We start from the raw sequence: 329,869 nt of genomic DNA on the forward strand, positions 1-329,869 counted from the left end.
CGCGCCGAGCAGATCGGGCAGCGCGAGATCCTGCGGAAGGACGCCCAGACCGCCGCGGCGCGCGAGGGCGGCCGCCAGTCTCGTGCCCGTCACGGAATTCATGTTGGCCGACACCAGCGGGAGCGTGGCTCCGCTGCCGTCGGCGGGCGCGAGGTCCACGTCGAGGCGGCTGCGCACCTCGGAGTGACGGGGGACGAGGAACACGTCCGAGTAGGTGAGATCGACATCGGGCTGCGCACCGGAGAACTCCATGGCATCCACTCCACCACACGATCTGAAAGTAAAGGCCCCGTAAAGCCCACGGCTGCCCGCGGGAACCTCGACTAGGCTTGCGGTGCGCATGACGCCGACGTCTCTCGACGGTGGAGTCGGCGCATCCACAGGAATCTTCATCGAGGAAAGCAGGCGATCGACTGTGTCGAGCCAGGTGACGGGCGTCGGTACTTCGAGCGAGGGCGAGTTCGGCGCGAACGAGTGGCTCGTAGACGAGCTCTACGAACAGTTCACAGCCGACAAGCACTCCGTAGACAAGGCCTGGTGGCCGATCCTGGAGGCGTACCACCCGGTCGTCGACGGATCCTCCGCCGCCGCTCCCCCGCCTGCGCCACCCGCCGCGGCCACACCGCCGGCGTCCGAGCCCCACCCCGTGACCGCCCCGATCCCCGTGGTCGGACAGGCACCGGTGGCGCGCACGACGACCAAGCCCGCGGCCCCCCGCCCCATCCCCGCGCAGGCCCCCAACGCGGTGCCCTCGGTCGGTGCGGAGAGCACCGAAGAAGACCGCGTGACCGTGCTGAAGGGGATGCCGAAGGCTCTGGCATCCAACATGGACGACTCGCTCACGGTCCCCACCGCGACGAGCGTGCGGACCGTGCCGGCGAAGCTGATGATCGACAACCGCATCGTCATCAACAACCACATGTCGCGCACGCGCGGCGGCAAGGTCAGCTTCACCCACCTGATCGGCTGGGCGCTGATCCAGGCGCTCAAAGAGTTCCCGAGCCAGAACGTGTACTATGCCGAGATCGACGGCAAGCCCTCGGTCGTGGCTCCCGCGCACGTCAACCTCGGTATCGCGATCGACATGCCGAAGCCAGACGGGACCCGCGCGCTCCTCGTGCCGAGCATCAAGCGGGCCGACACCCTCACCTTCGGGGAGTTCCTCGCCTCGTACGAGGATCTCGTGCGCCGCGCGCGCGGCAACAAGCTGACACCGGCCGACTTCCAGGGCACGACGGTGTCGCTCACGAACCCCGGCGGTATCGGCACCGTGCACTCCGTGCCCCGCCTCATGCGCGGCCAGGGCGCGATCATCGGCGCGGGTGCGCTCGATTACCCTGCCGAGTTCCAGGGTGCGAGCGAGAAGACGCTGAACGAGTTCGCGATCGGCAAGACGATCACCCTCACCAGCACGTACGACCACCGTGTCATCCAGGGCGCCGGCTCGGGCGAGTTCCTGAAGAAGGTGCACGAGCTGCTCATCGGTCAGCGCGGGTTCTACGAAGACATCTTCGCGGCGCTGCGCATCCCCTACGCCCCCATCCACTGGGCCGCCGACATCAGCGTCGACATCTCGGAGCGCATCGACAAGAGCGCCCGCGTGCAGGAGCTCATCAACTCCTTCCGCGTGCGCGGTCACCTCATGGCCGACATCGACCCGCTCGAGTACGTGCAGCGCACGCACCCCGACCTCGAGATCGAGCAGCACGGCCTGACGTTCTGGGATCTCGACCGCGAATTCGTCACCGGCGGTCTCGGCGGCAAGCGCGTCGCCAAGCTCCGCGACATCCTGGGAGTGCTCCGGGACTCGTACTGCCGGACCATGGGTGTGGAGTACATGCACATCCAGGACCCGGCGCAGCGCCAGTGGTTCCAGCGCAACGTCGAGGTCAAGTACACCAAGCCCGGCCACGACGAGCAGCTGCGCATCCTGTCGAAGCTCAACCAGGCCGAGGCGTTCGAGACGTTCCTGCAGACCAAGTACGTCGGGCAGAAGCGCTTCAGCCTCGAGGGCGGAGAGTCCCTCATCCCGCTGCTGGACCAGATCCTCCAGGGCGCCGCCTCCGCGGGGCTCGACGGCGCCGCGATCGGAATGGCCCACCGCGGGCGTCTGAACGTGCTCACCAACATCGCGGGCAAGACCTACGGCCACGTGTTCCGCGAGTTCGAGGGTGCGGTCGCGGTCGGGAGCAAGCGCGGCTCGGGCGACGTGAAGTACCACTTGGGCACCGAGGGCACCTTCGTCGGCGACGCCGGCGACGAACTGCCGGTGTACCTCGCCGCCAACCCCTCGCACCTCGAGACCGTCGACGGCGTGCTCGAGGGCATCGTGCGCGCCAAGCAGGACCGCAAGCCCATCGGCACGTTCTCGTGGCTGCCCATCCTCGTGCACGGCGACGCCGCGTTCGCGGGCCAGGGCGTGGTCGTCGAGACCCTGCAGATGTCGCAGCTGCGCGGCTACCGCACGGGCGGCACGATCCACGTGGTCGTGAACAACCAGGTCGGCTTCACCACCACCCCCACCGACGCACGCACCTCGGTGTACGCCACCGACGTGGCCAAGACGATCCAGGCGCCGATCCTGCACGTCAACGGCGACGACCCCGAGGCCGTCGTCCGCGCCGCGGAGCTGGCGTTCCTGTACCGCGAGGAGTTCCATCGCGACATCGTCATCGACCTCGTCTGCTACCGCCGTCGCGGTCACAACGAGGGCGACGACCCCTCGATGACGCAGCCGCTGATGACCAACCTCATCGAGGCGAAGCGCTCCGTCCGCCGGCTGTACACCGAGTCGCTGGTCGGCCGCGGTGACATCACCGAGGACGAGTACGAGCAGGCCAAGCAGGACTTCCAGAGCCGTCTCGAGGTCGCCTTCGCCGACACGCACGAGGCGGAGACGGGCGCCAACCCCGTCGCCACGTCCGATGCCGCCGACGAGCCGGTGAGCGGTGCTCCCGAGACCACCGGTGTGTCCCGCGAGGTCGTCCAGCACATCGGTGACGCGTTCGTGAACAAGCCCGACGGCTTCACGGTGCACAACAAGCTGCAGCAGCTGCTCGACAAGCGACTCGACATGAGCCGCAACGGCAACATCGACTGGGCCTTCGGCGAGCTGCTCGCCTTCGGCTCCGTGCTGATGGAGGGCACGCCGGTGCGCCTCGCGGGTCAGGATTCGCGTCGCGGCACCTTCGTGCAGCGGCACGCGGTGCTGCACGACCGTGACAACGGCCAGGAATGGCTGCCGCTGGCGAACCTCAGCGAAAATCAGGGCCGCTTCTGGGTCTACGACTCGCTCCTCAGCGAGTACGCCGCGATGGCCTTCGAGTACGGCTACTCGGTCGAGCGTCCCGACGCGCTCGTGCTCTGGGAGGCGCAGTTCGGCGACTTCGCGAACGGCGCGCAATCGGTCATCGACGAGTTCATCTCGTCGGCCGACCAGAAGTGGGCGCAGCAGTCGAGCGTCGTGCTTCTGCTCCCCCACGGCTACGAGGGACAAGGCCCCGACCACTCGTCGGCCCGTATCGAGCGCTACCTGCAGATGTGCGCGCAAGACAACATGACGGTCGCGCGCCCCTCGACCCCCGCGTCGTACTTCCACCTGCTGCGTCGTCAGGCCTACCAGTGCCCGCGTCGCCCCCTCGTCGTGTTCACGCCGAAGGCCATGCTGCGTCTGCGCGGCGCCACGAGCCCCGTCGAGGACTTCCTCGAGGGTCGTTTCGAGCCGGTGCTCGACGACGACCGCGGCATCGACCGCGGCGCGGTGAAGCGCGTGCTTCTGCACGCCGGCAAGATCCACTGGGACCTGCGGGCCGAGCTCGACAAGAACCCGAACCCCGAGATCGCCCTCGTGCGTCTCGAGCAGTACCACCCGGCGCCGGCCGAGGAGTTGACTCGCGTTCTCGCGCAGTACCCGGATGCCGAAGTGGTGTGGGTGCAGGACGAGCCCGAGAACCAGGGAGCGTGGCCGTTCATCGCCCTCGAGCTCGCCGATCGGGTCGGCCGGCCGATCCGTCGCATCTCGCGCGCTGCCGCCGCCTCGACCGCGACCGGCTCTCCCAAGGTGCATGCGAACGAGCACAGCGCCATCATGCGGGAGGCGCTCGCGCGCTGATCCCTCGCGCCGCACGGGGCCCGGTCGACTTCGCTCGACCGGGCCCCGTCGTCTGCGCCGACCATTTGTTGCGCGGCCACGGCGGCCCCGCGGCGGCAGGCGACCGCCGGCAGGCGACCGCCGCGCGTGGGTCCACGGCCGAACCGCGGCGGCCGGCGACCGGCGCGCGTGGGTCCACGGCCGAACCGCGGCGGCCGGCGACCGGCGCGCGGGCTCACGCCGACCCCGCGGCCGGCAGGCGAACGCCGCGCGTGGGCTCACGGCCGCCCTGCCGCGGCTGGCGACCGCCGCGCGTGGGCTCACCGTCGCCGCGCAGCGGCAGGCGAACGCCGCGCGTCGGCTCACGGCGGCCCCGCACCGGCAGGGGACCGCCGCGCGTGGCGCGTGCCGTCGTCAGGAAGCCGGGGCGGCGAGCCCCAGAACGGGAGCGAGCGCGGGGATCGCGTAGGCGAGGCTTGCATCCAGCGCTTCGCCGGTGTGCCCGGCACCCTCCACGATGTGGGTCAGCACCGTGAAGCCTGCCGCCTGCGCCGCCGTGGCGTTCGCCTGCTGACCGGGGCCGTAGGTGGTGTCCTCGCTACCCCAGGTGAAGATCGCCGTGTGACCGGAGTAGGTGCCGGCGGGTGCGGCGGCCATGAGGGAGGACGGCTTGTCGGCCTGGAACGCGTTCGCGTCGCCGCCGAAGACATCGGCGACCGTCTGCGAGACGTGCTCCGAGCCGGGGAACTCGTTACCCATCACGTCGAGCATCTGCCCCCAGGTGCCGGGGTATTTGGCGCCGTAGGTGGCCGCGCACGAGCCGCCGTTCGAGAACCCTCCGATGATCCAGTACTTCGGGTCCTTGATGATGTTGAGGTTCTTCTCGGCCCACTGCGGCACGAGCTGGTTGATGTAGGTCGACACGGCACCGTACTTCGCGGAGTCAGCGCACGCGGGATCGAGATCGGGCGCGGTCAGCTGGTCGACGACCACGGCGATGGGAGCGAGCCCCTTGTTCTTCGCGGCGAACGCGTCGAGGGCCTTGGCCAGGGCCGTCGGGTCAGGTGAGCCCGGCTGCCCCATCATGAAGACGAGGAGCGGCAGAGCCGGCGGGTCGGCCACCTGTGCCGCGGGCGGCAGGTAGAGGGACGCATCGCGGGCGGCATACTGTCCGGTCGGGATCTTCGTGTTGCCGGTCAGGGCGCTCACGGATCCCTGCGCGGGCATTCCCGCGGGAGGCTCCCAGGTCTGATAGAGGGTCGAGGGGTCTCCTCCCTCCGTCTGCTGCGCCGGGAGCGAGGCCGGGTCGAGAGCCTGGACGCCGAGAATGGCCGCCAGATTGTGCGTGACGCCGTACGCCGCGTTGACTCCCAACGCCCCCGCCACGAGTGCGGCCACGACCGTGACAGCCCCGATCACCCGACGGGCCCACGGCCGTCGGCAGATGCCGACGACGCCGATCGCCGCGACGGCCACCGCCCCCGCCCCCCACCAGATCGCCAATCCGGGAAGGGGCCCCTGGAACGCGCCCCTCGCTTCGAGGATCTTGGCAGCGATCAGCATCGCCACGCCCGCCGCCAGACCGACGAGGAGCGTGCGGATGATCCGGCGGGGCGACCACACCACGACCGCGACCACTGCGATCCCGGCCACCGCCGCGCTGATGGCCAGCAGCGGACTGTCTATCAACTCGAACGAAAGGATGAATCTGTTCACCGGCGCCCCTCCCAGGCGGTCTTGGCCAGGGCGACCATCTCGCGCCGCGAGGCGTCGGGCAGGTAGGCGCGTCCGACAGCGGCCCCGATGCCCGGCAACTGCAGCGGGTCGCGGTAGGCGAGGGCGAGCGGGCGGTAGCGCGGGCGGAACTTGCCCTTGAACCGGAACAGCGACGCGAAGCCGTACGCCGGTTCCAGCACCTCCGCGAGCCAGCGCAGCAGGGCGCGCAACGGCGCGGGGTCCTCGTCCGCCGTCTCGCCGGGGTCGTCGGCCAGCGGTGCTCCCGACAGGCTCAACACCGTCGCGCCCTCCGCCTGCAGGTGCAGCGCGGCTTTCGCGATGAGGAACTCCATCATGCCGTTGGGGCCGTCGGAGCGGCGGCGCATGAAATCGAGCGTCCACCCCGTGATCTCGCCGTCGGTCCAGCTCGGCATCCAGCTCGTGACGGCTTCGATGCGGTCATCGGGTCCGACGGCCAGGAGCAGACGGACATCCCGGTCGCGCAGCTCGTCGAGCGACCCCAGGGTGAATCCCATCTCGGGGAGCGCGCGATCGGCGACCCACTCCTCGTCGATCGCCACCACCTGCGAGGCCTGCGCGACACTTAGCTCGTGCCACCGCGACCACACGGCCGTGAACCCCTCTCGCTCGGCGCGCGTGAGAGGCTGGCGCACCTTCTGCCAGGATTTGCCCGCGAAGGTCAGCCCGGGCAGGTCCATGACGGTCTCGACGCCGACCGGCACGTGCAACCAGCCCGCCTCGACGAGGTCGTCGAGGGTGTCGGCGTGCACGCTGTAGAACGCGGGGATCCAGCCGTGCTCGACGCAGAAATCGGTGTAGCCCCTCACGGCCTCGGGGCGCCGGCCCGCCGGCGCCAGGGGGTCGGCGACCGCCAGGGCGACGTCGCCGACGAGGCGGTACGCGACGGCGCACTCGCCGTCGTCGGAGTACCAGTGCCTGTTGCCCTCCCAGGTGCCGAGGAACCCGAGGGTGTCGCTCCCCCGGTGCAGCAGCTCGCGGTATCGGCCGGCATCGCCCGCATCCGGGCGCTGCACCCGGCGGTAGAGCCACAGGATCGCCGCCACCACGATCGCCCAGAACAACACCCCGACCCATTGATAGGCGAAGAGGGCCGGGCCGCTGTGCGGGAACGCGGTCGACCCGCCGGGGTGGGTGAACGACGGCGGCAGGAAGCGCCGCAGCGTCACCCCCAGCAGGTCGAGGACCGACACGTCGCGGTCGAAGGCGCGCTTGCCGATCGCCTCGACGACGAACAGCGTCGTGGCGCAGAGCAGGAACGCCGTCGTCAGCGTCACCGCGACCGCCCGTGCCGCCCGGGGTGTCGAACGGACCGAGAACCGGCGGCGGGCGATGACCAGAGCCGACGTCAGTGCGAGCGGGATGCCGACACTCGCAAGTGCCCAGAGGACGTACTCGGCACCGCTGCCGTCGACCCACGGGTCGATGCGCAGGCGACCGTTCGCCAGCGAGACCAGGGGCAGGACGGCGGATGCCACGAGCACGAACACCGCGACGATCCACGCGGCGCGGCGCCCCTGCCGCAGGCCCCACGCGGCGACCAGCAGGAGAACGAGCGGTGTCACGGCGAGGAGGGCCGGACCCGCTCCTCGCGTCATCAGCAGGGCCACCTGCTCGTCGCAGACGGATGCCGCCACCGTTCCGCAGCGAGCGAGCAGCGCATCGTCGTACTGGGTGTATGCATCGACGACGAGGGAGAGCGGACCGCGGCCGCCACCGCTGACCAGCGCGACGATCGGCCCGCTGCCGACCACGGCCACCAGCAACGCCAGAAGCGTGCGAGCCTCTCGCGTCGAACTGCGGTGCCACGACCGACGCTCCCGCCCCCGGGCGAGGAGCGCTCCCCCGACGAGCCCGATGCCCGCGGCGGTCAACCGGTACCAGGAGTCGGCGTCGCCGGCGTACAGGGCGAAAAGGGCGAGGAGGGCGAAGCCGACGAGCCGCAGGCGTCGACGCCAGAGTGTCGTCGCGAATGCCGACGCCGCCATCACCGTCCCGGCGATGGGGGTCGTGGGATCGAGGACGGGCACCTCGGCCGCGACGACGGGGCGGAGATCGGTCAGCGTCCACGCCGCGGCGTGGAGGCCGATCCCGACGAGGAGTCCCGCCACGCCCGTGACGGCGAGCAACGCAGCCGTGCGGCGCGACCCCAGCAGGCGTTCGCCGTACGCCAGAACCGTGAGCGCGAGCAGCGCCGATACCAGCGCGTCCACCGCGGAGTCCGGGACGACGAGGGCGGTGAGCACCGTCCACCAGCGTCCGCCGGCGAAGGTCGTGAGGGGACCGGCCCCCCACACGAACGCGCCGTCGCCGTTCCACAGCGATCCGGTCGCCGCGGCAGCAGCGAGCACGAGGACGGCCGTACACACCGCGACGGGATTCCGGGCCAGGTAAACGCGCAGGAACGCGCCGACGGCGCGCAGCCGCGAAGGCATCACCGCAGCCGGCGCGGGTGGAGCTGTTTCAGACATCGGCGAAAGCCTATGAGCAAAAGCCGACGCGCCGGGGTCAATACCAGATGTCGAGCAGCGGAGTCATAGCCGGCGCAAAAGATCGGTCGACGGCGGCGAGCACGGCGGGATCGCCCGAGGCGATGCCCGCGGCGGCCAGATCGGCGATGCGGGTCCCGCCCAGCAGCAGAGAACCGAGCGCGTTCACGGTCATGTCGACCTCGACGGCGTCGGTCGGCTCGGCCGCCTCGACGACGGCCTCCCCGTCGTCGCCGATGCGCACCTTCCACGCGCCGTCGGCGAATCCGAGGGGGTCGCTGACCCGCACCACGGCCCGCAGGGGCGCGCTGTAGGCCCGCGATGCGACGGCGCGGGGCACGTCGAGGATGCGCAGCCAGTGGTGGTCGGTCAACGTGGCGGTCACCGCTCGGCGGTCCGTGACCATCCACTGCAGGGGAGGCACCGGGGCCTGCAGAGCAGCCTTGACCGTGCCGACCAGATCGTGTTCGAGCAGGAACCGCCAGAGAGCGCCGTACGCCTCCGGCGTTTCGGCGAACAGAGCCCGCACCTCGAGGTCGTGCGCGGAGAAGTCATCGCGGTCGTCGATGGTGTACGCGACGATGCCCCGCTCGATCCCCTCCGGGTCGCGGTACGCGACCGCCCGGACCTTCTCGCCCGCCTTGTCGCCGGGTGCGAGGCCCGCGACGCCCCGCCAGCGTCCGTCCCATCCGGGCACCGCCCCGGGACGCTGCCGACGGACCCGCTCGTGAACGGCTGCGATCCGGGCGATCAGACCCTCGCGGGGCACGAAGTCGAGTCGACCCGGCGCGACGGGTCCGGACCAGCCGGCACGACGGGTGTCGACATGGACGTCGGAGGCCCAGGTCGCCGGAGAGAACCCCCATCGCGCATAGATCGTCGCTTCCGTCACGGTGAGGCCGGCGAGGGCGAAGCCCGCGTCAGCGGCGGTGCGCAGCTCGCCTCCCAGCATCGCACGGGCGATCCCCCTCCGCCGGTGGGTCGGCGCCACGGTGACGGCGCTGATCGCCCACAGGTCGATCTGCCGCCCGGGCGACGTGGTGAGTTCGGTTGCCCACGAGTCGACGGTGCCGACCGGAACCTCGGGCTCGGCGCCGCCCCGGTCGTACACACCGGTCAACCGGCGGGTGCGAAGGGTGAGCCGGGCGTTCTCCGCCTCCTCGTCGGTGGACTCGCCACCGAGGAAGCCTCGGGCCACCGCGCGCTGGAACGGCCGGTACCCGTCACCGTCGGGGTCGACGCGCGCGTACTCCAGACCGCGGGACGCCAGTTCCTCGGTGGAGGTGCGATCGAGGGGAAGCGTGAGGGTGTCGAGTGAGGCCATGCACCCACCCTAGGCACCCCCTCCGACACGAGCCGGCGCGGACCCCGCGTCAGTGCGTGGCTTGGATCGCCCGCAGCCGCGACAGCACCTGATCACGCAGTTCGTCGGGCGCGGTCTCCTTGCACGCCCGCGCGACCACCTCGGTCAGGGTGCGGGCCACCAGCGCCTCGTCCTGGCATCCGGGGCAGTTCTCGAGGTGCTCGCGGATGTCGCTCGCCTCGGTCTTGCAGACTTCGTTGCGGAGGTACTCCTCCAGATCGCGCCGTGCCTTGTCGCAGCCGCAGTCGCTCATTTCGTCTCTCCCGTCGCAGCCTGGATGCCGCGCTCCTTGGCGTAGTCCGACAGCAGGTCGCGCAGCAGCCGCCGGCCGCGGTGCAGACGGCTCATGACCGTGCCGATCGGGGTTTTCATGATGTCGGCGATCTCCTGGTAGGCGAAGCCCTCGACGTCGGCGAGGTACACCGCCATCCGGAAATCCTCGGGGATCGACTGCAACGCGTCCTTCACGACCGACGCGGGCATGTGATCGATGGCCTCGGCCTCGGCGGAGCGCGCGCTGCTCGCGGTGGTCGACTCGGCGCCGCCGAGCTGCCAGTCCTCGAGGTCGTCGATCGCACTCTGATACGGCTCGCGCTGCTTCTTGCGGTACGTGTTGATGTACGTGTTCGTGAGAATCCGGTACAGCCACGCCTTCAAGTTCGTGCCCTGCGTGAACGACGCCCACGACCCGAAGGCCTTGACGAAGGTCTCCTGCACGAGGTCGGCCGCATCCGCGGGATTGCGAGTCATCCGCATCGCCGCGGCATAGAGCTGGTCCATGAAGGGCAGAGCCTGCTCTTCGAACTGTGCGCGGGGCTCCGTCGCGCTCGCCGTGTCGTCCATCGCGCGCCAGTCTACGTCGGGCATGTCGATGGACACCGGGATCGCGAGAGGCGCGCTGTCGCGCTCGAGAAGTGCGGTCACGTGTCGTTCCCCTTTCAGTAGGCTAGGAACCCATGACTCCGCTCGGATATTCCCCCTCCGCCGCCAGTCCCCGCGGCGCATGGGACGCGCCCGTCGCACCCGGTCCCGTGGATGCCACGGTCACCGTGCCGGGGTCGAAATCCCTCACCAACCGCGAACTCGTGCTCGCCGCGATCGCCGATGGCCCCGGAACGCTCCACGCCCCGCTGCACTCCGACGACTCCGCGCGCATGATCGACGCCCTGCGCGCACTGGGCGTGGGGATCGAAGAGATCGACACCGACTCGCCGTTCGGCCCCGATCTGCTGGTCACTCCCCCGTCGTCGTTCGCCGGCGGCACCACCGTCGACTGCGGTCAGGCCGGCACGGTGATGCGATTCGTCGCTCCCGTGGCGGGCTTCGCCCGCGGTGACGTGCACGTCACCGCGCACGAGAGCGCGCTCCATCGCCCGATGGGCGCCATGATCCGCGCGCTCCGCGACGTCGGCGTCGACATCGACGACGGCGGTCACTGGGCGCTACCGTTCTCCGTTCGCGGCCACGGGCATGTGCGCGGCGGCGAGGTCGAGATCGACGCCAGCCAGTCGAGCCAGTTCGTCTCGGGTCTGCTGCTGGCCGCTCCGCGCTTCGACGTGGGCCTGCGGCTGCGGCACGTCGGATCGCGACTGCCGAGCGTCCCGCACATCGACATGACCGTCGAGGCCTTGGCCCACCGTGCGGTGCACGTCGAACGCCCGGCACCGGGCGAGTGGATCGTACCCGCCGGCCCGGTGCGGGCGAAAGACGTCGCGATCGAGCCCGACCTCTCCAACGCCTCCCCGTTCCTGGCTGCCGCCATGGTGACGGGCGGGTCGGTCACGGTCACCGGATGGCCGCTCCACAGCACGCAGCCGGGGGCCCTGCTCGTCGACATCCTCGCGGAGATGGGTGCGCGGGTCAGCCGCCGCGGCGGAGCGCTCACCGTCGCCGCCGGCGACGGCGGCATCCTGGGCGTGGACCTCGACCTCTCCGCGGCGGGCGAGCTCGCGCCGACCCTCTTCGGTCTGGCCGCCTTCGCCGACGGCCCGACGACGCTGCACGGGATCGGCCACATCCGCGGTCACGAGACCGACCGCATCGCGGCCCTCGTGGGCAACCTCCGCTCCCTCGGCGGCGAGGCGCACGAGATGGAGGACGGCATCCGCATCGTTCCGCGTCCTCTCACGGGCGGGGAGTGGAAGGCGCACCACGACCACCGTCTCGCCACGACCGGAGCGCTCATCGGCCTCCGCGTGCCGGGTGTGCACATCGACGACATCGGAACGACCGCCAAGACCCTCCCGCAGTTCGCCGCACTCTGGCACGCGATGCTCGGCACCGACCCGGATGCCACGGACTGACCCGTGAGCTGGCTCGACGACGCAGACGACGACGACGATCTCGCGTTCGACGAATCGTCGATCCGGGTCCGGCCGAACCCCAAGGCCAACCGCCCCCGCACGAAACGGCGTCCGGCGCACAACGACGCGCAGATCGCCCGCGTGCTCGGTGTCGATCGCGGCCGCTACACCGTGCTCGTGGACGAGGACGGTCCCGCCGAGCGCCGTGTCCTGGCCACCCGGGCGCGGGAACTGCGCAAGCAGCCCATCGTGAACGGCGACCGCGCGCGCGTGGTCGGCGATCTGTCGGGCGACGAGGGCACGCTCGGCCGCATCGTCGGCATCGAGGAGCGCACGTCGCTCCTCCGCCGCAGCGCCGACGACACCGATCAGGTGGAGCGCGTGATCGTCGCCAACGCCGACCAGATGCTGATCGTGGTCGCCGCCGCCGACCCGGAACCCCGCGAGAGACTCGTCGACCGGTACCTCGTCGCGGCGCTGGACGCCGGCATCCGCCCCCTCCTCGTGGTGACCAAGACCGATCTGGCCGACCCGACCGAGTTCCTCTCGCATTTCGCCGGGATCGACCTCCGCGTCTTCACCAGCGCGCAGGGCGCCATGCCGCTCGCGGAGATCGGGGCGGCGATCGCCGGGCACTCCACCGTTTTCGTCGGGCACTCGGGTGTGGGCAAATCCACGCTGGTCAACGCCCTCACCGGCTCCGAGCGGGCCATCGGCCACGTCAACGTCGTCACCGGGCGCGGCCGGCACACCTCGTCGTCGGCGGTCTCGCTCCGCTACCGTGGCCCCGCCGGCACGGGGTGGGTCATCGACACCCCGGGTGTGCGGTCGTTCGGTCTCGGGCACGTCGACCCCGCGCATGTGCTGGGCGCCTTCACCGACCTGGCCGAGGCCGCGGAGGACTGCCCCCGCGGCTGCACGCATCTGCCCGATGCCCCGGACTGCGCGATCGCGGAGGCCGTGGCATCCGGTCGCTTGGGGCCGGGCGCCGAAGCGCGCCTGGACTCGCTGCACCGCCTGCTCACCACGTTCCAGGCCATCGAGCGTTCTAGGCTGGAGGGGTGACGAACCTCGAACCCGGCACCGCCGCGCCCGACTTCACCCTGCTCGACCAGGACGAGCACCCCGTCTCGCTGAGCGACTTCCGCGGTCGCCGCGTGATCCTGTACTTCTACCCGGCCGCTCAGACGCCCGGGTGCACCACGCAGGCGTGCGACTTCCGCGACAGCCTCGCCTCGCTGCAGGGCGCGGGATACACCGTGCTCGGCATCTCGCGCGACACCCCCGAGAAGCTGCGCGCCTTCCGCGACAGCGACGGGCTCACCTTCCCGCTGCTGAGCGACCCCGACCACCTCGTGCACGAGGCCTACGGCGCGTGGGGCGAGAAGCAGAACTACGGCAAGACCGTCACCGGCGTGCTGCGCTCGACCTTCGTCGTCGACGAGGAGGGCGCCATCGTCGAGGCGCTCTACAACGTCAAGGCCACCGGACACGTCGCGCGGTTGCGCAAGACGCTCGGTCTCGCCGCCGCCTGACCCCACCCGTCGCCACCCCGCCCATCGCTACCCGCGGTGGGCGGGGTTCGTCGTTCGGAGGCCCCGCCCGCCGGGAGACACGACGCCGCCTATCCTCCTCCGCGTCGATCGCCTCCGACGCGCCCGGCACGCGGCCCCGAGTCCCCTGCTTGTGGTCCGCAGTCCGGCGGGTGATCGCTCAGCCGAGCCGACACCGCACGTCAGACGCATCGCAGGCGCTCAGCCCCTGGTTCGCGTGTGCGGACGACGCGACGCCGGTCGCCAGGCCGGTTCTCGTGCGTCATGCCCGGAGGGCGGGCGAGCATCGCGGACGGTCGGCGAACCGGGGGCATACCCGACCTTCCCGGGAGGGCACCCGGCGACGGCGGGGTTCCCCGCGGAACCGTCAGTCGTCGTCGCGGCGCGGCGGCGCAGCCCGACGCACGGCGAGCACCAGCAGCACGAGCCCGATCGCGGCCGGAAGGGCGATGAGCGCGGCGACGGCCGGCGCTGCCCACTCCCCCGTGATCGCACCGATCGCGACCGACAGGATGAGCAGCTGAGTGACGATGCCGCCCGAGCGGCCGGCGGAGACGTCTCGCGCCGTGGCGACGGCGAATGCGGCGACGATGGCGGCCCCGATGATCGTCAGCACGATCAGCGCGATCGAACTCACGACCGAGTCGGTGTCGCCGCCGATGAGCGCGACGACCTGCCATCCCGCCAGGGCCAGGATGCCGAGGGCCTCGAGCGCCAGGAACGCAGCGGCCGCGAGACGAACCGGCATCCGAAAGCCTCCGAAGGGCGCGAGCGGCGCCGTTACGATCTGGAAACCTGGCGGTTACCTCTTGATCAGGCGGAATCGCTATGGGAGCATGATTAAAGCCGTGTGCTCCCACAGCGAAGTGGGGCGAGCTCTTGCTCGCGTTCCCACCAGGGTACCGGACCCGATAGCCGGTGCCGAATCGACCGAAATTTCTGTAACAAGGAGCACCCCTATGGATTGGCGCGACAAAGCAGCCTGCCTGACCGTCGACCCCGAGCTGTTCTTCCCCGTCGGCAACACCGGTCCCGCGGTCGACCAGATCGAGAAGGCCAAGTCGGTCTGCGCTCGCTGCACCGTCACCGAGGTCTGCCTGCAGTACGCCCTCGAGTCCGGCCAGGACTCGGGCGTGTGGGGCGGTCTGAGCGAAGACGAGCGTCGCGCGCTCAAGCGTCGCGCCGCCCGCGCCCGCCGCGCGTCCTGACCTCGCGACAGCAGTCGATCGAAGAAGCCCACCCCCGCGGGGGTGGGCTTCTTCGCGTGCATGGGTGAGTGCGCACTCCCCCGTGCCGTCGCCTGTTCCCCGCACCCCCGGCATCCGGATCCGCGAGAACACGCGGACGCGCGAGATGCGCCGGACAGGGCCGCGTGCGGACGGGGCTCCACGTTGCGCACAGAACCGCGCAATCCTCGCACCACGGCATCCCGAACCTGCGAGATGCGCCGGGCGGAGGCGCGGGCGGGCTCCACGTTGCGCGCAGAACCGCGCGATCCTCGCACCACGGCATCCCGAACCTGCGCGGAGAACAGCCATCTGCGAGGAAGCGCTCAGCCACGTCGCGAGGACAGGCTTCATCATGCCGGCAGGACGCCACGACCTCGGACGGCGGGTCCGACATCGTGAGGACGCCGACGATCTCCGAGCGAGGGCGGCGCGCCGCGGGACGAGCTCTCACGGCGGCGAGATGAGACCCACAGTCCCGAGACGGCGCCCGGCCACGAGCGGGCCGGATGCCAGGAATCAGACCGCGGCGCCGCCGATGTACCGCAGCGGGATCTCGATCGTGACCTCGGTGCCGCTGCCCATGAGGGTGTGCCAGTCGATGGTCCCGCCGAGCTCGCCCTGGATGAGCGTGCGCACGATCTGCGTGCCGAGACCGCGCCCGACCTGCCCTTCCGGCAGCCCCACACCGGTGTCGCGGACGCTCACCTCGAGCATCTCGCCGCTGCGTTCCGCCGAGATCTCGACGTCGCCCTCCTGACCGGCGAGGCCGTGCTCGACGGCGTTGGTGACCAGCTCGGTGAGCGCGAGAGCGAGTGGTGTGGCGAACTGGCTCGGGAGTGTGCCGAACTGCCCCGTCGTGCGCGTCCGTGCGCGGGTGTTCGGGGCCGCGGCCACCTCGGCGACGAGCTTGAGGACGCGGGCGAAGACATCGTCGAAGTCGACGTTCTGGGCGAGCCCCTCCGACAGGGTGTCGTGCACCACCGCGATGGCCGACACCCGACGCATGGCCTGCGTGAGGGCGTCGCGCGCTTCGTCGGAGTGCGTACGGCGCGCCTGGATGCGCAACAGAGAAGCCACCGTCTGCAGGTTGTTCTTCACCCGGTGGTGAATCTCGCGGATCGTGGCGTCCTTGGTGATGAGTTCCTGCTCCTGATGGCGGATCTCGGTCACGTCGCGGCTGAGCACGATCGCTCCCACACGGTTGCCCCGTTCGCGCAGCGGGATGGTGCGCAGCGACACCTGCACGCCGCGCGCCTCCATGTCGGCACGCCAGGGCGCCCGTCCGCTGACGACGACGGGCAGCGACTCGTCGACGTCCTGTCGCTTGGCGGGGAGGATGCGCGCGGTGACCTCGGCGAGAGACTCGCCCTCGAGCTCGTCGTCGAAGCCCATGCGGTTGAACGCCGACAGCGCGTTGGGGCTGGCGAAGGTGGTGATGCCGTCGACGTCGAGGCGGATCAGGCCGTCGGAGGCGCGCGGGGCTCCTCGGCGCGGAGCGGTGGGAGCGGCGAGATCGGGGAATTCGGCCGAGGAGATCATGCCGAACAGCTCGTCCGCGCAGTCGTTGAACGTGATCTGCTGACGCGAGGGCGTCCGTGTCTCGCCGAGATTCGTGTGACGCGTCAGGACGCCGACGGTGGTGACCGCCTCCCCCTCGCGGGAGAGCTCCCGCACGATCGGGACCGCGCGCACACGGGTGGGAGTCTCCTCGAACCAGTCGGGGGATGCCGAGTCGACGATGCGCCCGCTCTGGAAGGCCTCGCGCACCTGCGTGCGCCACTGCGGCCGCACGCGGTCGCCCACGATGTCGCGATAGAAGAGCGTCGCTGCGCCGCCGGGGCGGGTGTGCGCCACGGCGACGAAGGAATCGTCTTGCGTCGGGACCCAGATCACAATGTCGGCGAAGGCCAGATCAGCGAGCAACTGTCCGTCGCCGGCGAGCCGGTGCAGCCACTCGACGTCGGCCTCGCTGGAGCGCCCCTGGGCGTAGACGAGTTCACTCAGTGTCGACACCCCTCCAGCCTAGGGGAGCGCTCGATCACCGCCTCCCCGGAGGTCGCCTGTCTCGCTGCAGGCGGGCCCGCGCGGGATCGGAACACCTCGAACCTCGCCACGGGTGCGAGCTGCGGGCTCGACGAACACCGTGCCCGGCCGCCCCGCCGGCGACTTCACCCGGCGGGTGAGACGGGGGCCTCCCCCGAAAGGGGGACCTCGTGAGCCGCGGCCGCTTCGATGCTGATTTTTCGCGCGGTTCTCGGCCCCGGCAGGTGCCGCGGCGTCGTCCGCCGTCGACCGTCCACACCCGAGCAGTATCTGTCTCCGTCGGCCGTGGATGCGACCGTCCCGATCGGCACGAGTGTCGCGGGGATGGCCGCGAAATCGCGGCCGATCCGCATGATCGCGCGGATGTCGCCCGTCGATGCGGCCACCTCGCCCCGCCTCACCTCAACACCGGACGCCCGCGGAAAGGGCTCCCTCCTACGCCGTCTCACCCGCCGCGACCTCTCCGGCGGGCCGCCCGCCCGCCCCCGGACCCCCGCGTGGGACTGCCCTACTGTCGGCGTCATCCCCCGCGCCTCGCCGCTTCACACCCACGGAGGGAACCATGTCATCGCACACCGCCCACTCCACCGAGAGTCCGACGAGAAGGTCGCTGGCCGCCGCCGCACGGTCGGAGGAGTTCTTCGGTCGTCAGAAGACCTCGGCCCAGCACCTGCCCTCTGCGGAGAAGTTCACGCTGAACATCGTGCGCGGAGTGCTCGAGGTGCTCGCGGGAGTCCGCGAACTCGACCAGCTGGCCCGCTGGCTGTCGGAAGACGTCTACCGCACGGTCGGGGTGCGGGCGAGCCTCGCGGCCCGCGCGCGCAGCGCCCGCGGGATGCCCACCCCGCGATCGACGCACATCATTCAGAGTGTCCACCTATCCTCCCCGGCCGACCACGTCGTCGAGGCCACCGTCACGGCGGCCACGCGTCTGCGCACGCGGGCCATCGCCCTCCGGCTCGAGGGGCTGGACGGCCGGTGGCGGGTGACCTCGCTCGGTCTCCTGTGACCAGAGCGCACGTCCGCCGAGATCGCGCGCGTCCGGGCGCGTCCTCACCGAGCGGCGGACGCACGGCGCGCTGACGGCGGGTGCGATGGGGCCTCACCCCGCCCGTCGTCAGCGCGTCTCACGACTGCCGCCCCACCCGGACTCTCGTCATGGACGAACCCGTGCACCGCCGCGCACGGCGGAGACGGAGCCCGTTCCGACAGTCTCCCGCCTGTCCACCGGGACGGGCGTCAGGGCCGCCAGGACGCGAGGAAGTTGCCGAGCCGTTCGACGGCATCCGCGATCACCCGGGCTTCGGGAAGGGTCACGATGCGCACGTGGTCGGTGGCCGGCCAGTTGAAGCCCGAACCCTGCACGAGCAGCACGTGCTCGGCGACCAGGAAGTCGCGCACGAACTTGCCGTCGTCGGGGATCTCGTACACCTCGGGGTCGAAGCGCGGGAACGCGTACAGCGCACCGCGGGGCAGCACGCACGACACGCCCGGGATGGCCTCGAGGCCGTGCCAGGCGGCATCCCTCTGCTCATGCAGGCGACCGGTCGGCGCGATGAGCGCGTCGATGGACTGCACGCCCGAGAGCGCCGCCTGCACCGCGAACTGCGCCGGGACGTTCGGGCACAGACGCGTGGATGCCAGCAGGTTGATGCCGTGGATGAACCCCTGCGCGTGGTCCTTCGGGCCCGTGATCGCGAGCCAGCCCGAGCGGTACCCCGCGACGCGGTAGGTCTTGGACAGACCGTTGAAGGTCAGGCACAGCAGGTCGGGCGCCACCGTGGCCAGGGGGATGTGGACGGCGTCATCGAACAGGATGCGGTCGTAGATCTCGTCGGCGAGAAGCAGCAGCGAGTGCTCGCGAGCGATGTCGGCGATTCCGTCGAGGACTTCGCGCGAGTAGACCGCACCGGTGGGGTTGTTGGGGTTGATGACGACGATCGCCTTGGTGCGGGGCGTGACCTTCGACCGGATGTCGTCCAGATCGGGCTGCCATTCACGCGACTCGTCGCACAGGTAGTGCACGGGAGTGCCGCCGCCCAGGCTCGTCATGGCCGTCCACAGCGGGTAATCGGGCGCGGGGATGAGGACCTCGTCGCCCTCGTCGAGCAGCGCCTGCATGGTCATCGTGATGAGCTCGGACACGCCGTTGCCCAGGAACACGTGATCGGGGTCGAGGGCGGGGAAGCCCGGCACCTGCTCGTAGCGCGACACGACCGCGCGACGGGCCGACAGGATGCCACGGCTGTCGCTGTAGCCGTGCGCGTTCGGGACCGACGCGATCATGTCGCGCACGATCTGGTGCGGCGCTTCGAAACCGAAGATCGCGGGATTGCCCGTGTTGAGCTTGAGGATCGAGTGCCCCTCGGCCTCGAGACGGTCGGCTTCGACCAGTGCCTCCCCCCGGATCTCGTAGAGGACGTCTTTCAACTTCGACGACTGATCGAGGGGGCGTAGCGGGCTCATCGGATCAGGATATCCCCGCCTCCATCGAGCCAATCGACAGCGAGTGGACCGTGCTTCGGCCGCTCGGAACGCCGGATGCCGCGCCCCCGACGGGGACGCGGCATCCGGCACGAATCACTTCTTCTTCGCGGCCCGGCGATCGGCGCGGTTGTTCGCTGCAGCCGGGTCGGCGGCGCTGTCGGTGCGCTGACCGAAAGCGCCGCGGGCACCGGTGGGCACCGGTTCGGCCGCGGGCGCGGCCTGCTGCGTCGCCTGGCGGACGCGGTTGGTCGCCGCCTGCTGCACCTGACCGCGGTCGTTGCGCACCTCGACCTCGCCCGCATCGTTGGCGGCGGAGTACTCCAGGCGCTGCGTCTCGACCGGCGTCGGCGTGAGGCCCTTGGCCTCCACCTGCGCCTCATCGCCGTCGACCTTCCGCACCTCGACCTCGAGGTTGTAGAGGAAGCCGACGGACTCCTCCTTGATCTGCCCCATCATCGACTGGAACATCTGGTAGCCCTCGCGCTGGTACTCGATGAGCGGGTCGCGCTGGGCCATCGCGCGCAGGCCGATGCCGTCTTTGAGGTAGTCCATCTCGTAGAGGTGCTCGCGCCAGCGGCGGTCGAGCACCTGCAGCACGACGCGGCGCTCGAGCTCGCGAAGCGCCTGCTCGCCGAGCTGTTCCTCGCGGTGCTGGTAGGCGATGCGGGCGTCGGAGATGATCTCGCGCTTGAGGCCCTCAGGGGTGATCCGCCCCTTGTTCCCCCCGGCTTCGGCCACGACCTCGTCGATCGTGACGCTGACCGGGTACATGGTCTTGAGCTCGGTCCACAGGGCGTCGAAGTCCCACGACTCGGTGTGACCCGAACCGGTGTGGTCGTCGATGACGGCCGTGATGGCGTCTTCGATGAAGTGCTGCACGCGGTCGGCGATGTCATCGCCCTGGAGCATGTGACGACGGTCGGCGTAGATGGCCTCGCGCTGGCGGTTGAGCACGTCGTCGTACTTCAGGACGTTCTTGCGCATCTCGGCGTTGCGTGCCTCGACCTGCGACTGCGCGCTCTTGATGGCGCGGGAAACGAGACCCGACTCGATGGCCACGTCGTCGGGGAAGTTCGTGCGGGCGAGGATGGCCTCGGCCGCGCCCGACTGGAACAGGCGCATGAGGTCGTCGGTGAGCGACAGGTAGAAGCGGCTCTCACCGGGGTCGCCCTGACGACCCGAGCGACCGCGCAACTGGTTGTCGATGCGACGTGACTCGTGGCGCTCGGTGCCGAGCACGTAGAGCCCGCCCGCCTCGGTGACCTTGGCCGCCTCTTCGGCGACGGTGTCGCGCACGGACTGGTACACCGAGTCCCACTCGGATTCGTACGCCTCGGGCGTCTCGACGGGGTCGAGGCCCTTCGCCTTCATCTCCTGCACGGCGAGGAACTCGGCGTTGCCGCCGAGCATGATGTCGGTTCCACGACCCGCCATGTTGGTGGCGACGGTGACGGCGCCGAGGCGACCCGCGCGGGCCACGATCTCAGCCTCGCGCGCGTGGTTCTTGGCGTTGAGCACCTCGTGTCGCACGCCCTTCTTGGCCAGCAGACGCGAGAGGTACTCGCTCTTCTCGACGCTGGTCGTGCCGACCAGGACGGGCTGGCCCTGGGCGTGGCGCTCGACGATGTCTTCCACGACCTGCGCGAACTTCGCCGTCTCGTTCTTGTAGACGAGGTCGGACTGGTCCTTGCGGATCATCGGCTTGTTGGTCGGGATCGGGACGACGCCGAGCTTGTAGGTCGACATGAACTCGGCCGCCTCGGTCTCGGCGGTACCGGTCATGCCCGAGAGCTTGTCGTACAGGCGGAAGTAGTTCTGCAGCGTGACCGTTGCGAGGGTCTGGTTCTCCGCCTTGACGGGGACGCCCTCCTTGGCCTCGATGGCCTGGTGGATGCCTTCGTTGTAACGGCGTCCGACCAGGATGCGGCCGGTGTGCTCGTCGACGATCATGACCTCGTCGTTCATGACGACGTAGTCGGTGTCGCGCTTGAACAGGGCGATCGCCTTGATCGAGTTGTTGAGGAACGAGATCAGCGGGGTGTTGGCCGACTCGTACAGGTTGTCGATGCCGAGGTAGTCCTCGACCTTCTCGATCCCGGGCTCGAGCACGCCGATGGTGCGCTTCTTCTCGTCGACCTCGTAGTCGACGCCCGCCTCGAGGGTGCGGGCGAGCTTGGCGAACTCGGCGAACCAGCGGTTGGCCTCACCGGATGCCGGCCCCGAGATGATCAGCGGGGTGCGGGCCTCGTCGATGAGGATCGAGTCCACCTCGTCGACGATGGCGAAGAAGTGACCGCGCTGCACGAGGTCCTCCTTGCGCCAGGCCATGTTGTCGCGGAGGTAGTCGAAGCCGAACTCGTTGTTCGTGCCGTAGCTGATGTCGGCCTCGTACTGCTCGCGGCGCACCTCGGGCGTCTGTCCGGAGACGACGGTGCCGGTGGTCATGCCGAGCGCGCGATAGACGCGGCCCATGAGCTCCGACTGGTAGCTCGCGAGGAAGTCGTTGACCGTGATGACGTGCACGCCCTTGCCGGCGATGGCGTTGAGGTAGGCCGGAAGGGCCGCGGTCAGCGTCTTTCCTTCTCCGGTCTTCATCTCGGCGATGTTGCCCAGGTGCAGGGCCGCGCCGCCCATGATCTGGACGTCGTACGGGCGTTGTCCGAGGGTGCGCTTCGCGGCCTCGCGGACGGCGGCGAAGGCCTCGGGCATCAGCTGGTCGAGCGTCTCGCCGGCCTCGTATCGGGCCCGGAGCTCCACGGTCTCGTTGCGAAGCTCGTCGTCGGTGAGCTGCTCGTAGTCCTCTTCGAGCGCCCCGGTCGCCTTCACGACTCCCTGCAGGCGACGCAGAATGCGGCCCTCGCCGGCGCGCAGCAGTCTCTCGAGCGGATTTGCCACGAAGAATCTCCATCTGTCGGGTGCAGCGTCCGCGCGGACGCCGGCCTGCGAACAGGCATACATAGCCCATGTTATCGGTGTTACCGGTTCGTGACCTGCGAAGCAGCCGCGATCCCGCGGCCGGACGCGTGCCCGCAGCGAACACACGGCGCCGCGCGCGAACCCGCCGCTTAGGATCGAGCCATGGCGGGGTTCTGGGGTAAGAGGAAGCGCGAAGAACAGGATGCGGCGGACGCCGATCTCGCGCGTCGGGCGGAGCTGGCGATCGTCGCCGCCGACGAGCGCGTGCGTCTGACCTCGGACGAGCTCGATTTCGCCCGGGCGGAACTCGGCGACAAGGCCACCGAAGACCTCGCCGCCGCTCTGGACTCGGTGCGCACACACCTGGCCGAGGCGTTCCAGCTGCACCAGCTGAACCACGATGAGATCCCCGACACGAAGGAGGAGCTGCGCACGCGGAACGCGCGCATCATCCAACTGTCGGAGTGGGCAGAAGACCTGCTCGAAGAGCGCACGCAGGTGTTGCAGCCGAAGATCGACGCCGTGCGCCGCGCGCCCGAGACACTCGCCCGCGTGCGCGCCGACCGTGATCGCCTGGCCGAGCGCATCCCGAACGCCCGGGAGGTCGTCGAGCGCCTGTCGCGTCGCTATAGTGACTCCGCGCTCGCGCAGATCGGCGGCAATCCCGAAGAGATCCAGCAGCTGCTCGACTTCGCCGTGCACACCGCGTCCGTCTCCGAGCGGCGCCGGGACGCCGGCCAGCGCGAACAGGCGTCGGTGGCGTTGGAAGCGGCCACCGAGGCGGTCCGCCGGGCCGAATCGCTCCTGGATGCCGTGGACACCTTCGAGATCGAGGCGCTGCGCGCCGAATCGACGCTCGCGGCCGTGATCGACGACTCCCGCAACGACCTGATCGAAGCGCGGAGCGGAGCGCAGACCCCCGCGGTGACCCAGGCGATGGCGGCGCTGCAGAACGCGCTCGCCGCCCTGCCGGCCGCCGGGACCCGCAGCGACCCCTTCGCCGCGCTGTCGTCACTGCGCCAGGCCAACTCCGACCTCGATATCGCGCGCGAGCGCGCGGCTCGCCCTGTCCCCTCGCAGCAACAGGTGGACCACGCCGTGGACGACGCCGACCGACAGCTCGCGGTCGCGCGCGGCCTGATCACCGGTCACCGCGGGTGGATCGGCGCCGACGCGCGCACGCGCTTCGTCGAGGCCGAGCGCCTGCGCGCGGGGCTCCCCCTCGGTCCGGTGCCCGAGGAGCAGCGCGAGACGGTGCTCGCCACGGCGCGACGCGCCGGGGCGTTGGCATCCGAGGCTCTGCAGATCGCTCAGCGCGACATCGAGCAGTCGCGCCCCGACGACTGGGGCGGCAACGGATACGGTCGCGGCGGCTACGGTCGCGGCGGCGGCATGGGCGGCGGCAACATGGTCGGCGGCATGCTGGGCGGTCTGGTCATCGGCTCGCTGCTCGGCGACATCTTCGACGGCTGAACCCACCCCGCTCCCCCGGCGCGGGGGCGCACCCCTTCGGGTGAGATGCGCTCCGGCACGCGGCGATGCCCGGTGCCGGAGGAGCTGCTCCGCCCGGGCGAGACGAGCTGCCCGCCCGGGGGACCTGGACGCGGGATGCGGTGCGCGCGCGGACGCGCCACGCGAGTCCGCTCGCCACGACCACCTCCCCCGGCACGACGACGCCCCCGGCCGGAACGGCCGGGGGCGTCGCGAACGTCTCAGATCAGGACGCGACCTGCGCGGCGGGCGCGGCCTGCGTCGCGAGGGCGATCACGCCGTAGTCCCAGCCCTTGCGGCGGTAGACGACGCTCGGGTGGTCGGTGCGCGCGTCGATGAAGAGGAAGAAGTCGTGGCCGACCAGCTCCATGCGGTCGACCGCGTCTTCGACCGTCATCCACTCGGGGCCGAACTCCTTCTGCCGGATGACGACCGGGCAGTACTCGTCTTCATCGGCGGACTCGCTCTGGACCGGAATGGAGCCCGTGGCGACGGCGCGCAGCACGTCGACGGAGGCGGGCTCGACGTCAATGCCGGCGAGCTCACCGGTGTTCTTCTCGAACTTGGCGCCGCGGGGGTGGTTTCGGGCGTCGACGCGCTTCTGCTTCGCCCGTCGCACCTGCTCGGAGATCTTGTCGACCGCGAGGTCGAGGGCAGCGAATTTGTCGGCGTCCGTGGCTTCCGCGCGGACGACCGGACCCTTGCCGTCGAGGGTGAGCTCGACCGTGTCGTCTTCCATTCGCCCGTTGCGATAAGAGCGATGGGTGACCTTGACCTCGAGGGCCTGAGCGCGCGGCGCCAGGTGCTCGATGCGGCTGACCTTCTCTTCAACGACGGAGCGGAATCGATCCGTGATTCCCACTCCCACGCCGACGATGCTGGTGTCCATCCGTGACCTCCTTGTTCCGGGTTCCGCCCGGTCAAAGGGCGGAACATCCGTCGCCTTCAGTCATCCCCACGCTAGTGCGAGGCCACCCCCGATGTCACGTGGAAATCACCTCTGCTTCTGCTTCGGATCGCCTGCGACGCGGCGTGTACGCCAGCGCCACGGCCCGGACGTCGGTGGCACCCGCCGCCCGCAGCGCCCGCGCGGCTTCGGCGAGCGTCGCGCCCGTGGTGATGACGTCGTCGACGATCACCACCGGACCGCGAAGCGGCACGCGCGCCGCGAACGCCCCACGGACGTTCTCACGACGCGCGCGGCCACCCAGCCCGCGCTGATCAGCGGGCGCCCGCCGCAACCGCAGCAGGCGTTCGGGCCGGCACCCCGCCCGCCGCGCGAGCACCTCGACCGGCCGATAGCCGCGCCGGCGGAAGGCGGCGCGGGAGGACGGCACCGTCGTGATCCGCGCGCCCGGAGGGATGGATGCCGCCAGCGCGGCGGTGAGCGCGGGGGCGAGATCCCGGGCGAGCGCGGTGCGACCCTCCTCCTTGAACGCACGGACGACCCGTGCGGCGACGCCCTCGAACCGGAGCCCGCAGACCACGCCGAGGTCGGGTGCCGCCTCCCGCCACGACGGGCGAGGCGCCAGGTCGGCACGGCATCCGTCGCACAGGTTCTCATCGGGCGCGCCGCATCCGGCACAGGCGCAGGGCAGCCAGAACGTCAGCGCGTCGCGGAAGGCGGACGTGAGCGCGGCCGGGAGGGTCATCCGCCCAGCCTGACGGCCCCATGTGGGAATGGCCCCGCCGACGAGTGATCGGTGCACTCGTCCCCGCCTCGGGAGGAGCCGTCAGGACGTGGTGCCCTGCTGCGCGGCCAGCACGCGGATGTCGGAGGCGATCAGCGTCCAGGAGCTTCCCCGACGGCTGAACAGCCGGCCCTGGTCGTCGAGCACACGAACGCTCGTGCTCCCCGCGGCCAGGGTGCGCGTGCCCTCGGGGGCCACCGCATCGGTGCCGCCGCCGCCCACGCCGAGCTGGTGCAGCGTGCTGACCCCGTCGGTGCGGGAGAGCACGCCCACCGTCGTGTCGTCGAGCCAGGCCAGGTCGAACGACCCGGGCTTCGAGAACGACAGCACATGGGGCGGACCCAGATCGATCGCACCGTTGAGGCGCTCGATCCCGGCCACCCAGACCTCGCGGTTGCCCGAGACCGTGACGACGGCGGCGATGCGCGTCCCGTCGCGCGAGATCTGCATGGCGGTGATCTCGGCGGCATCCGGCCAGGCGTTGCCGACATCGCGCGGCACGCCCTCGGGCGTGATGGCGCGCAGCTGCGTGGGCGCCGTCGCGGGCACGCTCCAGACCACGCCCTCCGCGTCGATCGAGGGGGTGATCAGCCCCGCACGCTCGTCGAGCAAGAACGTCCGGCCGTCGGCGAGGGCGCTGGCGACGGCGCCCTGCGGGGTGCGGACCGCCGCGAGGGAGCCGTCCGCCTCCAACGCGACGGCGACGGGTGCCAGCGACTCCACCGCGTCGGAGAGCGCGCCGATCGGCTCGACCGCGTCGCCGGCGAGAGAGCCGAACACCCCGGCGGTCGTCAGGACCGCCGGAGAGGGATCCACGCGGGTGACGCGCACCTGAACCTCGGTCGCGGCGATCGGTGTGCCGTCGACGGTCATCTGGACGTCGCTGATCCCCGCGGTGGCCAGACTCCTGACGAGCTGGGTCTGCATGCGGTCGAGACGCGTGCGGTCCAGGCTCAGCGCCGCCTGCGGGAGCTGCACCTGGGCCACCCCGTTCTGCGACAGGGTGACCGAACGCCCGACGAGCGAGAGCTCGTCGGGGAAGGCGGTCGCGACCGCACCCGCGAGCCAGGTGCTGGGCTGCCCTTCGACGAGCGCGGTGGCCACGCGGCTGGCGACCAGAGCGCGCGGGAACCAGCGGACGTCGGGCACGATGAAGCTGAACGTCGGATCGAAGTAAGCGATGGATGCCGTCTGGTAGACGGTCGGGAACACCTCTTCGTAGAGCACGACGCCGTCGGGCGCCGAGGTGATGCGCCACTGATCGTCGACACGGGTGAGCGCGAACGACAGCGTCTCGGCCGTTCCCGAAGCGGTGGGGGCGTACGCACCCGCGGCATCCACCTCCGCCGTCGCCGTGACCGACACCGACACCGACGAGCCGTCGGCGGCGGCCGAGGCGCGACGGTCCGCGAGCCGGTCGATCGTGACGCGGGCCCGCGGGTCCCACTGCGTACCCGGGGCGAGGAACAGCTTCGCGGTCGCCCAGTCGTCGGCGGGACCGGACCCGGCGCGGAGGAACCCCTCGACGATCTCGGTGGGGGTGGCGTCGTCCTGCGGGCCGTCGGGCACGAAGGCGAACGCCTGCGCGTCGTCGGACTGCGGGCCGCGCCCCGGGTTGACGTACCCGGTGGTGGGCAACCCGGTGCACGCGGCGAGCGCGAGCACGAGGGTGAGGCAGACGAGGGTCAGGGCGCGTCTCATGACGACCTCCGCACGCCGGGTCGGGTGGAGATGGGCTGCGTGAGGCCGAGGGCCTCGAGAGCTCCACCCTGCTCGTCGTCGGGGACGAGCGGCAGCGGCGAGCCGGTGACCGGCTTGCCGTCGCGCGGGAGGGTGAGCACGAAATTCGATCCGCGCCCGAGCTCGGACCACACCGCCAAGGTGCCCCCGTGCAGGCGCGCGTCGCCGAGCGCGATCGACAGGCCCAGTCCCGTCCCGCCGATGGTGCGCACGCGGGAAGGATCCGCGCGCCAGAAGCGGTCGAACACCCGCTCGACGTCTTCGCCGCGCATGCCGAGACCGAAGTCGCGCACGCCCAGTGCGATGGCATCCCGATCACTGTCGACAGAGACGACGATGGGACGCCCCTCTCCGTGCTCGATGGCGTTGCCGAGGAGGTTGCGGACGATTCGCCGGATGCGGCGGGCGTCCATGTCGACGGGGGTGTACCCGCCGGGGGCGACCAGACGCACGTCCGAGCCGTGCCCCTCGGCCAGTTGCTCCATCGACAGGATGACGTCCTCCGCGAGGTGGGCCAGGCTCGTCGGCTCCCGTTCGAGCTGCACCGAACCGGCGTCGTAGCGGCTGATCTCCAGCAGATCGGTCAGCAGCACCTCGAATCGCTGCACCTGCGCATGCAGCAGTTCTGCGGCGCGACCGGTCACGGGATCGAACTCCTCGCGCTGGTCGTTGATCATGTCGGCGGCGAGCTTGATGGTCGTCAACGGCGTGCGCAGTTCGTGGGAGACATCGGAGACGAAGCGCTGCTGCACGAGGGAGAGGTCGGCCAGCTCCTTGATCTGCGACTCGATGCTGTCGGCCATGGCGTTGAACGAGCGGTTCAGCGTGGCCAGCTCGTCCTCGCCGCGCACCGGCAGGCGCACGCCCAGATCGCCCGCGGCGAGCTTGGCGCTGGTCTCGGCGGCATCCGCGATCGGGGTCGTCACCGACCGCAGGACGAACCAGGCGATCGCGCCGATCAGCACGACGAGCACCAGTCCCACCACCCAGAGCAGCACCTGCACGAACGCGAGGGTCTGCGAGGCGCTCAGGAGGTCGTACCCCATGTAGAGCTCGTACGAATCGACCCCGTCCGACGCGGGGAAGCGCAGCTGGTGTCCGACCAGGATGCCGGGCACCTCCCGGCCGTCGAAGGGCAGCGCCACCGACTGCCACCACTGCAGGTCGGGACTCGACTGCACCTGCGTCCGCAGCGCCTCGGTGACTAAAGCGGAGTCGAAAGCGGGTGAAATAAACGGCTGAGGTGCGAGCGGAGAAGGCGGCCCGATGCGGTACAGCGCGATGAGATCGCTGGACGACTGCTGGGACAGACGGGTCGCGATGCCGTTCATGAGGGTCTGCGCGGCAGCCGGGTCGGTGGAGTCCACCGCGGCGTCCAGCGTCGCCTGCGCCGCGGTGGTGGCCCGCTGCGCTTCGAGCAGCACCTGGTCCTTGCGCGCGGTGAAGAGCTCGTTCTGGATGACGAGAGCCATCGCCAGGCAGGTGACGAGGATCGTCACCGCGGTCAGGGTGACGGTGATCAGGATGGTCCGGAAGCGAAGCGAGCGACGCCAGAGCGTGCGGAGGCGCTCGCGCGCTCCCCGCCAGTCCCGGAGCCCTCGCGCCCGCGGCGGGAGGGTCCGCACCGCCCCCGTCATGGGCCGCTCAGGCCACCGCGCCGGCGCGGTACCCGACACCGCGCACGGTGGTCACGATCCGCGGGTTGTCGGGGTCGGCCTCGATCTTGGCGCGCAGGCGCTGCACGTGCACGTTCACCAGACGCGTGTCGGCCTTGTAGTGGTAGCCCCACACCTGTTCGAGCAGCATCTCGCGCGAGAACACCTGCTGCGGCTTCTCGGCCAGGGCGACGAGCAGCTCGAACTCCAGCGGGGTCAGCGCGATCGGCGCGTCACCGCGACGCACCTCATGAGCGGCGACGTCGACGGTCAGATCGCCGATGCGCAGCGTCTCGTCGACGGGCGCCTGGACGGGACGCAGGCGCGTGCGGATGCGGGCGACCAGCTCCTTCGGGTTGAAGGGCTTCATGATGTAGTCGTCGGCGCCCGACTCGAGTCCCTTCACCACGTCGGCGGTGTCGGTGCGGGCGGTCAGCATGATGATCGGAACGCCCGATTCCGCGCGCACGCGGGTGCAGATCTCGATCCCGTCCACGCCCGGGAGCATCAGATCGAGCAGGATCAGGTCGGGTCGCTCCACCCGCCACGCGTCGACCGCCTGAGCGCCGTCCGCGCAGAAGACCGTGTCGAATCCCTCGGTCCGCAGCACGATACCGATCATTTCGGCCAGCGCGGTGTCGTCGTCGACAACCAGGATCCGTGAAGTCATTCGGGTGTACGTCTTCCAGCTCGGACCCGTTCGGAGACGGGCATGTCGCCCTCGTGGGGGCACCTCCCCTCGAGAGTAGTCGACCTCCCTGCACGCCAGGCGAGCGTGTCGGGGGTGTGTGACACGATGAGCGGACCGCCATGTGATGAGGAGGCGCCACCGTGACCGCGTACCCGGCCTGGACTCCGGCATCCCGCCCGGGGATCGTTCCGCTGCATCCCTACGGATTCGGCACGATCCTGGGTCGCTCCTTCGTCGCCCTGCGCCACAACCCGAAGGTGCTGCTCGGCTTCGCCCTCGTCGTGCAGGCGGTGGCCTACATCGTGCTGACCGCGGCCGTCGCCGGCGCGGGAGCCGCGAGCTTCGCTCGACTGGACACCGTGACTCCCGGCAGCGACGACGCCGAGGCGATCCTGGCGGGCTCGATCGTGCTCACCGCCGCCACCGCCCTCATCCTCGGTGTGGCCGCCGGCGCGTTGAGCGTCGTCGTGCAGGGTGTCGTCGTGGCCGAGGTGGCTCACGCCGTCGTCGCCGAGAAGCCGTCGCTGAAGACGGTGTGGACTCGCGTGAAGCCCGTCTTCTGGCGCCTGATCGGGTACAGCGCGCTGACGCTGCTCGCCGCCGTCGTCGTGCTCGGCGTGCTCGCGGGCATCGTCGCCCTGCTGGTGATGTCGGTGCTGTGGCTGGGCGTGCTCTTCGGTGTGATGGCGGTACTGGGTCTCATCGTCATGGCGCTGTGGCTCGCCGCCAAGCTCTCACCTGGTGCCATCCGTCATCATCCTCGAACGCGCCCCGGTGTTCGCCGCGATCGGTCGATCGTGGCGGCTGACCCGGGGGCGGTTCTGGTCGACCCTCGGCATCCTCGTCATCATCTCGGTGTCGTTCAGCGTCGTCTCCCAGATCATCTCGATCCCTCTGAGCCTGATCGCGGGATTCGTGCCGGCGATCATCGCCCCGACCGGCGAGACCGACAACGGGGCGTTCGTCGGGATGATCGTCGTGCAGATCGTCGGCCAGTTCGGCATCCTCCTCATCCAGTGCATCGCGCTCGTCGTGCAATCCACCTCGGCGGTGCTCGTCTATGTCGATGCGCGGATGCGGGTCGAGGCACTCGACCAGGACCTGCAGACCTACGTCGAGGCGCGCGACGCCGGGACGAGCGACCTCGACGACCCGTACCGGATCGGCGTCGGGCGGGTCGCGGTTCGACCGGCTCCCCTGCCCGTCGGTGCGCCGGGATACGACGCGCAGCCGGGCTCCGGCACGCCGGGCGCGCACACCGGGTACGGCCTTCCGCCCGCTCGCGGCGGACAGCCCGTGGACGCCGTCCCCGGCCCCCGGACGGCAGACGGCGCGCCGGCGTCCCCCGCACCGCAGGCCGGAGGAGACCGGGCCGCCGCCGAAGGCGAGGCAGCGACCGACCGGGCGACGCCTCGGCCGAGCGGCAGCCCGACGGCACCCCCTCCCGGCGCAGCGCCCGCACCGACGACATGGGCGGCGCCCGGCTCGAACGGCGACGCGTGAGCTTCCTCGCCTCCCTGACGGCGGCCTTCCCGCTGCTGCCCGACCCCGACCAGGCGCGCGAGTGGGCCGAGCGCGAACTCGCCGACCCCGCCTACGCCGCGGCGGAGCCGACTCTCATCGACCGCATCGCCCAGACGATCGGCCGGTTCCTCGGCGACCTGCTCCGGGTGCCGGACGCCCCCGGTTGGGCTCCGTCCGCACTCGTGATCCTCGCGATCGTCGTCGCCGCCCTGATCGTCGCCGGCATCCTCATCTGGGGACGGCCGCGCTCGCCCGCACGCGCCGCACCGGCCGCGCACGCCCTCTTCGATGACGACGACGTCCGGTCAGCGGACGAATTGCGATCCGACGCCGCCCGGGCCGCCGCACGCGCCGACTGGGACGAGGCCATCGTGCTGCGGTTCCGTGCCTTCGCGCGCGGGCTGACCGAACGCGGACTCGTCGACCCTCCGCCCGGCGCGACGGTCCGCGCGTTCTGCCGCGAGGCCGCGGCATCCCTCCCCTCCCTCGTCGCCCCCCTCGACGCGGCGGCGGAGACCTTCGACGACGTGCGTTACCTGCGCCGACCCGGCACTGCCGAGCGCTATCGCGCGATCGCCGATCTGGACGACGCGGCCGTGCGGACGCGTCCGGCGCCGGCGGCCACGACGTGAGCGTCGTCGACGCGCCCGCCCGGTCACGACGACGCGGTGCGCTGGGCTGGGTGGCCCTGGTCGTGGGTGTGCTGGTCGTCGCCGTCGTCGGCGGCTCCCTGGTCTATGGCGGTTACACGCAGCGCGCCGCGCTCGATCCCGAATCCGCGGGACCGGACGGCACGCGCGCCGTCGTGCGTCTCCTCGAGCAGCAGGGCGTCCGTGTGACCGTCGCCCGTGATCGCGAGGCGGCCGAGCGTGCGCTGGAGGGCGGCGCGGCGACGCTGGCCCTCCGAGACGCCCCCATGCTGTCGGACGACGCCTTGCGTGCATTGACGGACCGGGCGCGACACGTCGTGCTTCTGGAGCCCCGCACGCGCGCGCTCGACGTCCTGTTGAACGGCTCCCTGCTGGGCGGTTTCGCCGACGACCGGGCGGTCGCGGCCGACTGCGACGTGCCCGCGGCGGAGAACGCCGGTGCGGCGCGGGTCGGCGAGTCGATGATCCCGGGCGACGGTGTGCAGGGGTGCTTCCCCGTCGACGGCGGCTTCGGCCTGCTCTCATCGGAGACGGCGGGCCGCACGGTGACCGCGCTCGACGCTCTCTCCACGGTCACCAACGCGACCCTCCCGCTCGACGGCAATGCCGCACTGGCCCTCGCCGTTCTCGGGCAGTCCGACTCCCTCGTCTTCTACGTGCCCTCCCCCGGCGACGCCGATCGCGCCGAAGACGTCCCGACGCTGGCCGATCTGACCCCGCCGTGGGTGAGCCCCGTCCTGGTGCTCCTCCTCGTCGCGGCCCTCGCCGCCGCCCTCTGGCGGGGCCGTCGATTCGGCCCCCTCGTGACCGAGCGCCTTCCGGTCACGGTGCGGGCGAACGAGACGACCGAGGGCCGCGCCCGCCTTTACGCGACCGCGCGTGACGCTCCGCACGCCCTCGGCACGCTGCGGCGTGCGGCGCGGGAACGCCTGGGCCGGCTGCTCGGCCTCCCCGCGCGGAGCGCGCCCGACCAGGTCGTCGACGCGGTCGCCCAGCGCCTCGGGGCGGACCGCACCCGGGTGCGGGCGATCCTCGTCGACGACCAGCCCCGCACCGACCGCGACCTGGTCGCTGCCGCCGACCGACTCCGCGATCTCGAGGCGAGCGTGCGCGCCGCCGTCCGAACCGAAGGGACCCCACGATGACCGACAGCTCCGAGAAGCCGGCCTGGCCCGCCCCGTCCTACCCGGCCGAGGTCCCCGCGTCGACCGGCGCGGAGGGCGCTCCCGCGAACACCGCTCCCGAAGCGGGCGGCGCCACCCCCACGACGGGCCCGGACGGCGCCACCCCCACGGCCGGCTCGGGCGCCACCGCCCCCACGGCCGGCCCGGACGGCACCGCCCCCACGGCCGACTCGGGCGGCGGCACGGCGGGTGCGACCACGCGCGCCCGGGCCCGCGCCGCCGGCGACGATGCCGCCCTGCGCGAAGCGATGCACCGGGTGCGGATGGAGGTCGGCAAGGCCGTCGTCGGACAGGACGGCACCGTCACCGGACTGCTCATCGCCCTGCTCTCGCGCGGGCACGTGCTGCTGGAGGGCGTGCCGGGCGTCGCCAAGACGCTGCTCGTGCGCTCCTTCAGCCGCGCCCTCGGCCTCGACACGCGCCGCGTGCAGTTCACCCCCGATCTCATGCCGGGAGACGTCACCGGCTCACTCGTCTACGACGCACGGGCGGGCGGGTTCGACTTCCGTCCCGGCCCCGTCTTCACCCACGTGCTGCTGGCCGATGAGATCAACCGCACTCCCCCCAAGACGCAGGCGGCGCTGCTGGAGGCGATGGAGGAGCGGCAGGTGTCGTCCGACGGCGAGAGCCGCGCCCTGCCCGATCCCTTCCTCGTCGCGGCCACCCAGAACCCCATCGAGCACGAGGGCACCTACACGCTGCCCGAGGCGCAACTCGACCGCTTCCTGCTCAAGCTGGTCGTCGATCTCCCGGGTCGCGACGCCGAGGTCGACGTGCTCCGCCGCCACGCGAGAGGCTTCGACCCGCGCCGACTGGGCGACGCCGGCCTCGAGCCGGTGGTCACGGCATCCGAGATCCTCGCGGCGCAGCGCGCAGCGGCATCCGTCGCCGTCACCGACGACCTGCTCGGTTATGTGGTCGACCTCGCTCGCGCGACGCGTCAGAGCCCGTCGGTGCTGCTCGGGGTGAGCCCTCGAGCGACGACGGGTCTGCTCGCCGCGGCGAAGGCCTGGGCATGGCTCGGCGGCTACCCCGCGATCACCCCCGACCACGTGCAGACCATGCTCGTCCCGGTCTGGCGCCACCGCATCCGCCTCCGCCCCGAGGCGGAGATCGAGGGCGTCTCGGTGGATGCCATCCTCACCTCCGTCCTGCAGCAGACGCGCGTCCCCATCTGATGTTCGTCACCGGCCGCCTCGCCCTGCTCGTCGCCCTCGGCGTCGTGCCCGTCATGCTGCTCAGCAGCGCGGGCGCGTCGGCATGGGCCGTCGCGGGCGGCTGGGTCCTGCTGTGCGCTGCGCTGGCCACCGCCGACGTGGCCGCGGCGGCCGATGCGCGCCGGGTGGAGATCACGCGGACGCTGGCGGAACGGGGCCTGCGCGACGAGCCGATCGCGGGCGAGATCCGGGTACGCAACCTCGGCACCCGCCTGCTGCGCGCGCGCGTACGAGACGCGTGGCAGCCGACCGCCGGGGCTCCCGAGGAGCGTCAGAGCCTGACCGTGCCGCCGGGCGAGCGGCGGGGGGCACCGCTGCGGCTGGTCCCCCGCCGCCGGGGGGAACTGCGCAGCGCCTTCGTGGTCGTGCGTTCGGCCGGACCGCTGGGCCTTGCCGGACGGCAGGCCGTCATCGACGCGCCCGCCCGCGTGCGGGTGCTGCCCCCGTTCACGGCACGTCGGCATCTCCCCTCCCGCCTGGCCCGGCTCCGCGAACTCGACGGGAACACCACGCTGCAGGTGCGCGGCCAGGGCACCGAGTTCGACAGCCTGCGCGAATACGTCCGCGGCGACGACGTGCGCTCGATCGACTGGCGGGCCACCGCCCGCGCGGGGACGACGATGCTGCGCACGTGGCGACCCGAGCGCGACCGGCACGTCGTGATCGTCATCGACACGGGGCGCACGGCCGCCGCGCGCGTCGGCGACGGTGTGCGCCTGGATGCCGCGATGGAGGCGGCTCTGCTGCTGTCGGTGCTGGCGTCCCGCGCCGGCGATCACGTGCACCTGCTCATGTTCGACCGCGCGACCCGCGCCCGCGTCACGCGCGTCGACGGGGCGCCGCTCCTGCCCGCCCTGGTGGATGCCATGTGTCCGGTCGAGCCGCAACTCATCGACACCGATTGGGATGCCGCCTTCGCGCAGGTGCGCGGCCTGTCGGTGCGTCCGGCCCTGGTCGTGCTGCTCACCGCCGCCGACGATCCCGAGGCCGCGCGCGCCTTCCTCGCGTCGCTGCCCGCCGTGGCGGCACGATCGCGGCTGCTGGTGGCCACCGCGACCGACGGACCGGGCGGAACACCCGCACACCGGGATGCCGCCGACGTCTACGCCGCGGCCGCCGTGGAGCGCGCACGACACGACGCCGCACGCGTGCGCGACGCGGTGCTGCGTGCGGGCGGCGACGCGGTGTCCGCGTCCGCCGACGACCTGCCGCCCCTCGTCGCCGACCGCTATCTGGCGCTCAAGGCGGCGGGTCGGCTTTAGCGCACCCAGCCATCATGCAGCCCGAGACATACGTCGCGGCTTATCCTGAGGGGTACCCTTCGAGCCGTCTGCGCGTCCCCTCCGTGCCCGGCTGCGCCGTCTACGCACAGGATGCGGGAGCTCTCTTGCCAGGTAACGCCACCACGCACTTCCACGATGTGGCCCTCGTTTCGGTGGCGAGCGTCCTGCCCAGCCGCGTGACGACGTCGGACGACATCGAGGCGCGGCTGGCGCCGGCGCTGCAGCGCCTCAAGCTCAAGCCCGGACTCCTGCGTCGCGTCGCGGGAGTCAACGAACGGCGAAACTGGGCCGAGGGAGAGTCGTCCGACGAGGCGACCATCGCCGCGGGCAAGCAGGCGCTCGCCGAGGCGGGTGTCGATGCGGGTGACATCGGCCTCATCATCAACACCTCCGTCACGCGCAAGCATCTCGAGCCCTCGGTGGCCGTGCGCCTGCACCACGGGCTGGGCCTTCCGAGCTCCGCCATCAACTTCGACGTCGCCAACGCGTGCCTCGGATTCATCAACGGCATGAGCCTGGCCGCGGGCATGATCCAGTCGGGTCAGGTGAAGTACGCCCTGATCGTCAACGGCGAGGATGCCGACGAGATCCAGGTCAACACGATCAACCGTCTCGTACGCGAGGACCTCGACCGCGACGCGTTCATGCAGGAGTTCGCGTCTCTGACGCTGGGCTCGGGAGCGGCTGCGGCCGTCCTGGGCCGCGCGAGCGACCACCCGGAGGGCCACCGCATCGTGGGCGGCGTGACCCGCGCCGCGACGCAGTTCTACGACCTCTGCGTGGGAAGCGTCGACGGCATGTTCACCGATGCCAAGGCGCTGCTGAAGGGCGGGCTCGACCTCGTCGTCTCGGCGTGGAAGGAGGCGAAGGACGAGTTCTCCTGGACGGGCATGGACCGCTACGTCACCCACCAGGTCTCCTCCGTCCACACCTCCGCGATCGTGCGGGCGGCCAAGCTCGACCGCAGCAAGGTCCCCGTCACCTACCCCCGCCTGGGCAACGTCGGCCCGGCATCCATCCCCATCACCCTCGCCGAGGAGCAGAAGACGCTGCGCCGCGGCGACCGCGTCCTGCTGATGGGAGTGGGCTCCGGGCTGAACACCGGCATGCTGGAGCTGGCCTGGTGAGGATCACCACCCTCGACGCGACGCTGCCCCCCGCCGGACTGCCGGGTCTCGATCCGGCCCTGTCGCGTCTCGTCGAGGTCGCCGGAGCCGCCGCCGACACGGGACGCACGCGCACCTGGCACGTCCTCGACACCGGCGACGCGCTCGCCGCCCGCGGCATCCGTCCCGTCGGCACCATCGTCGCCGTCCACGGCAACCCCACCTGGTCGTACCTATGGCGGGCTCTCGTGAACGCCTCCCTGCAGCGGGCCACGGCCGGCGGCGCCGCGTGGCGCGTCGTCGCCGTCGACCAGCTCGAGATGGGCTTCTCGGATCGCACGAGCCTGCGGCGAACCCTGGCGCAGCGCATCGCCGATCTCGACGCGCTCGTCGGCGAACTCGGCATCCCGGGTCCGGTCGTGACGATCGGACACGACTGGGGCGGCCCGGTCTCCCTCGGCTGGGCCGTGGAGAATCGCGACCGCCTCGCCGCCGTGATCGCCCTCAACACCGCCGTCCATCACCCCGACGGCGCCCCGCTGCCCGTCGCGTTGCGCGTGGCGACGGCGCGGGGCATGCTCGCCGCCGGCACCACCGGCACGACGGCCTTCCTCGACACCACGCTGGCGCTCGCCGAGCTCGACCCGGCCGTCCGCGAGGCCTTCCGGGCACCGTACGCCACGGTGCGCCGTCGTCGCGGGATCGGCGGGTTCGTCGCCGACATCCCCGCCACCTCGGCCGACGAGAGCACCCCGGCACTGCGGCGGATGAGCGCGGGGCTCCGCGACCTCGACGTGCCGGCGCTGTTCCTGCGCGGCCCGAAAGACCCGGTCTTCGGCGAGGGTCACCTCGACGACCTCACCGAGCGCCTGCCGCACGCCGACGTGCACCGTTTCGAGGGCGCTGGCCACCTCATCGCCGAGGAGCGGCCCTACGCCGAGGTCGTGCTCGACTGGCTCGACGAGAAGGTCGTGGATGCCGCGACCCCGGGCGCGACGACCGGCCCGGCTCCGAGCCCGACACCCCCCGCGGACGGGGCCGCACCTGCCGCACGCACGACCGGCCACCTCTGGGACGCCCTCGACGCCCGCCGCGACGACGACGACATCGCCGTGATCGACATGAGCACGGCGCGCGACGGCGAGCCGCTGCGGGTGAGCTGGCGTCAGCTCGCCGCCCGCGTGGACGAGGTCGCCGCCGGCCTCGACGCGTTCGGCGTGCGCGCGGGCGACCGCGTGTCGCTGCTCGTGCAGCCCGGCCCCACCCTGACCGCCGCCTTGTACGCCTGCCTGCGCATCGGCGCCGTCGTCGTGGTGGCCGACCGGGGTCTCGGCATCCGGGGTCTCTCCCGTGCCGTGCGCGGCGCCGTGCCCGACATCGTGATCGGCGAGGTCGCGGGGCTCGTCGCGGCCCGCGCGTTGGGGTGGCCCGGACGCCGGATCTCGGCAGCAGCCCTTCCTGCGGCGACCTCGCGCGCCCTCGGCGTGGAGGCGAGTCTGTCCGACCTCGCCCGCGCGGGGCGCGGCCGCACGCTGCCCGCACCCCCGGCCCCCGAGGCCGACGCCGCCGTGCTGTTCACCTCGGGCTCCACGGGACCGGCCAAGGGCGTCGTGTACACGCATGCGCAGCTCACCGCGCTGCGCGATACCCTCGCCGCCCACTTCGGCGTGACCGCCGACACGGGCCTCGTCACCGGGTTCGCGCCGTTCGCGCTGCTCGGCCCGGCGCTCGGCACGCGCTCGGCGACACCCGACATGGACGTGTCCGCCCCGCGTACCCTCACCGCCGCGGCGGTCGCCGCGGCCGTCCGGGCGTCGGACGCGCGGATGGTCTTCCTCTCCCCCGCGGCCGTGGCCAACGTCGTCGCCACGTCGGCGGCGCTGGACGACGACGACCGCGCGGCGCTCGAACGCGTGGAGACGTTCCTCTCCACCGGGGCCCCGGTCGGTGTCGACCTGCTCCGCCGCGCGCAGGCGCTGATGCCGAACGCCGTCGCGCACACCCCGTACGGCATGACCGAGTGCCTGCTCGTCGCCGACGTGACGCTCCCCGAGATCGAGGAAGCCGCCGGCGACCGCGGCGTCTGCGTCGGCCGGCCGCTGGGGACGGGCCAGGTGCGCATCTCCGCGATCGACGCCGACGGTCGCGCGGCGGGCGAGCCGACGACGGATGCCGGCGTGACCGGTGAGATCGTGATCTCGGCTCCCCACCTCAAGCGCGGCTACTTCCGCCTCTACCTCACCGATCGTGAGGCCCGCCGGGGACTCCCCGAGCGCTGGCACCGCACCGGCGACGTCGGGCATCTCGATGCCCACGGCCGGCTCTGGGTCGAGGGGCGCCTCCCCCACGTCATCACGACCGCCGAGGGTCCGGTCACCCCCGTCGGCATCGAACAGGATGCCGAGACCGTCGACGCCGTCTCCCGCGCCGCCGCGGTCGGGGTCGGTCCCGTCGGCCGCCAGGTCGTCGTCGCGGTCGTGGAGGCGGGCACGCGGCGCCCCGGGCTGGCATCCCCCTCGCTCGCCGACGACGTGCGCGCAGCCACCCGGCAGCGCCTCGCCGCCGTGCTGACGGTGCCGGTCCTCCCCACCGACATCCGCCACAACTCCAAGATCGACCGCTCCCGCGTCGCCGCGTGGGCCGAACGCCTGCTCTCGGGCGAGAAGCCGACGGCGCCGTGAAGGTCCTCGCGACCGGTGCGTCCGGCTTCCTCGGCCGCGCGGTCGTCCGTGCCCTGCAGGACGCCGGACACGCGGTGCGCACCCTGCAGCGCCGTCCCTCAGGCGTCGACGGTGCCGAGGATCACCGGGGCTCCGTGACGGACCCGGATTCCGTGGCATCCGCCCTCGACGGGATCGACGGCGTCGTGCACCTCGCGGCCAAAGTGTCGCTCGCGGGAGACCCCGCGCAGTTCCACGCCGTCAACGTGGAGGGCACCCGTGTGCTCCTCGACGCGGCCGCCGCCGGCGGGGTCTCGCGCATCGTGCACATCTCGTCGCCGTCCGTGGCGCACGCAGGCCTCGCCCTCGCGGGTGTCGGCGCCGATCCCGCTGATCCGGATGCCGCGCGCGGCGAATACGCCCGCACGAAGGCTGCGGCCGAGCTGCTCGCGCTCTCCCGCGCGGGCGACGATCTGTCGCTCGTGGCCATCCGCCCGCACCTGGTGTGGGGTCCGGGCGACACGCAGCTCATCGCGCGCATCGTCGACCGCGCCCGTCGGGGGCGATTGCCGCTGCTGAACGGCGGTACGGCGTTGATCGACTCCACGTACGTCGACAACGCGGCATCCGGGATCGTCGCCGCCCTCGACCGTGTCGACGACGTCAGCGGACGCGCGTACGTGCTGACCAACGGCGAGCCGCGTCCGGTCGGCGACCTGCTCGCGGGCATCTGCCGCGCCTCGGGTGTCGAACCGCCGCGGTTCAGCGTGCCGGCGGGGCTGGCGCGCGCCGCCGGCGGTCTGGTCGAGCGGGTGTGGGCCGTGCGTCCGGGCGAGGACGAGCCGCCCATGACCCGGTTCCTCGCCGAACAGCTGTCGACGGCGCACTGGTTCGACCAGACCGAGATCCGCCGCGACCTGCGCTGGACCCCTGCGGTCTCGCTGGACGAAGGCCTGCGCCGCCTCTCCCGCGCCTGACCCCCGGGGTGGCGAACCCGCCTCGCTGCTCCTCGCCGTCCTCGCCGCCCCCCCGCCGTCCTCGCTATCCTCGCCGCCCTCGCCGCCCCCCGCCGTCCTCGCTATCCTCGCCGCCCTCGCCGCCCCTCGCCGCCCCCCCGCCGCCCCTCGCCGTTGGCGTGACTCGCGGGAAATGCTCGCCTCATCACCGTCGCCGCGGACACAAGGCGCCACTCATCCTCGACCCCGGTGACTTGCGCCAAATGGTCACCGCGCCGCACCCGCGGCGAACATACGGCGCAAGTCAGAGCCCGCCCGAACCCCAAATCCCACGCCCGGTCACTCCTGCCACATGGTCACCGCGCCGCACCCGCGGCGAACACGCGGCGCAAGTCATTCCCGAGCCCATCCGAACCCCACACCCCATACCCGTTGACTTGCGCCACATGTTCACCGCACCGCACCCGCGGCGAACATACGGCGCAAGTCACCGACCGGGAGCCCGCCCGAACCCCAAACCCCACGCCCGGTCACTCCTGCCACATGTTCGCCGCGCTGCACCCGCGGCGAGCACACGACGCAACTCACCGCCGAACCCACTCGAACCCGACACCCCACCCCCGCACCCGTTGTCTTGCGCCACATGCTCGCCGCACCGCACCCGCGGCGAACATACGGCGCAAGTCATCCCCGAGCCCATCCGAACCCCACACCCCACACCCGGTGACTTGGAGCCCGGGGCCACGGGTCGAGAGGGCGACGGGGCACCCACCAGACGACGAGAGGCCCGCCCCCGCGAGGGGACGGGCCTTCCGGGCACCGAGCCGCAGAGCGGCCGGCGCGGGACTCAGACCAGGTCGAACCGGTCGAGCTCGGTGACCTTGCGCCAGGCGGCGACGAAGTCGCGGACGAACTTCTCCTTCGCGTCGTCCGAGGCGTAGACCTCGGCGAGCGCGCGCAGCTCGGAGTTCGACGAGAACACCAGGTCGACGCGCGTGCCGATCCCGACCGTCTCGCCCGAGCCGTCCTTCGTGCCCTGGAACGCGTGCTTGCCGCTGTCGAGCGGCTTCCACGTGGTGCCGAGGTCGAGGAGGTTCGCGAACACGTCGTTGGTCAGCGCACCCGGGGTCTCGGTGAAGACGCCCCAGTCGCTGCCGTCCCAGTTGGCGCCGATGGCGCGGAGGCCGCCGACGAGCACCGTCATCTCGGGAGCCGTGAGCGTCAGCAGGTTGGCCTTGTCGAGCAGCAGGAACTCCGCCGGCAGGCGCGCCTCGCGCGAGGCGTAGTTGCGGAAGCCGTCGGCGATCGGCTCGAGCCAGCGGAACGACTCGATCTCGGTCTGCTCCTGCGACGCGTCGGTGCGGCCCGGGGTGAAGGGCACCTCGACCTCGACGCCACCGGCGAGCGCGGCCTGCTCGACACCGGCGTTGCCGGCGAGCACGAGCAGGTCGGCGATCGAGACCTTCTTGCCGTCCGTCGCCTGCGCGTCGAACTCGGCCTTGATCTTCTCGAGCACGTCGAGCACGGATGCCAGCTGCTCGGGGTTGTTGACCGTCCAGCTCCTCTGCGGCTCGAGGCGGATGCGCGCGCCGTTCACGCCACCGCGCTTGTCGCTTCCGCGGAACGTGGATGCCGCCGCCCAGGTCGTCGTGACCAGCTGCTGCACCGACAGACCGCTGTCGAGGATCTGCTGCTTCAGCGCCGCGGCGTCGGCGGCGTCGATCAGCGGGTGGTCGACGGCGGGCACCGGGTCCTGCCACACGAGCACCTCGGCGGGGACCTCGGAGCCGAGGTAGCGCTCGCGCGGGCCCATGTCGCGGTGGGTCAGCTTGAACCAGGCGCGGGCGAAGGCGTCCTGGAACGCCGCCGGGTCCTCGGCGAAGCGGCGCGAGATCTTCTCGTACGCCGGGTCGACGCGCAGCGCCAGGTCGCTGGTGAGCATGCGGGGCTCACGGCGGCCGTTCGAGTGCGCCTCGGGGACCATGTCGGCTCCCCCGCCGTTGACCGGACGCCACTGGTGTGCGCCCGCGGGGCTCTGGAAGAGCTCCCACTCGTAGGCGAAGAGAATGTGGAAGAACTCGTTGTCCCAGCGGGTCGGGTGATAGGTCCAGGTGACCTCGAGACCGCTGGTGATGGTGTCGTCGCCCTTACCGGTTCCGTGGCTGTTCTTCCAGCCCAGACCCTGGTCGTTGATGTCGGCGGCCTCGGGGTTGGGTCCGACGTGCGAGTCGCTCGCCGCGCCGTGCGTCTTGCCGAAGGTGTGTCCACCGGCGATGAGGGCCACGGTCTCCTCATCGTTCATGGCCATGCGGCCGAACGTCTCGCGGATGTCGTGGGCCGACAGCTGCGGGTCGGGGTTGCCGTTGGGGCCCTCGGGGTTGACGTAGATGAGACCCATCTGGACCGCTGCGAGCGGGCGCTCGAGCTCACGGTTGCCCGTGTAGCGCTCGTCCCCGAGCCACGTGGTCTCGGGGCCCCAGTACACGTCGTCATCCGGCTCCCACACGTCGGTGCGGCCGCCGGCGAAGCCGAAGGTGGGGAAGCCCATGTCTTCGAGGGCGACGTTTCCGGCGAGGATCATGAGGTCGGCCCACGAGATCGACTGACCGTACTTCTTCTTGATCGGCCAGAGCAGGCGGCGGGCCTTGTCGAGGTTGACGTTGTCGGGCCAGCTGTTCAGCGGCGCGAAACGCTGCATGCCCGCGCCCGAGCCGCCACGACCGTCGGTCACGCGGTAGGTGCCGGCGCTGTGCCAGGCCATGCGGATCATGAGGGGGCCGTAGTGACCGAAGTCGGCGGGCCACCAGTCCTGCGAGGTCGTCATGACCTGCTGGATGTCGCTCTTGACTGCGGCGAGGTCGAGCGCCTCGAACGCGGCCTTGTAGTCGAAGCCCTCGTCGAGCGGGTCGCGCTGCGCGTTGTTCTTGGCGAGGATCTTCACGTTCAGCGACTCGGGCCACCACACGCGGTTGGCGGATCCCTGGGTCGGGTGGGGCAGGGCGCCGGCGGGCTCGCTGTCGGCGGGGGCTTCGCCCACCGGCAGGCGGTCGTCGTCGGGGGCGCCACCGTCGTGGAAGACGGGGCAGCCGTTCAGCGTGTCGCTCATCGGGATCCTTTCGGTTTTTCGGCTTCGGACTCTGCTCGGCACTCGGCGCACACACCCCAGAACGTCACTTCAGCGGTTTCGATGAGGAAACCGCTGCCCTCCGGAACGTGCAGGCAGGGTGCCGCGCCGACGACGCAGTCCACGTCGTCGATGCGGCCGCATCCGGTGCACACCACGTGGTGGTGGTTGTCGCCCACGCGCAGTTCGAACGTGCCGGCGTGACCGGCGGGTTCGATGCGGCGGGCGAGTCCCGCGTCGGCGAAGTCGCCGAGCGCGTTGTACACCGACTGCTTGCTGGTGCCGGGGAGGGACCCGCGGATGCCGTCGAAGACGGCGTCCGCCGTCGCGTGCGGGTGCGCACGCAGGGCTTCGAGCACGGCCACGCGTGTCGCCGTCACCCGCAGACCCGCACCGCGGATGAGGTCATCCGCGGCGGCATCCGGTCGACTGTCGAGCATGCGTCCAGCGTACCTAGTTTTGAGTAAATCAAAAATGACACGCCGGTAACGGATCGGATCGCCGCCCCGCACCACGTCGGACACGACGCGGAAGATTCGCGGCCGGCGACCCTCAGAGGCGGTGGATGCCGCACCCGTCGGCCCGCATCTCCTGCGTCGCGTCGCCCGAGGTTCGACCACACAGGCGCCCGGCGGCGCCAGACCGGCACCGTGCGGCCGAGGGAACCGCCCGAGCGACCGACGAAACCGCTCCCGGGCGGCCGACGAAACCGCTCCCGGGCGGACGACGAAACCGCCCGCAAGCATCCGATGCGCAGGCGCCGGACGAAACACCGGACCGCCGGAGCGCCGCGAGACGGCGGATGCCGTCAGCCCGCGGTGAGGGTCGGAGTCCCCGCCTCGTATTCGGTGAGGTCGCCGGTCTCCCCCGCGCGCGCCGCGCGGCGCCCGACCCACAGCATGTAGAAGAGGAAGACGCCCAGCGCGGCGGCCCCGATGGCCACCTTCACCTGCCACGGCCACTCCCGCGGCGTCACGAAACCCTCGACGATGCCGGAGAGGGCGAGCGCGAAGACGAGACCCACCGCCACGGTCGCCAGCGATCGTCCCGCGGCGGCGAGGGCCGCCTCGCGCGTCCGGCGGCCCGGAGCGACCCACGCCCAGAAGATCTGCAGACCCGCGGCCGCCGCCACGAAGATGCACGTGAGCTCGAGGAGACCGTGCGGCAGGATGAACTGGAAGAAGGTGTCGCCGCGATCGAACGAGAACATGATCGCCGCCACGACTCCGACGCCCCGCGCGTTCTCCATGATGACCGAGATGGGCCAGAACCCCGTCACACCGAACATCACGCACTGCGCGGCGAGCCACGCGTTGTTAGTCCACACCGTCGCCGCGAAGATCTCGTTCGGATTCTCCCGGTAGTAGCCGACGAATTGTTCGTCCGCCACATTCTGGATGTCCATCTGAGCAGCCAACGTGGCGAGGACAGCCGGATCCCCCGTGATCCACAGCACCCAGAGCGTGGAGACGACGAGGAACAACACCGCCACCGCCAGCGTCATCCACCGCACCCGGTACAGAGCCGCCGGCAACTGCAGCAGGAAGAAGCGCGGCAGCTGCTTCAGGACGTTCTCGCGGACGCCCGTCAGGCGCAGGCGCGTCCGCGCCAGCAGGATCGAGACGTAGTCGCCCTGGGGCGTGCGTCCGGCCGAGGTCTTGATGTCGGCCAGATCAGCGGATGCCGCGCGGTAGCGCGTGACGAGCTCGTCCACGTCCGACCCGCTCAGGTGGCGGCGGCGCCCGAGCTCATCCAGTCGAGCCCACTCGTCTCGGCGGGCGGCCGTGAGGGCGTCGAGGTCCATGTGATCAACTGTACGCATGGCTTCGTCGACGCCCCCCGCTCCCGCGGTCGCCCTCGTCCCCATGGGCACGGAGGAGATCCTCACCGGCGAGGCCGTCGCACTCGACGTGCAGCCCGTCGGCTTCTTCCTCCGAGCCGTCGGAGCGCTCATCGACCTCCTCGTGGGCGCGGCGCTGCTGGTCGCCGGTGGCGTCCTCCTCGCGCGCATGGTCGGGACCGGGGCACTCCCCGAATCGGCGACCGGAATCGGCGTGATCTCGCTCCTCGTCTTCGTCCTGGTGGCGGTGCCCACCACGGCCGAGACGCTGTCGCGCGGGCGGAGCCTCGGCCGTTTGGCGGTGGGTGCCCGCATCGTCCGCACGGATGGCGGGGCGGCGGGCTTCCGTCAGGCGTTGATCCGCGCGCTGGCGGGCGTGCTCGAGCTGTGGTTCACCCTGGGGGCGATCGCCGCGGTCGTCGGTATGTTCACCCCACGGGCGCAGCGTCTCGGTGACCTGCTGGCCGGCACCGCGAGCGAACGGACTCGCACGCGCCCCCTCCCGTCCGCCGCCCCGGGCCTTCCGGCCGGGCTCGAGACGTGGGCGGAGGTCGCGGACGTCTCGCGCCTCCCCGACCGCCTCGCCGCCCGGGTGTCGCGGTTCGTGCGGGGTGCCGACGACCTGGAGCCCGCCGCGCGCGCTCGCGTCGCGGCATCCCTCGCCGATGCGGTCGCCCCCTTCGTCTCCCCTCACCCGGCGGGGGATGCCGAGACCTTCGTGCGAGCCGTGTCCGCCGTTCGACGCGACCGCGAGTACCGTGCCCTGATGCTCGAGAACGAGCGCGCCGCGGCACACACCGAGCACGCCTGATCCCGGCGCTCGGAACGCTGCTCCGACATGGATGACGCTCCGCGGAGCGCGATCGCGACGGTCCGCCCATCAGATCGGCGGTCGGACCCCCGCCGGCACAGCACGGCCGATGCGAGCGGTCCGGCAGACCCGATGGCAGCCTCAGGCGCGCAGCGTCTCGTGACGCACGACGACCCAGCCCTGGGGGACCGAGAGTCGGTCGGCGTGGATCGCGCACAGATCGTGGGCGTGCGGGTCGCCCGCACGACCGAGGGGCCCGAGGGCCGCCATCTGGTCGCCGTAGTCGTAGGTGAGGGTGCTCATCGCCTCGCGGGCGCATCCCACCTTCGAGCAGAGTCTGTCACGCATCGCGGGTCAGCCTAGTCAGCCCGTCCGATCTCGAGCCGACGCCGCGCCGGTGCGCCCCGACGCGGCGATCGGTCCCGCCGCATCCGCAGATCCTCGCCCGCCCCCGCTCCCGGACGCCCGGCCGCCTCCCGCGTCCCGCCCGTGCGCCCCGCGGCATCCCGCACCCCACGAGCACCCGGGTGCGGCGCGCTCCCCGCCGAGCCGCCATCGCTCGAAGAGGCCGACGACGAATACCCGACGTGGTCCGCGTGCGGGACGGACGCCGCGGCGCACCCGCAACCGTAAGATGGGCGAATGATGCGTCGGCGATCCCGCGAAGCACGCTCCGTCGCCCGCCCGTCGCGTCACGGACGCCACGGGCGTGAGAACCGCAGTCCCGTCGTCCGGCCGCCGCTCCCCCCGCTCGACACGCGCGTCGAGCGTTTCGACATCGCGGTGAGCACCGCAGCGGAGTTCCTTCGCTCGGCCTGGGCCGACCTGCGCGAGGTGTCGTTCGAGATCGGCATCATGCCACCCGCCGCGGCCACCGGCATCCCGAGATGGACGGTGCTGCGCGACGAGAAGCGCATCATCCTGTACCGCGTGCCGATCGAGCGCCTCGGGCACCCGCACCAGGACGACGACCTGCACCGTCGCATGATGATCGAGGGCGCGGTGTTCCGAGCGGCCGCGGAGTACCTCGACCGCGACCCCTGGGACCTCGGGTCGGAACGCTTCCGCTTCCTCTGAGCCGGCCTCCCGCCGCGCGAGTGCGGCATCCGGATCGGAGAGGGACTCTCAGGGCAGAACCGTCACCGCCGCCGCCGCGGCATCGGCCGGCCAGAGCGGGTACGACGCCAGGGCCGACGCGCCCGCGTAGGTGACCGCTGCGCGGACCGGCCCCGTCGTCTCGAGGCGGTAGACACCGTCGCCGACCGGCACCGAGACGCTCATGCCCGCGGCGACCGTCGCCGACACGGGGGTGCCCCCCTCGACGGGGGTCAGGGTCACGGCCGCCTCGGTCGCGCCGCCCGCGAGCACCACCGTCGCGCCCGCGCCCGGCGCCACGGCGACGAGGCTCGGTTCGACGATCTCCGGGGACGCGGCGTACCAGGCGAAGTCGGCGCCCTCGCCGAAGCCCGTCGTGGACCATGTCGCGCCGACGATCGGAGCGCCGGCCGTCGCCTCGACGGTGTAGGCGCCCGCCGCGATTCCGGAGAGGTCGAGCGAGGTGGGCAGTCCGGCCGTGAGGGCGATCTCGACCGGGGCGGGAGCGGTGCCGACGGCATCCACGGGGACGAGGGTGACGGTCGCGGTCGTGTCGGCACCCGGAGCCAACAGGCGCAGCAGGGTGCCGGCCTGGCCCGCCGCGGTCTCGATCACCTGCACGCCGGGCATCACCAGCCGCGTATCGGCCTGCGCGGTGGGCGCCACCTGCTCGACGCCGCCGGGCAGCAGCACGCGGGTGAGGCTCGCCTGGAGGGCGGCGTGCACCGGTGCACCGGACGACACGACACGGACGACCGGGCTCTCCTCGCCCAGGAGAAGGCCCGCCAGCGGAACGATACGTCGTTCACCCGCCGGGACCACGATGTTCTGCCCGCTGGGCGGTGTCGCCACCCCCTGCGCTCCGTACACCGACAGCTGCACCGTCGCCGGCACGCTGCCCGGATTGGCGAGCTCGATGAGATCGTTGGCGCCCGTGGTGCTCGCCCCGCCGACGAGCCACGACTCCGCCAGCGGCGGGCGGCACGCGGACGCCGCGAAGCCGACCAGGTCGTCGGACGCGGCAGTCGCCGAGGTCGCCGCGGCGATCGCAGTCGGCGCCCCGTCGCGCGGGGCAGCGCTCAGCACGGGCGCATCGCCGTCGGAGGAACCGGTCGCCCCGCTCAGGGATCCCGTCGAGGCGGCGGCGTCCGCGGGACCGCTGACGATGTCGGATGCCGCTGCCGCGCTCAGGCCACTCGCCGAGTCGGCGCTGCGCCCGAGCGCCAGGAGCGGGCCGTCGCACGCCAACACGGTGTCGCTGGGCGCCGGAGTGGTCTGCAGGCGCACCGGCTCGGCGGTGTACTGCGGCCACGGGGCGGCGATCGCGGCGACCGTGCCGACGACGGCCGCGGCCGCGACGGCGGCGCCGGCCACCAAGCGGGCGCTCGTGGCGGCGTAGCGGACGAGACGGCGATCGCTCATCGCGCACCTCCCGGGTTCGGCCCGACGATTCGCGGGGTGCGCCGCGCCACGCGCCGCGAGGCGGCGGTGGGGACGGCCAGCAGAAGGGCGACGAGGAGCACCCCGAGGGAGCCGAGAGCCACGAGCCGCTGCAGCCCCGCGCGGTGGTCGTCGAGCGGTGCGCGCGGGGTGATGTCGGTGTTCACGCGCCAGAGGTCGCCGCGGGAGGTCGCCCCCACCGGGTCGAGCATCTCGCGCTGGTCGAGTGACGTCGCCGCGCCGAGCCGGTCGCCGAGGATGACATCACCCTCGGCCGCCGGCGCGGATTCGAGCAGGACGAAGCCGATACCCCGCTCGGCCAGGCGCGCGACGACATCGTCGGCGGAGGGCGAGACGAGGTCGACGGCGAGCGACGCGAGTTGACGGTCCTGGTCGTCGGCGGAGGTGCGCGTGGCGTCGATCGTGCTCTGTCCCGACAGCGTGGCGCTCCCGCCCCACACGACCTGCACCCGGAGGCCGTCACTGCGCGGGTCCAGCACGAGGGTGCCGATGGCGAGGGAGCCGCGGCCCTCGGCCGCGACGAAGGCCGGGAGGGTGGAGACGGGACCGTTGGTGAGCACCGAGCGGTCACCGCCGTCCGTGATCTGCGCGGCCAGGGCCGGGGCGACGGCGACGGCCAGCGCCAGGACGGCGGCGAGACCGCCGATCGGCCGCAGGACGCGGGCGCGGTCGGGGATCCCGGCATCCAGGGCGACGACGGCCGCCCCCACCAGTCCCACCCACGCCAGACTCAGGCCGGAGCCCGGCCACAGCGACACGGCCGCGGAGTCCCGGAACGACACGGCGATGCCGACGGCGGCGAACGCGGTCGCCAGGCCCGTCACGGCGATGACGATGAGACCGGATGCCGCGACCCACCGCGGCGTCAGCACCGACAGCACCGCGAGGACGGCGAGGGGCGCCACGAGCAGGCCCACCCACCACACGGGCTGGCCGAGCAGGCTCGCCCATCCTCCCGGGTCGGAGGTCGGGAACCCCGCGGCCAGGAGTGCCCGGCCGATCGGATCGGCCGAGACCTCGGCGCCCGCGAACGGCACGCCGGGGTCGGCGACCAGGCCCCAGGCGTTGCCGGCCCGCACCTGCGACCACACCAGCGGGGCGAAGATCACCGCTGAGGGGATCATGAGCCAGACCACGCGGGCGACGCCGCGGCCGGCGACGAGGGCGACCACCACGAGAGCGGCGCACCAGAGCACGACCGCCGCCGGGGCCAGCGACGGCGCGCACGCGAGCACGGCCGCCAGGATGACGGATGCCGCGCCGGCCGGCGCCCACGAGCGGTGCGCGACGCTGGCGGCGAAGAAGAGCCACGGCAGCAGCAGGTGCGCGAGAACGGCGGCCGGCCGTCCCTCGACGAGGGCCGCGACGAAGGTCGGTGCGAGCGCCCACGCCACCGCGGCGATGATGCGCAGCGGCGAGGACTCGGTGACGCGGGTCGCGGCGAACCATCCGCCGAGCACGGCGAGCGGCAGAGCCAGGACCCACAGCGCCACGAACGCGCGCGACGGATCGCCGGGCGACAGCGTGCCCACCAGCGCGACGACCGCAGAGAACGGATCGGCGGGGCCCACGGCGTCCAGGCCGAGAGGGCGCTGCCCCCATGCGGCGTCCTGCCAGAGCTGAGCGACGTTCGCGCGCAACGGCGCGAGGGCCCCTCCCCCCAGCACCGGCCACGCCAGAAGCGGCGCGAACAGAGCAATCGAGACGGCGAGGGCGCCGAGGACCGCCCACGCGCCGCCGCCGACGAAGAAGTGCAACTCGCTGCGGACGGGCGCATCCGGATCGCCGATGTCCCCCTGCCAGCGCGTGCGCATCTCGGCGCGGGAGACGCGAAGCGGTGCGATCCGCGACCACCCGACATCACGGACGGAGCGGATGCGGCGGCGCGCGCGGGCGACGGCCGCCGGACGGGCCATCACGAGCAGCGTCGCGCCCCACTCGGGGAGCACCCGGTACGGCATCTTCGTCACGAGGTGCGCGAACGTGCGCCACAGCGCGAGGGGGAGGAACGACAGCCAGTGCAGCGGGACGGCGGGGGCGGGGGCGTAGACGAGGCGTCGGTGCAGCTGCGCGGTGCGCGTCGCGAACGCCCGCCGGCGGGCCCGCCGGCGACCACGGGCCATCGCCGCGACGCCGTCGCCCGCCACCGCCACGCGGGCGGATGGGACCACCGCGACGAGACGGCCCGCGAGGCGCGCGCGCACACCCAGGTCGAGCCCTTCGTCGGCACCGCCGAGGGCGGGATCGAGCCCGCCGAGCGCCGCCCAGGCGTCGCGGCGGACCAGGATGCCACGCACGTCGGAACCGAGGACGTCGGAGTCGCGGTCGCGCTGGCCCTGGTCGAGCTCGCCGGCGGCGAGTTCGACGGTGCCGCCGTAGCGGTTCATGCTGACGCCCAACGAGCGGATGATGTCGCGGTCGTCCCAGTCCACGAGTTTCGGCGCGGCGATCACCAGGGGAGGCGAGAGTTCGAGGGCGCCGGCGAGACGCACGAGTGCATCCGGGTCGGGGGCGGTGTCCTGCGCGAGGAGCCAGACCGCGTCGCCGGTGAGGCGGGGCGTGGCCAGAGCCGTGGCCGCGGCGAACGGCGTGCCGGCCGAGGCCGTGATGACGCCTTCCGCGCCGGATTCGGCGGCGAGCCGCGTGAGCTCCGCGTCCGGACCGCACAGCACGATGGTCAGCGCGTCGACGGGGCGCGTCTGCGCCGAGAGCGCGGCGAGGGTTCGTTCCAGATGGTTCGCCGCGGGGGTGCGTCCTTCGGGACGCACGACGAGGATGGCGTGTACACGGTCGGGCATGACGCGGATCAGCCTAAGTCTGCTCCGGGTGGATCACGGACGCCGCGCCGTCGGGCGCCGGATCGCTCCGCGGATGCCCGGTTCAGGCCCGACGCTTGAGTTTGCGACGCTCGCGTTCGCTGAGACCGCCCCAGATGCCGAACCGTTCGTCGTTCTGCAAGGCGTACTCGAGGCACTCGCTCTTGACGTCGCACGAGGTGCAGATGCGCTTGGCGTCGCGCGTGGAGCCGCCCTTCTCAGGGAAGAACGCCTCGGGGTCGGTCTGCGAGCACAGCGCGTCGGTCTGCCAGGCGAGGGTGTTCTCTTCGGCGGCGTCGATGTCGCGGCGCACACCGGGAACGCCGAGGTCGACCGGGTCTACGAACCAGTTGTCCGGAACACCGGACCGGTACTGCGACGTCGCCATATCATCCTCCCCCTCGTCTGAGCCCCTATGACGCGGCTTGCGCGTGTAGATAATTACACCCGTGTGATTCGGATTGGTCAAGTCGCGGATCGTAAACCCTCAAGGCCGAGGTGAACCTTCAGGACCCGCTTCGGCGTGTCGCGCTCGGGCATGTCGCTCGTGGTGCCGCCGGGGGACGACACGCCCGTGCCTGGCGCGGCCGGCCGGAGCCGGGAGTCGACCGCCGCCCGACCGAGCCCGGCCTCTCCGCCGGTGCGCCGCCGCGCAGCCTGCTCGCGCGCGGACCCCTCAGGCCCCCGGCATGGCGACGAAGACCTCGCCCGCACCATCGCTCGTCAGCGGCGACTCCTCCGGCGTGATGAGCGCGGCCTGCCCGGGCGCGAGCGTCACGGCCGCGCCCGAGGCGCCCGTCACGGTTGCGCTCCCGGCCACGCCGAGCGCGATCGAGATCCCGTTCAGCTCGAGGTTCGCCGCCTCCCCCGCCCCGAGGCGGCCCAGCGCGAAGTCGGCGATACCGGGGGCGAACACCTCGGCCCCCTCCCCCGCCGGGGTGGCCCGCAGGTAGGGCGGCTCGGCCGGGCGGAAGTCCACGAGCGCGAGCAGCTCGGCCACGTCGATGTGCTTGGGCGTCAGACCGCCGCGCAGCACGTTGTCGCTCGCGGCCATGATCTCGACGCCCAATCCTGCGACGTACGCGTGCAGCACGCCCGCGGGGACGAAGATCGCTTCGCCGCGGCGCAACTCCACGAGGTTCATCAGGAGGGCGACCACGATGCCGGGGTCGGACGGATACGCCGTGTGCAGGGATCGCGTCAGCTCGAGTTCGGCCGCGAACTCGGCGGAGTCGGTGGATGCCGCGGCATCCACGATCTGCGCGATCTCGGCCGCATCGGCCTCGCCGAGAAGCCACCCGATCGTCCGGCGCAGCGCGGCGGCGGCGTCGTCGGTCGCGAGGTGTGCACGCAGCGTCCGGACTGCCGGCGCGTCGCCGAGGGCGTCCACCAGCGCGCGGGTGCGCACGATGTCACGCAGCCCGGCCAGCGCGGTGAACGTCTCGCTCAGGGCGACGATGACCTCGGGCTTGTGGTTGTCGTCCTTGTAGTTGCGCGAACCCGCGTCGCGCGGGACGCCCGCGGCCTCCTCGCGCGCGAAGCCCTCGACCGCCTGCTCCTTCGACGGGTGCACCTGGATCGACAGCGGCGCGCCTGCGGCCAGGAGCTTCAGCAGGTACGGCAGCTTCGCGGGCAGCTCGTCGTGTGCGGCGGCGGCGGCCGGAAGCCACGCGTCGAGGGTCCGATCCGTGCCGTCGTGCACCGCGGAGGGCGAACCGGGGTGGTCCCCGAACCAGATCTCCGCCTCCGGGGCGCCGCTGGGCTCGCGCCCCTCGAGGTCGGCGATGAGCGTCGGGCTGCCCCAGGCGTAGTCGCGGGGGGTGTTCGAGATCGCAACAATCACGGGCGTCAGCCTACTGGGGCCCCCGGACGCCGTCCGATGCCGACCGGTAGCCTGAACCCATCATGGCGATGTACACGAAGCACCCCGTGTCGGCGCTGCCGACGCCGCCGCCGCGAGAGACGACCCGGCATCTGCTGCTGCGGGCGTGGTGCGTCTTCGTCATCCTCCTCGCCCTCGGCGGGGTGGGACTCGTCAACGCCGCCGGCCCCGTCGTCGCCGCCGTCGTGGCGGGGGCCTCGGCCGTCGTGTCCGCCGTGATCTGGATCGTGACACGGCCGCCGCTGGCGGTGCGGCGTCTGCCCTGGCTCGCCTTCGGCTATCTGGCGTGGGCGACGGCGTCACTCGCCTGGAGCGCCTGGCCGGTGGCATCCGTCCTGACATGGCTCCTGCTGGTGATCACGACGTTCCAGGGCCTGTTCGTCGGGGCGGTGCTGACCTGGCGCGACGTGGTGCGTGCGGTCGCGTCGGCGGCGAAGTGGGTGGTGGGACTGTCCCTGCTGTTCGAGGTGGCGGTCTCCCTGCTGGTGCGCGGTCCCCTCCTTCCGGGATTCGTGGTGCCCACCGGGCGCACGGACCCGATCCTTTACTGGTCGCGCGACAATCTCTTCGACGGCGGTCGCATCCAGGGCGTCCTCGGCAACGCCGACCTCCTGGCTGCGGTCTCGTTGGTGGCCGTCATCGTGTTCGGGGTGTACCTGGCCGCCGGGGCTCCGCACCGCGTGCGGTTGAGCATCTGGACCGCCGCGGCGGTCTTCCTCTTCATCCGCGCCGGGTCCACCACGGCATCCATCGCGGCGGCTTTCGTGGTGCTCGTGCTGGGCACCGTGCTGGTGATGCGCACCGCGCGGCGCCCCGGGGAACGCACCCGCTGGTACCTGCTGTACGCCGCGATCGGCCTGGGAGCCGCCGCAGCACTGTGGTTCGGGCGGGAGGTCGTGTTCGGCGTGCTCGGGCGCGGGGCCGACCTGCTCGGACGCGAGGGCGTCTGGGCGGACGTGCTCCGGCGTGCCGACCAACGCCCGCTCGTCGGCTGGGGGTTCTCGACGCCGTGGATCCCCACGGAGCCGCTCATCGACGGCTGGATCGTGGAGCGCGGTCAGACGGTGGTGCAGGCGCACAGCGTGTGGCTCGACGCCTACCTGCAGCTCGGCGCGATCGGCGTCGCACTGCTCGTGCTCGTGTACCTCGCCTACCTCTGGCGCTCGTGGTTCTTCGCCGTCGACCGTCCCCGCTGGGATCTGCGCGACGACCGTCCGCACTCAGCGCTCACGCTGCTGCCCACCCTCGTCGGAGCGCTGCTGGTGGTGCAGGGTCTCACCGAATCGGGGCCCCTGCTGCTGTGGGGCTGGATGTTCGTCGTGCTGTTCGGCGCGAAGATCAAGCAGACGCCGATCGTGGGACACGGCCCCGGCGAAGAGAGCGATCCTCCGCCGCGGGCGGCCTGACCGCGCCGTCGGCCTGACCTCCCCGCACGCGAAGGGCCCGCGCACACGCGCCGGGTAGACTTCCCGCTGGCCGTCCGCGGCCGCTGCGCCTAGACGAAAGACCTCTTCGTGACGTACACCCTGCAGAACGCCGTCCTGCCGCTCGACCGCGATCCCGACCTCCTCCCCCTGTACGTCGACCCCGAGACGTGGTCGACGATCGACGAGGAGCCGGTCCGGGTGACGAACGTCGCCCAGCTCGGCAACATCCTCGACCGCCATCGCGCGCGCATCGTCGCCGGGCGTCGCGTCTCGTTCGGCACGTACTTCAACGCCTTCCCCGCCTCGTACTGGCAGCACTGGACGCCCGTGCGCCAGGTGCGCCTGACCGTGCGCACGTCGGGGGATGCCACGATCCTCGTCTACCGCTCGAACGGCGGCGGCACGAAACAGCGTCTCGACACCCGTGAAGTGCGGGGGGATGCCACGGCCACCTCGTTCGACCTGGTCCTCGACCAGTACAGCGACGGCGGGTGGATCTGGTTCGACGTCGCCGCCGACCGCACCGACGCGACGTTCGAGGGTGCCGAATGGACCACCGAGCAGGAGCCGGTGCGCGGCGGCAAGGCGAGCATCGGCGTCACCACGTACAACAAGCCCGATTACTGCGTCGAGACCCTGCGGGCCCTCGCCGACGCACCCGACGTCCTCGACGTGGTGGATCGGGTGTTCATCATCGACCAGGGCACCGACCTCGTCGAGGCGCAGGACGCCTACCCCGCGGTGGCGGAGCGTCTGGGTGAGACGCTGCAGGTGCTCCGCCAGCCGAACCTCGGCGGCTCGGGCGGCTTCGCTCGCGCGATGGTCGAGACGCTCGCGCGGGAGGGCAGCGACTTCGTGCAGCTGCTCGACGACGACGTGCGCATCGAGCCGGAGTCGATCCGCCGCTCCGTGGTGTTCGGACGGTACGCCTCGGTGCCCACCATCGTCGGCGCGCACATGTTCGATCTGCTCGACCGCCCCAAGCTCCACGCGTGGGCCGAGGTCGTCGACGACGCGCCGTTCATGTGGCGGGCCCTCTTCCAGGAGCGCCTCCCCCACGACTTCAGCGTCGCGAACCTCCGGCAGTCGCCCCTCCTGCACATGCGCCTCGACGCCGACTACAACGGCTGGTGGATGTGCCTCATCCCCACCAGCATCCTGCGGGAGATCGGCCTGTCGTTGCCGGCCTTCATCAAGTGGGACGACGCCGAGTTCTGCGTCCGGGCTCGGGATGCCGGCTACCCGACCGTCTCCATGCCCGGGGTGGCCCTCTGGCACGTCTCGTGGATCGGCAAGGACGACTCGATCGACTGGCAGGCGTACTTCCACGCCCGCAACCGCATCGTGGCGGGTCTGCTGCACTCGCGCTCGGCACAGGGCGGCACTCTCATCCGCCACAGTCGCCGCGTCGACCTCAAGCACCTCATGATGATGCAGTACTACCCCGTCGAGCTGCGGCACCGGGCGTTGCGCGACGTGCTGTCGGGCCCCGACCACATGCGCCGGGGGCTCGCGACGGCCATGCCCGAGGCGCGGGCGGTGGCGAAGAAGCATCCTGAGACGGTCATCCACAAGGATTCCGGGGTGCCGCTGCGCTCGCGTCACGGTCGACAGGTGTTCAAGCGCCTGAAGCAGCACCAGTTCGACAGTCCCACGGGCATCGCGCTGCGCACCTTCACCGCGCGGACCCTCCTGTCGCACTGGTTCCACACGCCCAAGCCCGAGAACGTCGCGCAGCCCGAGGTCGAGTTCGGCAAGGGCGACGCCAACTGGTGGCGCGTGCCGCTGTACGACAGCGCCCTCGTCAGCGCCGCCGACGGGTCGGGCAAGAACGTCTACACGCGCGATCGTGCGCAGTTCCGTCGCATGCTCGTGGACAGCTGGCGCCTGCACCGTCGTCTGCAGCGCGAGTGGCCCCGGCTCTCCCGTCGGTATCGCGACGCCCTCCCCGACCTCGTGTCCGAGAAGTCGTGGCGCGCGACCTTCGAGGAGCGCGCGTGAGCACCTTCGACCCCACGAGCGCGACGATCGTCGTCGTCACCTACAACCGCACGCACCTGCTGACGCGCCTGCTCGAGAGCATCGAGCGGATGTCGCCGGCCCCCGGGCACCTCGTGATCATCGACAACGCCTCCACCGACGACACCACCGCCGTCGTGGAGTCGTTCCGCGACCGCCTGCCCACCGAGCTCGTCTATCGCCGCCTCGAGACGAACACGGGCGGCTCGGGCGGCTTCAGCGAGGGAATGCGGGTCGCGTACGAACTGGGCTCCGAGTGGATCTGGCTCATGGATGACGACGTCGAGGTCGTCTCCGACGGCCTCGCCCGGATGGGCCACTGGACGCCCCGCTTCCGCAGCATCCAGGGTCGGCGGTACGACTACGACGGCAGCGAGTTCTACTGGCAGTACCGGATCGCCGAGTCGATGGCGATCCCGATCCCCTACGCGCCTGCGGCCTTCGACGACTCGGGCTTCAAGCCCATGAACTCGGGCTGCTTCGAGGGCATGTTCATCCACCGCGACATCGTCGCCAAGATCGGTCTGCCCGACCCCCGCTTCTTCATCTACTGGGACGACCAGCTCTACGGCTGGCTCGCGTCGCGCGAGACGCCGTCGGTCATCGTCGACGAGTTCGTGCTGCGGCGCACCCGCGAGATCAAGCAGTGGGACATGGGCATCCGCCACATGAACGCCTCGAGCGACGCCTACCGGTACTACATCATGCGCAACCGCGCGTACCTGCAGAAGTACTACCGGGCGCTGGGCGTGTACCGCACGCTCCCCTTCACGGCCGGCACGGCGCTGACCTTCGTCAAGGAACTGATCCGCCTCGTCGTCGTCGAGCGCAAGCTCAGCGGCACGAGCCACCTGTTCCGCGGGCTCCGCGACGGGCGCGTGATCGCCCGCGATCGCTCGTGGACGCCGATGCCGCCGCTGGAACCGTCGAAGACGGGCTGACCGTCACCGCCGGCCGCGAGGCCGCTCGACGGATCGACGGCTCGGCGTGGGCCTGCTTCCGTTACGACGTGACTTCGTCTTCGAGGGGTTCGATGGCGCGCACGGCCTTGCCGACGCGGCTCTTCTTGGGGGCGTAGACGACGAGGGCGTGGAAGACGAAGCGGACCACGAACGCGGCGATGAGGGTGAGGGCGGCGGCGAGGACGCTTTGGATGTGCGCCTGGCTGACCAGCACCCAGATCACCGGGATGCGCACGATCGCCTCGATGCCGTTGAAGGTGAACGACTTGATGAAGCGGTGGCGCATGAGCCCCGACTCGGCGCGCATGTCGGCGAAGACGAGGTACTCCAGGGCGAGGAAGTTCGCCACGATCGTGACCACGCTCGCGATGACCGCGGCGACGATGTACTGCACGCCGACCATCTGCAGCGCCCACATGATCGCCAGGTTGGCCAGGGCCCCGAGCCCGCCCACGACAGCGAAGGCGGACATGCGACCGAAGCGGAGCATGGTCAGCTGCAGCAGGAACCGCATGCCCTGGCTGAACGACGCCTTGGATTCGCCGGCGAAGCGCGCGGCGAAGGAGAAGGGGACCTCGGCGACGCGCAGCTGGGTGCGGGCGAGGATCTCCAGCAGGATCTTGAATCCGCGCGGCTGCAGCGTGTCGATGTCCAAGGCGCGGCGGTCCACGAGGAAGAACCCGGTCATCGGGTCGGAGCAGTTGTGCAGTTTGCGGGGGAACATCGCCTTGGTCAGCAGCGTCGACGCGCGTGACACGGCGGTGCGTACCGCGTTCGCGAGGCCGTCGGAGGTGCCTCCGGCGACGTACCGGGATGCCACGACCACATCGACGTCGCCCTGCTCGGCGCGGGCGTACAGGTCGGCGATGACCTCCGGCGGGTGCTGCAGGTCGCCGTCCATCACCACGCACCGATCGGAGGCGGCGGCCCTGATGCCTTCGACCACCGCACCGCCGAGCCCACCGACGGGGTCGTCACGGTGGATCAAACGCACAGGGATCGACGCGGTCCGAGCGACCGCGCGGATGACGTCGGGGGTGTCGTCGGTGGAGTCGTCGACGAAGATCACCTCGACGACGCGGCCCGCCATGGCATCCGTCGTGCGACGCACGAGTTCGGCGACGTTCGGGCCCTCATTGAAGGTCGGAACGATGACGGAAAGATCCATGGACAGCTCACGTTCTGAAGACGACAACCTCTCCATGCTACGGGCTGAGCCTGAGAAGCACCCGCCCGGGCAGCCGACTCACCGGGCGATTCCTCGCCGTCGACGGCGACCGCTCAGCCGACCGTCGCGGGGAGCTGCTCCGCCAGCGAGGGACCGAGCGTGCGCGCGTACAGACGCGTCAGGTGGTTGTCGTCGCGGTAGACCGCGACGTTGCCGATGACCCCGACGCAGAGGTCGTCGGGGCAGATCGAGGTCGTGAGATCCACCAGACTGACCCCGGGGCGGGCGAGCGCCTCAGCGGGGTTGCTCTCGGCGAGGGATGCCGAGCGGGGCACGGCGCAGTCGAGAGGATCGGCAGCCTCGACGACGCAGCCGAACATGTCGAAGTCGAAGCGCGGATTGTCGCGCACGGCGATCACCTCCACGCCCGCCGCCGTCATCCGGTCGAGGAAGCGGTCCACGCCCGGGCGGACCTTCTCCTCGTCCTCGCCGGCGTCGGAGCGGGTGACCACCGTCATCACCGCGTCGGGCTGCACCTGTTCGACGAGCCGGATCGCCGCTTCGCGCCACGAGTCGCACCGCTCGTCCATCCCCGGCTCGTCGAGCCCCATCGAACACCCGCCCTTGATGAGGTGGACGACACCCCACCCCTTCGCCTCCGCCGTGGGCAGGAGCGCGGCGGTGATCTGCTGGGCGTGCGAGTCGCCGATGACCGCGACGGTCCGGTGCGCGCGCGCCGTGTGCGGGGTCTCCCCGCACGTCCCGATGAGCTCCTCGGCGTCGGTGGCCCAGTCGCCCGTGCACTCGCGCTCGAGCTGGGTCCACTCGTCGTCGAGCAGCGTGGGAAGCGGAAGCATCGGCGCGTCGTCGGACGGCACCGCACGCGCAGGATCTCTCAGCACGGCGGCTCCCGGGTTCAGCAGTTGCGCGCGGGCTTCGACGGCTCGCTCGCGCGCGCCGGTCGTCGTCGTCCACGCAGCGAGGGGGACGGCGACCGCGACGACGGCGGCGGCGAGCACGGCGAGGGGTACCACCGGCGAGGCGTCGTCTCGACGCCAGGCCCTCACCGGCCGGTCGATCGCAGCCGTCAGCGCGCGGGCGAGCACGAGTGAGAGCACCACGATTCCGAGGCCGTCCACGAATCCGACATCCGCGCGGTCGTTCACGACCAGGTACGTCACGAGGATCGGCCAGTGCACGAGGTAGAGCGCATAGGCGTCGCGCCCCAATGCGCGAAGCGGGCGGGATGCCAGGAGCCGCGCGGGCCCGCGGCTGCCGTCTCCCGCGCCCGCGGCGACGACCGCCGCCGCGCACAGCACCGGCCACAGCGCCAGGAAGCCGGGAAACCCTCCGCGGACGTCGACGAGCATGCCGAGGGCGAGGAGACCCGCCAGCCCCGCCCACCCCAGGATCGACCGTGCCGGCCCGTTCAGACGCAGGTGGGGAAGCGCGACGACGAGCAGCGAGCCGGCGGCGAACTCCCACAAGCGCGCGCCGGTGTCGAAGTACGCCGCCTGCGGGGCGGTCGCCGTCCAGGCCACCGAGAAGATGAACGACAGGGTGAAAACCGCTCCGAAGCCGACCCCGACAACCCGGTCGGGCGACAGACCCCATCGCCGCACGACGTACTGGCACAGTCCCAGCAGCGCGACCCACAGGACGAACGCCTGCCCCTGCACCGACATCGACCAGAAGTGCTGCAGCGGACTCAGCGTCTCCGTCGGCGCGTAGTAGTTCACGGCGTCCGCCGCGAGGAGCCAGTTCTGCGAGTACGTCAGCGACGCCCAGGTCTGCTCCCACACCGGTCGCCACGCGGTCTCGGGATACACCGCCCAGACCACGCCCAGGACGCCGATAAGGGTCACGGATGCCGCCGGCACCAGCCGCCGGAAGAGGCCCAGCAGGTGCGCGACCGGGCGCACCGGCGCCGGGCCCGTCATCCTGCGCACGAAGCCGCGGGTCAGGAAGAACGCCGAGAGCATGAGGAAGACGTCGACACCGCCGGAGACCCGGCCGAACCACACGTGGTACACGACGACCAGCGCGATCGCCACGGCGCGCAGCCCGTCGATGTCGGGCCGATACGCCCAGCGTCCCTCTTCTCTCCGGTCCGCGCGCGCCGACCGGGTTCTCGACCCGAGGGTCAGAGGCACGGCTTCCTCACGCGAGGGTGTTGTTCCACATCGAGAGGGCGGAGCCGATGGCCATGTGCATGTCGAGGTACTGGTAGGTGCCCAGGCGCCCGCCGAAGTGCACGTCGCGCTCGCCCTTGGCGAGCTCGCGGTAGGCGAGCAGGCCCGTGCGGTCGTCCGCGGTGTTGACGGGGTAGTAGGGCTCGTCGGCCCGCGTGGCGAAGCGGGAGTACTCGCGCACGACGACGGTCTTGTCGGTCGGGTAGCGGTCGGCGCGTTCGGGGTGGAAGTGCTTGAACTCGTGGATGCGGGTGTACGGCACGTCGGCATCCGCGTAGTTCATGACGCTCGTGCCCTGGAAGTCGCCGATCGGCAGCACCTCCTGCTCGAAGTCGAGCGTGCGCCACGACAGCTCGCCCTCGGCGTAGTCGAAGTACCGGTCGACCGGACCGGTGTAGACCACGGGCACCTGGCCGACGGTGGCCTTCTTGTTCAGCGGCTGCGACTCGTCGAAGTAGTCCGTCGACAGCTTGACCTCGATGTTCGGGTGATCGGCCATGCGCTCCAGCCACGCGGTGTAGCCGTCGACCGGGAGGCCCTCCCAGGTGTCGTTGAAGTAGCGGTTGTCGTAGGTGTAGCGCACGGGCAGGCGCGAGATGACCTCGGCCGGCAGGTCCTTCGGATCGGTCTGCCACTGCTTCGCGGTGTAGTCGCGGATGAACGCCTCATACAGCGGTCGGCCGATGAGGGCGATGCCCTTCTCCTCGAGGTTCGCGGCATCCTTCGCGTCGAACTCCCCCGCCAGCTCCTGCACCAGAGCCTTCGCCTGGTCGGGCGTGTACGCCGCCTGGAAGAACTGGTTAATGGTGCCGAGGTTGATCGGCAGCGGGAACACGACGTTCTTGTGCGTCGTGTACACGCGGTGGACGTAGTTCGTGAACTGCGTGAACCGGTTGACGTACTCCCACACGGTCGGGTTCGACGTGTGGAACAGGTGCGCACCGTACTGGTGCACCTCGATGCCGGTCTCGGGCTCATCCGCCGAGTACGCGTTGCCGCCGATGTGGGTGCGGCGGTCGATGACGGTGACCTTGCGGCCCGCGGCGGCCGCGCGCTCGGCGATGGTGAGGCCGAAGAAACCCGAACCGACGATGAGGAGATCCATACCGAGCACACGACTTTCACGTCAAGAAGAAGGGAACGCCCCACGGGGACAACGCTCGATACTACCCACGCTGCCTGCACGGTCACCGGGCGCGCTCAGCGGCCCCGCAGTGACCGTCCGATACGATGACGTGTCGAAAAGCCGTGGATGGGGACGAAACTGCATGGGTGATTGGGTCAGCGCGATTCCGTCGTACCTGGTCGCCGCGGCCGTTCTGATCGTGCCCGGCCTCTCGGTCGTCGTCGCCGGCTGGGGGTGGCGGAGCCCTGGACGCCTGTTGCTGGCGCCGGCCGTTTCCACGACCATCGTGGCCGTCGCGGCCACTCTCGCCCCCGTCGTCGGTCTGACCTGGAACCTGCTGCCCGTCGCTCTCGTCACGCTCGTGGTGGTCGGCATCGCCCTCCTGCTCCGCCGCGGCGCGGGGGTCGACGCGGCGCCGAGCGGCCGACGCACCCGTCTTGTGGCCCTCCTCTCCCTCAGCGCCGCCGCCGCGGTGAGCCTCGTCTCCTTCGTCCGCGCGTTCGGTGAGCCGGAGAACATCGCGCAACGCTTCGACAACATCGTCCATCTGAATGCGATCGGACTCGCCCTGAAGTCGGGCAGCTCCTCTCCCTTCCAGATCGGCGCGACCTCCGACATCGGTTTCTATCCGAACGCGTGGCATGCCCTCACCACCCTCGGAGCCGAGCTCACCGGCGCAACGGTGCCGGTCGCTGTGAACGGGGCGAACCTCGCCGTTGTCTCCATCCTCTGGCCGGCGTCGACGATGGCACTCGCCGGCGCGTTCTTCGCCCAGCGGCGCACCGCCTTCGTCGTCTCGGCGGCTCTGTCCACCGGTTTCGGCGCATTTCCCGCGCTGTTCTTCAATTGGGGAGTCCTCTACCCCAACCTGGTCGGCTACGCGATGGTGCCGGCCGCATTGGCCGCGGTGGTCTCCGCGTTGCCGGAACGCGGAGCACCGGCGTGGGTCCGTTCGGCGTTGCTGATCGCCCTGCTCTCCGGGGGTACGTTCCTCGGACACCCGAACGCCTTCCTCAGCCTGCTGCTCTTCGCCGCCGCATTCGTCATCACCTCCCTGGCGATCGCCGCCGCAACCGCCCGGACGCGTTCCTCGGTCACCGCCCTCGTCGCCGCGACCGCCGGTCTCACGGCCGCGTCGGCTGTCACCCTCCTCGTGTTCCGCACGGGTGCGGAGCACTCGGGATGGACGCCGTGGCAGCAGACTGCGCAGTCGCTCGGTGAGGGCCTGTTCGCGGGCCCCCCGCGGGTACACGCCGACCGTGCTGGTGACCCTTCTGCTCGTCGTGGGATTCATCGCGGTCGCCCGGACGTCGCGTCTGCTGCCCGTGACCGCACCCTTCGCCGTCGCCGTTCTGCTGTTCGTCGTCGCCTCCGGGTTGCGTATCGACCATCCGTTACGACAGCTGCTGACCAACCCCTGGTACAACGACTCCAACCGCCTGGCCGCTCTGCTCCCCCTCGTCGCCATCCCCGTCGCGACCCTGGGCGCCCTCGTCATCGTCGACGTGGCCCTCCGCCTCGCAGCCGACCGGCGCCTGCACGCCTGGGTGACCCCGGTCGCCGCACTCGTCGGCATCCTGGCCGTCTTCTCGGTGGCGCTCGGCCCCAATGTCCGCATCGCCCTCGGTCAGGTCCACGAGGCCTATGCCTATACCGACAGTTCCCTCATCTTGTCGTCCGATGAGGAGGCGCTCCTGGGGCGCCTCGCCGAGGAGACCCCGCCCGACGCGCTGATCGCGGGGAGCCCTCGCACGGGCGCCTCGCTCGCGCTGGCGTTCTCGGGCCGAGAGGTCACGCAGCGCCACATCTTCGGCTCACCCTCTGACGAGCAGCTGTTCCTGAATGCGAACCTTCGCGATATCGAGTCCGACCCGGCCGTCTGCCGGACCGTCGACGACATCGGCATCGATTACGTGCTCGACTTCGGCCGCCAGGACGTCATCGACCCCGCCGGCGCCGCCGCGTACGACGGCATCCAGAACCTTTCGCCTTCCCGACACTTGGTGCTCGTGGACTCGCAGGGCCCCGATGCCCGGCTGTTCCGCATCGAGGGGTGCTGACGGTGACGCGCGCCTCGACGGTCGCCGTCGCCTACGACTGCCTCTTCCCGTTCACCACGGGTGGCGGTGAACGCCAATACCGCGCCATGGCCGAGGTGCTCGGCGACCTCGGCCTCGACGTCGACTACCTCACCGCCGTGCAGTGGGACGGCGCGACACCGGTGGAGGACGGCTTCCGCGTCCTCCCGATCGCGCCCCGTCTGTCGCTGTACGACGCGCGCGGCGTCCGCCGCATCCCCGCAGCCCTCCGCTACGCCTCGTCGCTGTTCCGGTTCCTCGCTCGCCACCGTCGCCGCTACGCCGCGGTCATCGTCAGCGGGTTGCCCATCTTCAACGTCTTCGCCGCGCGCCTCGCCCTGCTGGGTTCGGGCACCAGGCTGGTCGTCGATTACCTCGAAGTCTGGCACCGCCGGCAGTGGGTCGAGTACGCGGGTGCGGTCACCGGCACCCTCGCCTGGGTGCTCCAGCGCGCCGCCATCGCCGTGACGCCGCTGGCGACGTGCCACTCGCAACTGTCCGCGACCCGTCTGCGTCGTGAGGGCCTCCGCCGCCCGCCCGTGGTGAGCCCCGGCCTGATCGACGGCGCGGTCGAGGTCGCCGCCCCCGGTCCCGCGACCGACCCGCCGTACGTTCTCTACGCCGGGCGGCACATCCCCGACAAGCGCGTCGAGGTCCTGCCCGCCGCGGTCGCCGCCGCCCGCGAGCACATCCCCGACCTTCGCCTCGTCATCCTGGGTACGGGACCGAGCTCCGACCTCATCCGGGCCGAGGTCCGCCGCGTCGGGGGCGAGAGCTGGACCGACTTCCCCGGTTTCGTCCCCGACGGCGAGCTCGACCGCCTGCTGCACGGGGCCGTCGCCCTGGCCAACCCGTCCCGCCGCGAGGGATACGGCCTGGTCGTCGTCGAGGCGAACGCCCACGGCACCCCGGTCGTCCTCGTCGCCGACGAAGGCAACGCCGCCACCGAACTCATCGACGACGGCGTCAACGGCGTCGTCTCCCCCACCACCCGACCCGCCGACCTCGCCCGGGCCATCCGGGACGTCGTCGACGGCGGTGACGACCTGCGCCGCACCGCGCGCGCCTGGTACGACACCGCCGTCGGCACTCGCACCATCCGCCGCACCGTGGAAGGCATCCTGTCGGCACTGCCGCTGCCGACACCCGCCCCGGTGAAGACGAAAGAAGACAGTCCGTGAGCACTCCCACCCCGAGCGACGTCGAACTGACGATCCTCATGCCCTGCCTCAACGAGGCCGAGACGCTGGAGGTCTGCATCCGCAAGGCGCAGGGCTTCCTGCAGCGCAGCGGCATCCGCGGAGAAGTCCTCATCTCCGACAACGGCAGCACCGACGGCTCCCAGGCCATCGCCGAGCGCCTCGGCGCGCGCGTGTCGCACGCCCCGCGCCGCGGCTACGGCGCCGCACTCATCAACGGGATCGACACCGCGTACGGGCGGTACGTCATCATGGCGGATGCCGATGACAGCTACGACTTCGAGAACCTCGAGCCGTTCGTCGAGCGCCTCCGCGCCGGAGCCGACCTGGTGATGGGCAACCGTTTCCGCGGCGGGATCGAGCCGGGCGCCATGCCGCCACTGCACAAGTACCTCGGCAACCCCGTGCTCTCCTTCATCGGCGAGTTGTTCTTCCGCCCCGGCATCCGCGACTTCCACTGCGGTCTGCGCGGGTTCAACCGAGCGCGCATCCGCGACCTCGACCTGCAGACGACGGGAATGGAGTTCGCCTCCGAGATGGTCGTGCGCGCGTCCCTGGCGCGTTACCGCATCGAAGAGGTGCCCACCACGCTGAAGAAAGACGGACGTTCCCGCCCGCCGCACCTGCGCAGCTGGCACGACGGGTGGCGTCACCTGCGCTTCCTGCTCCTCTTCGCGCCGCGCTGGTTGTTCGTCTTCCCCGGTCTCGTCGCCTTCTTCCTCGGGGCGATCGCGGTCGGCGTGCTCTCCTTCGGCGGAGTGAACATCGGCGGCGTCGGGTTCGACGTCACGACGATGGTGTACGCCAGCGCCCTGTGCGTGATCGGGTTCCAATCGCTGCTGTTCTTCTGGCTGACGAAGCTCTATGCCACGCAGGAGGGCTTCCTCCCGACGAGCGAGAGATACCGTCGCATCGTCGCGAAGTGGTCGGCCGAGCGCGGCCTGCTCATCGGCCTGGGGCTGTTCGTCCTCGGCATCGTCATCGGCATCGTGCAGGTCGCCCTGTGGGGCAATCTCGACTTCGGCAGGCAGGATGCCGCCCAGGCGGTGCGCATCGCCGTCCCGAGCGCGTTGTTGATCATCCTCGGCTTCCAGACCGTGATGATGAGTTTCTTCTCGGGCGTGCTCACCACGCCCCGGCGCGAGCAGCGCCCCGAAGCCGTCATCGAGAGCTAGGACGCCTCATCGCCTCCTCCGTACCCGAGAGCCGGGCCACACGCCGACGGTTGCTGGGCTTCACGGTCCTGCCCGCTCTCGCGGCCGTCTCTCCCCTCGTCGTCCTGCCGTTCCTCGCCCGCACGACCGGACCCGAAGGGTGGGCGAGCGCGCTCGCCGGCGAAGCCGTCGGGACCTTCGCGGCCATCGCGCTCGCCTTCGGGTGGACGACCGTCGGCCCCGCCATGGTCTCGGTGGCATCCGATGCCCGCCGCGGTGAGCTGTATCGCGAAGCGCTGACGGTGCGGTCGCTGACCGCTCTCATCGCGCTGCCGATCATGGCGGTGGTCTGTGCCCTGGTCGCCTCGGACGGGCACGCGTTGCTCGCCGTGCTGATGGGGCTCCAGGGGGCGTTGATCGCGATGTCGTACACCTGGTTCGCTGTGGGCCTGGGCGACCCGTGGTCCATCGCTCTGTACGATGCCGTGCCCCGCGTGATCGCGGCGATCCTGGTCGCGGGCGCCATCGGTTTCGCGGGCGCCCCGGTCGAGTTGTACCCCCTCTCCGGTATCGCGGTCACGGTCATCGGCACGTCGCTCTACACCGCCCGGATCCTGCGCCGTTTCCCGGCCTCGTGGCCCTCGCGTCGCGGTGTTCCGACCCTTTTCCGTCTCACGGGGCACGTCGCCGTGAACGAGGGCGCCCTCGGCCTCTACTCGTCCGTTCCGGTGCCCCTGGTCACCGCGGTGACGCCGGGGGACGCGGCCGGGTTCGCCTCCGGCGACAAGATGGTCAAGCTGGGGCAGTTCCTCCCCCTCACCCTCGCCAACGCCCTGCAGTACTGGACCGCCGAGGTCACAGGGGATGCGCGGGCGCACCGGCTGCGGCGAGCACTCGGCCTGCACATCGGAATGGGGGTGCTCGGCTGGATAGCCCTGGGCTCGCTCGGGTCGTTCGCCAGCCTCGTGCTGTTCGGCGAACGCGCCGCCGCCCCCCTGAGCATCGTCATCGTGCTCGGCTTCGCCTTCGCGTGTTATTCCACGCGAACGTCGATGATCCGGCATTTCCTGTTCCCCGCGAATGCGACGTCGACGGTGATGGTCGCCACGCTGGTCGCGAGCGCGGTGGGCCTGCCCGTCATGATCGCCCTCACCTTCGCGGTCGGACCGTTGGGAACCGCCATCGGCTACGCCCTCACCGAGGCGATCTCCACCGCCTGGATGATCCGTCGCACACGGCGGTCGTACCTCGACCTCGTCGCCGCACCCGCACCCGCCGCCCCCCGGGGAGCCGCGGACCCCGACGGTAGGATCGCACCGTGACCCGCGTGCTCGTCGACCTTCTGTTCTTCACCGGTAAGCAGGGGGGCACCGAGACCGTCGCGCGTCAGATCTACTCCCGGCTCGCCGCGCGACCGGGCTGGGAGTTCGTCGGGTACGCGAGCAGCGAGTTGGCCGCGGCGGGCGCCGACTGGTTCCCCGGCCGCCTCATCGACTCGGGCCTGCAGTGCGACAAGCGCCCGCAGTGGGCATGGGGTGAACTCTTCGGTGTGTCTCGCGCGGCACGCGCCGTCGGCGCCGACGTCATCCACGCTCCGGCGAACTTCGGGCCGCCCCGCCCCTCGGCCCCCCTGCTGCTCACGCTGCACGACGTGCTGGCGTTCAAGCGCCCCGAGTTCCTCCCCAGCAAGCTGGGCGTCCTTCCCACCAAGCTGCTGATCGCGGGAGCCGCTCGAGCCGCGACCCGCATCGTCACCGTCTCCGAGGCGGCCCGCACCGACATCCTCGAGGTCACCGGACGTCGTGCGTCCGACGTGACCGTCATCCACCCCGGCGGTTCCGGCGTGACGACCAGTGAGGCCCCCCGTCCCCGGTCCGGCCTGTTCAGCCTCGGCAACCGGATGCCGCACAAGAACTTCCCCCGACTGCTCGAGGCGCTCGCGCTCATCCCGGAGGCGGAGCGCCCCACCCTGACGATCTCGGGCAGCCACGGTGACGACCCCCTCCGGAAAGTCGCCGCAGAACTCGGTATCGAGAAGTGGGTCGACCTGCGGGGCTGGCTGACGAACGACGAGGTGGAGAGCCTCTACCGGACGTCTGCCGCCGTCGTTTTCCCCACGATGTTCGAAGGCTTCGGACTTCCCGTGCTCGAGGGCATGGAGCGCGGCTGCCCCGTGATCTGCTCCGACATCCCCGTCCTGCGCGAGGTCGGTGGAGACGCGGTTCGGTACTTCGACCCGGCCGATGCCGACGACATGGCGGCGCAGATCCGTGCCACGCTCGCCGACTCCGACGTCCTCAGCGAAATGGCGGATGCCGGACGCGCGCGGGCCCGTCGGTTCACCTGGGATGCGGCGGCCGATGCGCTTCTGGACGCCCTCGCCGCGACCGCGACACACGACTGACGTCGCGGCCGAAGGGCGTCCGCCTGCCGGGTGACCCAAATGGACTAGCTCCACGTCATCCTGTAAGACGGAGGCATGCCACGACATGTCCTCATCACGGGGGGCGCCGGTTTCATCGGCAGCCGCCTCGCCGCCCGGTTCGTCGCCGAGGGTCATCGAGTGCGCGTCCTCGATGCTCTTCTCCCCCAGGTTCACGGGGCGGACCCGACGCAGACGTCTCCCACGCTCCGCTCGGTGGCGGAGGTGGCAGAGGTGCAGCAGGGAACCGTCACGTCGACGGAGGACCTCCGCGCCGCGCTCCGCGACGTCGATATCGTCGTGCATCTTGCCGCCGAGACCGGCACCGGGCAGTCGATGTACGAGATCGACCGGTATGTCGAGGTCAACATCGGCGGCACGGCCAAGCTCATGGATCTCCTCACCAACGAGTCGCACGGCGTCGAACGTGTGGTGGTGGCATCGTCTCGATCCATCTACGGAGAAGGGAAGTACCGGTCCGCGAGTGGGCAGACCGTCTTCCCGCCGCATCGTTCGGACGCGGCGATGGCGAGCGGCGACTTCGCCATCCGCGGTGCCGACGGCGAGGAACTCGAGATGGTGCCCACCCCGGAGGATGCCCTGCTGCATCCGTCATCCGTCTACGGCATCACCAAGCACGTGCAAGAGTCTCTGGTGATGACCGTCGCCCCGACCATCGATGTGGAGCCCGTCTCGCTCCGTTACCAGAACGTGTACGGCCCAGGACAATCCCTCTCCAACCCCTACACCGGGATCCTTTCGATCTTCTCGACCCTCATCCGCCAAGGGAAGGCCATCGACATCTTCGAAGACGGCGAAGAGAGCCGCGACTTCGTCTACATCGATGACGTGGTGGAGGCGACGATGATCGCCGCACTCGAGCCGGCCGCGGCGGGTGGCATCTTCAACGTCGGTTCCGGGCAGGCGACCACCGTCCTGGAGGTCGTCGACGCGCTCGCCACCGCCTTCGACGCGAAGGTCGAGGTGTCCGTATCCGGTCGTTACCGACTCGGCGACATCCGCCACAACGTGGCGGACACCTCGCGACTGAGAGATGTCCTCGGTTTCCAGCCGTCGGTGCCATTCGCCGAGGGCGTCCGACGGTTCGTGGAATGGGTGGTCGAGGAGCCCGTCGGCGGCGGCGAGTACGAGCGCTCACTCGAAGAGATGGCAGCCCGTCGGCTGCTGAAGTGATCCCGCGCGGCCGGAGAGCCTTGGTGCACCGGCCGATCCGCGAGTGCTGATTCGCGTCAAGAGGACGCCTCCTTTTATGACAGCATGAGGGGCGTGAAGGGCATCATTCTCGCCGGGGGATCGGGTACGCGTCTGCACCCGATCACGTTGGGCGTCTCGAAGCAGCTGATTCCGGTCTATGACAAGCCGATGGTGTATTACCCGCTATCGACACTGATGCTCGCGGGGATTCGCGAAGTACTCATCATCACCACCCCCCATGACGCCCCGTTCTTCCGTCGCCTCCTCGGGGATGGATCGCAATTCGGCATCGATCTGACCTTCGCGGAACAGCCCTCGCCGGACGGTCTGGCCCAGGCCTTCACGATCGGCGCGGACTTCATCGGCAACGACAGCGTGGCTCTCGTCCTCGGCGACAATCTGCTCTACGGTCCGGGTCTGGGCACGCAGCTCAAGCGCTACGACAAGGTCGACGGCGGAGCCGTCTTCGCGTACTGGGTCGCCGAACCCAGCGCATACGGCGTGGTGGAATTCGACGGGGACGGCCGAGCCGTTTCCTTGGAAGAGAAGCCGTCGGAACCCAAAAGCAACTACGCGGTCCCGGGATTGTATTTCTACGACAACGACGTCATCGAGATCGCTCGCAACCTTCAGCCTTCGCCGCGCGGCGAATACGAGATCACCGACATCAATGCGGAGTACCTCCGACGCGGCAAGCTGCAGGTCGAGGTGCTCCCCCGCGGTACCGCCTGGCTCGACACGGGGACGTTCGATCAGATGACCGATGCGGCCGATTACGTGCGAACGATCGAGCGGCGCACGGGCCTTCGCATCGGGGTCCCCGAAGAGGTGGCGTGGCGGCAGGGCTTCCTCTCCGACGAAGAGCTCCGCGAACGCGCGGTGAAACTCGTCAAATCCGGTTACGGCACCTATTTGCTCGAGATCCTGGAAAGGGGTCGCTGATGGCGCACCTTCTCGTCACCGGCGGCGCCGGTTTCATCGGTTCCAACTTCGTGCACCACGTCGTCGCCCACACCGATCACACGGTGACGGTCCTCGACAAATTGACCTATGCCGGTAATGAGGCGTCGTTGGCCGGGCTCCCGGAAGACCGCGTGCGCCTCGTCGTGGGCGACATCGCCGACGCCGACGTGGTCGATCCCCTGGTCGCGGGGGCCGACGCGGTGGTGCATTACGCAGCCGAGTCGCACAACGACAACTCCCTGCACGACCCCCGGCCGTTCCTGGACACCAACATCATCGGCACCTACACGCTGCTGGAGGCCGCACGTCGCCACGAGACGCGCTTCCACCACATCTCCACGGACGAGGTGTACGGCGATCTCGAACTCGACGACCCGGCGCGCTTCACCGAGCAGACGCCGTACAACCCCTCCTCCCCCTACTCGTCCACGAAGGCCGGCTCCGACCTGCTCGTCCGCGCGTGGGTGCGGTCGTTCGGGGTGCAGGCCACCATCAGCAATTGCTCCAACAATTACGGGCCCTACCAGCACGTGGAGAAGTTCATCCCCCGGCAGATCACCAACGTGCTGCGCGGGATTCGCCCGAAGCTCTACGGCAAGGGCGAGAACGTCCGCGACTGGATCCACGCCGACGACCACTCCTCCGCCGTCCTGACGATCCTCGACAAGGGCGTCATCGGTGAGACCTACCTCATCGGTGCCGACGGCGAGAAAGACAACAAGAGCGTCGTCGAACTCATCCTGCAGATCACCGGTCAGCCCTCCGACGCGTATGACCTCGTCACCGACCGCCCCGGTCACGACCTGCGTTACGCGATCGACTCCACGAAACTCCGCTCCGAGCTCGGCTGGACGCCCACATACGGCGACTTCGAGTCCGGACTCGCCGCCACCATCGACTGGTATCGCGCGAACGAGCCGTGGTGGGCACCGGCGAAGGACGGCGTCGAAGCGTTCTACGCCAGCAAGGGACAGTGACCCCGGTGTCCATCGAGTTCGGCAAGTCGCTGGCAGCGCGAGAGACCTCCATTCCCGGTCTGATCGTGCTCGATCTCCCCGTGCACGGTGACGCGCGCGGATGGTTCAAAGAGAACTGGCAGCGCGAGAAGATGGCCGCCGCGGGGATCGACCTGCCCGACTTCGGTCCCGTGCAGAACAACATCTCCTTCAATGACGCGGTCGGCACCACGAGAGGCATCCACGCCGAGCCGTGGGACAAATACGTCTCCGTCGCCACCGGCCGCATCTTCGGCGCGTGGGTCGACCTGAGGAAGGGCGACACCTTCGGAGCCGTCTTCACGGCCGAACTCGATCCCTCCACCGCGATCTTCGTCCCGCGCGGGGTCGGCAACTCGTACCAGACCCTCGAGCCCGACACCGCCTACACCTACCTCGTCAACGACCACTGGTCCCCGGAGGCGACGTACACCTTCCTCAATCTGGCTGACGAGACGGCGGCCATCCAGTGGCCCATCCCCCTCGACGACGTCGAGATCAGCGCGAAGGACAAGAGCCACCCGCGCCTGGCGGACGTCGTCCCCATGCCCCCGAAGAAGGTGCTGATCACCGGCGCCAACGGACAGCTCGGTCGGGCGTTGCGGGCGGAGTTCGGCGATCACCCGTGGATCGAGTACGCCGCGCGCGAGGACCTGGATCTCACGTCCCCGGGTCTCGACGCCGCGCGTCGTTGGCGCGACTACGGCACCATCATCAACGCCGCGGCCTACACCAAGGTCGACCTGGCCGAGACTCCGGAGGGCCGTCGCGATGCGTGGTCGGCCAACGTGACCGCCGTCGCGGCTCTGGCACGGGTGGCCACGTCCAACGGGATCACCCTCGTCCACGTCTCCAGCGACTACGTCTTCGACGGGAGCAAGGAGGGTCCCTATACGTCGGACGACGTCCTGTCCCCCCTCGGCGTCTACGGACAGACCAAGGCTGCCGGCGACGCCATCGTCTCGGTCGTCCCGCGGCATTACATCGTCCGCACGAGCTGGGTCGTCGGTGACGGACGCAACTTCGTGCGGACGATGGCGAGCCTCGCTGAGCGGGGAATCAGCCCGAAGGTCGTCGACGACCAGACCGGTCGGCTCACCCTGGCTTCCGACGTCGCGGCACGCATCGAGGAGCTCCTTCGAACGGGGGCGCCGTTCGGTGTTCACCACGTGACGAGCGGCGGGACGCCCGGGACGTGGTTCGACGTGGCGCGAGAGGTCTTCCGCCTCACCGGGCACGACCCGGACCGCGTGACCGGAGTGAGCACCGACGAGTACTTCGCCGCCGCCACGGAGCCCGTCGCCGATCGTCCGCGCAACAGCGTTCTGGAGGATCCCCGCCCGGGCGCACCCTGGCAGCAGCGCCTGGCCGACTATCTGACGTCCTCCGGACACTGACGCGGACGTGCCGCCGGCGTGCGGCTCCGACGCCCATCGGACCTGAAGCTATGCCCTGTAGAATCGGGGTGATGTCACGTGCAAATGAAGAGGCGACGCTTCGGCTCGAGCGTTTGGCGGCGACGCCGCTCACGCCCGTAGGGGCTGTCACCGGCCGCGGCGCGTGGTGGGGCGCAGTCCGTGCCGTCTTCTCCCACAGGGAGATGCTGAACCTGTTGGTGCGCCGCGACCTGAAAGCGCGCTACAAGGATTCCACGCTCGGATTCTTCTGGTCGTTGATCAGGCCGCTCATCCAGCTCGCCGTCTATTTCGTCGTGATGGGCCAGTTCCTCCAGGCCGCGAGGAGCATCCCCGACTTCGCGGTGTACATCTTCTCCGGCCTCTGCGCGATCGGGCTCTTCACCGAGATCGTGGTCGGGGGCACCGGATCCGTGCTCGCGAACGCCGGTCTGGTCAAGAAGGTCTATCTGCCGCGCGAGGTCTTCCCACTGTCGAGCGTGGGGGCGGCCTTCTTCAATTTCTGCATCCAGCTCATCGTGCTCGTCGCAGCGACCCTGCTGGTCGCGAAGCCGCCGCTTCACCTCCAACTCGCCTACGCGTTCCCGGCGATAGCCCTCATCCTCGTCTACGGCACCGCCTTCGCTCTGCTCTTCAGCGCCGTGAACGTCTATCTTCGCGACGTGCAGTATCTGGTCGAAGTCATCACCATGCTGCTGTTCTGGGCGAGTCCCATCGTCTACTCCTGGCAGATGGCGAAGACGCTCATCCCTTCTCCGGTCGTCCTCGACATCTATACGAACAATCCGCTTACCCTCGCTGTCCTCGGATTCCAGCGAGCCTTCTGGGTCGCCGGCGATTCTGCCGAATGGCCGTCCGATCTCCTCCTCCGTATGGGCATCGCCTTCGTCATCGGCGCGGTTCTCCTTCTCCTCTGCCACCGCCTGTTCATCCGCCTGCAGGGCAACTTCGCCCAGGAACTCTGACGTCATGCCGCTTTCCCCCACCGCCCCTTCGGATGACGTCGTCCGCCCCGAAGTCGCCCGCATGCGAGACGTGTCGAAGAAGTTCACCATCCGGAAAGACTCCTCGATCAAGGAACGCGTGGTCACGCTCGGCCGAGCGGGACGGCGGCACAAGAAGGAATTCTGGGCACTGCGGAACGTGGATCTCGACATCTACGCGGGTGAGACCATCGGACTGATCGGCCACAACGGATCGGGCAAGAGCACGCTGCTGAAGGTGATCGGCGGCATCGTCGATCCCACATCCGGCACCGTCGAAGAACGCGGTCGCCTCGCCGCCCTCCTCGAACTGGGAGCCGGCTTCCACCCCGATCTGACGGGGCGCGAGAATGTCTTCCTGAACGCCTCCGTGCTCGGTCTCAGCCGCGAGGAGACCGAAGCGCAGTTCGACGACATCGTTGCATTCGCGTCTATCGGCGACTTCATCGATACGCAGGTGAAGTTCTACTCGTCGGGCATGTACGTGCGGCTCGCGTTCGCGGTGGCCGTCCACACGGACCCGGATGTGCTCCTCGTCGACGAGGTCCTGGCGGTGGGTGACGAAGCATTCCAGCGCAAGTGCATGGACCGCATCCGCGACTTCCAGAAGCAAGGTCGCACGATCATCCTCGTGACGCACTCTCTCGACCAGGTGGTCGAGCTCTGCAGCCGCGCGGTGCTCCTGCACCACGGCGAAGTGATCTTCGACGGGAAGCCGTCGACTGCCGTCGCACGGTTCCGTGATCTTCTCGAGGAGCGCCGCGTCGCGGAGCGCGACGCCAGGGAGCCGACGGTGGCACGTCCCAAGGGATCGGTCGGGAGTGTGAGCGCCACGGTCGTCGGCCGTCAGATCGGCGAGGCGCTTCAGCCCGGCGACGATCTCGAGGTCCGGCTGACGCTTTCCTCCGAACGGCTCGACGCGTGGGGATGCCGGATCCAGATCGATGATCACATGGGTCACAAGATGTTCGTCACGGGAACGGATTGGCTGAAGACCCCCGTCGAGCCGATCGTCGGGCAGGCGGAAGTGTCGTTCGTGCTGAAGGATCCGCCGCTGGCGGGTGGGAAGTACTTCGTCAACGCCACGCTCATCGACGGCGACGGCAACGACCTGCACAACATCATGCAGGCGACCTCGTTCAACGTCGAGTTCGATCCCCGGGCCACCGGATATCTGCGCATCGACGTGGAGGGAATCGCGACGGGTCGTCGCTGAACCCCTCGAGCACGCGGCACCCATGAGTGAGGGACGTCCGTCCCCTGGCCTGCGACCCGCATCCCGGCACGTGTGCGCCGCGCTCCCGCGCCGCCGAGACGGCGGCGACCTCAGGACGCCGCGGGGACGGCGGCGACCTCAGGGCTCCGCGGCGACGGCAGCGACCTCAGGGCTCCGCGGCGACGGCAGCGACCTCAGGGCTCCGCGGCGACGGCAGCGACCTCAGGGCTCCGCGCCGCGGGGACGGCGGCGCCGTCAGGCGCGATCCGCGAACGGCGACTGCGCCATCAAGCCCGTGATCGCGGTCGCATCGCCCCAGATGCCGGGAGAATCGTACGGCCGATCGGGGAACGCCCCGTACTGGAGGACGATGTCGAGGTCGTTCTCGGAGATGAAGCGTTCGACGCGGCTCGCGAGCGACTCGGGCTCCCCCGACGAGACGTTCACGACACCGGTGACGCCCTCGGCGGTCGCCGAGACCGCGATCTGACGCCCGAGGTCTGCGACATCGATGAAGTCGTACAGGGTGCGGCCCGTCGTGAAGGGGAATACCGTCTCCCCGCGGTCGGCCGTCTCGAGGAGCTTGGCGAAGATGGACCGGTTCCGACGGTCGTCTCCCAGGATGTAATACGCACGCAGCCAGACGAACGCGGCACGCTCGCCGATGCTGAGCGTCGCCGAACGCCGAAGGGCGTCTTTCGCGATCCCATACAGGGTGACGGGGTTGGTGGGCGTCTCGGCCGTCACCGCGCCCTCCCAGTACCCCACCTCGTGCATCGTCCCGAGGGCGGCGATGCGCGCGACCCCGGCGTCGGCCAGACCGGTGAGGAAGCGGTAGTGGTCCGAGAGACGTTCCAGATGCGACGGCGCGTTGTGGACGAAGCCGTCCTGCCAGGCCAGATGGATGACGGCCGCGATACGACCGACGGGTGCGATGCTCGCGATGTCGAACGACGGGTCCAGCACATCCGCCTCGATGACCCGCGTCGCCGCATCGAAGTCGTCGTCGCGTCGACGGCGCACCAGCGCGATGGGCTCGTATCCGAGTTCGGCGACCGCACGGGTGACGTGACGCCCGACGTATCCGCCGGCACCGGTGACAATGACGATTTCGCTCACGAGGATCTCCTGCGTTCTACCGTACGAAGCCGACGACGACCAGAACCGCCGTGACGATCAGCAGGAGCGAGAGCGGAACGAAGCGCGTACGCGCCACGATGCCCGTCCCCCTTCCGCTCGGGGCCACGGGATCGACGCGGAGGATTCGCGCCAGCGGCCGTGGCATCCAATTCTTCAGATCCAGCGCCGGCTTCTCGATGAGCATGTAGCTCGCATAGGCGTAGATGTGCACGATCACGATGACCGCCAGCAGGTAGACGAAGCCGCCCGCCCGCTCCGGCAGACCGTATTCCGCAAGCAGGAACATCACCGGCCACCCGGCGATGTAGATCCCGTACGAGAGGTCCGCGTGACGGTCCCAGCGTGAAAGCGCCGTGACGCGCGTGCCGAACCAGATCAGCCCGTAGGCGAACGCGTACTGCCCGAAGAGGAACCATCCGCCGCGCCACCAGCACAACGCCGCGATGACGAGCATGGCGATTCCGAGCCTGTCGTCGAAGGGCACTTTCTCGATGTAGAGCTGCACCAACGTGCCGAACGCGAAGGGCGCGATCAGCTGGAGCACTTGCGGGTTGGAGAACGTCTGGACGACGGAGCCGAGGTCTCCGATGTGCAGAGCCTGGAAGGTGCTCAGCAGGAGCAGCCCCGCCGCCACGACCGCGCCCACGATGCGCGCACGCAGGGCCCCGATGATCCCGATGGCCAGGATGCCGAGATAGCAGGCGAACTCGTACATCAGGGTCCACGCGGAACCGTTCCACGTGTCGTAGCCGAGCTGCACCGCGTGCGTGCTCGCACCCGTCCCGGCGATCGCCCACTGGTTCAGAACCAGCGTGAAGTTGCGGGAGACGTACGTCAGTGGCGAATTGTCCGGGTAGGTCAAGAAGCCCTGGAAAGTCCCCTGCGCGTGGTGCCACGCCAGCGGGGCGAGGGCGAAAGCGGTCACCACCAGGATGAGGAACCAGGCCGGGTAGATGCGCGCGACGCGGTGCCACAGGTAGCGGAACGGAGAGCGCGCGCGCAGCATGCTCCGAGTGATGAGCATGCCCGAGAGGAAGAAGAATCCCGTGACGGCGATACCGCCGAGGGAGGTCTCCGCACCCCATTGCGCACCGATGTCGACGCCGCCGAAGATGCCGGCGATGGGACCGGCATGGGAGAAGATGACCATGAAAGCCATGGCCCACCGGAGGAAACCGATCGAATTGTGACGGGGGTCGAACGCCTCACCCAGACTGCGCACCGCGATCATACGCCGAGGGGATAACCGAATTCTTCGGCGCCCTCCCACGTCGCGGCGGGGATGTTCGTGGAGATCGGCTCGGCGCCACCGAAGTAGTCGCGGATCGCGCCCAGCACGTCGATGGTGTCGGTGTCGATCTCGACGGTGAAACCGCACCACGTCGCCGTGCACATCTCGTTCGCCTGCGACCGGATCGCCACCGACACCACCTTCTCGTCGGCATCCTCCCAATCCTGCGCCCCGTCGATCACGACATAGCCCCACCGAGAGGCCGCGGCGACGACGAGCGCCTGCGCCGCGGCGATCTGCGCTTCTTCGAGGACGTGCGAGCGCAGGAAACCGTCCACCGACCACCGGAACATCGGCGAGCGGTGGTTGACGATGTGCTGGTTGCTCCAGTCGGCGATGTCCGTCTGCGAGACCACCCCCGCCGCGAGCGTGGAGCCCCGGCCGGCGTGGTAGACGAACGACCCCTTGGCCAGCAGGTGCTCGTAGCCGGCGTTCGTGGCTCGCGCCGACCAGTCGGACTCCTCGCCGTACCCGCGGCCGAAGACGGGGTCCATCAGGCCGACGACCGGAAGCACCGCGACGGGAATGATCATCGCGAACGAGATGCCGGCGGGGATGCGGAGAGCCTCGGATCCGAAGCGGACGCTCAGGGCGTCGCCGATGAGATCGGCGACCTCCTGCGTCTCGATGTACATCTCGGTGCCGTTGGGGAGCGAGTAGGGATCGACGTTGGTCGACCAGGCGGTCGCGGACGCCGCCGACGGTGACGAGGAGATGACGTCGAAGAGGACCTTCACCGCGTTCTCGGAGTAGATGACGTCGGAGTTGGAGATGATCACGTAGTCGTACGCGAGCTTCTGCGCCGTCGCCAGACCGAGGTTGACGTTCCGCGGGATGCCGAGGTTGCGCGGCGAACGGTAGTAGGTCGCACCGAACTCCCGCGAGAGCTCGCCAAGGTACTCGCTGAAACCCGGCTCGGGACTGCAGTCGTCGAGAACGAGCACGTCGAGATCGAAGCCCGTGAGGTCCAGACGCGCGATGGACTCGAGGGTCCGACGAGCGAAGTCACGACCGTTGTAGAACGTGACGGCGAGCAGGATTCGCGGGGTGGATGCCGGGGTCACCGGCCCATCATCCTTCGCGCTCGGCGCGCCATGACGTACAGGGCGTGGTTCTTCCGGAAGACGTGCTCGACCTTGCGGCGGGGGTCCATGAGCTGCTTGAGCGACACGATCTCGATCTGCAGCTTCTCGATCTGAGCCTCGCGCTCGAGCAGCGCTCGCGTGAGCTCGATGGCGCGCTTATTGGCGACCTCGGCATCTTGCAGTGCCCGTTCGAGAGACACCCCATCCACGACCTTTGCCGTCAAACCCTCACCACGCGCCATCGCTACGCACCCTTCTCATTGTCACTCCCCACGCGGTTGATCTCCGGCGCACTCGCCTGTCGAGACGGAGGACACGTCTCGAGCTCGCGGTCGCACCGACCAACGCGACGTTTCGCCCCGGCAAGGCGACGATCGGGAGAGGCGGTCAGACTCACGCCCCCGGTGGGCCGCGCGACGTTTCCGCCCGCACGAGACCCTACCATCCCGCGTCTCGACGTCACTCGGGGCAGGCCCCCGTGCGGCGACATCCGCCCGTTGTCGCGGCCTGCGGCGGGCGGCCGACCGCCAGTTCACCCGATACATCACCCGGCGACGGCGATCGCCCCTCGCTCGAAGCTCTGGCTGGTCGTCTTCCCGTTCCGTGTCGCAGCACCCAGGGGCAGGCCGTACCTCCCGGCCTTTCCACCGGCAGCCTGCCACGGGTCGAAGATGGGCGGGCCCACCGTGATCGCTCCGCGGGACGGGGTCCACACGATCATGCCCTTCTGGAACGGCTGCGAGCAGCTCGTACCGTCGCACGAGTCCGGCCCCGTCGGCAGACCCAACGACCCCTTCTCCCCGCCCGACGCCTTCCACGCGTCCAGATACGCACCGAACACCGCCACCACGCCCGCAGACGGCGTACCCACCAGCATCCCGCCCTCGAACACCTGCGAACACGTCAACGACGAACACGTCGCGTTCGACGTCGGAACGCCGAGCACTCCCGACGACGCCCCCTTGGCCTGCCACGGCGCCAGGAACGAGCCCGAGACCGTCACCACCCCCCGCGCCGGCGTCCACACCAGAACACCCCGCTGGAACGGCTGCGAACAGCTCGTACCGTCGCACGAGTCCGGCCCCGTCGGCAGACCCAACGACCCCTTCTCCCCGCCCGACGCCTTCCACGCGTCCAGATACGCACCGAACACCGCCACCACGCCCGCAGACGGCGTACCTACCAGCATCCCGCCCTCGAACACCTGCGAACACGTCAACGACGAACACGTCGCGTTCGACGTCGGAACGCCGAGCACTCCCGACGACGCCCCCTTGGCCTGCCACGGCGCCAGGAACGAGCCCGAGACCGTCACCACCCCCCGCGCCGGCGTCCACACCAGAACACCCCGCTGGAACGGCTGCGAACAGCTCGTACCGTCGCACGAGTCCGGCCCCGTCGGCAGACCCAACGACCCCTTCTCCCCGCCCGACGCCTTCCACGCGTCCAGATACGCACCGAACACCGCCACCACGCCCGCAGACGGCGTACCCACCAGCATCCCGCCCTCGAACACCTGCGAACACGTCAACGACGAACACGTCGCATCCTGCATCGGACGCCCGACGATACTGTTCTCGAAGCCGGATGCCGCCCAGGTACGGAGGAAGCCCTTGGTCGTGGCGACCGCGGCACGATCGGTGAACGTATCGATCCGCGCATCGTCGAAGAGCTGCGAGCACGAGCCCGGAGAAGGGCAGATCGCGGCGCTGACCGGAGCACCGGTGGTCGCGAGGCCGCCGATGGCCGTGAACTTCTGCAGGATCGGAGGCTGAACGCTCTGCGCACGGTCACCGGACGAGACGATCAGGCCCCCGTCGAACGATTGAGTGCACCCCGCGGGATCGCACAGCGCATTCGCGGTCGGATAACCCATCGGACCGTTCGACATGCCCGATGCGCTCCAAGCGGTGAAGATGGCTCCGCTCACGGACAGGACCTGCTTGGCGGAGGCGTAGAACGCGGCCCTCGCGAACAGCTGAGCGCAGTCGGTCGCCGTGGAGCACAGCTCCGGACCGCGCGCCCCTCCGAGTGCGACACCGCCCGCGGCGAGCCACGCGGCCTCCACATGCCGGCCGACCAATGATCCCCCGGAGGCGTCGGCCGCGATGTATCCACCATCGAACGGCTGCGCGCAGGTGCCGTCGGACGCGCACGTGAGCAGACCGGTGGGCCTGCCCGCCGCTCCGTCGATGAAACCGAGGTTGCGCCATATCGTCTCGACGACCGTCGGGACGGCGAACGTTCCTCGACCCGGGAACCAGAAGACCGTGCCACCTCGGAAGGACTGCTGGCAGTAGCGGCTCGCAATGCAGACGACGCCTCCGGTCGGGGAGCCGAGGACCCCGTTCGCTCCTCCGACGGCCCGCCACGCCGTCGCGTATTCCCCGGTGACCGGATCTTCGAGCGGATTGCCGAACCAGTCGGTGTACAGGCGCCAGAAATTGCGGTTCCCGTAGGCGGAGCAGAAGTCGCCCGTACCGTACAGGTTGTCGAGCGCCGCCTGATTCGGCGTGTACGGGGTGTAGATGTACAGAGCCCGCGTCGCGTCGTTCTCGATGTAGACCCTCTTCGTGCCGCAGCGACCGGACGTATCGGGCGGCGAAGCCTGGTAGAGGATGTTGTTCCAGCCGAGCTGATAGCTGAACGACTTCGGGAACGCGATGTAGATCTGGAACTGTCGCGCAGCTCCGTAGACCTGCCAGAAGAAGCCGGCGAAGGCCGGGTCGCACGCGGCACCCCCGTCCGGGCAGCCCTGTCCGAGCGCCGCGCTGTACTGGCCCCTCGTCGGCGACGTGTCCGTGATCAGCCCCTGCTCCTTCTGGAGCATGACGAGCATCACCTTCGGGCTGATCCGGCAGGCCTGCGAAACCGTGACGATGAGCCGCGCCGCGCTCATCGCGCCCCCGGGCATCGCCGCGCAGTACGCGTCGGCCGCGAGGGCGGGCGTGGATTGCGCCGTGTAGTCCTTGAGGCACGGCATGCCGTTGCTGGCTCGACAGGTGGTGACCTGCGAGTTCAGGAACGCCTGCGTCTCATCGATGGACAGGGAATTCGAGTCGAAGAAGTTCTGGTCCGAGATCAGATACCCGGCGCGGAAAGCGGCCGCATCAGCCGCTGACGCCGGAGCCGGCGTCGGCGGCACGACGGCGATCAGGAGTCCCGAAAGCACCGCGACGAGGGACACGATGACGAGACCCAGGCGTCGAGCCGCCGACGCCGTTCCGACAACCGTCGGGGTCACTGCTGGCGCACCGTGGTGGGCTCCGAGACGTACCGCGTCGAACCGGACTCGTAGGAGAGCGTGAGAGTCCAGTCGCCTGCCGGTGCCGCGACCTCGATCAGGCCGCAGTTCACCGCGGCGGGCGTGGAGCGCGCTTCGGTCTCCGCGCGCAACACGGAACCGGACGCGGAGGCGGTCAAGGTGCACGTGCCGCCGGGCGCAGCCGCACCGGTGACCAGGCCGGACGCGTACACGCTCCGCCCGTCGGCCCCGGAACTCACGATCGTCACCGTCACCTCCCCCTCGGAGGTCGGCGTGGGCTCGGACGAAGCGGGCTCGGTGGGCGATGGCGAGGGCGGCTCATCCGTCGGGAGGGGAAGAGGCGACGAGCTCGGCGCCGGGGAAGCAGACGCGACGCCGCTGGGCGACGGATCCGGCGTCACCGCCGCCGGACGCGTCGCGCATCCGGCGAGCACGAGCACGAGCGTGCACGCCGCCAAGACGGCGAATCCGGGATGGTTACGACGACGAGGCCGCAACCGCGCGAGCGCCTCTGCACTGTCACTCATGGTCTCAGTATCCCGATAAACGAAACCGCCGCTTCCAGCGACACGAAACCTGACCTGCCTCCCCTCCCGGCCCGTGAGCGTGCTTACTGCTGTGCCGGGCGGATGTCGGCGACCGTGAGGGCATCCACGCACAACGTGCCGCCTTGAGGGTTGACGGTGAGGTCGCCGTCGATGGCGTTCGAGAGGTAGACGGCGACCCGCCCGCTCCCCGCGGGCTTGTCGATCGTCGTCCATCCTCCCGCGTACTGGAACGTCACGGTGTCGGCGGTCGATCGCGAGTAGTCCAGCACCAGGAACGTGCGGCCCGGCGTCCTCACCTCGGGCAGGCTCACGACGGAGGTGCCGTCCGTGCACCTCTCCCCCGCGTATTGCGTGTCGGGCGAGGCGAGTACCGCTGGTCCGGCGCGGCCGTCCTGTCCCACGACCCATGCCCCCTCGACCACGTTCGTCGTGCGGACGTCGTCCCAGCCGAGACTCGGCAGCAGGGGGGCCACCATGTCGTACGGATGCAGTTGCGGGATGGCGAAAGTCGCGGGCAGCGGCGAATCGATGAGAGGCGCAGGAGACGAACGCGGAAGCGTCGAGGAGAGTTCGCCCACCCATTCCCGCGCGGCGTGGCCGCCGCTCGAGGCGATCGCCCGAGCGACTCCGCCCGTCCACGACCACGCGGAGTACCCGAGGATCACGACGGCCACCGCACCGACGACGATCCCGATCGGCCGACGGCGCGCGGCCCGACGGCGCGCGCGGCGGGGCGCGGGGTCTCCACGGCGCGCCGTCAACACCGCGACCGCGACGACACCGATCGCGAGCCACACGAGAGCCGAGGTCTCGAGGAGGTAGCGGAGCTGACGGCCCGCCGCCACACCGACGAGGTCCGCCCGGCGGGAAAGGACCGCCGCGTTGGCCGAGGCCGCCAGCAGCGCGAAGATCCACACGCTCGCCGTCGAACGGTCGCGGACGACGCTCCACACGACGAAGGCGGCCACGAGGCCGCAGGAGACCACGACGCGCGGATCGAGGAGAGAGGTCGTCTGATCGACCATGTCGACGCCGAAGAGCGAGGGGACGAGGGCGCCGAAGATGTTGTGCACCATGAAGTCCACCGAGGTCGACGCGCTCGGCGACGACCCGGACTCGGCGACGTACGGTCCGCTGAGGAAGGCCACCACATCGATCAGCGAGAGGATGCCGAGTCCCACCCACAGGGGCCAGGTGCGCAGCACATCGGCGAATCGCGTCCGGATCGGCCGCCCCCGCCACACCACGAGAACGCACCACGCCGCGATGTGCACCGAGAAGAGCAGATTCTTCTCGCTCATCGTCAGCGCAACGGCATAGAGCAGCAGCGCCGCGACGAGGTGGCGCGCCCGCCCGCGCGTGACCCAGCGGGTCGCGCATCCGAGCACGGCCAGTCCGAGCGCGAGCGCGAGCATGTTGTTCAGGGTCGCCGCCCACCACAGCCGCACCATGATGGGGCCGAGCGAGAGCGAGAAAGCGAGTCCTGCGAAGAGATTGAGGCGCACAGCGCCGACGACCTCGTCCAGGCAGCGGACCAGGGCCACGAAGGCGCCGGTGTGGATGAGAGCCGTCAGCGTGAGCGCGACGGGCCAGGAAAGGCCGAAGAGCTTCAGGAAGACGATCACGCTGGCGATGTACCCGGGCATGAGATGCCCGAACCACGAGCGGACCAGCACGTCGGGCGTCGGCGGGTTGATCTGGAAGTACTCGGCGAAGAAGAGGTCGTCACGATCGAAGAACGACCCCGATGCGATGGTGACGGTGATCAACGCCACCACGACGGCCGCCAGGATCAGCTCGCCGCGCGCGCGAGTAGCAGTGCTGAACCGCACGATCATGCCGCGCTCCCTTCCCCGAACAGCACTCCAGCTTAAACGCGGCGCCATCGCCGGCCCGCCTGCCGGCGGGCACGCGACGCTAGGCTCGCAGCATGGTCTCCCCGCCCGTGCTCGAGCCCGCAGACGAGAACACCGGCACGGACTGGTGTCTCTTCCTCGACCGCGATGGCGTCATCAACACGCGGATCATGGGCGGCTACGTCCGCTCCTGGAGCGAGTTCGCGTTCGCCCCCGGCGCGCTCGACGCCCTCGCCGTGCTGGCGGCGTGGGCACCGCGCATCGTCGTGGTGACCAACCAGCAGGGTGTGGGGAAGGGGCTCATGAGCGGTGATGATCTGGCCGCGATCCACGGCCGGATGACGCAGGCCATCGCCGCGGCCGGCGGTCGGATCGACGCCGTCGAAGTGTGTCCGCACCTCGACGCGGCGCAGTGCCCGTGCCGCAAACCGCAGCCCGGAATGGCGACCCGCTACCTTCGCGCCCACCCCGAGGTTCTCGGGTCGGCGTCGGTCATGGTGGGCGACACGGAGTCCGACATCGAGATGGGCCGACGGTTGGGCACCCTCACCGGAGGGTGCCGCACCGTGCGGATCGGGCCCGGGGTGGACCCTCGAGCCGACGAGACTTTTCCGGATCTCGCCGCCTTCGCGGCGTCGCTCCGGATCGCCCGCCGAGCCTGACGCCGGCGGGCGTCACGGAGTCACTCCGCCGAGTAGCCGAAGTCGTCCTCGATCGCCTGCATGAGCGAGTGGATGACGACGAGCTCGGATTCCTGCACGCGATCGGCCCAGCGGCTGGCACCGAGTTCGATCACGACGTCAGCGAGTGCGCCGAGGGGCGAAGACGCCGTCGCGGACGAGGCGACGACGAGACCGCCCGCGGCCTTCATCGCCTCGGCGGCGCGAAGAACGTTCGGGGATTTGCCGCTCGTCGACAGGGCGAGAAGGACGTCGCCCGGCCGAGCGAAGGCCTCGACGAACTTCGAGAAGACGAACTCGTATCCGTAGTCGTTGGCGACGCAGGTGAGATGCGACGGATCCGAGATGGCCATCGCCCGGAGCGGGGGCCGGTCGCCTCGGAAGCGTCCCGTCAGTTCCTCTGCGAAATGCTGGGCGTTGGTCATCGACCCGCCGTTCCCGCACGCCATGAGCGTGCCGCCGGCTCGCAACGAGGTCGTCATGACGTCGGCGGCGCGTTCGAACGCCGAAGCGAATGCCTCGTCGTCGGCGAGCGCCGCCATGCGACGCGCGTTCTCACGGAGGTTGTCCTGCAGGACTCCCATGGGTTCTCCTTCGCTCGGGTCGTCGGCGGTCTCAGCCGCGACGGACCTGCTGACCCTGCGACAGACGTGTGGTGGACACGCCGTCGAGCAGATTGACGATGTGCACGCGACCGCCCCAGGCCTTGGCATCCTCCCCGCCGACCACTTGGTCGGGGCGGTAGTCGGAACCCTTGACGATGACGTCGGGTCGGATGGTGCGGATGAGCTCGCGCGGAGTGTCTTCCCCGAACACCGTCACGAAGTCGACGTAACGCACCGCCTCGAGCACGCTCATGCGGTCGCCCTGCGGCTGCAGGGGACGTGTCGGACCCTTCAGGCGCGCGGTCGATTCGTCGGAGTTCACCCCGACGACCAGGACATCTCCGAGCGATCGCGCCTCACGCAGAAGTGCGACGTGCCCCGCGTGCAGGAGGTCGAAGACGCCGTTGGCGAAGACGACCGTCCTGCCGGCGTCCTTCTCGACCGCCACGAGCTGCGCAAGCTCGTCCCAGTCCTCGATGGTGCCGGGACGCTCCTCCGGGGACGACGCGACCAGCAGCTCGTTCAGGAGGTCGGCGCTGGAGACGACGGCCGTCCCGGGGCGACCACAGGCGATCCCGGCGGCCATGTTGCCCACTTGAACGGCCTGCAGCGTGGTGAGGCCCGCCGCCAGACCCGCCGCGATGCCCGCGATCATGGAGTCTCCGGCACCCGAGACGTCGGCGACCAGCCGCGCACGCGTGGGGATGCGGGTGCGGGCGGAGGACTCGATCACCTCGACTCCCACGGCCGAGAGCGAGACCGCGAGGGACTCGATGCCGTCGACGAGCAGATGCTCGGCGATCGTGTCGAGGGTCGCCTCGTCGGGCGCGTCGGCGCGCAGGCCCGACATCTGCAGCGCTTCGGCGAAGTTCGGCTTCACGATCGTCGCGCCGCGGTACTTGCGGATGTCGGCGGACTTCGGATCCACGACGACGGGTATGCCACGCTCCCGCGCCAGATCGATCACACGGGCGACGAGCTCGTCACCGAGCAGGCCCTTGGCATAGTCCGACACGACGATCGCCGTGTGCGAGGGGTCGTCGCCCAGGGCATCGCGGACGGCGTCGAAAGCGGTGTCGGCACCGGCGGCGTCCAACGGCTCGAGATCCTCGCGGTCCACGCGAACGATCTGCTGCGTCCCGGCCACGACCCGCAACTTCTCGATGGTGGGCGCCGTCCCGCGCCGCACCTGCGACGCGGTCACCCCCGCCCCGGTGAGAAGGCGTTCGAGCTCACGTCCGGCCTCATCGTCCGCCCAGGCGGCGACGAGGGTGGTCTGCACACCCAGGGCCGCGATGTTCATCGCGGCGTTGGCGGCGCCCCCGGCGACGCTGTGGTCGCGGCGCACGCGGAGGACGGGGATGGGCGCCTCGGGCGAGATGCGGTCGACGGCGCCCGCGACGTAGCGGTCCAGCATGGCGTCGCCGATCACGACCACCCGTGCGCCCTCGAAGCCGAGGATGTGTTGCGGGGTGATCGACGGCAGAGCTGACATGGTGATTTCCAGACGTGGGCGAGCGGACCGAAGGCGGCCGGACCGAACGAGCGTAACGGACTCAGGCGAGCGGTTCCCGGAGGAGCCCTTCGACGGCCTCGGTCACCTCGTCGGGGCGCACCGCGCGGATGCAGTGGGCCTCCCGCGAGATGCACTCGTCGCTGCATCCCTCGGCAGGGCGGGCGGGCTGGAGCAGGGCGCTGCGCGCCGACCACGGACCGAAGCGCTCGGGCGCGTTGTCGCTCCACGGCGAGCCGGTCGCGGGGTGGCACGTCACCACCACCGTCGGCACCTCGAGGCTGCTGGAGATGTGCTGCAGACCGGAATCGTTGCCGATGAACAGGTCGCAGCGCGAGATCGCGGCGGCGCTCTCGCTCAGGCTGAGGCTGCCCGCGAGGTCGGCGGCGGGGATGCCGTGGTCGCGCAGCAGGGCGACGAGCTGCTGGGCGCGGTCGGTGTCCACCCCTCCACCCAGGATCTGGACGGCGATCGGACGCTCCGCGGCGAGGCGCCGCATGACCTCGGCGAGGTCGCCGACGGGCCACTGTCGTTTCGCGTCGCGCGCGCCGATGCCGAGTCCGATGACGAGTCCCGGCGCGTCGCCCAGAGCCGCCTTCTCCGTCGCCGCCCGCAGGTCGGCTGAGTCGAAGAGGCCCTGGCCGATGGCCGGCAGACGGTGCTCCCGCCACGGCAGGCCGAGGTACTCCGCCACCCGCTGCAACTGACCGACGGTGAGGCGCGGAGTCGTGCCGCGCGAGATGACGTCGGTCAGCAGCTGGTCCTGCGGGCCGAACCAGACCGGCTCGCGGTCCGGCACCGGGGCGAAGCCGACGACGGAGCGGGCCCGCGAAGCGAGCGCGAGATATCTGATGGGAGTGTCGTCGAAATCCCAGCGCGGCAGGATCGCGAGGTCGTATCCCCGCAGGCCGAAGCGGCGCACGGCCTGCCGAGCGGTGAGGATCTGGCGCTTGAGGGCGGATCCCTCGGTGACCGGGACCCATTCGATGACCCGATCGACCGTCGACGTCGCGTGGAACATCGTGGCGGGGCCGGGCTTGAGCACGAAGTGCACCGTCGCCTGGGGCCAGTGCTCGCGGATGGCGGCGAAGAGCGCGAGGCTCGTCGTGGTGTCGCCGATCTCGTCGCTGCGCAGCACCACGATTCGACGGGGCCGGACCGTCGGGTCCCAGGAGCGTCGGCGGCGCGCTCCGAAGAGGCGGACGAAGACAGCCGGGGAGAGCGGGTCGCGATGGCGGATCGCGTTGATCTGCCAGACGACCCGTCGGAGGAGTGAACGCACGGAGTCGAGCTTAGAGGGCGGCATCCGCTCGATCCTGTGCCGAGTGCCCGCGGTCGTCGCCTTCCGCGGGTCGCCGGTGGGCGGCCGCCGCCTCGTCGAGAACCGCCGCGCGCGCGTCGAAGGAGTGTTCCCGCCGCACCCGCTCGGAGATCCGCGCCATGGTGGAGGGGTCGGGGAAGATCTCGTCGGGCTCCGCACGGAGCAGTTCGACGAGATGTTCTTCATCTCGATACGTCAGCACGGCCCCGCCGAAGACCTCATCGATGCCGTCGACGTCCTCGGAGATCACCCGCCCGCCGACGGCCATCACGTCGAACGGGCGCATCGCGATGAACCCGTGACGTCTCATCGCGGGCCATTGATCGTTCAGCACGATGGCGGCGGACTCGTAGCGTCGGGGCAGCTCGGAGTGGCTCAGGGTCCGAGCGGCGATCGCGGACTGGGAGATGAAGGGCCGCCAGTCCGGCCCGTAGACGCGGACCGGAATCCCGGCCCGGAGGGGGGCGACGACACTCGGCCGCGCGATGCCCCGCGCCGTCCCGACGAAGACGATCTCATCGGTGCGAGGGATCCCACGCGGGTGGAAGAGATCCGTGTCCGTCGCCTCGAGAAGGGGCGTCACCGGGATGCCCCAACGCTCTCGCGCCAGCCGGGACCATCTCTCGGACGCCGCGAACACCCGGTCGAAACCGGAGATCTCTCCGCGGGTGATCTCGTCGGGGTGACTGATGATCCACTGCAGGTTCACCCCGGTCGGGAGGGGGTCGATGCGGTACGGGCCGCGAACGACGACGTTCACATCGTCCAGATAGGCCGTGCGCCGCCCCCGCGCGTCGAAGGCGTCGATGACGACCGTGTGGCCCCGGCGGCGAAGGGCGGAGGCGAGGCCCCGGGCGAAGTGCATGTCCCCCCAGACGGCCCCCTGACGACCCGCCGGTGCGCAGATCTTGATCGCCCACCGCTCGGCCCCGGGATGCGGCCGGCGCCATCGCAGCACGGGCTCCACGGAACCGTCGGGCGCCGGACGCCAGGATCGGACGTCGTAGCCCGCGATATCCAGGAACGCGGATGCCACGCCCCGGTCCTGCTCTCCGCCACCGCCTCGGGGGCCGGCGACCTTCTCGTCGAACACGTGGAGGGGCTCGTCGTAGACGGGGCGGACGGAGGTGAGCACCCGCACGCCGACGCGCGCGCGCAGCGCCCGGGCGAGGGCGGTGGTGGTGGCCGGGAGATCGTCTTCCAGCACGCCGAGCAGGGTGGTCCGGCGCAGGGCGACGCTCCGGCCGTGGAGGAGCGGCACGGTGACGACGGCATCCAGCGCGTCGAGGTCTTCCACGGGGTGATGGGCCAGGACGCCCCAGGGCGACCGACCACCCGTCTCCGCAGCCCCGACACCGTGGATGGTGCCGTCCTGGGAGCGGTGAGCGGGCATGACCGCGTGATCGTCATCCACGGCCTGGAGGAGAGCATCGATCTCCGCGTCGGTGAACTCGGCGCGCGGGTCGAGTGCCACGACGGTCGTCGCCGGGAGCTGCACGGTCGCCTCACGCAGAACCCGCGTCCAGGGTGCGCGCCGGGCGTGAGCGTGGAGGACCACCTCGGGAGCGATCCGCGTCAGAAGGTGGGCGGAGATCCATTGCGCCGAGTCGACGCCGACCAGCGGCACGACCACGCTCTCGCCTCGCGCGGTCGACGCGCGGGCGGCCACCTGCTCGAGCTTGCGGGCGTATCGGCGATCGCGCGCCTGCAGTGGCCGGATGAGACCCGTCTCGGCCGCGGGCGCGGCCCCCACGGCGGGGATGCGATGACGCCGCCATGATCGGGCGGACGCGATGGCCGATCTGCGGATCTCGGCGACCGTGAGGAACGTCTCCCGGTCCGCCGCGCTCAAACGGAGCGCCTCGTCGCGACGGGACCAGACGTGCTCGAGAGCGGGGCCCCCGATTCGTCGCCCGTGCTCTTCGGCATCCCACCAGGGGTGGATGCGCACGGTCTCGCGCTCGCTCAGGAGATACGCGTACAACGCCGGAACACGCATGACCTCGGGGAGCTCCCCGCCCGCGACGATGTCGTCGAACAGCGGATTCATGCTCATACCGCGGCGGAATCCCGTGATCACGTAGTGCGCGATGGCCGCCGAGCGGGGGAGCCAACGGAGCCCGAGCTGCGCGGCGTAGAACTCGCGATCCACGAGACCGGAGCGGGCGATGGTGCGAGCCCACCACAGCCGATCGACGGAGCGGACGATGGGACCGAGCACCCGCGACCCTCGCAGACGGCGGACACGGCTCCTTATCGCACTGCGCATTCCACCGATTCTAGGCGCGCCCCGACCGCCTCCCCAGGAGGCGGCGGAGCCGGCGCACGCGCGACCACAGCGGCTGGTGCGCGTCGATCTCGATTCGATTGTCGGCCGCGATCTCCGCCCGGAGGCGGTGAACGGCACGCTCCACCGTCTCGTCGATGTGCGTGAGGAGTTCCGCGTGCAACGACGCCAGGTACAGCGGCAGCCCCGTCCCCTCGCGCCGGACCCACTCGTGCAGCGCCCGATCGCGCACGCGCGCGTCGTCGGCCGCGTGCTCGGCCGTCAGCGCGAACATGCTGTTGGCGTCGAGTCCGGTGGCATCCGGTCTCTGGGTCCAATACGCCAACGCTTCACCCGGAAGGAAGCCGATCTCACCCGCACGGAGGATGCGCAGATAAAGGTCCCAATCCTCGACGGCGTCCAGGGTCTCGTCGTACCAGCCGACCTCGTCGTGCACGGCCCGGCGATACAGCACCGAGATCGGGACCGCGCGATTCACGCTCAGCATCTCGGTGAGCGAGATGCGCTGCATCCCGGCCCAGAACGGCGCCCGGCCGACCTCGGTCCACGCGCCGCCCCGCTGCTCCTCGTAGACGATCTCGGTGGGAACGGCGACCGCGGCGTCGGAGGGGTGGGCGTCGAGCCACGCGACGGTGCGCGACAGGAAATCCGGATGCCAGCGGTCGTCGTCATCGTGGAGGACGACGTATTCCGTGCCGGCGTCTCGGACGCCGACGTTCGCCGCGACGCAGCGGCCCCCGTCCCCCGGAGCGATCCGGTGCACCGCCACCGCGTCCAGACCGGAGGCGTCGACCACCCCGTCGACCTCGGCGGCGTCTCCGCCGTCGTTGACGACGACGACGCGGAAGTCGCGGAACGACTGCGCGCCGATATCCGCCAGCGCACGCCGTAGGAAGTCCGGTCGCTGACGGGTGCGGACGACGATCCCGACGCGCTCAGTCATGCTGACGAGCTTAGGGCCGCGAGCCGCGGACACCCGGGAGCGTCACAGCTCGGCGTGCAACGCCCACACGCGATCCGCGGCGGCGTTCCAGGCGAAGCCCTTGGCCCGGTCGCCGGCGAGCACACGCAGCCGCTCGGCATCTTCCCCCAGCGCGCGCGCGAGCGCATCGCCGAGGTCGTCCGGGGCGGCGTAGGCGGCCGCCTCGGCGAGCACCTCGCGGTGCACGGGCGTGTCGGCGGCGACGATCGGCACGCCCACGGCGAGGGCGTCGACGGCGCGCCACGGCCAGTCCGTCCGGCCGCAGGCCGTGATGAAGGCGGCGGCGTGCGAGAGCACCGCCGCACGGTCCCACCGATCGAGCGCGCCGCGGCCGTGCACGCGGCTCTCGGCGAGGCCGGACGCCGCGGCGATGTCGGCCACGGTCGGCTCCTCCCCCTCCGGTACGTCGAGCACGACCACGTCGCCGTCCCATCCGGACGCGACGACGGCGGAGAACGCCGCGGCGAGCCCGTCGGACGGTGCCGCTCCGCCGGCGACGGCGAGGAACGACGACGGCAGGTTCAATGCGCGCAGACGCCCCACGGCATCCGAGGGAACGCGCATGCCGGCGGCGGGCGCGCCGCCGATGACGCGCACCTTCTTCGACAGCTTGCTCTTGGCCAGCTCGCCGAGACGGTCCGCCATGGCGTGGGTGGGGACGATGACGGCGTCGGCGTGCTTCGTCACGCGGGCCAGCAGCGCGCGGCAGGCGAGGATCTCGGCTTTCGGCAGCTCCTCCGGCGTCTCCCAGGCCCGCAGCTCCCACAGGGTCACCACGATCTGGTGCGTGTCGTTGACGCGATCGTGCCGCACGAGCGGAGCGAGCGCGGTCGGCGAGTGGATGAGCCCCTTGCCGATGCCCGGGGCGACGCCCAGCTGCCAGGATGCCGCGAGCTCGCGGCGTCGCATCGACAGCCGCGTCTCGGAGCTGAGGCCCGTCACGCTCGTCTCATCGGGGATGCCGGGGGCGGGCACGATGGCCGACACGTCGCAGCCGCGCGGGGCGGTGGCGATGAGCGCCTCGGTGAGCGATGCCGACGCCTCGGCCAGGTCGGGCGAGGTCGGCGAGACGAGCTGGTCGAGCACGACGCGGAGCGAGACGGTCACGGCGCCGGCGTCTCGGTCGTCGGATGGAGGGCGTCGCGCACCATCTGCTGCACCTGCGCGTAGTCGGGGTCGTACTCGTCGACGCCGCCCTCGGGAGTGAGTTCGAGCGTGTTGACGGTCTGATCCTTCGCCTTGAGCGCGAGATCGACGAGCGTGGGGGCGATGAGACTCTGCGGCAGGTCGGTCTGAATGGTGTTCGTGGTGGACTCGGCGACCTGCTGGAACCGCGCGAGGACGACCTGCGGGGTGAACTGCGCGAGGATCGCCTCCTGCAGTTCGCGCTGACGGCGCATGCGGTCGAAGTCGCTCGTCGTGTAGCGCGAGCGGGCGTACCACTGGGCCGTGTCGCCGTCCATGTGCTGCGCACCCGGCTCGATCCACCCGAAGGCCCAGTCGTCGACCGGCTGGCCGTCGTAGGCGGGTCCGCCCTTGGGCAGGCGCTCCTGCACCGTGATGTCGACACCGCCGAGCGCGTCGATCACGTCGGCGAAGCCCTTCATGTCGATGAGCACGTAGTAGGGGATCTGGATGCCGAGGATGCCCTCCGCGGCATCCTTGGTCGCCTCGATGCCGGGTTCGGAGTTGTTCGCGCCGGCGTCGGGATAGATCTCGTCGCCGTCCTGACAGACCTCGACTTCGGTGCGCAGCTGGTTGATGCCGCTCCCCCACCCGCAGGTGGGGTCGGCGTGGCCTTCATGCCCGTCCGGGTACCTGTCCTGCATGGGGCCGGCGGCGAAGGGGAAGTGCGGCATGTCGCGCGGAATACCGGTGATCGTCGTCGCTCCGGTGTCGGCATTGACGGAGACCACCGAGATGCTGTCGAAACGCATCGAATCGCGGCCCTCGCCCGAGTCGCCACCGAGCAGAAGGATGTTGTAGTAGCCGTCGGACGGCGGCACGACCGCGCCCGTCTGAGCGAACAGCGAAGAGAGCGCATCGCGCGTGCTCCCCGCGATCCCGGCGGCCCACGCCGCGCCGGAACCCGAGAAGAAGAGCAGGACCACGGCCACGATCGCCATCGCGATCCGTGCGAGGGGGCCGACCCGAACGAGCCGCACGAGGCGGAGGGTGTCGACGGTCAGCACGATCCACAGCGCCACGTACGCGAACAGTGCGATCTGCACGATGGTCAGCGGCACCGGGCGCAGCGCCGACAGGAAGTCGGGGAAGAACGAGCCGGTCACCACGGTGAACAGTCCGGTCGGCCAGAGCAGCCCCGCCAGCGCGCTGAGCGCGAGGAGGGTCCACATCGCCAGCGTCGCGCCGAGGCCGAAGCGCCCCAGGCGGCGGCTGCCGGCGAGGACCTGCGCCGACCCGGGGATGAGGAAGTTGAGCACCACGAGCCACCATCCGCGGCGCGTCATGACCTCGGGCGAGGTGGCGTCGGGATGCCGCAGAGGGCGCGACTCGACCGCCCGGACCGGCACACCCGGACGCGCCGCGGTGAGCGTCACAGGGAGTCCTTCAGGCGCCGGTTCTTCTCCTCGACCTGCGCCTCCAGGTCGCGCGCGTAGGTCTCCACCCTGTCGGCGAGCGCCGCATCGGCGCTGCCGAGGATCCGGGCCGCGAGCAGGCCCGCGTTCTTCGCTCCGTTGATCGACACGGTCGCGACGGGGATGCCGGCGGGCATCTGCACGATGCTGAGCAGCGAGTCCATCCCGTCGAGGGTGGCAAGCTGCACCGGCACACCGATGACCGGAAGGGCGGTGACGGATGCCAGCATGCCCGGCAGGTGCGCCGCGCCCCCGGCACCGGCGATGATCGCGCGCAGTCCGCGGCCACGTGCCTCCCGGCCGTAGCGCACGAGCTTGTCGGGCGTGCGGTGGGCCGAGACCACCTCGACCTCGTGCGGGATGCCGAACTCGGTCAGCGCCTCGCTGGCGGCGTTCATCACGCGCCAGTCGGAGTCGGAGCCCATGACGACGCCGACCACGGGCGTCTCGGAAGAATGCAGCGGCCGGGTCACCGGTCCAGGCTAGGGGCGCTCGCTGGAAGATCCCGGAACGGCACGCGACATGCTCAGTCGAAGAACGACGCAGCTCCCCGCGCCTCGTAGACGATCTCGTCGAGATCGTCGCCGACGACGTTGACGTGCCCGACCTTGCGGCCGGGGCGCGGAGCCTTGCCATAGGTGTGGATCTTGGCGGTGGGGTGCGCCTCCATGGCCGCGGGGAAGCGCTCCTCGAGTCCGCCCTCGGCCGGTCCGCCCAGCACGTTGATCATGACCGACCAGGGGGCGATGGCATCCGTCGACCCGAGGGGCAGGTCGAGGACGGCGCGCACGTGCTGCTCGAACTGGCTCGTGACGGCGCCGTCCTGCGTCCAGTGACCGGAGTTGTGCGGGCGCATGGCGAGTTCGTTGATGAGGATGCGCTGATCGCTCGTCTCGAAGAGTTCGACGGCGAGCATGCCGGTGACCCCCAGCCCCTCGGCGACGGCGACGCCGATCTCCGCGGCGACGCGCTGCACGCGGTCGTCGGCGCGGGGGGCGGGTGCGATGACCTCGGCGCACACGCCCCCGCGCTGCACGGTCTCGACCACCGGGTAGGCGCGCACGTCGCCGGACGGGCGGCGCGCGACCTGCTGCGCGAGCTCGCGGGTGAAGTCGACGAGCTCCTCCACCAACAGCGCCCCGCCGCCGGCGTCTTCGGCGAGGGCGGCGAACCAGTCCTCGGCTTCGGCCGCGGCGGACACCACGCGCACGCCCTTGCCGTCGTACCCGCCGCGCGGGGTCTTCACCACGGCGCGACCGCCGTGCGCGTCGAGGAAGGCCTGCAGCTCGGCGGCGTCGGCGACGGCGGCCCAGTCGGGCTGCGGCAGGCCGAGTTCCGCCATGCGGGCGCGCATGACCAGCTTGTCCTGAGCCACACCGAGGGGCGCCGGACCGGGATGCACGGCGACGCCGGCGTCGACGAGGGCCGCGAGGACGTTCTGCGGCACGTGTTCGTGGTCAAAGGTGATGACGTCGACGTCGCGGGCGAAGGCGAGGACGGTCTCGGCGTCGCGATAGTCGCCGACGGCCGTCGCGGCGAGCGCGGCCGACATGCCCTCATCCTCCGCGAGCACGCGGATCTCGACACCCAACTCGACGGCGGGCGCGATCATCATCCGCGCCAGCTGCCCGCCACCGACCACTCCGACTCGCAGCGCCATGCCGCTCCTTTCGTCGGCATCCATTCTGTCGGGGTGCCCTCGGGGATGCGAGCCGGGCCGGGCGGGTGCAGAGGCGCCGGTGACTTCGACAGGCTCAGCCACCTCGACACGACCGGAGGTCCCTGAGCTCGTCGACGGGACCGGGACTCCCCCCGAACACCGGTGACTTCGACAGGCGCAGCCACCTCGACACGACCGCAGGTCCCTGAGCTCGTCGAGGGGACCGGGAATCCCCCCGAACACCGGTGACTTCGACAGGCTCAGCCACCTCGACACGACCGGAGGTCCCCGAGCTCGTCGAGGGGACCGGGACTCCCCCCGAACACCGGTGGCTTCGACAGGCTCAGCCACCTCGACACGACCGGAGGTCCCTGAGCTCGTCGATGGGACCGGGACTTCCCCGGACGCCGGTGGCTTCGGTGAGCTCAGCCACCTCCGTCGAGGGGGTGTGAGCCCGGGTCAGAGGCCGACGGAGCCGGAGCCGAACGTCGGCGAGTCGCGGTGCGCGAGGATCTGATTGACCTCGACCTGGTCGACGAGGGTCTCGTGCACCAGCACCGCATTCGGGACGTTCTTCAGCCGCAGGGCGGGCTCGACGCCGTTGGAGAGCGTCAGGGTGCCGGCTCCCCACATCCGCTGAAGGATGCCGCGACGCAGCTGGATCGCATACCCCCGCACGTGCGAGATCTCGCGTCGGTTCGCTCCGAAGGGGCCGGAATGCTCGATCACGCGCCGGGTGGTGATGGTCCACGTGCGCGAGAGCCAGACCAGGAAGGGCAGCACCACGAGCAGCAGGACGAGGCCGCCGGCCGCGGTCAGCAGCATCCAGTTCTCGTACGGTGCGGGGAGGTTGTCGTAGAAGTAGCCCGTCGCCCCGGCCACGGCGATCAGCACCAGCGCCGACCAGGAGAGCCGACGCGCGTGCGACCGGAGCCGAGCGATGCGCAGCTCGGGCGCCGTCGTGCCGGGCGCCGGCATGCGGGGGCGTCCGAGCGGGGTCGAGGGCTGACTCACGGTTTCATTGTGCGGCGCGCGAGCCCCGACGGCCCGGTGCCACGCGGAGGGCGGCGACCGTCACCGCACGTGGACGACGTCGCCGGCGGACACGACGGTCTCGATGGTGCCGGACTCGACGACCAGGCGCCCGTCGGCATCGAGCCGGACCGCGGTGCCCTGCAGGGTGGATCCGTCGGGCAGGGACACCGTGACCTCTCGGCCGACGGTGGCGCACAGCTTCTCGATCTCGCGATGCACGCGCTCGACGTCGTCGTGCGCGAGGCGCGCGAGGGTCTTGTCGAGATCCTCGAGGTAATCGGCCAGCAGCCGGTCGTCGTCGCACTCGGCCCCGATCGCGGCGAAGGAGGTCGCCGTCGTCACCGGCAGGTCGGCGCGGTTCATGCGGGCGTTCACCCCGGCACCGATGACCACGGTGTCGGGTGAGCCCGGCACGACCTCGGCCAGGATGCCGCAGATCTTGCCGCTGTCGACGAGGACGTCGTTCGGCCACTTCAGCTCCGCCGTCGCGCCATGGCCGGTGAGCTGATGCCGCACGGCGCGGGTCATGGCGGCGCCCGCGGCCAGCGGAATCCATCCGCGCTGGGCGGGCGGGACCATCGTGGCGTCCACGACGACCGAGACGGCGAGCGCCGTACCGGCGGGAGCCGTCCAGGATCGGTCGAGGCGTCCGCGCCCCGCGCGCTGGTCGTCGGTGATGAGCACAGAGAGGTGCGGCCACCCGGCGGGGTCGGCCGCCACCGCGGCGACGACGTCGGCGTTGGTGGAGTCGGTGGTCTCGACCACCTGGACGCGAGGGCTGTGGGCGGCGGTGCGCGGATATCCGGCGGCGGGGATCGGCATGCCCACACCCTAGGGAATGCGCGAAGTGATGGCATCCGGTTGCGGGCATGACGGATGCCGCCGGGTGGAGGATGCCACAGCCGCTCGGCCGTTCACTTGTGCGCACCCTCCAACGTCCGCGCGGGTGCTGTCGCTAGGGTGGGAAGGGTGACCGACCAGCCCGATCTCTACACGACCGCCGGCAAGATCGCGGACCTGCGCAACAGGTTCCAAGAGGCGGTCGTCGACGCCGAAGCCGCCGCGCGCACCAAGCAGCACGCCAAGGGCAAGCTCACCGCCCGCGAGCGCCTCGAGATGCTGGTCGACCCCGGCTCGTTCGTCGAGCTCGACGAGTACGTCCGCCACCGCACCACGGCCTTCGGCATGGACAAGTCCCGCCCCTACGGCGACTCGGTCGTGACGGGGACCGGCACCATCCACGGGCGCAACGTCGCCGTCTACGCACAGGACTTCTCGACCTTCGGCGGTTCGCTCGGCGAGGTCGCCGGCGACAAGATCATCAAGGTCATGGAGCTGGCCCTTCGCAGCGGCATCCCGATCATCGGCATCCTCGACTCCGGCGGAGCCCGCATCCAGGAGGGCGTCGTCGCCCTCGGCAAGTACGGCGAGATCTTCCGCCTGAACACCGCGGCATCCGGTGTCATCCCCCAGATCTCCATCATCATGGGCCCGGCCGCCGGTGGCGCGGTCTACTCCCCCGCCCTCACCGACTTCGTCATCATGGTCGACAAGACGAGCCAGATGTTCGTCACCGGCCCCGACGTGATCAAGACCGTCACCGGTGAAGACGTCGGCATGGAAGAACTCGGCGGCGCGCATACGCACAACACCCGCTCGGGCGTGGCGCACTACCTCGCCGACGACGAGGACGACGCGATCGACTACGCGCGCGGCCTCATCAGCTACCTCCCCGACAACAACCTCGCCGAGATCCCGGTCTACGACACCCCGTTCGAGTTCGAGACGACGGATGCCGACCGCTCGCTGAACACCGTCATCCCCGACTCGCCGAACCAGCCGTACGACATCCACACCGTCATCGACGGGATCGTGGATGCCGCGGAGTTCCTCGAGGTGCAGCCGCTGTTCGCGCCGAACATCGTCATCGGCTTCGGCCGCATCGAGGGTCGCACGGTCGGCATCATCGCCAACCAGCCGTCGCAGATGGCCGGGACGCTCAACATCGACGCGGGCGAGAAGGCCAGCCGCTTCGTGCGTTTCTGCGACGCGTTCTCGGTGCCCATCGTCACGCTCGTCGACGTGCCCGGCTACCTGCCCGGCACCGACCAGGAGTGGACCGGCGTCATCCGCCGCGGCGCGAAGCTGCTCTACGCCTACGCCGAGGCGACCGTGCCGCTGGTCACGGTCATCCTGCGCAAGGCGTACGGCGGCGCCTACATCGTCATGGGCTCCAAGCAGCTCGGCGCCGACATCAACCTCGCCTGGCCCACGGCCGAGATCGCCGTCATGGGCGGCCAGGGCGCGGTCAACATCCTCTACCGCGGCGAGATCAAGCGCGCCGAGGAGGCGGGCGAAGACGTCGCAGCCGTGCGCACGCGTCTGGCGAACGAGTACACCTACAACGTGGCATCGCCGTTCCTGGCCGCCGAACGCGGTGAACTCGACGGGATCATCGAGCCCGCACAGACGCGCGTGTCGATCGCCAAGGCCCTGCGGGCACTGCGCAACAAGCGCGCGAGCCTGCCCGCCAAGAAGCACGGGAACATCCCGCTGTGACCGGCACCGACGACGCTCCGGAGCTTCCGTCGGTCGTGGTGGAAGTGGTGCGCGGTGCGCCCACGGAGGAAGAACTGGCTGCGGCGATCGTCGTGGTCACCGAGGAGTACGCGCGCGAGGTGGCCGGCGCCACCGCCCCCGACGAGCCGGTGCGTTCGCGGTGGGAGCTGAACGCCCGCGGCCTGCGGCAGCCGCTCGACCGCGCGGCGGGCTGGAACGGCTTCACCGCCTGAGCCCAGGTGTCCCCCGAAATACCTACAGACGGCGCCATGCACGTGACGGATACTGGGAGAGCTGGAACGCATCACGCGTTCGGCCGGACCGCTGTTCAGCCGGTTCCGGCCTTGCGGACGGTTTTCGGGTAACCGTCCGCCTGGGTGAGGGGCTGGCGAATCGCCGCCCCTCACCCCTCAGTCTTTCTGCGTGAGCGGACGCCCCTCCCATGGTGATGACGCCTCGCCCCGCGGGCCGACGAGCCCCGGCTCGGCTGCGGCGTCGGGCACCGGCGATCGGCGCGACGTCAGCAGACGGCCCCGTCGTGACGGCGCCGCGCCCCGCGGGCCGATGAGCCCCGGCTCCGCTGCGGCCCCGGCAGCGGCGTCGGCGTCGGCGTCGGCGTCGGTGCGATGTCAGCGGGGTCGACGGATCTCGCGGAAGAGGTCGACGTGGTCGTCGTCGCCCGTGGCGCCGTCGCCGCGCGAGCGGCCGACGATCGTCACCACGATCTCGTCGTCAGGGGACGTACGGATGATCAGGCGCTCCGACACCGACTCGCGCAGAATGGCGGCCAACTCTCGTCGGACCTCGACGAGCGCGTCGGCGGTCAAGCCGTTCAGACCGCCTTCGTCGAACAGGTTGATCGATGCCCCCCGGCACCGCGCCGCATCGATCTCGGTGCGCACGTCGTCATCGAGCAGGCGGTTCCCGCGCAATTCGTCGCGCAGGCGTGCCTCGGCGCGACGCGCGGCCTCCTTGTCGGCGGAGCGCAGATTTCCCCCGTTCTCGATCGTGCGGGACAGGATCGGGCCGGCCGCCTCCAGCGCCCGCTGCACGTGCAGTCGCCGTTCGCGCTGTCGTCCGCTCTGCGACGCCTGCCACGCGGACGCCGCCTGCTGCAATTCGGCGAGCCTCTCGGCATCCCGCGCCGCGCGGTCCAGCGCGAAGACCACGAGCTGTGCCGCCGCCACCCAGACGATCGAGCCGACCAGACCGAGGCTGAGCGCCTGGACGGGACCGAGCCAGAGCGACGTCGCCACCGCGAGCAGAGCGATCCCCGTCCACGCGGCGATCGGGCGCCGGCGCGCCATGAGGATCATCATCAGAGCGCCGATCGCCCCGATCACCCAGGTCACGAAGGGTTGCGTGCGCCCCTCCTCAGACACGGCCAGGAACGTGGCGTTGGAGACGAAGACGGTGACACCGAGCGCGAGCACGACCTGCCAGGCCGGCGCGCGCGGCGGAGCGGCGGCGGCCACGCCCGCGGGGCGGTCGCCGACGCCCAGGGCGAAGATGCACAGCCAGGTCACCGGCAGGTAGACCGCCAGGGCCGCCACGATCAGCCACCCGCGCTCGACCGCCTCGGGCGAGGTCCAGATGAGGCCGCGGGCAGCGAGGTACGCGGTGAGCGCGACGCCCAGGAGGGAGAGGATGGCACGGACGCTCACCAGCGATCCCCGCTGTCCCATTCGAGGGTGACGGTGGTGCCGCCCGCGTGCGAGTCGATCTCGCTGCGCCCGCCCACCGCGGCCAACCGCGCGTGGATCGATCCGCGGATGCCGAGTCGGTCGGGCGCGATCGCGCCGATGTCGAAGCCCCCGCCGGTGTCACGCACGCGCACCGACACCCCGCCCGGCGTCGCTGTACCGGTCAACTGCACCGCCAAGCCCCGCGCGTCGGCGTGCTGGACCGCGTTCGCCACGGCCTGCAGCGCCGCGAGCACGAGGGCGCGAGCCACCCGGCCGGGCACCCGCGGCGTGCCCTCCTCCAGCTGCCGGTTGACGCGCAGGCGCACGCCCAGCTCTCCGGCAGCGGCCTCGATCTCGTCGGCGAGACGCGAGGCGGCCACGGGTTCGTCGCTGCCCTCGAGAGCGTCCTTCTCCGCGTTGGCCAATCGCGTCAGCGCCTCGCGGGCCATGCTGACGGCGAGGGTGCGTTCCCGCGGCGTCGATGCACGTTCAGCGGCGAGGAGGGCACCCAGGACGCTGTCGTGCATGAGCGCGGCGACGGCCACGCGCTCCCGCTCCATCGCCGCCGCCGCCGCCGCCGACGCATAGCTGGACACGGCGTCCGCGCGCGCTTGGTCGACGTTCGCGGCGACGGAGCGGTACATCCACCCGAGCGTGAGCAGGACGCTGCCCAGGATGAGCGCGAACGACACGTCCAGCGCGACCGTGACGACGTAGTCACCCTCGCCGCGCGCCTGCATCAGGCGCACCGAGCCGTAGAGGATGGGCGTCGCGATCGTCCAGGCGATCTGCAGCGTCAGCGGGAACGCGACGATGCTGGCGAAGGTCGCCACATTCACGAGGTAGAAGACCCACGGATCCTGGGTGGGCGTCGGGCCCGGTCCGTCGGCCGTCGCGAGCGGCCACAGCGACAGCGTCAGCACGAAGGCGACCGCGAAGATCCCGGCGAACACGCGGGTGAAGCGGCCGATGAGACAGGTGACGATCATCGCGACGAGGGGCACGAAGACCGCGCCCATGAGCGGGACGTGCCAATCGGCTGATTCGTCGGGCGACCCGAGGGCCGCGGCGAACGCCTGCGCCCCGAGAACGAGCGAGCCGGAACCGGCGATCAGGGTGATGACGCGTTCGATGCGCGTCTGAGTGAAGGTGCCCTGGTCTCCCTGACTCTCACGGGTGTGCGGGATCCGCCCCCACGCCTCGTCGAGGACGGACCGCTCATGCTCAACCATGCTGCGCGGTGTCGTCAGGAGCGTCCTGCAGGATCCCGTCTTCCATGGCGCGGCGGAGGAGGTCGACCTTGGTGGGTGCCGGGCGTCCCACCTCGACGTACTTCACCCGCACCCGCGTGATGTTCTCCTTGGCGGTGGAGTAGGCCACGCCGAGCCGCTCGGCGACGGCCTTCAGGGGCAGACCGGCGGCGTACAGCCGCAGGACCTCGCGCTCACGGGCCGACAGCTGGGCGCTGGCGAATTCGCGATCGCCCTCCACGGCGCTGGCCCACTCGACGTTGTCGAGCAGCTCGCCGCGGGCGACGGTCCCGATCGCGCCGAGCACCTCGTGCGTCGGCGACGACTTGCTCACGATGCCCGCGGCTCCCGCGGCGAGCGCTTCGCGAACGGCCGCGGGGCGGTCGGCGACGCTGTGGATGATGACGCTCGAACCGTCGCGCACCACGCGGTCGACGTTCTCGGACACGGTCGTGCCGTCGCCGAGCGTCAGGTCGAGCACGACCACATCGGCGGGGGATGCCACCGCCGCCTGCCGCCACATGAGATAGGCCGCGACGTTGGCCCCGGAGAAGACGACCTCGGTCGACTCGGTACGGGCGAGCGCCGCCTCCAACCCGAGCCGGACGGACTCGTGATCATCGATGAGCGCGACGCGGGTCATCGCTCCATCGTATCCGCGCCGCGCGCACAGGTGCGGGACATTCCCGCACCTGTGGACATCAGCGCCGCAGGACCGCGACGGCCTCCACGTGATGGGAATTCGGGAAGAGATCGACGCCGCGGATGCCGTCGTGCACGCGGTAGCCGAGCCCGGCGAAGGTGGCGAGGTCGCGCGCGAGCGCGACCGGGTCGCACGCGACGTAGACCACCGCCGTCGGCGAGAGCGCCGCGATCGCCTCGACGACTTGCGAGCCGGCACCGGCCCGGGGCGGATCGAGCAGCACGACGCCGCGGGCGAGGCGCTCGCGCTCGCGCGCGGACGCGTCGGCTGCCAGGCGTCCGACGAAGCGATCGACTCGCGCCGTCTCGGCACGCGCGCCCACCCACTCGGCGAGGTTCTCGCCGGCGTGCTCCGTGGCGCGAGGGTCGGACTCCACGCTGATGACGCGCGTGCCGTTGCCCCCCAGCTCGCCGAGCGTCGCGGCGAACAGGCCGACGCCACCGTAGAGGTCGAGGTGCGTGGCCTCGGGATCCAGTCCGCCCGTGGATGCCGTGAGCTCGGTCGACACGAGCGAGGTGAGGGTGCGCGCGGCGAGACGGTGCACCTGCCAGAATCCCCCCGCATCGACGCGGAAGACCCGCTCGCCGACGCGTTCCTCCACGACCTCGGGGGCACCGCTCGGACGCGACCCTTCGGGGCGGGGCAGCACCCGGACGCGTCCGTCGGCGGGCTCGACGAGATCGATGCGACCGGGTTGCGCACCGGCGCGCGCGTGTGCCGCGGCGCGGGCGATGGCCTCGGTCGCGAGCGGCAGGTCGGGCGTCTCGACGACGTGGTGCGAGCGGGCGGCGTAGGCGCCGACTCGTCCATCGGCATCGACGTGCAGGCTGACGCGGGTGCGCCAGCCGGTGCCATCGGCGGACTCGCCGGCGTCAGCGCCGCCGGCGGGGCGCATGTCGACGGGGAGCTCGAGTCGGCCGACCCGCTCGACCGCCTCGCGGATCACCCTCTCCTTCAGCGCACGCTGGTGCGAGAGTCGGATGTGCCCGAACTCGGCACCGCCGACGCGCTCCGCGGGGTCGACGTCGATCGCCGCGGCATCCCACACGTGCGGTCGCCGTTCCGGGGCGGCCTGGATCACCTCCACCGCGTCCGCACGCCAGAACGCCTTCTTGCGCGTGTCGGTGAGGCGGGCGCGGATGCGCTCCCCCGGCAGAGTGTCGGGGACGAAGACGACGCGCCCCTCGTGGCGCCCGACGAACACGCCGCCGTGGGCGATACCGGTGATGTCGAGTTCGATGAGGTCGCCGTCGTGCATGCATCGAGCCTGTCACACGCGCCGGGGAGCGAGCCGGTCCGCGGCTTCGACAGGCTCAGCCACCTCGCGAGGACCCTGAGCCCGTCGAAGGGTACGGGCCCGGACCGGCTCAGCCACCCCGGCGGAGGACGACGACCCGCGCATGGGTAGCGTTGCCGTATGCGCGTGTGCTTGGCATCCACTTCTCCGGCCCGTCTGATGTTGCTCCGCCAGGCGGGGATCGAGCCCGAGGCGCGCGCGCCGCAGGTCGACGAGGAGGCCGTCGTCGCGGAGGTCGAGGAGGCGGAGGGGCGACGGCTGCCGGCGGCGGAGCACGTGCTGCTGCTCGCCCGCCGCAAGGCGGAGGACGTCGCCCGGCGTCTGCATGCTGAAGAGCCGTCCTTCGACGGTTTCGTCATCGGGGGCGACTCGATGTTCGCGCTGGGCGACGAGATCCTCGGCAAGCCCTACACGGCCGAGGCCGCCACCGCCCGCTGGCGCGACATGCGCGGGCGCACCGGAGTTCTGCACTCGGGGCATAGCGTGTTCCGTCTCTCCCCCGGCAGCGCGCCGCGTGAGGCGCACGCGGTCGCCGAGGCGTCGGTCACCTTCGCCGCCGACGTCGACGAGCAGGAGATCGCCGCCTACGTCGCCAGCGGCGAACCGCTGCTCGTGGCCGGGGCCTTCACCGTCGACAGCCTCGGCGGTGCGTTCATCGAACGGGTGGAAGGCGACCCCTCCACGGTGGTCGGGATGTCGCTGTCGACGGTTCGCCGACTCGTGCGCGAACTCGGGGGCTCGTGGACCGCCCTGTGGAATCGTTCGTAGACTCCCCCACACGTTTTTCGACGTTTCTTGTGGAGGGTCGTCAAAAGGCGGGCAGGGCCCCTCGCTAGGCTGGGAGGATGCCGAAGATCGCCAAGGTCCTTGTCGCCAACCGCGGCGAGATCGCCGTCCGTGTCATCCGCGCCGCCCGCGACTCGGGCAAGGCGTCCGTCGCCGTGTACGCCGATCAGGACCGCGACGCCCTCCACACCCGCCTCGCCGACGAGGCGTACGCGCTCGACGGCTCGACGAGCGCCGAGACCTACCTCTCCATCGAGAAGATCCTCTCCGTCGCGCGGCGCTCCGGCGCCGATGCCGTGCACCCCGGCTATGGCTTCCTCGCCGAGAACGCCGACTTCGCCCGCGCCGTCATCGGTGCCGGGCTCATCTGGATCGGCCCCTCGCCCGACGCCATCGAAGCGCTCGGCGACAAGGTCACGGCCCGCCACGTCGCCGAGAAGGTCGGCGCGCCGCTGGCTCCCGGCACCCCGGGTCCCGTCGCGGGCGCCGACGAGGTCATCGCCTTCGCCGAGGAGGTCGGCCTGCCTATCGCCATCAAGGCCGCGTACGGCGGCGGCGGACGCGGCCTCAAGGTCGCGCGCGAACTCGACGAGGTCGCCGAGATGTTCGAGTCGGCCACGCGCGAGGCCGTCGCCGCCTTCGGCCGCGGCGAGTGCTTCGTCGAGAAGTACCTCGACAAGCCGCGCCACGTCGAGACGCAGTGCCTGGCGGATGCCGCGGGCACCGTCGTCGTCGTCTCCACGCGCGACTGCTCGCTGCAGCGCCGTCACCAGAAGCTCGTGGAGGAGGCCCCGGCCCCCTTCCTCAGCGACGAGCAGAATGCCGTGCTGTACTCGGCATCCAAGGCCATCCTCAAGGAGGTCGGCTACGTCGGTGCGGGCACGTGCGAGTTCCTCATCGGCGCCGACGGCACCATCTCGTTCCTCGAGGTGAACACGCGCCTGCAGGTGGAGCACCCCGTCTCCGAAGAGATCACCGGCCTCGACCTCGTGCGCGAGCAGTTCCGCCTCGCCGAGGGCGAGGAGCTCGGCTACGACGACCCCGCCCCGGTGGGCCACTCGATCGAGTTCCGCATCAACGGCGAGGACCCGGGCCGAGGCTTCCTGCCCCAGCCCGGTCCCATCCACGTCTTCAAGACGTTCGGCGGCCCCGGCATCCGCCTCGACTCGGGCGTCACCGCGGGCGACAGCGTCTCGGGCGCGTTCGACTCGCTGCTGGCCAAGATCATCGTCACCGGCCGTGACCGCGCGGAGGCCCTCGAGCGCTCGCGTCGGGCACTCGACGAGTTCGAGGTCGCCGGCATGCCCACTGTGCTGCCGTTCCACCGCAAGGTCGTGCGCGAGCCCGCCTTCACCGCCGAGGACGGCGCCTTCGGCGTCTTCACGCGGTGGATCGAGACCGAGTTCGTCAACGACATCCCCGCGTGGGACGGTGAGTTGGAGGCGCCCGCCGCCGCCCCCGGCCGGCACACCGTGGTCGTCGAGGTCGGCGGCAAGCGCCTCGAGGTGAGCCTGCCCGACCGCATCACCGCCGCCGCGCCTCAGGTCGGTCGGCCCGCTGCCGCTCCCCCGACCCGCCGTGCGCACGCCTCCTCCCCCACGGCCGGCGCCACGGGAGACGCGGTGAAGTCGCCGATGCAGGCCACCATCGTCAAGGTCGCGGTCGAGGAAGGTCAGCAGGTCGTCAAGGGCGACCTGGTCGTCGTGCTCGAGGCGATGAAGATGGAGCAGCCCATCCAGGCGCATAAGGACGGGACGGTCGCCGGCATCGACGCCAACCCCGGCACCACGGTCTCGGCCGGTCACCAGCTCCTGCTGATCAGCTGACGCGTCTCGCACGAGAACGGCGCCGCATCCCTTCAGGGGTTGCGGCGCCGTCGTTTTGCGGGGGCGTTCGTCACGGCACCCCGTTGAATCGGCGGCGCTGCGGTGTTCAGGCGTGACAGCGCGGGTGCGGCGCCGGGGTGCGGCGACCGAGGCGCGCAGCGGCCGAGGCGCAGCGCTCGGCGGGGCGGGCGGCGGGGCGAGGGCGGCCGCCGGCGCGCAGCGCGCGGCGCCGGATGGTGCGGCACGGCGGTGCGGCCCCGGGAACGCGGCACGGGCCGCCGGACCACACGCATAAACACGATTCCGGCAGAGAAACACGCTGCCGTCGTGTTTATCCGCACGAAATGCGTTTATGCCTGATCACACGCCGCAGGCCCGCGCGGGTCGCCGCCCGCGGACGCCGCGACCTCCCCCGCCGGATCGCGGCGGCAGGCGGCGGAGTGGCACGCATAAACACCGTTCGTGCGCACAAACACGCTGCCGTCGTGTATAACCGCACGAATCGTGTTTATGCGTGATCCCACACCGCAGGCCCGCACAGGTCGCCGCCCCGGACGCCACGACCTCCCCCGCCGAATCGGGGCGGCGGGCGGCGGAAAGGCACGCATAAACACCGTTCGTGCGCAGAAACACGCTCTCAGCATGTTTCTCCGCACGGAAAGTGTTTATGCGTGACCCCACACCACAGGCCCGCACGGGCCGCCGCCCGCGGACGCCGCGACCTCCCCCGGATCGCGGCGGCAGGCGGCGGAAAGGCACGCATAAACACCGTTCGTGCGCAGAAACACGCTCTCAGCATGTTTCTCCGCACGAAATGCGTTTATGCATGACCCCACACCACAGGCCCGCACAGGTCGCCGCCCCGGACGCCACGACCTCCCCCGGATCGCGGCGGCAGGCGGCGGAGTGACACGCATAAACACCGTTCGTGCGCAGAAACACGCTCTCAGCATGTTTCTGCGCACGAAATGCGTTTATGCGAGACCCCACACCACAGGCCCGCGCGGGTCGCCGCCCGCGGACGCCGCGACCTCCCCCGCATCGCGGCGCCGGGCGGCGGAGTGGCACGCATAAACACCGTTCGTGCGCACAAACACGCTCTCAGCATGTTTCTCCGCACGGAAAGTGTTTATGCGTGATCCCACACCACAGGCCCGCACGGGTCGCCGCCCCGGACGCCGCGACCTCCCCCGCCGGATCGCGGCGGCGGGCGGCGGAGTGACACGCATAAACACCGTTCGTGCGCGGAAACACGCTCTCAGCATGTTTCTACGCACGGAAAGTGTTTATGCGTGATCCCACGCCGCCGGCCCGCGCGGGTCGCCGCCCGCGGACGCCGCGACCTCCCCCGGATCGCGGCGCCGGGCGGCGGAGCCGCGCGCATAAACACCGTTCGTGCGCGGAAACACGCTCTGAGCATGTTTCTGCGCACGAAGTGTGTTTATGCGTGGCCACGCGGCGCGGGCAGAACGCGCGGGAGCGCACGCGGCGCGGAGGGAACGCCCGGGAGCGCACGCGGCGCGGACGGAACGCGCGAGGGTTGGTGGCCGCGCGGGGGTGGATGCCGCGTGGGCGCGGCATCCGGGAGCTCAGTCCTCGCCGGGGTCGTCGCGGTCGACGATGTGCATCGCGCGGGCGGCGTCGGTGATGCTCGACGTGAGCGACGGGTACACCGCGAACACCCGCGCGACCTGGTCGACCGTGAGACGACGCTCCACGGCGATCGCGATCGGGTAGATGAGCTCCGACGCCTTCGGGCCGACGATCACGCCGCCCATCACGGTGCCGCTCCCCTTGCGGGCGATGAGCTTGACGAAACCGTCGGTGATGCCCTGCATCTTGGCGCGGGGATTGGCCGACAGCGGCAGCTTGCGCACGACGCCGGCGATGCGGCCCTCGGTCACGTCCTGCTCGCTGAAGCCGACGGTGGCGATCTCGGGCGCGGTGAAGATGTTGGCCGTGATGCGGCGCGTCTCGAGCGGGATGACGATGTCGCCGAGCGCGTGGAAGATCGCCTGACGGCCCTGCATGGATGCCACCGAGGCCAACGGGAAGAAGTTCGTGCAATCGCCGGCGGCGTAGATGTTGGGCACCGAGGTGCGCGCGACGCGGTTGACACGGATGTGACCGGATGCCGTCATCTGCACACCCGCCTGCTCGAGGCCGAGACCGGCGGTGTTGGGGATCGACCCCACGGCCATGAGGCAGTGGCTGCCCTCGATCGTCTGGCCGTCGGCGAGGGTGACCACGACACCGTCGCCGGTGTTGACGACGGACTCGGCGCGCGCCTTCGCCAGCAGAGTCATGCCGCCGCGCTGGAAGACGCGTTCCAGCACCGCGGCGGCATCCTGATCCTCACCGGGAAGCACCTGGTCGCGGCTCGAGACGAGCGTGACCTTGGCGCCGAGGTTCATGTACGCGGAGGCGAACTCCGCCCCCGTGACGCCCGAGCCGACGACGATGAGGTGCGAGGGCACCGACTTCATGTTGTAGAGCTGCGTCCACGTGAGGATGCGCTCGCCGTCGGGCTTAGCCGAGGCCAGTTCGCGGGGCGAGGCGCCGACCGAGACGACGAGCGTCTCCGCCTCGACGCGGTCGAAATCGGTCCCGCCGGCCTCGGTCGACACCACGACCGCGCCGGAACCGTCGAGACGGCCGTGCCCGGAGATGATGCGCACCCCGGCCTCGAGCAGCGACGAGCGCATGTCGTCGGACTGCTGACGCGCGAGCGAGAGCAGGCGCTGGTTGACGGCGGCGAGGTTGATCGCCACCTCGGGGGTCAGCGGCTTGCCGCGGTCGTCTTTGGCGAACAACTGCACGCCCAGGCTGCTGGCGTTGCGGATCGCGACGGCGGCATCGGCCGTGGCGATCAGGGTCTTCGAGGGCACGACGTCGGTGATGACGGCGGAGCCGCCGACACCCGCACGCTCCACGAGGGTGACGTCCGCGCCCAGCTGCGCCGCGGACAGGGCGGCCTCGTAGCCGCCGGGGCCGCCCCCGACGATCGCGACGGACTGCTTGCGCTCGAAGCTCTGCACCATGACATCCATTCTGTCAGCGCGACGGGGGCGGCCGACCCGCCCGCCGTTGCGCGACACGCGCACCACGGGCCCGGCGCCTGGCCCGCGGGCGCCGCCCTTCCTAGAGTGGGGGGATGTCCAACAGCACTCCTCACCCGCTCGACGACCCGGCGGTCGACCCGTTCGAGGTCGCCCAGGCGGCAGCGCACGACATCGCCCGCCTCTCGGGCGTGGCGCACCACGACATCGCCGTGACCCTCGGCTCCGGCTGGGGCCGCGCCGCCGAACTCATCGGCGAGGAGACGGCGTCGTTCCCCGCCACCGAGGTCACCGGCTTCTCGAAACCCGCCCTCGAGGGGCACGTGGGCACGCTCCGCAGCGTCCGCACCCCGAGCGGCAAGAACGTGCTCGTCATCGGCGCGCGCACGCACTACTACGAAGGCCACGGCGTGCGCCGGGTCGTGCACAGCGTGCGCACGGCGGCGGCCACGGGTGCGACCACGATGATCCTCACCAACGGCGCCGGCGGCATCCGCGAAACGTGGAAGCCCGGCCAACCCGTGCTCATCAGCGACCACATCAACCTCACCGCCGACTCGCCGCTCGAGGGCGCGACCTTCGTCGACCTCACCGACCTCTACTCGTCACGGCTGCGTGAGATCGCGCGCGGGATCGACCCGTCGCTCGACGAGGGCGTGTACTGCCAGTTCCGCGGCCCGCACTACGAGACACCGGCCGAGGTGCAGATGGCCAAGACCATCGGCGGGCACATCGTCGGGATGTCCACGGCGCTCGAAGCGATCGCCGCGCGGCAGGCGGGCATGGAAATCCTCGGCTTCTCGCTCATCACGAACCTGGCCGCGGGCATCCAGCAGACGCCGCTCAGCCACGCGGAGGTGCTCGAAGCCGGGCGTGACGCCGAGCCCGTCATCTCGGCGCTGCTGGCCCGCGTGATCGGGGCGCTGTGAGCGCGGGCGTCGCCGGTCTCGGCCTCCCGGGCGCCGACGACGCGGCATCCCGAGGAGAGGGCGGCGGCTCCGTCGACACGCACCTCGAGGCCGCTCGCGCCTGGCTCGCGCAGGATCCGGATGCCGTGACCCGCGACGAGCTGACCGCGCTGCTGGCGCGGGTGGAGGACGGGGATGCCGCAGCCGCGGACGACCTCGCGGATCGCTTCTCCACGCGTCTGGCGTTCGGCACCGCGGGGCTGCGCGGTGCGCTGGGCGCCGGCCCCAACCGCATGAACCGCGTGCTGGTGGCGCAGGCGGCGGCGGGTTTCGCCGCCTACCTGCGCGAGCGGTCCGCCGGCGACACGCCGACCGTCGTGGTCGGCTTCGACGGTCGACGCAACTCCGACGTGTTCGCCCGCGACTCGGTCGAGATCTTCGCCGGAGCCGGGCTGAACGCCGTGCTGCTGCCCCGGACGCTCCCGACGCCCGTGCTCGCCTTCGCCGTCCGCCACCTCGGCGCCGACGCGGGGGTGATGGTGACGGCCAGCCACAACCCGCCGGACGACAACGGCTACAAGGTCTATCTCGGCGGCGCCGACGCGGGAGCGCAGATCGTCTCGCCCGCCGACGGCGAGATCGCCGCGCACATCCAGCGCATCGCCGACGCGGGGAACATCACCGTGCTGCCCCGCTCCGTCGGGTACGCCAACGCGCCCGAATCGCTGGTCGACGCGTACGTCGCCGCCAGCGCGGCCGTGGCCCCAGCACCCACCGGGGCGGACGGCCTGCGCTGGGTCTACACCGCGATGCACGGGGTGGGATGGGAGACCGTCTCGCGCGTGCTGGCCGAGGCCGGATACCCGGCCCCCACCCTCGTCGAGGCGCAGATCGAGCCGGACGGACGTTTCCCCACCGTCGCCTTCCCCAACCCGGAAGAACCGGGCGCGATGGACCTCGCCTTCGAGACCGCGCGGGCGTCGGACGCCGAACTCGTCATCGCGAACGACCCGGATGCCGACCGCCTCGCCGTCGCCATCCCCGACGCCGACGCCGAGGGCGGCTGGCGGCGGCTCACCGGCAACGAGATCGGGCTGCTGCTCGGTTGGCGGGCGGCGCGGGCGGTGGCGGCGGCGCGCGACGCCGGCGCAGCGGACCGCACGACGCCGGCCGGTGTCGCCGGTGCGGGTGCGGGACTGCCGGCCGGCGCAGACGCGGTCGTCCCCGCCCACACGGGCGGGGCGGATGCCGTGCTCCCGGCCGAGGCCGACGCAGCGGACGCGGGACTTGCGGCAGCCGCCGGCGCAGCGGACGCCTCGGTCGAGCGCGGCGGCAGCGCCCCGGCATCCCTCGCCTGCTCGCTCGTGTCGTCGCCGGGCCTGCAGGCGGTCGCTGAGCACTACGGGCTCGACTTCCACGCCACGCTCACCGGGTTCAAGTGGATCTCGCGGGCGCCGGGCATCGTGTTCGGCTTCGAGGAAGCCCTGGGCTACCTCGTGAACCCGGAGACGGTACGCGACAAGGACGGCATCTCGGCCGCCGTCGCGCTTCTCGGCATGGCGGCCGAGGCACGGGGCGAGGGCCGCACGATCGCCGACCTGCTGAAGGAGTTTCGCGACACCTTCGGCGCGTTCGCCAGCGACCAGATCTCCGTGCGCGTCAGCGACGTGGGCGAGATCGCCGGGATCATGGCATCCCTCCGCGCCCAGCCGCCGTCCGCGGTGGGCGAGGTCGCCGTGTCGCGCATCGACGATCTGCTCCACGGCGTCGACGGTCTGCCGCCGGGCGACGTGCTGCGCATCTGGCTCGACGACGGCTCGCGGGTGATCGTGCGCCCGAGCGGCACCGAGCCGAAGCTGAAGCTGTACCTCGACGTGCGCGGGTCGTCGGCGAAGAAGGCCGCGCGGCGGCTGTCGGCGCTGCGGGCCGGGGCGCACGAGCTGCTGGCGTCGGTGCGCTGAGGGGGAGTCAGGTCCCCTGCTCCGAGGTGGCCCCGGGGCGCACGATCTGCTGGCGTCGGTGCGCTGAGGGGGAGTCAGGTCCCCTGCTCCGAGGTGGCCCCGGGGCGCACGATCGGCTGGCGTCGGGGCGCTGAGGGGGAGTCGGGTCCCCTGCTCCGAGGTGGCCCCGGGGCGACAGAAATGGCCCCGGGGCCACGCCGGCGCTTGCGGCCACCGACCCGCGCCGCGCACCACCAGCCGACCGCAGCGCCCCCGTGGCCCCGGGGCGACAGAAATGGCCCCGGGGCCACGCCGGCGCTTGCGGCCACCGACCCGCGCCGCGCACCACCAGCCGACCGCAGCGCCCCCGTGGCCCCGGGGCGTCAGAAATGACCACGGGGCCACCCGCGCGATTCACGATGACGAAGCTGCCGGCCGAGCGCTTCTTCACATCTGGCGAATCTGGGTGCCTGTCCACACCGGGGGTCTTCGAGCCCTGAATGCGCGCCGGTCGAGACCAGACTCGGCCTCGTGACCAACGGATTCGTCATTCCTCTCCGCCAGCGCCGCGACCTCGCCATCCTCGGATACGACTCGCGGCGCATCCGAAGAGCCGTGGATGCCGGGCAACTCACGCTTCTGAGACGGGGAATCTTTGCTCGGACAACGGAGCTCGCCGACCTCACCGTCGAGGACCGGGCGGTCCTCCGGGGCCCGGGCGTACGCTGCCATCGCCTCGATTCCCCCCATCTTCGCCACCAGGACAGCCGCGGCTCTGCACGGCCTCCCCCTCCTGGCCGACGACGAGAAGACGCATGTCATCTCCACGGCGGATCGCCCCGGCTCCGGGTACGAGGTCGTGCGGCATCGAGGTCAGCTCGACGAAGACGACCTCACCGAGATCGGCGGGTTGCGTTGCACGTCGCTCAGTCGCACCGTCGCGGACCTCGCGCGGACCGATTCCCGAGAGCGCGCCGTGTCCGCCGCAGACGCGGCGCTCCGCAAGGTCGCCTTCCGCGCGCCGGAGACCTACGACGATGACGCGGCTGACGGCTTCACCGACATGGCGCTGGCGCATATAAGCCCCACGAGCGTGGGGCGCGCGAAAGCTCGATGGGTCCTCACGTTCGCAAACGGGCGCGCCCAGCTGCCCGGGGAGAGCATCAGCCGGATCCGCCTCCGCGAACTCGGGTTCGCGCCGCCGTCCCTCCAGGTCCCCGTCGCGGGACCGAGGGGCTGCACGTACTGGGTCGACTTCGGCCTCGACGACGCCGATGCCTGGGGCGAGTTCGACGGCACGTCGAAGTATCGCGACCAGACCATGACCGGGGGACGAAGCACATCCGAGGTCGTCGAGCGCGAAAAGCGCCGCGAAGATTGGATTCGCGGCGTGACCAAGCGGGCTCTCGTCCGGTGGGGCTGGGGTGACATCACAGACGCCGCCTCGCTCGGACGCCGCCTCGCAGCATTCGGCGTCAGGCCCCGATGAGCCGAGCGCCTCGATGCCGGCGACGCACCCCGCAGCGAGGTGGCCCCGGGGCGACAGAAATGACCCCGGGGCCACACCGGGCCCCGACCACCGCCAACCCCCACCACAACCGCCCGCTCACCGCAGCCACCACATGGCCCCGGGGCGACAGAAGTGGCCCCGGGGCCACGCCGGCGCTTGCGGCCACCGACCCGCGCCGCGCACCACCAGCCGACCGCAGCGCCCCCATGGCCCCGGGGCGACAGAAATGACCCCGGGGCCACACCGGGCCCCGACCACCGCCAACCCCCACCACAACCGCCCGCTCACCGCAGCCACCACATGGCCCCGGGGCGACAGAAATGGCCCCGGGGCCACGCCGGCGCTTGCGGCCATCGACCCGCGCCGCGCACCACCAGCCGACCGCAGCGCCCGTGGCCCCGGGGCGACAGAAGTGGCCCCGGGGCCACCTACGGGCGAGGAACGACCCGGCGTCAGCCGTCGATGACGGCGACCAGCTCGTCGAGGAACGCGGGGAACGACGTCGCGCGACGCACGATGCGCTGCACGCTGTCGCGCTCGCTGAAGACCTCGACGAACTGCTCGAACACCGTCTGGAACGCCTCGCGGTCGGTCTCGCTGAACGCCACGAGCGCCACCACCTGCACGCGCCCCTCACCCCACGTGATGGAGGGGTCGGCGATGCCGATGGCGATGCGGGTCTGGGTCGCGGTCATACCCATCGCGTGCGGCACGGCGAGGGCGTCGGTGAACGCCGTCGACGAGATGGCCTCGCGCTCGACGGCGCGGGTGACGTAGTCGTCGTCGATCACGTTCTGCTCCACCAGCAGCCCGCCCAGGCGCCGGATGACGCCGGCCTCGCCCGCAGTGGCATCCAGGCCCCGGACGAACGCCTCCGGCGCGAAGTACCGCTCGAGCTCGGCCCGCAGGCGCGCGAGACGCCGCCCGCGGCGGATGCGCCCGGCCGCGGCCTGAACGCGCTCCACGTCGGCGTCGGTCAGGAACGGCTGGATGCGAACGAACCGGTCGCCGGGACGCGGCGGGTCGATCGTGGTGAGCACCAGGTCGCTGTCGATGGCATCCCATGCCGGATCGATGCGCGTCTCGACGCCCACCACCTCGATCGCCTGCCCGAGCGAGCGGTCGACGCTCGAGCGCAGCAGCTCCTGCATCTCGTAGTACCCGGGACAGACGATGGTCGCGGTCAGCAGCTGGTCGGCACGACGGCTGCGTTCGAGGCGGCCGCCGACGTGCATGGCGATGTAGGCGATCTCGTCGTCGAGGATCGGGATGCCGAGGCCGTCCTGCAGCCCCTTGGCGATGTACACCGCGACCTCGAAGATCATCGGGTACGTCGACTTCAACGACCGCGTCAGCGGATTGCGCGACCACGCCTGTTCCCGTGATCGCGCCAGCAGATTCTGCACGTGCAGCGCCAGGCGCAGGACGAAGTCGTCGTGGGCGATGTCGACGAGGAACTCGGATGCCGCGTTCTCGACCACCACGCGCACCGCGGCCTCGACGGCCGGATCGAGGCGGGCACGCACGTCGCCGTCGCCCGGAGAGTCGGGGGCCACGATCCGGGTGAGCACGAGCGTCGCGAGGTGGTGCAGGTCGCCCGAGCCCAGCGGGACGCCGATGTGCTTAAGCGTGAGGCGGTCCAGAAGCGTCACCACGGCTGCCGCCGCGTCGGAGGAGTCGCCCCCGGGCGAGCCGAGGGCCCGGTCGCGCGTCGTGCGATCCGCGGCGATGGCGATGTGCATGACCACGTCGCCGATGCCGATCTCGTTGACGTAGTAGCCGAGCGCTCCGAGCTCGGCGACCAGCTCCGCCTTGAACGGTCCGAAGGCCCGGGCACCGACGGAACGCTCCCCCAGCGTGCGTCGCAGCGCGTCGAGGTCGAACAGGCCGGCATCCATCTCATCGTGCGCGAGCTTCGACAGCAGTCGCCGCTGCGCGACCTCCGTCCCTCGCAAACGGGCGGTGGATGCCGAACGCTCCAGCGTCAGCTCGGTGCCGCCGAGCAGGCCGCGCACGCGCGACAGGTCGGCCTCGACGGTGGCGGGACTGACGTGCAGGGAGTCCGCGGTCTCGAAGACGTCGATGCCGTCGGGCGCATCGAGCAGCCGGCGCACCAGGGTGTGGAGGCGGTCGCGCGGGGTTCCGGCATCCGATGCGGTCGTCGTCCGCAGCGCCGCCGCCGCGTTGGTACCCGCGCGATACCCCAGCGGGCCCGATTCGATCGCGACGCCGCCGGTCACACGCGCGTTGACGGCGGTGACGTAGGAGCGGATGCTGCGTGGGGTGACCCCCAGCGCGTCGGCGAGCGACGCCGCCGTCGACCATTCCCCATCGCGCAGAAGCAGAGCCAGGAGGCGGTCTTGGCGAGTCTTCGTCGTCACGATCCGTCCTCCGCACCGCCCCGGTGGGCAGCGTCCTGCCTCAATCCAACCACGCGTGGGCTCCCCCGGCGCGAAGCGGGGCCGCCGCGCCCGGGCGCGGACGGGCTGCGGTCCGCGGCCGCCCCGGCGGACGGATGCCGCGCGACCGTGGGCACGGCGTCCGCTGCCTCTTTTCCCCATCGTTTCGGTGACAACTCGTACGGATATGTCGTTTTTCGTGCGGGTGATGAGTCATCATGGGCAGACGTCCATCCCCGAGCGCGCCGACGTTGGAGAGCGAATGTCCCCCACCTGGAGACGACTCGTCCCCCGTAGCCTGCGCCTTCGCAGCCGGCTGCGTCTGAAGAACGGCCGCTGGCGCCTCGACACGCCCGACCGCGTCCTGCTCGAGGACGTCATCGCGCCCGAGTTCCTCCGTCAAGACGACATCCGGCGGATGCTCGACGTGGGCGTTGCCTGGTACACGCGGACGTATCCGCGTCTGTACGAGGGGATCGAGTACCACACCATCGACGTCGATCCCGCCATGCGCCGGATCGCGGGCCCGCATCACCACACCCTTTCGATGACCGAGCTGCCCACGGTGTACCCGGCGGACACCTTCGATCTGGTCGTGTGCAACGGCGTGTTCGGGTGGGGCTTGGACACGGCCGACGAGGTCGGGCGCGGTCTCGACGCCTGCGCCGAGGTGCTGCGACCGGGCGGCTGGCTCGTGGTGGGCTGGAACGACATGGCCGGTCGGCGCATCCCCGACCTCGACGCGCTCGCCGCCCCTCGCTTCGACCGCGCGATCTTGCCCGCGGCACGGGCCGACCACCTCGTGAGCGCCACCCCGTACGCCCACCGGTACGACTTCTTCACGCGCCGGTGACCGCGACGAAGCCGACGATCGCGGGGATCTGGGCGCATTACGACGACGACCTGCTGTTCGCCACTCCCACCATCGACCACGCGATCCGGCAGGGCTCCCGCGTGCGGAACCTGTTCTTGACTGCCTCGGATGCCGGCACCGGCCTGTCGCCGTATGTGGAGGGCCGCGAGAACGGCATCCGCGCCGCCTACGACGTCATGCGCGGCTCGTCATCGCCCTGGTCGGATCGGGAGACGGTGCTCTCGAACGGCGTCGCCGTCACGACGACCTCGCCGGACGACGATCCCCGGATCTCTCTGGCTTTCCTGCGCCTCCCCGACGGCGGACTGACCGGCAGAGGATGGTTCGCCACCGGGTACGCCACGATGCCCAAACTCCTCGACGCGCAGATCCCCTCGATGAAGACGCTGGACACGGGTCAGGAGATCACCGCCCGACAGCTGATCGACGCCGTCGCGGCGTTCATCGCGGAATCGGCGGCGACGGAGGTGCTCGCCACACTTCCCGACTTCGCCCCGGGCAGCGACGGCGACCACCCGGACCACGGCGTCGGCGGCCGAGTCGTCGCGGCGGCGGTCGATGCCGGGCTCGTCGACAGCGCGATCGTGCGCTACGCCATCGGATACCCGGTGAGCGCGCAACCGGTCAATCTCGCGCCCGCAGCAGTGGCGCGCAAGCTCGACGTCTTCGCGGCATACGGCGAACACGATGCCGTCCTGCGCCGCGACCCGCAGGACTACCTCGCCCTCGACGGCGTGCGCGACTGGCTGCGGCGCGAGCACCTGATCGCCGACCGCGACGTCGCGCGCCCGCACCGGTCGTAGCTGACGCGGCGCCGCCTCGACCGATCGCGGGCGCCCGCGCCGCGCCGACCGCGAGACACCATGTCGGCGCGTCGACCCCGCAGGACCCTCATGCCGGCGGCGCTGCCCCTCCGCCTCGGTCCGGGTCGGACTTCTCACGGCGCAGCTGCGCGAATCCGGCGCCGATCAGGGCGATGCCCACGACGAGCGTGCCTGCCCGGGCCCATCCGGGCATGTCAGGGAACATCACCATCGGCGACGTGCACACGAAGACCGCGGCGACGAAGGACCACACGCTCCCGGAGGCGGGGGCGTTCTCGGAATCGGCCATACATCGACGGTATGCACCTGCGCGTGGCCGCACCTTCGCCGCAGGACGGAGACGAAGGTCTCGCCGCGTCGCCGACGGCGCGCCGGGAGGAGCGATGCCGCGACTCTGCGCGGGCGAGCGACGCGTGGGGCGGACGAACATTCCGGGGGGTGGGAAATCAACCTGGTTGTCGGCTGGGAGAACGCTGCGCACAATCGAGAAGGAGAAAGGCCGGTCGATGAGGATCCTCGTGGTGTGTGGAGCGGGTGCGTCGAGCACGTTCGTCGCGCAACGCGTCCGTCGTGCTGCGCACGAGCGCGGCCTGGACTACTCCGCCTCGGCCGGAACCGCACGCTCCCTGCCGATCGACCTCGACGCCGTCGACGTCGTGCTCGTCGGGCCGCACCTGGCCGACGACGTCGAACGGATCCGCCGGGATGCCACCACGCGCGGCGTCACCGTTGTGCTGCTGCCCGACGACATCTTCGCCGACCTCAGCGGCGTCCGTACCCTCGCCCTGGTCGAAGACGCGATGCGCGTCCGCCAGCCCGCCGACACGATCTGACACCGACGGAAAGGACCCCATGCCGCACCTCACCCGCACCGTCCGCATCGGATCGTCGCACGGCTTGCACGCGCGCCCCGCGAAGCTCTTCGCCCAGGCCGCGAAGGAGTCCGGCATCCCCGTGACCGTCGCCAAGGACGCCGGCGGCCCCGTGAACGCGGCGAGCATCCTGGGCATCATCGCGCTGGGCCTCGAGTACGGCGACTACGTCACCCTCACCGCCGACGGCGACAACGCCGAAGCCACCATCGACCGCCTCAGCGAACTGCTGACGACCGACCACGACGCCGAGTAGAGACGCCGCGTGACAACGCCGGCCGATCAGGCCCTGCAGAGAAAGAACAGCACCATGACGGAACTCCGTGGAGTTGGAATCGGACTGGGCGTCGCCCAGGGACCCATCGCGCGCATGGCCGAGCCCCTGCCCGCCCCGAAGGATGCCAAGAGCGAGCTGTCGATCGAGGACGAGACGGCACGCGTGCGCGAGGCCATCGGCGCCGTCGCCCGTGAACTCGAGGCCCGCGGTGCGCAGGCCGGCGGCGCGGCCCGCGACGTGCTCGAGGCGCAGGCGATGATCGCCGAGGACCCGACGCTCGAGGCCGAGGTCGACAGTCGCCTCGCGGCCGGGAAGACCGGCGAGTTCGCCGTGCACGACGCCTTCGCCTCGTTCCGCGAGCAACTCGTCGCCCTCGGCGGCTACCTCGGTGAGCGCGCCGCCGACCTCGACGACGTCGCCCAGCGGGTCATCGCGCGTCTGCGCGGCGTGGCCGCACCCGGCGTCCCCGACCCTGGTCACCCGTTCGTGCTCGTCGCGAAGGACCTCGCGCCCGCCGACACCGCCCTGCTCGACCTCGACAAGGTGCTCGCCCTGGTCACCACCGAGGGGGGGCCCACCTCGCACACCGCGATCCTCGCCCGCGAGAAGTCGATCGTCGCCGTGGTCGGCGCCGCCGACGCCAAGGGTCTCGTCGACGGCCAGACGGTGATCGTGGATGCCGCCGCGGGCGTCGTCACGGTCGACCCCAGCGACGACGACCTGGCCCGTGCGCAGAACCGCGCCGACGCCCGCGCCGCCGCGGCATCCGCCCCCATCACCGACGGTGCCCTCGCCGACGGCACGAAGGTGCCGCTGCTGGCCAACCTCGGGAAGCCGGGCGGGGCGTCGGAGGCCGTCGAGCTCGGCGCCGAGGGTGTGGGTCTGTTCCGCACCGAGTTCCTCTTCCTCAGCTCCAGCTCCGCCCCCACGGTCGAGGAGCAGCGCACCGCCTACACGGAGCTGCTGAGCGCGTTCCCCGGCAAGAAGGTCGTGGTGCGCATGCTCGACGCCGGAGCCGACAAGCCGCTGCCGTTCCTCAACGACGCGCACGAGGAGAACCCGGCGCTGGGTCTCCGCGGCCTCCGTGCCCTGCGCGCCAGCGAGGACATCCTGCGCGAGCAGCTGACCGCGCTGGCCGAGGCGGATGCTGCCACCCGCAAGACCGAGGCCGGCCCCGCCGACCTGTGGGTCATGGCGCCCATGGTGTCGACGGTCGAGGAGACCCGGTACTTCACCGAGCTGGCGAAGGACTACGGCCTGAAGACGACCGGCGTGATGGTGGAGGTGCCCTCCTCGGCGCTGCTGGCCGACCGCATCCTGCAGATCGCGGACTTCGCCTCGATCGGCACGAACGACCTGACGCAGTACACGCTCGCCGCCGACCGCCTGCTCGGTTCGGTCGCCTCGTTCCAGGACCCGTGGCATCCGGCCGTCCTCCGCCTCATCCGCGAGGTCGGAGCCGCCGGACGCACGCACGGCAAGCCCGTCGGCATCTGCGGCGAGGCGGCGGCCGACCCGCTGCTCGCCGTCGTACTGGTCGGGCTCGGCGCCACCACGCTGTCGATGGCCCCCACGGCCCTCGCCGACGTGCGCGCCACCCTCCTCGCCCACACCCTCGACGACGCCCTGCGCATCGCCGAAGCCGCGCTCGGCGCCGACGACGCGGCATCCGCACGGGAGGCGGCCCAGGCCGCTTCGGCCACCGCACGCGAGGCCCTCACGGCCGCGTCGTGAACCGCGCGGGGCGGCTCCGGCCGCCCCGCACCCACCCGCGGCGTACGCCGCTCCCCCCAAAAGCGCGACCCCGGCCGCGCACCATACAAGGAGACACAGCAATGACGACGACGTCACCCACGAAGAAGCCGGGAGGAGCGCGGATCGCCGTACAGCGGTTCGGCACGTTCCTCTCGGGCATGATCATGCCGAACATCGCGGCATTCATCGCCTGGGGCTTCATCACCATGCTCTTCATCCCCGCCGGATTCTTCGGCGCCGACAGCCCCTTCGGCTGGCACTGGGCACCGGTCGCCGAGATCATCGGTGGCGGCGGTGACGCCGCCGCCATCGGATGGCCGGGAGCTGCGACCGCGCTGACCGCGAACGCGGACGGCGGAACCTACCAGGGCTACGTCGGCCTGGTCAGCGTCATGATCACCTATCTGCTGCCGCTGCTCATCGCCAACACTGGTGGACGCATCGTGTACGGCGCCCGCGGTGGCGTCGTGGCGACCATCGCCGTCATGGGCGTCATCGTCGGCACGAACATCCCCATGTTCCTCGGCGCGATGATCATGGGCCCGCTCGCGGCGTGGATCACCAAGCAGATGGACAAGCTGTGGGACGGCAAGATCCGCCCCGGCTTCGAGATGCTCGTGAACAACTTCTCCGCCGGCATCCTGGGCATGATCCTCGCGATCGTCGGCTTCTTCGCCTTCGGCCCAGTCTTCCTCGGCATCAGCGCGGTGCTCGGCAGCATCGTGGCGTTCCTCGTGCAGTTCAACCTGCTGCCGGTGCTGTCGATCATCGTCGAGCCCGCCAAGGTGCTGTTCCTCAACAACGCCATCAACCACGGCGTGTTCACCCCGCTCGGCATCGAGCAGGCCGCCGACACGGGCAAGTCGATCCTGTTCCTCATCGAGGCCAACCCCGGCCCCGGCCTGGGGCTCCTCCTCGCCTTCACCTTCTTCGGTGTCGGCGCGGCGAAGGCCTCGGCGCCCGGCGCCATCGTCATCCAGTTCCTCGGTGGCATCCACGAGATCTACTTCCCCTACGCGCTCGCCAAGCCCGCGACGATCCTCGCGCTCATCGCGGGTGGCGCCTCCGGCGTCGCGACCAACATGATCTTCGGCGGTGGCCTGGTCTTCCCGGCGGCCCCCGGCAGCATCATCGCGGTCACGGCTGCGGCGGCCGGCGGCGGTGTCGCCAACGTGCTGGTGGTCTACCTCTCGGTGATCGTCGCGGCCGTGGTGACCTTCCTCATCGCCGGCATCATCCTCCGCGCCTCGCGCAAGCGCGACGCCGAGGCCGAGGGCGACAGCTTCGCCGCGGCCATCGACCAGACCGCGGCGAACAAGGGCAAGGAGTCGTCGGCGCTCGGCGCGCTCCGCACCCGCGCGGCCGGCACCACCGGCTCCGGCACGACCGAGTCGGCCGACCGCGACGTCGAGGGCGCCCTGGGCGGCCTCGAGGGCGGGGTCGCCACAAAGCAGCTGAACACCATCGTGTTCGCCTGCGACGCCGGCATGGGCTCTTCGGCGATGGGCGCGAGCGTCCTGCGGAACAAGATCAAGAAGGCCGGTATCGACGGGGTGACGGTCACCAACCAGGCCATCGCCAACCTCGATGGCTCGGCCGACCTGGTCATCACGCAGAACCAGCTCACCGACCGCGCCAAGGCGCAGTCGCCCGGCTCCGTCCACGTGTCCGTGGACAACTTCATGAACTCGCCGAAGTACGACGAGGTCGTGGAGATGGTCCGCTCGCAGCACGCGGCGAAGTAATCCCCTGGCACGCCAGGGGCCGGTGCGTCAGCCCGGCCCCTGGCGTCTTCCGGTCCGGCCCGTGCTTTGCGAGGCTGGACAGCACGACGAGAAAGGCGAGAACCATGTCAGACGTGCTCCGCATCGAATCCGTCCGCATCCACCCCGGGAGCGCCACCCGTGAGGAGGCGATGAAAGAGGCCGCCGACCTGCTGCAGGCCGCGGGATCGGTCACCGCCGACTACTTCGCCGCCATGCAGCAGCGCGAAGAGACCGTGTCGACCTACATGGGCAACGAGCTCGCGATCCCCCATGGCACCAACGAGACCAAGCAGGCCATCCTCGCCTCGGGCCTGAGCGTCGTTCGCTACGACGGCGGCGTCGACTGGGGCGGAGAGCCCGTCACCTTCGTCGTCGGCATCGCCGGCAAGGGCGACGAGCACCTCGAGATCCTGTCGCAGATCGCCATCCTCTTCTCGGAGGAGGACGACGTCACGCGCCTGAAGGCCGCCTCCTCCCCCGAGGAGCTGTTCGAGGCCCTGTCCGGGTCCGTCAACGCATGAAGGCCGTCCACTTCGGCGCCGGCAACATCGGTCGGGGCTTCGTCGGACTGCTGCTGCACGAGGGCGGGTACGACCTCGTCTTCTCCGACGTCTCGGCGGCCCTGGTCGCCGCGATCAACGCGGCGTCGTCGTACACCGTCCACGAAGTGGGCGAGGGCGGCGTCGACAAGGAGGTCACGGGCTTCCGTGCGATCGACAGCTCGGTGGATGCCGAGGCCCTCGTCGACGAGATCGCCACGGCCGACGTGGTCACGACCGCCGTCGGCCCCACGATCCTGAAGTTCGTCGCGCCGCACATCGTCGCCGGTCTGGCACTTCGCGACCCCTCGCTCGCGCCCGTGCAGATCATGGCGTGCGAGAACGCGATCGGGGCGACCGATCAGCTGCGCGAGCACGTGATCGAGCTGGCCGGCGAATCGTGGGACGCCCTGGCATCCCGCGCCGTCTTCGCCAACACCGCGGTCGACCGCATCGTCCCCGCCCAGGCGCAGGGCGGCGTCGACGTGACCGTCGAGCCGTTCTACGAGTGGGCGATCGAACGCGCGCCCTTCGGCGACACCCCGCCGCACATCCCCGGTGCGCACTTCGTGGACGATCTCGAGCCGTACATCGAGCGCAAGCTCTTCACGGTGAACACCGGCCATGCCACCACCGCGTACTTCGGTGCCCAGGCCGGCGTCGAGCGCATCTCCGACGCCCTCGCCGACCCGGCGATCGCGGCGAAGGTCGAAGCGACGCTCGAGGAGACCAGCGCCCTGCTCGTGCAGAAGCACGAGCTCGACGCCGACGTGCAGGGCGAGTACCGCGCGACGATCTTGCGCCGTTTCCGAAACGCCGCCCTGCCCGACACCGTGTGGCGCGTCGGCCGGCAGCCGCTGCGCAAGCTCTCGCGACACGAGCGCTTCGTCGGCCCGGCGGCGGAGGCCGTCGAGCGGGGTCTGTCCGTCGACGCGCTCGTTTCCGCCATGGCGGCGGCGCTGGAGTTCTCGGACGCCGAGGACGCCCAGGCCGTCGAGCTGCAGCGACTGCTGCGCGAGCTCGACGCCGACGCGTTCACGGCAGAGGTGACGGGACTCGGTCCCGAGCACCCGCTGTACGGCCGGATCGTGGAGATCGTCGCAACCCGGCAGGCGGCTCTGGCCGCCTGAGCGCTGCGCCGACGGCACACGCCGCCGCGACGCTTCGTGCATCGCGGCGGCGTTCGCGTTCACCGCGCGACACGGGTGGAGGGCCATCCGGGGCGGAGCGTCCGGCGGACGGCGTTACGCTCGAGAGGTGGCCCCTCGCGACATCCCCGCCGACAGCGCCTCCCCGCAACGGCGACGCCGCCGTCGCTGGCTGAGATGGACGCTCGGCGGCCTCGGCGCCCTGGTCGTTGTGCTGATCGCCGGCATCCTGATCTACACGCAGGTGGGCGTGATGGGGGCCGAGCCCGGTCCGCTCGCCGAGGCCGAGCAGAACCCCGGTCTGACGATCACCGACGGCGGAGCGGGCCTCGTCCTCTCCCCCACGGCCGGCGCGACCGGTCAGGGGCTGGTCTTCATCCCGGGCGCGAAGGTCGAGGCCGAGGGCTACATCGCGACCCTCGCCGACACCGTCGTCGACGACGGCGTCACCGTCGTCATCACGCGCCCGTGGCTCAACCTGGCGTTCTTCGATCCGCGCCCGCTGTCGACCTTCACCGACCTCGCCCCCGATGTCACGACCTGGGCCGTCGGCGGTCATTCCCTCGGCGGCGTCCGCGCGTGCCAGCTGGCGACGGATGCCGCTGCGCTCGTGTTGTTCGCCTCGTACTGCGCCAACGACCTCTCGGCATCCGGTCTGCCCGTGCTGAGCCTGTCGGGTTCGGAGGACGGGCTGTCGACGCCGCAGAAGATCGCGGATGCCAAGGACGAGCTGCCCGCGGACGCGACCTTCGTCGAGATCCCCGGCGCCTCGCACGCCTCGTTCGGCGCCTACGGCCCCCAGCCCGGCGACGGCACCCCCACTGCGGACCCCGCCGAAGTGGACCGCGCCATCGCCGAGGAGCTGGCCGGCTTCCTGCCGCGGCCGTAACGCGACCCTCGCCCGAGGGCCTCGGGTGGGTCGGCTCCGGGCCTGCCCGCGAGGCGGCGGTAGCGACCGGGCGACGTGCCGAACTCCGGAGAAATGCCCGGCTCGCATCGAGACCGCGGCGTTATGCGGCGCTGACGCCTCATTCCTCCGGAGTTGCGCACGCCGCGACGCCGAGCGACATCGTCGTGCCGAGCGGGGCGGACGGGCAGCCGCCGCGGGCCCGGACAGTGGCCGCCGCATCGCCCGCCCTCAGGCTGCAGCGCCGGGACACGGAGCTCAACGCCTCGCGTGCCGAACTCCGGAGAAATCACCGGCTCGCATCGAGACCGCGGCGATATGCGGCGCTGGTGCCCTGTTCCTCCGGAGTTGCGCACGCGGTGACGCCGGGCGACATGAGGGGCAGGCGCCGCGGAATCTCCGGAGTTCGGACCGGTCACACCGTGCGCCAGCGCGCCGCGGGGGCGGGGGTGCCGCGGGGCTCGACGGCGCCGAGACGACAAGCGCCACCCGGACGAGATATCCACAGTCTCGCCTCGCGCACCCTGCACAGGGGCCCGAGTGCGGCACCGTGAGTCGATGGCATCTCTGGCTCCTGCTTCCGACGGCCCCCTCATCGTGTGGACCACCGCGACGCTGCGAGAGGCGGGGATGACTCGCCGAGCGATCGGCGCGGCGGTCGAAAGCGGGGCGCTCCACCGTGTCCGACGCGGTCGATACCTCGCGGGCCAATCCCACCCCGACGTCATCGCCGCCGCCCGCTGCGGCGGTCGACTCGACTGCGTCAGCCTCGTGAGCCTGGTCGGCGTCTTCGTGCACCGGCGAGCGGGGCTGCACGTCCAGCAGGAGGAAGGAGCGAGCCGCCGCCCTGCTGCGCCGCCCGACGTGCGCTACCACTGGCGTTCGTCGACGGCGCCTCCCGACAGTGCCGTGACCGCCCTGATCGAGGCGCTCGCTCAGTCCGTTCGGTGTCAGGCACCGCGGTCTGCGGTTGCGACGCTCGACAGCGCGTGGCACCTCGGCTTCGTCGATGAGGACGGTCTCGGTCAAATCTTCGCGCGACTTCCGCGCCGCTATCAGGTGCTCCGCGGGCTCCTCGAGGGACGCAGCGAATCCGGGCCCGAGTCGCTCGTGCGTCTGCTCCTACGGACCTTGGGGTGCCACGTCGACGTGCAGGTGCGAATCGATGGCGTGGGACGGGTGGACTTCCTGGTTGATGGCTGGCTGATCGTGGAGTGTGACAGCGAACGGTTCCACGGCGACTGGCAGTCGCACAAACGCGACCGTCGACGGGACTCCGCGGCCCTCGAGCGCGGCTTCTGCACGGTGAGGTTGCTCGCGGAGGACATCCTCTACCGCCCCGACGCCGTCCGCGCGTCTCTCGAGCGCATCCTCGGTCGTGGGCGGCGTGCCGAACTCCGGAGAAGTCAGGCTGACGCGCGGCGAGCGCGGCGCGCACGGGCGCAGTCGGCCCTCTTCTCCGGAGTTCGGCCCACGAGCGTTGGCCGGCACAAAGCGTGAGGCCCCGCCGCCGGGAGCTCGGCCCACGAGCGCCGGCCCGCGCAGAGCGTGAGGCCCCGCCGCCGGGGCTCGGTCCGCGGGAGCTGCCGCGGCCGTGAGGCCCCACCCCCACACCCGCGCGTCCAGGACACGCCGCTGTCGGCGGCGGCGTGTCCTGGACGCTCAACGGTGAGACGCGCGAGTCACTCGCGCGGCGGCTCCCCACGTGCGGCGCGGGCCTTCTCGGCGGCGAGCTCGGCGCGAATGGTCTCGGTGCGCACGTCGGTGGGTCGCTCGCCCGGCTCCCACAGACGGTCGACGCCCGCCTGCGGGTGACCCTCGGTCGCGGCGAGCGACGCCTCGAGCGCCCGCTCGTAGCGGCTCTGGCGGCGCTTGAGCCACAGCCCCACCACGAGGAACACCGCCAGCACCACGTACGCCGACGCGGCGAACGGGTGCAGCACGAGGTCGGCGACGTTGCCCTGGCTCAGCTGCAGGGCCTTGCGCAGCTGCTGCTCCCCCATCGGCCCCAGGATGAGTCCGACGATGAGCGGTGCGATCGGGAAGCCGAACCGGCGCATGAAGTATCCCAGTGCCCCGACGATCAGCAGGATGACGATGTCGAGCGTCGAGAAGCTCACCGCGTAAGCACCGAGCACCGCGAAGGTGAGGATGCCGGCGTACAGGTACGGCCGCGGGATCTGCAGCACCTTCACCCACAGCCCCGCCAGCGGCAGGTTGAGCACGATGAGCAGCACGTTGCCGATGTACAGGCTCGCGATCAGCGCCCACACCAGGTCGCCCTGGTTCTGGAAGAGCTGGGGTCCGGGCTGGATGCCGTACGACTGGAAGGCCGTGATGATGATGGCCGCGGTGGCCGTCGTCGGAAGACCGAGGGTCAGAAGCGGCACGAGCACGCCCGCCGCCGCGGCGTTGTTCGCCGCCTCGGGTCCGGCGACGCCTTCGATCGCGCCGCGACCGAACTGCTCCTTGTTCTTCGACAGCTTCTTCTCGCTGGCGTAGGAGAGGAAGGTCGCCACGTCCGCACCGCCGGCGGGGATCGTGCCGATGGGGAAGCCGATGAAGGTGCCGCGCAGCCAGGGCTTCCAGGAACGACGCCAGTCCTCGCGCGTCATCCAGTTGCGCCAGCCGCGCGTGACCGGGATGACCGGGATCGGCCCGTGCCGCAAACGAGCCGCGACGTACAGCGTCTCGCCCACGGCGAAGAGACCGACGGCAACGAGCACGACGCTCACCCCGTCCGACAGCGCGAGCACGCCCATCGTGTACCGCGCCTGGCCGGTGGTCGCCTCGGTGCCGATCAGCCCGACGAGCAGGCCGATGCCGAGGGAGGCGAGGCCCCGCGCCGGCGACGAACCGAGCAGCGCGCCCACGGTGATGAAGGCGACGACGATCAGGGCGACGAAATCCGCGGGTGACAGATTCACCGCGAAGCGTGCCAGCAGCGGTGCGAACAGCGTCAGCAGCGCGGTGGCGATGGTTCCCGCGACAAACGATCCGATCGCCGCCGTCGCGAGGGCCGCGGCCCCGCGCCCGAGCTTGGCCATCTTGTTGCCCTCGATGGCAGTGATGACGGATGCCGACTCACCCGGCGTGTTCAACAGGATGCTGGTGGTCGAGCCGCCGTACATCCCGCCGTAGTAGATGCCCGCAAAGGTGATGATGGCCGCCGTCGGCGACAGCGAGTACGTCAGAGGCAGCAGGAGCGCCACGGTCATGGCGGGGCCGATGCCCGGCAGCACCCCGACCGCGGTTCCGATGATCACGCCGAGCAGCGCGAACAGCAGGTACTCCGGCTGCAGCGCGGTGGCGAAGCCCTCCATGAGGGAGTTCACTGAATCCATGTCGACGGTCTCCTAGCCGAACAGGGGTCCGGGGCCGTACCACCAGTCGAAGGCGGCCCCGCGGGGAAGGAAGAGGCCCAGGCCCTCACCGAAGAGGAGCTGGGTGCCGATGCCGATGCCGAGCCCGACCAGGAACGCCACCCAGGGGCGCTTCGCGCCGAGCGTCCACGCGACCCCGCCGAACAGGAGGGCGGCGACCATCCACCACCCGAGCAGTTCGAGCAGCAGCAGCACGGCGACCAGTAGTGCGACGAGCTTCAGGATCGTCCACCAGTCGGTCTTGGCATCCGGATCGATGTCCTCGCCCTCTTCGCGCGGCGCCACGCGGCCGCGGAGGGCCGAGACGACGAGCGCACCGCCGGAGCCGAGCAGGATGACGGCGACGGCGAAGGGGAACACCTGCGGGCCGATCGCCTGGCCCGCGGGGACGCGGATCGCGAAGGCGCCGACGAGCGCGAAGACGCCCAGGCCGAAGACGACGCCCGCGAAGATCGCGTTGCCGATGCGGTCGGCCCCCCACCGGGGGCGGGCGGTGTCCGCCCCCGGTGACGCGGTGGTCGTCACGAGATCAACCCGATGGTCTTCAGCGTGCCGGAGACGTCGACGATGTTCTCATCGACGAACGACGTGAACTCCTCGCCGGTCAGGAAGGCATCGGTCCAGCCGCGCTCCTCGAGCACGGTCTTCCACGCGTCGGACTCGTGCATCTCGGTGACCAGGGCGGTGAGGCCGGCGGCATCCGCTTCGCTGATCCCGCCGGGAGCGAGGAGCCCGCGCCAGTTGGTGTAGACGATGTCGAAGCCCTCGGAGGTCATCGTCGGGACGTCGGGCAGCAGCGTCGCCGCCTCCTCGCTCGACACGGCGAGGGCCCGCAGGTCGCCGGAGTCGACGTACTCGGCGAACTCGCCGACACCCGAGATGCCGGCCGCCGCGTTGTTGCCCAGCAACAGCGAGACCGCCTCGCCACCGCCCGCGTTGGGGACGTAGTTGAGCTTCTCGGTGACCTCGGCGCCCGTCAGCCCCGCCTCCTCCAGCAGGAGCCCGGCGAGGATGTGGTCGGCACCGCCGGCGGAGCCGCCGGTGATGGTGACGCCCTGTCCGTCGGCGACCACGGCGTCGACCAGGTCCTGCAGCGTCTGGTATTCGCTGGCCGCGGGGACCACGACGACGAGCGGCTCCTCGGTGAGGCGGGCGATGGGCGTCGTGTCTTCGATACGGTTCTCGGCGGCGTTCGTCTCGACGGCGCCGACCATCACCAGTCCCGTGACCATGAGCGTGTAGGGGTCGCGCTCATTCGCGAGGGAGGCGAGGCCGACCGTCCCGCCGGCACCGCCGACGTTGCTGACGGCGGCCGTGCCGACCAGGCCGTCGCCGGTCAGCACGTCGGAGACGGCGCGACCGGTCTGGTCCCAGCCGCCGCCGGGGTCGGCGGGGACGATGATGTTCACCGCGTCGATGGCCGCGGCGTCCTGCGACCCGGCCGCTCCCCCGGCGCCCGCACCCTGCGGGTTGCAGCCGGTGAGAGCCGCGAGCGAGAGCGCGGCGAGGGGGACGAGGGCGATGGTGGTGCGACGCATGCGCGCTACTCCTCTTCGAGTGCGGAAGGCACCGTCGCCTCCCAACTGTCCGCTCACCGTACGGACAGCACCGTCGCCCGTCGCGCTTGCGCAACTAACGTCGAGTTCGGCAACTATTGGTCGCGGACCGGCCTGCGCCCGACCGCCCTCGCGGGGGACAATGAAGCGTGGTCCGAGCACTGTCGCTGAGACTGCAGCTGTTGCTGCTGCAGGCGTTGATCGTGTGCGTCGTGACCCTCGGGGCGGGGATCGTCACCGTGTGGATCCAGGAGAGCGCGATCCGCGACTCCTACCGCGAACGCATGGTCGGGGTGGCCCTGTCGATCGCGCGGCTGCCCGTCATCGTCGAGGCGTTCGACGACCCCGACCCCTCTGCGACGATCCAGCCCGTGGCCGAGGTCATCCGCGACGCGTCCGCGTTGACCTATGTCGTCGTGACCGACCTCGACGGCATCCGCCTCTCGCACCCCAACCCCGACCGGATCGGTGAGGCCGTATCGACCGACCCGTCGATCCCCCTGTCGGGGCAGGTCTGGTCGGGCACCGAGACGGGCACGCTGGGCGTGTCGTACCGCGTGAAGGTCCCCGTCTTCGCGGATGCCGACGAGGAAGGCGCCGAGATCATCGGCTCCGTCTCGGTGGGGGTGCTGGAGTCCGAGCTCGCCGCCGACCTGCAGTCGCGGCTGCCGGGCCTTCTCCTGGCCTTCGGCGGCGCTGCCGTCGCGGGGGTGTTCGGGGCGGCGTGGGTCGCGGCCCTGATCCGCCGCCGCATCCTGGGACTCGAGCCCGACGAGATCGCCGACCTGGTGGGAGAGCGCGAGACGATGCTGCACCGCCTCAGCGAGGGCGTGATCCGCGTCGACCACCGCGGCGTCGTCGCCAGCGCGAACGACGCCGCCGAACGCCTGATCGGCCGCGGGCCCCTCGGGGGACGCCGCGCCGTCGACACGCTGGACGGGCCGCTCCTCCAGGTCATGGAGGACGGCGAGCCCGAGGGCCGCCTGGTCCTCGCGGGGGAACGCCCCGTCATCGCGCGCTCCACCGGGCTCCGCGACGATCGAGGCCGGGTCGTGGGCGGGACCCTGCTGCTGCGCGACCACAGCGAACTACATGAGGCGCTGCGCAGCATGGACGGCCAGCAGTCGCTCACCGAGGGTCTGCGCGCGCAGGCGCACGAGTTCGCCAACTCGCTGCACGTGGTGTCGGGGCTGCTCGAACTCGGCGCGTGGGACGACGCGCGCGAGTTCATCGCCCGCGTGCGTCCGGGCGGGCCGCTGGATCCGGGCCCCGACGCCGCGGCCCTGGGCAGCGAGCTGACCGCGCTGCTGTCGGTCAAGCTCGCCCGTGCGCGCGAGCTCGACGTGTCGCTCGAGGTCGCCGCCAACGGCACACCGCCACCGGAGTCCACGGGCGATCTCGTCACGGTGATCGGCAATCTCGTCGACAACGCGCTCGAGGCGTGCCGCCCGGGCGACACCCTGCGGGTGACGGTGGATGCCGAGGACTCCGCGGTGCGGGTCCGCGTCGACGACAGCGGCGCCGGTGTGCCCGAAGCCCTGCGCCCGCGCGTATTCGAGGAGGGCGTGAGCACCAAGGGTACGAACGCCCGGACCCGGGGCATCGGGCTCGCTCTCGTGCGACGGGTGGCGCGTCGCCGCGGTGGCGACGCGCGGGTCGAGAGCTCGCCGCTGGGCGGGGCGCGCTTCGACGTGGTGCTTCCCGCGGCGGAGCGGGTGTCGTGATGCTGCGCGTGCTCGTCGTCGACGACATCCCCGCCGTGGCGTCGCTGCACGGCCGCTTCGTGTCGGCGCATGCGGGGTGCGAGCTCGTCGGGACGGCAGGGAGCGGACCGGATGCCGTGGCCGCGGTGGCCGACCTGCACCCCGATCTCGTGCTGCTCGACGTGCACCTGCCGGGATTCTCGGGGCTCGACGCCCTCCGCAGCGTGCGCGCCGACGGCACCCTCGTGCAGCCGGAGGTGATCGCCGTGACGGCGGCGCGCGACGTCGACACCGTGCGCACGGCGCGGTTGATGGGCGTGCAGCACTACCTCGTGAAGCCGTTCACCGCCGGTGAGCTGCACGCGCGCATCGACGACGTCCTCGCCGACCGGCGGTCGTCGGCGGCGGTCTCGGGGTCTCTCGACCAGCAGAGCGTCGACGCGGTGATGCGACCCGTGACGCGACGCCCCCTGCCGAAGGGGCTGTCGCAACCGACGCTCGATCTGGTGCGCACCGCGCTGCGCGAGCTGGGGTCGGCCAGCGCCGCGGAGGTCGCCGACCACCTCGGGCTGTCGCGGGTGAGCTGCCGGCGCTACCTCGAGCACCTCGCCGACGACGGCGAGTGCGCGCGCAGCCTGGACTATTCCACCGCCGGCCGTCCGAGCACCCGGTACACGGTCGCCACCCCCGCGACCTGAGCGCCCACGACGCCCGGACGTCCGCCGGAACGGTTCGGGCGTCGTGAATGCTCAGACGACCAGCGCCGCACCCCCTCCCGGCTCAGCGCCGGAAGCCCTCCGCGATGATCTCGATGAGCTCTTCGCGCTCCTCCACCGGGAGGAACGCACCAGCGGCGGCGTTGAGCTGGAACGCCTCGAGGTCGTCGAGGTCGTAGTCGAACGCCTGGGCGAGAAGCCCCAGCTCGCGGGTGAGCGTCGTCGCGCTCATCAGGCGGTTGTCGACGTTCACGGTGACCGAGAAGTCGAGCTGGTAGAGCAGGTCGAACGGGTGGGCGTCCATCGTGTCGCCCCACGCCGTGACCGCCCCGCTCTGCAGGTTCGACGTCGGCGAGAGCTCCAGCGTGATCTCACGGTCGCGGACCCAGCGCGCCAGGTCGCCGAAAGTGACCTGCACCTCCTCGCCCTCGCGCGAGACGACGTCCAGGTCGTTGGCGATGCGCACACCGTGGCCGAGCCGCAGGGGCGCGCCCGTCGATGAGCGCGGAACGGATGGATGCCAGGCCCGCCCCCTCGCCGGCGTGCACGGTGGCGGGGAAGAACTGCTCGGCGAGATAGTCGAACGCGGCGCGGTGGCCCGACGGCAGGAAACCGTCCTCGGGTCCGGCCAAGTCGAATCCGACGACGCCGCGACCCCGCCACGACACGGCGAGCTCGGCGATGTCGCGGGCGTTGTCGTTGTGACGCAGCGCCGTCAGCAGCTGACCGACCCGGATGTCCTGACCGCGCGCGTCGGCGGCGTCCTCGCCCTCCTCGATGCCCTCCTGCACGGCATCCACGACCTCGTCGAGGCTCAGACCGCCGGTGAGGTGCTGCTCGGGTGCCCAGCGGACCTCGCCGTAGACCACGCCGTCGGCGGCGAGGTCTTCCACGAACTCCTTGGCGGTACGGACGAGCCCCTCGCGCGTCTGCATCACACCGACCGTCACCGAGAACTTCTCGAGGTAGTCCTCGAGCGACCCGCCGTCGATGTGGTCCGAGAACCACGCGCCGAGACCCTTCGCGTCGCTCGCGGGCAGGTCGAGGCCGACCTGGTCGGCGAGCTCGAGCACCGTCTGGGGGCGCAGCCCGCCGTCGAGGTGGTCGTGCAGCGAGACCTTGGGGAGGTCGCGGATCTTGCGGCCGCCGATGCGGACGTCGTCGGATGCCATGGTGTTCCTTTGCTGTGCGGCCATCACGCGGTGATGCGTTCGCGGACGAGGGCGGATGCCACGGGGGCGGCGTCGCCGATCTCCCAGGCGCCGTCGACCGCCCCGAGGGCGCGGTCGAAGCGGGCACCGTCGTCGGCCGAAAGCGTGAACAGCGGCTGACCGGCGGTCACCGTCTGGCCGACGGTGACGTGCAGGTCGATTCCCGCGGCGTGCACGACGGCGTCCTCCGCCCGCGCCCGGCCGGCGCCCAGGCGCCAGGCGCCGATGCCGAAGGGCAGCGCCTCGATGCGCGTGACCACGCCCGACCGTTCGGCGACGACCGTGTGGGTCTCGCGGGGAGTGGGGAGCGGGGCATCCGGATCGCCGTCCTGGGCGCGGATCATGCGCTTCCACACGTCCATCGCCCGGCCGTCGGCCAGCGCCGCCTCGACGTCGGCGTCGGGCTGCCCGGCGAGCGTGAGCATCTCGCGGGCGAGCGCGACGGTCAGCTCGACCACGTCGGCGGGGCCGCCGCCGGCGAGCACCTCGACCGACTCGCGCACCTCGTTCGCGTTGCCGATGGCGAGGCCCAGCGGGGTGTTCATGTCGGTCAGGAGCGCGGTGGTGTTCACGCCCGAGTCGGTGCCCAGGGCCACCATCGTGCGGGCGAGCTCGCGGGCGCGGTCGATGTCCTGCATGAAGGCGCCCGAGCCGAACTTGACGTCGAGCACGAGCGAGTCGGTGCCCTCGGCGATCTTCTTCGACATGATGCTCGAGGCGATCAGCGGGATGGCCTCGACGGTGCCGGTGACGTCGCGCAGCGCGTACAGCTTCTTGTCCGCGGGCGCGAGGCCCGTTCCCGCCGCGCAGATGACCGCGCCGACATCGGCGAGCTGGGCCAGGATCTCGTCGTTCGACAGCGCCGCGCGCCAGCCGGGAATCGACTCGAGCTTGTCGAGGGTGCCGCCCGTGTGGCCGAGACCCCGGCCCGACAGCTGCGGGACCGCGACGCCGAAGGAGGCCACGAGAGGCGCCAGCGGCAGGGTGATCTTGTCGCCGACGCCGCCGGTGGAGTGCTTGTCGACGGTGGGCTTGCCGAGCGAGGCGAAATCCATCCGCTCGCCCGAGGCGATCATGGCATCCGTCATCACGCGGATCTCGTCGCGTTCCATCCCCCGCAGCAGCACGGCCATGGCGAAGGACGCCATCTGCGCGTCGGAGACGTAGCCCTTCGTGTAGTGCTCGATGAGCCAACGCAGCGCCGACTCCGAGACCGCTCCCCCGTCGCGCTTGGTGCGGATGACCTCGACCGCGTCGTGCGGGTGCACGGTGGTCATCGAGCGGCCTCCTCGAGCTCGCGCGGACCGAAGGCGTCGGGCAGCACTTCGTCGATGGTCCGGATGCCGCTGACCGTCTCGAGCAGCATGCCCGGGATCGCGTGCTCGAACAGCAGCTGACGGCATCGCCCGCACGGCATGAGCGTGCGGCCTTCGCCGTCGACGCAGACGAACGCGACGAGCTGTCCCCCGCCCGACATGTGCAGCTCCGACACCAGTCCGCATTCGGCGCAGAGTGTCACCCCGTACGAGGCGTTCTCGACGTTGCATCCCGAGACGATGCGGCCGTCGGCGACGAGCGCTGCGGCGCCCACCTTGAAGCGGGAGTAGGGCGCGTAGGCGCGGTGCATGGCATCCGTCGCGGCGGAACGGAGTTCGTCCCAGTCGATGTCGGTCATCGTGGAGTGAGGAGTCCTCTCAGGAAGGGAAGGGCCGGGTCAGCCCTTGATATATGGTGTGCCCGCCGCCGCCGGTCCGCGGACCTTTCCGACGAGGCCGGCGACCGCGAAGATCGTCACCACGTACGGCAGCATCAGCATGAACTCGCTGGGCACGGGCGAGCCGATGACGCCGAGGGTGTTCTGCAGGTTCGAGGCGAAGCCGAAGAGCAGGGCGGCCAGAGTGGCGCGAACCGGGTCCCACTGCCCGAAGATGACCGCTGCCAGGGCGATGTAGCCGGCACCGGCCGTCATCTCCTTGTTGAACGCGCCGACGGAGCCGAGCGTGAAGAACGCGCCGCCGAGGCCCGCGATCGCGCCACCCAGCGAGACGTTCCAGAAGCGGGTCTTGGCGATGTTGATGCCGACGGTGTCGGCGGCCTGCGGGTGCTCACCGACCGCGCGGAGCCGCAGACCCCACCGGGTGTGGAACAGGCCCACGTAGACCAGCGCGACGGTGACGTACATCAGGTAGACGATGACGGTCTGATTGAACAGCATGGGCCCGATGATCGGGATGTCGGCCAGGAACGGGATGGGCACGCGGGGGAACCGCGGCGGGGAGTTGAGGGTCGCCGCATTCGGTGCCAGCAGCTGCGAGAAGAAGAAGCTGGTGAGCCCCACGACGAGCACGTTCAGCACCACGCCGACGATGACCTGGTCGACGAAGTACTTGATCGCGAAGGCGGCGAGCACGAACGACACCAGCACGCCCGAGACACCGGCGGCGAGGAGCCCGACGAAGGGGTTGCCCGTGGCGGTCGCGACGACCGCCGAGGTGAAGGCGCCGGCGAGCAGCTGACCCTCGATGGCGATGTTGACGACGCCGACGCGCTCGCTCAGCACGCCCGCCATCGCGCCGAAGATCAGCGGGACCGACAGGCTCAGGCCACCCGCGAGCAGACCCGTCAACGGGATCACCGAGGTAGTGGCCCCGGCCGCGGCCCACGTGAGGAAGCCCACCATGAACACGAGCGCGAAGATCACGGCCAGCCACAGCGGCGGGCGGCGGTGGGCGCGCACGAGCAGAACGCTCGCGACGGTGATCAGGGCGAGCAGGACGGCGCAGACCGCCCCCGTCACGGCGCCGCCGAGCACGACCTCGGGCAGTTGCAGGAACTCCCCCGGGCTCGAGATGCGGAAGACCGCGTCGCCGTCCTGACGCGCGACGACGAAGAGGACCACGGCGAGCAGCGTGATCACGCCGTAGACGATCGGCGCCTTCCAGCTGAGGACAACGGTCTTGTCGAGCGCGTCCGGCTGCGGCGATGCCTCGTGTCGCTGAGCGGTCGTACTCACGCGGCCGTCTCCTTCTTCTTGGGGGCGCGGGCCTTCGCCGAGCGCGCACCCGGCGCGGGCAGACGGAAGATCGCACGGACGAGCGGCGGGGCGGCGATGAACAGCACGATGAGCGACTGGACGACCAGCACGATGTCGATCGGCACGCCGTTGGCGGCCTGCATGGCGAAGCCGCCGGCCTTGAACGCCCCGAACAGGGTGCCGGCCACCAGCACGCCCACCGGGGTGGAACGCCCGAGCAGCGCCACGGTGATGGCGTCGAAGCCGATGCCCGCGTCGATGCCGCTGGAGAAGCCGGTGGTCACGGTGCCGAGCACCTGGTCGACACCGGCCAGCCCGATGAGCGCGCCGGAGATGAGCATCGCCGTCACGTACATCGACTTGACGTTGATGCCGGCCACGCGCGCCGCGTTGGGGTTGAGGCCGACCGCGCGGAAGCGGAAGCCCAGCGAGGAACGCTCCAGGATCCACCACACCAGGGCGACCGCGGCGAGCGACAGCAGGAAGCCGAAGTGCAGGTTGTACGCCGGCCCGAACAGGTCGGGGAACACGGCGGTGTCCTTCATCGCGGGCGTCGTCGGGTTGTTCGACCCGGGAGCCTGCAGCAGCCCCGGCGTGCGCAGCAGGTAGTACACCAGGTAGAAGGCGACGTAGTTGAGCATGATCGTGACGATCACCTCGTGTGCGCCGGTGCGCGCCTTGAGCAGGCCCGCGATCCCCGCCCACAGGGCTCCGGCCACGACGCCCGCGACGAGCGCGACGATCATGTGCAGGCCCCACGGCAGGTCGAACGCGAACGCGACGTAGCCACCCGCTGCGGCGGCGACGAGCATCTGCCCGCGACCGCCGATGTTGAACATCCCGACTCGGAACGCCAGCGCGACACCGAGCCCGGCGGCGATCAGGGGCGTCGCGAACGTCAACGTCTCGGTGAGCGGCCGGATGCCGGTGGCGAACTCGGGGCGGCGGAAGTTGTAGATCGCTCCCTGGAAGAACGACGCGTACGCACCCGAGACCGACTGCCAGATGGCGACGAAGGTGTCGCCGGGTCGGGCGAAGAAGTAGCCCGCGGCCGCCTGGACGTTCTCGTCGGTCGCAGCGATCATGATCGCGCCGACGACGAGGGCGAGGATCACCGCGAGAACGGAGATGATCGCGTTGCCCGTCGCGATCTCCCGCAGCGCGCGGCGCCAGCGGTCCTCATCCGGCGCGGGCGCCGGCGCGACGATGCGCGCCCCCGCGGCGGGGTCGACCTTCGACCCGCCCTCGAGGGCGACGTCGGCCCGCGTGGCATCGGTGACTTCGGCGGCGCGATCCGCGCGCGAGATGTTCGGGTCGTGCGGGCTGTGGGGATCGCTCACGCGGCGACTCCTTCGTTCTGGGGCGCTTCGCCGGCCATCATGAGGCCCAGCACGTCGCGCGAGGTGTCGCCGGGGACGATGCCGACGACCCGGCCCCGGTACATCACCATGATCCGGTCGGCGAGCGCGGTGACCTCGTCGAGCTCGGTCGAGACGACGATGACCGGGACGCCTGCGTCGCGGGTCTCGACGACGCGCTTGTGGATGAACTCGATCGAGCCCACGTCGACGCCGCGAGTGGGCTGGGCGGCGACGAAGAGTCGAAGGTCGCGGCTCAGCTCGCGGGCGAGCACCACCTTCTGCTGGTTACCCCCCGAGAGGCGTCCGACGGGCGTCTCGATGGAGGGGGTGCGCACGTCGAACTCGGCGACCTTGTCGCGAGCGAAGGCTGCGAGCGTGCTCAGCTGCAGTGCGCCGCTCTTGACGAAGGGCGCGCCGTCCGCCCGGTCGAGCATGAGGTTCTCCGCGATCGAGAACTCCCCCACCAGGCCGTCCTCCTTGCGGTCCTCGGGGACGAACCCGACGCCGGCGTCCAGCACCGCGCGCACCGACGACCCGTTCAGTTCCGTCCCGTCGAGCACGATCGAGCCCTCCACGCGTTCCTGCAGACCCACCAACGCCTCGGTGAGCTCGGTCTGACCGTTGCCCTGCACGCCGGCGATCGCGAGCACTTCCCCGCGACGCACGTCGAAGCTGACGTCGTTGACGACGACCTGGCCGATCGCGTCGACGACCGTCAGCCCGGTGACCGACAGCCCCACCTCGCCGAGGGTGGGCGCATCCTTCTGCACGGTGAGTTCGACCGCACGGCCGACCATGAGCGAAGCGAGCTCGGCGTTCGATGCGGTGGGCTCGGCTTCGCCGACCACCTTGCCCAGACGGATGACGGTGATGCGGTCCGCGACCTCGCGGACCTCGCGCAGCTTGTGCGTGATGAAGACGATGGAGGTGCCGGCGGCCTTGAGCTGGCGCATGATCGCCATGAGCTCGTCGGTCTCCTGCGGGGTCAGCACGGCGGTCGGCTCGTCGAAGACGAGCACCTTCGCATCGCGCGAGAGCGCCTTGATGATCTCGACGCGCTGCTGCACGCCGACCGGCAGGTCGTCGACGAGCGCGTCGGGGTCGACGTCGAACCCGAAGCGGTCGGAGATCTCCCTCACCTTCGCCCGCGCGGCGTTCAGGTCGAGCCGCCCCCCGAAGGTGGTGGGCTCGTGGCCGAGCATGACGTTCTCGGCGACGGTGAAGACGGGGATGAGCATGAAGTGCTGATGGACCATGCCGATGCCCGCACGCATCGCATCGCCCGGACCGGCGAAGTGCTGCACCGTGTCGTTCAGCAGGATCTCGCCGCCGTCGGCCTGATAGAGGCCGTAGAGCACGTTCATCAGGGTCGACTTGCCGGCACCGTTCTCACCGAGCAGGCAGTGGATCTCGCCCGCCTCCACCGTGAGGTCGATGTGGTCGTTCGCCACCAGGGATCCGAAGGTTTTCGTGATCCCGCGGAGTTCGAGCTTCATGTTCCCGATCCTAAGTTCTCGACGCCCGACGCGGCAGGCGTCCGGCGGGACGGGCCGCTTCGCGAGCGGACCCGATCACGGGCGGGCTGATCATCACCGCCCATAAAGGCAGGGGAGGCCGGCAACCGCCGACCTCCCCCGAGGTGGTGCCGAGATCAGCCGGCGAGGTAGGACTCGACGGCGATCGAGCCGTCGATGATCTGCGTCTTGAGCTCGTCGATCTTGCTCGTCAGGTCGGCGGGAACCCGGTCGGACCAGTCGTGGTACGGCGCGAGGCCCACGCCCTCGTTCTCGAGGGTGCCGACGAAGGGAGCCGCGTCGAACTCGCCGTTGCCGGCGGCGACGATGGCGTCCTTCGTGCCGACGTCGATGCCCTTGAGGATCGAGGTCAGCAGCAGGTCGCCCACGGTGGGGTCGGTCTCGAACACGTCGGCGTCGACACCGACGAGGGCGATCTCACGACCGGCGTCGCGGATGGCGACCGCGGCCGACTGGTAGATCGGGCCGCCGACGGGCAGCAGGACGTCGACGTTCTGGTCGATGAGCGCCTGCGCGGTCTGACGCGCGGTGTCGTTGGCCTCGAAACCGCCGGTGAACGAGCCGTCCTGCGCCGCACGGTCCCAGCCGACCACGCGCACGCTGGTGCCGTTGTCGGTGTTGTACTTCTCGACGCCCTGCGCGAAGCCGTCCATGAAGATGCTCACGGTCGGGATGTTGAGACCGCCGAAGGTGCCGACGACGCCGGTCTGCGAGGTGCCCGCGGCGAGGTAGCCGGCGAGGTAGGCCGCCTGAGCGGTGTCGAAGATGATCGGCTTGATGTTGGGAGCGTCGGTCTGGCCGTCGAAGTCGCTGTCGACGGTGTCGTCGATCGAGACGTACTCGACATCCGCGTTGGCCGTGGCCGACTCGAGTGCGGCGGGCGCGAGAAGGAAGCCGACCGTGACGATCGTGTCGCAGCCCTGGTCGACGAGGTTCTGGAGGTTGGAGGCGTAGTCGGTCTCGGCCTGCGACTCGACCTCGATCGGGGTCTGCGAGCCGAGCTCCGCAGCGGCCTCGTCGACGCCCTCCTTGCCGAGCTGGTTGAACGACTTGTCGTCGAAGCCACCGGCGTCCGACACCATGCAGGGCAGGTAGTCGCTGGCGCCGGATGCGGCACCGCCCGACGCGCCGGTGCCCTCGGGCGCTGCACCGCAACCGGCGAGCAGCACGGTGGCGCCGATCATGGCGAGGCCGCTGATGACGGCCTTCTTCGTGGTCTTCACGAATGATCCTCCAAGACGGATGCCCCCAACGGGTTCGGGGGACGATCCCGTCACGTTACCTACTGTGACGGCGCCCCCACGACCGGTGCCGTGCCATACGCAGCAATGGTTACAAAGCCGCAATCTCGTTTACACGCCGGCAATCCCACGTCACGTCGATGCCACGTCGGGAGAAACCGGATGCCGCATTCCCCGGCACCCGGTCTCACTCGCCAGGCTCAGAGGACGTCGCCGCGACCGGTGAGCTTCAACGCATCGACGACACCCTTGACGCGCTGGGCGTTCTCGGTCGTGGTGACCAGGAGGGCGTCGGGGGTGTCGACCACGACGATGTCGCGCACGCCGATGAGGCTGATGACGCGCTTGGTCTGCGAGACGACGATGCCGCTGGAGGCGTCGGAGAGCACGCGGGCGTCCTCGCCGAGGATGGCGAGCTCGTTGCGCCCCCCGCCGGAGTTGAGCTTCGACAGGCTCGCGAAGTCTCCCACGTCGTCCCAGTCGAAGTGCCCGGGAATGACGGCGAGACGGCCCTTCTCGGCAGCCGGCTCGGCGACCGAGTAATCGATGGCGATCTTCTTCAGACCCGGCCAGATGCGGTCGACCGCGGGGCCGCGACGGTCGCGGTCGTCCCAGGCCTCGGCGAGCTCGATCAGCCCGGCATGCAGCTCCGGCTCGTTCACGGCGAGCTCGGCGAGCAGCACGTCGGCGCGGGTGATGAACATGCCGGCGTTCCAGAGATAGGACCGGTCGGCGAAGTACTGCTTGGCCGTGTCGAGGTCGGGCTTCTCCACGAATCGCTCGACCATGTAGGCCTCGGGAGCGCCGTCGACGATGAGCTCGCCGGACTGCTTGATGTAGCCGAAGCCCACCGAGGGCTCGGCCGGCTGGATGCCGATGGTGCAGATGTATCCCTCGCGCGCCACGGCCGCCGCCTGGCGCACCGCGAACTCGAACTGCCGCGTCTGACGGATGACGTGGTCGGCCGCGAACGAACCGATGATCACGTCGGGCTCGCGGCGCACCAGGATGGCCGCCGCGAGGCCGATGGCCGCCGACGAGTCGCGCGGCTCGGACTCGAGGAAGACGTTGTGATCGGGCACGCCCGGCAGCTCGCGCTCGACGGCGGCCCGGTGGGCGCGACCCGTCACGACGGCGATGCGCCCCTCGCCGGAGAGCGGGGCGAGCCGGTCCCACGTGTCGCGCAGCAGCGTCTGCCCCGAGCCGGTGAGATCGTGGAGGAACTTGGGGGCGTCCGCCCGCGAAAGCGGCCAGAGGCGGCTGCCGATCCCCCCGGCGGGGATCACGGCGTAGAAGTCGTCGATAGCGGGATCAGCCATGGGACCGACCCTACTGGTCGCGGCGGCGTCCGCCTGGATTCGAGCCCTCACCGCGGCAGGACACGACGGCATCCGGATATCTCGATATCGAGAGAGTCTTAGGCCGCCCTAATCCCTGCCGTTCATAGGCCGGACGTAGTATTCAAAGGCGCCCGTGTGACGCTCGGGGCCCGTGCGGGTCCCCAACACCGTGTTCGATCAGGGAGGACGACCGTGTCAGCACCAGCACGCGCCACACCGTCGGTGAAAGAGACGACGTCGAAGAGGCCGCGCGGCACGCTCTACCGCGGTCGCGAGGGAATGTGGTCGTGGGTCCTGCACCGCATCACCGGTGTGGCGATCTTCTTCTTCCTCCTCGTGCACATCCTGGACACGGCTCTCATCCGCGTCTCCCCCGAGGCGTACGACGCCGTCATCGGCACCTACAAGAACCCGATCATGGGTCTCGGCGAGGTGGCCCTGGTCGGCGCCATCGCTTATCACGCGTTCAACGGCCTGCGCATCATCCTCGTCGACTTCTGGCCGTGGGCCACGCGTCACCAGCGTCAGCTGTGGTGGGGCGTCCTCGGGCTCTGGGTGGTCACGATGCTCGGCTTCACCCCCCGCCACCTGATCAACGTCTTCAGCGCCGTCACCGGGAGCCACTGATGTCCGTCGCCCAAGAAGCCGCAACCATCCCCGCCCCCCGCACGCCCAGCGTGCGCAAGAAGGGCTCCAATCTCGAGAAGTGGGGCTGGATCTACATGCGCGCCTCCGGCGTGCTGCTGATCGTCCTCATCTTCGGGCACCTGTTCGTCAACCTGATGACGGGCGACGGCATCCACCAGATCGACTTCGCGTTCGTCGCGGGCAAGCTCGCTTCGCCCTTCTGGCAGTGGTGGGACGTGCTGATGCTGTGGCTCGCCCTCATCCACGGCGCCAACGGCATGCGCACGATCGTGAACGACTACGTCACGAACGCGAAGATCCGCACGATCCTCGTCGGCTCGCTGTGGGTCTCGGCCGGATTCCTGATCCTCCTCGGCACCCTCGTCGTCTTCACGTTCGACCCCTGCCTCGGTGTCACCGAGAGCAGCTCCCTGTGGGACGTGTGCCAGGCGGCGTGAGCCGGCGGCATCCCTTCCTTCCCCTGACAGCAGAGGTATCGCACACGTGAGCACTCAGACTTCCTCGGACTCGATCGTCAAGGACGGCGTCCACTACCACCAGTTCGACGTGGTCATCGTCGGCGCCGGCGGTGCGGGCATGCGCGCGGCCATCGAGGCCGGTCCCGGCGCGAAGACCGCCGTCATCTCCAAGCTCTACCCCACCCGCTCGCACACCGGTGCGGCGCAGGGCGGCATGGCGGCGGCGCTCGCCAACGTCGAAGAGGACTCGTGGGAGTGGCACACCTTCGACACCATCAAGGGCGGCGACTACCTCGTCGACCAGGATGCCGCGGAGATCCTCGCCAAAGAGGCGATCGACGCCGTCATCGACCTCGAGAACATGGGCCTGCCGTTCAACCGCACGCCCGAGGGCAAGATCGACCAGCGCCGCTTCGGCGGCCACACGGCCGATCACGGCAAGACCCCCGTGCGCCGCGCGTGCTACGCCGCCGACCGTACGGGTCACATGATCCTGCAGACGCTGTTCCAGAACTGCGTCAAGCTCGGCATCAACTTCTTCAACGAGTTCTACGTGCTCGACCTCATCACGGTGAAGGATGCCGCGGGCAAGACGCAGGTCGCCGGCGTCGTCGCCTACGACCTCGCCACCGGCGAGCTGCACGTGTTCCAGTCGAAGGCCGTCGTCTTCGCGACCGGCGGCTTCGGCAAGATCTTCAAGACCACCTCGAACGCCCACACCCTCACCGGTGACGGCGTCGGCATCGTGTGGCGCAAGGGTCTGCCGCTGGAGGACATGGAGTTCTTCCAGTTCCACCCCACCGGGCTCGCGGGTCTCGGCATCCTGCTCACCGAGGGTGCCCGCGGTGAGGGCGCGATCCTGCGCAACGCCAGCGGTGAGCGCTTCATGGAGCGCTACGCCCCCACCATCAAGGACCTCGCGCCCCGCGACATCGTCGCCCGCTGCATGGTGCAGGAGGTGGCCGAGGGCCGCGGCGCCGGCCCCCACCGCGACTACGTGCTGCTGGACTGCACGCACCTGGGCGCCGAGGTTCTCGAGACCAAGCTCCCCGACATCACCGAATTCGCGCGCACCTACCTCGGTGTCGACCCGGTCGTCGAGCCGGTGCCCGTCATGCCGACCGCGCACTACGCGATGGGCGGCATCCCCACCAACATCAAGGCCGAGGTGCTCGCCGACAACGACACCGTCGTTCCGGGCCTCTACGCCGCCGGCGAGTGCGCGTGCGTTTCGGTGCACGGCTCCAACCGCCTCGGCACCAACTCGCTGCTCGACATCAACGTCTTCGGCAAGCGCGCCGGCCGCAACGCCGTCGAGTACGTCAAGACGGCCGACTTCGTGCCGCTGCCCGAAGACCCCGCCGCCGAGGTGCGCGGCCTCATCGAGGGCCTGCGCAACAACAGCGGCACCGAGCGCATCGCGGTGCTGCGCAAGACCCTGCAGGACGAGATGGACAAGGGCGCGCAGGTGTTCCGCACGCACGAGTCCCTCGCCCACGTCATGGATGTGATCGCCGACCTGCGAGAGCGCTACAAGAACATCCACGTCGACGACAAGGGCAAGCGGTTCAACACCGACCTGCTCGAGGCCGTCGAACTCGGCTTCCTGCTCGACCTCGCCGAGGTCGTCGTCTACTCGGCGCAGAACCGCGAAGAGAGCCGTGGCGGTCACATGCGCGACGACTTCCCCACGCGCGACGACGAGAAGTACATGCAGCACACCATGGCGTACCTGTCGGGAGACCCCCACTCGTCGCACCCGGCCGATCACATCGAGCTCGGCTGGAAGCCCGTGGTCTTCACCAAGAACGAGGCGGGCGAATTGCGCTACCCGCCGCTGGAGAGGAAGTACTGAGATGGCATCCACCGCCCTTCGACAGGCTCAGGGACCCGAGACCTCAGTGGACACCTCGGACGAGATCGAGCAGGCTCCCGCCGACACCGGCATCCAGTCGTTCCTCGTCACCTTCAACATCCGCCGCTTCGACCCCGAGGTCGACGACGAGCCCCGGTGGGTCGACTACGACGTGGAGCTGTACTCCACCGACCGCGTTCTCGACGCGCTGCACAAGATCAAGTGGGAGACCGACGGCTCGCTGTCGTTCCGCCGCTCGTGCGCGCACGGCATCTGCGGATCGGATGCCATGCGCATCAACGGCCGTAACCGCCTGGCCTGCAAGACGCTGATCAAGGATCTCGACATCTCGCAGCCGATCTACGTCGAGGCGATCAAGGGCCTGCCGCTGGAGAAAGACCTCATCGTCGACATGGAGCCGTTCTTCGCCTCCTACCGCGAGGTGCAGCCGTTCCTCATCGCGAACTCCAAGCCGGAGCCGGGCAAGGAGCGCGTGCAGTCGATCGTCGACCGCGAGGTCTTCGACGACACCACCAAGTGCATCCTGTGCGCCGCGTGCACCTCGTCGTGCCCGGTGTTCTGGACCGACGGGCAGTACTTCGGCCCCGCCGCGATCGTCAACGCGCACCGCTTCATCTTCGACTCGCGCGACGACGCGGGCGATGTGCGTCTCGACATCCTCAACGACAAAGAGGGCGTGTGGCGCTGCCGGACGACCTTCAACTGCACCGAGGCGTGCCCCCGCGGCATCGAGGTCACCAAGGCCATCGCCGAGGTCAAGCAGGCCGTCCTGCGCGGCGGTCGCTGACCCTCCTCCCCTCTCGAACGGCGGGTGCGCCCGGGCTTCGGTCCCGGCGTCCCGCCGTTCGGCGTTTGCGGGGTCCCGCGCGGCCCCGGCAGCGCCGCCGCGCAGTGTCCGACGCCGCGGCGGCATCCACCCGGTCGCCTGCTCGCAGAAGCGTGCTTTCCGCGCAGGTTCTTGCGGGATGGATGCGAGGATCGCGCTGATCTGCGAGCGCACCACCCGCGGACGCCACTGCGCGGTACGGCGATCACCGCGCGTGCCGAGGGCACGGCATCCACGCGGTCGCCCGCCCTTCTCGCAGAAGCGCACTCTCCCCGCAGATTCCTGGCGGACGGATGCGAAAATCGCGCCGATCTGCGAGCGTCCGCCGGCGGAAGCCACCGCGCTACGGCGGTCACCGCGCGCTGAGGGCCAGCGTCCACGCGGTCGCCAGCTCGCAGAAATGCGTTCTCCCCGCAGATTCCTGGCGGACGGATGCGAGGAACACGCCGATCTGCGAGCGCACCACCCGCGGACGCCACGCGCGGTACGGCGATCACCCCGCGGGCTGAGGGCACGGCATCCACGCGGTCACCTGCGCGCAGAAACGCGCTCTCCTCGCAGATTCTCGGCGGACGGATGCGAAGAACGCGCCGATCTGCGAGCGCACGCTCCGCGGGCTGAGGGCACGGCATCCACGCGGTCGCCTGATCGCAGAAATGCGCTCTCCCCGCAGATTCCCGGCGGACGGATGCGAAGAACGCACCGATCTGCGAGCGCACGCCCCGCGCGCTGAGGGCACGGCATCCACGCGGTCACCTGCGCGCAGAAACGCGCTCTCCCCGCAGATTCCTGGCGGACGGATGCGGGGAACGCGCCGATCTGCGAGCGCACCACCCGCGGACGCCACCGCGCGGTACGGCGATCCCCGCGCGCGCTGAGGGCGGCGGCATCCATTCATTAGGCTCGACGGGTGACCGAGAGCCGCCCCGACGCCCGCCCGCTGCCCGCGGTGCGCGACGAGGAGGCACCGCTGCGCGCACGTCTGGAGGCGGCGCAGACGGCCGTGCGCGAGCGCCTCGATCAGCCGATCGCCCGGGCGGCCAGGATCGCTCGGTGGTTCCCGATCCGGGTGTGGCGGCACTTCCTGCAGCACAACGGCTTCCTGCTGGCGGCGGGCATGAGCTATCAGGCGCTCTTCGCCGTGTTCTCGGCGCTTTACCTGGCGTTCGCCGCCGTGGGTCTCTGGCTCGGCGGCAGCAGGCAGGCGGTGGAAGGCCTGATCCGGATCGTCAACGGCTACATCCCCGGCCTCGTCAGTGACAACGGCCTCGTCAAGCCCGAGCAGGTCGAGGAGGCGACGCAGCAGAGCGGGAGCCTGCTGACGATCACCGGCGGTGTCGCCGTCGTGGTGGTCGTCTGGACGGCCATCGGCTTCGTGACCTTCACCCGCCGCGCGGTGCGCGACACCTTCGGCCTGCCGTTCGACACGCGCAACTACGTCATGCTCAAGGCCCGCGATTTCCTGGCATCCGTGCTGTTCGGCCTCTCGCTGCTCGCCGGCGCCCTGCTCGGCACCGTGACGACCGGTGCCATCGACCTCGTCTTCGCCCTCATCGGGTGGGATCGGGAGAGCGCGGGCTGGATCCTGGGCGCGCGGGCGGTGTCGCTGGTGGTCGCGTTCGGCATCAACACGGTCGCCCTCGCCGCCCTGTTCCGCTTCCTGACCGGCACCAGCCTGTCGTGGCGGCGGGCGTGGCCGGGCGCGATCGTCGGGGCGACGGGGACGGTGCTGCTGCAGGTGGGAGCCGGCTTCCTCGTGGTGTACACGCCCACCAATCCGCTGCTGTCCACCTTCACGGTGCTCATCGGGTTCCTGCTGTGGTTCCGCTTCATCGGCATCGTCATCCTGGTGTCGGCCGCGTGGATCGCCGTGGCCGCCGGAGATCGCGACGTGCCGCTGCGCTCGCCCGAGGATCGCCGCGCGATGGAGCAGGCCGCGCTGGTCATCGCCGCGCAGGTGGGGGTGCGCGAGGCCGAGAAGGCGCTGGCGCTCGCACGCTGGCCGTGGCGCCGGCGGGCTCGCCGCCGGCTCGCCGCGGCGCAGAAGGCCCTGGCCCGGGCCGAGGCCGACGTGCCCGCGCCGCGTCGGGTGTCGCTCATTCCCGAGTGAGGGAGGGCCGCGCGACGCCCGGGGCGATGTCGGAGGTCGACGTTAGGCTCATCGGGTGGCTCGTTCCGTGCGTATCGTCTCCGTCAACGTCAATGGCATCCGTGCCGCCGTCCGCAAGGGCATGACCGAGTGGCTCGACGCCTCGGGCGCCGACATCGTCGCCCTGCAAGAGGTGCGCGCGACCGCCGAGCAGCTGGCCGAGGCCCTGCCCGGGTGGGAGGTCGTCAACGACGAGTCCCTGCAGAAGGGGCGCGCGGGCGTCGCCATCATCAGCCGCCTGCCCGGTGTCGAGACGCGCACGCATCTCGGCCCCGAACCGCTCGACGCGTCGGGGCGGTGGATCGAGACCGACTTCGACATCGACGGCGAGACCGTCACCGTCATCAGCGCCTATGTGCACAGCGGCGAAGTCGACACCCCGAAGCAGGAGGCGAAGTGGCAGTTCCTGGATGCCATGGAGCGCCGCCTGGCGGAGCTCGGCGACGCGACCGAGCTGGCGGTCGTCATGGGCGACCTGAACGTCGGGCACCGCGAGCTCGACATCAAGAACTGGAAGGGCAATCGGAAGAACGCCGGCTTCCTCCCGCGCGAGCGGGCATACTTCGACCGGTTCTTCGGCCCCGCGGGGGAACAGGTCCAGGGTGCCGACGGCTCCACCGGCACGGGCCTGGGGTGGGTCGACGTCGGTCGTCGGCACGCCGGCGAGGTCGAGGGTCCGTATACGTGGTGGTCGATGCGCGGGAAGGCCTTCGACAACGACTCGGGCTGGCGCATCGATTACCACGTCGTCACGCCCGCCCTCGCGGAGCGCGTGACGGACTACCGGGTCGACCGGGCCCCGTCGTACGACACCCGGTGGAGCGACCACTCCCCCGTCGTCGTCGACTACACGCTCGGGCGGTCGTGACCGCCCCCGGCACCTAGGATCGGAAGGTGACTCAGCAGCGCCTCTACTCCGGAATGCAGCCCTCCGCCGACAGCCTCCAGATCGGCAACTACATCGGGGCTCTCCTGCAGTGGCGCAACCTGCAAGACGAGTACGACGCGTTCTTCTCCGTTGTCGACCTCCACGCCCTGACGCAGCCAGGCGACCCCGCCGAGCGTCGCGAGAAGACCCGTCGCACCGCGGCGCAGTACATCGCCGCGGGCATCGAGCCCTCCCGTTCGACGCTGTACGTGCAGTCGCACGTGCCCGCGCACGCCGAGCTGCAGTGGGTGCTGTCGACGATGACCGGCTTCGGCGAGGCCGGGCGCATGACCCAGTTCAAAGACAAGTCGGCCCGGTACGGCGCGGATGCCACCAACGTCGGTCTCTTCACCTACCCGGTGCTCATGGCGGCCGACATCCTGCTCTACCAGACCGACGTCGTGCCCGTCGGCGACGACCAGAAGCAGCACATCGAGCTCACGCGCGACCTCGCCGAGCGCTTCAACCAGCGCTTCGGTGAGACGTTCACCGTGCCGAAGCCGGTGATCCAACGCGAGACGGCCCGCATCTACGACCTGCAGAACCCCACGTCGAAGATGTCGAAATCCGCCGAGTCCGACGCCGGCGTACTGTGGCTGCTCGACGAGCCGAAGGTCAGCGCGAAGAAGATCATGCGCGCGGTCACCGACTCCGAGGGCGCGGTGCGTTTCGACCGCGACGAGAAGCCCGGCGTCTCGAACCTCTTGGTGATCTACTCGGCCTTGACCGGTCGCGAGATCGGCTCGATCGAAGACGAGTACGCCGGTCGCGGATACGGCGACTTCAAGAAGGGCCTCGCCGAGGTCGTCGTGAACGAGTTCGAGCCGGTGCGCGAGCGCGCGCTCGAGCTGCTGGCCGACCCCGCCGAACTCGACCGCGTGCTGGCGGTCAACGCCGACAAGGCGGCATCCGTCGCCGAGAAGACCCTCGCCGACGTGTACGACCGCATCGGCCTGCTGCGCCGCGGCTGACGCTCACCGGCATCGACGCCCGCGGATCTCCGGATGTCGCGGGCGACGACGCCAGCTCATCTCCCGACGCTCACCGGCGACGACGCCCGCTCAACTCCGGATGCCGCGGGAGTCGTCGTTCCCCGGCACTGCCCGGCGGGCACGACGGGTGCGGCGCTCGTCGTCGTTCCCCGGCATGCCGGGCGGACACGACAGGCGCGGCGCGAATCCGAGGCGGAAACCGACGACGCCCGGCGGGGCCTGCGGAGAGCGATTCCGGGCGTCGCGGACCGGAGCGACGGGCATCCCCGTCCGCCGCACACGCCCCTCCCCCTGGCCGGCGCAAGTCCCGACCGCGATGTCGGTGGGACGTGGCACCATGGGCGCATGCCGGAGATGCCGGAGGTCGAGGGCCTCGTCGAGTTCTTACACGGACGCCTGAGCGGGCTGCGCATCGCGAAAGCCACCGTGTCGGCGATCAACGCCCTGAAGACGTACGACCCGCCCCTCACCGACCTCGTCGGCGCCCAGGTGACGGGCGTCGAACGGCACGGGAAGTTCGTCGATTTCGCGACCGATGGTGGCATCCATCTCGTCTTCCACCTCGCGAAGGCGGGCTGGCTGCGCTGGTACGACGCGCTGCCGTCGACGCTGATCAAGCCGGGCCGGACGCCCATCGCCCTCCGGATCGGGCTCGACGACGGCTCGGGCTTCGACCTCACCGAGGCCGGCACCAAGAAATCCCTCGCCGTCTACGCGGTGACGTCGCCCGACCAGGTGCCCGGGATTGCGCGCCTCGGACCCGACCCGCTCGACGACGACGTCGATCGCGCGCAGTTCGGCGCCCTGCTCGCCGGCCGTCGCACGCAGATCAAAGGCGTTCTGCGCGACCAGACGATCATCGCGGGCGTCGGAAACGCGTATTCCGACGAGATTCTGCACGCCGCGAAAATGTCGCCCTACGCCCTCGCCGCCACGCTCACCGACGAAGACGTGGACCGACTCTTCACCGCCATGACCGAAACCCTCGCAGAGGCCGTCCACGCAGCCCGCGGAAAGCCACCGGCGGAATTGAAGGATGCGAAGCGGCGCGGCATGCGCGTGCACGGGCGGCGCGGGCAAGCGTGCCCGGTCTGCGGCGACGAGGTGCGCAGCGTGTTCTTCGCGGACAACTCCCTCGAGTACTGTCCGACGTGCCAAACGGGCGGGAAGCTGCTAGCCGACCGACGGTTGTCCCGGCTTCTGAAGTAGGCCGTTCGCGCGATCGGACGCCGGGCGCGGGGACCGACCACCCCGGCCGGTCGGGTCGGAGAACCGCCGAGACCGAGCCGCCGTATGACAACGGCGGGCGGCACCGGAGTGCCGCCCGCCGCGTGATTCAGAGGATCAAGCGATCCGGATCGTCACGGTCGCGCTCCACCCGACATTGCCGGCGGCGTCGGTGGCGCGGGATCGCACCTGGTACGTCCCCTTGGGGTACTTCGAGGAGTCCAGCGTCGTGCGCCACTGTCCGTCGCTCCCTCGCACGCCATCGCCGAGCTTGGTGGAGCCCGCCCAGAAGCTCACACCGGTCACACCGACGTTGTCGCTCGCGGAGGCCACGAGCGTGCCGGTCCCCGAGACCGTCGACCCCGAGGCGGGGCTGACGATCGACGTGGTCGGAGCGACCCGGTCGGCGCCGGCGGTCGGCGACGGCGTCGGGGTCGCCGTGCGCGTGGGGGTCGGCGACGGGCTCGGCGTCCGGGTGGGAGTCGGCGTCGGGCTCGGCGTGCGCGTGGGCGTGGGAGAGGCGGTGGGCGTCGGCGCCGTGCCCGAACCCGAGGCCGAGACGGTCGCCAGGTATCCGTAGTACTTGTTCGGCGACGAGCCCGCGGCCGACGGGCTGCCGAACCAGGTGTGGCCCTTGGCATCAGCCGCCGACGCCTGCGAGACGAGCTGCTTGATGACCTGCGCGGGCGCCATGCCGGAGCAGGTGCCGATGGCGAAGCAATCCAGGACGACGCCACTGAGAGCCGCGGTGGCCATGCTCGTGCCGGACTGGATGTAGCCGAAGCGGTCGCCCTTCTGCGTCGTGTACGGGCACGTGCCGGGCGCTGCGAGCGTGTGCGCCTTGTCGTCGGCCGAGACGGCGAAGTTCGTGTTGAGCCAGGGCTGGTCGTCGCGCGTGCTCAGACCGCACGAGCTCGCCGCCAGGCCACCCGGCTTGCCGTCGTAGTCGGCCATGTTCGTGGCCGTGAGGACCTCGTCGTAGGCACCGGGCAGCGTTCCCGCGAGGTCGGCGGCGCTGTTGCCGCCCGCCGCCACCACGACCACGCCGCCGTTCACCACGCGGCACACAGCCTGGTGCAGCGCGTCGCCGTTGCTGTAGCCGCAGTTGTCGTCGTCGGTGCCGCCGAAGCCGAGGCTCATGTTGGCGACCTTGATGTTGTAGGTCTTCGCGTTGGCGGCCACCCAGTCCAGGCCGCACAGCAGCGACGACAGCGTGCCCTTGTTCTTGCTGTCCATGACACGCACCGAGTAGATCGGGGCGCCGGGGGCGACACCGACCGTTCCGAAGTCGTTGTCGTACGCGGCCATGTAGCCCGAGACGCCGGTGCCGTGACCGTTGCCGTCCAACTCGTCGCTGAAGCCGAGGCAGTTGACCGCCTTGACCAGGTTGTAGTCGATGTGCGGGTTGACCCCGGAGTCGATCACGGCGACCGCCGGGCCCGTCCACGCCTTCTGCACGCCGTCGCCCGCGCTGATGGGCGCCTTGTCGGCCTGCACGGTCTTCGGTGTGGGCGTGTCGGCCTGCGCGAACCCCTCGATCTCGACGTCGGCGGTCAGGGCACCCACGCGCGGATCGTTCGCCAGCGCGGTCGCCTCCTCGGCCGTCAGCGTCGCCGCGAAACCGTTGAGCGCGGCCGTGTACCGTTCGTCGACGTCGACGCCGTATCGCGTCGCGAGCGCCGCGGCGTCGACGCCGTCGGCGAGCCCGATGATGTAGTCGCCGGCCGACCGCGTCGACGCCGACGCCGGCGCTGCGCCGACCACACCGGCGAGCAGGATGGCGGCCACAGCCACCATCGAACTCGCGGGACGGAAAATTTTCGAAGTCATTCTTCTACCCCCGTGAAGAATTCAGGGCGGAATGGGAGGAACGCCCGCCGACGATCAGAATAGGGGGAGAACGTTTCAACTGGGTGACCGGGAAAGAATTCTTTGGTAGATGCGGTGAATTCGCCCGCGCATTCTCGTTCCGCCCCGCCGCTCGCCTTTCCGATGGCGTCGCTGATCACGTGCCCCCGCCGACCCTCCCTCACCCCCCGTCTCGCCGACGTCGATCGACTCCGCCCGCCGAGGACGCCGTCCTGTGTGTCCCTCCGTTCCGGGGAATGAAACCGTCGCACGCACGTTCACTACACTCAGAAGTGCAACAACGTGCTCCGGGGTCGGTGAGAATCCGAACCGGCGGTGACAGTCCGCGAACCCCTCCGCATCACGCGGTGGGGCCGATCCGGTGGAATTCCGGAACCGACGGTGATGCGAGGGTCCTCCCTCGCTAGTCCGGATAGGAGGCAGCACGGATGGCGCGTCGCGCCTTCCCGCTGGTCCTGCCCCGAACACCGCGGGAAGGACAGGGAAATGGCATCCGCCATCGAGATCGACGCCATGCGGCGAGCGCTGCAGCTCGCCCGGCGCGGCCCACGCGGGCTCAATCCGCAGGTCGGCGCGATCCTTCTGTCCCCCGGCGGCGAGGTGCTGGCGGAGGGGTACCACCGCGGTGCCGGCACGCCGCACGCCGAGGTCGACGCGCTGTCGCAGGTGACGGCGGATGCCGCGCGCGGCGCGACCGCCGTCGTCACTCTGGAGCCGTGCAACCACACCGGCCGCACCGGCCCGTGCGCCGTGGCGCTGATCGAGGCGGGCGTCGCCCGGGTCGTCTATGCGCTCGACGATCCCACGGATGCCGCGGCCGGCGGCGCCGATCGCCTCCGCGGCGCCGGCGTGGTGGTGGAGAGCGGCGTCGAAGCGGACGCCGCGGAGGAGGTGATCCACGACTGGGTCGCCCTCCAGCGCACCGGCCGCCCGCACGTCACCGTCAAGTGGGCGCAGAGCCTGGACGGGCGCGCCGCGGCCGACGACGGGACCAGTCAGTGGATCACGGGAGCGGTCGCCCGCCGCGATGTGCACGCCCGGCGTGCGATCGCGGATGCGATCGTCGCCGGCACCGGAACCATCCATGCCGACGATCCCGCGCTGACCGCACGGGCGGAGGACGGCTCGTTGCTCCCGGCCCAGCCGATCCCGGTGGTCATCGGCTCGACCGAGACGGCTCCGGATGCCGCTGTGCGCCGTCATCCCCACGAGCCCCTCTTCTATCCGACCCACGACCTGCCCGCCGTGCTCGCCGATCTTGCCGGCCGGGGCGTCCAGCGCGTCTTCGTCGAGGGCGGCCCGACCCTCGCCAGCGCCTTCATCCGCGCGGGTCTCGCCGACGAGCTGCTCGTCTACCTCGCGCCGGTCCTGCTCGGCGGCTCGCGCCTCGCGCTCGGCGACCTCGGCGTACCGAGCATCGCGAACGCCCGTCGGCTGGCCGTGGCATCCGTCGAGATCCTGGGCGACGACATGCTGCTCGTCGCCCGACCGGCAGCCGCGCCCGCCACGGGGCCGGCGGCAGCCGCGCCCGCCACGCGCTCGGCGGCAGCCGCGCCCGCCACGCGAGCCGACCGACCGGCCGTCGACGGGTCGACAGCCCTCGCCCCGGCATCCACCGGCCCCGAACCCGCCCGCGCGACAGCGCCCCAGCACAGAGGAGACGTCTGATGTTCACCGGAATCGTCGAAGAGATCGGCGCCGTCACCGCGGTCGAGCCCTCGGGCGACGGCGTGCGCCTCACCCTCCGCGCCCCCCTGTCGGTGTCGGATGCCGGGCACGGCGATTCGATCTCGGTCAGCGGGGTGTGCCTCACGGTCGTCGACCAAGGAGACGACTGGTTCACCGCCGACGTCATGAAGCAGACCCTCGACATGTCGACCCTCGCCGACGTCGCCCCCGGCCGCGCGGTCAACCTCGAGCGGGCGACAGCCGCACACGGTCGCCTCGGCGGCCACATCGTGCAGGGTCACATCGACGGCACCGGCGTGGTTCGCGAGGTGCGACCCGGAGCGCAGTGGAGCGTCGTGCGGGTCGGCATCCCGGCTCACCTCGCTCCGCTCGTCGTCGACAAGGGATCCATCGCGATCGACGGCGTCTCGCTCACCGTCAGTGCGGTCAGCGATGCCGCCGATCCCGAGCCGTGGCTGGAGGTCTCACTCATCCCCGAGACCCTGGCGGCGACCACGCTCGGCCGCGCCGAGGCCGGCACCCCCGTCAACCTCGAGACCGACATCCTGGCGCGGCACGTGCAGCGGATGCTCGCCTTCCGAACCTCAGAGAACCCCGCGGCGCCCGCCGCTCCGACCGAGAGGGGCTCCGCATGAGCCTGTCCCCCATCCCCGAGGCCCTGGAGGCCCTGCGCCAGGGCCGACCGATCCTGGTGGCCGACGACGAGAACCGTGAGAACGAGGGCGACGTCGTCATCTCGGCGCAGCTCGCCACGCCCGAGTGGCTGGCGTGGACGGTCCGCTGGTCGAGCGGCTACGTCTGCGCGCCCATGCCCGCGGAGTGGGCCGACCGGCTCGACCTGCCGCCCATGGTCGAGGTCAGCCAGGACGCCCGGGGCACGGCGTACACGGTGAGCGTCGACGCGGCTTCCGGTGTCACCACCGGCATCAGCGCGGCCGACCGCGCCCGCACGCTGAACGTGCTGGCCGACCCGGAGTCGGTGCCCACCAGCCTCATCCGCCCCGGCCACGTCCTGCCTCTTCGTGCCGTCGACGGGGGTGTCCGCGAACGCGCCGGCCACACCGAGGCCGCCGTCGACCTCATGCGTCTCGCCGGCCTCGAGCCGGTCGGCGCGATCGCCGAGGTCGTCGCGGAGGACGGCAGCATGATGCGTCTGCCCGGCCTGTTCGAGCTCGGCGAGCGCGATGGCATCCCCGTCATCACGATCGAGCAGCTCATCGCGTATCTCAACGAGACCGACCCCACGCCCGCGGCAGCGCCCGCCCGGCGCCGCGTGAGCCTGCGCGCGGAGTCGAACGTCCCCACCTCGCACGGGACGTTCCGCTTCCTCGCATACAAGGACCGCGTCACCGGCACCGACCACCTCGCCGTCGTGTCGGGGGATCTGACCGAGAAGGCACCGCTCGTGCGCGTGCACTCGGAGTGCCTGACCGGTGAGGCCTTCGGTTCGCTGAAGTGCGAGTGCGGTCCGCAGCTGGATGCCGCCCTCGACACCATCGACCGCGACGGCGGAGTCGTCATCTACATGCGCGGACACGAGGGACGCGGCATCGGCCTCATCAACAAGCTGCGCGCGTACAGCCTGCAGGAGCGCGGCCTCGACACCGTCGACGCCAACCTCGCGCTGGGTCTGCCCGCCGACGCGCGCGACTACGCCGCCGCAGCCGGCATCCTCGCCGATCTCGGCGTCGAACAGGTGCGCCTGCTCACGAACAACACCGACAAGGTCGCGCAGCTGCGCGGCTTCGGCCTCGACGTCGTCGAGCAGGTGCCCCTGCTCGTGGGCGTCGGCCCCAACAACCACCAGTACCTCGAGACCAAGCGCGACCGCATGGGTCACGTGATCGCCGAGGACGACCTGCGCGACGCGCTCGCGCACCTGAAGGAAGAGAGCGTCTGATGGCCGGCAGTGGAGCACCCGAGACCGGCGGCGTCGATGCGTCGGGTCTGAACGTCGTCGTCGTCGCGGGGACCTGGCACGACGTCATCACCGACGGCCTCATCGCCGGAGCCGAGCGAATCCTGGATGCCACGGGTGCGGCGTACCGCGTCGTGCGCGTCGCGGGTTCGTTCGAGCTGCCCGTCGCCGCCAAGGCCGCATTGGAGGGCGGGGCGGATGCCGTCGTGGCCCTCGGCGTGATCATCCGGGGTGGGACGCCGCACTTCGAGTTCGTCTCGTCGGCGGCGACGGACGGTCTCACACGCGTCGCGCTCGACACCGGCAAGCCGGTCGGCTTCGGCGTCCTGACCCTCGACGACGAGCAGCAGGGTCTCGACCGCGCGGGACTCGCGGGCTCGAAGGAGGACAAGGGCGCCGAGGCCGCCGACGCGGCGATCCGCACGGCGCTGCTGCTGCGGGAGCTGCGCGGCTGAGCGTCGTTGCTTTGACAGGCTCAGGGCCCTGCCCCGAGCGAGGTGGCTGAGCCTGTCAAAGCCACCGGAGACCCCGTGGGGCCGGTCCCTTCGACAGGCTCAGGGACCTCACGTCGGCGTCGGATCTGAGGCCCACGGTGAGGCCCGCCTTGCTGGCGACTGCGGCACGGCATCCATAATCTGACCGGTATGGAGCTTCTGCGCAACGTCGTCATCCTCGTGCACCTCGTCGGCTTCGCGGTGCTGTTCGGCGCGTGGGTCGTCGAGGCGGTGGCGCGCCGCAACCGCATCACCCGGCTGATGAACCCCGCCCTCGGGATCTCCCTGCTTTCGGGCCTGGCGCTGTCGGCTCCCTGGGGCCTCGACCACGACCTCAACTACACGAAGATCGCGATCAAGCTCGTCGTGCTGCTCGTGATCGGCGCCCTGCTCGGTATCGGATCGGCGCGGCAGAAGCGCACGGACGCGCAGCCCTCCGCGATTTTCTGGCTCATCGGCATCCTGACCCTGCTCAACGCGGGCCTTGCGGTCATCTGGCGCTGACGACGACGTGTGGCGCGCTCAGCGCACGCATAGACTGGGCCCCCTGACGCCCCCCACGCAGGGGGCGTCTCGGTGTTCCCTCGCATCCGCCCTCGCGGCCACCCCGTGACGGCGGTGCGGCACCGCCGCGTCCGACCCCGGACGCGACCGTTCGACCCTCTCGTCAGGCAGTCATGACCAGCTCATATCCCCCTCCACCCGCTCGAACCGATCCGCCGCGACCGCGCCGGCCAACCCGCGCTCCCGCGTCATCACGGCCAGCCTCGTCGGCACGACGATCGAGTTCTACGACTTCTACGCGTACGCCACGGCCGCCGTGCTCGTCTTCCCGGTGCTCTTCTTCCCCACCGGCAACGAGACGACCTCGCTGCTGCTGTCGTTCAGCGTCTTCGGCGCCGCCATGGTCGCGCGGCCGCTCGGCGCCATCGTCTTCGGCCACTTCGGCGACCGCTTCGGCCGCAAGGCCACGCTCGTGGCATCCCTCCTCACGATGGGCGTCGCGACCTTCCTCATCGGCTGCCTGCCCACGTTCAACGAGATCGGCGTCTGGGCTGCCGTCCTGCTGCTGATCATGCGCCTCGCGCAGGGTTTCGCGCTCGGCGGCGAGTGGTCGGGCGCGGCGCTGGTCGCGACCGAGAACGCCCCGCAGGGCAAGCGCGCGCTGTTCGGCACGTTCCCGCAGCTGGGCGCCCCGATCGGCTTCATCATCGCCAACACGGTGTTCCTCGTCATCAACTTCGCGCTGCCGCACCCCGACGGCACCGCGCAGCGTTCGGCGGAGTTCCTGTCTTGGGGCTGGCGCGTGCCGTTCCTGTTCTCGGCCGTGATGGTCATCGTCGGCCTGTACGTGCGCCTCAAGCTGGTCGAGAGCGAGTCGTTCGCGAAGGCCGAGAAGAGCGGCGTCATCCGCAAGTTCCCGCTCGGCGAGGTCGTGCGTCGCAACGGCAAGCAGCTCATCCTCGGCACGTTCATCATGCTGGCGACCTACGTGCTGTTCTACCTGATGACGAGCTTCACCCTCTCGTACGGCACCAAGCCCACCGCCGAGGCTGCCGCCGCCGCAGCCGAGAAGGCCGGTACCCCGTTCGACGCCGCCACCTACGTACCGGGGCTCGGCTTCGGCTACACCGACTTCGTGATCATGCAGATCATCGGCGTGGTGTTCTTCGGCGTCTTCACGATGCTGTCAGGCCCGGTCGCCGACGCGATCGGCCGTAAGCGCCTGCTCATCGGCGTGACGATCGCGATCATCGTGTTCGGTCTGACGTTCTCGATCTTCCTGCTGCCGCACACCGACCCGAAGTTCACCGGTGCGCTCGTTCAGGCATTCCTCGTGTTCGGCTTCCTGCTGATGGGGTCCACCTTCGGCCCGATGGGCGCGGTGCTGCCCGAGCTGTTCCCGACGAACACCCGCTACACCGGCTCGGCGATCTCGTACAACGTCTCGTCAATCCTGGGCGCCGCGCTCGCACCGATCGTCGCCGTGGCGCTCTGGGCGGCCGGCGACGGCAACCCCTGGCTCGTGGGCCTCTACCTCTCGGCCATGGGCGTTCTGACGCTCATCGCCCTGGTGCTCTCGCCCGAGACGAAGGACGTCGACTACGACGACAACATCGCCGCCGGAGCGATCGCGCCGTAACCCGCTTTCTGACGGGACAGCGGATGCCACGGGGCCTGGGCCTCGTGGCATCCGTCGTTCTCAGAAAACGGTGCCTGCGCGGGCTCGGGGTGGCGCGTCAGCCGCGGTCGTCAATCTTTGTTGACAAAAACCCCTTCGTCAACCAATGTTGACGTTATGAGCGAGACGATCCGAACGACCCTCGGCGGGGTCGGCGACGACGACCCTCTGGCGGAGCTGCACCACCTCGCGGCGCTGCGCCAGGAGATCGCGCGCCTCGAAGACGCCCAGGTGCGCCGCGCCCGGCTGCGCGGGTTCTCCTGGCTCGCGATCGCCAGCGCTCTCGGCGTGTCGAAACAGGCAGCGCACAAGAAGTACGGCCGCGCCTGACCTACCCGGCTCCGGGCGATTCCGCGCCGACGAGAGGACCGGCCGACAGTGTCGGCGGCGCGAGGTACGGTCGAAGCAACCCGTTTCTTCTCCCGAGGTCTGCATGTCTTCTCTCGCTTCCGGGCGCGGTCGGCGCGGTCGCCGCGTGCCCGAGGGCCCGCGCGCGTCGTTCCGTCAGCTGCTGCCCTTCCTGCTCGAACACAAGCGCACCCTCGTCGTCGTCGCGGTACTGAGCGTGCTGGGGGCGGCTGCCACTCTCGCCCAGCCCCTGCTCGTGGGCGAGGTCATCTCGCGCGTGCAGAACAGCGTGCCGCTGGGCGGTCTGGTCTGGCTGCTCGTGGGTTTCGTCGTGCTGTCGTCGGTGATCTCGGGCTACCAGCACTATCTGCTGCAGCGCACCGGAACCGCCGTGGTGTACTCCTCGCGGCGACGGCTCATCGCGCGCATCCTGCGCCTGCCCATCAGCGAGTTCGACGCCCGCCGCACGGGCGACCTCGTCTCACGCGTCGGCACCGACACCACGCTGCTCTACGCCGTGCTGACCCAGGGGTTCGCGGATGCCGTGGGCAACGCCCTCATCCTCGTCGGCGCCGTCGTCGCGATGGCGTTCATCGACCCGCTGCTGCTCGGGCTCATCGTGGTGGTCGTGGGCGCCTCGCTCGCCGTCGTCGTGCTGCTCAGCACGCGCATCCGCACGGCATCCGCGGAGCAACAGGCCAAGGTCGGCGAGCTCTCGTCGGGCGTCGAGCGGGCGGTGGGCTCGATCCGCATAATCCTCGCCTCCGGGGCGACCGAACGCGAGACGGCGGCGGTGACGCAGACCGCGACGGCAGCGTACGAGGCCGGGGTGCGCATCGCACGCGTATCGGCGCTGATCGTGCCGATCGCCTTCGTCGCCCTGCAGGTGTCGCTGCTGGTGGTGCTCGGCGTGGGCGGGTACCGCGTGGCATCCGGGGCCATCGACGTCGCGGCCCTCGTGACCTTCGTCATCTTCCTCTTTCTGCTCGTGCAGCCGCTCGCCTCGGCGATCGGCGCGATCACCTCCGTCAATCAGGCGCTGGGTGCGCTGGGGCGCATCCAGGAGATCCTCGACCTGCCGCTCGAGAGCGACGGCGACCGCGTCGGCGGGGCCGATTCGGTCGCCGCGTCTTCCGCGCCGGCCCAGGCGGCGAGCGCCAGCGGGGCGGGCGCGTCGCACGGGACGGATGCCGTGGCCATCGAGTTCCGCGACGTGCGGTTCCGCTACCCCGACTTTGTCGTCAAGGCGCGCGAGGCAGCCGCTCGCGAAGCGCGGTCGATGCTGGCGGACGTGCACCTGGACACCGCCGACGTTCCCGCCGACACCGACCGCGAGGTCCTGCGCGGAGTGTCCTTCACCGTGCCGCGCGGGGCGCGCGTCGCCCTGGTCGGTCCCTCGGGTGCCGGGAAGAGCACGGTGCTGTCGCTGGTCGAGCGCTTCTACGACCCCACCGCCGGCGCCATCCTCGTCGACGGTGTCGACGCCCGCGATCTACCGCGCGAGGCGCTGCGCGCCCGCTTCGGCTACGTCGAACAGGACGCCCCGACACTCGCCGGCACCATCGCCGACAACCTGCGCCTGGCGTCGCCCGCGGCATCCGACGCGGAGTGCGAGCGCGTCCTGCGCGCGGTGAACCTCGGTGATGTGCTCGAGCGCAGTGCGCTGGGCATCGACGCGCCGGTCGGCGAAGACGGCGTGATGCTGTCCGGCGGCGAGCGCCAGCGCCTCGCGATCGCGCGCGCCCTGCTGGCCGCTCCCCCGGTTCTGCTCCTCGACGAATCGACGTCGTCGCTCGACGGCGTGAACGAGCAGCGCATGCGCGAGGCCATCGACGCCGTCGCGACCGACCGCACGCTCCTCGTCATCGCGCACCGCCTGTCGACCGTCGTCGACAGCGACCTCATCGTCGTGCTGGAGGACGGCCGGGTCGTCGGGCAGGGCACGCACAGTGAGCTCGTGGCATCCACCCCCCTGTACCGCGAGCTCGCGAAGCACCAGCTGCTGGTCTAACCCGTTCGCTTGCTCCGGGGCGGGGTGCGCGAGGCGGGGCGGGGTGCGTGCGGCGGGGCCAGGCACGCGCGGCGGGGGCGCGCGAAAACTCCGCTGACTTCGGCCGAATGCACATGCGACGGCACCGTGCCCGCGCATATGGTGCAACTCAACAGCCCACGCGAGCGCAGCGAGGCCCGGGCGCGCGCCACAACCCCGCTGACTCCGACTTCGGCCGAATGCTCACGCGACGGCACTGTGCCCGCGCATATGGCGCAACTCAACAGCCACCCGCGAGCGCAGCGGGGCGGGGCGGGGCGGGGGCGCGGAAGCCCCGTTGAGTTCGGCCGAATGCTCACGCGACAGCACCGTGCGCGTGCACGTGGCTCAACTCAACACCCAGCGCCGGCGCAGCGGGGCGGCTTGGGCAGGCTAGGAGCCAGGCCCGGGCGCGCGCCACAACCCCGCTGACTTCGGCCAAATGTTCACGCGACAGCACCGCGCCCGCGCATATGGCGCAACTCAACAGACCGCGAGCGCAGCGGGCGCAGCGGGGCGCAGCGGGGCGGGGCGGGGGCGCGGAAGCCCCGTTGACTTCGGCCGAATGCTCACGCGACAGCACCGTGCGCGTGCACGTGGCGCAACTCAACACCCAGCGCCGGCGCAGCGGGGCGGCTTGGGCGGGCTGAGAGCCAGGCCCGGGCGCGCGCCACAACCCCGCTGACTTCGGCCGAATGCTCACGCGACGGCACCGCGCGCGCGCATACGGCGCAACTCAACAGCCAGCGCGAGCGCAGCGGCGCGGGCGGGGCGGGGCGGGCAGGGCGGCAGAGGGCACGCGCGGGGACGGAGCGGTCACGGAGCGGGGGGGCAGCGCGCCGCACGCAGAACGACGCCCCCTTCCGCGCGCCAAGAACGAAAGGGGGCGTCGAGTCGAGACGCTCGCCCCGCCGCGCGAAACGGCGGGCGGGGCGAGAGCGCGAACCGGATTCAGCTGCGCTGCAGGCGGTACCGGAGCGCGGCGAGTTCCGCGCGGAGCGCCGCCGGCAGGTGCGAACCGAAGGTGTCGTAGAATTCCTCGGTCAGGTCGGCTTCCGCCAGCCACGAGCGGGAGTCGATCGAGAACAACTCCTCGAGGTCGGCAGCCGGCAGGTCGAGCCCCGACAGGTCGAGGTCCTCGATCTTGGGCAGACGTCCGATCGGGCTCTCGACGGCGTCGACCTGGCCGTCCACGCGGCGGATGATCCAGTCGATCACGCGGGCGTTGTCGCCGAACCCGGGCCAGAGGAAGCGGCCGTCGTCACCCTTGCGGAACCAGTTGACCTGGAAGATGCGGGGCGCCCGGTCGAAGCGCAGCTTCTGGCCGACGCTCAGCCAGTGGCCGAAGTAGTCGCCCATGTTGTAGCCGCAGAAGGGAAGCATCGCGAAGGGGTCGCGGCGCAGTTCCCCGACCGTGCCCTCCTGGGCCGCGGTCTTCTCCGACGACACCGTCGAGCCGATGAAGACGCCGTGCGACCAGTCGGTCGCCTCGACGACGAGCGGCACGTTCGTCGCGCGACGGCCCCCAAACAGGATGACGTCGAGGGGCACGCCCTCGGGAGCCTCCCAGTCCTCCGCGATCTGCGGGCACTGGGCGGCGCCGACCGTGAAACGCGAGTTGGGGTGCGCCGCGGGGCGGCCCGACGCGGGCGTCCACGGGTTGCCCTGCCAGTCGATGAGGTGCGGCGGCGCCTCGTCGGTCAGGCCCTCCCACCACACGTCGCCGTCGGGGCGGAGCGCGACGTTGGTGAAGATCGTGTTGCCCCACAGCGTCTCGATGGCGGTGACGTTGGTCGACTCACCCGTGCCCGGTGCGACACCGAAGAAGCCGGCCTCGGGGTTGATGGCCCACAGGCGCCCGTCCTCCCCGGGACGGATCCACGTGATGTCGTCGCCGAGCGTCTCGACCCGCCAGCCGGGGATCGTGGGACGCAGCATCGCGAGGTTGGTCTTGCCGCACGCCGACGGGAAGGCGGCGGCGACGTGGTAGGCCTTGCCCTTGGGGTCGATCACGCGGATGAGCAGCATGTGCTCGGCCAGCCAGCCCTCGTCACGGCCGATGACCGAGGCGATACGCAGGGCGAAGCACTTTTTCGCGAGGATCGCGTTCCCGCCGTAGCCCGAGCCGAACGACCACACCTCGAGGGTGTCGGGGAAGTGCACGATGTACTTCTCGTCGTTGCACGGCCAGGTGACGTCCGCCTCCCCCGGCGCGAGCGGGGCACCGACCGAGTGGACGGTCTTGACCCACGGGGCCCCGTCCGCGATCTTCTGCAGGACGGAGGTACCCACGCGCGTCATCACGCCGATGGATGCCACGGCGTAGGCGCTGTCGGTGATCTGCACGCCGATGTGGCTGAGGGGTCCGCCGACGGCTCCCATCGAAAAGGGCACCACGTACATGGTGCGACCGCGCATGGAACCCTCGAAGACGCCGTTCAGGGTCTCGCGGATCTCGGCCGGAGCGATCCAGTTGTTGGTGGGCCCGGCATCCTCTTCGCTCTCGGAGGCGATGTAGGTGCGCGACTCGAGACGGGCGACGTCTCCGGGGTGCGAGCGGGCGAGGTACGAGCCGGGACGCCACTCGGGGTTGAGCTTGATGAGCTTGCCCTCGTCGACCATCTCGCGCAGCAGCGCGTCGTTCTCGGCGGGCGAGCCGTCGACCCAGTGGATGCGGTCGGGCTGCGTGAGGGCGGCCACCTGGTCGACCCACGCGGTGAGTGCGGCCAGGCCCGGACCCTCGACAGCCGGACGCACACCGTGACCGGGGCGGGCGGCGCGAGCGGCGGGCGCAGCGGTGCGCGAGCTGGAGCTGAAGATGTCGGCGAGAGCCATGTCGTTCTCCTCGGTTGAGAGCAAACTCGGTGTCGTTCCTCCATGGTGAGGGCTTGCAACCGCGTCTTTCAGGCCCATGTCGATATAAAAAACCGACTTCTTTCGGTATGGTCAAGGAATGGCGTCGTCGTTCGAGCTGTCCACCCTGGGTCATCGCATCCGTCACCACCGCCTCGCGAGCGGTCTGACGCTGGACGAGCTCGGCGCCCTGGTGGGCGTGGCGGGAAGCCAGCTCAGCCTGATCGAGAACGGCAAGCGCGAACCCAAACTCTCGCTCCTGCAGGAGATCGCGCGCGCGACCGAGACCGAGGTCACCGAGCTGCTGTCGACCGAACCGCCCAACCGGAGGGCGGCGCTCGAGATCGAACTCGACCGCGCGCAGGGCAGTCCGTTCTTCCGGCAGCTCGGCATCCCGCCGGTCAAGGTCACCAAAGGCACGAGCGACGACACGATCGAGGCCGTACTGGGCCTGCACCGCGAACTGCAGCGTCGCGAACGGGCGACGATCGCCAGTCCCGAAGAGGCACGCCGTGCCAACACCGAGCTGCGCCTGCGCATGCGCGAGACCGCCAACCACTTGCCCGACATCGAGCGCCTCGCCGAGAAGCAGCTCAAGGCGGCCGGCCACAGCACGGGCGCGCTGACCCACCGCACGGTGAGCATCATGGCCGAACAACTCGGCTTCGAGCTGATCTACGTCAGCGACCTGCCGCACTCGGCCCGCTCGGTCACCGATCTCGAGAACGGTCGCATCTACCTCCCGCCGGCTTCGATCCCCGGCGGCCACGGTCTGCGGTCGATGGCGCTGCAGGCCATGGCGCACCGCCTGCTCGGGCACCGCCCGCCCACCGACTACGCCGACTTCCTGCAGCAGCGGCTCGAGATCAACTACTACGCCGCGTGCTGCCTCATGCCGGAGACCAACTCGGTGGCGTTCCTCGCCCAGGCGAAGAAGGAGCGCAACCTCGCCGTCGAGGACTTCCGCGATGCGTTCGGCGTGACGCACGAAGCCGCGGCCATGCGGATGACCAACCTCATGACGACGCATTTCGGCGTGCGCCTGCACTTCCTCCGCGTCGACGGTGACGGGGCCATCTCGCGGGTCTACGAGAACGACGGCCTGCCACTGCCGACCGACGTGACCGGGTCGGTGGAGGGACAGGTGGTGTGCAAGAAGTTCTCGGCGCGGTCGGCGTTCGCCGAACACAACCGCACCACCGAGCACTACCAGTACACCGACACCCCCGCGGGCACGTTCTGGTGCTCCACGCAGACCGGGTCGACCAGCGACGGCGACTTCTCGATCACCGTCGGGGTGCCCTTCGACGACGCCCGTTGGTTCCGCGGCCGCGAGACAGCGAAGCGCGGGATCTCGCATTGCCCCGACGAGTCGTGCTGCCGCCGGCCCGACGCCGAGGCCGCCGAGCGGTGGCAGGGCAAGGCCTGGCCGAGCGCGCGCGTGCACCGGTACATGTTCTCGCCGCTCCCCCGCGGGATGTTCCCCGGGGTCGACGACACCGAAGTGTTCGCGTTCCTCGACCGCCACGCCGACGGCTGACGCCGGTCGCGCGGGGGCGGCTCGCGAGCGGGTGGGCCGATTTCCGGAGAATCGGCGCCCCGTGCCGCCCCCGCCGCCCGCACGGCGCCGCCGGCGGCCGATACTCAGGAGTTCGGCACGGCGGCCGTCGGCGCAGGATTTGGAACGGCGCACGGCACGGCACGGCACGGCACGGCACGGCACGGCACGGCACGGCACGGCACGGCACGGCACGGCACGGCACGGCACGGCACGGACCCGGTATTGCGGAAAGCGCGGGGCCGCGGCACCCGGTGTCGTCAGCGGCCGGGGCGGGGAACGGCGGATGCCACGGCCCGGGCGCTCCGTGGAGCGCGGGGTCGTGGCATCCGGTGTCGTCAGGCGTAGGGGTTGGCCGTCAACGTGTACTTCGTCTGCAGGTACTCGTGGATGCCCTCGTCGCCGCCCTCGCGGCCGAGGCCCGACTGCTTCCAGCCGCCGAAGGGGGCCGCGGCGTTGGAGACGACGCCGACGTTCAGGCCCATCATCCCGGTCTCGAGCTTGTCGATCATGCGCTGACCGCGGGCGAGCGATTCGGTGAAGACGTACGACACCAGGCCGTATTCGGTGTCGTTGGCGAGGCGCACGGCGTCGTCCTCGTCGTCGAACGGGATGATCGCAAGCACCGGTCCGAAGATCTCCTCCCGCAGGATGTCGCTGCCCGGCCGCACGTCCGACACCACCGTCGGCTCGAAGAACGTCCCCGGGCCCTCGACCGGCGACCCGCCGGTGGTGACCGTGGCGCCGCGCTCCACGGCATCCCCCACGAGGGTCCTGGCCTTGTCGACCGCGCGGTCATCGATGAGGGGGCCGATCTGCACGCCCTCCTCGGTGCCGCGGCCGATCTTCATCGCCTGCACCCGCTCCGTGACGCGGCGCGTGAACTCCTCGACGACCGAGCGCTGCACGATGAAGCGGTTCGCCGCGGTGCAGGCCTGACCGATGTTGCGGAACTTCGCCAGCATCGCGCCCTCGACCGCCTTGTCGAGGTCGGCGTCGTCGAACACGACGAAGGGCGCGTTTCCGCCGAGCTCCATCGACGTGCGCAGGATGCCGGGAGCCGCCTGCTGCAGCAGCTTCACGCCGACGGGGGTTGAGCCGGTGAACGACAGCTTGCGCAGGCGCGGGTCGGAGATGATGCGCTCCGACACCGGTCCGGTGTTCGTGGTGGTGACGACGTTGACCACGCCCGCGGGCACGCCGGCATCCTGAAGGATCTGCGCGAAGAACAGCGTGGTGAGCGGGGTGAGCGTCGCGGGCTTGATGACGACCGTGCAGCCGGCGGCGAGCGCCGGGGCGATCTTGCGGGTGGCCATGGCGAGGGGGAAGTTCCACGGCGTGATCAGGTAACAGGGGCCCACCGGATGCTGCGTGACGATCATGCGGCCGGTGCCCTCGGGGTTCGCGCCGTAGCGGCCCTGGGTGTGCGCGGTGACCTCGCTGAACCAGCGCAGGAACTCCCCGCCGTACACGACCTCGCCGCGCGCCTCGGCGAGGGGCTTGCCCATCTCGAGCGTCATGAGCAGCGCGACGTCGTCCTTGCGCTCCTGCAGCAGGTCGAACGCGCGGCGGAGGATCTCGGCACGCTCCCGCGCCGGGGTCGCCGCCCACGACGGGAACGCCTCGGCCGCGGCATCCATCGCGGCGACGCCGTCGTCGACCGAGGCGTCGGCGATCTCGAGGAGCACGTCGCCGGTGGCGGGGTCGTTGACGGCGACCGTCTTGCCTCCGCTGGCCGAACGCCACTCGCCGTTGATCAGCAGACCGGTGGGGACGGATGCCAGCAGCTCGCTCTCGCGCGGATCGGTCATGGTTCCTCCTGGATCGGGGCGGGATTCCCGCCAATTCTCGTCAGCCCGCGACGCGGGGCCGATATACGTGACGTACAAAGTGGGCCGCGGTCTCGCCGTCGTGGACGAGGGAAGGTCGTGCAGGTGCGGTGGGCGGTGCGGCGGGGGGCGGTGCGCGTGGGCGATGCGGGGGCGGGCGGGCGGTGCGGGCGGTGCGGCGCGGGCGGCGCGGGCAGTCGCGCGGGGCCTTCGCATAAACACGATTGCTGCGCGGAAACACTCCCACAGCGCGTTTATACGCACCGATCGTGTTTATGCGTGCGGCGCACCCGCCACCGCTGCAGACGGCACCGCCGCAGCCGGCGCGGCCGCCGCAGCCGGCGCCCTACGCATAAACACGATTGCTGCGCGGAAACAGTCCCACAGCGCGTTTATGCGCACCGATCGTGTTTATGCGTGCGGCGCACCCGCCACCGCCGCAGCCGACACCGACGCAACCGGCGCGGCCAGCACCGCCGCAGCCGGCGCGGCCGCCGCGGCCGGCGCCCTACGCATAAACACGATTGCTGCGCGGAAACACTCCCACAGCGCGTTTATACGCACCGATCGTGTTTATGCATGCGGCGCACCCGCCACCGCCGCAGCCGACACCGACGCAACCGGCGCGGCCGCCGCAGCCTGAGCAGACGCATCCGCCGCAGCCCCCACCGCCCCAGCCCCCACCGGCGCGGCAGCGCCGACGCCCGACGCAGCGAGCGACACAGCCGCGGGGGTCATCGCCGTCGCACGGCGCTCCAGCAGCGCCCCGGCGAGGAACCGCTCGAGCCCAGCCGGGTCGCCGAGCGGCAGCACGTGCGCGACGTACTGATCGGGCCGCACCACCACGACCGCACCCGCGGCGCCGATGCCGCGCTCGGCGAAGATGTCGGCGGTCGTCCACGCCGAGGGCGCTGCGGCGAAGACCTTCTCGAGGTCGGTCAGACCGAGCGGCCCCGACCGCGGCCGGAACAGCGCCGGTACCTCGGCGACGTCCTCCCACCGGCCGGGGAAGATGGCCTTCACATCGAACACCGCGTCGAGGTCGGCTCCCTCAGGCGTGAATCGCTCGACGATCCGGTGCGCCTCCGCCGCCCAGGCCGCCAGCGCGGAGCCCGCGGCATCCGCGAAGGCATAGATCCGCCACCGCCCGTCGGCCTTCGCGTGATGCCCGAGGTGCACGGCGTTGCCGTCGCACACGCGCACGACCTCGACGCTCTGGAAGCGCTTGCCCACGGGGAATCCGGATGCCGATTCCGCCGCCGCGTCCGCCGCGACGAGCGGCGACGGGGCGTAGCGCGTGCCGAAGCCGGAGGGGAACTCGGCGGTGGCGAGGTAGTAGGTCGCGAGCTCATCGGGATCGGTGATCTCACCGGGCTTGCGCGCCATCAGCGACGACCACTCGCGGTCGAAGTCGATCAGCTGCTGGGCGACGGGGCGTCGCTCGGAATCGTACGTGCGCAGGAGCTCGGCGGGGGCGAGGCCGGTGAGCACGTGCCCGAGCTTCCAGCCGAGGTTGAAGCCGTCCTGTATCGACACGTTCATGCCCTGCCCGGCCTTGGCGCTGTGCGTGTGGCAGGCGTCTCCGGTGAGGAAGACGCGGGGGTCGTCGAGGTCGTCGACGAACTGATCGGTCACCCGGTGGCCCACCTCGTACACGCTGTGCCAGACGACCTGCCTCACGTCGATCGTGTAGGGGTGCAGGATCGCGTTCGCCCGGGCGATCACCTCCTCGATCGGCGTCTGGCGCACGCGGTGGTCGTCGTCCTCCGCGACCTCGCCGAGGTCGATGTACATGCGGCTGAGATACCCGCCCTCGCGCGGGATGTGCAGGATGTTGCCGGCCACGGCGTTGATCGCGCACTTGATGCGCCAGTCGGGGAAGTCCGTCTCGACGAGCACGTCCATCACGCCCCAGGCGTGGCGGGCGGCGACGCCGACGTGCGTGCGGCCGATCGCCTGGCGCACGCCGCTGCGCGCGCCGTCGCAGCCGACGACGTACCGTGCGCGGATGGTCCGCTCTCCCGTCGCCGCGCGCACGCGCACCTCGACGGCGTCGACACCCACGGCGAGGCCGAGGAACTCGACGCCGTAATCGGGAGTGATGCGCGCGGGGCCGTTCGCGGCGGCCTCGGCGAAGTAGTCGAGCACCCGCGCCTGGTTGACGATGAGGTGCGGGTACTCGCTGATCTTGTACGCGTAATCCTCGGTGCGCGAGTGGCGCACGATGCGATCCGGATTCTCGGGGTCGGGGGCCCAGAAGTTCATCCAGCCGATGTTGTACGCCTCGGCGGTGATGCGGTCGGCGAAGCCGAAGGCCTCGAAGGTCTCGACACTGCGGGGTTGGATGCCGTCGGCTTGGCCGACGGCGAGGCGCCCGTCGCGCTTCTCGATGATGCGGGTGGTGAGCTGCGGGAACTGCGACAGCTGCGCGGCGAGCAGCATGCCCGCGGGGCCCGAGCCGACGATGAGCACGTCGACCTCGTCCGGGAGCTCCGCCGGCCTGTCGATACCGGTGCCGGCCGCGTTCTGCACGCGGGGGTCGCCCGAGACGTAGCCGTGGTGGTGGAACTGCATCGTTTCTCCTGACGTCGATGTCGGGGTTGCCTCGTCGCGGCGCATGTTCTATATTCGAACGCGACGTTCAGCTATCGAACGAGAGGCTAGCCGCCCCATGCCCCCACGGCAAGATGCGCCGCCCGCTTCTCAGACGTTGAGCCGTGGCATCCGTCTGCTCGAAGAGCTCGCCGACGCCCGCACGCCGCTGACGATCGACGACCTCGCCGCTCGCGTGGAGCTGCATCGCTCGGTGGTCTATCGATTGCTGCGCACCCTCGAAGACCACGGGCTCGTGACGAGGGATGCCGCGGGCGCCGTGCGCCTGGGAACGGGCCTGGCCGCACTAGCCGCGGGCGTGGCCGCCGACCTGCAGGCCGAGGCGCTGCCCGAACTCACGGTCGCGGCGAACGAGCTCGGGATGACGTGCTTCCTCGTCGTGCTCGACCACGACGAGTGCGTGACACTCGCCAGCGTCGAACCGCGGCACGCGGTGACCGCGGTGGCACAGCGGCCGGGGGCGCGGCATCCGGTGACCCGGGGAGCCCCCGGACGCGCGATCCTCGCCCAGCTCCCGCCGCGGCGCTGGCCCGACGACGTCGACGCCCGTCTCGCCGCCGAGGTCGCGGATGCCGCGGAGCGCGGGTGGGCGATCAGCCACGACGAGGTGGTGCCATCGCTGCGCGCGGTGGCGGTGCCGCTGGCCGTGCAGGGGCGCGAGCCCGCGGCGATCGCGGCGGTCCACGTTGCGGCGGACGCCGACGACGCCGCGATCGCCGCCCGCCTGACGGCCGCCGCGGCGGCGATCCGCCAGGCGCTCTGACGCACGAGACTCCCGCCTCATCGCGCGTGAGGGGTCGCTTTTCGTCGCCTGGCGCGCCTCCGAAGCGACAGAAAATGACCCCTCACGCGAGGCGCGCGCGGGCTCGGGCGGGGAGCGGTTGCTCGGGGAGGAGCGGGCCCTATACTCGATCCCGTCAGGCGCACGAGGTCGCGCGTCGCTGCTCGAAAAAAGGGCACGTAGCGGGCATCCGCGAGACACATACGGCATCCATTCCGTTCGTCTCGAAAGGCTTCCTTCGTCATGCCCACTGTCTCCGCGCACGTCGCGCACACCCTCGCCCGCCATATCGACACCGTCTTCGGGGTCATGGGCAACGGCAACGCCTACTTCCTCGACGCGCTCGGCCGCGACACCGACTCGGGCTTCGTCGCCGTGCGGCACGAGGCCGCGGGAGTCGTCGCCGCCGACGCGCACTACCGCGCCTCGGGGCGCATCGCCGCCGCCACCGCCACCTACGGCGCCGGCTTCACGAACACGCTGACCGCTCTCGCCGAAGCCGTGCAGGCGCGGACGCCCCTCGTGCTCATCGTCGGCGACGAGCCCACCTCGGGCCCGCGGCCGTGGGGCGTCGACCAAATCGCGCTCGCTTCGGCGGTCGGCGCCCGCACCTACACGGTGGGTCATCGGGACGCCGCCGCCACGATCGTCATCGCGATCGAGCACGCCCTCACCTATCGCCTGCCGGTGGTCCTCGGCATCCCGTACGACGTGGCGACTCGCGAGGCGGGTCCGATCCCGGATGCCACGGCCCCCGGCGCCGAACCCGAGGTGACGCCCGAGCACCCGCCGCTCGACGCGTACGCCGACGGCGTGATCGAGCAGATCGTCGACGCACTGGCGGGAGCGGCGCGTCCCGTGCTGCTCGGCGGACGCGGCGCGTGGCTGGCCGGGGCGGGGTCAGCACTCGACCACCTCGCCGCGACGACCGGGTCCCTCACCACCACGAGCGCCCTCGGACGGGGCCTCTTCTCCGACCCCGCGCGCGACCTCGGCGTCGCCGGGGGCTTCGGCGCCCCCGGCGCGATGCAGCTGGTCCGCGAGGCGGACGTCGCCGTAATCTTCGGCGCCGGCCTCAACCAGTTCACGATGCGCTTCGGCGAGCTCTTCGCCCCCGGTACGCGCCTGTTCCAGGTCGACCTCGCACCGACCGCGACGCACGCGCATGTCGGCGGATACGTGCGGGGGGATGCCGCCGACATCGCGACCGAGATCACGCGACGTCTCCGCGAGCGCGGTGCCACCCCCTCGACCTGGGGCCGGGGTCTCGACCTCGCCGCGGCGCGTCGCCAGCCCGAGGGTCAGGGGCAGGGCCCGGACGGTCGCCTCGACCCGCGCACCGCCGCCGCCTGCCTCGCGGAGCTGCTGCCCGAGGACCGCGTCGTCGTCTCCGACGGTGGGCACTTCCTCGGCTGGTCGAACATGTACTGGCCGGTAGCATCCCCCGACCGCATGATCATGGTCGGGACGGCGTATCAGTCGATCGGCCTGGGCTTCCCCAGCGTTGCGGGCGCGGCCGTCGCCCGTCCCGAGTCGACGATCGTGCTGACCACCGGCGACGGCGGGGGGCTGATGGCCCTGGCCGACCTCGAGACGGCGATCCGCGTCGCCCGAGGGCGCGGCATCGCCGTCGTCTGGAACGACGCGCAGTACGGCGCGGAGGTCCTCAACTACGGCGTGAAGGGCCTGCACCCCGACCCCATGCTCATCCCGCAGGTCGACTTCGCCGCCGTCGCGCGCGGGTTCGGCGCCGAGGGCGTGGTGGTCGAGTCGGTCGACGACCTCGAGGCCGTGGCATCCTGGACCTCCCGTTCCGTCGAAGACCGCGGCTTCCTCCTGCTCGACCTGCGGGTGAGCGCAGCGATCGTGGCCCCCTACTGGGAGGAGATTGCGGCGCGGTGAGGACCCCGCAGTGATCTGGCCCGACCGGCGGCGCGCTAATCTTCGGGACGTGCTGTTCTCGCTCACGCCCCCGACCGCCGCCGAGTTCGCGACCCTGTACGCCGAGACCGGCTGGGGCGAGTGGCCCGCCGAGACCTTCGAGCGCGCCCTCGCCGGCAGCTGGGTCGTCTGCGTCGCGCGCGACGACGATGGCCGCCTCGTCGGCATCGGCCGCCTCATCAGCGATGGCGCCCTGCACGCCTTCGTGACCGAGATGATCGTGTCGGAGCGCGCCCGGGGCGGCGGGATCGGTGCCGAGATCGTACGCCGTCTCGTCGAGGAGGCGCACCGCCTCGGCGTGAGCGACGTCCAGCTGTTCGCCGCCCGCGGCCGCACGGCGTTCTACGAGCGCAACGGCTTCGTGCGGCGGCCGGAGGATGCGCCGGGGATGCAGTTCGCCGACGCCCCGCACGGGAGCGGCGCGGGCGGGCCGGGCGGGCCGAACCCCTGAACGATCGTCTCTCACGGCGCGACACAGCGGCATCCGGCACCTGACGCGACGAAAAGTCAGGAGTTCGGTTCGCGCAGAGCGAGCCGACCGGGACGGGGCGAGCAGGCCACGCGCAGGGCGAGCAGGCCACGCGCAGGGCGAGCCGCACGGGTGCAGGGCGAGCCGCACGGGAGCAGGGCGAGCCGCCCGGATGCAGGGCGAGCCGCACGGGAGCAGGGCGAGCCGAGCGCGCACAGGGCGAGCCGCATAGCTGCAGGGCGAGCCGACCGCGCGCAGGGCGAGCCGACCGCGCAGCCCGAACATCGGGCGGGCCGGAACTCCGGCGAGCCGAACTCCTGAGCAACCGGTCGCAACGAGCCCTGGCTCATCTCAGACGTACGGATCGCGACGAAGGGTGAGGAGTTCGGCCCGCTCAGCTCGACCGCGCACCACCGACACCGAGTCTTGCGGCGCGTACACACGATCATATACGATTTCAGATACGACGCGAGGGAGCATCATGACCGACACCACCGACCCCCGGTTCGCCGTCCTCGGCACACGCCCCGGCAAGATCGTGGCCGTCCACCTCTCGTACGCCTCGCGCGCCGATCAGCGCGGCCGCCGCCCGGCCGCCCCGTCCTACTTCTTCAAGCCGTCGAGTTCGCTCGCGGCATCCGAGTCCGAGATCGTGCGCCCCGCGGGCACCGAACTCCTCGCCTTCGAGGGTGAGATCGCGCTCGTCATCGGCGAGCCGGCCCGGTGGGTGACTCCGGATGCCGCGTGGTCGCACGTGGCATCCGTCACCGCCGCGAACGACTTCGGTCTCTACGACCTGCGCGCGAACGACAAGGGCTCGAACGTGCGCTCCAAGGGCGGTGACGGGTACACCCCGCTCGGCCCGGCGCTCCTCGACGCTCGCGCGGTCGATCCGGCGAACCTCCGCCTGCGCACCTGGGTCGACGGCGACCTCGTGCAAGACGACACGACCGCGGGACTCATCTTCTCGCTCGCCCAGATCGTCGCCGACCTGTCGCAGCACTTCACCCTCGAGACCGGAGACGTCGTGCTCACCGGAACCCCCGCGGGCTCGTCGGTGGTCACGCCGGGCCAGGTCGTCGAGGTGCAGGTGGATGCCGGCAGTCTCTCGACCGCCAGGCTCCGCACCACGGTGGTGCAGGGCGAGCGCGCGTTCGATGCCGCGATCGGCTCGCTCCCCGCGGTCGACGACACGCAGCGCACCGAGGCGTGGGGATCGGCAGAGGCTGCGGCGGCCTCCACTGCCACGAGAACAGGAGACGTCACCGGAACAGGTGGAAATCCGGCCGATCGCCCTGTCCCCGTCGCATCCCCTGTTCTTGTGACGGACGCCGCCGCGCCCCACACCGCGCCGAGAACAGGAGATGTCACCGAAACAGGCCAGGATCCGGCGGATCAGCCTGTTGCCGTCGCATCCCCTGTTCCCGTGACGGATGCCGAGACCCCGGCCTCCGCCCTCTCCCCCGCGCTGCGCGCGAAGCTCGAGCGCATCCCCGTCGCCGCCCTCAGCGGCCAGCTGCGCAAGCGCGGCCTGAACGACGTCACCATCGACGGCGTGCGCCCGCTCACCCCGGGCAGCCGCTTCGTCGGCACGGCCCGGACGCTCCGGTTCGTCCCGCACCGCGAAGACCTCTTCGCCACCCACGGCGGCGGCCAGAACGCGCAGAAGCGCGCGTTCGACGCGGTCGGCGAGGGCGAGGTCATCGTCATCGAGGCTCGCGGTGAGACCGGCTCGGGAACGCTCGGCGACATCCTCGCCATCCGCGCGCATGCCCGCGGCGCCGCCGCGATCGTCACCGACGGAGGCGTCCGCGACGCCGAGGCCGTGGCCGCCGTCGGCATCCCCGTGTTCACCGCCGGCCCGCACCCCGCCGTGCTCGGACGCCGGCACGTGCCCTGGCAGACCGACGTCGCCGTCGGCTGCGGCGGCACCACCGTGGAGCCCGGCGACATCCTCGTCGGCGACGGCGACGGCGTGATCGTCATCCCACCCGCCCTGGCCGACGAGGTGGCAGACGCCGCCCTCGCCCAGGAGGAAGAGGACGCGTGGATCGCCGGGCAGGTGGCATCCGGTCACCCCATCGAGGGACTGTTCCCGATGAACGCCGAGTGGCGCGCCCGTTACGAGAGCGAAAGGAACGCGTGATGGATGCCGACATCCCCGCGGCCGCGAGCCCGGCGACCGCCGCGCCCCGCCCGGGCACCCTCGCCGGCCTCGCCGCGAGCGCGACCACCGCCCCCGGTCAGAGCAAGTCGCAGCAGGCGTACCACTGGATCAAGCAGCGCATCGCCTCGCAGGAGTTCACGCCCGGCTACCGGCTCGTGCTGGGGAGCATCGCCGGCGAGCTCGACATGAGCGTCGTGCCGGTGCGCGAAGCGATCCGCCAGCTCGAGGCCGAGGGTCTCGTCACCTTCGAGCGCAACGTCGGTGCCCGCGTCTCGATGGTCGACGACACCGCCTACCGCTTCAGCATGCAGGCGCTGAGCCTGCTCGAGGGCGCGGCGACGGCCCTGTCGGCCCGGGCGCTGACGACGAACGACGTGCGCCGCGCCCGCGAGGTCAACGAGCTCATGGTCGAGACGCTCGCGCACTTCGACCCCCGCGCCTTCACCGCGTTGAACCAGGAGTTCCACGCGATCCTGTTCGCCAAGTGCGCCAACCCGCGCATGCTCGAACTCGTACAGGCCGAGTGGGCCCGTCTGGGGCACCTGCGCGACTCCACCTTCAGCTTCGTGCCCGGCCGCGCCGCGGAGTCGGTGCGCGAGCACGAGAACATCCTCGTCCTCATCGAGACCGGCGCCCCGCTCGCCGAGATCGAGCAGGTCTCGCGCCGTCACCGCTCGGCCACTCTCGACGCGTACATGATCCACGAGCACCCCGATCAGGTGCTCGGCCTCCCCGCTTTTTGATTGTGGATGCCATGACCACCGCCCGCCGTCACGACGGGCTCAGCCGTGGCATCCACCCCTCCAACGAAGGAGCCCTCATGACCACCCCGCTCACCACCGCCCGCCGCATCCCGGCCGACCTGCCCGAGCGCATCCAGCACTACATCGGCGGCTCGTTCGTCGACTCGGTCGACGGAGACACGTTCGACGTACTCGACCCGGTGACGAACAAGACCTACCTGCAGGCCGCGGCCGGCAAGAAGGCCGACATCGACCTCGCCGTCGCCGCGGCACGGAAGGCGTTCACCGAGGGGCCGTGGCCGCGCATGCTGCCCCGCGAGCGCTCGCGCGTGCTGCACCGCATCGCCGACCTCGTCGAGTCGCGCGACGAGCGCCTGGCGGAGCTGGAGTCGTTCGACTCGGGGCTGCCGATCACCCAGGCCCTTGGCCAGGCCCGACGCGCGGCGGAGAACTTCCGCTTCTTCGCCGACCTGATCGTCGCGCAGACCGACGACGCCTTCAAGGTGCCGGGCCGTCAGCTCAACTACGTCAACCGCAAGCCGATCGGCGTGGCGGGCCTCATCACGCCGTGGAACACCCCGTTCATGCTCGAGTCGTGGAAGCTCGGCCCCGCACTCGCGACCGGCAACACCGTGGTGCTCAAGCCCGCGGAGTTCACGCCGCTGTCGGCATCGCTCTGGGCCGGGATCTTCGAGGAGGCGGGCCTTCCCGAGGGCGTGTTCAACCTCGTCAACGGGCTCGGAGAGGATGCCGGCGACGCGCTCGTGAAGCACCCCGACGTGCCGCTCATCTCGTTCACCGGGGAAAGCTCGACGGGTCAGCTCATCTTCGCCAACGCCGCGCCCTTCCTGAAGGGCCTGTCGATGGAGCTCGGCGGCAAGAGCCCGGCGATCGTCTTCGCCGACGCGGATCTGGATGCCGCGATCGACGCGACCATCTTCGGCGTCTTCTCGCTCAACGGCGAGCGCTGCACGGCCGGCAGCCGCATCCTCGTGCAGCGCGACGTGTACGACGACTTCGTCGAGCGCTACGCCGCTCAGGCCGAGCGCGTGAAGGTGGGCTTCCCTGACGACCCGGAGACCGAGGTCGGCGCGCTCGTGCACCCCGAGCATTACGCCAAGGTCATGTCGTACGTCGAACTCGGCAAGACCGAGGGGCGCCTGGTCGCCGGCGGCGGCCGCCCCGAGGAGTTCCCCGAGGGCAACTTCGTGCAGCCCACCGTCTTCGCCGACGTCTCCCCCGACGCGCGCATCTTCCAGGAGGAGATCTTCGGCCCGGTCGTGGCGATCACCCCCTTCGACACTGACGAGGAGGCGCTCGCGCTGGCCAACAACACGAAGTACGGTCTCGCCGCCTACGTCTGGACGAGCGACCTCAAGCGCGCCCACAACTTCGCGCAGAACGTCGAAGCCGGCATGGTGTGGCTGAATTCCAACAACGTCCGCGACCTCCGCACTCCCTTCGGCGGGGTGAAGGCCTCGGGCCTCGGCCACGAGGGCGGGTACCGCTCGATCGACTTCTACACCGACCAGCAGGCCGTGCACATCACGCTCGGCCCCGCCCACAACCCCACGTTCGGCAAGGCGCCGGGGCACTGAGCCCGGGCCCATCGACGGGCTCAGGGACCTCTGCCGGCGGCTGAGCCCGCCCCGGTGGCTGAGCCCGCCGCCGGTGGCTGAGCCCGCCGCCGGTGGCTGAGCCTGTCGAAGCCACCCCCGACCCACGAACCCCCGGCCCCTTCGACAAGCTCAGGGACCTCCCCCGCCACACGGTGGCTGAGCCCGTCGAAGCCACCCCCGACCCGCCGACCACTCCACGCAAGGACGCGAAATGGCAAAGCACACCGAAGAACAGAAGACCTCCTCCGGGTTCTGGGTGACCCAGGAGGCCCCGATCGTCTCCGACGACCCGATCCCCACCCCCACCTCACCCGCGCCCGACATCCTGCGCTGCGCGTACATGGAGCTCGTGGTCACCGACCTCGCGGCATCCCGTGTCTTCTACGTCGACGTGCTGGGCCTGCACGTCACCGAGGAGGACGACGAGGCGATCTACCTCCGCTCCACCGAGGAGTTCATCCACCACAATCTCGTGCTGCGCCGGGGCGAGGTCGCCGCGGTCGCCGCGTTCTCGTATCGCGTGCGGTCGTCCGACGACCTCGACAAGGCGGTGGCGTTCTACGAGGAGCTCGGCTGCGACGTGCGCCGCGAGCCGAACGGCTTCACGAAGGGCATCGGCGACTCGGTGCGCGTGGTCGATCCGCTCGGCTTCCCGTACGAGTTCTTCTTCGACACCGAGCACCAGGAGCGCCTGTCGTGGCGCTACGACCTGCACTCCCCCGGCGAGCTCGTCCGCCTCGACCACTTCAACCAGATCACCCCCGACGTCCCGCGCGCGGTCAACTTCATGCAGGCCCTCGGCTTCCGCGTCACCGAAGACATTCAGGATGCCGAGGGCACGGTGTACGCCGCCTGGATGCGCCGCAAGCCCACCGTGCACGACACCGCCATGACCGGCGGCGACGGCCCGCGCATGCACCACGTGTGCTTCGCGACGCACGAGAAGCACAACATCCTCGCCATCTGCGACAAGCTCGGCGCCCTCCGCCGATCGGATGCCATCGAGCGCGGCCCCGGCCGCCACGGCGTCTCGAATGCGTTCTACCTGTACCTGCGCGACCCCGACGGTCACCGCGTCGAGGTCTACACGCAGGATTACTACACCGGCGATCCCGACAACCCCGTCATCACGTGGGACGTGCACGACAACCAGCGCCGCGACTGGTGGGGCAACCCCGTCGTCCCGTCGTGGTACACCGACGGCTCCCTCGTGCTCGACCTCGACGGCCACCCGCAGCCGGTCCGCGCCCGCGAGGACAACAGCGAGATGGCCGTGACCATCGGCGCCGACGGCTTCAGCTACACCCGCGCGCCCGAGCCCACGGCATCCGGTTCCGAGTTCAAGCTCGGCAACCAGCTCTAACGCCGCCCCACATCGCGTGAGGAGTCAAGCTTTGTCGCCGAGACGAGCGCCAGGCGACACTTCTTGACCCCTCACGCGAAACAAGAAGGAGATCCATGCTCACCGACGACCAGATCGACGCCATTGCGGCCGAGCTCGCCGAGGCCGACCGCACCCACTCGGTCATCCCGCGCATCACGGCGAGATTCCCGGATGCCACGGTCGACGACTCGTACCGCATCCAGGGCCGCTGGCGCGACACGCAGCTCGCCGCGGGTCGCACGCTCGTGGGGCGCAAGATCGGCCTGACCTCCAAGGCCATGCAGCAGGCGACGGGCATCACCGAACCCGACTATGGCGTGATGTTCGACGACACCGTCTACCGCTCGGGCGACGAGATCCCCGTCGAGCACTTCTCCAACGTCCGCATCGAGGTCGAGCTCGCGTTCGTGATGAAGGAACCGCTCGCCGGCCCCGACTGCACCCTCGACGACGCCCTCGCCGCGATCGACTACGCCGTCCCCGCGCTCGAGGTGCTCAACTCGCACATCGAACTGGAGGGACGAACGATCGTCGACACGATCAGCGACAACGCCGCCTACGGCGCGATGGTGCTCGGCGATGTGCACAAGCGACAGGACGAGATCGACCTGCGCTGGGTTCCCGGCGTCCTGAGCCGCAACGGCGAGATCGAGGAGACCGGCGTCGCCGCGGGTGTGCTCGGCCACCCCGCGACCGGCGTCGCGTGGCTCGCCAACAAGTTCTCTCAGCACGGCGCCCGGCTGGAAGCGGGCGAGATCATCCTGGCAGGATCGTTCACGCGCCCGATGTGGGTGTCGCGGGGCGACGACGTCTTCTGCGACTACGGACCGATGGGAACGATCTCGTGCCGCTTCGTCTGACCCCGACCTTCCGGGCCGTGCTCGCAGCATCCGATCGCCCTCTCGCAGGCATGTGGGTGTGCTCGGGCAGCCCCGTCGCCGCCGAGATCGCCGCGGGCTCGGGCCTCGACTGGCTGCTGATCGACATGGAGCACTCGGCCACATCGCTCGAGACCGTGCTCACCCTGCTGCAGATCACCGCGGCCTACCCGGTGACCCCGGTCGTGCGCGTTCCCTGGAACGACCCGGTCGTCATCAAGCAGGTGCTCGACGTCGGCGCGCAGAACCTCATCGTGCCGATGGTCTCGTCGGCCGACGAGGCCCGCGCCGCCGTCCCGCCGCGACGCGCTACCCGCCGGCGGGCGTTCGCGGCGTCGGTAGCGCGCTCGCTCGCAGCGCGCGCTGGAACCGCGTCGACGGGTACCTCGCCGACGCCTCCGGCCACGTGTCTCTCACCGTGCAGATCGAGACGACCGCCGGAGTCGCCGCCGCCGCCGAAATCGCCGCCGTCGAGGGGGTGGATGCCGTCTTCGTCGGCCCCTCCGACCTCTCGGCATCCATGGGTCTGCTCGGGCAGCAGTCGCATCCCGACGTCGTGGCGGCGGTGCACGCCGTGTTCGCCGCGTGCCGGGATGCCGGGACCCCGGTCGGCGTGAACGCCTTCGACCCTGCGGTGGCCGAGGCCTACCTCGACGCCGGCGCCGACTTCGTCGCCGTGGGCGCCGACGTGGCGCTGCTGGCCCGGGCGTCGGAGGCCCTCGCGGCGCGGTTCGTCACCGGCCGCGGCGAGGAACGCACAAGCTACTGAGGCGGCATTCTCCGCGAGAGACGCACCGCCGTGCAGGAAACGGCGTCTCACCGCGTGTCTCGCACAAGACGGGGTTTATCCGCGGTGAACGCCGCGCGAGCGCAAGACCGGCGACTCAGACTCGCCTGAGGCGGCGTCTCCTCCGCGAGAAACGCTGCGCTGCGTAGAAACGGCGTCTCACCGCGTGCCTCACACGAGACGGCGTGTATCGGCGGGGAACACCGCGCGAGCGCAAGACCGGCGACTCAGACTCGCCTGAGGCGGCGTCTCCTCCACGCGGACCGCTGCTCTGTGTAAGAAATCGCGTTCCCCACGAGAAAGCGTTTCTCGGCGGGAACGCGGCGTTCGCAGGGCCGCGCCCCGATCACGGAACCCGCGCCGCCCCCAGCGCCACGAGCTCCGCCCGCGTGGTCACACCGGCCTTGCGGAGCAGATTCGACACGTGGAACTTCGCGGTGTTCTCGCTGATGCCGAGCTGCGTCGCGATCGCGCGATTGCGCGAGCCGGCGACGACGAGGCTCAGCACCTCGCGCTCACGGGGGCTGAGGTCGACCGCGTCATCGAGGAAGTCGGGTCGCGCCGGAGGGTCGAGCGGGAGCCGTACCGACAACTCGGAGCCCCACCCCGGGGTCGAGGCGACGTCGAACGCCCCGTTGAGCGCACTCACCCGCTCGACGATCGGCCGCAGGGAATCGTCGTGCGCGGTGAGACGCCCCTCGCCGTCGTCGCGGATGCCGATCAGCAGGTTCAGGCCGTCGCAGTCCCACTGGATGCGCACCCGGTGCGGTGCCCCACGGTCGAGCAGGGCCAGCACGGCGCTGCGCACGATCGCCCGCGCCTCATGCGCGACCTCGCCAGGGAGCGCCCGGCCGGTGGTCGGCGGCTCGACGAACTGCACGTCGAGATCGCCGTGACGAACGAGGGGTCGTAGGTCGCTGCGCAGGCGCGCGAAGGCGCCCGTGACGGGCTCGAGCAGCGCGCTGCGCTGGCTGTCGGTCGAGGTGCGCAGCACGACGAGAGCGGCCGCGGCGGCCTCGATCGCGAGGGCGCGAGCAGCGCGGTCGTCGAGACGGGTGGACCGCAGGATTGCCAGCACGGATTCGAGGGTCACGGCATGCCGGTCGGCCTGCTCCGCGACGACGCGCTCGTGCTCGATCACGAGTGCACGGGAGGCCGGCGAAGGCAGGGCGGGGGCGTCGGTCACGGGCCCAACCTAGCCCATCGTGCGCACCTACCCGTTCGGGTAGGTCCACCCCTGCCATCGACCGGCAGCATGAGCATCGCGCCAGACGCAGCATGGGGCCATGCCCTCTTCCGACGCCGCCACCGTCGAGCGCTCCCTCTCCCGCATCGCCGCGGAAGTGGCATCCGTCGTCGACCGCCTCGTGGCGGAGCCGGGCGACCTCGACCGCGTGCTCGACGTGCTCACCGGCGCCGACCGCGTCTTCGTGCTCGGCGCGGGACGCTCGGGGCTGGCCCTGCGCATGACCGCGATGCGCCTGATGCACCTGGGCCTCGACGTCCACGTCGTCGGCGACACCACGACGCCCGCCATCCGCGCCGGAGACGCGCTCCTCACCGCCAGCGGCTCCGGCACGACGACCGGGATCGTGCGGGCCGCCGAGACGGCCACGAACGTCGGGGCGAAGATCGCGGCGATCACCACGGCATCCGACTCCCCCCTCGGGCGCGCCGCCGACGCCCTCGTCGTCGTCCCCGCCGCAGCCAAGCTCGACCGCTCGGGCGCGGCCTCGGCGCAGTACGCCGGCAGCCTCTTCGAGCAGGCCGTCGTGCTCGTGGGCGACGCGATCTTCGACGCCCTCTGGCAGCGCTCCGGCCTCGACGCCGACGACCTGTGGCCCCGTCACGCCAACCTCGAATAACCCACCCGCAGAAAGCAAGGACCCTCATGAAGCTGCAGTTCGCCATCGACACCCTGTCCACCGAAGCCGCCCTCGACCTCGCCGCCGCCGCAGCGCCGCACGTCGACATCCTTGAGCTCGGCACCCCGCTCATCAAGAGCGAGGGTCTCTCGGCCATCACCGCGATCAAGCAGGCGCACCCCGACAAGGTCGTCTTCGCCGACCTCAAGACGATGGATGCCGGTGAGCTCGAGGCCGACATCGCGTTCAGCGCCGGCGCCGACCTCGTCACCGTCCTCGGCTCGGCCGGCGACAGCACCATCGCCGGCGCGGTCAAGGCCGCCAAGAAGCACGGCAAGGGTGTCGTCGTCGACCTCATCGGCGTCGCCGACAAGCCGGCCCGCGCGAAGGAGGTCGTCGCTCTCGGCGCCGAGTTCGTCGAGATGCACGCCGGCCTCGACGAGCAGGCCGAAGAGGGCTTCACCTTCGGCACGCTGCTGCGCGACGGCGAAGCCTCGGGCGTGCCGTTCTCGGTCGCCGGCGGCGTGAACGCCTCGAGCATCCCCGACGTGCAGAAGTCGGGCGCGAAGATCGCCGTCGCGGGCAGCGCCATCTACAGCGCGCCCGACGTGGGCGCCGCCGCCGCCGCGCTGCGCGCCGCGATCGCCTGATTCAGCGCGACAGCGCCGCCACCGCCGCCCGGCCGTCGCAGCAGACGCCGTCCCGAGTCGAAGACTCCGCCTCACGGCGGGTCACGCTCGGGACGGCGTTTCTCGCCTCACGCGGATGCCACGGCGCCCGGGGGCAGGAACGGCGAGGGCCGCGCACGTCATCGAACGTCCGCGGCCCTCACCTGAGCGTCAGTCCTCGTCGTCGTCCTCATCGTCTTCATCGTCGCCGATGATCTCGATGTCTTCGACCTCGAGTTCGGGCGTGAGCTGCACGTGGACCAGCGCGTCGGGGAACGAGGTCTCGCCGGCGAAAACGACGATGATCGCGTCGGCGAAGACGCCCACGCCGATCGCCTCGAGGTCGGTGCGCAGGTCGACGTCGGCATCGAGCTCGTCGTCCTCCAGCGCATCTTCGATGTCGCTCGCGACTTCTTCGATGATCGCTCGCCACCGCTCCTCGCTCACCGCGAGGATGTCCCGCAGGTTGCCCACGATGGCGTCGAGGTCGGGCTCGCCCTCGTCGTCGAGCTCGGGGTCGAGGTCGACCTCCACCTCGACGCCCGCGGCATCCAGGTGTCCGGCACCGATGACGCTGTCTTCGTCGATCTGGGCGTCGTCGAGCAGGCCGTTCTCGGAGACGCGGCGGAGGAGGTCGTTCAGCACGGACTCAGTCATGTTCATACGATCCCACGTCGCGCGGCATCCCGCGTACACCCTTGCATCGGCAGCGCCGTCTGTTCAGGCGGCGGCACCGTACGGTTCACGTCAGACGGCCGACGCGCGCTCCGCAGCCTCGACGACATTCGTCATCAACAGGGCGACAGTCATGGGGCCGACGCCGCCCGGGTTGGGCGAGACGAAGCCCGCCACCTCGGCCACGTCCGGGTGGACGTCGCCGAACACGCGGGACTTCCCGGTCTCGGGGTCGATCTCGCGCGTGACGCCGACGTCGAGCACGGCGGCACCCGGCTTGACGTCTTCGGCGCGCACGATGTGCTTGACGCCCGCGGCGGCCACGATGACGTCGGCGTCGCGCAGGTGCTTCGACAGATCGGCGGTGCCCGTGTGCGTGAGGGTCACGGTGGCGTTGATCTCGCGGCGGGTGAGCAGCAGGCCGATCGAGCGGCCGATGGTCACACCGCGGCCGACGACGACGACCTCTTTGCCCTTCAGGTCGTAATCGTTGCGCAGCAGCAGCTCGATCACCCCGCGGGGCGTGCACGGAAGCGGCGTGAGGATCGGCGCGTTGACGTTGAGCACCAGGCGACCGAGGTTGGTGGGGTGCAGGCCGTCGGCATCCTTGGCCGGATCAATGCGCTCGAGGATGGCGTCGGTGTCGATGTGCTTCGGCAGCGGCAGCTGCACGATGTAGCCGTGGCACGCGGGGTCCGCGTTCAGCCGGTCGATGACGGCCTCGACCTCTTCCTGCGTCGCCTCGGCGGGCAGCTCGACCTGGATCGAGTTCATACCGATCGCCTCGGACTGCTTGTGCTTCATGCCGACGTACAGCTGAGACGCCGGGTCTGCCCCCACGAGCACGGTCGCGATGCCGGGCACGATGCCCCGCTCGCGCAGGGCGGCGACCCGCTCGGTGAGCTCCGCCTTGATCGCCGCCGAGGCGGCCTTGCCGTCGAGAATGGTCGCCGTCATGGCATCCCTCGTTCCGTGTGTCGTTCGTTCCGTGTGTCGTTCGTGTCGTGTGGTGTGACGTTCGGCGGGTCACCCCCGCGTAAACGCTATTCCTGCGCGGAAACACGATGTCGGCGCGTTTCTGCGCACGAATCGTGTTTATGTGTGTGGGCCTCGGGCAGCGGATGCCGGGTTCGCGCCGCCGCACCGGCAGTGGGCGAGACGCCGCACGAGGCGGGACGCCGCACGAGGCGGGACGCCGCACGACGCGGGACGCCGCACCGGGGCGGGACGCCGCACGAGGCGGGACGCCGCACCGGGGCGGGCACCGGACCCGAGACGCCGCACCCGGCGCCGGCCGGGCCCCGCCGGAGCGTGCCGGGAGTCGCACGCCCGCCTGCCGCGACCGGTCTGCCGATGCCTGACGGGATGCCGGGCCCCGACGCCGCCGCGACGCCGGCCGGATGCCGGGACGGGACCGCCGCGAAGCGACCCCGCCCCGGCGGGGCTCACTGCTGCAGGTCGGGGTACAGCGGGAACGCGTCGGCGAGCTTCGCGACGCGCGCGCGCAGGGCCTCGACGTCGGCGCCGGGGATGAGCGCGAGCGCGATGATGTCGGCCACCTCGGTGAACTCCGCATCGCCGAAGCCGCGGGTCGCGAGCGCCGGGGTGCCGATGCGCAGACCCGAGGTCACCATCGGCGGGCGCGGGTCGTTCGGAACGGCGTTGCGGTTGACGGTGATGTGGATGTCGTGCAGCAGGTCTTCGGCCTGCTTGCCGTCCATCTCGGCGTCGCGCAGGTCGACGAGCACGAGGTGCACGTCGGTGCCGCCCGAGCGCACGGCGATACCGGCGTTCTTCACGTCGTCCTGGGTGAGACGGTCGGCCAGGATCGACGCGCCCCGCAGGGTCCGCTCCTGACGCTCCTTGAACTCCGGCGTCATCGCGAGCTTGAACGCGGTCGCCTTGGCGGCGATCACGTGCATGAGCGGGCCACCCTGCTGGCCCGGGAAGACCGCGGTGTTGATCTTCTTCGCGAGACCCTCGTCGTTGGTGAGGATGAGGCCCGAGCGGGGGCCGCCGATCGTCTTGTGCACGGTGGTCGAGACGACGTGGGCGTGCGGGATCGGCGAGGGGTGAACGCCCGCGGCGACGAGACCGGCGAAGTGCGCCATGTCGACCCACAGAAGTGCTCCCACCTCGTCGGCGATCGCGCGGAACGCGGCGAAGTCGAGCTGGCGCGGGTACGCCGACCAGCCGGCGATGATGACCTTCGGCTTGTGCTCGAGGGCGAGGCGGCGCACCTCGTCCATGTCGATGACGCTCGTCTCGGGGTCGACGCCGTACGCGACGATGTCGTAGAGGCGGCCCGAGAAGTTGATCTTCATGCCGTGCGTGAGATGACCGCCCTGGTCGAGGGCGAGGCCGAGCAGCGTGTCGCCGGGGCGCGCTATCGCGTGCAGCACGGCGGCGTTCGCCGACGCACCCGAGTGCGGCTGGACGTTGGCGAACTCGGCGCCGAAGAGGGCCTTGGCGCGCTCGATCGCGAGCGACTCGGCGACGTCGACCTCTTCGCAGCCGCCGTAGTAGCGGCGGCCCGGGTAGCCCTCGGCGTACTTGTTCGTGAGCACCGAGCCCTGCGACTGCAGCACCGACACGGGCACGAAGTTCTCGGAGGCGATCATCTCGAGGAAGCCGCGCTGACGGTTCAGCTCGCGCTCGAGGACCTCGGCGATCTCGGGGTCGACCTCCGAGAGAGGGGCGTTGAAGTACGGATCGGTCATGCGATCTCCTTGACGATGGTTCCGGATGCCACGGACTCGGCGAGTCCGCGGAGATACCGCATCGACCCAGGCGTGCGGTCGAATACCGTCAAGCGGTCGCTCCCCGGTGGTGGCCCACCTCAACGCCAGTCGCGACGGTGCCACTTTAGCGGGTAAACCCTCCCGCGCCCCGCGTGTCTCGGCATCCACCGTTCCTCCACAGGAACGCGCGAGGCGCGGCTTCGGCTCGACGCCGAGGGATCGCGGATACCGGGGAGCGAGGCCCGCGTAAAATGGGCGGGTGACCGACTCCCGCAACGTCCGCGCGCAGGCGCCCCTGGCCCCCGGCATGCGCCGACGGCCGTCCGGGCTGGAGATCGGCAGCGTCCTGTGCGGCCTCTTCGCCTTCGTGACCCTCGCCATCTGGGGCTTCCTCGCGTGGCCGTTCCCGTGGAACATCGTCGCCGGTATCGGCGCACCCGCGCTCGCGATCGTGGTGTGGGCGCTGTTCGTCTCCCCGCGCGCCGTCCTCGCGGTGCACCCCTTCGTGCGGGCGATCGTCGAGCTCTTCGTCTACGCGGCGGCCACCGTCGCGTGGTGGAGCATGGGCCAGGCGTGGATCGGTCTCGGCTTCGCGATCGTCGCCGTGGTGCTGGGCGCGCTGAACGGTCGCCGGCGCCTGGCGTGAACGCCGTCGACGCCGTCTCGCTGCTCCGGGCGGAGCTCGGTGAGCGCGTCGACACTTCCACCGCCTCCCTCGAGGCCGCCCGAGCCGACAAGTCGGGCCATGCGGCGGACGGACTCCCGCTCGCCGTCATCCACGCGGCATCCGTCGCCGATGTGCAGGCCGTCATGCGCATCGCCACCGCGACGCGCACGCCCGTCGTCCCGCGCGGTGCGGGCACGGGCCTCGCCGGCGGGGCCAACACCGGCGGTGGCGAGATCAGCCTGTCGGTGCGCGGCATGGACCGCGTGCTCGAGGTGCGAGCCGACGACCTGCTCGCCGTGGTCGAGCCCGGCATCCTGAACGCCGACCTGAACGGCCTTCTCGAGCCGCACGGCGTGTGGTGGGCACCCGATCCCGCCAGCCGCGCGATCTCGACGGTGGGCGGCAACATCGCCACGGGAGCCGGCGGTCTGCTCTGCGCGAAGTACGGGGTGGTGCGCGACGCGGTGCTCGGTGTCGACCTGGTGCTCGCCGATGGACGCCTGATGCACCTGGGCCACCGCAGCGTGAAGGGCGTGACGGGCCTCGACCTGACCTCGCTCGTGATCGGCTCCGAAGGCACGCTCGGCGTCGTGGTCGGGGCGACGCTGAAGCTCCGGCGCCTCGTCGAGGGTGAGCGGGTCACCCTCACCGCCGTGTTCGACACGGCCCGGACGGCGGCTGTCGCGTCGGCCGCGGTCACGGCATCCGGTGTCCAGCCCGCGATCATGGAGCTGATGGATGCCACGAGCCTCGCGGCCGTGCACCGCCTGCTGTCTCTGCCGGCTCCGTCCGCGGGCGCCGCGCAGCTGACCATCCAGACCGACGGCCCCGTCGCCGCCGAGGAGGCCCGCGCGATCGCCCAGCTGCTGCGCGACGCGGGTGGGGCCGTCACCGTGGCTGCCGATGCGGCCGAGGGAGAGGCGCTGCTGGCCGTCCGCCGGGCGATGCACCCCGCCATGGAGACCCTCGGGACGACGCTCATCGAAGACGTCTCGGTCCCCCGCAGCGCGCTGCCCGACATGTTCGATGAGATCGCGCGGATCGAGCGGCAGTTCGGTCTCGTCATCCCCGCTGTCGCGCACGCGGGCGACGGCAATCTGCATCCGAACTTCGTCTTCGACGGCCCCGATGTGCCGCCGGTGGTGTGGGACGCCGCCGAAGAGCTCTTCCGCGCGGCCCTCGCGCTCGGCGGAACGCTGACCGGAGAGCACGGCATCGGCGTGCTCAAGCGCCGCTGGCTGGCCGACGAGCTCGGCGACGACCAGTGGCAGCTGCAGCGCGACATCGCGCGTGTCTTCGACCCGCTCGGCATCCTGAACCCCGGCAAGGTCTTCACCCCCGGACCCTGATCGGCGTGATCAGACCGTGACATGCCTCCCGGTGAATGCGCAGCACGGTCTAATAACATGGGAAGACTGACTACCGGGGGGTACCTCACATGACCGACGGCACCGACGGCGCGACCTACGCCTGGGCTCCGGCCGAGCCGAAGACGCGCAAGAACCGCTCCGGCCTGTGGATCGGCATCCCTGCCGCCGCAACGGCCGTCGCGCTCATCGCCGCGTCGCTCGTGCTCATCGCCCCGGGCGCCTCCGTCGCGGGTGTGCAGATCGGCGGGCTGACCGCGGGCGCCGCGGCGCAGGCCATCGAGACCCGCCTCGCGCAAACGACGGTCACGATCGAGAGCCCCGCCGGTGAGGTCACCGTCACGGGCGCCGACCTCGGCGCCACGGTCGACGCTCCGGCTCTCGCCGAGAAGGCCTTCTCCGACAACCCGATGTGGAAGCCCGCGTCGTGGTTCCCCGCCGGCACCGGCGTCTCGATCGAGGTCGACGCCGCCGAGGCTGCCGCGGCCCTGCGCGACCGTTCGCCCGGCGCTTACCGTGCACCGGTGAGACGCATCGCTGGCGTACGACGCCGGCGCCCAGGCGTACGTGACGACCCCCGCCGAAGCCGGCGAGGGCCTCGACGTCTCGGTCATCACGGCCGCGCTGCAGTCGGCCTTCGACGCCGGCACCCCCGCGACCAGCGTCGAGGCGGGCCTCGTCCCCGTCGACGCCACCGTGACCACCGAAGAGGCCGACGCCGCCGTGGCGAAGCTCAACGGCATCCTGGACTCCGCGGGTTTCTACATCGGCGACGAGCGGACGGTTCCCGTCGATCGCGCCACCGCGGCGTCGTGGCTGACCGTGACGCCCGACGGCACCGGAGAGTTCGCGATCTCCGCCGACGAGGCGGCGATCCAGAATGCCGTCGCGGGCCTGGCCGGCAGCGTGGACCGCGCCGCGGTCGATGCCGACGTCATCGTCGACAGCGGCGGCGAGGTCATCAAGACGCTCACCGAAGGCCAGACGGGTCGCTCGCTCGGCGACACGAACGGCATCGCCGCCGCGTTCGCCGCGCAGCTCGCCGAGGGGAACGGCCGCTACGCGTTGGCTGTCTCCGAGACGCCCTTCGAGACGGCGAAGACCGAGCGTCGCATCGACGTGAACCTCAGCGCCCAGACGGTCACGCTGTACGAGAACGGCCAGGTGTATCGCAACTGGTCGATGTCGTCGGGCAAGAGCGGATGGGAGACCCACACGGGCGAGTACCGCATCGGGTGGAAGACGCCGATGCAGGACATGGGCTGTGCCCCCGGGTACGACTGGTGCACCAAAGACGTGCCGTGGGTCGCCTACTTCAACGGCGACGAGGGCTTCCACGGCACCTACTGGCACAACAACTTCGGCACCCCGATGAGCCACGGCTGCGTCAACCTCACGGTCAACAACGCCAAGGAGCTGTACGACTGGGCGTACAAGGGCACCCAGGTCTCGGTGCACTACTGAGCGGGTGACCTCGACGGGGGCGGATGCCGATCGGCATCCGCCCCCGCCTCTTTCGTCTGCCGTGATCCGTCGCTGCGTCGCGTCACGGGTGGCCCTCCCCCGCCGCGCGCCGCACCGCCGCGGGCTCCCGCCACGAAGCCCGCGCGCCCGCGCCGACGTGGCGGGTACGACGCCGCGAGACCCGTGCCCCGTCACACGCCCGGAGTCATCGCCCAAGCACCCACCCCCCGCTGACTTGCGCCAAATGCCCGCGCCGACGGCCCGAAACCGTACATATGCCCGAAGTCAACGCCAGACCACCCGCCACGCACCCCCGCTGACTTGCGCCAAATGCCCACGCCGACGACCCGAAACCCTACATTTGCCCGAAGTCACCGCCCAGCCACCCCGTCGACCTCGGCCACAACCCGCACGGCCGCCCGGGCCGCGCCACATGCTTCACGTCACGCGCGAGTCCCCACCACTCGATGACTTGCGCCGAATGCACGCGCGGACGGCCCGAAACCGTACATATGCCCGAAGTCACCGCCAGACCACCCGCCACCCACCTCCCACTGACTTGCGCCGAATGCCCGCGCGGACGGCCCGAAACCGTACATATGCCCGAAGTCACCGCCCAGCCACCCCGTCGACCTCGGCCACAACCCGCACGGCCGGCCGGGCCGCGCCTCAGGCTTCACCTCAATGCGCGAGTCCCCACCACCCACTGACTTGCGCCAAATGCACACGCCGACGGCCCGAAACCGTACATATGCCCGAAGTCACCGCCAGACCACCCGCCACCCACCCCCCGCTGACTTGCGCCGAATGCCCGCGCCGACGGCCCGAAACCGTACACATGCCCGAAGTCACCGCCCACGCGCCGGCACTCGCCGCACGCTCACCCAGGTGACATGACGCACCGGGAGACGACAGAGGGGCGGATGCCGCAATGGCATCCGCCCCTCTCGGGATGGTGGATCAGCGCAGGGCGTCGACCGCCGCGTTCAGCGTGGCCGAGGGGCGCATGACCTTCTCGACGAGATCGGCGTCGGGGCGGTAGTAGCCGCCGATGTCGGCCTTCTGACCCTGCACCGCGTTGAGTTCGGAGACGATCGTCTCTTCGTCGGCGACCAGCTTCTCGGCGACCGGGGCGAAGACCTCGGCCAGCTCGGCATCCTGGGTCTGCTGCGCCAGCTCCTGCGCCCAGTACAGGGCGAGGTAGAAGTGGCTGCCGCGATTGTCGATCGTGCCGAGGGCACGGCCGGGCGACTTGTCGTTCTCGAGGAACGTGCCGGTCGCGGCATCCAGGGTCTGCGCGAGCACGCGAGCACGGTCGTTACCCGTGATGTCGGCGAGGTGCTCGAGCGACGCCGCGAGGGCGAAGAACTCACCCAGCGAGTCCCAACGGAGGTAGTTCTCCTCGACGAGTTGCTGCACGTGCTTGGGCGCCGAACCGCCGGCGCCCGTCTCGAACAGGCCACCGCCGGCGAGCAGGGGCACGATCGAGAGCATCTTGGCGCTCGTGCCGACCTCGAGGATCGGGAACAGGTCGGTGAGGTAGTCGCGGAGCACGTTGCCGGTGACCGAGATGGTGTCCTCACCGCGGCGGATGCGCTCGAGCGAGTACGTCGTGGCCTCGGCCGGGGCGAGGATCTCGATCGTGAGCCCCTCGGTGTCGTGGTCGGCGAGGTACTCGTGCACCTTGGCGATGAGGTTGCGGTCGTGGGCGCGGCTCTCGTCGAGCCAGAACACCGCGGGAACACCCGTGGCGCGCGCTCGCGTGACGGCGAGCTTCACCCAGTCGCGGACGGCCACGTCCTTCGTCTGCGTCGCGCGCCAGATGTCACCGGTGCTGACCTCGTGCTCGAGCAGCACGTCGCCGTTCGAGGCCACGACCTGCACGCGGCCGGGAGCCGCGATCTCGAACGTCTTGTCGTGGCTGCCGTACTCCTCGGCCGCCTGGGCCATGAGGCCCACGTTCGGCACCGAGCCGATGGTGGCCGGGTCGAGAGGACCGTTGGCGATGACGTCCTCGATGGTCGCCTGGTACACACCGGCGTACGAGGAGTCGGGGATGACCGCGAGCGTGTCGTCTTCCCCGCCGTCGACGCCCCACAGCTTGCCGCCGTTGCGGATGAGCGCGGGCATCGAGGCATCCACGATGACGTCGGAGGGGACGTGCAGGTTGGTGATGCCCTTGTCGCTGTTGACGTACGACAGGCGGGGGCCGGATGCCAGGGCGTCACGGATCTCTGCGGCGATCGCGTCGCCGCCCTCGACTTTGGACAGTCCGGCGAGGATCGAGCCGAGACCGTCGTTCGGGGTGAGCCCTGCGGCGGCGAGCGCCTCGCCGTGGCGGTCGAACACGTCGGCGAAGAACGCCTTGACGACGTGGCCGAAGATGATCGGGTCGCTGACCTTCATCATGGTCGCCTTGAGGTGCACCGAGTAGAGCACGTCGTCGGCCTTCGCCTGCGCCAGCGTGTCGGCGAGGAACGCGTCGAGCGCTGCGGCCGAGAGGAAGGTGGCATCCACGATCTCGCCCTGCAGGACCTTCAGGCCCTCCTTCAGCGTCTTCGTGGTGCCGTCGGCGGCGAGGTGCTGGATGGTCAGGACGTCGTCGTCGGGGATGACCACGGACTTCTCGTTCGAGCGGAAGTCGTCGTGGCCGAGAGTGGCGACGCGGGTCTTCGAGCCCTCACCGAATGCCTTGTTGCGGTGCGGGTGCTTCTTCGCGTAGTTCTTCACCGCGAGAGGCGCACGGCGGTCGCTGTTGCCCTCGCGCAGGACCGGGTTCACGGCGGAGCCCTTGATCCGGTCGTAGCGGGCGCGCACGTCCTTGTCTTCGACGCTCGACGCCTCGTCGGGGTAGTCGGGGATGTCGTACCCCTGCGCCTGCAGCTCGGCGATGGCGGCCTTGAGCTGCGGGATGGATGCCGAGATGTTCGGCAGCTTGATGATGTTCGCCTCGGGCAGCGTCGCCAGGCCGCCGAGCTCGGCGAGCGCGTCGCCGACCTGCTGCTCGGGGGTCAGGCGCTGCGGGAAGGCCGCGAGGATGCGGCCGGCGAGCGAGATGTCGCGGGTCTCGACGTCGACACCCGCCTGCTTCGTGACGGCCTGCACGATGGGCAGGAACGACGCGGTGGCAAGAGCCGGCGCCTCGTCGGTGTACGTGTAGATGATGGTGGAATCGGGCACGTCAGATCTCTCCGTAGAGGCGGCCAGGGTTGCCGGATCAGCCTATCGCACCGCGGTAAAGTCTCTTGATGTCGAGATAGTTCTGCGAACCGCCGCTCCGGTTCCGCATCGACGATCCGCTGGCGGATGAACGTGAGGAGTCAGGCGCGCGACGCCCGAGTGACGGGGAACGCATGCGGCGGCATTCGATCTTGGGACTGGCCGGGACGTGCCGATAGCCTGGGCGCATGGCTGACCTGCGTCTCGTCGAACTGTCCGCCGCCACGATCGTGGCCGTGAACACCCTGTCGCTCAAGCCCGGGCAGGAGCAGTTCCTCGCGCCCGTCAGTTATGGCATCGCCGCGACGGTGAGCAACCCGCAGACGTCGTGGCAGCGGGTCGTGGTCGACGGCGATGAGGTCGTCGGCTTCGTCAGCGCCAACTTCGATCCGGATGCCCCCGAGGAGCACTTCCGCTCGGTCCTGTGGCGCATCAACGTCGACGCCGACGACCAGGGTCGCGGTGTGGGCAGCTTCGCGCTGGGCGAGCTCCTCAGCGAGGCACGCCGTCGCGGCATGGACCACGTCGACGTCATCTACGAACCGGGAGTCGGCGGCCCCGAGTCGTTCTTCCTCCATGCAGGCTTCGAGCCCGTCGGCGAGACCGAGTACGGCGAGGTCGTCGCGCGGGTCAACGTCTGACGCAACACCCGGCGTGGCCGGGGCCCGTGCGGATTCGGCGGCATGGGCCGGTGTGACCGGCCGCAGCGACGTGTCATCGAAAGTCGCGGCGGAGGAAGGCTCCCGAGCCCCCGATGAGCAGCAACACCAGCCAGGCGATAGTCAGCGGTGCTGCCGCACCGGATGGCGGACCGACGACGACGTCGATGCCGAGCGGGGTCAGGTCGAAACCGACGGCGCGCAGCAGAGCCGGTAACGGTAACCAAGCCGCGACGGCGGGCCAAAGCGGCGCAATCAGGAGCGCCGCGCTGAGCGTCAGCGGGGCGACGAACAGCGATGGCAGATGGGCCTGCACCAGCAGTCCCATGCTCAATCCCCACACCGCCGCAGCCGCGCCGACGATCGCGACGTCGCCGAGTGTGGCGGGCGCGAGGCCGCGCGTGCCCAGGGTCGCGGCCAACGCCGCGTGGCCGCCGAGCAGAGACGCCAGCGCGACGAGCACGCCGCCGAGCGCGGTGAACGGAATCCGCGCGATGAGACCCCACCGCCGCGGCTGCAATGTCGCCCGTTGAGCCACGACTCCCCCGCGCCGGTCGACGGTGTAACGAAACGATCCGTAGATCGTCGCCATGACCGCGGAGTAGACCGCGATCACGGTCGACAGCGGTTCTACGATCGCGGACTTCGCCTCTTCGGGCGCGAACGAGACGTCAGGCACGCTCGCGCCGATCGACGCCGACAGCACGATGGCTGCGAGGCAGATCCCCAGGAGGGGCAGATCTCCGGCCGCGGCTCGAGTCTGCGCGCGCAGGGCGCGTGCCAGCCCGAGCAGCGGCGGCACGGACGCGCTCATTGGAACCGCCGACGTCCGACGACCCACCCTGCGGCTGTCAGGACGACAGTCCAGCCCAACGCCACGACGAGGCCGATCCACGGGTCGAGCAGGACCGGATGATCACTTGGCGACGCGAGGGCGGCGAGAGAAAGCCCGGGTGAAAAACGTGCGACGTCTGGGGCGGACCCGAGGAACCCCATCTCGAACGCGATCGGTCCCGCCAGGGCGATGGCGGCGGCGGCATAGTAGTTGCCGATGATCCATCCGACCGCGGAGCCGAGAATCGCGCCGAACACCGCCCCGGGAAACGCCCCGAGGACGGTGCGGATGGCCTCGACGCTCGGGGCGAACGCCAGACCGTTCACTTTAAGCACGATCGCAGCGCCCCCGCACCACGCGGCGGCGATTCCCGTCGTGAGCACGATCGCGCTCATGATCGAGGCGGCCCCCTTCGCGATGAATGCGCGCCGGAAGCCGATCTGTGCGATCGTCCGACCCATCGAGCCGTAGTAGAACTCCCGCGTCACTCCGAAGGCGCCTGCGAACCCCGCCACGACGAACGACCACGCGAGCGGTGCCAGCAGGAGCGACGTCGTGGTGGCGGCATCCATCGATGTGATCCGTCCCAGGGTGTCGTCGCTGGTCAGGACGATCACCGGGATGAACGCGCCGAGAAGGAGGACCGCGAGCGTGTTCGCACCGCTGCGCGCGCGGAGGAATTCGGAGCGGATGACGCCGATCACGCGTGGCACCCCTCGACGAGGTCGAAGTAGCGTTCCTCGAGCGACGCACCACCGTCGCCCGGGACGAGGTCACTCAGGGCGCCGGAGAACAGCACCGATTGCTTCAGGATCACGACCTCGTCGACGGTGTTCTCGAGTTCGGCGAGCTGGTGACTCGAGACGAGAACGGTACCGCCGGCCCGGGCGAAATCCCGCAGGTAACGGCGGAGCCAACGGATGCCGTCGGGGTCGAGGCCGTTCGAGGGTTCGTCGAGCACGAGCGTCCGGGGCGAGCCGACGAGAGCCGTGGCGAGTCCGAGCCGCTGCACCATGCCCGTCGAAAACGACTTCACCCGCCGACGAGCGTCGGCGGTGAGCCCCACCTCGTCGAGGACCTCGTCGACCCGGCTCCGCGGCGCACCGACCGCGAGGCGCGCGACCTCGAGGTGTCGGCGTGCGGTGATGCCGACCTCGAATCCGAAGCCGTCCATCTGCACGCCGATGTGCGCCGAGGGCTGTGCGAGGCGGGCGAACGGCACGCCGTCGACGAGGGCCTCGCCGCGGGTCGGCGCCGACAGCCCGACGATCGTCCGCAGCGTCGTGGACTTGCCTGCGCCGTTCGGGCCGAGCAGTCCCACGATGGTGCCGCGACGGACCGCGAACGAGACGTCGTCGACGGCGGTGCGGGAGCCGTAGGTCTTGGTGAGGTGTCGCACCTCGAGGGCGTGATCGGTCATCGGGACTCTTTCGTGTCGGGCGTGGGGGCGGAACGACGGCGAGGCACGCGCAGCTCACGACAAGGAGCGCACGGCGCGCGTCCGGGTCGGGCGCGACGAGCGCGCCCAAGGCTGCGATGGCGGCGAGCGCCGTGGGGACGGCCGACCCGGTGAGCGCAGGGACGCGGAACGTGCGCCACGGGAGCCACCACACGTCGGCGGCGTCGACGAAGAACGCCGGACCGAGATAGAGCAGCATGATCCCGGGGCGGCGCGGCGCGGACGGCCGCCGCCGTGCGCGACCATCACCCCGTGCTCCCCCTGGCGCGAGAAGGTTGCAGGGACGAGCACGATGGCCACGACGACGCATCGGCTGCCCGTCGTGTCACCGATACATCCCTTCGTCATCGCTCCGCGCATCTTTGGAGCTGGGGCTCCCTCCGCAGATCGGGGAGAGCCCGAGAGAATGTATCCATGCTCCCGTTGAAAGCGCGAGAGGAGGACGGGCGGAATCACCCGGCTACTCCGGCGCGTTCACCCGGGTCGCCTGGGTGCCACTCGGGCCGAAACGCGGGATGCCACGGCCTCGAGGCCGTGGCATCCCGCGTGCTCCGTCAGACCAGAGACTCGCGCCAGGCGGCGTGGAGCTGGGCGAACTTGCCGGTGCCGGCGATGAGGGCGGCGGGGGTGTCGTCCTCGATGATCCGGCCGTGCTCCATCACGAGCACGCGGTCCGCGATCGCGACCGTCGACAGACGGTGGGCGATGATGATGGCGGTCCGGTCGGCGAGGAGCGTCTGCAGGGCGTCCTGGATGAGTCGCTCGCTCGGGATGTCGAGCGACGCCGTGGCCTCGTCGAGGATGAGCACCGCGGGGTCGGCGAGGAAGGCGCGTGCGAACGAGATCAGCTGGCGCTGTCCCGCCGACACACGCCCGCCGCGCTTGTTCACGTCGGTGTCGTAGCCGTCGGGCAGTTTCTCGATGAACCCGTCGGCGCCGACGGCGCGGGCGGCGGCGCGGATCTCGTCCATCGTCGCGTCGGGCTTGCCGAGGGCGATGTTGTCGGCGACGGTTCCGCTGAACAGGTAGGCCTCCTGCGTGACCATCACGATGGCGCGTCGGAGGTCTTTCGGGTGCAGGCGGCGAAGGTCCACGCCGTCGAGCGTGACGGCGCCCTGGGAGGGGTCGTAGAACCGCGACACGAGCTTGGCGAGCGTCGACTTGCCGGCTCCGGTCGTGCCCACGAGCGCGATCGTCTGCCCGGCGGGGATGTCGAGCGAGAAGTGCGGCAGGATGACGCGATCGTCCGAGTACCCGAAGGTGACCTCGTCGAAGCGCACATGACCCTGGGCCGTCCACAGGTCGACGGGGTCGGTCGGGTCGGGCACGGTCGGCTGCTCTTCGAGAATGCCCGACACCTTCTCGAGTGCGGCGGTGGCCGACTGGTAGGAGTTGAGGAAGAACGCCACCTCCTGCAACGGCGAGAAGAAGTTGCGCACGTAGAGCGCGGCGGCCGTGAGCACACCGATCTCGAGCGGACCCGCGATGACCCGGCCACCGCCCCACAGCAGCACGACCGCGACCGACACCGCCGCGACGGCCATGATGCCGGGCTCGAAGGTGCCGAACAGCTTGATCGAGCGCATGTTGACATCGCGGTAGTCGGCCGCGAGCGACCCGAACTCGTCGTCGTTGCGCGGCTCCTTGCGGAACGCCTTCACCGCGCGGATACCGGTCATCGTCTCGACGAACCTGACGATGACCTGCGCGCTGATCACGCGCGACTCGCGGTAGACCACCTGCGAGCGCCGGTAGAACCAGCGCATCAGCAGGTACATCGGGATGCCCATGAGCGTCAGGATCAGCCCGGACTGCCAATCGATGAGGAACAGTGCCGCCAGCGTGAAGAGGCCGTAGAGAACGCCGGACACGAGTTCGTTCAGCCCGCCGTCCAGCAGTTCGCGGATGGTGTCGAGATCGCTCGTCTGCCGCGAGATGATCCGACCCGACGTGTACGACTCGTGGAACTCCAGGCTCAACCGCTGGGTGTGCAGGAAGATCCGCTTGCGCAGGTCGAGCATCACGGCCTGAGTCAGGCGCGCGGCGACCACCACGTACCAGCCGATGAGCACGGCACCGCCGACACCCGCGAGCAGGTAGATGCCGACGACACCGATGGTCGGCATCCAATCGCTGCGCTCGATCACCGCAGGTAGCGCGTTGTCGATGCCGAAGGCGATGAGGGCGGGGCCGGCGACGCGCAGTGCCGTCGACACCACGAGCACCGCCGCCGCGAGCACGAGCTGTCCGCGCAGGGGCGACACCAGGGAGCCGAGCAGCCGGAGCGAGCGCTGACGGATGGCGCGGCTCTCGGCGCGCGTGTAGTCGGAGCGGTCTTCGCCGCTGGTGCCGGCGACGGTCGCGGTGGTCATCGGGTCGCCTCCTTCGGGGTTCGTGCGTCGCGAGCGGCGTCGTCGTCGGACCGTGTCGAGCGCGAGGCTCCGGCATCCGGGATGACGGGGATGGCGCCCGTGCGCGCCTCGCGCTCGGCCTCTTCGAGACTCGAGATCACGTAGCGGTAGTGGTCGCTCTCGCGGAGGAGTTCGGAGTGGGTACCCACGGCCGTGACGCGACCGTCCTCGAGGAGCGCGACGCGGTCGGCCAGTGTCACGGTGGAAGGCCGGTGGGCGACGATCAGGGCGGTGGTCTCGCTCAGCACCTCGCGGAGGGCGTCCTCGACGAGCGCCTCGGTGTCGACGTCGAGCGCCGACAGCGGATCGTCCAGCACGAGCACGGCCGGCCGCGCGGCGACGGCACGGGCGAGCGCGAGGCGCTGGCGCTGTCCACCCGAGAGGCTCAACCCCTCCTCGCCGATGACGGTGTCGAGCCCGTCGGGCAGGTCGTAGACGAACTGCGCCTGCGCCACCTGGAGCGCCTCGCGCAGGATCTCCTCGGTCTCGGGCGAGCCGGGCGCAAGGTCTTCGCGGCCGAGCAGCACATTGTCGCGCACGGTCTGCGAGAACAGCGTCGCGTCTTCGAACGCCATGCCGACATGGCGGCGCAGCTCGGCCAGCGCGAGGTCGCGCACGTCGACGCCGTCGAGCAGCACGCGGCCACCGGTGACGTCGTACAGGCGGCCGGGGAGGGTGGTGAGCGTTGTCTTCCCCGACCCCGTGAGGCCCACGAGGGCCATGGTCTCGCCCGGCCGCAGCACGAGATCGACACCGTCGAGAAGGTCGGGCTCGGTGTCGGCGGCATCCTGATACCGGAAATGCGCGTTCTCGAAGGTGAGTTCGCCCCGGGGGGCGTCGATCGTGCGCGGGTGCTCCGGGTCGACGATGGTGTTCTGCTCGTCGAACACCTCGAAGATGCGGTCGGTGGCGGTGCGCGCGTCGAGGAGGAACGAGAAGAGGAAGCCGATCGACTCCATCGGCCACCGCAGGACGGTGGCCATGGCGAAGAAGGCGACGAGCTCGGCGACCTGCAGCTGGCCCAGCTGCGTGAGCACGATGCCCGCGCCCAGGCACACGGCGAAGGCGATGTCGGGCAGGAGGACGAGCCAGAACCAGATCCACCCGACGGCGCGGGCCTTGTCGATCTCGGTCTCGCGCAGGGACTCGGCCTGGCGGGTGAACTTCTGCAGGGCGTGCTTTCCGCGACCGAAGGCCTTGAGCACGCGGATGCCGTGCACGCTCTCTTCCACCGACGTGGCGAGGTCGCCGGCCTGGTCCTGGCTCTGACGGGTCAGCGCTCCGTAGCGCTTCTCGAAGCGGAATCCGATGTAGATGACGGGCGCCGACGTCACCAGGAAGAGGGCGCCGAGCAGCCAGTGCCACCGGAACAGCAGCACCGCCCCGATGAGGATCGTGAGCAGGTTGACCACGAGCAGGATCACGCCGAAGGCGAGCCAGCGGCGCAGCATGCTGATGTCCTGCATCATGCGCGAGAGCAGCTGACCGGACTGCCACCGGTCGTGGAACGCCACGGGCAGCCGCTGCAGACGCGAGTAGAACGACTGACGCAGGTCGTACTCGACCTTGGTGGCGGGACCGAGCACGAACCATCGCCGCAGCCACACCATCGCCGCTTCGGCGAGGCCGAGGCCGAGCACGGCGAGCGAGCCCCACACCAGTGCGGAGGCATCGAGCGAAGCGATGGGGCCGGCGACGATCTGCTCGAGCACCAGCGGGATGGCGAGGGCGAGCAGGCTCGCGACGAGAGCGGTGGCGGCGCCGGCGATGAGACGCGGCAGCACCAGACGCGCGACGGGCAGCAGTCGTGCGAGCGCACGTGGTGTCGAGAGGCGGGGTGGCGGCGAAGAGGTGGTCATGATCCTCGTGGGGTCGAAACGGGCGCCGGGGTGAGGCGCGGACAGGGATGCCGGAGGCGCGCGACGAAGATCGTCGGACGGGAGCGACGCGGGTGCGCCGAAGCGCGAAGGCCCTAGAAGCGTCGGCCGGTGCGCGCAGCGACGGAGGGCGCGGCGACCGGTGCGACGGGGGCGTCGATTCGGTACATGGCATCCTCCTTCATCGTGTGAAGCTTCCGCCGGGGGAACGGTAGCCCTCCAGAGTATCCCTGTGAGATTGCTGAGGGCAAGAGGATCTTGCCCTCCCGAGCGCGGATCAGCCGGCGCTCTCGCGAGCCAGCAGACTCTGCTTCACCTCGGTCCCCCAGGCGAACCCTCCCATCGTGCCGTCGCCGCGCAGCACGCGGTGACACGGGACGAACAGCGCGACCGCGTTGCGGGCGCAGACGGATGCCGCCGCTCGGACGGCGGACGGCGAGCCCAGGGCTGTGGCGAAGCCCGTGTAGGTGAGCGGCGCACCGGGGGCGATCGCTCGCAGAGCCCTCCACCCGGCGAGTTGCATCGTCGTGCCGTGTTGGACGACGGGGACGTCATCGATCGCCCGGATGTCTCCGCCGTAGTACGCCAGGACGGCGTCGGCGGCGGACGTCTCTCCCGGCGACACCTCCGTCGGCCGCCGGTCGGGGCGGAGCCGCCCGAGGACGGCGTCAGGGTCGCTCGTCCACCCCGAGACGATGACCCGGTCGGCGTCGTCGGCGAGGATGGCGAACGGCCCGTCGGGGGTGTCGACGAACTGCAGGGTCGCGGTGGTCATGCGGAGGTCTCTCTCTCGGTCGCGGAGGGGGATGCCGTGTCGGCACGGCGGGGACGGGGGCGGCGGCTCGGGGCCACGGCCTCCGGCGGCGGCGCGGGGTCGACGACGGGCCGAGGGGAGGTCCGCTCGATCGCCAGGTCGGAACTCGCGACATCGACGGGCCGTGCCGCCGATCGCCGTCGCGGCCGCGGGATGGTCGCGGCGGCCGCGCTCTCGGCCGGAGACCGCCACGCCTGGGTGACCGGGGCGGCGTACCAGTAATGCGCCATCGCGTAGCTGCGCCAGGGCGCGAGGCGCTCCGACCAGGCGGTGAAGCCGGCCGGGTCGGAGGGGAGCCCGAGTGCCGCCGCCCCGGCGCGCGCCGCGACGTCGCCGGGCAGCAGCACGTCGGGATCGCCGAGCACCCTCATGCGCACGTAATCGGCGGTCCACGGTCCGATCCCTCGCATGCCGAGCAGGCGCTCGCGCTGCTGGCCGGCGTCGTCACCGGGCCCGATGTCGAGAGACCCGTCGGCGAGCGCGGCCGCTGCCTCGACGATCGCGCGCATGCGTGCCGCGGGGCCCCGCAGCACGTCGAGTCCGCGTTCGGCGATGATCGCCGGCTCGGGGAAGAGCACCATCGGCGCGGGGCCGACCTCCACCGCCTCGCCCAATTCGGCCGCCAACCGCCCCTGCATGGTGCGCGCCGACGCGACGCTGATCTGCTGACCGATCATGGCGCGCAGCAGCATCTCGGGCGCATCGATCGCTCCGGGCACCCGGACGCCCGGGATCGCCGCGACGGCCGCGGCGAGCTCGGGGTGCTGCGAGAGGGCGTCGTCGATCGCGAGGGGGTCGGCGTCGAGATCGAACAGCCGCCGCACGCGCGAGATGAGCGTGCCGAGGTCGGCGAGCGAGGTCAGCCGGGCGCGCAAGCGGAGACGGCTGTCGTCGGCGAGGCGCACCTCGAACCACGCGGGTCCGCCGGGCAGTCGCACGACCCGGGAGAACGAGCGGTCGTCGCCCGCCTCGACCCCCGGGATCGCGTGAGCGCGCATCCACCCGAACAGCCCGACGGTGTCGATCGGCCCCCGGACGGGGAGCGCGAGGTCGATCTCGCCCGCCGAGACCTCTGCGCCCGTGGCGCGGGAACGGCGCGCGCGGAGCTCGCGCGGCGGCATCCCGAACACCTCGCCGATCGTCTCGGTGAACTGGCGGACGCTCGAGAACCCGGAGGAGAAGGCGACGTCGGCGGACGACAGATCGGTACCCACCAGGAGCGCGCGAGCCGTGTGGGCGCGGTGGGCGCGCGCGAGAGCCAGGGGTCCGGCCCCCAGCTCCGCCTGGAGCAGGCGCGTGAGATGCCGAGACGAATAGCCGAGGCGTCGAGCGAGGCCCGGAACGCCCTCTCGATCGACCGTGCCGTCGGCGATCAGACGCATGGCGCGCGCCACGACGTCTCCGCGGACGTCCCACTGCGGCGAACCGGGCGCGGCCTCGGGCAGACACCGCTTGCAGGCGCGGAAGCCCGCCTCGTGCGCTGCCGCCGACGTGGCGTAGAAGGTGACGTTCGCTTCACTCGGCGTGCGGGCCGGGCAACTCGGGCGGCAGTAGATGCCGGTGGAGCGCACCGCCGTCACGAACTGCCCGTCGAAGCGGCGATCGCGCGACTGGATCACGCGATAGCGCTCGGCGAAGCCCGGAGCGTCGAGGGAGGTGGGGGTCATGGCATCCACCCTGCCACCCTCCTCCGACATCGGCTGGCGGAAATCGGACATGACCGTCGGCCGCAGGACGACGGCGCCGGTCGGACCCCCCACGGTCCGACCGACGCCCGTCCTTCCAGCGGGGAGCGGCTGCCTCAGCCCTCCGCCACCGCGAACCCGCCGGCGGGGATGACCACCGACACCTCGCCGTCGGTCGAGGTCGCCCGCACGAGGGAACCGTCGGCCTCGTACACCGTCACCGACGCCCGCACCCCGTCCGCACCGACGCTCGTGCGCTGCGGCGCGATCGCGCTGGAGTGCACGAGCTCGCCGTACGCGTCGCCGCCCAGCACGAGGCGGGAGATCCACGGGCGCACGATGAGCCCGTCGAGCGTCAGCTCTCCGCGCAGGGCCGTGACGCGCACGTCGGTGCCGGACACCGGCGCGGTCAATCCGTACGGCAGCAGCGCACCCGGAGTGGGAGAGACGCCCTGCTGCGGACCGGTGACGCTCAGCAGCCCGCCACCGCGCCACACCGACTGCGTTCTCTCGCCCGGCGTGGTCAGGACCACCGGCTCGATCCACCGGCGGGTGTCCGACGTCCCGAGGTCCCACCGGGCGCTCTGACGCGGTTGAAGGGTGAGCCCGTTGCCCGACCAGCTGGACTCCCCCGTCCACGACGACTCGGGTGTGAAGACGGCGCCGTCGGTGCGCACGGCGTCTTCGGCCTCGATGTACTCGAGACCGACGCGCGCCTGGACCGCGGTGAGGGCGGTGGCACGCGCGGCGACAGCGGGGTGCGCATCGAGCGCGATCGCGGTCAACAGACCGTGGATCGTCGACTCGGCGCCGCTGTTGCGGTTGACGGAGCCGTCGGGCTGCAGGCCGTCGAAGGTGACGCCCGTCATCGGGTCGTACATCCGGGCGCCCGCGTGGTTGGCACCGAAGAACCACGCCGCCTGCAGACCGGCGAGCTGCGCGAAGGATTCGGAACCGGTCGTGTCGGCGAGGGCGAGCAGCGACTGCACGCGCGAATCGGCACCGTACGCGATCTGCACGCGGTCGGTCGGGCTGGGGTTCCACCCGTTGTCGGGTCCGCCGGCGGTGAGGAGGGTCGTGGTGAAACTCGTGGCATCCGTGATCGCGGGGCGCGACGAGCGCATCGTCGTCGAACAGGTCGCCGGCGACGGCGAGCGCCGCGGGCATCTGCGAGCCCCACGCGTGCCAGATCGCGGGCGACTTCGCCCACGGCCGCACGGCGCCGTAGGGCCACTGCCGGGTGGATCCGGATGCCATCGCGGCCACGCCCTCGGCGAGCCGGCGCGCCGCGATGGCGGACGTGTCATCGCCCGCCTGGACGGCGGCGGTCAATCCGAGGACGGCCTCGGCCGTGGCATCCGCTCCGTCCGCGATGAGCCACGCCGGCACCTTGATGCCGTCGGCCTCGTCGTACTGGCCGTACCGCGACAGCACGTCGCGCTCGATCGCGCCGCGGGAGAGGGCGAGGCGGTCCTTCAAAAAGGCGGCGAAAGCCGGGTCGTCGTCGACAAAGGCGGCGTAGCCCTCGCCGAGCGCCCAGACGGTGCGGGCCGTCCAGTAGCTCGGTCCGGAATCGGAGGGGTCGGGCAGTTCGATGGGCTCCGCCGAAGGGTTCAGGTCGCCGTCGGGCTGCATCCACAGCACGACGTTGCCCGCCGACGGGCCGTCCGTCGTCTGGTGATACGCCACCGTCCGAAGCAACTCGTAGGCCTTCTGCCGGCTGTCGGGGTCGCCGGTCAGCTCCCAGTGCCGGGTGTACACGACGGCCGCGCGGGTGTTGTCGTCGGCATTGAACGCGCCCTGGGCCCAGTCGCCCGTCGCGGGGTCGAGCGGCCCGCCTCCCACCCGCTCGAAGGTGCCGCCCTCGCGCGCGTCGGCGTAGGTCCACGGGGCGAGGAGGGTCGGCTCCTCCGCCTGGCGGTAGGTCGAGTGACCCGGCACACCGGCGGGAGGGGTGGTCTCGTCGAGCAGGAAGTCGAGGTGGGCGAGGTTGGTCAGCGCGTCGCCGGACGCCTCGGCGGCCGTCGCGGGCGCGGCGCTGACGGGGACGGCGAGGGCGACGGCGCCCAGGACGGCCGTGATGCGCGCACTCCATCGTGCGTTCATGGGAGGGGGATCCTTTCGAGGGTGATCGGTACAGAATGCAGGAGATCCCCGCACTCCGGGGGGTTTCGAGGGGAATCGTCGGTATTCGGTGCAGCGGGAGGATGCTGCACCGGGGCAGCGGCTATCGAGGCAGAGCCCCGCATGGCCGGCCCGTGCGCCCGGGTGAGGTGGTCGAGGTCCGGCCGCGCCCGGGCGGGTGCCGTTCGGCGGACGCCCGGGAACGGACACCGCGCCCGAGCCGACTCGGCACCGGGCGCGGCGCTGTCATCAGTCCGTGCGCTCGAGCAGAGCCACGCCGATCTTCGAATCTGCCATGCCGTAGAACACGAAGTGGCGGCCGTCGATCTCCTCGATCGCGGTCGGGAACACGACGTTGGGCACGATGCCGCCGCGCTCGTCGTCGGTCTCGGGTGCCAGCAGCGGCTCGGGCGTGCGCGCGAGCACGCGGCTCGGGTCAGCGGCATCCAGGACCAACGCCCCGGCGGCGTAGTTGACCTTCTGCTGCTGCGAGAACGCGCTGTCGATCACGCCGGTGACGCCGTGATGCAGCACGAGCCAGCCCTCGGGGATGCGCAGCGGCGGCGGTCCCCCGCCGATCTTGACCTCCTCGAACGGGAACGCCGGACCCGCGACGAAGCGGTGCTGCTCCCAGAGGGTGAGGTTCGCGAGGTCGTCGCGGACGGATGCCAGCGGCACGTAGCTGATCCAGATCGACTGACGCTCGTCCTCGACGCCGGCGGGCACGCGCACGCCCTGGCCGGGCTTGGTCTCGCCGATGTCCCACATGGGCCGGTGCAGCACCGCCAGCGCCTCGGTGCCGTCGGGCGCGGTGACCGGCTCGGGGAAGAACACCGTGTCCTTGTTGTGGAACAGGTTGAGGTCCATGTCGAGATCGTCCTGGTAGCGGAACAGCACCGGTCCGAGCCGGCGCCACTCGCGCAGGTCGCTCGAGACGGCGACCGCCGTGCGCGGCCCGAGCGGACCGTAGGCGACGTAGGTCATGACGTGCAGGCCGAGCGCGTCGATCCAGGTCGTGCGCGGGTCCTCGGTGCCGGCGTTGCCGACGCCGCGCTCCCACCCGCGGTCGGGCTGGAGCACCACGCCTTCGCGCTCGACCGCGACGGGCACGCCGTCCTCGATCACGACGCGGGCCAGGCCCACGCGCGAGACGTTGCCCTCCGCGACCAGGCGCGGCAGCAGATACAGCTGTCCGTCGGGTCCGCGACCGGATGCCGGGTTGAGCACGCCCTCGGCCTCTTCGGCGTTGCCGGGCTCGGGGGTCATCACCACCCCGACGCGCGTGAGGCGGTAGGGGACGGGGGATTCGGGGGTCATTGTCATCCTTTCACTCCGGATCCGAGGTCGTTCGAGGTGAAGTAGCGCTGGAAGATCAGGAACAGCGCCACCGCGGGGGCGGCGAGCACGACGGCGCCGGCCATCATCGCGCCGAAGGGGTTGGCGGTGGAGGCCGCGATGTTGGAGATGAAGGTGGCCAGCGACACCGCCAGGGGCTGCATCGCCGCCTCCTTCGTGATGAGGAACGGCCAGAGGAATTCGTTCCACGGGCCGATGAAGGTCAGCAGCACGGCCGTCAGCAGGGCCGGGCGCACCAGCGGCAGCGCGACGCTCCACAGCAGCCGGAACTCGTTCGCCCCGTCGATGCGCGCGGCGTCGAACAACTCCTTGGGCAACTGCAGGAAGTACTGACGGAAGATCACCACCGCTGTGGAGTTGATGAAGAACGGCAGGATCATGCCCAGGTAGCTGTCGCTCAGGCCGTAGTCGCGAGCGATCATCACGTACAGCGGGATCATCAGCAGCTGGAACGGGATCACCTGCACGAGCAGCACGAGGGCGAACGTCGCCGAACGTCCCCGCCACGTCAAGACGGCGAGCGCGTAGCCCGCGAGCACGCCGAACACGATCGTGCCGAGGATCACGCCGCCGGTGAAGATGCCCGAGTTCACCAGCCCCTGCAGCAGGTTGATGCGCCCGTCGATCGCGGTGTAGTTCTCGAGCGTCAGGTTCGACGGGTGCGGGAAGGCCCCCGCGATCGAGGTGTCGGGGTTCGTCTGGAGCGATCCCGCCACCATGTAATAGAAGGGGAACAGGAACGCGAGCGCTCCGATGGTGAGGACGCCGTACGTGGCGAGCTTGCTTCTCACGATTCCTCCCTTCCGACGAACCGGCGCTGCAGCAGCGCGATGACGAGCACGAAGACGATCAGCACCACGCCGATGGCCGTGGCCACGTCGGGGTTCTGCTGCTCGATGCCCTTCTGGTAGATCAGCAGCACGGGCGACGTGGACGCGCCGTTGGGTCCGCCGCCGCTCGTGAGCAGGTAGGGCTCGGTGAAGAGGTTGGCGCCCGTGATCGTCGACAGCAGCACGACGAGGAACGTCGCCGGGCGCACTCCGGGCACCGTGACCGCGAAGAACTGGCGGATGCGTCCGCCGCCGTCGACGGCGACCGACTCGTGCAGCTCGCGCGGCACGTTCTGCAGCGCCGCGAGGTAGAGCAGGATGTAGAACCCCAGTCCCTTCCACGTCACGAACAGCGCGATGGTCGGCATCGCGAGCGCCGAGTTCACGAGCCACGACGGGTTCGGCGCCAGGGGGCCGAGCACGTTGTTGACCAGGCCCGTGTTGGAGAACAGGAACAGCCACACGGCGACGACGGCGACGGATGCCGTGACGTAGGGCACGTAGAACGCGACGCGGAAGAACGTGCGGGCGCGCACCACCCGGTCCAGCGCCGTCGCGAGCAGGATCGACAGAACGACCGTCAGCGGCACGTTGATGAGCAGGAAGACGCCGACGTTGCCGAACGCGCGCCACACGGCAGGATCGGTGAGCGCGGTGACGTAGTTGTCGAGTCCGACGAAGGGCCGTTCGACGTTCGCCCCGGGGGCGGTGAAGAAGTAGTCGTGGAACGACATCCACACCGCGAACACGATGGGGTAGGCGAAGACCACCCCGATGAAGAGCAGGTAGGGGGCGGAGAACAGGATGCCGAGCGGCTGCGCGCCGAACGGGCGACGCCGCGTCTTCTTCGTGTCCTGTGTGCCGCTCCCGCGGCCGGGCCGCCCGGGGTCGCCCCCGGTGCGGCCGGCCGTGCCGGCGACAGACGTGGTCATGTCAGTTCCCCGCCGCCAGCTGGTCGATCCGGGTCTTGGCATCCGAGAGGAAGGTCTTCACATCGCCCTCGCCGAAGATGACCGCCTGGGAGTACCCGTCGCGGAACGCCTGCCAGATCTCGACCGAGTTCGGCACGTTGGGCACCTCGACGGTGCGCGCGGCCTGGTCGCCGAACTGGGCGTAGGCGGGGTTGGCGGCGAAGTAGTCGGCGTAGGTGTCGGTGAGGTTCTGACGCAGCGGCATCTGGCCGGTCTCCTCGAGCCAGATGCCGTCCTGCTCCTCGCTGGTGGCGAATTTCAGCACGTCCCAGGCCGTGCCCTTGTTCTCGCACGCGGTGAAGAGCCCGACGTTCTTCGCGTCGCTGAAGGTCCACGTGTCGTCGGCGGCCGTGCCGTTCTCGGTGGGCACGGGCACCGAGCCCCAGTTCACCTTGCCCTCATAGACCGAGATGGCCCACGGGCCCACGATCGCCATCGCGGCCTGGCCGTCGGCGAAGGCATCGCCCTGATACTGCTCGTTACCCGCAAGCTGCTCGCTGTAGACCGTGCGCCACAGGTCGGCCACGGCCTCGCCGTTCGCGTCGTCGAAGGTGGCCTGGCCGTCCTCTACGAGCTGCGTCCCGCCGGTCTGCGCCGCGTACAGCGGGTAGAAGTCGAACCACGACTGGAAGAACTCGCTGGTCGGAGCCGGATTGATGGCGTAGGGCGCGACGCCCGCCGACGTCAGCGTCCGCGCGGTGCTGAGGAAGTCGTCATAGGTCGACAGCTTCGGGTTCTCGGCGTCGAGCCCGGCCTGGGCGAACAGGTCCTTGTTGTAGAAGATCATCACGGGGTTGCTCTTCCACGGCAGCTGGTAGAAGCCGCCGTCGTCGGAGCGGTACTGATCGGCCAGGTCGCCGCTGCGGTCGGTGATGTACTGCTCGCCGTCGGGGAACTCCAACAGGTTCACCAGACCCCCCTGCCGCTGGAAGCCGGGCACGGCCGCGGGCGAGGTGTTGAAGATGAGGCACGGCGCATTGCCGGCGGTGATCGCCGCGCCGATGACCTCTTCGCTCGACGAGCCGGCCGGAATCTCCTGCGCGGTGACCTGCTGGTCGGGGTTGGCGCTGTTCCAGGCCTCGACCATCTGTTCGCCCCACGCGATCTCCGCGTCGTTGTTGGAGTACCAGATCGTGATGGGGCCGCGGGAGTCCATTCCCCCGGCTCCCCCTCCCCCGCCGCTGCAGGCGGAGAGGGCCAGGATGCCGGTGGCGGCTGCTGCTGTGGCGAGAATGCGTCGTCGCATGTCTTCCTCCTTGTGAGTGCGGGGTGTCCGCTTCCTCTGTGTGAGTGCGGGGTGCCCGCGGTGCGTCAGGCGGTGGGGGGCCCCGATGCTCCGGCGGCGGGGCCGGGGGCGCGGGTCGGCGGAGCCGTCGAGGCGGTGGCGGGGTCGCGGGTCGTCGCGGCGGCGGGGTCGCGTGTCGTCGAGGCGGCACCGGGGTCGCGGGTCGGCGGCGCCGTGGAGGCGCGCACGATCAGCCGGGGGTCGGGGAGCATCCGGGCTTCGGCCGGGGCCCCCGCGATGGCGGCGAGGAGAGAGCGCGCGGCCGCGGCTCCCCACCCGCGGGCGTCGGTGGCGACGCTGGTGAGCGCGGGGAACAGGTACCCCCCGATCTCGGCGTCGTCGAACCCGGTGATCGACAGGTCGCGCGGGACCACGAGTCCGCGGCGCTGCGCGCGTCCGAGGCCTGCGATGGCCATGTTGTCGTTCGAGTACACGATCGCGGTGGGCGGGGCGTCGGCATCGAGCAGCGCGTCAGTGGCTCGCGCACCGTCCGCGGCGCTGAAATCGGTCCGGACCACGCGGGACCGGATGCCACGAGCCTCGGCCGCGCGTTCGAACGCATCCGTGCGGCTGCGCCCGTGCAGCATGCCGACGGGGCCGGCGACGTGCGCGATGTCGGTATGACCGAGATCGGCGAGGTGGTCGACGGCCAGCCGGATGCCGGCGCCGTCGTCGACGGACACCGAGGTGAAGGGACTGTCGACGTCGGGGACGCCGAGGGTCACGGCCGCGATCCCCAGGTCGGCGACGAGCGGGATGCGGGCGTCGTCCGCCCGCAGGTCGGAGAGGATCACGCCGTCGACGCGGCGGTCCGCGACGAGGCCGCGGTAGGTGTCGTCCTCCTGGCGACCGGGGGTGGCCGCCGCCAGGACGAGCACCTGGCCCGACACGGAGAACTCGTCTTCGACGCCCGCGATGAAGGAGGGGAAGAACGGGTCGGCGGCGATCACGTCGGGGCTGCGACCGATGACGAGCCCGCAGGCGAAGGCGCGTCCGGTGCTCAGCGAGCGGGCGCGCAGGCTGGGGCTGAAACCCATGTCGGCGGCGACGGAGAGGATGCGCTCCCGAGTGTCGGGGGCGACCCCCGCTCTCCCGTTCAGGGCGAACGAGACGAGACCCTTGCTGACGCCCGCGCGGCGGGCGACGTCGGCGATCGTGGGCCGTGCGTCGTTCGTCATCCGTCACCTCGTCGTGTCAACGGACCGGTTCAACTAAACCGGTTCAGTTGCGTTGACTCTAAACCGGTTCAGAGGAGCGGGTCAAGGGCATCCAGGAGATGTCCAGGGGCGGCGCCACCGGGTCGACCGCCCAGACGTCCTTGCCGCGCGACGGGCCGATCCGGGCACCTTTGCGGCGCAGCGCACGGACCGGCGGGGTCCGGCGCGGCGCGGGTGCACGGACCGGAGGAGCCCGACGCGGCGCGGGCGCAGAGACCGGCCGCACTCGGCGCAACCCCCGCGGAATGTCGGAGGCCGCCGGTACCGTGGCGGCATGAGCGAACGCGAATACGACCTCATCGTCATCGGCGCCGGTCCCGTGGGCGAGAACGTCGCCGACCGTGCCGTCCAGGCCGGGCTCACCGCGGTAATCGTCGAGTCCGAGCTCGTCGGCGGCGAGTGCTCGTACTGGGCATGCATGCCCTCCAAGGCCCTCCTGCGCAGCGGTGCCGCGCTGCGCGCCGCGCGCGACGTCGACGGCGCGAAACAGGCCGTCACCGGCGAGCTCGATGTCGCCGCCGTCCTGCGCCGACGCGACACCATGACCAGCGACTACAACGACTCCGGTCAGGTCGAGTGGCTGCAGGGCGCGGGGATCGATCTCGTGCGCGGGCATGGCCGGCTGACCGGCGAGAGGACCGTGAACGTGACCGCCGACGACGGCACGGTCACCGCGCTCACCGCCCGGCACGCCGTGGCCGTGTGCACGGGCTCGGCGGCTCTCCTGCCCGACGTTCCCGGGCTCGCCGAAGTCTCACCGTGGACCAGCCGCGAGGCCACCGCGGTGCAGCAGATCCCCGGCTCTCTCGCGATCATCGGCGGCGGGGTCGTCGGTGCCGAGATGGCGACGGCCTTCGAAAGCCTGGGCAGTGACGTCACGATCATCGCCCGGTCCGGGCTGCTGGGGGGCAACGAGCCCTTCGCCGGCGAACTCGTGGCGTCGTCCCTGCGCGATCGCGGCGTCACGGTCAAGACGGGGGCGGATGCCACGGCGGCACGGCGCGACGACGCCGGGCGCGTCGTGCTCGAGCTGTCGGACGGCACCAGCGTGACCGCCGACGAGGTGCTCGTCGCGACGGGTCGCTCTCCCCGCACAGACGATCTCGGGCTGGATGCCGTCGGCCTCGACGCCGGCACCTGGCTCGACGTCGATGACACGATGCTGGTGCGCGGCTTCGACTGGCTGTACGCCGTCGGCGACGTCAACCATCGCGCACTCCTCACCCACCAGGGCAAGTACCAGGCGCGGGCGGCAGGGGACGTCATCGCCGCCCGCGCGCAGGGCGGCGAGGTCGACGACGCGCCGTGGGGTGCGCACGTCGCCACCCGCCGACCACGCCGCGGTGCCGCAGGTGACGTTCACCGACCCCGAGGTCGCGTCGGTCGGGCTCACCGCCAAGAAGGCCGAGGAGCAGGGCCTGAACGTGAAGGTGCTCGACTACGACCTCGCGGATGTCGCCGGGTCGAGCGAGCAGTCCGACGCCTACGTGGGCAAGGCGCGCGCGGTCGTCGACCTGGACCGCGGCGTGCTCGTCGGAGCGACTTTCGTCGGACCCGACATCGCCGAACTCCTGCACTCGGCCACGATCGCGGTCGTCGGCGAGGTGCCGATCACGCGCCTGTGGCACGCTGTGCCGTCGTATCCGACCGTCAGCGAGGTCTGGCTGCGGCTGCTCGAGAGCCTGGGGCGCGATTCCGCCTGACCGCGTACCAGCCCCCTCCGTGCGACGTCGAGCGGGGCGGAGCGCCCAGCCTGAAACCCACCGGCGCCTCGACGAATCGCCGTGGGGCTGCACCGGCGTATGCACCGTACGACCCGGGCGGGCGACCGCGGAGCCTGAGACAACCAGAGCCTTGCCGCACCTCCGCCTCCCCGCGCAGCGCCCCGTCCGGCGCACCATCTCGCTGCAGCGCTAACCGCCGGTCGACGCCGCTGCGAGGAACCGCGACAGCACGACGCGCCTCCCTCCTCACGGGCTCGACGGGCGTACAGTCGCGGCATGCCCCGTAGCGTCGCCCTCCTTCGCGGGGTCGGTGGTCCCACGGCCTTGAAGATGCCGGTGCTGCGCGAGGTCCTGGCATCCGCGGGTCTCGGCGAGGTCGACACGCTGCAGGTCGCCGGCAACGTCGTGCTCGACGACGCCGGGCGATCCCCCGACGAGGCGGCTGTGATCATTCGCCGCGCCGTCCGCGAGGCGTTCGGCTTCGACCTCTCTGTCATCGTCCGCACGCACGCCGAGCTGGTCGACAGCCACGCGCGCAACCCCTTCGCCGGTGTTCCCGAGGGCCGCTGGGTGCAGACCGTGTTCCTCGACAGCCGCCCGGCGGTATCCCTGGCGCTGCCCGACGGCATTCCCGAAGAGGCGGTGCTCGACGGACGCGAGGTGTTCGCGCGTTACCCGGAGGGAATCGGCGGGTCGAAACTGCAGGCAGGCTGGTTCGAGAAGCGGCTCGGTGTCACCGGCACCGCCCGCAACGCCAACACCGTGGCGAAGCTCATCGCCCTGAGTCGCTGACCCGCTCCCCGCACGCGCCGCGACGAAGCCGCCGCTCCCCCGATCGGTAGCCCCGCGCACACATCGCCGACGCCTCCCGCCGCCGCCCCGCGACGCATAAACACGATCGGTGCGCGTAAACACGCAGCCACCGCGTTTCTGCGCACGAACCGTGTTTATGCGTCGCTGCACCGCCCCACTCGCGCGCTCGACACCGACCGCCGCACCGCGCCCACCCACGCGGCCACCGCCCTCACCCGAGCCGGCGACCCCGCCGCCCGAACCACCGGGCGGCCCCACCCCACGCATAAACACGATCTGTGCGCGTAAACACGCAGCCACCGCGTTTACGCGCACGAATCGTGTTTATGCGTCGCTGCACCGCACCGACTCGGGCACTCCAAGCCGCGACCCCGCCCGACTCACGCCGCGACCGCGCCTGCCCGGGGACCCACCCCCAAGCGCTGGCCGTGACATCGTCTGGGCGGTGCCCACCCCGAGCTCCGAGAACGGCCGGCAGCCCCACCCCATGCATAAACAAAATCGGTGCGCGTAAACACGCAGCCACGGCGTTTACGCGCACGAATCGCGTTTATGCATCGCTGCTGCGACCCGCGCACCCGCTCAACACCGACCGCCGCACCGCGCCCGCCCGCTCGGCAATCGCCCTCACCCGGTCGTCGACCCCGGCGCCCGAACAACCGGGCGGCCCCACCCCCACGCATAAACACGATCGGTGCGCGTAAACACGCAGCCACCGCATTTACGCGCACGAATCGCGTTTATGCGTCGTACGCACACAACGACATGGCGCAGGCGCACGCCCCACGCAGGACCGCGCCCCCACGCACGACGGCGCCGCCACGACCGAAGCCGCGGCGGCGCCGCATACGCACCGTCCCCGCGAACGGGGCGGGACGCGTCAGTGGAAGAAGTGACGCTCGCCGGTGAAGAACATCGTCACGCCCGCCGCGCGCGCGGCGTCGATGACCTCGGCATCCCGAACCGAACCGCCGGGCTGGATGATGGCCGAGATCCCGGCGTCGATCAGCACCTGCGGGCCGTCGGCGAAGGGGAAGAACGCGTCGGATGCCGCGATCGAGCCGCGCGCACGGTCACCGGCGCGCTCCACGGCGAGACGGCACGAGTCGACGCGGTTGACCTGCCCCATGCCGATGCCCACGGTGGCCGAGCCCTGCGCGAGCACGATCGCGTTGGACTTCACGGCGCGGCACGACTTCCAGGCGAAGATCAGGCTCTCCATGTCGGCGTCCGCGGGACGCTCCCCCGACACGAGCTCCCAGTTCTTCGCGACCGACTCGATGTCGTCGGGGAAGCGGTCGGCATCCTGCAGCAGCAGGCCGCCCGAGACCAGGCGCACGTCCATGCGCTCCTGCTGCCAGTCGGCGGGGAGCTGAAGCACGCGCAGATTCTTCTTGAGCTTGAACACCTCGAGCGCGGCCGGCTCGAAGTCGGGGGCGATGATGACCTCGGTGAAGATGTCGCGCAGGTTCTCGGCCATCTTCAACGTCACCGTGCGGTTCGCGGCGATGACGCCGCCGAACGCCGAGACGGGGTCGCACTCGTGCGCGCGCAGGTGCGCCGAGGCGATCGGGTCGAGCGCGTTGGGGGCCGCGACCGCGATGCCGCAGGGGTTGGCGTGCTTGATGATCGCCACAGCCGGCTTGACCATGTCGAACGCGGCGCGCAGGGCGGCGTCGGCGTCGACGTAGTTGTTGTACGACATCTCCTTGCCCTGCAGCTGGGTCGCCTGGGCGATGCCGTGTCCGCCGACGCGCGTGTAGATCGCGGCGCGCTGGTGGGAGTTCTCGCCGTAGCGCAGGGTCGAGAGGCGCTCGGCCTGAATGGTCAGGTGCGCGGGCAGGTCGATGTCGTCACCGAGCGTGCCCTCGGCGAACCACGTCGACACGGCTGTGTCGTACGCGGCGGTGTGCGAGAAGGCACGTGCGGCGAGTTCACGACGCTGCGCGAGCGAGGTGCCGCCCTGCGTCTGCAGCGCCTCGATGATCGCCGGGTACGACTCGGGCGAGACGACGATGGCGACGTTGGCGTGGTTCTTCGCCGACGCGCGCACCATGGCGGGGCCGCCGATGTCGATCTGCTCCACGACGTCGTCGCCCTCGGCACCGGATGCCACCGTCTCGACGAACGGATACAGGTTCACCACGACGAGCTCGAAGGGGCGGATGCCGAGCTCCACGAGCTGCGCCTCGTGCGAGGCGAGTCGCAGGTCGGCGAGCAGGCCCGCGTGCACGTTCGGGTGCAGGGTCTTGACGCGTCCGTCGAGCGACTCGGGGAAGCCGGTCACGGCGGAGACGTCGGAGACCTCGTACCCGGCCTCGCGCAGCAGCGTGGCGGAGCCGCCCGTCGAGATGATCTCGACGCCGGCGCCGGCGAGCGCCTCGCCGAGCTCGAGAAGTCCGGTCTTGTCGCTCACCGACACCAGCGCGCGGCGGATCGGGACGACGTCGCGGGGACGGTAGTCGGCGGGGTCGTGGCGGGGTCCGGCCATGGCGTACGGCTCCTGTGTCTCGAGTCGGGTTCGAAAGCGACGGGCGCTCGCCCGCCGCGAGGTCAGGCGGTTCGGGATGCCGCGGCGGCGAGGTCGAGCTCGCCCTCGGCGATGCGTCGCACCACGTCGATGAGCAGGCGCCGCTCGACGGGTTTGATGCGTTCGTGCAGGGCGTGCTCGTCGTCGCCGGGCAGCACGGGGATGCGCTCTTGGGCGAGGATCGGGCCGGTGTCGACGCCGGAATCGACGACGATGACGCTCGCCCCGGTCTGCGCGACACCCGCGGCCAGCGCGTCGCGCACGCCGTGCGCGCCGGGGAACTCGGGCAGGTACGCGGGGTGGGTGTTGATGATGCGCGGTTCCCACGCGGCGACGAGGTCGGCGGGCAGCAGCCGCATCATGCCGCTGAGCACGACGAGGTCGGGGTTCCAGACGGCCAGCTGCGCGCCCAGCTCGGCGCCCCACTCCTCGCGCGTCGCGAAGGTGCGGAACGGCACGAGGAAGGTCGGGATGCCGAAGTGCTCGGCGTGGGCGAAGCCGTCGGCCTCGCGATCCGCACCGACCGCGACCACGCGCGCGGGGAAGTCGGGGGCGGCAGCCGCCTCGAGCAGGGCGCGGAGGTTGGAGCCGGCGCCGGAGATGAGAACGGCGACCGTGAGCACCGGCCCAGTCTAGCCGGGGGCGCGACATCGCCCGAGTCCCCTGCCGGCCCTCCCCCATCGCCCTCCCGTCATCGGGCGTTCTCGACGTTCCCTCGCCGCTGCGCGGTCACACTGGTGCAGAACGTCTCGCCCGTCAGCGCGCGCAGCCCCACGCCCGCAATCCGGCGCGATCCTCGCATCCCACCGCCCACAACCTGCGAGGAACGGACACTTCTGGCAGCCGCGCCGACTTCCACGGAAGACAGACCCGAGACGCCGATCCCCACCCGTCGCGCAGCACTCCCTCGCAACGCCCCGCGAACGCGCAGCCCCACGCCCGCAATCCGGCGCGATCCTCGCATCCCACCGCCCACAACCTGCGAGCAACGGACACTTCTGTGAGCAGCGGGGAGGATGACATGCCCCACACGCCCACCCCCACCCGTCGCGCAGCACTCCCTCGCCACGGCCCGCGAACGCGCAGCCCCACGCCCGCAATCCGGTGCGATCCTCGCATCCCACCGCCCACAACCTGCGAGCAACGGACACTTCTGCGAGCAGCGGGGAGCACGCACGACGCCGCCCAGGCGGCGACCCCGCGCGCAGGAAGGCTCAGCGGGAATCCGGCCGGCCGGTGTCGCCGCTCTCTTCCGGCTCTCGCGCCCAGGCGGCGCGGATCCGGGCGCGCACCTCGTCGTCATCCGACGCGGAAGCGGGATCGTCGGCGCGCCCCCGCTCCTCGTCCCAGGCGCTCGTCGCCCCTCGCTCGCCGGGGGCGCTCGTCGCCCCTTGCTCGCGGGAGGCGCTGGTCACCCCTGGCCAGGCGGGAGCGCTCGTCGCCCACGGCCCGGTGAGGGAGCTCGTCGCCCCTGGCCCGGCGGCGCTATCGGGATCGGCTCGCTCGTCCCGGGCGCTCGTCCCGCCGACGTCACCGTGGAGGTCGGACCCCCTGTCCGAAGAAGAAGTCGGCTCCGGTTCGCGGTCGGATTCCGGCGCACCCGGCCCCGCAGGCGGGGCTGCGGTCTCGTCACGATCCGCGCCCGTCGCCGCCGTCCAGGGCTCAGTCGTCCAGGGCTGCGTCGTCCCCGTCGCCGTCGTCCAGGGCTCGGTCATCCCGGCCGCCGTCGTCCACGGCGCCGTCGTCGAAGGCGCGGCAGTCCCGGGCGCCGCCGCATCGCGATCCGACGCCCCGACACCCGACCCGGGATCAGTGGAACCCGGCACGCCGACACCCGATCCCGGGGCACCGGGACCCATCGCCCCGAGGGTCGCCCACAACGAACCGGTGTCCGGCGCCCCGGCGCGCGCACCGGCGGTTCCGGAGTCCGACCGCGAGCTCTCGCTGGACGCCCACGCACTCAGCGACGAGTCGTTGCTCTCACCGCCCGCGCGCGGGCTCAGCAGCAGAATGGCGAGGCCCACCAGCACCTCGAGCCCCAGGGCGAGGGCGAGCGGGCCCGGCTCGGGTCCGGTGTCGGCGAGGCGGCCGGGACCGATCGACCCGCTCGCGGCGAGCGCGGCCAGCGCGCCGGCGCCCCCGGTGAGGACGGCGACGGCGAGGGCCACGACCAGTCGGGGCCCGAAGGGTTCGGGGCCGAGGGTGCGCGGCATCCGGGATCGCAGGATCCACCCGGTCAGCGCGCCGATGCCGATCGGCAGGAGCGCCAGCAGCAGCAGCCACGACGAGGTCGACTCGGGGACCGCGCCGAGCACCGGGATGCCGGGGAGAGCCCCGACCTGCGTCGCGGCCGGCGTGACCGCGGTGTCGGAACCCAGGGAGAATCCGGGGCCGGCGCTGAAGGCCACGGCCCAGAGCACGAGGGTGGGCAGGTACGCCAGCTGCCCCAGGGCGATGACGGTCGCACCGATGCCGTCGGCGTTGCTGGCCTGGTACAGCCCGATCACCTGGGAAGAGCGGGCGATGAGCCCCGCGACGACGAGGACGCCGCCCACGGCCACCAGCCCCAGCGTCGTGAGCGCGAGCCCGCGCACGACGAGCGCGGGTACGTCGGCCCACGCGCTCGGCAGTCGTTCGAGACGGGCGCGCAGGGCGTCGACCGGTCCCTCGTCGCCGACGCGCCACGAGCCGACGAAGGCGCCCGCGAACGAGGGCACGGCGAACAGCAGCGACGGCATCAGGATCGCGAGCCACACCTCGGATGCCACCAGCTCGGCGTTGGCGGTCAGTCCGACGAGGGCGGCGAGCCCCGCGAAGACCGCGGAGCCCGACAACCAGCCGGTGAGGGCGGCCCCCGCCTCCGCCGCGCGAGTGCCCGAGCGGGCGGCGAACAGCGCGGTGAAGGCCGCGAAGGCGAGCGGCGCGAGCGACAGCGTGAACGTCGCGAAGGTCGGATCGATGCCGGTGGCGGCGAGGTAGGTGTCGGGCAGCGTGACCGTGATCGGCACGAGGTGTCCGAGGTGCCACACGGCGGCGGATGCCGGCCACAGGGCGCCCCAGTCGGGGTCTCCCACGCCGAAGACCCACAGCAGGGTGAGCGGCGCGAGGATCACCGCGATACCGCCCGCGGCGGCCAGCACGGCGTCGAGGGCGGCGAGGAGGGCGACGAGTAGGCGATGCATGGGCGAGAGGAACCCTACCCGCGCCGCCGGAGCCCGCCTCTCAGGCGCGGCGGCGACGAGGGAGTCCGCTCCGGGGTGTGAGGACACCCGCCGCCAGGACGACGATGCCCACCAGGAGCACGATCACCGAGATCTGCAGCACGGCGGCGTCGCCGGCGAGCATCGGGCAGCCCGCCGACGTGTCCTCCCCCTCGCAGGAACGCCACGATTGGAAGAAGAAGATGATCGCGACCGCGGCGCCGACGGCGGAGAGGACTGCGCCGAAGACGAGGATGCGGGCGCGTCGCGTGAGGCGCCCGGCCCGCGGCGGCGGACTCACCGGGGTGACGGGCAGTGACGACCGCCGCTTCGACGAGCCCCGCGGAACGGACCGCGACGGGGTCGGTGGTCCCGGCGCCGACGCACGCCCGGCGGCCTCGACAGGCTCAGCCACCGGCGACGGCGGCACGCTCGGTCGCGTCGAGCGACTCCCCCGCCCCGCGGCCGCCGAAGGGGCAACGCGAGTCGCACCCTGCACACCGGACGCGGGCCCCGCGCGCGCACCGCCAGCGCTCCCACACGACGGCGGCCAGGCGCGGGTCGGCGCCGATCGGCGCCGACGTCAGGTCGGCCTCCGCCTTCTCGATCACCCGAGAGAAGTGTCCGGGGGCCAGCACGTAGCTGGCGGCCACCGTCCGCTGCCCGGCGGTGCGCGCCGTGTCGACGGCATCCGGGATGCGGGGTTCGGATGCCGCGGCGTACGCCGTCACGACGGGGCCGGAGATCCCGGCATCCGTCATCAGCTGTGCCATGCGTTCGACGTCCACGACGGCCCCGGGACGGGTGGAGCCGGCCGCGGCGAGCACGACGGTGTCGGTCGCATCGGCACCGGCGGCGCGGACGCGATCGACGAGGATCTCAGCCAGCACCGGGTGGGGGCCGAGCGCGCGGGCGATCGGAAAACCGTCGGCGGCCTCCACCAGGTCGACCTCGGTGTGGTAGCCCGTCGACAACAGCAGCGGGACGATGACGATGTCGTCCGTGCGCGAGCGCGCCTCGGCGACCACGTCGGAAACGTACGGGCCGTGCACGTCGACGTAGGCCTCGAGCACCTCGACGCCCTCGGGCGCGGTGTCGCGCAACACGTCGAGCAGAGCCCGGATGACGACACGTCCCTCCTCGAAACGGGTGCCATGGGCGCAGGCGATCAGTACCGCGGTCATCAGTCCTCCTCGTCGATCACGTCGAGCCGATAACCGCGCTTGTAGACGGTGCGGATCAGGTCGAGCCCCGCGAGCGCCTCGCGCGTGCGGGCCACGGCCACCTCCACCGCGTGTCCGCTGGCCTCGGCGTTCGACAGGGCGGCGATCAGGTCGGCACGAGACACGACGGCGCCGGGGTGGCGGGCGAGCGCGCGCAGGATCTCGACGCCGGTCCGCGGCAGCGGAAGGAACTCCCCGTCGAGCACGATCCCCGACGACCGGATGCCGAGTCGCCCCGCGGTCGTGCGGATCACCGGCGCCTCGGGACCGCCGTAATGCGTCACCACCGAACGCACGAGCGCACCCAGGCGTCCTCGGTCGGGAACAAGAGGGTCGATCCCGACCTCGCGAAGGGGGCCGGCGGTGATCGGACCGACAGCGGCGACGAGCACCCGGCCGTCCCGGGCGCGGGATGCCACACCCTCCAGCGCGTCGGCACGTTCGGCGGCGAGGATCCATTCGCGTGCCGCGGGCGCCGAGGTGAACAGCACGGCGTCGACCTCGCCCCGGGCGACCTGACGCGTGGAGGTGGCGACCACCTCGGCGTCGGGCGGCGGACCCCACCGGTAGATGGTGAGGCTGGTCACGCGGGCGCCCGCCGCCTCGAACGCCTCGTCGAGGCCGTCCGCGCCGGAGCCGTGGTGCTGCACGGCGACGTGCATGCCGTCGATGCCCTCGGCGACGAGGAAGTCGCGCAGCTCGGCCGCCGTCTCGCTCTCGGCGACCCAATCGGCCTCGAACCCGGCCTGCTGGATCGCCCCGCGCGCCTTGGGACCGCGGGCGACGATGCGCGCCCGCTGCAGCACCGCACTGATGTCGTCGTGCAGCCCCGCCTCGTCGGCGGTCTCCATCCAGGCGCGAAAGCCGACGCCCGTCGTGGCGACGACGACGTCGGGCGGATCATCGACGAGGCGACCCGTCTGCGCGATGAGCTCCTCGTCGTCGACGTGCGGAATGATCGTGAGAGCCGGCGCGACGCGCACGCGGGCGCCGTGTCGCTCGAGTGCGGCCGACAGCTCCCCCGACCGCCGGTCGACGGGAAGCAGCACGGTGCAGCCTTGCAGCACCGTGCTGATCGTCCGCGGGGGTGCGGTCACCCGATCCCCTCGCTCTGGGCGACGGCCACCGGCAGCAGCAGGTCGGCGCGGGCGACCTCGCCGAACACCAGCACCGCCGGGTTGGCGAGGCGGTGGGTCTCGGCATCCTGGATCGCCGTGCCCAGGGTCGTGCGGATCGTGCGCTGGGCGGGCGTGTGCCCGTTCTCGACGAAGGCGACGGGACGCGTCTCGGGGGCGCCCGCAGCGCGGGCGGCGGCGACGAAGCGGGGCAACGCACTCACGCCCATCAGCGCGACGACGGTGGCGCTGTCGTCGCGGAGGGCGGCGAGTGTCGCCTCGCTCGGCGTCTCCTGACCATTCACGACATGCAGGGTACCTGCCACACCGCGATGCGTGACGGGGATTCCGGCGGCCGCGGGCACTGCGATAGAGCTCGAGATGCCCGGCACGACCTCGACGGGGATGCCGGCGGCCCGGCACGCGACGACCTCTTCGCCGCCGCGGCCGTAGACGAACGGGTCGCCACCCTTCAGGCGGACCACCCGGAGGCCCTTCGACGCGCGGTCCACGATGATCGCGTTGATCTCGTCCTGCGGCACGGGGTGGTGCTGGGGCCGTTTACCGACGTCGATGAGCTCGACGTCGTCGCCCAGCTCGGCGAGCACTCCGGTCGGTCCGAGGCGGTCGTGCACGACCACGTCGGCCTCGGCGAGGAGGGCGCGAGCACGGACGGTCAGCAGATCGACCGGGCCAGGGCCGCCGCCGACGAGCGCAACACCCCCCACGGGTGTGCGACGTCGGCGGCGGAGCGGAAGGGCGCCTTCGGCCAGGCGCGAGGCGATGGCGTCGCGCACGGCGACGCTGCGGCGGGGGTCGGCGCCGGCGGTGGAGACGACCCCCACCATCACGTCGCCGCTCGTGGTCTCGGCGGCGAGGCGTGCGCTGCCCTTGCCGCCGTGCCCGGCGTTGACGCACCACACGCGCCGCGCCTCGGCGGCGTCGACCACGAGGGCATCGACGGATGCCGAACCGGTCGCGGTGTGGCAGAACCAGGCGTCGTCGAGGTCGGACGCCTGGAACGGGCGCGCGAGCCATTCGATGTCGCCCGCTGCGGCGAGCGCGCGGAGGCCGTCGGTCGCTTCGGGGGCGACCACGCGCACCCGTGCGCCGGCCGCGCGCAGCCGCGCGATGCGGCGCTCGGCGACCTGTCCCCCGCCCACGCACACGACCAGACGGTCGGTGAGGTCGAGTCCGGCGAGCGCGATCACGACGCGCCTCCGTCGATCTTTACGAGCACGTCGCCGTCGCTGACCGCGACGGGGTAGACGCCGAGCGAGAGCGGCTCCTTGCCCTGCGTGTCGAGACAGATGCCGGTGCGCAGATCGAAGACCTGCTTGTACATCGGGGAGGCCACGGTCGGAGCCCCGGCGCGATCGCCGACGATGCCGCGCGACATGATCGCCGCGCCGCTGAACGGGTCGATCTGGTCGGTGGCGTACAGCCGGCCGTCGTACGTGCGGAACAGCGCGATCTGCCGGCCGCCGAGGAGGGCGGCGGCGCCGCGCTCGACGAGCAGGTCGTCCACGCGGCAGATCCGCACCCAGTCGGCGGCGGCCGGTGTCGGGGTGTCGACGGCGGGGCTTTCGGCATCCGTGGTCATGGCATCCGTCCTCGTGACGTCGGTCGTGGCATCCAGGATGGTCATGAGCGCACCGCCAGCGTCGTGCCGCCGATGAACACGGCGCCCGACGAGCGCTCCTCCGCCGTGGCGGGGCGCGGCTGCCCGCGCTCGGCGACGTACGCGAGAGTGGGGTCGGCCTTGTCGGGGGCGTTGACGAAGCTCTGGAAGCGCTTGAGCTTCTCGGGGTCGGCGAGGGTGGCGGCCCACTCGTCTTCGTAGTTGTCGATGTGGGCGGCCATGGCGCGGTCGAGGTCTTCCGCGATACCGAGCGTGTCGTCGAACACGACGCCCTTGAGCGCCTCGATGCCGCCTTCGTAGTCCTCCATCCAGGGAGCCGTGCGCTGCAGGCGGTCGGCGGTGCGGATGTAGAACATCAGGAAGCGGTCGATCGCCTGCAGCAGCCCGTCGTCGTCGAGACCCTCGGCGAAGAGCACCGCGTGGCGCGGCGTGAAGCCGCCGTTGCCGCCGACGTACATGTTCCAGCCGGCCTCGGTCGCGATGACGCCGACGTCCTTGCCGCGGGCCTCGGCGCACTCGCGCGCGCAGCCCGAGACGCCGAACTTGATCTTGTGCGGCGAGCGCAGGCCCCGGTAGCGCAACTCGAGCTGCACGGCCATGCCGACCGAGTCCTGCACGCCGTAGCGACACCACGTCTGCCCGACGCACGACTTGACCGTGCGCAGCGACTTGCCGTACGCCTGACCCGACTCGAAGCCGGCGTCGACGAGACGCTTCCAGATCGCGGGCAGCTGCTCGAGGCGGGCGCCGAACATGTCGATGCGCTGGCCGCCGGTGATCTTCGTATAGAGCCCGAAGTCGCGGGCGACCTCGCCGATCACGACGAGCCCCTCGGGCGTGATCTCGCCACCCGCGATGCGCGGGACGACGCTGTACGTGCCGTCGCGCTGGATGTTCGCCATGACGTGGTCGTTGGTGTCCTGCATCGTCGCGAGCTCGCCGTCGAGCACGTGCTCCGAGTAGAGGCTCGCCAGGATGCTCGCGAGCGCCGGCTTGCAAATGTCGCAGCCGCGGCCCGTTCCGAAGCGCTCGACGATCGAGGTGAAGGTGCGCAGCTCGGAGATGCGCACGGCGTCGAAGAGCTGCGCGCGGGTGAACGCGAAGTGCTCGCACAGCCCGTTCGAGACCTCTTTTCCGGATGCCGCGAGCTCGGTCGCCACGAGCTTCTTCACGAGCGTGAAGCACGAGCCGCACGCCGCGCCCGCCTTCGTGCAGGCCTTGACCTCGGCGGCATCCGCGCAGTCGTGCTCGGTGACGGCCCCGCGGACGGTGCCGGCGGTGACGCCGTTGCACGAGCAGACAATGGCGTCGTCGGGAAGGTCACCCTGCGGGGCCGGGGCGAGGTCGGACGGCATGAGGTAGGCCGCCGGGTCGCCGCCGAGCGCGCGGCCGACGAGGGGGCGCAACGACGTGTACGCCGAGGCGTCGCCGACGAGGATGCCACCGAGCAGCGTCTGCGCGTCGTCGCTGAGCACGAGCTTCTTGTAGACGCCCGAGATCGGGTCGGCATAGGTGACGTCGAGGGCGTTCGGCGTCTCGGCGAAGGCGTCGCCGAAGCTCGCGACCTCGACGCCCGAGAGCTTCAGCTTGGCCGAAGTGTCGAACCCGTCGAACGCGGCCTCGCCGCCGAGGAGACGGGTGGCGGCGACCTCGGCCATCGCGTAACCGGGGGCGACGAGACCGATCGCCTGCCCGTCGAAGCTCGCGACCTCGCCGATCGCGAGGATCGAGGGGTCGGAGGTGTCGCAGTTCGCGTCGATGACGACGCCGCCGCGGGCGTCGACGGCGAGCTCCGCAGCGCGGGCCAGCTCGTCGCGGGGGCGGACGCCGACGGTGAACACGACGATGTCGACGGCCTCCCACGTGCCGTCGCGCAGCTCGAGGCCGATCACAGCGCCGGAGGTGTCGGCATCCACCCGGGTTGTCACCGACTGCGTGCGCACCTCGATGCCGCGCGCCTCGATGAGCCGCTGCAGCGCCTTCGCGCCGCCCAGGTCGAGCTGCGCCGACATGAGTCGCTCGTTGGACTGCAGCACGAACGGCGACACGCCCTCGGCCTGCAGCGCACCGGCTGCTTCGAGGCCGAGCAGGCCCCCGCCGACGACGGCGCCGCGGAGGGGACGACCGAGCTGGGCCGACCGCGTGGCGACCCACTCGCGCATACCGGCGACGTCGTCGAGCGTGCGGTAGACGAAGCAACCGCGGTGGTCGAAGCCGTCGAGCGCGAGGCGGGCGGCGTAGGAACCGGTGGCGAGCACGAGACGGTCGTAGCCGTAGGTGGAGCCGGCCGCGGTGGTGACGATGCGGCTGGTGCGGTCGATCTTCGTGACACGCGCGTCGGTGTGCACCGAGACCCGCTCGTGGTCGAGCACGGCCGGGTCCAGAGCGAGGTCGTCGGGCGTCTTGCCGTTGAAGATGCCGGTGAGGCCGACGCGGTCGTAGGGGCGGCGGGTCTCGTCGCCGAGCACCGTGATCGACCAGCGACCCTCGGTGTCGCGGCTGGTCAGGCTCTCGACGAAGCGGTGCGCCACCATGCCCGCGCCGACGACGACGACGGTGCCGGACGACGCGGGGCGGAGCATGCCGTCACCGTAGGCGGCGGACTTTGCGGATGCGTCAGCGGCGTATTTCGCATCGGTTGCGGGATTCGAGCGGGCCATGCTCAGACGCTAAGCAGCCGAGATTTCCCCCGCCGTCGCTTCGGCGTTACCCGCCGCGAACGTTTCTCTCACGCGCCGGTGCTTTTCGTGTGAGGTTTACGCCCCGGCATCCCCCTCCCCTCTCTCCCTCCGGGCGTGAGTCACCAAGAAATGTCGCTTCGGCACGCATGGAAGCGACACAACCTGGCGACTCGCGCGCGAGATGGGTCAGCGGACGGGGTCGAGCACGAACAGCTCGATGCGCCGGTCGGTCTTCTTCTGGTACTCGTCGTAGTCGGGCCAGACCGCCACGGCGCGGGCCCACCACTCGTCGCGCTCCGTGCCCTCGGCCTGGTGCGCGTCGTACTCCTTCTTCACGTCGCCGTCCTGCAGCGCGACGCGGGGGTTCTTCACGAGGTTGTAGAACCACGCGGGGTGCTCGGGAGCGCCTCCCTTGGATGCCACGACCGCGTACTGGCCCTCGTGCTCGACGCGCATGAGGGCCGTTTTACGCAGTCCCCCGGTTTTGGCGCCGATAGTGGTCAGCACGATGATGGGTACGCCCCGCAGCTCACCGGCTTCCTGACCTCCCGAGGCCTCGAAGGTCTCGGCCTGGGTGCGGGCCCACTCGCTGGTGCTGGGCAGATACTCTCCTGTGAGCGACATGTCTCCCACGATACGTCGGCGTCATCCCCCACCGCCCCGCTTTTCTGGAGCCCCCATGAGCAGTTCCGCTCCCGAGACCACCGCTGCCCCCGCGCCGAAGCACCGCCTCGACCGGTTCTTCGAGATCACCGCCCGCGGCTCGACCGTCGGCGCCGAGGTGCGCGGCGGCGTCGTCACCTTCGTGACCATGGCGTACATCGTCATCCTGAATCCGATCATCCTGTCGGGGACCCCCGACGTCGCCGGTGATGCCCTCGGCTTCCCGCAGGTCGCGGCCGTCACCGCACTCACCGCCGGCGTCATGACGATGCTGTTCGGCCTCGTCACGCGCCTGCCGTTCGCGTTCGCCGCGGGCCTCGGCATCAACTCGTTCCTCGCGGTCGGCATCGTCGGCGGGGTCACCTGGCCCGAGGCGATGGGGCTCGTCGTCATCAACGGCCTCATCATCGTGCTGCTGGCCGTCACCGGCCTTCGTCGCATGATCTTCGAGGCCGTGCCGCTCGCCCTCAAGACCGCGATCACCGTCGGCATCGGCCTCTTCATCGCCTTCATCGGCTTCGTCGACAGCGGCCTCGTCACCTCGACCGGCCTCGGCTCTCCCCCGGTCGGCCTCGGCGTGAACGGGTCGATCGCCACGATCCCCACCGCCTTGTTCGTGCTCACGCTCGTGATCACGGCCGTGCTGCTCGTGCGCAAGGTCAAGGCCGCGCTGCTGATCGGCCTGCTGACGGGCACGGTGATCGCGGTGGTCGTCGAGGCCGTGGCGCACCTGGGCGCCCGCGCCGACGGCAACCCCGGCGGCTGGAGCCTCAGCGTTCCCACGCTCCCCGCACAGCTGGTGAGCCTGCCCGACCTCTCGCTCGTGGGCCAGGTCGACCTGTTCGGGTCGTTCGGCCGCATCGGCGTGCTCGCCGCCCTCATGCTCGTGTTCACCCTCGTCTTCACGAACTTCTTCGACGCGATGGGCACGATGACCGGCCTCTCCCGCGAGGCCGGTCTCGCCGCCCCCGACGGCACCTTCCCGCGGCTGCGCTCGGCCCTGATCATCGAGGGCGTCGGCGCCGTCGCCGGAGGCGCGACCTCGTCCTCGTCGAACACGGTGTTCATCGAGTCGGGCTCCGGCATCGGCGAGGGCGCCCGCACGGGCCTCGCCAACGTCGTCACCGGCGGTCTGTTCCTGCTGGCGATGTTCTTCACGCCGCTCACGAGCATCGTCCCCACCGAGATCGCCGCCGCCGCGCTGGTCATCGTCGGCGCGCTCATGATGGGCCAGATCCGCCACGTCGACCTCAGCGACCTCTCGGTGCTCATCCCGGTCTTCCTCACGGTCACCGTGATGCCCCTGACCTACTCGATCGCCAACGGCATCGGCGCGGGCTTCGTCAGCTGGGTGCTGATCCAGGCCCTGTCGGGCCGCGCGCGCCGCGTCAGCCCGCTGCTGTGGATCGTCGCCGCCGGCTTCGTCGTCTACTTCGCCCGCGGCCCGGTGGAGGCGCTGCTCGGCTGAGCCCTGCCCCGCGCCCCGCGCGACCCGCGCGCCCCGCCGAGATGACCCCCGCTCACCGAGATGACCCGCGATCGCCGCGGAACGCGGGTCATCTCGTGAATCGCCGGTCATCTCGCGGCCGGCCCGCCCGTGCAGCCCGCCACGCGGGGGACGCGAAGGGCCCGCGCGCGACGGGATCACACCATCCGGGCGAGACCCGGCTCGAGCTGGCCGCTAGGTAAGCGTCACCGGGGCTTCCCCTGCCTGTCGGCGGCGCGGTTGGAGGGAGAGAGCCGTCTGCATCACCGGCGCCAACCCGAACACCGCAAAGACGGGGTACAACCCGAGGATCGGCACGACGGTGATCATCCATGTCAGCGCTCCGTAGGTGTGGCCGATCGAGACGGCGACCGCGACGAGAAGGCTCAAGACGCCGGGGAGCATGGTCACGACGCCGATGACGACAGCGCACCAGACGAGTTTGCCCACGATGAACCATCCCGGTCCCGCGTGCAGGAGCCACGCGAACATCGGGTTGTTCTCGTGACCGGTCGCGGGATCAGACCAGTACGTCGCGGACTGTCCGAGGAGTGTGGACGCCGAATCGGTCAACGAGCACGCGCAGGCAGGGAGGGCGATCAAGACCCGTTGCGGCGGGCTCGGCTGTCGCCAAGCGTTTCCGAGCACGCGCATCAGCACCTTTCGACGAGACTTTCGCCGATGCTATGACGACCGACGAAGCTCCCGTCCTCACGTCAGCCGATCGCAGGGCGTTCTCACCCTGCCGAGGACTTCGACTCACCCGCTCAGACGCCAACCGAGCGTTTCCCCTGGCTCAGCGCCCGCGCCACCCGCCGAGACGACCCCCGTTCAGCGAGATGACCCGCCATCCCCGCGAAACGCGGGTCATCTCGTGAATCGCCGGTCATCTCGCGGCCAAACCGCGCCGCCCGCGCGGCCAGCCGTCCAGCCCGCGCGCCCGACGACCCCGGGCACACGAAAGGGCCCGGATGCCATGGCATCCGGGCCCTCACGAACGAAACGTCAGAGCGCTTCGATGATCTCGCGCATCAGGGCGGCGGTCTCGGACGGCGTCTTGCCGACCTTCACGCCGGCGGCCTCGAGGGCCTCCTTCTTCGCCTGGGCGGTACCGGCGGAGCCGGAGACGATGGCGCCGGCGTGGCCCATGGTCTTGCCCTCGGGAGCGGTGAAGCCGGCGACGTAGCCGACGACGGGCTTGGTGACGTTGGCCTCGATGAAGGCGGCGGCGCGCTCTTCGGCGTCGCCACCGATCTCACCGATCATGACGATGGCCTTGGTCTCGGGGTCGGCCTCGAACGCCGCGAGGGCGTCGATGTGCGTGGTGCCGATGACCGGGTCGCCGCCGATGCCGATCGCGGTCGAGAAGCCGAGGTCGCGCAGCTCGAACATCATCTGGTAGGTCAGGGTGCCCGACTTCGACACCAGGCCGATGGGGCCCTTGCCCGTGATGTTCGCGGGGGTGATGCCCACGAGCGCCTCGCCGGGCGTGATGATGCCGGGGCAGTTCGGACCGATGATGCGGGTCTTCTCGCCCTTCGACTTCGCGTACGCCCATGCCTCGGCGGTATCGCCGACGGGCACGCCCTCGGTGATCACGACGAGGAGAGGGATCTCGGCGTCGATGGCCTCGACCATCGCGTCCTTCGTGAAGGCCGGGGGCACGAACGCGATCGACACGTCGGCGCCGGTCTCGCGGATGGCCTCTTCGACCGAGGCGAAGACGGGGAGCTCGACGTCGTTGCCGTCGGCATCCGTGTGCGAGACGGTCGTGCCGGCCTTGCGGGCGTTCACGCCGCCGACGACCTGGGTGCCGGCCTTGAGCATGAGGGCGGTGTGCTTGGTGCCTTCGCCGCCGGTGATGCCCTGGACGATGACCTTGGAGTCCTTGTTGAGGTAGATCGACATGTTCTTGTTTCCCTATCCCTTACGCGTTGGCCAGCTCGGCGGCCTTGTCGGCGCCCTCGTCCATACCGGCGGCGAGGGTGACGAGCGGGTGGTTGGCGGCGGCGAGGATCTGGCGGCCCTCCTCGACCTGGTTGCCGTCGAGGCGCACGACCAGCGGCTTGGTGGCGGTGTCGCCCAGGATCTCGAGGGCCTTCACGATGCCCTCGGCGACGGCGACGCACGAGGTGATTCCACCGAAGACGTTGACGAACACGCTCTTGACCTGCTCGTCGCCCAGGATGACGTCGAGACCGGCGGCCATGACGGTCGCCGAGGCGCCGCCACCGATGTCGAGGAAGTTGGCGGGCTTGACGCCGTTGTGCTTCTCGCCGGCGTAGGCGACGACGTCGAGCGTCGACATGACCAGGCCCGCGCCGTTGCCGATGATGCCGACCTGACCGTCGAGCTTGACGTAGTTCAGGTCGTGCTGCTTCGCCTTCGCCTCGAGGGGGTCGGCGGCATCCTTGTCTTCCAGCTCCTCGTGGTCGGGGTGGCGGAAGCCGGCGTTCTCGTCGAGCGAGACCTTGCCGTCGAGGGCGATGATGTCGCCGTCTTCGCTCTGGATGAGCGGGTTCACCTCGACGAGGGTGGCGTCCTCGCCCTTGTAGACGTTGAACAGCTTGACGAAGACGTCGGCGACCTTGGGCGCCAGCTCGTCGTCGAACTTCGCGGCCTTGGCGATCTCGAGCGCCTTCTCGGGGGTGATGCCCTCGATCGGGTCGACCTCGACCCGCGCCAGCGCCTCGGGACGCTCGACGGCGAGCTCCTCGATCTCCATGCCGCCCTCGACGCTGGAGAGCGAGAGGTAGGAGCGGTTGGCGCGGTCGAGCAGCACCGAGAAGTAGAACTCCTTGGCGATGCGGGCGCCGGCGGCGACCATGACGCGCTTGACGACGTGGCCCTTGATGTCGAGACCGAGGATGGCCTGGGCCGCCTCGAACGCCTCGTCGGGGGTCTTGGCGACCTTCACGCCGCCGGCCTTGCCGCGGCCTCCGGTCTTGACCTGAGCCTTGACGACGACGACACCGCCGAGCTTCTCCGCGGCCGCCTTCGCCTCCTCAGGGGTATCGGCGATGATGCCGGCGAGCACCGGCACCTCGTACTTTTCGAACAGGTCTCGTGCCTGGTACTCGTAGAGATCCACGGATGATCCTTCGCTGGGCGATCGGTGGTGGGAGAAGGCGAATATCTCTCGATATCAAGAGATCTGCACCAATCGACAACCCTACCCGACCGGGGTGAAACCCCCCGACGCTTGCCCCGTCGAACGGAGGGATGCCATGGGCGGTCGCGCGAGAACTGGCGGCCACGACCGGTCGGCAGTAGCGTCACGCGCAACCGACGACGGGAGTCACCGTGCACGCTGCCTTCTTCTCCCGAACCGGCGACCCGTCCGTCATCGAGTGGGTCGAGATGCCCGACCCCGTGCCCGGGCCGGGACAGGTGCGCGTGCGGACCGAGGCGGTGGCCGTAAATGCCGTCGACACGCTGGTGAGATCCGGCCGCTGGAGCACTCCGCTGGCGTTCCCCGTCGCGGTGGGTCGCGATCTGGTCGGGGTCGTCGACCAGATCGGGCCGGGCGTGGGCGGACTGCGTGAAGGCGACCGCGTGTGGACGAGCTCGGCCGGCTACGCCGGGCGCCCCGGCGCGACGGCGGAGCTGGTCGTCGTCGACCGCGATCGTCTGTACCCCGTTCCGGATGCCGCCGACCCCGTCGCCTTCGTCGCGTCACTGCACCCGGCGACCACCGCCGTGGCGGCCCTCCACCTTAGCGCGCGCGTGCAGCCCGGCGAGACGCTCGTCGTCGTCGGAGCCAACGGAGCGGTCGGTGCGGCGCTCGTGCAGGAGGGCGTGGCATCCGGGGCCGACGTGGTCGCGGTCGTCCGCGATGCCCGCTGCGTCGCGACGCTCGAGGAGTGGGGCGCCGAGGTCGTCGTCGCCGACGCGGGGTCGGCGGCCGAAGCGGTGGCGGAGCGCCGACCGGACGGCATCCACGTCTTCATCGACACCACGGGTCGCGCGGACACGGCCTCCGCCGTCAGACGCCTCGCCCCACGCGGACGGGTGATCGTGCTGGCCGGACGGACGTCGGCCGAGATCGACCTGTGGTCGCTGCAGGTGCGCGAGCTGCGGGTCGTGGGGTTCATCCTCAGCGCGCTGGACGCCTCCGAGCTGCGTGAGGTCGCAGAACAGGTGAACGCTCGCTGGGCGGAGGGGCGACCCCTCTTGGCTCAGGTCGGTGGGGTCCTCGGATTCGCGGATGCCGCCGATGCCCACCGACGCATGGAGACAGGCGATCTGCCGCGCACCGCCGACGGCTTCGTCGGGAGGCTCGTGCTGGTGCCGTCCCCACCCTCTTCGGCCGCACCGAGTACAACGCGATGACGGCGCCCAGGATGCCGATCACCAACCCGATCGACATGCCGAAGCCGACGCCGATCGAGGCACGAGCGTGCCGAGGACGGGGCCGGGGATCATGCCGACGACGATTCCGATGATGATGTGGCGCGTGAGTCCGGCGTTCTCTGCTGTCTCGTCCCCCGTGGGGCGCCCCAGGAAATCGGTCTCCGCCTCCGCCAGTGCATGACGACGGGAACGCGCGCCCGCGGCGGTCGCGGCACCGCCGACCTGCTCCGCGGATTCAGAGCGTCTCGCTAGGCTCGGCGGTGCCCGTTACGGAAGGTCTCTTCGATGCCGTCGGCCGTCACCCTCATCCGCTCCCGCGCCCTCGCCGCACGCGCGGAATACGCCTACGCCGCCACCGCACCGGCGAACGCGCGCCTCATCTTCCTTGCGGGTTCCTGTCCGCTCGACGCAGAGGGGGCGACGGTCGGCGTCGGCGACTACGCGGCGCAGGCGGCGATGTGCGTGGAGAACATGCGCACCGCACTGGCGGAGGCCGGTGCCGAAATCACCGACGTCATCAATACGCGCGTGCTCGTCGCCTCAACGCGACAGGTCGACCTCGTCGCGGCGTGGGGAGTCGTGCGCGAGGCATTCGGTGCGCACGATGCGCCGAGCACGCTGCTCGGCGTGACCGTTCTCGGGTACGACGACCAACTGGTCGAGATCGAGGCGGTGGCCGCAGTCGTCGACTGACGGCGGCCGGGGGCGCCGCCGAGGCGAATGACCTCGGCGCGGCCAGGCGAAGCGACCTCGCGTCAACGGATGCGGTGAGCGAGCGCCCGCGCACCGAGCGCGGCGAAGACGACGAACACCACGACGAGCACCGCGACGGCGAGCCAGGGAGTGATCTCGACGTCACCGACGTGCGCCGAGATCCCGTAGAACGCCTTCACCGCATCCATCGCCGGACCCTCGCCGCCGGCCAACGCCTCCAACGCCTGCGCGGTCATCGGCCCGCGGATCAACATCGCCGCCTGCGCGAAGGGGAGTGCGTTGATGCCGTTCACGATGCCGTCCGGAAGAGTCCCGACGGGGATGTACGCCCCGGCGAGGAAGCCGATGATCGTCCCGACCACGGTGGACAGTGCCGCGAAGGCGCCGGAGCTGCGCAGGAAGGTGACCACGAAGCTCGACATGGCAGCGAAGGCCACGCTCGACAGAGCGACGGAGGCGAGCACCTCTCCTGCTTCGCTCGCGGTCATGACCGAACTGCCCTGCGTGAACAGGTAGACCTGCCCCACGACGAGGATGACGAGCGTCATCGTGAGCGAGATGACGAAACTCGACAAGAGGTAGCCCAGAATGAGCTCGACGCGGCGAACCGGCGAGACCAGGAAGTCGCTGAAACGTCCGCTGGCCCGATCGTCGACGAAGACGGTGAGGGCTGCGAGTGCCGTCGTCAGGGTCGTGATCATGGTGATGCCTGCGAACACCCACGCGTTCACGAACCAGGGGATGTCGCTGCTCTCGGCGTTCGGAAAGCGCTCGGTCAGGTTGTCGACCTGCAGATTTCCGAGAAACAGCGCGTACAGCGCGATGAGAATCAGCGCCGACAGAAGGGAGAAGAACACCCCGGCACGGTCTCGGAAGAAGAGGCGGAGGTTCCGCCCGGTGAGGATCGCGATCGATCTCATGCTGCGCGGCCTCCCGTCACGTTGAGGAAGACGTCGTCCATTGTTCCGTGGCGGAACTCGAAGTCTGTGATCTGTGGGGCGAGAAGGATCGTTCTCGCCTGCTCGATGTCGTCTACAGCTACTCGCACGACATCGCCGACGTGTTCCGCCTCGAGACCTTGCGCTTGACACTGCGCGAGAAGGGACGTCAGGTCTGCTGCACGGACGGTGAGCACGCTGCGGCTGAACGAAGAACGGAGCTGCGCCGGAGTCCCCTCGGCGACGACCTCTCCCCGGGCGACGATGCACACCTGATCGGCTCGCTCGGTCTCTTCCATGTAGTGGGTGGTCAGGAACACCGTCGTCGCCCGCGTCTCGCGAAGCTCCCCGATCGCCGACCAGATCTGTTCGCGCGACTGCGGATCGAGTCCCGCAGTAGGTTCGTCGAGGAAGACGACGCTCGGGCGGTGGACGATCGCGCGGGCGATATCAGCCCGGCGCTTCTGTCCTCCGGAGAGCACGCCGTAGCGACGGTCGAGGAAGTCGTCGAGGCCGACGAGCTCGGAGAGTTCTTGGATCCGCTCGGTCGCCTCCCGACGTCGCAACCCGTAGAAGCCGGCGCGTGTCGCCAGATTCTCTCGAACCGTGAGGAGCGGATCCAGAACCGACTGCTGGAAGACGGCGCCGATGACCTCGCGCGTCCCATTCGGATCGTCGACGACGTCGCGGCCGTGCACGCGGATCGTGCCCGACGTGGGTCGCAGGATCGTGGTGATGCAGCCGATCGTCGTGCTCTTGCCCGCCCCGTTGGCACCGAGGAAGGCGAAGAGCGACCCCGTGGGGACCTCGAACGACAGACCGCGGACGGCCTCGAAGGAGCCGTAACTCTTTCTGAGATGCTTCACGTCAATGGCCATGGTTGCCCCTGTCGTTCTCGGTGCCGCGGCTGGCGGACGGTTCAGACGCTCGCGTGGTCGTCCGCGCGGAGAGGGTGCGCGAGCCGAACCACGCGAATGCGATCAAGACGAGCGCACCGCCCGACAGCAGACCGTCGAAGATCCCTGCCGGAAGCAGGAAGATCATGAGCGCGAGGGTCACCCCGCACATCACGGCTGTCACGGCGAGACCCCACAGGCGGTCACGCAGGATGCCGACACCCCCGAGAACCCGAAGGACGCCGAAGATCCCGCTCATGATCATGAGCAGGTACAAGTTGTCCTGAAAGTACGGCAGCGCGAAGCGGACGTGTTCGCCCACATCGCCCGGCTCGACGCGCAGAAGCAGGAGAACAGGAAGCGCGAAGAATGCGCTCATCTCCATGACTGCGCCCTGTGTGATCACGAGCCAGGCCGCGACGCGGTACCGCACGTCGACCCGGCGTCCGCGGCTCGCTGGACGCGACGGACGACCGCCTGTTCGAGGCTCGCGCGCGGGGGTCGTGGGCATGTCCGCATGTTAATGACCGGTCACGTCGCTCCGGTCGACGCACGAGCGGGACCCGCGATTCGGAGAGGTTTCCGCGGCTCATCTTCGCCCACGGGTGAAGCGGGGCGAGAATTCTCGTCGCCCTCGACGTCGCCCCGACGAGTGCGCCGCCCCGGGCCTGCCCTCTAGATCCACCCCCGCTCGCGCGCATGAATCGTCGCCTGCTGCCGACTCGCCAGGCCGAGTTTGCCGAGCACCGACGAGACGTGGTTGCGCACCGTCCCGGCCGACAAGTGCAGGGCCGTCGCGATCTCGGCGACCGTCTCCCCGCGCGCGCCGGCGCGCAGCACGTCGAGCTCGCGGTCGGTGAGGGGGCTCCGCTCGTCGCTCAGGGCGTCGGCGGCGATCTCGGGGTCGACGTAGCGGCGCCCGGCGGCGACTTCGCGGATCACCGCGGCCACGTCATCGGCGGGGCGGGACTTCGGTAGGAAGCCGTCGACGCCGGCTCCGAGCGCCCGACGCAGCACTCCGGGTCGCGCGTGACGCGTGACGATGACGCACCGCGACGGCACCCGCCGGAGGATCCGCGCGGCGGTGTCGACGCCGTCGAGACCGGGCATCTCGAGGTCGAGCAGGCACACGTCGGGGCGTAGACGTTCGGCCTCGGCGAGCGCGCTCTCGCCGTCGCGGCACTCGGCGACGACCTCGAGGTCGTCCTCCAGTCGCAGCAACGCGGCGAGGGCCGTGCGGATCATGTCCTCGTCGTCGGCGATCAGCACGCGGATCACGCCGCCACCTCCTCGGGCACCCGAACGGTGAGACGGAATCGGTCGCCGAGGCGGACGGCATCCATCGTCCCTCCGACCGCTCCGACGCGGTCGGCGATCCCGGAAAGCCCGGCCCCGTCGCCGACGTCTACGGCGGAGCGGGAGTCGTTCTCGACGACGAGCACCCACGACCCCTCGTGACGGGCGAGGGAGAGGGATGCCGCGCCACCACCGCCGTGCTTGAGCACGTTGGTCGTGGCTTCGCGGACGACCGGGCCGAGCACGTCGGCAGGCGCCCGGCCGGCCTCGGTGTCGACGAGCAGGTCGACGCCCAGGCCGGCGGCGCGGAGCAGGTCGGCGGCGTTCGCGAGCTCGTCGGGCAGGGGCACTCCGCGGAACCGCGCGGCGAGATCGCGGGTGCCCCGCCGGGCGTCGTCGACGCTCACCCGGGCCGCGCGCACCTGCTCGAGCGCGGCATCCGGGTCACGCGCCATCATCTTCTCGGCGAGCTCGAGCTGCAGCGCGATCACCTGCAGGTGGTGTCCCTGCAGGTCGTGCAGGTCGCTCGCGAGGCGCAGGCGCTCCTGCGCGGCGGCGAGTCGTCCCTCGGCGCGACGCGCGCGGTCGAGCTCGCGCACGATGTCCCACCACCACAGCGACGTCGCCGACAGCGGAGGAAGCATCGCGATGAACAGAGCGAGTCCGAACGCGGCGGCGACGAGACCGTCGGGGTTGAGGCGGGTGGCATCCACGATCCAGGTCGCGACGATCACTCCGATGAGCAGCACGACCATGCGCAGCCGGATGCCGACCCGCCAGCGCACGAGACACAGCGCCTGCGCCGCGAGGGCCACGGCGAGCAGCAGCGACCCGGCAGCGGCCCCGGCCAGAGCGCCGAAGGCGACACCGACGAGCAGCGGGAGCCACCCGGGCCGCACGGCGTCGCCGTCGTCGAGCGGCTCGCGCCGGTAGCGCAGGAGAAGAAGGACAGCGGATGCCGTGGCACCCGCCGCCCCGACCAGGTACGGCGTCGCCGACAGCGGCGTGCCGTCGAGGATCACGGCCACCGCCCAGATCCCCAGGCCGAACACCTGCAGCGAAAGGATCGACGCGACGGTGTACCACCACGTCGCCCGCACGTCGCGGGCGTAGGCGGCGGCGGAGGAGGTGCTCACCCCGGCCACTGTACGGCCGTGACATTCGTCACGGGTGGCCCCGCGCATCCTCCCGCGCGGTCGTGACACCGCGACACTGCCGCGGGCGTCCCGCCATGGGTGGGATGGGATCACCGCGGAACACGCCGCGGCCGATCCCCCCGGAGCAGTCATGTCGAACCCCCTCAGCGATCTCGTCCTCGGCTTTCAGGGCCTGGTCGCCGACGTTCCCGATCTCGTGCAGCCGGTCATCGTCGCCCTCGCCGGCGCGGTGCCGTTCATCGAGGGCGAGGGCGCCGCGGCTATCGGCATCGTCGGCGGGATCAACCCGGTCGTCGCCGCTATCGCCGGCGCGGTCGGCAACCTCATCTGCGTCGCGATCGTCGTGTTGGCGACCTCGCGGGTGCGCACCGCGGTCACCACGCGCCGCGGGGCGCCCGAGAAGCCCGTCACCGCCCGCCGTCAGAAGTTCGAGCGCGCGTACCACCGCTACGGAACCCCCGGTGTCAGCCTGCTCGGACCACTGCTGCTGCCCACCCAGTTCACCGCGGCCGCGCTCACCTCGACGGGAGTCCCGCCGGTACGCGTGATCGCGTGGCAGGCCGCCGCGATCGTGCTGTGGACGACCGTCGTCACGCTGATCGTCGCCGGCGTCATCCGCATCGCGGCCTGACTCCCGGGAACGGAACGCCGCTGCCGGGCAGGCGAGGCGACGACGCCTCGCGTGCCCGTGCGGGGCGGCCGCGTCCGACCGGGCGGCACCCGACACCTCGCCGCAGCCCGAATCGACCAGCCTGACTCGTGGCATCCCCACTTCGCCGTCTGCCTTGGAGCCGCCTCGGCTGTCAACGCCCGCGCGCCGATGCCGCACGTCGTCTTAGCGTCGCGCAATGGCAGTGACGCGACTCTGGCTGATTCGACACGGAGAGAGCGAAGGGAACGTGGCGGCGTCGGAGGCCGATCGCACCGGGTCCCCGGTGATCGCGCTCGACATCCGCGACGCCGACGTGGAGCTCTCCCCCACCGGCCGCGACCAGGCCGAAGCGCTCGGCACCTGGCTGCGCTCGGTCGCGTCCGACGTCGACGAGTACTGGGTGTCGCCGTACCGCCGCGCGCGGCAGACCCTGGCGATCGCGCTGGACGACGTGCCCACGGCATCCCAGGCGCTCGTCGACGAGAGACTGCGCGACCGGGAGCTCGGCATCCTGGATCTGCTCACCTGGCAGGGCGTGCAGGAGCTTCACCCGGAAGAAGCCGCTCGCCGGCGCCACCTGGGCAAGTTCTTCCACCGGCCGCCGGGCGGGGAGTCGTGGGCCGATGTCGCGCTGCGGCTGCGGTCGTTCTTCCGCGATGCGCTCGAGCGACCCGCGCCGACCGTCGTGGTCGTCGCGCACGACGCCGTGATCATGCTGATCCTGTACATCCTGCTGAACCTCGATGAGGCGAAGCTCCTCGCGTTCGCCGCGAGCCACACCGTGCGCAACGCCTCGGTGACCGAACTCGTCCACAACGACGAGGGCTGGAAGCTCGTCACCTTCTCGGCCGTCGACCACCTCGAGAGTCAGGGCGCCGACGTCACCGTGCACTCCGGAGAAGACGATGTCTGAGCCCGTCACCTTGCAACTGCTGCGCGAATGGGGCCTACCCGATGCGGGCGGGTCGAAGAAGTCGCGCGGCCAGGTCGTCGTGGTGGGCGGATCGCCGCGTTCGCCCGGCGCCGTGCTCCTCTCGGCCGAGGCGTCGCTGCGCGTCGGCGCTGGCCGCGTCGGTCTCGCCGTACCCGCCGAGCTCGCGCCGCAGCTGGGCCCGGCGATGCCCGAAGCAGGTGTCTACGGCCTCCCGGCCGGCTCCGGGCCGCTCGACGACGCGCTGCGTTCGGCCCTGGAATCCGCGGATGCCGTGCTCCTCGGCCCGGGTTTCGATGATCCGGATGCCACCCGCGCGGCGCTGCAGACCGTGGCCGACGCCGACATCGACCGGCTCGTGCTCGACGCCTTCGCCCTCGGCATCCTGCCGACCTTCGACCGCGGCATCCTTCCCACCGACCTGCTGATCAATGCCAACGAAGAAGAGGCCGCCCTGCTGCTCGAGCGCGATCTGGGCGACGACCGGGAGGCGGACGTCGCAGACATCGCCCGCCGCTACGACGCCGTCGTGCACTGCTTCGGAACGGTCGCGCACCCCGACGGGCGCTGCTGGCAGGCCGAGCCAGGCGGCTCGGGACTCGGCACCGCGGGCAGCGGCGACGTGCTGTCGGGAGCGATCACGGGCTTCGCCGCCCTCGGAATGGATGCCGAACGCGCGGCCGTCTGGGGCGGGTGGACCCATGCGCGCGCCGGCGACCGCCTCACCGAACGTCTCGGTGTGGGGTTCCTCGCTCGGGATCTGCTGCCGGAGCTGACCGCGGTCGTGCACGAGAGCTGACGGCGCGGATCCGCTCCGCCGTCTCGCGCGGTGCGGTGAAGTGCGCGAGGTGTCGGTGACCGGTGATGACCGCGACCTCGGCGTCGGGGGCGCGTGCCGCCAGCCGCACCGCCCATTCCTGTGCGGCGATCGGGTCGTTCGAGCCCCGCAGGACGAGCAGGGGCGGTGCGAGCGTCGCCACCCGGTCCTCAATCGGGTACCGCAGCATGTGCACCGCCTGCCGCGCGTACCAAACGGGTCCGCAGCGCAGATAGTCGCTGACGACGATGCCGTTCAGTCGCGGCGGCTCGAGCGCGGAGTCGCGGGCCAGCAGCAGCGCCTGCGTGAGCGCGCGGCGCCGCGCGCTGTCGACCACCGGCCCGAGCGCGACGATGCCCCGCGCCAGGTCGGGTCGCTGCTGCGCGAGTTCGACCACCCACTGCGATCCCATCGACTGCCCGACCAGCACGGCGTCGCGCACTCCCAGCTCGTCGAGCACGTGGCCGAGGGCATCGGCCGTCTCGCGGATGCCGGGTACCCAGCCCGGCTTCGGCACCCCGCCGAAGCCCGGCAGGTCGACGGCGTGCACCTCGGCGTCCTCGGCCAGCGCCACGTGCAGGCGGGTGTAGTAGCGGTGCGACATCCCGATGCCGTGGACGAGCACGTAAGCCGGAGCGCCCGACCGCCGGGTCGAGAAGGAGCGGAACGCGAGTCCGTTCACGGAGTGGTGCTGGGTGGTCACGCCGGTCACCGTAAGCGCCGCAAGCGGAAAGACGTCCGGGGGTTGCTGAGGGCCCTGATCGGATGGAGGCGGTGGGGCGCCGTCCGCTCGGAGACGGCGCCCCACCCGGGCATCAGGACAGCTCGCTCAGCAGCTGCTCCATCTCGGCGATCTCTGCCGTCTGCGTCTCGACGATGCTCTCCGCGAGCGCGACGGCATCGGCGTTCGAGCCGTCATCGATCTCGTCCTGCGCCATCTCCACCGCACCACGGTGGTGCTCGATCATCTGCGACAGGAAGAGGCGGGCGGCCTCGCTGCCCGACGCGGCGTCGAGCGCCTGCATGTCGTCTTCGCTCATCATGCCGCTGCCGTGGTGCATGCCGTCACCGTCGGTCAGCGCGGCGCCCCAGTCGCTCAGCCATCCCTGCATCGTCTCGATCTCGGGTTGCTGTGCGGCCTTGATCTCGGTCGCGAGAGCGGTGACGCGCTCGTCGACGCCGTCCTTCGCCAGAAGGGTGTCCGACATCTCGACGGCCTGCTGGTGGTGCGGGATCATCATGCTCGTGAACATGACGTCGGCCTCGGTGGCGTCGGCCTGGGGAGCGGCGTCGTCGGAGGTGGATGCCGTGGCACCGCCGCCGTGGTCCATGCCGGGCATGCTGTCGGATCCGCCGCCGCTGCACCCGGCGAGCAGGAGCAGGGCGGTGAGGGTGAGTGCGGCGGTCGCCGCGGAACGGTTCTTCATGGTGTGTTCTCCAGGGTCGGTGATGAGGCCCGAGGGTGATCGGGCGGTTCGCGCTGCCCGCGCGGAGCGGGCCGGCGCATCCTCACGTGCGACGGATGCAGAGAACGGTGAGTGAGGGCGGCGGGAGCGCGTGCGCCACGACCGACCATGAGAACGGTCGCGTCCGCCTCAAGAGCACGCGCAGGCTCTCGGACCGCATCGCCGCTGCGGCGACGAACGCGATCACCGCGGCGAGCAGCGCCAGAACGCATGTCATCCAGGCCATCGTGTGCTCGCCCGACGGGGCGTGACCGTCGTGGGCGGCCCGGGGCGGCGTCGCCGCCGGGTGCGCGGAGACGATCTCGGATGCCGTGGGCTCGCCTCCGTGAGTGTGACCGGTGGCCGTTCCCCCGTGCGACACGACGGAGTCGAACTCGGCAGCTCGGCCGGCCGCCGCCCCCGCATGCGACACGACGGAGTCGAACTCGGCAGCTCGGGCGACCGTCATCCCCTCGTGCGACGCGGCAATGTCGGGCGCGGCACCGTGGGCGACCGTCGGAGCGTGTGCGGTGGCCACGGCGTGGCCCGCGGCGGTGCTGTGGGTGTTCAGTGCGTGCATCGCCAGCAGTCCGGCGATGACGATGACGCTCAGGAGCGCGAGGTGCAGGAGTCTGCGCGGATCGCGAAGGTGTGCGGCCACCGCGATGAGCGACATGCGCACCTCCCTTCGTCGACACCAGGGTAGGCGCTACCTGTGACCGGAGGGGCCGCTCCGCTCATACGGCATCCATAGCTTCTCTTGGCTCCGGGCAGGCATCCCTGAGGGAGCGGGCAGGGCGCGACGCCTTTCCTGGTGCCATGCACCCCGCAGACGACACCCCCGACATCCCGACCGAAGCCGCTTCGGCACAGGCGCGCCGTCCGACCCGCTCGCCCCTGCTCGCCCCGACGGACAACCGCGCGAAGAGGCGCCGCGTCACCCGTCGCGCCTTTCTCGCAGGCGGACTGACGGTTGCGCTCGTCGCCGGCGGTTCCGCGGCGTGGGCGGCGAACCGCTTCCTCGTCCCTCACGTGGAGGTCGCCGACGTCGCGGCGTACGAAGCGGAGCACTCCGCGGTGGCCAGCGCCGAGCCGACGGAGACGGCGACCGCGACGGCCTCGGCCACCCTCACCGACATGAGCTACAGCGACGGATCGACCTCGGTCACGGTGTCGACGGTCACGACCGACACGCTCACCTACTACGTCGCCGACGTCGTGCTGGGCGACGCGACCGACCTGCGCTCCGCATTCGCGAACAACCAGTTCGGCGAGAACATCACGCAGACGACGAGCGAGATCGCCGCGGCCAACGGGGCGGTGTTCGCGATCAACGGCGACTACTACGGCTTCCGCTCAACGGGTATCGAGATTCGCAACGGCGTGGTGTATCGCGACGAGGGCGCCCGGCAGGGCCTCGCCTTCTACACCGACGGTCACGTCGAGGTGTACGACGAGACGCAGACCACGGCCGCCGAGCTGCTGGCATCCGGGGTCTGGAACACCCTCAGCTTCGGGCCCGCGATCGTCGAGAACGGCGAGGTGGTCGACGGCATCGACAGCGTCGAGGTCGACACGAACGTCGGAAACCACTCGATCCAGGGCGACCAGCCCCGCACGGCGGTCGGCGTCATCGACGACAACCACCTCGTCTTCGTCGTCGTCGACGGCCGGCAGGAGGGCTATAGCGAGGGCGTGACGCTGCCCGAGCTCGCCGACATCATGCTCTCGCTCGGCGCGACGACCGCCTACAACCTCGACGGCGGCGGCTCATCGACCATGTACTTCAACGGCCAGGTGGTGAACTCGCCCTCCAACGGCGGCGAGCGCGGCACGAGCGACATCCTCTACGTGGCGGGCTGAGCGGTGTTCGTGCTCATCCCCGCCTTCGAGCCGGGCCCGCGGATGCCGGCCCTCGTCACCGAACTGCTCCGCGCCGACCCCGACCTCGATGTGCTCGTGGTCGACGACGGCAGCGGCCCGGCGTTCGCTCCGGCGTTCGCCGCGGCGCGTTCCGCCGGCGCCCGAGTGATCGCCCACGCCCGCAACCGCGGTAAGGGAGCGGCGCTCAAGACGGGCTTCGCCCACATCACCGCCCAGAACCCGGATGCCGACGTCGTCACCGCCGACGCCGACGGCCAGCACACGCCGGCCGACGTGTGCCGCGTGGCCGACGCCCTGCGCCGCGACGCGGCCGACGGGCGTAGCGCCCTCGTGCTGGGTGTCCGCGGCTTGCGCGGCGAGGTGCCGTTGCGCAGCCGCCTCGGCAACGCGGCGGCCCGGGGGCTGTTCCGCCTCGCCACCGGGCGCCGGCTCAGCGACACCCAGACCGGGCTCCGCGGCATCCCGTCCGACCGCCTGCCGTGGGCGCTCGGCATCCCCGGGGACGGCTTCGAGTACGAGCAGCGGATGCTCCTGCGCCTGGGCCCCGACCAGCTCGCCGCGCACGAGGTGCCGATCGACACGGTCTACCTCGACCGCAACGCCTCGAGCCACTTCCGGCCGGTGCGCGACTCGCTGCGCGTGCTGCTGCCGGTGCTGCTGTTCGCGTCTTCGTCGCTCGCGGCCTTCGCCGTCGATACCGTCGCGTTGTTGGTGCTGCAAGCGCTGACCGGCTGGCTCGTGCCCTCGATCGTCGCTGCGCGGGTGTTGTCGGCCACCGCGAACTTCGTGGTCAACCGCCGCGTCGTCTTCCGGGCGCGGGGCGGGTCGATGCTTCCGCAGGCCGTGCGCTACGGCGTTCTCGCGCTCGCGCTGCTGGCCTCGAACATCGCGTGGATGTCGTTCCTCACCGACAACGGGCTGGCCCTGCTGCCGGCCAAGGTCGTGACCGAGGGCGTGCTGTTCGTCCTCAGCTACGGCGTGCAGCGCGCGCTGGTCTTCCCTCGAACGGATGCCGGGCCCCCGGCGCGCCCGCCGATGTCACGGCCGGACCGGCCCCATGCCCCGGCTTCCCCGCCAGCCCCGGTCCCTCAGCCCGCACCCCAGGTCCCTGAGCCCGTCGAGGGGACCGGCGCCCGCGTCACCCCCGGAGGCGTCGACGAGCTCAGCCTCCTCGCACCACCCCAGGTTCTTGAGCCCGTCGAAGGGACCGGCCCCCACCCCGCGCCCGGCGACTTCGACAGGCTCAGCCCCCTCCGTTCCACCCCCCAGACCCCCGCAAGGAGCACCTCATGACCACCACCGCCCTCCTCCTGGCCGCGACCGACCTTCTCGCCGCCGTCCTGCTCAGCGCCATCTACTTCCAGCGTCACCGCCGTCGAGACCTGGTCGTCGCCTTCCTGGGCGTCAACGTCGGAGTGCTCGCCGTCGCGACGGTTCTGGGCACGGCCGAGGTCGCGCTCGGCCTGGGACTCGGGCTCTTCGGCGTGCTGTCGATCATCCGCCTCCGTTCGAGCGAGATCACTCAACGCGAGGTCGCCTACTACTTCGCCGCCCTCGCGATCGGACTCATCTGCGGTCTGCCACACACCGACCTCGGCGCTCCTTTTCTTCTCGTCGGCCTCATCGTCGCCGTCCTCGCCGTCGCCGATCACCCGCGCGTCCTGTCGCGCTCGCGTCACCAGACCGTGCACCTCGACCGTGCGATCGCCGATGAGTCCGAGCTGCGCGCCGAGCTCGAGCGCCTGCTCGACGGCGAGGTCACCGGCCTCACCGTGCAGCAGCTGGACCTCGTCGACGACACGACGCTGGTCGACGTGCGGTACCGGGTGCGCGCGGCCGGCTCCTCCCGTCGCGACAACGCGGGCGGCAGCGGGTCGGCCCTGACCGGCACCCTCCCCGTTCCCGCGAACGCTGCCACGGGCCCCGCCCACCGCTCCTTCGCCGACCTCCTCGGGGGCACCCGATGAACGCCCGCGACCGCGCCGCGGACGCCATCGCCGCCTTTCCCGCGATCGGCCTCGACGCCCTCACGACCGACGCCGCCCTCCTCACCCGCGTCGACCGCAAGTACGTCGTGCCGATGGATGCCACGGCATCCCTCCTCCACACCCTCACCCACGCCGAGGAAGCCCCTGCCGCCCTCGAGATCGGCGGCGAGCGCGAGCTCGCCTACCGCTCCGTGTACTTCGACACCCCCGACCTGTTGAGCTTCCGTCTCGCGGCCCACGGGCGCCGGCGCCGGTTCAAGCTCCGCACCCGCACCTACGTCGACACCGGTGCCGCGTACCTCGAGCTCAAGACGCGCGGCGCCCGCGGCCTCACCCGGAAGGACCGCGACGCGTACGACCTCGACGCCGCCGACCGGCTCACCGCCGAGGCCCGCGACGAGGTGGCCGAGGCCCTCGGCGCGATCGGCGTCGAACCGCACCGCGCCGACGACCTCGACGCCCGGCTGCAGACCCACTACCGCCGCACGACGCTGCTGCTGCCGGGCACAATCCCCTCGCGAGCGACCATCGACCTCGACCTCCGCTGGGTCGGCGCCGATGGCGGAGGGTTCACGCTCCCCCGCTTCGCCATCGTCGAGACCAAATCGCCGGGGCAAGCCGGCGCTCTCGACCGCGCCCTCTGGCGCGCCGGGCACCGGCCTCAGCGCATCAGCAAGTACGCCACCGGCATGGCCGCCCTCCGCTCCGACCTCCCCCGCAATCGCTGGACCCGCGTGCTCACCGGGCCCTTCGCCTCCTCCCACCCCACCCGAAAGAACATCTCATGCGTCGCCTGATCCCCCTCACCCTGCCCCTCGCCCTGGCCGGCCTCGTGCTCGCCGGATGCGCCGTCACCGCCCAGCCCACCTCGACCGCGACCCGGACCGCCGAGGCATCCAGTGTCGAGACAAGTGTGCAGACCACCTCCGACATCGACTCCACGATCCCCGCGGCCGCCGCCGACGTCATCGCGGCGAACGCCGACGGCACGGTCGTGAACGACGACGAATGGAGCATCGCGGATGCCGAGACCATCACGCTCGCCGGCTCCACGGCATCCAGCGACTCCGCGGGAGTGAGCGTCGACGGCTCGACCGTCACGATCACCGCCGCCGGGGTCTACGAACTGAGCGGAACGCTCGACGGGAACGTGGTCGTCGCCGCCCCCGACGACGCGCAGGTGGTCCTCGTGCTCGACGACGCGACAATCGCCAGCACCTCGGGCGCGGCGATCCAGGTCGTGACCGCCGACGACGTCGCCATCAACCTCGCCGCCGGCTCGACGAACACCGTGACCGCGGCGACCTCCGCCGACGCCGACGCGAGCGCCGCGATCTACGCCGACAGCGACCTCACCCTCTCGGGCTCCGGGGCGCTGACCGTCACCGACACCGGCAACGACGGCATCTCGGCCACCGACGACCTCGCCGTCATCGGCGGGACGATCACGGTGGACGCCTCCGACGACGCCCTCCGCGGCAAGGACTCCCTCGTCGTGCAGGACGGCACGCTCACCCTCACCGCCGGCGGCGACGCGCTGAAGAGCGACCAGACCGACGACGCCACCCAGGGCTCCGTCTGGATCGCCGGTGGCACCGTCACCGCCACCGCGGCCGACGACGGCATCGACGCGTGGACCGACGCGCTGATCACGGGCGGCAGCGTGACTCTCGCGACCGACGACGACGGCATCCATTCCGAGATCGCGCTGGCCATCTCCGGAGGCGATGTCACGATCAGCCGATCGAACGAGGGCATCGAGTCGGGCGACATCCGCATCGCCGGCGGCACCACCTCCGTCACCGCGTCCGACGACGGCGTGAATGCGTCGGGCGGCACGACGACGAGCTCGGGCGGCACGGGCGGCGGCATGCAGGACACCGGCGAGAGCCTCACCATCTCGGGCGGCACCCTCGTGGTCGACGCCGAGGGCGACGGCCTCGACTCCAACGGCAGCATCACGATGACCGGCGGAGACGTCACCGTTCACGGCCCCACCGGCCAGGGCAACGGCGCGCTCGATTCGAACGGCGGCATCGACGTCTCCGGCGGCACGCTGGTCGCGATCGGCAGCAGCGGCATGGCCGAGTCCCCCGACGAGTCGTCGGCGCAGGGCTGGCTGGCCGCGACCGTCTCGGGCTCCGCGGGCTCGACGGTTCGGATCACGGATGCCACGGGCGCGGTCATCGCCGAGTACACCGCCGAGAAGGCCTTCGCGACGGTGGTGTTCTCGTCGTCGGCGATCACCGACGGTCAGTCGTACACGGTGACCGTGGACGGTTCCGCGACATCGGTCACCGCCGGTGTCGCGGTGGCCGGCGGAATGGGAATGGGAGGAGGCGGCATGGGCGGCGGTCGGCCGTGATCGTGGCGAGGACGGGCTCGGGCGAAATGCCCGAGCCCGTGCTCGCGGGGCCGCTGGCTCGTCCGGAGCGTCACCGTCGTCACGGTGGCGCATTCAGCGACCACCGCATGCCAGAGTGACGACGTGAAACTGTATTCCGACTTCGCCGCGCAGCGCGCACGTCAGCTCACGGCCGACATCATCGCTCTCGCGCTCATCGCGGTCAGCATCGCGACGGGCATCGTCGTCTTCTCGACCGTGAACCAGCTCGCGCAGTTCGGTCGTCAGATGCAGACCGCAGGCGCGGATTTCCGCACGTCGATGACGGACGTCGGTGACAGGTTGGGCGGGATTCCCCTGATCGGGGAGGGCATCAGCGCGCCCTTCGATACGGCCAGCTCCGCCGGCGACACGTTGGCCTCCGCCGGACAGACCCAGCAAGATCTGGTGCTGCAGGCCGCCATCGCGCTCGGCGTGGGGGTGGCCGCCCTGCCCATCCTCATCGTCCTCCTGGTCTGGCTCGTGCCACGCCTGCGCTTCATCACGCGGGCGTCGCGCACCCGCACGCAGATCCGGGCCGGCCTCGATACGGATCTCCTCGCGCTCCGCGCATTGACGAATCAGAAGGTCGACGCGATCACGAAGATCGACCCCGATGCGCTCGGAGCCTGGCGTCGAGGAGACCCCGAGGTGACGCGGCGTCTCGCCGGTCTCGAGCTGCGCGCCGCCGGCATCCGGGTGCCACGACCGAACGCCGTCGGCGTTGATCGTCGGCACCGCTGACGCGACGCGAATTCCGCGAAAGCCCCGCCGACTGGCATCCTGCCCCCAGAGGAAGTGGAGGCCACCATGGAGATCGTCATGGCAATCATCGGCTGGGTGGGGACGGTGATGCTCGTCGCGGCCTACGCACTGTTGACCGCGGGCAGACTGACCGCCGGCGGATGGATCTACCAGTCGATGAACCTCGTGGGAGGCCTCGCGCTGCTGATCAACTGCATCTCGCTCTCGGCGTGGCCGTCGGCCGCCCTGAACCTCGTCTGGTTCGGCATCGGTCTGGTGGGGCTTGTGCGCAGCCGCCGGCGCAGGGCGGTCCGCGAGCCGCTGCAGACAGGCGCCTCCCCCGCTCGCGCTGCATCAGCTGAGTGAGGCGGACTCGATCTCGAGCGGCGACCGCGACGTCACGCGCCGGCTCGCGCTGAGGCCCGTCGGCATCCGCTGCCCCTGAGGGCGGCTTTCAGGCTCGAGTGCCGGCCAGCGCCGAGTCCTCCGCGGGCTCGGCTTCGGGCTCCCAGCGCAGCAGATCACCGGGCTGGCAGTCGAGCACCTCGCAGAGCGCGCCGAGCGTCGAGAACCGTACCGCCTTCGCCCGCCCGTTCTTGAGGACGGCGAGGTTGGCAGGGGTGATGCCGATCCGCTCCGCGAGCTCGCCGACGCCCATCTTTCGGCGCGCGATCATCACGTCGATGTCGATGATGATCGGCACGTCAGATCACCTCGCCCAGTTCGGTGCGGAGGCCCACGACCTCGTCCTCGCGTGCAATGGCCTGACGCAGCAGACCCTTCATGACCCGCACGAGCAACACCACACCGCAGATGACGACCGCGGCACCGCCGATGAGTCCGACCGCCCCGGGGGCGGTTCCTCCCGGCGCGAGCATCAGGGCGATCGTCACGAGCACAACAACGACCACACCGAGCGACCAAGCGATCACGTCGATCTCGCGAAAGGCACCGACCGCGAACACGGTTCCTGCACGCACCCTCGTCAGCAGGCGCCATACACAGACCGCGAAGACCTGAAGGGCCAGGATGCCAAGCCCCAAAAGCACCACGAAGGTCACCCTCGCGACGGGGGGTGCATCGGTCAGATCCCGGTAGATCGCCGGCAGGATCATGGCCTGCACGACGACGGACCCGATGAGAGCGATGGCGATCGCCGTCTGTGCGGCGCGACTGAGGAGGGAGTTCATGACGGCATCCAATCGTCGATAATCGATCTTATTCTGTCGACTATCGATAGATCCGACAAGTGCGCTCACCCTGCCGTCGGTCGACCCCACCGCTCAGGCCCGCGCCGATCACACACCCACGTCGTCCCGATCAACCTCCCATGAGGCCTGTCGCCGGCTCTCACTCCAGGCGTAACATCGCCCGTACGCCGGAGTCCCTCCGCGGCATCCGGTCCCTCCGTCACGACGAGAACACGGGAGAACCAATGGACACCATGGAAATGATGAAGTCGATGGACATGGGCGAGATGTCGATGGACATGGATGCAATGCAGGAGTGCATGCAGTCGCTCAACGCGTGCGCGATGGCCGCGGCGATGTGCGCCGGCAGCGACATGATGCACGGCCCCGAGATGGCGACCTGCTGCGCCATGTGTTCCAACATGGTCGAGATGGCCCAGGCGACGATGCACATGATGATGCGCCCGGCCGGCATGAACATGGACGTGATGAGCGCCATGATGACCGCCTGCATGACCATGGGCAAGGCCTGCGCCGCCGAGTGCCGCGCGCACGCCGACATGGACGAGATGTGCCGCTACTGCGCGATGGCCTGCGACGACATGGCCATGAAGTGCGAGGCGATGATGGCCTCGATGTCCGCCTGAGTTCTCGTGACGTGCGGCCGCTGACGACTCGTCGGCGGCCGCTCGGCTTTCATGCGGGCACGGCTTGCGCGGCGCTCGGACATGCAGACCGCGCGGCGACGACTCGACCTCTCGAGGCGCTGGCGACCTCAGGCGACGCGCGCGGTCGTGATGACCGTCGACGCGCTGAGCAGTTCCGCGACCGGGTGGTAGGCCACCGGCTCCCCCGCCGCGATCTCGACCGCGGGGCCGACTATCCGCAGGTTCACCGTTGCGCCGTTCAGCAGCGCAACCGTCGCAACCGAGCCATCGGCCTCGACCACGAGGCCGTCCCACCATGCGGCGGGGTTCGAGGCTGCCATGCAGCGCTGGATCGGGTGGACTGTCGACGAGATCGTGCGGGACATGGCTTCACCTGCCTTCGGAGGGTTGGTGACACGACGATACGAGGTGACGCCCCGTCGCGAGGTGGACGCCGTAGCGGGGCGTAACAACAACTGTCGCCGGGCGCCGAACCGGCACCGATGACGGCCCGCGCGGGATTCCCGAAGGCGCTCGAACTGCGAGTCGGGAAAGAGCTTCCCCCGCGCACATCAATGCCGGCGCTTATCACGCCCCTTTCGCTTTCCGGCCAAATATCCCCGTATGACGCCCGGATACCCTCCATTGCGACAAGATCGCGATGCCCAATCGACTGACCCATAGTTGCTGCCGTTGGCACTTGCCATCGCCCTGCACGACTATGAAAGGCAGTCCGATGACACACCCCTCTTCCCCCGATTCCACCCCGGCCGACCCGCAGAAGCCGGCTGCCCGCCGGCCGGCCTGGGTGACTCCCGTCGCGTTCGCCGCGGTCGCCGTACTCGGTGTCACCGCCGGCGTGATCGGCGCGAACAGCTTGCGCGCACCGGCCACCACCCCCGCGACCACCGTGAACGACGGCACCGCGCGGGCCGCCAGCCTCACTGTCGAGTACGGACAGTCGCGCGGGTTTGACGACGTACGCCAAGACGAGGTGCTCGTGAGCACCGAGTGGCTCGACGAGAACCTCGACGACCCGAACGTGGTGGTGATCGAGGTGAGCGAGGGCCGGCAGTCGAGCGCCCTCACGCGCTACGAGGCCGGACACATCCCCGGCGCGGTCGAGTTCGTCTGGTACCGCGACTTCGTCGAGCAGATCGAGCGCGACCTCGTCAGCCAAGACCACTTCACCGCCCTCGCGCAGTCCGCGGGCGTGAACCCCGACAGCACCGTCGTGCTCTACGGCGACGCGAACAACTGGTTCGCCTCGTACGGCGCGTGGGTGTTCAAGCTCTACGGCCACGACGACGTGCGCCTGCTCGACGGTGGCCGCGCCGCGTGGGAGGCCCAGGGCCGTGAGCTCTCGCCGGCAGCCCCGACCCCGGCGACCGGAACGTGGGAGGCCGAAGCACCCAACTCCGACATCCGCGCATTCCAGTCCGAGGTGCTCGCGGTGTCGCAGGGCGAGAAGGACGGCGTGCTCATCGACATCCGCGGACCGCAGGAGTTCGCGGGCGAGATCGGCGTCGCCGAGGGCTTCGGCGGAGAGGCTGCGGCGAAGTGGGGCCACATCCCCGGTGCCATCAACGCGCCGTGGGGGAAGATCGTCAATCAGCAGGCCGACGGCGGCGACGGCACGTTCAAAAACATCGAGGCGATTCGCGAGCACTATGCCGCGCTGGGTGTCGACGGCACCAAGCCCGTCTACGTCTACTGCCGCATCGGCGAGCGCGCCAGCCACACGTGGTACGCGCTGAGCCAGATCCTGGGATACGACGTCAAGCTGTACGACGGTTCATGGACGGAGTGGGGCAACTCGGTCGGCGTTCCGGTCGCCAACCCGACCCTCGAGGCGAGCGGTGGATACAGCGGCCTCTGGGGCGGGCAGTGACCCTGGCGCACGAGTCAGCGACGGTCGCCGGCGTTCCTTCTGAGAAGGGCGCCGGCGACCGCCGCGTGCTCGGGTGGACGCGCGGCGACACCGTCCGCACGATCGTCGCCCTCGCGATCGCGGCGGCACTGCTCACCACGGCGGCTCTGCTCGACGCCGGTCGGGGCGCCGGCCAAGGGCCGACCGCAGCGTTCGCCCTGCTGACGGGCACGGCTCTCGGCATCCTGTTCGAGAGGGGGCGCTTCTGCTTCTTCTGCATCTTCCGCGACCTTTTCGAGAAGCGGAACAGCCGCGGCGCGTATGCGATCCTCACTGCTTTAGCCGTGGGCCTCGTCGGGTACGCGGTCGTCTTCGCGCTGCGGGTGCCCGTCCCGGTGCCGGGTACGTCCGCACCCGGAGCGCACGTCGGGCCGGTCAGTGTCGCACTAGTGTTCGCGGGCATCGCCTTCGGCCTCGGCGTCGTGATCTCGGGAGGCTGCATCGGCGGCCACCTGTATCGCCTCGGCGAAGGGAGCCTGCGAGCCTTTCCCGCCCTGGCGGGATCGATCCTCGGCTTCGGCCTCGGGTTCCTCACCTGGAATCCCCTCGCATCCACCTTCATCCTGGGCGCCCCCGCGCCCTGGCTTCCGGCTGCGGCGGGCTACGGTGTCGCCGTCGCCTTCCAGCTCGCCGTGATCGTGGCGATCGGCATCTGGCTGTTGAAGTGGAACCCGCCGGTCGACGCTCGTCCCGCGTACCGGGTGGATGCCACCGAGCTGCGCCGCGTGCTGTTCTTCCGCCGGTGGCCGGCGCTGCTCACGGGGGCGCTGGTCGGTCTCGCGAGCGTTGTCTATTACCTGCGGGTGGGCCCCCTCGGGGTGACGAGCCAGCTCTCGAGCCTCACCCGAACCGCTCTCGAGACGAACGGCCTCATGCCCGACACGTTGATCGGACTCGATGCGTCGCTGGGCGGATGCGTCGCGTTCGTCGTCGAGACCATCACCGAAAATGGCTGGCTGCTCATCGGCATCTTCGCTGGTTCGCTCGCCGCCGCTCTGCCGGGGCGGCGCTTCCGCCTCGAGCGGCTGACGGTGCGCGGAACCGGCACGGCGCTGATCGGCGGCATCCTCCTCGGCTGGGGCGCGATCCTCGGGCTCGGCTGCACGATCGGCGTGTTCTTGTCGGGGATTCAGGCGTCATCGGCATCGGGATGGATCTTCGCCGCATCGGTCGTGCTGGCCCTGGGGATCGGCTTTCGAGCGGGACTCCACCGCGGCACGTGACCGCGTCGTGCAGCGCTGGACGTGCACCCGCACCGCCTCGACCATCTCGTGCCGAAGACCGTCGAGAACGGCGCGGATCGTCGCCCCGTCGCGGCGAGGGGTGCGCACGATGGCCGCGATCTCGCGGAAGGCGGCCCCGTCTGCCAGCGGCACCGCGGCCGTGCCGGGCGGCAGCGGCCCGCGCCCGAGCCTCGGCAGGGCCGCGATCGCCAACCCGCGCTCGACGAAGGCGAGAAGCGACTGGAACTCCGCGGCCTCGTACACCGTTCCGGCGCTCCGGCCGAGTCCGGTCGTCGACTCCAGCCACCGGCGGTAGGGGTCATCGTTGGGGGTCACGGCCCAGCTCTCGTCGACGAGGTCGGCCCAGGTCAGGCGCGAACGGCCCCCGAGCGGGTGGTCGGCGGGAAGGATGACGTCGACGGCGTCGTGCCCGAGCATCTCCCGGTGCAGGTCGGGGTCGGCGTGCCCGGTCGGCGCGGCCCCCCACGACTTCACGACGGCGAGGTCGGCGAGCCCGAGGCGCACCTGACGGGTGGCATCCGCGGGTTCGCGCTCGACCGGCTCGATCCGCACCGCCGGACACGTGTCGCGCAGCGTGGCGATGAGCGGCACGACCAGTCCGCGCAAGGCGGTCGGAAAGGCGGCGACCCGCACGCGGCCGGCGGGGCGATCGGATGCCGCGACCTCGGCGAGATCGTCGAGACGCAGCACCGCCGGGCGGCCCTCGTCCACGAGCCGGCGAGCCAGTTCGGTCAGGACGACCCCGCGCCCCACCCGCTCGAGAAGCGGTGCGCCGACCGCGTGCTCCAGCCGTTGCACGCGCTGGGTGACGTTCGACGGGGTGTAGTGCAGCAGGGCGGCGGCTGCGGTCACCGATCCCGCGTCGGCCACGGCGATGAGCGCGCGGAGCCCGTGCACATCAATCATTCACTGATCGTAAATCGCGGGGCGCGGAAACGCTCGATTGTGCTGCACGATGTGCGCCACGATCATCGAGAGGTGACCCAGACGACGCCCCCTGCCATCGGCATCCCCACGCCGCGGAACCCGCGCACGCGCGCGAGCGTGCTGCTGGCGCTCGCGATGGCCGGGTGGGGCACGATCGGCCTGTTCAGCATCCAGGCGGGCACCGACGCGATCACGACGACCGCCTGGCGCTGCGTGTTCGGCGCGGCGACACTTCTCGTGCTGTCCCTTGCGACGCGGTCGTTCCAGACCTCGATCTGGACGCGGCGCGCGGTCCTGCTGACCGTGGTCGGTGGCCTCGCGCTGGTCGCGAACTGGGCGTTCCTCTTCTTCTCGTTCAGCCAGACGACGATCACCATCACGACGGTCGCCTATCACCTCGAGCCGTTCTTCCTCGTCGCGCTCGGTGCGCTCGCCAGTCGCACAGCGCCGCGGCGGGGCGACGTGGCGTGGCTGTTCGCCGCGTTCGGCGGACTGCTGCTCGCGACGCAGTTCGTCGGCGCTCGCGGCATCCAACCGCTCGACGCGGCGCAGCTGCTGGGCGTCGGGGCGGCGCTGGCCGCCGGCGCGCTCTACGCCGTCGCCACCTTTGCGGCACAGCACACCAGTGGCATCCGTCCCTACCCGATGACGCTCATCCAGTGCGTCGTGGGCGCCGCGATCCTGCTCCCATTCGCGCACTCGCTCGACTGGGGCGGGTCGTCGTGGGGGTGGATCGCCGTCATGGGCATCGTCCACACCGGCCTGCTGTACTCGATCCTCTACAGCACCGCCCGCGTGCTCTCGACGATCACGCTCGCCGCCCTGTCATTCGTGAACCCCGCCGTCGCCGTGCTCGTCGACGTCCTGGTCTACGGGCACCTGCCCGACGCCCTGCAATTGCTGGGCATCGCAATCATCGCCGCGGCGACCTTGGCGATGACGCTGCGCAACCGCTGACGACCCTTTCTCAGCGTTCGGCGATGTCCACGACGCAGAACCGGTTGCCCTCGGGGTCTTCGAGGATGACGTAGTCCGCGTCGGCCGGTCGCCCGCTCCACTCCACCTCGCGGGCGCCGAGCTCGACCAGCCGGGCGACCTCTGCCGCCTGATCGTCGGCGTACAGGTCGAGGTGGATGCGCGGGGGGAGCACCCGTGACGAGCGCATGGCGTCGAGCGACACGTGGGGGCCCGCGCCCGCGCGCGGTTCGAGGACCACGAAGTCGTCGGAGGCACCGCGCGGCACGTAGTCGAGCGCGCGTGTCCAGAACTCCCGTTGCCGAACGAGGTCGTCGACGCGGATGACGATGGACCCGACGGTGAGCATTCCGTTCCCGTCCGCGGTGCTGGCGCCGTCAGTCCGCCGGTCGGCGGACGTCATCGGGCAGATCACGCGGCCGGCGATCGGCATCCTCCCCCGTCTGCGTCGAGCTCCAGGCGGCCGGCACCTCCAGCGACGACGTCGGCATCCAGCCGTAGATCGACGACTGCACCGCCGCCGCGTCGACGACCGGTGCGAACGCCGAGCGCATCGCCTGGCGCCCGCGCTCCGTCCGCCGTCGCCGCAGGGCTACGGTGAGCCGCACCACCATGCCCACCGCGATGGCGGCCCAGAACACGACCTCGATCCAGCCGAACGCCCCCATGCGATGCCTCCCCTGTCGCGGGTGTGGGGCCACGCTACTCGCCACCGTCGGCCGGCGGTAGGCGCGCCGGCCCACCGAATTCACGGGGCACCCCGCCTCACCCCGGATGCCGCGATGCCGACGCCGTCAGCGAGCCGGCGTCACCCCTTCTTGCGCTCCGCGAAAAGGTCCTTCGTGCGCAGCAGCCGAAGGGCCGTGACGAGTACGAGCCCGCCGAGCACGTTGAAGAGCAGGACGTACCCGAACCAGCCCAGCCAGTCGAGATAGGTGATGTCGGCACCCGACTGGATCGCTCCGAAGATGAGGAGCGAGTCGAGGATGGAGTGGAAGAGTTGCAACCCGGCGAGGAGGAAGCCGCCGATGACGGTGGCGACGATCTTGGCGGGGTCGGACTGGGTGCCCTGCTGCATCCGTGTCATCAGGGTGATGGTGCTGCCGCCCAGCACGGCGAGGACGATGCTCTGCCACCCGAACGGGGCGTCTACGTAGTGGTGCGCCGATTCGGCGAGCGTCTCGTGCCAGTCGGGGAACGCGGTGGTGAGCAATCCCATGAACACCCACCCGCCGGCCAGGTTGGCGACGAGCGTTCCACCCCAGAGCCGGGCGAGCTGCCCGAACGTGCCCTCCTTGGCGACCAGCGCGGCGATGGGCATGAGGAAGTTCTCGGTGAACAGCTCGCTGTGGGCAAGCAGCAGGGCGATGAGTCCGACGCTGAACGCCAGGCCGGCGAGAAGGTGGTCGCCCGTCTGATGCAGCACCCCGAGGTACGCGGCGACGCCCAACCCCACCTCGAGTCCGCCGAAGAACCCGGTGATCAGAACGATGCGCCACGGCCTGTTGAGTCGTTCCGCGCCCTCCGTGACCGTCGCATCGAACGATTCGGCGAGCTCGTCTTCGACGGCCTCGTCCGAGTCGCCGATCTCGCGTCGGCGGTCGTCGCTCACGGGAGCATCCGTCGTGTGTCCATGCCTCACCGTCGCTCCCACGCGGATGCCGCACAACCCACCTGCGTGCGTGGCCCGGTGTTGATACGGCTCGACGGCAGCTTCATGGATGCCACGGCGCGCGGGGATTCCTGCAGGGCCGTGGCGGTGGCAAACACCCCAGCGATTAGTCTCGACCCATGGCCTGTTGTCCCCGCCCGACGTTCGACGAGATCACGGAGTGGGTGGCCGCGTACGAGGAGACCGACCACGTCGCTCACGCGACCGTGCACGTCTTGGCCCAGGAAGACCCCGAGCACCTCGACTCGGGGATCGTCGCCATTCACCTGAACCACGGACCCGCGTCGATCTACCTGAACGTCGACTGCGACAGAAAGTGGACGGCCGCCCTCACCGAGCGGTCCGGCGAATTCCCGCTCTCGGGCAAACACCTCATCGCCCTCGGCGAGGAATTGTTCACGACGGGGCGCCTCTGCGAGTACCTGCAGTCGCGCACCGACGAGGCTGCCGTCACGACGGCGTAGTCTTGTCAGGGAGAACGCTGCGCATGGACATAGAACCCGGCATCTACGAACACTTCAAGGGCCAGCGCTACGAGGTGTTCGGAACGGCGAGGCATTCCGAGACCGAAGAGGTCTTCGTCTCGTACCGCAAGCTCTACGACGACTACTCGTACTGGGTGCGTCCGGTCGAGATGTTCACGGGGACGGTCGAGCGCGACGGCTATTCGGGGCCGCGATTTCGGCGGGTCGCCTGATTCGCGAGGTTCGCTCCGTCACGTGCGTCACGAATCGCCGTCGTCTCTCGGCACCGCAGCCAGCGAACCGGTAAAAGGCTCATGACGGCAGGGCGGACGCACTGAGTCGGAGACGACGACTCGATGTCGAGAGCATCCGCCAGTCCCCCGACACGCTCCCGCTCATGACGCCGGAGGGGCATCGTCGCCGCGGCGCAGTGCCTCATCGACACGAGCGAGCAGGGCGGCCGCTGCCTGAACCCCGGCATCGTCGCCGTCGAGCGCGACACGCAGGCGGTCGGCCCAGTAGGCGTGGAGCTTCCGCACGCTCTCCTCCGCCAGAGCGGTGGGCTGCAAGCGCACGGCGCGGGCATCATCCGGAGCAGTCTGACGCTCGATGAGGCCCTTCGCGACCAGCGAGCGCAGCGCAACGCTGCAGTTGCTGCGCTGCAGTGCGGTTGCTTTGGCGACGGCGCTCGGCGAGGCGCCGGGATTGTGGTGCACCCACCTCATGACGAGTGCTTCCGTTCCCGTCAGCGAAATGATGTCGGGCGCCTGGGGGCCGTTCGGATCGATCTCGCGCGCGACGCGCATCACGACGTCGGCGAACTCGGCGAGAGCATCGTCGGAGATCGCGGGGGGCACGCGGCGACTGTACCAGCCGGAGATAATAAGTTATGCTTTCATAACTATGACGACCGATACCGACTCCGTGCACACGCAACTGGCATCCCCTTCGAACGGCATCACGACGCCCCTCCTGCTGGTGCTCGGCCTCCTGAGTGCCGTCGCGCCCTTCGCCACCGACTTGTATCTGCCGGCGTTCCCGCAGATGACCGTCGAGCTGACGACGTCGGCCACGACCGTGCAACTGACGTTGACGGCGTTCCTCATCGGCGTGACCGCCGGACAGCTCGTGTTCGGCCCGCTCTCCGACCGGTTCGGGCGCGTCCCGCCCCTCATCGCCGGAGCCGCGCTGTGCGTGCTCGCGAGCGCCATTGCGGTCTTCGCGCCGAACGTCGCCGTGCTCGTCGTCGCGCGTCTTCTGCAGGGCCTGGGCGGGGCCGCCGGAATGGTGATCGGCCGCGCGGTCATCTCCGATCTCGCGACCGGAAAGGCCGCCGCGCGTGCCTTCTCCCTCATGATGATCGTCGGTGGCGTCGCCCCGGTCGTCGCCCCGCTCCTCGGCGGTCTGCTGACCGGCCCCATCGGCTGGCGCGGGTTGCTGGCGATCGTTCTGGGGCTGTCGGTGGCCATGCTCGTCGCCGTGCTCGTCGTGGTGCGCGAGACGCACCTGCGCGCCCGCCGCGACGCGCTGCGCGCGGAGCGGGTGGCATCCGGATCCCCCCTGCGGGCACTGTGGTCTCGGACCTTCATCGGCTACACGACGGTGTTCGCGTTCGGCTTCGCCGTGATGATGGCGTACATCTCGGCGTCGCCGTTCCTCTACCAGAACATGCTCGGGCTCGACACGGTCGGATACGGAATGATGTTCGGCCTGAACGCGCTCGCGCTGGTGTTCGTGAGCGCGCTCGCACCGAAGCTCACCGCCGCCCGTTCGGTCGAGAGCGTCCTGACCCTCGGTATCGCGATCGTGACCGCGTCGACCATCGCCTTCGCGCTTCTCGTCTTCTCGGGAGCACCGGCGTTCTGGCTCGCGGTGCCGCTCTTCACGGCCGTCGGGTCACTGGGCCTGGTGTTCGGAAACGCGACCGCGCTGGCACTCGGTGCCGTCCCCCGCATCGCCGGGAGCGCCTCGGCCGTGCTGGGAGCCGCCCAGTTCGGGCTGGCCGCAGTGGTCTCGCCGCTGGTCAGCCTGGGCGGTGAGGGCACCGCCGCTCCCCTGGCCGTCGTCATGCTCGCGTCTGCGGCGATCGCCGCGGTCGCCCTCGCGGTCACGCGCCGCGCGGAGGGGGTGGCGAAGGCGCGCAGCGCGGCGGGGCGCTGACGCTGCGCGGCCGCGACGGTCGAGGCACGGAATCTCTTTCCGGCGCGAGGCGTGGAACAGGAAAGAAGTGGATGCCATCGCCCGACGCCCACTGCCCTCGCGGTTCCCGTTGCTTCGGGCGATCCGAAGCTCCTGCGCTCCTTCTCTACGACGAACACGATCAGGCCCACGACACCTCACTCCGACGCCGCAAGCACCGCCGCCAGCCCCTCCCGCAGATCGCGCACAAACTCCCCCGGCATCTCCAGCGCGGGAAAGTGACCGCCCGCCTCGGGCGCCCGCCATCGCACGATATGGCGGAACCGCTCCTCCGCCCAGGGCCGCGGATGCTTCTCGATGTCGTGCGGGTAGGTGGTGAGGGCCGCGGGCACCGTCACCCGCAGGTCGGGATCGAGCGATTGGTGACTCTCGAAATAGATCCGTGCCGCAGATGCGCCGGTCGCGGTGAGCCAGTACAGGGTCACGTTGTCAAGGAAGCGGTCGCGCGAGATGGTCTCGAACGGCGAGTCGACCGTGTCGCTCCATTCGAAGAACTTTTCCAGGATCCATGCGAGCAGCCCGACGGGCGAGTCGACCAGGGAGTACCCGATCGTCTGCGGCGCGGTCGCCATGACCCTCGCGTAGGCGAGACGGTTCCTCTCAAAGGCGCGAGTGTGCTCGACCCACTGCCGTTCGGTGGCGTCGAGCCCGTCGAGGCTAAGCCCGGGCGGCGCGATCGGCATGGTGGTGTGGATGCCGATGACGTGCGCCGGAAACCGGCCACCGAGCGCGATGGTGACCGGCCCGCCCCAATCGCCCCCGTGGGCGAGGAAGCGGTCGTACCCGAGCCTGCCCATGAGCTGGACCCACGCGGCCGCGATGCGTTCCGTGCCCCACCCCTCTCCGGTGGGCTTGTCGGAGTAGCCATACCCCGGCAGCGACGGCACGACGACGTGGAACGCCGGGGTCTCGGCATCCTGAGGCTCGGCGAGCTCGTCGATGATGTCGACGAACTCGGCGACGCTCCCCGGCCAGCCGTGGGTGAGAACGAGCGGAGTGGCATCCGGCCGCGGCGAACGGCGGTGGAGGAAATGGATGCCGAGCCCGTCGACGACCGTGCGAAACTGGCCGATCTCATTGAGTCGACGCTCGAACGGACGCCAGTCATAGGTGGTGCGCCAGTACTCGATCAGCTCGACGATGTCGGCGAGGGGTGGGCCTTGCTCCCACCGATCGCGGCTTCGCGCGTCGTGAGGTGTTGTTGCGCGTTCGGGGAGTCGCGTCGATGTCAGGCGTGCGCGCAGCGCGACGAGGTCCTCGTCGGTGGCGTGCGGCTCGAAGCGCTCGATCCGGTTCGTCGTCTTCTGGTCGCTCATCGAGGCTCCTCATCGACCGGCGGATGGAACCGGCTATGACGGTTCTAACACCTGGGTCGACGAATCGGAACCTCCTATGCTGGTTCCATGACTGCTCGCGACCCGGAGTTTCGTCTCGGCTCCGTGCTCGCGACCACCTTCACGGGGACGCTCACCGAACGGTTCGGCGCACCCATAGAGCGGATCCCGACCCCCGCGCGCCTCGCGGATTGGCTGCGGGAGGTGGACCTCACGGTCGGCGCGTGCTCGCCCGCCGACCTCGCCGCCGCGGTGGAGCTGCGCGAGGCGATCCATATCGCCGCGTCGGCTCAGGCCGTCGGGCGGCCTCGCCCTCGCGACGCCGTCGAGGTCATCAACCGATTCAGCGCACGCGGCGGCGCCGTGGCGGTGCTCGCCGAGGACGGCCGCCGGCGATGGTTCCTCGGGCAGCCCGCGACCGTCGCGGCAGCCCTCGGAGTCGTGGCCGCCGACGCCATCGAGATCCTCGCCGGCGTGCGCCCCGGCGCCCTCGCGCTCTGCGCCTCCCCCACCTGCCGCGCAGCGTTCTTCGACACCAGTCGCGGCCGGACGCGGCGGTGGTGCGACATGAACACGTGCGGCAATCACGAGAAGAAGGCGCGGTTGCGGGCGCGGCGGGGATGAAGCGGGCGCCTGGACACGCGCTGCGGCCTTGCTATGCAACTCGGGGCTCGCACCCGCCCAACCCTCTCGACTAATATTCCTGCCGCGATGGGTGCCGCTCCACACACCAGGCCAGTAGGCCTACCATTCACCTATGGCCTCGACGACGTGCGGACACTGCGAGAGACTTTCCCATTTCACGACGAGGTGGGGACAGGTGACACCGTCGGGGACTTTGGTGCAAATTGCCGCTACGTGTGACAACTGCGGGCGGCTATCGATGGCCAGTGCATCTTTCGCGGGAGATCCGGGATACCACGGCGACACGGACCGCGGTCGAACAACGCAATTCATAGAGAGATCGAATGAGATCGCGTGGCTTCCGCGAGTCGGCGTCACTCCGGCAGTGGATGACGTCCCTCAACACATCGCTAGCGCTGCGCGACAGGCCTACTCGAGTGCGTCGATTGGGAACAACATGGCAGCAATCCTGATGGCGCGTACTGTGATCGAAGCCACAGCTAAAGCGAAGGGCTACACCCGGGGCACACTGGCTAGCAAGATTGAAGACCTGAGAGACGGAAACCTGATCCGACCCGCAATCGCCGACGAGGCGCACGAAGTACGGTTCGCGGGCAACGACATGGCTCACGGCGACATCGATGTGCAGCCCAACTCAAACGATGCGGAAGAGATCCTGGCGCTGATGTCCGAAGTTCTCTCCGAAGTATTCCAGGGGCCAGCCCGCATGGCGCGCGTGCGGGCGAAGCGCCAGGGATCCACGGAATAGATACAAATGCGCTCTGCCCGGATGCCCTATGCGTCCATCATGAAAGTCGCTCGCCAGCGCGCAATGCGGCAACTTCGTCAGCTGGTTACGGATTGGAGCGTTCGAACACAACCAATTCATACTCGTTGACTAGAGACCGGCTTGATACTCAATCCATCTGAAAAGGACCTTGAACCCTTCGCTTTCTATGCGGTCGCGGCTTCGTATCAGAAAGGACTTTAGCGCTGCGGTTGCCGCCGACCGCCGGTCCCGCGGCGTCTCCAAATCTTCAATGTCGTGCACCATGGTGGCAAGACGTCCCGTTGTATCGAAGGCCTCAACCGCCGCCATGAGCGCACGCGGCTCTTGACCCTCTTGCACTCCTTCAATTTGGATTCGCTCGCGGCGGGTTGTATCACTCACAACCGTTCCTGGGATCTCGATGCCTGCGATCCTCGGTAGCACCTCCGAGCCGCCGAAGAGTCGCAGCACGGCGCTCTCAACAGTGGGAAACGGAACGTTGGTGTCGACTTCCTCGACAACTTCCGCCTCGGCAGCCTGGCGCAGAGCAAGAAGTCTGCGCTCGTAGTCATGTCGCAAATCGGTCCGGAGGCGCCGAAGTGCTCGCACATTGCGAGCAATGAATTCACTCGCTGCGTCTGGACCAAATCCCAGTGCCATGAGAGATTCGAGCGCGGCATCCGCGTCGGATAGGAGATCCACGAATCTTTGGAACTGCTCGAAGCGGGGAACGATATCATCGTGAGCAATGGAGCTGTCCGCGTAAAACTCCACCACTTCGCCGCGCGTCGTACGATAGCCAGCACGCCGGACGCCCACGCGCTGAGTTGTTACCAACCAGTCACGGAACATATCGAGAATTCCAGCGGCTTCGTTGCCAAAAACCGCCCCCGAAGGGATATATATTCTTAGGAGGAGATTGCTCGAGATGTCGTCGACAAAAAGCACGGCCAGCTCGTCGGCCTCCGCGTTGCGGCGGTAAAAAGTGGGCTGCACTCCACACCTATCGAAAAGCTCGAACGCTGATGCTCGCGTCGCTTCACTGAGCGTTTCGTCGTACTCTTCCCCTTCATACAACCACCCCGCTGGGGCCTCCGACTTCCAATCCCGACCAAGGCCGATATCTTCGTGCAGAAGGACTAGGTGCGGAATTGAAGAGATCGCTCTTAGCAACCGCGGAGCCGAGAGAGCGTGCTCCTTATACAACTCGTCCGCGTGCGGAGTACCTGACGCCGTCATCTGCTCCAGATTGTGGCGGTTCAGTCGAGCAATCACCAGACTTGCCCCGTCAGCCTCGATCAAGCTAGCCATGACGTTCCAGTTGTCAGCGCGCGAGCTGAGTCGCTTCAAGACGTACTTCTGTCTGCGCGCTCGCAAGCGGGATGTCAGCGCAGCACTGTCTGCGTCAATGAGAACCACGTACTTCTCGTCCAGGGACACACCCGGCATCTTACAAAACTGGTCAAACGCACGCATGAAATCGCCGACGTTACGGTTAGGTCTCACCCGATGCCCTACGTCGCCTATTCTCAACTCTTCTGCTACTTCAGCTATATGGCCCGCTACCTTCCGATGTAACGCGCACGTAAACTCCCCCTCTCCCCCACCCCCTCCGCGGGTGAAACAACCGTTACCTCCCCGCCCCCGACGACGCAGTCACGGGTAACGCCCCCTCCCTACGCTGGCGGCACGCCCAGCCCATGCGGGGCGCTGCACCTCCCCACATCGCCCATGGAGGAACCCGTGACCGTCACCGACCCGCGCCCCGAAGCCGCCGCCGCGCCGCCCGCCGTTACAGCCGCCGCGGAAGCCCCAGCCTTAGAACACCGCCCCGGCCGCTGGATCGACAACTGGAACCCCGAGAACGCCACGCAGTGGGCCAAGGAGGGCAAGGCCATCGCCTCCCGCAACCTGCGGTGGTCGATCTTCGCAGAGTTCCTGGGCTTCGTTGTCTGGCAGCTGTGGTCGGTCGTCGTCGTCTCGCTGCCCGCGGCGGGCTTCCAGCTCGACACGGGCCAGATCTTCTGGCTCATCTCCATGCCGAGCCTCGTCGGCGCGACGCTGCGCATCCCCTACACGTTCATGGTTCCCCGTTTCGGCGGTCGCAACTGGACGATCGTCTCGGCAGCCCTGCTGCTCATCCCGAGCATCGGCCTTGCCATCGCGGTGTCGAACCCCGCGACGCCCTTCGGCCTGCTGCTCCTCATCGCCGCGTTCGCCGGCTTCGGCGGCGGCAACTTCGCCAGCTCCATGGCGAACATCACCTTCTTCTACCCGGCCGCGCAGAAGGGCTACGCCCTCGGACTCAACGCCGCCGGCGGTAACCTCGGCGCCTCGGTCGCGCAGTTCGTCGTGCCGATCGTCATCACGGTCGGTGCTGCGGCGACCCTGAACCTGCCGCTCGCGGGTCTCATCTGGGTGCCGCTCATCATCGTCGCGATGATCGGCGCGTACTTCCGTATGGACAACCTCTCCAACGCGAAGTCCGACATCACGGCATCCCTCGCCGCCCTCAAAGAGCCGCACCTGTGGATCATGGCCGTGCTCTACATCGGCACCTTCGGCTCGTTCATCGGCTTCGCCGGCGTCTTCCCGAAGCTGCTCGCCGACACGTTCCCCGACTTCAAGGGCATCGCGATCGGCACCGCCACCGTCACCCTCGCCTTCATGGGTGCGCTCGTCGGCTCGCTCGCCCGCCCCTACGGCGGCAAGCTCGCCGACCGCTTCGGCGGCACCGTCATCACGATGGGCGCCTTCACGGTGATGGGTCTCGGCATCCTGAGCGTCATCCTGACCCTGCCGATGCAGAACTTCGCCGTGTTCCTCGCGTGCTTCCTGGTGCTGTTCGCCGCGGCGGGCATCGGCAACGGCTCGACCTACCGCATGATCCCGACGATCTTCACCCTCAAGGCCAACGGCGGCATCGGCGCGCAGCGCAAGGCGGCCGCGGCCCTCGGCCTCATCTCGGCGATCGGCGCGTACGGCGGCTTCTTCATCCCGCAGCTGCTCGGCTTCTCCAAGACGACGTTCGGCTCGTACACCCCCGCCCTCGGTTGGTTCGCCTTGGCCTACGTCGCCTTCCTCGCCATCACCGCCAGCGTCTACCTGACGCTGTCGAAGAAGAGCGGCACCCGCATCTGATGTCCATGAGCTCCGCCGACACCCACTGCCCCTACTGCGCGCTGCAGTGCGCCATGACCGTCCTTCACGACGCTTCTTCGGATGACGCCGTGACAACGGTCACCGGCCGCGACTTCCCCACCAACCGGGGAGGACTCTGCGCCAAGGGCTGGACGTCGGCGGAGCTCTTGGCATCCCCCCACAGACTCCGGATGCCGCTGATGCGGCAGTCCAACGGCACGCTCGCCGAGACCACCTGGGATGAGGCACTGGATGCCGTCGCCGCGGCCTTCCGCGACACGAAAGCCACCCACGGACCCGACGCCAACGCCATCTTCGGCGGCGGCGGACTCACCAACGAGAAGGCGTACCAGCTCGGCAAGTTCGCCCGCGTCGCCCTCGGCACCTCGCGCATCGACTACAACGGCCGGTTCTGCATGTCGTCGGCGGCCGCGGCATCCAATCGGGCCTTCGGTATGGACCGGGGCCTACCCTTCCCCGTCACCGACCTCGACGACGCGCGGACCATCCTGCTGCTCGGCTCCAACGTCGCCGCGACCATGCCGCCGTTCCTCGCGCACCTCGCCGGAGCCCGCGCCGCGGGCGGCCTGATCGTCGTCGACCCGCGCCGCTCCGCCACCGCGCGCCTCACCGAAGACGGCGCCGGCACCCACCTGCAGCCCGCACCCGGCACCGACCTGCCGCTGCTGCTCGGGCTCACCCACATCGTCATCGCCGAGGGCCTCGCCGACCGCGCATATATAGAAGAGCGGACGGCGGGCTTCGATGCCCTGCGCCGCTCGGTTGCGCAGTGGTGGCCCGAACGCACCTCCTCCACCACCGGCATCCCGGTCGCCCAGCTCCGCGAGACCGCCCGGCGCCTCGCCGCGGGCGGCGCGTACATCCTCACCGGACGCGGCGTCGAACAGCACGTCGACGGCACCGCCACCGCGACCGCCGCGATCAACCTCGCGCTCGTACTCGGCCTCGTCGGCCGCGAGGGCTCGGGCTACGGCACCCTCACCGGCCAGGGCAACGGCCAGGGCGGACGCGAGCACGGCCAGAAGGCCGACCAGCTGCCCGGCTACCGCTCCATCCGCGACCCCGAAGCGCGCCGGCACGTCGCCGGGGTGTGGGGCGTCGACCCGGATGAGCTTCCGGATGCCGGCATCCCGGCCACCGCGCTGCTCGGCGAACTCGGCGGGCCGGTGAAGACGCTGCTGGTCGCCGGCTCCAACGTCGTCGTCTCGGCACCCGACGTCGACGCCCTGCGGGAGCGGCTCCAAGCCCTCGACGCCCTCGTCGTGTGCGACTTCTTCCTCAGCGAGACCGCCGAGCTCGCCGACATCGTGCTGCCCGTGCTGCAGTGGGCCGAGGAGGAGGGCACGATGACCTCGCTCGAGGGCCGGGTCGTCCGCCGCCGCCGCGCGCTGGCCGCGCCGGACGGTGCCCGCAGCGAGCTGTGGATCATGTCGGAGATTGCGCGGCGCCTGGGCGCGGCATCCACCTGGTCGACCGATCCGGCCGAGGTGTTCGACGAGCTCGCCCGCGCGTCGGAGGGCGGCGTCGCCGACTACTCCGGCCTGTCGCACGCTCTGCTCGACACCGGCATCGAGGCGTACTGGCCGTACCGCTCCGAGAGCACCCCGCGTCCCTTCACCGAGCGCTTCGCTCACGCCGACGGCCGTGCGAAGCTCGTGCCCGTGGATGCCACTCCCCCCGCTCCCACCGACCGAGGCGCCGAGCTGACCCTCGTCACCGGCCGCTACCTGCAGCAGTACCAGTCGGGCACGCAGACCCGCCGCGTCGCCGAGCTGAACGGCGCACGCCCCGAGGCGCGGCTCGAGATCCACCCCGCGACGGCGTCGCGGCTCGGCATCCGCGAGGGTGCCCTCGTCGCCGTGTCGAACGAGCGCGGCACGGTGAAGGCGCGGGCGAGCGTGACGACCGACATCCGCCACGACACCGTCTTCTTGCCGTTCCACTACGCGGGAGATGAGTGCGCGAACCGCCTGACCGAGGCGATCGTCGACCCGACCTCGGCGATGCCCGAGTTCAAGCGCACGCGGGTCATGGTGGCTCCGGATGCCGGGATCCCCGCGCCCACGACCGCTGCGCCCATCGAGCGACCGGACGCCGCCGCGCCGCACGTCGTCGAGCGTCCGCCGGTGCTCGTCGCCGCGAACTCTGAGGAGGCAATCCATGGCTGAGCGTGTGGTGCTGGTGGGCTACGGCCCCGTCGGGGCGCGACTCGTCGAGGGCCTGCTGCCCGCCGTGCGCGAGGGCCGCATCGACCTCACCGTCGTCGGCGCCGAGACGCACGACGTCTACAACCGCGTGCTGCTCGCCGAATACGCCGTCGGCCGCACCGACCGCGACGGCCTCGACATGGGCGGCCGCCTCGCCGCCGAAGAAGCGGGCGTCACCTTCGTGCTCGGGATGACGGTGGTCGGCGTCGACCGCGACCGTCGCGTCGTGCGCCTCAATGACGGCATCCGTCTGCCGTACGACCGACTCGTGCTGGCGACCGGCGCCCGCGCCAACGTGCCCACGCTCGCGGGGCTCGAGAAGGCCCAGCGGCACCGCGCGACCAGGCCCGGCGTTCCCGCCGAGCTCGACCGCGGTTCGACGCCGCTCCCCCGCGGCGTCGTGGCCCTGCGCGACCTCGCCGACGCCGAGCACGTGCGCGCGGCGGTCTCGGCCGGGCAGCGCATCGTCGTGCTCGGCGCGGGGGTGCTCGGCATGGAGCTGGCCCTGGCCGCCGCCGAAGCCGGGGCCGAGGTCGTGGTCGCGTACCACTCCGCCGCCCCGATGAACCGCACCCTCGACGAGAACGGCGGACGCGTGCTCGCCGCCGCCGCCACCGCCGTGGGCGTCGAGATGATGCACCACGCCCGCGCCGAGAGCATCGTGCAGCGCTACGACGACCACGGCCAGGCCTGGTTCGACGGGCTCGTCTGCGCCGACGGCAAGGTGCTCGCGGGCGACCTGCTCGTGCTGTCGTGCGGCGTCGCGGCGCGCACCGAGGTGGCATCCATCGCCGGCCTCGCGACCTCGACGGGCGTGCTCGTCGACGGGTCGTCGCGCTCGTGGACCGACCCGAACATCTTCGCCATCGGCGACTGCGCCCACGTCGCCGACCCCGCCGACGCCGACGCCGACGGCCGCGTGCCGGGCGGCCCGAGCGGACTCATCGGTCCGGGCTGGCGGCAGGCCGACCGGCTCGCGGCGCTGCTGTCGACGGGGGCCGAGACGCCGGCCGTCGCCGAGCGGCCCGGTGTCGTCATGCTGAAGGCCGAGGGCATCGACGTCGTCGCCGGAGGCGCGGTCGACGCCGACCCCTTCGCTCACGCTCCCGGATGCCACGGTTCCCAGGTCACCCTCTGGGCCGACCCCGCGCGCGGGGCGTACGTCAAGCTCGTGACCGTTGACGGCGTGCTGACCGGTTTCGTCTCGGTCGGGATGCCACGCACCGGCGCCGAGCTCACCCTGCTCTTCGAGCGCGGGTCGGAGCTTCCCGCCGACCGATCGACGCTTCTGCGCCTCGATGCGCCCGACGTCGGCATGGCGGCATCCGGCGACCCCTTCGCCGCCGATGCGACGGTCTGCTGGTGCAACGGGGTGAGCGCCGGTGCGATCCGCGAGGCGGTGGCGGCCGGGGAGCCGACCGTCGCGTGCGTCAAGGCGTCGACCCGCGCCGGCACGGGCTGCGGCGGCTGCGTCGGCCGCATCAGCGAGCTGCTCGCGCGCGAGGCCGTGCCCGCGTAGCCCCCGTCCCCCGCCCGCGCGTGAGGGGTCAGTTTCTGTCGCCTGGACGCCTCCTAGGCGACACGGATTGACCCCTCACGCACCGCGCACGCGTCTCGGCGCCGAGCCAAGACGTCCACGGCTCTCGCGTGAGGGGTCAATATGTGTCGCCTGGACACCTCGTAGGCGACACAGATTGACTCCTCACGCGCCGCTCGCTGCGCCTCCGGGCCAAGGCGTCCGCCGCTCTCTCCCGCAGCGCTCGGCGCCGCGGGGCCGTGGCGTCCGTCCCTCTCGCGCGAGGGGTCAGTTTTTGTCGCCTGGGCGCCTCCCAGGCGACACAGATTGACCCCTCACGCGCCGTGCTCGGCGCCTCGGCGCCGGGGCGCCAGACCGCCGGGGCGCCAGGACCCCGGGCGCCGGGCTGAGGGCGCCCGGAACGGCGGGGAAACATGACCGCAGTACGCTGCACGAATGCCACCGATCGAGAACCTCGTGGCCTTCGTCGCCGCGTCGGTCGTCATCATCGTCATCCCGGGCCCGAGCGTGCTGTTCGTCATCGGGCGCTCGATCGCACTCGGGCGCCGCGCGGGCGTGCTCAGCGTCGTGGGCAACGCCCTCGGCACCGTGCCCGCGGTGCTCGCCGTCGCCTTCGGTGTCGGCGCGATCGTGGCATCCTCGATCGTCGCCTTCACCGTGCTGAAGATCGTCGGGGCGATCTATCTCGTGTGGCTCGGCATCCAGGCGATCCGCCACCGGCACGCGCACATCGCGGGCGCCGCTGTCGCCCCCACCTCCTCGTGGACCCTCCTGCGCCAGGGCTTCATCGTCGGCCTGACCAACCCCAAGACCATCGCCTTCTTCGTCGCGGTGCTGCCCCAATTCGTCGACCCGCACGCGGGTGCCGCCTGGCTGCAGCTGCTGACGCTGGGCCTGATCTTCCAGGTCCTCGCGCTCGCGTGCGACAGCGCCTGGGCGCTGGCGGCCGGCACCGCCCGGGCATGGTTCGCCCGCTCACCGAAGCGCATCTCGACGCTGTCGGGCACGGGCGGCGTCATGATGATCGGTTTGGGCGGGGCGCTGGCCCTCAGCGGCGCGAAGAGCTGACCAGGGCATCACCCGGCACCGCCATCGCCGGGTGCGCCGCCACCCCGTGCCGAACTCCGGAGAAACCGTCACCGGCAGCCGCCCTCACCGCGGAAGCGCCCGCTCCTTGCGCCGCCGAGACGCCGAAACTCAGGACTTACGCTCGCGAGCGCCGCGACTCAGCCCATCGACCTCAGATCCGCGGATGCTGCGCCCTCCAGCCGCGTCCCGTCGGGCGCGAAGCGCGAGCCGTCGACGGGACTGTCCCAGGAGCGCTCGGCGTCGTTCCAGGTCAACGGCGCCGGGGTGGCGACCGTGCGGGTCCGACCGTCGACCGTCGAGACCGCCGCGGTGCGGAGACCCCGCCTCGCGAGCACACCCGCGCCGTCCGCCGGAGCGTCAACCGGGGCGGGCAGCGCCGATCTCAACGCGTCCGTCGACACCTGAACGCGCCGTGCGGCCTCGCCGATCCCCCGCCCGAGGTCGGCGGGCACGGTCAGACGCGTGCCGATCGTGCGCATCCACTGCGGCCGATCGCTGCGCGAGACGCCGCGGATCTCGTCCGTCAACCGCATCGCGGCGGCAGGCGCGTTGGTCATGCCCCAACCGGCATATCCGGTGGCGAAGCGCAGTCGGCCCAGCCCCCGGGGCATCCCTCCGACGAACGGCACGAGATTGTGCGACTGGTAGTCCTGCCCCGACCACCGCGTGATCTCCTCGCCGACCGGGAGGGTCCGCCGCGCCCAGGCAGCGAGTTCCTCGGCGAGCGCGGCCTCCGAGCGCGCCGAGCCCACCGGATGCCGCGCCCCGGTCACGATGAGCACCCGACGGCCGAATGACGAGGGGGCGGCCACGACGCTGCGCCCCTCGGCGCCGACCTCACTCCACATGCCGCCGGGGGCATCAGCATCCCCCTCCATCTCGAAGGCGATCGCCCACGACCGCAACGCCCGCGTCTTGAACCCGTACAGGCCTCGGCGCGTGAGCGGGGTGCCCGTGGCGAGGACGACCGTGTCGCCCAGGAGCGGTCCGTGAGCGGTGTCGACGCGGCCGCCGGGCAGCGCGGCGACGCCCGTCGCCCGGACGCCGGTGTGGATTACCGCGCCGGCGTCGACGGCGGCACGGGCGAGGGACGTCGCGGTGAGGACGGGATCGAGCGCGAGCTGATCGTCGAGGGCGACGGCGCGCACCGGGGTGCGCCCACCGAGGTCGCCGGGGGCGTCCTCCCGCACGGGCAGCCCCGCTTCGCGCGCCGCGTCGCGCACGGCGTCGAGGGCGGAATCGGTGTCGAGTCCGCGGCCGAACGTGAACGCCGTCCGGCGGTCGGCGGCGTCACCCGCACGATCGGCGAGCCACTCCTGTCCCGCGCGGTTGGCATCCACGTACGCGCGCACGAGGCTCGCCGGGTGGTGCCGTCGCAGTGTGGCGAGTGTCGTGCCCTGGAGGAGGGATGCCATCCCCACCGAGGCCGCCGTCGCCCCCTGTCCCACGTCGCCGGCGTCGACCACGGCGACATCCACACCCGCCTCCGCGAGCATCACCGCGGTCGCCAGGCCCGTGATCCCGGCCCCGACGATGACGACGTCGTGCCGCGCGCCCGCCTCGAACGGCGTCGCGACGGAGGGCTGGTCGGCGGTCCACAGGGGCGAGCTCATGCGTTCATCCCATCGTGGGCGGCGGGCGGGCGGCATCCGCTTGCCTCGATCCCGGCGATCGTCTACCGACCCTGTCGTGCGCTCCGCGGTGCCGGCGGCCGCTGCCCCCTCACGCATAAACACGATTCGTGCGCAGAAACGCGCTCCCTGCGTGTTTCTGCGCACCGATCGCGTTTATGCGTGCGAACCGGCGGTCGCCTGCGCCCGAGCCGCCGGCTCACCCGAGACGCGCCGCAGCCCGCGCGCGAACCGTCCGCCGCCCGCGTGCGAACCGGCGTTCCGTTGCGCGGCACCGCCGGCTCACCCGAGACGCGCCGCCGCCCGCCCGCCGTCGTGGCCGCATCGCCGGGCGCGCCGCGGATATGCTCGGCTCGTGTCCGACAGCGCCGCTCCGTTCAGCCGCACGGCGGTCGTGGCCGCCGCGATCGACCTGTTCGCCGAGCACGGGTACGACCAGACCTCGGTCGAGCAGATCGCGCAGGCGGCGGGGGTGTCGCGCTCGACGTTCTTCCGGCAATTCGGCGGCAAGGAAGACGTCGTCTTCGCCGACCACGAGGTGCTGCTCGCGCAGACCCGCGCGTTCCTCGCCCAGACGCACCCCGACCCCTGGGCGGCGGTGTGTGAAGCGTCCGTGCGGGTGTTCCGGCACTTCGCAGCCGACCCCGAGCTCGCGCGCCGCCGGTACAAGATCGTGCGCGAGATCCCGGGTCTGCGCGACCGCGAGATCGTCACGGTCTTCCGCTACGAGCGCCTCTTCGACCAGTACCTGCGCGAGGCCCTCCCGGGCCTGGACCCCTTGGATGCCGTCGGCTTCGCGGCCCTCGTCACGGCGGTGCACAACCACGTGCTGCGTCGGCTGATGCGCGGCGCCCGGGTGCCGGCATCCGTTCTGCGACGCGCACTCGACGACGCCCTCCGCCGCTACGGCGTGCACTCCGACGGCGACGACGCCGCGGGCGACGACCTCATCGTCGCCGCATTCCCGCGCCGCATGCCCGCCGCGGAGGTCGCGCGGCGCCTGCGTGCCTCGCTGGGCGACTGAGGCCGGTCGCTCCACCCCGCTCCGGAATTTCGCCTCTGCGCACGTCTAGCACCGAGCGATCCCCTCAGCTGCGTGTGCGGAACACCGGACGTCGAGCGGTTCCCTCGGCTGCGTGTCCGAGACACCCGGACGCCCAGCGATCCCCTCGGCTGCATGTCCGAGACACCCGGACGCCGGGCAATCCCCTCGGCTGCGTGTCCGAGACACCCGGACGCCCAGCGATCCCCTCGGCTGAGTGTCCGAGACGCCCGGACGCCGAGGGAGGCGATGGCGGGCGACCGCTCCGCCGCGACGTCAGGCGACGGGCTTCGCCAGGCCGTCGACCACCTCCGCTGCGGGGAGGGATGCCAGCACCTCACCGGGCAGGAAGAGCTTCGCACCGCGGATGCCGGCGCCCACCACGGCCCGCGGCAGTGCCGCCACGCGCGCGTCCACGAGCAGACGCCAGTCGGAGGGGATGCCGAGAGGGGTGATCCCGCCGTACTCCATCCCCGTCGCGGACACGGCGGCATCCATGGGGGCGAACGTCGCCTTGCGCGCGTCGAGCAGCTTGCGCACGGCCCCGTTCACATCGAGGCGGGTCGTGGCGAGGGCGAGGCAAGCGGCGGTGCGGGTCTCCGGACCGCGCGTGCCCTGCACGACGATGCAGTTGGCCGAGATGTCGAGGCTCTGTCCGTAGGCCGCGCAGAATGCGGCCGTGTCGGCCAGCGCCGGGTCGACTTCGGCCACCTCAATGCGCGCGGCGGTCTCGGGGTCGAGTGTCAGCAGAGCGGCGGCGACCGGTTCGGCCAGCAGGTGCGGGTTGTCGAGCGCAGGGAGGAAGGTCAGCGAGGTCACGCCCGCGACCCTACCGCGCGGCCCTCGCCGAGCGTTCGGCGCACGTCGACGCGATGAGTGACACTCAGTACCAAGATGCGCGATACTGGGACCCATGACCATCGACGTCGATGCCCGCACGCTCCCCGGCGAGCGAGTCGCCCACTACGACCTGCTCGGCCGCCGCGACACCGACTACTACGCGGTGTTCACCGACATCCCCGACGCCGACCGCGCCGTGTGGGGCCGCGCGAAGGCATTCACCGACGAGGTCGGCACGCGCATGCAGGGCGAGTGGGATGCCGCGACCTACCCGATCGAGCTCGTTCGACGCATGGGTGAACTCGACCTCTTCACCGACGGCATCGAGCACCCCGAGCTCCCGCACACCTCGCCGCTGGCGGCGGGTCTGGTGAACATGGAGGTCTCGCGCCATGACGGCTCGCTCGCGACCGCCCTGGCCGTGCAGGGCGGACTCGCCCTGCGCACCCTCGCGCTCTTCGGCTCGCCCGAGCAGCAGCAGCGGTGGCTGCGCCCCCTCGCCGAGGGAACGGTGCTGGGCGCGTTCGCGCTGACCGAGCCCGACCACGGCTCCGACTCCGTCTCGCTCGAGACCACCGCCACCCGCACCGCCGAGGGCTGGTCGCTCAGCGGCACCAAGAAGTGGATCGGCAACGGCGCCTCCGGCGGCATCACCTTCGTCTGGGCCCGCGTCGAGAACGAGGGCGGCGCTGACCACGGCAACGTCCGCTGTTTCCTCATCGAGCAGGACACCCCGGGCTACACGGGCACCGTCATCACCGGGAAGGTGTCGCTGCGCGGCATCCATCAGGCGCACATCGCGATGGACGACGTCCGTCTACCCGCGGATGCCGTGCTCCCCGACTCGCATTCCTTCAAGGATGCCTCCCGGGTGCTGTTCGCCACGCGTTCCGGTGTCGCCTGGTCGGCGCTCGGTCACGCCACCGCCTGCTACGACATCGCCCGGACGTATGCCACCGAGCGCATGCAGTTCGGAAAGCCCCTCGCGCGCTTCCAGATGGTGCAGGAGCGGCTCGCGCAGATGCTCGACGAGCTGACCGCGATGCAGCTGTATTGCCGTCGTCTGGCCGACCTCGAGACCTCGGGCGGTCTGCGGCCGACGCAGGCGTCGCTCGCGAAGTACCACAACACCCGCGCGGCTCGTCGTGTGGCGGCGATCGCCCGCGATCTGCTGGGCGGCAACGGCATCCTGCTCGAGAACGGCGTGATGCAGCACATGGCCGACATCGAGGCCATCCACACCTACGAGGGCACCGAGAGCGTGCAGGCCCTGCTGCTCGGGCGCGACATCACCGGGGTGAGCGCCTTCGTCTGACGACCCTCGATGCCGGGGGGAGCAGCCCGTGCCGGGGGTGTGCCCGCTCCTCGCCCCGACGTGGGCGCTCCTGTCTCGCGGAGTGCCGCGTGACGGAACGGCCGACCTTCTCGCGGCCTAATCCCCGCCCTCGCGGCGCGCAACCCGCGCGCCCGATGTCGGAGGCCGCCGCTAACGTCATCCCATGAGCTTGTTCTCTCGCCGTCCCGAGCCGCGCACCGTCGTCGCCCCCGCCGTCGTGCCGGCCGATCCGGGTCCGCCGCGTACCCTCTGGGCCGACGGTTTCGGCCGCCTTGCGGTGCGCGGCGTGCAGATCATCGTGGTGGTCGTGCTCGTCGCGGGGCTCATCTGGGGCATCCGGCAGCTGACGCTGGTAATCATCCCGCTGATCCTCGCGCTCATCTTCGCGTCCGCCTTCGGGCCCGTCACCATGTGGATGAGGCGCAAGGGCGTACCCGCGGTACTGGCCACCCTGCTCACATTGCTCGCCGTGGTCGCCGTACTCGGCGCGCTCGGTTGGCTGGTTGCGAACGCCGTCATCAACCAGTGGGATTATCTGAGCTCGCAGGCGGTCGAGGGCTTCCAGCGGGCGCAGGACTGGTACCACACGCTGCCCTTCGCGATCTCACCCGAGCAGGTGAATCAGGCGGTGCAGGGCATCCAGAGCTTCGTGACCAGCTCCGAGTTCGGCACGGGCGCACTGGCCGGGGTCAGCGCGATCGCCTCGTTCGTCACGGGCTTGGTGCTGATGGTCGTCATCCTGTTCTTCTTCCTCAAAGACGGCCCGCGCATGTGGGAGTTCGTGCTGCGACCCTTCCGCGGTGCCGACTACGACCGGGCCCGCCGCATCGGCGACAAGACGGTGACCGTGCTCGGATCGTACGTGCGCGGCACCGCCTCGGTCGCGGCCGTCGACGCGGTCGGCATCGGCATCGGTCTCGCCATCCTGCAGGTGCCCCTCGCGCTGCCTCTCGCGGTGCTGGTGTTCCTGCTCGCGTTCATCCCGATCGTCGGTGCCGTCACCGCCGGCATCCTCGCCGCGCTCGTCGCGCTCGTCACCAACGGCCCGATCGTGGCCCTCATCGTCGTGGGCATCGTCGTGGCGGTCAACCAGCTCGAGGGCAACTTCCTCCAGCCCGTACTCATGGGCCGCTCGATGAAGCTGCACTCGTTCGTCGTGCTCGTCGTGCTCGCGGGCGGCACGGCGATCGGCGGGATCCTGGGGACGCTGCTCGCCGTTCCACTGACGGCCGTGGCGTGGGGCATCGTCACCGTCTGGAACGGTCCCGATCAGCCTGCGGAGTGGGCTCGTCCGAAGAAGCGCCGTGACCCGGTCCCGTTCGCCGACACCAACGACGCGGACGAGAAGAAGAAGACGAAGAGCAAGGCCTGACCGTGCCGTACGACATCCCCGCGCCGATGCTGGCGAAGTCGGTGCCCGATGTGCCCGAGCACTCCAAGGTCGCCGGCGGGTTCAGCTACGAACCCAAATGGGACGGGTTCCGGGCACTGGTGTCGTGGGACGGCACCGATGTCGAGATCGGCAGCCGCGGCGCCAAGCCGCTCACCCGGTACTTCCCCGAGCTCGTCGCGGCCTTCGCCGAGGTGCTGCCGGAGCCGTGCCTCATCGACGGCGAGGTCGTGGTCGCGCGGGGTGAGCCGGGTGCACAGCGCCTCGATTGGGAGGCCCTGTCGCAGCGCATCCACCCGGCGGCATCCCGCGTGAACATGCTCGCGCAGGAGACACCGGCGATGTTCATCGCGTTCGACCTCCTCGCCCGCGGCGACCGCGACCTGCAGAACGAGCCGTTCTCGGAGCGCCGCGCGCAGCTCGAAGACCTGCTCGGAGGCGTCCCCCACCCGGTGCACGTCACGCGCACCACCGACGACCCCGACCTGGCCCGCCGCTGGCTCGCCGAGTTCGAGGGCGCCGGGCTCGACGGCGTCGTCGCGAAGCCCCTCGCGCAGCCCTACGCGCCGAACAAGCGCACGATGTTCAAGATCAAGCACGCGCGCACCGCCGACGTCGTCGCTCTCGGCTACCGCATCCATAAGTCGGGCGAAGGCGTCGGTTCCCTGCTCGTGGGCCTCCACGACGACGACGGCCGGCTGCACGGCGTGGGCGGCGTGTCGGCCTGGACCGACAAGAGGCGGCGCGAACTGATCGACGAGCTCGCCCCTCTCGTCGAACGGGATGCCGAGGGTGAGGCGGTCGTCGGTGAGACCGATCGCTCCCGCTTCTCGGCGTCGAAAGACGTGTCGTTCGTGCGCCTGCGCCCGGAGCTCGTGCTCGAGGTGCGCTACGACCAGCTCGAGGGGATGCGATTTCGCCACACCGTGCAGTTCGACCGGTGGCGCCCCGACCGCGAGGCGCGCTCGTGCACGTTCGCACAGCTCGAGACGGTCAGCTCGTACGACCTCGGCGACGTCCTCGACTGAGACCCGGGGCTCGTGCTCCCCGCCCGCACCGGTTCAGTGGCGCCCGCCGCCGGTGATCCGCGCCGGCTGAGGCCAGGGACGCGGCGTTGCCGCCTCCCGGGCGGCTTCCGTTCTGTCCAAGGCGGACCGGCGCCCGTGCCTGCACCTCGTCGGCATCCCCGCTGCCCATCGGCGACCGGCACACCCGACGCGGGAGCAACAGGACGTGACCGCTCGCGCGAGGGCCGGCGCTGCCTCGCGGGTCACGCGCCGCGCGTGTTGCGTGAGGGGTCAATTCTTGTCGCTGAGGCGACGCGCAGGCGACAAAAATTGACCCCTCAGGCGAGGGGGCTGCACCGACCCGGGCCGGGGCACCCGCGCCGCCGAGCCGTATCGTCCCGGCCGATGCAGGCAGGACGGGCGCACGCGCGCTACCGCGCCGCCGCCCTCGCATGCTCGGCCGATCCGGTCGTCGCCTCGCCCGGGGTGGGGGTCTCGGCACCCGCGGGGACGTCGCGCCGGCCGCGACGACGCGTGACCACCGCTACCGCGATCCCGCCGGCGAGCATGGCCACGACAGCGAGCCCGGACCACGACACCGCCGCGGTCGTGAAGCTCTCGTCGACGACGCCCGGCGCGGTGAACGCGTCGTCGCCGAGCACGACCGGACGCACCGTCGTCGTCCCGAAGAGCGCGAAGACCGGCCACGCATTCGTCTCCGCCACGAGGGTGGCGCTGTCGCCCGGCAGCAGTTCCGCGGGCTCGCCCGCGAGCGCCGCCGCGTCGATGCCGGCGCCCGACACCGCGGCGAGCGCGCCGAGGCGCACGTTGCCGGTGTTCTCGACCCGGGTCTCGACGCGGACCACACCCGGTGCGAAGGGGATCCACGAGGGAGTGAAGGTCGTCGCGACATCGGAGACTTGCAGCGCGGGGACGATCTCACCGGCCACCTGCAGGTGCACGCGCACACCCACCCGGTTGGTGACGGCCACGCCGTCGCTGGATCGAGTGACCCCCACGACGATGCCGGCGGGATGGTCGCCCGGGGTGACGCCGGAGGGTACGTCGATGCGCACCGGCAGTACGCGCGTCTCGCCGGGTGCGAGGCTCAGTGTGCCGGCATCCAGCCCTCCGACGGAGATCCAGGCGCCGGAATCCTGCGGGTCGCCCGCGGCGATGTCGAAGGCGCCGCTGTCACCGACCACGCCGTCGCCCGGAGCGACGGAGTAGGTGGCGGGTTCGGTCCCAAGGTTGGAGACGGCGATCGCGTCGTCGATGCCGGCGCCCGGGGCGATCGTGTGACGCAGCGAGATGCGTCCGTCGGGCCCGGTGGAGGTGGCCGGCGCAACCGACCACTGCGCGGCCGAGCTGGAGGAGGGCGCCGGGTCGACGGTGACGGCGGCGGCGGGAGCGGCGGAGAGGAGCAGCACCGCGGCAGCGATGGCCGCGGAGAGAGCGAAGGTCCGGGGGAACACGGGATACCTCGGGTCGTGAAGGGACGAACGGAAAGCGGGGTCGTGCGGCGATCGAACATCCCAGCGGAGCGCCGACGACGCGAAAGGAGCCGGTACGCCCCCGATCGAGGGCGCACCGGCCGGAAGGGTCAGTCCTTCGCGAACAGCGTGAGGGTGATCTCGCTGCCGTAGCGGCCGCTTTCAGCGGTCGCGGGGATCGTCAGCGCCAGGTCGGCGGCGACGACGGTCTCGCCCTTGCGCTCGACGCGGCCGGCGTCGGCGAGGGTGGCCGGCTTGTCCAGCGTCGCGGTGCCACCGGCGGTGGCACCGGCGGCCGTGCGCACGACCTTCGGCGTCCAAGCGAGGTTATCGGCACCGAACGAGCGGTTACCGGCGACGAACGCGGATGCCGAGCCCGACAGCGTCCACCCGCGGCCCTGAGCCTGCGCCTCATTGCGGGAGTCGTTCACGACGACCTCCGGCAGCTCGGCCTGCTGCGCCGACGCGTCGCCGGCGAAGGTGACCGGGCCGTCGGCGGCGGGGAGCGCGAGGCTCAGCTGACCGGCCTGAGCGGGCAGGGGCACCAGCGCCTCGACGCCGACGGCGTCACCCTCGGCATCCGCGTGCCCGAGCACGTCGAAGATGGTCTTGCCGAGGTCGGTGTTGTCGAGGTAAGCGCCGCGGACGAAGTCCCAGCTGGTGGCACGGGCGGTGAGCACCTCGGCCCCGGCACCCTTCGCGTACAGCGGCACGAGCGCATTGGTGTGGCCGCCCGAGTGCCACGACACGTTCGGCAGCTGGCCCGCGGTGCCGGTCAGGGCCGTCCACCCCTTCTCGGTACCGGCGCCGGGACCGGCGAGGTAGCCGGTCTCGTGGTCGGCGGTGACGATGACGAGGGTCTCGTCCCAGCTCGAGTTCTCCTCGACCCACTCGGTGACGGCGTCGACCGAGTCGTTGAACGACAGCTGCTCCTCCACGATGCGCGTGGTCTGATTGGCGTGACCGGCCCAGTCGACCGCGCCGCTCTCGACCATGAGGAAGAAGCCGTCCTCGTCCTTCTCGAGCACGTTCAGTGCGGCCTTCGCCGACGTGGCGAGCGAGGGCACGTCGGCATTCGCCGCGTCGGTGAACGGCAGCACCGTGCTGTTGGCGAGGCCGGGACGGTTGTACTGGAACGTCTCAGCGACACGGGCGAGGCCGAAGAGCTTGTCGGGCACGTTCTGGCCGTCGGCGACGCGCTCGAAGTCCGCCTTGCTCTCGATGTACGAGAAGGGCGTCTGGCCCTGCGTGACGCGCGCGAAGTCCGCCTCGGAGATCCACGACCCCGCGCCGAAGTGCGATGCGCGTGAGGTGCCGGCATCCGTGTAGTTCGGGTGTCCACCGCCGATCAGCACGTCCACGCCCGAGTCGATCATCTCGGTGGCGAGTCCGTGGTAATCGTTGCGGCTCTTGTTGTGCGCGATGAAGCCGGCGGGAGTGGCGTGGTTGAAGGGGACGCTGGTGACCAGGCCCACCTTCTTGCCGACCTCCATGGCCTGCTCGCCGACGGTCAGCAGGCGCGTGCCGTCGGGGGCGAAGCCGAGGGTGCCGTTCGTCGTCTTCACTCCGGTGCCGAGGGCGGTACCGGCGGCTGCGGAGTCGGTCGCACCCGAGGCGACCCAGGTGAAGTCGCCCCAGGCCTGCTCCGGCGAGTAGGCGGCCCGACCGCCCGCGGAGTAGTGCGACTGCGCGATCTGCACGGGGAAGTCGTCGTAGACCTCGCTCTTGGTGCCGGGGATTCTCGTGGCTGTGCCGGAGTTCGGTGCGACCTCCACCTGCTGGTAGCTCGTGCCGTTCTCGTACAGGCGGGCGGCGTCGAACTGGTTGTAGCCGCCGCCGTCCGAGATGAGGACGATGACGTTGCGGGGGACGGGGGTCTCCGTGGTCTCCGCCGAGGCAGCGACGGCGGGGGTGGCGCCGAGGGCGACGCCCGCGACGGTGCTCATGACGATCAGACGCGTGCGTCCGGTCGTGCGCTTGTTCATGTGTTCTGTTCCGTTTCGTATGGGATTCACCGACCGTCGGGGGCCGGTCACCATCCACGCTGACGGACGGTCCTCTCGTGAGAACCAATCTCAGGTCACCCGCGGGTGAACGTTCGCCTCGCGTCCTCACCGTTCGGTGAACAGTCGGGTGTGCGCTGGCATCCCTTCGCGCGAGATGCGATCATGCCGGGTCAGTCCGCCGCCGGGGTCTTCGCCCGCGATGGCTGCACGCGCGGCGGCTCGCCCGGCATCTTCGGGAACTCGGGCGGGAACGGCAGCTCCCCCAGCCCGCTGTCGAGATCGCGCTGCCACCACTCCAGGAGCGTGTCGATGCGCCCGGGCTTCTCGGCGAACCCGGCCCACGGATCCCCGATGGATGCCAGCCGCTCAGGGATCGAACGCACCGTGAACGCGAGCGGGTCGAGACCGTCGAGCTCCTCCCACGTCACCGGCGTCGAGACGGTCGCCGTGGGCAGGGCTCGGGGCGAATAGGCCCCCGCCATCGTGCGGTCGCGATTCGCCTGGTTGAAGTCCACGAAGATGCGCTCGCCCCGCTCTTCCTTCCACCAGCTGGTGGTCACGGCATCCGGCATCCGTCGTTCCAGCTCGCGCGCCGCGGCGATGACCGCGTGACGCACGTCGAGGAACTCGTGCGTCGGCTCGATGGGGCAGAACACGTGCAGCCCGCGGTTGCCGCTGGTCTTGATCCACGGCTCGAGGCCCGCTTCGCGCAGCACCGCGCGCAACTCGTGGGCCGCCGCGACCGCCTCGGCGATCCCCGTGCCCGGCTGCGGGTCGAGGTCGATGCGCAACTCGATGGGGTGGTCGGCGTCGCTCGCCAGCGAGGCCCAGGGGTGGAACACGATGGTGTTCATCTGCGCCGCCCACACCGCCGACGCGATCTCGCCCAGGAAGAGCTGCGGATGCCGGCGCCCGCTGTTGTAGGTCACGGTCACGGCCTCCACGAAGGCCGGCGCACCCTTCGGCGGGTTCTTCGAGAAGAACGCCTCGCCGCCCACGCCCTCGGGGAAGCGCTCGAGTGACACCGGCCGATGCCCGTTCGCCGCGATGAACGGATCGGCGACGGCGATCAGGTACTCGGCCAGCTCGCGCTTGGTGATGCCCACCTCGGGCCAGAGCACGCGGTCGGGGTTCGAGATGCCGACCTCGCGGTCGCCGTCGGGGCCCGGCACGGTCAGCGTGATGCGGGGGGATGCCATGCCTCGACGCTAGTGCGAGGACCGGGGCGGTGTCTGCCGGGTTGCGGGCGGGGTGGGTGAGGTGCGGGCGGGGGCGGGGCGGGCGGGGCGGGGGCGCGGGGTGAGGCGCGGGCGCGGGGCCGGGCCGGGGGCCGGGGGCGAGCGCGGGGCGGGGGGGGCGCGCGGGACGGGGGCGAGCGCGGGGCGGGGGCGAGCGCGGGGCGGGGGGCGCGCGCGGGTTGTGGGCGCGGCGCGTTGGGGCGACCAAAGTGGCCCCGGGACCCCCACCACCACCCCGGGGCCACCCCCACACCGCCCCCGCACCCGCCCACAAGCGCACCACGCCGAGAACCACAAGTCGGGGCGACCAAAATGGCCCCGGGACCCCCACCACCACCCCGGGGCCACCCCCACACCGACCGCGCACCCGCCCACAAGCGCACCACGCCGAGAACCACAAGTCGGGGCGACCAAAATGGCCCCGGGACCCCCACCACTACCCCGGGGCCACCCGCACACCGACCCCAAACCCACCTCCGAGTGCACCGCGCCGAACACCACAAGTCGGGGCGACCAAAGTGGCCCCGGGACCCCCACCACCACCCCAGGGCCACCCGCGCGCAGACGGCGGCACCGACCCGCGTCCACCCGCGCGCAAACCGCGGCACCGACCCCGGAGCCACCCGCGCGCAGACGGCACCGACCCCGTGTCCACCCCGAGTCCCGGCATCCGGCCGCCGCTTACGCTCGGAGCATGACCACCGCCGCTGCCCGCACCGCCCTCGACATCGTCGACTGGCGGCGTCGCGTCTTCGCGTTGTACGACGCCGTGCGCGAGGCCGACGACCCCGAAGAGGCCCACGAGCTGTGGCGCATCGAGCGCGATGCGCTGTTCGCCGACCACCCCGCCACTCCCCTGCTTCCGGAGCAGCGCGACGGTTTCGTGGGGCTGCCCCTGGCGCCCTACGACGCCGCCTGGCGCTTCGAGGTGCCGGTGCTCGACGCTGACGAGGCGTCGTTCGTCGCCACGACCGGCACCGACGGCGAGGTCGGCTTCGAGCGCATCGGCCGCGTCGAGCTGCCCGACACGGGGTCTCTCGATGTGTGGCGGCTGACGTCGTACGGGGGCGGCCTGTTCGTTCCCGTTCGGGATGCCGCGGCGGGTCGTCCGGGCGGGACGTACGGCGGTGGGCGCTACCTGCTCGACACCATCAAGGGTGCCGACCTGGGCCGCGGCGCGACGCCCGACACCGTCGTGATCGACTTCAACTTCGCGTACAACCCGTCGTGCGCGTACGACCCGATGTGGGCGTGCCCCCTGGCACCGGCGGGCAATGTTCTGCCCGTGGCGGTACCTGTCGGGGAGATGTACGGCGTCTGACCGGCCGCACCCCTGACGCAGCGACGGGCCGCTCCCGTGGGGGAACGGCCCGTCGTCGGACGTCAGGCGGTCGGCGCGGCGTCCTCGTCGGCGAGGGCGATGACCGGAGCGAGCTCGTCGCGCTCGAGACGGATCCACGGACCCGCCGCGTCGATCAGGATGCCGGTGAGCCCGGCATCCTGCGCCAAAGCCTTGGCCAACTGGATCTTGCGGATCGGCAGCGGCTGGTCACCGCGGCCGAGGGCGAGCAGCTCGAGCGGGTGCGAGAACACCTCGAGGAAGCGCTCGCCCGTCGCGGCACGCGACTCGGCGACTCCCATGGGGCCGCCCTCTTCGGTCTGGTTGACGGCGATCCACATCGGCGCGTCGTCGACGATGGCGTCGACGACGGTCGAGGCCGTGGCATCCGTCCGCTCGTCGCACAGGGCCGTCTTGATGCGCAGCTGCGGGTCGACCTCGGCCACCATCCGCTCGAGCAGCGCCTTGGGCAGTACCGCTCGCCCGTTCGCGGCGGCGGGGTTGAGCACGATGCCGGCGTAGGGGCCGTCGATGATATGGCGCAGCAGCGCGAGCACGGGCTGCGCCATCGCCGAGGTGTCGAGGTCGCCGTCGGCGTCGACGCTGGCTCGCAGGGCCATGCCGCCGCTGTAGCCGAGCACGAGCTGTTCGTCGCCGTTGTTGGCGACGGCGAGAGGCAGGTCCTTCCCCTCTTCCATCAGGGCGCGGGCGTTGCCCTTGACGCGGAGGAAGACGTGTCCCTGCAGCAGCTGCCGCGCGACGTTGAGCAGCTGCGCGGGCTCGGCCTGACCTTCGATCTCCGCGAGGGCGTTGCTGAGCAGCACGTTGTCGCGCAGACCGGGCATCGTTTCGGGCGCTTCGGGGGCGACCATCGCGCCGGGCTGCCGCGCCGAAGGGCGCGCCGCCACCGGCGGCGTCGAGGCCTGCGCGGGGGTTTCGGGCGCGGCGCCGACACCGCGGAACGACGACATCGAGATGCCGACCGTGGGCGTCACCTCCGCAGCCTCGGGCGACGCGCCCGCGTCGGCGGAGGAGGCCTGCGCGGTCGGAGCGGCGTCGCTCGGGCCGGCGGGATCGACGGGCTGCTCGCCCGGTTCGATCGCTGTGTCGGGGCGGTCGGCCGATGCGTCGTCGGAATCGGACTTCTTGCGGCGCGAGAAGAGAGCCATTAGGCAAGCCTAGCCGGGCCGTTTCACCCGACCGGCCGGAGGAGCCTCAGAGCTTGGCGATCGGCGCGATCTTCACCAGGAGCTTCTTCGGCCCCACCGTGTCGAAGCGCACGTGGGCCACGCGCTTCGCGCCCTCGCCGGTGACGGCATCCACTCGTCCTTCGCCGAAGTCGTCATGACGGATGCGATCGCCGGCGGCCAGCACCATGTCGCCGTTGTCGCGCACCTTTGCCGGGATGCGGTTCGGGAACTTGCTCGGATCGGCCGGCGCCCGCTTGGGCAGCGGCACGAGGTCGTCGCCGTACCGGTTGCCGCCACCACCGGGCTGGCCGGGACGGCGCCCGCGGGCATTGAGCGCACGGGACTGCGACCCGCCGCGGCCGTTGACGTCGCCCGGAGACTGCCGCCAGTCGATGAGGTCGCCCGGGATCTCTTGCAGGAACCGGCTGGGCATCGCCACCGTCACCTCGCCGAACTGCGCGCGGGTCATCGCGAGCGAGACGTGCAGGCGCTTACGGGCGCGGGTGATGCCGACGTAGAACAGACGCCGTTCCTCCTGCGGGCCACCCGGCTCGTTCGCCGAGATGCGGTGCGGCAGCAGGTCTTCCTCCACGCCGGTGAGGAACACGGCGTCGTACTCGAGTCCCTTGGCTGTGTGCAGGGTCATGAGCGACACGGAACCGGACGCGTCGTCGAGGTCGTCGGCATCCGCCACCAGGGTGACCTCGGTGAGGAAGTCGATCACGGTGCCGTCGGGGTTGTTGCGGGCGAACTCGCGCGTGACGGCGATGAGTTCGTCGAGGTTCTCGAGCCGCGCCTCGTCTTGCGGGTCTTTGCTGGCGCGCAGCGCATCGAAGTACCCGCTCTTGGTGAGTAGAAGCGTGAGGCCCTCGGTGACCGACGTCGAGGGGGCGAGCTCCCCGGATGCCGGAAGCATGACGGCCGTGGCCTCGGTGAGCACCGCGTCGAGCTGATCGATGGCTTTCTGCAGCTTGGGGCCCACGCCGAGCTGCGCCGAGTTGGCCAGGGCATCGCGGAAGGTGATGCCGTGCTCGGCGGCATAGCGGGCAATGGCGGTCTCGGTGACGTCGCCGATGCCGCGACGCGGGCGGTTCAGGATGCGGCGGACGGCCATGCCGTCGGCGGGGTTGGCGACGGCGACGAGGTAGGCGAGGGCGTCTTTGATCTCGGCGCGCTCGTAGAACTTCGTGCCGCCCATGATCTTGTACGGCACGGCCGACCGGATGAAGATCTCCTCCAGCGCGCGTGACTGCGAGTTGGTGCGGTAGAACACCGCCATGCCGGAGTAGTCGATGCCTCTCCGGTGGAGGGATTCGATCTCATCGGCGACGAACTGGGCCTCGTCGTGCTGCGAGTAGCCGGTGAAGCCGATGATCGGGTCACCCGCCCCGACGTCGGTCCAGAGCTTCTTGTCTTTGCGGTCGAAGTTGTTCGCGATGACGGCGTTGGCCGCCGAGAGGATGTTCTGCGTCGAGCGGTAGTTCTGCTCGAGCAGCACCACCTTCGCCCCCGGGTAGTCGCGCTCGAACTCGCTGATGTTGCGGATGTCGGCGCCGCGGAACGCGTAGATCGACTGGTCGGAGTCGCCGACGACGGTGAGGGATGCCGGGCCCCCCTCGGTCCCTGAGCCTGTCGAAGGGTCGGCTTCGAAGATCATCATGCCGCCCACCGAGAACGGCTCGGCGTCGGAGCCGACAGGACGGGTCAACTCGTGGATGAGGGCGTACTGCGCGTGGTTGGTGTCTTGGTACTCGTCGACGAGGATGTGGCGGAACCGCTTGCGGTACACGTCGGCCACCTGGGGGAAGGCGCGGAAGAGGTAGACCGTCTGTGCGATGAGGTCGTCGAAGTCGAAGGCGTTGGCCCGCTGCAGCTCGCGCTGGTACGAGGAGAAGATCTCGACGAACACGCGCTCGGCCGGGTCGCTCATGTTGGCGGAGCGCGCATAGGACTCCGCATCGGCCAGCTCGTTCTTGAGCTTCGAGATGCGACTCTGCGTGCCCGCGGGGGTGAGGCCGAACGAGTCACCCTCGTGCTCTTTGACCAGCCGCTTGATGAGCGCGCGCGAGTCGCCGGAGTCATAGATGGTGAACGCCTTGGTGAAACCGAACTGCTCGGCCTCGCGGCGGAGGATGCGCACGCACGCGGAGTGGAACGTCGAGATCCACATGCCGTCGGCCTTCTGACCGATGAGCTGGTGGACGCGCTCGCGCATCTCGCCCGCCGCCTTGTTCGTGAAGGTGATGGCGAGGATCTGGCTCGGATACGCCTCGCGCGTGCGCAGCAGCGACGCGATGCGCCGGGTGAGCACGCTCGTCTTGCCCGACCCCGCGCCCGCGACGATGAGCAGCGCCTGACCGCGGTAGGTGACGGCCTCGCGCTGGGGGCCGTTCAGCCCCTGGAGGAGGTCGGCGTCGGGACGGGCGTCAGACGGTGCGGGACCGCCGACGATGAGGGGCGTGGAGGCGTCGGTCATGGCGTGCTCAAGTCTAGGCGGGGCCTCCGACATCGGCCCCGGTGAGGCTCAGACCGCTACGCACGCACTCGCGGGGTGGCCCCGGGGCCACCTGTGACGCCCCGGGGCCACTTCCGTCGCCCCAGAACGCCGGATTGACGCTCGGCCGGTCTCAGGCCCGCGCTTCGCCCGCCGCGCCCGACGACAGCAGCGACTGGGCGCGCGAGAAGTGCTCGGCATCCACCGTCACGTCCCATCGCTCGGCCTCGAACCCCTGGACCGACGAGAAGTCGCGCCGGCCGCCGGTGAAGGCGTGGCCGATGAAGCCGAAGACCGCACCCCACACAGCGCCCAGCACGAGGCCGAGCAGCAACAGCCCGAGGAAGCCGCCGGGGCTGAAGAGTCCGAGCAGCACGCCGATCATCAGGCCGAACCACGCGCCCGACGCGGCGCCGAGCCCCGCAGCGCGTGCACGCGTCAGTCGTCCGGTGACCTGCTCGACGATGCGCACGCCGTGCCCGACGATGGCGGTGTGCTCGACGGGGAATCCGGCGTCGGACAGACGGTCGACAGCCGCCTGGGCACCCGTGTAGTCGCTGAAGCTCGACAGGATGCGGCGTTCCGGCGTAGCGCGGGTGACGTCAGACATGGGGTTTCCTTCCCTCGATGGCTCCACGCTAGACCGGGCGGGGTGCCACGCGAGGGGCGCTTGCGCGGGCCGTCTCACCCGGTTAGGCGAACCCTGTCAAACCGTGGATGCCACTCAGCCGCCGACGCGAAGATGGACCCATGCGACTGATCCTCAACATCCTGTGGCTGGTCCTGTCGGACTTCTGGCTCTTCCTCGGCTACCTCGCCGCGGGGGTCGTCCTGTGCATCCTCATCATCACGATCCCGTGGGGCATCGCGTCGTTCCGCATCGGGGTCTACGCTCTCTGGCCGTTCGGACGAGAGACCGTGTCGAAGCCCACCGCCGGCCTCGGCTCCCTGCTCGGCAACATCGTGTGGGTCGTCCTCGCCGGCTGGTGGCTGGCGCTCGGCCACATCTTCACCGGGTTCCTGCTGTGCCTGACGATCATCGGCATCCCGTTGGGCATCGCGAACTTCAAGCTCGTGCCCGTGTCGCTGATGCCGCTCGGCACCGAAGTGCGCGAGATCGGTCGAGGGGGCCCGTTCGACACGAGGATCGGACGCTGACGGCCCGGTTCAGACCGCCCGACCGCGCGTCGGCGCGCGGAAGGCGAGCAGGATCCCGACGAGCATCACCACCGTCGCGACCACGGCGGTCGTGACCACGGCCTCGAGGGGGATGGCGCCGTCGCGTCCCCCGGCCAGGCGTGCGAGATCCCACGGCAGGATGCCGATCCGCTCGTTCCACGACCGCAATGCGTCGCCCGCCCCCATCACCGCGATCGTGACGGCGGGAAGCGCGTACGCCACCCCCATTCCGGCGAGGGCGACACCGGTCGCGCGGCGGCGCCCGAGCTGCTCGGCCAGGGACCATCCGGCGACGACGAACACCCAGGCCACCAGCGCGAAGGCCACGGTCAGGTAGAGGATGCGGACGGCCGGCGCCGACCAGAGTTCCGGCCAGAATCCGTCGGGACCCGACAGCGAGATCGCGGTGAGCGCGACGACGCACCGCATCACGATGGCGCCGCCGACCGCGGCGATGACGGGCCACGGCGAGCGCCGGCCGAGCAGGAGCCGCACGGCGACGGCGAAGGCCAACCAGCCGAGCACGGCCAGCGCGACGCTGCCCAGGCCGTCTCGAGGACTCTGCACCACGCGCGTGCCGACGAGGACGCCCGCGGGAACCAGGATCATGAGCCAGCGATCGAGAGGAAGCAGTCCGAGGCTGGATTCGCGCGCCCGCCACGGCCTCGTCGAAGCGATCCATGTCGCTCGCGCGGCGGCGGCGCCCGGGCGACGCACCAGCCGCGTGCGCGCTGCGACCATGCCGATGCCGAGCCAAGCGGCGCCGAGGACGAGGAGGAGACGCGCGGACCATTCCGTGATCGGGTCGACCGTCACCGGTTCGCGGGCGAAGGGATCGACGACGGTTGCGAGGATCGCCCCCGAGACGAGAAGCATTCCGATGACGCCCAGGGCCAGGATGCCTCGCCCCGCCGTCGTCGCCATGCACCTACGGTACCCGCCATGTCCGGGCGGACCTGACCGCGCGATCCGGTCGGTGGCGTTCAGGCCTCGTTGTGGAGGGGCACGTGATGACCGCGCGGTTGGGTGACGTCCGGCCGACGGACCGCCGGTCGGGGCACGCCCCTCCCGAGATTGTGTAACAATCCATCCATGCTTCCCGCCCTCGCCGTGCTCGCCGCGGCCCTGTGCTTCTCCACGACGGGCACCGCGCAGGCCCTTGCGGGCGTCGACGCCTCGCCCCTCGCCGTCGGCGCCGCGCGGATCGTGGTGGGCGGCGGCATCCTGGGTCTCCTCGCCCTGGCGAGGCAGACGCGTGCTCCCGCGCGCACGACGACGAGCGCCTCTCCCGCCGTCCTGGTCGCCGTCGGAGCGATCGGCGTGCTCGCCTATCAACCGCTCTTCTTCCTGGGCACGCGCGAGAACGGCGTCGCCATCGGAACCGTGGTGGCCCTCGGGTCGGCCCCGATCGCGACGGGGATCGTGGATGCCGTGCGGCTTCGCCGCGCACCCTCGACGCGCTGGATGCTCGCCACCGCCATCGCCCTCACCGGCGTCGTGCTGGTGTCGGGGGTGACCGGCGGGTCGATCGCCCTGGGCCCTGGCGGGCTGCTCGCCTCCGCGGGGGCCGGGATGTCGTACGCCCTCTATACGGTGTGCGGGAAGGCGCTGATCGAGAGGGGGTGGGACTCCACGCGGGTCATGGGCACCGTCTTCGGCGTGGCCGCCGTCGCCAGCGTGCCGGTGCTGGTGATCGCCGGGTCGTCGTGGCTCTTCACACCGAACGGCCTCGGCCTCGCCCTCTGGCTCGGCCTGGTGACGACGACGGTCGCGTACCTGCTGTTCGGCTGGGGCCTGGCGCGACTGACGGCCGTGACGGTCTCGACGCTGACTCTCGCCGAACCGCTCGCCGCGACGCTGCTCGGCCTGTTCGTGCTGCACGAGCAGCTCACCCCCGACCGGCGCTCTCGGCCTGACGCTCATCGCGGTGGGCCTCGCCGTGGTGTCGGCTCCGCCGCGGCGGCGTGAGGAGGTCCCGGATGCCACGGCCCGCGCGTGACGCCGGACCCACCCGCGGCGGGGCCCACGGCCTCGGCACGGACGAGCTCCGCGACGCCGGACCCACCCGCGGCGGGGCCCACGACCCCGGCACGAACGAGCGCCGCGACGCCTCCGGCCGCGCGACGGAGGCTGCCGCCGCTCCCCGCCCGGCCGCACCGACAGGGCCACGCGCCGCAGACCTGGTCGCCGACGCCGTGCGCACCGGCATCCTGTCGGGTGAGCTCGCCCCGGGCACGCCCCTGCGCGAAGAGGAGTTGAGCGCGATTCACGGCGTCTCGCGACACACGGCGCGCACGGCACTCGCGACACTCACCGCCGAGCGCCTCGCCACGGCTGAGCCCTACCGTGGGGTGCGGGTCGCGCTGCTCGACGACGATGCCCTCGTCGCGTTGCAGCAGTTGCGGTGCGCCCTCGAGACCGAGGCGCTGCGCATCGTGCGGGAGGTCGGCATCCATCCCCCCGGTGTCGACGCAGCGCTCGACGACCTCGCCGCGGCCGAGACGGCGGGCGACTGGCCGGCCACGCTGGCCGCGCACGCCCGCGTGCACCTCGCACTCGTCGAGGCGGCCGGATCGCCGCGCATCGCCGAGGAGTACCGCCGGCTCGATTCGGAGATGCACCTGCTGCTGACGCACGTGCGGCCTGCGTACGCGCCCGGCTCCCTCACCGCCGAGCATCGCGCGTACGTCGCGGCGGCGTTGGCAGACCCCGAGCGGGCCGTCCGTGCCCACCTCGAGCACTCGACGCGCGCCATCATCGACGGACGCCGGTCCGCCACACGACGACATATGCCGTCACCTCTCGAAACGCTCGGTGCTCCGGCGCGGCGGAGGGGTTAGCGTGGGGTCACATCGCGGCGATCCGGGCGGTCCCGGGCCTCGGCTCATAACCGGAGGCGTGGCGGGTTCGACTCCCGCCGTCGCGTCCACTTCCCGCGGAGACACGGCCCATGCTGTGCCGCAGTCCGGTGCGGCGGCTACGACTCGACCGGCGCGCTCTTGCCTCGAGCCGCGGGCCGTCGCTTGCGCACCTCGCGCAGCACGATCTGCTCGGGGCAGACCGTCGACAAGAAGTCCCCGACCGAGAGCGCGAGGCGCTCCCCCACCAGCGAGTACAGGATGCGATTGGCATCCCGACGCTCGGTCACGAGTCCCGCCTGGCGGAGCACTCCGAGATGACGCGAGATCGTCGGGCCGCTGGCGTCGAACCGCGCGGCGATCTCGCCGGCCGCCATCTCGCCATCCTTGAGGTCTTGCAGGATCTGGCGTCGCGTCGGGTGCGCCAGGGCGGCGAAGATGTCGGATGCCGCGTCGCTCATGGCATCCAATCTAGCACTCTCGCTAAATACTGTGTAGCTTCTTCGCTAATAAGCAAAGGAGTGGACATGACAACGGAACTCGACCGCACGGTCCGGGCAACGGGCGCACCTCGAACGCCGCGGATGGCCGCCGTCATCACTCGCCGCGCACTCGTGAACTATCGAGTGGATCCCGGGATCGCGCAGAGCCTTCTGCCCGACGGGCTGCACCCTCAACTGATCAATGGCAGCGCGGTGGCGGGCGTCTGCCTCATCCGGCTCGACTCCTTCCGCCCGGCAGCGATTCGCCCGGCCATCGGCCTCGCCAGCCGAAGCACCGCACACCGCATCGCGGTGGAATGGGAGAACGCGACGGGGCGGCACACGGGGGTCTACATCCCGCGTCGCCACAGTGCCTCGCGACTTGCCCGGGCGGCCGGCGGGCGGGTCTTCCCCGGCCTGTATGCGCGCGCCTCCGTCACCTTCCGCGACACCGACGGCAAGATCCACGCCCGCGTCGACGCTGAAGATCTCCGCGTGCGGATGAATGCTCGCCGCGGCCCCGGAGTCGCCTTCCACAGCGAGCTGTTCACCACCCTCGAGGAGTCCTCGGAGTTCTTCCGGAAAGACCCCGTGGGATGGTCGCCATCCCGGTCGGGGGCACTCGAGGGCCTGCGCCTCGACACCGACGCCTGGCGCGTCGACCCGCTCGAGGTCACCGACCTGGCGTCGTCGTTCTTCGACGCCCTGCCCCGAGGCTCCGCCGTCTTCGACCACGCGTTCCTCATGCGCGACGTGCCGGCGCGATGGAGCAGCCCCGCGGAGCCGTCGCCCGTCGCGTGAAGACTGTCATGCTGGAGGCATGGCCTCCCCCGCACCTCAGGACGTCTCGGTCGGCAGCGAGATGATCCGCCTCGGCTCGTTCATGAAGTACGCCGGCATGCTCGACTCCGGCGGCGACGTGAAAGAGGCGATCATCGACGGCTACGTCGAGGTCAACGGCGAGATCGATCGCCGCCGCGGTCGGCAGCTGCAGGTCGGCGACGTCGTGACGTTCGAGGGGCGCTCCTTCCGCGTTCAGGCCTGAGCGGGCACGGGTCCCGAGCCGCCGCAGACCGCGCTCCGCGGCTGTCGGAGACGGCGGGTGTTCACGCGGAGAGAGCGTCGGATTGTCACTCGGACGTAAATGGTCGCCGTCGGCGGGCCCCCGGCGTAAATGGTTGGGGTCGGTTCTGTAAGAGCCTCGTCACCGCCCCGGGACGCGCGAAAATCGACCATTAGCGTCGTGCCGACCCACCCGACCGACGGCGTGGGCGGAGGAGCTGAGACCCATGACCGACACGCCCTTGACGGCTGAGAGAGGAACGGCGGCGAACCGCATGCGCACCGTTCGGCACTGGCAGGTGCGCATCTTCGCGATCACCTGGATCGCCTACGCCGCGTTCTACGTGACCCGACAGGCGATGTCGGCAGCGAAGCTCGGCATCCTGGACGACCCGACGGCCAGTGAGTTCCTCACCCGAGAGATGCTGGGCAACCTCGACGCCGCCTACCTCATCGCCTACGCCGTGGGGCAGTTCGTGTGGGGGAGCATCGCCGACCGGTGGGGCGCACGTGTCGTGATCATCGGCGGTCTGATCAGCTCGGCCGCCGCGGCTCTGCTGATGGGCGTCGTGCCGGCGCTCGTGCTCTTCCTGCCACTGGTGATCGTCCAGGGCCTCGCGCAGTCGTCAGGGTGGGGACCCCTGCTGAAGAACGTGTCGCAGTTCTTCTCCCCCGCCACGCGCGGGCGCGTCATCGGGTTCTGGTCGACGACGTATGTCTTCGGCGGACTCGTCGGCGCACCCCTGGCCGGGTGGTTCGCGTACTCCGTGTTCGACTCGTGGCGGGCCGCCTTCATCGCGGCGGCGCTCATCGTGGCGGCGGTCGCCGTGCTGTTCGCGATCTTCCAGCGCAACGCCCCCGAGGACGCCGGGCTCGTTCGTGAAAGCGCCGTGGACACCACCGGCGACGCGGTCCCCGCTCCCCGGCGCACCCGCTCCACTTTCCAGGCTCTTCGCGACGCTCTGCGCAACCGCGACGTCGTGCGCCTCGGGGCGGTGTACTTCCTCCTCAAGCCCGCCCGATACGCGATCCTGCTGTGGGGCCCGATCATCGCGGTCGAACGCATCCCCGATCTCGACTTCCTGTCGGCCATCGTGCTGCCGGTCACGTTCGGCGTCGCCGGACTCGCCGCTCCCATCGTGGCCGGGTGGGTCTCCGACACCCTCTTCGGCGCGCGACGCGCTCCGGTGGCCGTCATCGCCCTCGTGGTCACCGCCGCCTGCTTGGCTCTGTTCTACCCGCTCACGGCCACGGGATCGGTGTGGGGTCTGGCACTGATGTTCGCCGCTCTCGGTTTCGCCCTGTACAGCGCCGACTCGGTCGTGTCCGCGGTCGCTGCGGTCGACTTCGGCACCGACGACTCCGCCGCGGCATCCATCGGCTTCGTCAACGGCGCCGGCGCCGTGGGAGCCGTGCTCGGGGGCCTGCTCCCCGGCTACTTCGAAGGGTCGACGCTGTTCCTCGTGTTCGGCGGCGCGACGGTGGTCGCCGCGCTCATCCTGGCGCCGAGCTGGAACCGGATGCCGTCCGAGCCGATCGACGAGAAGATCGTCGCTGCCGAGGGGGTGGCGCGATGAGCGGCTCCAGCATCATGGAGGCCAACAGCTTCCGCGGGTTCGCCGCCGACGGCGACGAGACCGACCTGCAGCGGCTCATCGGCCGGCGTCAGCGCGTGCTGGGCGGGGCGTACCGCCTGTTCTACCGCGAGCCCGTGCACCTCGTGCGCGGTGAGGGTGCGCGCCTGTGGGACGCGGAGGGCCGCGAGTACATCGACATGTACAACAACGTCGCGAGCCTCGGCCACTGCCACCCGGCCGTCGTCGCCGCGGTCACCGAGCAGATGTCCCGCTTGAACACGCACACCCGCTACGTGCACGAGACCATCGTGGACTACACCGAACGCCTGTTGGAGACGTTCCCCGCGCACATCGATCGGGCGATGTACATGTGCACGGGCTCGGAGGCGAACGACCTGGCGATCCGCGTCGCGCGGCAGTACACCGGCCACCGCGGCATCATCGTCACAGCCGAGGCGTACCACGGCACGAGCGACCTGACCAGTGGAGCATCGCCGGCCCTCGGATCGGGCCAGCCCCTCGCCCCGGAGGTGCGAACGGTCGCCGCCCCCGACACCTACCGGGAGGGGGATGCCGCGGGTGCGAGGTTCGCCGCCGACGTGCGCGCCGCGATCGCCGACCTCGACGAGCACGGATACGGTGTCGCCGGCCTGCTGGTGGACTCGATCCTCTCCTCCGACGGGGTGCTCCCCGGGCCGCGGGGCATGCTCTCCGACGCGGCGGCTGCGGTTCGGGCGGGCGGCGGCGTGGTGATCGCCGACGAGGTGCAGCCCGGCTTCGGACGCACCGGCGAGACGTTCTGGGGGTTCGACCGTCATCGTCTGGACCCCGAGATCGTCACGCTCGGCAAGCCCATGGGCAACGGGATGCCGGTCTCGGGCCTCGTCGCCCGGGGCGACGTGCTCGCCGCCTTCAGCGACCACCTGCCGTACTTCAACACGTTCGGCGGCAACCCCGTATCGATGGCCGCGGCATCTGCGGTGCTGCGCACGCTGCAGGAGGAGCGCCTGATGCAGCACAGCGCTCGCGTCGGCGAGGAGCTCCTCGAGCGCCTGTCGATGCTGGCGCTGACGCACCCGCTCGTCGGCGACGTGCGCGGGGCGGGACTGTTCATCGGTTTCGAGCTCGTCAGCGATCGCGACACCAAGGAGCCCGCGACCGTGGCGGCACTGCGGGTCCTCGAGGAATTGCGCCGACGGGGCGTGCTGACCTCCGTCGCCGGGCCCCACGGCAATGTCTTGAAGTTGCGACCCCCGCTGGCCTTCCAGTCCTCCGACATCGATCCGGTCATCGACGCGTTGGACGAGGCCCTGTCGGTGGTCGAACATTGACCCATGACGACGGGCTCGGCCGGGGAGGTCGCGCAGCAGCGACTGCGTGAATGGATGACGGCCAACGCGTTCCTCCCCGGCGAGCGCCTCGGGAGCGAGCGTGGCCTCGCGGAGCGGTTCGGCGTCAGCCGGGCCGCTCTGCGCTGGGCCCTGGACCGTCTCGAAGCGGGCAACGAGGTGCGTCGCGCGATGGGCCGCACCGGCGGCGTCTTCGCCGACGACGGCAAGCTGCAGCGGCAGGTCAACACGACCCTGGGCGTGCCGGCGATCGCGCGTCAGCAGGGGTACGACGTCACGACCACGGTCCGGGGGTGCGACGTCGTCAAGGCCAGCCCCGCGCAGGCCCGCGCTCTGCGCCTGGACCCGGGCTCACCCGTCGTGCGGATCCGGCGACTGCGCAGCGTGAAGGGCATGAGCTGGTCGCTCGACGAATCGGTACTCCCGGCCGCGCGCTTCCCCGGTGTCGAACGCGCGGATCTGTCGGGCTCGCTGTACGCCCTGCTGCGCGATGCCTTCTCTCTGCGCATCGGCAGGACGGAGGAGACGGTGGAAGGTGTCTCAGCGGATGCCGAGCAGGCCGATGCGCTGGACGTCGATCGGGGCGCGTCGCTTCTCATGCTCCGCCGCATCGCCTGGGACGACGCGGGGATGCCGTTCGAGTGGGCGCTCGACGCCTTCCGTGCCGATCGCACCCGCCTGCAGCTCGCGCCGTTGCCCGCCAACTGGAAACGTCACGGGGACGCCTGAGACGACGCCACCGTCGGCAGACGAAGGGCCCGCCTCTCCGGAGGAGAAGCGGGCCCCGGTCCGGCACCCCGCGTTCACGCCACGGGATGCCGTCACACCTCAGTGCTCGTCGTAGTGGTCGGCGTGCAGCGAGTGACGGTGGCCGTCGTGAACGTAGTCGACGTGGTCGTCGTGCTCGACCTTCTCGTGCCCGCAGTCGTCGCCGTGCGCGTGCTCGTCGACCGTGTGCTCGGCCTTCGACTCGTGCTCGTCGTAGTGGTCGCCGTGCAGGGCGTGGTGGTGGGTGCCGTGCACGTAGTCGACGTGGTCGCCGTGCTCGATCTTCTGGTGGCCGCAGTCGTCGCCGTGGGCGTGCTCGTCGACGGTGTGCTCGGCGTGCGTCTCGGTCGTGCTCATTCTTCGTTCCCCTGGTCGTTCGGTTCTTGAACGTGGGCGATCGCATCGAGCACGACGTGCGAGACGTGCTGGTCGGCGAGGGAGTATCGGATCTCCTTGCCCTCGCGCTCCGAGCTCACCAGGCCCGCCTGCCGCAACGTCCGCAGGTGCTGTGACACCAACGGCTGCGACAGACCGGCCTCCTCGGCGAGCGCACCGACGGTCAGCGGTTCGCGGCTCAGCAGCCAGACGAGCGCGAGACGCGCTTCGTTGCCGAGAACCTTGAACAGCTCCGCGGCCTCGTCGAGCCCGGCGATCTTGTCCACTCGTTCATCTCACCGCACACATGCAGAGATTGCAATGTGTTTACCTAATCGGGAACGGTTCTCGTTCGCGTTATCGCGGCCGGCGCGCACTCACCCCTGACGCCCCTTGAAGCGGGGGTTGAGCTTGTTGATGACGAAGATCTTGCCGCGGCGACGCACCACCTGCGCGCCGGGCTGCTTCTTGAGGGACTTGATCGATGCGCGAACCTTCACGGGATCCTCCTTGTTGATAACCATTCTCATTAACACGGTAAGGTGTCGAGAGCTCCTTGCCAAACGAGAAATGGATGCCATGACTCGCACGACCGCCATCATGGGCGTCTGCGCCCCCGAGCGCCGTTCCTACGCCGAGCGCACCGCTGCGGCTCTCGGCCGCCCACTGCACCTGCTGCGCTTCGCCGACCTGCGCACCTCGCACGCCCTGCCCCACCCCCGTCCCCGCACCGCGGAGGATAACGCCGTCGTCGACTTCGGGAACGACGTCGATCTCATCCACGCTCTCGCCGCCCGCGGGGGCGCCGAGGTCGAAGCGGTGTGCGTGGTCGACGCCCGGCACATGATCGGCGACCTGCTCGACGACGCCCCGCTCGTGGCATCCGCCCGCGCCGGAGACACCCGCGGCGACGTCGGCGCACGCGCCCGGCAGGCCGCGCTGGCGCTGGAGCTGGCAACGCGAATCGTCTGGATCAACTGGGATCTCGTGCCCACGGCGGCCCTCGCCGTGCAGATGGCGCTCGCGTCGCACCTCAACCCCACGGCGGTCGTGCGCCTGTCGCGCGACCCGCTCAGCGACCTGCAATCACCGGCGGAGCACGACGGCGAGATCCTCGAGCGCGCCGGGTGGGTGCGCGCGCTCAACGGCGAGCACGACCCGTACATGCGTGACAACCGCGTCATGACCCTGCGGTACGAGCAGGTGCGCCCCTTCCACCCCGGGCGCCTGTCGACCGCGCTCGACCGCCTCGACGCCGGCGCCGCCGGCCGCCTGGTCCGCTCCGCCGGGTTCTGCCGGCTGGCGTCTCGTCCCGGCATCCTCGCCCGCTGGGAGCACGTCGGTTCCGCGATGTGGATCGAACCCCTCGGCGCCGACGACGGCCGCATGGGGCTGGGCCAGGAGATCGCCTTCACCGGGCTCGACCTGTCGGCCCCGAAGCTCGCGCACGTGCTCGATGAGGCCGCCCTCACCGACGACGAGCTCGCCGCCGGGCCCGCCTCCTGGCTCGCCTTCGACGACCCGCTGCCGGCGTGGCCCGCGGTGGAGTCGTCGATCCCGGATGCCACGGACTGACGCCGGCCGCATCGTCCACGGCGCGCCCGTGATGAGCGGAGGACTGGGCCGAGGGGAGGACGCCTCCGACCGGATCGTCCTCCGCTCACCCCCTGTCCTCCGTTCGCCACACCCCGGCGAACCGAGCCCGGCACCGACGCCGCCGCGAGCCCGTGGCATCCCCGATGCTTCCGAGCCCCGGCGACCTCACGCTCGCGAAGCCCCCCCGGCATCCTCGATGCCTCCGGCTCCGGCGACCTCACGCTCGCACGCCCCGGCATCCCCGCGCCTCCGAGCCCCGGCGACCTCACGCTCGCGCAGCCCCCGGCGCGCCGCACGTCCCAGCACCCCACGCCGCACGCCCCTGGCATCCGCAGCCCCTCCGCGCAAGCCGGTTCACCGCGGCGGCACCCTGCGGCACCGTTGACCCATGAGCACACCTGACATCCCCCGCCGCCACTCCGACGACGCCCGCGCCGACTCCGCCGCCCCCACGGATGCCGTGACCGACGAGGTCCGCGAAGACGCCGCCGAGGCCGAGGAGAACGTGCCCCTCGACGACCACACCGGCGAGGCGCTCGAGCCCGACCCGGGCTTCCCCGCCGCCGAGGGCCACGCCTGACCGCTTCGGCGTACGTCGGCATCTCGGGCTGGCGCTACCCGCGCTGGCGCGGTGACTTCTATCCGCGCGGGCTCGCACAGCGACGTGAGTTGGAGTACGTCGGCGATCGGATGCCGAGCGCCGAGCTGAACGGCTCGTTCTACTCCCTGCAGCGACCGTCGAGCTATCAGCGCTGGCGCAGCGAGGTGCCCGACGAGTTCGTCTTCGCGGTGAAGGGGTCGCGTTACGTCACCCACATGCTGCGGTTGAACGGGGTGCGCACGGCGCTGGCCAACTTCTTCGCCTCGGGCGTGCTGGCGCTCGGCCCCACACTCGGGCCGCTCCTGTGGCAATTACCGGAGCGGCTCGAGTTCGAGGCACGGCTCCTCGATGAGTTCCTCGCGCAGCTCCCCAGAGCTCGACGCGTGGGCCGAACGCATCCGCGGCTGGCTCGACGGCTCATCCGCCCCGGACGGCATGCCGCGCGACACCTACGTCTACTTCGACAACGACGCCCGCGGCCGGGCGCCGTGGGACGCGGTGTCGCTCGCCGAGCGTCTGCGCTGAGGACACCGCCGGGCGGGGCGCCGTTGCGCCCCTCGGGCGGCGTCCGTGCGGGAGACCGTTGCTGACCGGACCGCGCACAGATACCCGCTGTACGCCAGCGTTGCGGGCTTCGCCACCCGGCGGCGACGCCGTACTCGCCGGGGCCGCGTGCGTGAGCCGACCTCCGTGCCGGAGCATTCGACACTAGGATGCCGCGAGCGCCCGCCCCAGCGCGTCGCCCGACGCCCAGGCGGTGCGCACCGCGGCGCTGTCGCCCCAGGCGTCGCCGCAGGCCGACAGCCCCGGGGAGCGGAAGAACGGCTCCCCCGTCGTGCCCGCCGGGCGGGCGAACGTCCAGCGGTGCGCGTGGACGGCGACCGGCTCGACGTCGATGCGCAGCAGGCGCCGCGTCGCGGCCAGCACGGGCGCGATCGCCGCGTCGGGGTCGTCGAGGTGCCGGCGCGCGCGGTCGGCGGTGGTGTGCACGACGAGCACGGGCGCTCCGTCGCCCCGGCGGTCTCCGTCGTCGGCGAGGAACGACACGTCGGCGTCGCCGTCGGCGAACGCGCCGTGCAGATCGGCATCCCACTGCCGTTCGTCCCATCGCAGGACGACCGCGATCACCGGCTCCCACTCCTGCGACCCGCCGGGGGCGTCGCCGGTGAGGCGTGCGGCCTGGGGCGCGGGCATCGCGAGCACGACCTCACCCGCCTCCTCACCGTCGACCTCGTGCGGCGCCACGCGCTCGACGACGCGCTCGGACGACACGTCGAGCCCCTCGGCGAGATCCAGCGCGAGCGTGCGGAGCCCGAGGGGCGCGGCCCACCGCATCGGCCCGGGCTTGGAGGTCTGTCCGCCATCGGGGTCGATGACCTGGAACGTGTCGGTCCAGGGTCGGGCGAGCTCGCGCTCCTCCCACTCCGCGACGACGTGCCCGAATCCGTCGGCCTCACCGACCACGATGTAGGACGCGCCGAGATCGACCGGACGCCCGTCGATGGTGCGACTCGACAGCCGCCCGCCCACGCGGCGCCCGCGATCGAGCACCCGCACCGAGCGCCCGGCATCCTGAACGGCCCGCGCGCACGCGAGCCCCGAGATGCCGCCGCCGACCACCGTCACGTCCACCGTCATGCGGTCATCCTCGCGGAGCGGGCGCGGCCGCGAGGCGGGGTTGCGCGCCGGGTGCGAGACGCAAGGCGGGGTTGCGCGGCGGGCGCGGCCGCGAGGCGGGTGGCGCGGCGGGCGCGAGGCGCAAGGCGGGGTTGCGCGGCGGGCGCGGCCGCGAGGCGGGGTTTACGCGGCGGGCGCGAGGCGCAAGGCGAGGTTGCGCGGCGGGCGCGAGGCGCAAGGCGAGGTTGCGCGGCGGGCGCGGCCGCGAGGCGGGGTTGCGCGGCGGGCGCGCGCGACCCCGAACCCCGCAGCGCGTGCGCAACTCCGGCGATCCGTGCCCGCGGAGGCCCTATGGGCCCGGGAGGGGACGCAACCGGCCCGGTTCTCCGGAGTTACGGACGCGGACTCGACCCGCGCCCTCAATCCGCCCTGAGTCTGGCCGCACCTCGCTCGCGCCCGCCTGTCCGCCCGACCCTCGTGCGGAACTCCGGAGAATCCGCCTGGAACGGCGCCGGGGCCTGCAGAATTCGACGAAACCGCCCCGGTTTTCCGGAGTTCGGCCCGCCGGCCGCGCTCCACCGCCCCACCCGCCGAGGCGCGCCCCGCCCCCGACGATCCCCTCCGCGAGCACTCGTCGGAAGTCCGTCGGCCCCTGACCCGGACTCAGTCCCGGAAGAACTCGACGCCCAGATCCGGGTGGTCGACGAAGACGCCGTCCAGCTCGGCCGCGCGCAGCAGGGCCCACTCCCGCGGCCAGTCGCCGAATGCGCCGTCGCCGCCGGGCAGACGATGAGCGGGGAGGAGGAAAGCGTTCTCCGGCCGACACGTCCACGCGAAGACCCGCAGCCCGCGCTCGTGCGCCGCGGCGACGAGGGGCGCCGCCCGGTCGGGTGCCAGCAGGAGCTCCTTGTCGACGCTGATCCCCTCGACCTCGGCGGCGAGCGCGTCGAGGCCCGCGGGGGTCAGCATGGACGCGTACGTCGCCGCCTCCGCCCCGTCGTGTTCACGCAGATCCCACGGCGCCCCGGCCGCCTCCACGAGCTGCACGAGCGGAACCCGGATGCCACGCTCCCGCAGCCGTGCGAGCACCCCGGGCTCGAACGACTCGATGATGAGCAGCTCGGCGGCATTCGTCCATCCCGCCTCCCGCAGCTCCGCCGCGACCAGCGCGGCCATGTCGAACCCGAGCCGGGCGAAGGATGCCGCGTGCTTGATCTCCAGGATCACCCCGACGCCGCTCGCGCGCGCCAGGTCAAGCACGTCGCGCAGGCGCAGGATCGGCTCGGTGTCGTCGTGCGTCGCGCTCTCACGACGGAGGGCCGGAAGACGCTCCCGACACCGGAGGGTGCGCAACTCCTCCCAGGTGAAGTCCTCGGTGAACCATCCCGTCACCCACTCTCCCTCGACGAGCTTCGTCGTGCGGCGCTCGGCGAACTCGGCCTTCATCGATATGTCGGTGGTGGCGGCGATCTCGTTCTCGTGCCGCACCACCAGGACGCCGTCGCGCGAGGGGACGACGTCGGGCTCGACGGCATCCACGCCCGCCGAGATCGCGCGCTCGTAGGAGCTGCGCGAGTGCTCCGGCAGAGAGCCGGGCGCTCCACGATGACCGATGACGAGGGGCATCCCGGAAGAGTACGGGCGGCGGGTGAACGACAGTATCGCTCAAAGCAGAATCCCAGTCAGCCCCGGGATTCCTGCACGCTCCTCGGCTAGTGTTGTCTGACAGCACGGTGCTGTGATCACCATCTTTGGAGTGTGAGTTCCCGTGGCCCTCAACAACCCGGCATTCAACAACCCGGCGTTCCAGGACCCTCGAGCCGGTGGCGCCCAGACGCGCTACAGCCCGCCCCCGGCCGTCGACCCCGCCGCCGCCGCAACGATCGAAGGCGCCTACGCGGCCCCGTCCGCGAGCGCCGTCGACACCGGCCGGATGACGGTCGAAGACACCGTCATGAAGACGCTGGCCCTGTTCGGCGTGCTCGTCGTGACCGCCGTCATCGGCTGGATCTGGACGATGAGCGGCGTCTCCGCCGCCAACCCGTCGCCCAGCGTCGCGCCGATGATCATCGGTGGCCTCGGCGGTTTCGTGCTGGCGATGGTCGCCGTCTTCAAGAAGAAGCCGTCCGTCCCCGTCTTCGTCGCCTACGCGGCGTTCGAGGGCCTGTTCGTCGGCGGTATCTCGGCGTTCTTCGAGTTCCAGCTGCCGGGCATCGTCGTGCAGGCGACGCTGGCGACCCTGTCGGTGGTCGGTGTGACCCTGGCGCTCTTCGCCAGCGGCAAGATCCGCGCCTCGGCCCGCGCGACCAAGATCTTCATGATCGCGATGGTCGGCTACCTCGTCTTCAGCCTGCTCAACGTCGGCCTGATGCTCTTCGGCGTCCTTCCCGACGGCATGGCGTTCGGCCTTCGCAGCGCCACGATCGCCGGCATCCCGATCGGTCTGATCCTGGGTGTTCTCGTGGTCATCATGGCGGCCTACTCGCTGGTGCTCGACTTCGACCAGATCCAGCGCGGCGTCCGCAACGGCGCTCCCCGGGTGTATGGCTGGGTCGGCGCCTTCGGCATCATGGTGACCGTCGTGTGGCTGTACGTCGAGATCCTGCGCATGATCGCGATCATCCGCGGCAACAACTGACGCACCGATCCCCACGAAGGGCCGTCCCGTTCCGGGGCGGCCCTTCGTCGTTCGCCCCCGCGGCATCCGGCGGCATCCGGCCGTGCGGCGGGGCGATTCGCCGGCCCCCGGCCCCTTGGCGGGGAGACGCGCCGGTCCGGTCTTCGGCCCGCGCCCGCGCGATCATCGGCGCGGGTGCGCGCGCGGGTGCCGGCGTGGGTGCGCGCGGTCGCGCGGATGCCGGCGCGGGTGCGCGCGGTCGCGCGGATGCCGGCGCGGATGCGCGCGGGTGCGCGCGGGTGCGCGCGGGTGCGTGCTCGGCGCGGGTGCGGGCTGCCGCCCCTCACGCATAAACACATTCGGTGCGCAGAAACACACCGGCAGCGTGTTTCCACGCACGAATCGTGTTTACGCACGCGACCGAACACCCGGCACCCCGCGCACGCTACACGCCCATCCCGGCTCACACCCTCGCATGCAGACGCCCACCCCCGCACACCTGGCCGACGCCCACCGCCGCACCGACGTCCTCACCCATAAACACAATCGGTGCGCGGAAACACACCGGCAGCGTGTTTCCACGCACGAATCGTGTTTACGCACGCGACCGAACACACCCGGCGGCCCCCGCGCGCGCTTCGACGCCCATCCCCGACCCACGTCCTCGCATGCAGACGCCCACCCCCGCACACACCGACGCATGCACACCTGCCACCGGCACCCACCCTCACGCATAAACACAATCGGTGCGCAGAAACACACCGGCAGCGTGTTTCCACGCACGAATCGTGTTTATGCCCGTGACCGAACACACCCGACGCCCCCGCGCGCGCTTCGATGCCCACCCCCGCACACTCCGACGCATGCACACGTGCCACCGCCGCCCACCCCCGCCCTCACGCATAAATACGATCGGTGCGCAAAAACACAGCGACAGCGTGTTTCCACGCACAGATCGTGTTTACGCACGCGACGCGCGCCACCCGCACCGCCGACACCCCCCGCCGCGCCACCCGCACCGCCGACACCCCCCGCCGCCCCACCGCCGCGCCGCGCGCCGCGCCCGCGCCACCGCCGCGCCGCGCGCCACCCCCTCCGCCGCCACCCACCGCCGCGGCCCCGGTGCTCCACGCGTCCCCGCCGCAAGGGGTTCATCCGCGCGCGCCGCGGCATTAGCGTCGCTGCATGAGCCCCGCGAAGACCGCGCCCGAGATCCTCGACATCGACGGACACGAGGTGCGGGTCACCAGCCCCGAACGCATCGTCTTCCCCGAGCCGGGACTCACCAAGCTCGACCTTGTGCGGTACTACCTCGCTGTCGCCGACGGCGCTCTGCGTGGAGCCGGCGGCCGCCCCATGGTGCTCAAGCGCTTCTCGAAGGGCCTCGACCAGGAACCCTTCTTCCAGAAGCGCGTCCCCGAGAAACACCCGGCCTTCATCGACACCGCGATACTCCGCTACGCCTCCGGCACCTCTGCCGAAGAGACGGTGATCCGGGATGCCGCGGGCCTGGCGTGGGTCGTCAACCTCGGCTGCCTCGACCTCAACCCGCATCCCGTCCGCGCCGAAGACCTCGAGCACCCGGACGAACTCCGCATCGACCTCGACCCCATGCCCGGGGTCGACTGGTCGCAGATCGTCGATGTCGCGTTCATCGCCCGCGAGGTGCTCGAGGATCACGGCCTCGTCGGCTGGCCGAAGACCTCCGGCTCCCGCGGCCTGCACATCCTCGTGCGGATACGCCCCGAGTGGAACTATGCCGACGTGCGCCTCGCCGCCGAGACCCTCGCCCGAGAGGTCGAGAACCGCGCGCCCGGACTTGCGACGGCGCGATGGTGGAAGGAGGAGCGCGGCGAGAGCGTCTTCGTCGACTTCAACCAGAACGCGAAGGACCGCACGGTCGCCTCGGCCTACTCGATCCGCGCGCTCCCCGATGCCCGCGTCTCCACGCCGCTGACCTGGGACGAGGTGCGTGACCGCCGCCCCGAAGAGTTCACGGTGCTCACCGTTCCCGAGCGCTTCGCCGCGATCGGCGACCCGCACGCGGGTCTCGACGACGCGTCGGGCTCCCTCGACGCACTCTTGGCCCTCGCGAAGGAGCTCGGGCCGGCCGACAAGCCCCCGCGCGGGTCGGACGGCTCGGGCCGCCGCGCCTCGACCATGCCGCTCATCGAGGTCGCTCGCACGAAGACAAAGCCCGAGGCGCTCGAAGCCCTCGAGACCTGGAAGCAGCGGCATCCGGATGCGGCGGACGCTCTGCACCCCGCCGACGTGCTCGTCGACGGCATGCGCGGCTCCAGTTCGCTCTGGTACCGCGTGCGCGTGAATCTCCAGCACATTCCGGATGCCGAGCGCCCGGCGCAGGAGGAGCTGATCGCCGACTACGACCCCTGGGCCGGCCGCGCGGCCAACGCCTGACGCGCGCAGGGTCGCTCCGGAACGCGGCTCCGCGCGGCTCGACCTCCACGGCGCGGGGCTACCGGCGCCGCGCTCGCGAGAGGGCTTCGCGGCACGCGCCGGCCAGCGTCCGCATCGCCCGGGCGGGCGTCAGGGCGGCCGCGGCATCCACCGCCTCGGTGGACAGGCGCTCGCGCAGCCCGGCATCCGCCAGCACACGCCGCAGAGCCTCCGCCAGGGCGTCCTCGTCGGCGTCGGGAACGAGGATGCCACCACCGGCAGCCAGCATGTCGCGCGGGCCGTAGCGGATGTCGTAGGCCACGACGGGTGTGCCGTGCGCGAGGGCTTCGGCCAGCGCCAGCCCCTGCCCCTCGAAGGCGGAGGTCGTGAGATAGACGGCGGCGCGGTCGAGCACCGCACCCGGGTCGGTGGTCAGGCCGGGCAGCGCGACCACGTCGCGCAGGCCGAGGTCGGCGACGAGCGTCTCGAGTTCGGCGCGCTGCGCCCCCTCGCCCCAGAGCTCGAGGCGGGCCTGCGGGTGCTCCTCGACCACGCGGGCGAAGGCACGGACGGCGTGGGCGAGCCGCTTACCCGGAGCGAGGCGCCCGAGCACGACCACGCGACCGGGATCGCGCTCGGACGCCGGCACGATCTCGGCCGGTCCGACGACGGCGTGCGCCGCGACGACGTCGTTCGCGACGTCGCCGAACCGCTCGCGCACGTCGTCGCGCTGGTGCGCGGTCGGCCAGAGCACCGCGTCGAAGAGCGGCGCGATGTCGAACCAGCGCGTCCAGAGCCTGTTCAGGTCGGAATCCGCAGCGTAGGGCGGCTCGAGATGGATGGTGTGCACGGTGTGCACGATCCGGACCTCGTCGTCACCCCAGCCCACGATCAGTTCGCCGAGCTGCCGTGACTCGCAGATCACGACGATGGGGCGGTCGTCCTCCGCGCGCAGCTCGGTCGCGACGTGCGTCAACCAGGCGCGGTAGAGGGCACCGAAGCCGTCCACCACGCCGACGGCCTCGCCCGCTCTGTCGCGGATGACGATGGGAGCCCGCGAGAGGAGCCAGTCAGGGTCGACCACGGTGGGCAGCGAGATGGCGCCGCGTGCGACGTCGCGGTACTCCAGCGTCGGGTCGGCGCGACCTTCGTGGGCCGCCTCGCGCAACCAACCGGCCGCTCCCCCGGCGGGCGCGACGGCCTCGTCGAAGAGATTGCGGAAGATCTCGGATGCCGCGGCAGCCCCGCGCTCGATGAACGTCGCCCGGTGCGCCGCATGGGCGTCGACCGCCCCCGGATCGACCGTCAGCAACCGCGTGTCCGCGCCCGCCTCCGTCATCTGACGAGCCCGAGCCAGAGTGGAGATCGTATAGCCGCCGTCGAGATCGGGAATGAGCCTGCTGGACAGGATCAGGTACCAGGCGTCGGGGAACGCGGTCACGACCGCCCACCGGGCCGGATCCGGAAGACGGGGAAGCCGGGCGCGATGTCGGCCAGCCGCTCGTCGGGGGAGTTCTTGTCCACGCCCTCGAAGAACCGTCCGACTTCCCACGCCCACGCCTGGAGATACGCCCGGAGGATGGGCGGCTTCTCGGCATCCGGAATCTCCTGCGCTCGGAACCTCTCGACCGAACGACCGTGTCGGAGCTCCCCCTCCCCCGCCGCCCGCAGGTTGCGTACCCACTGGGCGTTTCCGCGGGGAGCCACGAGGTAGCGGTCGCCGTCGACGCGCAGAGGGTTCACCGGTGTCGTCCGCCACTCACCGGACGAGCGGCCGCGGACGGCGAGCACGCGGCTCCCGGCCAACGGCAGCCCGAGACGGGTCAGCCGACCGACGACGGCGTTGAAGACGCCGTCCAGACGAGACGGGCGCACGAACCTCTCGCTCATGCTCCCATCCTCTCGCACGTCTCGTCACGCGTTGCACTCGCTCACGGCGCGGGGGCGCCATCCGGCCCTCGCACGCAGCGGGGACTCACCGGCGGCACCGATCGCGAGGATCGCCGCGCAGCTGAGGGCCATCACGGTGACGCCCCACACGGGTCCCGCGGCATTCGGTCCCGCTCCGGCCAAGGGGGGACCCGACGGCCGTCGCCCCATCCCGAGGGAGGGATACGCCAGCGGCCCGGTGAGACAGTCACGAACGGCGCACGACTCCACCGGCGCCAAGCTCGCCACGAGGGCCGGTCGGGGCGCTGCAAGTGGCCCCGGGGCGCCCCACGTGACCCCGGGGCGGCGCAACCGCACGCCAACCTCCGGTCGGGGCGCTGCAAGTGGCCCCGGAGCGGCGAAAATGGCCCCGGGGCCACGCACGCGCCGTGGATCGACGCGCAGGAGCAGAAATCCCGCCCACGGCGACGGATTCCGCACCGAGGCCCGAGCGCAGAGCGCCGCCGCCGCACGACGAACGAGCACCGTCGCGGGATGGATCGAGGACGGCCCCCCCTTCCCCACATCCACACCGGCCCACGACAGAGCAACGGCGCCGCCGTGCGGTGGAGGGGTGTCGTCTGCGGTCGATCGGGGTAGGGGCCCCGCCACACCCCTTCGCGTCCAGACAGAGCGCCGCCGACGCCGGACGGCGAAGGGGCACCGTCTCCGGGTCGATCGGGGTAGGGCCCCGCTCCCACACCCACCGCCGGGCAGGCGGAGCGGGCACGCCGATGTCGACGCGAGGCGAAGTGACACGCCCTCCTGAGTCGATCGGGGTAGGGGCCCCGCCACACCCCTTCGCGTCCAGACAGAGCGCCGCCGGCGCCGGACGGCGAAGGGGCACCGTCTCCGGGTCGATCGGGGTAGGGGCCCCGCTCCCACACCCACTGCCGGGCGGGCGGAGCGGGCACGCCGATGTCGACGCGAGGCGAAGTGACACGCCCTCCGGAGTCGATCGGGGTAGGGGCCCCGTTTTCGACTCAGGAGGGCGTGTCACGGAGCCGGGAGTCAGCAGCGACGTACGGCGCGACCGACGCTCCGGCTCACTCCCATTCGATCGTCCCCGGCGGCTTCGACGTCACGTCGAGCACGACGCGGTTGACGTCTTTCACCTCGTTGGTGATGCGGTTGGAGATCTTCGACAGCACGTCGTACGGCAGGCGCGTCCAGTCGGCGGTCATCGCGTCTTCGCTCGAGACGGGCCGCAGCACGATGGGGTGGCCGTAGGTGCGGCCGTCCCCCTGCACGCCGACCGAGCGCACGTCGGCGAGCAGCACGACGGGGCACTGCCAGATCTCGGTGTCGAGGCCGGCCTTGGTCAGTTCGGCGCGGGCGATGGCGTCGGCCTCACGCAGGATCTCGAGACGGTCAGCGGTGACCTCACCCACGATGCGGATGCCAAGACCGGGCCCCGGAAAGGGCTGGCGGCCGACGATGGCTTCGGGCAGGCCCAGCTCGCGGCCGATCGCGCGCACCTCGTCTTTGAAGAGGGTGCGCAGCGGCTCGACGAGCTCGAACTGCAGGTCTTCCGGCAGCCCGCCGACGTTGTGGTGGCTCTTGATGTTGGCGGTGCCGGTGCCGCCGCCGGACTCGACGACGTCGGGGTAGAGCGTGCCCTGCACGAGGAAGCGCACCTGCTCGCCCTCGGCCTTCGCCTCGGCGACGAGGTCGGCCTGCACCTTCTCGAACGCGCGGATGAACTCGCGGCCGATGATCTTGCGCTTCTGCTCCGGGTCGCTGACACCGGCGAGGGCCTCGAGGAAGGTCTCGCGCGCGTCGACGGTGATGAGCTTCACGCCGGTCGAGGCGACGTAGTCGTTCTCGACCTGCTCGCGCTCGCCCTTGCGGAGGAGCCCGTGATCGACGAACACGGCGATCAGCTGGTCGCCGACGGCTTCGTGCACGAGCGCAGTGGACACGGCGGAGTCGACGCCGCCCGAGAGGGCCGAGATGACCCTGCCGGTCCCGACCTGCTGGCGGATGCGCTCCACCTGCTCGGCGATGACGTTGCCGCTGTTCCAGTCAGCGGGAAGGCCCGCGGCCTTGTGCAGGAAGTTCTCGAGCACGTTCTGGCCGTGGTCGGAGTGCTTGACCTCGGGATGCCACTGCACGCCGTACATGCGACGGCTGTCGTTCGCGAACGCGGCGACGGGCGTGTGGGCGGTCCGGGCGAGCACCTCGAAGCCGTCGGGCGCCCGAGACACCTGGTCGCCGTGGCTCATCCACACGTTCTGCTCGGCGGGCTGGCCCTGCAGCAGGGTGCCCTCGGTGACCACCGTGGCATCCGTCGCCCCGTACTCGCGCAGGCCGGTGTTGGCGACTTCGCCGCCCAGGGCCTTGGCCATGACCTGGAAGCCGTAGCAGATGCCGAGCGTGGGCACATCGAGGTCGAACACGTCGGTGTCGAGGCTCGGGGCGCCGTCTTCGTACACCGAGGAGGGGCCGCCCGACAGGATGATGCCCACCGGGTTCTTGGCGGCGATCTCTTCGGCCGACGCCGTGTGGGGCACGATTTCGCTGTAGACGCCGGCCTCGCGGACGCGGCGCGCGATGAGCTGGGCGTACTGGGCGCCGAAGTCGACGACGAGGACGGGGCGCTGGGACGTTTCGGTCTGTTCGGTCACCGGTTGCCTTCCGGGGCGGGAACGGGAGCGGATGCCGTGGCGGCTTCGCGCTCGGAGAGGTAGGCGCGCACGCGGCGGGCGGTGCGCACCTCGAGGATGAAGGAGAGGAACGGCACGACGCCGCCGAGGGCGAGGAAGACGAAGCGGCGGAACGGCCACCGCATGAGGCTCCACACCCGGAAGCAGGAGAAGAGATACACGACGTAGAACCAGCCGTGCGCGACGAGGATGGCCAGCGAGACGTTGACGCCGTCTCCGGTCGAGAGGATCTCGCAGCCGCTGCCACCGGGCACGAAGAGCGAGAACCACTGGCAGTCGGGGCCGGGCACGGCATCCGCGAACCACAGGAAGCCACCCGATCCGCCGAGGAACAACTCCACGTGGAGCGGCGTGTACTTCAGGATCATCTCGGCGACGAGCAGCAGAAGGCCGACACCCGTGATGATCGAGCAGATCTGGTAGAACTTCAGGGCTCCGCGGATCGCCGGGAACGAGGCGAGCTTGGGGGCGCGGGGCATGGATGCCAGTCTAGTCGCGGGATCTCGCGGCACCTGCCGCAAGCGCCTCCGCCTGCTCGTCCTCGAGGTCTTCGACCTCTTTCTCCCAGGCGTCGCGGGCGAGGCGGTACCAGAGGTAGAGCGCGAAGCCCGCGAACACCGCCCACTCGGCGGCGTAGAAGATGTTCAGCCAGTTGACCCGCGAGCGCTCGTCGGGAGCCGGGGAGGCGATGTCGTCGAGCGGCCCGATGGCGGTCTGCGACGCGATGTACTGCCGGTAGACGCTGACGCCGTCGATGTCGTGCCAGCGTCCGAGCAGCATCGCCGGCGACATGCGCACGAGCGTCTGCGGGTCGGCGCCCGCAGGTGGGACCGAGGGACCCTCGTCGGAGATGAGCCGACCGGTGACCTCGACGACCGCCGTCGGATCCGCTTGGACCTGGCGCTCGAGATCGGCGGCCGCGGCGTTCGCCTGGTCGAGGCTCGGGGTCCACCCGGTCGCCACCGCGACGGACGTCGGCTCCGCCGCACCCGCCACACGCAACTGTCCGGTGACCCAGTACCCCTCGACGTCGTCGTTGAAACGGGAGGACACGACGAGGAAATCGGATGCCACCCACGTGCCGCTCACCACGACCCGCTGGCCGACGAGCGGCTCGGGCAGGTAGTCGCCCGGCTGCACGACCTCGGCGAGCGGACGGACGACCTCCGTCATCCCGGGCTCGGGGGGTGAGGTGTCGACCGCGCGACCGAGCTGCCACTGCCCCAGCCAGGCGAGAACGCCCGCCACGACGAGCGAGAACGCCAGCAGCGCAATCCAGCGCGGCCGCAGCATGACCTCCCGCAGGGTGGGCGGGAAGATCTGCGGCGGGTCCGGTTCGGTCGCGGAGGTGGACGTCATACGATGGCGACTCAGCGACCGTACGGGGCGACGACGACCTCGACCCGCTGGAACTCCTTGAGGTCGGAGTAGCCGGTGGTGGCCATCGACTTCTTCAGCGCGCCGATGAGGTTGGCGGTGCCGTCGGCGACGGGAGCCGGGCCGAACAGGATCTGCTCGAGCGGTCCGACGCGGTCGACGGCGACGCGGCGCCCGCGCGGCAGCTTCGCGTGGTGCGCTTCGGGGCCCCAGTGGAAGCCGCGCCCGGGAGCGTCGGTCGCACGCGCGAGCGCGACGCCGAGCATGACGGCATCCGCTCCCATGGCGAGCGCCTTGACGATGTCACCCGAGGTGCCCACGCCACCGTCGGCGATGACGTGCACGTAGCGCCCGCCCGACTCGTCGAGGTAGTCGCGGCGTGCACCGGCGACGTCGGCGACGGCCGTGGCCATGGGGGCGTGCAGGCCGAGGGTCGCGCGAGTGGTGGAGGCAGCTCCCCCGCCGAAGCCGACGAGCACGCCGGCGGCTCCCGTACGCATCAGATGCAGGGCTGCGGTGTAGGTGGCCGCACCGCCGACGATGACCGGCACGTCGAGGTCGTAGATGAACTTCTTGAGGTTGAGCGGCTCGGCCACCTTCGACACGTGCTCGGCCGACACCGTGGTGCCGCGGATGACGAAGAGGTCGACGCCCGCGGCAACGACGGTCTCGTACAGGTCTTGCGTGCGCTGAGGGGTGAGGGCTCCCGCGACGGGGACGCCCGCGTCGCGCACCTCCGCGAGCCGGTCGCGCACGAGCTCCGGCTTGATGGGCTCGGAGTAGAGCTGCTGCATCCGACGCGTGGCATCGCCGTCGGGGAGGGTCGCGATCTCGGCCAGCAGCGGCTCCGGGTCGTCGTAACGCGTCCACAGTCCCTCGAGGTCGAGCACGCCGAGGCCGCCGAGGCGGCCCAGCTCGATCGCGGTGCGCGGGCTGACGACGGAGTCCATCGGCGCGCCCAGCACGGGGATCTCGAACGAGAACGCGTCAATGGTCCACGCGGTCGAGACGTCTTCGGGGTTGCGTGTGCGCCGCGACGGCACGACGGCGATGTCGTCGAAGGTGTACGCGCGGCGGGCGCGCTTGGCGCGGCCGAGATCGATCTCCATGCTCACGTCCCCAGCCTACCCGCGCCCTCGGACATCGCCGGCGGCGCCGGGATCGCTGCCCGCGAGCGACGCGGCGGGCGAATCCGCTCCACGCAACAGCCGCGTGAGCAGTCCGTCGAACGCGAAGAGCAGGAACGCGACGGACCCGACGAGCGGACTGAGGAGCATCGCCAGACCGCTGAGGATCACCGCGCTCAGGTTCGCCCGGCCGAGTCGACGCGCGTCGGCGGCCGTGAGGTCGGTGATCGCGCCCGAACGGACGGCCCAGCTCCACTGCACCCACCCGAGGACGATCGCGAGGAAGAAGTTGACCGGCAGCAGGATGCGGCCCAGGAGCAGATCGGAGTGCGTGGTGTCCAGCGACGAGGTGAACGGCACGAGGACGACGAGGAGCAGACGGATGTTGTTGATCCACATACCGGTGTCGTCGATGCGGACGATCCACTCGAACTGCCGCACGTGCGTCATCCACATCACGCAGAGGATGAGGAAGCTGATGACGAACGAGAACACCGGGTGCGCGAGGTCGCGCAGGCCGCGGGCGAGATCGGCGTCGGTGGTCGGGGAGCCGAGCGACTGATCCGTCAACCCCAGCACCAGCAGCGTCGCGGCGATGGCGAACACCCCGTCGGTGAACGCTTCGGTGCGGCGGGCCGACACCGACGCTTCGGGGTGACTCCTCCGCCGGATCATGGGCACAGCGTATCCCCGCGTCGGAGAACGACGAAGGGCCGGGCAGCCCGCCGCCCGGCCCCGTTCAGAAGAACGCGTTACTTCTTGTAGTTCGGCGCCTCGACGACGATCTGCACGTCGTGGGGGTGCGACTCCTTCAGGCCCGCCGAGGTGATGCGGACGAACTTGCCCTTCGCCTTCAGCTCCTCGATCGTGCGGGCGCCCACGTAGAACATCGACTGACGCAGGCCGCCGATGAGCTGGTACGCCACCGCCGCGACGGGGCCGCGGTAGGGCACCTGACCCTCGATGCCCTCGGGGATGAGCTTGTCGTCGCTGGGCACGTCGGCCTGGAAGTAGCGGTCCTTGGAGTACGACGTCTTCTTGCCGCGCGTCTGCAGCGCGCCGAGCGAACCCATGCCGCGGTACTGCTTGAACTGCTTGCCGGCCTGAAAGACGATCTCCCCCGGCGATTCGTCGGTACCGGCCAGGAGCGAACCGAGCATGACGGTGTCTGCGCCGGCGACCAGCGCCTTGGCGATGTCGCCCGAGTACTGCAGACCGCCGTCGGCGATCACCGGCACGCCGGCGGGAATCGCTGCCAGGGAGGCCTCGTAGATCGCGGTGATCTGGGGGACCCCGACACCGGCGACGACGCGCGTGGTGCAGATCGACCCGGGCCCGACGCCGACCTTCACGGCATCCACGCCCGCGTCGATCAGCGCCTGGGCGCCCTCGCGCGTGGCGACGTTGCCGCCGATGACGTCGATGTGCGCGAACGACTCGTCGGCCTTCAGACGCGAGACGATGTCGATCACACCGGCCGACTGCCCGTTCGCGGTGTCGACCACGAGCACGTCGACGCCCGCATCGCGCAGGGCCTCGGCACGCTGCCAGGCGTCGCCGAAGAACCCGATGGCCGCTCCGACGCGCAGGCGCCCCTGGTCGTCCTTGGTGGCGAGGGGGTACTTCTCGCTCTTGTCGAAATCCTTGATGGTGATCAGGCCCGCGAGCTTGCCGTCGTCGTCGACCAGCGGCAGCTTCTCGACGCGGTGCTTCGCGAAGGTCGCGATGACGTCGTTCGCGTGGATGCCGACGTGCCCGGTGATGAGGCCGTCCTTGGTCATGACGTCTTCGACCTTCGTGGTCTGACGCTCGAAGCCCGAGACGAAGCGCATGTCACGGTTGGTGATGATGCCGACCAGCACTCCCTCGGAGTCGACCACCGGCAGACCCGAGATGCGGTACTGCGCGCACATCGCGTCGACCTCGGCCACCGTGGCATCCGGGCTGGTGGTGATGGGGTCGGACACCATGCCCGACTCGCTGCGCTTGACCTGATCGACGATGCCGGCCTGATCCTCGATCGAGAGGTTGCGGTGCACGATGCCGATCCCGCCCTGGCGGGCGATGGCGATGGCCATGCGCGCCTCGGTGACGGTGTCCATGGCGCTCGAGAGCAGAGGCGTCGCCACCGTGATGCGGCGGGTCAGGCGAGACGACGTGTCGGCCTCGCTCGGGATGACGTCGGTGTGCCCCGGCAGGAGCAACACGTCGTCGTAGGTCAGTCCGATGAAACCGAAGGGGTCGTGCTGCTCCATGGATCCTCCTGCGCGCGCGGCGCCTGCTCGAAAAGGACGACGTCGGCCAGGGCGCACGCGGCGCTCCGCCTTGAATTCTAAGCGCCGCAACCGCGCGGAATGTTCCCGTCCGGGTGACTTCCGTGCACGAGCCGGATGAAACGGTTCGCTAACGACCGCGGGGGCGAAACACCGATGACACATTACGCTCGTAGCGTCGACCGTCGAAGCTGACGGGACGACATCGTCAGCGCTGCCGAACTGGAGACTCCGTGGGTCATTCCTCCCCCACCGCGATACGATCGCGAACCCTTTCCCGCCTGGTCGTCGTCATCGCGCTCTTCGCGAGCGCGGTGGCCGCCCTGAGCTTGTTCTTCGCGACACCCGCGAACGCCCAAGCGACGCCCGCCCCGACCCCCGCCGCCACGGCCGGCACGGGAGACATCTCGACGCAGTACTCGATCGGCGGCATCATCCGCTCCGGCGACGAGCCGATCGAGGGCGTCGAGATCACCGTGGAGGGTTCGGGCTTTTCCGAGGTCGGCACCACGGGTGCCGACGGACGCTGGGCCGTCCCCGTGCCCGGTCCGGGCGCCTACACGGCGACGCTGCAGGTCGACTCGCTCCCCGACGGCGTCGCGCCGCGCGACCCCGACAACATCACGCGCGACGTCACCATCGGCACGACCAACACCGTCAACGTGCTGTTCCCCACCGGTGAGGGAACGGCGGCCAGCGGGACGATCTGGGACACCCTGTTCTCGCGCTTCTTCTACGGCCTGAACTTCGGCCTGCTGCTGGCCCTGGCGGCGATCGGCATCTCGCTGATCTTCGGCACGACCGGCGTCAACAACTTCGCCCACGGCGAGATGCTGACCTTCGGCGCCATCATCTTCTACGTCTTCACGGCCATGGGCTGGAACCTCATCCTGGCGGTCCTGCTCACCGTGGCCCTGTCCGCCGCTCTGGGATGGACGCAGGATGCCCTGCTGTTCAAGCCGCTGCGAAAGCGCGGAGTGGGTCTGGTCCAGGTCCTGATCGTGACGATCGGTCTGTCGATCGTGCTGCGCTACCTCTACCTGTACTTCTTCGACGGCGGCACGCGCAACATCGCCACGGGCATCACCGACAACGTCACGATCGGTCCCGTCACCGTCACCCTCACCTCGATCATCAGCATGGGCGTCAGCATCGTGATGCTCGGCCTGGTGGCGTACTTCCTCACCCGCACCCGGATCGGCAAGGCGACCCGCGCCGTGAGCGACAACGCCTCGCTCGCCGCCGCCTCGGGCATCAACGTCGACCGCGTCATCCGCATCGTCTGGGTGCTCGCCGGCGCCCTCACGGGCCTGTCGGGCGTGCTCTACGGCCTCTACCGCGGTGTCACGTGGGACATGGGCTTCGCGATCCTGCTGCTGCTGTTCGCGGCCGTGACCCTCGGCGGTCTCGGAAGCGCGTTCGGCGCGCTCGTGGGATCGCTCATCATCGGCATCATCACGGAGCTGTCCACCATCGTGATCCCACCCGACCTCCGGTACGCGGTGGCCCTGATCGTGCTCATCGGCGTGCTGCTTTTCCGGCCGCAGGGTGTGCTCGGTCGTAAAGAGCGGATCGGCTGAGGAAAAACGACATGGACTTTCTTTCGATCATCAACAGCGCGCTGGGCGAGGTCATCAGCCCGACCACCGCGGCCTACGCTCTCGCCGCCATCGGCCTCAGCGTTCACTTCGGCTACGCAGGGCTCCTCAACTTCGGGCAGGCGGGCTTCATGGCCGTCGGCGCCTACGCCTTCGCCATCGCCACACTGTCGTTCTCGGCACCGGTGTGGCTCGCGATCCTCGCCGCCATCCTCGCCTCGGTGCTCTTCGCGTTCCTGCTCGGCATCCCGACCCTGCGCCTGCGCTCGGACTACCTCGCGATCGTCACGATCGCCGCGGCCGAGATCGTGCGGTACGTGGTGTCGACCGTCGGGCTGACCGACATCACCGGTGGGTCGCAGGGACTCAACGGGTACAACCGCGAGTTCCAGGAGCTCAGCCCGTTCCCCGCCGGCCCCTTCGGCGTCGGACCGTGGAACTACTCGGGCAACGACTGGTGGGTGCGCGTGTTCGGCTGGGGTCTCGTGATCCTGGCGACCCTCCTGGTGTTCCTGCTCATGCGCAGCCCGTGGGGCCGCGTCATCAAGGGCATCCGCGAAGACGAGGATGCCGTGCGCAGCCTCGGCAAGAACGTCTACTCCTACAAGATGCAGGCGCTCGTGCTCGGTGGCGTCATGGGCGGTCTCGCGGGTGTGGTGTTCATCCTCCCCCGCGCAGTCCAGCCCGGGAACTACGGCACGGCGCTGACGTTCTTCATCTGGACCGCTCTCCTGCTGGGAGGCGCGGCCACCCTGCTCGGCCCGATCGTGGGCGCGATGCTGTTCTGGGTGCTGCTGTCGCTGTCGAACGGCATCATCGTGGGACTGCGCGACATCGGCATCCTGGGCTTCATGTCCAGCACCCAGACGGGCCAGGTGCGCTTCATCCTCGTCGGCATCGGGCTCATGCTCCTGGTGATCTTCCGGCCACAGGGCATCTTCGGCAACAAGAAGGAGCTGTCGTTCAATGTCTGACACGACCGTCACCCACCCGCTCGTCAAGGGCGAGGTCCGCCCCGGCTGCGCCAAGGTCGACCCGATCGTCGTCGCCGACGGCGTCACCCGTCAGTTCGGCGGCCTCAAGGCCGTCGACGTCGAGCACCTCGAGATCCCCCGTGGTCAGATCACCGCGCTGATCGGTCCGAACGGCGCCGGCAAGACGACGCTGTTCAACCTGCTGACCGGCTTCGACAAGCCCAACACGGGCGCGTGGAGCTTCGAGGGGTCAAACCTCGCCGGCGTCCCCGCGTTCAAGGTGTCGCGCCAGGGCATGGTGCGCACGTTCCAGCTCACGAAGTCGCTCGGTCGCCTCTCGGTGCTGCAGAACATGCTGCTCGGCGCCCGCGAGCAGAAGGGCGAGAACATCTTCCGCGCCCTGATCCCCGGCATCTGGCGTTCGCAGGAGAAGACGAACACCGAGCGCGCCGACGATCTGCTGCGTCGGTTCAAGCTGGATGCCAAGCGTGAAGACTTCGCCGCGTCCCTGTCGGGTGGTCAGCGCAAGCTGCTCGAGATGGCCCGCGCCCTCATGAGCGACCCGAAGCTCGTCATGCTCGACGAGCCGATGGCCGGCGTCAACCCGGCGCTCACGCAGAGCCTGCTCGGCCACATCCTCGACCTGAAGAAGGAGGGGATGAGCGTGTTGTTCGTCGAGCACGACATGCACATGGTGCGCCACATCTCCGACTGGGTCGTCGTCATGGCCGAGGGTCGCGTGGTGGCCGAGGGACCGCCCGAGACCGTCATGAGCGATCAGGCCGTGATCGACGCCTACCTGGGCGCCCACCACGACACCGACCTCGGCGACATGACGACGTCGCAGCTCGAGACCATCCAGGCCGAGGCCGCCGCCGAGGCGGAAGCGGAGCTCATCGCCGACGAGAAGGACGGGAAGCTCTGATGTCCGACACCGCAACCGCCACGCGCACCGCCGTGCTGCGCACCGACGACCTGGTCGCCGGCTACCTGCCCGGCGTGAACATCCTCAACGGCTGCACGGTCGACGCCTACCAGGGTGATCTGATCGGCATCATCGGCCCGAACGGCGCCGGCAAGTCGACGTTGCTGAAGGCGATCTTCGGCCAGGTGAAGATCCGCGGCGGCGCCGTGCTGCTCAACGGCGAGGACATCACCTCGCTCAAGGCCGACAAGCTCGTCGGCAAGGGCGTCGGCATGGTGCCGCAGAACAACAACGTGTTCCCCAGCCTGTCGATCGAGGAGAACCTGCAAATGGGGCTCTTCCAGCGCCCCAAGGTCTTCGCGGAGCGCTTCGAGTTCGTCTCGGGCCTGTTCCCCGAGCTGGCCAAGCGCCGCCGTCAGCGCGCTGGGTCACTGTCGGGCGGCGAGCGTCAGATGGTCGCCATGGGTCGCGCGCTCATGATGGACCCGTCGGTGCTGCTGCTCGACGAGCCCTCGGCCGGGCTCTCGCCCGTGCGTCAGGACGAGACGTTCCTGCGCGTGGCCGAGATCAACCGCGCCGGCGTGACCATCATCATGGTCGAGCAGAACGCGCGCCGCTGCCTGCAGATCTGCCACCGGGCATACGTGCTCGACCAGGGCAAGGACGCGTACACCGGCACGGGCCGCGAGCTGCTCACCGACCCCCGCGTCATCGAGCTGTACCTCGGCACCCTCGCCGCCGACGAAGACGCCAAGCGCGACGGCAAGGAGCACGGCGCCTGATCGCCCGTCACCTGACCGCGAGTGCGGCGCTCACTGTGGTGGGCGCCGCACTTTCGGCTTGTGCGGCCCCCGCTCCCCCGGCCCCGTCTCTCGAGGTCGCCATCGTGCAGCAACGCGGCGACATCGCCGCACAGCGCGTCCAGGTGCGCGTGACGAACACGTCGGACGCGCCGATCACCGTGACGGCGGCCCGTCTGTCGTCAGCGGCACTCGAGGCCCCGGCCGGCGGCGACACGAAGCGGCCCGTGACGATCGGCGCCGGCCGCACCACGGACCTGCCCGTCGCGCTGTCCGCCATCCGCTGCACGAGCGGCGACCCCTCGCCGCGGGTCGCGCTGCGACTGGGCGACGACGAGGAGCCGACGGTGGCGGCGACGGACGCCCTCGGCGTGCTCGGGCGATTGAGCGCGACGCAGTGCGACCGTGACGCCGTGGCATCCATCGCCCATGTCTCGGCGACGGCGGTGACGCCCGCCGTCGACGGCTTCGCCGGTCTCGTGCTCTCGATCGAGCCGTCCCCGGATGCCGCGGCGGGCAGCGTCGACCTGGTCGCCCTGCGCGGCACGCCGCTGCTGCGCTTCCGCGGCGGCGGGGAGGCTGCCCTCGGCCTGCGTATCGCCGGCGGCGATCCCGCCTCGGAGATCACGGTTCCGGTCACGCCCATCCGGTGCGATGCGCACGCCATCGCGGAGGACAAGGTGGGAACGCTGTTCGACCTCGTCGCGCGGGTGGGCGGGCGAGAGGTCGTCGTCCCGCTCGATCGGTCGAGCCGGGTGGCGGCCGATCTGCTCGTCTTCACCGCAGCCACGTGCGGCCTGACGCCGGGCTGAGCGCCGGTGTCGGGAGCGACCCCGCACCGACCGGCGGACGGAGCGGGTCGCGGCGGGTGCCATGCGCCCGGCGACGACGAAGGGCCCGGATGCCGTGGCATCCGGGCCCTTCAGGAGGTCAGGTCACTCGTTGAGCGAGCCGAACTCCGCGTTGAGGAGGGTGTACTTGTTGTCGGCACCGTACTGGTAGATGCCGATGTACGCCTCGGTCGGGTCACCGTTCTCGTCGAACGTGATCGGGCCGGAGACACCGTCGTAGTCGATGTCGGTGCCCTCGTTGATCAGCGCGAGGCAGTCGGCGAAGCTCGTGCACTTCTCGCCTTCCTCCGAGACCGACTGGAGGTTGTCGCGGATCGCGGTGCCCGAGTCGTCCTTGGCCTGCGCCGCGGCGAGGGCCGCGACGATGACGGCGTCGTAGGACTCCGGCGCGTAGCTGAAGTCGGTCAGCGCGGAGTCGACCTGCAGCAGCTTCTGCTGGAAGGTCGTGTCGGCCGGGTTGCCGGGCAGCGTGCCCTTGGCGCCCTGGAGGGTGCCGGCGGGGAACTCGTACGAGTTCGACAGGTTGCCGTCGACGAAGTACACCTGCGACGCCGGGTAGCCCTGCGTGCTGACCAGCTGCGGGATGATCGAGGAGGTCTCCTCGAACGCGATGACCGCGATCGCGTCGGGCTGGGCCGCGAGCAGCTCGTCGACCTGCGACGTGAAGACGGTGTCGCCCGGGTTGTAGGGGACCGCGACCGAGACCTCGCCACCGGCGGCCTCGACGGCCGTCGTCGCGTTGTCCTTCAGGCCGATGCCGTACGGGTCGTTGATGTAGATGATGCCGACGTTCGCCGCGCCGTCACCGGTCATCAGGTTGCCGAGCACGCGGCCCTGCAGCACGTCGGAGGGAGCAGTACGCCAGTAGTACCCGCCGTCGGCGTAGGTGGTGAAGTCGGGCGAGGTGTTGGCGGGCGAGATCTGCACGATGCCCGCGTTGACCAGCTGGTCGACGAACGTGAACGAGACACCCGATGAGGCGGCACCGATCACGACGTCGGCGTTGGCGTCGACGAGCTCGGTCGCCGACTGCGTCGCGATGTCGGTGGTCGTGTCGCCGGAGTCGCGCTCGGTGAGCTCGACCGAGAAGGGGAACGCTTCACCCGCTGCCTCGATGTCCTGGATGGCCGCCTTGACACCCGCGACCTCGGGCGGGCCGAGGAAGGCGAGGTTACCCGTGGCGGGCAGGATCGTGCCGACGTGGAACACGCCGTCTGCGGTCGAGGTTCCACCGACAGCCGACGAGGCGCTCGGCTCTGCGGCGTCGCCGCCACCGCCGGCGCAACCGGCGAGGACGAGCGCGCTGGCGCCGACCAGGGCGATACCGCCGAGGAGTCGGGCGCTGCGCGTGCGCGGGAAGACGTTCATAGTGCTCCTTGCTGTGGATGAACGCGGGGGTGGACCCCGTGGGTCCTGATGTCCTCAACCTAATCGGACGCAGGTTTTCCGGATGTTGCCGTTCGTTAACGATGTGCGTCGTCGTGGTCACGGCCGCATAACGGCGGGTGAGACGACGCCGTATCCGGCCATCCGAGTGCGCGCCCGGGCACTGAGCCGGGAGGCGACGGGCGCCGGATGGGAGCGGACGCGGAGCCGGCGCCTGCCGGGGTCAGACCGGTTCGGTCACGTCGTCGACGACGCGCCGGTGGCGCCGCGACGCCAAGATCGAGTCGACGCTCAGGATCACCAGCGCCACCCAGACCAGGGCGAAACCGATCCACCGCTCGGCCGTCATGGGTTCGTGCAGCACCCACACCCCGATGGCGAACTGGATGATGGGCGCGACGAACTGCAGCAGACCGATCACCGTCAGCGGCACCCGCCGGGCACCCGAGGCGAAGAGCAGCAGCGGCACGGCGGTCACGGCCCCGGCCGACAGCAGCAGGGCGGTGTGCAGCGTTCCGACGGCGCCGAGGGTGATTCCCGAGACGCTCGCGACGACGAACAGCTGGATGACGGCGACCGGGAGCAACCAGAGCGACTCGAGGGTCAGGCCGCTCACGGCATCCACCGACGGCCCGATCTGCTTCTTCACCAGGCCGTAGACGCCGAAGGAGGCCGCCAGCGTGAGTGCGATCCACGGGAAGGCGCCGTAGCCGACCACGATGACGACGACGGCGAGGACGGCGATGCCGATCGCGATCCACGGCAGCACCCTCAGCCGTTCCCGCAGGACGACCACACCGAGCAGCACGGTCACGATCGGATTGATGAAGTACCCCAGGCTCGTCTCGATGACGTGCTCGGTGAGCGCGCCGATGAGATACGTCTGCCAGTTGACGTAGATGAGCACGCCGGCCAGCGCCGTGAGCGCCATCAGGCGGGGCTGCCGCACGATCGCGAGGAAGGGTCGCCACGCGCGCAGCACCGTCAGCAGCAGCAGACAGAACGCGAAGGCCAGGATGATGCGCCACGCGACGACCTCGAACGGATCGGTGGGCTTGAGCTGGAGGAAGTAGATCGGCAGGACGCCCCAGAGCAGGTAGGCGCCGAGCGCGTACAGGGCGCCGCGCGTCGTTCCGCCGGCAGGTGCGGGTGGAGCGGGGGTCACCGACTCAGCCTACGCGCGCGCCTCCGCGCCGGACCGCCGCGCATGCGGCCTTTCCTGCCAGGTATCGCCGCCCGCACCCGGTCGGCGGATCCCCCCGGGAGACGGAGACGACGAGGGCCCCGGATGCCGAAGCACCCGGGGCCCTCGCGAAGGTCACGCGATCAGCGGACGACGACCGCCAGGACGTCGCGAGCCGAGAGCACGAGGTACTCCTCGGCGCCGAACTTCACCTCGGTGCCGCCGTACTTGCTGTAGAGCACGCGGTCGCCGACGGCGACGTCGAGGGGGACGCGGTTGCCGTTGTCGTCGATACGGCCGGGGCCGACGGCGACGACTTCGCCCTCCTGCGGCTTCTCCTTGGCGGTGTCGGGGATGACGAGACCACTCGCGGTGGTCTGCTCAGCCTCGACCTGCTTGATGACGATGCGGTCCTCGAGCGGCTTGATGGAAACCGACACGGTCTACCTCTTTCTCGTTACAGAAGACTTGTCAGCACTCACGCGGGGAGAGTGCTAAAGCGAGTCTAGAGAAGCGCTGGCACTCGTGCAATGCGAGTGCCAATCCGGGAGCGCATCGTGAGCAGTGGTCGAGCGCGTGAGCCGGAAGGCGCGGGTCCTCGGCCACCTCGCGCAGCACCCGGACGCGAGGTCCGAGGCGGGCGAAGTATTGCACTTCCGCGCGACTGTGCCTACCCGTTTCACCTGCCCTTTCATCCGCTCGCGCGGTGTGCAACACTCGTGGCACAGCGTCGACAGCGTGCAGGGGGCACGAGTCGATGGAACACGATCGGGCTCATCGGAGAGCTCAGAGAGTCGGGGGAATCCAGGAGTGCCTGCGGCGTTCCTGCGTGCCCTCGGGGGGTCGAAACACATGGTCACGCCGTACTACTTGGCGATCGATGTCGGGACGAGCAGGACGGCGGCTGCCACCGCACGCTCCGCACCGGATGGGGCCCTTCTCGCGGCGCCGCTGCCGCTCGGCCGCAACGCCGACAGCACCCCGACGACGGTCTTCATCTCCGACGGCGGACTGCTGTTCGGCGACGCGGCGGAGCGACGGGGAACGGCGCAGCCCGAACGCCTCGTGCGCGAGTTCAAGCGCCGCATCGGAGACGACGTCCCCATCGTCGCCGGCGACCGGCGGTTCTCTGCGCAAGACCTCTACGCGCTTGTCGTGGGATGGGTGATCGGCACCGCCGTCGAGCGGGAGGGCCAGCACCCCGCGGGGATCGCCGTCTCGGTCCCCGTGACCTGGGGCGAATACCGCACGCAGCTGGTGCAGGATGCCATCGGGCGGCTCGGCTGGAGCGACGTGCAGGTGATCACCGAACCCGAGGCGGCCGCGCGGCACTACGAGGCGACGCACCCCCTCGACACGGGACGCGCCCTCGCGGTCTACGACTTCGGCGGCGGCACCTTCGACACCGTCATCCTGCAGAAGACGGCGGACGGCCGCGTCGACTTCGTCGGCAGCCCCGTCGGCATCCCGGATCTGGGCGGCGCCGACTTCGACGACATCGTGCTGCGCCACACCCTGCGCGCAGCCGACATCCCGGCATCCGCCCTCGCGGGCGTCGACGCCGACGCGGGGCTGCGCATGGCGCTGGCGTCGTTGCGACGGGAATGCGTCGACGCGAAGGAATCGCTGTCGTTCGACGGCGAAGCGGTCGTGCCGGTGCTCATCGGTGACGGGCACGGTGCCGTCCGTCTGACCCGCGCCGAGTTCGAGGACATGGTCGAACCCGAGATCGAGCGGACGGTCGAGGTGCTCGAGGACGCGCTCGCGCAGTCGGGACTGACGGCCGACGACCTCGACGCGATCCTGCTCACGGGCGGCACCTCGCGCATCCCGCGGGTCGCCCAGCTGCTGTCGGAGCGATTCGACCGCCCCATCGCCGTGGACGCGGACCCCAAGGCGATCATCGCCCTCGGTGCCGCCCGCACCGCCGCCGCGAGCGCCGCCACCGGGCACGCGTTCCCGCCGGCCGCCGTCGACGTCGTGGAGGACCCCGTCGAGGACGAGGACGAGGACGACGACGCGGTCGCCGACGCCGGCTTCACCCCCGAGCATGCGCAGAGGCGCGCGCCCTGGTTTCGTCGACTTCCCGCCACGGCGTACGTCGCGGCGGGGGTCGCCGCGCTGACCGTGAGCGTCGGCGTGATCAGCGTGCCGGCGCTGGGGATCGGCATCCTCGCCCGCACCGGCATGGGCGTCACCTCGCAGCCCCTCGCCGCCGACCTCGAGGTGAGCCTGTTCGACGCCCTCGACATGCCGTCCTCTCCCCCGCCGAGCATCGCCGCCCCCGACGCCCAGACCGTCGTCGAGCAGCCGGCGTCCCCCGAGGAGGCCGGCGCACCCGACGCACCGCGTGACGAGCAGCCGAGCGAAGAACGCCGCCGCACCCCGCAACGACTCACTCCGCAGGCCGCCGAGCAGCGCAGTCCCTCCCCCTCGACCGGCCAGCAGCAGGCTTCCGGCGGCGGCGCGGGCGGCAGCGGCGGCGGGAGCAACTCCTCCGCCGGCGGCTCCGCGCCCGCGACCGGGCCCTCGTCGTCGACCGCGGCGGAGCAGCCCGCCCCGGCCTCCACACCGCCTGCCGAGCCGACCCCCGATGCGCCCGCGACCTCCGACCCCGCCCCGACGGTGCCCGCGACCCAGGAGCCGGCGCCGACCGATCCTCCCGCGACGGACCCCCCGGTGACCCAGGAGCCGGCACCCTCGCCGACCGGCGAGAACCCGCCGCCCGCCGAATCGTCGACCCCGCCCGCCGAGCAGCCGGCCGATTCGACGGCGCCGGAACCCCCGGCATCCGCCACCGGCGAGCCCACCCCCTGACGCGCCCATCGGAACGAGAGCACCGCCGATGACGATCACCACCACGCCCTCCGATGCTGCCCCCGGCGACCTGGACGCCCTTCTGCTGCCGCGTGTCGCCCGCACGCTGCTCGACGCCTCGATCGCGTCGTCCGAGCCCGCTCCTCTCGCCGTGGTCGGTACCGCCGGCTCGGGGAAGTCGCGCGTGCTGAGGCGCCTCTTCGCGGCGCTGCGGGCAGCCGGGGCCCATCCCGTCGCGCTGACCCACCTGGGCGAGCTGCCCGCGGCATCCGGCTCGGTCGTCGTGGTCGACGACGCGCACCTGCTGGACGACCGGACGCTGACCGCGCTGGCGGATCGCCTGCGCATGGGCACGCTGACGGTCGTCCTCTCCACCCGCCCCGACCCGGAGTCGCCGACGCTGCGCGCCCTCATCGAGGACATCGAGCGTCACCAGCCGCCGATGCTGCTCGGGCACGTCTCGATGGCGGACGTCACCGCGCACCTGGGCGTGGAGGCCACCGACGCCTCGCGGGCGTGCGTCACCCGCGTGCTCGAGGGCACCGGCGGCCTCGCCTGGCTGACGGCGGAGGCTCTGATGCTGCACGGCGACGCCGTCTGCGACGGGCGGTGCGACCACGACGAGATCTCCGGGTCGCTCGCCGACCTCGTCTCGCACCGGATCGACTCGCTCGATCCCTCCCTGCGACTCGCCGTCGAAGCGCTGTGCCTCGACGAACGTGCGGCGCTCGATGCCGGCGCCGGACCCGCCTGCGCCGCCGGCTACGACGCCGGGCTGCTGCAGCGCGGTGGGCGCACGGTGCCGCTCGTGCGCGACGCGGTGCGCGCACGGCTGACCCCCGACCGCCTGCTCGAGTTGTATTCGGCGCGGCTGGTGCGCGACGCCGCCTCGGTGCAGGCGCTGCTGGGCGACGCGACGGACGCGCGCGTGGCATCCGCCCTGCTCGCCGACGGCGATCGCGAGCTCTCCCGCGACCCCGCCAAGGCCGCCGAACTCTACGCGGCGGCCGACCGCGCCGGCGCAGCTCCGGAGAAGCTCGCGCTGCGCCAGGCGCGCGCCGCCTGGGCACGCGGAGACCTGGATGCCGCGGGATCGTTCGTGGACCGCCTGCTCGCGGGTCCCGTCGCGCCGGCCGACGAGGCGCTGGACATGGCCGCCGCCGTCTGGGCGATGCGCGGGGACATGGAGCTCGGCGCACAGGTCTACCGCAGCGGCATCCCGACGACGCCGGAGAGCCGGGCGAAGTGGCTGATCGCCGCGACCGGCGCCGGCCACCCCGACCCCGCCCGCCTCCCCGCCCCCGCCGCGACCCGGACGATCCCGACCGCGTACGGCGTCTCGCTCGAGCTGCTCTCGCGGGGCCTGCGCGCGACGCTGGACACCGACGACCACGACGGCCTGCAGGACCTCGTCCGCGCGAGCGAGATGTACACCGCGTCGGGAAGCGACTTCCCGCTGCCGGAGCTCCCGGCCGTGATCGCCGCGCTCGTCGCCCTGCACCGGGGTGAGGCGGCGGTGGCGCAGCGGGTGCTGGATGCCGCGATCGCGGGCGAGCAGGGCGGTTCGTGGGCGGCGCCGAGATTGCTGCTGTGGCGCGCGTGGGTGGCGGTGCAGCGCGAGCACCCCGTCGAGGCCGAGAACGCCCTGCGTACCGCGACCGCCGGGCGCCCCCTCGGCGCGCGCGACCGCCTGCTCGCCGACGCCGTCGAGCTGGGACTCGTCCGGCGCAACGGCCAGCCTTCCGAGCTCGCCCCCGTCTGGCAGCGCGCACAGCAATCCCTGCTGCGCGTGCAGGTCGACCTGTTCACCCTGGTCCCGCTCGGAGAGTTCGCCGTCTCGGCGGCGCGCGTCGGCGAGATCGCCGCGGTGCGAACCTCGCTCTCGCAGGCGGAGCGCGTGCTGGCGGACCTCGGGCAGCCGGCGCTGTGGACCGCCAGCCTGCGGTGGGCCGGACTGCACGCCAGCATCCTGCTGGGCAGCCCCGAGGAGCTCACCGTGCACGCGCGCGCCCTCCGCGCCGCCGCGGAGCACTCGCCCCTGGCCGCCCGCCTCGCACGCGCCGGTCGCGTGTGGACCGATGTGCTGACCGGTGCCGTGGATCCGGATGCCATCGAAGAGGCGTCCGCAGGCCTGGCGGCGTGCGGCTTCGCCTGGGACGGCGCGCGGCTGGCCAGCCACGGCGCGAGCAAGGCGACCGACCGCCGGGTGATCGCACGCCTGCTCGCGTGCGCCCGTCAGCTGCACCCCCGGGAGCGCACGGAGGCGCCCGCGGCGCCGACCGCCGACACCGGCCCGATCCCGCTCCCCGTGCGCGGGTC

275 protein-coding genes, 1 tRNA gene, 6 pseudogenes and 2 riboswitches (1 of these 284 running past the window's edge) are annotated in these 329,869 nt (G+C 70.8%); of the genes and pseudogenes, 139 read left to right on the forward strand and 143 right to left on the reverse strand.

The features are described from left to right. Positions 1-393, reverse strand: a pseudogene (locus QE392_RS16055) (IMP dehydrogenase) (it extends 1,219 nt beyond the left edge of the window). Between the two features lie 22 nt (positions 394-415). On the opposite strand from QE392_RS16055, the gene QE392_RS16060 reads away from it, so the two are divergent. Continuing rightward, complete coding sequence (locus tag QE392_RS16060; protein ID WP_307454173.1) at positions 416-4,111, forward strand: multifunctional oxoglutarate decarboxylase/oxoglutarate dehydrogenase thiamine pyrophosphate-binding subunit/dihydrolipoyllysine-residue succinyltransferase subunit; 3,696 nt, start codon at positions 416-418, stop codon at positions 4,109-4,111. 393 nt (positions 4,112-4,504) lie between these two features. Here the strand turns inward: QE392_RS16060 and QE392_RS16065 are convergent, their stop codons facing one another. From QE392_RS16065 to QE392_RS16085, 5 genes are read right to left on the reverse strand one after another with little or no spacing between them, the layout of a single operon-like run. Beyond that, positions 4,505-5,806 carry an alpha/beta hydrolase gene (locus QE392_RS16065; protein WP_307453488.1) on the reverse strand — a complete coding sequence of 434 codons (1,302 nt, stop codon included), beginning with the start codon at positions 5,804-5,806 and terminating at the stop codon, positions 4,505-4,507. Next, complete coding sequence (locus QE392_RS16070) at positions 5,803-8,316, reverse strand: phosphatidylglycerol lysyltransferase domain-containing protein (RefSeq protein ID WP_307453489.1); 2,514 nt, start codon at positions 8,314-8,316, stop codon at positions 5,803-5,805. Before QE392_RS16070 ends, QE392_RS16065 begins: the two co-directional genes overlap by 4 nt. A gap of 37 nt (positions 8,317-8,353) precedes the next feature. Beyond that, complete coding sequence (locus tag QE392_RS16075; protein WP_307453490.1) at positions 8,354-9,658, reverse strand: GNAT family N-acetyltransferase; 1,305 nt, start codon at positions 9,656-9,658, stop codon at positions 8,354-8,356. 49 nt (positions 9,659-9,707) lie between these two features. Then, a complete protein-coding gene (locus tag QE392_RS16080) occupies positions 9,708-9,950 on the reverse strand; it encodes a zf-HC2 domain-containing protein (RefSeq protein ID WP_307453491.1) in 243 nt (80 codons plus the stop codon). Then, positions 9,947-10,564, reverse strand: coding sequence for a sigma-70 family RNA polymerase sigma factor (locus QE392_RS16085; protein ID WP_373426509.1), 618 nt, complete (start codon positions 10,562-10,564; stop codon positions 9,947-9,949). Before QE392_RS16085 ends, QE392_RS16080 begins: the two co-directional genes overlap by 4 nt. Positions 10,565-10,653: 89 nt before the next feature. Between QE392_RS16085 and aroA the strand changes: the two genes are divergently transcribed. The 3 genes from aroA to bcp are packed head-to-tail and all read left to right on the forward strand — an operon-like array spanning position 10,654 to position 13,535. Next, positions 10,654-12,000 (forward strand): 3-phosphoshikimate 1-carboxyvinyltransferase, encoded by a 1,347-nt coding sequence (gene aroA, locus QE392_RS16090; RefSeq protein WP_307453492.1) that lies wholly within the window; start codon positions 10,654-10,656, stop codon positions 11,998-12,000. Between the two features lie 3 nt (positions 12,001-12,003). Next, a complete protein-coding gene (gene rsgA, locus QE392_RS16095; RefSeq protein ID WP_307453493.1) occupies positions 12,004-13,065 on the forward strand; it encodes a ribosome small subunit-dependent GTPase A in 1,062 nt (353 codons plus the stop codon). Further along, positions 13,062-13,535, forward strand: coding sequence for a thioredoxin-dependent thiol peroxidase (bcp, locus tag QE392_RS16100; RefSeq protein ID WP_307453494.1), 474 nt, complete (start codon positions 13,062-13,064; stop codon positions 13,533-13,535). Before rsgA ends, bcp begins: the two co-directional genes overlap by 4 nt. Positions 13,536-13,920: 385 nt before the next feature. Here bcp and QE392_RS16105 read toward each other — a convergent pair whose 3' ends face one another. Continuing rightward, positions 13,921-14,301, reverse strand: coding sequence for a histidine kinase (locus tag QE392_RS16105; protein WP_307453495.1), 381 nt, complete (start codon positions 14,299-14,301; stop codon positions 13,921-13,923). A gap of 211 nt (positions 14,302-14,512) precedes the next feature. Between QE392_RS16105 and QE392_RS16110 the strand changes: the two genes are divergently transcribed. Beyond that, entirely contained in the window at positions 14,513-14,761 is a 249-nt protein-coding gene (locus QE392_RS16110) for a WhiB family transcriptional regulator (RefSeq protein ID WP_013583608.1), read from the forward strand. A gap of 537 nt (positions 14,762-15,298) precedes the next feature. On the opposite strand, the gene QE392_RS16115 is transcribed toward QE392_RS16110, so the two are convergent. Continuing rightward, positions 15,299-16,795: a sensor histidine kinase gene (locus tag QE392_RS16115; RefSeq protein ID WP_307453496.1), complete on the reverse strand. Its 1,497-nt coding sequence runs from the start codon at positions 16,793-16,795 to the stop codon at positions 15,299-15,301. 592 nt (positions 16,796-17,387) lie between these two features. Here QE392_RS16115 and QE392_RS16120 point away from each other — a divergent pair. Beyond that, on the forward strand, positions 17,388-17,834 hold the full coding sequence (locus QE392_RS16120; protein ID WP_307453497.1) for an Rv3235 family protein: 447 nt from the start codon (positions 17,388-17,390) through the stop codon (positions 17,832-17,834). A 230-nt stretch (positions 17,835-18,064) separates the two neighbouring features. Here the strand turns inward: QE392_RS16120 and QE392_RS16125 are convergent, their stop codons facing one another. Continuing rightward, complete coding sequence (locus QE392_RS16125) at positions 18,065-19,291, reverse strand: pyridoxal phosphate-dependent aminotransferase (RefSeq protein WP_307453498.1); 1,227 nt, start codon at positions 19,289-19,291, stop codon at positions 18,065-18,067. A 114-nt stretch (positions 19,292-19,405) separates the two neighbouring features. Continuing rightward, complete coding sequence (gene secA, locus QE392_RS16130) at positions 19,406-22,207, reverse strand: preprotein translocase subunit SecA (protein ID WP_307453499.1); 2,802 nt, start codon at positions 22,205-22,207, stop codon at positions 19,406-19,408. Positions 22,208-22,390: 183 nt separating this feature from the next. Here secA and QE392_RS16135 point away from each other — a divergent pair, with 183 nt between their 5' ends. After that, positions 22,391-23,701, forward strand: coding sequence for a hypothetical protein (locus QE392_RS16135; protein WP_307453500.1), 1,311 nt, complete (start codon positions 22,391-22,393; stop codon positions 23,699-23,701). 244 nt (positions 23,702-23,945) lie between these two features. Here QE392_RS16135 and hpf read toward each other — a convergent pair whose 3' ends face one another. From hpf to QE392_RS16165, 6 genes are all read right to left on the reverse strand, one after another. After that, positions 23,946-24,608 carry a ribosome hibernation-promoting factor, HPF/YfiA family gene (gene hpf / locus QE392_RS16140; RefSeq protein ID WP_307453501.1) on the reverse strand — a complete coding sequence of 221 codons (663 nt, stop codon included), beginning with the start codon at positions 24,606-24,608 and terminating at the stop codon, positions 23,946-23,948. Between the two features lie 94 nt (positions 24,609-24,702). Then, on the reverse strand, positions 24,703-25,371 hold the full coding sequence (locus tag QE392_RS16145; protein WP_307453502.1) for a ComF family protein: 669 nt from the start codon (positions 25,369-25,371) through the stop codon (positions 24,703-24,705). Between the two features lie 81 nt (positions 25,372-25,452). Then, positions 25,453-27,111: an LpqB family beta-propeller domain-containing protein gene (locus tag QE392_RS16150; RefSeq protein WP_307453503.1), complete on the reverse strand. Its 1,659-nt coding sequence runs from the start codon at positions 27,109-27,111 to the stop codon at positions 25,453-25,455. Continuing rightward, the gene (mtrB, locus tag QE392_RS16155) at positions 27,108-28,787 is read right to left on the reverse strand and encodes an MtrAB system histidine kinase MtrB (protein ID WP_307453504.1); all 1,680 of its coding nucleotides are present in this window, start codon (positions 28,785-28,787) and stop codon (positions 27,108-27,110) included. The genes QE392_RS16150 and mtrB overlap by 4 nt, the downstream gene beginning before the upstream one ends. A gap of 7 nt (positions 28,788-28,794) precedes the next feature. Then, entirely contained in the window at positions 28,795-29,475 is a 681-nt protein-coding gene (mtrA, locus tag QE392_RS16160; protein WP_307453505.1) for an MtrAB system response regulator MtrA, read from the reverse strand. A gap of 517 nt (positions 29,476-29,992) precedes the next feature. Further along, positions 29,993-30,205, reverse strand: coding sequence for a hypothetical protein (locus QE392_RS16165; RefSeq protein ID WP_307453506.1), 213 nt, complete (start codon positions 30,203-30,205; stop codon positions 29,993-29,995). A gap of 32 nt (positions 30,206-30,237) precedes the next feature. Between QE392_RS16165 and QE392_RS16170 the strand changes: the two genes are divergently transcribed. From QE392_RS16170 to QE392_RS16205, 8 genes are all read left to right on the forward strand, one after another. Continuing rightward, positions 30,238-30,999: a glycerophosphoryl diester phosphodiesterase membrane domain-containing protein gene (locus tag QE392_RS16170; RefSeq protein WP_307453507.1), complete on the forward strand. Its 762-nt coding sequence runs from the start codon at positions 30,238-30,240 to the stop codon at positions 30,997-30,999. Further along, positions 30,996-31,652 carry a DUF4129 domain-containing protein gene (locus tag QE392_RS16175; RefSeq protein WP_307453508.1) on the forward strand — a complete coding sequence of 219 codons (657 nt, stop codon included), beginning with the start codon at positions 30,996-30,998 and terminating at the stop codon, positions 31,650-31,652. Before QE392_RS16170 ends, QE392_RS16175 begins: the two co-directional genes overlap by 4 nt. After that, a complete protein-coding gene (locus tag QE392_RS16180; protein WP_307453509.1) occupies positions 31,649-32,815 on the forward strand; it encodes a DUF4350 domain-containing protein in 1,167 nt (388 codons plus the stop codon). The genes QE392_RS16175 and QE392_RS16180 overlap by 4 nt, the downstream gene beginning before the upstream one ends. A gap of 287 nt (positions 32,816-33,102) precedes the next feature. After that, positions 33,103-34,032, forward strand: a complete 930-nt coding sequence (locus QE392_RS16185; protein WP_307454175.1) for an AAA family ATPase — start codon at positions 33,103-33,105, stop codon at positions 34,030-34,032. After that, positions 34,032-35,333 (forward strand): DUF58 domain-containing protein, encoded by a 1,302-nt coding sequence (locus QE392_RS16190; RefSeq protein ID WP_307453510.1) that lies wholly within the window; start codon positions 34,032-34,034, stop codon positions 35,331-35,333. Before QE392_RS16185 ends, QE392_RS16190 begins: the two co-directional genes overlap by 1 nt. A gap of 14 nt (positions 35,334-35,347) precedes the next feature. Continuing rightward, positions 35,348-36,481, forward strand: coding sequence for a 3-oxoacyl-ACP synthase III (locus QE392_RS16195; protein ID WP_307453511.1), 1,134 nt, complete (start codon positions 35,348-35,350; stop codon positions 36,479-36,481). Beyond that, complete coding sequence (locus QE392_RS16200) at positions 36,478-39,141, forward strand: alpha/beta fold hydrolase (RefSeq protein WP_307453512.1); 2,664 nt, start codon at positions 36,478-36,480, stop codon at positions 39,139-39,141. The genes QE392_RS16195 and QE392_RS16200 overlap by 4 nt, the downstream gene beginning before the upstream one ends. Next, on the forward strand, positions 39,138-40,097 hold the full coding sequence (locus QE392_RS16205; protein ID WP_307453513.1) for an NAD-dependent epimerase/dehydratase family protein: 960 nt from the start codon (positions 39,138-39,140) through the stop codon (positions 40,095-40,097). Before QE392_RS16200 ends, QE392_RS16205 begins: the two co-directional genes overlap by 4 nt. 826 nt (positions 40,098-40,923) lie before the next feature. On the opposite strand, the gene katG is transcribed toward QE392_RS16205, so the two are convergent. The 3 genes from katG to QE392_RS16220 form a co-directional block, all read right to left on the reverse strand. Continuing rightward, positions 40,924-43,182, reverse strand: a complete 2,259-nt coding sequence (katG, locus tag QE392_RS16210; protein WP_307453514.1) for a catalase/peroxidase HPI — start codon at positions 43,180-43,182, stop codon at positions 40,924-40,926. Further along, a complete protein-coding gene (locus QE392_RS16215) occupies positions 43,179-43,640 on the reverse strand; it encodes a Fur family transcriptional regulator (protein WP_307453515.1) in 462 nt (153 codons plus the stop codon). The genes katG and QE392_RS16215 overlap by 4 nt, the downstream gene beginning before the upstream one ends. 368 nt (positions 43,641-44,008) lie before the next feature. Then, complete coding sequence (locus tag QE392_RS16220) at positions 44,009-45,004, reverse strand: stage II sporulation protein M (protein WP_307453516.1); 996 nt, start codon at positions 45,002-45,004, stop codon at positions 44,009-44,011. Between the two features lie 16 nt (positions 45,005-45,020). Between QE392_RS16220 and QE392_RS16225 the strand changes: the two genes are divergently transcribed. Next, complete coding sequence (locus QE392_RS16225) at positions 45,021-45,851, forward strand: RDD family protein (RefSeq protein ID WP_307453517.1); 831 nt, start codon at positions 45,021-45,023, stop codon at positions 45,849-45,851. Between the two features lie 141 nt (positions 45,852-45,992). Here the strand turns inward: QE392_RS16225 and QE392_RS16230 are convergent, their stop codons facing one another. Further along, positions 45,993-46,199 (reverse strand): DUF3499 family protein, encoded by a 207-nt coding sequence (locus QE392_RS16230; protein WP_058232113.1) that lies wholly within the window; start codon positions 46,197-46,199, stop codon positions 45,993-45,995. Between the two features lie 294 nt (positions 46,200-46,493). Here QE392_RS16230 and QE392_RS16235 point away from each other — a divergent pair, with 294 nt between their 5' ends. Beyond that, positions 46,494-46,928, forward strand: a complete 435-nt coding sequence (locus QE392_RS16235; RefSeq protein WP_307453518.1) for a hypothetical protein — start codon at positions 46,494-46,496, stop codon at positions 46,926-46,928. 48 nt (positions 46,929-46,976) lie between these two features. On the opposite strand, the gene QE392_RS16240 is transcribed toward QE392_RS16235, so the two are convergent. The 4 genes from QE392_RS16240 to manA form a co-directional block, all read right to left on the reverse strand. Further along, complete coding sequence (locus QE392_RS16240; protein WP_307453519.1) at positions 46,977-48,368, reverse strand: DUF5719 family protein; 1,392 nt, start codon at positions 48,366-48,368, stop codon at positions 46,977-46,979. Then, entirely contained in the window at positions 48,365-51,205 is a 2,841-nt protein-coding gene (locus tag QE392_RS16245) for a glycosyltransferase (protein ID WP_307453520.1), read from the reverse strand. Before QE392_RS16245 ends, QE392_RS16240 begins: the two co-directional genes overlap by 4 nt. A gap of 82 nt (positions 51,206-51,287) precedes the next feature. After that, a complete protein-coding gene (locus QE392_RS16250; RefSeq protein ID WP_136587005.1) occupies positions 51,288-51,611 on the reverse strand; it encodes a WhiB family transcriptional regulator in 324 nt (107 codons plus the stop codon). A gap of 288 nt (positions 51,612-51,899) precedes the next feature. After that, entirely contained in the window at positions 51,900-53,066 is a 1,167-nt protein-coding gene (gene manA, locus QE392_RS16255) for a mannose-6-phosphate isomerase, class I (protein WP_307453521.1), read from the reverse strand. Positions 53,067-53,128: 62 nt separating this feature from the next. On the opposite strand from manA, the gene QE392_RS16260 reads away from it, so the two are divergent. From QE392_RS16260 to QE392_RS16270, 3 genes are all read left to right on the forward strand, one after another. Then, complete coding sequence (locus QE392_RS16260; protein WP_307453522.1) at positions 53,129-54,511, forward strand: O-antigen ligase family protein; 1,383 nt, start codon at positions 53,129-53,131, stop codon at positions 54,509-54,511. A gap of 108 nt (positions 54,512-54,619) precedes the next feature. Beyond that, positions 54,620-56,533: a glycosyltransferase gene (locus QE392_RS16265; RefSeq protein WP_307453523.1), complete on the forward strand. Its 1,914-nt coding sequence runs from the start codon at positions 54,620-54,622 to the stop codon at positions 56,531-56,533. Then, a complete protein-coding gene (locus tag QE392_RS16270) occupies positions 56,530-57,492 on the forward strand; it encodes a glycosyltransferase family 2 protein (RefSeq protein ID WP_307453524.1) in 963 nt (320 codons plus the stop codon). Before QE392_RS16265 ends, QE392_RS16270 begins: the two co-directional genes overlap by 4 nt. A 61-nt stretch (positions 57,493-57,553) precedes the next feature. On the opposite strand, the gene QE392_RS16275 is transcribed toward QE392_RS16270, so the two are convergent. From QE392_RS16275 to glf, 3 genes are all read right to left on the reverse strand, one after another. After that, positions 57,554-58,681, reverse strand: coding sequence for a glycosyltransferase (locus QE392_RS16275; protein WP_307453525.1), 1,128 nt, complete (start codon positions 58,679-58,681; stop codon positions 57,554-57,556). A gap of 113 nt (positions 58,682-58,794) precedes the next feature. Beyond that, complete coding sequence (locus tag QE392_RS16280) at positions 58,795-60,834, reverse strand: acyltransferase family protein (RefSeq protein ID WP_307453526.1); 2,040 nt, start codon at positions 60,832-60,834, stop codon at positions 58,795-58,797. Positions 60,835-60,841: 7 nt separating this feature from the next. Beyond that, positions 60,842-61,978 (reverse strand): UDP-galactopyranose mutase, encoded by a 1,137-nt coding sequence (gene glf / locus QE392_RS16285; protein ID WP_307453527.1) that lies wholly within the window; start codon positions 61,976-61,978, stop codon positions 60,842-60,844. A gap of 163 nt (positions 61,979-62,141) precedes the next feature. On the opposite strand from glf, the pseudogene QE392_RS17580 reads away from it, so the two are divergent. The 12 genes and pseudogenes from QE392_RS17580 to QE392_RS16345 form a co-directional block, all read left to right on the forward strand. Next, positions 62,142-63,161, forward strand: a pseudogene (locus tag QE392_RS17580) (DUF6541 family protein); the annotation flags it as partial. A gap of 55 nt (positions 63,162-63,216) precedes the next feature. Beyond that, positions 63,217-64,059 (forward strand): DUF6541 family protein, encoded by an 843-nt coding sequence (locus tag QE392_RS16295; protein ID WP_307453531.1) that lies wholly within the window; start codon positions 63,217-63,219, stop codon positions 64,057-64,059. Then, positions 64,053-65,258, forward strand: a complete 1,206-nt coding sequence (locus QE392_RS16300; RefSeq protein ID WP_307453533.1) for a glycosyltransferase family 4 protein — start codon at positions 64,053-64,055, stop codon at positions 65,256-65,258. The genes QE392_RS16295 and QE392_RS16300 overlap by 7 nt, the downstream gene beginning before the upstream one ends. Continuing rightward, complete coding sequence (locus tag QE392_RS16305) at positions 65,255-66,451, forward strand: glycosyltransferase family 2 protein (RefSeq protein ID WP_307453534.1); 1,197 nt, start codon at positions 65,255-65,257, stop codon at positions 66,449-66,451. Before QE392_RS16300 ends, QE392_RS16305 begins: the two co-directional genes overlap by 4 nt. A 50-nt stretch (positions 66,452-66,501) precedes the next feature. Beyond that, a complete protein-coding gene (locus QE392_RS16310) occupies positions 66,502-67,752 on the forward strand; it encodes a lipopolysaccharide biosynthesis protein (protein WP_307453536.1) in 1,251 nt (416 codons plus the stop codon). After that, entirely contained in the window at positions 67,749-68,834 is a 1,086-nt protein-coding gene (locus QE392_RS16315; RefSeq protein ID WP_307453539.1) for a glycosyltransferase family 4 protein, read from the forward strand. The genes QE392_RS16310 and QE392_RS16315 overlap by 4 nt, the downstream gene beginning before the upstream one ends. 75 nt (positions 68,835-68,909) lie before the next feature. Continuing rightward, positions 68,910-70,046, forward strand: coding sequence for an NAD-dependent epimerase/dehydratase family protein (locus QE392_RS16320; RefSeq protein ID WP_307453540.1), 1,137 nt, complete (start codon positions 68,910-68,912; stop codon positions 70,044-70,046). 93 nt (positions 70,047-70,139) lie between these two features. Further along, on the forward strand, positions 70,140-71,009 hold the full coding sequence (rfbA, locus tag QE392_RS16325) for a glucose-1-phosphate thymidylyltransferase RfbA (RefSeq protein ID WP_307453542.1): 870 nt from the start codon (positions 70,140-70,142) through the stop codon (positions 71,007-71,009). After that, entirely contained in the window at positions 71,009-72,007 is a 999-nt protein-coding gene (gene rfbB, locus QE392_RS16330; RefSeq protein WP_307453543.1) for a dTDP-glucose 4,6-dehydratase, read from the forward strand. The genes rfbA and rfbB overlap by 1 nt, the downstream gene beginning before the upstream one ends. A 5-nt stretch (positions 72,008-72,012) precedes the next feature. Beyond that, positions 72,013-73,422, forward strand: a complete 1,410-nt coding sequence (locus QE392_RS16335; protein ID WP_307454176.1) for a bifunctional dTDP-4-dehydrorhamnose 3,5-epimerase family protein/NAD(P)-dependent oxidoreductase — start codon at positions 72,013-72,015, stop codon at positions 73,420-73,422. A 71-nt stretch (positions 73,423-73,493) separates the two neighbouring features. Beyond that, complete coding sequence (locus QE392_RS16340) at positions 73,494-74,405, forward strand: ABC transporter permease (protein ID WP_307453545.1); 912 nt, start codon at positions 73,494-73,496, stop codon at positions 74,403-74,405. A 4-nt stretch (positions 74,406-74,409) separates the two neighbouring features. Next, entirely contained in the window at positions 74,410-75,639 is a 1,230-nt protein-coding gene (locus QE392_RS16345) for an ABC transporter ATP-binding protein (protein ID WP_307453547.1), read from the forward strand. Between the two features lie 255 nt (positions 75,640-75,894). Here QE392_RS16345 and QE392_RS16350 read toward each other — a convergent pair whose 3' ends face one another. The 7 genes from QE392_RS16350 to QE392_RS16380 all read right to left on the reverse strand — a co-directional run bounded on the left by QE392_RS16350 (position 75,895) and on the right by QE392_RS16380 (position 84,806). Next, positions 75,895-76,758 (reverse strand): NAD-dependent epimerase/dehydratase family protein, encoded by an 864-nt coding sequence (locus QE392_RS16350; protein WP_307453549.1) that lies wholly within the window; start codon positions 76,756-76,758, stop codon positions 75,895-75,897. A 16-nt stretch (positions 76,759-76,774) separates the two neighbouring features. Beyond that, positions 76,775-78,010 (reverse strand): acyltransferase family protein, encoded by a 1,236-nt coding sequence (locus tag QE392_RS16355; RefSeq protein ID WP_307453551.1) that lies wholly within the window; start codon positions 78,008-78,010, stop codon positions 76,775-76,777. Continuing rightward, positions 78,007-79,134, reverse strand: a complete 1,128-nt coding sequence (locus QE392_RS16360) for a glycosyltransferase family 2 protein (RefSeq protein WP_307453554.1) — start codon at positions 79,132-79,134, stop codon at positions 78,007-78,009. The genes QE392_RS16355 and QE392_RS16360 overlap by 4 nt, the downstream gene beginning before the upstream one ends. Further along, positions 79,131-79,355 carry a hypothetical protein gene (locus tag QE392_RS16365; protein WP_307453556.1) on the reverse strand — a complete coding sequence of 75 codons (225 nt, stop codon included), beginning with the start codon at positions 79,353-79,355 and terminating at the stop codon, positions 79,131-79,133. Before QE392_RS16365 ends, QE392_RS16360 begins: the two co-directional genes overlap by 4 nt. A 344-nt stretch (positions 79,356-79,699) precedes the next feature. Beyond that, positions 79,700-82,399 carry an LGFP repeat-containing protein gene (locus QE392_RS16370; RefSeq protein ID WP_307453557.1) on the reverse strand — a complete coding sequence of 900 codons (2,700 nt, stop codon included), beginning with the start codon at positions 82,397-82,399 and terminating at the stop codon, positions 79,700-79,702. Continuing rightward, positions 82,396-82,947, reverse strand: a complete 552-nt coding sequence (locus tag QE392_RS16375; RefSeq protein ID WP_307453559.1) for a hypothetical protein — start codon at positions 82,945-82,947, stop codon at positions 82,396-82,398. Before QE392_RS16375 ends, QE392_RS16370 begins: the two co-directional genes overlap by 4 nt. An 83-nt stretch (positions 82,948-83,030) precedes the next feature. Further along, complete coding sequence (locus QE392_RS16380) at positions 83,031-84,806, reverse strand: hypothetical protein (protein ID WP_307453561.1); 1,776 nt, start codon at positions 84,804-84,806, stop codon at positions 83,031-83,033. Between the two features lie 92 nt (positions 84,807-84,898). Here QE392_RS16380 and QE392_RS16385 point away from each other — a divergent pair, with 92 nt between their 5' ends. Continuing rightward, positions 84,899-85,486, forward strand: a complete 588-nt coding sequence (locus QE392_RS16385; RefSeq protein WP_307453564.1) for a D-glycero-alpha-D-manno-heptose-1,7-bisphosphate 7-phosphatase — start codon at positions 84,899-84,901, stop codon at positions 85,484-85,486. Between the two features lie 20 nt (positions 85,487-85,506). Here QE392_RS16385 and QE392_RS16390 read toward each other — a convergent pair whose 3' ends face one another. The 11 genes from QE392_RS16390 to QE392_RS16440 form a co-directional block, all read right to left on the reverse strand. Further along, positions 85,507-86,088: a D-sedoheptulose-7-phosphate isomerase gene (locus QE392_RS16390; RefSeq protein WP_307453566.1), complete on the reverse strand. Its 582-nt coding sequence runs from the start codon at positions 86,086-86,088 to the stop codon at positions 85,507-85,509. Between the two features lie 31 nt (positions 86,089-86,119). Next, the gene (locus tag QE392_RS16395) at positions 86,120-87,604 is read right to left on the reverse strand and encodes a bifunctional heptose 7-phosphate kinase/heptose 1-phosphate adenyltransferase (RefSeq protein WP_307453568.1); all 1,485 of its coding nucleotides are present in this window, start codon (positions 87,602-87,604) and stop codon (positions 86,120-86,122) included. Between the two features lie 61 nt (positions 87,605-87,665). Next, complete coding sequence (locus QE392_RS16400; protein WP_307453570.1) at positions 87,666-88,904, reverse strand: glycosyltransferase family 9 protein; 1,239 nt, start codon at positions 88,902-88,904, stop codon at positions 87,666-87,668. A 10-nt stretch (positions 88,905-88,914) separates the two neighbouring features. Further along, on the reverse strand, positions 88,915-91,164 hold the full coding sequence (locus QE392_RS16405) for a glycosyltransferase family protein (protein WP_307453571.1): 2,250 nt from the start codon (positions 91,162-91,164) through the stop codon (positions 88,915-88,917). Between the two features lie 58 nt (positions 91,165-91,222). After that, entirely contained in the window at positions 91,223-92,173 is a 951-nt protein-coding gene (locus QE392_RS16410; RefSeq protein ID WP_307453574.1) for a glycosyltransferase family 2 protein, read from the reverse strand. Between the two features lie 42 nt (positions 92,174-92,215). Continuing rightward, positions 92,216-93,319, reverse strand: a complete 1,104-nt coding sequence (locus tag QE392_RS16415; protein ID WP_307453577.1) for a glycosyltransferase — start codon at positions 93,317-93,319, stop codon at positions 92,216-92,218. Beyond that, positions 93,316-94,683, reverse strand: coding sequence for an LCP family protein (locus tag QE392_RS16420; RefSeq protein WP_307454177.1), 1,368 nt, complete (start codon positions 94,681-94,683; stop codon positions 93,316-93,318). The genes QE392_RS16415 and QE392_RS16420 overlap by 4 nt, the downstream gene beginning before the upstream one ends. 86 nt (positions 94,684-94,769) lie before the next feature. Then, positions 94,770-95,237, reverse strand: coding sequence for a 5-(carboxyamino)imidazole ribonucleotide mutase (purE, locus tag QE392_RS16425; protein WP_307454178.1), 468 nt, complete (start codon positions 95,235-95,237; stop codon positions 94,770-94,772). 101 nt (positions 95,238-95,338) lie between these two features. Next, positions 95,339-96,496: a 5-(carboxyamino)imidazole ribonucleotide synthase gene (locus tag QE392_RS16430; protein WP_307453578.1), complete on the reverse strand. Its 1,158-nt coding sequence runs from the start codon at positions 96,494-96,496 to the stop codon at positions 95,339-95,341. 435 nt (positions 96,497-96,931) lie between these two features. Further along, complete coding sequence (locus QE392_RS16435) at positions 96,932-97,486, reverse strand: PH domain-containing protein (protein ID WP_307453579.1); 555 nt, start codon at positions 97,484-97,486, stop codon at positions 96,932-96,934. Between the two features lie 60 nt (positions 97,487-97,546). Next, the gene (locus QE392_RS16440) at positions 97,547-98,329 is read right to left on the reverse strand and encodes a biotin--[acetyl-CoA-carboxylase] ligase (RefSeq protein WP_307453580.1); all 783 of its coding nucleotides are present in this window, start codon (positions 98,327-98,329) and stop codon (positions 97,547-97,549) included. A gap of 147 nt (positions 98,330-98,476) precedes the next feature. Between QE392_RS16440 and QE392_RS16445 the strand changes: the two genes are divergently transcribed. Then, positions 98,477-100,066, forward strand: coding sequence for an acyl-CoA carboxylase subunit beta (locus tag QE392_RS16445; RefSeq protein ID WP_058232074.1), 1,590 nt, complete (start codon positions 98,477-98,479; stop codon positions 100,064-100,066). Further along, positions 100,063-100,299, forward strand: a complete 237-nt coding sequence (locus tag QE392_RS16450) for an acyl-CoA carboxylase subunit epsilon (protein ID WP_307453582.1) — start codon at positions 100,063-100,065, stop codon at positions 100,297-100,299. The genes QE392_RS16445 and QE392_RS16450 overlap by 4 nt, the downstream gene beginning before the upstream one ends. A 396-nt stretch (positions 100,300-100,695) precedes the next feature. Here QE392_RS16450 and QE392_RS16455 read toward each other — a convergent pair whose 3' ends face one another. Genes QE392_RS16455 through QE392_RS16470 form a run of 4 tightly spaced genes read right to left on the reverse strand, consistent with a single transcriptional unit; the run spans position 100,696 to position 104,962 of the window. Then, positions 100,696-101,730, reverse strand: a complete 1,035-nt coding sequence (locus tag QE392_RS16455; RefSeq protein WP_307453584.1) for a hypothetical protein — start codon at positions 101,728-101,730, stop codon at positions 100,696-100,698. Then, a complete protein-coding gene (locus QE392_RS16460) occupies positions 101,727-102,983 on the reverse strand; it encodes a sensor histidine kinase (protein ID WP_307453585.1) in 1,257 nt (418 codons plus the stop codon). Before QE392_RS16460 ends, QE392_RS16455 begins: the two co-directional genes overlap by 4 nt. Further along, on the reverse strand, positions 102,976-103,644 hold the full coding sequence (locus QE392_RS16465; RefSeq protein ID WP_307453587.1) for a response regulator transcription factor: 669 nt from the start codon (positions 103,642-103,644) through the stop codon (positions 102,976-102,978). Before QE392_RS16465 ends, QE392_RS16460 begins: the two co-directional genes overlap by 8 nt. Before the next feature lie 58 nt (positions 103,645-103,702). Continuing rightward, complete coding sequence (locus QE392_RS16470; RefSeq protein WP_307453589.1) at positions 103,703-104,962, reverse strand: class I SAM-dependent RNA methyltransferase; 1,260 nt, start codon at positions 104,960-104,962, stop codon at positions 103,703-103,705. A gap of 159 nt (positions 104,963-105,121) precedes the next feature. Here QE392_RS16470 and QE392_RS16475 point away from each other — a divergent pair, with 159 nt between their 5' ends. Together QE392_RS16475 and QE392_RS16480 are read left to right on the forward strand one after the other, a co-directional pair. Then, positions 105,122-105,769 (forward strand): Maf family protein, encoded by a 648-nt coding sequence (locus QE392_RS16475; RefSeq protein ID WP_307453591.1) that lies wholly within the window; start codon positions 105,122-105,124, stop codon positions 105,767-105,769. A 77-nt stretch (positions 105,770-105,846) separates the two neighbouring features. Then, complete coding sequence (locus tag QE392_RS16480; RefSeq protein ID WP_307453592.1) at positions 105,847-107,613, forward strand: ATP-binding protein; 1,767 nt, start codon at positions 105,847-105,849, stop codon at positions 107,611-107,613. Between the two features lie 1,589 nt (positions 107,614-109,202). Here QE392_RS16480 and QE392_RS16485 read toward each other — a convergent pair. Then, complete coding sequence (locus QE392_RS16485; protein ID WP_373426487.1) at positions 109,203-110,663, reverse strand: NAD(P)H-quinone dehydrogenase; 1,461 nt, start codon at positions 110,661-110,663, stop codon at positions 109,203-109,205. Between the two features lie 104 nt (positions 110,664-110,767). Here QE392_RS16485 and QE392_RS16490 point away from each other — a divergent pair, with 104 nt between their 5' ends. The 3 genes from QE392_RS16490 to QE392_RS16500 all read left to right on the forward strand — a co-directional run bounded on the left by QE392_RS16490 (position 110,768) and on the right by QE392_RS16500 (position 115,009). Beyond that, complete coding sequence (locus QE392_RS16490; RefSeq protein WP_307453597.1) at positions 110,768-111,601, forward strand: purine-nucleoside phosphorylase; 834 nt, start codon at positions 110,768-110,770, stop codon at positions 111,599-111,601. Between the two features lie 125 nt (positions 111,602-111,726). Next, positions 111,727-113,541, forward strand: coding sequence for a phospho-sugar mutase (locus QE392_RS16495; protein WP_307454179.1), 1,815 nt, complete (start codon positions 111,727-111,729; stop codon positions 113,539-113,541). 634 nt (positions 113,542-114,175) lie between these two features. Then, positions 114,176-115,009: a hypothetical protein gene (locus QE392_RS16500; protein WP_307453600.1), complete on the forward strand. Its 834-nt coding sequence runs from the start codon at positions 114,176-114,178 to the stop codon at positions 115,007-115,009. Between the two features lie 473 nt (positions 115,010-115,482). Here the strand turns inward: QE392_RS16500 and QE392_RS16505 are convergent, their stop codons facing one another. After that, a complete protein-coding gene (locus QE392_RS16505; protein ID WP_307453602.1) occupies positions 115,483-117,411 on the reverse strand; it encodes a BglG family transcription antiterminator in 1,929 nt (642 codons plus the stop codon). 280 nt (positions 117,412-117,691) lie between these two features. Here QE392_RS16505 and QE392_RS16510 point away from each other — a divergent pair, with 280 nt between their 5' ends. Together QE392_RS16510 and QE392_RS16515 are read left to right on the forward strand one after the other, a co-directional pair. Then, a complete protein-coding gene (locus QE392_RS16510; protein ID WP_307453604.1) occupies positions 117,692-118,282 on the forward strand; it encodes a class I SAM-dependent methyltransferase in 591 nt (196 codons plus the stop codon). After that, positions 118,279-119,106 (forward strand): PIG-L family deacetylase, encoded by an 828-nt coding sequence (locus tag QE392_RS16515; protein WP_307453606.1) that lies wholly within the window; start codon positions 118,279-118,281, stop codon positions 119,104-119,106. Before QE392_RS16510 ends, QE392_RS16515 begins: the two co-directional genes overlap by 4 nt. 88 nt (positions 119,107-119,194) lie before the next feature. Here QE392_RS16515 and QE392_RS16520 read toward each other — a convergent pair whose 3' ends face one another. After that, complete coding sequence (locus QE392_RS16520) at positions 119,195-119,416, reverse strand: hypothetical protein (protein ID WP_307453608.1); 222 nt, start codon at positions 119,414-119,416, stop codon at positions 119,195-119,197. 217 nt (positions 119,417-119,633) lie between these two features. Here QE392_RS16520 and QE392_RS16525 point away from each other — a divergent pair, with 217 nt between their 5' ends. The 8 genes from QE392_RS16525 (at position 119,634) to QE392_RS16560 (ending at position 127,891) form a co-directional block, all read left to right on the forward strand. Continuing rightward, a complete protein-coding gene (locus tag QE392_RS16525) occupies positions 119,634-119,960 on the forward strand; it encodes a PTS sugar transporter subunit IIB (protein ID WP_307453611.1) in 327 nt (108 codons plus the stop codon). A gap of 19 nt (positions 119,961-119,979) precedes the next feature. Further along, positions 119,980-120,255, forward strand: coding sequence for an HPr family phosphocarrier protein (locus QE392_RS16530; RefSeq protein WP_307453612.1), 276 nt, complete (start codon positions 119,980-119,982; stop codon positions 120,253-120,255). A gap of 54 nt (positions 120,256-120,309) precedes the next feature. After that, positions 120,310-122,010 (forward strand): phosphoenolpyruvate--protein phosphotransferase, encoded by a 1,701-nt coding sequence (gene ptsP / locus QE392_RS16535; protein ID WP_307453615.1) that lies wholly within the window; start codon positions 120,310-120,312, stop codon positions 122,008-122,010. 101 nt (positions 122,011-122,111) lie between these two features. Further along, positions 122,112-123,776: a PTS mannitol transporter subunit IICB gene (locus QE392_RS16540; RefSeq protein WP_307453617.1), complete on the forward strand. Its 1,665-nt coding sequence runs from the start codon at positions 122,112-122,114 to the stop codon at positions 123,774-123,776. Positions 123,777-123,880: 104 nt separating this feature from the next. Continuing rightward, positions 123,881-124,318: a PTS sugar transporter subunit IIA gene (locus QE392_RS16545; protein ID WP_307453618.1), complete on the forward strand. Its 438-nt coding sequence runs from the start codon at positions 123,881-123,883 to the stop codon at positions 124,316-124,318. Further along, on the forward strand, positions 124,315-125,466 hold the full coding sequence (locus QE392_RS16550) for a mannitol-1-phosphate 5-dehydrogenase (protein ID WP_307453619.1): 1,152 nt from the start codon (positions 124,315-124,317) through the stop codon (positions 125,464-125,466). The genes QE392_RS16545 and QE392_RS16550 overlap by 4 nt, the downstream gene beginning before the upstream one ends. A 127-nt stretch (positions 125,467-125,593) precedes the next feature. Beyond that, complete coding sequence (locus QE392_RS16555; RefSeq protein WP_373426488.1) at positions 125,594-126,373, forward strand: alpha/beta hydrolase; 780 nt, start codon at positions 125,594-125,596, stop codon at positions 126,371-126,373. A gap of 576 nt (positions 126,374-126,949) precedes the next feature. Continuing rightward, on the forward strand, positions 126,950-127,891 hold the full coding sequence (locus tag QE392_RS16560) for a type IV toxin-antitoxin system AbiEi family antitoxin domain-containing protein (protein WP_307453620.1): 942 nt from the start codon (positions 126,950-126,952) through the stop codon (positions 127,889-127,891). Positions 127,892-128,073: 182 nt separating this feature from the next. On the opposite strand, the gene QE392_RS16565 is transcribed toward QE392_RS16560, so the two are convergent. From QE392_RS16565 to QE392_RS16575, 3 genes are read right to left on the reverse strand one after another with little or no spacing between them, the layout of a single operon-like run. Next, positions 128,074-129,735, reverse strand: a complete 1,662-nt coding sequence (locus tag QE392_RS16565; protein WP_307453621.1) for a tripartite tricarboxylate transporter permease — start codon at positions 129,733-129,735, stop codon at positions 128,074-128,076. A 12-nt stretch (positions 129,736-129,747) separates the two neighbouring features. Next, positions 129,748-130,299 carry a tripartite tricarboxylate transporter TctB family protein gene (locus QE392_RS16570; RefSeq protein WP_307453622.1) on the reverse strand — a complete coding sequence of 184 codons (552 nt, stop codon included), beginning with the start codon at positions 130,297-130,299 and terminating at the stop codon, positions 129,748-129,750. After that, entirely contained in the window at positions 130,296-131,312 is a 1,017-nt protein-coding gene (locus tag QE392_RS16575; RefSeq protein WP_307453623.1) for a Bug family tripartite tricarboxylate transporter substrate binding protein, read from the reverse strand. Before QE392_RS16575 ends, QE392_RS16570 begins: the two co-directional genes overlap by 4 nt. A 167-nt stretch (positions 131,313-131,479) precedes the next feature. Here QE392_RS16575 and QE392_RS16580 point away from each other — a divergent pair, with 167 nt between their 5' ends. Together QE392_RS16580 and QE392_RS16585 are read left to right on the forward strand one after the other, a co-directional pair. Beyond that, on the forward strand, positions 131,480-133,054 hold the full coding sequence (locus QE392_RS16580) for an ATP-binding protein (protein WP_307453624.1): 1,575 nt from the start codon (positions 131,480-131,482) through the stop codon (positions 133,052-133,054). Next, the gene (locus QE392_RS16585) at positions 133,054-133,731 is read left to right on the forward strand and encodes a response regulator (RefSeq protein ID WP_307453626.1); all 678 of its coding nucleotides are present in this window, start codon (positions 133,054-133,056) and stop codon (positions 133,729-133,731) included. Before QE392_RS16580 ends, QE392_RS16585 begins: the two co-directional genes overlap by 1 nt. Positions 133,732-133,813: 82 nt before the next feature. Here the strand turns inward: QE392_RS16585 and QE392_RS16590 are convergent. From QE392_RS16590 to QE392_RS16625, 8 genes and pseudogenes are all read right to left on the reverse strand, one after another. Continuing rightward, positions 133,814-134,921, reverse strand: a pseudogene (locus tag QE392_RS16590) (adenosine deaminase). A gap of 23 nt (positions 134,922-134,944) precedes the next feature. After that, positions 134,945-136,237 (reverse strand): thymidine phosphorylase, encoded by a 1,293-nt coding sequence (locus QE392_RS16595; RefSeq protein WP_307453627.1) that lies wholly within the window; start codon positions 136,235-136,237, stop codon positions 134,945-134,947. Beyond that, positions 136,234-136,635: a cytidine deaminase gene (locus QE392_RS16600; protein ID WP_055834370.1), complete on the reverse strand. Its 402-nt coding sequence runs from the start codon at positions 136,633-136,635 to the stop codon at positions 136,234-136,236. Before QE392_RS16600 ends, QE392_RS16595 begins: the two co-directional genes overlap by 4 nt. Positions 136,636-136,674: 39 nt before the next feature. After that, on the reverse strand, positions 136,675-137,973 hold the full coding sequence (locus tag QE392_RS16605) for an ABC transporter permease (protein WP_307453628.1): 1,299 nt from the start codon (positions 137,971-137,973) through the stop codon (positions 136,675-136,677). After that, complete coding sequence (locus QE392_RS16610) at positions 137,970-139,334, reverse strand: ABC transporter permease (RefSeq protein WP_373426489.1); 1,365 nt, start codon at positions 139,332-139,334, stop codon at positions 137,970-137,972. The genes QE392_RS16605 and QE392_RS16610 overlap by 4 nt, the downstream gene beginning before the upstream one ends. Further along, positions 139,331-140,851: an ABC transporter ATP-binding protein gene (locus tag QE392_RS16615; protein ID WP_307453629.1), complete on the reverse strand. Its 1,521-nt coding sequence runs from the start codon at positions 140,849-140,851 to the stop codon at positions 139,331-139,333. Before QE392_RS16615 ends, QE392_RS16610 begins: the two co-directional genes overlap by 4 nt. Before the next feature lie 155 nt (positions 140,852-141,006). Then, positions 141,007-142,113 carry a BMP family lipoprotein gene (locus QE392_RS16620; protein WP_307453630.1) on the reverse strand — a complete coding sequence of 369 codons (1,107 nt, stop codon included), beginning with the start codon at positions 142,111-142,113 and terminating at the stop codon, positions 141,007-141,009. A gap of 218 nt (positions 142,114-142,331) precedes the next feature. Continuing rightward, entirely contained in the window at positions 142,332-143,450 is a 1,119-nt protein-coding gene (locus QE392_RS16625) for a mannose-1-phosphate guanylyltransferase (RefSeq protein ID WP_307453631.1), read from the reverse strand. A gap of 213 nt (positions 143,451-143,663) precedes the next feature. Between QE392_RS16625 and sdhC the strand changes: the two genes are divergently transcribed. The 8 genes from sdhC to QE392_RS16665 all read left to right on the forward strand — a co-directional run bounded on the left by sdhC (position 143,664) and on the right by QE392_RS16665 (position 152,557). Then, positions 143,664-144,098, forward strand: coding sequence for a succinate dehydrogenase, cytochrome b556 subunit (gene sdhC, locus QE392_RS16630; RefSeq protein ID WP_013583715.1), 435 nt, complete (start codon positions 143,664-143,666; stop codon positions 144,096-144,098). Then, on the forward strand, positions 144,098-144,556 hold the full coding sequence (locus QE392_RS16635) for a succinate dehydrogenase hydrophobic membrane anchor subunit (protein ID WP_108320626.1): 459 nt from the start codon (positions 144,098-144,100) through the stop codon (positions 144,554-144,556). Before sdhC ends, QE392_RS16635 begins: the two co-directional genes overlap by 1 nt. A 46-nt stretch (positions 144,557-144,602) precedes the next feature. Then, on the forward strand, positions 144,603-146,432 hold the full coding sequence (sdhA, locus tag QE392_RS16640; RefSeq protein WP_307453632.1) for a succinate dehydrogenase flavoprotein subunit: 1,830 nt from the start codon (positions 144,603-144,605) through the stop codon (positions 146,430-146,432). A 1-nt stretch (position 146,433) separates the two neighbouring features. Continuing rightward, positions 146,434-147,240, forward strand: a complete 807-nt coding sequence (locus QE392_RS16645; RefSeq protein WP_307453635.1) for a succinate dehydrogenase iron-sulfur subunit — start codon at positions 146,434-146,436, stop codon at positions 147,238-147,240. A 949-nt stretch (positions 147,241-148,189) separates the two neighbouring features. Beyond that, positions 148,190-149,389, forward strand: a complete 1,200-nt coding sequence (locus tag QE392_RS16650; protein WP_307453637.1) for a YihY/virulence factor BrkB family protein — start codon at positions 148,190-148,192, stop codon at positions 149,387-149,389. 55 nt (positions 149,390-149,444) lie between these two features. Continuing rightward, complete coding sequence (locus tag QE392_RS16655; RefSeq protein ID WP_307453639.1) at positions 149,445-150,296, forward strand: exodeoxyribonuclease III; 852 nt, start codon at positions 149,445-149,447, stop codon at positions 150,294-150,296. A gap of 26 nt (positions 150,297-150,322) precedes the next feature. Continuing rightward, on the forward strand, positions 150,323-151,327 hold the full coding sequence (gene trpS, locus QE392_RS16660; protein ID WP_307453642.1) for a tryptophan--tRNA ligase: 1,005 nt from the start codon (positions 150,323-150,325) through the stop codon (positions 151,325-151,327). Between the two features lie 366 nt (positions 151,328-151,693). Continuing rightward, on the forward strand, positions 151,694-152,557 hold the full coding sequence (locus tag QE392_RS16665; RefSeq protein WP_307453644.1) for an Fpg/Nei family DNA glycosylase: 864 nt from the start codon (positions 151,694-151,696) through the stop codon (positions 152,555-152,557). 135 nt (positions 152,558-152,692) lie between these two features. On the opposite strand, the gene QE392_RS16670 is transcribed toward QE392_RS16665, so the two are convergent. Continuing rightward, positions 152,693-154,405: a S8 family serine peptidase gene (locus tag QE392_RS16670; protein ID WP_307453646.1), complete on the reverse strand. Its 1,713-nt coding sequence runs from the start codon at positions 154,403-154,405 to the stop codon at positions 152,693-152,695. Between the two features lie 318 nt (positions 154,406-154,723). Continuing rightward, positions 154,724-154,873: riboswitch (FMN riboswitch) on the forward strand. A gap of 57 nt (positions 154,874-154,930) precedes the next feature. Between QE392_RS16670 and ribD the strand changes: the two genes are divergently transcribed. The 8 genes from ribD (at position 154,931) to QE392_RS16710 (ending at position 163,086) form a co-directional block, all read left to right on the forward strand. After that, positions 154,931-156,112, forward strand: a complete 1,182-nt coding sequence (gene ribD / locus QE392_RS16675) for a bifunctional diaminohydroxyphosphoribosylaminopyrimidine deaminase/5-amino-6-(5-phosphoribosylamino)uracil reductase RibD (protein ID WP_307453649.1) — start codon at positions 154,931-154,933, stop codon at positions 156,110-156,112. Beyond that, positions 156,112-156,768, forward strand: a complete 657-nt coding sequence (locus QE392_RS16680; RefSeq protein ID WP_307453650.1) for a riboflavin synthase — start codon at positions 156,112-156,114, stop codon at positions 156,766-156,768. The genes ribD and QE392_RS16680 overlap by 1 nt, the downstream gene beginning before the upstream one ends. Beyond that, positions 156,765-158,033 (forward strand): GTP cyclohydrolase II, encoded by a 1,269-nt coding sequence (ribA, locus tag QE392_RS16685; RefSeq protein ID WP_307453652.1) that lies wholly within the window; start codon positions 156,765-156,767, stop codon positions 158,031-158,033. The genes QE392_RS16680 and ribA overlap by 4 nt, the downstream gene beginning before the upstream one ends. After that, positions 158,033-158,506 (forward strand): 6,7-dimethyl-8-ribityllumazine synthase, encoded by a 474-nt coding sequence (gene ribH, locus QE392_RS16690; protein WP_307453655.1) that lies wholly within the window; start codon positions 158,033-158,035, stop codon positions 158,504-158,506. Before ribA ends, ribH begins: the two co-directional genes overlap by 1 nt. Positions 158,507-158,695: 189 nt before the next feature. Next, on the forward strand, positions 158,696-159,049 hold the full coding sequence (locus QE392_RS16695) for a Fe-S protein (RefSeq protein ID WP_307453657.1): 354 nt from the start codon (positions 158,696-158,698) through the stop codon (positions 159,047-159,049). Positions 159,050-159,233: 184 nt separating this feature from the next. Further along, complete coding sequence (locus QE392_RS16700) at positions 159,234-160,688, forward strand: MFS transporter (RefSeq protein WP_307454182.1); 1,455 nt, start codon at positions 159,234-159,236, stop codon at positions 160,686-160,688. A gap of 156 nt (positions 160,689-160,844) precedes the next feature. Beyond that, a complete protein-coding gene (locus QE392_RS16705; RefSeq protein ID WP_307453660.1) occupies positions 160,845-161,057 on the forward strand; it encodes an AsnC family protein in 213 nt (70 codons plus the stop codon). A 103-nt stretch (positions 161,058-161,160) separates the two neighbouring features. Further along, entirely contained in the window at positions 161,161-163,086 is a 1,926-nt protein-coding gene (locus QE392_RS16710; protein ID WP_307453663.1) for an ABC transporter ATP-binding protein, read from the forward strand. A gap of 969 nt (positions 163,087-164,055) precedes the next feature. Here the strand turns inward: QE392_RS16710 and QE392_RS16715 are convergent. Then, entirely contained in the window at positions 164,056-165,939 is a 1,884-nt protein-coding gene (locus QE392_RS16715) for a phosphoenolpyruvate carboxykinase (GTP) (protein ID WP_307453665.1), read from the reverse strand. Between the two features lie 118 nt (positions 165,940-166,057). Between QE392_RS16715 and QE392_RS16720 the strand changes: the two genes are divergently transcribed. Further along, positions 166,058-167,497: an XRE family transcriptional regulator gene (locus tag QE392_RS16720; protein WP_307453667.1), complete on the forward strand. Its 1,440-nt coding sequence runs from the start codon at positions 166,058-166,060 to the stop codon at positions 167,495-167,497. Positions 167,498-167,853: 356 nt separating this feature from the next. Here the strand turns inward: QE392_RS16720 and QE392_RS16725 are convergent, their stop codons facing one another. Both QE392_RS16725 and QE392_RS16730 read right to left on the reverse strand, forming a co-directional pair. After that, positions 167,854-169,326, reverse strand: a complete 1,473-nt coding sequence (locus tag QE392_RS16725) for an NAD-dependent succinate-semialdehyde dehydrogenase (RefSeq protein ID WP_307453670.1) — start codon at positions 169,324-169,326, stop codon at positions 167,854-167,856. Between the two features lie 591 nt (positions 169,327-169,917). Continuing rightward, positions 169,918-171,918: an FAD-dependent monooxygenase gene (locus tag QE392_RS16730; protein ID WP_307453672.1), complete on the reverse strand. Its 2,001-nt coding sequence runs from the start codon at positions 171,916-171,918 to the stop codon at positions 169,918-169,920. A gap of 97 nt (positions 171,919-172,015) precedes the next feature. On the opposite strand from QE392_RS16730, the gene QE392_RS16735 reads away from it, so the two are divergent. From QE392_RS16735 to QE392_RS16775, 9 genes and pseudogenes are all read left to right on the forward strand, one after another. After that, complete coding sequence (locus tag QE392_RS16735) at positions 172,016-172,720, forward strand: IclR family transcriptional regulator (protein ID WP_307453675.1); 705 nt, start codon at positions 172,016-172,018, stop codon at positions 172,718-172,720. A gap of 261 nt (positions 172,721-172,981) precedes the next feature. Next, on the forward strand, positions 172,982-174,640 hold the full coding sequence (locus QE392_RS16740) for a thiamine pyrophosphate-binding protein (protein ID WP_307453677.1): 1,659 nt from the start codon (positions 172,982-172,984) through the stop codon (positions 174,638-174,640). 49 nt (positions 174,641-174,689) lie between these two features. Then, positions 174,690-175,130 (forward strand): GNAT family N-acetyltransferase, encoded by a 441-nt coding sequence (locus QE392_RS16745; RefSeq protein ID WP_307453679.1) that lies wholly within the window; start codon positions 174,690-174,692, stop codon positions 175,128-175,130. A gap of 499 nt (positions 175,131-175,629) precedes the next feature. Beyond that, positions 175,630-177,294, forward strand: coding sequence for a fumarylacetoacetate hydrolase family protein (locus QE392_RS16750; RefSeq protein WP_307453682.1), 1,665 nt, complete (start codon positions 175,630-175,632; stop codon positions 177,292-177,294). Next, positions 177,294-178,058: a GntR family transcriptional regulator gene (locus tag QE392_RS16755; protein WP_307453684.1), complete on the forward strand. Its 765-nt coding sequence runs from the start codon at positions 177,294-177,296 to the stop codon at positions 178,056-178,058. Before QE392_RS16750 ends, QE392_RS16755 begins: the two co-directional genes overlap by 1 nt. 77 nt (positions 178,059-178,135) lie before the next feature. Then, complete coding sequence (gene hpaE / locus QE392_RS16760; protein WP_307454183.1) at positions 178,136-179,656, forward strand: 5-carboxymethyl-2-hydroxymuconate semialdehyde dehydrogenase; 1,521 nt, start codon at positions 178,136-178,138, stop codon at positions 179,654-179,656. A gap of 232 nt (positions 179,657-179,888) precedes the next feature. Beyond that, positions 179,889-181,040 (forward strand): 3,4-dihydroxyphenylacetate 2,3-dioxygenase, encoded by a 1,152-nt coding sequence (hpaD, locus tag QE392_RS16765; protein WP_307453685.1) that lies wholly within the window; start codon positions 179,889-179,891, stop codon positions 181,038-181,040. A 95-nt stretch (positions 181,041-181,135) separates the two neighbouring features. Further along, positions 181,136-181,921 carry a 2-keto-4-pentenoate hydratase gene (locus QE392_RS16770; protein ID WP_307453687.1) on the forward strand — a complete coding sequence of 262 codons (786 nt, stop codon included), beginning with the start codon at positions 181,136-181,138 and terminating at the stop codon, positions 181,919-181,921. Then, positions 181,906-182,708 (forward strand): annotated as a pseudogene (locus tag QE392_RS16775) (aldolase/citrate lyase family protein). Before QE392_RS16770 ends, QE392_RS16775 begins: the two are co-directional and overlap by 16 nt. Positions 182,709-183,072: 364 nt before the next feature. Here QE392_RS16775 and QE392_RS16780 read toward each other — a convergent pair. Beyond that, the gene (locus tag QE392_RS16780; protein WP_307453689.1) at positions 183,073-183,912 is read right to left on the reverse strand and encodes a helix-turn-helix transcriptional regulator; all 840 of its coding nucleotides are present in this window, start codon (positions 183,910-183,912) and stop codon (positions 183,073-183,075) included. A 100-nt stretch (positions 183,913-184,012) separates the two neighbouring features. On the opposite strand from QE392_RS16780, the gene hxlB reads away from it, so the two are divergent. Continuing rightward, positions 184,013-184,591 (forward strand): 6-phospho-3-hexuloisomerase, encoded by a 579-nt coding sequence (gene hxlB / locus QE392_RS16785; protein WP_307453691.1) that lies wholly within the window; start codon positions 184,013-184,015, stop codon positions 184,589-184,591. A 26-nt stretch (positions 184,592-184,617) separates the two neighbouring features. Continuing rightward, positions 184,618-185,241 (forward strand): 3-hexulose-6-phosphate synthase, encoded by a 624-nt coding sequence (gene hxlA, locus QE392_RS16790; protein WP_307453693.1) that lies wholly within the window; start codon positions 184,618-184,620, stop codon positions 185,239-185,241. A 189-nt stretch (positions 185,242-185,430) separates the two neighbouring features. On the opposite strand, the gene QE392_RS16795 is transcribed toward hxlA, so the two are convergent. From QE392_RS16795 to glyA, 3 genes are all read right to left on the reverse strand, one after another. Further along, positions 185,431-185,916, reverse strand: a complete 486-nt coding sequence (locus QE392_RS16795) for a cytochrome C5 (protein WP_307453694.1) — start codon at positions 185,914-185,916, stop codon at positions 185,431-185,433. 90 nt (positions 185,917-186,006) lie between these two features. Further along, on the reverse strand, positions 186,007-186,891 hold the full coding sequence (locus QE392_RS16800; RefSeq protein WP_307453697.1) for a bifunctional methylenetetrahydrofolate dehydrogenase/methenyltetrahydrofolate cyclohydrolase: 885 nt from the start codon (positions 186,889-186,891) through the stop codon (positions 186,007-186,009). Between the two features lie 488 nt (positions 186,892-187,379). Continuing rightward, positions 187,380-188,654: a serine hydroxymethyltransferase gene (glyA, locus tag QE392_RS16805; RefSeq protein ID WP_307453699.1), complete on the reverse strand. Its 1,275-nt coding sequence runs from the start codon at positions 188,652-188,654 to the stop codon at positions 187,380-187,382. A gap of 57 nt (positions 188,655-188,711) precedes the next feature. After that, positions 188,712-188,797, reverse strand: a riboswitch (ZMP/ZTP riboswitch). A 137-nt stretch (positions 188,798-188,934) separates the two neighbouring features. Between glyA and QE392_RS16810 the strand changes: the two genes are divergently transcribed. The 3 genes from QE392_RS16810 to QE392_RS16820 all read left to right on the forward strand — a co-directional run bounded on the left by QE392_RS16810 (position 188,935) and on the right by QE392_RS16820 (position 192,173). Continuing rightward, complete coding sequence (locus QE392_RS16810; protein ID WP_307453701.1) at positions 188,935-189,321, forward strand: YrdB family protein; 387 nt, start codon at positions 188,935-188,937, stop codon at positions 189,319-189,321. Beyond that, positions 189,318-190,691: an FAD-binding oxidoreductase gene (locus tag QE392_RS16815; protein WP_307453703.1), complete on the forward strand. Its 1,374-nt coding sequence runs from the start codon at positions 189,318-189,320 to the stop codon at positions 190,689-190,691. The genes QE392_RS16810 and QE392_RS16815 overlap by 4 nt, the downstream gene beginning before the upstream one ends. A 585-nt stretch (positions 190,692-191,276) precedes the next feature. Then, on the forward strand, positions 191,277-192,173 hold the full coding sequence (locus tag QE392_RS16820; RefSeq protein ID WP_307453705.1) for a L,D-transpeptidase family protein: 897 nt from the start codon (positions 191,277-191,279) through the stop codon (positions 192,171-192,173). 960 nt (positions 192,174-193,133) lie between these two features. Here QE392_RS16820 and QE392_RS16825 read toward each other — a convergent pair. Continuing rightward, positions 193,134-195,353 (reverse strand): NADP-dependent isocitrate dehydrogenase, encoded by a 2,220-nt coding sequence (locus tag QE392_RS16825; protein ID WP_307453707.1) that lies wholly within the window; start codon positions 195,351-195,353, stop codon positions 193,134-193,136. A gap of 227 nt (positions 195,354-195,580) precedes the next feature. On the opposite strand from QE392_RS16825, the gene QE392_RS16830 reads away from it, so the two are divergent. Beyond that, positions 195,581-196,033, forward strand: coding sequence for a GNAT family N-acetyltransferase (locus QE392_RS16830; protein ID WP_307453709.1), 453 nt, complete (start codon positions 195,581-195,583; stop codon positions 196,031-196,033). Positions 196,034-196,106: 73 nt separating this feature from the next. On the opposite strand, the gene QE392_RS16835 is transcribed toward QE392_RS16830, so the two are convergent. From QE392_RS16835 to QE392_RS16895, 13 genes are all read right to left on the reverse strand, one after another. Continuing rightward, positions 196,107-196,757, reverse strand: a complete 651-nt coding sequence (locus QE392_RS16835) for a hypothetical protein (protein ID WP_307453712.1) — start codon at positions 196,755-196,757, stop codon at positions 196,107-196,109. A 104-nt stretch (positions 196,758-196,861) separates the two neighbouring features. Beyond that, positions 196,862-197,590, reverse strand: coding sequence for an ABC transporter permease (locus tag QE392_RS16840; RefSeq protein WP_307453714.1), 729 nt, complete (start codon positions 197,588-197,590; stop codon positions 196,862-196,864). Further along, positions 197,587-198,306 carry an ATP-binding cassette domain-containing protein gene (locus tag QE392_RS16845; RefSeq protein WP_307453716.1) on the reverse strand — a complete coding sequence of 240 codons (720 nt, stop codon included), beginning with the start codon at positions 198,304-198,306 and terminating at the stop codon, positions 197,587-197,589. Before QE392_RS16845 ends, QE392_RS16840 begins: the two co-directional genes overlap by 4 nt. A 593-nt stretch (positions 198,307-198,899) precedes the next feature. Further along, positions 198,900-200,717 (reverse strand): ABC transporter ATP-binding protein, encoded by a 1,818-nt coding sequence (locus QE392_RS16850; RefSeq protein ID WP_307453719.1) that lies wholly within the window; start codon positions 200,715-200,717, stop codon positions 198,900-198,902. Beyond that, on the reverse strand, positions 200,714-202,615 hold the full coding sequence (locus QE392_RS16855) for an ABC transporter ATP-binding protein (protein ID WP_307453721.1): 1,902 nt from the start codon (positions 202,613-202,615) through the stop codon (positions 200,714-200,716). Before QE392_RS16855 ends, QE392_RS16850 begins: the two co-directional genes overlap by 4 nt. Before the next feature lie 295 nt (positions 202,616-202,910). Next, positions 202,911-203,408 (reverse strand): methylated-DNA--[protein]-cysteine S-methyltransferase, encoded by a 498-nt coding sequence (locus QE392_RS16860; RefSeq protein WP_307453723.1) that lies wholly within the window; start codon positions 203,406-203,408, stop codon positions 202,911-202,913. Continuing rightward, the gene (locus QE392_RS16865) at positions 203,405-205,114 is read right to left on the reverse strand and encodes an AlkA N-terminal domain-containing protein (protein WP_307453725.1); all 1,710 of its coding nucleotides are present in this window, start codon (positions 205,112-205,114) and stop codon (positions 203,405-203,407) included. Before QE392_RS16865 ends, QE392_RS16860 begins: the two co-directional genes overlap by 4 nt. Before the next feature lie 134 nt (positions 205,115-205,248). Next, complete coding sequence (locus tag QE392_RS16870) at positions 205,249-206,256, reverse strand: hypothetical protein (protein WP_307453728.1); 1,008 nt, start codon at positions 206,254-206,256, stop codon at positions 205,249-205,251. A gap of 1,249 nt (positions 206,257-207,505) precedes the next feature. After that, positions 207,506-208,573 (reverse strand): glycoside hydrolase family 130 protein, encoded by a 1,068-nt coding sequence (locus QE392_RS16875; protein WP_307453730.1) that lies wholly within the window; start codon positions 208,571-208,573, stop codon positions 207,506-207,508. A gap of 2 nt (positions 208,574-208,575) precedes the next feature. Further along, positions 208,576-209,403, reverse strand: a complete 828-nt coding sequence (locus QE392_RS16880; RefSeq protein ID WP_307453732.1) for a carbohydrate ABC transporter permease — start codon at positions 209,401-209,403, stop codon at positions 208,576-208,578. Beyond that, positions 209,400-210,374 carry a carbohydrate ABC transporter permease gene (locus QE392_RS16885; protein WP_307453735.1) on the reverse strand — a complete coding sequence of 325 codons (975 nt, stop codon included), beginning with the start codon at positions 210,372-210,374 and terminating at the stop codon, positions 209,400-209,402. Before QE392_RS16885 ends, QE392_RS16880 begins: the two co-directional genes overlap by 4 nt. A gap of 1 nt (position 210,375) precedes the next feature. After that, positions 210,376-211,659, reverse strand: coding sequence for an extracellular solute-binding protein (locus QE392_RS16890; protein WP_307453737.1), 1,284 nt, complete (start codon positions 211,657-211,659; stop codon positions 210,376-210,378). A gap of 65 nt (positions 211,660-211,724) precedes the next feature. Next, on the reverse strand, positions 211,725-212,876 hold the full coding sequence (locus tag QE392_RS16895; protein WP_307453739.1) for a LacI family DNA-binding transcriptional regulator: 1,152 nt from the start codon (positions 212,874-212,876) through the stop codon (positions 211,725-211,727). A 313-nt stretch (positions 212,877-213,189) separates the two neighbouring features. Here QE392_RS16895 and QE392_RS16900 point away from each other — a divergent pair. After that, a pseudogene (locus tag QE392_RS16900) lies at positions 213,190-214,618 on the forward strand (dihydrolipoyl dehydrogenase family protein). 297 nt (positions 214,619-214,915) lie between these two features. After that, entirely contained in the window at positions 214,916-215,431 is a 516-nt protein-coding gene (locus QE392_RS16905) for a DUF1697 domain-containing protein (protein WP_307453741.1), read from the forward strand. A 901-nt stretch (positions 215,432-216,332) separates the two neighbouring features. On the opposite strand, the gene purH is transcribed toward QE392_RS16905, so the two are convergent. The 10 genes from purH to QE392_RS16955 form a co-directional block, all read right to left on the reverse strand. Beyond that, entirely contained in the window at positions 216,333-217,943 is a 1,611-nt protein-coding gene (gene purH, locus QE392_RS16910; protein WP_307453744.1) for a bifunctional phosphoribosylaminoimidazolecarboxamide formyltransferase/IMP cyclohydrolase, read from the reverse strand. 62 nt (positions 217,944-218,005) lie between these two features. Next, positions 218,006-218,605: a phosphoribosylglycinamide formyltransferase gene (gene purN, locus QE392_RS16915; protein ID WP_307453746.1), complete on the reverse strand. Its 600-nt coding sequence runs from the start codon at positions 218,603-218,605 to the stop codon at positions 218,006-218,008. A 591-nt stretch (positions 218,606-219,196) separates the two neighbouring features. Beyond that, positions 219,197-221,164, reverse strand: a complete 1,968-nt coding sequence (locus QE392_RS16920; RefSeq protein ID WP_307453749.1) for a cell division protein PerM — start codon at positions 221,162-221,164, stop codon at positions 219,197-219,199. Between the two features lie 40 nt (positions 221,165-221,204). Continuing rightward, on the reverse strand, positions 221,205-221,483 hold the full coding sequence (locus QE392_RS16925) for a hypothetical protein (RefSeq protein WP_307453751.1): 279 nt from the start codon (positions 221,481-221,483) through the stop codon (positions 221,205-221,207). A gap of 106 nt (positions 221,484-221,589) precedes the next feature. Then, positions 221,590-222,366, reverse strand: a complete 777-nt coding sequence (locus tag QE392_RS16930) for a sirohydrochlorin chelatase (RefSeq protein WP_307453753.1) — start codon at positions 222,364-222,366, stop codon at positions 221,590-221,592. Next, complete coding sequence (locus tag QE392_RS16935; RefSeq protein WP_307453756.1) at positions 222,366-223,502, reverse strand: uroporphyrinogen-III synthase; 1,137 nt, start codon at positions 223,500-223,502, stop codon at positions 222,366-222,368. Before QE392_RS16935 ends, QE392_RS16930 begins: the two co-directional genes overlap by 1 nt. Next, positions 223,499-224,731 (reverse strand): uroporphyrinogen-III C-methyltransferase, encoded by a 1,233-nt coding sequence (gene cobA / locus QE392_RS16940; RefSeq protein ID WP_307453758.1) that lies wholly within the window; start codon positions 224,729-224,731, stop codon positions 223,499-223,501. Before cobA ends, QE392_RS16935 begins: the two co-directional genes overlap by 4 nt. Further along, positions 224,728-225,123, reverse strand: coding sequence for a nitrite reductase small subunit NirD (gene nirD, locus QE392_RS16945; RefSeq protein ID WP_307454184.1), 396 nt, complete (start codon positions 225,121-225,123; stop codon positions 224,728-224,730). Before nirD ends, cobA begins: the two co-directional genes overlap by 4 nt. A gap of 41 nt (positions 225,124-225,164) precedes the next feature. Beyond that, positions 225,165-227,744 (reverse strand): nitrite reductase large subunit NirB, encoded by a 2,580-nt coding sequence (nirB, locus tag QE392_RS16950; RefSeq protein WP_307454185.1) that lies wholly within the window; start codon positions 227,742-227,744, stop codon positions 225,165-225,167. Between the two features lie 285 nt (positions 227,745-228,029). Then, positions 228,030-228,467, reverse strand: a complete 438-nt coding sequence (locus tag QE392_RS16955) for a nitroreductase family deazaflavin-dependent oxidoreductase (RefSeq protein WP_307453761.1) — start codon at positions 228,465-228,467, stop codon at positions 228,030-228,032. A 55-nt stretch (positions 228,468-228,522) separates the two neighbouring features. Between QE392_RS16955 and QE392_RS16960 the strand changes: the two genes are divergently transcribed. Next, complete coding sequence (locus QE392_RS16960; RefSeq protein ID WP_307453765.1) at positions 228,523-229,974, forward strand: NCS2 family permease; 1,452 nt, start codon at positions 228,523-228,525, stop codon at positions 229,972-229,974. A 213-nt stretch (positions 229,975-230,187) separates the two neighbouring features. Here QE392_RS16960 and QE392_RS16965 read toward each other — a convergent pair whose 3' ends face one another. The 3 genes from QE392_RS16965 to sucC form a co-directional block, all read right to left on the reverse strand. Then, positions 230,188-230,565 carry a hypothetical protein gene (locus QE392_RS16965; protein WP_307453768.1) on the reverse strand — a complete coding sequence of 126 codons (378 nt, stop codon included), beginning with the start codon at positions 230,563-230,565 and terminating at the stop codon, positions 230,188-230,190. A gap of 432 nt (positions 230,566-230,997) precedes the next feature. Continuing rightward, on the reverse strand, positions 230,998-231,900 hold the full coding sequence (sucD, locus tag QE392_RS16970) for a succinate--CoA ligase subunit alpha (protein ID WP_307453770.1): 903 nt from the start codon (positions 231,898-231,900) through the stop codon (positions 230,998-231,000). Between the two features lie 19 nt (positions 231,901-231,919). Then, positions 231,920-233,083: an ADP-forming succinate--CoA ligase subunit beta gene (sucC, locus tag QE392_RS16975; protein ID WP_307453772.1), complete on the reverse strand. Its 1,164-nt coding sequence runs from the start codon at positions 233,081-233,083 to the stop codon at positions 231,920-231,922. A gap of 212 nt (positions 233,084-233,295) precedes the next feature. Between sucC and QE392_RS16980 the strand changes: the two genes are divergently transcribed. Both QE392_RS16980 and QE392_RS16985 read left to right on the forward strand, forming a co-directional pair. After that, positions 233,296-234,324, forward strand: coding sequence for an alcohol dehydrogenase catalytic domain-containing protein (locus QE392_RS16980; RefSeq protein ID WP_307453774.1), 1,029 nt, complete (start codon positions 233,296-233,298; stop codon positions 234,322-234,324). 306 nt (positions 234,325-234,630) lie between these two features. Beyond that, positions 234,631-235,038 carry a RidA family protein gene (locus tag QE392_RS16985; protein WP_307453776.1) on the forward strand — a complete coding sequence of 136 codons (408 nt, stop codon included), beginning with the start codon at positions 234,631-234,633 and terminating at the stop codon, positions 235,036-235,038. Positions 235,039-235,100: 62 nt separating this feature from the next. On the opposite strand, the gene QE392_RS16990 is transcribed toward QE392_RS16985, so the two are convergent. The 5 genes from QE392_RS16990 to QE392_RS17010 form a co-directional block, all read right to left on the reverse strand. Beyond that, complete coding sequence (locus QE392_RS16990; protein WP_307453777.1) at positions 235,101-235,979, reverse strand: ABC transporter permease; 879 nt, start codon at positions 235,977-235,979, stop codon at positions 235,101-235,103. Beyond that, positions 235,976-236,863 (reverse strand): ABC transporter ATP-binding protein, encoded by an 888-nt coding sequence (locus QE392_RS16995; protein WP_307453780.1) that lies wholly within the window; start codon positions 236,861-236,863, stop codon positions 235,976-235,978. Before QE392_RS16995 ends, QE392_RS16990 begins: the two co-directional genes overlap by 4 nt. A gap of 1 nt (position 236,864) precedes the next feature. Continuing rightward, complete coding sequence (locus QE392_RS17000; protein WP_307453781.1) at positions 236,865-237,404, reverse strand: hypothetical protein; 540 nt, start codon at positions 237,402-237,404, stop codon at positions 236,865-236,867. A gap of 164 nt (positions 237,405-237,568) precedes the next feature. After that, the gene (locus QE392_RS17005) at positions 237,569-238,171 is read right to left on the reverse strand and encodes a response regulator transcription factor (RefSeq protein WP_307453783.1); all 603 of its coding nucleotides are present in this window, start codon (positions 238,169-238,171) and stop codon (positions 237,569-237,571) included. Beyond that, entirely contained in the window at positions 238,168-239,325 is a 1,158-nt protein-coding gene (locus QE392_RS17010) for a sensor histidine kinase (protein WP_307453785.1), read from the reverse strand. The genes QE392_RS17005 and QE392_RS17010 overlap by 4 nt, the downstream gene beginning before the upstream one ends. A gap of 151 nt (positions 239,326-239,476) precedes the next feature. Here QE392_RS17010 and QE392_RS17015 point away from each other — a divergent pair, with 151 nt between their 5' ends. From QE392_RS17015 to QE392_RS17025, 3 genes are all read left to right on the forward strand, one after another. After that, positions 239,477-239,977 (forward strand): small multidrug efflux protein, encoded by a 501-nt coding sequence (locus QE392_RS17015; protein ID WP_307453786.1) that lies wholly within the window; start codon positions 239,477-239,479, stop codon positions 239,975-239,977. Between the two features lie 217 nt (positions 239,978-240,194). Continuing rightward, positions 240,195-240,911, forward strand: coding sequence for a histidine phosphatase family protein (locus tag QE392_RS17020; protein WP_307453788.1), 717 nt, complete (start codon positions 240,195-240,197; stop codon positions 240,909-240,911). Next, entirely contained in the window at positions 240,904-241,728 is an 825-nt protein-coding gene (locus QE392_RS17025; protein ID WP_307453790.1) for an ADP-dependent NAD(P)H-hydrate dehydratase, read from the forward strand. Before QE392_RS17020 ends, QE392_RS17025 begins: the two co-directional genes overlap by 8 nt. Here QE392_RS17025 and QE392_RS17030 read toward each other — a convergent pair. The 3 genes from QE392_RS17030 to QE392_RS17040 form a co-directional block, all read right to left on the reverse strand. Beyond that, positions 241,652-242,449: an alpha/beta fold hydrolase gene (locus QE392_RS17030; protein ID WP_307453793.1), complete on the reverse strand. Its 798-nt coding sequence runs from the start codon at positions 242,447-242,449 to the stop codon at positions 241,652-241,654. The two genes, QE392_RS17025 and QE392_RS17030, sit on opposite strands and share 77 nt — an antisense overlap. Before the next feature lie 112 nt (positions 242,450-242,561). Further along, a complete protein-coding gene (locus QE392_RS17035) occupies positions 242,562-243,173 on the reverse strand; it encodes a DUF305 domain-containing protein (RefSeq protein WP_307453795.1) in 612 nt (203 codons plus the stop codon). Between the two features lie 82 nt (positions 243,174-243,255). After that, positions 243,256-243,867 carry a hypothetical protein gene (locus QE392_RS17040; protein WP_307453798.1) on the reverse strand — a complete coding sequence of 204 codons (612 nt, stop codon included), beginning with the start codon at positions 243,865-243,867 and terminating at the stop codon, positions 243,256-243,258. Positions 243,868-244,010: 143 nt separating this feature from the next. On the opposite strand from QE392_RS17040, the gene QE392_RS17045 reads away from it, so the two are divergent. The 7 genes from QE392_RS17045 (at position 244,011) to QE392_RS17075 (ending at position 250,556) form a co-directional block, all read left to right on the forward strand. After that, on the forward strand, positions 244,011-245,054 hold the full coding sequence (locus QE392_RS17045; protein ID WP_307453799.1) for a phosphodiester glycosidase family protein: 1,044 nt from the start codon (positions 244,011-244,013) through the stop codon (positions 245,052-245,054). A 3-nt stretch (positions 245,055-245,057) separates the two neighbouring features. Continuing rightward, positions 245,058-246,368 (forward strand): bifunctional glycosyltransferase family 2/GtrA family protein, encoded by a 1,311-nt coding sequence (locus tag QE392_RS17050; protein ID WP_307453801.1) that lies wholly within the window; start codon positions 245,058-245,060, stop codon positions 246,366-246,368. Next, complete coding sequence (locus QE392_RS17055) at positions 246,365-247,042, forward strand: DUF4956 domain-containing protein (RefSeq protein WP_307453803.1); 678 nt, start codon at positions 246,365-246,367, stop codon at positions 247,040-247,042. Before QE392_RS17050 ends, QE392_RS17055 begins: the two co-directional genes overlap by 4 nt. After that, positions 247,039-247,860, forward strand: a complete 822-nt coding sequence (locus QE392_RS17060) for a polyphosphate polymerase domain-containing protein (protein WP_307453804.1) — start codon at positions 247,039-247,041, stop codon at positions 247,858-247,860. The genes QE392_RS17055 and QE392_RS17060 overlap by 4 nt, the downstream gene beginning before the upstream one ends. Beyond that, positions 247,848-249,428, forward strand: coding sequence for a carbohydrate-binding domain-containing protein (locus tag QE392_RS17065; RefSeq protein ID WP_307453807.1), 1,581 nt, complete (start codon positions 247,848-247,850; stop codon positions 249,426-249,428). The genes QE392_RS17060 and QE392_RS17065 overlap by 13 nt, the downstream gene beginning before the upstream one ends. A gap of 123 nt (positions 249,429-249,551) precedes the next feature. Continuing rightward, positions 249,552-250,190 carry a hypothetical protein gene (locus QE392_RS17070; RefSeq protein ID WP_307453809.1) on the forward strand — a complete coding sequence of 213 codons (639 nt, stop codon included), beginning with the start codon at positions 249,552-249,554 and terminating at the stop codon, positions 250,188-250,190. Between the two features lie 78 nt (positions 250,191-250,268). Next, positions 250,269-250,556, forward strand: coding sequence for a CBU_0592 family membrane protein (locus tag QE392_RS17075; protein WP_307453811.1), 288 nt, complete (start codon positions 250,269-250,271; stop codon positions 250,554-250,556). 88 nt (positions 250,557-250,644) lie between these two features. Here QE392_RS17075 and QE392_RS17080 read toward each other — a convergent pair whose 3' ends face one another. Beyond that, positions 250,645-250,893: a helix-turn-helix domain-containing protein gene (locus QE392_RS17080; RefSeq protein ID WP_307453812.1), complete on the reverse strand. Its 249-nt coding sequence runs from the start codon at positions 250,891-250,893 to the stop codon at positions 250,645-250,647. Position 250,894: 1 nt separating this feature from the next. After that, the gene (locus QE392_RS17085) at positions 250,895-251,380 is read right to left on the reverse strand and encodes a DUF2975 domain-containing protein (RefSeq protein WP_307453814.1); all 486 of its coding nucleotides are present in this window, start codon (positions 251,378-251,380) and stop codon (positions 250,895-250,897) included. A gap of 245 nt (positions 251,381-251,625) precedes the next feature. Here QE392_RS17085 and QE392_RS17090 point away from each other — a divergent pair, with 245 nt between their 5' ends. Further along, positions 251,626-252,027: an aldehyde dehydrogenase gene (locus QE392_RS17090; RefSeq protein ID WP_307453816.1), complete on the forward strand. Its 402-nt coding sequence runs from the start codon at positions 251,626-251,628 to the stop codon at positions 252,025-252,027. Between the two features lie 128 nt (positions 252,028-252,155). Here QE392_RS17090 and QE392_RS17095 read toward each other — a convergent pair whose 3' ends face one another. Beyond that, positions 252,156-252,413 (reverse strand): nuclease, encoded by a 258-nt coding sequence (locus QE392_RS17095; protein ID WP_307453818.1) that lies wholly within the window; start codon positions 252,411-252,413, stop codon positions 252,156-252,158. 350 nt (positions 252,414-252,763) lie between these two features. Here QE392_RS17095 and QE392_RS17100 point away from each other — a divergent pair, with 350 nt between their 5' ends. Both QE392_RS17100 and QE392_RS17105 read left to right on the forward strand, forming a co-directional pair. Further along, entirely contained in the window at positions 252,764-253,918 is a 1,155-nt protein-coding gene (locus QE392_RS17100) for a rhodanese-like domain-containing protein (RefSeq protein ID WP_307453820.1), read from the forward strand. Continuing rightward, positions 253,915-255,180, forward strand: a complete 1,266-nt coding sequence (locus QE392_RS17105; RefSeq protein ID WP_307453822.1) for a YeeE/YedE family protein — start codon at positions 253,915-253,917, stop codon at positions 255,178-255,180. The genes QE392_RS17100 and QE392_RS17105 overlap by 4 nt, the downstream gene beginning before the upstream one ends. Here the strand turns inward: QE392_RS17105 and QE392_RS17110 are convergent. Continuing rightward, on the reverse strand, positions 255,094-256,107 hold the full coding sequence (locus QE392_RS17110; protein ID WP_307453824.1) for a LysR family transcriptional regulator: 1,014 nt from the start codon (positions 256,105-256,107) through the stop codon (positions 255,094-255,096). The two genes, QE392_RS17105 and QE392_RS17110, sit on opposite strands and share 87 nt — an antisense overlap. Positions 256,108-256,179: 72 nt before the next feature. Between QE392_RS17110 and QE392_RS17115 the strand changes: the two genes are divergently transcribed. Continuing rightward, positions 256,180-257,085 (forward strand): DMT family transporter, encoded by a 906-nt coding sequence (locus QE392_RS17115; protein ID WP_307453826.1) that lies wholly within the window; start codon positions 256,180-256,182, stop codon positions 257,083-257,085. 10 nt (positions 257,086-257,095) lie between these two features. On the opposite strand, the gene QE392_RS17120 is transcribed toward QE392_RS17115, so the two are convergent. From QE392_RS17120 to QE392_RS17135, 4 genes are all read right to left on the reverse strand, one after another. After that, entirely contained in the window at positions 257,096-257,452 is a 357-nt protein-coding gene (locus tag QE392_RS17120; protein WP_307453828.1) for a VOC family protein, read from the reverse strand. 28 nt (positions 257,453-257,480) lie between these two features. After that, the gene (locus tag QE392_RS17125; protein ID WP_307453831.1) at positions 257,481-257,771 is read right to left on the reverse strand and encodes a hypothetical protein; all 291 of its coding nucleotides are present in this window, start codon (positions 257,769-257,771) and stop codon (positions 257,481-257,483) included. Positions 257,772-257,911: 140 nt separating this feature from the next. Next, positions 257,912-258,715 carry a formate/nitrite transporter family protein gene (locus tag QE392_RS17130; RefSeq protein WP_307453833.1) on the reverse strand — a complete coding sequence of 268 codons (804 nt, stop codon included), beginning with the start codon at positions 258,713-258,715 and terminating at the stop codon, positions 257,912-257,914. Positions 258,716-258,741: 26 nt separating this feature from the next. Beyond that, positions 258,742-258,873 carry a hypothetical protein gene (locus QE392_RS17135; RefSeq protein WP_307453834.1) on the reverse strand — a complete coding sequence of 44 codons (132 nt, stop codon included), beginning with the start codon at positions 258,871-258,873 and terminating at the stop codon, positions 258,742-258,744. A gap of 21 nt (positions 258,874-258,894) precedes the next feature. Between QE392_RS17135 and QE392_RS17140 the strand changes: the two genes are divergently transcribed. Continuing rightward, entirely contained in the window at positions 258,895-259,239 is a 345-nt protein-coding gene (locus QE392_RS17140; protein WP_307453836.1) for a hypothetical protein, read from the forward strand. Positions 259,240-259,262: 23 nt separating this feature from the next. Next, positions 259,263-259,472, forward strand: a complete 210-nt coding sequence (locus QE392_RS17145) for a DUF1653 domain-containing protein (RefSeq protein WP_307453838.1) — start codon at positions 259,263-259,265, stop codon at positions 259,470-259,472. 162 nt (positions 259,473-259,634) lie between these two features. On the opposite strand, the gene QE392_RS17150 is transcribed toward QE392_RS17145, so the two are convergent. Beyond that, the gene (locus QE392_RS17150; protein WP_307453841.1) at positions 259,635-260,096 is read right to left on the reverse strand and encodes a MarR family winged helix-turn-helix transcriptional regulator; all 462 of its coding nucleotides are present in this window, start codon (positions 260,094-260,096) and stop codon (positions 259,635-259,637) included. A 46-nt stretch (positions 260,097-260,142) separates the two neighbouring features. Between QE392_RS17150 and QE392_RS17155 the strand changes: the two genes are divergently transcribed. Continuing rightward, positions 260,143-261,399 carry a multidrug effflux MFS transporter gene (locus tag QE392_RS17155; protein WP_307453843.1) on the forward strand — a complete coding sequence of 419 codons (1,257 nt, stop codon included), beginning with the start codon at positions 260,143-260,145 and terminating at the stop codon, positions 261,397-261,399. Between the two features lie 176 nt (positions 261,400-261,575). Here QE392_RS17155 and QE392_RS17160 read toward each other — a convergent pair whose 3' ends face one another. Then, complete coding sequence (locus QE392_RS17160; protein ID WP_307453845.1) at positions 261,576-262,754, reverse strand: epoxide hydrolase family protein; 1,179 nt, start codon at positions 262,752-262,754, stop codon at positions 261,576-261,578. A gap of 87 nt (positions 262,755-262,841) precedes the next feature. On the opposite strand from QE392_RS17160, the gene QE392_RS17165 reads away from it, so the two are divergent. Next, complete coding sequence (locus QE392_RS17165) at positions 262,842-263,396, forward strand: CGNR zinc finger domain-containing protein (protein ID WP_307453848.1); 555 nt, start codon at positions 262,842-262,844, stop codon at positions 263,394-263,396. Positions 263,397-263,655: 259 nt separating this feature from the next. Then, the gene (locus QE392_RS17170; RefSeq protein WP_307453851.1) at positions 263,656-264,165 is read left to right on the forward strand and encodes a DUF4145 domain-containing protein; all 510 of its coding nucleotides are present in this window, start codon (positions 263,656-263,658) and stop codon (positions 264,163-264,165) included. A gap of 129 nt (positions 264,166-264,294) precedes the next feature. On the opposite strand, the gene QE392_RS17175 is transcribed toward QE392_RS17170, so the two are convergent. Continuing rightward, entirely contained in the window at positions 264,295-265,605 is a 1,311-nt protein-coding gene (locus QE392_RS17175) for a hypothetical protein (protein ID WP_307453853.1), read from the reverse strand. 291 nt (positions 265,606-265,896) lie between these two features. On the opposite strand from QE392_RS17175, the gene QE392_RS17180 reads away from it, so the two are divergent. The 4 genes from QE392_RS17180 (at position 265,897) to QE392_RS17195 (ending at position 272,139) form a co-directional block, all read left to right on the forward strand. Then, positions 265,897-267,306 carry an MFS transporter gene (locus QE392_RS17180; protein ID WP_373426490.1) on the forward strand — a complete coding sequence of 470 codons (1,410 nt, stop codon included), beginning with the start codon at positions 265,897-265,899 and terminating at the stop codon, positions 267,304-267,306. Between the two features lie 5 nt (positions 267,307-267,311). Next, positions 267,312-269,495, forward strand: coding sequence for a molybdopterin oxidoreductase family protein (locus tag QE392_RS17185; protein ID WP_307453858.1), 2,184 nt, complete (start codon positions 267,312-267,314; stop codon positions 269,493-269,495). Then, complete coding sequence (locus QE392_RS17190) at positions 269,488-271,053, forward strand: FAD-dependent oxidoreductase (protein ID WP_307453860.1); 1,566 nt, start codon at positions 269,488-269,490, stop codon at positions 271,051-271,053. Before QE392_RS17185 ends, QE392_RS17190 begins: the two co-directional genes overlap by 8 nt. Positions 271,054-271,506: 453 nt before the next feature. Continuing rightward, positions 271,507-272,139, forward strand: coding sequence for a LysE family translocator (locus QE392_RS17195; RefSeq protein WP_307453863.1), 633 nt, complete (start codon positions 271,507-271,509; stop codon positions 272,137-272,139). A 158-nt stretch (positions 272,140-272,297) separates the two neighbouring features. On the opposite strand, the gene QE392_RS17200 is transcribed toward QE392_RS17195, so the two are convergent. Then, positions 272,298-273,773, reverse strand: a complete 1,476-nt coding sequence (locus QE392_RS17200; protein ID WP_307453865.1) for an FAD-dependent oxidoreductase — start codon at positions 273,771-273,773, stop codon at positions 272,298-272,300. A 373-nt stretch (positions 273,774-274,146) separates the two neighbouring features. Here QE392_RS17200 and QE392_RS17205 point away from each other — a divergent pair, with 373 nt between their 5' ends. Continuing rightward, the gene (locus tag QE392_RS17205) at positions 274,147-274,815 is read left to right on the forward strand and encodes a TetR/AcrR family transcriptional regulator (protein WP_307453867.1); all 669 of its coding nucleotides are present in this window, start codon (positions 274,147-274,149) and stop codon (positions 274,813-274,815) included. A 294-nt stretch (positions 274,816-275,109) separates the two neighbouring features. On the opposite strand, the gene QE392_RS17210 is transcribed toward QE392_RS17205, so the two are convergent. Beyond that, complete coding sequence (locus tag QE392_RS17210) at positions 275,110-275,652, reverse strand: YbaK/EbsC family protein (protein ID WP_307453870.1); 543 nt, start codon at positions 275,650-275,652, stop codon at positions 275,110-275,112. 94 nt (positions 275,653-275,746) lie between these two features. Between QE392_RS17210 and QE392_RS17215 the strand changes: the two genes are divergently transcribed. The 3 genes from QE392_RS17215 to QE392_RS17225 all read left to right on the forward strand — a co-directional run bounded on the left by QE392_RS17215 (position 275,747) and on the right by QE392_RS17225 (position 279,427). Continuing rightward, a complete protein-coding gene (locus QE392_RS17215; protein ID WP_307453872.1) occupies positions 275,747-276,988 on the forward strand; it encodes an acyl-CoA dehydrogenase family protein in 1,242 nt (413 codons plus the stop codon). 184 nt (positions 276,989-277,172) lie between these two features. Then, entirely contained in the window at positions 277,173-278,381 is a 1,209-nt protein-coding gene (locus tag QE392_RS17220; protein WP_307453874.1) for an AI-2E family transporter, read from the forward strand. A gap of 2 nt (positions 278,382-278,383) precedes the next feature. Next, positions 278,384-279,427, forward strand: a complete 1,044-nt coding sequence (locus QE392_RS17225) for an ATP-dependent DNA ligase (RefSeq protein ID WP_307453876.1) — start codon at positions 278,384-278,386, stop codon at positions 279,425-279,427. A gap of 410 nt (positions 279,428-279,837) precedes the next feature. On the opposite strand, the gene QE392_RS17230 is transcribed toward QE392_RS17225, so the two are convergent. The 3 genes from QE392_RS17230 to ligD (QE392_RS17240) all read right to left on the reverse strand — a co-directional run bounded on the left by QE392_RS17230 (position 279,838) and on the right by ligD (QE392_RS17240) (position 284,104). Then, positions 279,838-280,881 (reverse strand): hypothetical protein, encoded by a 1,044-nt coding sequence (locus tag QE392_RS17230; RefSeq protein WP_307453878.1) that lies wholly within the window; start codon positions 280,879-280,881, stop codon positions 279,838-279,840. A 128-nt stretch (positions 280,882-281,009) separates the two neighbouring features. Further along, positions 281,010-282,884 carry an alkaline phosphatase gene (locus tag QE392_RS17235; protein WP_307453880.1) on the reverse strand — a complete coding sequence of 625 codons (1,875 nt, stop codon included), beginning with the start codon at positions 282,882-282,884 and terminating at the stop codon, positions 281,010-281,012. 191 nt (positions 282,885-283,075) lie between these two features. After that, positions 283,076-284,104, reverse strand: a complete 1,029-nt coding sequence (gene ligD / locus QE392_RS17240; RefSeq protein WP_307453882.1) for a non-homologous end-joining DNA ligase — start codon at positions 284,102-284,104, stop codon at positions 283,076-283,078. A gap of 733 nt (positions 284,105-284,837) precedes the next feature. Between ligD (QE392_RS17240) and QE392_RS17245 the strand changes: the two genes are divergently transcribed. Continuing rightward, on the forward strand, positions 284,838-285,464 hold the full coding sequence (locus QE392_RS17245) for a DUF1684 domain-containing protein (protein WP_307453884.1): 627 nt from the start codon (positions 284,838-284,840) through the stop codon (positions 285,462-285,464). 62 nt (positions 285,465-285,526) lie between these two features. On the opposite strand, the gene QE392_RS17250 is transcribed toward QE392_RS17245, so the two are convergent. The 3 genes from QE392_RS17250 to QE392_RS17260 form a co-directional block, all read right to left on the reverse strand. Next, the gene (locus tag QE392_RS17250) at positions 285,527-286,651 is read right to left on the reverse strand and encodes an SseB family protein (protein WP_307453886.1); all 1,125 of its coding nucleotides are present in this window, start codon (positions 286,649-286,651) and stop codon (positions 285,527-285,529) included. 46 nt (positions 286,652-286,697) lie between these two features. Then, a complete protein-coding gene (locus tag QE392_RS17255) occupies positions 286,698-289,148 on the reverse strand; it encodes an ATP-dependent helicase (protein WP_307453888.1) in 2,451 nt (816 codons plus the stop codon). Between the two features lie 151 nt (positions 289,149-289,299). Beyond that, positions 289,300-289,776, reverse strand: a complete 477-nt coding sequence (locus QE392_RS17260; RefSeq protein ID WP_307453891.1) for a general stress protein — start codon at positions 289,774-289,776, stop codon at positions 289,300-289,302. Positions 289,777-289,916: 140 nt separating this feature from the next. On the opposite strand from QE392_RS17260, the gene QE392_RS17265 reads away from it, so the two are divergent. Next, complete coding sequence (locus tag QE392_RS17265) at positions 289,917-290,324, forward strand: YccF domain-containing protein (protein ID WP_307453893.1); 408 nt, start codon at positions 289,917-289,919, stop codon at positions 290,322-290,324. Between the two features lie 9 nt (positions 290,325-290,333). Here the strand turns inward: QE392_RS17265 and QE392_RS17270 are convergent, their stop codons facing one another. Continuing rightward, positions 290,334-291,269, reverse strand: a complete 936-nt coding sequence (locus QE392_RS17270) for a hypothetical protein (RefSeq protein ID WP_307453895.1) — start codon at positions 291,267-291,269, stop codon at positions 290,334-290,336. 168 nt (positions 291,270-291,437) lie between these two features. On the opposite strand from QE392_RS17270, the gene QE392_RS17275 reads away from it, so the two are divergent. From QE392_RS17275 to QE392_RS17285, 3 genes are all read left to right on the forward strand, one after another. Next, a complete protein-coding gene (locus QE392_RS17275) occupies positions 291,438-292,313 on the forward strand; it encodes a DMT family transporter (RefSeq protein WP_307453897.1) in 876 nt (291 codons plus the stop codon). Positions 292,314-292,324: 11 nt separating this feature from the next. Then, entirely contained in the window at positions 292,325-293,185 is an 861-nt protein-coding gene (locus QE392_RS17280) for a GntR family transcriptional regulator (RefSeq protein WP_307453899.1), read from the forward strand. A 13-nt stretch (positions 293,186-293,198) separates the two neighbouring features. Further along, positions 293,199-293,274 (forward strand) — tRNA-Met (locus tag QE392_RS17285). Positions 293,275-293,322: 48 nt separating this feature from the next. Here QE392_RS17285 and QE392_RS17290 read toward each other — a convergent pair. After that, positions 293,323-293,664 (reverse strand): metalloregulator ArsR/SmtB family transcription factor, encoded by a 342-nt coding sequence (locus tag QE392_RS17290; protein WP_307453901.1) that lies wholly within the window; start codon positions 293,662-293,664, stop codon positions 293,323-293,325. A 66-nt stretch (positions 293,665-293,730) separates the two neighbouring features. Between QE392_RS17290 and QE392_RS17295 the strand changes: the two genes are divergently transcribed. From QE392_RS17295 to QE392_RS17315, 5 genes are all read left to right on the forward strand, one after another. Continuing rightward, the gene (locus tag QE392_RS17295; RefSeq protein WP_307453903.1) at positions 293,731-294,486 is read left to right on the forward strand and encodes a DUF2071 domain-containing protein; all 756 of its coding nucleotides are present in this window, start codon (positions 293,731-293,733) and stop codon (positions 294,484-294,486) included. Positions 294,487-294,505: 19 nt separating this feature from the next. Then, positions 294,506-294,730, forward strand: a complete 225-nt coding sequence (locus QE392_RS17300) for an RNA-binding S4 domain-containing protein (RefSeq protein ID WP_307453905.1) — start codon at positions 294,506-294,508, stop codon at positions 294,728-294,730. Positions 294,731-294,974: 244 nt separating this feature from the next. Then, positions 294,975-296,324, forward strand: a complete 1,350-nt coding sequence (locus tag QE392_RS17305; RefSeq protein ID WP_307453908.1) for an MFS transporter — start codon at positions 294,975-294,977, stop codon at positions 296,322-296,324. Beyond that, the gene (locus tag QE392_RS17310; protein ID WP_307453911.1) at positions 296,321-297,655 is read left to right on the forward strand and encodes an aspartate aminotransferase family protein; all 1,335 of its coding nucleotides are present in this window, start codon (positions 296,321-296,323) and stop codon (positions 297,653-297,655) included. The genes QE392_RS17305 and QE392_RS17310 overlap by 4 nt, the downstream gene beginning before the upstream one ends. A 3-nt stretch (positions 297,656-297,658) precedes the next feature. After that, positions 297,659-298,402 carry a GntR family transcriptional regulator gene (locus QE392_RS17315; protein ID WP_307453912.1) on the forward strand — a complete coding sequence of 248 codons (744 nt, stop codon included), beginning with the start codon at positions 297,659-297,661 and terminating at the stop codon, positions 298,400-298,402. Between the two features lie 99 nt (positions 298,403-298,501). Here QE392_RS17315 and QE392_RS17320 read toward each other — a convergent pair whose 3' ends face one another. The 3 genes from QE392_RS17320 to ykgO all read right to left on the reverse strand — a co-directional run bounded on the left by QE392_RS17320 (position 298,502) and on the right by ykgO (position 299,316). After that, positions 298,502-298,798: a hypothetical protein gene (locus tag QE392_RS17320; protein WP_307453915.1), complete on the reverse strand. Its 297-nt coding sequence runs from the start codon at positions 298,796-298,798 to the stop codon at positions 298,502-298,504. Then, a complete protein-coding gene (locus QE392_RS17325) occupies positions 298,795-299,103 on the reverse strand; it encodes an ArsR/SmtB family transcription factor (protein WP_307453917.1) in 309 nt (102 codons plus the stop codon). Before QE392_RS17325 ends, QE392_RS17320 begins: the two co-directional genes overlap by 4 nt. A gap of 90 nt (positions 299,104-299,193) precedes the next feature. Then, positions 299,194-299,316 carry a type B 50S ribosomal protein L36 gene (ykgO, locus tag QE392_RS17330; RefSeq protein ID WP_307332852.1) on the reverse strand — a complete coding sequence of 41 codons (123 nt, stop codon included), beginning with the start codon at positions 299,314-299,316 and terminating at the stop codon, positions 299,194-299,196. Positions 299,317-299,395: 79 nt separating this feature from the next. Here ykgO and QE392_RS17335 point away from each other — a divergent pair, with 79 nt between their 5' ends. The 4 genes and pseudogenes from QE392_RS17335 (at position 299,396) to QE392_RS17350 (ending at position 301,538) form a co-directional block, all read left to right on the forward strand. Beyond that, entirely contained in the window at positions 299,396-300,391 is a 996-nt protein-coding gene (locus QE392_RS17335; protein ID WP_307453919.1) for a GTP-binding protein, read from the forward strand. Between the two features lie 409 nt (positions 300,392-300,800). Further along, complete coding sequence (locus tag QE392_RS17340; RefSeq protein WP_307453921.1) at positions 300,801-300,992, forward strand: hypothetical protein; 192 nt, start codon at positions 300,801-300,803, stop codon at positions 300,990-300,992. A gap of 110 nt (positions 300,993-301,102) precedes the next feature. Beyond that, a pseudogene (locus tag QE392_RS17345) lies at positions 301,103-301,295 on the forward strand (DUF72 domain-containing protein); the annotation flags it as partial. A gap of 66 nt (positions 301,296-301,361) precedes the next feature. Beyond that, the gene (locus tag QE392_RS17350) at positions 301,362-301,538 is read left to right on the forward strand and encodes a DUF72 domain-containing protein (protein ID WP_307453923.1); all 177 of its coding nucleotides are present in this window, start codon (positions 301,362-301,364) and stop codon (positions 301,536-301,538) included. A 183-nt stretch (positions 301,539-301,721) separates the two neighbouring features. Here QE392_RS17350 and QE392_RS17355 read toward each other — a convergent pair whose 3' ends face one another. Both QE392_RS17355 and QE392_RS17360 read right to left on the reverse strand, forming a co-directional pair. After that, the gene (locus tag QE392_RS17355) at positions 301,722-302,651 is read right to left on the reverse strand and encodes an NAD(P)/FAD-dependent oxidoreductase (protein WP_307453925.1); all 930 of its coding nucleotides are present in this window, start codon (positions 302,649-302,651) and stop codon (positions 301,722-301,724) included. Between the two features lie 642 nt (positions 302,652-303,293). Then, positions 303,294-304,256 carry a glycerophosphodiester phosphodiesterase family protein gene (locus QE392_RS17360; RefSeq protein WP_307453927.1) on the reverse strand — a complete coding sequence of 321 codons (963 nt, stop codon included), beginning with the start codon at positions 304,254-304,256 and terminating at the stop codon, positions 303,294-303,296. A 142-nt stretch (positions 304,257-304,398) separates the two neighbouring features. Here QE392_RS17360 and QE392_RS17365 point away from each other — a divergent pair, with 142 nt between their 5' ends. Beyond that, on the forward strand, positions 304,399-305,268 hold the full coding sequence (locus tag QE392_RS17365; protein WP_307453929.1) for a Bax inhibitor-1/YccA family protein: 870 nt from the start codon (positions 304,399-304,401) through the stop codon (positions 305,266-305,268). Between the two features lie 1,164 nt (positions 305,269-306,432). Continuing rightward, the gene (ligD, locus tag QE392_RS17370) at positions 306,433-307,665 is read left to right on the forward strand and encodes a non-homologous end-joining DNA ligase (protein WP_307453931.1); all 1,233 of its coding nucleotides are present in this window, start codon (positions 306,433-306,435) and stop codon (positions 307,663-307,665) included. Between the two features lie 58 nt (positions 307,666-307,723). Here the strand turns inward: ligD (QE392_RS17370) and QE392_RS17375 are convergent, their stop codons facing one another. The 8 genes from QE392_RS17375 to guaB form a co-directional block, all read right to left on the reverse strand. Next, the gene (locus tag QE392_RS17375; protein WP_307453933.1) at positions 307,724-309,085 is read right to left on the reverse strand and encodes a glycosyltransferase; all 1,362 of its coding nucleotides are present in this window, start codon (positions 309,083-309,085) and stop codon (positions 307,724-307,726) included. Then, positions 309,082-309,534: a nitroreductase family deazaflavin-dependent oxidoreductase gene (locus QE392_RS17380; protein WP_307453936.1), complete on the reverse strand. Its 453-nt coding sequence runs from the start codon at positions 309,532-309,534 to the stop codon at positions 309,082-309,084. Before QE392_RS17380 ends, QE392_RS17375 begins: the two co-directional genes overlap by 4 nt. 1,085 nt (positions 309,535-310,619) lie before the next feature. After that, positions 310,620-312,200, reverse strand: coding sequence for a glutamine-hydrolyzing GMP synthase (gene guaA, locus QE392_RS17385; RefSeq protein ID WP_307453938.1), 1,581 nt, complete (start codon positions 312,198-312,200; stop codon positions 310,620-310,622). Beyond that, positions 312,197-312,718, reverse strand: coding sequence for a DUF3817 domain-containing protein (locus QE392_RS17390; RefSeq protein ID WP_307453940.1), 522 nt, complete (start codon positions 312,716-312,718; stop codon positions 312,197-312,199). Before QE392_RS17390 ends, guaA begins: the two co-directional genes overlap by 4 nt. 10 nt (positions 312,719-312,728) lie before the next feature. Next, positions 312,729-313,598, reverse strand: coding sequence for an SURF1 family protein (locus QE392_RS17395; RefSeq protein WP_307453942.1), 870 nt, complete (start codon positions 313,596-313,598; stop codon positions 312,729-312,731). Between the two features lie 11 nt (positions 313,599-313,609). Further along, a complete protein-coding gene (locus tag QE392_RS17400) occupies positions 313,610-314,725 on the reverse strand; it encodes a GuaB3 family IMP dehydrogenase-related protein (protein ID WP_307454186.1) in 1,116 nt (371 codons plus the stop codon). Positions 314,726-314,740: 15 nt separating this feature from the next. Beyond that, complete coding sequence (locus QE392_RS17405; protein ID WP_307453944.1) at positions 314,741-315,418, reverse strand: TMEM175 family protein; 678 nt, start codon at positions 315,416-315,418, stop codon at positions 314,741-314,743. Between the two features lie 77 nt (positions 315,419-315,495). After that, on the reverse strand, positions 315,496-316,998 hold the full coding sequence (gene guaB, locus QE392_RS17410) for an IMP dehydrogenase (protein ID WP_307453947.1): 1,503 nt from the start codon (positions 316,996-316,998) through the stop codon (positions 315,496-315,498). A 251-nt stretch (positions 316,999-317,249) separates the two neighbouring features. On the opposite strand from guaB, the gene QE392_RS17415 reads away from it, so the two are divergent. The 5 genes from QE392_RS17415 to QE392_RS17435 all read left to right on the forward strand — a co-directional run bounded on the left by QE392_RS17415 (position 317,250) and on the right by QE392_RS17435 (position 322,125). After that, positions 317,250-318,596 (forward strand): branched-chain amino acid ABC transporter permease, encoded by a 1,347-nt coding sequence (locus QE392_RS17415; RefSeq protein ID WP_307453949.1) that lies wholly within the window; start codon positions 317,250-317,252, stop codon positions 318,594-318,596. A gap of 11 nt (positions 318,597-318,607) precedes the next feature. After that, complete coding sequence (locus tag QE392_RS17420; RefSeq protein ID WP_307453951.1) at positions 318,608-319,588, forward strand: branched-chain amino acid ABC transporter permease; 981 nt, start codon at positions 318,608-318,610, stop codon at positions 319,586-319,588. After that, a complete protein-coding gene (locus QE392_RS17425) occupies positions 319,581-320,513 on the forward strand; it encodes an ABC transporter ATP-binding protein (protein WP_307453953.1) in 933 nt (310 codons plus the stop codon). The genes QE392_RS17420 and QE392_RS17425 overlap by 8 nt, the downstream gene beginning before the upstream one ends. Continuing rightward, positions 320,513-321,295, forward strand: a complete 783-nt coding sequence (locus QE392_RS17430; protein ID WP_307453956.1) for an ABC transporter ATP-binding protein — start codon at positions 320,513-320,515, stop codon at positions 321,293-321,295. The genes QE392_RS17425 and QE392_RS17430 overlap by 1 nt, the downstream gene beginning before the upstream one ends. Positions 321,296-321,399: 104 nt before the next feature. Then, positions 321,400-322,125, forward strand: coding sequence for a hypothetical protein (locus QE392_RS17435; RefSeq protein ID WP_307453958.1), 726 nt, complete (start codon positions 321,400-321,402; stop codon positions 322,123-322,125). 123 nt (positions 322,126-322,248) lie between these two features. On the opposite strand, the gene QE392_RS17440 is transcribed toward QE392_RS17435, so the two are convergent. The 3 genes from QE392_RS17440 to groES form a co-directional block, all read right to left on the reverse strand. Then, positions 322,249-323,532, reverse strand: coding sequence for an ABC transporter substrate-binding protein (locus QE392_RS17440; RefSeq protein ID WP_307453960.1), 1,284 nt, complete (start codon positions 323,530-323,532; stop codon positions 322,249-322,251). 241 nt (positions 323,533-323,773) lie between these two features. Then, on the reverse strand, positions 323,774-324,715 hold the full coding sequence (gene rarD, locus QE392_RS17445) for an EamA family transporter RarD (RefSeq protein ID WP_307453963.1): 942 nt from the start codon (positions 324,713-324,715) through the stop codon (positions 323,774-323,776). A 161-nt stretch (positions 324,716-324,876) separates the two neighbouring features. Beyond that, on the reverse strand, positions 324,877-325,173 hold the full coding sequence (groES, locus tag QE392_RS17450; RefSeq protein WP_013583903.1) for a co-chaperone GroES: 297 nt from the start codon (positions 325,171-325,173) through the stop codon (positions 324,877-324,879). 370 nt (positions 325,174-325,543) lie between these two features. Between groES and QE392_RS17455 the strand changes: the two genes are divergently transcribed. Together QE392_RS17455 and QE392_RS17460 are read left to right on the forward strand one after the other, a co-directional pair. Then, positions 325,544-327,550, forward strand: coding sequence for an Hsp70 family protein (locus tag QE392_RS17455; RefSeq protein ID WP_307453966.1), 2,007 nt, complete (start codon positions 325,544-325,546; stop codon positions 327,548-327,550). A gap of 28 nt (positions 327,551-327,578) precedes the next feature. Beyond that, positions 327,579-329,869, forward strand: a 2,291-nt coding sequence (locus tag QE392_RS17460) for a hypothetical protein (RefSeq protein WP_307453968.1), incomplete at its 3' end; no start/stop codon positions are given.

Source organism: Microbacterium proteolyticum (assembly GCF_030818075.1).
Lineage (GTDB): Bacteria > Actinomycetota > Actinomycetes > Actinomycetales > Microbacteriaceae > Microbacterium > Microbacterium proteolyticum_A.

Excerpts from the sequence above, each read along its gene's own strand:
- QE392_RS17290 (WP_307453901.1), bottom strand. The coding sequence starts at position 293,664 with ATGAGCGACGCGGCATCCGACATCTTCGCCGCCCTGGCGCACCCGACG.
- QE392_RS16545 (WP_307453618.1), top strand. The coding sequence starts at position 123,881 with ATGTCAGACGTGCTCCGCATCGAATCCGTCCGCATCCACCCCGGGAGC.
- QE392_RS16875 (WP_307453730.1), bottom strand. The coding sequence starts at position 208,573 with ATGACCCCCGAATCCCCCGTCCCCTACCGCCTCACGCGCGTCGGGGTG.
- QE392_RS16600 (WP_055834370.1), bottom strand. The coding sequence starts at position 136,635 with ATGACCGACATCGACTGGGACGAACTCCGTTCCGCCGCGACGGATGCC.
- QE392_RS16740 (WP_307453677.1), top strand. The coding sequence starts at position 172,982 with ATGCCCACTGTCTCCGCGCACGTCGCGCACACCCTCGCCCGCCATATC.
- QE392_RS16830 (WP_307453709.1), top strand. The coding sequence starts at position 195,581 with ATGGCTGACCTGCGTCTCGTCGAACTGTCCGCCGCCACGATCGTGGCC.
- QE392_RS17085 (WP_307453814.1), bottom strand. The coding sequence starts at position 251,380 with ATGAACTCCCTCCTCAGTCGCGCCGCACAGACGGCGATCGCCATCGCT.
- QE392_RS16245 (WP_307453520.1), bottom strand. The coding sequence starts at position 51,205 with ATGCCCGACCGTGTACACGCCATCCTCGTCGTGCGTCCCGAAGGACGC.
- QE392_RS16340 (WP_307453545.1), top strand. The coding sequence starts at position 73,494 with ATGTCACGTGCAAATGAAGAGGCGACGCTTCGGCTCGAGCGTTTGGCG.
- QE392_RS17000 (WP_307453781.1), bottom strand. The coding sequence starts at position 237,404 with ATGCCCACGACCCCCGCGCGCGAGCCTCGAACAGGCGGTCGTCCGTCG.
- QE392_RS16345 (WP_307453547.1), top strand. The coding sequence starts at position 74,410 with ATGCCGCTTTCCCCCACCGCCCCTTCGGATGACGTCGTCCGCCCCGAA.
- QE392_RS17340 (WP_307453921.1), top strand. The coding sequence starts at position 300,801 with ATGAGCACACCTGACATCCCCCGCCGCCACTCCGACGACGCCCGCGCC.
- QE392_RS17425 (WP_307453953.1), top strand. The coding sequence starts at position 319,581 with ATGTCTGACACGACCGTCACCCACCCGCTCGTCAAGGGCGAGGTCCGC.
- QE392_RS17255 (WP_307453888.1), bottom strand. The coding sequence starts at position 289,148 with ATGACCGACGCCTCCACGCCCCTCATCGTCGGCGGTCCCGCACCGTCT.
- ribA (WP_307453652.1), top strand. The coding sequence starts at position 156,765 with ATGAGCCTGTCCCCCATCCCCGAGGCCCTGGAGGCCCTGCGCCAGGGC.
- QE392_RS17430 (WP_307453956.1), top strand. The coding sequence starts at position 320,513 with ATGTCCGACACCGCAACCGCCACGCGCACCGCCGTGCTGCGCACCGAC.
- QE392_RS17335 (WP_307453919.1), top strand. The coding sequence starts at position 299,396 with ATGACTCGCACGACCGCCATCATGGGCGTCTGCGCCCCCGAGCGCCGT.
- aroA (WP_307453492.1), top strand. The coding sequence starts at position 10,654 with ATGACTCCGCTCGGATATTCCCCCTCCGCCGCCAGTCCCCGCGGCGCA.
- QE392_RS16615 (WP_307453629.1), bottom strand. The coding sequence starts at position 140,851 with ATGAAGCTCGAACTCCGCGGGATCACGAAAACCTTCGGATCCCTGGTG.
- QE392_RS16135 (WP_307453500.1), top strand. The coding sequence starts at position 22,391 with ATGGCGGGGTTCTGGGGTAAGAGGAAGCGCGAAGAACAGGATGCGGCG.
- QE392_RS16120 (WP_307453497.1), top strand. The coding sequence starts at position 17,388 with ATGTCATCGCACACCGCCCACTCCACCGAGAGTCCGACGAGAAGGTCG.
- QE392_RS16240 (WP_307453519.1), bottom strand. The coding sequence starts at position 48,368 with ATGAGCGATCGCCGTCTCGTCCGCTACGCCGCCACGAGCGCCCGCTTG.
- QE392_RS17190 (WP_307453860.1), top strand. The coding sequence starts at position 269,488 with ATGGCTGAGCGTGTGGTGCTGGTGGGCTACGGCCCCGTCGGGGCGCGA.
- QE392_RS16670 (WP_307453646.1), bottom strand. The coding sequence starts at position 154,405 with ATGACTTCGAAAATTTTCCGTCCCGCGAGTTCGATGGTGGCTGTGGCC.
- ribD (WP_307453649.1), top strand. The coding sequence starts at position 154,931 with ATGGCATCCGCCATCGAGATCGACGCCATGCGGCGAGCGCTGCAGCTC.
- QE392_RS16145 (WP_307453502.1), bottom strand. The coding sequence starts at position 25,371 with ATGACCCTCCCGGCCGCGCTCACGTCCGCCTTCCGCGACGCGCTGACG.
- QE392_RS17045 (WP_307453799.1), top strand. The coding sequence starts at position 244,011 with ATGCACCCCGCAGACGACACCCCCGACATCCCGACCGAAGCCGCTTCG.
- QE392_RS16645 (WP_307453635.1), top strand. The coding sequence starts at position 146,434 with ATGGCATCCACCGCCCTTCGACAGGCTCAGGGACCCGAGACCTCAGTG.
- QE392_RS17090 (WP_307453816.1), top strand. The coding sequence starts at position 251,626 with ATGGACACCATGGAAATGATGAAGTCGATGGACATGGGCGAGATGTCG.
- QE392_RS16575 (WP_307453623.1), bottom strand. The coding sequence starts at position 131,312 with ATGCGTCGCACCACCATCGCCCTCGTCCCCCTCGCCGCGCTCTCGCTC.
- QE392_RS17295 (WP_307453903.1), top strand. The coding sequence starts at position 293,731 with ATGACAACGGAACTCGACCGCACGGTCCGGGCAACGGGCGCACCTCGA.
- QE392_RS17400 (WP_307454186.1), bottom strand. The coding sequence starts at position 314,725 with ATGGAGATCGATCTCGGCCGCGCCAAGCGCGCCCGCCGCGCGTACACC.
- QE392_RS16710 (WP_307453663.1), top strand. The coding sequence starts at position 161,161 with ATGTCTTCTCTCGCTTCCGGGCGCGGTCGGCGCGGTCGCCGCGTGCCC.
- nirB (WP_307454185.1), bottom strand. The coding sequence starts at position 227,744 with ATGCTCCGCCCCGCGTCGTCCGGCACCGTCGTCGTCGTCGGCGCGGGC.
- QE392_RS17360 (WP_307453927.1), bottom strand. The coding sequence starts at position 304,256 with ATGCCCCTCGTCATCGGTCATCGTGGAGCGCCCGGCTCTCTGCCGGAG.
- katG (WP_307453514.1), bottom strand. The coding sequence starts at position 43,182 with ATGAGCGACACGCTGAACGGCTGCCCCGTCTTCCACGACGGTGGCGCC.
- QE392_RS16885 (WP_307453735.1), bottom strand. The coding sequence starts at position 210,374 with ATGACCACGTCTGTCGCCGGCACGGCCGGCCGCACCGGGGGCGACCCC.
- QE392_RS17235 (WP_307453880.1), bottom strand. The coding sequence starts at position 282,884 with ATGAACAAGCGCACGACCGGACGCACGCGTCTGATCGTCATGAGCACC.
- QE392_RS17100 (WP_307453820.1), top strand. The coding sequence starts at position 252,764 with ATGACACACCCCTCTTCCCCCGATTCCACCCCGGCCGACCCGCAGAAG.
- QE392_RS16355 (WP_307453551.1), bottom strand. The coding sequence starts at position 78,010 with ATGATCGCGGTGCGCAGTCTGGGTGAGGCGTTCGACCCCCGTCACAAT.
- QE392_RS17055 (WP_307453803.1), top strand. The coding sequence starts at position 246,365 with ATGACCACCACCGCCCTCCTCCTGGCCGCGACCGACCTTCTCGCCGCC.
- QE392_RS17405 (WP_307453944.1), bottom strand. The coding sequence starts at position 315,418 with ATGATCCGGCGGAGGAGTCACCCCGAAGCGTCGGTGTCGGCCCGCCGC.
- QE392_RS16185 (WP_307454175.1), top strand. The coding sequence starts at position 33,103 with ATGCACCGGGTGCGGATGGAGGTCGGCAAGGCCGTCGTCGGACAGGAC.
- QE392_RS16230 (WP_058232113.1), bottom strand. The coding sequence starts at position 46,199 with ATGCGTGACAGACTCTGCTCGAAGGTGGGATGCGCCCGCGAGGCGATG.
- QE392_RS16165 (WP_307453506.1), bottom strand. The coding sequence starts at position 30,205 with ATGACGATGAGACCCAGTACCGCCATCACACCGAAGAGCACGCCCAGC.
- QE392_RS16565 (WP_307453621.1), bottom strand. The coding sequence starts at position 129,735 with ATGGATTCAGTGAACTCCCTCATGGAGGGCTTCGCCACCGCGCTGCAG.
- QE392_RS16550 (WP_307453619.1), top strand. The coding sequence starts at position 124,315 with ATGAAGGCCGTCCACTTCGGCGCCGGCAACATCGGTCGGGGCTTCGTC.
- QE392_RS16695 (WP_307453657.1), top strand. The coding sequence starts at position 158,696 with ATGGAGCTTCTGCGCAACGTCGTCATCCTCGTGCACCTCGTCGGCTTC.
- QE392_RS17015 (WP_307453786.1), top strand. The coding sequence starts at position 239,477 with ATGTCGAACCCCCTCAGCGATCTCGTCCTCGGCTTTCAGGGCCTGGTC.
- QE392_RS16235 (WP_307453518.1), top strand. The coding sequence starts at position 46,494 with ATGATGCGTCGGCGATCCCGCGAAGCACGCTCCGTCGCCCGCCCGTCG.
- QE392_RS16390 (WP_307453566.1), bottom strand. The coding sequence starts at position 86,088 with ATGGGAGTCCTGCAGGACAACCTCCGTGAGAACGCGCGTCGCATGGCG.
- QE392_RS16845 (WP_307453716.1), bottom strand. The coding sequence starts at position 198,306 with ATGACCGATCACGCCCTCGAGGTGCGACACCTCACCAAGACCTACGGC.
- QE392_RS16735 (WP_307453675.1), top strand. The coding sequence starts at position 172,016 with ATGCCCCCACGGCAAGATGCGCCGCCCGCTTCTCAGACGTTGAGCCGT.
- QE392_RS16070 (WP_307453489.1), bottom strand. The coding sequence starts at position 8,316 with ATGTCTGAAACAGCTCCACCCGCGCCGGCTGCGGTGATGCCTTCGCGG.
- QE392_RS16585 (WP_307453626.1), top strand. The coding sequence starts at position 133,054 with ATGCTGCGCGTGCTCGTCGTCGACGACATCCCCGCCGTGGCGTCGCTG.
- QE392_RS17165 (WP_307453848.1), top strand. The coding sequence starts at position 262,842 with ATGACTGCTCGCGACCCGGAGTTTCGTCTCGGCTCCGTGCTCGCGACC.
- sucD (WP_307453770.1), bottom strand. The coding sequence starts at position 231,900 with ATGTCGATCTACCTCAACAAGGACTCCAAGGTCATCGTCCAGGGCATC.
- QE392_RS17020 (WP_307453788.1), top strand. The coding sequence starts at position 240,195 with ATGGCAGTGACGCGACTCTGGCTGATTCGACACGGAGAGAGCGAAGGG.
- QE392_RS16420 (WP_307454177.1), bottom strand. The coding sequence starts at position 94,683 with ATGACGCGCCGCGGATGGTGGCTCGTGGTGCTCAACTTCCTCATCCCC.
- QE392_RS16850 (WP_307453719.1), bottom strand. The coding sequence starts at position 200,717 with ATGACCACCGCGACCGTCGCCGGCACCAGCGGCGAAGACCGCTCCGAC.
- QE392_RS16725 (WP_307453670.1), bottom strand. The coding sequence starts at position 169,326 with ATGACCGATCCGCGCGAGAGCGAGCTGCTGGCATCCGTCCCCACCGGT.
- hpaE (WP_307454183.1), top strand. The coding sequence starts at position 178,136 with ATGACCACCCCGCTCACCACCGCCCGCCGCATCCCGGCCGACCTGCCC.
- QE392_RS16665 (WP_307453644.1), top strand. The coding sequence starts at position 151,694 with ATGCCGGAGATGCCGGAGGTCGAGGGCCTCGTCGAGTTCTTACACGGA.
- QE392_RS16320 (WP_307453540.1), top strand. The coding sequence starts at position 68,910 with ATGCCACGACATGTCCTCATCACGGGGGGCGCCGGTTTCATCGGCAGC.
- QE392_RS16075 (WP_307453490.1), bottom strand. The coding sequence starts at position 9,658 with ATGGCCTCACTCGACACCCTCACGCTTCCCCTCGATCGCACCTCCACC.
- QE392_RS16870 (WP_307453728.1), bottom strand. The coding sequence starts at position 206,256 with ATGCGCTCGTCGCGCCCCGCGATCACGGATGCCACGAGTTTCACCACG.
- QE392_RS17200 (WP_307453865.1), bottom strand. The coding sequence starts at position 273,773 with ATGAGCTCGCCCCTGTGGACCGCCGACCAGCCCTCCGTCGCGACGCCG.
- QE392_RS16770 (WP_307453687.1), top strand. The coding sequence starts at position 181,136 with ATGCTCACCGACGACCAGATCGACGCCATTGCGGCCGAGCTCGCCGAG.
- QE392_RS16225 (WP_307453517.1), top strand. The coding sequence starts at position 45,021 with ATGGCTTCGTCGACGCCCCCCGCTCCCGCGGTCGCCCTCGTCCCCATG.
- QE392_RS16085 (WP_373426509.1), bottom strand. The coding sequence starts at position 10,564 with ATGCCCGACGTAGACTGGCGCGCGATGGACGACACGGCGAGCGCGACG.
- QE392_RS17025 (WP_307453790.1), top strand. The coding sequence starts at position 240,904 with ATGTCTGAGCCCGTCACCTTGCAACTGCTGCGCGAATGGGGCCTACCC.
- rfbB (WP_307453543.1), top strand. The coding sequence starts at position 71,009 with ATGGCGCACCTTCTCGTCACCGGCGGCGCCGGTTTCATCGGTTCCAAC.
- QE392_RS17125 (WP_307453831.1), bottom strand. The coding sequence starts at position 257,771 with ATGGGGGCGTTCGGCTGGATCGAGGTCGTGTTCTGGGCCGCCATCGCG.
- glf (WP_307453527.1), bottom strand. The coding sequence starts at position 61,978 with ATGGATCTCCTCATCGTCGGTTCGGGTTTCTTCGGCCTCACCATCGCC.
- QE392_RS16960 (WP_307453765.1), top strand. The coding sequence starts at position 228,523 with ATGAGCAGTTCCGCTCCCGAGACCACCGCTGCCCCCGCGCCGAAGCAC.
- QE392_RS17120 (WP_307453828.1), bottom strand. The coding sequence starts at position 257,452 with ATGCTCACCGTCGGGTCCATCGTCATCCGCGTCGACGACCTCGTTCGG.
- QE392_RS16795 (WP_307453694.1), bottom strand. The coding sequence starts at position 185,916 with ATGACTGAGTCCGTGCTGAACGACCTCCTCCGCCGCGTCTCCGAGAAC.
- QE392_RS16275 (WP_307453525.1), bottom strand. The coding sequence starts at position 58,681 with ATGGATCTTTCCGTCATCGTTCCGACCTTCAATGAGGGCCCGAACGTC.
- QE392_RS17220 (WP_307453874.1), top strand. The coding sequence starts at position 277,173 with ATGAGCTTGTTCTCTCGCCGTCCCGAGCCGCGCACCGTCGTCGCCCCC.
- QE392_RS17170 (WP_307453851.1), top strand. The coding sequence starts at position 263,656 with ATGGCCAGTGCATCTTTCGCGGGAGATCCGGGATACCACGGCGACACG.
- QE392_RS16705 (WP_307453660.1), top strand. The coding sequence starts at position 160,845 with ATGAGCGAGACGATCCGAACGACCCTCGGCGGGGTCGGCGACGACGAC.
- nirD (WP_307454184.1), bottom strand. The coding sequence starts at position 225,123 with ATGACCACGGATGCCGAAAGCCCCGCCGTCGACACCCCGACACCGGCC.
- mtrA (WP_307453505.1), bottom strand. The coding sequence starts at position 29,475 with ATGACTTCACGGATCCTGGTTGTCGACGACGACACCGCGCTGGCCGAA.
- QE392_RS17305 (WP_307453908.1), top strand. The coding sequence starts at position 294,975 with ATGACCGACACGCCCTTGACGGCTGAGAGAGGAACGGCGGCGAACCGC.
- QE392_RS17180 (WP_373426490.1), top strand. The coding sequence starts at position 265,897 with ATGGAGGAACCCGTGACCGTCACCGACCCGCGCCCCGAAGCCGCCGCC.
- QE392_RS16930 (WP_307453753.1), bottom strand. The coding sequence starts at position 222,366 with ATGACCGCGGTACTGATCGCCTGCGCCCATGGCACCCGTTTCGAGGAG.
- QE392_RS17380 (WP_307453936.1), bottom strand. The coding sequence starts at position 309,534 with ATGAGCGAGAGGTTCGTGCGCCCGTCTCGTCTGGACGGCGTCTTCAAC.
- purE (WP_307454178.1), bottom strand. The coding sequence starts at position 95,237 with ATGGGCTCCGACTCCGACTGGCGCGTGATGAACGCCGCCAGCGAGGCG.
- hpf (WP_307453501.1), bottom strand. The coding sequence starts at position 24,608 with ATGGACACCAGCATCGTCGGCGTGGGAGTGGGAATCACGGATCGATTC.
- QE392_RS16595 (WP_307453627.1), bottom strand. The coding sequence starts at position 136,237 with ATGACCACCGTGCACCCGCACGACGCGGTCGAGGTCATCCGCACCAAG.
- QE392_RS16520 (WP_307453608.1), bottom strand. The coding sequence starts at position 119,416 with ATGGCCGATTCCGAGAACGCCCCCGCCTCCGGGAGCGTGTGGTCCTTC.
- QE392_RS17250 (WP_307453886.1), bottom strand. The coding sequence starts at position 286,651 with ATGGCTCTCTTCTCGCGCCGCAAGAAGTCCGATTCCGACGACGCATCG.
- QE392_RS17075 (WP_307453811.1), top strand. The coding sequence starts at position 250,269 with ATGGCAATCATCGGCTGGGTGGGGACGGTGATGCTCGTCGCGGCCTAC.
- QE392_RS16490 (WP_307453597.1), top strand. The coding sequence starts at position 110,768 with ATGTCCAACAGCACTCCTCACCCGCTCGACGACCCGGCGGTCGACCCG.
- QE392_RS17315 (WP_307453912.1), top strand. The coding sequence starts at position 297,659 with ATGACGACGGGCTCGGCCGGGGAGGTCGCGCAGCAGCGACTGCGTGAA.
- QE392_RS17040 (WP_307453798.1), bottom strand. The coding sequence starts at position 243,867 with ATGTCGCTCATCGCGGTGGCCGCACACCTTCGCGATCCGCGCAGACTC.
- QE392_RS17110 (WP_307453824.1), bottom strand. The coding sequence starts at position 256,107 with ATGATTGATGTGCACGGGCTCCGCGCGCTCATCGCCGTGGCCGACGCG.
- QE392_RS16395 (WP_307453568.1), bottom strand. The coding sequence starts at position 87,604 with ATGTCAGCTCTGCCGTCGATCACCCCGCAACACATCCTCGGCTTCGAG.
- QE392_RS16110 (WP_013583608.1), top strand. The coding sequence starts at position 14,513 with ATGGATTGGCGCGACAAAGCAGCCTGCCTGACCGTCGACCCCGAGCTG.
- QE392_RS17245 (WP_307453884.1), top strand. The coding sequence starts at position 284,838 with ATGACCACCGCCGCTGCCCGCACCGCCCTCGACATCGTCGACTGGCGG.
- QE392_RS17270 (WP_307453895.1), bottom strand. The coding sequence starts at position 291,269 with ATGGCGACGACGGCGGGGCGAGGCATCCTGGCCCTGGGCGTCATCGGA.
- QE392_RS17420 (WP_307453951.1), top strand. The coding sequence starts at position 318,608 with ATGGACTTTCTTTCGATCATCAACAGCGCGCTGGGCGAGGTCATCAGC.
- QE392_RS16540 (WP_307453617.1), top strand. The coding sequence starts at position 122,112 with ATGACGACGACGTCACCCACGAAGAAGCCGGGAGGAGCGCGGATCGCC.
- QE392_RS16480 (WP_307453592.1), top strand. The coding sequence starts at position 105,847 with ATGCCGAAGATCGCCAAGGTCCTTGTCGCCAACCGCGGCGAGATCGCC.
- QE392_RS16860 (WP_307453723.1), bottom strand. The coding sequence starts at position 203,408 with ATGACCACCGCGACCCTGCAGTTCGTCGACACCCCCGACGGGCCGTTC.
- QE392_RS16530 (WP_307453612.1), top strand. The coding sequence starts at position 119,980 with ATGCCGCACCTCACCCGCACCGTCCGCATCGGATCGTCGCACGGCTTG.
- QE392_RS16410 (WP_307453574.1), bottom strand. The coding sequence starts at position 92,173 with ATGACTGAGCGCGTCGGGATCGTCGTCCGCACCCGTCAGCGACCGGAC.
- hpaD (WP_307453685.1), top strand. The coding sequence starts at position 179,889 with ATGGCAAAGCACACCGAAGAACAGAAGACCTCCTCCGGGTTCTGGGTG.
- QE392_RS16125 (WP_307453498.1), bottom strand. The coding sequence starts at position 19,291 with ATGAGCCCGCTACGCCCCCTCGATCAGTCGTCGAAGTTGAAAGACGTC.
- QE392_RS16755 (WP_307453684.1), top strand. The coding sequence starts at position 177,294 with ATGGATGCCGACATCCCCGCGGCCGCGAGCCCGGCGACCGCCGCGCCC.
- QE392_RS16150 (WP_307453503.1), bottom strand. The coding sequence starts at position 27,111 with ATGAGACGCGCCCTGACCCTCGTCTGCCTCACCCTCGTGCTCGCGCTC.
- QE392_RS16750 (WP_307453682.1), top strand. The coding sequence starts at position 175,630 with ATGACCGACACCACCGACCCCCGGTTCGCCGTCCTCGGCACACGCCCC.
- QE392_RS16220 (WP_307453516.1), bottom strand. The coding sequence starts at position 45,004 with ATGGACCTCGACGCCCTCACGGCCGCCCGCCGAGACGAGTGGGCTCGA.
- QE392_RS16385 (WP_307453564.1), top strand. The coding sequence starts at position 84,899 with ATGGTCTCCCCGCCCGTGCTCGAGCCCGCAGACGAGAACACCGGCACG.
- QE392_RS17350 (WP_307453923.1), top strand. The coding sequence starts at position 301,362 with ATGAGTTCCTCGCGCAGCTCCCCAGAGCTCGACGCGTGGGCCGAACGC.
- QE392_RS16560 (WP_307453620.1), top strand. The coding sequence starts at position 126,950 with ATGGCATCTCTGGCTCCTGCTTCCGACGGCCCCCTCATCGTGTGGACC.
- QE392_RS17320 (WP_307453915.1), bottom strand. The coding sequence starts at position 298,798 with ATGAGCACGACCGAGACGCACGCCGAGCACACCGTCGACGAGCACGCC.
- hxlB (WP_307453691.1), top strand. The coding sequence starts at position 184,013 with ATGCCCTCTTCCGACGCCGCCACCGTCGAGCGCTCCCTCTCCCGCATC.
- QE392_RS17260 (WP_307453891.1), bottom strand. The coding sequence starts at position 289,776 with ATGTCTGACGTCACCCGCGCTACGCCGGAACGCCGCATCCTGTCGAGC.
- QE392_RS16260 (WP_307453522.1), top strand. The coding sequence starts at position 53,129 with ATGGCGATGTACACGAAGCACCCCGTGTCGGCGCTGCCGACGCCGCCG.
- QE392_RS16250 (WP_136587005.1), bottom strand. The coding sequence starts at position 51,611 with ATGGCGACGTCGCAGTACCGGTCCGGTGTTCCGGACAACTGGTTCGTA.
- ribH (WP_307453655.1), top strand. The coding sequence starts at position 158,033 with ATGGCCGGCAGTGGAGCACCCGAGACCGGCGGCGTCGATGCGTCGGGT.
- QE392_RS17035 (WP_307453795.1), bottom strand. The coding sequence starts at position 243,173 with ATGAAGAACCGTTCCGCGGCGACCGCCGCACTCACCCTCACCGCCCTG.
- ligD (WP_307453882.1), bottom strand. The coding sequence starts at position 284,104 with ATGGCATCCCCCCGCATCACGCTGACCGTGCCGGGCCCCGACGGCGAC.
- QE392_RS16510 (WP_307453604.1), top strand. The coding sequence starts at position 117,692 with ATGTCCCCCACCTGGAGACGACTCGTCCCCCGTAGCCTGCGCCTTCGC.
- QE392_RS16190 (WP_307453510.1), top strand. The coding sequence starts at position 34,032 with ATGTTCGTCACCGGCCGCCTCGCCCTGCTCGTCGCCCTCGGCGTCGTG.
- QE392_RS16485 (WP_373426487.1), bottom strand. The coding sequence starts at position 110,663 with ATGGATGTCATGGTGCAGAGCTTCGAGCGCAAGCAGTCCGTCGCGATC.
- QE392_RS16375 (WP_307453559.1), bottom strand. The coding sequence starts at position 82,947 with ATGAGTGACAGTGCAGAGGCGCTCGCGCGGTTGCGGCCTCGTCGTCGT.
- QE392_RS16715 (WP_307453665.1), bottom strand. The coding sequence starts at position 165,939 with ATGGCTCTCGCCGACATCTTCAGCTCCAGCTCGCGCACCGCTGCGCCC.
- QE392_RS17310 (WP_307453911.1), top strand. The coding sequence starts at position 296,321 with ATGAGCGGCTCCAGCATCATGGAGGCCAACAGCTTCCGCGGGTTCGCC.
- QE392_RS16985 (WP_307453776.1), top strand. The coding sequence starts at position 234,631 with ATGCCGTCGGCCGTCACCCTCATCCGCTCCCGCGCCCTCGCCGCACGC.
- QE392_RS16215 (WP_307453515.1), bottom strand. The coding sequence starts at position 43,640 with ATGCTCGACAGTCGACCGGATGCCGCCGCGGATGACCTCATCCGCGGT.
- QE392_RS16895 (WP_307453739.1), bottom strand. The coding sequence starts at position 212,876 with ATGACGAACGACGCACGGCCCACGATCGCCGACGTCGCCCGCCGCGCG.
- QE392_RS16730 (WP_307453672.1), bottom strand. The coding sequence starts at position 171,918 with ATGCAGTTCCACCACCACGGCTACGTCTCGGGCGACCCCCGCGTGCAG.
- QE392_RS16625 (WP_307453631.1), bottom strand. The coding sequence starts at position 143,450 with ATGGCTGATCCCGCTATCGACGACTTCTACGCCGTGATCCCCGCCGGG.
- QE392_RS16460 (WP_307453585.1), bottom strand. The coding sequence starts at position 102,983 with ATGGTTGAGCATGAGCGGTCCGTCCTCGACGAGGCGTGGGGGCGGATC.
- QE392_RS17145 (WP_307453838.1), top strand. The coding sequence starts at position 259,263 with ATGGACATAGAACCCGGCATCTACGAACACTTCAAGGGCCAGCGCTAC.
- QE392_RS16905 (WP_307453741.1), top strand. The coding sequence starts at position 214,916 with ATGCCCCGTAGCGTCGCCCTCCTTCGCGGGGTCGGTGGTCCCACGGCC.
- QE392_RS17065 (WP_307453807.1), top strand. The coding sequence starts at position 247,848 with ATGCGTCGCCTGATCCCCCTCACCCTGCCCCTCGCCCTGGCCGGCCTC.
- QE392_RS16525 (WP_307453611.1), top strand. The coding sequence starts at position 119,634 with ATGAGGATCCTCGTGGTGTGTGGAGCGGGTGCGTCGAGCACGTTCGTC.
- QE392_RS16430 (WP_307453578.1), bottom strand. The coding sequence starts at position 96,496 with ATGGATGCCGACGAAAGGAGCGGCATGGCGCTGCGAGTCGGAGTGGTC.
- QE392_RS16105 (WP_307453495.1), bottom strand. The coding sequence starts at position 14,301 with ATGCCGGTTCGTCTCGCGGCCGCTGCGTTCCTGGCGCTCGAGGCCCTC.
- QE392_RS16920 (WP_307453749.1), bottom strand. The coding sequence starts at position 221,164 with ATGCATCGCCTACTCGTCGCCCTCCTCGCCGCCCTCGACGCCGTGCTG.
- QE392_RS17275 (WP_307453897.1), top strand. The coding sequence starts at position 291,438 with ATGCTTCCCGCCCTCGCCGTGCTCGCCGCGGCCCTGTGCTTCTCCACG.
- QE392_RS17160 (WP_307453845.1), bottom strand. The coding sequence starts at position 262,754 with ATGAGCGACCAGAAGACGACGAACCGGATCGAGCGCTTCGAGCCGCAC.
- QE392_RS17155 (WP_307453843.1), top strand. The coding sequence starts at position 260,143 with ATGACGACCGATACCGACTCCGTGCACACGCAACTGGCATCCCCTTCG.
- QE392_RS16475 (WP_307453591.1), top strand. The coding sequence starts at position 105,122 with ATGCGCGTGTGCTTGGCATCCACTTCTCCGGCCCGTCTGATGTTGCTC.
- ptsP (WP_307453615.1), top strand. The coding sequence starts at position 120,310 with ATGACGGAACTCCGTGGAGTTGGAATCGGACTGGGCGTCGCCCAGGGA.
- QE392_RS17095 (WP_307453818.1), bottom strand. The coding sequence starts at position 252,413 with ATGTCCCGCACGATCTCGTCGACAGTCCACCCGATCCAGCGCTGCATG.
- QE392_RS16440 (WP_307453580.1), bottom strand. The coding sequence starts at position 98,329 with ATGCCGATCCCCGCCGCCGGATATCCGCGCACCGCCGCCCACAGCCCT.
- QE392_RS16990 (WP_307453777.1), bottom strand. The coding sequence starts at position 235,979 with ATGAGATCGATCGCGATCCTCACCGGGCGGAACCTCCGCCTCTTCTTC.
- QE392_RS17140 (WP_307453836.1), top strand. The coding sequence starts at position 258,895 with ATGGCCTGTTGTCCCCGCCCGACGTTCGACGAGATCACGGAGTGGGTG.
- QE392_RS16470 (WP_307453589.1), bottom strand. The coding sequence starts at position 104,962 with ATGCACGACGGCGACCTCATCGAACTCGACATCACCGGTATCGCCCAC.
- QE392_RS16955 (WP_307453761.1), bottom strand. The coding sequence starts at position 228,467 with ATGTCGCTCACAGGAGAGTATCTGCCCAGCACCAGCGAGTGGGCCCGC.
- QE392_RS17440 (WP_307453960.1), bottom strand. The coding sequence starts at position 323,532 with ATGAACGTCTTCCCGCGCACGCGCAGCGCCCGACTCCTCGGCGGTATC.
- QE392_RS16720 (WP_307453667.1), top strand. The coding sequence starts at position 166,058 with ATGGCGTCGTCGTTCGAGCTGTCCACCCTGGGTCATCGCATCCGTCAC.
- QE392_RS17300 (WP_307453905.1), top strand. The coding sequence starts at position 294,506 with ATGGCCTCCCCCGCACCTCAGGACGTCTCGGTCGGCAGCGAGATGATC.
- guaB (WP_307453947.1), bottom strand. The coding sequence starts at position 316,998 with ATGGAGCAGCACGACCCCTTCGGTTTCATCGGACTGACCTACGACGAC.
- QE392_RS16380 (WP_307453561.1), bottom strand. The coding sequence starts at position 84,806 with ATGATCGTGCGGTTCAGCACTGCTACTCGCGCGCGCGGCGAGCTGATC.
- QE392_RS16465 (WP_307453587.1), bottom strand. The coding sequence starts at position 103,644 with ATGACCCGCGTCGCGCTCATCGATGATCACGAGTCCGTCCGGCTCGGG.
- QE392_RS16800 (WP_307453697.1), bottom strand. The coding sequence starts at position 186,891 with ATGACGGCGACCATTCTCGACGGCAAGGCCGCCTCGGCGGCGATCAAG.
- QE392_RS16080 (WP_307453491.1), bottom strand. The coding sequence starts at position 9,950 with ATGAGCGACTGCGGCTGCGACAAGGCACGGCGCGATCTGGAGGAGTAC.
- QE392_RS17195 (WP_307453863.1), top strand. The coding sequence starts at position 271,507 with ATGCCACCGATCGAGAACCTCGTGGCCTTCGTCGCCGCGTCGGTCGTC.
- QE392_RS16855 (WP_307453721.1), bottom strand. The coding sequence starts at position 202,615 with ATGACCACCTCTTCGCCGCCACCCCGCCTCTCGACACCACGTGCGCTC.
- purH (WP_307453744.1), bottom strand. The coding sequence starts at position 217,943 with ATGGCCGGACCCCGCCACGACCCCGCCGACTACCGTCCCCGCGACGTC.
- mtrB (WP_307453504.1), bottom strand. The coding sequence starts at position 28,787 with ATGACGGGGGCGGTGCGGACCCTCCCGCCGCGGGCGCGAGGGCTCCGG.
- QE392_RS17355 (WP_307453925.1), bottom strand. The coding sequence starts at position 302,651 with ATGACGGTGGACGTGACGGTGGTCGGCGGCGGCATCTCGGGGCTCGCG.
- QE392_RS17185 (WP_307453858.1), top strand. The coding sequence starts at position 267,312 with ATGAGCTCCGCCGACACCCACTGCCCCTACTGCGCGCTGCAGTGCGCC.
- QE392_RS16635 (WP_108320626.1), top strand. The coding sequence starts at position 144,098 with ATGTCCGTCGCCCAAGAAGCCGCAACCATCCCCGCCCCCCGCACGCCC.
- glyA (WP_307453699.1), bottom strand. The coding sequence starts at position 188,654 with ATGACCGATCCGTACTTCAACGCCCCTCTCTCGGAGGTCGACCCCGAG.
- QE392_RS17060 (WP_307453804.1), top strand. The coding sequence starts at position 247,039 with ATGAACGCCCGCGACCGCGCCGCGGACGCCATCGCCGCCTTTCCCGCG.
- QE392_RS17265 (WP_307453893.1), top strand. The coding sequence starts at position 289,917 with ATGCGACTGATCCTCAACATCCTGTGGCTGGTCCTGTCGGACTTCTGG.
- QE392_RS16680 (WP_307453650.1), top strand. The coding sequence starts at position 156,112 with ATGTTCACCGGAATCGTCGAAGAGATCGGCGCCGTCACCGCGGTCGAG.
- QE392_RS17395 (WP_307453942.1), bottom strand. The coding sequence starts at position 313,598 with ATGACGTCCACCTCCGCGACCGAACCGGACCCGCCGCAGATCTTCCCG.
- QE392_RS16865 (WP_307453725.1), bottom strand. The coding sequence starts at position 205,114 with ATGACCCCCACCTCCCTCGACGCTCCGGGCTTCGCCGAGCGCTATCGC.
- QE392_RS17215 (WP_307453872.1), top strand. The coding sequence starts at position 275,747 with ATGACCATCGACGTCGATGCCCGCACGCTCCCCGGCGAGCGAGTCGCC.
- QE392_RS17280 (WP_307453899.1), top strand. The coding sequence starts at position 292,325 with ATGCCACGGCCCGCGCGTGACGCCGGACCCACCCGCGGCGGGGCCCAC.
- ligD (WP_307453931.1), top strand. The coding sequence starts at position 306,433 with ATGAGCCCCGCGAAGACCGCGCCCGAGATCCTCGACATCGACGGACAC.
- QE392_RS16195 (WP_307453511.1), top strand. The coding sequence starts at position 35,348 with ATGCAGCCCGAGACATACGTCGCGGCTTATCCTGAGGGGTACCCTTCG.
- QE392_RS17390 (WP_307453940.1), bottom strand. The coding sequence starts at position 312,718 with ATGCCCCGCGCCCCCAAGCTCGCCTCGTTCCCGGCGATCCGCGGAGCC.
- QE392_RS16890 (WP_307453737.1), bottom strand. The coding sequence starts at position 211,659 with ATGCGACGACGCATTCTCGCCACAGCAGCAGCCGCCACCGGCATCCTG.
- hxlA (WP_307453693.1), top strand. The coding sequence starts at position 184,618 with ATGAAGCTGCAGTTCGCCATCGACACCCTGTCCACCGAAGCCGCCCTC.